The sequence below is a fragment of the Parasphingorhabdus sp. genome, assembly GCF_048269915.1.
In the GTDB taxonomy this organism is placed as follows: domain Bacteria; phylum Pseudomonadota; class Alphaproteobacteria; order Sphingomonadales; family Sphingomonadaceae; genus Parasphingorhabdus.
Map to the genome: position 1 here is coordinate 1 of NZ_JBLWTY010000003.1, position 458712 is coordinate 458712.

At 55.4% G+C, this 458712-nt stretch carries 436 protein-coding genes, 6 tRNA genes and 1 riboswitch (1 of these 443 only partly in view); of the genes, 248 read left to right on the forward strand and 194 right to left on the reverse strand.

The features are described 5' to 3' along the window. Positions 1 to 131: 131 nt before the first annotated feature. Both ACN0WX_RS08495 and ACN0WX_RS08500 read right to left on the reverse strand, forming a co-directional pair. A complete protein-coding gene (locus tag ACN0WX_RS08495) occupies positions 132 to 686 on the reverse strand; it encodes a F0F1 ATP synthase subunit delta (RefSeq protein ID WP_417621882.1) in 555 nt (184 codons plus the stop codon). 42 nt (positions 687 to 728) lie between these two features. Further along, positions 729 to 962 carry a hypothetical protein gene (locus ACN0WX_RS08500; RefSeq protein ID WP_417621883.1) on the reverse strand — a complete coding sequence of 78 codons (234 nt, stop codon included), beginning with the start codon at positions 960 to 962 and terminating at the stop codon, positions 729 to 731. Positions 963 to 974: 12 nt separating this feature from the next. On the opposite strand from ACN0WX_RS08500, the gene ACN0WX_RS08505 reads away from it, so the two are divergent. Genes ACN0WX_RS08505 through ACN0WX_RS08515 form a run of 3 tightly spaced genes read left to right on the forward strand, consistent with a single transcriptional unit; the run spans position 975 to position 3237 of the window. Then, positions 975 to 1442 carry a DUF1203 domain-containing protein gene (locus tag ACN0WX_RS08505; RefSeq protein ID WP_417621884.1) on the forward strand — a complete coding sequence of 156 codons (468 nt, stop codon included), beginning with the start codon at positions 975 to 977 and terminating at the stop codon, positions 1440 to 1442. A 5-nt stretch (positions 1443 to 1447) separates the two neighbouring features. After that, positions 1448 to 2485, forward strand: a complete 1038-nt coding sequence (ada, locus tag ACN0WX_RS08510; RefSeq protein ID WP_417621885.1) for a bifunctional DNA-binding transcriptional regulator/O6-methylguanine-DNA methyltransferase Ada — start codon at positions 1448 to 1450, stop codon at positions 2483 to 2485. Beyond that, the gene (locus ACN0WX_RS08515) at positions 2482 to 3237 is read left to right on the forward strand and encodes an isocitrate lyase/PEP mutase family protein (RefSeq protein ID WP_417621886.1); all 756 of its coding nucleotides are present in this window, start codon (positions 2482 to 2484) and stop codon (positions 3235 to 3237) included. Before ada ends, ACN0WX_RS08515 begins: the two co-directional genes overlap by 4 nt. A gap of 7 nt (positions 3238 to 3244) precedes the next feature. Here the strand turns inward: ACN0WX_RS08515 and ACN0WX_RS08520 are convergent, their stop codons facing one another. Together ACN0WX_RS08520 and ACN0WX_RS08525 are read right to left on the reverse strand one after the other, a co-directional pair. After that, positions 3245 to 4783, reverse strand: a complete 1539-nt coding sequence (locus tag ACN0WX_RS08520; RefSeq protein WP_417621887.1) for a trypsin-like peptidase domain-containing protein — start codon at positions 4781 to 4783, stop codon at positions 3245 to 3247. 104 nt (positions 4784 to 4887) lie between these two features. Continuing rightward, positions 4888 to 7053 carry a primosomal protein N' gene (locus ACN0WX_RS08525; protein WP_417621888.1) on the reverse strand — a complete coding sequence of 722 codons (2166 nt, stop codon included), beginning with the start codon at positions 7051 to 7053 and terminating at the stop codon, positions 4888 to 4890. Positions 7054 to 7118: 65 nt separating this feature from the next. Here ACN0WX_RS08525 and ACN0WX_RS08530 point away from each other — a divergent pair, with 65 nt between their 5' ends. After that, positions 7119 to 7799 carry a DUF4197 domain-containing protein gene (locus ACN0WX_RS08530; RefSeq protein WP_417621889.1) on the forward strand — a complete coding sequence of 227 codons (681 nt, stop codon included), beginning with the start codon at positions 7119 to 7121 and terminating at the stop codon, positions 7797 to 7799. Positions 7800 to 7808: 9 nt separating this feature from the next. Here the strand turns inward: ACN0WX_RS08530 and ACN0WX_RS08535 are convergent, their stop codons facing one another. Beyond that, a complete protein-coding gene (locus ACN0WX_RS08535; RefSeq protein WP_417621890.1) occupies positions 7809 to 8495 on the reverse strand; it encodes a DUF2490 domain-containing protein in 687 nt (228 codons plus the stop codon). Positions 8496 to 8560: 65 nt separating this feature from the next. Between ACN0WX_RS08535 and fsa the strand changes: the two genes are divergently transcribed. After that, positions 8561 to 9214, forward strand: a complete 654-nt coding sequence (gene fsa / locus ACN0WX_RS08540) for a fructose-6-phosphate aldolase (RefSeq protein WP_417622429.1) — start codon at positions 8561 to 8563, stop codon at positions 9212 to 9214. Positions 9215 to 9330: 116 nt separating this feature from the next. Here the strand turns inward: fsa and ACN0WX_RS08545 are convergent, their stop codons facing one another. Next, positions 9331 to 10524: a penicillin-binding protein activator gene (locus ACN0WX_RS08545; protein ID WP_417621891.1), complete on the reverse strand. Its 1194-nt coding sequence runs from the start codon at positions 10522 to 10524 to the stop codon at positions 9331 to 9333. Here ACN0WX_RS08545 and rsmI point away from each other — a divergent pair, their 5' ends adjacent. From rsmI to ACN0WX_RS08565, 4 genes are all read left to right on the forward strand, one after another. Continuing rightward, positions 10525 to 11370: a 16S rRNA (cytidine(1402)-2'-O)-methyltransferase gene (rsmI, locus tag ACN0WX_RS08550; RefSeq protein WP_417621892.1), complete on the forward strand. Its 846-nt coding sequence runs from the start codon at positions 10525 to 10527 to the stop codon at positions 11368 to 11370. After that, entirely contained in the window at positions 11367 to 11720 is a 354-nt protein-coding gene (locus ACN0WX_RS08555; RefSeq protein ID WP_417621893.1) for a YraN family protein, read from the forward strand. Before rsmI ends, ACN0WX_RS08555 begins: the two co-directional genes overlap by 4 nt. A 120-nt stretch (positions 11721 to 11840) precedes the next feature. Beyond that, the gene (gene gshB, locus ACN0WX_RS08560; RefSeq protein ID WP_417621894.1) at positions 11841 to 12797 is read left to right on the forward strand and encodes a glutathione synthase; all 957 of its coding nucleotides are present in this window, start codon (positions 11841 to 11843) and stop codon (positions 12795 to 12797) included. Positions 12798 to 12818: 21 nt separating this feature from the next. Further along, positions 12819 to 13421 carry a DedA family protein gene (locus tag ACN0WX_RS08565; protein ID WP_417621895.1) on the forward strand — a complete coding sequence of 201 codons (603 nt, stop codon included), beginning with the start codon at positions 12819 to 12821 and terminating at the stop codon, positions 13419 to 13421. 67 nt (positions 13422 to 13488) lie between these two features. Here ACN0WX_RS08565 and ACN0WX_RS08570 read toward each other — a convergent pair whose 3' ends face one another. The 5 genes from ACN0WX_RS08570 to rph all read right to left on the reverse strand — a co-directional run bounded on the left by ACN0WX_RS08570 (position 13489) and on the right by rph (position 18355). Continuing rightward, complete coding sequence (locus tag ACN0WX_RS08570; protein WP_417621896.1) at positions 13489 to 14301, reverse strand: universal stress protein; 813 nt, start codon at positions 14299 to 14301, stop codon at positions 13489 to 13491. 241 nt (positions 14302 to 14542) lie between these two features. Further along, positions 14543 to 15442: a tyrosine recombinase XerC gene (locus ACN0WX_RS08575; RefSeq protein WP_417621897.1), complete on the reverse strand. Its 900-nt coding sequence runs from the start codon at positions 15440 to 15442 to the stop codon at positions 14543 to 14545. Between the two features lie 58 nt (positions 15443 to 15500). Next, positions 15501 to 16649 (reverse strand): radical SAM family heme chaperone HemW, encoded by a 1149-nt coding sequence (gene hemW, locus ACN0WX_RS08580; protein WP_417621898.1) that lies wholly within the window; start codon positions 16647 to 16649, stop codon positions 15501 to 15503. A gap of 93 nt (positions 16650 to 16742) precedes the next feature. Continuing rightward, positions 16743 to 17381 carry an RdgB/HAM1 family non-canonical purine NTP pyrophosphatase gene (rdgB, locus tag ACN0WX_RS08585; protein WP_417621899.1) on the reverse strand — a complete coding sequence of 213 codons (639 nt, stop codon included), beginning with the start codon at positions 17379 to 17381 and terminating at the stop codon, positions 16743 to 16745. A 260-nt stretch (positions 17382 to 17641) separates the two neighbouring features. Next, complete coding sequence (gene rph, locus ACN0WX_RS08590; RefSeq protein WP_417621900.1) at positions 17642 to 18355, reverse strand: ribonuclease PH; 714 nt, start codon at positions 18353 to 18355, stop codon at positions 17642 to 17644. A 413-nt stretch (positions 18356 to 18768) separates the two neighbouring features. On the opposite strand from rph, the gene hrcA reads away from it, so the two are divergent. Continuing rightward, positions 18769 to 19818, forward strand: coding sequence for a heat-inducible transcriptional repressor HrcA (gene hrcA, locus ACN0WX_RS08595; protein WP_417621901.1), 1050 nt, complete (start codon positions 18769 to 18771; stop codon positions 19816 to 19818). 23 nt (positions 19819 to 19841) lie between these two features. Next, a complete protein-coding gene (grpE, locus tag ACN0WX_RS08600; RefSeq protein ID WP_417621902.1) occupies positions 19842 to 20435 on the forward strand; it encodes a nucleotide exchange factor GrpE in 594 nt (197 codons plus the stop codon). 162 nt (positions 20436 to 20597) lie between these two features. Here the strand turns inward: grpE and ACN0WX_RS08605 are convergent, their stop codons facing one another. Then, a complete protein-coding gene (locus ACN0WX_RS08605) occupies positions 20598 to 21725 on the reverse strand; it encodes a serine hydrolase domain-containing protein (protein WP_417621903.1) in 1128 nt (375 codons plus the stop codon). 226 nt (positions 21726 to 21951) lie between these two features. Between ACN0WX_RS08605 and ACN0WX_RS08610 the strand changes: the two genes are divergently transcribed. Next, positions 21952 to 22536 carry a PadR family transcriptional regulator gene (locus ACN0WX_RS08610; protein ID WP_417621904.1) on the forward strand — a complete coding sequence of 195 codons (585 nt, stop codon included), beginning with the start codon at positions 21952 to 21954 and terminating at the stop codon, positions 22534 to 22536. A 91-nt stretch (positions 22537 to 22627) separates the two neighbouring features. On the opposite strand, the gene ACN0WX_RS08615 is transcribed toward ACN0WX_RS08610, so the two are convergent. From ACN0WX_RS08615 to ACN0WX_RS08625, 3 genes are all read right to left on the reverse strand, one after another. Next, a complete protein-coding gene (locus tag ACN0WX_RS08615; protein WP_417621905.1) occupies positions 22628 to 23113 on the reverse strand; it encodes a GNAT family N-acetyltransferase in 486 nt (161 codons plus the stop codon). Next, entirely contained in the window at positions 23110 to 24468 is a 1359-nt protein-coding gene (locus tag ACN0WX_RS08620; RefSeq protein ID WP_417621906.1) for a GntP family permease, read from the reverse strand. Before ACN0WX_RS08620 ends, ACN0WX_RS08615 begins: the two co-directional genes overlap by 4 nt. A 94-nt stretch (positions 24469 to 24562) precedes the next feature. After that, complete coding sequence (locus ACN0WX_RS08625; protein WP_417621907.1) at positions 24563 to 25723, reverse strand: indoleamine 2,3-dioxygenase; 1161 nt, start codon at positions 25721 to 25723, stop codon at positions 24563 to 24565. A 221-nt stretch (positions 25724 to 25944) separates the two neighbouring features. Here ACN0WX_RS08625 and ACN0WX_RS08630 point away from each other — a divergent pair, with 221 nt between their 5' ends. The 3 genes from ACN0WX_RS08630 to ACN0WX_RS08640 all read left to right on the forward strand — a co-directional run bounded on the left by ACN0WX_RS08630 (position 25945) and on the right by ACN0WX_RS08640 (position 28519). Beyond that, on the forward strand, positions 25945 to 26244 hold the full coding sequence (locus ACN0WX_RS08630; protein ID WP_417621908.1) for a YMGG-like glycine zipper-containing protein: 300 nt from the start codon (positions 25945 to 25947) through the stop codon (positions 26242 to 26244). Between the two features lie 70 nt (positions 26245 to 26314). Beyond that, positions 26315 to 27703 carry an MATE family efflux transporter gene (locus tag ACN0WX_RS08635; protein WP_417621909.1) on the forward strand — a complete coding sequence of 463 codons (1389 nt, stop codon included), beginning with the start codon at positions 26315 to 26317 and terminating at the stop codon, positions 27701 to 27703. Between the two features lie 141 nt (positions 27704 to 27844). Continuing rightward, on the forward strand, positions 27845 to 28519 hold the full coding sequence (locus tag ACN0WX_RS08640; protein ID WP_417621910.1) for an OmpW/AlkL family protein: 675 nt from the start codon (positions 27845 to 27847) through the stop codon (positions 28517 to 28519). Between the two features lie 80 nt (positions 28520 to 28599). On the opposite strand, the gene ACN0WX_RS08645 is transcribed toward ACN0WX_RS08640, so the two are convergent. Then, positions 28600 to 29049 carry a vgr related protein gene (locus ACN0WX_RS08645; RefSeq protein WP_417621911.1) on the reverse strand — a complete coding sequence of 150 codons (450 nt, stop codon included), beginning with the start codon at positions 29047 to 29049 and terminating at the stop codon, positions 28600 to 28602. A 12-nt stretch (positions 29050 to 29061) separates the two neighbouring features. Continuing rightward, positions 29062 to 29511, reverse strand: coding sequence for a copper chaperone PCu(A)C (locus ACN0WX_RS08650; protein WP_417621912.1), 450 nt, complete (start codon positions 29509 to 29511; stop codon positions 29062 to 29064). A gap of 192 nt (positions 29512 to 29703) precedes the next feature. Here ACN0WX_RS08650 and dnaK point away from each other — a divergent pair, with 192 nt between their 5' ends. From dnaK to ACN0WX_RS08670, 4 genes are all read left to right on the forward strand, one after another. After that, positions 29704 to 31647, forward strand: coding sequence for a molecular chaperone DnaK (gene dnaK, locus ACN0WX_RS08655; protein ID WP_417621913.1), 1944 nt, complete (start codon positions 29704 to 29706; stop codon positions 31645 to 31647). Positions 31648 to 31751: 104 nt separating this feature from the next. Further along, positions 31752 to 32903, forward strand: a complete 1152-nt coding sequence (gene dnaJ / locus ACN0WX_RS08660) for a molecular chaperone DnaJ (protein WP_417621914.1) — start codon at positions 31752 to 31754, stop codon at positions 32901 to 32903. 482 nt (positions 32904 to 33385) lie between these two features. After that, positions 33386 to 33991, forward strand: coding sequence for a DUF6445 family protein (locus tag ACN0WX_RS08665; RefSeq protein ID WP_417621915.1), 606 nt, complete (start codon positions 33386 to 33388; stop codon positions 33989 to 33991). 57 nt (positions 33992 to 34048) lie between these two features. Continuing rightward, positions 34049 to 34996 carry an MBL fold metallo-hydrolase gene (locus ACN0WX_RS08670; protein WP_417621916.1) on the forward strand — a complete coding sequence of 316 codons (948 nt, stop codon included), beginning with the start codon at positions 34049 to 34051 and terminating at the stop codon, positions 34994 to 34996. On the opposite strand, the gene ACN0WX_RS08675 is transcribed toward ACN0WX_RS08670, so the two are convergent. Next, complete coding sequence (locus tag ACN0WX_RS08675) at positions 34997 to 37348, reverse strand: patatin-like protein (RefSeq protein ID WP_417621917.1); 2352 nt, start codon at positions 37346 to 37348, stop codon at positions 34997 to 34999. 309 nt (positions 37349 to 37657) lie between these two features. Between ACN0WX_RS08675 and radA the strand changes: the two genes are divergently transcribed. From radA to ACN0WX_RS08695, 4 genes are read left to right on the forward strand one after another with little or no spacing between them, the layout of a single operon-like run. Beyond that, complete coding sequence (gene radA / locus ACN0WX_RS08680; protein ID WP_417621918.1) at positions 37658 to 39022, forward strand: DNA repair protein RadA; 1365 nt, start codon at positions 37658 to 37660, stop codon at positions 39020 to 39022. Between the two features lie 9 nt (positions 39023 to 39031). Then, positions 39032 to 39556, forward strand: coding sequence for a CvpA family protein (locus ACN0WX_RS08685; protein ID WP_417621919.1), 525 nt, complete (start codon positions 39032 to 39034; stop codon positions 39554 to 39556). After that, entirely contained in the window at positions 39553 to 39993 is a 441-nt protein-coding gene (locus tag ACN0WX_RS08690) for an iron-sulfur cluster assembly scaffold protein (protein WP_417621920.1), read from the forward strand. The genes ACN0WX_RS08685 and ACN0WX_RS08690 overlap by 4 nt, the downstream gene beginning before the upstream one ends. Positions 39994 to 40014: 21 nt before the next feature. Next, a complete protein-coding gene (locus ACN0WX_RS08695) occupies positions 40015 to 41763 on the forward strand; it encodes a monovalent cation:proton antiporter-2 (CPA2) family protein (RefSeq protein ID WP_417621921.1) in 1749 nt (582 codons plus the stop codon). A gap of 20 nt (positions 41764 to 41783) precedes the next feature. On the opposite strand, the gene aroB is transcribed toward ACN0WX_RS08695, so the two are convergent. Both aroB and ACN0WX_RS08705 read right to left on the reverse strand, forming a co-directional pair. Then, positions 41784 to 42884, reverse strand: coding sequence for a 3-dehydroquinate synthase (gene aroB / locus ACN0WX_RS08700; RefSeq protein ID WP_417621922.1), 1101 nt, complete (start codon positions 42882 to 42884; stop codon positions 41784 to 41786). Further along, entirely contained in the window at positions 42881 to 43390 is a 510-nt protein-coding gene (locus ACN0WX_RS08705; protein WP_417622430.1) for a shikimate kinase, read from the reverse strand. Before ACN0WX_RS08705 ends, aroB begins: the two co-directional genes overlap by 4 nt. A 158-nt stretch (positions 43391 to 43548) precedes the next feature. Here ACN0WX_RS08705 and ACN0WX_RS08710 point away from each other — a divergent pair, with 158 nt between their 5' ends. From ACN0WX_RS08710 to ACN0WX_RS08730, 5 genes are all read left to right on the forward strand, one after another. Beyond that, positions 43549 to 43683: a hypothetical protein gene (locus ACN0WX_RS08710; protein ID WP_417621923.1), complete on the forward strand. Its 135-nt coding sequence runs from the start codon at positions 43549 to 43551 to the stop codon at positions 43681 to 43683. Further along, a complete protein-coding gene (locus tag ACN0WX_RS08715) occupies positions 43670 to 45538 on the forward strand; it encodes a hypothetical protein (RefSeq protein WP_417621924.1) in 1869 nt (622 codons plus the stop codon). The genes ACN0WX_RS08710 and ACN0WX_RS08715 overlap by 14 nt, the downstream gene beginning before the upstream one ends. A 39-nt stretch (positions 45539 to 45577) precedes the next feature. Beyond that, the gene (locus ACN0WX_RS08720) at positions 45578 to 46474 is read left to right on the forward strand and encodes a tyrosine recombinase (RefSeq protein WP_417621925.1); all 897 of its coding nucleotides are present in this window, start codon (positions 45578 to 45580) and stop codon (positions 46472 to 46474) included. Between the two features lie 31 nt (positions 46475 to 46505). Further along, positions 46506 to 47453 carry an acetyl-CoA carboxylase carboxyltransferase subunit alpha gene (locus tag ACN0WX_RS08725; protein ID WP_417621926.1) on the forward strand — a complete coding sequence of 316 codons (948 nt, stop codon included), beginning with the start codon at positions 46506 to 46508 and terminating at the stop codon, positions 47451 to 47453. Between the two features lie 111 nt (positions 47454 to 47564). Beyond that, positions 47565 to 49064, forward strand: coding sequence for a M48 family metalloprotease (locus ACN0WX_RS08730; protein ID WP_417621927.1), 1500 nt, complete (start codon positions 47565 to 47567; stop codon positions 49062 to 49064). A gap of 61 nt (positions 49065 to 49125) precedes the next feature. Here ACN0WX_RS08730 and ACN0WX_RS08735 read toward each other — a convergent pair whose 3' ends face one another. Then, on the reverse strand, positions 49126 to 49308 hold the full coding sequence (locus ACN0WX_RS08735) for a Flp family type IVb pilin (RefSeq protein WP_417621928.1): 183 nt from the start codon (positions 49306 to 49308) through the stop codon (positions 49126 to 49128). 108 nt (positions 49309 to 49416) lie between these two features. After that, complete coding sequence (locus ACN0WX_RS08740; protein ID WP_417621929.1) at positions 49417 to 49590, reverse strand: Flp family type IVb pilin; 174 nt, start codon at positions 49588 to 49590, stop codon at positions 49417 to 49419. A gap of 92 nt (positions 49591 to 49682) precedes the next feature. On the opposite strand from ACN0WX_RS08740, the gene ACN0WX_RS08745 reads away from it, so the two are divergent. Beyond that, entirely contained in the window at positions 49683 to 50105 is a 423-nt protein-coding gene (locus ACN0WX_RS08745; protein ID WP_417621930.1) for a (deoxy)nucleoside triphosphate pyrophosphohydrolase, read from the forward strand. Here the strand turns inward: ACN0WX_RS08745 and ACN0WX_RS08750 are convergent. Then, positions 50102 to 50980, reverse strand: a complete 879-nt coding sequence (locus tag ACN0WX_RS08750; protein WP_417621931.1) for a class I SAM-dependent methyltransferase — start codon at positions 50978 to 50980, stop codon at positions 50102 to 50104. The two genes, ACN0WX_RS08745 and ACN0WX_RS08750, sit on opposite strands and share 4 nt — an antisense overlap. 55 nt (positions 50981 to 51035) lie before the next feature. Between ACN0WX_RS08750 and ACN0WX_RS08755 the strand changes: the two genes are divergently transcribed. The 6 genes from ACN0WX_RS08755 (at position 51036) to ACN0WX_RS08780 (ending at position 55351) form a co-directional block, all read left to right on the forward strand. Beyond that, positions 51036 to 51758 (forward strand): ComF family protein, encoded by a 723-nt coding sequence (locus ACN0WX_RS08755; protein WP_417622431.1) that lies wholly within the window; start codon positions 51036 to 51038, stop codon positions 51756 to 51758. A 78-nt stretch (positions 51759 to 51836) separates the two neighbouring features. Further along, entirely contained in the window at positions 51837 to 52094 is a 258-nt protein-coding gene (gene grxC, locus ACN0WX_RS08760) for a glutaredoxin 3 (protein ID WP_417621932.1), read from the forward strand. Positions 52095 to 52100: 6 nt separating this feature from the next. After that, complete coding sequence (locus ACN0WX_RS08765; RefSeq protein WP_417621933.1) at positions 52101 to 52934, forward strand: carbon-nitrogen hydrolase family protein; 834 nt, start codon at positions 52101 to 52103, stop codon at positions 52932 to 52934. Further along, positions 52931 to 53425, forward strand: a complete 495-nt coding sequence (locus ACN0WX_RS08770) for a DUF1178 family protein (protein ID WP_417621934.1) — start codon at positions 52931 to 52933, stop codon at positions 53423 to 53425. Before ACN0WX_RS08765 ends, ACN0WX_RS08770 begins: the two co-directional genes overlap by 4 nt. Positions 53426 to 53469: 44 nt before the next feature. Then, positions 53470 to 53546 (forward strand) — tRNA-Arg (locus ACN0WX_RS08775). A 116-nt stretch (positions 53547 to 53662) separates the two neighbouring features. Continuing rightward, positions 53663 to 55351 carry a tyrosine-type recombinase/integrase gene (locus ACN0WX_RS08780; RefSeq protein ID WP_417621935.1) on the forward strand — a complete coding sequence of 563 codons (1689 nt, stop codon included), beginning with the start codon at positions 53663 to 53665 and terminating at the stop codon, positions 55349 to 55351. A gap of 4 nt (positions 55352 to 55355) precedes the next feature. Here ACN0WX_RS08780 and ACN0WX_RS08785 read toward each other — a convergent pair whose 3' ends face one another. After that, positions 55356 to 59219 (reverse strand): tetratricopeptide repeat protein, encoded by a 3864-nt coding sequence (locus tag ACN0WX_RS08785; protein WP_417621936.1) that lies wholly within the window; start codon positions 59217 to 59219, stop codon positions 55356 to 55358. A 327-nt stretch (positions 59220 to 59546) separates the two neighbouring features. Here ACN0WX_RS08785 and ACN0WX_RS08790 point away from each other — a divergent pair, with 327 nt between their 5' ends. Further along, a complete protein-coding gene (locus ACN0WX_RS08790) occupies positions 59547 to 60647 on the forward strand; it encodes a DUF3883 domain-containing protein (RefSeq protein WP_417621937.1) in 1101 nt (366 codons plus the stop codon). Positions 60648 to 60668: 21 nt separating this feature from the next. Here the strand turns inward: ACN0WX_RS08790 and ACN0WX_RS08795 are convergent, their stop codons facing one another. After that, on the reverse strand, positions 60669 to 60872 hold the full coding sequence (locus tag ACN0WX_RS08795) for a helix-turn-helix domain-containing protein (protein WP_417621938.1): 204 nt from the start codon (positions 60870 to 60872) through the stop codon (positions 60669 to 60671). Positions 60873 to 60972: 100 nt separating this feature from the next. On the opposite strand from ACN0WX_RS08795, the gene ACN0WX_RS08800 reads away from it, so the two are divergent. The 7 genes from ACN0WX_RS08800 to ACN0WX_RS08830 all read left to right on the forward strand — a co-directional run bounded on the left by ACN0WX_RS08800 (position 60973) and on the right by ACN0WX_RS08830 (position 67642). Continuing rightward, positions 60973 to 61314 carry a hypothetical protein gene (locus tag ACN0WX_RS08800; RefSeq protein WP_417621940.1) on the forward strand — a complete coding sequence of 114 codons (342 nt, stop codon included), beginning with the start codon at positions 60973 to 60975 and terminating at the stop codon, positions 61312 to 61314. A 91-nt stretch (positions 61315 to 61405) separates the two neighbouring features. Next, entirely contained in the window at positions 61406 to 61966 is a 561-nt protein-coding gene (locus ACN0WX_RS08805) for a recombinase family protein (RefSeq protein ID WP_417621941.1), read from the forward strand. Positions 61967 to 62708: 742 nt separating this feature from the next. Further along, positions 62709 to 64172 (forward strand): hypothetical protein, encoded by a 1464-nt coding sequence (locus tag ACN0WX_RS08810; RefSeq protein WP_417621942.1) that lies wholly within the window; start codon positions 62709 to 62711, stop codon positions 64170 to 64172. 302 nt (positions 64173 to 64474) lie between these two features. Next, positions 64475 to 64990: a sigma factor-like helix-turn-helix DNA-binding protein gene (locus tag ACN0WX_RS08815; protein WP_417621943.1), complete on the forward strand. Its 516-nt coding sequence runs from the start codon at positions 64475 to 64477 to the stop codon at positions 64988 to 64990. Positions 64991 to 65054: 64 nt separating this feature from the next. Then, on the forward strand, positions 65055 to 65393 hold the full coding sequence (locus tag ACN0WX_RS08820) for a hypothetical protein (RefSeq protein ID WP_417621944.1): 339 nt from the start codon (positions 65055 to 65057) through the stop codon (positions 65391 to 65393). 237 nt (positions 65394 to 65630) lie between these two features. Further along, a complete protein-coding gene (locus ACN0WX_RS08825) occupies positions 65631 to 66449 on the forward strand; it encodes a JAB domain-containing protein (protein WP_417621945.1) in 819 nt (272 codons plus the stop codon). A gap of 350 nt (positions 66450 to 66799) precedes the next feature. Continuing rightward, a complete protein-coding gene (locus ACN0WX_RS08830) occupies positions 66800 to 67642 on the forward strand; it encodes a class II aldolase/adducin family protein (protein ID WP_417621946.1) in 843 nt (280 codons plus the stop codon). Here ACN0WX_RS08830 and ACN0WX_RS08835 read toward each other — a convergent pair. From ACN0WX_RS08835 to ACN0WX_RS08850, 4 genes are all read right to left on the reverse strand, one after another. Further along, positions 67639 to 68265 (reverse strand): DUF6969 family protein, encoded by a 627-nt coding sequence (locus ACN0WX_RS08835; RefSeq protein WP_417621947.1) that lies wholly within the window; start codon positions 68263 to 68265, stop codon positions 67639 to 67641. The genes ACN0WX_RS08830 and ACN0WX_RS08835 overlap by 4 nt on opposite strands. Before the next feature lie 17 nt (positions 68266 to 68282). Continuing rightward, the gene (locus tag ACN0WX_RS08840) at positions 68283 to 68546 is read right to left on the reverse strand and encodes a hypothetical protein (RefSeq protein ID WP_417621948.1); all 264 of its coding nucleotides are present in this window, start codon (positions 68544 to 68546) and stop codon (positions 68283 to 68285) included. A 171-nt stretch (positions 68547 to 68717) separates the two neighbouring features. Next, positions 68718 to 69131 (reverse strand): holin family protein, encoded by a 414-nt coding sequence (locus tag ACN0WX_RS08845; RefSeq protein ID WP_417621949.1) that lies wholly within the window; start codon positions 69129 to 69131, stop codon positions 68718 to 68720. Between the two features lie 160 nt (positions 69132 to 69291). Next, a complete protein-coding gene (locus tag ACN0WX_RS08850) occupies positions 69292 to 69843 on the reverse strand; it encodes a glycoside hydrolase family 108 protein (protein ID WP_417621950.1) in 552 nt (183 codons plus the stop codon). A 214-nt stretch (positions 69844 to 70057) separates the two neighbouring features. Here ACN0WX_RS08850 and ACN0WX_RS08855 point away from each other — a divergent pair, with 214 nt between their 5' ends. The 8 genes from ACN0WX_RS08855 to ACN0WX_RS08890 all read left to right on the forward strand — a co-directional run bounded on the left by ACN0WX_RS08855 (position 70058) and on the right by ACN0WX_RS08890 (position 76099). After that, positions 70058 to 70687, forward strand: a complete 630-nt coding sequence (locus ACN0WX_RS08855; RefSeq protein ID WP_417621951.1) for a peroxiredoxin — start codon at positions 70058 to 70060, stop codon at positions 70685 to 70687. Between the two features lie 11 nt (positions 70688 to 70698). After that, the gene (locus tag ACN0WX_RS08860) at positions 70699 to 71250 is read left to right on the forward strand and encodes a hypothetical protein (protein ID WP_417621952.1); all 552 of its coding nucleotides are present in this window, start codon (positions 70699 to 70701) and stop codon (positions 71248 to 71250) included. A 64-nt stretch (positions 71251 to 71314) separates the two neighbouring features. Further along, positions 71315 to 71674, forward strand: coding sequence for a hypothetical protein (locus ACN0WX_RS08865; protein ID WP_417621953.1), 360 nt, complete (start codon positions 71315 to 71317; stop codon positions 71672 to 71674). Positions 71675 to 71755: 81 nt separating this feature from the next. Beyond that, complete coding sequence (locus tag ACN0WX_RS08870; RefSeq protein WP_417621954.1) at positions 71756 to 72340, forward strand: hypothetical protein; 585 nt, start codon at positions 71756 to 71758, stop codon at positions 72338 to 72340. After that, positions 72337 to 72924, forward strand: coding sequence for an NAD(P)H-dependent oxidoreductase (locus tag ACN0WX_RS08875; protein ID WP_417621955.1), 588 nt, complete (start codon positions 72337 to 72339; stop codon positions 72922 to 72924). Before ACN0WX_RS08870 ends, ACN0WX_RS08875 begins: the two co-directional genes overlap by 4 nt. Positions 72925 to 73025: 101 nt before the next feature. Then, positions 73026 to 73835 (forward strand): universal stress protein, encoded by an 810-nt coding sequence (locus ACN0WX_RS08880; RefSeq protein WP_417621956.1) that lies wholly within the window; start codon positions 73026 to 73028, stop codon positions 73833 to 73835. 169 nt (positions 73836 to 74004) lie between these two features. Continuing rightward, a complete protein-coding gene (locus ACN0WX_RS08885; RefSeq protein WP_417621957.1) occupies positions 74005 to 75483 on the forward strand; it encodes a PAS domain S-box protein in 1479 nt (492 codons plus the stop codon). Continuing rightward, entirely contained in the window at positions 75473 to 76099 is a 627-nt protein-coding gene (locus ACN0WX_RS08890) for a response regulator transcription factor (RefSeq protein WP_417622432.1), read from the forward strand. The genes ACN0WX_RS08885 and ACN0WX_RS08890 overlap by 11 nt, the downstream gene beginning before the upstream one ends. Before the next feature lie 18 nt (positions 76100 to 76117). Here the strand turns inward: ACN0WX_RS08890 and ACN0WX_RS08895 are convergent, their stop codons facing one another. From ACN0WX_RS08895 to ggt, 12 genes are all read right to left on the reverse strand, one after another. After that, positions 76118 to 76351 (reverse strand): hypothetical protein, encoded by a 234-nt coding sequence (locus ACN0WX_RS08895; protein ID WP_417621958.1) that lies wholly within the window; start codon positions 76349 to 76351, stop codon positions 76118 to 76120. Continuing rightward, positions 76348 to 76506, reverse strand: coding sequence for a cbb3-type cytochrome oxidase assembly protein CcoS (gene ccoS, locus ACN0WX_RS08900; RefSeq protein WP_417621959.1), 159 nt, complete (start codon positions 76504 to 76506; stop codon positions 76348 to 76350). The genes ACN0WX_RS08895 and ccoS overlap by 4 nt, the downstream gene beginning before the upstream one ends. Beyond that, positions 76503 to 78626 carry a heavy metal translocating P-type ATPase gene (locus tag ACN0WX_RS08905; RefSeq protein WP_417621960.1) on the reverse strand — a complete coding sequence of 708 codons (2124 nt, stop codon included), beginning with the start codon at positions 78624 to 78626 and terminating at the stop codon, positions 76503 to 76505. The genes ccoS and ACN0WX_RS08905 overlap by 4 nt, the downstream gene beginning before the upstream one ends. Then, positions 78623 to 79099: a FixH family protein gene (locus ACN0WX_RS08910; protein ID WP_417621961.1), complete on the reverse strand. Its 477-nt coding sequence runs from the start codon at positions 79097 to 79099 to the stop codon at positions 78623 to 78625. The genes ACN0WX_RS08905 and ACN0WX_RS08910 overlap by 4 nt, the downstream gene beginning before the upstream one ends. Continuing rightward, entirely contained in the window at positions 79096 to 80553 is a 1458-nt protein-coding gene (gene ccoG / locus ACN0WX_RS08915) for a cytochrome c oxidase accessory protein CcoG (protein WP_417621962.1), read from the reverse strand. Before ccoG ends, ACN0WX_RS08910 begins: the two co-directional genes overlap by 4 nt. Next, positions 80540 to 81475, reverse strand: coding sequence for a cytochrome-c oxidase, cbb3-type subunit III (ccoP, locus tag ACN0WX_RS08920; RefSeq protein WP_417621963.1), 936 nt, complete (start codon positions 81473 to 81475; stop codon positions 80540 to 80542). Before ccoP ends, ccoG begins: the two co-directional genes overlap by 14 nt. Then, entirely contained in the window at positions 81468 to 81629 is a 162-nt protein-coding gene (locus ACN0WX_RS08925; RefSeq protein WP_417621964.1) for a cbb3-type cytochrome c oxidase subunit 3, read from the reverse strand. The genes ccoP and ACN0WX_RS08925 overlap by 8 nt, the downstream gene beginning before the upstream one ends. Further along, a complete protein-coding gene (gene ccoO, locus ACN0WX_RS08930; RefSeq protein WP_417621965.1) occupies positions 81626 to 82360 on the reverse strand; it encodes a cytochrome-c oxidase, cbb3-type subunit II in 735 nt (244 codons plus the stop codon). Before ccoO ends, ACN0WX_RS08925 begins: the two co-directional genes overlap by 4 nt. A 13-nt stretch (positions 82361 to 82373) precedes the next feature. Then, positions 82374 to 84026: a cytochrome-c oxidase, cbb3-type subunit I gene (ccoN, locus tag ACN0WX_RS08935; RefSeq protein ID WP_417621966.1), complete on the reverse strand. Its 1653-nt coding sequence runs from the start codon at positions 84024 to 84026 to the stop codon at positions 82374 to 82376. A gap of 99 nt (positions 84027 to 84125) precedes the next feature. Beyond that, positions 84126 to 84821 (reverse strand): endonuclease/exonuclease/phosphatase family protein, encoded by a 696-nt coding sequence (locus ACN0WX_RS08940; protein WP_417621967.1) that lies wholly within the window; start codon positions 84819 to 84821, stop codon positions 84126 to 84128. Positions 84822 to 84838: 17 nt separating this feature from the next. Continuing rightward, the gene (locus ACN0WX_RS08945; protein WP_417621968.1) at positions 84839 to 85384 is read right to left on the reverse strand and encodes a DsrE family protein; all 546 of its coding nucleotides are present in this window, start codon (positions 85382 to 85384) and stop codon (positions 84839 to 84841) included. Between the two features lie 29 nt (positions 85385 to 85413). Further along, positions 85414 to 87204: a gamma-glutamyltransferase gene (gene ggt / locus ACN0WX_RS08950; RefSeq protein ID WP_417621969.1), complete on the reverse strand. Its 1791-nt coding sequence runs from the start codon at positions 87202 to 87204 to the stop codon at positions 85414 to 85416. Positions 87205 to 88228: 1024 nt separating this feature from the next. Between ggt and ACN0WX_RS08955 the strand changes: the two genes are divergently transcribed. Further along, the gene (locus ACN0WX_RS08955; protein ID WP_417621970.1) at positions 88229 to 89599 is read left to right on the forward strand and encodes a DEAD/DEAH box helicase; all 1371 of its coding nucleotides are present in this window, start codon (positions 88229 to 88231) and stop codon (positions 89597 to 89599) included. A gap of 131 nt (positions 89600 to 89730) precedes the next feature. Here the strand turns inward: ACN0WX_RS08955 and ACN0WX_RS08960 are convergent, their stop codons facing one another. Continuing rightward, positions 89731 to 91185 carry a coniferyl aldehyde dehydrogenase gene (locus ACN0WX_RS08960; RefSeq protein WP_417621971.1) on the reverse strand — a complete coding sequence of 485 codons (1455 nt, stop codon included), beginning with the start codon at positions 91183 to 91185 and terminating at the stop codon, positions 89731 to 89733. A gap of 97 nt (positions 91186 to 91282) precedes the next feature. Continuing rightward, positions 91283 to 92155, reverse strand: a complete 873-nt coding sequence (locus ACN0WX_RS08965; RefSeq protein WP_417621972.1) for an HpcH/HpaI aldolase/citrate lyase family protein — start codon at positions 92153 to 92155, stop codon at positions 91283 to 91285. A gap of 192 nt (positions 92156 to 92347) precedes the next feature. Here ACN0WX_RS08965 and ACN0WX_RS08970 point away from each other — a divergent pair, with 192 nt between their 5' ends. Next, positions 92348 to 93619, forward strand: coding sequence for an O-antigen ligase family protein (locus ACN0WX_RS08970; RefSeq protein ID WP_417621973.1), 1272 nt, complete (start codon positions 92348 to 92350; stop codon positions 93617 to 93619). Positions 93620 to 93700: 81 nt separating this feature from the next. Here the strand turns inward: ACN0WX_RS08970 and wecC are convergent, their stop codons facing one another. Both wecC and wecB read right to left on the reverse strand, forming a co-directional pair. After that, entirely contained in the window at positions 93701 to 94999 is a 1299-nt protein-coding gene (gene wecC, locus ACN0WX_RS08975) for a UDP-N-acetyl-D-mannosamine dehydrogenase (protein WP_417621974.1), read from the reverse strand. 105 nt (positions 95000 to 95104) lie between these two features. After that, positions 95105 to 96250 (reverse strand): non-hydrolyzing UDP-N-acetylglucosamine 2-epimerase, encoded by a 1146-nt coding sequence (gene wecB / locus ACN0WX_RS08980; protein ID WP_417621975.1) that lies wholly within the window; start codon positions 96248 to 96250, stop codon positions 95105 to 95107. A gap of 95 nt (positions 96251 to 96345) precedes the next feature. Here wecB and ACN0WX_RS08985 point away from each other — a divergent pair, with 95 nt between their 5' ends. After that, positions 96346 to 96756: a hypothetical protein gene (locus tag ACN0WX_RS08985; RefSeq protein WP_417621976.1), complete on the forward strand. Its 411-nt coding sequence runs from the start codon at positions 96346 to 96348 to the stop codon at positions 96754 to 96756. Here the strand turns inward: ACN0WX_RS08985 and ACN0WX_RS08990 are convergent. From ACN0WX_RS08990 to ACN0WX_RS09000, 3 genes are read right to left on the reverse strand one after another with little or no spacing between them, the layout of a single operon-like run. Next, a complete protein-coding gene (locus ACN0WX_RS08990) occupies positions 96753 to 97826 on the reverse strand; it encodes a mannose-1-phosphate guanylyltransferase/mannose-6-phosphate isomerase (protein WP_417621977.1) in 1074 nt (357 codons plus the stop codon). The two genes, ACN0WX_RS08985 and ACN0WX_RS08990, sit on opposite strands and share 4 nt — an antisense overlap. 4 nt (positions 97827 to 97830) lie before the next feature. Further along, positions 97831 to 98634: a class I mannose-6-phosphate isomerase gene (locus ACN0WX_RS08995; RefSeq protein WP_417621978.1), complete on the reverse strand. Its 804-nt coding sequence runs from the start codon at positions 98632 to 98634 to the stop codon at positions 97831 to 97833. Between the two features lie 16 nt (positions 98635 to 98650). Next, entirely contained in the window at positions 98651 to 99958 is a 1308-nt protein-coding gene (locus tag ACN0WX_RS09000; RefSeq protein WP_417621979.1) for a UDP-glucose dehydrogenase family protein, read from the reverse strand. Positions 99959 to 100259: 301 nt separating this feature from the next. Between ACN0WX_RS09000 and ACN0WX_RS09005 the strand changes: the two genes are divergently transcribed. Further along, positions 100260 to 102182, forward strand: coding sequence for a polysaccharide biosynthesis protein (locus ACN0WX_RS09005; protein ID WP_417621980.1), 1923 nt, complete (start codon positions 100260 to 100262; stop codon positions 102180 to 102182). A 47-nt stretch (positions 102183 to 102229) separates the two neighbouring features. Here the strand turns inward: ACN0WX_RS09005 and ACN0WX_RS09010 are convergent, their stop codons facing one another. Continuing rightward, positions 102230 to 103087, reverse strand: coding sequence for an LD-carboxypeptidase (locus ACN0WX_RS09010; RefSeq protein WP_417621981.1), 858 nt, complete (start codon positions 103085 to 103087; stop codon positions 102230 to 102232). A 34-nt stretch (positions 103088 to 103121) separates the two neighbouring features. Here ACN0WX_RS09010 and ACN0WX_RS09015 point away from each other — a divergent pair, with 34 nt between their 5' ends. The 8 genes from ACN0WX_RS09015 (at position 103122) to ACN0WX_RS09050 (ending at position 113458) form a co-directional block, all read left to right on the forward strand. Continuing rightward, positions 103122 to 104531 carry a Mur ligase family protein gene (locus ACN0WX_RS09015; RefSeq protein WP_417621982.1) on the forward strand — a complete coding sequence of 470 codons (1410 nt, stop codon included), beginning with the start codon at positions 103122 to 103124 and terminating at the stop codon, positions 104529 to 104531. 910 nt (positions 104532 to 105441) lie between these two features. After that, complete coding sequence (locus ACN0WX_RS09020; protein WP_417621983.1) at positions 105442 to 106053, forward strand: hypothetical protein; 612 nt, start codon at positions 105442 to 105444, stop codon at positions 106051 to 106053. Between the two features lie 9 nt (positions 106054 to 106062). After that, complete coding sequence (locus tag ACN0WX_RS09025) at positions 106063 to 106983, forward strand: PilZ domain-containing protein (RefSeq protein WP_417621984.1); 921 nt, start codon at positions 106063 to 106065, stop codon at positions 106981 to 106983. A gap of 974 nt (positions 106984 to 107957) precedes the next feature. After that, entirely contained in the window at positions 107958 to 109148 is a 1191-nt protein-coding gene (locus ACN0WX_RS09030) for a tetratricopeptide repeat protein (RefSeq protein WP_417621985.1), read from the forward strand. Between the two features lie 381 nt (positions 109149 to 109529). Further along, positions 109530 to 109934, forward strand: a complete 405-nt coding sequence (locus ACN0WX_RS09035; RefSeq protein WP_417621986.1) for a PAS domain-containing protein — start codon at positions 109530 to 109532, stop codon at positions 109932 to 109934. A gap of 214 nt (positions 109935 to 110148) precedes the next feature. Then, positions 110149 to 111741, forward strand: a complete 1593-nt coding sequence (locus ACN0WX_RS09040) for a hypothetical protein (protein ID WP_417621987.1) — start codon at positions 110149 to 110151, stop codon at positions 111739 to 111741. A 245-nt stretch (positions 111742 to 111986) separates the two neighbouring features. Beyond that, entirely contained in the window at positions 111987 to 112502 is a 516-nt protein-coding gene (locus ACN0WX_RS09045; protein ID WP_417621988.1) for an Hsp20/alpha crystallin family protein, read from the forward strand. A 125-nt stretch (positions 112503 to 112627) separates the two neighbouring features. Continuing rightward, on the forward strand, positions 112628 to 113458 hold the full coding sequence (locus tag ACN0WX_RS09050; RefSeq protein ID WP_417621989.1) for a universal stress protein: 831 nt from the start codon (positions 112628 to 112630) through the stop codon (positions 113456 to 113458). Positions 113459 to 113466: 8 nt separating this feature from the next. Here the strand turns inward: ACN0WX_RS09050 and ACN0WX_RS09055 are convergent, their stop codons facing one another. The 4 genes from ACN0WX_RS09055 to ACN0WX_RS09070 all read right to left on the reverse strand — a co-directional run bounded on the left by ACN0WX_RS09055 (position 113467) and on the right by ACN0WX_RS09070 (position 118274). Beyond that, the gene (locus ACN0WX_RS09055; RefSeq protein WP_417621990.1) at positions 113467 to 115017 is read right to left on the reverse strand and encodes an MBL fold metallo-hydrolase; all 1551 of its coding nucleotides are present in this window, start codon (positions 115015 to 115017) and stop codon (positions 113467 to 113469) included. A gap of 32 nt (positions 115018 to 115049) precedes the next feature. After that, positions 115050 to 115862: a universal stress protein gene (locus tag ACN0WX_RS09060; protein ID WP_417621991.1), complete on the reverse strand. Its 813-nt coding sequence runs from the start codon at positions 115860 to 115862 to the stop codon at positions 115050 to 115052. Positions 115863 to 115998: 136 nt separating this feature from the next. Further along, positions 115999 to 116787 carry an LPS export ABC transporter ATP-binding protein gene (lptB, locus tag ACN0WX_RS09065; protein ID WP_417621992.1) on the reverse strand — a complete coding sequence of 263 codons (789 nt, stop codon included), beginning with the start codon at positions 116785 to 116787 and terminating at the stop codon, positions 115999 to 116001. Between the two features lie 188 nt (positions 116788 to 116975). Then, positions 116976 to 118274, reverse strand: a complete 1299-nt coding sequence (locus tag ACN0WX_RS09070; RefSeq protein WP_417621993.1) for an acetyl-CoA hydrolase/transferase family protein — start codon at positions 118272 to 118274, stop codon at positions 116976 to 116978. A 234-nt stretch (positions 118275 to 118508) separates the two neighbouring features. Between ACN0WX_RS09070 and ACN0WX_RS09075 the strand changes: the two genes are divergently transcribed. Further along, complete coding sequence (locus tag ACN0WX_RS09075; protein WP_417621994.1) at positions 118509 to 119108, forward strand: GNAT family N-acetyltransferase; 600 nt, start codon at positions 118509 to 118511, stop codon at positions 119106 to 119108. On the opposite strand, the gene ACN0WX_RS09080 is transcribed toward ACN0WX_RS09075, so the two are convergent. The 5 genes from ACN0WX_RS09080 to ACN0WX_RS09100 all read right to left on the reverse strand — a co-directional run bounded on the left by ACN0WX_RS09080 (position 119083) and on the right by ACN0WX_RS09100 (position 124958). Beyond that, positions 119083 to 120300, reverse strand: coding sequence for an efflux RND transporter periplasmic adaptor subunit (locus ACN0WX_RS09080; RefSeq protein ID WP_417621995.1), 1218 nt, complete (start codon positions 120298 to 120300; stop codon positions 119083 to 119085). The two genes, ACN0WX_RS09075 and ACN0WX_RS09080, sit on opposite strands and share 26 nt — an antisense overlap. Positions 120301 to 120304: 4 nt before the next feature. Then, positions 120305 to 122689, reverse strand: coding sequence for an ABC transporter permease (locus ACN0WX_RS09085; protein ID WP_417621996.1), 2385 nt, complete (start codon positions 122687 to 122689; stop codon positions 120305 to 120307). Beyond that, positions 122683 to 123426: an ABC transporter ATP-binding protein gene (locus ACN0WX_RS09090; RefSeq protein ID WP_417621997.1), complete on the reverse strand. Its 744-nt coding sequence runs from the start codon at positions 123424 to 123426 to the stop codon at positions 122683 to 122685. Before ACN0WX_RS09090 ends, ACN0WX_RS09085 begins: the two co-directional genes overlap by 7 nt. Next, entirely contained in the window at positions 123426 to 123869 is a 444-nt protein-coding gene (locus ACN0WX_RS09095) for a host attachment protein (protein ID WP_417621998.1), read from the reverse strand. The genes ACN0WX_RS09090 and ACN0WX_RS09095 overlap by 1 nt, the downstream gene beginning before the upstream one ends. A gap of 87 nt (positions 123870 to 123956) precedes the next feature. Continuing rightward, a complete protein-coding gene (locus ACN0WX_RS09100) occupies positions 123957 to 124958 on the reverse strand; it encodes a zinc-dependent alcohol dehydrogenase family protein (RefSeq protein ID WP_417621999.1) in 1002 nt (333 codons plus the stop codon). Between the two features lie 202 nt (positions 124959 to 125160). On the opposite strand from ACN0WX_RS09100, the gene ACN0WX_RS09105 reads away from it, so the two are divergent. Further along, positions 125161 to 125754 (forward strand): CC0125/CC1285 family lipoprotein, encoded by a 594-nt coding sequence (locus tag ACN0WX_RS09105; protein ID WP_417622000.1) that lies wholly within the window; start codon positions 125161 to 125163, stop codon positions 125752 to 125754. A 38-nt stretch (positions 125755 to 125792) separates the two neighbouring features. On the opposite strand, the gene ACN0WX_RS09110 is transcribed toward ACN0WX_RS09105, so the two are convergent. Then, positions 125793 to 126434, reverse strand: coding sequence for a murein L,D-transpeptidase catalytic domain family protein (locus tag ACN0WX_RS09110; protein ID WP_417622001.1), 642 nt, complete (start codon positions 126432 to 126434; stop codon positions 125793 to 125795). 87 nt (positions 126435 to 126521) lie between these two features. Between ACN0WX_RS09110 and ACN0WX_RS09115 the strand changes: the two genes are divergently transcribed. The 5 genes from ACN0WX_RS09115 to ACN0WX_RS09135 all read left to right on the forward strand — a co-directional run bounded on the left by ACN0WX_RS09115 (position 126522) and on the right by ACN0WX_RS09135 (position 134750). Then, the gene (locus ACN0WX_RS09115; RefSeq protein WP_417622002.1) at positions 126522 to 127667 is read left to right on the forward strand and encodes a L,D-transpeptidase family protein; all 1146 of its coding nucleotides are present in this window, start codon (positions 126522 to 126524) and stop codon (positions 127665 to 127667) included. A gap of 9 nt (positions 127668 to 127676) precedes the next feature. Continuing rightward, positions 127677 to 128753 carry an AI-2E family transporter gene (locus ACN0WX_RS09120; protein WP_417622003.1) on the forward strand — a complete coding sequence of 359 codons (1077 nt, stop codon included), beginning with the start codon at positions 127677 to 127679 and terminating at the stop codon, positions 128751 to 128753. Positions 128754 to 128910: 157 nt separating this feature from the next. Then, on the forward strand, positions 128911 to 130131 hold the full coding sequence (locus ACN0WX_RS09125) for an efflux RND transporter periplasmic adaptor subunit (RefSeq protein WP_417622004.1): 1221 nt from the start codon (positions 128911 to 128913) through the stop codon (positions 130129 to 130131). 3 nt (positions 130132 to 130134) lie between these two features. Next, the gene (locus ACN0WX_RS09130; RefSeq protein ID WP_417622005.1) at positions 130135 to 133311 is read left to right on the forward strand and encodes an efflux RND transporter permease subunit; all 3177 of its coding nucleotides are present in this window, start codon (positions 130135 to 130137) and stop codon (positions 133309 to 133311) included. Next, positions 133308 to 134750: an efflux transporter outer membrane subunit gene (locus ACN0WX_RS09135; protein ID WP_417622006.1), complete on the forward strand. Its 1443-nt coding sequence runs from the start codon at positions 133308 to 133310 to the stop codon at positions 134748 to 134750. The genes ACN0WX_RS09130 and ACN0WX_RS09135 overlap by 4 nt, the downstream gene beginning before the upstream one ends. 141 nt (positions 134751 to 134891) lie before the next feature. On the opposite strand, the gene ACN0WX_RS09140 is transcribed toward ACN0WX_RS09135, so the two are convergent. Beyond that, positions 134892 to 135413, reverse strand: coding sequence for a hypothetical protein (locus tag ACN0WX_RS09140; protein WP_417622007.1), 522 nt, complete (start codon positions 135411 to 135413; stop codon positions 134892 to 134894). A gap of 129 nt (positions 135414 to 135542) precedes the next feature. Continuing rightward, positions 135543 to 135950, reverse strand: coding sequence for a hypothetical protein (locus tag ACN0WX_RS09145; protein ID WP_417622008.1), 408 nt, complete (start codon positions 135948 to 135950; stop codon positions 135543 to 135545). 185 nt (positions 135951 to 136135) lie between these two features. On the opposite strand from ACN0WX_RS09145, the gene ACN0WX_RS09150 reads away from it, so the two are divergent. Beyond that, complete coding sequence (locus tag ACN0WX_RS09150; RefSeq protein WP_417622009.1) at positions 136136 to 136753, forward strand: response regulator; 618 nt, start codon at positions 136136 to 136138, stop codon at positions 136751 to 136753. Here the strand turns inward: ACN0WX_RS09150 and ACN0WX_RS09155 are convergent. Next, the gene (locus ACN0WX_RS09155) at positions 136750 to 139194 is read right to left on the reverse strand and encodes an ATP-binding protein (RefSeq protein ID WP_417622010.1); all 2445 of its coding nucleotides are present in this window, start codon (positions 139192 to 139194) and stop codon (positions 136750 to 136752) included. The genes ACN0WX_RS09150 and ACN0WX_RS09155 overlap by 4 nt on opposite strands. Positions 139195 to 139277: 83 nt before the next feature. Continuing rightward, on the reverse strand, positions 139278 to 141536 hold the full coding sequence (locus ACN0WX_RS09160) for an efflux RND transporter permease subunit (RefSeq protein ID WP_417622011.1): 2259 nt from the start codon (positions 141534 to 141536) through the stop codon (positions 139278 to 139280). 1 nt (position 141537) lies between these two features. Here ACN0WX_RS09160 and ACN0WX_RS09165 point away from each other — a divergent pair, with 1 nt between their 5' ends. The 8 genes from ACN0WX_RS09165 (at position 141538) to ACN0WX_RS09200 (ending at position 152659) form a co-directional block, all read left to right on the forward strand. Next, positions 141538 to 142284, forward strand: coding sequence for a hypothetical protein (locus ACN0WX_RS09165; RefSeq protein WP_417622012.1), 747 nt, complete (start codon positions 141538 to 141540; stop codon positions 142282 to 142284). Positions 142285 to 142339: 55 nt separating this feature from the next. Then, entirely contained in the window at positions 142340 to 143245 is a 906-nt protein-coding gene (locus tag ACN0WX_RS09170) for a carotenoid biosynthesis protein (protein ID WP_417622013.1), read from the forward strand. Next, positions 143242 to 143964 carry a hypothetical protein gene (locus ACN0WX_RS09175; RefSeq protein ID WP_417622014.1) on the forward strand — a complete coding sequence of 241 codons (723 nt, stop codon included), beginning with the start codon at positions 143242 to 143244 and terminating at the stop codon, positions 143962 to 143964. The genes ACN0WX_RS09170 and ACN0WX_RS09175 overlap by 4 nt, the downstream gene beginning before the upstream one ends. 399 nt (positions 143965 to 144363) lie before the next feature. Continuing rightward, the gene (locus ACN0WX_RS09180) at positions 144364 to 145302 is read left to right on the forward strand and encodes a LysR family transcriptional regulator (RefSeq protein ID WP_417622015.1); all 939 of its coding nucleotides are present in this window, start codon (positions 144364 to 144366) and stop codon (positions 145300 to 145302) included. Positions 145303 to 145494: 192 nt separating this feature from the next. Further along, entirely contained in the window at positions 145495 to 148575 is a 3081-nt protein-coding gene (locus tag ACN0WX_RS09185; protein WP_417622016.1) for a TonB-dependent receptor domain-containing protein, read from the forward strand. 54 nt (positions 148576 to 148629) lie between these two features. Then, a complete protein-coding gene (locus tag ACN0WX_RS09190; RefSeq protein WP_417622017.1) occupies positions 148630 to 149829 on the forward strand; it encodes a M14-type cytosolic carboxypeptidase in 1200 nt (399 codons plus the stop codon). 38 nt (positions 149830 to 149867) lie between these two features. Next, entirely contained in the window at positions 149868 to 151427 is a 1560-nt protein-coding gene (locus ACN0WX_RS09195; protein WP_417622018.1) for an N-acyl-D-amino-acid deacylase family protein, read from the forward strand. Then, a complete protein-coding gene (locus ACN0WX_RS09200) occupies positions 151421 to 152659 on the forward strand; it encodes a dicarboxylate/amino acid:cation symporter (RefSeq protein WP_417622019.1) in 1239 nt (412 codons plus the stop codon). The genes ACN0WX_RS09195 and ACN0WX_RS09200 overlap by 7 nt, the downstream gene beginning before the upstream one ends. 8 nt (positions 152660 to 152667) lie before the next feature. Here the strand turns inward: ACN0WX_RS09200 and ACN0WX_RS09205 are convergent, their stop codons facing one another. Then, complete coding sequence (locus tag ACN0WX_RS09205; protein ID WP_417622020.1) at positions 152668 to 153885, reverse strand: FAD-dependent oxidoreductase; 1218 nt, start codon at positions 153883 to 153885, stop codon at positions 152668 to 152670. On the opposite strand from ACN0WX_RS09205, the gene ACN0WX_RS09210 reads away from it, so the two are divergent. After that, complete coding sequence (locus ACN0WX_RS09210; protein ID WP_417622021.1) at positions 153857 to 156196, forward strand: CapA family protein; 2340 nt, start codon at positions 153857 to 153859, stop codon at positions 156194 to 156196. The two genes, ACN0WX_RS09205 and ACN0WX_RS09210, sit on opposite strands and share 29 nt — an antisense overlap. A gap of 430 nt (positions 156197 to 156626) precedes the next feature. On the opposite strand, the gene ACN0WX_RS09215 is transcribed toward ACN0WX_RS09210, so the two are convergent. Both ACN0WX_RS09215 and folK read right to left on the reverse strand, forming a co-directional pair. Continuing rightward, a tRNA-Lys gene (locus tag ACN0WX_RS09215) sits at positions 156627 to 156702 on the reverse strand. Positions 156703 to 156789: 87 nt separating this feature from the next. Further along, entirely contained in the window at positions 156790 to 157278 is a 489-nt protein-coding gene (gene folK / locus ACN0WX_RS09220; RefSeq protein ID WP_417622433.1) for a 2-amino-4-hydroxy-6-hydroxymethyldihydropteridine diphosphokinase, read from the reverse strand. Positions 157279 to 157395: 117 nt separating this feature from the next. Here folK and ACN0WX_RS09225 point away from each other — a divergent pair, with 117 nt between their 5' ends. From ACN0WX_RS09225 to ACN0WX_RS09240, 4 genes are all read left to right on the forward strand, one after another. After that, positions 157396 to 157947, forward strand: coding sequence for a superoxide dismutase family protein (locus tag ACN0WX_RS09225; protein WP_417622022.1), 552 nt, complete (start codon positions 157396 to 157398; stop codon positions 157945 to 157947). Between the two features lie 37 nt (positions 157948 to 157984). Beyond that, positions 157985 to 158449 (forward strand): low molecular weight protein-tyrosine-phosphatase, encoded by a 465-nt coding sequence (locus ACN0WX_RS09230; protein ID WP_417622023.1) that lies wholly within the window; start codon positions 157985 to 157987, stop codon positions 158447 to 158449. Positions 158450 to 158627: 178 nt separating this feature from the next. Next, complete coding sequence (locus tag ACN0WX_RS09235) at positions 158628 to 159371, forward strand: Bax inhibitor-1/YccA family protein (protein ID WP_417622024.1); 744 nt, start codon at positions 158628 to 158630, stop codon at positions 159369 to 159371. 150 nt (positions 159372 to 159521) lie between these two features. Then, positions 159522 to 160241, forward strand: coding sequence for a hypothetical protein (locus tag ACN0WX_RS09240; protein ID WP_417622025.1), 720 nt, complete (start codon positions 159522 to 159524; stop codon positions 160239 to 160241). A gap of 72 nt (positions 160242 to 160313) precedes the next feature. Here ACN0WX_RS09240 and ACN0WX_RS09245 read toward each other — a convergent pair whose 3' ends face one another. The 3 genes from ACN0WX_RS09245 to ACN0WX_RS09255 form a co-directional block, all read right to left on the reverse strand. After that, complete coding sequence (locus ACN0WX_RS09245; protein ID WP_417622026.1) at positions 160314 to 160928, reverse strand: glutathione S-transferase family protein; 615 nt, start codon at positions 160926 to 160928, stop codon at positions 160314 to 160316. Positions 160929 to 161076: 148 nt separating this feature from the next. Further along, positions 161077 to 163392: an ATP-dependent Clp protease ATP-binding subunit ClpA gene (gene clpA, locus ACN0WX_RS09250; protein WP_417622027.1), complete on the reverse strand. Its 2316-nt coding sequence runs from the start codon at positions 163390 to 163392 to the stop codon at positions 161077 to 161079. A 268-nt stretch (positions 163393 to 163660) separates the two neighbouring features. Beyond that, positions 163661 to 163858: a DUF1192 domain-containing protein gene (locus ACN0WX_RS09255; protein ID WP_417622028.1), complete on the reverse strand. Its 198-nt coding sequence runs from the start codon at positions 163856 to 163858 to the stop codon at positions 163661 to 163663. A gap of 100 nt (positions 163859 to 163958) precedes the next feature. On the opposite strand from ACN0WX_RS09255, the gene ACN0WX_RS09260 reads away from it, so the two are divergent. From ACN0WX_RS09260 to ACN0WX_RS09280, 5 genes are all read left to right on the forward strand, one after another. Continuing rightward, entirely contained in the window at positions 163959 to 164969 is a 1011-nt protein-coding gene (locus ACN0WX_RS09260) for an NAD(P)H-quinone oxidoreductase (RefSeq protein ID WP_417622029.1), read from the forward strand. A gap of 100 nt (positions 164970 to 165069) precedes the next feature. Beyond that, a complete protein-coding gene (locus tag ACN0WX_RS09265) occupies positions 165070 to 165984 on the forward strand; it encodes a UDP-2,3-diacylglucosamine diphosphatase (RefSeq protein WP_417622030.1) in 915 nt (304 codons plus the stop codon). After that, the gene (locus ACN0WX_RS09270; protein WP_417622031.1) at positions 165981 to 167045 is read left to right on the forward strand and encodes a glycosyltransferase family 4 protein; all 1065 of its coding nucleotides are present in this window, start codon (positions 165981 to 165983) and stop codon (positions 167043 to 167045) included. The genes ACN0WX_RS09265 and ACN0WX_RS09270 overlap by 4 nt, the downstream gene beginning before the upstream one ends. A gap of 153 nt (positions 167046 to 167198) precedes the next feature. Continuing rightward, positions 167199 to 167885: a cell cycle transcriptional regulator TrcR gene (locus ACN0WX_RS09275; RefSeq protein WP_417622434.1), complete on the forward strand. Its 687-nt coding sequence runs from the start codon at positions 167199 to 167201 to the stop codon at positions 167883 to 167885. Between the two features lie 66 nt (positions 167886 to 167951). Further along, positions 167952 to 169070, forward strand: coding sequence for an MBL fold metallo-hydrolase (locus ACN0WX_RS09280; RefSeq protein ID WP_417622032.1), 1119 nt, complete (start codon positions 167952 to 167954; stop codon positions 169068 to 169070). 20 nt (positions 169071 to 169090) lie between these two features. Here ACN0WX_RS09280 and ACN0WX_RS09285 read toward each other — a convergent pair whose 3' ends face one another. Continuing rightward, positions 169091 to 170374 carry a TCR/Tet family MFS transporter gene (locus ACN0WX_RS09285; protein ID WP_417622033.1) on the reverse strand — a complete coding sequence of 428 codons (1284 nt, stop codon included), beginning with the start codon at positions 170372 to 170374 and terminating at the stop codon, positions 169091 to 169093. A 146-nt stretch (positions 170375 to 170520) separates the two neighbouring features. Here ACN0WX_RS09285 and ACN0WX_RS09290 point away from each other — a divergent pair, with 146 nt between their 5' ends. Beyond that, the gene (locus ACN0WX_RS09290) at positions 170521 to 172200 is read left to right on the forward strand and encodes a long-chain-fatty-acid--CoA ligase (RefSeq protein ID WP_417622034.1); all 1680 of its coding nucleotides are present in this window, start codon (positions 170521 to 170523) and stop codon (positions 172198 to 172200) included. Positions 172201 to 172282: 82 nt separating this feature from the next. Here ACN0WX_RS09290 and ACN0WX_RS09295 read toward each other — a convergent pair whose 3' ends face one another. Both ACN0WX_RS09295 and ACN0WX_RS09300 read right to left on the reverse strand, forming a co-directional pair. After that, positions 172283 to 172627, reverse strand: a complete 345-nt coding sequence (locus ACN0WX_RS09295; RefSeq protein ID WP_417622035.1) for a hypothetical protein — start codon at positions 172625 to 172627, stop codon at positions 172283 to 172285. Positions 172628 to 172663: 36 nt separating this feature from the next. Beyond that, positions 172664 to 173077: a hypothetical protein gene (locus ACN0WX_RS09300; RefSeq protein WP_417622036.1), complete on the reverse strand. Its 414-nt coding sequence runs from the start codon at positions 173075 to 173077 to the stop codon at positions 172664 to 172666. A gap of 331 nt (positions 173078 to 173408) precedes the next feature. Here ACN0WX_RS09300 and ACN0WX_RS09305 point away from each other — a divergent pair, with 331 nt between their 5' ends. Beyond that, a complete protein-coding gene (locus ACN0WX_RS09305) occupies positions 173409 to 174002 on the forward strand; it encodes a CC0125/CC1285 family lipoprotein (protein ID WP_417622037.1) in 594 nt (197 codons plus the stop codon). Between the two features lie 48 nt (positions 174003 to 174050). Here ACN0WX_RS09305 and ACN0WX_RS09310 read toward each other — a convergent pair whose 3' ends face one another. Further along, on the reverse strand, positions 174051 to 175211 hold the full coding sequence (locus tag ACN0WX_RS09310; RefSeq protein ID WP_417622038.1) for a GGDEF domain-containing protein: 1161 nt from the start codon (positions 175209 to 175211) through the stop codon (positions 174051 to 174053). A gap of 165 nt (positions 175212 to 175376) precedes the next feature. On the opposite strand from ACN0WX_RS09310, the gene ACN0WX_RS09315 reads away from it, so the two are divergent. Beyond that, positions 175377 to 177356 (forward strand): lipoxygenase family protein, encoded by a 1980-nt coding sequence (locus ACN0WX_RS09315; protein ID WP_417622039.1) that lies wholly within the window; start codon positions 175377 to 175379, stop codon positions 177354 to 177356. A gap of 36 nt (positions 177357 to 177392) precedes the next feature. Here ACN0WX_RS09315 and ACN0WX_RS09320 read toward each other — a convergent pair whose 3' ends face one another. Further along, on the reverse strand, positions 177393 to 178685 hold the full coding sequence (locus ACN0WX_RS09320) for an NADH:flavin oxidoreductase/NADH oxidase family protein (protein ID WP_417622040.1): 1293 nt from the start codon (positions 178683 to 178685) through the stop codon (positions 177393 to 177395). A 206-nt stretch (positions 178686 to 178891) separates the two neighbouring features. On the opposite strand from ACN0WX_RS09320, the gene ACN0WX_RS09325 reads away from it, so the two are divergent. The 3 genes from ACN0WX_RS09325 (at position 178892) to ACN0WX_RS09335 (ending at position 181514) form a co-directional block, all read left to right on the forward strand. Then, positions 178892 to 179284, forward strand: a complete 393-nt coding sequence (locus ACN0WX_RS09325) for a hypothetical protein (RefSeq protein ID WP_417622041.1) — start codon at positions 178892 to 178894, stop codon at positions 179282 to 179284. A 102-nt stretch (positions 179285 to 179386) separates the two neighbouring features. Further along, a complete protein-coding gene (locus tag ACN0WX_RS09330) occupies positions 179387 to 180733 on the forward strand; it encodes a TldD/PmbA family protein (RefSeq protein WP_417622042.1) in 1347 nt (448 codons plus the stop codon). Beyond that, positions 180726 to 181514 carry an inositol monophosphatase family protein gene (locus ACN0WX_RS09335; protein ID WP_417622043.1) on the forward strand — a complete coding sequence of 263 codons (789 nt, stop codon included), beginning with the start codon at positions 180726 to 180728 and terminating at the stop codon, positions 181512 to 181514. The genes ACN0WX_RS09330 and ACN0WX_RS09335 overlap by 8 nt, the downstream gene beginning before the upstream one ends. 6 nt (positions 181515 to 181520) lie before the next feature. Here the strand turns inward: ACN0WX_RS09335 and ACN0WX_RS09340 are convergent, their stop codons facing one another. Genes ACN0WX_RS09340 through crtY form a run of 3 tightly spaced genes read right to left on the reverse strand, consistent with a single transcriptional unit; the run spans position 181521 to position 185185 of the window. Further along, positions 181521 to 182447: a phytoene/squalene synthase family protein gene (locus ACN0WX_RS09340; RefSeq protein WP_417622044.1), complete on the reverse strand. Its 927-nt coding sequence runs from the start codon at positions 182445 to 182447 to the stop codon at positions 181521 to 181523. A gap of 40 nt (positions 182448 to 182487) precedes the next feature. Then, positions 182488 to 183999, reverse strand: coding sequence for a phytoene desaturase (locus ACN0WX_RS09345; protein ID WP_417622045.1), 1512 nt, complete (start codon positions 183997 to 183999; stop codon positions 182488 to 182490). 13 nt (positions 184000 to 184012) lie between these two features. After that, the gene (crtY, locus tag ACN0WX_RS09350; protein WP_417622046.1) at positions 184013 to 185185 is read right to left on the reverse strand and encodes a lycopene beta-cyclase CrtY; all 1173 of its coding nucleotides are present in this window, start codon (positions 185183 to 185185) and stop codon (positions 184013 to 184015) included. A gap of 106 nt (positions 185186 to 185291) precedes the next feature. Between crtY and ACN0WX_RS09355 the strand changes: the two genes are divergently transcribed. The 10 genes from ACN0WX_RS09355 (at position 185292) to ACN0WX_RS09400 (ending at position 194492) form a co-directional block, all read left to right on the forward strand. After that, complete coding sequence (locus ACN0WX_RS09355) at positions 185292 to 186056, forward strand: sterol desaturase family protein (RefSeq protein ID WP_417622435.1); 765 nt, start codon at positions 185292 to 185294, stop codon at positions 186054 to 186056. Further along, on the forward strand, positions 185998 to 186456 hold the full coding sequence (locus tag ACN0WX_RS09360) for a DUF2141 domain-containing protein (RefSeq protein WP_417622047.1): 459 nt from the start codon (positions 185998 to 186000) through the stop codon (positions 186454 to 186456). Before ACN0WX_RS09355 ends, ACN0WX_RS09360 begins: the two co-directional genes overlap by 59 nt. A gap of 68 nt (positions 186457 to 186524) precedes the next feature. Further along, the gene (locus ACN0WX_RS09365) at positions 186525 to 187904 is read left to right on the forward strand and encodes an HD-GYP domain-containing protein (RefSeq protein ID WP_417622048.1); all 1380 of its coding nucleotides are present in this window, start codon (positions 186525 to 186527) and stop codon (positions 187902 to 187904) included. Between the two features lie 96 nt (positions 187905 to 188000). Next, positions 188001 to 188867 (forward strand): MipA/OmpV family protein, encoded by an 867-nt coding sequence (locus ACN0WX_RS09370; protein WP_417622049.1) that lies wholly within the window; start codon positions 188001 to 188003, stop codon positions 188865 to 188867. Between the two features lie 84 nt (positions 188868 to 188951). Continuing rightward, a riboswitch (TPP riboswitch) is annotated at positions 188952 to 189070 on the forward strand. Positions 189071 to 189116: 46 nt separating this feature from the next. Beyond that, positions 189117 to 189521: a hypothetical protein gene (locus ACN0WX_RS09375; protein ID WP_417622050.1), complete on the forward strand. Its 405-nt coding sequence runs from the start codon at positions 189117 to 189119 to the stop codon at positions 189519 to 189521. Between the two features lie 38 nt (positions 189522 to 189559). Further along, on the forward strand, positions 189560 to 191470 hold the full coding sequence (gene thiC, locus ACN0WX_RS09380) for a phosphomethylpyrimidine synthase ThiC (RefSeq protein ID WP_417622051.1): 1911 nt from the start codon (positions 189560 to 189562) through the stop codon (positions 191468 to 191470). A 3-nt stretch (positions 191471 to 191473) separates the two neighbouring features. Next, positions 191474 to 191776, forward strand: a complete 303-nt coding sequence (locus ACN0WX_RS09385) for a mannose-1-phosphate guanylyltransferase (protein WP_417622052.1) — start codon at positions 191474 to 191476, stop codon at positions 191774 to 191776. Between the two features lie 374 nt (positions 191777 to 192150). After that, positions 192151 to 192612 carry a Rid family hydrolase gene (locus tag ACN0WX_RS09390; RefSeq protein WP_417622053.1) on the forward strand — a complete coding sequence of 154 codons (462 nt, stop codon included), beginning with the start codon at positions 192151 to 192153 and terminating at the stop codon, positions 192610 to 192612. A 214-nt stretch (positions 192613 to 192826) separates the two neighbouring features. After that, complete coding sequence (locus ACN0WX_RS09395) at positions 192827 to 193447, forward strand: hypothetical protein (RefSeq protein ID WP_417622054.1); 621 nt, start codon at positions 192827 to 192829, stop codon at positions 193445 to 193447. Continuing rightward, a complete protein-coding gene (locus tag ACN0WX_RS09400) occupies positions 193440 to 194492 on the forward strand; it encodes a phosphoadenosine phosphosulfate reductase family protein (RefSeq protein ID WP_417622055.1) in 1053 nt (350 codons plus the stop codon). The genes ACN0WX_RS09395 and ACN0WX_RS09400 overlap by 8 nt, the downstream gene beginning before the upstream one ends. A 106-nt stretch (positions 194493 to 194598) precedes the next feature. On the opposite strand, the gene ACN0WX_RS09405 is transcribed toward ACN0WX_RS09400, so the two are convergent. Further along, positions 194599 to 195195: a DUF2726 domain-containing protein gene (locus ACN0WX_RS09405; RefSeq protein ID WP_417622056.1), complete on the reverse strand. Its 597-nt coding sequence runs from the start codon at positions 195193 to 195195 to the stop codon at positions 194599 to 194601. A gap of 211 nt (positions 195196 to 195406) precedes the next feature. On the opposite strand from ACN0WX_RS09405, the gene ACN0WX_RS09410 reads away from it, so the two are divergent. Beyond that, positions 195407 to 195997 (forward strand): hypothetical protein, encoded by a 591-nt coding sequence (locus ACN0WX_RS09410; protein WP_417622057.1) that lies wholly within the window; start codon positions 195407 to 195409, stop codon positions 195995 to 195997. Between the two features lie 286 nt (positions 195998 to 196283). Here the strand turns inward: ACN0WX_RS09410 and ACN0WX_RS09415 are convergent, their stop codons facing one another. After that, the gene (locus ACN0WX_RS09415) at positions 196284 to 196454 is read right to left on the reverse strand and encodes a CsbD family protein (RefSeq protein ID WP_417622058.1); all 171 of its coding nucleotides are present in this window, start codon (positions 196452 to 196454) and stop codon (positions 196284 to 196286) included. A 296-nt stretch (positions 196455 to 196750) separates the two neighbouring features. Here ACN0WX_RS09415 and ACN0WX_RS09420 point away from each other — a divergent pair, with 296 nt between their 5' ends. Further along, the gene (locus ACN0WX_RS09420; protein ID WP_417622059.1) at positions 196751 to 197011 is read left to right on the forward strand and encodes a hypothetical protein; all 261 of its coding nucleotides are present in this window, start codon (positions 196751 to 196753) and stop codon (positions 197009 to 197011) included. A gap of 177 nt (positions 197012 to 197188) precedes the next feature. On the opposite strand, the gene ACN0WX_RS09425 is transcribed toward ACN0WX_RS09420, so the two are convergent. Next, positions 197189 to 197569, reverse strand: a complete 381-nt coding sequence (locus ACN0WX_RS09425) for a hypothetical protein (protein WP_417622060.1) — start codon at positions 197567 to 197569, stop codon at positions 197189 to 197191. Between the two features lie 190 nt (positions 197570 to 197759). On the opposite strand from ACN0WX_RS09425, the gene ACN0WX_RS09430 reads away from it, so the two are divergent. Beyond that, complete coding sequence (locus ACN0WX_RS09430; RefSeq protein ID WP_417622061.1) at positions 197760 to 198032, forward strand: hypothetical protein; 273 nt, start codon at positions 197760 to 197762, stop codon at positions 198030 to 198032. A gap of 172 nt (positions 198033 to 198204) precedes the next feature. On the opposite strand, the gene ACN0WX_RS09435 is transcribed toward ACN0WX_RS09430, so the two are convergent. The 9 genes from ACN0WX_RS09435 to ACN0WX_RS09475 form a co-directional block, all read right to left on the reverse strand. Next, a complete protein-coding gene (locus tag ACN0WX_RS09435) occupies positions 198205 to 198645 on the reverse strand; it encodes a hypothetical protein (RefSeq protein WP_417622062.1) in 441 nt (146 codons plus the stop codon). A gap of 39 nt (positions 198646 to 198684) precedes the next feature. Beyond that, a complete protein-coding gene (locus tag ACN0WX_RS09440; protein ID WP_417622063.1) occupies positions 198685 to 199140 on the reverse strand; it encodes a GFA family protein in 456 nt (151 codons plus the stop codon). 34 nt (positions 199141 to 199174) lie between these two features. Then, a complete protein-coding gene (locus ACN0WX_RS09445) occupies positions 199175 to 199603 on the reverse strand; it encodes a cupin domain-containing protein (RefSeq protein ID WP_417622064.1) in 429 nt (142 codons plus the stop codon). Beyond that, positions 199600 to 200031, reverse strand: coding sequence for a hypothetical protein (locus ACN0WX_RS09450; RefSeq protein ID WP_417622065.1), 432 nt, complete (start codon positions 200029 to 200031; stop codon positions 199600 to 199602). The genes ACN0WX_RS09445 and ACN0WX_RS09450 overlap by 4 nt, the downstream gene beginning before the upstream one ends. Before the next feature lie 67 nt (positions 200032 to 200098). Further along, a complete protein-coding gene (locus ACN0WX_RS09455; RefSeq protein WP_417622066.1) occupies positions 200099 to 201571 on the reverse strand; it encodes a S41 family peptidase in 1473 nt (490 codons plus the stop codon). A 202-nt stretch (positions 201572 to 201773) separates the two neighbouring features. Then, a complete protein-coding gene (locus tag ACN0WX_RS09460) occupies positions 201774 to 203366 on the reverse strand; it encodes an isocitrate lyase (protein ID WP_417622067.1) in 1593 nt (530 codons plus the stop codon). 261 nt (positions 203367 to 203627) lie between these two features. Continuing rightward, positions 203628 to 204056, reverse strand: a complete 429-nt coding sequence (locus ACN0WX_RS09465) for a DoxX family protein (RefSeq protein WP_417622068.1) — start codon at positions 204054 to 204056, stop codon at positions 203628 to 203630. A gap of 10 nt (positions 204057 to 204066) precedes the next feature. After that, a complete protein-coding gene (locus ACN0WX_RS09470) occupies positions 204067 to 204495 on the reverse strand; it encodes an ion channel (protein WP_417622069.1) in 429 nt (142 codons plus the stop codon). A 6-nt stretch (positions 204496 to 204501) separates the two neighbouring features. Then, positions 204502 to 205146, reverse strand: coding sequence for a hypothetical protein (locus tag ACN0WX_RS09475; RefSeq protein ID WP_417622070.1), 645 nt, complete (start codon positions 205144 to 205146; stop codon positions 204502 to 204504). 236 nt (positions 205147 to 205382) lie between these two features. Here ACN0WX_RS09475 and ACN0WX_RS09480 point away from each other — a divergent pair, with 236 nt between their 5' ends. Continuing rightward, positions 205383 to 205589 (forward strand): cold-shock protein, encoded by a 207-nt coding sequence (locus tag ACN0WX_RS09480; protein WP_089132154.1) that lies wholly within the window; start codon positions 205383 to 205385, stop codon positions 205587 to 205589. Positions 205590 to 205665: 76 nt separating this feature from the next. Here ACN0WX_RS09480 and ACN0WX_RS09485 read toward each other — a convergent pair whose 3' ends face one another. Then, on the reverse strand, positions 205666 to 206814 hold the full coding sequence (locus ACN0WX_RS09485) for a JmjC domain-containing protein (RefSeq protein WP_417622071.1): 1149 nt from the start codon (positions 206812 to 206814) through the stop codon (positions 205666 to 205668). Positions 206815 to 206913: 99 nt separating this feature from the next. Between ACN0WX_RS09485 and ACN0WX_RS09490 the strand changes: the two genes are divergently transcribed. Both ACN0WX_RS09490 and ACN0WX_RS09495 read left to right on the forward strand, forming a co-directional pair. After that, positions 206914 to 207459, forward strand: a complete 546-nt coding sequence (locus ACN0WX_RS09490) for a pseudouridine synthase (protein WP_417622072.1) — start codon at positions 206914 to 206916, stop codon at positions 207457 to 207459. A 56-nt stretch (positions 207460 to 207515) separates the two neighbouring features. After that, positions 207516 to 208481: an alpha/beta fold hydrolase gene (locus tag ACN0WX_RS09495; protein WP_417622073.1), complete on the forward strand. Its 966-nt coding sequence runs from the start codon at positions 207516 to 207518 to the stop codon at positions 208479 to 208481. A gap of 56 nt (positions 208482 to 208537) precedes the next feature. On the opposite strand, the gene ung is transcribed toward ACN0WX_RS09495, so the two are convergent. Next, positions 208538 to 209242: a uracil-DNA glycosylase gene (gene ung / locus ACN0WX_RS09500; protein WP_417622074.1), complete on the reverse strand. Its 705-nt coding sequence runs from the start codon at positions 209240 to 209242 to the stop codon at positions 208538 to 208540. A gap of 132 nt (positions 209243 to 209374) precedes the next feature. On the opposite strand from ung, the gene ACN0WX_RS09505 reads away from it, so the two are divergent. From ACN0WX_RS09505 to ACN0WX_RS09515, 3 genes are read left to right on the forward strand one after another with little or no spacing between them, the layout of a single operon-like run. After that, positions 209375 to 210508, forward strand: coding sequence for a beta-ketoacyl-ACP synthase III (locus ACN0WX_RS09505; protein ID WP_417622075.1), 1134 nt, complete (start codon positions 209375 to 209377; stop codon positions 210506 to 210508). Positions 210509 to 210523: 15 nt separating this feature from the next. Beyond that, positions 210524 to 210928, forward strand: a complete 405-nt coding sequence (locus ACN0WX_RS09510; protein ID WP_417622076.1) for a GFA family protein — start codon at positions 210524 to 210526, stop codon at positions 210926 to 210928. Next, on the forward strand, positions 210925 to 211488 hold the full coding sequence (locus tag ACN0WX_RS09515) for a hypothetical protein (protein ID WP_417622077.1): 564 nt from the start codon (positions 210925 to 210927) through the stop codon (positions 211486 to 211488). The genes ACN0WX_RS09510 and ACN0WX_RS09515 overlap by 4 nt, the downstream gene beginning before the upstream one ends. A 76-nt stretch (positions 211489 to 211564) precedes the next feature. On the opposite strand, the gene ACN0WX_RS09520 is transcribed toward ACN0WX_RS09515, so the two are convergent. The 3 genes from ACN0WX_RS09520 to ACN0WX_RS09530 are packed head-to-tail and all read right to left on the reverse strand — an operon-like array spanning position 211565 to position 213110. Further along, positions 211565 to 212389: an SDR family NAD(P)-dependent oxidoreductase gene (locus ACN0WX_RS09520; RefSeq protein WP_417622078.1), complete on the reverse strand. Its 825-nt coding sequence runs from the start codon at positions 212387 to 212389 to the stop codon at positions 211565 to 211567. Then, entirely contained in the window at positions 212386 to 212778 is a 393-nt protein-coding gene (locus tag ACN0WX_RS09525) for a hypothetical protein (RefSeq protein WP_417622079.1), read from the reverse strand. The genes ACN0WX_RS09520 and ACN0WX_RS09525 overlap by 4 nt, the downstream gene beginning before the upstream one ends. Positions 212779 to 212792: 14 nt before the next feature. Beyond that, a complete protein-coding gene (locus ACN0WX_RS09530) occupies positions 212793 to 213110 on the reverse strand; it encodes a DUF3297 family protein (protein ID WP_417622080.1) in 318 nt (105 codons plus the stop codon). A gap of 218 nt (positions 213111 to 213328) precedes the next feature. Here ACN0WX_RS09530 and ACN0WX_RS09535 point away from each other — a divergent pair, with 218 nt between their 5' ends. Next, positions 213329 to 214165 carry an outer membrane protein gene (locus ACN0WX_RS09535; protein ID WP_417622081.1) on the forward strand — a complete coding sequence of 279 codons (837 nt, stop codon included), beginning with the start codon at positions 213329 to 213331 and terminating at the stop codon, positions 214163 to 214165. Between the two features lie 57 nt (positions 214166 to 214222). On the opposite strand, the gene typA is transcribed toward ACN0WX_RS09535, so the two are convergent. Then, positions 214223 to 216040 carry a translational GTPase TypA gene (typA, locus tag ACN0WX_RS09540; protein ID WP_417622082.1) on the reverse strand — a complete coding sequence of 606 codons (1818 nt, stop codon included), beginning with the start codon at positions 216038 to 216040 and terminating at the stop codon, positions 214223 to 214225. Between the two features lie 139 nt (positions 216041 to 216179). Between typA and ACN0WX_RS09545 the strand changes: the two genes are divergently transcribed. Continuing rightward, entirely contained in the window at positions 216180 to 217139 is a 960-nt protein-coding gene (locus ACN0WX_RS09545) for a bile acid:sodium symporter family protein (protein WP_417622083.1), read from the forward strand. Here the strand turns inward: ACN0WX_RS09545 and ACN0WX_RS09550 are convergent. Beyond that, positions 217136 to 219643, reverse strand: coding sequence for an ABC transporter permease (locus ACN0WX_RS09550; RefSeq protein WP_417622084.1), 2508 nt, complete (start codon positions 219641 to 219643; stop codon positions 217136 to 217138). The genes ACN0WX_RS09545 and ACN0WX_RS09550 overlap by 4 nt on opposite strands. Beyond that, positions 219640 to 220365: an ABC transporter ATP-binding protein gene (locus tag ACN0WX_RS09555; RefSeq protein WP_417622085.1), complete on the reverse strand. Its 726-nt coding sequence runs from the start codon at positions 220363 to 220365 to the stop codon at positions 219640 to 219642. The genes ACN0WX_RS09550 and ACN0WX_RS09555 overlap by 4 nt, the downstream gene beginning before the upstream one ends. Before the next feature lie 17 nt (positions 220366 to 220382). On the opposite strand from ACN0WX_RS09555, the gene ACN0WX_RS09560 reads away from it, so the two are divergent. From ACN0WX_RS09560 to ACN0WX_RS09570, 3 genes are all read left to right on the forward strand, one after another. After that, positions 220383 to 221099 carry an arylesterase gene (locus ACN0WX_RS09560; RefSeq protein WP_417622086.1) on the forward strand — a complete coding sequence of 239 codons (717 nt, stop codon included), beginning with the start codon at positions 220383 to 220385 and terminating at the stop codon, positions 221097 to 221099. 159 nt (positions 221100 to 221258) lie between these two features. Then, the gene (locus ACN0WX_RS09565; RefSeq protein ID WP_417622087.1) at positions 221259 to 222464 is read left to right on the forward strand and encodes a toxic anion resistance protein; all 1206 of its coding nucleotides are present in this window, start codon (positions 221259 to 221261) and stop codon (positions 222462 to 222464) included. A gap of 6 nt (positions 222465 to 222470) precedes the next feature. Continuing rightward, positions 222471 to 223184, forward strand: coding sequence for a hypothetical protein (locus tag ACN0WX_RS09570; protein ID WP_417622088.1), 714 nt, complete (start codon positions 222471 to 222473; stop codon positions 223182 to 223184). Between the two features lie 167 nt (positions 223185 to 223351). Here the strand turns inward: ACN0WX_RS09570 and ACN0WX_RS09575 are convergent. Then, positions 223352 to 223425: transfer RNA gene (locus ACN0WX_RS09575), tRNA-Gln, on the reverse strand. Positions 223426 to 223732: 307 nt separating this feature from the next. Here ACN0WX_RS09575 and ACN0WX_RS09580 point away from each other — a divergent pair. Continuing rightward, on the forward strand, positions 223733 to 224845 hold the full coding sequence (locus tag ACN0WX_RS09580; protein WP_417622089.1) for a Ppx/GppA phosphatase family protein: 1113 nt from the start codon (positions 223733 to 223735) through the stop codon (positions 224843 to 224845). Continuing rightward, positions 224842 to 225516, forward strand: coding sequence for an RlmE family RNA methyltransferase (locus ACN0WX_RS09585; protein WP_417622090.1), 675 nt, complete (start codon positions 224842 to 224844; stop codon positions 225514 to 225516). The genes ACN0WX_RS09580 and ACN0WX_RS09585 overlap by 4 nt, the downstream gene beginning before the upstream one ends. Here ACN0WX_RS09585 and ACN0WX_RS09590 read toward each other — a convergent pair. The 3 genes from ACN0WX_RS09590 to ACN0WX_RS09600 all read right to left on the reverse strand — a co-directional run bounded on the left by ACN0WX_RS09590 (position 225513) and on the right by ACN0WX_RS09600 (position 230570). Next, complete coding sequence (locus tag ACN0WX_RS09590; protein WP_417622091.1) at positions 225513 to 226298, reverse strand: DsbA family protein; 786 nt, start codon at positions 226296 to 226298, stop codon at positions 225513 to 225515. The genes ACN0WX_RS09585 and ACN0WX_RS09590 overlap by 4 nt on opposite strands. A gap of 85 nt (positions 226299 to 226383) precedes the next feature. Then, entirely contained in the window at positions 226384 to 227784 is a 1401-nt protein-coding gene (locus ACN0WX_RS09595; protein ID WP_417622092.1) for a M48 family metalloprotease, read from the reverse strand. A gap of 119 nt (positions 227785 to 227903) precedes the next feature. Further along, complete coding sequence (locus ACN0WX_RS09600) at positions 227904 to 230570, reverse strand: Rne/Rng family ribonuclease (protein ID WP_417622093.1); 2667 nt, start codon at positions 230568 to 230570, stop codon at positions 227904 to 227906. A 521-nt stretch (positions 230571 to 231091) separates the two neighbouring features. Here ACN0WX_RS09600 and ACN0WX_RS09605 point away from each other — a divergent pair. The 6 genes from ACN0WX_RS09605 to ACN0WX_RS09630 all read left to right on the forward strand — a co-directional run bounded on the left by ACN0WX_RS09605 (position 231092) and on the right by ACN0WX_RS09630 (position 238432). After that, positions 231092 to 232336: an N-acetylmuramoyl-L-alanine amidase gene (locus tag ACN0WX_RS09605; protein WP_417622094.1), complete on the forward strand. Its 1245-nt coding sequence runs from the start codon at positions 231092 to 231094 to the stop codon at positions 232334 to 232336. 109 nt (positions 232337 to 232445) lie between these two features. After that, on the forward strand, positions 232446 to 234974 hold the full coding sequence (locus ACN0WX_RS09610; protein WP_417622095.1) for a penicillin-binding protein 1A: 2529 nt from the start codon (positions 232446 to 232448) through the stop codon (positions 234972 to 234974). A 21-nt stretch (positions 234975 to 234995) separates the two neighbouring features. Continuing rightward, on the forward strand, positions 234996 to 235619 hold the full coding sequence (locus tag ACN0WX_RS09615; RefSeq protein ID WP_417622096.1) for a GNAT family N-acetyltransferase: 624 nt from the start codon (positions 234996 to 234998) through the stop codon (positions 235617 to 235619). 142 nt (positions 235620 to 235761) lie between these two features. Beyond that, positions 235762 to 236802 (forward strand): substrate-binding domain-containing protein, encoded by a 1041-nt coding sequence (locus tag ACN0WX_RS09620; RefSeq protein ID WP_417622097.1) that lies wholly within the window; start codon positions 235762 to 235764, stop codon positions 236800 to 236802. A gap of 228 nt (positions 236803 to 237030) precedes the next feature. Next, positions 237031 to 237765, forward strand: coding sequence for a phosphate signaling complex protein PhoU (gene phoU, locus ACN0WX_RS09625; protein ID WP_417622098.1), 735 nt, complete (start codon positions 237031 to 237033; stop codon positions 237763 to 237765). Continuing rightward, entirely contained in the window at positions 237719 to 238432 is a 714-nt protein-coding gene (locus ACN0WX_RS09630) for a winged helix-turn-helix domain-containing protein (RefSeq protein ID WP_417622099.1), read from the forward strand. The genes phoU (ACN0WX_RS09625) and ACN0WX_RS09630 overlap by 47 nt, the downstream gene beginning before the upstream one ends. Positions 238433 to 238457: 25 nt before the next feature. On the opposite strand, the gene ACN0WX_RS09635 is transcribed toward ACN0WX_RS09630, so the two are convergent. Then, on the reverse strand, positions 238458 to 239864 hold the full coding sequence (locus ACN0WX_RS09635) for an OprO/OprP family phosphate-selective porin (protein WP_417622100.1): 1407 nt from the start codon (positions 239862 to 239864) through the stop codon (positions 238458 to 238460). A gap of 133 nt (positions 239865 to 239997) precedes the next feature. Continuing rightward, the gene (locus ACN0WX_RS09640; RefSeq protein WP_417622101.1) at positions 239998 to 240174 is read right to left on the reverse strand and encodes a hypothetical protein; all 177 of its coding nucleotides are present in this window, start codon (positions 240172 to 240174) and stop codon (positions 239998 to 240000) included. Between the two features lie 318 nt (positions 240175 to 240492). Here ACN0WX_RS09640 and ACN0WX_RS09645 point away from each other — a divergent pair, with 318 nt between their 5' ends. The 4 genes from ACN0WX_RS09645 to ACN0WX_RS09660 all read left to right on the forward strand — a co-directional run bounded on the left by ACN0WX_RS09645 (position 240493) and on the right by ACN0WX_RS09660 (position 245887). Further along, the gene (locus ACN0WX_RS09645; protein WP_417622102.1) at positions 240493 to 241986 is read left to right on the forward strand and encodes an Eco57I restriction-modification methylase domain-containing protein; all 1494 of its coding nucleotides are present in this window, start codon (positions 240493 to 240495) and stop codon (positions 241984 to 241986) included. Beyond that, positions 241983 to 242927, forward strand: coding sequence for a BsuBI/PstI family type II restriction endonuclease (locus tag ACN0WX_RS09650; RefSeq protein ID WP_417622103.1), 945 nt, complete (start codon positions 241983 to 241985; stop codon positions 242925 to 242927). Before ACN0WX_RS09645 ends, ACN0WX_RS09650 begins: the two co-directional genes overlap by 4 nt. 653 nt (positions 242928 to 243580) lie before the next feature. After that, entirely contained in the window at positions 243581 to 245386 is a 1806-nt protein-coding gene (lepA, locus tag ACN0WX_RS09655) for a translation elongation factor 4 (RefSeq protein WP_417622104.1), read from the forward strand. Between the two features lie 276 nt (positions 245387 to 245662). Next, positions 245663 to 245887 carry a hypothetical protein gene (locus ACN0WX_RS09660; RefSeq protein WP_417622105.1) on the forward strand — a complete coding sequence of 75 codons (225 nt, stop codon included), beginning with the start codon at positions 245663 to 245665 and terminating at the stop codon, positions 245885 to 245887. A gap of 3 nt (positions 245888 to 245890) precedes the next feature. Here the strand turns inward: ACN0WX_RS09660 and ACN0WX_RS09665 are convergent, their stop codons facing one another. From ACN0WX_RS09665 to prfB, 5 genes are all read right to left on the reverse strand, one after another. After that, positions 245891 to 246634: a class I SAM-dependent methyltransferase gene (locus ACN0WX_RS09665; protein WP_417622106.1), complete on the reverse strand. Its 744-nt coding sequence runs from the start codon at positions 246632 to 246634 to the stop codon at positions 245891 to 245893. 235 nt (positions 246635 to 246869) lie between these two features. After that, positions 246870 to 249077: a xanthine dehydrogenase family protein molybdopterin-binding subunit gene (locus tag ACN0WX_RS09670; RefSeq protein WP_417622107.1), complete on the reverse strand. Its 2208-nt coding sequence runs from the start codon at positions 249075 to 249077 to the stop codon at positions 246870 to 246872. Then, positions 249074 to 250063, reverse strand: a complete 990-nt coding sequence (locus tag ACN0WX_RS09675) for an FAD binding domain-containing protein (protein ID WP_417622108.1) — start codon at positions 250061 to 250063, stop codon at positions 249074 to 249076. The genes ACN0WX_RS09670 and ACN0WX_RS09675 overlap by 4 nt, the downstream gene beginning before the upstream one ends. After that, positions 250060 to 250569: a 2Fe-2S iron-sulfur cluster-binding protein gene (locus tag ACN0WX_RS09680; protein WP_417622109.1), complete on the reverse strand. Its 510-nt coding sequence runs from the start codon at positions 250567 to 250569 to the stop codon at positions 250060 to 250062. Before ACN0WX_RS09680 ends, ACN0WX_RS09675 begins: the two co-directional genes overlap by 4 nt. Positions 250570 to 250964: 395 nt before the next feature. Next, the gene (prfB, locus tag ACN0WX_RS09685; protein WP_417622110.1) at positions 250965 to 252092 is read right to left on the reverse strand and encodes a peptide chain release factor 2; all 1128 of its coding nucleotides are present in this window, start codon (positions 252090 to 252092) and stop codon (positions 250965 to 250967) included. A 327-nt stretch (positions 252093 to 252419) separates the two neighbouring features. Between prfB and ACN0WX_RS09690 the strand changes: the two genes are divergently transcribed. The 4 genes from ACN0WX_RS09690 to ACN0WX_RS09705 are packed head-to-tail and all read left to right on the forward strand — an operon-like array spanning position 252420 to position 256353. Further along, complete coding sequence (locus ACN0WX_RS09690; RefSeq protein WP_417622436.1) at positions 252420 to 253817, forward strand: circularly permuted type 2 ATP-grasp protein; 1398 nt, start codon at positions 252420 to 252422, stop codon at positions 253815 to 253817. 13 nt (positions 253818 to 253830) lie between these two features. Continuing rightward, complete coding sequence (locus ACN0WX_RS09695) at positions 253831 to 254781, forward strand: alpha-E domain-containing protein (RefSeq protein WP_417622111.1); 951 nt, start codon at positions 253831 to 253833, stop codon at positions 254779 to 254781. A 2-nt stretch (positions 254782 to 254783) separates the two neighbouring features. Then, a complete protein-coding gene (locus tag ACN0WX_RS09700) occupies positions 254784 to 255584 on the forward strand; it encodes a transglutaminase family protein (RefSeq protein WP_417622112.1) in 801 nt (266 codons plus the stop codon). Between the two features lie 31 nt (positions 255585 to 255615). Further along, positions 255616 to 256353 carry a peptidase gene (locus ACN0WX_RS09705; RefSeq protein WP_417622113.1) on the forward strand — a complete coding sequence of 246 codons (738 nt, stop codon included), beginning with the start codon at positions 255616 to 255618 and terminating at the stop codon, positions 256351 to 256353. Here the strand turns inward: ACN0WX_RS09705 and ACN0WX_RS09710 are convergent. After that, complete coding sequence (locus ACN0WX_RS09710) at positions 256350 to 258371, reverse strand: GMC family oxidoreductase N-terminal domain-containing protein (protein WP_417622114.1); 2022 nt, start codon at positions 258369 to 258371, stop codon at positions 256350 to 256352. The genes ACN0WX_RS09705 and ACN0WX_RS09710 overlap by 4 nt on opposite strands. A 395-nt stretch (positions 258372 to 258766) precedes the next feature. On the opposite strand from ACN0WX_RS09710, the gene ACN0WX_RS09715 reads away from it, so the two are divergent. Next, positions 258767 to 260071 carry an FAD-dependent oxidoreductase gene (locus tag ACN0WX_RS09715; RefSeq protein ID WP_417622115.1) on the forward strand — a complete coding sequence of 435 codons (1305 nt, stop codon included), beginning with the start codon at positions 258767 to 258769 and terminating at the stop codon, positions 260069 to 260071. Here ACN0WX_RS09715 and ACN0WX_RS09720 read toward each other — a convergent pair. Continuing rightward, positions 260068 to 260961, reverse strand: coding sequence for an alpha/beta fold hydrolase (locus ACN0WX_RS09720; protein ID WP_417622116.1), 894 nt, complete (start codon positions 260959 to 260961; stop codon positions 260068 to 260070). The genes ACN0WX_RS09715 and ACN0WX_RS09720 overlap by 4 nt on opposite strands. A 79-nt stretch (positions 260962 to 261040) precedes the next feature. Here ACN0WX_RS09720 and ACN0WX_RS09725 point away from each other — a divergent pair, with 79 nt between their 5' ends. Next, positions 261041 to 262783 (forward strand): N-acyl-D-amino-acid deacylase family protein, encoded by a 1743-nt coding sequence (locus tag ACN0WX_RS09725; RefSeq protein ID WP_417622117.1) that lies wholly within the window; start codon positions 261041 to 261043, stop codon positions 262781 to 262783. A gap of 45 nt (positions 262784 to 262828) precedes the next feature. Here the strand turns inward: ACN0WX_RS09725 and ACN0WX_RS09730 are convergent, their stop codons facing one another. The 3 genes from ACN0WX_RS09730 to dnaN all read right to left on the reverse strand — a co-directional run bounded on the left by ACN0WX_RS09730 (position 262829) and on the right by dnaN (position 266688). Then, complete coding sequence (locus tag ACN0WX_RS09730) at positions 262829 to 264913, reverse strand: TonB-dependent receptor domain-containing protein (protein ID WP_417622118.1); 2085 nt, start codon at positions 264911 to 264913, stop codon at positions 262829 to 262831. A 97-nt stretch (positions 264914 to 265010) separates the two neighbouring features. Next, complete coding sequence (locus ACN0WX_RS09735; RefSeq protein WP_417622119.1) at positions 265011 to 265490, reverse strand: hypothetical protein; 480 nt, start codon at positions 265488 to 265490, stop codon at positions 265011 to 265013. 82 nt (positions 265491 to 265572) lie between these two features. After that, positions 265573 to 266688, reverse strand: coding sequence for a DNA polymerase III subunit beta (dnaN, locus tag ACN0WX_RS09740; RefSeq protein WP_417622120.1), 1116 nt, complete (start codon positions 266686 to 266688; stop codon positions 265573 to 265575). A 230-nt stretch (positions 266689 to 266918) separates the two neighbouring features. Between dnaN and ACN0WX_RS09745 the strand changes: the two genes are divergently transcribed. Together ACN0WX_RS09745 and ACN0WX_RS09750 are read left to right on the forward strand one after the other, a co-directional pair. After that, positions 266919 to 267563 (forward strand): histidine phosphatase family protein, encoded by a 645-nt coding sequence (locus ACN0WX_RS09745; RefSeq protein ID WP_417622121.1) that lies wholly within the window; start codon positions 266919 to 266921, stop codon positions 267561 to 267563. Continuing rightward, a complete protein-coding gene (locus ACN0WX_RS09750) occupies positions 267560 to 268123 on the forward strand; it encodes a hypothetical protein (RefSeq protein ID WP_417622122.1) in 564 nt (187 codons plus the stop codon). Before ACN0WX_RS09745 ends, ACN0WX_RS09750 begins: the two co-directional genes overlap by 4 nt. Before the next feature lie 5 nt (positions 268124 to 268128). On the opposite strand, the gene ACN0WX_RS09755 is transcribed toward ACN0WX_RS09750, so the two are convergent. Next, the gene (locus ACN0WX_RS09755) at positions 268129 to 269712 is read right to left on the reverse strand and encodes an alpha/beta fold hydrolase (RefSeq protein WP_417622123.1); all 1584 of its coding nucleotides are present in this window, start codon (positions 269710 to 269712) and stop codon (positions 268129 to 268131) included. A gap of 194 nt (positions 269713 to 269906) precedes the next feature. Here ACN0WX_RS09755 and ACN0WX_RS09760 point away from each other — a divergent pair, with 194 nt between their 5' ends. Together ACN0WX_RS09760 and rlmN are read left to right on the forward strand one after the other, a co-directional pair. Beyond that, on the forward strand, positions 269907 to 270755 hold the full coding sequence (locus ACN0WX_RS09760; protein ID WP_417622124.1) for a sterol desaturase family protein: 849 nt from the start codon (positions 269907 to 269909) through the stop codon (positions 270753 to 270755). Positions 270756 to 270824: 69 nt separating this feature from the next. Beyond that, the gene (gene rlmN, locus ACN0WX_RS09765; protein ID WP_417622125.1) at positions 270825 to 272072 is read left to right on the forward strand and encodes a 23S rRNA (adenine(2503)-C(2))-methyltransferase RlmN; all 1248 of its coding nucleotides are present in this window, start codon (positions 270825 to 270827) and stop codon (positions 272070 to 272072) included. Between the two features lie 133 nt (positions 272073 to 272205). On the opposite strand, the gene ACN0WX_RS09770 is transcribed toward rlmN, so the two are convergent. After that, positions 272206 to 272745 (reverse strand): outer membrane protein, encoded by a 540-nt coding sequence (locus tag ACN0WX_RS09770; protein ID WP_417622126.1) that lies wholly within the window; start codon positions 272743 to 272745, stop codon positions 272206 to 272208. Between the two features lie 229 nt (positions 272746 to 272974). Between ACN0WX_RS09770 and ACN0WX_RS09775 the strand changes: the two genes are divergently transcribed. The 21 genes from ACN0WX_RS09775 (at position 272975) to ACN0WX_RS09875 (ending at position 295712) form a co-directional block, all read left to right on the forward strand. Continuing rightward, positions 272975 to 273787, forward strand: coding sequence for a cytochrome b/b6 domain-containing protein (locus tag ACN0WX_RS09775; RefSeq protein ID WP_417622127.1), 813 nt, complete (start codon positions 272975 to 272977; stop codon positions 273785 to 273787). After that, entirely contained in the window at positions 273784 to 274542 is a 759-nt protein-coding gene (locus tag ACN0WX_RS09780; protein ID WP_417622128.1) for a molybdopterin-dependent oxidoreductase, read from the forward strand. The genes ACN0WX_RS09775 and ACN0WX_RS09780 overlap by 4 nt, the downstream gene beginning before the upstream one ends. Positions 274543 to 274580: 38 nt before the next feature. Then, positions 274581 to 275831 carry a class I SAM-dependent methyltransferase gene (locus ACN0WX_RS09785; protein WP_417622129.1) on the forward strand — a complete coding sequence of 417 codons (1251 nt, stop codon included), beginning with the start codon at positions 274581 to 274583 and terminating at the stop codon, positions 275829 to 275831. A 108-nt stretch (positions 275832 to 275939) separates the two neighbouring features. Beyond that, positions 275940 to 277157, forward strand: coding sequence for an argininosuccinate synthase (locus tag ACN0WX_RS09790; RefSeq protein ID WP_417622130.1), 1218 nt, complete (start codon positions 275940 to 275942; stop codon positions 277155 to 277157). Between the two features lie 81 nt (positions 277158 to 277238). Further along, positions 277239 to 278213 carry a calcium/sodium antiporter gene (locus ACN0WX_RS09795; protein ID WP_417622131.1) on the forward strand — a complete coding sequence of 325 codons (975 nt, stop codon included), beginning with the start codon at positions 277239 to 277241 and terminating at the stop codon, positions 278211 to 278213. A gap of 124 nt (positions 278214 to 278337) precedes the next feature. After that, positions 278338 to 278895, forward strand: coding sequence for a ribosome maturation protein RimP (gene rimP, locus ACN0WX_RS09800; RefSeq protein ID WP_417622132.1), 558 nt, complete (start codon positions 278338 to 278340; stop codon positions 278893 to 278895). A 2-nt stretch (positions 278896 to 278897) separates the two neighbouring features. Then, positions 278898 to 280526 (forward strand): transcription termination factor NusA, encoded by a 1629-nt coding sequence (nusA, locus tag ACN0WX_RS09805; RefSeq protein ID WP_417622133.1) that lies wholly within the window; start codon positions 278898 to 278900, stop codon positions 280524 to 280526. After that, complete coding sequence (locus ACN0WX_RS09810; protein WP_417622134.1) at positions 280507 to 281190, forward strand: DUF448 domain-containing protein; 684 nt, start codon at positions 280507 to 280509, stop codon at positions 281188 to 281190. Before nusA ends, ACN0WX_RS09810 begins: the two co-directional genes overlap by 20 nt. Positions 281191 to 281252: 62 nt before the next feature. Further along, positions 281253 to 283805, forward strand: a complete 2553-nt coding sequence (infB, locus tag ACN0WX_RS09815; RefSeq protein ID WP_417622135.1) for a translation initiation factor IF-2 — start codon at positions 281253 to 281255, stop codon at positions 283803 to 283805. 131 nt (positions 283806 to 283936) lie between these two features. Beyond that, positions 283937 to 284335 carry a 30S ribosome-binding factor RbfA gene (rbfA, locus tag ACN0WX_RS09820; RefSeq protein ID WP_417622136.1) on the forward strand — a complete coding sequence of 133 codons (399 nt, stop codon included), beginning with the start codon at positions 283937 to 283939 and terminating at the stop codon, positions 284333 to 284335. A gap of 88 nt (positions 284336 to 284423) precedes the next feature. Next, positions 284424 to 285002, forward strand: a complete 579-nt coding sequence (locus ACN0WX_RS09825) for a thymidine kinase (protein WP_417622437.1) — start codon at positions 284424 to 284426, stop codon at positions 285000 to 285002. Then, positions 284995 to 285531 (forward strand): GNAT family N-acetyltransferase, encoded by a 537-nt coding sequence (locus ACN0WX_RS09830; RefSeq protein ID WP_417622137.1) that lies wholly within the window; start codon positions 284995 to 284997, stop codon positions 285529 to 285531. The genes ACN0WX_RS09825 and ACN0WX_RS09830 overlap by 8 nt, the downstream gene beginning before the upstream one ends. After that, positions 285528 to 286520 carry a tRNA pseudouridine(55) synthase TruB gene (gene truB / locus ACN0WX_RS09835; RefSeq protein ID WP_417622138.1) on the forward strand — a complete coding sequence of 331 codons (993 nt, stop codon included), beginning with the start codon at positions 285528 to 285530 and terminating at the stop codon, positions 286518 to 286520. Before ACN0WX_RS09830 ends, truB begins: the two co-directional genes overlap by 4 nt. Positions 286521 to 286544: 24 nt before the next feature. Then, positions 286545 to 286814, forward strand: a complete 270-nt coding sequence (gene rpsO, locus ACN0WX_RS09840) for a 30S ribosomal protein S15 (protein ID WP_417622139.1) — start codon at positions 286545 to 286547, stop codon at positions 286812 to 286814. Between the two features lie 174 nt (positions 286815 to 286988). Further along, the gene (pnp, locus tag ACN0WX_RS09845) at positions 286989 to 289265 is read left to right on the forward strand and encodes a polyribonucleotide nucleotidyltransferase (protein WP_417622140.1); all 2277 of its coding nucleotides are present in this window, start codon (positions 286989 to 286991) and stop codon (positions 289263 to 289265) included. 228 nt (positions 289266 to 289493) lie between these two features. After that, complete coding sequence (locus ACN0WX_RS09850; RefSeq protein WP_417622141.1) at positions 289494 to 290279, forward strand: outer membrane protein assembly factor BamD; 786 nt, start codon at positions 289494 to 289496, stop codon at positions 290277 to 290279. A gap of 59 nt (positions 290280 to 290338) precedes the next feature. After that, positions 290339 to 292003, forward strand: coding sequence for a DNA repair protein RecN (gene recN, locus ACN0WX_RS09855; protein WP_417622142.1), 1665 nt, complete (start codon positions 290339 to 290341; stop codon positions 292001 to 292003). Continuing rightward, positions 292004 to 292354 carry a hypothetical protein gene (locus ACN0WX_RS09860; RefSeq protein ID WP_417622143.1) on the forward strand — a complete coding sequence of 117 codons (351 nt, stop codon included), beginning with the start codon at positions 292004 to 292006 and terminating at the stop codon, positions 292352 to 292354. 186 nt (positions 292355 to 292540) lie between these two features. Continuing rightward, positions 292541 to 292948, forward strand: coding sequence for an endonuclease domain-containing protein (locus ACN0WX_RS09865; RefSeq protein WP_417622144.1), 408 nt, complete (start codon positions 292541 to 292543; stop codon positions 292946 to 292948). Between the two features lie 53 nt (positions 292949 to 293001). Then, positions 293002 to 295266: an NAD-dependent DNA ligase LigA gene (gene ligA / locus ACN0WX_RS09870; RefSeq protein ID WP_417622438.1), complete on the forward strand. Its 2265-nt coding sequence runs from the start codon at positions 293002 to 293004 to the stop codon at positions 295264 to 295266. A gap of 155 nt (positions 295267 to 295421) precedes the next feature. After that, entirely contained in the window at positions 295422 to 295712 is a 291-nt protein-coding gene (locus tag ACN0WX_RS09875; protein WP_417622145.1) for a hypothetical protein, read from the forward strand. A gap of 10 nt (positions 295713 to 295722) precedes the next feature. Here ACN0WX_RS09875 and ACN0WX_RS09880 read toward each other — a convergent pair whose 3' ends face one another. Then, a complete protein-coding gene (locus ACN0WX_RS09880) occupies positions 295723 to 296391 on the reverse strand; it encodes a hypothetical protein (RefSeq protein WP_417622146.1) in 669 nt (222 codons plus the stop codon). Between the two features lie 406 nt (positions 296392 to 296797). Further along, a complete protein-coding gene (locus ACN0WX_RS09885) occupies positions 296798 to 297652 on the reverse strand; it encodes a sterol desaturase family protein (RefSeq protein ID WP_417622147.1) in 855 nt (284 codons plus the stop codon). Positions 297653 to 297739: 87 nt separating this feature from the next. Here ACN0WX_RS09885 and ACN0WX_RS09890 point away from each other — a divergent pair, with 87 nt between their 5' ends. Beyond that, positions 297740 to 298405 (forward strand): Crp/Fnr family transcriptional regulator, encoded by a 666-nt coding sequence (locus tag ACN0WX_RS09890; RefSeq protein ID WP_417622148.1) that lies wholly within the window; start codon positions 297740 to 297742, stop codon positions 298403 to 298405. Between the two features lie 4 nt (positions 298406 to 298409). Here ACN0WX_RS09890 and ACN0WX_RS09895 read toward each other — a convergent pair whose 3' ends face one another. Then, entirely contained in the window at positions 298410 to 299054 is a 645-nt protein-coding gene (locus ACN0WX_RS09895) for a TIGR02117 family protein (protein ID WP_417622149.1), read from the reverse strand. A 71-nt stretch (positions 299055 to 299125) separates the two neighbouring features. Between ACN0WX_RS09895 and phhA the strand changes: the two genes are divergently transcribed. Next, positions 299126 to 300022 (forward strand): phenylalanine 4-monooxygenase, encoded by an 897-nt coding sequence (phhA, locus tag ACN0WX_RS09900; protein WP_417622150.1) that lies wholly within the window; start codon positions 299126 to 299128, stop codon positions 300020 to 300022. A gap of 30 nt (positions 300023 to 300052) precedes the next feature. On the opposite strand, the gene ACN0WX_RS09905 is transcribed toward phhA, so the two are convergent. The 4 genes from ACN0WX_RS09905 to ACN0WX_RS09920 are packed head-to-tail and all read right to left on the reverse strand — an operon-like array spanning position 300053 to position 304366. Further along, on the reverse strand, positions 300053 to 301036 hold the full coding sequence (locus ACN0WX_RS09905; RefSeq protein WP_417622151.1) for a 50S ribosomal protein L11 methyltransferase: 984 nt from the start codon (positions 301034 to 301036) through the stop codon (positions 300053 to 300055). Between the two features lie 12 nt (positions 301037 to 301048). Next, positions 301049 to 302929, reverse strand: a complete 1881-nt coding sequence (locus ACN0WX_RS09910) for an ABC-F family ATP-binding cassette domain-containing protein (protein WP_417622152.1) — start codon at positions 302927 to 302929, stop codon at positions 301049 to 301051. 46 nt (positions 302930 to 302975) lie between these two features. Then, complete coding sequence (locus ACN0WX_RS09915; RefSeq protein WP_417622153.1) at positions 302976 to 303656, reverse strand: spermidine synthase; 681 nt, start codon at positions 303654 to 303656, stop codon at positions 302976 to 302978. After that, positions 303653 to 304366 (reverse strand): SDR family NAD(P)-dependent oxidoreductase, encoded by a 714-nt coding sequence (locus ACN0WX_RS09920; protein WP_417622154.1) that lies wholly within the window; start codon positions 304364 to 304366, stop codon positions 303653 to 303655. Before ACN0WX_RS09920 ends, ACN0WX_RS09915 begins: the two co-directional genes overlap by 4 nt. 201 nt (positions 304367 to 304567) lie before the next feature. On the opposite strand from ACN0WX_RS09920, the gene sdhC reads away from it, so the two are divergent. Genes sdhC through sdhA form a run of 3 tightly spaced genes read left to right on the forward strand, consistent with a single transcriptional unit; the run spans position 304568 to position 307215 of the window. Then, a complete protein-coding gene (gene sdhC / locus ACN0WX_RS09925) occupies positions 304568 to 304978 on the forward strand; it encodes a succinate dehydrogenase, cytochrome b556 subunit (RefSeq protein ID WP_417622155.1) in 411 nt (136 codons plus the stop codon). Positions 304979 to 304996: 18 nt separating this feature from the next. Continuing rightward, entirely contained in the window at positions 304997 to 305386 is a 390-nt protein-coding gene (gene sdhD / locus ACN0WX_RS09930; protein WP_417622156.1) for a succinate dehydrogenase, hydrophobic membrane anchor protein, read from the forward strand. After that, the gene (gene sdhA, locus ACN0WX_RS09935; RefSeq protein ID WP_417622157.1) at positions 305386 to 307215 is read left to right on the forward strand and encodes a succinate dehydrogenase flavoprotein subunit; all 1830 of its coding nucleotides are present in this window, start codon (positions 305386 to 305388) and stop codon (positions 307213 to 307215) included. The genes sdhD and sdhA overlap by 1 nt, the downstream gene beginning before the upstream one ends. Before the next feature lie 312 nt (positions 307216 to 307527). On the opposite strand, the gene ACN0WX_RS09940 is transcribed toward sdhA, so the two are convergent. Continuing rightward, on the reverse strand, positions 307528 to 307818 hold the full coding sequence (locus ACN0WX_RS09940) for a GIY-YIG nuclease family protein (protein ID WP_417622158.1): 291 nt from the start codon (positions 307816 to 307818) through the stop codon (positions 307528 to 307530). Between the two features lie 140 nt (positions 307819 to 307958). On the opposite strand from ACN0WX_RS09940, the gene ACN0WX_RS09945 reads away from it, so the two are divergent. Further along, positions 307959 to 308579 carry a LysE family translocator gene (locus ACN0WX_RS09945; RefSeq protein ID WP_417622159.1) on the forward strand — a complete coding sequence of 207 codons (621 nt, stop codon included), beginning with the start codon at positions 307959 to 307961 and terminating at the stop codon, positions 308577 to 308579. Between the two features lie 27 nt (positions 308580 to 308606). On the opposite strand, the gene ACN0WX_RS09950 is transcribed toward ACN0WX_RS09945, so the two are convergent. Both ACN0WX_RS09950 and ACN0WX_RS09955 read right to left on the reverse strand, forming a co-directional pair. Continuing rightward, positions 308607 to 309098: a hypothetical protein gene (locus ACN0WX_RS09950; protein ID WP_417622160.1), complete on the reverse strand. Its 492-nt coding sequence runs from the start codon at positions 309096 to 309098 to the stop codon at positions 308607 to 308609. 22 nt (positions 309099 to 309120) lie between these two features. After that, complete coding sequence (locus ACN0WX_RS09955) at positions 309121 to 310269, reverse strand: alpha-hydroxy acid oxidase (protein WP_417622161.1); 1149 nt, start codon at positions 310267 to 310269, stop codon at positions 309121 to 309123. A gap of 128 nt (positions 310270 to 310397) precedes the next feature. On the opposite strand from ACN0WX_RS09955, the gene creD reads away from it, so the two are divergent. Then, positions 310398 to 311813 carry a cell envelope integrity protein CreD gene (creD, locus tag ACN0WX_RS09960; RefSeq protein ID WP_417622162.1) on the forward strand — a complete coding sequence of 472 codons (1416 nt, stop codon included), beginning with the start codon at positions 310398 to 310400 and terminating at the stop codon, positions 311811 to 311813. Positions 311814 to 311854: 41 nt separating this feature from the next. Here creD and ACN0WX_RS09965 read toward each other — a convergent pair whose 3' ends face one another. Then, the gene (locus ACN0WX_RS09965; protein ID WP_417622163.1) at positions 311855 to 312763 is read right to left on the reverse strand and encodes a neutral zinc metallopeptidase; all 909 of its coding nucleotides are present in this window, start codon (positions 312761 to 312763) and stop codon (positions 311855 to 311857) included. A 126-nt stretch (positions 312764 to 312889) separates the two neighbouring features. Between ACN0WX_RS09965 and ACN0WX_RS09970 the strand changes: the two genes are divergently transcribed. The 6 genes from ACN0WX_RS09970 to ACN0WX_RS09995 all read left to right on the forward strand — a co-directional run bounded on the left by ACN0WX_RS09970 (position 312890) and on the right by ACN0WX_RS09995 (position 318128). Beyond that, the gene (locus ACN0WX_RS09970) at positions 312890 to 313675 is read left to right on the forward strand and encodes a 3-hydroxybutyrate dehydrogenase (RefSeq protein WP_417622164.1); all 786 of its coding nucleotides are present in this window, start codon (positions 312890 to 312892) and stop codon (positions 313673 to 313675) included. 88 nt (positions 313676 to 313763) lie between these two features. Further along, positions 313764 to 315092: an amidohydrolase gene (locus ACN0WX_RS09975; protein WP_417622439.1), complete on the forward strand. Its 1329-nt coding sequence runs from the start codon at positions 313764 to 313766 to the stop codon at positions 315090 to 315092. Positions 315093 to 315095: 3 nt separating this feature from the next. Then, a complete protein-coding gene (locus tag ACN0WX_RS09980; protein ID WP_417622165.1) occupies positions 315096 to 315461 on the forward strand; it encodes a hypothetical protein in 366 nt (121 codons plus the stop codon). 163 nt (positions 315462 to 315624) lie between these two features. Beyond that, entirely contained in the window at positions 315625 to 316044 is a 420-nt protein-coding gene (locus ACN0WX_RS09985) for a rubrerythrin family protein (RefSeq protein WP_335655914.1), read from the forward strand. 95 nt (positions 316045 to 316139) lie between these two features. Next, positions 316140 to 317471: a (Fe-S)-binding protein gene (locus ACN0WX_RS09990; RefSeq protein WP_417622166.1), complete on the forward strand. Its 1332-nt coding sequence runs from the start codon at positions 316140 to 316142 to the stop codon at positions 317469 to 317471. A 63-nt stretch (positions 317472 to 317534) separates the two neighbouring features. Beyond that, positions 317535 to 318128: a DUF3501 family protein gene (locus ACN0WX_RS09995; protein WP_417622167.1), complete on the forward strand. Its 594-nt coding sequence runs from the start codon at positions 317535 to 317537 to the stop codon at positions 318126 to 318128. On the opposite strand, the gene ACN0WX_RS10000 is transcribed toward ACN0WX_RS09995, so the two are convergent. After that, a complete protein-coding gene (locus tag ACN0WX_RS10000) occupies positions 318125 to 318547 on the reverse strand; it encodes a hypothetical protein (RefSeq protein WP_417622168.1) in 423 nt (140 codons plus the stop codon). The genes ACN0WX_RS09995 and ACN0WX_RS10000 overlap by 4 nt on opposite strands. 182 nt (positions 318548 to 318729) lie before the next feature. Between ACN0WX_RS10000 and ACN0WX_RS10005 the strand changes: the two genes are divergently transcribed. The 5 genes from ACN0WX_RS10005 to ACN0WX_RS10025 all read left to right on the forward strand — a co-directional run bounded on the left by ACN0WX_RS10005 (position 318730) and on the right by ACN0WX_RS10025 (position 327150). Then, entirely contained in the window at positions 318730 to 320121 is a 1392-nt protein-coding gene (locus ACN0WX_RS10005) for a helix-turn-helix domain-containing protein (RefSeq protein WP_417622169.1), read from the forward strand. A 162-nt stretch (positions 320122 to 320283) separates the two neighbouring features. Continuing rightward, entirely contained in the window at positions 320284 to 321672 is a 1389-nt protein-coding gene (locus ACN0WX_RS10010; RefSeq protein ID WP_417622170.1) for a TIGR03013 family XrtA/PEP-CTERM system glycosyltransferase, read from the forward strand. 1 nt (position 321673) lies between these two features. Next, on the forward strand, positions 321674 to 323770 hold the full coding sequence (prsK, locus tag ACN0WX_RS10015; protein WP_417622171.1) for an XrtA/PEP-CTERM system histidine kinase PrsK: 2097 nt from the start codon (positions 321674 to 321676) through the stop codon (positions 323768 to 323770). Beyond that, on the forward strand, positions 323767 to 325152 hold the full coding sequence (gene prsR, locus ACN0WX_RS10020) for a PEP-CTERM-box response regulator transcription factor (protein ID WP_417622172.1): 1386 nt from the start codon (positions 323767 to 323769) through the stop codon (positions 325150 to 325152). Before prsK ends, prsR begins: the two co-directional genes overlap by 4 nt. 3 nt (positions 325153 to 325155) lie before the next feature. After that, a complete protein-coding gene (locus ACN0WX_RS10025; RefSeq protein ID WP_417622173.1) occupies positions 325156 to 327150 on the forward strand; it encodes a tetratricopeptide repeat protein in 1995 nt (664 codons plus the stop codon). 7 nt (positions 327151 to 327157) lie between these two features. Here ACN0WX_RS10025 and ACN0WX_RS10030 read toward each other — a convergent pair whose 3' ends face one another. Then, a complete protein-coding gene (locus tag ACN0WX_RS10030) occupies positions 327158 to 327502 on the reverse strand; it encodes a GntR family transcriptional regulator (protein WP_417622174.1) in 345 nt (114 codons plus the stop codon). 264 nt (positions 327503 to 327766) lie between these two features. Then, positions 327767 to 328279 (reverse strand): helix-turn-helix domain-containing protein, encoded by a 513-nt coding sequence (locus tag ACN0WX_RS10035; protein ID WP_417622175.1) that lies wholly within the window; start codon positions 328277 to 328279, stop codon positions 327767 to 327769. Between the two features lie 246 nt (positions 328280 to 328525). Here ACN0WX_RS10035 and ACN0WX_RS10040 point away from each other — a divergent pair, with 246 nt between their 5' ends. From ACN0WX_RS10040 to ACN0WX_RS10085, 10 genes are all read left to right on the forward strand, one after another. Beyond that, the gene (locus ACN0WX_RS10040; RefSeq protein WP_417622176.1) at positions 328526 to 330499 is read left to right on the forward strand and encodes a hypothetical protein; all 1974 of its coding nucleotides are present in this window, start codon (positions 328526 to 328528) and stop codon (positions 330497 to 330499) included. Beyond that, positions 330444 to 331331, forward strand: a complete 888-nt coding sequence (locus tag ACN0WX_RS10045; protein WP_417622177.1) for an AAA family ATPase — start codon at positions 330444 to 330446, stop codon at positions 331329 to 331331. The genes ACN0WX_RS10040 and ACN0WX_RS10045 overlap by 56 nt, the downstream gene beginning before the upstream one ends. Before the next feature lie 180 nt (positions 331332 to 331511). Further along, a complete protein-coding gene (locus tag ACN0WX_RS10050) occupies positions 331512 to 331919 on the forward strand; it encodes a hypothetical protein (RefSeq protein WP_417622178.1) in 408 nt (135 codons plus the stop codon). Positions 331920 to 332079: 160 nt separating this feature from the next. After that, positions 332080 to 332505, forward strand: coding sequence for a regulatory protein GemA (locus ACN0WX_RS10055; RefSeq protein ID WP_417622179.1), 426 nt, complete (start codon positions 332080 to 332082; stop codon positions 332503 to 332505). A 167-nt stretch (positions 332506 to 332672) separates the two neighbouring features. Further along, the gene (locus tag ACN0WX_RS10060; RefSeq protein WP_417622180.1) at positions 332673 to 333062 is read left to right on the forward strand and encodes a hypothetical protein; all 390 of its coding nucleotides are present in this window, start codon (positions 332673 to 332675) and stop codon (positions 333060 to 333062) included. 28 nt (positions 333063 to 333090) lie between these two features. Continuing rightward, complete coding sequence (locus ACN0WX_RS10065) at positions 333091 to 333984, forward strand: Mu-like prophage major head subunit gpT family protein (protein WP_417622181.1); 894 nt, start codon at positions 333091 to 333093, stop codon at positions 333982 to 333984. Positions 333985 to 334001: 17 nt separating this feature from the next. Beyond that, positions 334002 to 334268 (forward strand): hypothetical protein, encoded by a 267-nt coding sequence (locus ACN0WX_RS10070; protein ID WP_417622182.1) that lies wholly within the window; start codon positions 334002 to 334004, stop codon positions 334266 to 334268. Beyond that, complete coding sequence (locus tag ACN0WX_RS10075; RefSeq protein WP_417622183.1) at positions 334265 to 334549, forward strand: phage tail assembly protein; 285 nt, start codon at positions 334265 to 334267, stop codon at positions 334547 to 334549. The genes ACN0WX_RS10070 and ACN0WX_RS10075 overlap by 4 nt, the downstream gene beginning before the upstream one ends. Positions 334550 to 334563: 14 nt before the next feature. After that, the gene (locus tag ACN0WX_RS10080) at positions 334564 to 334674 is read left to right on the forward strand and encodes a GpE family phage tail protein (protein WP_417622440.1); all 111 of its coding nucleotides are present in this window, start codon (positions 334564 to 334566) and stop codon (positions 334672 to 334674) included. After that, complete coding sequence (locus ACN0WX_RS10085; protein ID WP_417622184.1) at positions 334658 to 336016, forward strand: hypothetical protein; 1359 nt, start codon at positions 334658 to 334660, stop codon at positions 336014 to 336016. The genes ACN0WX_RS10080 and ACN0WX_RS10085 overlap by 17 nt, the downstream gene beginning before the upstream one ends. A 457-nt stretch (positions 336017 to 336473) precedes the next feature. Here ACN0WX_RS10085 and ACN0WX_RS10090 read toward each other — a convergent pair whose 3' ends face one another. Continuing rightward, the gene (locus ACN0WX_RS10090) at positions 336474 to 337076 is read right to left on the reverse strand and encodes a nitroreductase (protein WP_417622185.1); all 603 of its coding nucleotides are present in this window, start codon (positions 337074 to 337076) and stop codon (positions 336474 to 336476) included. A gap of 160 nt (positions 337077 to 337236) precedes the next feature. Between ACN0WX_RS10090 and ACN0WX_RS10095 the strand changes: the two genes are divergently transcribed. Genes ACN0WX_RS10095 through ACN0WX_RS10105 form a run of 3 tightly spaced genes read left to right on the forward strand, consistent with a single transcriptional unit; the run spans position 337237 to position 341536 of the window. After that, positions 337237 to 338826 carry a peptide MFS transporter gene (locus ACN0WX_RS10095; RefSeq protein ID WP_417622186.1) on the forward strand — a complete coding sequence of 530 codons (1590 nt, stop codon included), beginning with the start codon at positions 337237 to 337239 and terminating at the stop codon, positions 338824 to 338826. 17 nt (positions 338827 to 338843) lie between these two features. Continuing rightward, positions 338844 to 340244: an amidohydrolase gene (locus tag ACN0WX_RS10100; RefSeq protein WP_417622187.1), complete on the forward strand. Its 1401-nt coding sequence runs from the start codon at positions 338844 to 338846 to the stop codon at positions 340242 to 340244. Beyond that, complete coding sequence (locus tag ACN0WX_RS10105) at positions 340241 to 341536, forward strand: amidohydrolase family protein (protein WP_417622188.1); 1296 nt, start codon at positions 340241 to 340243, stop codon at positions 341534 to 341536. The genes ACN0WX_RS10100 and ACN0WX_RS10105 overlap by 4 nt, the downstream gene beginning before the upstream one ends. A 3-nt stretch (positions 341537 to 341539) precedes the next feature. Here the strand turns inward: ACN0WX_RS10105 and ACN0WX_RS10110 are convergent, their stop codons facing one another. Together ACN0WX_RS10110 and ACN0WX_RS10115 are read right to left on the reverse strand one after the other, a co-directional pair. Continuing rightward, a complete protein-coding gene (locus ACN0WX_RS10110) occupies positions 341540 to 342532 on the reverse strand; it encodes an aldo/keto reductase (RefSeq protein WP_417622189.1) in 993 nt (330 codons plus the stop codon). Further along, the gene (locus tag ACN0WX_RS10115) at positions 342529 to 343749 is read right to left on the reverse strand and encodes a dicarboxylate/amino acid:cation symporter (RefSeq protein WP_417622190.1); all 1221 of its coding nucleotides are present in this window, start codon (positions 343747 to 343749) and stop codon (positions 342529 to 342531) included. The genes ACN0WX_RS10110 and ACN0WX_RS10115 overlap by 4 nt, the downstream gene beginning before the upstream one ends. Before the next feature lie 172 nt (positions 343750 to 343921). Between ACN0WX_RS10115 and glmM the strand changes: the two genes are divergently transcribed. The 3 genes from glmM (at position 343922) to ACN0WX_RS10130 (ending at position 346663) form a co-directional block, all read left to right on the forward strand. Further along, on the forward strand, positions 343922 to 345262 hold the full coding sequence (gene glmM / locus ACN0WX_RS10120; RefSeq protein WP_417622191.1) for a phosphoglucosamine mutase: 1341 nt from the start codon (positions 343922 to 343924) through the stop codon (positions 345260 to 345262). Between the two features lie 82 nt (positions 345263 to 345344). After that, positions 345345 to 346109, forward strand: coding sequence for a bifunctional hydroxymethylpyrimidine kinase/phosphomethylpyrimidine kinase (gene thiD / locus ACN0WX_RS10125; protein WP_417622441.1), 765 nt, complete (start codon positions 345345 to 345347; stop codon positions 346107 to 346109). Beyond that, positions 346106 to 346663, forward strand: a complete 558-nt coding sequence (locus ACN0WX_RS10130) for a ribonuclease HII (RefSeq protein WP_417622192.1) — start codon at positions 346106 to 346108, stop codon at positions 346661 to 346663. Before thiD ends, ACN0WX_RS10130 begins: the two co-directional genes overlap by 4 nt. On the opposite strand, the gene ACN0WX_RS10135 is transcribed toward ACN0WX_RS10130, so the two are convergent. Beyond that, a complete protein-coding gene (locus ACN0WX_RS10135) occupies positions 346660 to 347691 on the reverse strand; it encodes an acyl-CoA desaturase (RefSeq protein WP_417622193.1) in 1032 nt (343 codons plus the stop codon). The two genes, ACN0WX_RS10130 and ACN0WX_RS10135, sit on opposite strands and share 4 nt — an antisense overlap. 330 nt (positions 347692 to 348021) lie before the next feature. Between ACN0WX_RS10135 and ACN0WX_RS10140 the strand changes: the two genes are divergently transcribed. From ACN0WX_RS10140 to ACN0WX_RS10150, 3 genes are all read left to right on the forward strand, one after another. Next, on the forward strand, positions 348022 to 349161 hold the full coding sequence (locus ACN0WX_RS10140) for a site-specific DNA-methyltransferase (RefSeq protein ID WP_417622194.1): 1140 nt from the start codon (positions 348022 to 348024) through the stop codon (positions 349159 to 349161). Between the two features lies 1 nt (position 349162). Then, positions 349163 to 350299, forward strand: a complete 1137-nt coding sequence (folP, locus tag ACN0WX_RS10145) for a dihydropteroate synthase (protein ID WP_417622195.1) — start codon at positions 349163 to 349165, stop codon at positions 350297 to 350299. Positions 350300 to 350593: 294 nt separating this feature from the next. After that, positions 350594 to 351703 carry a hypothetical protein gene (locus ACN0WX_RS10150; protein WP_417622196.1) on the forward strand — a complete coding sequence of 370 codons (1110 nt, stop codon included), beginning with the start codon at positions 350594 to 350596 and terminating at the stop codon, positions 351701 to 351703. A 166-nt stretch (positions 351704 to 351869) separates the two neighbouring features. Here the strand turns inward: ACN0WX_RS10150 and asd are convergent, their stop codons facing one another. Both asd and ACN0WX_RS10160 read right to left on the reverse strand, forming a co-directional pair. Continuing rightward, positions 351870 to 352724 (reverse strand): archaetidylserine decarboxylase, encoded by an 855-nt coding sequence (asd, locus tag ACN0WX_RS10155; RefSeq protein WP_417622197.1) that lies wholly within the window; start codon positions 352722 to 352724, stop codon positions 351870 to 351872. A gap of 21 nt (positions 352725 to 352745) precedes the next feature. Beyond that, positions 352746 to 353987: a threonine ammonia-lyase gene (locus ACN0WX_RS10160; RefSeq protein ID WP_417622198.1), complete on the reverse strand. Its 1242-nt coding sequence runs from the start codon at positions 353985 to 353987 to the stop codon at positions 352746 to 352748. A 75-nt stretch (positions 353988 to 354062) separates the two neighbouring features. On the opposite strand from ACN0WX_RS10160, the gene ACN0WX_RS10165 reads away from it, so the two are divergent. The 4 genes from ACN0WX_RS10165 to ACN0WX_RS10180 all read left to right on the forward strand — a co-directional run bounded on the left by ACN0WX_RS10165 (position 354063) and on the right by ACN0WX_RS10180 (position 357988). Then, positions 354063 to 354935, forward strand: coding sequence for an NAD(P)-dependent oxidoreductase (locus ACN0WX_RS10165; RefSeq protein WP_417622199.1), 873 nt, complete (start codon positions 354063 to 354065; stop codon positions 354933 to 354935). A gap of 15 nt (positions 354936 to 354950) precedes the next feature. Then, positions 354951 to 356618, forward strand: a complete 1668-nt coding sequence (locus ACN0WX_RS10170) for an amidohydrolase (protein ID WP_417622200.1) — start codon at positions 354951 to 354953, stop codon at positions 356616 to 356618. Between the two features lie 202 nt (positions 356619 to 356820). Continuing rightward, a complete protein-coding gene (locus ACN0WX_RS10175) occupies positions 356821 to 357054 on the forward strand; it encodes a hypothetical protein (RefSeq protein ID WP_417622201.1) in 234 nt (77 codons plus the stop codon). Positions 357055 to 357223: 169 nt separating this feature from the next. Then, positions 357224 to 357988 (forward strand): arginyltransferase, encoded by a 765-nt coding sequence (locus tag ACN0WX_RS10180; RefSeq protein WP_417622202.1) that lies wholly within the window; start codon positions 357224 to 357226, stop codon positions 357986 to 357988. A 77-nt stretch (positions 357989 to 358065) separates the two neighbouring features. Here the strand turns inward: ACN0WX_RS10180 and ACN0WX_RS10185 are convergent, their stop codons facing one another. From ACN0WX_RS10185 to arfB, 4 genes are all read right to left on the reverse strand, one after another. Further along, the gene (locus ACN0WX_RS10185) at positions 358066 to 359451 is read right to left on the reverse strand and encodes an RcnB family protein (protein WP_417622203.1); all 1386 of its coding nucleotides are present in this window, start codon (positions 359449 to 359451) and stop codon (positions 358066 to 358068) included. A gap of 161 nt (positions 359452 to 359612) precedes the next feature. Beyond that, a complete protein-coding gene (locus tag ACN0WX_RS10190) occupies positions 359613 to 360098 on the reverse strand; it encodes a GAF domain-containing protein (RefSeq protein ID WP_417622204.1) in 486 nt (161 codons plus the stop codon). 20 nt (positions 360099 to 360118) lie between these two features. Continuing rightward, positions 360119 to 362191: a S9 family peptidase gene (locus tag ACN0WX_RS10195; protein WP_417622205.1), complete on the reverse strand. Its 2073-nt coding sequence runs from the start codon at positions 362189 to 362191 to the stop codon at positions 360119 to 360121. A 136-nt stretch (positions 362192 to 362327) separates the two neighbouring features. Beyond that, on the reverse strand, positions 362328 to 362726 hold the full coding sequence (gene arfB / locus ACN0WX_RS10200) for an alternative ribosome rescue aminoacyl-tRNA hydrolase ArfB (RefSeq protein ID WP_417622206.1): 399 nt from the start codon (positions 362724 to 362726) through the stop codon (positions 362328 to 362330). A gap of 364 nt (positions 362727 to 363090) precedes the next feature. Between arfB and ctrA the strand changes: the two genes are divergently transcribed. After that, positions 363091 to 363798: a response regulator transcription factor CtrA gene (gene ctrA, locus ACN0WX_RS10205; protein WP_417622207.1), complete on the forward strand. Its 708-nt coding sequence runs from the start codon at positions 363091 to 363093 to the stop codon at positions 363796 to 363798. A gap of 77 nt (positions 363799 to 363875) precedes the next feature. Here ctrA and ACN0WX_RS10210 read toward each other — a convergent pair whose 3' ends face one another. From ACN0WX_RS10210 to ACN0WX_RS10230, 5 genes are all read right to left on the reverse strand, one after another. Then, positions 363876 to 364643 carry a metallophosphoesterase family protein gene (locus ACN0WX_RS10210; protein WP_417622208.1) on the reverse strand — a complete coding sequence of 256 codons (768 nt, stop codon included), beginning with the start codon at positions 364641 to 364643 and terminating at the stop codon, positions 363876 to 363878. 106 nt (positions 364644 to 364749) lie between these two features. Beyond that, the gene (locus ACN0WX_RS10215) at positions 364750 to 365931 is read right to left on the reverse strand and encodes a saccharopine dehydrogenase family protein (RefSeq protein WP_417622209.1); all 1182 of its coding nucleotides are present in this window, start codon (positions 365929 to 365931) and stop codon (positions 364750 to 364752) included. 51 nt (positions 365932 to 365982) lie between these two features. After that, positions 365983 to 366537 carry a dCTP deaminase gene (dcd, locus tag ACN0WX_RS10220; protein ID WP_417622210.1) on the reverse strand — a complete coding sequence of 185 codons (555 nt, stop codon included), beginning with the start codon at positions 366535 to 366537 and terminating at the stop codon, positions 365983 to 365985. A gap of 19 nt (positions 366538 to 366556) precedes the next feature. Further along, the gene (locus ACN0WX_RS10225) at positions 366557 to 367249 is read right to left on the reverse strand and encodes a glycoside hydrolase family 25 protein (RefSeq protein ID WP_417622211.1); all 693 of its coding nucleotides are present in this window, start codon (positions 367247 to 367249) and stop codon (positions 366557 to 366559) included. 32 nt (positions 367250 to 367281) lie between these two features. Beyond that, positions 367282 to 367764 carry a UPF0262 family protein gene (locus ACN0WX_RS10230; RefSeq protein WP_417622212.1) on the reverse strand — a complete coding sequence of 161 codons (483 nt, stop codon included), beginning with the start codon at positions 367762 to 367764 and terminating at the stop codon, positions 367282 to 367284. A 151-nt stretch (positions 367765 to 367915) separates the two neighbouring features. On the opposite strand from ACN0WX_RS10230, the gene ACN0WX_RS10235 reads away from it, so the two are divergent. After that, entirely contained in the window at positions 367916 to 369415 is a 1500-nt protein-coding gene (locus tag ACN0WX_RS10235) for a replicative DNA helicase (protein WP_417622213.1), read from the forward strand. Between the two features lie 8 nt (positions 369416 to 369423). Here ACN0WX_RS10235 and ACN0WX_RS10240 read toward each other — a convergent pair whose 3' ends face one another. The 7 genes from ACN0WX_RS10240 to ACN0WX_RS10270 all read right to left on the reverse strand — a co-directional run bounded on the left by ACN0WX_RS10240 (position 369424) and on the right by ACN0WX_RS10270 (position 376390). Then, a complete protein-coding gene (locus tag ACN0WX_RS10240; RefSeq protein ID WP_417622214.1) occupies positions 369424 to 370209 on the reverse strand; it encodes a phosphoadenylyl-sulfate reductase in 786 nt (261 codons plus the stop codon). Continuing rightward, on the reverse strand, positions 370202 to 370627 hold the full coding sequence (locus tag ACN0WX_RS10245) for a DUF934 domain-containing protein (RefSeq protein ID WP_417622215.1): 426 nt from the start codon (positions 370625 to 370627) through the stop codon (positions 370202 to 370204). The genes ACN0WX_RS10240 and ACN0WX_RS10245 overlap by 8 nt, the downstream gene beginning before the upstream one ends. Next, positions 370620 to 372254 (reverse strand): nitrite/sulfite reductase, encoded by a 1635-nt coding sequence (locus tag ACN0WX_RS10250; protein ID WP_417622216.1) that lies wholly within the window; start codon positions 372252 to 372254, stop codon positions 370620 to 370622. The genes ACN0WX_RS10245 and ACN0WX_RS10250 overlap by 8 nt, the downstream gene beginning before the upstream one ends. A 1-nt stretch (position 372255) precedes the next feature. Next, positions 372256 to 372552: a DUF2849 domain-containing protein gene (locus ACN0WX_RS10255; protein ID WP_417622217.1), complete on the reverse strand. Its 297-nt coding sequence runs from the start codon at positions 372550 to 372552 to the stop codon at positions 372256 to 372258. After that, a complete protein-coding gene (gene cobA, locus ACN0WX_RS10260) occupies positions 372549 to 373340 on the reverse strand; it encodes a uroporphyrinogen-III C-methyltransferase (protein WP_417622218.1) in 792 nt (263 codons plus the stop codon). Before cobA ends, ACN0WX_RS10255 begins: the two co-directional genes overlap by 4 nt. Positions 373341 to 373406: 66 nt before the next feature. Continuing rightward, entirely contained in the window at positions 373407 to 374855 is a 1449-nt protein-coding gene (astD, locus tag ACN0WX_RS10265; protein ID WP_417622442.1) for a succinylglutamate-semialdehyde dehydrogenase, read from the reverse strand. Positions 374856 to 374989: 134 nt separating this feature from the next. Continuing rightward, positions 374990 to 376390, reverse strand: a complete 1401-nt coding sequence (locus tag ACN0WX_RS10270) for a protein adenylyltransferase SelO family protein (RefSeq protein WP_417622219.1) — start codon at positions 376388 to 376390, stop codon at positions 374990 to 374992. A gap of 60 nt (positions 376391 to 376450) precedes the next feature. On the opposite strand from ACN0WX_RS10270, the gene ACN0WX_RS10275 reads away from it, so the two are divergent. The 4 genes from ACN0WX_RS10275 (at position 376451) to ACN0WX_RS10290 (ending at position 380433) form a co-directional block, all read left to right on the forward strand. Beyond that, positions 376451 to 377314 carry an alpha/beta fold hydrolase gene (locus tag ACN0WX_RS10275; protein WP_417622220.1) on the forward strand — a complete coding sequence of 288 codons (864 nt, stop codon included), beginning with the start codon at positions 376451 to 376453 and terminating at the stop codon, positions 377312 to 377314. 32 nt (positions 377315 to 377346) lie between these two features. Beyond that, a complete protein-coding gene (locus ACN0WX_RS10280; RefSeq protein WP_417622221.1) occupies positions 377347 to 378492 on the forward strand; it encodes a glycosyltransferase in 1146 nt (381 codons plus the stop codon). An 80-nt stretch (positions 378493 to 378572) separates the two neighbouring features. Then, positions 378573 to 379976, forward strand: coding sequence for an NAD(P)H-dependent flavin oxidoreductase (locus ACN0WX_RS10285; RefSeq protein ID WP_417622222.1), 1404 nt, complete (start codon positions 378573 to 378575; stop codon positions 379974 to 379976). 1 nt (position 379977) lies between these two features. Further along, positions 379978 to 380433 (forward strand): GNAT family N-acetyltransferase, encoded by a 456-nt coding sequence (locus ACN0WX_RS10290; protein WP_417622223.1) that lies wholly within the window; start codon positions 379978 to 379980, stop codon positions 380431 to 380433. 58 nt (positions 380434 to 380491) lie between these two features. Here ACN0WX_RS10290 and ACN0WX_RS10295 read toward each other — a convergent pair whose 3' ends face one another. Further along, positions 380492 to 381808: an ammonium transporter gene (locus ACN0WX_RS10295; protein ID WP_417622224.1), complete on the reverse strand. Its 1317-nt coding sequence runs from the start codon at positions 381806 to 381808 to the stop codon at positions 380492 to 380494. Positions 381809 to 381908: 100 nt separating this feature from the next. Beyond that, positions 381909 to 382907: a 2-hydroxyacid dehydrogenase gene (locus ACN0WX_RS10300; RefSeq protein ID WP_417622225.1), complete on the reverse strand. Its 999-nt coding sequence runs from the start codon at positions 382905 to 382907 to the stop codon at positions 381909 to 381911. A gap of 110 nt (positions 382908 to 383017) precedes the next feature. On the opposite strand from ACN0WX_RS10300, the gene ACN0WX_RS10305 reads away from it, so the two are divergent. Next, entirely contained in the window at positions 383018 to 383494 is a 477-nt protein-coding gene (locus ACN0WX_RS10305; RefSeq protein ID WP_417622226.1) for an SH3 domain-containing protein, read from the forward strand. A 1-nt stretch (position 383495) separates the two neighbouring features. Here ACN0WX_RS10305 and ACN0WX_RS10310 read toward each other — a convergent pair whose 3' ends face one another. Next, positions 383496 to 384686 carry an acetyl-CoA C-acyltransferase gene (locus ACN0WX_RS10310; RefSeq protein ID WP_417622227.1) on the reverse strand — a complete coding sequence of 397 codons (1191 nt, stop codon included), beginning with the start codon at positions 384684 to 384686 and terminating at the stop codon, positions 383496 to 383498. A gap of 147 nt (positions 384687 to 384833) precedes the next feature. Here ACN0WX_RS10310 and ACN0WX_RS10315 point away from each other — a divergent pair, with 147 nt between their 5' ends. From ACN0WX_RS10315 to ACN0WX_RS10330, 4 genes are all read left to right on the forward strand, one after another. Continuing rightward, a complete protein-coding gene (locus ACN0WX_RS10315; protein ID WP_417622228.1) occupies positions 384834 to 385598 on the forward strand; it encodes a prepilin peptidase in 765 nt (254 codons plus the stop codon). Between the two features lie 103 nt (positions 385599 to 385701). Further along, a tRNA-Leu gene (locus ACN0WX_RS10320) sits at positions 385702 to 385786 on the forward strand. A gap of 212 nt (positions 385787 to 385998) precedes the next feature. Then, complete coding sequence (locus ACN0WX_RS10325; RefSeq protein WP_417622229.1) at positions 385999 to 388542, forward strand: TonB-dependent receptor; 2544 nt, start codon at positions 385999 to 386001, stop codon at positions 388540 to 388542. 226 nt (positions 388543 to 388768) lie between these two features. Then, positions 388769 to 391717, forward strand: coding sequence for a TonB-dependent receptor (locus ACN0WX_RS10330; protein ID WP_417622230.1), 2949 nt, complete (start codon positions 388769 to 388771; stop codon positions 391715 to 391717). Positions 391718 to 392028: 311 nt separating this feature from the next. Here ACN0WX_RS10330 and ACN0WX_RS10335 read toward each other — a convergent pair. From ACN0WX_RS10335 to ACN0WX_RS10365, 7 genes are all read right to left on the reverse strand, one after another. After that, a tRNA-Thr gene (locus ACN0WX_RS10335) sits at positions 392029 to 392104 on the reverse strand. A 30-nt stretch (positions 392105 to 392134) separates the two neighbouring features. Continuing rightward, positions 392135 to 393007, reverse strand: a complete 873-nt coding sequence (locus ACN0WX_RS10340) for a hypothetical protein (RefSeq protein ID WP_417622231.1) — start codon at positions 393005 to 393007, stop codon at positions 392135 to 392137. Between the two features lie 85 nt (positions 393008 to 393092). Continuing rightward, the gene (locus ACN0WX_RS10345) at positions 393093 to 394340 is read right to left on the reverse strand and encodes a mechanosensitive ion channel (protein ID WP_417622232.1); all 1248 of its coding nucleotides are present in this window, start codon (positions 394338 to 394340) and stop codon (positions 393093 to 393095) included. 106 nt (positions 394341 to 394446) lie between these two features. Then, a complete protein-coding gene (locus tag ACN0WX_RS10350) occupies positions 394447 to 395445 on the reverse strand; it encodes an NADPH:quinone oxidoreductase family protein (protein WP_417622233.1) in 999 nt (332 codons plus the stop codon). Beyond that, a complete protein-coding gene (locus tag ACN0WX_RS10355) occupies positions 395442 to 396842 on the reverse strand; it encodes a serine hydrolase domain-containing protein (protein ID WP_417622234.1) in 1401 nt (466 codons plus the stop codon). The genes ACN0WX_RS10350 and ACN0WX_RS10355 overlap by 4 nt, the downstream gene beginning before the upstream one ends. Then, a complete protein-coding gene (locus ACN0WX_RS10360) occupies positions 396823 to 398142 on the reverse strand; it encodes a replication-associated recombination protein A (protein WP_417622235.1) in 1320 nt (439 codons plus the stop codon). Before ACN0WX_RS10360 ends, ACN0WX_RS10355 begins: the two co-directional genes overlap by 20 nt. Positions 398143 to 398144: 2 nt before the next feature. After that, positions 398145 to 399326, reverse strand: coding sequence for a glycosyltransferase family 4 protein (locus ACN0WX_RS10365; RefSeq protein WP_417622236.1), 1182 nt, complete (start codon positions 399324 to 399326; stop codon positions 398145 to 398147). 64 nt (positions 399327 to 399390) lie between these two features. Here ACN0WX_RS10365 and ACN0WX_RS10370 point away from each other — a divergent pair, with 64 nt between their 5' ends. Further along, a complete protein-coding gene (locus tag ACN0WX_RS10370; RefSeq protein WP_417622237.1) occupies positions 399391 to 400044 on the forward strand; it encodes an MOSC domain-containing protein in 654 nt (217 codons plus the stop codon). Between the two features lie 6 nt (positions 400045 to 400050). On the opposite strand, the gene ACN0WX_RS10375 is transcribed toward ACN0WX_RS10370, so the two are convergent. The 11 genes from ACN0WX_RS10375 to ACN0WX_RS10425 form a co-directional block, all read right to left on the reverse strand. Then, the gene (locus ACN0WX_RS10375) at positions 400051 to 400983 is read right to left on the reverse strand and encodes a hemolysin family protein (RefSeq protein WP_417622238.1); all 933 of its coding nucleotides are present in this window, start codon (positions 400981 to 400983) and stop codon (positions 400051 to 400053) included. 12 nt (positions 400984 to 400995) lie between these two features. Then, complete coding sequence (ybeY, locus tag ACN0WX_RS10380; protein ID WP_417622239.1) at positions 400996 to 401511, reverse strand: rRNA maturation RNase YbeY; 516 nt, start codon at positions 401509 to 401511, stop codon at positions 400996 to 400998. After that, positions 401498 to 402529, reverse strand: coding sequence for a PhoH family protein (locus ACN0WX_RS10385; protein ID WP_417622240.1), 1032 nt, complete (start codon positions 402527 to 402529; stop codon positions 401498 to 401500). The genes ybeY and ACN0WX_RS10385 overlap by 14 nt, the downstream gene beginning before the upstream one ends. Then, the gene (gene miaB, locus ACN0WX_RS10390) at positions 402529 to 403866 is read right to left on the reverse strand and encodes a tRNA (N6-isopentenyl adenosine(37)-C2)-methylthiotransferase MiaB (protein WP_417622241.1); all 1338 of its coding nucleotides are present in this window, start codon (positions 403864 to 403866) and stop codon (positions 402529 to 402531) included. Before miaB ends, ACN0WX_RS10385 begins: the two co-directional genes overlap by 1 nt. Before the next feature lie 9 nt (positions 403867 to 403875). Beyond that, positions 403876 to 404622, reverse strand: a complete 747-nt coding sequence (locus tag ACN0WX_RS10395) for a lysophospholipid acyltransferase family protein (protein WP_417622242.1) — start codon at positions 404620 to 404622, stop codon at positions 403876 to 403878. 79 nt (positions 404623 to 404701) lie between these two features. Further along, the gene (locus ACN0WX_RS10400) at positions 404702 to 405124 is read right to left on the reverse strand and encodes a Fur family transcriptional regulator (protein WP_417622243.1); all 423 of its coding nucleotides are present in this window, start codon (positions 405122 to 405124) and stop codon (positions 404702 to 404704) included. Between the two features lie 117 nt (positions 405125 to 405241). Then, positions 405242 to 405655: a MucR family transcriptional regulator gene (locus ACN0WX_RS10405; protein ID WP_417622244.1), complete on the reverse strand. Its 414-nt coding sequence runs from the start codon at positions 405653 to 405655 to the stop codon at positions 405242 to 405244. Positions 405656 to 405762: 107 nt separating this feature from the next. Further along, on the reverse strand, positions 405763 to 406275 hold the full coding sequence (gene rimI, locus ACN0WX_RS10410) for a ribosomal protein S18-alanine N-acetyltransferase (RefSeq protein ID WP_417622245.1): 513 nt from the start codon (positions 406273 to 406275) through the stop codon (positions 405763 to 405765). A gap of 3 nt (positions 406276 to 406278) precedes the next feature. Then, complete coding sequence (gene tsaB / locus ACN0WX_RS10415) at positions 406279 to 406905, reverse strand: tRNA (adenosine(37)-N6)-threonylcarbamoyltransferase complex dimerization subunit type 1 TsaB (protein WP_417622246.1); 627 nt, start codon at positions 406903 to 406905, stop codon at positions 406279 to 406281. 7 nt (positions 406906 to 406912) lie between these two features. After that, positions 406913 to 407506: a malonic semialdehyde reductase gene (locus ACN0WX_RS10420; protein ID WP_417622247.1), complete on the reverse strand. Its 594-nt coding sequence runs from the start codon at positions 407504 to 407506 to the stop codon at positions 406913 to 406915. 25 nt (positions 407507 to 407531) lie between these two features. Then, positions 407532 to 408104, reverse strand: a complete 573-nt coding sequence (locus ACN0WX_RS10425; RefSeq protein WP_417622248.1) for a NifU family protein — start codon at positions 408102 to 408104, stop codon at positions 407532 to 407534. Between the two features lie 60 nt (positions 408105 to 408164). Between ACN0WX_RS10425 and ACN0WX_RS10430 the strand changes: the two genes are divergently transcribed. After that, entirely contained in the window at positions 408165 to 411149 is a 2985-nt protein-coding gene (locus ACN0WX_RS10430; protein ID WP_417622249.1) for a M16 family metallopeptidase, read from the forward strand. Here the strand turns inward: ACN0WX_RS10430 and ACN0WX_RS10435 are convergent. From ACN0WX_RS10435 to ACN0WX_RS10450, 4 genes are all read right to left on the reverse strand, one after another. Further along, positions 411146 to 411778 (reverse strand): peroxiredoxin family protein, encoded by a 633-nt coding sequence (locus ACN0WX_RS10435; protein ID WP_417622250.1) that lies wholly within the window; start codon positions 411776 to 411778, stop codon positions 411146 to 411148. The genes ACN0WX_RS10430 and ACN0WX_RS10435 overlap by 4 nt on opposite strands. A 114-nt stretch (positions 411779 to 411892) precedes the next feature. Beyond that, entirely contained in the window at positions 411893 to 413194 is a 1302-nt protein-coding gene (gene hslU, locus ACN0WX_RS10440; protein WP_417622251.1) for an ATP-dependent protease ATPase subunit HslU, read from the reverse strand. A 44-nt stretch (positions 413195 to 413238) separates the two neighbouring features. Beyond that, on the reverse strand, positions 413239 to 413805 hold the full coding sequence (hslV, locus tag ACN0WX_RS10445; protein ID WP_417622252.1) for an ATP-dependent protease subunit HslV: 567 nt from the start codon (positions 413803 to 413805) through the stop codon (positions 413239 to 413241). A gap of 188 nt (positions 413806 to 413993) precedes the next feature. After that, positions 413994 to 414230, reverse strand: coding sequence for a hypothetical protein (locus ACN0WX_RS10450; protein ID WP_417622253.1), 237 nt, complete (start codon positions 414228 to 414230; stop codon positions 413994 to 413996). Positions 414231 to 414548: 318 nt separating this feature from the next. Here ACN0WX_RS10450 and ACN0WX_RS10455 point away from each other — a divergent pair, with 318 nt between their 5' ends. Continuing rightward, the gene (locus tag ACN0WX_RS10455) at positions 414549 to 414746 is read left to right on the forward strand and encodes a hypothetical protein (protein ID WP_417622254.1); all 198 of its coding nucleotides are present in this window, start codon (positions 414549 to 414551) and stop codon (positions 414744 to 414746) included. Positions 414747 to 414765: 19 nt separating this feature from the next. Here the strand turns inward: ACN0WX_RS10455 and ACN0WX_RS10460 are convergent, their stop codons facing one another. Next, on the reverse strand, positions 414766 to 416052 hold the full coding sequence (locus ACN0WX_RS10460; RefSeq protein WP_417622443.1) for an MFS transporter: 1287 nt from the start codon (positions 416050 to 416052) through the stop codon (positions 414766 to 414768). Between the two features lie 161 nt (positions 416053 to 416213). On the opposite strand from ACN0WX_RS10460, the gene pgsA reads away from it, so the two are divergent. Genes pgsA through ACN0WX_RS10475 form a run of 3 tightly spaced genes read left to right on the forward strand, consistent with a single transcriptional unit; the run spans position 416214 to position 417489 of the window. Further along, positions 416214 to 416786, forward strand: coding sequence for a CDP-diacylglycerol--glycerol-3-phosphate 3-phosphatidyltransferase (gene pgsA / locus ACN0WX_RS10465; RefSeq protein ID WP_417622255.1), 573 nt, complete (start codon positions 416214 to 416216; stop codon positions 416784 to 416786). Beyond that, a complete protein-coding gene (locus tag ACN0WX_RS10470) occupies positions 416786 to 417049 on the forward strand; it encodes a MoaD/ThiS family protein (protein ID WP_417622256.1) in 264 nt (87 codons plus the stop codon). The genes pgsA and ACN0WX_RS10470 overlap by 1 nt, the downstream gene beginning before the upstream one ends. Beyond that, a complete protein-coding gene (locus ACN0WX_RS10475) occupies positions 417046 to 417489 on the forward strand; it encodes a molybdenum cofactor biosynthesis protein MoaE (protein WP_417622257.1) in 444 nt (147 codons plus the stop codon). Before ACN0WX_RS10470 ends, ACN0WX_RS10475 begins: the two co-directional genes overlap by 4 nt. Before the next feature lie 9 nt (positions 417490 to 417498). Here the strand turns inward: ACN0WX_RS10475 and ACN0WX_RS10480 are convergent, their stop codons facing one another. Then, positions 417499 to 418422, reverse strand: coding sequence for a hydrogen peroxide-inducible genes activator (locus tag ACN0WX_RS10480; protein WP_417622258.1), 924 nt, complete (start codon positions 418420 to 418422; stop codon positions 417499 to 417501). Positions 418423 to 418576: 154 nt separating this feature from the next. Here ACN0WX_RS10480 and epsC point away from each other — a divergent pair, with 154 nt between their 5' ends. Together epsC and ACN0WX_RS10490 are read left to right on the forward strand one after the other, a co-directional pair. Beyond that, the gene (gene epsC, locus ACN0WX_RS10485; protein WP_417622259.1) at positions 418577 to 419281 is read left to right on the forward strand and encodes a serine O-acetyltransferase EpsC; all 705 of its coding nucleotides are present in this window, start codon (positions 418577 to 418579) and stop codon (positions 419279 to 419281) included. Then, positions 419281 to 419634 carry a DUF2794 domain-containing protein gene (locus ACN0WX_RS10490; RefSeq protein ID WP_417622444.1) on the forward strand — a complete coding sequence of 118 codons (354 nt, stop codon included), beginning with the start codon at positions 419281 to 419283 and terminating at the stop codon, positions 419632 to 419634. The genes epsC and ACN0WX_RS10490 overlap by 1 nt, the downstream gene beginning before the upstream one ends. Positions 419635 to 419674: 40 nt before the next feature. On the opposite strand, the gene phoB is transcribed toward ACN0WX_RS10490, so the two are convergent. From phoB to ACN0WX_RS10525, 7 genes are all read right to left on the reverse strand, one after another. Then, the gene (gene phoB, locus ACN0WX_RS10495) at positions 419675 to 420376 is read right to left on the reverse strand and encodes a phosphate regulon transcriptional regulator PhoB (protein WP_417622260.1); all 702 of its coding nucleotides are present in this window, start codon (positions 420374 to 420376) and stop codon (positions 419675 to 419677) included. Beyond that, complete coding sequence (gene phoU / locus ACN0WX_RS10500; protein ID WP_417622261.1) at positions 420376 to 421107, reverse strand: phosphate signaling complex protein PhoU; 732 nt, start codon at positions 421105 to 421107, stop codon at positions 420376 to 420378. Before phoU (ACN0WX_RS10500) ends, phoB begins: the two co-directional genes overlap by 1 nt. Before the next feature lie 24 nt (positions 421108 to 421131). Then, the gene (pstB, locus tag ACN0WX_RS10505; RefSeq protein ID WP_417622262.1) at positions 421132 to 421932 is read right to left on the reverse strand and encodes a phosphate ABC transporter ATP-binding protein PstB; all 801 of its coding nucleotides are present in this window, start codon (positions 421930 to 421932) and stop codon (positions 421132 to 421134) included. Positions 421933 to 421984: 52 nt separating this feature from the next. Continuing rightward, on the reverse strand, positions 421985 to 423250 hold the full coding sequence (gene pstA / locus ACN0WX_RS10510) for a phosphate ABC transporter permease PstA (RefSeq protein ID WP_417622263.1): 1266 nt from the start codon (positions 423248 to 423250) through the stop codon (positions 421985 to 421987). Further along, the gene (pstC, locus tag ACN0WX_RS10515) at positions 423243 to 424628 is read right to left on the reverse strand and encodes a phosphate ABC transporter permease subunit PstC (RefSeq protein ID WP_417622264.1); all 1386 of its coding nucleotides are present in this window, start codon (positions 424626 to 424628) and stop codon (positions 423243 to 423245) included. The genes pstA and pstC overlap by 8 nt, the downstream gene beginning before the upstream one ends. A 60-nt stretch (positions 424629 to 424688) precedes the next feature. Continuing rightward, the gene (locus tag ACN0WX_RS10520; protein ID WP_417622265.1) at positions 424689 to 425732 is read right to left on the reverse strand and encodes a substrate-binding domain-containing protein; all 1044 of its coding nucleotides are present in this window, start codon (positions 425730 to 425732) and stop codon (positions 424689 to 424691) included. Positions 425733 to 425914: 182 nt separating this feature from the next. Beyond that, the gene (locus ACN0WX_RS10525; RefSeq protein ID WP_417622266.1) at positions 425915 to 427186 is read right to left on the reverse strand and encodes a sensor histidine kinase; all 1272 of its coding nucleotides are present in this window, start codon (positions 427184 to 427186) and stop codon (positions 425915 to 425917) included. A gap of 237 nt (positions 427187 to 427423) precedes the next feature. Between ACN0WX_RS10525 and ACN0WX_RS10530 the strand changes: the two genes are divergently transcribed. From ACN0WX_RS10530 to ACN0WX_RS10575, 10 genes are all read left to right on the forward strand, one after another. Then, positions 427424 to 427840 carry a hypothetical protein gene (locus ACN0WX_RS10530; protein WP_417622267.1) on the forward strand — a complete coding sequence of 139 codons (417 nt, stop codon included), beginning with the start codon at positions 427424 to 427426 and terminating at the stop codon, positions 427838 to 427840. A gap of 72 nt (positions 427841 to 427912) precedes the next feature. Next, positions 427913 to 428197, forward strand: a complete 285-nt coding sequence (locus tag ACN0WX_RS10535; protein WP_417622268.1) for an HPr-rel-A system PqqD family peptide chaperone — start codon at positions 427913 to 427915, stop codon at positions 428195 to 428197. Beyond that, positions 428179 to 429066 (forward strand): HprK-related kinase A, encoded by an 888-nt coding sequence (locus ACN0WX_RS10540; RefSeq protein ID WP_417622269.1) that lies wholly within the window; start codon positions 428179 to 428181, stop codon positions 429064 to 429066. Before ACN0WX_RS10535 ends, ACN0WX_RS10540 begins: the two co-directional genes overlap by 19 nt. Beyond that, the gene (locus ACN0WX_RS10545) at positions 429066 to 430097 is read left to right on the forward strand and encodes a nucleotidyltransferase family protein (RefSeq protein WP_417622445.1); all 1032 of its coding nucleotides are present in this window, start codon (positions 429066 to 429068) and stop codon (positions 430095 to 430097) included. Before ACN0WX_RS10540 ends, ACN0WX_RS10545 begins: the two co-directional genes overlap by 1 nt. A 112-nt stretch (positions 430098 to 430209) precedes the next feature. Next, positions 430210 to 431562: a bifunctional UDP-N-acetylglucosamine diphosphorylase/glucosamine-1-phosphate N-acetyltransferase GlmU gene (gene glmU / locus ACN0WX_RS10550; protein ID WP_417622270.1), complete on the forward strand. Its 1353-nt coding sequence runs from the start codon at positions 430210 to 430212 to the stop codon at positions 431560 to 431562. Continuing rightward, a complete protein-coding gene (gene glmS, locus ACN0WX_RS10555; RefSeq protein ID WP_417622271.1) occupies positions 431562 to 433385 on the forward strand; it encodes a glutamine--fructose-6-phosphate transaminase (isomerizing) in 1824 nt (607 codons plus the stop codon). The genes glmU and glmS overlap by 1 nt, the downstream gene beginning before the upstream one ends. A gap of 3 nt (positions 433386 to 433388) precedes the next feature. After that, positions 433389 to 433829, forward strand: coding sequence for an OsmC family protein (locus ACN0WX_RS10560; RefSeq protein WP_417622272.1), 441 nt, complete (start codon positions 433389 to 433391; stop codon positions 433827 to 433829). Next, on the forward strand, positions 433826 to 433969 hold the full coding sequence (locus tag ACN0WX_RS10565) for a hypothetical protein (RefSeq protein WP_417622273.1): 144 nt from the start codon (positions 433826 to 433828) through the stop codon (positions 433967 to 433969). The genes ACN0WX_RS10560 and ACN0WX_RS10565 overlap by 4 nt, the downstream gene beginning before the upstream one ends. A gap of 59 nt (positions 433970 to 434028) precedes the next feature. Next, a complete protein-coding gene (locus tag ACN0WX_RS10570) occupies positions 434029 to 435072 on the forward strand; it encodes a sensor histidine kinase (protein ID WP_417622274.1) in 1044 nt (347 codons plus the stop codon). Further along, positions 435072 to 435443, forward strand: coding sequence for a GFA family protein (locus ACN0WX_RS10575; protein WP_417622275.1), 372 nt, complete (start codon positions 435072 to 435074; stop codon positions 435441 to 435443). Before ACN0WX_RS10570 ends, ACN0WX_RS10575 begins: the two co-directional genes overlap by 1 nt. Before the next feature lie 68 nt (positions 435444 to 435511). Here ACN0WX_RS10575 and katG read toward each other — a convergent pair whose 3' ends face one another. After that, positions 435512 to 437707: a catalase/peroxidase HPI gene (gene katG / locus ACN0WX_RS10580; protein WP_417622276.1), complete on the reverse strand. Its 2196-nt coding sequence runs from the start codon at positions 437705 to 437707 to the stop codon at positions 435512 to 435514. A gap of 258 nt (positions 437708 to 437965) precedes the next feature. Here katG and ACN0WX_RS10585 point away from each other — a divergent pair, with 258 nt between their 5' ends. The 6 genes from ACN0WX_RS10585 (at position 437966) to queE (ending at position 442913) form a co-directional block, all read left to right on the forward strand. Then, positions 437966 to 439150 (forward strand): aspartate aminotransferase family protein, encoded by a 1185-nt coding sequence (locus tag ACN0WX_RS10585; RefSeq protein ID WP_417622277.1) that lies wholly within the window; start codon positions 437966 to 437968, stop codon positions 439148 to 439150. Beyond that, on the forward strand, positions 439147 to 440073 hold the full coding sequence (argF, locus tag ACN0WX_RS10590) for an ornithine carbamoyltransferase (protein WP_417622278.1): 927 nt from the start codon (positions 439147 to 439149) through the stop codon (positions 440071 to 440073). Before ACN0WX_RS10585 ends, argF begins: the two co-directional genes overlap by 4 nt. Before the next feature lie 14 nt (positions 440074 to 440087). Continuing rightward, complete coding sequence (locus tag ACN0WX_RS10595; RefSeq protein WP_417622279.1) at positions 440088 to 440975, forward strand: Hsp33 family molecular chaperone HslO; 888 nt, start codon at positions 440088 to 440090, stop codon at positions 440973 to 440975. Positions 440976 to 441120: 145 nt separating this feature from the next. Continuing rightward, a complete protein-coding gene (locus ACN0WX_RS10600) occupies positions 441121 to 441528 on the forward strand; it encodes a DUF3617 domain-containing protein (protein ID WP_417622280.1) in 408 nt (135 codons plus the stop codon). 57 nt (positions 441529 to 441585) lie between these two features. Further along, a complete protein-coding gene (gene queC, locus ACN0WX_RS10605) occupies positions 441586 to 442272 on the forward strand; it encodes a 7-cyano-7-deazaguanine synthase QueC (RefSeq protein WP_417622281.1) in 687 nt (228 codons plus the stop codon). After that, a complete protein-coding gene (gene queE, locus ACN0WX_RS10610; protein WP_417622282.1) occupies positions 442269 to 442913 on the forward strand; it encodes a 7-carboxy-7-deazaguanine synthase in 645 nt (214 codons plus the stop codon). Before queC ends, queE begins: the two co-directional genes overlap by 4 nt. Positions 442914 to 442917: 4 nt before the next feature. Here the strand turns inward: queE and ACN0WX_RS10615 are convergent, their stop codons facing one another. Together ACN0WX_RS10615 and lipB are read right to left on the reverse strand one after the other, a co-directional pair. Then, positions 442918 to 443190 (reverse strand): hypothetical protein, encoded by a 273-nt coding sequence (locus ACN0WX_RS10615; RefSeq protein WP_417622283.1) that lies wholly within the window; start codon positions 443188 to 443190, stop codon positions 442918 to 442920. Continuing rightward, entirely contained in the window at positions 443187 to 443891 is a 705-nt protein-coding gene (lipB, locus tag ACN0WX_RS10620; protein ID WP_417622284.1) for a lipoyl(octanoyl) transferase LipB, read from the reverse strand. Before lipB ends, ACN0WX_RS10615 begins: the two co-directional genes overlap by 4 nt. Positions 443892 to 443961: 70 nt before the next feature. On the opposite strand from lipB, the gene ACN0WX_RS10625 reads away from it, so the two are divergent. Next, positions 443962 to 444699, forward strand: coding sequence for a hypothetical protein (locus ACN0WX_RS10625; protein ID WP_417622285.1), 738 nt, complete (start codon positions 443962 to 443964; stop codon positions 444697 to 444699). Positions 444700 to 444705: 6 nt separating this feature from the next. On the opposite strand, the gene ACN0WX_RS10630 is transcribed toward ACN0WX_RS10625, so the two are convergent. The 3 genes from ACN0WX_RS10630 to ACN0WX_RS10640 are packed head-to-tail and all read right to left on the reverse strand — an operon-like array spanning position 444706 to position 446628. Continuing rightward, the gene (locus ACN0WX_RS10630; protein ID WP_417622286.1) at positions 444706 to 445305 is read right to left on the reverse strand and encodes a GNAT family N-acetyltransferase; all 600 of its coding nucleotides are present in this window, start codon (positions 445303 to 445305) and stop codon (positions 444706 to 444708) included. A 10-nt stretch (positions 445306 to 445315) separates the two neighbouring features. After that, positions 445316 to 446173, reverse strand: a complete 858-nt coding sequence (gene hemF, locus ACN0WX_RS10635; RefSeq protein ID WP_417622287.1) for an oxygen-dependent coproporphyrinogen oxidase — start codon at positions 446171 to 446173, stop codon at positions 445316 to 445318. Then, the gene (locus ACN0WX_RS10640; RefSeq protein WP_417622288.1) at positions 446170 to 446628 is read right to left on the reverse strand and encodes a tRNA (cytidine(34)-2'-O)-methyltransferase; all 459 of its coding nucleotides are present in this window, start codon (positions 446626 to 446628) and stop codon (positions 446170 to 446172) included. Before ACN0WX_RS10640 ends, hemF begins: the two co-directional genes overlap by 4 nt. A 175-nt stretch (positions 446629 to 446803) precedes the next feature. Here ACN0WX_RS10640 and petA point away from each other — a divergent pair, with 175 nt between their 5' ends. Genes petA through ACN0WX_RS10655 form a run of 3 tightly spaced genes read left to right on the forward strand, consistent with a single transcriptional unit; the run spans position 446804 to position 449530 of the window. Next, a complete protein-coding gene (gene petA / locus ACN0WX_RS10645; RefSeq protein ID WP_417622289.1) occupies positions 446804 to 447367 on the forward strand; it encodes a ubiquinol-cytochrome c reductase iron-sulfur subunit in 564 nt (187 codons plus the stop codon). Between the two features lie 14 nt (positions 447368 to 447381). Beyond that, positions 447382 to 448650 carry a cytochrome b gene (locus ACN0WX_RS10650; protein ID WP_417622290.1) on the forward strand — a complete coding sequence of 423 codons (1269 nt, stop codon included), beginning with the start codon at positions 447382 to 447384 and terminating at the stop codon, positions 448648 to 448650. 19 nt (positions 448651 to 448669) lie between these two features. Next, positions 448670 to 449530 (forward strand): cytochrome c1, encoded by an 861-nt coding sequence (locus ACN0WX_RS10655; protein WP_417622291.1) that lies wholly within the window; start codon positions 448670 to 448672, stop codon positions 449528 to 449530. Positions 449531 to 449593: 63 nt separating this feature from the next. Here the strand turns inward: ACN0WX_RS10655 and ACN0WX_RS10660 are convergent, their stop codons facing one another. Further along, a complete protein-coding gene (locus ACN0WX_RS10660; RefSeq protein WP_417622446.1) occupies positions 449594 to 451066 on the reverse strand; it encodes an FGGY family carbohydrate kinase in 1473 nt (490 codons plus the stop codon). Positions 451067 to 451179: 113 nt separating this feature from the next. On the opposite strand from ACN0WX_RS10660, the gene glpD reads away from it, so the two are divergent. The 5 genes from glpD (at position 451180) to ACN0WX_RS10685 (ending at position 455833) form a co-directional block, all read left to right on the forward strand. Continuing rightward, the gene (gene glpD, locus ACN0WX_RS10665) at positions 451180 to 452688 is read left to right on the forward strand and encodes a glycerol-3-phosphate dehydrogenase (RefSeq protein WP_417622292.1); all 1509 of its coding nucleotides are present in this window, start codon (positions 451180 to 451182) and stop codon (positions 452686 to 452688) included. Between the two features lie 54 nt (positions 452689 to 452742). Beyond that, positions 452743 to 452816 (forward strand) — tRNA-Gly (locus ACN0WX_RS10670). A gap of 177 nt (positions 452817 to 452993) precedes the next feature. Continuing rightward, on the forward strand, positions 452994 to 453608 hold the full coding sequence (locus ACN0WX_RS10675; RefSeq protein ID WP_417622293.1) for a hypothetical protein: 615 nt from the start codon (positions 452994 to 452996) through the stop codon (positions 453606 to 453608). Positions 453609 to 453713: 105 nt separating this feature from the next. Next, positions 453714 to 454433 carry a response regulator gene (locus tag ACN0WX_RS10680; protein WP_417622294.1) on the forward strand — a complete coding sequence of 240 codons (720 nt, stop codon included), beginning with the start codon at positions 453714 to 453716 and terminating at the stop codon, positions 454431 to 454433. Next, the gene (locus tag ACN0WX_RS10685) at positions 454430 to 455833 is read left to right on the forward strand and encodes a sensor histidine kinase (protein WP_417622295.1); all 1404 of its coding nucleotides are present in this window, start codon (positions 454430 to 454432) and stop codon (positions 455831 to 455833) included. Before ACN0WX_RS10680 ends, ACN0WX_RS10685 begins: the two co-directional genes overlap by 4 nt. Positions 455834 to 455879: 46 nt before the next feature. Here the strand turns inward: ACN0WX_RS10685 and ACN0WX_RS10690 are convergent, their stop codons facing one another. Both ACN0WX_RS10690 and ACN0WX_RS10695 read right to left on the reverse strand, forming a co-directional pair. Beyond that, the gene (locus ACN0WX_RS10690) at positions 455880 to 456128 is read right to left on the reverse strand and encodes a hypothetical protein (RefSeq protein ID WP_417622296.1); all 249 of its coding nucleotides are present in this window, start codon (positions 456126 to 456128) and stop codon (positions 455880 to 455882) included. Then, complete coding sequence (locus tag ACN0WX_RS10695) at positions 456125 to 457513, reverse strand: M28 family peptidase (protein ID WP_417622297.1); 1389 nt, start codon at positions 457511 to 457513, stop codon at positions 456125 to 456127. Before ACN0WX_RS10695 ends, ACN0WX_RS10690 begins: the two co-directional genes overlap by 4 nt. 198 nt (positions 457514 to 457711) lie before the next feature. Between ACN0WX_RS10695 and ettA the strand changes: the two genes are divergently transcribed. Beyond that, positions 457712 to 458712, forward strand: the 5' portion of a protein-coding gene (gene ettA / locus ACN0WX_RS10700; RefSeq protein WP_417622298.1) for an energy-dependent translational throttle protein EttA. 679 nt of this gene lie beyond the right edge of the window; the window shows 1001 of its 1680 coding nt (coding positions 1–1001); its start codon is at positions 457712 to 457714; its stop codon lies beyond the right edge, outside the window.

Here is a 458712-nt window from a genome sequence, read left to right on the forward strand (position 1 = left end):
CGGGCGATACCGTCACCGACGGCGAGCACGGTGCCGACTTCGGAAACCTGGGCTTCATTGCCAAAATTGGCGATCTGGTCCTTGATGACCTTTGAAATTTCTGCGGCGCGAATATCCATGTATTTCTTCCTTTAGCCTTTCATGGCCTGCGATAGGGTGTTCAAACGGGTTTTGATGGAACTGTCGATCATCTGGCTGCCGATTTTCACGACAAGCCCGCCCAATATGGACGAATCGACTGTGGTGGAAACGCTGACATCGCTTCCTACACGTTTCTTGAGCTGGGCCTTCAGCGCATCAATCTGCTTGTCGTCAAGCGGATGAGCGGAAGTGACTTCAGCAGTGATTTCGCCACGGTGACTCGAGGCCAGAGTTGTGAAAGCACGAATGACCGCAGGAATCTGGTCGAGGCGCCGATTGGCGGCAAGCACTCCGAGCATATTCGAGGTCAGACCGTCGAGGCTCAGGCTCTTGGCAATGGCGCCGATAGCCTTGCCGGCATCGTCACGGGAAAGGACCGGGCTGTTGATCAGCGCTTTCAGGTCATCCGATTCGGCCATCGCCGCGCTTAGTGTCGCTAGGCTTGTCTGCACCGCGTCGATGCTGTTTTTTTCTTCTGCAAGGGCGAACAGCGCAGTGGCGTAACGCCCCGCTAAACTCGCCCTGATGCCGCTGGAATGATCCACGCGTTTGCTACTCCCTGACCCGAAACATGGTCTGAAAACCGTTCATGAAATGGTCCGCTTAATGGCGCGAAATCCTGCGATTCCGCTCACGGATGCGCGGCGTCTAGCAACCATTTTGCTGCTATGCAAGATGGCCTTGGGAATCATTTTTTCGGGAAGGCTAAACAGCGGTTTTTTGCGAGTTTCATCGCCGGGTATAAAATATTTGGCTTTGAACGCAAGATACGGGAAGCGGGTTTTACAGGCGCTGTCTAAATCCCTGCCAGCGATCAACAAAGGAACGCGCCTATGACTTATCAGATCACCGGATTGAGCCCCGCTATCGCCAAACCCTTTGCAGGTGCGAGCGAAGCGCAGCTCTCGGCGCTGGGTGCGATCCGGATAACCGCGACCAGCAAACCGGGTTTCCCCTGCCGCATTTCGCTGGAAGATGCCAACGTCGGGGATGAACTCATTCTCTTTCATCACATATCCCACAATGTCGATTCTCCCTATCGGAGTGCCTATGCAATATTTGCGAGAACCGGGCTGAGCGAAGCGGCGCAATATACCGATATCGTGCCCCCGGTATTTCAGGGGCGCTCGCTGGGGATGCGCGCGTTCGGCCGGGACGCCCTCCTGAAGACCGCAAGCCTGGCTGCGCCTGGATATGCAGACGGGGCCATCCGCGCGCTGTTTGAACTGGACGAGGTTGGCTATATAGATGTGCATAACGCAGCACACGGGTGTTTTGTCGCACGGGTGGAGAGGTTCTAGCCAGGATGAAAAACCAGATCGACAATGATCAGGCATGGCGCGCAATGCGCGCGCGCGACCGTGCCTTTGACGGGAAGTTTGTCACGGGCGTCCTGAGTACCGGAATTTACTGTCGCCCTTCTTGCGCCGCTCGCCACCCCAAGCGCGAAAATGTGCGATTTTTTGCAAAAGCAGAGCAGGCCGAGGCAGCAGGCCTGCGTGCCTGCCTGCGCTGTCGTCCCAATGACGTGGCGCGCGACGAGGCGGCGGTGAAGGCTGTGATCGATGCCGTCCGCATGGCCGAGTGCGCGCCGAGGCTTAACGATCTGGCCAGCTTGACGGGCTATTCACCGACTCACCTTCAGCGTATTTTCAAACGCGAAACCGGCCTGTCTCCCGCAGCCTATGCAAGGGCTTTGCGATCCGAAAGGGTCAAGGATGCGCTAGCCGGCGGCGCGTCGGTGACCGAAGCCATATATGACGCAGGCTATGGTTCGGCTTCGCGCTTTTACGGGGAACAGAACAGGGATCGAAAAATGGGCATGACAGCCAATGCTTGGAAAAATGGCGGGGCCGGAGTGACGGTGCACTGGGCCAGCGTCGAGACGTCGCTTGGCCCCATGTTGGTTGCGGCAACGGAGAAAGGGGTGTGTTGCCTGTCTTTCAACGAAGGTGAGAATGAGTTGCGCGGGCGCTTTCCGAAAGCGGATTTGCAGCGAGGGGGGGAAGCTTTTGCCGCTCTTGTCGCGCAGGTGGTTGAGCAGGTCGAAACACCGGGCCGTCCGCATAATATCCCGCTGGATGTGCAGGGCACCGCCTTTCAGGAAGCAGTGTGGCAGGAATTGCGCAAAATTCCCGAAGGCGAAACCCGCAGCTATGCCGATATCGCTGCGGCGATTGGCAAGCCCAGGGCTGTGCGCGCTGTAGGCAGCGCCAATGGAGCGAATAATGTCGCGGTACTGATACCATGTCATCGCGTGGTGCGCAGCGACGGAACGATGGGTGGCTATGCTTACGGACTGGAGATCAAGGAGCGGTTGCTCGAAAAGGAAAAGGAACAATGAACCAAATCGCAAAATTTGCCGCTTTGCATATTCCCGGTGATCCTTTGATCCTGGTCAATATATGGGATGCCGGCAGCACCCGGGCCGTGGCGGCTGCCGGTGCAAAAGCCATTGCAACCGGGAGTTACGGCGTTGCCGGCGCGCAGGGCATGGATGATGGTGAAAATTTTCCGATTGATGCCGCGATTGCGAATCTGGAGCAAATTGTCGCGGTGACCGATCTGCCGGTTTCGATCGATATGGAGGCAGGCTATGGCGATGACCCTGGTGCTGTCGAACAATCGGTCGCGCGCGCCAAGGTTGCCGGCGCATGCGGGATCAACATAGAAGACCGGATGCCGGGCGAAAATATTCTGATTCCGCTATCGGAACAGTGCAAGCGACTGGAGGCAGCGGCGAACTCCGGTCTGTTCATCAATGCGCGCTGTGATGTTTTTCGTGGAGCCACGGACCCGTCGGAATTTTCTGCGCTTGTCGCCGAAGTTCTTAAACGCGGAGCAGACTATGCCCGTTCTGGAGCCAGCGGATTGTTCGTGCCATTTCTTTCGGATCGCGCTTCCATCGGCGAGATTTGTGCAAAGTCTGAACTACCGGTCAATATATTGCGTTCGCCTGACGGTCCCTCGCATGCAGAGTTGAGAGATTTGGGCGTTGCCCGCATCAGTCATGGCCATCAACCATGGGCGGCCGCCATGCGTTGGCTGAAATTGCAGGCAGGCACGGTGTTTGGCGGCGGTGAACCTGACTATTGAGCAAGCATCACTTCATCTTCTGGCATTCATATACCAGCCGCTCATTTGCCTGACTCGGCAATTCCGCTCTAATTGCTTTCACCATATCCTCGATATCGGCCAGTGCCTTCAGATCGTTGGTGCAGGCCTTGTTGCCATATTTGGCACGAATGGTCCGCGCTCTGGTCATCGCGTCGAGGCCCAGAAGGAATCGCTCGGTTGTAAATTCGCTACGATCCGGCTGGAAGCTGCTGATCGTGACCGTTTGCTCCGCATTCGGAACAAATATGCGTGACCATTTGGCGCCATCGCGGCCATATTGGGTGCGGCCATTGACGCAGCCGCCTTCTGCCCAGTCAAATGATAGTTCATTTTGCTGAGAAACCGTGATCCGGCTGCGCTGCGGGTTGATCATGCATTGATATTTGCCGGATCCGGTGGCGCTGCTCTGTTTCGGGACGGGCGTGTCGCCATTCTCCTTCATGGCTATGGCAACACGGTCGTCAATTTCACTGAAGTCGGGCCGGGAGAGGAAGGTGAAGATCGCGCCCAGTAGAAGGAACGCCGCCCCGCCTGCTGCAGCGATCGCAGGGTTGCGTCTGTCCTTGAGCATCAACGCGCCGGCACCGCCCGCTGCCAGCAACGACAGCACCAGCATCAGTGCGGCCATGGCTATCCGGTTCTCGCGCTCTGCGATAATGTCCTGCGATATGCTGGTGCGCAATTTTGTTTCCGCCCGTTCCCGCTTTTCGGTCTCGGCTTTTTGCGCTGCTTCCACTTGGGCGCGGGCTGCGGCCTCGCGTTGTTGCTCCTCAAGGCTAATCTCCGCCGCGGACCGGCAGGGGGTAGCAGTTGCTCCGACCTTCATCCCGGCCTTGCGCAGAAAGGTCAAAATCTCGCGTGCTGATACTGCAAAGCCGAATTCCGCGTCATTGCCGTCGCTGATCGATCCGAAACTGTTCGCGCCCAGTACCCGGCCGCAATTGTCGATCAGCGGCCCGCCGCTATTGCCCGAGGCAATGGGTGCGGTGTGGAGGATCGTGTCAAATTGCTTGGTCGTGCGTCCGCCGGAAACCGTACCGGTGGTCTTGACCGGAGACATAGGAGTAATCAGATCATCGAGATCGAGCCCCTGGGCCCGGTCCACCGATCCGGGATAGCCGACTGCGACGACGTCCGCGCCATCGCCGACCGGGCCGCCAAATATCGTCATCGGTGGCAATCTTCCGCCATCCTGCACCTGAATGAGCGCCAGATCATTGCCCGGCGAATAAGCGATGATCCGCCCGCCATAGCTGGTGCCACCCTGTGACGGGATGATACCGATAACCACCGAGGGCTCCTGTCGTGCAATCTCGACGACATGGGCGTTGGTAACGATCTTGTCGGGCGCGACAGCGAAGCCGCTGCCATGACCGACAAAAGCAACCTTATTGCCATCCTTGGCGGCGAGCACGACCCGGACAACCGAGCGGCTGGCGGCACTGATATCCGCAGGGTCGGCCTGAGCCGGACCAGTAAGCAGTGACGAGCAGAGAAGAATAAAAATCGCGAAAAAGCGTTTCATATACTGGCTTTCGATCAATCGAGCTCCGCACTTGCTGTGGAACCTAAGGCGACTGTAGCGCTACCGAACCCCGAGCGTTGCATCAAGGGCAGAGCATGTCCGCGTCAAACAAAACTATAGGGATCAACATCGACGCCGACCCGCACGGCGCGCGGCCACTCTAGTTTTTCCAGCCAGTTGCGCATGATATCCTGCAGGTCGACCGAGCGCAGGGCATGGACCAGCAGGCGATGACGGTGGCGCCCCCTGAGCATCGCGAGCGGCGCGGGCGCCGGCCCGAACACCGCCAAGCCATCCACCTTTGGCGCGGTTTGCCCGATCAGGCGTGCCGTTTCCATCGCTTCTTTATTATCCTCGGAAGACACGATGATCGCCGCCCAGCGTGCAAAAGGCGGGGCCTGGGCCTGACGACGCGATTCGATTTCGGCGGCGTAAAAGCCATCACGGTCATTCTTGATCAGCGCCTGGATGACCGGTGCACTGGGCATATGGGTCTGAACATAGACATGGCCTGGTTTGTCGGCTCGCCCGGCGCGTCCGGCGACCTGCGCAATTTGCTGGAAGCTGCGTTCGGCGGCACGAAGATCGCCACCTTCCAGCCCGATATCGGCATCGACCACGCCGACCAGTGTCAGATTGGGGAAATGATAGCCCTTGGTCACCAGCTGCGTCCCGACGACAATGTCAATCGCTCCGGCCTCCATCTGGTTGACGAAATCGGCAGCACGCTGGGGAGACCAGATTGTGTCGGAAGTGACAATTGCAGTCCGTGCCTGCGGGAAGAGCATTTTAACCTCGTCGCAAATCCGTTCGACTCCGGGTCCGCACGCGACAAGACTGTCCTCGTCGCCGCATTCCGGGCATTTTTCCGGGATCGGCATGACGTGGCCGCAATGATGGCAGGCGAGGCGGCGGGTCAGGCGATGCTCGACCATCCAGGCGGTGCAATTGGGGCAGTTGATCCGGTGCCCGCAGGTCCGGCACAAGGTCAGCGGCGCGAAGCCGCGGCGGTTGAGGAACAATAGCGACTGTTCCCCGCGCGCGAGATTTTCTTCCAGCGCGTTGACCAGCGTCGGGGCCAGCCAGTTCCCGCGTGGCGGCACATCCTGGGTCAGGTCGAGAGCCTCGATATCCGGCATGGTCGCGCCACCAAAGCGGGCCGGCAGCTCGAGCAATTCATAATTGCCCTGCTCGACCTGATGGCGACTCTCGATCGCCGGTGTGGCGGAGGCCAGAATTACCGGGATTTGCTCGTATAATCCCCGCATGATCGCAACATCCCGGGCGTGATAGCGCACGCCGTCTTCCTGCTTGAAGCTGGTCTCGTGCGCCTCGTCGACGATGATCAGGCCAAGATTGGCATAAGGCAGGAACAGGGCAGAACGCGCGCCGACGATCACCTTGGCATTGCCTTCGGCCAGCGCCCGCCAGTTTTTCTTGCGGTCCGACTGCTTCATGCCACTGTGCCAGGCGAGGGGTTCGGCACCGAAACGGGCGTAAAAGCGGTTGAGAAACGGTTCCGTCAGCGCGATTTCGGGGAGCAGCACCAGCACCTGTTTATCCTGCCGCAAGGCCTCCGCAATCGCTTCAAAATAGACTTCGGTCTTGCCCGATCCCGTGACCCCGTCGAGCAGAAAGGGTTTGAACGCCGATGCTCGCACTGCTTCGATCAGGATATTGCTGACATCATGCTGATCTTCACTGAGATCGACCGGACCAAAATCGGGCTGCGGTTCCGCACTGACAGCGAATGGGGATACTTCTTCCCGGTCAAACACGCCGAGTTTCTCCAGCCCGCGGATCACCGCCACCGACACGCCTGCTTTCTGGGCGAGCTCGCTGATCGTGCCTTGCACGTCGACCAGTTTTTCGAGCGCCTGTTCGCGCTGCGGTGTCATACGGTCGGGCACGGTACCATTCAGCCGATATTCGCTGATCGGACGATTGTCGGCGAAAGCGGCTCCACTGGACAGCACCATGCGCAATACCGATGCCGGCGCGGCAAAATAATAGTCCGCCGTCCATTCGATCAGCCGCCGCAATGGCGCACCGAGAGGCGGCACATCGCGAAGCTCGAGCAGCGGCCGCAATTTTTTTGCGTCAATTTCCTCGACCGGAAAGCTCTCGGCCTCCCAAACAACCCCGGGCACTTTGCGCGGGCCGAGCGGGACCATGACGATCGAACCCGGCTCGACCCGCATGCCGTCGGGGACCCGGTAATCGAGCGGTCCCAGTGCGGCATTAAGGAGGAGTACACGAACGCGATTCATATCTATGCTATAGGCAGGTTATCATCATTCGTCATTCTTGCTTTGGCGAAAACTGGAGAGAGATTATGATCTATCATCGTCGAACGGTTCTGGGTTTGGGAGCGGCCGCCGGATTGCTTGCGCTACCGGGATGTTCGAGCCTGCCGGGGCTTAGTCTCACCGAAGCGATCAAACGGCTGCTCACCTTGTCCTCACAAAATGCCTTTGCCGAGCTGCTCCAGCCAAACGGCTTTTTTGACAGTCAGGTAGCGCGGATTGCGGTGCCGGATTCGCTCGGCGGATCGCGGGTGACAAGCGTTGCAACTGCTTTGCTGCGCTCAAAACCGATCCAAGACCGCTTGCTGAAGCAGGTCAATCGCGCGGCGGAAAGCGGTGCCGAACTCGCCGCTCCGATCGTCGCGGAAACCATCCGCAATATGAGCATCGCCGATGCGGCAGCAATCATCAATGGCGGACCGCGCGCGGCTACCAGCCTGCTGCAGGGGCAGCTCGGCAACACATTGGTCGACCGGATGTTGCCGGGCATTGGCAGCGGCCTGAAGCTGTTCGACAATGAAATTATCAATCTCGTGCTTTCACAAGCCACCCATGTCGATTTTGCCAGCATCAGCCGCGATGTGACCGACAAGGTCAGCGACGCCATTTATCGTTCGATAGGGGCACAGGAAGAATCCATTCGCGCCAATCCGCGTGCCACCAATGATCCCTTGCTGATCGCGGTTCTGGGCGCTCGCAAAGCCTTTTGAGCCAGTAGTTCAAAAGCTATAGGTCATCCCGGTCAGGGCGATGTGCAGCATCCGGTCTTCACCGGTACGGGGAACGTAAAGCCCCATATAGGAAAGGGAAATATCCAGATGGTCGGCGAGCGGCGCCGACAGGCCGGCCTTGCCGCGGACGGAGTTGATCCCGGCCGACTGACCGCCGGATGTCCGGTTCAGGTTGAACAGGAATTCTCCGCTGAAATCCGGCCGGATGTTGCTGTTGCCAATTGGTGCACCGCGAAAGCTGATCCGTTCCCGCAGACGGACATCAACTTGCGTCGATCCGCTGAACATCCGTTCTTCCAGGCGGGTTCGACTGCTCCAATCGCCGCCCAAGGCTTTCCCCATTGCCCAGTTGACCTGCTGGAAGGGCCGTTGTTCGGTACCGGACTTGCGGTGCGCCTGATAATTCTGGAAATGACCATAGCCCATGGCGACGGTGAGTCCGTCAGACACCCTGACCTGTAGCGAACCGCGCGCGAACAGCTGGGCCAGTCCGTCGGCGCTTTCGCTATAGCGTATTCCGCCTTCCGTTATGGCGGATACATCCTGTGTCAGCGGGATTTTTGCAACGGGCAATATCCACAGCTGGGCCTCGTCATCCCGCGCGTGCAGCGGATCAGTGGCAATGCCCTGTGCGACAAGGAAAACCGCCGATGCAGCAATTAATTGACGAAGCACTGGCATTGCTGACCCTTATGGCGATAGAAAGCGGTCACCTAATCAGAAAACTGGATTCGCACCATATGAAATTCTTCCTTGATACCGCCGATACTGCGGAAATCGCTGACCTCGCTGCCACCGGCATGGTTGATGGCGTGACCACCAATCCCTCGCTGATCAAGAAATCGGGCCGTGATATCATGGAAGTGACGAAGGAAATCTGCGGCCTGACCGACGGTCCTGTGTCTGCCGAAGTCGTCGCGCTTGATCACGAAACGATGATGAAAGAAGCGGAAATACTCCGCAAGATCGCCGACAATATCGCGATCAAGGTGCCGCTCACAATCGACGGCCTGAAAACCTGCAAGGCGCTTACCGGTGAAGGCACGATGGTCAACGTGACTTTGTGCTTCTCGGCCAATCAGGCGCTGCTGGCGGCAAAGGCGGGGGCCACATTTATTTCGCCTTTCGTCGGACGGCATGACGACAATGGTCTCGACGGGATGACGCTGATCGAGGATATCCGGCTTATTTATGACAATTATGCGTTCGAGACCGAGATCCTCGTGGCCTCGATCCGCCATCCGATCCATGTGCTGGAATCCGCACGTATCGGTGCCGATGTCGCGACCATGCCGCCGAACGTCATCCGCGGCCTGTTCAAACATGTGCTGACCGACAAGGGCATCGAGGGCTTTTTGAAGGATTGGGAATCAACCGGCCAGAATATCGGTTGATGTCGCCCGTTATTATCCCGAATTGAATCGGCATCCTGAACTTGTTTCAGGACCTCCAACGGCCGGGAGCTATCCCAAGCGGTCCGGAAATGAATTCAGGATGACGAACAGCTTTGTCAAAACCCCTTGGGTGCTGGATCGATCACGGCAAAGCTGCCGTTGCGGATTTCCTGAACCTCGAGCGCGCGCTCCGAAACGCCATCGGCCTTGAACCGGAAGACGCCGTCCAGGCCGATGAAGCCGCCCTTGTCGGTCAATTGATTGATCGGAAAGGGCGATCCCACTTTCCAGTTGCGGGCAACCTTGACCGTCAGCAGCACCGAGTCATAACCGAGGCTCGACAGGCGGAACGGGGCCTTGCCATAGCGGGCGCGATATTTGTCGGCATATTGCTTGTAGAGGCTGTCGGAAACGCTGGCGAACCAGGCGCCACGCATGGCAGGCGCGCCGGCCAGGTTGCTGCTCGTATTCCACAGGTCGGTGCCGAGGATTTTCGCCGTGCCGCTGGCATTTTTGCGAATATAGGGCGCTGCCTTGATGGCCATGTCGCCATTGTCGGCCAGCAGCACCGCTTCGAAATCACCATTCTGGGTCAGTTTCTTGGTCGCGGCTTCGATTGATTTGGAATCGCGGTTGAAGGTCTGGATCGAAACGACGGTACCGCCCACATCCTTCACCTTGCGCAGCAGGGTCGAGGACGCGCGCTGGCCGTAGACACCGTTGGGTACCAGACCGGCAAAGCGCGTCATGCCCTTGGACTTGGCATAATCCACGACGCGACTGATCGACTGGGCAGGGATATGGCCCAGTATATAGACATTATTGCCGGCCACACCGCTATCATTGGAAAAGCTCAATATGGGAACGCCTGCGGGACGGGCGATATTGGCGGTGGTCACGACATTGTCGCTGAGCAGGGGGCCGATGATCAGCTTGTTGCCGTCGCGGATCGCATTTTGAGCCGCCACGGTCACGCCCTTGGCCGTGTCATAGCTGGTCATGCGGATATTTTCCGCCCTGGTATCTAGCAGCGCCATGGTTGTGGCATTGGCGAGCGACTGACCAATGCCGGCATTTTTACCGGACAGCGGCACCAGCAAGGCGATGCGGTGATGTTTTTGATCTTCGGGTAGTCCGGCGGTTACCGGCGGCGGTGCTGGCGCGTCGGTTCGCACCGGTTCGGCACCGCGCGGGACAACCGTGGAACAACCGGCGAGAACAGCAAAAGCGGACACGCTTAGCCATTTCAAAAAGCCACGCCTTCTGGTTTGATCTTGTCCTTGATGTACCTTGTCTGCCATGACTGTCATATGTCTGCTCCTGCCCAATCCGGTCTCTATATCGTTGCTACCCCGATCGGCAACCTCGGAGATTTGTCGCGCCGCGCCGAAGAAACATTGAAAATGGCCGATCTGATTTTGGTTGAAGACACAAGAGTGACCGGCAAGCTTCTGAATTATATCGGTAAAAAATCCAGGATGATGGTCTATAACGATCATAAATCTGCGACCGACCGCGAAAGCATTTTGGACGCGATCAGATGTAAAATTGTCGCACTGGTCAGCGATGCGGGGACGCCGCTGATTTCCGATCCCGGCTACAAGCTGGTCCGCGATGCGCAGGCGGCCGGCCTCTATGTTACAACGATTCCCGGTCCCAGCGCCGCAGTTGCCGCCTTGACCCTGTCCGGCCTGCCCAGCGACCGGTTTCTCTTCGAGGGCTTTTTGCCGAGCAAGACGAAGGCCCGCGCCGAAGCGCTGGATGAACTCAAGGGGCTCAACGCCAGTCTGATCTTCTACGAAAATGGTTCGCGTCTCGGGGCGATGCTGACCGATGCTTTGGCGGTACTGGGTGATCGCAAGGCCGCAGTTGTCCGCGAAATTACCAAAAGATTTGAGGAATGTGTGACGGGTTCGCTGGGCGAACTTGCCAGTCGCTATGAGTCCGAGAAACCGAAAGGCGAAATCGTTGTCGTCATCGGTCCACCCGGCGCGCCGGAAGCGGCGAGCGAGGAGCAGATCGAAGCGGCGCTGCGGGAGGCGCTGGTGCGCCTGCCAGCCTCGAAAGCGGCGGGGGAGGTGGCGCGTGCCTTCAACACCGATCGCAAGACACTCTATGATCTTGCCAATCGCTGGAAGGGCGAAGGTTCGTCATGAAGCGAGAGGCGGCGGAGCAGCGGGGGCGTCAGGCCGAAAAGACCGCAGCCCGCTTCCTGCGCCTGAAAGGCTGGCGGATATTGGGGGAACGGGTACGCACGCCGCGGGGCGAGGTCGATCTGGTTGCCAAACGGGGCGCGCTGGTTGCCTTTGTCGAGGTGAAGGCCCGGACGAAGCTCGAAGATCTGGCAATCGCGATAGACGAACGCAGGCTGAAACGGGTCGCGGCGGCGGTGGAAATTCTCTACCCGCAATATTGCACAAACGGGGAAGATGCACGGATCGACGTAATATTGGTTGCGCCAAGACGCCTGCCTATCCATTTACCCAATGTATGGCATGGATTCTAGAATCTCATGCGGGAGACCGAGAGTCCCGAGCTTGTCGAGGGACGCTTATAGGCTATAGGCATGGTTCTACAGGCTCACTACTAACGGCCATTGGCCCACTGATTGTAAAACGAGAAGAATATGACCCTGAAAATCGCCGTACAGATGGACCCGATGGAGACCGTGAATATCGCGGGAGACAGCAGTTTCGCACTGATGCTCGCCGCCCAGAAACGCGGCCACGAGATTTTTCACTATGACGTGAAGGGCCTGACCTTGCACGCCAATGGTCGGCTGACCACGCCGGCCCATCCGGTGACGGTGCGGCCGGTTATAGGCAATCATTATACATTCGGCCATGCGCTGAATCTCGACCTCGGCAGCGATGTCGATGTCGTGTTGATGCGGCAGGACCCGCCCTTCCATGTCGGCTATATCACCGCGACCCACTTGCTCGAGCGGATCGAGGGCGAGACGCTGGTGGTCAACAATCCGGTTTCCGTCCGCAACGCGCCGGAAAAAGTCTATGTGCTCGATTATGCACAATATATGCCGCCGACCCTGATCACCCGCGATCTTGACGAAGTGCGCGCCTTCCAGAAGCAACATGGTGGTATTGTGGTCAAGCCGCTGCACGGCAATGGCGGCAAGGCAATCTTCCTGGTGCCGGAAGATGGCAGCAATCTCAGTGCCTTGTTCGAGGTATTTAACCAGACTTGGCCCGAACCGCATATGGTCCAGCCCTTCCTCCCCGAAGTGCACCAGGGCGACAAGCGCATCGTGCTGGTCGACGGCGAGGTCGCCGGCGCGATCAACCGCAAGCCCGGCGAAGGTGAATTCCGTTCCAACCTTGCCCAAGGTGGCTATGCCGAGGCAGCGGAACTGACCGAGCGCGAGAAGGAAATCTGCGCCGCTATGGGGCCGGATCTGAAACGGCTCGGGCTGATCTTTGTCGGTATTGACGTGATCGGCGGAAAATGGCTCACCGAAATCAACGTGACCTCACCGACGGGCATTGTCGCGATCGACAAGTTCAACGGCACCGACACGCCGGGGATGATCTGGGATGCGATCGAGCGGCGTCTTGCCGCCAAATAATCTCGCGCCGGAGACTGCGCTTTGACTAGCTGGATCACCGACCTGATCGCCCAGGGCGGCTATTGGGCGATCGGGTTTCTCATGGCGCTGGAGAATGTGTTCCCGCCGATACCATCCGAACTGATCATGGGAATGGGCGGTGTCGGCGTGGGAGAGGGGACGTTCCACCCGGCGGCACTGGTGCTGGTCGGTACAATCGGTTCGGTGATCGGCAATTATGTCTGGTTCATGGTCGGGCGCCACTGGAACGAGGATGACCTGCGGGGCTTTGTCCGGCGGCACGGCCGCTGGCTGACGCTTGATGTTGCCACGGTCAACCGGATCGACCGGATTTTCGACAATCACGGTGAATGGGTGGTGTTTTTTGCCCGTTTCATTCCCAATATCCGTACGCTCATCTCGGTTCCCGCCGGCCTGTTCGGCATGTCACACAAGCGCTTCATCCTCGCCACCAGCGCCGGCGCCGCCGTCTGGAACAGCGCGCTGGTGTACGCGGGTTACGAGCTGCAGCAGAATGTCGACCATATCGAGCGCTATCTCGGGCCGGTGTCGCTGGGCGTGATCGGGCTGATCGTCGTGGTCTATATCTGGCGGATTATTTTCTGGCGGCCGAAGGAGGATTGACCGAAATTGGGCGATTTGCCGATGTTCACCAAATCCCCCAAAGTCGGCACGATAAACAGAGACTGGTCTAGGTGGGTTTCCTGACCATCAAGACATCCACCGGCGACCAGCCCATCATTTCACTGGCACGGCTGCCAATGGTTGCCATGACAAAACCGCTCCGTCCGTGTGTTCCGAGCACCAGCAGATCAAAATCACCCGTATCGAGCATGTTGAATATTGACTGGTGAAGATTGCCTTCGACGAGCCGGGGGGTCACGCGCGACGCCTCACTCTCCGACAGGTCCATGCGGGTCATGAAATCCTGTAATTCCTTTTCCGCATCGGATCGCATTTCCGCCGCTACTCCCTCGGATTTCAGCCAGGCTTCGTATGCGACATGATAGGCATGCACGAGCTCGATTTTTGCGGCGGGGAAAAACGCCAGCGCCGTACGAAGCGCATGAGCCGAGAAATCCGAAAAGTCCGTCGCTACCAATATTCGGTCATAGTCGGCGCGCGGTCGTTCTTTCACGATAAGCACAGGGGCCGCAGCATGGTGGACCAGATGGTCAACCGCGGTGCCAAGGAAAAAATCGGAAATATTATTATGACGGGCGGCGCCCACAATGATCAGGTCGCTATCCAGTTGTGAGGCCGTGTCGGCAATGACCTCGGGCGGCTTTCCGTAATTGATCGCCAGGTTGCAGCCTTCGGCATCTGCGCCATAGTTGCGCCTCAGTTGGGCCTCGACTTTCGCGATATCAACCTCGGTTTTGGGACTGCCGACGAACAACAAGGTACGATCCGCAGTCCATGTGTCAGCGAGCAATTTGGCGCGCGCAAACGGCCGGTCCGCTCGGGCTGTCAGATCGGTGGCGACTAAAATCTGTATGGGCATGGGAACAATATCTCCTTTGCGTTCATGTTTCTGAGCATCAACCCTGCCAAAATAGTTGGTGCAATGCCTGTCATCCGGAAAAATACCCGCTGGACAGCCGATTGAAATCAGGGTCTGTACGTATATGCTTGTCTCGGCAAATGACGCTATCGGTTGAGGAGCAGGAATATCGCATCACGATTTGTTGATTTTTTGGGATTTTGCGGAAACGTCAATGATGATCCGTGGTTCAACCATATTCTCAACCTGCCCGTGGATGCGCATTCTGATAGACATCCAGCAAATGTGCCGCATCGACAGCGGTATAAACCTGTGTGCTACTCAAACTCGCATGTCCCAGTAATTCCTGCAGGCTCCGCAAATCCGCGCCACCGGCCAGCAAGTGCGTCGCAAAGCTGTGGCGCAGGGCGTGGGGTGTGGTCTTGTCGGAAATGCCGAGCTTTGTGCGCGCCTGCTGGACCACGCGGCGGATCAGATTGGGTGACAGCGGTCCGCCGCGCTGGCCGCGGAAGATCGGCTGGTCCGGCTCCATCACATGCGGGCAGAGGTTGATATAATGTTCAATGGCTTCGCGCACTTTCGGCAGCAGCGGCACGATCCGGACCTTGCTGCGCTTGCCGGTGACCCGCAATGTGTCGGAAAGGGGCAGGGCATCAGCGGTCAGGTCGAGCGCCTCGCTGATCCGCAGGCCCGACCCATAGAGCAAAAGCAGCACCGCCCAGTCGCGGGCACCGACCCAGTCGCTGCTGGCGCTCTCCTGCGCATCTCCGGCCAGCGCGAGAATATCGTCGGGAGAGGCTGGTCGCGGGACACCGCGCTTGACTTTGGGACCCTTGATCTTCGGTATCTGCGCCTCGTCTCCGCCGACATGCCTGAGAAACGCCCGCAAGGCCGACAATTCCCGCGCCGCGCTATTGTTGGTCAGCCCGTCACCCCGGCGATAGGCCAGATAGGAACGGATATCCGCCTGTTTCAGCCCCCTGATCTCCGCGGCACCCACTCCGCCGCCGCGATGCTCCATCAGAAAGGCGCAGAAGCGCTCCGCCGTGGTGACATAGGCGCGCACCGTATGCTGCGACCGCCGCCGGTCATCGCGCAGATGGGCGGCAAACTCGTTGATGAGGGCGCTGGCGGTGTCCATCAGGGGAATCTAGCATGGAGATGGGAAACTGCCAAATCCTCTCCCACAGGGAGAGCGTTCATAGAGCGATAATCTTCGGCAGCAATGCATCCAGCAGCGGCATGCCTTTCGACTGGATGATCAACCGCCCATCGCGCTGCTCGACAAAGCCCAAGGCAGCCAGCTTGCTGACCTCGTCCGCGTCCACCATCTGTGCCGACGGCAACCCGGTTTTTGCCTCCAGCGCTGCCAGATCCACGCCCTCCGCCAGCCGCAGCCCCATCATCAGCGCTTCCATCGCCCGTGTCGCGGGCGACAGGAGCTGTTCGATCTTGAGCCCATTGCCATTGCGCTCCACAGCTGACAGGAAATTCTCCGGCTTCTTGTGCCGCTCGGTCGCATTGTCCAGCCGCCGCCCGTGCGCGCCAGGGCCGATGCCGATATAATCCTCGTAGCGCCAGTAGGTCAGATTATGGCGGCTCTCCTGACCGGGCGTCGCGTGGTTGCTGATCTCATAGGCGGGCAGGCCGGCTGCCGTCATGATGCTTCGTGTCGCCTCGAATAGGTCTGCGCAATGATCATCATCGGCCGGAATCAATGCGCCGGTCCGCACCAAAGTCTCAAACCGCGTGCCCGGCTCGATGGTCAGCTGATAAAGCGAGAGACGGCCGGTGCCGAAAGTCAGCGCGCGGTCCAGTTCCGCCTGCCAGTCAGCGAGCGACTGGCCGGGCCGCGCGTAGATCAGGTCAAAGCTGACCCGGTCAAAGGCCCGTTGCGCGGTATCGAGCGCTGCGAGCCCTTCATCGACATCATGCGCACGGCCGAGAAACTCAAGCGTCTGATCGTCGAGCGATTGCAGGCCGAGCGACACCCGGTTGACGCCTGCGCTGGCGAGATCGTGGAAATTCGCAGCCTCGACCGATGACGGATTGGCCTCCAGCGTAATCTCGATATTGTCGGCAAATCCCCAGTGCCGCTCCGCCGCGGCGATCAGCGCCTCGACCAGCGCCGGCGGCATCAGCGAGGGCGTGCCGCCGCCAAAGAAGATGCTCGAAAGCTTCCGTCCGGGCGTCAGCTCCGCCTCATGCGCCATATCGGCGAGCAAGGCGTCTTGCCAAACCGCGACATCGACTTGTGCACGGACATGGCTGTTGAAATCACAATAGGGACATTTTGAGACGCAGAACGGCCAGTGGATATAGAGGGCGAGGGGATCGGGGGCGGTCATGCTCTGCCCCATAACCGCAAGCCCTGAACTTGTCGAAGGGCGTTTCCGGTTGGGCAGTTATGTTTCGGCTGGCTCAGCACCAAAGGATCTTGATCAGAAACAAGCCTCAACCAGTTGTTTGAAAGCATCCGCTCGGTGGCTCATCGCCTGTTTCTGCGCGGGATCGAGTTCCGCAAATGTCTGTTCAAAGCCTGTCGGCTGAAACACCGGATCATAGCCAAAGCCCAAAGTCCCGCGCGGCGGCCAGACGAGATTGCCTTGCACGCGGCCTTCAAAAACCTCCGAGTGGCCATCCGGCCAGGCCAGCGCCAGCGTGCAGGCAAAATAGGCGCTGTGATCGACATCCAGCCCTTGCTCGGCCAGCTTTCCCTCGACCTTGCCCATCGCCATATACCAGTCGCGGCCCGGCTCACCCTCGAACCACTGCCGCTCGGCCCAGTCGGCGGTGTAGACCCCCGGCTTGCCGCCCAGCGCCGCCACGCACAGCCCGCTGTCATCGGCCAGTGCCACGCAACTCGCGCCCTCGGCGCTCGCCCGCGCCTTGAGCAACGCATTTTCAGCGAAGGTGGTGCCGGTCTCTTCCGGCTCGGGCAGATCGAGATCGCCCGCCGATACCGGTTCGATCCCGTAAGGCTCCAGCAACGCCTGGATTTCGCGGACCTTGCCCTGATTGTGGCTGGCGATCACGAGGCGGCCGGGGGCGAGTTTGCGGTGGATATTGTCGGCGGTCATTGCTCTTCTCCATCCTCTCCCCTTGAGGGAGAGGATACCAAAGCCTTGCGAGCTTGCTCGTTAGGCGACGTTGGAGAGGGGGCGTCTGGACGCTCACCCCTCACCGAGTTTCACTAGCAAACAAGTTTGCAAGTTACACTTGTCCTCTCCCTCAAGGGGAGAGGATAATTTTCCGTTCGTGCTGCGCTTGTCGAAGCACCTCTCGGCGAGAAATGCCCTTCGACAGGCTCAGCACGAACGCCTATTCTTGCCGTCAGCTCCTAACCGACCGCCTTGTCCTGCGCCTCGAAAATCCGGTCACAACCGATTTTCGCCAGCCGCATCAGCCGCATCAGGCCTTCATCGTCAAAGGTCTGGCCCTCGGCGGTGGCCTGTGCCTCGGCGATATTGCCATCGCCGGTCAGCACGAAATTGGCGTCGGCGCCAGCGTTACTGTCCTCGTCATAGTCGAGGTCGAGCACCGGCGTGCCTTCGAAAATGCCACAGCTGATCGCGGCGATTTTCTGTTCGATCGGATCTTCGCTAATCAATTTCATGTCCATGAGACCGTTGACCGCCAGCCGTAGCGCAACCCAGGCACCGCTGATCGAAGCCGTACGCGTTCCGCCATCGGCCTGGATGACATCGCAATCGACCGTGATCTGGCGTTCGCCGAGCTTCTTCATATCGACCACGGCGCGCAAGCTGCGTCCGATCAGCCGCTGGATTTCCTGCGTCCGGCCGGACTGCTTGCCGCGCGCCGCTTCGCGCGAATTGCGGGTATTGGTCGCCCGCGGCAGCATCGAATATTCGCCGGTCACCCAGCCTTCGCCCTTGCCGCGCAGCCATGGCGGAATGCGTTCCTCGATACTCGCGGTGCAAATCACCTTGGTATCGCCAAAGCTGATCAGGCAGCTTCCTTCGGCATGTTTGGTAAATCCGGTTTCGATAGAAATGGCGCGCATTTCGTCCGGCGCACGGCCCGATGGTCGCATGTGATGTTCCTTATTTTGAGTTGGCGCGTCCTTAACCGCTCGCACAGGGAGAGGCAACATCGGACATCCTCTTGCCTTGGGAGCGGCAGCGTCCCTCATCCTCTCCCATAGGGAGAGGCAAGCAAGACTTCCCCGGATTCAATCCGGGGTTAGTCGCGCTCGGTGAGGGGTTACGCCCTCTCGACAGTGCAAAACCCCTCACCGACCTGCGCTAGTCATCAAAGATGACAAGCTCCGGTTGCCTCTCCCGATGGGAGAGGATGAGGATTGCGAGATTTACGTGCTCCGCACTTGATGCGGAGCTCTGGAGGTGGAGAGCGCTATCCGCCGCGCAAGCTCCGCATCAAGTGCGGAGCACAGCAGTGCTCAATTGCGCGCTGGAAACCTCGCTCTAGTTCACCTATCTACAACCCATGACCACCACCCCCATCACCGAAATGACCACCCGCGCGCAGGACATCTTCCGCGTCGTCGTGGAATCCTATCTCGACAGCGGCGCCCCGGTCGGGTCGCGGACCATTTCCAAGGCGCCGGGCCTCGAGCTCTCCCCCGCCTCGATCCGCAATGTCATGCAGGATCTCGAGGAACTCGGCCTGCTCGCCGCGCCCCATACCAGCGCCGGCCGGATGCCGACCGAGCTCGGGCTGCGGCTGTTTGTCGACGGGATGATGCAGGCGGCGGTCCCGACGCAGCAGGAGCGCGACGCGATCGAGAGCCAGATAACCGAACAGGGCCCGGTCGAGGACGCGCTGCGCGCGACGACCTCGATTCTGTCCGGCCTGTCGTCCTGCGCTGGCCTCGTGCTGGTGCCAAAGCGCGAGCCGTTGCTCAAGCAGTTCAGTTTCGTCAAATTGTCCGAAGGGCAGGGGCTGGCCATTCTCGTTTCGCAGGACGGGGCGGTCGAAAACCGCGTCCTAGACCTGCCGCCCGGCGTATCGGAATCGGCGCTGGTCGAGGCCGGCAATTATCTCACCGCCCGCTATGGCGGCATGACCCTCAGCCAGGCCCTGTCCACCGTCGACCGCGAGATCAGCGCCGGCGAACTGGCTATCGACAAGGCCTCGGAAGAGCTGGTCAAGGCGGGCCTGGTCACCTGGAGCCGCGATCCGGCGGACCGGCCGGTCCTGATCGTCCGCGGTCAGGCCAATCTGCTCAAGGACAATAGCGCGCTCGAGGATCTCGACCGCGTCCGGCGGCTGCTCGACGAGCTCGAGGGCAAGCAGGAAATCGCCCGCCTGCTCGACAATGCCCGCGACGCCGAGGCAGCGAAAATATTTATCGGCGCGGAGAATAAATTATTCTCCCTTTCCGGCTCATCTGTGATAGCGGCGCCCTACAAGGACAGCGACGGACAGGTGGTCGGCGTGGTCGGCGTAATCGGCCCGACAAGGTTGAATTACGCACGCGTCGTACCCATGGTAGACTTTACCGCGCAGACCCTGTCGCGTTTGTTGACCAAATGATAGAAATTAGAGTGATTTAGAACATGAGCGATACCAAGCAGAATCCCGGACAAAATGATGCCGATGCCGCCGCCGAACTGGAAGGCGTGCCGGAGTCGATGAAAGAGGGCGGAGAGGCGGAAGCTTCCCAGCCGGAAAATGCCGACAACCGTATCGAAGCTCTGGAGAATGAACTGGCCGAAGCCCAGCAGGCAGTGCTCTACGCGCAGGCGGAAACCCAGAATGTCCGCCGCCGTCTCGAAAAGGACGCGCAGGACGCCCGCGCCTATGCCGCGACCGGTTTTGCCCGCGACCTGCTCTCGGTGATGGACAATATGCAGCGCGCGCTCGAAGCCATTCCCGAAGAAGTGAAAAACGAGGAAAAATGGGGCGGTCTGATCGGCGGCATCGAAGCCACCGCCCGCGAACTGGAATCGGTGTTCGAGAAAAATGGCGTCAAACGCGTCGCCGCCATGGGCCTGCCGCTCGACCCCAACCAGCATCAGGCAATGGTCGAAATTCCCACCGACGAGCACGAACCCGGCACGATCGTGCAGGAAATGCAGGCCGGTTACGTGATCAAGGACCGGCTGTTGCGGCCTGCGTTTGTGGGCGTGGCGAAGAAGGCGGAAGAATAGGTCCTTCCGGCTGAACGGGTCAAAGTTTCGTAGCAGACTCGACCCTATTCCGTCCTGCCAGCGAAGGCTGGCACCCAACCCGCCTGTGTGAGTCTCACTGCCCTTGGTTTGGACCCCAGCCTTTGCTGGGGTGACAGTTGCTATACGGAAGCCTCATCCGTCCTAGGCCACCGACATATACATGGCCGCAGCCAGCCCGAAGCCCCTCGGATCGCCGACCAACCCGGTTTCCATCTTGTTCATGACATAGGAAAAGCACAGCCGGGCGTCCTGATCGACGATAACCGATGACCCGCCATAGCCGCCCCAGTAACAGGTGTTGCTATTGGGGCTGACCGGGGTGGCCGGGTTGTTCAGGCCATAGCCCATGCCGAAGGTCAGCGGCAGGCCCAATACCAGATCGACGCCTTCCGTCTGTTTCTCGAAAATTCTTCTGGTGCCGGCTTCCGACAGGAGCGTCTTGCCGAATGCCCGGCCGCCATTGGCCATCGCGGTCTGGGCGCGGACGATGCTGCGGGCATTGCCCTGGCCATTGGCCGCCGGGATTTCCGCTGCGCGCCATGCCCGTTTTCTCGGCTCGGTGGCGTCGACTCCGGGATTGGCGAAGGTGCGACCGGCGATAGAATCGGGGTTGGGCGCAGGACGGGCTGCGGGCGGGATCAGATTGCCGATGCGCGCATCGAGACTTTCTTCCGCGCCAATATGAAAATCGGCACCCGTTGGTTCGGCGATTTCCTGGCGGAAGAAATTGCCGATCGACTGGCCGGACACCCGCTGGACGATTTCGCCGACAAGATGCCCCTGGGTGAGGGCGTGATAGCCAGATTGCGTGCCGGGCTCCCACCATGGCTCCTGTTTTGCGAGCGCGCCGGTCATCCATTCCCAGTCATAAAGCGCATCACCCTCGACCTTTTCCTCCATGCCGGAAAGGCCGGCGCTATGGCTAAGAAAATGCCTGACTTCGACCAATTCTTTACCATTTTGGGCAAATTCCGGCCAATATTTGGCCGCGGGAGCGTGAAGATCCACCTCTCCCCGATCGGCGAGCAGCAGCAGCGACATCGCCGCCATGGTCTTGGTGCTCGACCAGACGTTGACCAGCGTATCTTCCTGCCACGGGGCAGTCCGTTGCTCGTCGAGATGGCCGCCCCACAGGTCCACGACAAATTCGCCATCGAGCGTGATCGCAACGGATGCGCCAATGTCACCATGTTCGCGGAAGTTATTTTCAAATGCGGCTTGGACCGCTGCAAAGCGGGGGTCGCACTGTCCGTGAATCGATATGTCCATTGGTCGCTCCTTAAAATTTAGCTGATCGATTAACAGCCGCTGGCGATTAGGCCAATGGCTTTCACACCGGTTTCTAACGAGCACCGGTCTTAAAGATTCGTGAAATATTCTGATGAACTTCCAGATGCTTGCCCATTTTTGGCCATTTACGGCTTGCATGCTCCTTATAAAGATATATCTTAGAGGCAGCTTAGATATAAAAAAAGATATTAAAATGAGACATGGTATGAAATTTGGACCCGGCGGCCGTCCCGGTCGCGGAAGAGGCGGAAGAGGCGCAATGGCTGGCGAGAAATTTGCTCGCGCCTTTGCCCAGGCTGCCTTTGAGGGGGCCAAGGGCAAGCGCCGTGCGCGGATGTTTCGGCGCGGCGAACTGAAGCTGCTCTTGCTTCATCTGATCGCCGAAGAACCGCGCCACGGCTATGATCTGATCCGCCAGATCGAGGAGCTGACCGGCGGCCATTATGCGCCCAGTCCGGGGATTGTCTATCCGGCGTTGACCCTGATGGCGGAAATGGACCTGATCGACGAGGCGGTCGATGGTGACGGCAAGAAAATCTATTCGATCACCGAAACGGGCTCCGCGCAGCTGGCCGAAGAAGAGCCGCATGTCGCCGACATTCTTGAACGGCTGGAAGGTGTCTCGAAAATGGGTGAGGCGAGCGACGGCGCATCCATCCGCCGCGCCTTTCATAATCTCAAAAGCGCGGTCCGGATCCGGCTGGCGGAAGAGGAAAAGGGATCGGATAAAATATTGGAAGTCGCCGCGATCATTGACGAAGCCGCGAGCAAGATCGAACGGTTGAAATAATTGGTCATCCCAGCGCAGGCTGGGATCTAGCCCGCCTAGGTTGAGTCTCACTGCCCCCGGTTTAGGCCCCAGCCTGCGCTGGGGAGACTGATTACAACGCGAGTACCATTTGCACATTACACCGGGCATAAGGCGTGGGCCACAGATCATCGCTAGCCAGATGCCGGAAGCCGCACCGTTCGTATAGACGGATTGCGGCTTTCAGCTCTCCATTGGTTTCCAGCCAGATGGCATGGGCCTTCATCGACCGGCCTTCCGCAATCAGAGCCTCCAGCACCGCCCGGCCAATACCCTGTCCGCGCAGCTCTTTCTGCGCCGCCATCTTGACGATTTCCAGCCATTTGCGGCCATCGCCCGGATCATGATGCGGCGGCAGGATCGCTCCGGTTCCGACAATAATATCGTCGAGCAGGGCGACGATGATCTGTCCGCCTTTCCCGAGAATAGATGTTTCCAATTCTTCCAATTGCTCGCGGTCGCTGTCCTCCAGGACAAAATAGTCCTCGATCCAGTCGCGGTTGAGGTCAATGAACGCCTGCCGGTCTTCTGGCCGGTAGAGGCGGGTGGTGATGCTCACCCGTATATCGTGAACAATATGACCGCCATGATCGTTCCGACCACCGGTATCACCACGGTCAGCGCGCCGACCGCACCATAGGCGTCCTTGTGGGTTTCCCCGCAAACCGCGCGGATAGTGGTCACGACATAGCCATTGTGCGGCAGGCTATCGAGCGCGCCGGAGGAGATGGCGACAACGCGGTGCAATTCGTCCGGCTGTGCACCGACATCGAGATAATGGGGTGCGATGAGGGGCAGGGCGATCGACTGACCACCCGAAGCAGAGCCGGTCAGGCCGGCGATGACGGTAACCGCAATGGCCGCGCCGATCAGCGGGCTGCCGGGGATATTCTGCACCATGACCAAGGCTTCCTGAAAAGCGGGCGACAGCTTGGCGACGGAGCCGAAGCCGACCACCGCACAGGTGTTGGTGATCGCGACAACCGCGCTGGTCGCGCCGCGCGAAAAAGCTTCGGGCATGGATTTCAGTTTCTGATAACCGACGATCAGCGCGACCACCGCGCCCGATCCGAGCGCCGCAACCAGCGCCCATTGATCGAGCGAAGCGCCCGGCAGGATCGCCGAAAGCGGCCCCATATTTTGCGGATATTGAAAGATCAGGAAGATTCCCAGCACCGCGACCAGCGGCAATATGCAGAGCAGCGGCGCGGGGAGATTGCTGTAATCCGTATTATGGTCATCGCTCTCGCGGCCGACAAAATGCTCACCCTTGGCGACGGCGCGCCGGACCATGCGGCTGAGCCAGAAATGCCCGGTTACGGCCATGAACAGCGCGACGATCAGGCTGACCTGCCAGCCCGCATAAGCGGTGGTATCGAGAAATTCCATCGGGATCAGATTCTGTATTTCCGGTGATCCGGCGCTGGTCATCGTGAAGGTGACCGAACCGAACGCCAGCGCTGCCGGGATGAATCGGCGTGGCAAATCTGCCTCGCGGAACAGATGGACCGCGAGCGAATAGACGCTGAACGAGACGATAAATACGCTGACCCCGCCATAGGTGAGCACTGCGCAGGCGGCGACCACCGCAAGGACCGCATGTTTGATACCGATTTTCTCGACAATCCAGTGGGCGACGCTGGCTGCTGCCCCGCTCGCGCCCATGATTTCGCCGAATATGGCGCCAAGCAAAAACATGAAAAACCAGCTTTTGAAGAAGCCGACAAAGCCATCCATATAAGCGGTGGCAAAATCCGGGGCACCCGCTGCCGCAAGCGGCGGCAACCACGCAATGCCACTGGTGAGAGCAACCATTGCAGCGGCCACTGGTCCGGCAATCAATATATTGACCCCGCGCACGGTCATCCAGATGAGTAGCGCCAGTCCACCAATAAGTCCGATTGCCGATAGCATATATATCCCCCGTCCGAAGCAAGCCTAGTGGCAGAGGGCAGGGAGCGGGTGCAAGGATTTTATCCTCTCCCCCGAAGAGGAAAGGAAAATCCGGTTAGATCACCTGTGCCCGGTTCTCGTCGCGATGCTTTTTCAGATATTTCATAAACGGCGTGCCGCCAGTACCGACCTCGGTATCATTACCTTTGCCGCTGTTGGCCTGCTTGTTGATATAGCTGGCCGCATATTCCAGATGCCGGGTCCGGAAACGCGCGACCTGTTCAACGCTGGCGTTAAACGCTTGGCGCAGCACAGGATCGCCGCTGGCGATGGCAAATTCGCGCAACCTGCTCTGCGCACGCAAATCGTCGATGAAACGGCGGTGCTGGATCGGTCGATAGGCGTGCAATTCGTCAAGATAGGCCCGCAGCGGATCGTTTTCATGGTGGACCTGGAACAGCGCATCCATGCTCGGCACGATGGAGCTTTGCGACCCGGTCTGGCCGCGAAACGCCTGGCCCTTGCCCTGATATTTTTCGACGCCTTCGTATATCAGGCCATCGGGCAGCGCAGGATTATTGGCCCATCCATGGATATACGGCCGGACCCGTTGATAGTAGATATAGGGATCACAGCGATCGGGCATCCGGTCGAAAATGGCGTTCACCCTGTCCCAATGGTCGTTCATTTCCACGAGCAGTGTTGTTGCTTTCTCGGTATCTTCTGCCCGGGCTGCTGCGACCAGTTGACAGGCGAGGTCGAGAAGCGGTCCCGCTGCCGCCTCGATCGCGACATGGATCAGGACAAACCAGTTTTCGTCTGCTCCGCCAAGGAAGTTCTGCACCATATAGACATTGTCGAGGTCAATCGGTCCGTCTCGGTCCAGCCGTGCCCAATTGTCGAGCACATAGCCGCTATAAGGCAGCAATGGCGCTTGATCGAGCCGTTCGGCCAAGGCGACCATCGGTTGCGCAAGATTTGCGGGCAGAGCGCCCGGCGCTTCGTTTTCACCCCAGACATAGGCCTGGACGAGGAAAGAATAGCGGACCATCGCCACGCGAACCTGTTCTTCCGGCGCATTGGCCGCCCATTCGGCAAGATCGAGCGCAGGCAATTGTTCCAGCCAGTGCCGGACCCGACCGGTGGTCATCAGACCGGACAGATTTTCTGCGGCGCGCAGGACCGGCGCAAAAATATCGGGAAGTTCGATATCGACAATTTCAAAATGCGAGAGAAATCCGCGCGATGCGGACATGCTGTAATCTGACAATTTCATCGGGTCACCATTGGCGCAAGCGCGGGTTGGGCCGCTTGCTCAATAGCAGGATGGTATCAAATGAAATTAGATCGGGCAAATCGATTCTTGTGGTTTTCCTCCCGGCGAAGCAATCCGCCGCATCATCAAACCATTCTGTCCCGAAACGGCCATAGGTTCAGCAACCTTGGGCGGGTCAGCGTGTTGTAGAAGTAACGGGGCAAATCTAGAGGAGAATGGTGATGATCATATGGACAAGAAAACTGGCACTGGCCGGAGCGGCCGGCATGGCAGCGATGAGCCTGACCGCCTGTGCTGAAAACTATGCCGTCGAGGGTGCCGGCGCCGGTGCAGCGGCAGGTGCCGCGATTGGCGCAATCACTGGCGGTGACGTTCTGCAAGGCGCAGCAATCGGCGCCGCAGCCGGAGCCGCTGGCGGCTATTTCATTGACAAGAATGACGGTTGCGACGGCTATGATCGTAACGGGCGCTTGGACGATGATTGCTACGGACTTGAAGGCTATCCCGACGATCCGCGATAAACCGATGACTTGCCTCGCAGGGATCGCGGTTTCACTGGCCTAGCAGGGCACCTTGGGCTAACGCCCGCCCATGAGCGGCGCGACTCTTTGCCTGCGAGAGCAACATCCCTGGCGGCACGAACTGCGCGCTACACTCGCGCTCGCCTGGCCGCTGATCCTTTCGAACCTGACGATGGCGTTGATCGGGGCGACCGATGTTCTGATGCTCGGCTGGCTGGGTGCCCGTGAACTCGCCGGGGCGACGCTCGGCTTCAATCTGGCGATGAGCGCGGCGATTTTCTGCATGGGCTTGATCACAGCCTCGGCGCCGATGATGGCGACCGAAATCGGCCGGTTGTCACACAGCGTGCGTGATGTGCGCAGGACCTTTCGGCAGGCGATGTGGGCCGCCGCGACGGTTATTCTTCCTTTCTGGATCGTCCTTTGGAATACTGAGGCCATATTGCTGATCTTTGGCCAGCAGCCGGATCTCGCCGGCATCGCCGGGACCTATGTCAGCGCCTATATGTGGTCGATCCTGCCGTTCCTGTTCTTCATCATCCTGCGCAATTTCATATCTGCGCTGGAGCTGCCGCAATGGTCATTGATCATCAGCATCATCGGGGTGCTGGCCAATGCCCTTTTCAACTATGCGTTGATATTCGGTAAGTTCGGTGTCCCGGAATTTGGCGTGGTTGGCGCCGGCATCGGCAGCGTGATGACCAATGTCCTGATGTTCATCGGCATGACCCTGGTCGTGCTGCGCCACAGGCGCTTTCGCCGCTATCGTTTGTTCGGTCGCTTCTGGCGCAGCGACTGGCCGCGTTTCCGGGCGCTGTGGAAACTCGGATTGCCGATCGCCATCACTATGTGGCTGGAAGGTTCGGTGTTCGGTATCGCGGCTCTGTTTATGGGATTGATTAGTACCGCCTCGGTGGCCGCCCACGCCATTGCATTGCAGCTGGCCTCCTTGACCTTCATGGTGCCGATGGGACTGGCGCAGGCAGCAACGGTTCGCGTGGGTATCCAATATGGTCGCAAGGATCATGCCGCGATCAAGCGAGCAGGATGGGTTAGCTTCATCCTCGGCACTTCGTTCATGGCGGCCATGGCGCTGATTTTCGTGCTCGCCCCCGATCTGCTGATTGCAATATTCATTGATGCCAGCGCGCCCGGCAATGGCGAGGTTGCCGCACTGGCGGTGAGTTTTCTCGCTATCGCCGCGATATTCCAGATTGTCGATGGTGCCCAGGTCGTCGGCGCCGGCATGCTCCGCGGTCTGCACGATACGACCATACCGATGCTGTTCGCGCTGATGGGCTACTGGTTCATCGGTGTCGGGCTCGGGGTTAGCCTGGCGTTCTGGCAAGGCTGGCAGGGCGTCGGTATCTGGACCGGACTGGCCGGCGGGCTCGGTGTGGTCGCTATCCTGATGCTGGCCCGCTGGATGATGCGGGAAAAGCTGGGTCTTTTACCCTGAATCTGCCTTGCCTTTGAACGATTTCGCTTCTTGTGAACCCTGTATTTTCCCTTCAGGGAAATTGCGTATGTCCGCCTTTTTGTCTTCCCGCTAATCGCCCCTGACAGATATCATATAGCAAAGAGCTAAAGGGCGGAAATTATGAAAAATGCGCTAAAACTGGCCGGAGTGGCTGCAGCAATGGCGATGAGCGGATCTGCCATTGCCGGTTCGGCAGATGGCAAGATTCAGGTCAAGGTCATGGGTACGCTGGTAGCACCCGATGGCAAGATCAAGTCGATCGAACTGGATAATATCGGGTTGCCCGCTGGCACGCAAACCAAGGCTGATGACAATTTCGTTCCGACCATCGCCGCTGAATATTTTTTCACACCGAATATTTCGGTCGAAACGATTTGCTGTGTAACCCAGCATGATGTGACCGGTACGGGGCCCCTGGATGGGGCGGGGCTGGTGTCGGATGCGAATATCATTCCGGCGACCTTGACGGCGAAATATCACTTGGACACCGGCAGCGGGTTCAAGCCTTATATCGGGGCCGGACCAACCTATTTCATCTTCATCGATGAAAAGGCCGGAGCGACGGCACAGACACTGGGTGCCACCCGGCAGAAGATGAACGACAAGGTCGGCTTTGCCCTGCAGGCTGGATTTGATCTGCCGGTCAATGACAAGGGCCTGGGCCTGAGCGTCGACGCCAAGCGCTATTTCGTCACGACCACGGCGCACTGGTATGCCGGCCAGACCGAGGTGCTGCGGACCCGCCACAAGATTGATCCCTGGGTCGTCAGCGCAGGGCTGGCTTACCGGTTCTAGTAGACAGAAAATCAGGTCGGCAGCGAGATGGTCGGGTGGCAATGGCTCCTGACCATCATCGCGATGGTCTTGATGCCAATCTAGAAGGGCAATAATCCCTCATAATCTGAGATTCCATAGCCATTTTTCAGCTGGGCTCCGTTTTTCAGCAAGAAATAATGGCTGACAATCTCGGCCTGCTGTTCGATGCCAAATTCGGCAAAGGATTTCCCCGGCGTTAATTGATAATCGTAGCGACAGAAGGGATGGCGGGCCAGTGGCAGAAATACGCCTTGCTGATGCTGCCAGACATGCACCATTTCGTGGATGAACAGGGCCTGGACATTCCGCGATGATCCGCAAAAATCGTCGCAGAACAGATTGCTCTCCGGATGAAACCACAGATTGCCATCCGGTGCCATTGTCACGCGCGGGCTTTGGAACAGCCACCATTTGCGGTTGAACACCGTCACCGCGCCATAATCGATTACCTCACCGAACACCGGCAGGCACAGCGAAATTTCTGATTGGGTTAGCGCCCGTCCGGTCACCGCGACGCCTGACTATTCGGCAGCAGGAGCAGGGTCTCCGGCTTTTTTGACCACTGCATTGATCTCGATGCGGTCATCGTTGGAATAGATTAACGTCATGGTCAGCAGGCCGCGTTTCTTCGATCCTTCGCCGACGCCCCAGATCATGAGATGCTTGCCACCGGGCTCAAGCTTGACGGTTTTACCGGCAGGCACGGGAATCGACTTGAGCTTGTTCATGCTCGCCATGCCATTTTCCTCTACCGTCTCGTGCATTTCCATGCGCAGCACATCGTCGGATGTAACTCCGACCAGCGCGACATCCACGCGGCCTCCGTGCAGTTCCATGTAACCAGCCGACGGATTACCTTCCACGGGGGACAGGTTGACCACCGCTTTGTCCGCGTAGAGCACGTCTCCCTGTCCGCAGGAGGACAGGAAAAGCGATGCCGTTGCGGCGAGCATGATGGATATCTTGTTCATTATCTTACCTCGTTAAATCGTTGCATTTCTGTCCCGATATGGGGGTTTTTCGATGATTTTTCGAATGTAGGATGTCGGATGCCTTGTGCCAAGAAAAATGCCACCTATATCGCATTGCGAAGCCGTAGCGGTGCCGATTGAACAGGGCCGGGCGGCAATTTTGCTAATGTTAGAAAATTGAATGAGGGATTTATGGGTAAAGTTATCGGAATTGATCTGGGCACCACCAACAGCTGTGTTGCCGTTATGGATGGCGGCAAGCCAAAGGTAATTGAAAATTCGGAAGGCGCACGGACCACTCCGTCTGTCGTCGCCTTTACCAAGGATGGCGAGCGCCTGATTGGTCAGCCGGCCAAGCGTCAGGCTGTGACCAACCCGGAAAGCACGATCTTTGCCGTGAAACGTCTGATCGGTCGCCGGTTCGATGACCCGATGACGAAGAAAGACATGGAACTGGTCCCTTATGAAATCGTCAAGGGCAGCAATGGTGATGCCTGGGTGAAAGCCGGCGGTGAAGACTATAGCCCTTCCCAGATTTCTGCCTATACGCTGCAGAAGATGAAAGAGACGGCAGAAGGTTATCTCGGTGAAACCGTGACCCAGGCCGTGATCACCGTTCCAGCCTATTTTAACGATGCCCAGCGTCAGGCAACCAAGGATGCCGGCAAGATTGCCGGTCTCGAAGTGCTGCGGATCATAAACGAACCGACGGCTGCGGCCCTGGCTTATGGTCTTGAAAAGAACGACGGCAAGACCATTGCCGTTTATGACCTTGGCGGCGGTACGTTTGATATTTCGATTCTCGAAATTGGCGATGGCGTTTTCGAAGTGAAATCGACCAACGGCGACACGTTCCTCGGCGGTGAAGATTTTGACGCCAAGCTGGTCGAGTTTCTCGCAGCGGATTTCAAGAAAGCCGAAAGCATCGACCTGACCAAGGACAAGCTCGCGCTGCAGCGTCTCAAGGAAGCTGCTGAGAAAGCGAAGATTGAGCTTTCCAGCGCACAGACGACCGAAGTCAATCTGCCGTTCATCACCGCAGACCAGAACGGACCGAAGCATCTGGTCAAGTCGATCAGCCGCTCCGACCTCGAAAAGCTGGTCGGTGATCTCGTGAAGCGCACCCTGGACCCTTGCAAAAAGGCTCTCAAGGATGCTGGCGTCGAAGCCAGCGAAATTGACGATGTCGTCATGGTCGGTGGTATGACCCGCATGCCGCTGGTGCGCGAAACCGTGCAGAAGTTTTTCGGCAAGGAGCCGCATACTGGCGTGAACCCGGACGAAGTTGTGGCCATGGGTGCTGCCATCCAGGCCGGCGTTTTGCAGGGCGACGTCAAGGACGTGCTGCTGCTCGACGTGACACCATTGTCTTTGGGGATCGAAACCCTTGGCGGCGTGTTCACCCGCATGATCGACCGGAATACGACGATCCCGACGAAAAAGTCGCAAGTCTACTCGACCGCTGATGACAATCAGGGCGCAGTGACGATCCGTGTCTTCCAGGGCGAACGCGAAATGGCGGCGGACAACAAGATGCTCGGCCAGTTTGATCTGGTTGGTATCCCGCCCGCACCGCGCGGCGTACCGCAGATTGATGTGACTTTTGACATTGATGCCAACGGTATCGTCAACGTGTCCGCGAAAGACAAGGGCACGGGCAAGGAACAGCAGATCAAGATCCAGGCTTCCGGTGGTCTCAGCGACAGCGATATCGACCAGATGGTGCAGGACGCAGAGAAATTTGCGGAAGAAGACAAGAAGCGGCGTGCCGAGGCGGAAGCCAAGAACAATGCGGAAAGCCTTGTCCACACCACGGAGAAGCAGCTCGAAGAGCATGGCGACAAGATTGACGCGGACCTGAAAGGCCAGATCGAAGCGGCGCTCACAGAAACCAAGGAAGCCATCGAAGGTGGCGATCCCGAGGCGATGAAGACCAAGTCCGAAGCGCTGGCGCAGGTTTCGATGCAAATGGGTCAGAAGATCTATGAAGCGGAGCAGGCCGCTGGCGGAGAAGCCGCTGATGCGGCTGCCGCAGATGCAGCAGCGAAAGCCGATGATGATGTTGTCGATGCTGAGTTTTCTGAAGTGGATGACTCGGACGACGACAAGAAAGACGACGCCAAGGCGGCTGAGTAAAGATTGGAGCGTCGCTCCCGCGCAGGCGGAGCTGCTGGACTTGATGCCAGCAGCCCCGGCCTGTGCCGGGGCGACGGTTCTTCCGCTTTGGGGGAAGCATGAGTATGGCATCCGAAACTGATTATTATGAGCAACTGAACGTATCGCGTGATTGCGATGGCGCGACGCTCAAGTCATCCTATCGCAAGCTGGCGATGAAATGGCACCCGGACAAAAATCCCGGCGATGCAGAGGCTGAAGCCAAATTCAAGTCGATCAGCGAAGCCTATGATGTATTGAAGGACCCGCAGAAACGCTCTGCCTATGATCGCTATGGTCATGCGGCCTTTACCAATGGCGGCGGCAATAATGCTGGCGGCGGCGGTTTTGGCGGCGCTGCTTTCAACGACATTGGTGATATTTTTGAAACGATTTTTGGCGGCGGGGCAGGTGGCGGCTTTGGTGGCCAGCAGCAGCAACGTGGCCCGGCGCGGGGCGCGGATTTGCGCTACGACATGGAAATATCGCTCGAAGATGCTTTCCATGGCAAGCAGACGGAAATAGAAATTGATGTATCGGTAAGCTGTGACGAATGTGATGGCTCCGGTGCAGAACCAGGTACCGGCGTCCAGCGCTGCACGACCTGTCAGGGTCATGGTAAAGTCCGGGCCCAGCAAGGATTTTTTGTCGTTGAACGCACCTGTGCGAGTTGCCAGGGTCGCGGCGAAGTAATCGAAAGCCCCTGCCATGCCTGTCACGGCGAAGGCCGGGTCGACAAACCGCAGGTGCTGGATGTCGAAATTCCTGCAGGCGTTGATACCGGTACGCGGATCCGTCTGACCGGCAAGGGCGAAGCTGGCGCACGCGGCGCACCTGCTGGTGATCTCTATATTTTCATTCACCTGATACGCCACAATATCTTTGAGCGCGAAGGGACGACGTTATTCACGCGTGCCCCGATCAGCTTCACTCTGGCGGCCCTGGGCGGTGAAATTACCATTCCGGGCCTCGACGGCGAGAAGCATGAAATCCGTATTCCCGCCGGAATCCAGAGCGGCAAGCAAATCCGCCAGCGCGGAGCCGGCATGCCGGTTCTGCAAGGGCGCGGCAGTGGCGATATGGTGGTCCAGATTGATGTCGAGACGCCGACCAAGCTTTCCAAGCAGCAGAAAGATCTGCTTCGTCAGTTTCAGGAAACCGAAACCGGCGATGAGACACCCAATTCAACCGGATTTTTCGGCAAGCTGAAAGATGCGTGGGAAGATTTGACAGAGTGATAATGCAGCATCGGATCAAATTTTAGATCGCGTAGATATTCTCTCTTCATTGGCTTCCCAATTCCTATCGGGTCGCTTTATTTGTTGTTTTTCTGCGATAGCTTTTATCCCCTCGAGCGATATCATCGGCGGGTTGCTGCTTGAGATCGCACAGCTATTCAATTGCGAGAAAGTCTGATCAGGACGGGACACCGGAGCGAAGGCTGGCGAAATCGGGCAATAAATGAATGTCCTACAGCGCGCGGACTATGATAGGGTCTCAGCATGATCCTCTTTCTGTCCCGCCACGATTTGTCGCTGATTGCCAAGGGGTTGGGTGGCATATTGGGCGTTGAAGACGAAGAAGGGAACTTTTCTTTAGACACTGTAAGGATTGTAAAGTTCGTCAGGAATCTGGCTATTATTATGAATGGTCTGAATTCTTTCCCTGTCGCCGGGAACATTGAATCCTCCGTTTCATCCTTGCGGAAGCGAGCTTGCTGATGCTGCCGTCCCTCCTCATCATTGACGATTTCCTCGCCGAGCCAATGGTTGCGCGCAACGCCGCCCTGGCGCTCGATTATGATCCCGAAAACAAGCACGGCAATTATCCGGGCCATATCTCGACCAGTCCGCTGGCCATTCAGGGGTTGAACGAGCGTATCTCGGGCATCATCAACGCGCCGGTGAAAGCGGCACCCGGTACCAGCCATCTGCACTGCCGGGTTACGCTGAAAGGCGACAAGGGGCGGAGCGGGGTGCATATCGACCCGGCGTTCTATTCGGGCATTCTTTATCTCTCGCTGCCGGACCATTGCAGGGGCGGGACCGAGTTTTTCAGGCACAGGCGGACCGGACTGGAACGCGTGCCAACCGATTTGCTGGCGATCAACAAAGCGGGCTATGCCGACATTAATGCGTTGATTGAGGATGTCGTGAACAAGGACACCAATCGCTCTGCACAATGGGCGAAGGTGATGACCGTACCGATGCGCTTTAACCGGCTGATTCTCTTCAGCCCCTGGATGTTTCACAACAGTGGTCAGGCATTTGGCAAATCTCCGCAAGATGGTCGGCTCGTTAACCTGATGTTCTTTGCCAAGGGATAGCGGCAGTCCTTTTTCGATGATAGGCTGCGAGAACAGGAAACACAGGAGACCATCACGATGCCAAACCAGATACCAAGACCGAAGTCCCGCATGGTTCCAGGCCTGTTGCTTGCCGCAGTGCCATTGGCTCTCGGTGTCAGCAGTCCAGGACTCGCGCAGGAAGCAGATCAGTTCGCCAAGGTCGAAATCAAAGCCGAGCCTCTCGCCGAGGGCGTTGCCGTACTGTTCGGTGCCGGTGGCAATATCGGTGTTTCTTACGGCCCTGACGGGACCATTCTGATCGACGACCAGTTCGCGCCACTGACCGAAAAGATCCGGACTGCGGTGCAGAATCTCGGGGCCGGGCCGGTTGACTATCTGATCAATACCCACTGGCACCATGATCATACTGGCGGCAACGAGAATCTCGGCAAGTCTGACGTGCTGATCATGGCCCACGACCATGTCCGCGACCGCCTGATCACGGGCAATGACAATGTTCCGCCGGCTGCTCCCGAAGCCTTGCCGGTGGTCACTTATCATGACGGGATCAAGCTGCATCTCAACGGTGATGAAGTGCGCGTCCAGCATATGAAACATGCCCATACCGACGGCGACAGCATCGTCTTCTGGAAGAAAGCAAATGTCGTGCACATGGGCGATCTGTTTTTCAACAAGGTGACCTTGCCATTCATTGATCTGAGCAGCGGCGGTAACGCGCGTGGCGTCTTGGCTGCGGCGGAAAAAGTGCTGGCGATGGTCGATGACGATACAAGGATCATCCCCGGTCATGGCCCGATCGCGACCAAGGCTGACCTGCAGGCCTATCGCGATATGATGAATACGGTCATTGCTGCGGTTGCCAAGGCGCAGGGCGAAGGCAAGTCACTGCAACAGGTTCAGGCGATGAAACCGGCAGCGCAATGGGACATCAATCCGGATGCCTTCATCAAGGGCGATGCCTTTGTCGAGGCGGTTTACAAGAGCTTGCAGAGGCCGGTGCATGCGGAGGATCATCCGCACTAGTTAAAGCGTCGCATTGTCGATCTCGTCGCGCAAAGAGGCGATCAGCGGGCCGATTTTGGTCAGCCGTGCTTCTTCTTCATCGATGATTTTGTGAAAGATGGTTTTCTTGAACCCCAGCACCGTCTCGCCCTCCGGCCGCTTGGATTCGGGCAAGGTGGAGAAGATGATGTCGATCATCCGGTCGGCGCCGTGGAGGCGTCCCCAGAGATAGTCATTTTCGCGGTAGGTTCGGCTGAAAAAGGCGCCGAAGTTGTTGAATTCAATGCCCTTCAATGTCACTGCTACGCCTCCCTTGCGGATCGTCTTGGCGTCTTCGGGAGAGATGCGGTCGACCTTGATCGGATCAAATTCGTCCAGCCCCTCGCCCTGAAGGAGAGGCAGGGTGGCGATGTCGTAAAAGGGGAATCCGAGGAAAGCGAGCAGCATCGACCGCTTTTCCGTTTTTGGCACCATCACCAGCGCCTCCGCCAGCTTGGCATCGACAATGGCATCGGCAGCGGTCAGGTCGCGCGCCTTGGCGAGCGCATCCAGCATTGCGCCGGGCCGGGTCTCGGCTTCTTCGGCTATGGCGACAAATTCCTCGCCGAGATATTCGATCGTCTCGCGTTCGATATAGAGCGAGAGGCAATCATAGATCACGTTATGGACTGCTTCCATGGCTTCATAGTCGGCAGGGTCGGCGCGATCGAGGTCTTCGGCAAGCTGGCGTGCCAGAAAGCGAAGCCGGCGCACCCGAAAACCCAGGTCATGGCGGCGGAAGAATTCGGCTGCCAATTTGGTCGGGCCGCCGCTTTTCAGTCCGACATTGTTCAGCCCGAGCCGGCGTATCTCGGCCCACAAGGCGTTACGCAAACCAGGATGGTTGTGGCCGTTGGGATCAACTTTGGTGCGCCGGACCGTATGCGCAATATCCTCGATCACCGTCGCCAGTTTGAGATGGCCATAGGCGCTGTACGAGAAGCCCGAGAGCTTGGCTGCCTTGTCACGCGCCTTGCGTCGCCAGGCGGCCACGCGGGCAGCAGTCGGCCGGTCGAGGAAAAAGGTGCGCCCGAACAGGCCCTCGACATGCTGCTCGACCTCGCCGCGCAGATTTTCGGTGATCAGACGCATCTGGGTGATCCGGTTGGACCGTCCGGCAATTGCATTGAGATTGTCCCGGATCGGCTGTTCGCGGGGGATATTCGAAATCGCGCCAAAAATCGTCGAGAAGAAGCCGGGCAGCGACTCGTTTTCCGCCTCCTGTGCCGCTTGCAGACGTTGCATCGCCCTGTCACTTTTCGCGACATCAAGATCGGGGCGCGGGTCAATATAGACAAAACGCCGATCGACCTGGCGCTTGGCCGGCCGGTTTTTCAGCGCCTCAATCGCTTGGGCAAAGGGAGCGTTGGCGAGCACCGAACCATCGATCAGGACGGTATCTTCTGCCGTTCCGGCGCGATACTGGTTGGGCAGCACGCGCTTCAGAAAGGCGGAGCGTCCTGCCCAGACATATTCATGCTCGGCCAGCAGATCGTCCAGCTCCCGCACCGTGAATGGCGGAAAAGCACCCGGAAAGCTGGCGGTGGCGCGACCGGCAAAGGTCAGCTCTGCGGGGTCGGCAATAGCGCCCCCGCGCTTGCCTCTCGTCGAAAAGCCAATGGTGATGCGATGCTCCATCTCGAGCGCTTCGGGCGGGCTGTGCAACTGCAGTTTTTCGGGATGGCCGACGAAATCGGTTACCGTGACAAACAGGTCAAGCGGCTGGCCCGGCGGGAGCAGGCGTGGTCCGCTCTCGGTTGCCCGGACCGCTGCCAGCGCATCCCAGATCAGGCCGCTGAAGACCTTGCCGCCAAAAGGCGGAGCAAACCAGCGCGCGCGAACAAATCGCGAGAGTTTCATCTTGACCTCTTCGCGGGCTTCTACCGACACGGTCTGTTCCACCGCGCCGCCCTTGCGGCCGAGCGCCATCCACGCAATCGGTTCGGCCCAGAATTTGGAGAAGCGGGAGAGCGGGCGGGCATCGGGGTCGAGCAGCTTGTCGACATCGGCAGTGTCGAGCCACATATCGGTCAGCGGGTCCAGCGACTGACCCGAAAGAATTGCCTGAGACAGGAATATCCCGTTGATACCGCCAGCGCTGGCCCCGGCAATAATGTCGGGCAGCACCCGCAATCGCGTGCCGGTTTCCTGCTCCAGCCATTCGAGAATGTCGTAATAGATGCCGCGGCTGCACTGCTCGACCCGCGTACCATCGTGAAAATCCCGGCTGGCCTGGGCCAGTTTCCAGATTTCCTTGGTGATGCCGTGCATGTAGATGGCCAGACTAACGCCGCCATAGCAGATCAAGGCCAGTCTGAGTTCTTTCTGCCGCATGCGCATTTAACTACAGGATGACGGGGAGGGTGCAAGCGGGAATGCGGTGGTCGAGGGCAGCGGGCTGATATTGTGCGATGTCCCCTAGCTCCTGTGTGTCAAAACCCGCTTTCCTATATCACCGGCGTTCCGCTAAACCAGTTAAAGCGGCCGGCTAAACCCTGCCATACGAACAAGAGTAATCTTGTTGGTGGTCCGGCGCGCGCTTTCGCGGGGCCAGTGCATGTTTCCGCTTGCGGGGTGCGACCCACTTGTAATTTCTGACTCAAAATGACTGGCGTTCCGTATTTGTTCTGCTAGATGAATCGCATGACCAAACCGAAGAAAAAATATGTCTGTCAGAATTGTGGCTCGATCGCGCATCGCTGGGAAGGGCAGTGCGCCGATTGTGGAGAATGGAATTCGCTGGTTGAGGAAGCGGGCGAAACGGTGTTCGCATCCAAACATAATTTACAGAGCGGCGGCCGCGAGGTGCGCCTGGTCGGGCTGGATAGCGAGATCGCGCTGCCGGACCGGAAAAAGACCGGCATTGCCGAATTTGACCGCGCCGTCGGCGGTGGTCTGGTGGCCGGATCGGCGACTCTTATGGGCGGAGATCCGGGGATCGGCAAATCGACGCTGTTGCTGCAGGTTTCTGCACGGCTGGCCGAGGCGGGGCTTTCGGTGGCCTATATTTCGGGCGAGGAAGCAGCGGATCAGGTGCGGTTGCGGGCAAGGCGGCTGGGGCTGGGCAAGGCACCGGTCAAGCTGGCCTCGGCGACATCGGTGCGCGATATTTTGACCACCCTCGGCCGCGATGCGCCGGATTTTGTCGTGATCGATTCGATCCAGACCATGCACAGCGATCTGATTGAGGGTGCGCCGGGGACGGTTAGCCAGGTGCGGGCCTCGGCGCAGGAAATCATCAAATTCGCCAAGGAACATGGCACGATGGTGATGCTCGTCGGTCATGTCACCAAGGACGGTAATATCGCCGGCCCGCGCGTGCTCGAACATATGGTCGATACGGTGATGAGCTTCGAGGGCGAGCGCAGCCACCAATATCGTATTCTCCGCTCGATCAAGAACCGCTTCGGCGGGACCGACGAAATCGGTGTGTTCGCAATGGAAGAAAAAGGCCTCACCGAAGTGGCCAATCCATCCGCCCTTTTCCTGACCGACCGTAGCGAGGAAGTCACCGGAGCGACGGTGTTCCCGGCGATGGAGGGCACCCGGCCGGTGCTGGTGGAAATCCAGGCGCTGACCGTCCGGCTAGCGAGCGGCGCAACCCCGCGGCGGTCTGTGGTCGGATGGGACAGTTCGCGGCTGGCGATGATCTTGGCGGTGCTGGAAGCGCGCTGCGGGCTCAGCTTTTCCGGTGCCGAAGTCTATCTCAATGTCGCGGGCGGTTACCGGCTCACTGATCCTGCTGCCGATCTGGCAGTGGCGGCAGCGCTGATATCTGCCCATGCCGAACGTCCGATGCCCAGTGATGCCGTGATATTCGGCGAAATAGCCCTGTCCGGGGAAATACGCCCGGTCTCGCGCACGCCTCTCCGTCTCAAGGAGGCGTCCAAGCTCGGGTTCGACCGCGCGCTGATACCGGCGTCCGGCGAAAAAAGCAGCGACACTATGAAGAAGCTGCAATTTGCCAAACTCGCCAATCTCGTTGACCATATGCTCGACCGTGACTAGCTAGAGCCCATGACGGGTCTTGATATATTTGTACTGGTTTTGATGGGCGGAGCCGCGGTTCTCGGATTCCTGAGGGGATTCGTTCAGGAAGCACTTTCCCTGCTTGTCTGGATAGTGGTGGTGGTCGGCGTGCGATTTTTGCACACGCCTATTTATGAGCGGCTGATCAGCCCGGTGGGCAGCGAGAGCGGGGCCTCTGTGCTGGCTTTTGTGTCGATCGTCATCGTTATCTATGCGCTGGGCCGCTGGATCGCCAGATCAATCGGCGCCCGATCGCGGAAATCCGTTCTTGGTCCGATCGACCGCGTGCTGGGCTTCGGTTTCGGCATGATCAAGGGGCTGATTGGCGCGACTTTGCTCTATCTGCTGGTGGTTCTTGTCTATGACACAATCTATGGCGCTGACGAACCGCGGCCGGAATGGCTGGCAGAATCCCGGACCTATCCGCTGCTCAATGCAAGTGGCAAAGCGATGGTCGACTTTGTCGAGGAACAGCGGAAGTCGAGCGATGAGCAAGCAGAATCGGACCAATGAGCGGTGCGCTCTATACCCGCGAGATTATGCGTCTCGCGGTGTCGATTCCGCATCAGCACAGGCTGGACAATCCCGACGGCACCGCGGAACTGCGATCCAGAACATGCGGCAGCAGGGTTGCGGCAGATGTGATGGTTACCGATAGCGGTGAACTCAAGGATCTGGGGCTTGAAATAAGCGCCTGCGCGCTGGGTCAGGCATCCGCGGCCATATTGGGCGCACAGGCCATCGGCAAGACAGCCACGGATGTCCGCACTGTGCGGGACAATCTGGCAGCCTTTCTGCAAGGATCAGGCGGGTCTCCCGGTGAATGGCCGGATATGGACAATTTGGCGGCCGCACGGGATCACAAGGGTCGCCATGCGGCGATATTGCTTCCCTATGATGCGGTGATCGCGGCGTTGGCGGATGCCGCTGCCAAGCAACAGGTGGCCTGACCGATGGAAACCGAAACCCATATGGCTGATTTGCTGTTGGGCGGTTTTGTCATGCTTGGCGCAGCGCTGGTGATGGTGCTGGTCTTCCGCCGCTTCGGTATCGGCGCGGTGCTCGGCTATCTGATTGCCGGCATCCTGATCGGTCCGCAGGGTTTCCAGCTGATCAGCAATGCCGGAACCATTCTCGAATTTTCCGAAATCGGGATCATACTGCTGCTGTTCATCGTCGGACTGGAACTCGCCCCGGCCCGGCTGATGCGCCTGCGCCAGGCGATCTTCGGTCTGGGCATGAGTCAGGTCGTGCTATGCGGCATCGCGCTGTTCTTGCTGATCATGGCGACAACCAATTTCACGCTCGCCGCTTCAATTGCCATTGGCCTGCCGCTGGCGCTGTCCTCGACCGCACAGGTGTTACCGATGCTGCAATCGTCGGGCCGCCTCAACACGCCAACTGGTGAAAAAGCCTTTTCGATCCTGCTGTTTCAGGATCTTTCGATCATTCCGCTTCTGACCATTATCGCCGCGCTGTCGCGTGCGCCGCAGGAGAGCGGTGGTCAATCAGGCTGGTTGACTGCAATATATGCCGTTATCGCGATTGGCGGGCTCATCGCCGTTGGCAAATATCTGCTGCAACCCTTGCTGAAAGTGATCGGCAGAATAGCCGAGCGTGAATTGTTCATCGTCGCTGGTCTCGTCGCCGTGTTCGGCGGTGCCGCGCTGATGGAATTTATCGGGCTTTCACCGGCTCTGGGCGCATTTATTGCCGGGGTCATGCTGGCAAACTCTCCCTATCGTCACGAACTCGAAGCCGACATTGATCCGTTCCGATCACTCTTGCTTGGTTTTTTCTTCCTTGCCGTTGGCATGATGCTCGACCTCAATGTGGTGATCGAAAACCCTGCTTTTGTATTGGGCGCGGCGGCGGTGCTGGTCGCGGTCAAAATCGCGATAATCTTCGGGTTGGGCAAGTTGTTCGGCATGGACACCAACCCGGCTCTGGCGATGGGAATGCTGCTCAGCCAGGGTGGTGAGTTTGGCTTTGTGCTGTTCTCCGAGGCTGAAAAAGCGCTTTTGATCGAACCCGAAGCAAGCAGTCTGTTTGGCGCGATCATCACCGTGTCGATGGCGACCACTCCCTTCTTGATGCTGCTCTCGCGCCGGTTCAGCAGCGGCGTGAGCAAAACATCAGCAAACCTGGAAGATCCGGCGAATGCTGATCAGCCGTCGGTCATCGTTGTCGGTCAGGGGCGATTTGGCCAGACGGTCTCGCAAATGTTGCTTGGCGCAAAAATTCCGCTGACGCTGATCGATATCAAGCCCGAGCAGATTGATGCCCACCAGCAATATGGTGCCAAGGTCTTTTACGGTGATGGGACCCGCGTCGATCTTTTGCGTCGCGCGGGAGCACACGAAGCGGATGCGATCGTCTTTTGCATGGACGATCAAGGGTTCGGAGCCGAAAAAGCCCGAGAGATTCTTCGATCATTTCCTGAAACCAAGATGCTCGTCCGCGTTTACGATCGTCGCCAACTGATTGCACTCAAGGGGCTCGGGATTGTCGGGATGAAGCGCGAGCTTTTTGAGTCAGCTATCCATCTAGCCCGCCAAACGATGCACGCAATTGATATTGATGACAGCCTGATTGACGAAGTCGACGACGAATTCCGTCAGCGCGACTGCGACAGGCTGGAAGCGCAAATAAAATCGGGGGGGGATATGTTTGCCGGTGCCGAACTCAGATTCGGAATGGACCTGCCTGACAAATCCTGAGCTGCAATTGCGTCGGATGGTTAGCTTGACTCGTCCAGAAATGCAGCAACGTCGTCCAGTTCAACATCATTGGCCACAAATGTCTGGCCGATGCCGTTGGCGAGCAGGAAAGGTAAGGTTCCGCCACTCATTTTCTTGTCGTGCATCATATGGTCCACCAAGCGCTGACCGGAAGCCTGTACCGATGCTGTAGCCAGGTCATAAGGCAAGTTTACGGCTTTCAAATGCGCTACCACGCGCTGGGCATCCGACGTATCACAGTGACCCCGCCGGACGGAATATTTGAAGGCAAGTGCCATTCCGGCTGCGACGGCTTCCCCATGCACAAGCTTGTTTGAAAATCCTGTTTCCGCTTCCAGCGCATGGCCAAATGTGTGACCCAAATTGAGCAGGGCGCGGCGACCGCTGAGCTCTTTCTCATCTTCGGCGACGATCTGCGCTTTCGCCTGTACGCTATGGATAATCGCTTCGCTGAGAGCCTCGGGATCGCGGTTCAGAATCTTGTTCCCATTCGCCTCGCACCAGGCGAAGAATTCCGCGTCATTGATCAATCCATATTTGATTACCTCAGCATATCCCGCGCGCAATTCCCGGTCAGGCAAGCTGTTCAGGACCAGCGGATCAATCAGCACAAAGAGGGGCTGATGGAAACTGCCGATCAGGTTTTTTCCGACAGAACTGTTGATCGCCGTCTTGCCGCCGACACTGCTGTCGACCTGTGCAAGAAGGCTGGTGGGTATCTGAACAAATCCCAGCCCGCGCTTTACAATCGCAGCAGCAAAACCGGTGAGATCGCCGATTACGCCACCACCAAGCGCGACAAGGATGTCGGAACGCTCAATGCCTTGGGAGAGCAGCCAATCAGTCACAGATTCCACTTGGCCCCAGCTCTTGCTTGCTTCCCCCGCAGGCAGGATTTTCTCGATCACTTTGATACCGCTTCCGGCAAAAGCCTGATGCAGTTTTGGAAGAAAATGCGATCCGGCATTCTCGTCAGTCAGAACAAAAAACCGTCGATTTCTGGTGAATTTCTCAAGATAGTCCGCTGCCAGTTCCAAGGAACCTGGCTGAACCAATATCGGGTAACTGTGCTTGCCTAGTTGAACAGTGATTTGGGTCAACGCTGTAATGCCTCGATAATTTTTTCTACGGTTGTTTCATGGGGTGAATCATTGCCCATGACATGAACATGAGCAGTGGCGTAGACGGGATTTCTCTTGGCTGCCAGATCGGCCAAAATTTTCGCTGGATCACCAGATTTAAGCAACGGCCTTGTGTCACGACGCCCGACACGTTTCACCAACGTATCCAGGTCGGCATCCAGCCAGATTGCAATTGCCTTTTCCAGAATCAGCGCGCGGGTTTCCTCATTCATGAACGCGCCGCCGCCTGTTGCTATGACCTGCTGCTCGCCTTCCATCAGGCGAGCGATAACCCGCCGTTCTCCATCGCGGAAATAATCTTCGCCAAAGCGACTAAAAATCTCTTCGACCGTGAGGCCCGCCGCTCGTTCGATCTCTTCATCGGCATCGACAAAGGAAAGGCCCAGGCGCTTTGCCAAGCGCCGTCCCACTGTGGTTTTTCCGACACCCATCAAACCGACCAGCACGATCGACTGGTCGGGCATATGTCCGGGTTCTTCAACGGAATTTCCCGCTGAATCGTCAAAAGAGGCTTTTATGTTTTTGTCCATTCGGGCAAAGGCTATACAGAGGTTGGCTTGGGGTGCAAATTCCAATGCAGACTATGTTAGTTTTTAACCGTTTGAAAGATTGAGTCATATATATGCCGCGTCAGTTGGTCTATTTGGTTTTGTTTGTCGCGATCTTGATTGGTGCGGCTATCTTCTTGGCTTCGATGGACGTCGAGCAGCCGCTTCAACCGGTTGAAAAACCGGTAATCGGTGGTGATCTGCAATAACATGCGGAGGCTCAAGCATCTTTCTTTTGCCGCAGTGAGCCTTAGCGCGCTTGTGGTGGCGATTCCGGTATTGGGACAGAATTCTCCGGAATCTCTGTTGCCACCAGGATTTGGCGAGCCCGCTCCGTCTCCGAGCCCATCACCCGTCGCCTCTCCCACGCCCTCGCCAACGCCCTCTCCCGTTCCAGCGCGACCGCGCCCCGCTCAATCAAGCGATCCTTCAACAAGGGTTGTTACCGATAAAAATATCCCTGAAATTGACACTGAACTGCCATCGCTGACGTTGGATGAGAATGGGCAGCTGGATTTGAATGCGCTGGATGACGCGCTTCAGCCGCAATATTCTCTGTCCGCAAGTGAAAGGCGATCTACGGCAGAAATCGGCGTTCTTACCCCCGAGTTTAATGGTCTTCCGAAAGACGCATTTGGCGGAGAAGGCGGTCAATATCTAACCAATTTGATCAAGAATTTGAACGGGCCGATCATTTCTCGCTGGGGATCGATATTGCTCCGTCGTACGTTGCTCAGCAAGGTCGGCAGTCCGGAGAATATCAATCCGGCAGATTGGACAGCTGAGCGGGCGTGGCGGTTGCTGCTCATGGGCGAGGCCGATGCTGCTCGCTCACTGGTGCTGAAAGTTGATGGCGGAAATTACACTCCGCGACTCTATGAAGTGGCGATGCAGGCGCATCTGGCAACCGCCGATCCCGCTGGTATTTGTTTTCTTGTAGATGACGGTGCCCGAGTCAGTGATGCTCCGACCTGGAAAATGTTTCGGCCAATATGCGCTTCACTTGCAGGTGAGCAAAGTCGTGCGACCCGTCTGCTACAACAGGCGAGGCGCGATAAGGTCGCCACTGGCATCGATTATTTGCTGGCAGAAAAAACCATTGGTGCCGGCTTCGAGGGTCGTAGAGCCGTTTCCATTCTTTGGGATGATATTGAATATTTCAATAACTGGCGCTTTGGCTTGGGCACGGCTACCGGTGTTGAGCCGCCCGATCGTTTATATGCCCAGGCGGGCCGCCATGTCCAGGGTTGGCGCGCTCGGGCACCCATGCTTTCAAAGGATTCGCGGATGAAAGCGGCTGATATCGCAGCCGCAATTGGCGTGATCTCAAACCAGGCAATGGTCGACCTTTATGCTGCCACATATGATGATCCCGAGGTGAGCGATGATCGGCGGGCTTTGGCGTCGGTATTACGCCAGGCTTACACTGACGATACGGCGGAATCTCGCATTGCGGCCATGCGAAATCTATGGGGACGATCCAGTGGTGCCCTGACAAAATATTCGGCCAAGATATTGACCGCTCGTGCTGCTGCTAAGATTCCACCCGCTGCCGCGCTTGGTGAAAACAGCGCGGAACTCATTGCTTCCATGTTGAGTGCCGGTCTTGACCGTAGCGCGATTCGATGGGCGAAGATTGTGGATCAGGGGAGTCATGGCTGGGCCTTGTTGGCCGTGGCTTCGCCGACAAATAATATTCCTGTTTCATATGCGGCGATGGATGACTTCGCGGATGGCGACAGCAGTCGGGAACAACTCCGCAGCAAATTTTTGCTGGCCGCATTGGCGGGCTTGGGAAGAGCGGATCGACAAGCTGTTGACGATTTCGCGAGTGATTTGGACTTGGATTTAGGCCGTTCCAGCAAATGGACACGGGCTATTCAGTCGGCCTCACGGCGCGGACAGCAAGGAACTGTGGCCTTGCTTGCCGCAGTCGGTATGCAGGGGCGGGATTGGAATGCGATGTCCCCCTTGCACCTTTATCACATCATGCAAAGCCTGAAACGCGTAGGCCTGGAACCCGAAGCGCGCATGATTGCGGCGGAAGCCTTGTCGCGGACATAAGCTTTTGATTGAAGGCTACGAGGTTCATTTGCGCAAGATATGAGTGATGATGCCAATCTGATCGAACGTTTTTTGGAAATGCTGGTAGCCGAAACAGGCGCATCCCAGCATACTTTGTCGGCCTATCGAACCGATTTGGAGCAGGCGTCGGCAATTGTTGGCGGCAAATTGGCAAATGCCGACAGAGAGGTTGTCAAGACACTGCCTTCACATTGGCGAAACTTGCAAAATAGTACAGTGGCTCGCAAATCTTCCAGTTTGAGGCGTTTTTTTGGCTTTCTCGTTGAGGAAGGGTTTCGGAAGAATGACCCCTCTGACGCACTGCCACGTCCGGGTCTGGCCCGTTCGTTGCCCAAGACTCTGACTCACGCGGAAATCGCGACCCTGTTCCGGCTGGTGGCTGAGGGGGTCGATAGCGAACCGGTCAAACCATCCGCTGCAAGGCTGGCAGCAATATTGGAGTTGCTGTACGGCTCGGGACTCAGGGCGAGTGAACTTGTGGGTTTGAGAAGGTCGTCGCTTTCGGGTGACAAGCCATATTTAATAATCAAGGGTAAAGGCGAGAAGGAACGTTTGGTTCCGATTTCTCGACAGGCCCGCGCTGCCATAAGCCGGTGGATCACTTTTATCGATCCAGAGGAAAAATGGCTATTCCCCTCACGAGTGGGTCATATAAGTCGTGTCCGACTCTTTCAGATCATCAAGCAACATGCTGCCAAGGCAGGGATTAACCCCGCGAAAATCAGCCCGCATGTTTTGCGGCATGCATTTGCTACCCATTTGCTGGAAGGTGGAGCAGATCTGCGGGCGTTGCAGACATTGCTGGGGCATAGTGACATCAGCACGACCCAAATCTATACGCATATCGACAGCGCGCGCTTGATCGAACTGGTGAATAGCCGCCATCCGTTGAGCCAAGTTAATCTCGTGCGTTGACGTTTAGCTTGTCCGGTTCTACCTCTTCTTCATGACATCATATCTTGATTTTGAAAAACCAATTGCGGCGCTCGAATCCCGTATTCTCGAACTGAAGAATACGGCGGATGAGGGGCCGCTCGATATCGAAGCGGAAATCGAGAAACTACAGGCCAAATCGGCAAAAATGCTGCACGATACTTATGCGAAACTGACGCCTTGGCAGAAAACGCAAGTTGCCCGTCATCCTGAAAGGCCGCATTTTAAAGATTTCATTGCCGGTCTGTTCGACGAATTCCTGCCGCTGGGCGGTGATCGCAATTTTGGCGATGATCAAGCCATTCTGGGTGGTTTTGCGCGATTGGGAGATCGTCGGTTAATTGTTATCGGGCATGAAAAGGGCGATGATACAGAGAGCCGTTTGCGACATAATTTTGGTATGGGTAAGCCAGAAGGTTACCGCAAGGCCATTCGCCTGATGGATATGGCCGACCGCTTTTCGCTCCCCGTTTTGACCCTGGTTGATACATCGGGGGCTTTCCCGGGTGTGTCTGCTGAAGAACGAGGGCAGGCTGAGGCGATCGCTCGTTCGACCGAAAAATGCCTTTCGCTCGGCGTCCCGATGGTGGCTGTCATCGTCGGGGAAGGCGGATCGGGCGGCGCTGTCGCGCTCGCAGCTGCCGAACGGGTGCTGATGTTTGAGCATGCCGTCTACTCGGTAATCTCGCCGGAGGGCTGCGCTTCTATCCTGTGGCGAACGGGAGACAAGGCTGATGTGGCGGCTGATGCGATGCAGATCACTGCTCAAAATCTTCAAAAACTGGGTGTTATCGATAGGATAATCAAGGAGCCTGTGGGAGGCGCGCACCGCGACCGAGCACTGGCCATTGCCTCGCTGAGCAAGGCGATCGAAGAAGAATTTGACGACTTGCAGAAGCTGGACCGTGAAGCGCTCCGACGACTGCGCCGCGACAAATTCCTTCAGATGGGTGCGCTCTAAACAGCGGATACTAGTGTTTGGCTCGGTCGGAGCGGCTGAAACGTCTTTTTACATTGGGAACCCTTTACCAGATGAGCTGTTCTTATAGACTGCTACAATGAGGAGCTTGATATGAGACAATTTTCGATAAAACTGATGAGTGCTGCCGGAGTAGTCGCTTTGGTCGCCTGTACGGGCAGTGGAGCAGACGCCGGTGCAGTGGATTCGGCAGGCAGCCAGGCCGGCGAAGCTCGTTCGATCTCCGCAGCGGAAAAACAGAAAGGCGCAGAAGCCCATCCCCAATTGCTCGCGGAATTCGGTGGAGCATATACCGGTCCTCAGGTCGCTTATGTTGTAGGGGTTGGCCAGAATATTGCGGTGCAATCGGGTCTCGGGAATGCTCGCAGCGACTTCACAGTAACGCTACTGAATAGCCCCGTGAACAACGCGTTCGCTATTCCGGGCGGATATGTTTATCTCACGCGGCAATTGATGGCGCTGATGAATGACGAAGCGGAAATGGCAGGCGTTCTGGGTCATGAAGTCGGTCATGTGGCTGCAAGACATAGTGAAAAGCGTCAAAAAGCTGCCACGCGCAATAGTATATTGGGTATATTGGGACAAATAGGATCTCAGGTGTTGCTGGGTGACTCGGCTATTGGCCGGATCGGCCAGGAAATTTTTGGCACTGGTAGCCAATTGTTGACGCTGAAATATTCCCGAAAACAGGAATATGAGGCTGACGATCTGGGCATTCGCTATTTGGCTTCGGCAGGCTATGATCCTCAGGCGCTTTCATCAATGTTATATTCTCTGGCTGCGCAATCAGCGATCGACGCTCGAGTGGCGGGGCGTGATGCCCGCAGCGCACCAGAATGGGCAAGCACCCACCCTGATCCTGCACGCAGGGTGTCGCGTGCTGCGTCAAATGCCAGCAAGCTGACTGTATCTGGTGGCGCTCGTAATCGGGACCAGTTTCTGCAAAATCTGGATGGAATTATGTATGGTGATGATCCCAAGCAAGGGGTGATCCAAGGCAATAGCTTTTTGCATCCTGACTTGAAGCTGAAATTCAGCGTTCCGAGCGGATTTGCCATGCAGAACAGCGCTCGTGCGGTTTCGATAGTTGGGTCGGGCGGCCAAGGGCAATTTACGACCGGACCCTATAACGGAAACATGGCAACCTATATCGATGCGGCTTTCAAAAGTCTTGCGGGCGAAGGCAAAACGATTTCCTACGGTTCCATCGAGAGAACAACGGTCAATGGGCTACCGGCATCCTACGCGATGGCGAGAGTCGACAGCAACAATGGTCAGGTAGATGTAACTGTGTTTGCCTATGAATTCTCAAAGAGCAGCGCATTCCATTTCGCCACGATTGCTCCCGCTGGCAGTGCTTCAGTTTTTTCATCTATGTATCGGAGCGTTGATCGGCTTTCGGTAACTGAAGCAGCCGCGATCAAGCCCCGTAAAATTGACGTCGTAACGGTGAAAAGCACGGATACGATTTCAAGCCTGTCTTCGCGCATGGCCTATTCAAATTATCAGCAAGATCGGTTTCTCGTATTGAATAGATTGCGTGCAACTGACGGGTTGCGAGCGGGTCAGAAAGTGAAAATCATAACTTATTGATTATTTTGGGCATAAAAAAAGACGGCAGCCGGAAGGCTGCCGTCCTGATATTCGCTTAACCTCAGCCTTCGTCTGCTGCTGGCTTAGACATCGCGTCGTCGACGTCACCGAAGGTGTTGCTAAGGGTGTTGCCCAGCGAACCCATTGCCACGATAGCGGCAACAGCGATCAGAGCTGCAATCAGGCCATATTCGATAGCCGTTGCGCCTTCTTCATTCTTCAACATTTTACGTACGATTTTCATGTCTGGTCTCCTAGGTTTGACATATTTCACTTACCCAATCGGGCTATGGGCCCGATGTTCTGCAACCTAGAGGAACAACTTTATCCCTGGTCTAAGTGCTATGACCTTTTACGAAGCTTCTGCTACCTGATTGGCAACATCGCCCCATATGTTGGTGGTTTCGTTGGCAACACCGGTGATTGCAACAATCGCTGCAAGCGCGATGAGAGCCAGTACCAAACCATATTCAACAGCTGTCGCACCCTTGTCGGAGCGATATAATTTTTTCAAAAAATCAATCATATCTCTCTCAACGTAGATAAAGTTCTGCTAAGTCGCGAACGAGACTGGTTTCACAGAAATGGATTAACAAAATCCTTACATCACAAAAAAATATGGAAAAAAACCCGACATATCTGTTTGTCGTTGCCGCAGCGCTAATTGACCAAGGTGGCAGAATTCTGGTGCAAAAGCGCCCGAAAGGCAAGCCGATGGCTGACCTCTGGGAGTTTCCAGGGGGCAAGGTCGAAGTGGATGAAACTCCTGAAGCTGCCCTGGTTCGCGAGTTGAACGAAGAATTGCAAATTGGTGTAAAAGAGCAGGATGTCGAACCTTTGGCCTTCGCCAGCGAGCCCATAGAGGGTCAGCATTTGGTCCTGCTTCTATATATGTGTCGCAAATGGACCGGGCATCCTGAAAGTGCGGATTCTTTGGATTTGCGATGGTTGCCTTTGGCGGCCATCCAGGACCTTCCTATGCCACCCGCAGATGGTCCCTTGGTCCAAAGGCTTTCTGACAGACTGCGAAATTCGGCTTAACGCGTCGATTGGCCCTCGCGATGGTTGGAAAGTGTCTTGGCGAGGGATGTCTGGCCGCTTCCCCGACGCGCCGGTTTCGGTTGATCGGGATGTGGTGCCCAAGCACAAAGATATGATATCGTGACTTGTTCCGAGAATTTTCCGTCGGGGCCTCGTTGAGCCAAAAACAGCGATTGAATGGTCCTGTAGATATCCCGACCCATGGGAACGACGCTACCGTTCATGATATTACTACCTCCGACATCTCTTATATCGGCAACCAGACGCTGAAGGTTCGAATATTTTAGGTGCAAATCGTCGCTGTCAGCCACCGGCATGGCCAATCCTGCGCGCGCCATCAGGTCGCCGGCCGTTCGGACATCAATCTGGGGATGAATATGCGCTGAAACCCGGTCGCCTTCGGCTTTCATTACTAGCGATTTGAGAGAAAGAAAACTCTCCGCGCTAATGAAACCGGCCAGTAACAATCCATCAGGAACCAATATCCTCCGGAAGAGAACCAGTGCGCCGGGCAGGTCATTGATCGTGTCGAGAGAGCCTATATCGATGATCAAATCGAAGCTGTGATCAGCGAACGGCAGGCGATCCTCATCACATATCACGCCGTGGAGGGCCTTTGCCACTCGGACGCTGGAATCGGCAAAGACCACCTTCATTCCGCGTTTTTCCAGCTCTTTTCCAAGTCTTGCCGCCGGTAGTCCGATCAATAACGCTCGTCGAAATGTGCGCTTGACGACATCCAGCCGTTCCACGATTTCGTCGGCCATGATCTGCGAGAAAAAATCTTCGCCTTGAGCCCGCGAATAGGCGCGATCGCGAACATTTCGTCTTCGCTTGCGGTTAAAAACTTCGGGAACATTGACTGTATCGGTCATAGGGCCTTGTGGCTTTAGGGGTGCTGGATAAAAAGATCAAATGCCGTTGCCAGCTATGTTGAGACCATTGGTAGATTTCGCCTTACCACCGAGATGTCCGATATGCGGTGTCACAGTGGATGCAGATCATCGCTTCTGTCTCTCTTGCTGGCGGCAGCTTGATTTTCTCGCGAAGCCCTGGTGTGTTGCTTGTGGCCTTCCTTTACCCTTTGATCATTCCGACAATAGCCTTTGCGGAATATGCCTGACGGATCGTCCCATTCACGACGGTGTTCGGGCGGTGGTACGCTATGATGATCGCAGCTCGCTAATCGCGATGCGTCTGAAGTACGGAAGCCGGCTAGGACTGGCCAGACTGATCGCTGAACATATGCAAAAATTTGCCAGTGAATGCTCCGACAATGCAGTAATCGTCCCCGTACCTTTGCATCGTTCGCGTCTTTGGCATCGTGGCTTTAACCAGTCTGTTTTGATTGGCAGAGAACTTGCCCGATGCACCGGCATTGAAATGGATTATAGCGCGATCATCCGTAGTCAGATAACGCCGCCTTTGAGAGGCATGACCAGCAAACAACGATGGAAAACCGTCAATCGGGCATTTGCATGGGGTCCCGGTGCGCAAACAAATATTGCAGGGAAGTCCGTATTGCTGGTGGACGATGTCTATACCAGTGGTTCGACCAGCAATGCTTGCGCCCGGATGCTTAAAAAGGCGGGGGCCGTGAAGGTGTTGGTTTTTTGTTGGGCTCGGGTGATCCGCGATTTCGAAAGTATCTAGTGCCGTCAACTGCTAGCGACGGCTTGATATTCTTCTGTAGACGGGCCATTTGCAGATGGATGATAGAAAGTTCCGAATATGTCTAAAATTGAAGTATATACAAAGTTTACCTGCGGCTTCTGCTTTCGCGCTAAATCCTTGCTTGAAAGCAAAAATGTAAGTTTCGAGGAAACGGATATCACCATGGGCGGGGCAAAACGCGAAGAGATGATCCAGCGATCCGGTGGCAGTACGACCGTTCCTCAAATTTTCATTGATGACCGCCATATTGGAGGCTCCGACGATCTTGCCGCATTGGATCGGTCAGGCGAACTTGATGTGCTCCTGGGAAGGTGATCTGACTTGAAAATAGCGCTTGCCCAAATGTGCAGCGGCATCGATCCCGATAGAAATGCCAAGCAACTCGGTTCGCTTGTCGCTGAAGCCGCAGCTGGCGGAGCAGTGATGATCTTTACACCGGAAATGTCCGGATTGCTCGATCGTGATCGGTCGCGAGCGGCCGGAGTGATCCGGAGTGAAGATGATGATATTGTTTTGTCTACTGCACGATCGGAAGCCAGAAAGGGCGGCATATGGGTGCAGCTTGGATCGCTCGCCATAAAAAATCCCGGAAATTCGAACCAAAAATGGGTCAATCGCTCTTTCCTGATTGGGCCGGACGGAGAAATATCAGCGCGATATGATAAAATTCACCTGTTCGATGTCGACCTGAGTGCTGATGAATCGCCGCGAGAATCCTCAGCTTATTTAGGAGGGCGCCGCGCAGTTGTAGCTGCGATTCCTGGAGCGACGCTGGGTTTGTCGATTTGCTATGATATTCGTTTTCCCGGCTTGTATGAGGCCTTGACCAACGCCGGCGCAGATATTTTGTCCATTCCGGCGGCCTTTACGGTTCCGACCGGAAAGGCCCATTGGGAGATATTGCTGCGGGCGCGGGCAATAGAGGCTGGTGCATTTGTTGTTGCTGCTGGTCAATATGGCAGTCACGAGGATGGCCGTTCCACCTATGGGCATTCGATGGTCGTCGATCCCTGGGGGGAAATATTACTCGACATGGGTGAGGGCGACGGGCTGGCATTCTGCGAGCTGGATCTAACGAAAGTGCAAGAGGTGCGTTCGCGAATTCCCGCAGTTGCCAATCGCAAAGAGTTTGCAGCACCGGTGGACGTGGCATGATCGTTTTTGACTTAATATGCGCGGATGGCGAGCACCGGTTTGAAGGCTGGTTCGGATCCTCAAAAGATTATGAAGAGCAGCTGCATCGCGGGCTGCTGACCTGTCCGGTTTGTGCCGGTACGAATATTGCCAAGGCCGCGATGGCGCCGAGTGTGGGCCGGAAAGGCAATCAACAGGCGGTTGCAGCTAAATCAACGGACAGTCGAGTGGAATCCCACGGTCTTGCGCCAGTGAGTAATAAGATGGCCATGCCTGCGGAATATCAGGAAATGATTGGCAAGCTGGCTAAGGCCCAAGCCAATCTGCTCGTCGATTCCGAATGGGTGGGTGATAAATTTGCGGAGCGAGCTCGCGATATCCATTATGGTGATGAGGATGAAAAATCCATCCATGGTACGGCGACACAGGAAGATGTCGCCGATTTGGTGGACGAGGGCATTGCCGCACTACCGCTGCCTCTACCGGTTATTCCACCCGGAACCAAAAATTGAATTTGGCATGGGCTGTCCAATGTGGTTAGACCCGCCGATAGAATGCGCCCGTAGCTCAGTTGGATAGAGCATCAGATTCCTAATCTGGGGGCCACAGGTTCGAATCCTGTCGGGCGCACCAAATATTCACAAAATTGGCTTAAAGCCTTGCAACCGGTTGCAAGTGGATGCTCTATTTCTCGACATTGCTACTAATTGTGCTACTAATCAGACGTCGAAAGGGAACTTATGCGCCGAGTGTCGGGAGTTGACTATCTTTATAAGCGAGGGGGTAGCTACGTCGTTCGGATGCAAGTGCCCGCTCATTTAAAACGAGCAATTGGCAAAGGAGAATTGCAAAAAGTCATTGGCAGAGACCTGCTGATAGCAAAGAAAAAAAGCCATACTGTAATCGCAGATATGATGCTTGAAATTGAAGCGGCAAAAGCAAGGGCACGATCTGAGCCTGCTTTCCCAAAATCTTCTTCAGAGTTAGACGAGTATGACATTCGGGTGGCACTTTATAATCGATATGTGGTCAGATCCGACAGCGTAGAGCGTGAAGTAGTTTCTAGCCTAGGCGAAATGGATGATACGGTCGAGAACCGACAGGGGGTGATCGGCGCACTAATTCAGGATTGTCTTCGGATGATATCCAACCGCGATTGGGGCCCAGTTAAGCTAACAGCTGATTGGTTTTGCAAACATCAACAGTGGAGCATTGCAAGCGATCATCCGCTTTTTTGGAAGCTATGCGAAGGAATAGTTCGATCACGACTGCAAGCTTATCGGAATGAGCAACACCGGTTGGGTGGATTTTTTGATCAACAGAGCGGCGTTGATCCTTGGTTTGGAGAAAATCCGCCAAAACGATATGATAATACTAAAACTCTCGGGTCGCTGATCGACCTCTATTTTGAGAGGATGAGGAGGATCGGGAAATGGTCTCCATCTACTGAAAAAAATTATGTGATCCTCACGAGAGTTCTGGAGGGGTTATGTGGGCGAGAGACACCACTAATCAAAATTGATCAAAATTTTTGTTTTGATTTGCGCGACAAAATATTGTTGCTTCCTCCGAACATGTCAAAACAAAAGGCGACACGAGGAAAGACCGTCCGGGAGGTAGTCGCTCTCTCGGAACGTCTGAAGTTGGAACGCATAAAACCGGCAACAGCAAATTCGCATTTAAACAAATGGGGAGCAATTGTCCGGTTCGGTCAAAATGAAGGGTTGATTTCAGGCAATCCGATGTTGGATGTGGAAATTGTTGATCCGGTCAGTCCCGACAAAAAGCGTGATCCATTTAGTAAAAAACATCTATTGCGGATATTTTCGCTGCCAGCGTGGTCGGACCCGGATACCATTGGGAAATTGTTACCGTCACATTTTTGGGTCCCCTTGCTTGCATTGTATACCGGTGCTCGCAAAAGTGAAATTTGTGGATTGGAGACTAATGAGATAACGACGGACTTCGGTGTCTCCATGGTTCAGATCAACAATAAAGCCATTAGGCCATTGAAGGGTACCTTCGACCGCAGGATACCTATCCACAACGATTTGATCAAAATCGGGTTTTTAGATTTTGTCGAAAGTGTCCGCTTGTCAAGACAATCGCTAATGTTCCCAGATACTCAGCCGACAAAAGTATACGAAATGAACCAGTGGGGTAGAGCTTTGGGCAATTGGTTTGCGCGCCAAATCAAACCACTCGAGCTGGAGGGTACAAATCTCAGTTTCCATAGTTTCAGACATACGTTTGAAGATGCGTTGAGAGAAGCTGGTTTCCATGGAGATGCGATTGGAAATTATCTGACTGGACGATGGATGCCGGGCGTTTCAAAAAATTATGGTTCGTCGTTTACTTCACGTAAATTGGTTGAAACGATGCAGTGTATCGAGTTTCCAAATGTTTTTGACCTTCCAGCAAACGCGGATTTTAGCTAAACGTCTAGATCTTATATTTGTTTCTAAGAACTTGAAATTCTTTCGAACCAATTGAGTGTCCAACTAGCCAACCGATTAAGTGTTTGGCTATCTCTTCGGACTGGCGATTGCAACGCTGGGCCAGAGCCAAGATGACTGTTTCTGCATTGTCCCATCGCGTTTTAGTAAAACTGGTAATGACCTCGCTTGCAAATCTAAATCGTTGATAATCCTCACAAGGTTCATCGATCAGTGCGTCAATTATGTTGGCTGCAACTCCGAGATTGTTAGGCAGATCAGCTTGCTTTCCTCCGATGGCCCCAAGCATCTTTTTTAGTTCGGCGGTTACCATAAATTTATCTGATCTGAGTTTATAAAGAAAACAATTCACATCCAATGAAATAAATTCAAATCCGATATTAGTCATCTGGCAGAGAGCTTCACAATATTCCTGATCTGTTATTTTCTTCCAGTCCCGGGCAGCCATCAAGATAGGTTGTAACCAAAACCCTTGCAGTTGAAAGCTGTGTTCGCTCCAAGTGCGAAATCCGAAGTCATCAGATAACAAGGGGAGCTGAGCGCCATTTGCTGCGATTGCGGGAGCGCAAACATCCGTTCCCACCAAATCAATTATGGCTCTGGCCTCTCCAAAAATCTCTTCTTGAGGCAAGCACTCAACAATTTCTACGTTGCCTCTCATCCATTTAAGCTCACCGGCTCGGTGCGTGATAACTTCTTGCCAGTGCTCATCAGTCGTTTCCGTCAAAACTAATTTTCCGTTTCGATATGACAGTGATCCTGGCTGTCTACCGAGGGCTTGTTTGGCTTCGATCAGCCGTTTTGCAAAAAGGTCAAAAGTCGTTTGTGGGGTGTAGAGAGGGCCGCAAACTGCGGTAACCGCTTTTGACAAGTTTAGCTTATGAATTACTGACAGTGTGATAGGATCTACTACGATGCCTGTTTTCTCTAATTTTTTGGCTGCTTCTAATGCATTTTCACGCTCTGGCCGAAGTCCTCTACAAACCTTGAACGGGATACCTTCGTTCGGAACACCTATTGCACAGTCAATCTCATCTTTGCCCAACATAGAAGCCAGGAAGCTCATTGGGACATTATTATCTCGGTAGAATTCTAACATCGACGTATCTCGTTCGACGCCTTGCTTGGTAACTTCTCTTATTTCTGCGAAAGGATCATCCGAAGTCTCATCGAAGGAAAAGCGCATCATCCCATTTGAATTGGGGAACCGTGTGTTGAAATCTTCAACTGATTGATGGAACGTATCGAGAAAAACACTTTTAACCTCAACAATTCTGATGTTCTCTTCTCTCAAGCCTTTGTTGATCACGACAATATCGTCTACTTTCTTGCCCAAAAGTTCTTTTGTCAATTGATCGTTAGTACCAAGCCATTCATCGCCAAATGCCATGGGGCGTTGCTCTTCAATTCTATATTTTTTTTCACCGCTATCGGTTGCCAACTTTATCGTGGTGTTTAATCCGATTTTTGTTGGTCGAAGGCTTAATCCTTCCATGTCGTTGTTAGCGATAAAAATGCCCTGAAAAATCATATGACATGAGCTATCGTGCCAATTTTCTAATAGTAGAGAATATGCTGCTTTAACTCCTTGTTCAGCTTGGCCAAAATGAGTGGCTGCCTGCAAAAACTCCATCTTGCTGACCGGGCTTCCTTCCAACATGTCAAAATCTGTATTTTGCAGATCGCGTCGTATGTTCGCTTCAAAGCCGTCTCGTTGCCAAAGGCCAATTCGAGCTAAACGCATTTCGGCATCGTTAGGGAAGTCTTTAAGAAAGCCTCCCATGTGCTGCACGGTTTTCGGATCACCGACCCTTTGTGCCAAAATAATCTGGCTACGTCTTACCCATCTCTGCTCTTTTAAAACGGCTGGCATTTTGTCAAACAAGGAGGTTGCAGATCTCAACATATTGCCATTTAGCGATGCGGCAATGCATTGGAAAAGCGCTCCATTGTCATGATCTGACGCCACTCGTTCAGAAAGAAGACTGACGACCAAGTCATATTGCTCAAGTTTGAATGCTTCGTTCGCAGCATCTCTAATGACTGAAAAAGTTGTGTCTCCGTCTATTTTTTCGCTAACATCCGAGATCAGTTTATGAGCAGTCTTTAGTTCACCTGATAGCCTACAAACTCGTGCATGAAAAACCAGTGCGACGATGCTTGAACTATTTTCCTCAGCATATTTCGCGAAATACTTTATTGCTTCATCAAGTTTTTTCCGTTCGCGAAAAATACCATATTTAACGGAAAGGAAATTGTGGACTTTGCCCGGTTCAGATTGGGGCGGCACATATCCTTCAATAAGTGCTTCTGCTTCGTCCAATAAACCAGCATCTACTTTAGCCGCTGACAAAACCAGTGTTGCGGTGTCAGAAATTTCTTTATCTTCCAACAGTTCGATTGCTTGCTGAAAATTCCCTTCTTCAAGGTGGCAGCTTGCAAGTTGCTCACGTGAAGCACAATCGTCCGGATTGTGTCGAAATCCGATTTCTAAACATGACAAAACTTCCGATGTGTTATCGATCAACCTATAGGCAAGAGCGGCATTATGCGCCAAGGCTGATGGTACATAGCCTTCTATGCTATCTAAAAATTTGACTTGCTCACCCAAAATACTGGCTGCCTCAAAAATCAATGAGAAATCAATAGCGGAACTGATTTCTCCAGCGATGTATGCAGGAGCATCCGTGATCACTTCGTCTATAATAGCTTCGGCGCAATAGCGTTTGGCAAACTTGCTATCCGGATATTTGGATTTTGCTAACTTCGCTAGATTTCGCCATTCGATGTTCTTGTTTTCTCTCGCAATCTGTGTTTTGAGTGTTGCGATAGCTATTGAATTAATCACTTCATCTTTGATGTCGCAAAACGGATCATCCAAGCCGACCGCATATCGAGCCTGGACTAAGGTATCAGTTGCGATCCGATCATTTGGTTCAGCAAGTAGAATTTCCTCGGCAACTTGAATTGCAGTTTCAGGATCACCGCAAATTAACAATCCAATTGAACGATTTCGATTGGCATTTTTGTGTTCGGGGCATTCGGAAAAAGCTTTTAATAGAAGCCTTCCGCCTTCTTCAAAGAACTCTCGATTAAGAAGGATGTTGGCTTTTACCACCAACATTCTATACTTTTCGCTACTGCTTGCTCCTTCCCATTCGTTACTGATGAGTTTTTCAATTTGTCGTTCAGCTGGTAAAATTTCTTCGTCTTCAATAAGCGATTGGATTGCAGATATTTTTCCATGCAAAACAGTGCTATCATCCAGTTCATTCGTTACTTGTGCGCCATTTTGGCCAGTATTAGTTGATTTGATTGAGGTCGATTGAATTAGTTCCTGAAGTGCATCGATCTGGCTTCCCATCACTTTAATGTCAGCGGACAATGTTGGATGATAGGCTGGGTCAAACTCTTTGATTGCCCTATCATAGCCCGACACAAGTTCTTCGATGCGCTCCCAGCCCCACACATGCACTGAAAACCCGATGTTTGCTTCGGTCAATTCATTGGCAATTTTCTGTATATTCTTGTCTCTTGGTGCAGTAGTTGCGAGAATAAACTCGGATAGCTTAGGTTTGAAATTTTGCGCCTTTTCGACCTCTGCCCTTAGTTCTTTTTCAGTGACCTGAGTTTCCCATTTTTTCTTACACTGTATGCCGATCCATAACTTGCCGTTTCGGCGACCGAAAATATCTACGCCAGCCTGGGATTGTCCCTGTCTTCCATTCCCTTCGGCATGAGGATCGTTGAGCCATTCTTGCGCAAGAACAGTGATTTTTCTCTCAAAGTCATCCCAATCTTTGGGTTTTGTTAGATGAGTGGAGGAAGAAACCATAACGCGAATGTTCACTAAATGTTTGCAGATTGAAAGGGCAAAGTTTTAAACAATGCCAAATTACATTTTTTGTGCTTTTGATGAAATGCACCTCTGAGAAGATGTGAAAGTCGTAACTAGTAGGTTATTCGAAAAATACTCACGAAGGAGGCATCTGCCTGCTTAATTTTTCGGACGCTTTGCTGTTAGTTTCCCTCAATATCCTTTACTCATATGCCTCTGCCCCAGTGCGAACTTAAAATAGAGCGGCATGGCGTCTCACATAATCCATGCTACGGTTTTGAGACATGTTGTCGCAATGGGTTTAAGCCCATTTGAGACCCGGCGCGGGGAGATTAGGAAATGGGTTTTCGGGATGTAAAAAGTCGGTTGGCTGTTTTCAGTGCAATGGACGAGTTCGATATTTTGGGTCGAGACAATTTCCTAGATAAATACGGCTTCCAAAAGTCGAGGCAATATACTGTGAACTGTCGCGGGGAATCATACGACAGCAAACCCCTCCTGGCTGCCGCTCATGGAATTATGTTTCCAATGTTGGGCCCGCTTCCCAATGAGTTTTCCGGTGGCAAAACCGCAGCAGGCAGGCAATTTGTTCGTTTAGGCTTTGACGTCGAGGGCTTGAAGCCAGGAGTTCAAGATTGGTCCCTGGCCGAGGTCGAGTTTGTTTTTGAAAATTACCTGAAACTCTTAGCAAGGCAAGCCAGCGGCGATCATTTCAATAAATCGGAAGAGACTAGATTGATTGCGAAATCTCTAGGATCAAGAAATCAAAACTCGATACTGCGAAAGTTCGGTAACATCAGTTCGATCTTGAAAGAGCTGGAGCAGCCGTGGATTAAGGGTTTTACTCCACAAAGCAACACCCAGGCTCTCTTGGAGGCCATAATTTTCGATCGGGTAATTCAGGGTGATAAGAGTATTCCTGTTGTCCCTTCAATTAAGAACTCCTCAGACGGTTATAACCCAAACGCTGAAATTGACGTTCCAACCGGACTAAGTTTTCCAACGCAGAACCGGAAATTTAGTGGGCGCAAAACGGATCATGAGAAACGAGAAAAACAAAATAGAAAAACCGGAGAGGCCGGGGAAAAATGGGCCTATAATAGAATACGCGCCGATTTGAAGCGGGCAGGCCGCGAAGATCTAGCAAAGCAGGTGGTTTGGGCATCTAAGGTAAGAGGCGATGGCCTAGGATATGACATAGAAGCGTTCGACGTAAATGGAGCAAAAGAGTACATTGAGATAAAAACTACAAATGGGGATGAAAATTCTGCCTTTTTTCTGACCTCGAACGAAATCGCTGCATCAAAGAAATATCGTAACAAGTTCGTTCTGATGCGTATTTTCGATTTCGCAATGGAACCTAAGTTCTATCGTTTAAGAGGTGATCTTGAGAAAGCGTGTGTACTGCGGGCGGAACAGTTTTCTGGACTTCCTAAATAGGTAAATTATTCCTCCCCTTGCCTAGGATAACAAAATCCCAGCTGAGACGTCTAAGCAAGCGGCCAGCTTTTCCACAATCTTGATTGTCGGATTGCGGGCACCTCTTTCAATGTCACTGATATAGGTCCGGTGAATATTTGCTTCGAACGCAAATTGTTCCTGAGACCAACCCTTGGCCTCCCTCAATCTTTTCACATTTGAACCAAGGCGTTGACGAATATCCATTGCCTTGACTTCGCCGTCATGTCTCTTATCGTCTATAGACGATGAGTGACAATGCGTCTTGATATCGCATTAAATTGCTAAACGGTGAAGGGATGGGTGAATGAGTTTATATGGAACACTATTTGCGATTTTGGGGCTAGCCACGGGGACACCATCTGTTGCGCAAACCTCAGCTGAAGTTGTGCCGAAGGATGTGACGACACAACAAGTGATCGACCAAGCGAAAGACGCTTGTCACAATACAGTGGTATTCATGGTTAGGGCGTCTATCAAAGGACAACCGACCTCAGGTATCTATGCCGAGCAGCGCAAAAACGCGATTGAAAAACACTCTTTCGACGATCAGCAAGCTGCAATCATGGATTTAATTTGCCAAGGATATTTTAGCGGTTTCGATCATGGCCGGGAATTTGAAGAACTTCGACAGCTAACTATAAACTGAGGTCAGTCAGTGTTTTTGGAAAAAAACGTGTTTTGTCCGTGACTTAACTAAACCGCTATGTCATTATAAACCCCAGAAAACAGGGGGTTTTATGCTTGTTGGATATGCTAGAACATCAACGGTTGAACAGGAAGCCGGGCTGGAAAATCAAGTTGCAACATTGCTTGCAACCGGTTGCAACAAACTCTTTGCTGAACAAGTGTCATCTGTCGCAATGCGGGAACAATTTGAACTGGCTTTGGACTTTGTCCGAGAAGGTGATGTGCTGGTCGCAACACGTTTGGATCGATTGGCGCGATCAACGTCGGATTTTCTAAAAATCATCGATCGTCTGGATGCAAAGCAAGTCGGACTGCGAATATTGGATTTCGGAGGTAGTGAGATCGACACGAAGTCGGCCACGGGCCGGATGATGATGACAATGTTTGCAGCCTTCGCCGAATTTGAGAGGTCATTGTTGTTGGAACGCCAGCGCATTGGAATTGCTAAAGCGAAAGCCGATGGAAAATACAAAGGCAGAGTGCCCACAGCCCGTGCAATGACAGCGGATATTATCAAGCTGAAGGATGAGGGCGTAGGTGCATCCGATATTGCAAAAGAAACCGGCGTCTCAAGAGCTTCGGTATATCGCATCCTGGCTGATGCTGCATGAGCCGTTCTAACGGACAAAAAGACACGTCGAGAAAGTTCGCCGAAATCACGTGCTTGCTAGAAGACTTGCATGGGATCGCGGTGGAAGGGCAAGCCGCTAGTCAATCAGATTGTTTCTACAACGTGTTGATCATGGCACTGGAAAACGGCTGTCGAAAGATGGCTAAGTCAATCGCTTCAATACAAAGTCATCTGGAATGAGCGCTGACCGAATTGACCAAAATAGGGGTTTACCCACAAGAGAGGCTGTTTTTGAGTTTATGCTCGATGAACCAGTTTCCAATCGTCGGCCATGGCAGACGCACTACAACGGCTGGTCATGGGAAGAACGCTGCGCAATCACGCCCATTCAGAATGAAGCGATCCGAACCGGAAAGTTGGTTCGACCGACAGTATGTTCTATTTGTAATTTCTCCGATCCAGCTAATCCGAAGGGCAGGGGGTACATATTTCTTCATACCGAGCGTTATGATCGCCCGCTTGAGGTCTTGGGTTGCTGTAAACGCTGTCACGCGGCCCTACACGCCCGATTTAGAGACCCAGAGCGGTTTCGGTCCGTTGTAGCGCGAAATTATCGTCAGGGGGCTTGGTTCATGCTCTTGTCATTTGACCCGGCTTCTCAGTTTAGGCCTTTTGACGAAACCTATCCCGACGGCATCTAGTGTACATAAAATATTCGCTGTCGAACGTGGCTTTCTATAGAGGTGGTGTTATTTGACATTTGAGGGGAGATATCAATCAACATGGCCTGGCTGCCGAGACGTACAGTTTCCGATTCTCTCTTTAGGGGGCGGCAGCGAACTAGGGAGCCAATCAGGCAGTTTAATCCCGAAGCAGCTCCAGAATTTTGTGAAGTAGGCGTAGATTTGCTTAATATTCGTGTTTCTGGAAGCTGGCGACAAAACAGCCATCAAGATCAAGCTAATCCAGAATATCGTATGAACCCATACGAATTTGGCGAAAGTATACCAGTTTTTAGCGGCGACGTAACTTGGCTTAAAGCTGCACAGCGAAAGCCGGACCGGACACTTATCGTTGAAACGAAAAACCGGAACAGCAGTTTAACTATAAGTCATACGAAAGCGATATACAAAAACCTAGGTGCCATTGACCCGGCGGTTGGCCGACAGCCTAGAGGAGGCCAAATTGATATATGGCTGTCGCTTAATCCCACGCGCACCCTTTCACATTTGATACATGCTTTGGGAGAAGCTCAAGGCAGTGTATTTCCGGAAGATCAAACCTTTTTTGATCTGATCTCGGAATTGCCAGCATTGAGCTTTTTTTCCGCTCATAGCGGAGTGCCGCGAAGTTTGGATGGAAAGGATAATTGGCTCTCGGACCTTACGACTGTACGTCGATGTCTTGGACCGGACCCGTTTTCCGTCTTCCTTCCAATTTTTTGTGAAAAGGTAACTCAGTATGCTGCGCTATTTTTAGCCCCAAATTACGATGCTCTTACATCTTCCAATGGCTCATCCACAGAAATTACTGTTCCGGGCATCTCCGCAACAATTGAATGGGGGCTAGTTAGAATACAGCAGATTGAAACCTATTATGAAAGATATCTGCCCTATGCGGTCGCTGCAACTCGTGAGGCGGCAATTCGTGCAATTGATCAACTAAGCCCGAGTACCGTTGGAGTGTATGATCTGTTGCAATCCTTTTATGTCGAACGGGATGCAAACAGTGTTTCGGTTCGATCTGAATTGCGCGATGGGCTGACTGTGATTGCCTACCCTAAACATGCAAGTCGGATGCGATTTGAGATAAGAAGGACAAAGGCCGCCAAATACGAGGAGTTGGCAGACACGTGCCCTACAGATCGATTGTTGGGGATACTGAATTGGGAGCGCGGTGAGTTGGAAAGTCGCGCCCGCTGGCCTGAACTATGCAGATTTCTAGATGCTAGGCCTCAGCCCACACTGAAGGAGCTATCTACACAAATTGCTTTATTGGCCGATGTCGCTTCAAGACATCAAGTGTCGGCAGGGGATATTCTCGAGCATTTGTTGGATCATGCCGGATCGTCATATCAGACTGGAGGGTTGTTTTCCGACGCACTAGTTCTTGATTTAGCGAAGGTTGGAATTCTTGAACGTCGGTCCAGCAGGTTACGGCGTCGAAGTTCAGACAAGTACAGGTATGGCCTCAACGATTGGTGGCAGGAATTCGCAGTCCTAGTGGTTCGAGGATTAGGCCGCTAGTCGATGGCCGAATTGCTACTAAAAGTGCTACTATTTAGGTTTCTTGGTTTCAATTAATTTATAGTAAAACAGTAAGCTAGGGCCATATTAAGCGCCCTCCTGTCGGGCGCACCATTCTACCATGGGCTCGCAGGGCGTTCGGGAAGTTCAATCTTATCGGATCATTCTGAGGCTGGCATCCTGCTTCGGCTTGATGATATTTGAGTGTAAGGCGGTGCTCAGCATATTCCTCACCCATTCCGAGTCGGTTGCCTTCCTTGCGCCCGGACGATATAATGACGGCCAATTCATGAGGGTTAATCTTGGAAGACAACGCGCAAGAGTCATCGCGTGTGGCAAATTTAACAGCCAAACAGCGAGAATGCTTGCACCTCGTGGTGCTTCGAAAATCGTCTAAGGAAATCGCGCGGATTCTGGGGATTTCCAAGCCTGCAGTCGATCAACGCCTGGTAAGTGCCCGACGGGTACTCGGGGCATCTACGCGAGATGAAGCCGCTTTGATATACGCGAGGGCGTCTGGCACCTATGATCGGATACTATATGATCCGGCAGGTGTTCCCTCTGACGATACTTTCGGTCCAGAAGAACATCAGGACGAGCGTTCAAGTTCATTCCTGCTGGAAGAAGTATCAAGTGCCTATGACATTGATACCAAGCATGATTTGAATTTTTGGCCGCAAGTCTTGAAGGATTCAGAAGGGAATTGGGGAACCGCTCAGAGAATAGCCATTATCGTCGTATTGACTATCGGCATTTTGGCAATTGTATTGATTGGTTTGTCAGTCACTCAGTCTCTTTCCAATCTGTTGGCAGCCTAACCAGCCACTTGGGCTCTCATATTTTGAATTGGCTAAAATCCGCTATTTGCGGAAAGGAAAAGCTATGTCTTATCAAGTCCGAATTGCATCCGATCAAATCAAGAAAGAAGTGCCGGATACAGAGGCCTCGATCGATCAAGCTCTGGTTTCCTTGTCGAATTTGATGGCCACTTTGGTCCAGGCGCGCATGGATACAGGGGTTCCCACGGCAACGGGGCAGGTCGCCGTTCGTCGACTGGCAAAAGCACAGATGGCGCTCGTTGAAGCCAGCACTGATGTTTTGCGTGCCCATGGCGATCTCAAAAAAGTTGGACAAGAATTTGCAGGGATGGATGTTCATGAAAATTGCCCGCCTGCTCAAGCGTCCGTCGGCAAAAGAAGAATGCATTCAGTTGCTGCCTGATCGATCAAAGGTTGACTGCGGTGCTTGGGAATGTTCCATCTAAACAATGCGAGTATTCGGCTTTTTTACGCTTTTCGGTGTCACCTGCATTTATGCGCTATTTCGGGGAGGGGCACCGGAACGTTCGGTGGCCTGTATCGTCATCGCTATGGTGCTATTGGATCCAGTGGTACATCTGGTTACGCCACTGGAATATGCCAAGCTGGACCCAGGGCATTTGGTCATCGATTTGGCGGGGTGGATTTCCCTTTTCATTGTCGCAATGCGAGCAAATCGATTCTGGCCGCTATGGGTAGTTTCTCTTCAGACAATCGCGGTGGTCGCTCATACCGCAAGGCTGCTCGACGTGACCATTCACCCAAAAGCCTATATGATCATGCAAATAGCTTCTTCTTATCCCTTGTTAATCGTGCTGATGATGGGCACTTTTTACCATCAGAAAAGACTGAAGGCCACCGGGATCGACATGCCCTGGCGCAGCTCATAGAGGTTGTTGCACCGGATGAAGCCGATAGACTTTCCGGCCTATTGCTCGATAAATTTGGTTCGATTGATCGCATACTGAATCAGTCCGAGGCCGCGATACGTCGGATATCAGGTGATAATAGAACGGTTGCGAAATTGCTCAAGGCAACCGAAAAATTCATGATCGCAAAATTGAGAAATGAACTGCCTCGGATGCTCATTTCGGCTACCGATCAGCGGCTTGTGGCATATTTGCAGGCCCGCATGGGTGGGCGCGCGATAGAGATAATGCGTGTTTTATTTCTGGATAGCGCCAATCGCCTGTTAAGTGATCAGGAATTTGGCGAGGGTTCGCCACAACGGCTATTTGTCCAGCCCCGAAATATTGTGAAACGTGCGCTGGAGCTTGATGCAAGCGCGATTATTCTGGTCCATAATCACCCTGGCGGGAGTGTCATACCCAGCCAAACAGATATAAAATTTACCCGATCAATCAAGGCATTGTGTCTGGAGCTCGAGATGCGCTTGCATGATCATATCATCATTACAAACGATCATTGGGTCAGCTTTAGAAAGTTAAAAATCCTATGATGATTCCGGCGGCAAGGGGGTGCGCTTTCCTTGTGAAAACGAACCTATGGCGCAGAGGTAGCGAACATGACCTTTTTCCGATTTCTTGATTTTTGACGATCCAGCCTGTGGGGTGATATGGCTCATATCGCGGCCGAGGCGAACCGATGGATTTCATTGCCCCATCTTCTGGTCCGCCGGCCGAAGAGCAAGCCTATGCAGGCGATATTCACTATTTGACGTCCAATCACTGCCTCGCGCAGGAATGCCTTTATGCCTGCCATTGACGCGCACAATAGAGATTGGTTGCGAATGCGCACGAGGCATGCCAGTTTGCAGGGACAAGGAAATTTCGACATAAGGAACTGATCATGGCGACTGCTATTCAAACCCATGAATCCGCAATAGGGGTCGGTATGGGATTTGCGATCCCGGACCCCTCCGACATTGATAGCCTTCAAGGCAAAGTCTCTGATGTAGAATGGCAGGCACGCTGCGACTTGGCGGCGACTTACAGGCTGTGTGCCATGCACGCCTGGACCGATTTGGTATTCACCCATATTTCTGCGCGGTTGCCCGACGAAGATGGTGAAGAACGTTTTCTGATCAATCCTTATGGAGTGATGTTTGACGAAATGACTGCGTCTGCATTGGTCAAGATTGATCTTGATGGGAATATCAAGCAGGACACACCCTATTTCATCAATCCCGCCGGCTTCACGATCCACAGTGCTGTTCACAGCGCTCGGGAGGATGCCGGGTGCGTGATCCATGTCCATACGCCTTATGGCATTGCGGTTTCGGTCCAGAAGGCGGGGCTTCGCCGCTACACGCAATTTTCCATGCAGGTGCATGATGACGTTGCCTATCATGATTACGAGGGCATAGCGCTGGACCTGGAAGAGCGGGACCGCTTGATCAATGATCTGGGCGAGAAGAGCCTGTTGATCCTGCGCAACCATGGTACGCTGACCGTCGGCGACAATTGCGCGATAGCCTTTCTGCGCATGTATTTTCTCGAGAATGCCTGCAAGACGCAGATATTGGCACAATCGGTTGGCGGCGAAGAGCATCTCCACGAGGAAAGCGCAGAAATGGGGCATCGGGTCTATCAACAGGGGGCTGCTGCATTTCAGAAAGGATTGGGCGACAATCTAATCTGGCCAGGACTGATGCGTAAATTGCGGCGCACCAATCCGGGGTTTGATCACTAGAGATCAAACGGCTGACGGGAGAGAATCTCGACTTTTTTGTCGGTGAAAACAGCGGAGCCGAGCTCCTGTTTTTTGTCCATCAGCACGCTATCGCGCTGGCGGACCATCTCGATGATCGGGTCATGGAAATGCTGGACCGCTGCGGTTAGCCAGTCGTTGACCAGCGGGTCACCTGGCGCGTCGGCCATGTCAAAGCTGCGCAGCCGTGAGGCAATGGCTTCGGCGGGCATCATATATTCATAAGTAACCCAGTAATTGGTCGTGAACCAGCTGATCGGCATGCCATCAAGGCCGAAGCTCAGCGCTCCGAAATGGACGACGCCTTGCGTGTTCTTGCCATTGGGGAGTTTAGCAGGCGGCTGAAAATAGGGTTCGGTTCCGTCGAATAGTTCGAGCGGCAGGAACATGTGAAAATGGCCATGTTCGCCTTCTTCGCGTTCCTCCGGCTTGTGCGCATGGTAGAACCAGCGCGACTTGGTGCCGGGCGCAATGCAGTCCCCTTTGGGATAATGCTGATATTGAACGAAAGGGGCGTCTGCTGGCACCACTCTGGGTACTAGCGAGACGCCCTCTTTAGCTATCTGGCCGGTAAGCTCAAACAGCCTTTCTAATGCATTTTCCAATGCTGAATAAGCTGAGCTTACTCGGTAACTGCTTCAGCAGCTTCTTCGGTCGCTTCACCAGCAGCTTCACCAGCTGCACATACAGCGTCGCCAGCCGCACATGTTGCTTCTTCAGCCGCACATGTTGCTTCTTCAGCTGCACATGTTGCGTCATCAGCAGCTTCTTCAGCTACAGCAGCTGCGTCGTCAGCCTGTTCTGCACATGCAGAAAGAGCAGGAACGGCGAGTGCAAGGCCGCCAGCTACAGCGAGCATTTTGCGGAAGTTGGTTTCGGTAGTCATTTAACATATCCCCTTTGGATGAACTAGACTTGCCCCTTTATCTGGAAAGATATGAGCATGGCAAGCCTATTTCGTAAATATTGCATTAATCTGGGTGATTGCGAAGCATTTTTCGTATCCTGAGGCATTCGGGTCGGCAATATTCCAATTTCAGCGCTCTGTTCTCGACATTTAGCGTTCGACACCGCGAATCTTTCCCCACTGTCGCGCGACGGTGTAGCCAAGATAACCAGTCCCGAAGAGGGCGTAGAGTGGCTCCGGAATTCCCGCGAGATATGCGTTCATACCGGAGGCGATATCGCGAGCAGCTTCGGGGCGGAATGCGGCAATTATCCCCATCGGGATTGACCAGAGCAAGAGAAGATACATGACATAAAGGAAGCTGGGACGGGCCCGACTCGTCCATGGGTCGGCCGCACGTGCCTCCGCCAGAATGGCGGACATTTGCACTCGGGCTTCCTCCAACTCCTGGCTGCCTTCCAGTTTCAGCAGTTCAAGCTTGGCGCGATCCCGCGCGTCCTTGTCCGGGATAATCTTGTCTATGATGTTGGAAACGGGGCCGATGAGTGATGAGAGAAGGGACATTTTGGAGCTTTCCTTTCGGGAGTATAAGATTTCAAAGTTCGTCAAAGTTCGGGCCAAGAACATGTTTTTTCCGGGAACGGGGTTAGGAAGGAGTCTGCAAAGCTTCGCTATTCTTGACAAACTTTACACTGTTATGCGCAAAATCAATTTGACGCGGCATTCAACCGATCCGATTGGCGAGCCAGCCATATAGAAACGCCTCATTGGCGGGGCGTTTTTCACTCAGCTCTACGTAGCGGGCTCCCTGGAGCGCTTCGATCGCTTTGAGCAGTACAGCTTCACCCCTGGCGCCTCGCCTGCGAACAAACGCTTCAACCGAAGCCAGGGTCTTGCTGCCAATTTGGCCATCGACCGCAATATCCATATAATCGCGCCCATTGCGGTTGAGCGCATTGAGCGCGCGCTGGAGGAACCGGCTAGCCGTGCCGGTGCCCATATTGATCCCGGTATCAAACAGTTCCGCTGCGATGTGCGGGGCTAGTTGCGCAATCCGGTCAAAGCCGGGGCGCTCCCAATATTTGCGTTTGTAGATCTCCGTCGCTTTCTTGCGCGGAAAATGCCGCATGTCCCCAGCATAACCATGCGCCCGGGCGACGGCTTCCGTGACGCCCCATCGCGTAGGCCCACCGCGATCCGCGGGATGATCAGAAAAATCACCTTCTAGAATGATGGCTGCGTCGATCAGCGTGTTGATATCCGGAGAATTGGGCATGGAGAAATCACCTTTCTGAATAGGATGACTTAAATATAACCTATTTGGTTCAATGTAGGAAAGGGCGGAGCAAAGGATAATAAGTTGGTCAAAAACAACGGCTTGATGCGGCAAGCTTGTCTGAGGTGCATTTAGGTAGGTTTACGGGGTTATTTGTCTCTGATCCGAAGCTATCAAAACATCAAATTCAACCAGTTGGAAAGGAACCCATAAGATGTCATTGCATATTGGCGATATTGCTCCAGATTTTACCACGGACAGCACCATCGGAGAGATTAATTTTCATGATTGGGCCGGAGATAGCTGGGTTTTCTTCTTCAGCCATCCTGCCGATTTTACACCGGTGTGCACAACCGAAATGGGCCGGACGGCGCAGCTTGCGGACCAATTTGCAGCGCGCAATACAAAGCCGCTGGGGTTGTCTACAGACACCGCCGAAGAACATCTGAAATGGATATCTGATGTCAACGAAACACAGCATACCAGCTTGGAATTTCCGATCGTCGCAGATGCTGATCACAAGATCGCCATGCTCTACGACATGATCCACCCCGAAGAAAGTGATACGGCTGCGGTGCGTTCTGTGTTTATCATTGATCCCGAGAAAAAAGTTCGCTTGACGATGACCTATCCGATGAGCGTCGGGCGCAATTTTGATGAAATATTGCGCGTGATTGATGCCCTGCAACTTTCTGATGCGAAACGCATCGCAACACCGGCAGACTGGCGTCCCGGAGGCAAGGTTATCATTCCGCCTTCAATCAAGAATGATGAGGCAAAAACACTCTTTCCACAGGGGTGGGATGAATTGCGCCCATATCTCCGTCTGACCGATATCGCTTGAGGAATGTCGCAATGAAAGGGGCGAGCACATCCGAAGTTCGGGAAGCTGTCGGGATATTTGACTCGGAAGTGAAATTGCAAGCTGCGATTGATGATCTGCTGAGTCACGGGTTTGACCGGGCGGAAATCAGTGTGCTCGCCCCGGTTGCTGCGGTTGAAGAGAAGCTTGGTCATCATTTTCAATCTGTCCAGGAAATTGAAGATGACCGCAGCATATTGACCAAGGCTTATATTCCGGTTGAGACAATCGGCGATGCTCAGGGTGCTGTTATCGGCAGCTTGATGTATATTGGCGCATTTGCGGGAATTGTTCTTGTCGCTTCGGGGGGAGCATTGGCCGCTGCACTGGCGGGCCTTGCTATGGGCGGCTCGGGCACTGCCATTGGAATCACTCTGGCGCGTTTTATGAACAGGCATCATGCCGATTATATCGCCGATCAACTGGAGAAGGGCGGCTTGTTGCTCTGGGTCCGGACATGGGACCAAAAGGACGAGGCAAAAGCTATAAAAATTCTTTCGGCTCAATCCGGTTTGGATGTTCATGTTCATGGTTTTCCTGCATAAATAATCTGCGGACTACGCAATATTGCGTATCGCGCAGACGACTAGACTGGTTCAGACAAGCTGCATGACTTGGAAAACAATTCGCCTTGAACTGGCCCGAACCGCTGATTATCCTGATGGATCCTCAGCCCATTCCTACGTTTTTCGCGTTCCTCTGGACGATGAGGGATTCATCGAACCTGACGTGCTGAAAAAGGCCGAAAAACGGCCTGTAGTACGACGATTTTGGTCAGGTGAGCCGGATCAGAGCGGAGTCGTGATCGCATCATCAAAAGGGTGGGCATTTTCCTACAAAATTGGTGATGATGATGATGAAGTGATATTCCGGCTCAAGGATCACCCCCTGAAAGTAGGCGAATATCTTACAATTACCGAGACTGATGGCAGTGAATTACCGTTTCGTGTCATCAGCTGTCACGAGTAGAAAATAATCCGCGCGGCACCGGGAGGAAGCAAGCTGATGCAAATGAAGACCTTGGGATTCCTATCTTTCGCGGCGTTGACAATGGCATTCCCTGGCAGCCCTGCTGCTGCGGAATGCGTCATTGGTTCCGCTCCCTTGTTCGATCCGTTTGCTCCTTACAAGGATGCAGGGTCTATCATTCACAAGGATAGTGGATTCCTGTTCCCCGCGACCATTGCGGGATTCCGGCGGCAGTGCGAAATGACGACCGATTTTTCGGGCAATAATTTCGAGATTCGATATTTGCGCGATTTTGAAGATCATGAAATCGAAATAAAAATCGCTATCGTGCATCTGGAAGAGCTGGATGCTGAAAATCACTACAAGATTATCAAACCTGACGTGATGTCTCTTTATTCCAGTGCTGCAACGATATCGGAAGGCGACTATTTCGTCTCAGGTCGGCCGGAAATTTCAGCCTATCAGGGTATTTTTGACGGTGACAAGGCTGGCGTGCCCTGGCATTTCAGTGTCACCACGCTGGACTATGGCTATTGGGATGCGCGGTTGCTGGCTTCCTACCCGCAGGAAATTGACGCCGGTGCTCAAAATGCTATCACCGAGTTGATCACAGCCTTTCAATGGCAAACGCCGATTGATGGAGATGGAGAAGAGGTGGCACCTTGAAACGCATCGCGGTCATTGACGGTCATCCCGACCCCAGTCCCAGTCGTTTCGGCCATGCTATTGTTTCCGCTTATGCCGATGCCGCCCGCGAAGCTGGCCATGATGTGCGGGTGATCCGGCTGGCCGAACATGATATTCCGATCCTGCAAAGCCGCAAGCAATGGCTCGAAGAGGATGTGCCGGCAGGAGTCAGGCCCGGACAGGATGCGATCAAATGGGCGCAGCATATCGTCTTCTATTATCCATTGTGGATGGGAGATATGCCGGCGCTGCTCAAGGCATTTATCGAGCAAGCATTCCGCCCCAATTTTGCGCTCGATTATGGTGTAGAGGGGAGTGCGCAAATACCAAAGAAGCTGCTCCGCGACCGGTCCGCCCGTCTTATTGTCACTATGGGCATGCCCGCATTATTTTACCGCGCCTATTTTGCTTCCCACAGCGTACGCAGCTTCAGGCGCAATATCCTGGAACTGACCGGTATTGACCCGGTTACAACTTCGTTGATCGGCAATGTCGATGGCAGCGCAAGGCATCGCGACCGCTGGCTGAAGAAAATTGCCGCACATGGTGCCGCCGGGGACTGATATCGTTGCTCACGGCATCCGTATTAATCCCTATATTGTCAGCATCTATAGTCAGTTAGACAATTTCCGACCACCTCTGGCGCAAAAACAGGAGACAATATATGAAATCCGTGCTGCTATATGTCGACGATGACGCAGGGCTGGAGGCCCGGCTTCAGGCGGCTCTTGATTTGACCCGTTCGTTGGGGGGACACCTCCATTGTCTGCGCACCCATCCCTATAATTCGCAAATGGCCTTTGACGGGGTAACGGGCATGTCCGTTACATATGATGTTGTCACCGTGTGGCGAGAGCTGGACGAGAAATTGCAGGCCGGGATTGAAAAACGTCTGGCGGGTGAAGGTGTCTCCTGGGATTACCGCACGGAATATGCGGAACCCGCTCGCGGTTTGTCGAAAAATTCTGCTCTGGTCGATATCATCCTGTTAAGTTCGGCCAGCGGCAAAAATAGTGCCTCGTCGCTGGGAATATTGGGCGACGTGCTGTTCAACGCGACGGCTCCCGTCGTGGTGCAGCCTGATGATGTAACAAAGTTTAATGCCAGTGGACCGGCCCTGGTTGCATGGAACGGCAGTTTTGAAGCGGGCAATGCGTTGCGCGCTGCAGTGCCGTTGCTCAAAATGGCGAGCGATGTGCATATTCTGACGGTTGAGGAAGACAAGGATCATGATTTGCCGCAACTGGCAGCTTCGGAATATCTTGCCTATCATGGTATAAAATCGGAAATTCTCAATTCGCCTACCGGCGTGTCCTCCGTTGAAGATGCGCTGCTGTCCGAAGCCCAAAAAGTCCATGCAGAATATTTGGTGATGGGAGCCTACGGCCATAGCAGGGCGAGAGAGTTTTTGTTTGGCGGCGTTACCCGCAATTTGTTCAAATATTGCCCCGTGCCACTTGTTGTTTCCCGCTAAGGGAAAGAAATTGTTAGTTTCTTTTGTCGGATTTCCTCTTGGACAGGACTGATTTTGGTGTAGGATCACCATATTCGCTTGTCACGAACAGGTAGCTGAAGGACGGAAACAGCAATTGTGCGAAACGACTAGCTTGGACGCGAACCGGGCGCCTTATCTGGAATCTGTTTTGGCCGGTTTGCCTTATTGCGTTGTGATCGTGGATCAAAAACTGCGAACTCTGAGCTGCAATGCGGCCGGGTTGGAGGTTTTGGGCATATCCAGCATCGAAGACCTGCCACCAGGCGCACCGGCTACCTGCTTGGCGGAGTCTCACCGTTCCCTCTTTCGGGAAACCGTCATCCAGACCTTTGACGCGGCTATCGGCAAGGAAATTCAACCGTTCGAGGTGCAGTTGCGATACCCGCTCGGTCGCCCAATGCTTGCTGAATGCCGTCTGGTGCCGTTGGTCAGCCCAAAGGGCGATATTGATGCTGTCATGATATCCTTTCAGGATATCGCGCCGCTCCGATCGGCTGAAAACAGGCTGGAGCAGGCCGATTCAATTTTGAAATCCATATTGAAAACCACGCCGGATGCGATGATCGTGATCGACGAACATGGCTTGATCACTTCGTTCAGCGCCACCGCGGAAAAAATGTTCGGATATGATCAAGCCGAAATTATCGGCCGGAATGTTAACATCTTGATGCCTGAGCCAGACAAAACTGCGCATGACGGCTATTTGCAGCGCTATCTGAATACCGGCGAAAAGCGTATCATCGGTATTGGCCGCACCGTTGCCGGGTGCAAGAAAGACGGGACAATTTTCCCCATTCAACTGGAAGTTGGTGAGGCGAAAATCGGTGATGAGCGATATTTTACCGGTTTCATTGTTGATTTGACCGAGAAAAAGCAGACCGAGGCGGAGCTGCAATCCCTTCAAGCCGACCTGGCCCATGCCTCTCGCCTGAGCGCGGTCGGGACACTGGCCTCGGCGCTAGCGCATGAAATTAACCAGCCGCTGACGGCTATTTCCAATTACCTTTCGGCAGCGCGGGACATGATGGATGGTGATCTGGAGGCCAACCGGGAATTTTTTTTCGAGGCTTTGAAAGAAAGCGTGACCGAGAGCCTGCGGGCAGGGACCATTGTCCGCAGGCTGAGAGAATTCGTGTCGCGGGGCGAGATTAACCGGCGAGTTTTGTCAATTGCTCAACTGGTAGAAGATGCGACTATCTTGGGAATGGTCGGTGCGCCGGAAAAGGGTATCCAATGTTCGATTGACATCGCGCCGGATGCCAGGAACGTGTTTGTCGACCGGGTGCAGCTCCAGCAGGTGATGGTCAATCTGATGCGCAATGCCATTGATGCGATGGCGGACAGCGCCGAGAAAAAACTGCATATTGGCGTGACTGCCCAAGCAGATGACAGGTTGGAAATTACGGTTGCGGATACTGGTTCCGGCATAGATCCGGAACTGGGCGAAAAGATTTTCGATCCCTTTGCCAGCACCAAAGGGGATGGTATGGGGCTGGGACTATCGATATGTCGAACGATCATAGAAGCGCATGACGGAACGATTTGGACCGAACCCAATCCTGAGGGGGGAACGATTTTCCGTATTATGTTGGAAAATATAGAGCAGGAGCGAGATGATGGGGAATGACCGACTGGTCTATGTCGTTGACGATGATGACTCCGTCCGGCGTTCGGCGGCATTCATGCTGCGCCACGCGGGCTTTAAAGTGCAGCCGGTCGAGTCCGGCGTTGACTTTCTGAAGTTGGCAAAAGGGGCGGAGCGGGGTTGCGTGTTGCTGGACGTGCGGATGCCGGAAATGGATGGCTTGCAAGTGCAGCAGCAGATGATCGAGGATGGCATTGATATGCCGATTGTCATCCTGACCGGTCATGGTGATGTGGAAATTGCGGTGCAGGCGATGCGAGCCGGCGCGATCAATTTTCTCGAAAAACCTTATGAAAAAGAAGCCCTGATTGCCGCGATGGATGAGGCTTTCTCCCGCCTGGAGGACAGTGATCTCAAGGAAATGGCAGCTTCGGAAGCAGAGGTCAGACTGGCTTGTTTAACCGGCAGAGAACGGGATGTGCTGGAGGGGTTGATGACTGGATATCCCAACAAAACAATTGCTTACGACCTCGGTATTTCGCCGCGTACGGTTGAGATATATCGCGCCAATATGATGGAAAAATTGCGTGTGCGCAGCTTGGCCGAGGCTTTGCGTATCGGTTTCGCTGCAGAAGGCCACAACAAGCAATCGGACTAGACGGCAGTAATCGGGGTTTCAGTTTTTCGCGTTTTTCTTGCGTGACAGACAGGCGTGGCAAGGCTTGATGCAATGATCCTCCCCGTCTTCCTGATCGACAGGAATATTCACGCTCCGGACCTGGCCATCGGCGGAGCATAGTTTGATGCTGATCATATTTTGCTGGCCCGACAATGGCCCGGCGGCGAGCGGCAGCGCGACAGCAGCAATGACCAGCTGACTCAATCTGAAATTTCTGATGCTGGTTATCATGGGGCTTCGTCTCCCTCTTCCTCGTCAATCAATACTCGCTGGGCGGCACCGTCGAGATCTTCAAATTGGTCGTTGCGCACGGCCCAGAAGAAAAAAAACAATCCGCAAAGCCCCATGAGCAAGGCCACCGGGATCAAGAGAGTCAGTCCGCTCATTTTGCCGCCCCGTTGAGACGCAAGGCATTGCCGACGACAATCAGCGAAGACAGCGACATGGCGATCGCTGCGATAAGCGGCGTCACCATGCCGGTGAGTGCGAGCGGAACGGCCAATATATTATAGCCAATGGCGAGGGCGAAATTCTGGTGGACGATCTGCATTGTGCGCCGCGCAACCTTGACCGATAGCGCCACAGGCATCAGAGATTCGCTGGTAAAGACCGCATCGGACGCCTGCTGACCGACATCGCTAGCGGAACCCGGCGCGATCGAGACATGGGCCGCGGCGAGGGCAGGGCCATCGTTCAGCCCATCGCCGACCATCAGTATTTTGTGGCCGTTTCCGGCCAGGCGGGTGATGGCTTCCACCTTGTCCTGCGGAGAGGCTCCAGCCTGGGCCGTGAGGCCGAGTGCACTGGAAACTTGGGAGACAGACCTGGCGTTGTCGCCGGATATAATCAGGGTCTGCAATCCCAGCTTGTGCAATCGGGCAATGGCATCGGCCGCATCGGGCCGGATTTGATCGCGCAGCTGAATCACGACAGAATCGCTGCCGACGCTAAGCTGGCTGGATAGATGGTCTTCGGACTTTTCCGGTTTGCCCAGCATCACCGGTACACCGACCCAACTCGCTGTCATACCTTCACCGGGCAGTTCCTTGATGTCTTCCAGCACGGCGGGCTCGACATCAAACGCCAGCAATCCAGAGCGAATACCCTTGCTTACAGGGTGGCGGCTGGCTTGGGCCAGCGCCAGCGTTATCTGTTTTTGCGTAAGGCTGAGTGTATCGAGATTGACCGGAACCGGATGGCCGAGGGTAAGGGTGCCCGTTTTGTCAAATAGCGCATAGTCGGCCTCCGCCAGACGCTCCAGTGCGCTGCCATCCTTGACCATCACACCTTTGCGCAGCAACGCGCCGGAGGCCACGACCTGTGCTGCCGGGACTGCGAGTCCCAGCGCGCAAGGACAGGTAATGATGAGCACCGCGACTGAAATCAGCAGCGACTGGTGCCAGCCCGCGCCAGCAAACATCCAGAAAATAAAGGCGAGAAGAGCGAGGCTATGGACCACCGGCGCATAGAAGCGTGCGGCGCGATCAGCGATACGGACGTAAAATGAGCGGTGCTGACCGGCTTCGTCCATCAACCGGGCGATGTCCGAGACACTGGTGTCTTCGCCAGTGGCCGTGACCCGCACGATGACGGGCGATGACAGGTTGAGCGTTCCCGCCAGCACCAGGTCGTCTTTGCCTTTCGGCTGGGGTTCGCTTTCCCCGGTCATGAGGGAGCAATCAAAACTGCTCTTGCCCGATTCAATGACTCCGTCTGCCGCCAGATTTTCACCCGCTGCCACCATCATCCGCATATCTGCCAGCAGGTCCCTGGTGGCCACCCAGCGTGTGTTGCCATCATCCGTGAGCACCATTGCTCCCGGAGCGGTTTGTTTCAGCAGTGCCCCAATGCCGTCCCGCGCCCGGTCCCGCATCATCCCGTCCAGGACCCGACCCGCGAGCAAGAAGAACAGCAGCATTACCGCTCCATCAAAATAGGCATGGGCACCGCCGGTCGCGGTTTCATATATGCTCAGACCGGTTGCCAGCAATATGCCGATCGAAATAGGCACATCCATATTGGTGCGGCCATAACGTAGCGCCATCGCAGCGGAAGCAAAAAACGGTCGTCCCGAATAGGCAATCACCGGGATGGCGATCAGTGCGGAAAGCCAGTGAAACAAGTCTCTGGTCACACCGGTTGCGCCGGACCAGACGCTGACCGACAGCAGCATGATATTCATCATCCCGAAGCCGGCCACAGCGAGAGCGCGGATCAACTTGCTCGTGCTCCCTTTTTCTTCGGACAACGGATTGTCTGCGAGAATCTGGGTTTCGAAACCGAGCGCTTCAATTTTCCGCTTGAGCTGATCATCATCCAGGTCCGGAAGATGGGAAATGGCCACTTGCTTGGTGGAGAAATTAACCCGCGACGAAAGGATGCCGGGGACGTCGTTCAAGCCATTTTCGATTTTTGAGATGCACCCTGCGCAACGGATAGCCGGCACGGCAAAGCGGGAAACGATCGCATCTGTCTGACCGGCTTTTATGGGTGCGACTGCGTTCACCGGATATCGCGGATCACGCGCATGGATTTCGCATCCTGGACGATGTTAATCCTCAAAATCCAACGTCCTGAGGGGAGCGTTTCAGTGCTGTGAAATTTGCCGGCTCCTGTCTCGGCAAATCGAATCTTAAATGATTCCGATCGACCGACTGGATGCTCGGCAACGGCCGTGAGCGATGCACCCTGCAACCCCGAGCCATCGGCACTGGTGATCGTCAAGACGGCCCTTCCTGCTTGCCGCATGGCTGGCGAGACGGACCAGCCGTGCGCCTGCTGACGTCTGGCCTGTTCGAGCCACTGGTTATATTTCTGGCTCGCTACATAGCTGTTGTCGACCACCGTGCCGCCGAAGGTCGACAAGGCGAAGCGGGCCATGACCATGTTGACTCCGACGACCACCGCAAAAAAAGCGACGATCATCATTGTGGCATGATAGCCGGTAAATATCTTTGTGCCGGAAGATTTCTCGTTCATTCGCCTGTCTCCGGCCGCGCAAAAAACACGTCGTCGATATCTTGCGCTTCAGAATCATCGGCGGCGGTGACCGTCAGTGCAAAATCTTCCCGGCCTGGTCCGTCGCCCGGAGCTGCAACATAGAGCCGTAGTCTTGATACACTGTCGGCCGGAACCTTGGTGATCAGGGTTTTTGCGGCGCTGTCCCGTGATCCGGCATTGGACCACATGCTGGCACCCTTGAGCTCTGTCATTCCAATGATCATGTCCCGTGGGCGATTTTCCATATTGCGCAGATTAACAGTGTAGCTGTTGCGGACATGACCGTCGGCAAGCTGGACATAGACCGGATTGCGGTCATGGTTAGCGCTGATGTCGATACGGGTCCGGTTGCCAACTGCGAACAGCATCGCGAGCCCGATCGTGCCCCAGATTGAAAAATAGAGAATGGTGCGCGGGCGGAACAGGGTTTTTAGCACCGGATTGTGCGGTTTTCCTGCTTTTTCCAGTTCGGCATCTTCGAGGGTCGCATAGTCAATCAGGCCACGCGGGCGATTGATCTGCTTCATCACCGTGTCACAAGCGTCGATGCACAGCGCGCAGGTGATGCAGCCGATTTGCGGTCCTTCGCGAATATCGATGCCGGTGGGGCAGACTGCCACGCACTGATTGCAGTCGATGCAGTCGCCAAAGCTGCCTGGCTGGGCTTCCGCCTTTTTCACGCTGCCACGCGGCTCGCCGCGCCACTCCTTATAGGTGACGGTCAGCGATTTTTCATCCATCATTGCGGTCTGGATACGCGGCCAGGGGCACATATAGATGCATACCTGTTCACGCATGAAGCCGCCGAAGATGAAAGTCGTCAAAGTCAGTATGCCGACGGTCGCATAGGCAACAAATGCCGCCTGGCCGGTCCAGAAGTCGACCACCAGTGTCGGAGCATCGGCAAAATACATGATCCAGGCGCCGCCCGTCCAAAAGGCGATAAACAGCCAGATCGACCATTTCAGCAGGCGCTTGCCGATCTTCTTTGGCCCCCAAGGCGCATCCTGCAGACGGAACTGGGCATTACGATCGCCGTCGATGGCCCGTTCGACATGCTGGAACAGGTCGGTCCACACGGTTTGCGGACAGGAATAGCCGCACCATGCCCGACCGACGGCCGAGGTGACGAGGAAAAGCCCGATCCCGGCCATCACCAGCATGCCGGCGACATAATAAAATTCATGCGGCCAGATTTCGATCCCGAACATGTAAAAGCGCCGGTTGGCCAGATCGACCAGTACCGCCTGATCAGGTGCGTAGGGCCCGCGATCCCAGCGAATCCACGGCGTGACATAATAGATGGCGAGGGTGATTGCCATGATCACCCATTTCAATCGCCGGAATGTGCCATTGACTGCCTTGGGGAAGACATCCTTTCGCGCTTCGTAGAGTTTTAGCTCGGGATCGAGGATTTCCTTAGGATTGCTCATTGTCCCCGCTCTCGACTTTTGCTTCCGTTGCCGGTTCTGCTGGGAGCGGCTTTTCGCCACCGCCCAGAGAGTGGACATAGGCCGCGAGCATCCGGATCGTTACCGGGTCAAGCCGCTGGCCCCAACGCGGCATCACGCCATAGCGGGCATTGGTGATCGTATCGGTCAGCGCCGCACGGTCCAAGCCGTAGAGGCTGATCGCATCGGTAAGATTGGGCGCGCCCTGGGTGCGATCACCCGTACCATCCGCGCCGTGACAAACCGCGCAATTGGCTTCAAACAGGGCGGCACCGCGCCGGGCAGCCGCACTTTGTTTCTCGCGACCAGACAAAAGGCGGACATAAGAGACCAGATCCTGAATTTCATTCGATTGCAATATGCCGTCCCTGCCAAAAGCGGGCATTTGCGAGAAACGGGTCTCGGCATGATCCGGATTACGGATGCCATGGATCAGCGTATATTCAATCGTTTCGAGATCGCCGCCCCAAAGCCAGTCATCATCGTTGAGATTGGGATAGCCAGCCGAACCTGCTGCACCGGAGCCATGGCACTGAACGCAGTGGACCTTGAATGCGGATCGCCCGCCCTCGACCGCCTGTTGCATCAATTCGGGACTTCCGCTCAGCTTGCGGATATCGGTTGATACCAGCGCCTGGCGGATCGGTTCCAGCTGCTTCTCCCGGGCAGCCACTTCCATTGCATAGTCGCCGCGGCTGCTCCAGCCGAACAGACCTTCGCTGGCCGAATTTAGCATCGGGATGGCCGGGTAGACGATGACATAGCCGATCGCCCAGATAATCGTGGCGTAAAAGGTCCAAACCCACCAGCGCGGCATGGGCGTGTCGAGCTCCTCTATGCCATCCCATTCATGGCCCACGGTTTCCGTGCCGGTTGGTTCGTCAATGCGTTTCTTCTCAGACATCGTTTTTGTCCTCGTCAAAAATCATGTGGGCTGCCTGCTCGTGATTGCGTCCGGCACCGGGGCGGAAGGTCCATCCGACCAGGGTCAAAAATATGATCGTCATGAATAACAGCCCCCAGCTGTCGGCAAAATGGCGCAAGGTTTCGTAATTCATCGCGGCTGCTCCTGTGCTTCACCTGCCTCGAAATCGACCAGCGTGCCGATCATCTGCAGATAGGCAACGAGCGCGTCCATTTCGGTGAGCTTGTCAGGATTGCCGTCAAAGTCGCGAATCTGGACCTTGGGATAACGCTTTTCGAGGTCGGCGGAATTAGCCATCGGATCGGCCTGGGTCTGCAAATCCTCATTGGCTTTTTCAATTGCTTCCTCGCTATAGGGAACGCCGACCCGCGTGAGAGCCCGCAAATGGGCACTCATGTCGCCCGGATTCAGCTCTTTTTTCGCGAGAAACGCATAAGGCGGCATGATCGATTCCGGCACCACGGCGCGCGGGTCGGTCAGATGCTGGACATGCCATTCATCCGAATAACGTCCCCCGACGCGGGCGAGATCGGGACCGGTGCGCTTGGATCCCCACTGGAACGGGTGATCATACATGGACTCCGCTGCCAGCGAATAATGGCCATAGCGCTCCACTTCGTCGCGGAACGGCCGGATCATCTGGCTGTGACAGGTATAGCAACCTTCGCGGACATAAATATTCCGGCCGGCCTGCTCGAGCGGCGTGTAGGGACGTACGCCCTCCACTTTTTCGACAGTGTTGTCGATCCAGAATAGTGGCGCGATTTCCACGATCCCGCCGATCGCCACCGTCACCAGGGCCAGCACCGCCAGCAGGGTGATGTTGCGTTCAATCTTCTTATGCTTTTGCGTGAGCGATGTCATCGTCCTGTCTCCCTCACTCTGCTGGAACCAGCGGCTTGTCCGCCACTTCATCATAAGCTGTTTCGGTCATTGATTTTTCGTCCCGGACCTTGCCGGCAATGGTCATCCAGACATTATAGACCAATACTATGGCACCCGCGAGATACAGCAGGCCGCCCGTCGCCCGGATAAGATACATCGGGAACATGGCGCTGACGACTTCGCTGAACGCGTAGACGAGATAACCGTCATCACCATATTCGCGCCACATCAGGCCCTGCATGATGCCGGCAACCCACATCGACGCAGCGTAGAGCACGATGCCAATGGTCGCGAGCCAGAAATGCCAGTTGACCATGCGCAGGCTGTAGAGCCTCGAACGTCCCCAGAGACGTGGCACCATATAATAGAGCGCAGAAAAAGTGATCATGCCGTTCCAGCCAAGCGCGCCACTATGGACATGACCGATGGTCCAATCGGTATAATGCGACAGGCTGTTGACTGACTTGATTGACATCATCGGGCCTTCGAACGTGCTCATGCCGTAAAAGGCGAGGGCCAGAACCATCATCCGGATGATCGGATCGGTGCGTATCTTGTCCCACGCACCGTTGAGCGTCATCAGTCCGTTGATCATCCCGCCCCAGCTTGGCATCCAGAGCATGATCGAGAAGACCATGCCCAGCGTCTGCGCCCAGTCGGGCAGCGCGGTATAATGAAGGTGATGCGGACCGGCCCAGATATAAAGGAAAATCAGTGACCAGAAATGGATGATCGACAGGCGATAGCTATAGACTGGCCGTTCCGCCTGCTTGGGCACGAAATAATACATCATGCCAAGAAAGCCTGCAGTCAGGAAAAAGCCGACGGCATTATGGCCGTACCACCATTGCGTCAGCGCATCCTGGACACCGGCAAAGGCGCTGTAGCTTTTCGCGCCGAGCAGACTGACCGGCATGGCCAGACCATTGACCAGATGCAGCATCGCGACGGTCAGGATGAAGCTGAGAAAAAACCAGTTGGCAACGTAGATATGCGGTTCGGACCGTTTGATGATCGTACCCATGAAGACCGCAGCATAGCTGACCCAGACGATGGTCAGCCACAGATCGACATACCATTCCGGTTCGGCATATTCTTTCGACTGGGTAACGCCCATCAGATAGCCGGTGGCGGCCAGCACGATGAACAGCTGGTAGCCCCAGAAAACAAAACGGGCGAGGCGGGGGAAGGCCAACCTCGCCCTGCAAGTGCGCTGGACGACGTAGAAACTCGTCGCAATCAGTGCGTTGCCTCCGAAAGCGAAAATAACAGCGGACGTGTGCAGCGGGCGGAGCCGACCGAAGGTCGTATATTCCAGACCCAGATTGAGCACAGGAAAGGCAAGCTGCAGCGCAATGTAAAGTCCGACAGCAAAGCCGGCCATGCCCCAGAAAATGGTTGCAATCACGCCCCAGCGGATCGGATCGTCGTCATATTTTCCGGGATCAGCCGGTGCTCTCAATATTCCGCGACCAATGGCCGCATAATCCGCCTTGCTGATCGTCACCCATAGAGCGATCAGACATGCGATCATGATGATTGCCATATGCACTGCAAAACCGCCGTCGGCGGCCAATACCATCGCGATGAATGCTAGGAATACGAGCGCCAACCAACCGCCGGCCTTTACCAGTAAACTGTCCATAACGTCCTTCCCCGTTGTGTGGAAAAGGCGCTATCAGTTCACTGGTTCACTCAATATACGTAGTCTTCCCTAGTGGGAAATTAAGGGAACGCAAACTGTCTAGTCGACCGTGATTTTGGCCCATACGGGCAGGTGATCGGAAGCCTTGCGGGCGGCCGGGCTATCGTGAACGCCGGCCTCAAAAGACTGTATTCCGGCAGAGTGCATGATGCGGTCCAGTGTTGCAATCGGGCCGCGGGAATGAAAGCTCCTGCCACATTCCACCATCTCGAAAGCCCGGGTAAAATCTTTCAGGCACCCACCGGCAGCGCTCCATTCGTTGAGGTCTCCCATCAGCAACACCGGCACTTCCTCCTCCTTCGCCTGCGCGAGCTTTATGATCGCTGCGGCCTGCCGCCTGCGCCACAGGCCGGACAGGTCCAGGTGCATGCCAAAAGCGGCAAGCTGTTTTCCGCCAATCTGGAAATGGGCCATGATCGCGCCGCGCGGTTCGAGGCAGGGAATATGCATGATATCATGGGCCAATACTTCAACGGAATTGCGCACCAGTATCGCATTGCCGTGCCAGCCCATCGAATCGATCTGCACATCAAGCGGAATCGCGCGATAGTCGCTGTGCATCTCAAGCAGTTTCTCCGGGATGGCAGCAGCGCGCGTGCCGAACCGCCGGTCGGCCTCCTGCAGGGCGATAACGTCGGCATCAATTTCATTCAGCACATCCACAATCCGGCCGGGATTGCGGCGGCGATCGGTACCGACAGCCTTGTGGATATTGTAACTCGCAACCTTTATCATCAGAGGCCTTTGTCCGCTCAGAAAGGATTAAGGCTATAGCCCTGCTGTTGCAGCAAGGCATGAGCGGTCATCGCGGAAAGCGACATTTTGACGCCCGGCAGAAGATCGGCATTGCCGATGCCGTGGGCGGCTGCACTTTGGCCGCAGAGGTAAAATTCTACACCATGTTGCTGCAATTGCGCGATCGCGGCGGCGCTGGCATTTGTTCTGCCTTCCTTGTGCGCGGCGAAAAATTCCTGATTGGTGAGGTCGAGAGACGCTCCGCCGTGAACAACGATCGCGAGCCTGATATTTTCCGGTTGCACGCCGGCTTTGACATGCATGTTGATAAACCGCGCAGCGCTCTCGATCGTACGGTTGATCTTGTCCGGTTCCGCTTCCTTGGCAACGTCGAAGGCGATTTTAAAGGCCGCATCCGCCGCCACAGGCTCGTCCTCCTGGACCGGTGCGGTGGGACCGAAATCTTCGAACACCGGCCCGGTCTTGAAATTCTCCATTTGCGCTGACGCTGGCTGGGCCAGCGCCATTAGCGGCATCAGAAGAGCAAGTTTCGATTTTGTCATTTCTAATCCAGTTCTGCTGTTGGGCCTGATCAATAGCCGATGGCCTGACCGTCTTTGCGCATTTCGGTGGCACCGGTGTAAATGCCCGTGCTGGCGTCGCGGGTAATGGCCTGATAACCGCCAAACATTGCGCCATTGCTTACGACTTCGACCTTGTGGCCCATCGCCTTGAGGCGCTCGATGGTTTCGGCCGGGATGCCGGGTTCGACATTGAGTGTACCGAGAAGGTCAGCGCCGGTTCCTTTCAAATCATCGGTTGGCTGGCGCCCGCCATCATGGTTGATGCGCGCCGCGTCGCCGGCTTCCTGCAGGTTCATGCCATAGTCGACCAGATTGATCATCACCTGGACATGACCCTGCGGCTGCATGCCGCCACCCATCAGGCCAAAGGACATGAATGGCTTGCCGTCCTTTTTCATGAAGGCGGGAATGATTGTCTGGAACGGTCGCTTGCCGGGTGCATAGACATTGGGATGATTGGCATCGAGCGAATAGAGTTCGCCGCGATCCTGGAACATGAAGCCGAGCCCGTCGGCGACCAGGCCGCTGCCCATGCCGCGATAGTTGGACTGGATCAGCGAGACCATCATGCCATCCTTGTCGGCGACGGTGAGATAGGTGGTATCGCCTTCGCCTTCCAGCTTGGGCTCGCCCGGACCGAATTCCGGCGAAGCCTTGGCCGGATCAATCAGTGCGAAACGTTCCTTGCCATAGGCGTCCGAGAGCAGCCAGTGGAGCGGGGCAGGGGAGGCGTCGGGATCAGCATAAAAGCGCGCGACATCTTCAAAGGCCAGCCGTTTGGCCTCGGTTATATAATGCAGCACCTCGGCGCTACCGCGCGGCCATTGGGTGAGGTCGACATTCTTGAGAATATTGGCCATCTGCAGCGCAGCGAAACCCTGCGAGTTGGGCGGCAGTTCGCACAACTCATACCCCTTGTGATAAGTGACGCAGCCGGGCTCGACCCATTTGCTGCTATGCGCGGCAAAATCCTGATAGCGCAAATTCCCGCCAATCCGTTTGAAATAGCTGTCGATGGTCTTCGCAATTTCGCCTTTGTAAAAAGCATCGCGGCCACCGGCGGCTATTTTGCTGAGTGTATTGCCCAGATCAGGGTTCTTGAAAATTTCACCGGCTTTGGGCGCGCCATTTTTGAAATAGGTATTTCGCGCATTGTCGAAATCACCGATCATATCGAGGCTTTGCTCGAACCGATTGAGATTGCTTTCGAGATAATAGCCAATCACCGGTGCGACCGGATGGCCTTCTCTTGCGTAGGCAATGGTTGGCGCTAGAATATTGGCCATGCTCAGCTTGCCGAATTTCCCGTGCATTTCGAACCAGGCGTCGACCGTGCCGGGCACGGTGACCGGCATCGGGCCGAAGGGCGGAATGGTCTTGCTGCCCTTGAGTTGTTTGATGAACTGCTTGTAGCTGGTCCCCATAGCGCTTTTGCCGGAGCCATTCAGACCATAGAGTTTCTGGGTCTTCGGGTCCCAGATGATCGCGAACAGATCGCCGCCAATGCCATTGCCGGTCGGTTCCATGAGGCCAAGCGCCGCGTTGGCGGCAATCGCCGCATCAACCGCCGTGCCGCCTTTCTTCAGGATATCGATCGCGACCTGGCTGGCCAGCGGATGCGCCGTCGCCGCCATGCCATGCTGGGCATGAACCGGGCTGCGGGCCCAGGCTTCACCCACCGGCCGGCCACCGCCGCCGATTTGCAGGACTGGCTGCTCCGGCGTGACTGCGTCCTGCGCGGAGGCAGGGCTGGCCGTCAAGACTGCCAAGGCAAAGGTGGAAAGAAGCAAGTTACGCATAATATAATCCGTCCGTCAGGGGGGCGGTTCGTCCTTAGCGGGCGATAGCCGGAAAACATACTCTAACCACTCTGCAATTCGCATCAAGTACGAACGACAGGCCATGCCCCAACTCGGTTTATCACTGTGGTATCTTTGGGGGCCTCCGCCAGGATCGAACGCCATGCCCGTCATGGGCAGGAAGAGGAAACAGTCGCAGCCTGCGCTCCGCATAGTGGTGACGACAGATTGTTCTAAATTCTCATCAAAAATGCACTTGTATAATTTTGTCCGTGATCCCGATCACGCAACATTGTTGGACCACGCGTTTAAGCAGTCCGGACCGAATATGAAGGACTGGGGATGAATAGAAGAATCCAGGCTGTGATCGTGGCAATCGGCTTATGCGCGATGCCGGCTTTGGCTCAGAATAGCCGAAATATGGTCGAAGAAGCCAAATATAAAGCCGCCGCTGAGGTTGAGCAAATCGAAAAAGCGCAGGTTCACAGGACAGTGCCGGAATATCAGAATGTCAAAATCCACCAAACCGTCGAAGAGAAACGGGCAACGTCCGAGCCAAGGTGTGGAAGTTGTTCGTCCACTGTAATTCCAGAGTAAATCCTGATCTGCTGATCGGAGCATAAACCAGTTTCAGAGGCGACCCACGCCTGAACCAAATGGTTCAGGCCTCCTGGCGGCGGCAGTGAATTCTGTCGTCGCCATTTTTTGCGGAGCAATACCGGAGCAATCCTGGGTAAGAAGTCGATCCTGGCGGCGTTTTTAAACTGATCCACCGGCGGGCATTCACAACGCTTGACATAATTTCAAAAACACCTATGTTGCATCGCAGCAAAGGCGGCAATCCATATTGACCGTCTGGCGAGAGTTCTGCGTGAGAGGTGACAAGATCATCTCGAACCTATCGCCTTCATTGCTTCTTTCTTTCCGGCAGCCTGATCACGCGGGTCGTCTTAACCGACGGCGAATATGCGCGTGGCGATAATGCCCTGCGCAAGACACTTGCTGCTATTATAAGGTATTATCTTTGACTAAATTTTCTGATTTCGCATTGGCGGAACCTATTCAAAAACGCGTGGCCGAAGGCGGCTACACTACTCCATCCCCGATCCAGCAGCAAGCCATCCCCCCGGCGCTTGAAGGCAAGGACATTCTTGGTATCGCGCAAACCGGTACCGGCAAGACCGCCGCTTTCTCGCTGCCATCGATCCATCACCTGCTGAACAACAAGAAACGTGCCGGCCGCTTTGAATGCCGCATGCTGGTTCTCGCACCGACCCGTGAACTCGCGCGGCAGATCGCTGACAGCATGATCGGCTATTCCAAAGGGCTGGGTCTTTACGTGACCTCTGCCTTTGGCGGCGTGCCGATCAATCGGCAGAAACGGGTTCTGGAGCGCGGTGTCGACGTATTGGTCGCAACGCCGGGCCGTCTGCTCGATCTGATCGACCAGCGCTATCTGACGCTGTCCAAGGTTGAAATTCTCGTGCTCGACGAAGCCGACCAGATGCTGGATCTCGGCTTCATTGTTCCCCTGAAAAAGATCGTTCCAATGCTGCCAAAGCAGCGCCAGAGCCTGTTCTTCTCGGCAACCATGCCGAAGACCATCTCGCAGCTGGCCGACCAGTTCCTGACCAACCCGGTCCAGGTTTCGGTTGCCCCGCAATCGACGACCGCCGAGCGGGTCGACCAGAAGGTTACCTATATCAATCAGGACGACAAGCAGCGTCTGCTGAAGGATTTCATCAACAAGGAAAATCCCGATCATATGCTGGTCTTCACCCAGACCAAACATGGCGCCGACAAGGTTGTGAAAAACCTGATGGCTGTGGGTATCCACTCCGCGGCGATCCACGGCAACAAGAGCCAGCCGCAGCGCGAACGCGCCCTGGGTGACTTCAAGAAGGGCAAGATCAATATTTTGGTCGCCACGGATATTGCGGCGCGCGGCATCGATGTCGACGGCATCACCCATGTCATCAATTTCGATATGCCGAATGTGTCCGAGCAATATGTCCACCGGATCGGCCGGACGGCACGGGCAGGGGCGAGCGGTATTTCCTACTCGCTTGTGGCCCCGGACGAGCGCCAGTTCCTGCGCGATGTGGTGAAACTGACCGGTGTGAAGCCCGATGTCATTCCATTGCCCGAAGGTTATGACGAACCGCCGCGCGAAGAAGTTGCGCCTCGCATCTATGGCCAGAAGCCTAAGAAATATGGCGCAAAACCAACCCGTAGCGGACCACCAAAGAACAAGCATAGTTCGCGCAAGGGGCGCCCAGGTGGTGGTTCGGGCCGTGGCGGGCCGGGTTCCAGCGCCAAGAGCGACGGACCAAAGCATTGGAATAATGGTGCGAAATCGTTCAAACGCCGCCAGGCGCGTAAAGCGGACGCCTAAGACTATTGGAAAATCAGCGCCTTGCTTTCGGTCAGGGCGCTGATTTCACTCTCAACCTGCTCGCTGTCGTTCGCAAGCAGGAGCATGTCCATCATATATCGCCGGCGATCAGAAGCTAGCGTATTTCCAGCCTATAACTTCATCTGCTGCTTCATCGTTTTCTGCGTGGTATCACCATAGGGAGGCAGAAAACCGGCGATTTTGGCGACGTTGATCTTCGGCTGGCGATATACTGCCTTGGCATGGCTGAATTCCTTGAATCCGTCCGGACCGGTATAAGCACCCATGCCCGACGGACCGACGCCGCCGAACGGCAGATCATGTTGTGCAATATGGAAAATCACATCATTAACCGTCACACCGCCAGATATGGTCTTGTCCAATATTCTGCGCTTGTCGCTTTCGGTATCGCCAAAATAATAAAGGCCCAGCGGTCGGTCATGATCATTCACATAGTCAATCACATCGTCCAGATTACGATAGGTTTTGACGGGCAATATCGGACCAAAAATTTCTTCCTGCATCACCCGCATATCGTCGTTGACATTCTGCAGCACGGTCAGCGGCATCTTGTTGCTGTTGGTATTGGAAAAATCCTCGTCACCGGGATTGACCACGGTCTGTTTCGCGCCTTTCTGAACGGCATCGTCAATCAGGTCCTGCAGTCGTTCCTTGTGCCGGGCATTGATCACCGAGGTATAGTCATCATTGGCGATCAAGGTCGGATATTGCTCAGCCACATTTGATTTGATGCCCTCGACAACCACCGCTTCCTTGTCCTCCGGTACCATCAGATAATCAGGCGCGAGGCAGATTTGTCCTGCGTTCATCATCTTGCCCATGGCGATGCGCTGGGTCGATTTCTGGATATCGGCGTCAGGACCAATGATCGTAGGGGATTTGCCGCCCAGCTCCAGCGTCACCGGCGTCAGGTTTTTCGCCGCTGCCGCCATCACGTGCTTGGCGATCCCGCCGCCTCCGGTGAAAATCAGGTGATCCCAAGGGATTTCCGAGAAGGCTTTTCCGGTTTCCGGACCGCCGGTGATCACCAGCATCTCTTCCGGAGCGAAATATTCGGCGACCAATTTCTTGCATAATTCGCCGGTTTCCGGAGTAAATTCGGAGAATTTGATGATGACGCGGTTGCCCGCACCAAAGGCACCAATAGCGGGGTCAAAGGCAAGATTGATCGGGAAATTCCAAGGGGCAATAACGCCAACAACGCCCTTGGGCTGATATTCGACCTGACCGCTTGCACCGAGCAGGCCGAGCGGAAAGTCCATCTTGCGCTTTTCCGGGCGCATCCATTTCTTCAGGTTTTTCTTATGATCCCTGGCATGCCCAACAACCGACATCAGATCGGTCATAACGGTTTGCACGGAGCTTCGATGACCAAAATCATTGGAAACCGCTTCGCATAGCGCGTCCTTATGATCGATGATCATTTGCGCGGTCCGGTTGATCCGGTCCATGCGGGTTTGATAGCTCACCGGCAATTCGGCATGAAAGGCTTTGCGCTGTGCTTCGAAAAGCCTCAAGATTTCGTCTTTGCTGACTTCCCCAGCTGCTGCTTCCAATGCTTCCATATCCGCTCTCCAAAGGGCGGAGCTCTAATGCCCCGTCACAATCCATTTCAATTGACCACTTAAACGGACTTTTGGCAGCTTGTCGAGGACGAACAGGTTATTGTTGCAAAGCGTCAATAGCTTCGGCTGTGGCAACCACTTGCTCGGCTTGTCTGAGATGAAGAATTTCTGTCATTTTCCCATCCACGACAATCACGCCTTTGCCAGCGTTGATCGGGTCCTTGAACGCGGCGATAATGGCTTGGGCCTCGGCCAGTGCACCGGCATCCGGGGCAAAAGTCTGGTTGGCCGTATCAATTTGCGCCGGATGGATCAGGCTTTTGCCATCAAATCCGAGCTTTTTGGCTTTGAGGCATTCCCGTTCGAGGCCGTCAGGATCGTTGAAGTCATTATAGACACTGTCGATAATATTGAGGTCGTAAGCGCGTGCGGCGATAACCGCCTGGGTCATGACGGAGCCAAAATTGGACCGATCAAGATCTGCGCGCATTTCTTTCGCCAGATCATTGAATCCCATGACAAAAGTGGTCAGTCGTTTCTGCGGACCAAGAGCAGCGATTTCCGCCAGATTTAAAATGGCTCGCGGCATTTCGATCATGGCCCAAATTTTGGTGTGAGGCCTCGCATCGCTATCTTCCATGAAATGGGTAATCTGGATGATATCTTCGGCGCTTAGAATTTTCGGCACCAACACCGCATCCGCCTGGCTGACGCAGGCCTGTTTGAGATCCTGAGCAAACCAGGGCGTCTCCATTCCATTGATCCGCACGACCAGTTCGCGGTTGCCATATTCACCGGACTTCAGTGCCGCGCAGGCCTGTTGGCGGGCATCCTCCTTGGCATCCGGCGCAACCGCATCCTCAAGATCGAAAATAATCGTGTCCGCGGCCAGGGTCTTTGCCTTTTCCAGCGCGCGCGGGTTGGAAGCGGGCATGTAGAGGCAAGAGCGGCGCGGGCGTGTGCTTGTCATGATTTCCTCATAGCATTGCCTCGGGTTCCCACAAGACTTGCCGGAACATATGCAAAGATAAACTGGACGTTGCGTTGCATTTAATGATGTGGATTCAAGCCAGTTAAGAAATTTTCAATAACCCGCTGTTAACCAAATATTTCAGCTCATTTTAGCTTTTCATTATTGCCGGATTGTCGTGGAGTGAATTACGTGAAACCGTTGACGATGGACGCATTTCAAACATCGGGAAGAGCTACCGGTCTCGCTGCTTTCGGACTGTTAGCTTTATTGCCTATCGCCGCAGTTCTTATTCCATGGGACTTCGGGTCGATAGAAAACAAGTATCGACAGCTTATGTCGGGTCATTCACTATCGACTATTCTGATCGAACTCTTGATATTCATAGCGTTTTTCAAGAACGAGAATCTGATATCGGATTTTGTCAAGCAAGCCAATTGGTGCGACAAAATGGTCGGGATGGCTTTTTTGTCAGCGGTTTTATATTCGTTCTTCTTTGTATCCGTTTCGAAACCATTGTTCATTCTTGGTTTTCTCGCGCTGCTTGTCCATTTTCTTTTTACGATCAGTCTTTTTAAAAATGTGGATAGTGACGATCGACAAGCGCAAAAATACTTTTGGGTTCTTCTTGGAGTCTCTGTGATTGTCTATTCCATGCTTTGGGCTGTGGATTTTCTTATCCACCCTCCCACCGAAATGGATTGGATCGATCGAGTGCCAGGCGTCACAAACATACGTTGGGCGGGTTTTTTCTGGCTATCCATTTTTGCTTCAGGATTGGCACTAGTTAAATCCTCAGGATTGAAGCTCTCTTTTCCGGGCGTAATTTTTGGTGCTTTTGGGCTGACAATGACACTATGGACTGGAACCAGGGGTTCGTTTTTGGCGATTGTTTTCGGTGCAGCAGTTGCAGTCTTCCTAGCTCCCGGTTACCGGAAGTCGATACTGAAATATTGTATTGTTAGCGCTGTTATTGCAATTTTGGTCAATCTCTACGCACCAGTACCTCATCCAGAATATGGCATGGGCCGTATCGCGTCTAGGATGCAGCCCAGTGAAGCTGTGGACCTAGGCGAGAGTGGCAGGATGACATTATGGAAACAGACAGCTGAACTTGTTCGAGCTCATCCGTTTGTTGGTCATGGAATTGATCAGTTCCAAAAAATGGGGCCGAGGGACACGCTTGGCTTCAAGGCCCCCCATAGCTTTCCAATGCAGCTATTTTTCTCGCTGGGTATCGTAGGCGTGCTAGCATTTATATATGGAATATGGCGATTTTTGGGACGCTACAGGCTGGAAGTGCGAAACCCCAGTCAAGTCGCGGCAGTTACATTCTTTTCGGCCGGTTGCTTATATTCGATTTATGATAATTTTGCATATTATCCATACTCAATTGCGATTTTCACGGTCTCAGTGTTCATGCTGTTCAAACTACGTACCCGACCCAGCATGTCATCTTCCTGATTCATAGAATTCTAAACATTGAGTCGTGTGAAACTAAGCTATTGATACGCCTGTATATATCCGCTCAGGTGGAAAAATTTTCTAGCTCGCCAACCTCAATTCGCCAGCCGCGTCCCGGTTATCCGGCTGATCCGGCCAGATTCCTCGTGTATCATAAACCACCTTGTCCGCGCGTTCATCAAGCGGGATCGACTTAAACATATCATGATCCGTGAGCGTGATCATGATCGGGCAGGACTCCAGCGCTTGGTCGATATCGATTAGTTCAGCGCCAGTGCCGTCAAACGCAACCGGCAGTTCGCTAACGTAAGGCTCGACGATCTTGACGCGCGGTCCATAGCGATTTGCCAGCTTGGCGGCGATTTTAAGGGCGGGGCTTTCACGAAAATCGTCGATATTGGCTTTAAAAGCCAGCCCAAAGCAGGCGATGGGAACTCCGGGAAACTCATCAACGAGCAGCGATGCCTGTTCCAGTACATGGCCGGTTTTTCCGTCATTCACATCGCGGGCGATACGGATAAGCGGTGACTGCTTCGGGGCGCTGTGGATGATGAACCAGGGATCTACAGCAATACAATGACCACCAACGCCCGGTCCCGGTTGAAGGATATTGACCCGCGGATGCCGGTTGGCGAGGCGGATCACTTCCCAGACGTCAAGGTTCATATGATCGGCGATGATCGAAAGTTCGTTGGCAAAGGCAATGTTGACATCACGATAGCTATTCTCGACCAATTTGGTCATTTCCGCTGCACGTGCGGATGTGGTAACCAATTCTCCGCGGACAAAACGCCGATAAAAGCCGAGCGCCTTTCGTGCACAACGCGGTGTGATGCCGCCGATGCTACGGTCGTTCTGGATCAGTTCCTCGAGGATTCTCCCTGGCAGAACGCGCTCCGGGCAATAAGCTATGGCGATGTCGGGAATGTCATTCGTCATGCCTGGAATTTTAAGGTCAGGGCGCAGCTGCGCGATCAAATTCCGCATCTTCTCTGTTGTTCCAACCGGAGAAGTAGATTCAAGGATAATCGTGTCGCCGGGTTTCAGCGCGGCGGCAATATTGGTCGCGGCTTCCATGATGAAACTGGTATCGGGCACGTGATTTTCGCCGCACGGGGTCGGGACAGCGATCACAAAAACATCTGAGGTTTCAACCGTCAATGACGCCCGCAGCGTGCCACGGGAGACAACGCCCTGCACCAAGCCGTCAAGATCCACTTCCTCGATATGAATTTTGCCGGAATTTATGGTTTCGACAACCTTTTCATCAATGTCTATACCGAGTACCGGACTGCCCGATCGAGCGATCACAGCTGCGGTTGGGAGGCCGATATACCCCAATCCCATAACGCACACGCTTGGTTTTTCTTCCGATAACATATGAGAAACCACTCCCCGGGGCGCCGTTGCAGCGCGATTTTCGTCCGGAGAAGCTAGCCAATCATTGTAAATATTTAGGTAATATCAGGCGAGACCCGCAAATATTCAGGTGGGCAGGCTCTTTTCGATGATATCGGCAATCCGGTGGCTGGCCTGTCCATCACCATAGGGATTGTGCGCGCGCGCCATAGCAAGATAGTAATCCTCATTGTTCAGAAGCTTTGTGACTTCCGCCAAGATTCTGCTTGTGTCTGTTCCGACGAGTTTCGCGGTTCCCGCTTCAATTCCTTCGGGCCGTTCGGTGGTGTCCCGCATCACAAGCACAGGTTTGCCAAGCGCGGGCGCTTCTTCCTGAACCCCGCCGCTATCGGTCAGCACGAAGTTGCATTGTGTCAGCAAGCTCACGAAATTGGGATAGTCGAGCGGCTCGATCATTGCGACATTATCGAGGCCACCCAATGCGTCTTGCATGATCGCCCGTATTCTCGGGTTGAGATGAACGGGGAAAATTAGAGCGACATCGTCCCGCTGTGCGATGGTGCGCAGTGCGGTGGCAATATCGGTCAACCCGTCATCGAGATTTTCCCGACGATGGCTGGTCACACCGATAATTTTTCGGCCGTCAAATTTTGAATAAATTTTCAGAAGATTTTCATCCAACTTATTTGAGTTGCTGATTTTAGCACTTGTTGCCAAAAGCGCATCAATCACCGTATTTCCGGTGATATGAATTTGGTCCGCAGCTATATTCTCTTTTCTGAGCGCCTCCGCTGCAGTTTGAGTTGGCGCGAAATGCTGATCTGCGATGGTGCCGATAATCTTGCGGTTAACTTCTTCCGGCCATGGGTGATAGATATTATGGCTGCGGAGTCCGGCCTCGACGTGACTCACAGGAATCTTTCGATAATAGGCCGCCAGGGCACCGCACATGGCAGTCGCTGTATCTCCCTGAACGACGACCCGCTGGGGCTTGGTATTGTCCAGTATTTTGCCAATGCCGGTCAATAGTCGGCTGGTAAGGTCATCAAGGCTCTGGTTGGCCTGCATCAGGTCGAGATCGAAATCCGGCTTGATACTAGCAATATTCAGTACCTGGTCGAGCATTTCTCGGTGCTGTGCGGTTACGCAGGACAATGGTTCGAGGCCGTGGCGCGATGCCAGGGCCTGGATGACCGGAAATAGCTTGATTGCTTCTGGCCTTGTGCCAAAAATTGTCAGAACTTTCGGTTTTTTTCCTATCTGCGCGGTCATTCCTACAACTTAGACTCGTTTGGCTAAAATTTGCATAATAATATCTTTGAGAAAAATCGTTGACCAAGGCAAATTGCTAGCCCAAGCGGACCACCATGGATTGGTCTGAAGTCAAAAACTGGCTGGAACTGTCAACGGGGCTGGATCGTAATTCCCTGCATATCTATGCAGGTGTAGCGGTGCAGGTCATGGCAGCACTTCTTCTCCGTCGCTCGTTAGCTAGTACAATTCCCTGGTTTCTTGTGGCTCTGGTGGCATTCGCCAATGAATATTATGACCATGGCACCGCTCCGGAACAATTGCAGGGCAGCAGCGCATTTTACGACGACGCGTTCAAGGATATTTGGAATACCCTGCTGTTACCATCATTAGTGTTGGTAATTGCCCGATTCTGGCCGAGCTTGTTGACCGGTAGGACTGGAAAGTCGGATAAAACAAGGTCCGATAAATTAATGGCGGTAAAAAAGGGGGCTGATAAAATCGGGACAGCCGTCCGCTCAGGCTAGTCTTCATTCTCGAGCTTCTGCGCGATTTTTTTTACATCTTGCGAAAGCCCACGGGGCAGAATCATAACGTTGTTTTCATGGGTGACTATGATCAGATTCTCTATACCAAGCACGGCGATTTCAAGTTCGTGACTGTGGATCAGATTATTGCGTGAATCTACCGCCTCGGCCTTTCCGAATATGACATTTGAATGTTCATTTTTGTGGCAAATCTCGAACAGAGAATCCCAGCTACCGACATCTGACCAGCCTGGGTTGACCGGTGTTAGCGCGACCTTTTCGGCTTTTTCCAATATCGCATAGTCGACGGAATCAGATGGTGACGAAGCAAAGGTGTCGGCGTCAGGATAATATAACTTATTCGCCGTCCGCTTTCCATCCATGGCGGATCTGCAGGCGTTGAGCATCTCCGGCGCATGTTTTTCCAGTGCCGCCAAATAGGCGTCGGCGCGGAACAGGAATATTCCGGCATTCCAGAGATAGCCTCCTTCCGCTAGCATTTGTGTGGCATCTTTCTCATTCGGTTTTTCGACAAATCTTTTCGCCGACAGACTTCTGGCGCTTCCCACAATTGGATCGGCTTGTTGGATATAGCCGTAAGCTGTCGCCGGTTCCGTGGGCTCAATTCCAAATGTTACCAGCCAACGCGATTGTGCCACTGAAACGGATTCCTCAACGGCCTTCTGGAATGCCCTGACATTTTTGATCATATGATCGCTGGGCATTACCAGGAGTAAATCCGTCGGGTTTTCGGCGGCCAGCGCAGCTAGTGCAATAGCAGGCGCGGTACTGCGAGCGCATGGTTCGAGAATTATCGCACCCGGTGACGCACCCACTTCCTCCATTTGTTCGGTCATGATTTCGGTATGGCGGGATGAGCCAATGATGATGGGTTTTTGATAGAGACTCTCATCCGCACAGCGCTGAAGTGTCAGCTGAAACATGCTTTGCGGACCGAGGAGTGCAAGGAATTGCTTGGGTTTCTCCGGCGTCGAAAGCGGCCACAATCGAGTCCCGGAACCGCCCGATAAAATGACCGGCGTAATTTTCGTTTGTTGCGTGATGGCCATTATCTCACGACATCGTGCAGGCGATTAGCGACTTTATGTTCGTTGAAAGATCGATATCGGACAGCCGTGGACAAATTCCACATTCTCCGGCTTTGATCGATTTTCCGCGAACTGTGACAGCCCCTTCCAGGGTTATGACCTGCCATTCCTTGCTAGCAGTCTGCGAAAGCACGTCGTCGTCGGTGCCGACGATCTGGAATAGCCTAAATGGCGAGCCAAGCGAGAGTGCGGCCGAGCGATCGGCCGGAATCTCATCCCAGTTTTTCATGTCATAGGGGGACAGTTTGGCTACCGCGAGCGCTTCTTCCAGGTGGAGTTCGCGGGGCCGACCATAATCGTAAAGGCGATATGTAATATCGACGTTCCGCTGAATTTCGACGAGGGAAACGCCCGCGCCGACGGCATGAATCGTTCCCGCAGGCACATAATAAAAGTCACCCGCCTTGGCTGGCTTCCAATCGACAAGTTGTTCGATTTCCCCCAATATTGCAGCGGTTTTCAGCTTGGTGGCGCTGACGGTCTTCTTTAGTCCGAGACCCAGAACGGCGCCTGGTTCTGCATCCACGATATACCAGCATTCTTCCTTGCCATGAGGAAACCCGATTCTGCGGGCCTGCCGATCATTGGGGTGCACCTGAATGGACAGCTTTTCACTGGTGAAAAGATATTTGGTCATCAGTTGAGACGTTATACCCTTCGGCGCTTCGAACCAGATTTCGCCAATTTTCTTTCCGCTGCTGCCGTCAAAAATATCAGGCAAGACTTCCTGACCCCACGGTTTTTCGACGAATTTCCTCTTCAGCTTCATGATCTGGGTTTGGCGCTCACTGGTTTCGGCCGACGCTCGTATATACCAGACTTGTTTGCGCGACTTCTGATGGATTGTAAATGTTCCGCAAGTCAACCAGCACATTGCCTGTCATGATTTGCGCAAGTTTTTTCAGATCCAAGGCACGAAATGCATCCCACTCGGTCACGATAACCACTGCATCTGCTCCTTTTGCCGCATCGTAACTGCTGTCTGCCATTGTGACGGCGGGCATGATTTCTTTCGCCAGTGTCATGCCCTCTGGATCATAAGCTGTCACTTCCGCTCCACCGTCGATCAATGTCTGCGCTATGGCAATTGAGGGAGCGTCTCTCATGTCATCGGTATTGGGTTTGAATGTCAGGCCCAGCAACGTGACCTTTTTTCCGCGGACGTCACCATCGAGAGCTTGGATGACCTTGCGGCCCATGGCGCGTTTGCGCTGGTCATTTACCTGTACGACCGCTTCGACGATACGAACGGGACTATCATTGTCCTGGGCTGTTTTCATTAAAGCCAAAGTGTCTTTCGGAAAGCAGCTGCCACCATATCCGGGGCCAGCGTGCAGAAACTTCGACCCGATCCTGTTATCCAGACCGATCCCCCGGGAAACTTCCTGGACGTTGGCGCCTACTTTTTCACAAAGATCCGCGATTTCATTGATGAATGTGATCTTCGTAGCGAGAAAGGCATTGGCAGCATATTTGGTCAATTCCGCAGTGCGTCGTCCCGTGAATAATATTGGCGATGCGTTAAGGAAAAGCGGGCGGTAAATCTCGCTCATTACATCTTTCGCCCAATCATCCTCTGTTCCGATAACGATGCGGTCCGGGCGTTTGAAATCACGGATAGCAGCGCCCTCGCGCAAAAATTCGGGATTGGATACTACCGAAAATCGATCACGCGGCTGCTTTTTCTCAAGAATATGTTCAACTTCATCGCCGGTTCCAACGGGAACGGTCGACTTGGTTATGATGACGGTAGGCTTGGTAATGGCATCCGCGATTTCTTCACTGGCTGCGTAAACATAACTCAGATCCGCATGGCCATCGCCTCTGCGCGAGGGGGTCCCGACGGCGATGAAAATCGCATCACATTCCTTTATGGAATCGGCCAGATTCGTCGAAAAAGATAGGCGTTGCGCATCAACATTGCGTTTTACCAGCTCCGCAAGCCCCGGTTCGTAAATCGGCATGATATTCTGGTTCAGATTCGATATCTTGGTCTCGTCTTTGTCGACACACACCACATCATGGCCGAAGTCGGCGAAGCACGCTCCAGAAACCAAGCCGACATAGCCGGACCCTATCATTGCAAGTTTCATTTTATTCCTTCGAACATTTAGTGTCTCACCATGCAAAATCAGGTGACTTTTGACCCGTTCCCTATCAATTGGTCAGGTTCGCTGCAATGAGACTATGTCCATATGCCTTTTGCAACCAATTTTGCACAGACATCATCAGATAATAATCTACACGACAACCATTTCAATTTTGCCTTTGTCAAATCATGAAAACGACGAATTAAACAGCGATTTTAAAGTACTTGGCCAAATCGATTATGATCTGTAAATATCTCCTCCGGCGTCGCAGCTTTGAAAATCGAAAGCGAGCTTTGAGAGTTAAATGATCGAAACTATCACGTCCGTTATCACCTCTGCGCTAGAAAAAATCGCCCAGCTAGCCCGTTGGAAAAAAAAGGCAATTGTTGTCCTGCTCGACATTATGTTGTGCGTGCAGTCGATCTGGATCGCCTATTCGCTTCGTATCGGCGTTTGGGTGTTATGGGATATTGCTGTTCAGAAGATGGTGTTGATTTGTCTGCTGACGATGATCCCTGTTTTTGCCCTGAGTGGGGTTTATCGTGCGATCTTCCGCTATGCTGGCACCGGGATGATGAAAACATTGGCCCGTTCCTTCGCAATATATACTGTCGTGGTTGCGTTTATATTTGTCGTTGTGGGAATGGCGGGAGTGCCCCGAACCATAGGAATCATACAGCCGGCAGTGTTTTTCATTCTGGTTGGTTTTGCGCGGGTGGCGGCTCGATATTTAATGGTCGATATTCTCGGCAGAAACCGGTTTGATGGCGAAGTCAAAAATGTTCTAATTTATGGGGCGGGCAGTGCCGGGCAACAGCTCGCCGCCTCGATGCGGTCCGAACCCGCTATGCGATTATGCGGATATGTTGACGACGACCGGCGTTTAAACGGCCAAAGATTGGATGGAGACAAGGTTTTCTGGAGTAAGGATCTGCCGGAACTGATCAAGAAACAGCAGATCACCGATATACTTTTGGCCTTGCCAAGAATTAACCGCAAGAAACGCCGAAAAATCGTGGATCAAATCCGCGAGTTCAAGGTGCATGTTCAGACCTTGCCGAATATGCAGGAAATAATCTCTGGAAAAATCGCATTTAGCGATATTCGGGAACTTGAAATTGAGGATCTGCTTGGGCGGGAACCGGTTTTGCCGAATGAGCTGCTGTTCGGAAGGACGATCGTCGGCAAGACGGTATTGGTCACCGGAGCCGGCGGATCGATCGGGAGCGAGCTTTGTCGACAGATTGCAAAATCGGGCGCGCGTTGTCTGGTTTTGTTAGATCTGTCCGAATATTCTCTTTACGAAATTGAAAAAGAACTGAAAAATTTCTTGGCCAGCGATAGTTCGGCGGAGTTGGAATTGATTCCGGTTCTGGGATCAGTGGCTAGTCTTGACAGGCTGGATGAACTTTTCTCACGGTGGAAACCGGATACCGTGTTTCATGCGGCTGCATATAAACATGTGCCGCTAGTAGAAGCCAATCCAATAGAGGGAATTCGAAACAACATACTGGGTACCCAGAGGCTCGCTGAGGCGGCTCAGGCGGCTCAGGTGAAGGACTTTATTCTGATCAGCACCGATAAAGCGGTGCGCCCTACCAACGTCATGGGGGCATCCAAGCGAGCGGCTGAACAGGTGATCCAAAATCTCGCCGATACTTCGAGTGTGACCCGGTTTTCCATGGTTCGATTTGGCAATGTCCTTGGTTCTAGCGGTTCCGTGGTTCCCCTGTTCCGCAAGCAGATCGAGCAAGGTGGTCCAATCACCCTTACCCACCGTAATGTTACGCGCTATTTTATGACAATACCGGAGGCTGCCCAGCTGGTAATTCAAGCGGCAGGCATGGCAAAGGGTGGCGAAGTCTTTGTGCTTGATATGGGGAAATCCGTAAAGATTCTGGATCTCGCAGAAACCATGGTTCGGTTGTCAGGACTCACTATTCGCAATGAAGTCAACCCAGATGGCGATATAGAGATCGTCGAGGTCGGACTGCGTGCGGGTGAAAAACTTTATGAAGAATTGATCATCGGGAATGATCCGCAAGCCACTCAGCACCCCCGTATCATGAAGGCCCACGAATCCTATCTTTCATCTGACGTGCTTGATGAGCTGATTGCTGGCCTTGCGGATTGCCGCGATCCGCAAGTCGCGGTCACATTGCTGAAATCGCTGGTACCGGAATTTGTGCACGGTAGAGACAATATAAAATTGGATAAAGCTTCTTGATTTCTGCGCTTCTTGCGGAGCGGCAGCGGGATATTTTTAACAAATTTTCAGATATTGAGTATCCCAAACGGGACAATTTTATTTTGGACATCATGTCCAATTTCGGCTCGGCCCAAATATGCGATGGCATTGGCCTGCGACCACCGCTGGGTGATGGCTTCCGGGTCTTCGCCAAAGGGCCGGTCATTTTCAGGAATATCGCTGACGTTGCCCAATTTAATGCCCGACAGACCATGATCTGCCAAATTACTGCAGAGGTGAAACATTGCACGATCAAATGCGTATAGATATTCTGATATCTCTTCAACGATGAGAATGTGATCCCGTAAATCCGGCATCAGGTTCGTGCCTGTCATCATGGCGAGAGTCATCAAGTTGAATGCGACGTGTTTTATTCCGGTGATCAGGCCCGATTCCAGCGTCTCTGGCTGCTTTTTTACCATCCAGTCCATAGCTCTCCGGACAGCGATATTCCCGCCTGGTCTGCTGATGTCTGCCGGCATGGGGCCATGAGCCACCTTGCCAATGCCTGCTCGATAGAGCGCTGCGAGCAGATTGCCCGCATCGCTATATCCTAGATATGTCTTGCGGCTGGCGTGGCTGTGCAGTCGGCTGATCGCTGACTCCGCTATGCGCGCAGCACCATAACCGCCGCGTGCAAACCATATGGCATCAATGCTTGGGTCATTGGCCAAAGCGACGAAGCTATCGGTCCGTTGTTCATCGCTGCCGGCAAAATGACCCTGCTCGAAGAAGCACTGCTCCACGAATATCAGTTCGGCTTGAGGGTGAGTCTCGGCTGCTAGCGCAATGACGCGGTCGGCGTTTTCCCGTGTGAAGGGGGTTGACGGCGCACAAATGCCGATGCGGAATGATGAGGAGATGGAAATTGTTCCTTGCGCCATTGCCAAATAGATAGAGAAGCAATAGCGCGATAAAATGAGTGATGACAAATCCTATTATTTTTGCGGTATCGGTGGTTCCGGAATGTTGCCCTTGGCGATGATCGTCAAAGCGGCAGGTGCACGTGTTTCAGGATCGGATCGAGCGCTTGATCAAGGGCGATTGGCGGATAAGTTCCGATGGTTGCAAGATCGGGGAATTGACCTGTTTCAGCAGGATGGCAGCGGTTTGACGGACAGTAGCCAGATTTTGATTGCTTCGGCAGCAATTGAAGACAGCGTACCAGACGTTGCGCGAGCCATTGAACTGGGTTGCAAACGAATGACCCGGGCCGAACTGCTGGCAGAGCATTTCAATGAAGTTGCGCACAGCATAGCGGTTGGTGGAACCAGCGGAAAATCTACCGTCACCGGAATGGTCGGCTGGATATTGACCGAAGCTGGTTATGATCCGACGATCATGAACGGTGCGGTGATGAAAAACTTTGTCGACGTTGATGCTCCTTTCGCGAGTTCCCGCGTCGGGGCGGGCACGCTTATGGTGAGCGAGGTTGACGAAAGCGATGGCTCAATCGCCTTGTTCAATCCTGATATAGCGGTGCTCAATAATGTCAGCCTGGACCATAAAAGCCTCGAAGAACTGAGAATATTATTCGGAGATTTCATCGCCAAATCGCGGCACGCGATTTGGAATTTTGATGATGCAGAATCACGCTCGCTTGTGGGTTCACGCAATGCGGTCAAAACGAGCAGTTTCGGATTCTCCCTGGGTGCCGATTATCAGGCCTTGCAGGTTCATGAAGAATCTTTCGGTAGCACATTTGTGATGCGCATCGGCAAGTCAGATTATCAGGTAACCCTGCAAGTACCTGGCAAGCATAATATTGCCAATGCTCTGGCTGCCATTGCGACCACTTGCGCAATGGGCGTACCGGTCGAGCACGCAATCCGGGCCATTGGGGCGTTCCAGGGGCTGGCCCGCCGGTTTGATATCGTGGGAATGGCGAACGACATAACGGTGATTGACGATTTTGGACATAATCCCGACAAAATTGCTGCGACCCTGCGGACGTTGAAGGCCTTTTCCGGACGCGTGATAGCTTTTTTCCAGCCCCATGGATTTGGACCGATAAAAAAAATGGGTGCGGAGCTCGCGGCGGTGTTTGCCGAAAATCTCGACGATAAGGATCGCGTTATTTTATGCGATCCCGTTTATTTTGGCGGTACTGTCGATCGATCTCTTGGTAGCGATTCCATTGTCGAGGCGATTCGAGCGGCTGGGGGTACTGCCGAGCATATCTCGGCAAGGGCAGATTGCGGCGACAGAATAGTAGAGATCGCAAAATCCGGTGATCGCATCGTCATCATGGGTGCGCGTGATGACACGCTGCATATATTTGCGCATTCCATATTGGCTGCGGTCGCCGATAAACAGCCCGCTCATTAGTCGATCAGGCAAGCGCTTTATAACATCGTGCCAGTCGCCTACGAGGCGATGCCGGAATCATGTGGGCCAAAAGCGGGGCAGAGCCCGGGATAAATAGTCCGGAGATGAATGATTGCTTGGCAGCTATTGACTGACAGCTTGCATTGGTTTATCTTTTCTGCAGTTAGCGTCGCGCTCTCTACATACGTGATTTTACGGGCAAATAATTGCCGATAGCTACATTTGTGGTGCGTAAACGTCTGTCTGACGGGCCTGTTATAGCAAGGATATCGTTAACGATTCTGAATAAAGGGTTAATCGTCTCAATCGATTATTGACCTCATCAGAAAAAAACCTCCTTAATACAATGCTTTAAAATCTTGCAACCGTAACACACTGTAACATTATCCGTGTCTTACTGCCTTTTTTCGTCATGCTGCGACATGAACGATGGGCAAGTGGGGCAATTCGGCTTGTCCCTGTGGTAACCCAATTAAGCGCCACGGTTGTCCCGGCATCGGTCCGATATTCTGGTCAATATCTAGCCGACTGATCCTGATGGAGCGAATGGGATAGCAATCCTATTTGCTCCATCATTCGGACAGAAGCCCGAGAGTCTTCCTCTTGCACAGTAGTTGTAGGATGCGTGATGCGGTCAGAGAGTATGATATTATGGGAAGAGACGGCCGATTTCTTGCGGTCCTTTCGTGGTGCCATCATCACGTTACTATCCACCACAACTGCTGCAACTACTATGGCCGTCAGCATTTTGCCGGCTGTTGCTTATGAAGCATCGGAAGCCGATCCAGCAGGGCAGGCTAAAACCAGCTTAATCGACGATGAGATCATAGTCTCATATCGCGCTTCGCTTCGTGATTGCGAATGCCGCCTGATAGAATCGCTGTAATCAGGCAACCACTAAGGAAAAATTATGCAGTCACCCAATGCCAAATATGAAGCTCCTCGGTTATATGAAGACGGTCGGCGCGAGCGCAAGAGATCATATTCTGGCGCTCTGCCCTGGATTTGTGCCGCGACCTTCTTTGCCGTTTCGCTGCCGACATCTGCGGAGGCAGGCCAGAGTGAAAATATCGCCATTGCATTGTCCAACAGCATTGCTGGGAGCCCGGCTGGCCGGGGCGATGCGGCTCACGCTGTTCCAGGCGCCATTGTCGACTTTTCCGTGAGTGTCACAGGTCCCACAGCCGGAGGTTCTCCCGCGACATCCTTTGCACTTGTGGATATGGTCCCCAAGCATCTTTCTCTGTTCGTTGGTGACCTGGGGCGGGATGGTACGGGTCCGGCCTTGTTCAAGGACAATGACAGCGGTTTGGAATTTAGCTTCGGCGGCTTGACCGACTCCGAGGATTCGGTTGAATTTTCCAGCAATGATGGCAAAACCTTCGACTATGTTCCCGTGGCTGATCATGATGGTTTTGATCACAATGTCACGCATATTAAGCTCCATCCGTACGGTGCTTTGCTGCCTGCCAGTGGAAAACATGAACGGTTTTCCTTGCGCTATAGAATGAAGGTTAAGTAGATGACGAACATGATCGAATCTGATGCGCATTCGGATCCGGCACCTGAAGGTGTTCAGGCAGATGATGACCGGAGGAAGCAGGACCGGCATATCGCGATGCTTCGCCTTGCGAAAATCAAGACTGAATCGGGGGAAGGCTGGGGTTTCATAAAGAACCTCTCCGCCACCGGTATGATGATTGAAGTGCACCCCGATTTTGAATTGAGCAATGATGTTTCTGCTCTTCTGACTGAGGAGCAGGAACTGACCGGTACGGTGAGATGGCGCAAGAACGCCTTGGCGGGAGTCGAGTTTCACGAGCCTATTGATGTCTCGAAGGTCCTGGCTAAACCTAATGAGACTAAGGTCGGACGGATCGCACGACTGCCCCGCATCGAGATGCAGCATCCGATCAACCTCTATCAGGGATCGAAACTGATCCATGCGGATATTTGTGACATTTCGCCTGCAGGCATATGTGTCAGTACAAATTTTCAGTTTGAGATCGGGAAGAACTTGCGCCTGTCGGTGCCGGATTTGTTGGACATCAGTGGTACTGTGCGCTGGCAATCAGGCAACCGCGTCGGGATCATATTCTCCCAGAGGCTACCGCTCGACGACATCATGGTCTGGTTATCCACTTTCTATCGGACTACAAAAATGGAAACAGACGAACTTGCCGCTTTGAATAAGAGTGGCAATGATGGCGCCACGGATCGCGCAGCAGATTCTTTACCTTATCATATCATCGGGCATGATGACTTGGGAAAAGAGATACTGATCGATACAATGGATTCTGCGGCCGAAGCCCTGATCCAGTTCAAAGCCACCTCGAAATTCTTCTACAGGGTTAGTATAAGAAATGCTGACAATGTAGAGCTTTCAATCGGGACAATTGTGCTGCGCGCCTTTGATGAAGAACGGGCGGCCTCTAAATCACAATTGAGCTGAACCACAGCACTGCCGGGAAGGGCGAGGGTCGCTACTCTTCGGACTATCCGGGTGGTTGCTTCAATAATCCGCTGCCGCTTGCCTGATTTGAGCTGCGGTTTCAATTGCATTTTGTGGCTTATCTAGGCACTCGAGTGCTTGTTCAACCGTCGACAAATTCAACGCGGCGCAGGCTCGGACAGACTTGATCTCAAAGCGCATCCGACAGTTTCGCCGGAGCTTGACGGCTAGATCAGTTGGGTCACGGCCCGCGCGTTTTAGGCGTTGGCATCATTGCGGTGAACCAGCCAATCGGCAGCAATTTCAGGGTAGCAGAATTAATATTGCCTGTTTTTAATTTTATCTTTGCAGTTTGTGCCCAAATCCGGATTTGATGGTTTGAATGATTTTGATCTTGTACTATGTTACAGTGCGTTACAAAGATTTTTGGGGTCAATTTTGAACCCATGAAACATCGCTGTTTATAGGATGATCCACTGAACGACAATAATCTACCGATGGATGACACAACCACTCTGCAATTGTGTCTGGAACGTGATCGATTGTTGAGTGATCCTGAATTTTCTCGCTCGCCGAGCATGTGCAAACTTTTGCGATTTCTGGTGGATTATAGACTGTCGGAAAACAGTGTCCCATTAAAAAGCTATACGATTGCTACGGATGCGCTCGGTCGCAATGCGGATTTTGATCCACAGAGCGATAGCTACCCGCGCGTCCAGATGGGGCGCCTCCGGAGAATGCTTGACAATTTTTACTTGCGGAAGGGAGGCGAAAATCGCCTGTCTCTAGCCCTGAACAAGTATGAGCTCATACTGGAACCCAATATAGAGAGCGTCGAGAGTCAGGACGGCCTGATCGGAATAAGCAGCGATTCAGCCTCTGAAAATCAACCACCGTCAACGCCCGCTGAATCGGGTGCACAACCGCTGCCTCGATCGTTCAAACACTATGCTATTCTCTTCGGAATCTTTGTCTTGCTGGCATTGACCGGCATTTCGGGATATTTTCTTTCGGCCGAGCCGGAGGCCGACGCAATTGCTTATCCCCGTGTGGTCCTGGATTTTCCGACACAGGGAGGTAGTGAACGCACAACCGAACTTACCGAAACGATCGAAAACCAGCTGGTTCGCGGCTTGAACGGGTTTGGCAGTATCCGGATATTTGATGCACAGTCCAATCCGCCCGAAAATTCAGGCTATATTGTCCGGCTGCGGTTTTTGGAGGCCGCTGCAGATTTGATAGAGCTACGCTTGCTTGATGGGAGCAGCGGCGAGATTTTGTGGTCGCAGGAACTGAGTACGAGAAATCAAGAGGCTCTGAAACTGGAGTTGGACAAAGCCATTGTCGCGCTTGCCAGCAACTATGGGAAAATTGCCCAAACAGAAATGTCAAAGGCGGAGAATAATTATTCCGCTGGATATCCCTGTCTGATTCAGTTCGATCTATATGTCCGCTATCGCGAACCGGAGAAACTCGAGCCGATACGCAAATGTCTGCAAACATCGGTGAAGCGCTTTCCCAATGATGCCCATCTGCTGAGTGTGTTTGCCTTCTTTCAGAATCTGGAGCAACGCCCCGGCAGTCAATCAAAAACCGGGGCTTCGGGCATGGATTTTGCCCGGCAGGCTGAGGTGCTCGATCACAATAGCGCTGCGGTTAATTTTGCAGTGTCGCAATCTGCATTTTTGGCAGGGGACTGTGCGACGGGTTTGGCATGGGGAAAGAAGGCGCTGGAATTAAACCCCTTGAATTCCCGGATATCCGGATATCTCGGTCTCTATATGATTGGCTGCAAATATCCCGGCGGCGAGAGATATGCAGCTCGCGCTCTTGAACTGGATCCCAACGCTGATTTGACGATCGCCGCCGTCGTAGCATTCCAGATGCTGAAACGCGGGGAAGCGGAAGCGGCGCGCGAATTGTCTCTGGAATATATGGCCTCGTCCCCACGAGACGAGCCAGCGCTTCAGCTGACCTATATTCTGTCATCAGCGATTTTAAATGACAGAAAAGAGGCGCAACGGGCGTGGAAAACTCTGGCCGCCCATTTTGGGTTGCCCGAAAGCAGTCCTCCACGTGAAGTGCTCGGTCAATGGATTGTTAGCCCAAATCTGATCCATGAAATTATGGAAATATTTGATCGAACGGGAATGTTCGACAAATAGAACTGGAAGCGCGGTTCATTTGGTCAAGGGGCATGGCTCCGGGTTCATGTTATGTGATCCCGGATGTGATTTTTCCGCGTGAATCCATTCAAAGCGAACATCTTCGCCCATGCTTCAGTCAATGATTAGAACAGTAAATCTTCGGCGACGCCCCTTGTAAATTCTTGTCACGCAAAAACAGGTCGGTTTTATGCTTTCAATTTGTTAAGTCTATTGTCGCACGAAACGGTTAATCATCGCGTGGGATATTAATTCCTGTCGAAAAACAAGGATATAAAGGCAAATATGATATCAGACGATTTTTTTTATACTCTCGCTTTGGTATTAATAGCGACCATTGTATTTCTTGTTTTCCGGTTGCGGCAGTTGCGAGCAACCCTGGTGGACGCCGAAACAGAACGGGATCGTCTCAAGCTGACGCTTGAGATTTCAGAAGATGTTGGTCGCTTTGGATCCTGGCATGTGGATGCCAAGACAAATGCCGTAGAATGGTCAGACTATATCTTCGACATGCATGAGCGTCGTCATTCGCTGGGACAGCCGCAACTCGAAACCGCGGTGGAATATTATCATCCGGACGACCGGCCTATGGTTCAAGCCGCTGTTGCGCGCGCGATGGAAGAAGGGGAGGACTTTGAATTTCGGGCCCGGATAATTACCGAAAATGGACTGGAGTTGCCGGTGCTCGCGCGCGGAACTTGTCAGATTGGTGCGACTGGCGAGGTTTTGGGTATTTTTGGTTGTTTCGTTGATCTGAGTACACCCGAAGATCGGAAATTCATATAAGCCGAAGCATATAAATTCTAACTTCGCGCAACTATTTTAATCACTATGGGTTGAAGGGGCAGAAACGGCATATTTATTCTGAAGTGTTCGGGCAGGGCAGGCCGCCACAATAGTTGGAAGGACCGTACGAATTTTGAATGAAGAGGAAAAGCTTCAATTATGCTTGGAGCGGGACCGGCTGCTGTGCAGTCCGGAATTCATGCGCTCACCGACGATGAGCAAATTGCTTCGGTTTCTCGTCGATTATAAAGTGTCAGAAGATAGTAAGCCGCTGACCGCTTATGCGGTTGCGGTCGATGCTCTCGGCCGAGACAATGGATTTGATGCCCAGGTTGACAGCTATCCGCGCGTTCAGATCGGGCGTTTGCGGCGTATGCTCGACCATTTCTATTTGCGTGACGATAGCGAAAATCGACTGTTCATCCCTTATCACCGTTATGAAATAATTCTGGGTCCCAACGAGACGTTCAATGGCGTGGCCTCCCAGCAGAATGGCTTGGAGCCAAGGGACGAGAAACGGGGCGATCCATCGAAAGGATCAAATGATCGATTGACCCTTTTCGCCAGTAGCATCGGGGCGGTCCGCAGCAGCACTATTCTGGCGATATTTTTGGTAACCATAGCGATTGCGATCGGCGTTGGTTACTATATGCAAAAGCCATCAACTATCCCCGCAACCGCCATTTCATATCCTGCGGTCATCGTGAAAGGGTCCGGGGATGTCGTTGATCCTGCGTCCCGTGCGAAAATAGAAACGATCCATAGCTATTTGGTCGGAACACTGGAGAAGTTCGATCAGGTTCGCATCTTCGAGGAGAATTTGAAGTCGACAGGCAGGTCGCAATATACACTTGAATCCTCGGTCCTGAATGAAGCGGCGGATCGGATTCAGCTTCGCCTCGTCGACAGTGCTAGCAGAGAGGTGATCTGGTCCAGCAGATTTGAGATGACGTCGACAGAACAACTGGAGGCAGATCTCGATCGGGCGGTGGTCAATATTGCCAGTCCTCTGGGTAAGATCGCCCAGCATGAGCGATCGAAATATCGCGATGAATTTACGCCTGGCTACCCGTGCCTGCTTCAGTTTCATCGATATTTGCGTTACCGCGATGACGAGATACTGAAACCCACTCTGGAATGTATGGAAGCATCTGCTCAACAGTTTTCCAACGACTCTTATTTGATGAGCATGCTCGCGATCGCCAAAAATATATCCGAACGATTTGGCAGTGATTATGAGATTGATGGTGTGGGCAAGGACTATGCGCTGATGGCGGCGAAACTTGATCATGACAGCGCATCGGCGACCTTTGCCGTGGCGCAGAGCGCGTTTTTTGAAAGCGATTGTCGCAAAGGCGTGGCTTGGGGAGAGCGGGCCGTCCAACTCAATCCGCTGAATTCCAGAATAATGGGCTATCTGGGTCTGTATATGTTGGCCTGCAACATGCCGGAGGGTGAAGCATATTCCACAAGGGCCATAGAGATTGATCCCGACGTCGATCCCGCTGTTGCAGGGACATTGGCGATGCAAAAACTGCGCCGCGGAGATGCGAAAGCTGCCCAGCAGCTGGCGTCAAAATATATGGTCTCCGTACCCGGCGGCGCACCAGGCTTGGAGATAAGCTATATTTTGTCGACGGCGCAGCTCGGTAACAAAGTAGAGGCGCGCAGAGCGTGGCGGCTGTTGGCAGAACGATCAGACTTGCCGGAAACCGCGGCACCGCGCCAGGTGCTGAGCAGATGGATATCCAACCCAGATCTTGTTCGGCAGCTGGAGTCAGATTTTGAAAAGGCCAAGCTTTACTAGAGATTTGGTCGTGATGCTGGCCGGCTAACGTCGGGACGGAGCCCCCTTGGCAATTTTGAGGCGACAGACGAGCCAGTCCGCAGAAATATTCGGAAGATATCCGCTTGGTCAGCGCGCAATGTGCGCGCGCGGCCGAAATAAGTATCATTACATAGGGGAATCCACTGATTCAGATGAAGCTGCCGAAATAATATTAATCTCGACACGGGGGACGATGATTCGAAATTCAAGCTAAGGAAAAAGAAATGGGTAAGAAGAAATCCAGTGTTCCGGTTGAAACGGCATCGCCTCGGCGGCAGCTTAGCCCATTTGGCGCAAATGATATGTTGGCGCCATTCTCGCGATTGCGCGATGAATTTGACCGGATGTTCGACGACAGGCCGGGCAATGCTTTGGCTTCCCGATGGATGCAGAAATTCTACGATAATGTTGATCCGCTTGTCGAATTGCGGGATAAGAAGGACGAATATGAACTGGTCGCCGAAGTTCCCGGTATGGGCAGTGATGATATCGAGATCAAATTGTCTGACAGCATGTTGCGGATTTCGGGAGAGAAGACCGAGACGCATGAAGAAGATGGCGAGAGCTTCATGTTTTCCGAGCGGCAATATGGCAGCTTCGAACGTCTGATTAAATTGCCCAACGGTATTGATGACAAAAAAATCAGTGCAGATGTGAAGGATGGACTGTTGATAGTTCATATTCCTAAAAGCCCTGAAGCCATTCAAAAAGAACGTAAAATTCCTATTCGTGCCAGCTAAGCCGGCGCGATAGCATCGCGGGCCACGTCTAGCTTTTCCACTACCCCCCCCCCCGTGCAAGGAGAAGGTTGGGCGTGGCCCGCAAACTTGGCCGACATGGCCAGAATGGCGGCAAAGGAAGCAGGATGATGAACCATAACGCAGTCCTTTTCGCTACTGATCTGTCGGCGCGTTGTGATCGGCCCTTCGACCGGGCGCTAATGTTGGCACAGGATTGGAAAGTAAAATTGATCCTGCTCCATGTGATTGACCCGGAAACGGTCAAGAATCCATCGTTCAATCTTCATGATATTGAGGCTAAAATAGCAGGCCAACTGCCGGAGACCCGGGTTAATATCGAGATATTGGTCAAGCGTGGCGATATTGCTGCAAACATCATAAAAACAGCCCAGTCTGAGAAATGTGATGTGATCGTCACCGGGGTCGCGCGATATAATAGTATCAGCGATATTTTATTGGGTGGTCCGGTTGATCAGCTGATCAGAAACGCGCCGGTCCCAGTGCTGATCGTCAAGCGCAAGCCGCGCCATGCCTATAAAAATATCGTTATTGCCACTGATTTTTCCGATTGTTCTCTGCAGGCGTTGACCACTGCTGCCGAATTATTCCCGGAGCCGGGACTGCACCTGGTGCACGCTTATCATGAACCTTATAGCGCCTGGCTTGGTTCCGATCAGTTTGTCAAAGATGTGAAGTCGGAAGAGCAGAAAGAACTGGCCCGTTTCTTGGCCAAGCCTTTGATTGCCGATCCGGTGTTTGATCGTTTGAATGCTTCGATCGAAAAAGGCGATTTGGCGGCGGTGCTATTCCGGAAGATCGGTGCAACCCAATCGGACCTGGTTGTAATGGGCACTCATGGTCGCGGCGCGTTGTCCCGCGCAACACTCGGCAGCAATGCACAACATGTTCTCGGATGGGTGGATGAGGATGTGCTGATTGTCCGCGAACGCAAATAAATCCCGGTTCAATCCATGCTTTCCAGAGCCCGTTTGAGTGCGGCGAGCATTTTTTCGCGCGCCTGGTTGGATGGTTGTTCGAGTATTTTTTCTTCTACCTCTTGTCGCAGGGCTGCCAGTTTGGATATCCAATCGCGCGAAGCGGTCAGTTCAGCGGCATTCGGCCGACCGGCAGACAGGCGGGTAGCTGACTGGGCCTTGTGCAATTCCCAAGTCTCTCCCAAAGTCGGAATGATAGCATCGGGCAAATTCGGACTGGCGGCCAGAGATTCAGCTAGACCAGTGAGCGCCGCCTGTTCTCCGTGGACAAGAAAGACCGAGCCTCTGACCGGTGTGCGGTCCTTTATCCAGTCCACTAGACCACTGCGATCGGCGTGGCTGGAATAGCCCTCCAGCATCGCAACCTGCGCTTTTACGATTACATCATGGCCAGAAATCCGAACCCGCTTTGCGCCGTCTCTGAGTACCGAACCCAATGTGCCGGCAACCTGGAAGCCGGATAGTAGCAAACGAGATTGTCGGTTTGGCAGGTTGCGGATCAGATGATGCCTGATCCTGCCTCCCTCACACATGCCGGATCCGGCAATGATTACAATTCCGGTCATCCGATTCAGCTTCTTGGATTCTGCGGTATTCTGGGTGAACCGGATGTTGGTTCGTTTCAGCACTTCGGTGCCGTTGTCCCGGTAGCGCATAACGGCCATCGTAATCTTCTGGGCCAGCGGGGAATCGAGGAAAATATTTACCGGTGCTAGGCGTTTCGATTCAAACAGGGCATCAAAATCTTCCAGTATTTCCTGCGTCCGTTCCAGCGCAAAAGCCGGTATAAGCAAATTTCCGCCTCCTGCCATTACCTCCTCGACATGTCGCGCCAGCGTTTCGCGGCGCTCGCTGACCAGCACAGGTTCACGATCACGGTTGCCATAGGTCGATTCGCAAATCATATGGTCATAGCCACCGATTTCGGAGGCTGTACAAATGATAGGCCGCCCCGCTCCAACATCGCCAGAGAACAGCAGGCGCTGTCCGGCAATATTGATTTCAATCGATGCTGACCCGACGATATGCCGTGCGTCCCAAAAGCGGAACGACACGCCATTGCCGAGATGGTGTTCCTCGCAATAGTCAAGTGTGCGGACATTTTTGTGCAATTTTGTTATGTCCTTGCCATCATATAGCGGGATGAAAGGCGGCAAACCTGCCCGGTCGGCGCGACGGTTCCGCCGTTCGACATCCGCCGCCTGCAGCTTCGCGGCATCCTGCAACAGGGGCTTGATGATATCTGCGCTGGGTGCGGTGCAATAGGTTTGGGCCTTGCAACCACTGGCATAGAGATAGGCCAGTCTGCCACTATGATCGAGATGGGCATGGGTAAGCAGCACAGCATCGAGTGTCTTTGGATCGAAAGGCAATTCTTCATGGTTCAACGCCTCAAGGGAGCGAGTGCCCTGAAACATTCCACAATCGATCAATATTGTCTTTCCCGCACCGCGCAATTCATAACAGGAGCCTGTGACAGTTCCCGCCGCCCCATGAAATTTTAACGTTACACCACTCATTCAAACATTCCCCGGGACATCCGATATAAATTCTAGCGCGCTACAACCAATGGTACCGGGCAATCCCGGAACAGGCTCCGCGTTACGCCGCCCAGCAGAAATTCACGGGCGCGGCTGTGGCCATAAGCACCCATCACCAAATAGCTGGCAGCCAGAGCGTTGACGGTCGAAAGCAAAACTGCCTGAACGGATGATTTTTTCGCCTCGAGCTCGTGAATTTCCGATTTTATTCCATGTCTTGAAAGATATTCGGAGGCTTCCAGTGGCGGCAGATCATGGTCCTTGTCTTCCTCGACCACGACAATATGTACATTGCTGGCCAGTTTGAGCAGCGGCACCGCTGCGCGCAGCGCATTGCCCGCTTCGAAACTGCCGTTCCACGCGACAAGTGCGGGACCGGTTGCATCAAATTTCTTGATGCTGTCCGGCTGGACGACAACCGGGATATTGCTATTGAAAATCACGTCCCCCAAAATGCTGAGGGGCAATGTATTGTCTTTCACACCGCTGCAGGAACTCAGCACCATGATATCGGCCAGCGCCGAGTTTCTTGCAAGTCCCCTGGCGGGCTCTGCATTGGCCTCCTGATAGTCCCAGGGCACGTCCTCACTGGCCAGACGTTTTTCGATTTCCGCTCGCAGTTTCGCATCCACTTCAAGCGCATATTTGCTCATGTCATATGTGATCGACATGCCGGTCACGCCGTCGAAAATCATTTGTGGGTTGTAGGGATTGGCGCGAAGACAATGAAGATGTCCGTCCAGTGCACGAGTCAAATCGAGCGCCGCTTGAAAGCGTGCATCAAGCCCGGAATCGTCATTCACATAAAGTAGCACTGATTTCATCGCCTATCTCCCATTTCCTTCAAAGAATCTGTCCGGTGAATTTGTTCCGGAAAAGCAATCTCTCCCTGTGACTTTATTCATCGCAGTCAGAAAAGCTGTGAATGCTGGAATTGCTTTTGAAGGACCATCCGTAGTGTTACCTAGTTGTCGTATGAAATGCCTCGCCAAGGTAAAGGTGGCGTACGACTTTGTCGGCGAGCATCGCTTCCGGCGTGCCGCTGAATACGATCCGGCCTTCGTGCAGGACATAGACCCGGTCCAGGATGTCGACCATCTCCCGCACATTTTGATCGGTAACCAGAATGCCAACATCGTGGCTTTCCAAATCGGCAATCATTGCCTTGATATCCCTGACCGAAAGGGGGTCGATGCCCGCAAAGGGTTCGTCGAAGAGCATGATGGTTGGATTAGCTGCCATAGCCCGGGCGATTTCGCATCGCCGTCGTTCCCCACCAGACAGGGCCCGGGCCGGAACGTGGCGTACATATTCGATATGAAATTCGGCGAGAAGTTCATCAAGCCGCTGCGCTCGCAATATGGGGTTCGGTTCAAATAGTTCGAGTACGGTCAATATGTTCTGTTCAACCGTCAGTCCGCGAAAGATAGAGGATTCTTGCGGAAGATATCCCAGTCCGCGAAGCGCTCGGCGATCGAGGGACAAGTCGGTTATGTCATTGCCATCAAGAAAAACATGTCCGGAGTTGACCTGCAGCAACCCCAGAATCGAGTAAAAAGTGATGGTTTTCCCTGCTCCGTCACGTCCGAGTAAACCGACGACTTCCGAGCGACGGACCTCGATCGAAACGTCGTGCAGGACCGTCTTTTTACCAAATTTCCTGCTGATCGAAACAACCGAGAGGCCCGCACCTTCTGGCGTCGGCGGTTCCGCAGAATGCGATAAAGTCGGGAGAATGATTTGCTTCAATGGCTCGCGATACCTTTGTCCCGGATGAATGTACGATAAAAGGCAAGCCATCCCAACAACATCAGGGTGTTTACGTAGGGTTCCGCTTTTCCGAGCGGACATAGCGATGCGAGTTTAAAAGCGCGGGGCTAAGATGGAGTCTGCTTTACGGCGATTATTATCGCTGCTGATCGTAGGGGGAGCCCGCTTTACAAACCATTTGCCAGCCCATCCCGGAACTTGGGATGGGCGAGTCCGATCAGGGCATCCGCACGCTGGTTCAGCGATTTCCCCTTCAGATCAACCCAGCCATATTCGGTCACCACAATATGCGTGTCGTTGCGCGGCGTTGTAACCGGCCCGTCCAGTCTGGGGACGATACGCGAGACCGTACCGTTGCGGGCCGTAGACTGGCAGGCGATGATCGATTTTCCGCCTCTGGACGCGTTGGCACCGCGTACGAAGTCGAGTTGGCCGCCCGATCCGCTATATTGGCGCCCCAGCATATGTTCCGAATTGCAGGCCCCGCCAAGGTCGATCTGTAACGTCGCATTGACCGATACGACATTTTTGTTTTTCGCAATATGCCGAGGGTCGTTGACGATATTCACCGGCGCGCTGTGTATGGCAGGATTGTCATCCAGAAAGTCGTAAAACGCCCTGTCGCCCATGGCGAAGGTAAAGACGCTGCGCCCCCGATAGGTGGTCTTGGCCTGATTGGTAACCGCGCCGCACTGGATGAGACCGGCGAGGGCAGGGGTCATCAACTCGGTATGGATGCCCAGATCGCGTCGATCCTGCAACAGGGCGCAGACCGCTCCGGGCAGGGCGCCAATCCCCATTTGCAGACAGGCTCCGTCATCAATCATGTCGGCGATCGTGGCCGCCACTTTTGCTTCCGCCTCGCACGTCTCCGGCGCGTATACTTCGGCGAGCGGCGCGGTATTTTCGACAATCGCGTCAATTTCGGAAATATGCAGCAGCGAGGCACCGAATACGCGCGGCATGTTCGGATTGACCTCGACCACCAGCTTTTTCGCACTGCGGGCGGCGGTCGTCGAATAATCATTGCTGGTGCCAAAGGTAAACCAGCCATGCTTGTCCATCGGCGACACCGTGGTCACAAACAGGTCCAGCGACACCTGCTCCTCGAACAGCCGCGGGGAATCGCTGAACGCGACAGGAACAAATCCGATCGGACTTTTTTCCCCGGCTTTCTGCGCCGCGAGCAATTTTCGTTCGATGGAGCTGAGAAACATGCAGCGCGGGCGAATATGGCCGAGCAGGTCGGGCCGCAACACCGTGTCACCGGCGTGATCCATAGAGTGAAAATACCACAGTTTCAGATCATCGACATCGCCATGTTCGGCCATTTTCGCCAGCGCGCCAAGCAAAGCCGGCGGCTCTGCCGTTGCCATGCCCATAGCAATATGCGCGCCGGATTGCAGTCCTTGCACTGCCTGATCGGCAGTCCTGAGCCGGGAGCGATATTCGTCTCTATGTGTCATTGCCAATGCCTCAAACAGGAAAAACGGATCTTACGTCAAACCGGATACAGACCGGAGGAACGGCAATGGAGTCAATAGGTGGCAATACGTATCCGCCGGCGAAATTGCAGCTCATGAGAGCCAATGAATCCTGAAAGGCCGATACGTTGGTTTACGGATGGCGGGCTCTTTGCGGGCCGGATTATATTTTTGTCAGATAAACCCGCTTACCGAAACTTTGCAAGAGGACTTCCTATGCCCGAGACACAACCATCCGCTGCTCAGCCCGTTCCTGGCGAGCCGATCAAGCTCGATCACGCAGTTGTTGTTAGCAGCAGTATCCCGTTAACCACCCGTAGCGGATTTGAATTTCATGTCCGGCCCGTCGAGCCATCGGACAAGGAAGCTCTGGCGGAATTTTTCAGCCATGTTTCAAAAGACGATCTGCTGTTCCGTTTTCTGTCACCGATCCGTGAGGTCAGAGGGTCCCTGCTCGATGAATTTATCAATGTGGATCATGATAACAAGGAGGACTATCTCGCCTTTGACATTGACGACAAAACTATTGTTGCCAGCGCAATGCTGGGGAGCAAGGCAGATAAGTCCGAGGCAGAAGACGCTATCGTCGTGCGCGATGACTACAAGCATCGCGGGATGAGCTGGACGTTCCTGAAATATGTGGTGGAACAGGCGCGGCAAAGTGGCATCAAGAAACTCCAGTCTATCGAATGCCGCCAGAATCACGCGGCAATCGAACTGGAAAAGGAAATGGGTTTTACGGCCCGGTCCTGTCCTTGGGACGCTACGCTCATGATGCTGGAATTTGAGCTTACGTCCCCTCCTCCCGCAGCCTGACCCGGGTTTTGTCCTCTATCTTTTCGCTGGGGTGCAAAATCACTTCGGCGCCCGCTGCCAAACCTTCCAGAATTTGCGCGTGCTCGTCATTCATCCGGCCAATCTTGACCGGGACGAGCCATGCCTTGCCGCTACGCATGACGAAGACCGACCATTGGCCCTTGTCGCGGAACAGGGCGCTCACGGGAGCCTGCAGGACATTTTTTCCTTCCCATTCGACGACCTTGACGATGACCCGGTAGCCATGGCCGAGGCGCTGTCTTGCCGCGAGTGGATCAGCGAAATCGATAATCACATTGACGCGCTGTTCTTCCACGCCCAGCGCGGAAATCTTGGTAAAGCCGAACGGCTCGATCCGTTGCACCTTGCCGGTGAGCGGTTTATCACCGCCCCAATTCTCGATAATTACCCGGCTGCCCGGCTTGATTTTTACCGCATCGCTGGAGAGCAGGTCGGTGACAATCTCAATGTCGGCCGGATTGCCGATCTCGACGACAGGCGTCCCGGCGCTGATCGGGGTCTCGCTCTCATGCGTCAGGCGCAGCACAGACCCGCTTTCGGGAGAAAAGACCGCAAGGCTTTGGCCGCTGGGACGGGTGGACGGGGCCATCAGTCGGGCGCGCGCGGCCTTCAGTTCAGCCCGAGCTGATTCCGCTCCCTTTCGTGCTTCGGTCAGCCGTGCTGCGCTACTGTCGCGCGCGGCGCGGCTCGCGTCATGTGCGGTTTTGGTTGCGAAACCGCGTTGATGAAGCGCGTCTACCCGCTCGAAATTGGCAGCCGCTAGCTTGCGGTCCGCCTCTGCCTGGGCAATCCGGGCAGTGGACGATTGTACCGCCGCCCGGAGTGCCTGGATTTGCGCCTGTGTTTCCGCCGCGCTACGCGGATTGAGAAAATCGGGCTGCGCCGGCATGATCCGGGCGACGATCGTCTGGCCGGCCACCACCGGATCACCGGCATCCAGGTCGACACGCAGCAACTGGCCGTTGATCGGTGCCGACACCACGAACATGTCGCGCACCCGGGTTTCCCCTTCATCGTTGATCGATACCAGCATTGGTCCCTCATTGACTTTCGCCACATCGACATCAATCGGAGGGGAGCGCATCGCAAAATAGATGGCGATGGCCAGAATGACGAATATGATGCCGATTATAATTCTCGGGCCAAGCCGGTTCAGATGGTGTGAAGCCATCGCCTTACTCCCTCGTTTTCAGTACGTTGACGAGATTGAGCCGATCCAGCCGCGACCGCACGAAAAATGCGGATATCGCAGCGGTAACCAGCACGACCAATATAGCGAAAGCCACCGTACCGGCAGAAAGGCCGAACGGAATGATAAACAGGTCCCCGCCAATGGATTCGGTGAGATTCTTGGATAGATAATAGCCAAACATCACACCCAGAGGCAGACCGGCGATAACCAGCAGCGCCAGTTCCCCGAGCAGGATATAGGATACTTCCGACCTGCGGTAGCCCAGCACCCGAAGCGACACGAGATCGCGCGATCTTTCGGCCAGATTGATCCGGGCGTTGTTATACACCACACCGAAAACGATCAGCGCCGAAAAGGCCGTATTGAACACCTGCACGATCCCCATGGTTTCTCCTATCGATTCCTCAATGCCGCGCAGTGCCGCCTTTCGTTGCGAAAAACCGGCGACGACGGGCATGTCTTTCAATCGCCGATATACTGCTTCGGTCTGCGCCGGATCGACGCTGATGAAGGCACCGGATGACAACGGTGTTTCCTGAAGCAACGGTCCGATCAAGTCAAAATCGACATAGGCCGGGCTGGCAACCGGGCTGCGCAAAATACGGGCGACGGGCAGGGTGAGGCCGGGCCGCTTGCCATCGGTTACCTGCACATGGATCGGATCGCCCGGCTGGAGGTCCAGTTCGTTGGCCAGTCCATAGGAAATCATCACGCCGCGAACGGGTGGCGACAATATGCCATCATCCATGTCGATCAGCCGGTTCAGATCGCCGCCGGGCCTCATTCCGGTGAGGCTTTCCGATCTGGATCGCGGTCCGGATGACAATCTGGCGGGAACGTAACGGACGGGTTCTACCCGCAGCACGCCGGGAATGCGCTGTAGCTCGAATATTGCGCGCTCGTCGCGGGGCTCGGCGAACACGATGTTCATGTCCGAACGGTTGGCCTGGTTGAACAGCAGATCGATCATCACGCCGACATTGTCTGTGGAACCGGCGGAGGTGATATACAGGCCCAGCGCGGCACCGACGCCCAGCGATCCGAGCATCGAGCGCAGAGGACGGCGGATAATCCCGCGCAAGATGATTCGTGTCGGTTCGTCCAGCCTCTTGAACCGCGCCAGAAGTCTTGCAAATCCACCGGAATAATTCGGCGGAACCGGTGGTCGCATGGCTTCCGCAGCCGTCAGTCGGCCAATCCGGTTCACAGTCTGGGCTGCCCCGAGTATTACCACGCCCACCGTGATCAGGCAGGCAGCGAGGATGATGTCCGCTCCGGCCCGATAGGTCAGGAAGGGGAATACGAAAAACTGCTGATAGAGGCCAGCCAGCCCGCGGCCCATCCAGGTTCCGACAAACAGTCCCAGCAACAGGCCGGGCAGGGACAAAATCAGCGCCAGCTTGACATAGTGCCAGACAATCTTCCGGTTGCGATAGCCGAATGCGGTGAGCAGCCCGATAATCTCGCGTTCGGATTCGACGAGTCTGGTCAGCACGATGTTGATCAGGAAGGCCGCTACGCCAAGGAAAATCGGTGGCAGGATCGCTGTCATCGATTGCAATTGCTGGAGTTCGTTGGAAAGAAAACGTTCCGACAGCTGCTCCGATCTCGGAATGGCTCCGGTTCCGCCATAGGGTTCGAGCAGGATGTCGAGCCGGTCGATCACTTTGCCGGTTTGGGCGCCGCGTTCCAGCCGGATGAGCGTCTCGTTATAGGCGTTGGTCGAATTAAGTGCCGCAGCCAGATGTTCTTCACCCATCCAAAGCACGCCGAAACGGCGATTGTCCGGGAAAATCTGTCCCGGGCCGAGCGCATAGATATATTCTGGCGACAATGCGGTGCCAACCACGCGCAGGCGCTGTTTCTTTCCGTATAGTACCGCTTCGACACTGTCGCCCAGTGCAATGCGTGCGCCTTCGCTGAATTTTTCGCTGGCGATCACCTCTTCCGGTCGGGTCGGGTCGGGCATCCGGCCGCTGCGCAGGACCAGGGCATTGACCTTGGGCATGCCCGATGGCGGCAGCGAATGGACTCGTGCAGTAATCGGTTCGGCAATACCGGGTATGTCGAGTGTCGCACCCGCCGTCAGCCGTCCTTCGACAATGCTGACGCCCGGTATGTTGCGAATGTCATCCACCAGATTGGCCGGAAAACGTTTGGCAGACCCGATAACATCGGCAAAACGGTAACGATCATAATAGGCATCGCGACTGGCCTCCAGCGACCGGATCATGCCCACGGACATGACCACCATGCCGACACCCGCCGCGATCACGAGCGCGATCGCCAGGGCCTGCGTGCGCAGTCGCCAAATGTCGCGCAGCAACTTGTGGTCGAGCGAACCCAGCCAGGCCGGGAGGGTTACCATTTGAGCTTGGCCGGTGCGACCCGGTTCGGATTGTCGCGATCTTCGACCAGCGCCCCGTCGGCAAAGCGCAGCAACCGGTCGGCCATATCGGCAATGACGACATTATGGGTGATCAGCAGGGTGGTGGTGCCAAGTTCGCGATTGACCCGGTCCAGTGCCTCCAGCACTTTTACGCCGGTCTGGCTGTCGAGCGCACCCGTGGGTTCGTCGCAGAGCATCACTTTGGGACGTTTTGCGATCGCGCGGGCAATTGCCACGCGCTGCTGTTCGCCGCCGGATAATTGAGAAGGAAAGTGATCGAGGCGATTGCCCAGTCCCACCATTTCCAGGGCTTCCTGCGGGGTCATCGGATTTTCGGCAATTTCGGTGATCAGTGCGACATTCTCGCGCGCGGTCAGCGAAGCCACCAGATTATAGAACTGGAACACGAAACTGACCGAATTGCGGCGATATTCGGTGAGCTGCGAAGGGGTCATGGCGGTCAGTTCCATGCCTTCGAAGAAGACCTGACCAGAAGTGGCGTCATCCAGTCCACCGATAATGTTGAGAAATGTTGACTTTCCCGATCCGCTGGCACCAAGCAGCACTACCATCGCCGCTCTCGGCAGGTCGATATCCACGCCACGCAGTGCGTGGACCGCAGTTGGTCCTTCACCGTAGACTTTTGTCAGGCTGCGGATCGCATAAAGGGCTTCGCTGTCCCTATCGTTTGAGGTGACAGCAGGTGACCGGGCCATCAGGCTTCATGTTTGGTGAGCATTTTTGCAAGAGCCTCAGCTTCGCCGGAACCAAATGCCTTGGGGATTTCCGCCAGCAATTTTGCGCTTGTGTCTGCTTCAAGATTTTTCCGTATAACACCCAGTGCGCGGGGTGCCGCCACCAGCACGACACCAGCCTTGGTTTCGGAGACAATCTTATCGATTTTTTCCGCGACTTCGATCGAGAACCGGTCTTCTTCCTGTTGCTGAAAATCGGTCAGCTCATGGGTGCCCCGGCGGGGTGTCTTGCTCTGAAAGGTCCGTCCGGGCTTGTCCGTTCCAATCTCCGAAGTCCGCAGCGACGGATTTTTATGCTCTTCTATCAGCTCAAGCACCGGCGCAAATGCTTCGCCGACATTCTTGAACAGAGCCATCCGCGAACCGTCAACCGCAATCACCTTGCTATCTTTGCGCACCAGCATTTTAATCTCCCGTAACGTTGTTTAACTGAAAACGGTCTACGATGACAGTCTGTTACCGACGATAGGTATTGTTACGGAACCATCGCATCATGGTATCAGCACGGCTGCACCCTGGAGCCTGCCTTCGCGCAGCCTTTGCAGGGCTTCATTTGCTTCTGTCAGCCCGAATGTCTCGATCGAGGGTGAGAGGCCCGACTGGTCGGCTGCCACGAGAAATTCATTGCCATCCTCGCGAGTGAGGTTGGCCACCGAAAGGATCACCCGCTCCCCCCACAGATCCGCATAGGGAAATCCGGGAATATCGCTCATGTGAATGCCCGCACAAACCACGCGTCCACCTTTGCGCATCGCTTTCAGGGCAGCCGGAACAAGCGACCCGACCGGTGCGAAGATGATTGCGGCGTCAAGCAGATCAGGGGGAGCTTCATCGGAACCACCCGCCCAGATGCATCCCAACTCGCGGGCAAAATCCTGCCCGGCAACATCGCCGGATTGGGTGAAAGCATATATTTCGCGTTCTTGCCAGACCGCGATCTGTGTCAGGATATGGGCGGCGGCTCCAAAACCGTAAAAGCCGATCTTATGGCCTTCGCCCGCCATGCGCAGCGCGCGCCAGCCGATCAGGCCGGCGCAGAGCAAGGGGGCGGCTTCCTTATCTGAAAATCGGGAAGGGATAGGGAAACAAAATTGTGCGTTGGCGACAATATGATCGGCATATCCGCCATCCCGCGTACAGCCGGTAAATTCGGGCTGATCGCAGAGATTCTCCTGTTCGGCCAGACAATATGGACAAATACCGCAGCTGTGACCCAGCCAGGGAACGCCCACTCGGTCGCCGATCGCAAAACCGTCAACCTGTAACCCCATCGCGAGGATACGCCCCACCACTTCATGGCCCGGTACAATCGGATATTGCGCGGCCGGAATCTCGCCATCCAGAACATGCAGGTCGGTCCGGCAAACTCCGCAGGCCAGAACTTCGATGAGCATTTCATCGGGCGGGATGGCCGGCACTTGCCGCTCGACGGGCATCAACCGCGCGCCGGGGCGGTCCAATTGCATTGCAAGAAAGGTTTTCGGCAGGTCCATCTATGTCCTGAGCGTTTCGGCTGATTGTTTCTGTCCGCACAGTAATCCCCGCTTGCGGCTATGAAACCCGTAACTGTCCTTATCTGACACCATCAGGATTGTACGCCTTACGAATAATTACGTAACGACAAGGTGTCGATAATAGCGGAAAGTGCCACTTTCCAGCCGCTATCGCGGAATCTTTCGGAGGGGAGTGGACAGGATGGATCGCACGATTTTTTCAAGATTCTCGGTATCTGGGGCCGTCTTGTTCATGACTGTGCTACTGGTCGCCTGCGCCACGGCAACCCCCTATCAACCCGAAACCGCTGGTCAGCGTGTCTCTGGCGGTTATTCTGAAATCCGCCTTGGAGAGAGGCGCTACCGGGTGCGTTTTGCCGGCAATACGCTTACGTCACGCGAAACTGTGGAAGGTTATCTGCTATACCGTGCAGCGGAACTCACGGTCGAGAGCGGTTACGACTGGTTCCGGATCACCGATCATACGACTGCGCGTGACCGGCGGATGTATATTGATCCCACGCCACGATATGACCCCTGGTACGGGGCTGGTTACATCTACTGGCGGCCGCACTGGCGCTATTATCGCGGCGGCGTCTGGTCGACATGGCATCCATATGGCCGGGACCCGTTCTGGTCCTATGATATGGATATGCGGACCGTGGAGCGATTCGAGGCGGAAGCGGATATCCTGATGTACCGGGGGCCGATGCGGATGGACGAAGCGCGTGCGTTTGATGCGCGAAAGGTCCTCGATGATCTTGGTCCAACGATCACGCGGCCAGATAATGATTAGGAGAAAAGGCTAAACTTACCGCTCGCGCAGCAGTAACGCTAAGCCTTGTCGGCGAAGAGCAGGCGGCCTGGGCCCAATCGCTCCAATATCACCGCAAGATCACTCTCGGAAAAGGCAAAGCAGCCTTGGCTGCGGCCCAGTTTTCCGTGGTTTTTTACCATTTCGGGTTCCGCATACCAGGCGCCGTGGATCACGATCGCGCGGGCCTCTGCCATATTGTTGCTGGGGTCGAGCCCCTTCAGCCGCCGGGACGTGCCATGCTTGCCGATATAGGTCTCGGTCGTCATATAGCTGCCGCCGGAGGAAGCTTCTGATCCCGGAACATTGGAGAATTCCTGTAGCCAGCCGGTATGTTTGCGATCAGAACCCTTACCGTGCGCCACCAGAAAGGACTGGCTGGTTCCGTTGACCACATCAACGATATGGAAGCGTTCCTTGGCAGAATGCAGCGAATAATCGGCAATACCGATCCTGTCAGTGTGTAATAATGATGATTCATGTTCTGCCAACGCCGCCTTGGCGCGATCGATCAGAGTGGGAGGACCCGGTGGCGGGGTGACAATCGGTCGCGCTGCAATCCGCGTGGCGCCTTTGCTGGCCGCTTGTGATTGAAAACCAAGGCCACAGGCGACTCCCGCGACGCCAAGCAGCCCGGAACTGATAAAATTTCTTCTCTTCATTTTTCGTTCATAACAGTTTCATCCTGTACACAAGATTAAGTATCTATACTTATTGTCGTGGCTGCTAACGGACGGAAGAAGGATTTCATGAGATTATTTTCGATCATTCTCGGGGGAATTTTTCTTTCTGCCTCCGCCAGCGCCCAGACCGACAATCATTTGAACTGGAGTGAAAAGCAGATTGCCGAATTACAAGAGCTGGTAGACGCGAAAGCGTCCGAGGGTCTGCACAATTGCTCCATAACCGATTTTAGCCAGCCCAATTCGGCCAGCGATCCCTACCGCCGATCGCGCCTTGCCTCGGCTGCTGCGAGCGAACTGATGGCCGCCTATCTTGAAGGATGTTCTCCCGCGTCATATCGAGCAAAATGGCATATTGGCAGCGATGACAAAAATATCGATACCCAGCAGCTGCTGCTGAAAGCGTTGATTCACGATGACCTCACCGCATATTTTGATGCGCTGCGGCCTCGTAATCCTCATTATCAGGCGCTGCGTAGCGCCTATGCCATTGAAGATGATGAAGAAAAACGCGCTATATTGGCGGAAAACATGGATCGCTGGCGCTGGATGCCGCTGGCCATGGGGCAAAAATATTTGCTGGTAAATGCCGCCAGTTTCGAGGTGACGCTGTGGGAGAATGACAGAAAACTCCAGACCTGGCCGATCATCGTCGGCAAGACCAAGTCTCCGACACCGATTTTTGAGGCCACGGTCAGCGGTGTGATCCTGAACCCCTGGTGGGAAATCCCGACATCGATTGTTGCCGAAGGCATCGGATCGATGGTGCGCAACAATCCCGCCGCCGCGCGGCGCAGAGGCTATGTGGTCCAGAATGGCCGCTATCGTCAGCGCCCCGGCCCCGGCAATGCCCTGGGGCAAATGAAGCTGGTCATGCCGAACTCTTACAGTGTCTATCTGCATGACACGCCGAACAAGAAGCTGTTTTCTGAACCGGTGCGGACATTCAGTCACGGCTGCATCCGGGTCGGCGGTGCGATTGATTTGGCAAAAACACTGCTCGGGGGGGCGGTGACAGAGGAGCGCGTTGATACGATCCTCGCTAGCCGGAAAACGACAAAACTGGCGTTGATGAAGGCGGTTCCGGTCTATGTTACCTATTTTACGGCTGAGGGAGCGGACGACGGCACAGTCCGCTACTTTCCCGATATCTACAGGCGCGATCGCCTGAAACTGGTGCAAAATGAGGCTGCCACCGACTGTGCGGCATAACCTCATCCCATGAGTGATACAGAAAATCGCGGTAGCGGGCAGGCGGGGTTCCGGCCAACCGCATCCACCGTAATATTAATTGCTGGTGTTTTTGCAGGTTTGATCGTCTGCTATTTTATCGCCGCTCCGTTTTTGCCGGCCATCGTCTGGTCGGTTACGCTAGCGTTGCTTTTCATGCCGCTGCAGGTGCGTCTCGAAAAATGGGTGCGGTCGCCCAGCCTTGCGGCTTGTCTGGCCGTCATGTTGGCGGCGCTGCTTGTGGTGGTTCCATCGGTGATCATATCCGGCCTGTTGCTGAATGAAGCAATGCGCGGTGCCGTCCACATGGCAGAGATCGTCAATCCTGACACATGGACTAGGATGGCAGAAGATAATGACATGCTGGCTCCGGTGGTGAGCCAAATTAGTGGCTGGGTGGATCTGACCGGCTTGCTCGACAATCTGGCTTCCTCGCTATCCGCTTGGAGCGGAAGTTTCATCCAGGGCTCTATCAAGGGTCTGATTACGATGCTCGTAACCTTTTTCTTCCTGTTCTATTTTTTGCGCGATCGAGGAAATGTGATCGGGCAGCTGGAAGCGATGCTGCCGTTCACGGAATCGGAGTTTGCGGTTTTGACCGGCCGGGTCTCCGATACGATCTATGCGTCGGTATATGGCACGATGGTGGTCGCCACCGTCCAGGGTGCGCTCGGTGGCTTGATGTTCTGGTGGCTCGGCCTGCCTTCGCCATTTTTCTGGGGCTTTATCATGGGATTGCTTGCAATTGTTCCCTTTCTGGGAGCATTTGTGGTCTGGGTTCCGGCGGCAGTCATTCTCGCAGTTAGTGGCGATCTGATCTCCGCTATCATTCTGGCGCTATGGGGCACGATTGTGGTCGGACTGATCGATAATATCATCTATCCGATTCTGGTGGGAGGCCGGCTGCGCCTTCACTCGGCGGTTTCCTTTGTCGCGATATTGGGTGGGCTGGTGTTATTTGGTCCTTCGGGGGTTGTGCTCGGTCCCCTGATCTTTGCGGTTTCACAGAGTCTGCTGCTGATAGCGCGTGGACGGATGAAGGAAAGCGGCCAGGCAGCCGGAGCGTAGCGGGCGATCGAATCGGGGTAGAAAACGGGCCATTGCCGTTACGGCAACGGGCAAAGAACTTTTTTCAGAGTTCAAAGAAGAGTTTTGTTGCAATGCAGCATAAAATGGCGTTAACGAGTTCCTCCAGCCTCCCCCAATAAAATACTGGAATCCCCCCATGATCTTCGCATTTCAGGACAAGTTCGCCAGATATTTGAAGCCGATATTGGGGGTATTGTCGCTGTCTTTCATTATGGCCTGCGGCGAATCTCCTCCGCCGGCCCCACCGCCCAAAGCTGTTTCCGTTGCTCTTCCCTTGCAGCGCGAAGTTGTGGACTGGGATGAGTTTACCGGCCGATTTGAAGCGATCCAAGACGTCGAAATCATGCCCCGTGTTTCCGGTACGATCGAGCGTATTGCCTTTCGGGAAGGCGTAGAAGTCCGGAAAGGCCAGTTGCTGTTCGTGCTTGATCAGCGGACTTTTCGCAACGCCGTGGCAGAGGCGCAGGCGCAGATAGACCAGAATGAAGCCACGGTTGCCAATGCCCGTACGGAAATGGAGCGGGCACGCGAATTGCTCAAGTTCGAAGCGGTGAGCAAGGAAGAATATGAGCAAAAGCAGGCTGTCTATCGCTCTGCGCTCGCACAGCGCAGTGGCGCACAGGCCAGGCTGAGCGAAGCGAAATTGCAGCTTTCCTACACCACGGTCCGTTCTCCCGTTAGCGGGCGGGTATCAGACAAGCGGGTCGCCCTGGGTGATACTGTAAGCGCGGGCCAGACCTTGCTTACCCGCGTCGGAACAGTGAATCCGATATATTTCAGCTTTGACGGGGCAGAGAGCTTTTATCTGAAATATATCCGGCAGGATCAGGCCGGGGAACGGCGTTCCTCGCGCTATGCCCATAATCCCATTGAAATTCAGCTGGCCGATGGCAGCGGCTATAACTGGCGAGGGCGTATGACCTTTGTTGATTCTGCCATTGATCCGGATTCCGGTACCATTCGCGCCCATGCAGAAGTGCAAAATCCGGACGGTTTTCTGGTTCCAGGCATGTTTGGACGCGCGCGATTACTGGGTTCCGGTACCTACAAGGCGCTTCTGGTACCCGATGAAACGCTGATCACCGACCAGACCCGTAAATTGCTGTACGTGGTCGGTAAAGATAATAAAGTAACCCAGCGGGTCGTTGAAACGGGACCGCTGGTCGAAGGATTGCGTGTCATCCGTGATGGCATTGCACCGACCGAAAAAGTGGTGCTGGATGGACTGGCCGGGTTGCGGCCCGGAATGGTGGTGAAGGCCAAGCTGATCCAGATCAAGCCGCGATCCGACAATACCGCGCCCGTATCGGTGCCGCTGGAAGCGCCGTTACCCACCGATGCCACGCCGGCGGAATAGGTTATGAAATTCTCCCATTTCTTCATCGACCGGCCCATATTTGCGGCTGTGTTGTCCATCCTGATCGTTATATTCGGGATTGTCGCCTATCCGGGCTTGCCGGTTGCGCAATATCCGGAAATCGCACCGCCGACGGTTGTCGTCAGCGCCACTTTCCCCGGCGCGACATCGGAAACCTTGGCCGAAACGGTCGCCGCACCGCTTGAGGAGTCGATCAACGGTGTCGAGGACATGATCTACATGTCATCATCCTCAACCGGTGACGGCAATCTGTCTATCACCGTGACCTTCGCGCAAGGGGTCGATGTCGATCAGGCACAGGTTCTGGTCCAGAACCGGGTTTCAACCGCAGAGTCGCGATTGCCAACAGAGGTCCGGCAGATAGGCGTTACCGTACGTAAGGATTCTCCGGATATTCTTCTGGTGTCGACTTTTTATTCGGACGATGATTCGCTGCCGCAAGAATATGTTTCCAACTATGTCAAACTGCAGGTTATCGACCGGTTGTTGCGTATTCCCGGTGTTGGCGGCGTCCGCCAATTTGGTGGTCGTGACTATAATATGCGGATATGGATTGACCCCGACCGAGCCTCGGAACGGAATTTGACGGTCGATGAGATCACCAATGCTGTTCGTGCGCAAAATGTTCAGGTTTCGGCGGGCTCAATCGGGCAGCCGCCGTTTAACGAGGGCGGCACGGCCTTTCAACTGAGCATCCAGACCCAGGGCCGGCTGACGACGCCTGAACAATTTGGGGAAATCATCGTCAAAAGGGATGAGCAGGGGCGAATGACCCGCCTGCGCGACGTTGCACGGGTCGAACTGGGCGCTCAGGATTATAGCGTCAACGCCTATCTCAAAGGAACCGCAACTGCCGCGCTTGGTATAACCCAGTTGCCCGGTTCCAATGCTCTGACGACGGCCGAGGAGGTCAAGGCGGAGCTGGAGCGGGCGGCACAAAGTTTTCCACCGGGCATGACTTACGAAATTCCCTATAACCCGACAGAATATATCGAGGCGTCGATAGAGGCTGTGCTGGATACGCTGGTCGAGGCAATCATCTTGGTTGCGATTGTTGTGCTGGTTTTCCTGCAAAGCTGGCGTGCAGCGATTATTCCAATCATCGCCATTCCGGTATCCCTGATCGGGTCGCTGGCGATGCTTTCGGCTTTCGGTTTCTCGCTCAACAACCTGTCGCTTTTCGGCATGGTGCTGGCGATCGGAATCGTCGTCGACGATGCAATTGTTGTCGTGGAAAATGTCGAGCGATTGATGGAAGAAAAGGGGCTGGGTGCACTGGAAGCCGCGCACGAAACGATGCGCGAAGTATCCGGCGCGCTTATTGCCATCGCCTTGGTGCTGGCTGGTGTTTTCATCCCGACAGCATTTATTCCCGGCATATCCGGTCAATTTTACCAGCAGTTTGCCCTCACGATTGTGAGTGCGACGATCATTTCCGCATTCGTATCGCTGACGCTGTCGCCCGCTATCGCAGCGCTTTTGCTAAAGCCGAAAGAGGAAGTCGAGCCTGCGGAAGGCTGGCGCGGTTTTCCGGGGAGATTTGCCCGTCGATTCAATAGCGGTTTTGCAAAATTGTCGGAGCGCTACGGCAAATTCACGGCCCGTGCCGTGCGTATGTTGCTCATCGTCTCCGTCGTTTATGCCGCCCTTATCGGTCTGACTGCATGGCGGTTTTCGGATACCCCGACGGGGTTCATCCCGGCTCAGGATCAGGGTTATCTTATCGCTGTTGTACAAATGCCGCCAGGAGCGTCTCTGCAACGTACCGATGAAGTGTTGCTGGACGCGCAGAAGATTGCGCTGAAGAATAAGGCGGTGAAGGCCACGGTTGCTTTTGCCGGTCTGGATGGTGCGACTTTTACCTTGGCACCGAATGCCGCAACGATGTTCATACCGTTGAGCCCGCATGGCGAGCGGGCGGATGCAGATGCGGTCGCGAATGAACTGCGCAGTGCTATGTCATCGATCACAGCAGGCAATATCCTGATTATTCCACCCCCGCCGGTACGCGGAATCGGCACCGGTGGCGGTTGGAAAATGATCGTCGAGGATCGCAGTGGCGCAGGATTGCGCACTTTGGAACAAGTCACCATGGGAATGATGATGGCGGCCAATGGCGAAGAAGGGCTAACCTCGGTATTCACCACCTTCAACACCAGCACACCGCGCCTATATGCTGATATTGATCGCGAGCGCGCGGAACGGCTGGGGGTGCCGGTCGAGAATATTTTTTCGACAATGGCTACCTATCTGGGATCGACGTTTATCAATGAATTTAACTATCTCGGGCGGACGTTCCGTGTCACGGCACAAGCGGATGCGGCCCACCGTGATCAGGTCAGCGATGTGGGCCGTCTGAAGACGCGTTCTGCCGCCGGTAAAATGGTGCCTCTGGATGCGGTGATGACGTTAAAGAATGACAGTGGGGCCTACCGGGTTGTGCGTTACAATCTCTATCCTTCGGCCGAGCTGCAGGGAGATACGGTCAGCGGTTTTTCGAGCGGCCAATCGCTCGAAACCATGGAAAATCTGGCCGCAAAAACCCTGCCTCAGGGTTTCGGCTATGAATGGACGGAACTGGCGTTCCAGCAGAAGCAGGCAGGCAATACCGGAACGCTGATATTCGGTCTTGCCGTGATATTCATCTTTCTGTTGCTGGCCGCGCAATATGAGAGCCTTGTGCTCCCACTTGCGGTCATCCTGATCGTTCCCATGTGTCTGTTGGCGGCCATATTGGGTGTCAATCTGATGGGTATGGACAATAATATCCTCACTCAGATCGGGTTTGTGGTGCTGATTGGCCTGGCAGCCAAAAATGCCATATTGATTGTCGAATTTGCAAAGCAGAATGAAGATGCGGGGATGGAATTGCTCGAGGCCGCACACAAGGCGGCAGCGCAGCGGCTGCGACCGATTCTGATGACCTCCTTCGCATTCATATTGGGCGTGTTGCCTCTGGTTGTCGGGTCCGGGCCGGGATCAGAAATGCGGCAGTCGCTGGGTGTTGCGGTATTTTTCGGCATGATTGGTGTGACGATTTTCGGATTGCTGTTCACTCCGAGCTTTTACGTTCTTGCTCGCAAGCTCGGCGACAAAATCTCCCGGAAGCAAGCTGCTGCCCCGCAACCCGCGGACAGCATTGCGGAGACGGGCTCATGAGGAATATATTTGGTGTCGCGCTCTCTGTGATCACGCTGTCCGCCTGTACGGTCGGGCCGGATTACCGACCACCGGCGGCTCTGCCGGATGGTTCCACGACGCTGACAGAGGCCCGCGACAATTCCAATATCGTCATGGCGGAGCTTCCGGAGAAATGGTGGCAGTTGTTCGATGATCCCGTGCTGGACCGGTTGGTCGACAAGGCGCTTCGCAACAATATGGATCTGCGTATTGCCTCGGCCAATTTGCAGAGATCGCGCGCGTTGCTGGCGGAAGCCGGGGCAGGGCGTCTGCCGGTAACCACCGGAAGTGCTTCGGCAACCCGTCAACGGACGGCAGATAATCCTGCGAATGGTGCGATTGGCCCGGCAACGATGGATTTTTTCTCGGTCGGGTTTGATGCTTCCTATGAGATAGATATTTTTGGCGGTGTGAGCCGGTCGATCGAAGCGGCGCGAGCGGATTCCGCCGCAGCGCAGGCATCGCTCGATGCGGCGCGCGTCTCGATAGCGGCGGAAACGGCGCGCACTTATGCGCTCGTCTGTTCCTTTGCCCTCCAGGGGCAGGTTGCTCGGGAAACCGCGCGGCTGCAGGAACAGACGCTCGATCTGACGCAGCGACTGCTGCTTGGCGGGCGGGCCAATCGCCGCGATGTAGATCGCGCTATATTGCTGCTTGAACAGGCGCGTGCGCAGATACCGCAATTTGAAGCTGAACGGCGTGCATCTCTATATGCGCTCGCCGTTTTGACCGGAGATCCGCCCGCCAATGCCGATGTCGAAGCCGCCGCTTGCAGTGCGTTGCCGAATATCGTCGCGCCGCTTCCGGTAGGCAATGGCCGGGACCTGCTCGCCCGGCGCCCCGATGTCCGTCAGGCTGAACGTCAGCTTGCTACGGATATTGCCCGTATAGGTGTCGCAACGGCCCAGCTTTATCCTTCGATCACCTTGCTCGGTGGTCTGTCACTGGGTTCGAGCGATATCGGTGATCTGAACCGGAACGATTCCCTTGGTTATTCGATCGGGCCTTTGATCAGCTGGAATTTTCCCTTCAACAATGCCGCGCGCGCGCGGGTAAGTCAGTCCGAGGCGGTGGCAGATGGATCGCTGGCTGAATTTGACAAGGTTGTGTTGACGGCCCTTCAGGAAACGGAGCAGGCGCTGGCGCGGCTGAGTGGCGCGATTGAGCGTGAACGCTCCCTCGACAAAGCGGTCGCCGCGAGCGAGAGTGCTGCCCATATATCCCGGTTGCGCTATGATTATGGCGCGGACAGCCTCTTCCAGCTGCTGGATTCCGAAAGCGAAAGAGCGCAAATCCGAGCCATGGCTGCTGCTGCCCGAGCGAACCGCTCGACGGCGCAGATCAGTCTGTTCAAGGCGCTTGGTGGCGGGTGGCAAAATGCTCCGGACATAGATGAAAAGCCCGCCGTCGAGGATTAGGTGAGGATTTCCCGATAGCGGGATTGCACCAGTCAATGCCCGCTCTATATTCCTGTTCACCGTTAGGCATATACATTCCGCTAATGAAATATGTTGGCCGAATTTGATGCCGCGGAAACAGGCAATCATGGCGACTGATGTTCAGTTGCCCGGCGTTCCGCAATAGCCGCCGCGAGCGCCTTTTTTATAGCGACAGGAAGGCAGGCCAAATAGACCTGCGTTAGGGTCTGCGCACTGGTCGGGTTGGCATAGTGGAGCCGTAGGGCTATTATTCGGGCGACTGGGTTTGCTGGCGCAATTGCGAGCGGTTAAAACCATGGTGACAGCACACCCCCGACATGCCTGACCGATTTTTTTCATCTGGATATGATATTTTTGCCCCGACCAGTCCCGGATATTGAACCGATGCGAATAGCTGCTGATATTCTGGCGACCGCCGACATATTGGCGCGCATCGCCTTCGTAAACAAACGCGTTAAACCGGAAGTTTCCGGCGGGAATAAGGCTGAGGGTGTAATCGCCTTCGCCCAGTACGAGTTCCTGGCTAAAGAAACTGTGATCACGCGGTGCGTGATAGGTGGTCCAGTTTTCTCGCATCCCGTTGCTGCAGGACATGAGAACGGCGTTGTTAATCTTCCCGCCGGCGACCACTTTATTGGCCATCAAATTATCTGTTGCAGTAATTCCTGCTAGCAAAGCGCCTGTGGTAACCGCGCCAGTCAATAATATATTTTTCACAGTGAACCTCGGTTTTTTTTGGGGGGGTGTTGGGAGCGGTTTAAGGAACCGGTTTCAACGGATGACAGCTCTCCAGACTCCGGTTCCACCGCAAAAAGCTGTGCCAGAACCGCGATAGGGGCGACCGTTGGTCACATCGCGCGCCGCATAGGTGCCCGTGAGGCTGAATGGACAGCCGGATGCAGTGCCAGCGACAGGAGAAACGGTAATCGCTCTCCCGTTCAGGGTGACACTAACCTGTCCCTGCGAGGGAGCACCTCCACCGGAAGTGGGGCGCACGTAAAAATTCCAGAGGCTTGCCGGAGCGCATGTTTGGCGACGAAGTTCGAAATTATAGAAAGCTGCGCCCACCTGCATTGAGCCGCTCCAGTTGGAACCGCGACTGTCACAAGGCAGCGCTTGGGCCGGAGCGGTGATAAAATAAGTGCTGAGCGCAGCCATTACGAGATACCGTTTTTTCACTATTTCCTCCTAATATTGCGAACAAATTTGATCCGGCAAATTGTAAATTCCGCTAGAGTCGGATATTGCCGCTTCAGGGGATCAAATTATGCGACAGCACCAAATGGCGATATTCGCATATGTGCGTATTTCGTCAGGGAGCCGGATGGAGCGCAACATGATGTGCAGCGGCAACGATCAAAGCGGTGATTGATCTTTCGGTCTTGATTGCCGAAGATGAGGCACTGGTTCGTCAGGGGATCGTGGCGCTAATCGAAGACAGCGTTGGCGAGATCACAGAATGTTCCGACGGAGAAGAAGCGCTGAATCTTCTCAAGAACAGACCATTTGACCTGGCATTGCTGGATATCGGTCTTCCGCGCCGGACGGGCATCGATATCTTGGCCGAATTACGTCGCCGCGAGATGAATATCAAAGTGATTATCTTGACCGGCGATACCAATAGCTATGCACCCGCTTCCATCTACGAAGCCGGGGCGGACGCGTTTCTTTACAAAACGGCAGAGGCAGAAAATTTTCTTGAAATTTTCAAGGCGGTTGCAAAGGGGCGGCCGGTTGGATCTCGACCAGCTGACGTTGGCAGCAACGCCCGGTCCGTGGCAGAATTGCGCGATCAATTGACGCCGCGTGAGCTGCAGATCGTCAAGCTCATTGTCGAGGGCTCCAGTAATCGGGATGTTGCAGGATCCCTGTGTATTAGCGAGCATACGGTTCGCAAGCATCGCGAGCATATCAATCAGAAACTGGATGTGCATTCCCCGGCATCGCTGGCGGCATTTGCGATCAAGGCGTCGCTGGTTTAATCATCGCGCCTTGCCATTTGGCGATCATGCAGAAAGCGACCCAATTTACGGGTATCAATCGGTTTCGACAGACAGGGAAGTCCATAGGCTTCAATTTCGGCCAATATTTCTGGCTCGGTTGCTCCAGTCAGGACTACAGCGCTTAAATCAGGAACATGCTCCCGCAGTTTATCAATCACCTCCAGGCCGTTGCTGCCAAACAGATGATAATCAACAATAGCGAGATCGGGGGCAAAACCATTCCGCATGGCATTTTCCGCCTGTGCGCCGTCTTCGGCAATTGCGATCTGGCACCCCCAGGTTTCGAGCATGGCCTTCATGGCTTCCAGAACGCTGGTTTCATCATCAACTGCAAGAATTTTCATGCCCGGCAAGGGAATTGCTGTCTTTGTGGATTTCCCTTCCTCTCCGGCAAATTGATATTTTGCCTGTGCCACAGGAAACTCCAGAATGAATCGCGTCCCTTCGCCGAGAGTGGATTCTACAGTCACGGTTCCGCCCAATAATTTCGTGAAGTTTTTCACTACATAGAGCCCCAGGCCGTACCCGCCATGCTCCCCATTCTTGTGGTCTTCCAGACTAATGTAGGATTCAAATATCCGATCAATATCGCCCTTGGCTATCCCGTTGCCATCATCGCATATTTCGATGATCCACTTTGATGATTGACGCCGTGCCAGAATTTCAATCTTGCCCTTTGCCGCCTTCAGCGCATTTTCAAGCAGATTACTCAAAATCCGCTGCAGCATGGCACCATCTGTGACAATCTGGCCGGGACCTATGTTCTGAACATATTGAAGTCCGCGTTTTTCCGCCTGAATTTCAAATCCGCCGCTGACACTGCTTACGAGGGCGTCCAGTTCCACAGACGCCCAAACAGGTGACTTTTGCGTGGTTTCCGCTCGCGCACTATCCAGCGTGTCCTGTAACAAGTCCCCCATATTGCGAATGGATTCATTCTGCTTTTCGAGCAATTTGGTAGCAGCAGAATTGCCAATTTTATTGCGCAGCGCCGAATTGAACATTGCCAATGCATGTAGGGGCTGGCGCAGATCATGGCTGGCGGCAGCGATGAACTGGGCCTGATCATGGGCGCTATTTTCAGCCTTCGCAGCGGCGGATTTAAACGCCCGGGTACGGTCGCGAACCTGTTGTTCGAGATCGAGATTCAATTTTTCCAGAGCGACAGATGTGTCGCGTGCATTTTTAAAAGTGGTTTGCAGCCGGAGCAGCAGTGCATAGGAATAGCCCATGCCCAGGATCAATATTCCAAAGGGTGTGAGATCAAATCCTGTGCCATTATCGGTATAGATCACTGCATCATTGATCGCGGTGACCAGAAAGATCATGTTGGAAATCAAAATTATCGCAGCACCGGGTTGCTTGCCAAGCATCGCCTTTGCCGTGAAGACGATGCTGAAGAGGATGACAAAGATATTCATCCCGATGGAAAAGTCACGAAAATGGGTGAAGAAGCCTTCCGGGGTCAGCAGGACCATGGCGGTCAGCAGCAGATTTAATCCGATTATGGCAAGGGTTGTTCGTTCCGGGAAAAAGCCGGGAAAAACCGAACGGAAAAAGAGGACATAGACGGCTGGCGCGGCGAACAGGCTGGCATAAGGAAACCGTAGATCGGACCAGTAGGAAGATTCGGCAAAATAGATATGGAAATAGGGGATGACTCCGGAAATCCTGAACACCATGATGAAGCAGAGCAGGCTGAACCACAAATGCACCGGACCTTGTTCGCGGTGATTACGGTCGGCGAGATAAAAGATCAGGTGGAATATGCCGATGGCCAGCAGAACGCCAAGCACCAGAACATAATAGAGCGATAGAAACCCAAGCGTACGGAACAGCTGCTGTGAATCCCAGATTGTTGGGGGATGGCCGGGGCCACCAAAGGCGTGAGAAAAATTGGATATCTGCAGCACCAGTTCGCTTTTGCCGGGATAGGCTGGAAAAATACGTGATGTATAATGGGACCGGTGTCTGCCGGGCTGGTCAGATACAATCCCGTTTGCTCCGATCGGAATACCATTGGCATATAATTTCCACGCCGAGTGCGGAGAAATTTGGTGAAAGGACAGTTCCTTGCCATAATCCGGCAGATCAAGTTTGGCTCGAAAAGTGGCAACGCCATAAGCGCCGTTCATACGCGGGTGATCCACCTTGTTCCAGCGTCCCGGAATATGGAACAGAGCCCCCTTATATTCCTTGTCGAAATCCTGGGGCGCCACAAGCTTGCCCCAGATAACCTCCCATTCCCCGACCAGCTTCAGCGGCTGGTTCTGAGTATAGTCCCAGTCGGGATTCACCAACTGGCCATTTTCAATTTCGGTTTTTGCGAAGGCTGGGGTGCTGCATATTGTCAGCAGAATGAGCAAGTGGAAGACAATGCGATGCCAGCCACCCGAAAGGGGCGACCGGAGGCGGTTCATGAGAAGATCGGACCCCGTCATTTGTCCGCTGCATAGACCTTCCGGCCCAGCTCGCCAATACGGCCTCGTCCGTATATAAGCGGTTATGTGCTTGCTGTTCTTTGACGAGATGGTCCTCCAAAACCCAAGACGGCGATCATTGGCAGCAATATCAATATATCCGCGCCCAGAGCGAGGATGAAGATAAGGATACAAAGCCCGCCGAAATAAGCGACGGTGGGCATGGCGCTGGACAAGGTCGCAATCAGTCCAACCGAAAGCACAACACTTGTTGTGATGAGTGCTGGTGCAACATGCTCCATGATTTGGGGCAGTTGTTGCACGGTAAAGCTCCTGGGGTGATTGGCGCGTTTGATTTGCAAACGGTTGAGCACATGAATTGTATCATCCACCGCAACGCCGAAAGCGACAGAAAGTGCCAGTGCGCTCGTAAACTGCAATTTCCATCCGCTGAACATCAGCCATGCGCCGACCATCAGGATCGGCAATATATTGGGTATGACAGCCGCAACCCCGTAGCGCCATTGACGAAACCATACAGCGATCAGCAGAGGGCAGGCGAAAGCGGCAATAAGGAAACTGATCGTCAATTCGCGGATCATCCGATCCGATTGTGTGGCCGCCAGAACCCCAAGGCCGGTTACAGCTTCTGCTCGTAATCCTTCCAGATTTAATTTTGCCAACTCCTGATTGATTTGTGCTGCAAGGATTCTGGTTTGCGAGGAAGGGGTGTCGCGGATCATGACGCTGATTTTGAAACCATCTTCATGACGACCTGTCAGGTCATCGCGTGTTCGTTCTGGCAATTGCTCCAGTATTTTCTTCAAGTCGGCAACCGTTGCCTCGGGATTATTTTTCCGCAACAGTTTTTGAACGCTGGCCAGAGATACGACGGTGTGGTCCTGGAATTTGGTTTCCAGCTTGTCATGCGCTTTCTCCAGTTGTTCAAGAAATGTCGGTGAAACCAGCGCTCCTTCTCCATTTTTTTTAAGAACAACATCCACTGATTGGGTCGGCCCGGCAATTGCCTCGACTTGCAGCATGGCCAAGACTATCGGGTCCTGTTCGTGCAGATATTCGCTGAACTTGTGGCTTGTTTGCACGGGCAGGAATTGTACCAGTAAAAAACCACACAATATGATGCTGCCGGTCACCACAGCATATCTTCGTTCCAGCAACCATTTTGTGATCCGGTTTAATCCACTGCTCGACCCCATTTGCGGAAGGCTCTTTTGGGTCAGGGCTTTTTGCACCGGCGGATAGTCCCAGACCAGCGCATAGACTAAGGGATGGATGAAAATGACGCTGAATAAGGCGATCAGCATACCGGTAATGCCCGCGACAGAAAAGCTGCGGATCATTTCGGAATCAGAATAGAAAAGGCTGGCTAGCGCAATTATTGTTGTCAGACTGGTCAGGACGCTCGGCGGACCTATAGCGCGCATCATTGAACCAATGGCTTCCCGCTTCCTCATGCCTGCTGCTGCATTTTTCCTGAGTTCATGCGTCATATGAATGCAATCAGCCATTGTCAGGACCAGAATCAACACCGTGACCGTATTTGAAATGACGTTCATCTCAAAGCCGAGAAGGCCAAAGCTGCCTATCGTCAACAGAAGTGCCAATGATGGCGCGATGCCATTGAGTGCACCGATCCAGATGCTGCGAAATAGCAGAAGAGTAATCAGTGACCCCAATATGCCGCCAACCATGCTGAATAAAACCTGCTCCGACTTGAGTTGCGAAACAATGTGGTGACGCATTGGGATCAGACCGGTCATTGCAAGAGACAGGTTTCCTTCTGCTAATACCTTCCCGATCAGGTCGTTAAGCTCGGTTAACAAGGGGGTCGCGACATCCAGGTCCGTCATATGATCTTCAACCGAGAATATTATCACCGTCTCGTTAAGTTCGCCATTGATCAGCGACGCAAGTTTCGGGTCAGCTTTTTGCGCAGCGCGCATTGGTTGGGTGATATCTGGATAAGAAGACAGGTCATCGGCCAACAGCGTTCTATATTCGCCCGTTTTAGGATCAAATTGCTGTTGCGAAAAAATCGATATTGCGATTTCAATCCCCTCGATTAACTGCCCATCAAGGACCAAGCCTCTCAGCAACTCCAACTGCTTCCGATCAAAAGGTTCCGGGGATTTTGCGACGATCAATATATTCGCATCGGATTGCGGAAAATCTTCAACATGGCGTTGATATTGCGTATATTCTTGAGAGGATGACACAAAGATATCACGGGTGCCGTCGCGATATTGGATTTGCGTGGCGGCATAGACTGCTCCCAGGCAAATAAAGAGCAGTACCGCTGCCAGCCATCGTCCATGGCTCAATATGACTGACGTGATAAATTGTAGAAACCGCTGTAGTTTGGAAATTACCAATGCCCCTTTCAATCCCGAGCAAGGCAATTATCCGTGGACGATCAAACGCAATATACGCAGTTATTCGTATATCTTGAAATTGCCAGCTTTTCTAATCCGAATATGGGATCGCGACCTACAGGAAGCAGGGGCATGTGCTTTGAAATTCACGCATTGCTACGCAAGGGCTTCAGTCGCCCGTTGGCTGATTTTCGGATCGGCGATATTCGTTGCAGCGGGTATGTCCATTTCGGTCGGTCGGGCACAAAATGCGTCGCCGATTCCATTGTCGCAATTTGCTGGAAAATGGTCAGGAACCGGTTGGGGAAAGCGTGATGGTTCTGCGGTGCTGGAGCCGGTGCGATGTCGCTTGATTGCACGCTATCGCAAAGCGACACGCAAATTGGTTTTTAGCGGCAAATGTGCAGCCACCAGCCGGACTTTCACATTGCTGGGGCATTTGGCCCATTATCCTGGAACAGCGAAAATTACCGGTCGCTGGGTCAATCCTGGTGGCGTTGGTTCAATCAACATTGTCGGCAAAAGGCGGCTCAACCAGATGAATTTCGAATTTCAGGCGAAGGACCGGAAGTCGGGAAAAAGAGAAAGGTTCCGAAGTCGCTGGAAATTCCGCCGTTCGGGTTTCTCCATCAATACAGCTCAACTGACACCAGCCCCATTACCGATTGGATCCATTACATTTGAACGGAAGAATTGACATGGTCGCGGACGGTAAAACGAATACAGCCGGACAATCACGGCAGGCTGGTCCCATGAACAGGCTGGGTAGTTTCTGTATGACTTTGGTAGCGCTGGCGTGGCTGGGCAACGCTATTTATGCGTGGGGAGCACCCGATGGATTGCTAAAGCGATATTCCCCTGCGCTGGTCGCCAGTTCGATGATCACATTCGCAATTCTACATGGCAGCAACCAATGGGGCATGCGAAGAGTGCTGTCATTTGCAGTCACGATCTTCAGTTTCGGGTGGTTCTTTGAAACCGTCAGTATCACTACCGGCTTTCCATTCGGCAATTATAGCTATGGAGAAAATATGTGGCCGTTCTTTGGCCATGTCCCGGTCGCGGTGATGCCTGCCTATTGGGTAATGGCCTATGTTTGTTGGTCGCTGGCACTGTTGCTGCGCAAGCGAATTGATGGTCCGATGGACCGTAATTTCATGATAGGCGTGCCGGTAATTGGAGCGCTGCTGATGGTGGTGTGGGATCTGTCAATGGACCCGCTGCGGGCGATTGCGGAGCAACGCTGGCACTGGCATGATGGCGGTCCCTATTTTGGCGTACCGCTGACAAATTTTCTTGGCTGGTTTTTCGTCACTTGGTCGATGTTTCAGGTTTTTGCCATATTGGTCCGGCAAACGGGGCGCGATGCCCCGTCTCGTATAGCTATAGATAACCGGAAATACTGGTTCTCCGTTCCGCTGATGTATTTGGCTTTTCCGATAGAATATCTGCTCAATCCTGTATTCGCCCGCGCGCTGGGAAATAGCAATTTGCATAGTGTTGATGCGATATCGCCAACGGTTTATTTTGAGATTGCCCTGATCACCTTGCTGACGATGGTGCCGATAGCATTTGGCGCGATGGCGCGCCTTCACCAGTCGAGTCAACCAACTCAAGCCTTGGAAAAGCTGCTGATATTACCAGAGGCCGATGGATGACCTTGCCGCTGTTCCCGACCGCTGCCCTTTCTCATATTGACAGGTCGCAGGCTTGTGATCTGGCGCTTAAGCAGGCCTATGCAAGACTGGAGAAGACGGTTGATTGGCTCGAATCCCAACCTGATGAGACCAGTGTAAGAATTCATTGCTTGTTTGCCCGCCTCTATCTTTATGATACGAAATATTGGTTCAAAACACCGGCACTTGATGAAAACGCGGATTTTCTAAAGCTGTTTGCTGCCCGGTTCATGGATGGTTATTTCAATCAGGTCATTGACGTGGTGCGGCAGGGAGAACTGCCTGACGCAGGCAATTGGTCCAAATATTTCAAACGCACCGAAAAGCTCACGATGCGCAGCAATATATTTTTGCATTTGATAGTTACCATTACGGCTTTGCGTACGCATATTTGCTGCGACCTCCCGGAGGCTCTCTTGGCGGCGGCAGATGACTATGAACGATTGTTCGGCCACCCCATGCAACTGGTCGAAAACCGGAATCTATTTTTCGCGCCATCCAATCAGGCGGTTTTTTACGATGCCATATTGGAGTTCATGGAATTTCATCAAACGCACCCCAGCTTGTTCCGCCGGACGACACTCGATTTTTTCGCGATATTGGTAAGGCTGAGCAGGGGAATCTGGTGGCCCATTCTCAACGGCTGGAGGCTATCCTCTTGGATCGGCTTTGAAAGCCGGATTGAAAAAAGTGCTGTCTAGCTAGGCAGGTTGATTGCTCAAGGCCACGATTCCGATTCCGATTCCGCCTTTCGGCCGCGCTGCCCGATTGGCGGCCAGGCCTTCGCCCATCGCTACCGTGAATTTGTTGGGCATAGGCCAGATATATTATGTTTTTTTACCATAGAAATAATGGTGAGCCCTGCTGGGTTCGAACCAGCGACCTACTGATTAAAAGCTTGCCTTGAGGTATATGCAAGCCTCTGTAAATAGGTGCATATTCTTCATATGTCGCTGATTTGGAAACGCTACGATGTACTAAGGCAGGGGGGTGTTGGTCCAAACAACCCCATGGCATATATCAAAATATCAAGTGACATTCTGGAACCAGATGCAAGTTCCATAGACCAGCCGTTGTTTCAGAAACACCTGCATGCTTCAATGTTGCTGTCTCCGTTTGCCAATCGCGGCACCGGATGCCATGATACACTCATGCGGCTGCGTCAGATCGAAATATTCTATCATGTGTATCAGGAAGGCTCGATCACCGGCGCGGCGCGGGCGCTCCATGTTTCGCAGCCATCAGTGAGCAAGGTGCTGCGCTACGCCGAGGACCAGCTGGGGTTTCTATTATTCAAGCGTGAAAAAGGCCGGTTATATCCAACTCCTGCTGCCGATGAACTATTTGGTGATATCAAAGATATATACCAGCGGATCGCAGCTTTTGACCGATCCGCGCAGAATATAAGAAACCGGAAAGGGGGGCATATACGTCTCGGTGTCCTTCCCTCGCTGAGTCTTGATATTGTGCCGGAATGTATTGCTGAGATGCGCAAATCCCAGCCTGAGCTCAGCTTCGAGATTTCCACTCTCCATTCGCATGAAATCAAGGTCGCCATATTGGAGAACCGATGCGATCTTTGTCTGGGATATGGCGCGATCACGGATGACCGGCTTGATATCCGGCAGCTTGCGGAAGGCCAGTTGATGTTGGTCGCAAATGACGAACGGCCGATTGATTCCGAGGGAGCGGTGTCGCTCCCGGTTCTGCACGAACGACCATTTGTCGATTTAAAGGACAGTGGTCCACTGGCAGAAATATTGGCCCACGAGCTGGAAGAACAGGCAATTTGTCCGGAGACTATCGTTACGGCTCAAACTTATTATGTCGCCCTGTCGCTTGTGCGTAAAGGGCTGGGAGTAACGGTTACCGATCAGTTCACAGCCTGTTCCCAGCTTTGTACTGGTCTGAAAAGATATCCTTTTTCGCCGCCGCTTGGATTTTCCATTATTTCTGTTGTCCAAAAGGGCCATCCGCAAGGAAAGTTGATTGAAGCGTTCATCGATGTGGCGAGCGATTTCATCCAGTCTCAAATCTGAGCGAGCACCATAGCATCAGTGTTGCATATGGTGAGGCCATAGCCTGTGTTTATATACTTCCATCGATAATGTAACAGTCAGAATATTGCTTTGGCGAAGCTAAATGTGTCACATTCTGCTGGGGTTTGGAAAATCGAAGCACAATATCTTCGAATCCAGATAAAAATCTGACGGTCTTTCAGGGAGACAAATATGTCAAAATCGAAAAAAATAGTTAGCCATCTGTTATGTTCATCAGCCTTGATGGTCGGGACCAGCGGTGTGGCATGGGCGCAAGATGCGGCTGCACAAGGCGCAATTGACGGTGAAAATGTTATCGTGGTCACCGGTTCGCAGATCAAGGGCGCGAAAATTGACGATATTCTTCCGGTAACGGTGCTTGACGAAGAGGCAGTTGAAACCACCGGGGCAGATTCGGGCGATGAGCTTTTCAGGGCCATTCCACAGGCTGGCACGGTCGAGTTCAACGATCAGAGCAGTCAGTCGAACAGCCCCAATGCGGCGCGCGGCGACATTGCGTCGATCAATTTGCGCGGATTGGGCACCGGCAATACACTGCTTCTGATCAACGGCCGCCGGATGGTTCTGAATCCAGGTTTCCAGACCGAGCTGTTTGTTCCGGTTGTGTCATCGGACACGAATGAGATCGCGCCGGGTGCCGTTCGCCGCATCGAAGTTCTGCGGGATGGTGCCTCTGCACTTTACGGCGCTGACGCCGTTGCGGGCGTGGTCAATACGATATTGAAGGACAATCTGGACGGCGGGTTTTTGCGCGCCAACTATTCCGCGTCAACCGGTACAAGCCTTTATAATTCGAGTATACGGGGCGGCTATGGCTTTGATTTCAACGAGGGCCGCAGCAACCTGACGCTCTATGGCTATTATTTTCATGAAAATGGTGCGCCGACGTCGATGCGCGACTATTCCAGCAGCAGCGACCTCCGCCGCTTGGTCGAAGGCACGGATTTCGAGGGGGATTCCAATTTTCACAACAGAAGCTCGGACACGCCCTGGGCTACATTTGATATTCAGGGTTCGGGCGCGACTTCCAGTAATATCTGGGCCGTGCGCGATGATGATTTTCACATCCAGCCATGCAGTTTCCTGACGCCGGGAGACACCAGGTCAGTTGTTCTCGGCAATGGCCTTTGTGCCGATAACGGGTCCAGCGTGGATTCCGATCTTCGTTATGATTCCAATAGTGACCGGAGCCTCTATTCCGAGAAAGATCGCTATAATGTGTCTGCGCTCTTCAATCATGAATTGAGCGATGCGGTAGAATTTTATGCCGAAGGATCATTTTATCGATCCAAGTCCACCCGCGTTCGTGAACAAAGCGGTCCGCTGTCTGCCGTGCCCCTGGGCGTGCTGTCATCGGCTTATTATAACCCGCTGGGCGCAACGACCCTGCTCGACGGGTCACCCAATCCCAACCGGCTGGACGGACTGGGTTCCGGAGTCAGCGATTCCGGTCGCGACCTGTTGCTGGAAAATTACCGCATCATTGACGCCGGGCCGCGCAATATCACGGTGACAAAAAACACCTATCGTGTGGTCGCCGGCCTGAAAGGGGATCTGTGGGGCTGGGATTTTGATACCGGCTTTCTCTATTCGCAGGCCAATACAACCGATCTGGCCCGCAACCGGATATCCAGCAGCCTGCTGCAGGATGCAATCAACCGCAATGACGCGACCGCATATAACCCGTTCAATGGCGGCTGCCTTGATAATGTGAATATCGGCGATTGTACCCCGAGCAACGACCAGGTTCTGGAAGACATTGCAATCGACGTGTTCCGCAAGGGCGAAACGACATTGGCGCTGGCTGATTTCAAGGTTTCCAGGCCTGATATCTTCACCCTACCAGGCGGTGATGTCGGTCTTGCCGGGGGCATAGAGTTTCGCCGGGAGACGTTTCTGGATGATCGTGATCCCAGGCTGGATGGAACAATAACCTTCACCAACGCGGTTACCGGCGCAACCAATGGCAGCGACGTGATGGGCAGCAGCCCGACGCCCGATACCAGCGGCAATCGCGAAGTTTATTCCGCATTTGTCGAAACATTCGTGCCCCTGATATCGGAGGACATGGAGATTCCGCTCGTCCATTCGCTGAACCTGCAACTGGCCGGGCGCTTTGAAAGTTTCTCGGATACCAGCAGCACGTTCGTTCCCAGAGCAGCCGCTTCCTGGACGCCGTTTTCCGGTGTGATCCTGCGCGGTGCATGGTCGCGAGGTTTCCGCGCGCCAAATCTGATTCAGGTCAATGATATCGGTACGACCCGGTCGAACTCCGAACGGCCCGCAGTTGAATGCGTTGCCGAGCTTATCAAAGGCATTGAAACGGATGCGGGAGACTGCGGCACCCGATCCGTTGTCGACTACCGGACGGGCAATGATCTCGAACCGGAAAAGAGCCAGAGCATCAATTTCGGCATTGTCGTCGCGCCGGGGTTCATTCCCGGACTAACGCTGACGGCAGACTATTGGCGCGTGAAACAGACTGGTATTGTCGGTATTTTTGGCGCTCAAAATGCCTTGTACCTGGATTTGGTCGAGCGTCTGCAAGGCCGGTTCAATCCGAATGTGGTGCGCGCCGATCCGGACGCAGACCAGCTCGATCTGTACGCCGGAACCGGCATTCTGCCGGCCGGTGATATTATCGAGATTTTGAATCCGTATCGAAATCTGGATTCCCGGGTAAGCAAAGGCTTCGATTTCGGCCTGTTCTATACCGTGCCGGATTTTGGTATTGGCAGATTCAAGCTTACCGTGAATGCCGCGCGGCTGAAGAGTATTTTCCAGTTGCCGGGTGAGGATGGATTGCCGCTGCTGAACGATTTGCCGGCCCTGCTGGCTGCCATACCGGAAGTCTCGGAGGCCAGCATTGCGACATTGCGACCCGAAAGCTTTGGCGAGCAACTCGAACTGGACGGTCGACCGAAATGGCGGCTTAGCGGCTCGGTGAACTGGCGATCCGGTCCGGTCGCGGTCAACCTGTTCGGCCGGTATGTCGGCAAGATATTTGATGTTAGTGCAGTTCAAAATGATACCGGCGCATTTTACCGGGTGAATGACTGGTTCACTATGAATGCCTCGATCAGCTACACGATCAACAATGATACCGGACTGGATGGAACGAGGATAAAATTCGGTTTCAACAATATCTTCAATACGGAGCCGCCATTGTCGGACGAGCTGTTCGGTTTCGACGGCGCATTGCACAGCGCAAGGGGACGACAGTTCCGGTTCGAGATCCAGAAGAAATTCTGATCAGTGGACAGAGTAGCTAGAGCGTTGCCACGTCGTTTCTTCCCTGCGGATCTGATGGCGATTTCGATCTGGATGGCGGCAGTTGCTCTGGCCGTTATCCTGCCGGCTCCCGCGCATGCCGCGGGAGCCGGTGACAATATTCGTTGTGAAACGGAAAAGGTCACGCTTGATACGGCTTTCCCGTCGGGCAATGTGGCGTCTTGCGAGGCCTCGGGATCGAAGCGCATCAATGTCACGCTGGTGCCCGAAGACAAGCCGCCGATCAATTGCAGTGCCTGGTATGCGTTCCGTCTGACACCCCGCACGCCAGGCAAGATCACGCTGAATCTGGACTATGAAGCCTGCGGACACCGCTATTGGCCGAAGACCAGCTCGGACGGGGTCAACTGGGATTATCTGCCGAAGAAATTTGTTAAAGTCGAAGAGGTTGACGGTCTCAAGCGGGCGCGAATTACCGTCAAGCTCAAGAATGTTCCGCTATTTGTCTCTGCCCAGGAAATCTTTCCGCCATCTGTTTATCGTGCGTGGCTGGACCAGACAGCGCAATCTTCGGACGCCGAAGGCTGGCTGCTCGGGAAATCGGCAGAAGGACGGGATATCCCCGGGCTTAATATTCGGACAAATGGCACGGAGCCGCTTGAACAGGTCGTCCTGATCGGCCGCCAGCATCCTCCCGAAGTGACGGGGGCGCTGGCGATATTGCCATTTGTCGAAACTCTGCTGGCCGACACTCCTCTTGCCAAACGCTATCGCGAAAGATTCGAAACGATTGTCGTTCCGATGCTCAATCCCGATGGCGTTGTGCGCGGCCACTGGCGGCACAGCACGGGGCATGTCGATCTCAATCGAGACTGGGGGCCGTTTACGCAGCCGGAAACGAAGCTGATGAAAGCGTTGCTGGATGGTATCGAAAAGGATCTGAACAAGAATCTGCGCCTGTTTGTCGATTTCCATTCCACCAAGCATGATATTTTCTACACCATTCCCGACGATTATCAGACGACACCCCCGCTGTTCCTGAAAAACTGGCTGGATCTGCTGCAGCAGCGGACGCCGGACTATGAGGTCAATCGGGATGCCGGCCACAATCTCGGTCAACCCAATTCAAAAAATTATGTCCACAAAAGATATGGTGTCCCGACCATGACCTATGAAATGGGCGACGAAACGGATCGGCAGCTTCTCCGCAAAATTGCCATAGCGGCAGCGACCGCGATGATGGAAACGCTCCTGGGAACCGAAGCGCCCCGATGAAATGGTGTGAAATTTTTGCGTGTTCGTCCGCTTCAGTCATGTCTTTGCTGCTTGCAGCCTGCCAGACGCCTTCTGATCAGTCGAACCGCGTTGCCGCAGACTATCTGATCGAAAATGGCATTGTTTACGATGGCAGCGGAGCCGCCCCCCGGGTCGCGGACATAGCGGTCAGACGCGACCGGATTGTGTTCATTGGCGATGCGACCGATAATCAATTTGCTTTTGCTGATAGGATCGACGCGTCGGGCTTGATTGTGGCTCCCGGGTTTATCGATCCGCACACCCATGCGGACAATGAACTGGTCTCGAGCTATCCGGAGCAACGCCAGAACAAGGCGTTCGCGTTCCAGGGGGTTACGACCGTTGTGGTTGGAAATGACGGCTATGGCCGTACCGACATATTGAAGCTGGCAACGAAGGCACGGCAGGATGGTATCGGCACCAATGTCGCCTATCTTGCCGGGTTCGGATATATTCGCAAAAGCGTGATCGGCGATGACGATCGTGCGCCGACGGAAGCGGAATCGGCGCGGATGAAAAATATGATGGCCCAGGCCATGTGCGAAGGGGCGGTCGGCCTGTCCGCCGGGCTCTATTATACGCCGCAAAATTTCGCCAAGACTGCAGAAGTCGTGGAACTCGCCAGAATTGCCGGTCAACAGGGCGGATATTATGACACCCATTTGCGCGATGAAAGCAGCTATAATATTGGCCTGATCGGGGCAGTGGACGAGGCGATAGAAATTGGTGAGCAGTCCGGAGCAGCAGTACATATTTCCCACATCAAGGCGCTGGGCCCTGCGGTCTGGGGACAGAGCAGCCAGATAATCTCGCTGATCAACGCAGCGCGAGAAAAGGGCCAAAAAATTACCGCCGATCAATATCCCTGGGCCGCTTCGGGTACGCGGATAAGCAATGCACTGGTTCCGAGATGGGCTCTGGACGGAGGCCTTGCGGGCCTGCGCGAACGTCTGAAAAATGCAGCCATGCTTGACCGGATCAAAAGCGATATGGCCGGAAATCTGGAACGGCGCGGCGGAGCGGATAAATTGCTCATTACCGGTGCTTTGGGCGGTGCTGGAATCGAACCTGGTCAAACATTGGCGGACCTTGCCGTCCAGAGCAGAAGCGATCCGCTGGATGTCGCTATCGATATGCTGAAAACCGGTGATGCGCGGGTCGCCTCGTTCAACATGAACGCGAAAGATATCAGGGCCTTTGCCACGCAGGAGTGGGTGGTTACGGGGTCGGACGGCAGCACAGGACATCCGCGTAAATATGCGAGCTTCCCCAAGGCCTATCGGGATTTTGTGGTGGAGGGGAAAATATTGTCCCTTTCCCGCTTCATCCGCCGGAGCAGCGGACAGACGGCTGACATTGTGGGTGTGAAAGATCGCGGCTATCTCAAGGTCGGGATGGCGGCAGATATTGTAGTTTTTGATTCGTTATCATTTGCACCAATGGCAAGTTACGAACAGCCGCGCCTGTTATCGACCGGCGTGCGCTATCTGTTTGTCAACGGCCAACCCGCGATATCCGGCGGACAATCGACCGGAGCCTTGCCCGGAAGACCGCTGCTTAAGGAAACTCCATGTTGAAATTCTGGTTCAAAATCCCGTTGTGGCAGCGTGTCGTCGGGGCACTTGTGCTGGGCATAGCCGTGGGGCTGTTCTGGGGGCCGGGGGCTGAAAGCATCAAGTGGATCGGAGATCTGTTCATCCGGGCGATCAAGATGCTGATCGTGCCGCTGATTTTTTTCTCGCTGGTATCCGGTATCGCTGCGCTGGGAGATTTGAAGAAACTCGGCAATGTAGGCGGCAAGGCCTTGCTGCTCTTTGTCACAACCGCGATAATTTCGGTTTCGCTGGGCCTTACCATGGGCTCGATTTTCCAGCCGGGCATAGAGCTGGACATAAGCCTGCCAACCGGCGTTGAAATTCCACAGCCGGCCGCAACCTCGCCAACCGATATGATCCTGGCGCTGATCCCGGAAAATCCGGTGATGTCGATGGCGGAAGGGCAGATATTGCCGCTCATCATCTTTGCCATGCTGTTCGGCATCGCCTTGCTCATGGCCGGCAAGGATGCGGCTCCGATCATTCGCGGCGTCGATGCCGGGTCCGTCGTGATGCAGAAAATGACGATGCTGGTGATGGAGCTGACGCCCTTTGGCGTGTTCGCGCTCATGGCCTGGGTCGCCGGAACATTCGGTTTCGAGGCCTTGGTGCCTCTCGCGAAAATGGTGGCGCTCAACTATGCTGGCTGTTTCATCATCATCCTAATTGTCTATCCTGTCATATTGAAGACAATCGCCAAGCTCCCTGTCATCGATTTCTTTCGCGGTATTGTGGATGCCCAGGCTGTTGCCTTTTCAACGGCGTCGTCCAACGCGGCTTTGCCCGTCACCTTGCGCTGTGTGCAGCGCAACCTCGGCGTGTCCAAAAGCGTCGCCAGTTTCACCGTGGCTCTGGGCGCGACGATCAACATGAACGGCACTGCCATGTATCTGGGTCTGGTCGCGCTGTTCGGCGCGCAGATTTACGGGATTGACCTCACCTGGACATCCTACTTGCTAATCGGCTTGACCGCGACATTGGGGTCCGTCGGTGCCGCCGGTATTCCGGGTTCCGGGCTGGTGATGATGAGTCTGGTTCTCAGCTCGATCGGAGTGCCGCTTGAAACGATCGCTTTCGTTGCCGGTATCAATCATATCATGGATATGATGCGGACCATGACCAATGTTACTGGTGATGCCACAGTGGCTGTTGCGGTCGGCCGAATGGCAGGCGAGATTGATGTCGAGGAATATATTTCCGCAGATGACGTCTAGCTTTCCGGCTAGTTTTCAAAAATCAGCTCGGCCAGTTGTTCGCCGGATCCCATGGCTAGTGTCCAGCCCAGCATGCCGTGGCCGGCATTTATCGCCAAAGTGGGGCTGGGCCGCGATATTATCGGCAGGGAATCAGGGGTCATGGGACGCAGGCCCGACCAATGGTGTCGCGGCGCGCGATAGTCTGCGGCTTCGGGCAAGGCCGCCTGCGCGGACGCTATCAAGTCAGCCATTCTGTCGGGTCTGACATCGGGGCTATCATCGCCCAGATCGGCCAGTCCGGCGATCAGAATTTCGTCTCCAATCCGCGTGAAAACCAGCTTTCGGGCGACATCGGTGATGCTGACCTGAGGACTGGCCTTGGTCGCGGGAGCAATGAAGGAATAGCCTTTCATCGGGTAAATGGGTGCCTTTATATTCATTGAGCGTAATAATTTTCCAGCAGCGGCTCCTGAACAGACAATCGCGATATCCGCCTGCAACTCTTCACCGGAATCCATTGTGACAACCGCATGATCGCGATCCGACTCTATCGCCTTGACGGCACTGTTGAACCGCAGCGAAGCGCCATATTCGCGAGAAATAACGTCTCCCAGCCTGCCGGCAAAAAGGGCAGCATTTCCGGTTTCCTCGGTCGGTGCATAGATCACGCCTGCGACGGGGCAGGAAACTGCATTTAAAGCGGGTTCGATGTCGGTGGCCTCATCATAGGTCAGCGCCATCTGCCGCTCCTGATGCCGGGCTTTCATATACATGATGGCGCGCCCTCTGGCAAAGGCGGCGTCGCTGCCAAAAAGTAGCATCTTGCCTGCGATGCGGTGACCAAATTCGATTTCATGCTTGGCTAGCAGTGCCGCCATCGCATCGCGCGATTTTCGCGCAAGCATCAGGCCATTTATACTGTTGTTCCGAAATTTTTGTTCGGTGCAGTTTCGCAGGAATTGCAATTTCCACCTGATCGAAGCAGCGTCAAACCTTGGGTATATCCGGAACGCCGGGTCACAGCCAAGCGCAAGCCGCGGGATCTTGCCCAGTAGATCACGGCTCGCCAGCGCATCGGTATAGCCGTAGCTCAACTGCCGTCCGTTGCCGTAGGAAGCACCCATGCCGGCACCTGGCATCGCATCGAGAATCGTTACGATCACACCGCGCCGCGCCAGCGCATAGGCGCTTGCTATGCCGACAACACCGGCACCAATGATCAACGCTGTGCGAGGTGTTCTCAATCGCTCTTCCCAAAATTATTACGCTTATCTTGTTTATATTGTTGCCGATCATCCAATATCGTTAAACATGTCTAGCATAGCCTTTGGCTATGAGCTTTTGTCCGATCAGCATTGGATGTTTTTCCTGTTTCGCTTATCAACTTTCCACGGTTGCCCGGGGCCAAAGCCTATTCGCAGGAAAGCGAGAATCATCATGCATATTGGAAAGCCAGCACAGACGACGATTTTGCATGGATCTAGTCGTGCTATAAAGGACCGCTATCTCATTGTCCTTGGGCTCGTGGCTTGTTTCCTTGCATATACGCCGCTGATCGCAGGCCAGCCCGATATAGTGGTGATAGAAGGGAGAGTGGTCGCAGATAATAGCAGTCTTGCCGACAGTGAATTGACGGTTTCCATTAACGGTCAAAGTTTCCCCGCGAAGATCGGCAGTCGCTATATTGCACGCGTTCCACAGGCTGATATCTATCAGCTTCGCTTCGATAGCCAAGCGGTCTTCACGGGGATTTACACCTTTGCAGAAGCAGAACTCCAGCAGTCGGGGGATGGCCAATATCTTGTCCCGCAAGTTGAACTTGTCGCGCGTCAACCGGGTCGTGTCGAACTGATTTTTGCCGGGGATCTGATGATGGGTCGGCGATTTGAGAAACCCCTATGGCGTTCGTCACCGCTGATCCGTCCGGCCACCCGAGCCAGCGATATGGCGGCTCTGCTCGCGCCAATGGCCGATTACCTTCGCGCGGCCGATTTCGCAGCGGTTAATCTGGAAACGGTTCTCGTTGCAACCGAGCCTCCTGGAAAAGCGCCGAAGTCGGTCACATTCTTCAGTCATCCTGACACTGCCACTGCCCTGAAAGGCGCAGGTATAGATTATGTGACTTTGGGGAATAATCATGTTTATGATTATCTTGATACAGGGATGCAATCGACGACAGCAGCGCTGGACGCGACCGCCCTGCTTTATTCCGGTGCTGGTCACTCAGAAGAAGACGCACTGAAGGCAACCCGTATCGACATTGGCGGACAGAGATATTCGATGCTCGGTTTTGTCGGGTGGGCGGGCAGAGTGTCTCCCAATCAGGTTGCCGAGACCGACAAAGGCGGGGCTGCGCACGGAACGGCAGAAAATATCACCCGCGCGCTGCAAAGTGAAGTTGCCGATAATCGTATTGCCATTGTGCAATATCATGGCAGCAGCGAGTATAGCGATGGCCCCACGAAAATATCACAGGCCCGTCTGAGAAATGCTGTTGATGCGGGCGCCGATCTGGTGGTCGGCCATCACCCCCATGTCACCCATGGGCTGGAAATCTATCAAGGCAAGCTGATCGCCTATTCTCTGGGTAACTTCTTGTTCGACCAGTATTTTTTTGAAGCACAGCTGGCCTATGTTCTCAAAGTCTGGATGGACGGTGATCAGTTTTATCGGGCAGAAGCGATCCCGATCCAATTGCTTGACTATCGGCCAGTACCGGCAGTCGCCGGAATGCGTGAAGGGGTCTTGCGCAGGCTATTCGGTCAATCTCGGGCGATGGGAACAAGACTGTCCATGTCCGGCGGCCATGCGGTTATCAAGAATCCGGCGGCGGTGGAGGATAGCCCCATAATGGCGTGCCCTGATCCAGAATTCGGCGAGAGCGGGGTGAAGCATCGGTCATTCAATCTGGAGACAGGCCCAGAGGCTTGCACTGATCAACCTGGCGTCCGGCGGGATTGGGGAGAGGATGTCTGGCATCGCGGAGATTTTGAATCTGGCCAATATCAGGGGGCAATTGACCAGAGCTGGGAGGTTGAGAATGCCGATGCCTCATTGTCAGAAAATCGTCGGTCGGGGCGTTATGCATTACAACTTCGGCAGATCTCGACCAAAGACAGTGTCTCGATCACTCCGCGGACTTTTTTGAGAGTTTTGAAAGGTTCTGAATATTCAGTTGCCGGATGGATCAAGGCAGATCAGCCATTCCAGCTTTCAGCATCTCTGCAATCCAGACCAACAGGTATGGATCGGTTTCAGGCTTTGACGGAAGCCGAATGGAAGAATATGGGATCCATTGCGATTCCGGCGGGAAGCTGGCAGCACTTCTGTTTTAACTTTACACCAGTGCATTCGAAAAAAGGCAAGTTGCTGCCTATGCGGCCCAGCTTGCAAATGACCGGATCTGACGGGGGCATCATATTATTGGATGATTTTGCTGTGATCGAACAGGCTGGAACAGACAAACGCTTCAACATAGCGGATCGGTTGCGCCAGAATTTTTGGATAGACGGCAAAGCTATCAGCCCGAAGACGCCTGCATCTTCTAAGCAGTAGCGATGCGGATTTGACCAAAAGTTTTGGGTGATCCGGTCGGCCTTTCGAGCAGTGAATATATTCTTGGTCTGATAGCTAAAAGCAGCAAATGCTATTTTGGTCAGATCAAACCATCATATGAATGGCCGCCATGCAAAATCTTCTTCAATTGCTATCGCTATGGTTTCGAACAGAGGCGCGATACGCTGGGTGTTTATCCGCGCGTCACATTGGCAAAGGCAAGGGCCAAAACAAGGCCATGACAGAAGTTAAGGATCTGCTTTGTAAGAAATCAAAACAAGGCGCTCAGCAAATATCGCCGCGAACTGAGCGGTTCAATCGTTCTAGACGAACAAAGATATAGATATCGAGCGCAGAATTGAATCTGATACCCCGCAGATACCCCAGCGTATTTCGCGCTTCACGCACCATCCATAAGTATTTGAAAATATGGTGAGCCCTGCTGGGTTCGAACCAGCGACCTACTGATTAAAAGTCAGTTGCTCTACCGACTGAGCTAAGGGCCCACAATTGGCTGGTGAATTGCACAAAGCCGTTGGGAAGCGCTTCCCTAGGGACGCTTTGGTATATGGTCAAGCGGCTTTGGCGCTTTTTTAGGGTCGTTTTTTGGGTCGCCGGTTTCGAAGCTCCAGTTGGGCGACCGTGAAGCCGGTCAGGGGATCGCGCCAATCGCCTGCTATTTCCGCCGCCGGCCCGAGAACAAAGCTGCGTTCGCGCATCAGGGGATGGGGGATGGTGAGGGCCGGTTCGGCGCTGACATATGCGCCTCCGCTCCACAGGAGGATGTCAAGATCGAGCACCCTGCGCGACCATGACTGGCCCCGCCGACGGCCGAATTCGGCTTCGACCTGCTTGAGCCTGGCGAGCAGGGCAGGGGGAGGCAGCGGCGTTTGGATGACCGCAACGGCGTTGGCATAGGTGCGCTGGGACGGGCCGACCGGGCGGGATGTCATCACGCCGGATGTCACCGCGATGGTCAGATCTTGTCCTGCCAGCCGCTGCAACGCCGCTGCAATAATGTCACGCGGCAAACCAAAGCGCTGGTGGCGCTGGTTCGACCCAAGGGCAATCAGGAAGGGCATATGTGGCAATCTGGCTCCTGTGCAGTACAGAAAGGGCGGGAACGGAACAAATGGTTCCAAGCGGGTGGTTCGGCTGCTATCATGCGATCAATGCCAAGGAAATCAAGGAGAAGCTTCGTGCGTCAGCCTCACATCACCTTATCGGGCGTGATAATATTATCTCTTCTGGCGGCCGGTTGCAGCCAGAAAGGCGAATCTCCGGGCGAAGTCAGCGGCAATGTCGCGCGGGCAGCGCTGGTAGGTGCGGATGACACGCAATATGGTGAAGTGATTGTGGCGCAGGGCGATGATGGTCTGCTTGTCAATATTGCGGTGGAAGGCATGTCGCCCGGCGCGCACGGTGTGCATATTCACGAATTTGGCAAATGCGAAGGACCCGATTTTAAATCGGCAGGCGGCCACTGGAATCCTGCCGCAAAAGAACATGGTTTCGATAATCCGCAAGGGGCCCATGCCGGGGATTTCTTCAATCTCGACGTTGGTGCGGACGGGACGGGGGCTCTGGAGGCCGTGATTCCCGGTGCCACGCTCAGCGGCCCGGAAAATGCGCTGCTGGATGCAGATGGCGCCGCCTTTGTGGTGCACGCGGGGCGGGACGATTTGAAGACCGATCCGTCGGGGGAAAGTGGTGGACGCCTGGCCTGCGGGGTCTTTGTCGGCGGTCGCTGAACAATGCCAAACCGTTGATAGTCTCCAGAGTAGTTTTATGCACCAGTCCGTCCTGTTTGTCTGCCTCGGCAATATCTGCCGCTCTCCACTTGCCGAAGCCGCTTTGCGGGCGGAATGTGCTGCAGCGGGGCTGAATATCATCATCGATTCTGCCGGTACTGGCGATTGGCATGTCGGACAGGCTCCTGATGAGCGTGCGCTGGCCGTTGCAGCGCGAAACGGGGTCGATATCGGGCATTTGCGGGCGCGTCAGGTGACCATCGCGGATTTTCGCGATTTCGATCATATCATCGCGCTGGACAACCAGAATCTGCGCGACCTGACCGAAATCCGGCCTGCCAAAGCGGTTGCGAAACTGTCCCTGTTGTTCGACCATGTTGCGGGCCGGGCAGGCGAGGATGTTACCGACCCCTATTATGGCGGGGACGAGGGGTTTGACCAGACCTGGACAGAGGTAACCGCGGCGGCGCGCGGCCTGAGGCGGTTGTTCGAAGACGGTTGAAGCCGCGCGACGGGCTCGATCGGGAAAACCCGCTCCAGCTTGCTTGCCAGTCAATTTCGGCCCCGTAGCCAGCAATGGTTATTTTGGAATAGCAAACCGGTTTCTCTTGAAAAAACCGCGAGATTACCCGATATTGATATCAATGGAGCCTTGTTATCGGCTCGTTAATTTGAGGAGTATGCATATTATGGCTTGGCAGGATCCAAGAACAACCTTCGGTCAGCCCCCTGTTGGCACCGCACAACAGACGCAGGTCGCGTTTGATGCCGGTTTGCGTGCGTACATGCTCAAGGTCTATAATTACATGGCGAGCGGTGTATTGCTCACCGGCATTGTCGCTATGCTGTTTGCTGGTTCCGGCATGGCGCAGGATATCATGTTCGGCGGCGGACCGCTGAAATGGCTGATCATTCTCTCGCCGCTGGCAATCGTATTTGCGATGAGCTTCGGGCAGAATAAATTCTCGACCTTCACGCTTCAGGCGATGTTCTGGGGCTTCGCGACCCTGATGGGTCTGTCGATGTCGACGATTTTCCTGGTCTATACCGGAGCATCGATCGCGCAGACATTCTTTGCCACCGCAGCCGCTTTTCTGGGGCTTAGTCTCTATGGCTACACGACCAAGAAAGACCTGTTCGGTTGGGGCAGCTTCCTGATCATGGGTGTCGTTGGCTTGCTGGTCGCGATGGTGATCAATATTTTTCTCCAGTCCACGATGATGCAACTGGTCATCAGCGCGATTGGCGTGCTGATCTTCGCGGGTCTCACCGCCTATGACACGCAGCGGATCAAGAGCATGTATGCTTATGTTGCCGGTACGGACATGGTGGGCAAGACGGTCGTTCTGAGCGCGCTCAGCCTGTATCTGGACTTCATCAACATGTTCCAGTTCCTGCTTACCTTCATGGGCAGCCAAGAATAGGCCGCAGCCTTACGCCAGAATATCAAAAAAGCCCGGCAGGAAACTGTCGGGCTTTTTTGTTTGGCGGTTCGTCGAGATTTACGCGCAAATGCTGGACAATTGTGGGGACCAGCAATATGGAAATCGCTGTTGTTCTGGGAGAGTAAAGTAATGCCGGGTATCAAGGATTTTCGTTTACTATTGGTAGCAGGCGGTCTGACCCTGCTCGCCGCCTGTCAGACGGCTCCGCCACCGCCACCGCCTGCTCCGGTTATCCAGCCACAATATACGCCGCGTGCGCCCACGCCGCCATTTGGCGCGAGCGAACTGTCGGTTGTACCCGCACTTCGGACTGATGGCCTGCGGGACACTATCAATCGTGATCTCGGACCGCTGGAGACCTTGTGGCATGTCCGGGCCGCGTTGAACGTGGCGGCGCTCAGCTGCACCGGCCCCCTATATGAACGGCTGGTCGGCGACTATAACGCGTTTATCAACAACAATAGCGCTTCCCTGCGCAATGCCAACAACGCTATTCTCCGGAAATACCAGCGGGAAATCGGAAGCGGGTACAAGACCGAGCATGACCGTCATCAGACGCAATTATATAATTACTGGTCTTTCTCTCCGCTACGCCGGCCCTTTTGCGATCAGGCCGTCCAGGTGAGCCAGCGGGCCATCGTCACCAAATCTGCCGATCTCGCCACATTCGCGGCGGAAGCTCTGCCGGAAATGGAAAAGCCGTTTACCGATTTCTATATCGCCTTTGAAGAATATCAGCGCGATCTCGACGCCTGGCGGGTGCAATATGGGCAGCCCGAACCACAGCCAGTTGTCAGCGAACAGGCGGAGTCTCCGACTTTGCCAATTGAAGAACCATCTGCGGGCTAGTAAAATTATTCTGCGTATAAAAAGGCCGGATGGGAAACCATCCGGCCTTATTTGTTTTGCAGATGAATTCTGTCAGCCATTCTCGGCAATCAAGGCGTCATCGATTGCCTTGGCCGCTTTAAAGGCATCACGGCCCGTCAGGCGTTTCGCATAAGCAACAAAGGAATCCCGCTCGGGCAGGGTGCCGAATTGCATGCCCCACACGATCTGGGCACCGCCATAGACATCGGCCATGGTAAAGCGAGTGCCACAGACGTAATCATCCGCCTGAAATTTCGCATCGAGAACATCGACAACCCGGTCATAATTCCCATATCCGGCGACTCTTTCCTTGTCCTCGGTAACTTCGAAACCCAGTGAACGGTTGGTCACTGCCGCTTCAACCGGACCTGCCGCAAAGAACAGCCAGCGGAAATAATCGGCTCGCTCGGCTGCCGCAGGCGCGAGACCGGCGTCGGGAAAGGCCTCGGCCAGATAGGCACAGATAGCGGCACCTTCTGTGACCACTTTTCCATGATGTTCGATCGCCGGCACCTTGCCCATCGGATTGACCTTCAGATAGTCGTCCGCCTTCATCGTCGTCCCATATTGCAGCAGGATCTGGTCATAGTCAGCCCCGGCTTCGTGCAGGGCCCAGCGCGCGATCTGGCCGCGCGACATCGGGTTCGTATAGAATTTCAGTGCCATACTGTCGCTCCTGTTGCAGGAGGAGAACATACAAAGAACAAATTGATTCTGTCAACGCTGCTGTGCGTGGGGCGCCAAAAAAAACGGCGTGGAACCAGCCACGCCGTTTTGGTTGTGTCAGGGTTTCCAAACCCGGTTACGATCGCGCTCAATCGGCCTTGCTGGGCGATTTTTTCTTCGGCGATTTCTTCTTCTTGGTCTTGGGCGCGGCGGCCGTCACCTCGAAGCTAAGGGCCTTGTCCTTGAGGTGGACCTTGACCTCGCCGCCGTTCTTGAGCTTGCCGAACAGCAATTCTTCCGCCAGCGGCTGCTTGATCTTCTCCTGGATCAGCCGGCCCATCGGGCGAGCGCCATAGAGCTTGTCATAGCCGCGCTCGGTGAGCCATGCCTGAGCATCCTCATCCAGCGTGATATGGACATTCTGGTCGGCCAGTTGCAGTTCGAGTTCGAGAATGAATTTCTCGACCACCCGGGAAACGACTTCCGGCGGCAGATAGGCAAACGGCACGATTGCATCAAGCCGGTTACGGAATTCGGGTGTGAACATTTTCTTCACCGCCTCGTCGCCGGCATCTTCCTTCGACATATTGCCAAAGCCGATGCCTTCCTTGGCCATGTCGGATGCCCCGGCATTGGTTGTCATGATCAGCACCACATTGCGGAAATCGACCGTCTTGCCATGGTGATCGGTAAGCTTGCCGTTATCCATGACCTGCAACAGGATATTGAACAGGTCGGGATGCGCTTTCTCAATCTCGTCGAGCAGCAAGACGCAATGCGGATTCTGGTCCACGGCGTCGGTCAGCAAACCACCCTGATCATAGCCGACATAGCCTGGAGGCGCACCGATCAGACGCGATACGCTGTGGCGCTCCATATATTCGGACATATCGAAGCGTTTGAGTGGAATGCCCATGATCGACGCCAATTGCCTTGCGACTTCGGTCTTGCCGACGCCGGTCGGACCACTGAACAGATAATTGCCGATTGGCTTGTCCGGTTCGCGCAGTCCCGCACGGGAGAGCTTGATCGCACTGGCCAGTTTGCCAATGGCTTCATCCTGGCCAAAGACCACCCGCTTGAGATTGCGTTCCAGATTTTCCAGCGTTTGCTTATCATCCTTGGATACAGATTTGGGCGGGATCCGCGCCATTGTCGCGATCACTGCCTCGATATCCTTGGTCGTGATCATCTTCTTGCGCCGCGAAGGGGGCAACAGCATCTGCATCGCACCGACTTCGTCGATCACGTCAATCGCCTTGTCCGGCAGCTTGCGGTCGTTGATATAGCGGGTGGAAAGTTCGACCGCCGATTTCAGGGCGTCGGGCGCATAGCGCACCTTGTGATGCTCCTCAAATGCGCCGCGCAGCCCGGCAAGAATTTTGATCGTATCTTCAACAGAGGGCTCATTAATATCGATTTTCTGGAACCGGCGAAGCAAAGCGCGGTCCTTCTCGAAATGATTGCGGAATTCCTTGTAGGTGGTTGATCCGATACAGCGGATCATCCCGCCAGAAAGCGCGGGCTTTAGCAAGTTTGAGGCATCCATCGCCCCGCCGCTGGTCGCACCCGCACCGATAACCGTATGAATTTCGTCGATGAACAGGATCGCGTCCGGCATTTTTTCCAGCTCGGACACGACCTGCTTGAGCCGCTCCTCGAAATCACCGCGATAGCGGGTTCCGGCCAGCAACGCGCCCATGTCGAGTGAATAGATCACGGCCGGTTTCAGGACGTCAGGGACATTGCCTTCGACAATGCGCAGCGCAAGCCCCTCGGCGATAGCGGTTTTACCGACGCCGGGTTCGCCGACATAGAGCGGATTATTCTTTGACCGCCGGCACAGGATCTGGACCGTCCGGTCGACTTCCGCCTGCCGCCCGATCAACGGATCAATACGGCCATCGGCAGCTTTCTTGTTGAGATTGACGGTAAACTGATCGAGTGCCGTTTCTTTCTTGCTCTTTTCCTTCTTCTCTTCATCCCCCTCGACGCCTGACAGCTCTGCCGGTTCGACCGTCTGGCCACCCTTGCCGACACCATGACTGATATAGCTAACCGCATCGAGCCGGCTCATATCCTGCTGCTGAAGGAAATAGACCGCGTAGCTTTCTCGTTCGGAAAACAGCGCGACCAGGACATTGGCGCCAGTGACTTCATCCTTGCCGGACGACTGGACATGCAAAATTGCCCGCTGCACGACGCGCTGGAAGCCCGACGTGGGGGAGGGGTCGATTGCTTTCTCGACCTTCAGCGAATCCAGTTCACTGTCGAGATAGAGCGCCACGGCATCTTCCAGTTCACCCAGATCGACACCGCAGGCATTCATCACTTGAGAAGCATCCCCATCGTCAATCAGTGCGAGAAGAAGATGCTCCAGCGTCGCATATTCGTGGCTACGATCAGCGGCATTTTTGAGCGCCTGATGCAGGGTTTTCTCGAGTGATTCAGCGAATGACGGCATATACTTAACTCCAAAATTGGGGCGATACTCTTGCCCCGGTTGCCGAAACTGATGCTATGTGATCCGGTTTCGGGCTTTAACAAATTGCTTGCACTCTAGATCGTGAGCCCAGACGGAAAGGTCAAGAGGCGCGGCATCGGAGTTGCGGGCATCAAGCCAAAGCAGCCAGTTTATTCTCTCTCTTCTCCAATTCGTTCAATATCGATCGCTATGATCCGGAATATTATCAGGCAAGGGTAACAAATGCCTCCGCATTTGCCAGCATTTATCAGTTTTTGAACAGATTTTCTGCATTGGCACGATGGGACACAGCGGAACTTTTCTTCGCTTCACAGCGGCTTATCTCCGACTTTAACAATGATATCCGCTGATCCAGTTCGTTCACCGATAACGGATCCAGGTCCTGTTTGATCAGCAACGCCACGGGATCATTGGCATTGCGCGGTAAATTTTCGTCATCATCCATGAATCGACATGCCTCCTGCAGCACAATGTTGACCGCTCGCGCTTTGCTGTCAATAAGGGCCGACAATAAGGGAGGTCGCAAATTTCCTGGAGGATATTCAATGTCCGTATCTGAACTATTGCAAAAAGACATGGCCGCCATCGCGATCAGCGAACCGGGTGGTCCCGAAGTATTGAAATTGGAAACCATGGCGGTTCCACAGCCCGGGCAGGGAGAAGTGTTGATCCGCGTCGCCGCTGCCGGGGTGAACCGGCCGGACGTTGTCCAGCGCATGGGCTTTTATCCGGTGCCGGAGGGGGCTTCGCCTCTGCCAGGCCTGGAAGTATCCGGAACCGTGGTGGCGCTGGGAGAAGGCGTCGGACCCGAATGGACAGACCGCAAGATTTGCGCGCTGACCAATGGCGGCGGCTATGCTGAATATTGTGTCGCACCGGTGGGTCAATGTCTGCCGGTTCCGGACTGTCTGACCATGGCCGAAGCGGCAGCCTTGCCAGAGACGCTGTTCACTGTTTGGGGCAATTTGTTCAATCGCGGTTTCGCCCGGGAAGGCGAAACCGTGCTGGTCCATGGCGGCACCAGCGGCATTGGCACGATGGCGATCATGCTGGGCAAACTATTTGGCCTGACCGTGATTGTGACCTGCGGGAGTGATCAGAAATGCACGGCGGCGAAACAGATCGGCGCGGATCATGCGATCAACTACAAGTCCGAGGATTTCGTCGAGGTCGTGAAGGCAATCACCGACGGGAAAGGGGTTGAGATTGTCCTCGATATGGTCGCTGGCGACTATGTTGCGCGCAACATAGAATGTTTGAAAGACGATGGCCGTCATGTGACGATCGCGGTTCAGGGCGGGGTTCAGGCGACGGTCAATATGGCCCATATCATGATGAAACGGCTGATCCTCACAGGCTCAACCCTGCGTCCGCAATCGGCCGAACGCAAATCGCTGCTGGCCGATGATTTGCACAATTATGTCTGGCCCGAGGTAGAGGCCGGCAGGCTCAAACCAGTGATGGACGAAAGCTTCCCGCTGGCCGATGCGGCGAAGGCTCATGCCCATATGGAAGCAGGAAACCATATCGGAAAGATCGTGCTCATCGTCGAATGAGTGGCGGAATTCCGTCACCAAAGCTTCATAAAATGCGAATCATGCTGTAATATTCCAAGGGTAAGGCCGGGGCCATGGACAGTTTCCATGGGAGTAAAAAATGGCCAAGCAATTTCCTCCGTTTACCAAAGCAGATGTCCCGCTGCTTGATGCTGATCGCTACGAAGCAAGGTTGAAGCGCAAACCACGGGTTCGTTCGCGGGACCGGACCCGGTACCGGACTGTCTGGATATCGGACATCCATTTGGGTACACGTGGTTGCAACGCCGATCTGCTGATCGATTTTCTCGACCATGTCGACAGCGATACGCTCTATCTGGTTGGTGATATTATCGATGGTTGGCGGATGAAGAAGAAATTCTTCTGGCCGGACAGTCATAATGACATCATCTGGCGTATATTGAAACGAGCCAAGCGCGGCACGCGTATCATCTATATTCCCGGTAATCATGACGAGATGTTTCGCCAGTTCACAGGCCTGAACTTCGGCGGTGTGGAAATCCGGCGGTCCGCTATTCACGAGACCGCTGATGGTCGTCGACTGCTGGTTCTGCATGGCGATGAATTTGACACTGTGATGCTGGCCCATCGCTGGCTCGCTTTCGTTGGCGACGCTGCCTATACGACGCTGATGCGGCTCAACTGGCTGGTCAACACGGTCCGCACAAAAATGGGCTTGCCCTACTGGTCGCTTTCCAAAATGGCCAAGCACAAGGTCAAAAACGCGGTCGAGTTTATCGGCCGCTATGAAGAGCTGGTCGCCAAGGCTGCCGAAAGTCGTGGCGTCGACGGCGTCGTGTGCGGCCATATTCACACCGCCGAACATCGCGAGATCAAGGGGATTGAATATTATAATGACGGGGATTGGGTCGAGGGCTGCACGGCTCTGGTGGAATGCGATGACGGCACCATGGAAATTCTCCACTGGGCCGACGAGATCGCTGCGCGAAATGCAAAAGAGGATCAGCCGGTAAAACTGGTCTCCGTGGACAATGGCATGGATCAGGCGGCATGAGAATCGCATTGGTTACGGACGCCTGGTTTCCCCAGGTGAATGGTGTGGTGCGGACACTTGACAGCGTCGTCCGGTTGCTGCGGCAATGGGGGCACGAGATTTTGGTGATATCACCGGATCAATATCGCTCTGTCCCGGCTCCGAGCTATCCCGAAATCAGGCTAGCCGTCACTCGGGCCCGGACCATTGGCAAACAGATTGAGGAATTTGGTGCGGAGGCGGTGCATCTGTCGACCGAAGGTCCATTGTGCATTCAGGCGCGCCGGTGGTGTCTAAGAAAAAATATGCCTTTTACAACCGCTTATCACACACAGTTTCCAGAATATCTTGCTAAGCGAACGAAGCTGTCTCCGCGCATATTCTGGCCCTATATCCGTTGGTTCCACCGAAAATCGGAAGCGATCATGGTGTCGACGGAAAGTGTCCGCAGCCAGTTGCGCGAGAAGCGGCTGCCCCATGTCCATCACTGGAGCCGCGGGGTTGATCTTGACAATTTTTGTGCCGATGCGCCGTCGCCGCCGATATATCGAGAGATCGAGCATCCTATCCAGCTCTATGTAGGGCGGGTCGCTGTCGAAAAAAATATCGAAGCTTTTCTGCAGACCGATCAACCGGGTTCGAAAGTCGTGGTCGGTGATGGGCCGGCGCTGGAAGATTTGCAGGCGCGCTACCCCGATGCCCATTTTGTGGGCAGAAAGTCGGGCCGGGAACTTGCCGGCTATTATGCCGGGGCGGATGTTTTTGTATTTCCGAGCAAAACCGATACATTTGGCCTTGTGATTATCGAAGCGCTGGCCTGTGGTACGCCGGTGGCGGCCTATCCGGTGACCGGGCCGGTCGACATATTGACGGCCAATTGCGGCGTTATGGACGACGATCTCAATGTCGCGATTCAGCGTGCTCTCAAGCTCGATTCCGCAGATTGCGTTGCGCATGGCGGAGATTATCACTGGGATGCAAGCGCCAACCAGTTTCTGGCCGGTTTGGTTCCACAGCAGCAGCGGCTGGAATATCATTTGTCGCGCCGGATTCTGGCCAAGGCGATTTTTGCGCGGGTTTAGCCAAATATCTTGCCGACTCCCTCAAAACGGCCTACACAGGCTTCCAACAGGCCGTCTCCGCAAGGGGGCGGCCCTTTATTTTTATATTGCCGCTGGCTCGGAAACGCCAGCTATTGGAAGGATGCCATCATGGCCGAACAATTGACCCCTCTTATGCCGCATGCGACCGCCAGCTGGCTGGTCGACAATACGGCGCTCAGTTTTGAGCAGATTGCCGATTTCTGCGGTATCCATATTCTTGAAGTCAACGCGATGGCGGATGATCTCGCCAGCTCCAAATATACCGGTCGCGATCCGGTGCAGGCGCACGAACTGACTCACGAAGAAATCGAGAAAGCCGAGAAAGACCCGGATTACCGGATGGTTATCCAGAAGGGACCCGATCAGGTGCGCCGGACCAAGGGCCCCCGCTATACACCGGTTTCCAAACGTCAGGACAAGCCCGACGGCATCGCCTGGCTGCTGCGCAATCACCCGGAAATTTCCGATGCGCAGGTTGGCAAGCTGATTGGCACGACGCGAACGACGATCAATGCCATACGCGAGCGCGAGCATTGGAATATTGCCAATATCGTGCCGAAAGATCCCGTGACGCTGGGCCTGTGCTCACAGCGCGAACTGGACGCTGTTGTCGCCAAAGCCGCGAAAAAAGCCGGTATTGAGCCAGAAGTGGCGGAAGACACCAAGCTGGGCGGTGACAAGGAAGCTTTGATTGCTGAACTGCGCGAAGAGCGTGCGCAAGCAGAGCGTGATGCGGAAGCCGCGCTATCGGGTGAAGCCGAAGAGGACGCAAAAGCGCCGGTCGAACATACAGCCGAGACGCTTTTCAAGGATAGTTGATCCGAAGTTTAATCAATCGATTAAATCAGGTTGCGCTTGCCGGGGCTGAGCGTCTATGGCTGGTCCATGGATGCTCCCAAAAAAACGCCCGCTTATGATGCAATGCTTGCCGATCACGGGTTTGAACCGATTGAATCGGAGGGTCTGACCTATCCGCTTGGCGATTATGAACCGAAATTCGGTGAATATTTTGAACTGATGCCCGGTATCGGCTGGACCCGCACACCGGTTCCTGGCCCGCTCGGCCATATCAACAACTGGGTACTGGCCGATCGCCATGCTGATGGCAGCGACGGATTTGCGATTGCCGACACCGGATTGTTCATGCCCGAAGTGATCACGGCCTGGAAGCATCTTTTCGAAGAGGGCGCGTTGCAGGGGCAAAGCGCGACGAAAGTGATTGTGACCCATTATCACCCTGACCACGTGGGTTGTGCCGGTTGGCTGGCAAAGCGGTTCAAGGCGCCCTTGCACATGAATCGCACCGAATGGTTGCTTACCCGGCTATTGATTGCCGATAACCGGGATGGCGCACCGCAGGAGGCGCTCGACGAATGGCGGTTTTGCGGTTGGGACCAGCATCTGATCGACGATTTCGCTGCGAAGGGCTGGGGGCGTTTTGCCCGGGCGGTGTCGGACCTGCCGATTGGCCACATCAGAATGGAAGAAGGGACGCGGCTGGAAACCGGCGACCATGAATGGCGGGTGATGATTGGCAATGGCCATACACCCGAACATGCCTGTCTGATTGATGACACGGCCAAGGTGATGATCTCCGGTGATCAGATCTTGCCGCGGATCACTTCGAATATCTCGACCATGATCAGCGAACCGACGAGCGATCCGCTTGGCGAATGGCTGGCGAGCATCGCCCGGTTCCGGGCGGAACTGGACAATGAACTGCTTGTATTGCCTGCCCATGGCCGCCCTTTTCTGGGCGCACATCAACGGCTGGACGCGCTGGCGCTACGGCATAATGAAGCGCTTGACGATCTCGAGCAGGGCTTGCGTGAAAAGCCAAGGCGTGTTGTCGACAGCTTCCCTTATTTATTCAAGCGCGAGATTACGCCGGACGTTATCGGCATGGCTAGCGGGGAAGCGATGGCGACGCTCCGGCATCTTGAATATACCGGACGTGCCACACTCACGATGAAGGATGGTATCGCCTGGTACAGCGCCGCTTGAGGCGTGCCCGCCACATCTTCCTAGTTCACCAGGGTTTTCGCATTGGGCGGTGGTTCGACCTCGCCACTGGTGCAGTGTAGCGCATAGCCACGCAGGAATATGACCAGTGCGATCAGCGAAATAATTCCGGCAAGCCCGAAGGGTGCACCGGGCAGATAATGGATCGATCCGGCGACGGTAAAGGCCGCGAAAACGGCGGCAAACAAGGGCGGACCGATGACCGAGGCCATGCTCTGCAAACTCGCCACGGCGCCTTGCAATTCACCTTGCGTCTCGTCGGATACGGCATTGCTCATCAGACCGTTGATCGAGGGTTGAAACAGGCCCTGCAGCGCTCCAATCGGAATCGCGACAAAGATCAACCATCCCTGGTCGGGGCCGGCGATTACGTAGAAGATAGAGCTGGCGGCCATGGAAACCGCGCCGACGATGACTGCATTGCGTTCACCGATACGCGGAATTAGCACCCGGATCAAAACTCCCTGAACAATGGCCGCGCCGATTCCGACACAGGCCAGGGCCATCCCCACGGTCCACTCGCTCCAGCCAAAGGATTCGATTGCGTAAAAGGCAAAAATAATCGGATAGACGACATGGGCGGTCATCCACACGGTCAGTGCAGCCGCATACCAGAAAACAATCTTGTTCTGGCCGCTAAGCCCTTTTAGCGCGACAAAAGCGTTGGCGCGGGCCAGTTTGAATGGCCGCCGCTTTTCCGGTGGCAGGCTTTCCTTGAGCAGGAAAAATCCGAACAGCAAGTTAAGCGCGGCCAACAGGCCCGCTGCAAAAAAGGGCAGGCGGGCGCCATATTCGCCCAATATGCCACCAATTGCGGGACCGAAAATAAATCCCAGTCCAAAAGCGGCGCCGATCAGTCCGAAATTCTGGGCACGTTTTTCGGCCGGAGAAATATCTGCGATATAGGCATAAGCGGTGCTGAAACTGGCTCCCATGATTCCGGCAATGATCCGCGCGGCAAACAGCCAGAGTAGCGATGCGGCAAATCCCATCAGGACATAAGCGATGGCATAGCCACCGAGCGCACCCAGCAGCACCGGTCGCCGTCCAAAACGGTCAGACAGATTGCCGACGATCGGGCCAAAGACAAATTGCATCGCCGCATAAGCAAAAGCCAGCCATCCGGCATAGACTGCTGCCTGAGAAACCGTGTCTCCGGTGATACTCGTGATCAGTTTCGGCAACACCGGCATGATGATGCCGAAGCCCAGCATGTCGATCAGCACGACGAGGAAAACGAAGACCAGCGAGGACTTGGCAGAAGAAGGAGAAGCGGATTCGGACATTCGCCTTTCCCCTACACTCAGGGGGCGAGGAAAGGGAGGCAAATATCCACGAATTTTCTTGGGCAGTGTGACCAGAATATTTGATCAGGAAATTTCCCCAAGGAAATCCATTGTCAGTTCATCCGGCTTCACATACACAATTGTCAATGACCGATATATTTCACGAACAGCCTCCGATCTGGAAAACTCGCTATAATCATCCCACCCGGTGGGACCAGTTCTACCCGCCTTTATCAATGCCGGGCATGTTTTTCCGCTCTGCCGGTCGCCGGGGCGACGCCAATCTGCTGGATTTCATGGGCCGCAAATATAGCTATGCAGAGGTTGCTGCCGGGGTAACCCGCGTGGCCAAGGGGCTTCAGGATCTCGGTATCCGCAAAGGCGACCGGATCGGGCTGTTCCTGCCCAATGTCCCACATTATGTCAGCGCTTATTACGGCGCAATGGCGATCGGCGCGACGGTCGTCAATTTCTCGCCCCTCTATACGGTGGAAGAGCTCAATCACCAGGTCGAGGATAGTGGCACCAAAATATTGTTTACACTGTCGGCCACGGCGGTTTTTCCGACCGCCTATCAGGTGCTCGAACAGTCCAGCCTCGAACGCTTGGTGGTCGGAAGTATTTCAGGCGCGCTGCCAGCAGGCAAGGCGCTTTTTTACTCGCTGTTCCGGCGCAAGGAGAACAGCCCGCAACCGGCAGATGACCGGATCACAACCTTTTCGGATTTGATCAACAATGACGGCAATTATAAAGCGCCCAATATCCGTCCGGAAAAGGACATCGCATTGCTGCAATATACTGGCGGTACGACCGGCACCCCGAAAGGGGCGATGTGCAGCCATCAGAACCTGAGTGCGAACGCCCGGCAGATTAACAGCATTGATCCCTATATTGATGACGAAGACCGCCTGATGGGTGTGCTGCCGTTTTTCCATGTCTTTGCCAATAGCGCTGTGCTCAACCGCACGGTAGCGCGCGGGGGGGAGATTGTCATGTTGCCGCGCTTTGATGCGAAGCAGACGCTGAAGGCGATTAGCCGCACGAAAATTACCGCAATGCCTGGCGTGCCGACCATGTATCAGGCGTTGCTCGATCATCCCGATATCGACAAAACCAATTTTTCGTCGCTCAAGGTTTGCGTTTCGGGCGGTGCGCCCTTGCCGATGGAGCTGAAGCAGAAGTTTGAGGCGAAGACCGGCGCGAAGCTGATCGAGGGCTATGGCCTGACCGAAAGCTGCGGCGTGGTCAGCGCCAATCCTTATGAAGGACTCAACAAATCCGGGACGATTGGCCAGCCGGTGCCGGGGACGTTGGTGAAGCTCGTCGACAAGGGCGATCCGACCAAGCCGGTACCACAAGGTGAGCCCGGGGAATTGATATTCTCCGGCCCGCAAGTGATGCAGGGTTACTGGAACCTGCCGGAGGAAGACGAGAATGTATTTGTCGACGGATTCCTGCGCACCGGGGATGTCGCAACCATTGATGAAGATGGTTATATCAAGATTGTCGACCGTTTGAAGGATATGATCGCGGTCGGCGGCTTCAAGGTCTTTCCCAGCCAGGTAGAAGAGGTGCTGTACAAGCATGAAGCGGTCAAGGAAGCGCTGGTGATTGGCGTTCCCGACGCTTATCGTGGGGAAAGTCCCAAGGCCTATGTTGCGCTGGAGCCCGGCACCGCCGTCACCGGCGACCAGCTCAAGGCGTGGCTCAATCCCCAGCTCGGTAAGCACGAACGGGTTGTCGATGTTGTGGTGCGCGACAGTCTGCCCAAGACTATGATCGGGAAGCTGGACCGAAAAACGCTGCGGAGCGAGGAACTGGACTAGCCAGATATTTGCGAATGTCTCGCTAATATTTCGTGCGATAAAATCGCGAAACCTTCAGTTCCGCAAAAAGCGCGGCTGCCTTTCATCGGTCCCGCCAGCCACCAGGTCTCCGGTACCAGCCCTGCTTCGTGTGGACCCATCGGGACCGTTCCCAGACCTTGTTTCGGGGCGGATTGCGGTCCCAAAAACCATTGACCCAGACGAACTGGACACCTGTCCAGTTCCAATAGCCATCAATCCAGACCGCACCAACTATGGGGCGTGGCGGAATGACCACGCGGCGGGGCGGTGGCGGTGCATTGGCGATGAACGAGATATGCAGTCCGATCGGTGCCCGGCCATCCCGATAGGGCGAATGCATATGGCCAACACAGCCCGTCAGGAAAGTCGCTGCAGCGATAGCTGCTCCAGTATATTTTCCGCGCATGATTTTTGGCTCCTCTGGATTTTCTGAAAATGGGGTTCAGGCCACCCCCGGTTCGATCGGTTTGTCCTGCCTGCGGTCTCTCTCCTGATCCGTTTTCTCCGGCGGATCGACGATCTTGTCGCGCTGCTGCTGCTGCTGTTCGATAGATGGGTCCACAACCCGATCCTGTTCCTGATCCGTTTCCGTACGGCTATCCACTATCGGATCGCAGTCCTTTGTTTGTTCGCAATCTGGATCTTCCAGCCGATCCGGAATCCGCCGTTCATTCTGATTGGACAAGGCTGCCAGCATCCGGGAACGCCATAGCGATTGAGGCGCGCGATCCACTTGGGCACGGGAGAAAGGCAAGTCTGTATTTTCAGCAACTGTGTCGACCATATTGATCGCGAGGGCCGGTCCTGCTGTAAAAGCGGTCAAGACAGCAGCTGGAACAATAATCGCCTTTTGCATCGTGAACTCCTTGGCATGAGCCCAAGACCTACCAGCTGACTCAGCGTCCATTCAATCGGGGCAATTACGTATTGGAAGAAAGTCCGTTCCAGCTATTTATGGATCGGGAAAGAGAGCCGATGAAGTGGACCGTTTACAAATTAAACATTGCTGCGGCGTTTCCTTGCGCTGTTGGATTCCGGGTTTGAGCCGCCGGTCATGGTGCAATCAGAACCCCGGCAAGCCGACTGGAAGAAGACGGAACGGCAGGAGGAGCAGTGGCTTTTCGACAGCATAGCTGCGGATGCAGAATTGGATATGGAACTCGAATGGCTCCAAAGGAGATAATGAAATGCGATCACAACCAGACATGAAAAAATTGGTGGCCAAAGGCGCGGCCTTGATGATGACCTTCCTGCTGTTCGCCTGTGCGACGGCGACACCCTATCAACCCAATCTGCCCGGCCAGAAAGTGGCGGGTGGATATTCGCAGACCCGGCTGACCGATGATCGCTATGAAGTCAGTTTTGAAGGCAATACGCTGACTTCGCGCGAGCGGGTCGAGAGTTACCTGCTGTATCGCGCTGCGGAATTGACCGTCCAGAACGGCTATGACTGGTTCGTGCTGCTTGACCATGAGACCGAGACCGAACGGCGGACCTATATTGACCGCTATCCGCGCTACAGCAGATATGGTCCCTATTATGATTACTGGCGCCCCCACTGGAGCTATTATGCAGGCAGTGACTGGGTGATCTGGCATCCCTATGGTCCTGGCCGGTTCTGGTCCTACGAGGTTGATTCACGGACTGTCGAAAAGTTCAAGGTCTTTGCCGAAATCAGGATGGGTAAAGGAACGATGCCGGAAAATGGTGACCGGGTATTTGATGCCCGCACTGTCATCACCGACCTGGAGCCGACAATTGAACGGCCGGAAGATAATTGATCGATGCGGGTCTAGCCCCTGGCTAGACCCAATCGGTAAAAAGCAAAGTCACGCCGTCTTGGGGTGCAATTTTACGATTTGTTTCGAAGCCTGGTCGGTGTTTGCGGCTGAGTAGTTTTTGACAGCATATAGCTGGGTGTCAGCGGCCTCAAGCAAGGTTTCCGCGTCGCTGCCGTCTCTTGGCCATGTCGCTACACCGATGCTCGCGCGAACCCGAATAATGTGATTTTCGACGATGCAGGGAGGGACCAGTGCAGCAAGCATATGGTCTGCACAGGCCACGCTGGATATTGTTGATTCCGGAGATAGCAATATCGCAAATTCATCGCCGCCCATCCGTGCAACAATGCCATTTTTGCCGCAGGCAAGCTTGAGACGCTCCGCTACTTCTACAAGCAATTGGTCACCGACGGCATGGCCGAACTGGTCGTTGATGGGTTTGAACCCGTCAAGATCAACCAAGGCGACGGTAAATTCTCGTCGGGGATCGTCCGCAGCAATTTGTTGGTCGAGATTTTCTGCCAATACCCTACGGTTGAACAGACCCGTCAGTGGGTCGGTATGCGCGAGTTTTCGCATTTCATGCTGCAACATCAGCAAATTGATAAATTGATCATTTTGTTGCGTGATCAGCCGGTAGAGAAAGGTTGTCACCATCATGAGGCTGGCAGCGGCAGACCAGCTCAGTGGCTCGCCAGAGAGGATAAGCAGGATGGTGATCGGCACGATTCCGATCATGATGTTGAGGAGTGCTGCCAACCGGATCGTGGCCAGCGTATAAATAGTGGTCAGCGAACCCATTGCCAGCGTGAAGGGATAAAATAGCCGCAATTCGGCAGGGGCATGGGCCCAGCTGAGCACACACCAAACGCTGACGAGGACGCAGATGGTCGCCGAGAAAAAAGTTGCTTCACCGATAAACCGGCGTGCCCGCCTGGGGTTTTTCGAGGCGTTTCGGTCTTTTATAAGCGAACAATATCCAATCAGGCAACAAGCGCCCATCGCAAGCGGCAAGCCATAGCGAATCCATGGGTCGGCGCCGCTACTCGAGGCGTAAAGCACAAAGGGAATGGTCAGAAACATGGCCAGGAATAAAGCGCGGGACTGCTTCTGCAGACGGGTGGCGCTTAAAATGGCAAATTCATCGCTGACCGCGTCCGGAACCGGCGGGATAAGCTTGAGCAAGAATTGTCGGATGGTTGAATGCATCACGCAGTGTTAGCAACTATTTGTAAACTCTAAGTTAAGCGGTGTCACTGAGTGACTATTCCAGCTTTTCCGCTTGGTCCAGCCGAATGCCTCAAAACCTCTACACCGAAAATTAACCATATGCTGGCTATATGAGCGGGTCTGAAACACAACTCAGGAGCTATCATGTCATTCGAAAATGCCGGTTCGATTACGCCTCAGGATATTGTCACCGGGGAGGGTGTAAAACGCGGCGCGAGCCATCCCAGCTTGCCGCAAAATGACACGATAGAACAGCGCGCCGCGCGCCGCGAGCAGATCGCGGACACATGCGCCGAATATCAATGGACATGTGACGTGGCGACCTTGCCCGGTGTCCCGCTGGCGACAAAGGTTCCGTCCGATGATCAGCCTTCGATCGAATGGTGGTTCAAGGTGCTCGAAGTCGGGCTCGAAATTATCGAAAACATCGCTGCGGTATGGGTGCATCCGATTTTCTCCGGTCTCGACGCAGCGGCGAAGCAGATCATCAGCGATGCACTGGATGATGCACAAGATGTGCGATCCGATGTTGATGCGCTGAGACGGAAGCATGCGGGAAATACGCTGGCGTCCGGTCTCGAAGCGCGCATCGGACAGGCGGAGCAGGGTGCTGATATCGAAGCGCTCAAGGAACATGATCATATTCTTCGCGATATCGTGACCGTGATCGTCGATGTGCTGAAGGCCGAGGAAGCTGCGGACACGCGCTCGATCGAGGCCTATCGTGATCTTTTTCAGACCATTCCGGTTCCAGAAATCGGTTATACATTTCAGGAGGACGCCGAGTTTGCCCGTCTCAGGGTCGCCGGGCCCAATCCAATGCTGATCGAGGGCATCGATCAAATTCCGGATAAATTTCCGGTGACCGCAGCGCAATATGCGTCTGTGATAGCGGGCGACACGCTTAGCGACGCTCTTGCCGATGGGCGAGTATTTCTCTGTGATTACAAAGATCTGGAGGTGCTTGTTCCGGGTGTATGGAAGGATGTCGCAAAATTTGTTTACCGTCCGATGGCGCTGTTCGCAGTGCCTCCCGGTGGATCATCGCTGATGCCCGTGGCGATCCAGTGTGGGCAGGACAGCAGCCAGAATCCCATCATGACTCCTTCGGTTGCCGCCTCCGAAAAATGGGGCTGGGAAATGGCCAAGTTCGTCGTCCAGGTCGCGGATTGCAGCTATCATGAGTTGTTTGTCCATCTTGCCGGCACGCATCTGGTCAGCGAAGCCATTGCCATCGCAACCCGCCGGAATCTCGCCAACATACATCCGCTCTGGTCATTGCTGGTTCCGCATTTTGAAGGAACCTTGTTCATCAATAATATGGCAGTGGAAACGTTGATCAACAAAGGCGGTCCGATTGATGCGTTTTTTGGCAGTACTATAACATCCAGCCAGCTAGCCGCCGTCACCGCACGGTTGTCCTTTGATTTTGCCAAGAAAATGACGCCGGTGGATTTCGCCAACCGCAAAGTCGCCGACCCCTCCAAATTGCCGGATTATCCCTATCGCGATGACGCCCTGCTCGTGTGGGATGCAATCCACGACTGGGCTGAACAATATATCCATATTTATTATGTTGATGATGATGCGGTGACCGGTGATACCGAACTGGCGCATTGGGCAACCTCGATTGCATCGCAAGGGCTCATGGTCGGTTTTGATGCGATCACCACCCGTGAGCAGTTGATCAATGTGTGCACCATGATCATTTTTACCGCCAGTGCCCAGCATGCCGCGGTCAATTTCCCGCAACGTTCGATCATGACCTTTGTGCCTGCGGTTCCTGCCGCCGGCTGGGCCGCAGCGCCGACCAAACAGGAAGATCACAACAAGGCCGAATGGCTCGAATATATGCCGCCCATGTCGCTGGCCTTCGAACAAATGTCTTCCCTCGTTCTGCTGGGATCGGTTTATTACCGGCCACTCGGCGACTATCAGGTCAACCGCTTCCCTTATGAAAGCTGGTTCCAGGATCCTGCTATTACCGACAGTGAAGGACCGTTGGCCCGGTTCCAGGCCGGACTGCGGGCGGTCGAGAAAAGGATTGTCGCGCGCAACCAGCGACGGATGCATCCCTATACCTATCTGCAGCCGAGCCTTATTCCGACCAGCACCAATATCTAGCGGGGGCAATCTGTCGCCGCTGGCTGTCGCTGCTGGTCAGTCCGGCCGGCGCGCTGCCAATATCCGCCTGTTGCGCGCTTCGACTGCCCGAAAGGCCTTGAACACGCTCAGGTCAGGATCGGTCTTGCCAGTCTTGCCGAGATTCTCCAGCTGCTCGTAGAACCAGTAGATGATGGCGAAGCTGCCCACCGCCTTGACTATCTGAAAACGCTTGAGAAAACCCAGCCAGTCGGGGATGAGTTGGAGATGGTCCTCGAAGCGTGGCAATGTTTCCAATCCTTCCAATAATTGCCTGGGTGCATCGGTCATCACGCACATTGGTCGCCCCAGGCCTATGAGATCGGCCGCGCCGCTTTCCAGAGCCGCGCTCATCGCCGCCCGGGTCCGGAAACCACCGGTGACCATCAGCGGCACCTTGACCGCATCCTGCATCGCCTTGGCAAAGTCGACAAAATAGGCTTCGCGTGCCTTCGTCGAGGGGGCGATATTCTGATCTTCTTTCTCTTCGATCCCGTCGGCACCCATCAGCGCCGGCTGTTCATAGGTTCCACCGGAAATTTCGACGAGATCGACACTTGACTCTTCGAGCCATTTGACCACGTGCAGGCTGTCGTCGAAGTTGAAGCCGCCTTTCTGGAAATCCGCGCTGTTGAGTTTGACGGAGATCGGGAAATCCGGCCCGACTGCCGCCCGCATCTTGGCCACCACGGCGAGCAGGAAGCGCGCCCGGTTTTCCAGACTGCCGCCATATTCGTCGGTGCGCTGATTCGCCCGGGGACTGAGGAAACTGCTCAGCAGATAGCCATGGGCGGCATGTATTTGTGCGCCGGTGAAGCCGGCTGCCTGACAGGTTTCGGCGGCCAGCGCGAAGCGGTCTGCCAGTTCGCCAATCTCGCTGGAGGTCAGCGCGACGGGTTCGCCAAATTGTCCACCGGGCAAGCCGAGTTTAACCGCCGATGGGGCCTTGGGGTGCTTGTTGACATTGCTCTGTGTCTGCCTTCCGGCATGACTGATTTGCGCCCAGAAATGATTGCCATTGCGGGTTGCGGCCTCGGCCCAGCTTTTTAGTGCTGCCATCATGGCGTCGCTGGCCGGACCATCAATGATGACATTTCCGGGCCGCTCCAGATGGTCGCGATCAATCTGGATATTGCCGCTGAGCAGCATCCCGGCGCCACCTTCGGACCACAATCCGTATAACCGTTCCAGTTCCTTTGTCGGCATCCCGTCCGCTGTGGCCATACCTTCGGTCATTGCGGCCTTGGCCAGCCGGTTGGACAGGGTGGCACCGCAGGGCAGAGCCAGTGGACTGGAAAGCGAAATGATCATGGAAAAGTCCCGGATTTGAATTGCGATTAAAAACTGATTCTGTCGCAACTTGCAATATTTGGCAAGTGTTCCAGTATATTGGCGATATAAAATGCTGGCAAACTGGACGTTTGGCTTTTGCAATAAATTGATTATAGTGGGATGATCAATCGCACGGCGGCAAATGTCCGGTGATTGACGAGGATGATATTCTGAGGGGAATAAAAATGGTCGCAGCAGCGTCGCGAAAATCGGTAAGCAAGCATCAAGCGCGTCATGACGTGCAACATCATAGCATCCGGTGGGACAAGAAGATGAGCAACAATTGCGCGGCTGCGCTGCTGGTCTACACTATTCTGCAGATTTTCGTCGTCTTGCGATTCATCGAAACCAAGGGCATGTCGATCGCCCCCTATTTCGGTCTGATCCTGCTCGTAGCCGTGATCATTCCCTTTTGCCGCAATTTTGAAAAACGTTGGGCAAATATGAGCAACAGCGGCTTGACCGCTCAAAGCCTTGCCGCACGGTTCCGCGCCGATCAGACTGTTTTGTGGCTGTTGGCTCTGGGCTTGCCATTCCTCTTTGTCGGTTTGATCACAGCCTTTGGGGCAATGCTCTGAAAAATGGCCGGTAATTACCGGCCTCCAGAAACAGACGACGGTTTCTTCACCGTTTAGCACCAAATCGTTGACCTTGCCGGGTGCCGCACCTATGTCCGGCGCATGCTAAAACCTTCTGAAGCGCAGGACCGCGCCGACGCCCTCATTTCCCAAGCCAAAAAAGCCGGTGCCGATGCCGCTGATGCCATCTATGTCTGCGATGCCGCGACGCAGGTGCAAATCCGCCTCGGCAATCTCGAAGATGTCGAGCGGTCCGAAGGCGAGGAAATCGGCCTCCGGGTTTTTGTCGGCAAAAGATCGGCGACCGTATCCTCATCCGATATGGATCCGGAAATCCTGTCGTCTCTGGTCGGACGTGCCCTAGATATGGCCAGAGAGGCACCCGAGGATCAATATGCCGGTCTCGCGCCGGAAGAGCTGCTCCTCAAATCGGACCCATATCCTATCGAGGGCGATGACGGACAGGATCCGGAACCGGAGTTTCTCCGCGAACTGGCGCTAAAGGCAGAAGATGCGGCGCGGTCGGTAAAAGGTGTCACCAACAGCGAAGGCGGTGCAGTGAGTGCGGGGCGCAGCATCGTCGCGCTGGCCACCAGCCACGGTTTTTCCGGAGCCTATTCGACGAGCGGCTATAGCCTGTCGGCCAGCGTGATTGCCGGAGAGGGCGATGGCATGGAGCGTGACTATGCCTATGACAGTGTGCGCTTTCTGGAGGATCTGGACGCGCCAGAGACGATTGGCCAGGAAGCCGGACAAAGAGCGGTTTCACGGCTTAATCCGGTAGATTTTTCTGCCGGCGCCATGCCGGTCGTCTATGATCCGCGCGTGGGCAACAGCCTGCTCGGGCATTTTGTCGGCGCGATATCGGGTAGCGCCATCGCCCGCAAAACCAGTTTTCTGCTCGATGCGTTGGACACCGAAGTGTTCGACAGCGGCATCACCGTCATTGACTGTCCCCATCGCAAGCGAGGCCTCCGCTCGAAAGCATTTGACGGTGAAGGCTTGCCCACTGCGAAAACCAAATTGATCGATAATGGCCGTCTGACCCAATGGATCATGGAAAGCGCCTCGGCTCGCCAGCTGGGCCTGCAGCCGACCGGCCATGCCTCGCGCGGCGTAGGCGGCGCCCCCGGCGTCAGCGTCACCAATCTGCACATGGTCAATGGCATGGTCAGCAAGGCGGATCTGATCAAGGATATCAAGCATGGTGTCTATATCACCGAGCTGATCGGCATGGGCGTCAATCCGGTAACCGGCGATTACAGCCGCGGTGCCGGCGGTTTCCTGATCAGCAATGGCGAAATCGGACCGCCGGTTTCCGAAATCACGATTGCCGGTAATTTGAAGGATATGTTCAAGAGCCTGATTGCGGCGGACGATCTGGAATATCGTTATAGTATCAACGTCCCGACCCTGCGCACGGACAGTATGACGGTGGCCGGTGGCTGATCTGGATTTTGAACGGGTCATAGCGATCGCCAACGAGGGCGGTGCGCTGGCCATGCGGGACTGGGAGCTGGGCCGGAAGGCCGCCGGCACATGGGAAAAGTCGCCTGGACAGATTGTCAGTGAAGCCGATCTGGCGGTCGACCGCTTTCTGCGCTCCGAGCTGGAGAAACTGTCGCCGGACATCGGCTGGCTGTCGGAAGAAACCCATGTTGACCAGAGCGGTGCCGGCGACGAACTGACCTGGGTGGTCGATCCGATCGATGGCACGAAGGATTTTGTGTCCGGCAAGACCGGATGGTGCGTCTCGGTGGCGCTGGTGCATGGTGATGACCCGGTTTTCGGCGTCCTGGTCGCACCGGCGATGACGGAAACCTGGGTGGCGAAAGCGGGCAGCCATAGCGAAGTCAACGGCCGGACCTTGTCGGCCAGTCAGCGACGTCAATATGACGGTTGCCGTGTCCCTGTGGAAGTCCTGCCGCCCGATCTCAACCTGACGGCTGTGCCGAAGCCGAACAGTATCGCACTCAGGATGGCGATGGTTGCGGATGACCGGGCCGATGTAGTGGCCTCCACTCGATGGGGCCATGAATGGGACATTGCCGCAGCCCATGTGATTGCCGTCGAAGCGGGGGCCAGTGTCACCAATGCGCTGGGCGAAAAACTGGTTTATAATGGCACTCATGGAAAAGCGCTCGGTGTCTTGTGCTGTTCGAAAAATCTGTTTGAACAGGCAGTGGAGCGGATCGGTAAACAGTTCACCGGCAATGGTGCCAGCCACTAGCTTCCGTTAGGCGGGACGGGCTCTGGTCCAAAGACCCCGTCGGTCGCTGCGGGGCGCTGCAAACAGGGCCTGCCAGAACGCCTTTACAATCCAGCCGAATTTCTTGCTTTTGCTGATATATATCCGCTGCTCAAGCGACTGGCCTTCGCTTTTTTTGACCGCCCGCGCAATGTCGCCGTAAATCCCGGCGGCCGCCAGCACCGCCCAGCGCGACCGGAATGGCAGGCTTGTCGCACCCACGCGCGCAGAGGCTTCATAGTCTGCGGCGCGATCACAAAGCCGGTCGACCAGCAGAACCAGTCCATCCCTTTTATCCGGGTTCATGACGTCATCGGAATGGATGTTCGCTTCGGCCAGCCATGTCTTCGGCAAATAGCAGCGCCCGGCCTCCGCGTCCTCGGCCACGTCGCGGGCGATATTCGCGAGTTGGAACGCCAGACCCAGATCACAGGCGCGGTCGAGCAACTCCTGATTGCTTGCTGAAACGCCCATTACGATTGCCATCATGCAGCCAACTGTGCCCGCAACATGATAACAATATCGAAAAAGGTCCGCTTCGGTTTCCGGTCGCCAATCCCTCGCGTCCAGCGCGAAGCCGTCGATCATGTCATGGGCGAGGCCAAGGGGAATCCCGCATTCCTGGGCAGCGAAGCCAAAGGCATCAAAAGGGGGCTGGCCGGTTTGCTCGCCGCCATGGGCGCGCACGGTCATCATTCGCATGGCCGCGATCGTCTTCTCCGGATTTTGCACTTTTGACATGCCATGACCATGATCTTGTCCGTCGGCCAGATCATCGCAGGCGCGGCACCAGCAATAGAGCAGCCAGGCCCGTTCGCGGGTCTGGCGGGAGAATAGCTTCGAGGCCCGGGCAAAGGATTTGGAGCCTCGTTCGATACTGGCTTTAGCGTAAAGGACGAGATTGGCGCGGTTCATGATTGGAAACGCTTCACGGTGATATCGTGAGCGCAGGCGATCACGCCAGATCCTCCAGCATCAATTCGGCTGTCGCCTTTGCGCTCCCCACAACACCTGGAATTCCGGCGCCAGGATGGGTACCCGCGCCGACGAAATAGAGATTGTTAATCACATCGTCGCGGTTGTGTACCCGGAACCAGGCGCTTTGCGTGAGCAGGGGTTCCAGGCTGAACGCGCTGCCCAAATGCGCATTGAGGTCAGTCCCGAAATCCTGCGGTGTATAGTGAAAACTGGTGATGATCCGGTTGTGAATATCCGGGATCAGGCGCCGGCCAATCTCGTCGAGAATGCGCTTCTCATAGATCGGTCCCATTTCTTTCCAGTCAATCGGCAGCTTGCCCTGATGGGGTACCGGTGCCAGCACATAGAAGCTGCTATGGCCTTCCGGTGCCATTCCCGGATCCGTCACGGTCGGGTGGTGCAGGTATAGCGAGAAATCTTTCGGCAGCACGCCATAATCATAAATATCCTCGAGCAAGCCTTTGTAGCGTGGTCCGAACAGGATCATGTGATGCGGGATGCCCGGCCAGCTGCCTTTTATCCCGAAATGGACAACGAAAAGCGAAGGCGAATAGGTCTTTTTCTTCAGCTTGTCGGTTACCGTTGCGCTGCGATGCTTGTGACCCAGAAGATCGCGGTAGCTGTGCATGATGTCGGCGTTAGAGGCAATGGCATCAAACTGCTCTTTCCAGCCCGATTTGCAAGTGATACCCGAGGCGCGGTCGCCAACGGTATCAATTCTTGTTACCGGATCGTCGAGCCGGATTACCCCGCCAATGCGCTCGAAATGCTTGACCATTGCACTGACCAGCATATTGGTCCCGCCCTTGGCAAACCAAACTCCGCCCAGCCGTTCCAGCTTATGGATCAGGCCGTAAATCGCGCTGGTCTTCATGGGATTTCCGCCCACCAATAATGTTTGAAAGGACAGAAACTCGCGGAGTTTCTCGTTTTTCACAAAGCTCGAAACCTTGGAATATACAGAGCGATAGGCTTCATATTTCATCAGGGTAGGGGCGGCCTTGACCATGGATTTGAAATCGAGAAACGCCTTGGTGCCAAGCCTGACATAGCCTTCCTCGTACAAGCCACCGCTATATTCGAGGAATTTCTTGTAACCCTCGACAGCATCGGGCTCGATCGCCGCGATATTGGCATAAAGCTCGTCTGGATCGTTGACATAATCAAAATTCGTGCCATCCGGCCAGTTGAGCCGGTAGAAAGGCGATACCGGCATCAGCTCGATATCTTTCGCCATATCATGGCCGGTGAGCTCCCACAGCTGCGACAGACAGTCCGGGTCGGTAATGACGGTTGGGCCGCCGTCGAAGATAAAGCCTTGCTTTTCCCAGAAATAGGCGCGTCCGCCAGGCTTGTCGCGGCCTTCCAATATGGTTGTCTGGATTCCGGCTGACTGCAGGCGGATGGCGAGTGCCAAGCCGCCAAAGCCGGAACCGATTACGGCCGCTTTCTTGAACAATTCACTCTGGGATTTGGCAATGTTACTCATTGAAAAGACAAACTCATCTATATTTGAACAATAGCGGGATGGCGCGGGAAATAGGAATGGGAGGCTTGCCCGAGAGCAGACTGATCTGATCCATCCGGGTCGATTTGCCAGCATAGAAACGCGCGAGCAACCGTTCATCCTTGCTATAGGTATGTTGCAGCGATTTATAGCGTTTTTCGGGATCGGCACCGAGAAACAGGAACGCGCAGAGCAGGCGATAGAATTTTCCCTTTTTCCAGTGCTCCCTCGCCAGATTGCGCAGCCTTTGGTCGAGCATATTCTGACTGATCTCGGGCTGTTCGGCGATCAGGATAGCCGTTTTGACCGCCATTGGCAGGGAATAGCTGGTGATTGGCTGAATCAGGGCGGCACGCGCACCGGCACGCGCATCGACCCCTGGATTGGCTTTCCAGAAAGCCTCGAAATCTCCGCCATAAAACACTGGCAGCCGGCCTTTTTCCTCGCCGACTACTGCCTCGATTTCCCAGCCCTGATCGGCTGTATAGTCGGCAATCCGGGCATGGGACGCCGCGCTGTCGAGGTCAGCCGTGTCGGCATAGTAAGTATCTTCGACAAAGACTTCCGTTTCACTGAATGGCAGGCAGTAGACAAAGCGGTAGCCGTCAATCTGTTCCACTGTTGCGTCCATGATGACCGGGCGCTCAAGGCCGTGCGGTTGCTTCAGCTGCAGCATCTGGCCGTAAAATTTCTGCCAGCCGCATTCCAGCGCAGAAATATCGCCACCACCGCGCACATCCAGCACTGCGGAAGCAGAAATTTCTTCGCCATCATCCAATATCACCCGGTTCTTCTCGACGCGTTTGACTCTATGTCCCGTTTTCAGCGCTTTCGGAGGTAGCTTGCTATGCACTTGCTTGTCGAGATTTCCGGACTCTATCGAATAATAGCCATTGTGCAGGCGGCGGCTATATTTCGGGAAATGGACGTCATAGCTGTCCCACTGGCGAGAGATCAGCGGGTCGACCAGCCAGCGGTGTTCCGCTTCGACATCGCTTGCGAAAAAAGACCAGATATGATTACCCCCGAAATGCGCCCCGGCCTCGATCAGCAGAATATTCAATTCCGGCCTCAACCTGTTCAGTGCCAGCGCAATCAGGCCGCCGGCCAGACCGCCGCCAGCGATCGCCAGATCATAGGGATTGGAGGAACGTGAGGGCTCGGGCATCGCTTCGCCTTAGCGGATGGGCTGGACCGGGGAAAGCCTGTCTGAAAGCCTGCCAGCGGTTCTTTATCCCTTGCTCCCGGATGATCGGCACCATATTCCCCGTCGTATGGATCATGCGTTTCCCCTCCTGTTATCGGCTATCGCCATGACGCTGATCATCGGCGGGCGCTATTTGCTGAGCAGCGGATTTTTTGCCTGGCTGACCGAGCGCGTCCGGCCGGGCCAATATGTGAAGCTGAAACCGCAAATCGGTCGCGAAATCCGCTGGTCGCTGCTGTCTGCGGCGATCTATGGCGTGCCCGCGGGGATCGTTGCATGGGGCTGGCAAAATGCTGGCTGGACCAAGATTTACACCGTTCCCGTGATGTACCCCTTATGGTATCTACCGGTGTCATTTTTCCTCTATCTTTTTATCCATGACACATGGTTCTACTGGACCCACCGGCTGTTTCACCGGCCGCAATGGTTCAAGCTCGCGCATGCGGTCCATCATGACAGCCGTCCGCCGACAGCCTGGGCCGCGATGAGCTTTCATCCGGTCGAGGCGATCAGCGGTGCGATCGTTATTCCGGCCCTGGTCATCGCGATACCGATTCATGTCGGCATTTTGGGACTGGTATTGCTGGTCATGACCGTTATGGGCGTATCCAACCATATGGGGTGGGAGATGTTTCCACGCTGGCTGGTCCGCGGACGATTGGGGCAGGGGCTGATCACCGCGTCCCACCATGAAAAACATCATGAATTCTATCGAGGTAATTATGGGTTGTATTTTCGGTTCTGGGACAAAATCTGTGGTACGGACATCGGGCTTGCCGATCCTGACAGCGGTTTCGGCATTGCTGCTCGCGGCCAGTGCGTCGGCGGCTGAGGCGCCAACCGCCACTGTGCCGGTGATCTCGAGCTCGATTGACCTTGCCATCATCGGTTTGCGCTCTGAAAAAGGCGATGTTCTGGTCTGTTTGAGCGCCGATCCAGAATATTTTCCGGATTGCACCAAAGACAAGAAGGCGCGCAAGCTGAAAGTGCCCGCAGCCAAAGCCGGCCATATCCAGATCGCTGGCGTGAAGCCGGGTATCTATGCCGTGGCGCTGGTGCACGATGAAAATGCCAACGGGAAAATGGATCTGCGCCTCTTTCTGCCACGCGAAGGATTTGGCTTTTCCCGAAATCCCAAAATTGGCATGGGTCCGCCGAAATTCGAGTCGGCCCAATTTTCCGTCGGAACCGATGATGCGCATTATGCGGTGCGCATGAAATACATACTTTAGACGAATGAAAATTAACCCATTACTAGGATTAAGCCTGCATTGACCGGAATCTTGTAGGAGTCTGAGTAATGTATCAAGCGATTAATACCCATTTCAAACAGCAGGACAGTGCCGACCAATTGCGATTGTCGGAAATATTGGGCGCGTTTACTTACGCGCTGGATCTGACCGAAGGGCAGCCCGCTGGCCACAGTATCCGTGCCTGCTGGATCGGGACGCAACTGGGCATGGCTCTGGGTATGAAGGGCGACGAATTGCGCGATGTCTATTATGCTACGCTGCTCAAGGATCTCGGCTGTAGCAGCAATGCTGCCCGGGTTAGCGAAATGTTTGTCGGCGACGATCGCAAGCTCAAGCATGATTTCAAATTAATCGGTCCACGGCCCGAAGATTTTGGTGAACATGTTGTCAGCGCCGTCGGCGTGACGGCTGCGGCAGACGCGCGCAATCAGGCGCTTGGCAATATCGCCGAAAATGGCGATGCTATCATGACCGAGATCATCGGAACCCGATGTGAGCGCGGCGCTGATATCGCCCGGCAGCTCAGGTTTTCCGAGAATGTTGCTCAGGCGATCGCCCATCTTGATGAACATTGGGACGGGGGTGGCTTGCCGCTGGGGATCGCCGGAACCGACATCCATATTGGTGGCCGGATCGCGTTGCTGGCTCAGGTTGTCGATGTCTTTTTCACGGCCCATGGCAAGGATGCCGCGATTGCCGAGGTTCGCAGCCGCTCGGGAAGCTGGCTTGATCCGAAGCTGTGTCTGCTATTCGAAAAACTGTCTGCGGCCAGCGGATTCTGGGAAGAGCTCAAGCTGGATGATCTGCCCGAGCAATTGTTCGCTCTTGAGCCGGCGGTGCAATATATTCCCGTCGACGAAGACTATCTCGACGATATCAGCCTCGCCTTTGGCCGGGTGATTGATGCCAAAAGCCCCTATACCGCTGGCCATAGTGAGCGGGTGGGCCTGCTTGCTGACAAGATTGCCGAAAAACTGGGAATGGACGATGACCGCCGCCGGGCGCTGCGCCGGGCTGCCATCCTGCACGATGTCGGAAAGCTGGGTGTGAGCAGCGAGATTCTCGAAAAGCCCGGCAAGCTGGATGCGGAGGAATGGGAGGCCATGCAGCGCCATGCTGTTTATACAACCGATATTCTGGGCCGGATTGGCGTGATGAGCGATATGGCAATGATTTCCGGGTCGCACCACGAACGGCTTGATGGCAAGGGATATCCGCTCGGTCTCGATGAACGCAGTATCGCGATGGAAACCCGTATCATCACCGTTGCCGATATCTATGATGCCTTGACCATGGACCGGTCCTATCGGTCGGCGATGCCATCCGAAAAAGCCATGGCCATATTGCAGGGTGAAGTCGGGAAAGCCGTGGACAGGCAATGTTTCGAGGCGTTGCAAAATATAATCCAACAGGTTGAGCTACACTGAAGCATTTTGCCAAATGGCGGCTCCTGCTCTAAAGTGAAAGGGAACCGAAACGCGCCCCGGTGCGTTGGACGGTTTCCAAGTCTGATGGAAAAAGCCATGAAAACATTCAATATTCTCTTCCGTACTGCCATATGTTCTATGGGCGTGGTCTCGGCCCAGCCGCTGATGGCACAGGAAGATCCGGCACCGATGCCGGTTGAAAAATCCGTTTTTGATGGCGATTATATAACCGCTGGCATCGGCGTAGCGGTTGGCCCGAGCTATGACGGCTCGGACGATTATACGGTGTCGCCGCTGCCGGTCGTACTCGGCCGCCTCGGCGGCGTCGATTTCCAGCCGCGTGGTCCGGGTATCGCGCTCGACTTCATCCCCGACCAAAAGGACGCAAAGATCGACTTCGTTCTTGGTCCCGTGGTGCGGGCGCGGTTTGACCGACACAATTCGATCAAGGATCCCGTCGTCCGTTCGCTTGGCAAGCTGGACTTTGCGCTGGAGCTGGGACCGGTCGCCGGCGTTCAGGTCAATCGCCTGCTCAATCCGTATGACTCGCTGACCGCGCAAGTCGATGTGCGCTGGGATGTCGCCGGGGCGCATGACGGCATGGTCGTTTTCCCAAGCCTGACCTATTTCACGCCGCTCAGCCGCGGCCTGGCAACCAGCCTGGCGATCAGCGCGGAACATGTCGACGATGATTATGCCGATTATTATTTCAGCATTTCCCCCGCCGGATCCACCGCCAGCGGCCTGCCGGCCTTCGCTGCCGGTGGTGGCTGGAAAAATGTCGGCGCGACGCTGCTGACCGCAGTCGATCTTGACGGCGATATCACCAATGGGGGCCTTGGTCTGATATTCCTCGGCGGCTATTCGAGAATGCTGGAAGATGCAAAACGATCCCCGGTCACCTCGATCCGCGGCAGCGCCAACCAATGGTTCGGCGCGATCGGCGTGGGTTATACATTCTGATTTGCGGGCCGCAATCGCCGGGCCGATCCTGAAATGCAGCGTTGCAAACTTCGCTGGACCTGACTTCCGGTTCGTCCTAAGCTCTGACCTTCCCCGGGGAGTCGTTTGACTGAGAGGGGCGCGTAACGTCGCCCGACCCGCAGAACCTGATCCGGCCCCGTATATTCGGGCTCACCGGCGGAGGGAGGGAGCGGTTATCCGGTTAAACCCGACACGCTCTTTCTCCATCAGGCCAGAAGGAGCGACGCGATGGGCAGTGCAGGCAATATCACCGGGTGGATCACCCTTTTCTTCGGCCTCTACGGACTGGCGGCGGGCGTTGGCGAATATCGCAACCCCGGCTTCTGGTCCAATATGCTGGGGGAAATCCGGGCCAGCAGCGCGCTGCAATTTGTCACCGGAATCGTCACCCTGGCACTGGGTGCCACCATCTATCTTGTCAATCCCTTCGACCCGGCCGACTGGCTGTCGATCCTGGTCACCGTCATCGGCGGCTGGATCATCATCGAAGGCATGCTGATCCTGGCGCTGGGTGACTGGTTCATGAACTTTGCCAGCCGTCTCATGGGCAAGGAAGCGCGCTTCTGGGCGGTTCTCGCCATCATCTTCAGCCTCGCCGCTATTTTTGCCGGTCTCGTCCGGCTCCAAATCTAAACTTCAAAGAAATCTAAACTTCAAAGAAAGCATCATCTATGGCCGACCTTCCCGCAAAAACCGAAATTGGCGTAACCACCGGCCCGATCCGCGGTTCGAAGAAAATTCACGTCGCCGCGCATAGCGGCAGCGGCATCCGCGTGGCGATGCGCGAGATACAGCTCGAGGGTGGCGAAGCGCCGGTGCGCGTCTACGACACGTCCGGCCCCTATACCGATCCCGAGGCGCTGATCGATATCACGACCGGCCTCAACGAATTGCGCGGCCAGTGGATCCGCAGCCGCGGTGATGTCGAGGAAGTCGACCAGCGCGAAGTGAAACCGGAAGACAATGGCCAGCTCGGCCCCGACCGCAGCGGCGGCGTCGCGCCTTTCCCCAATGTCCGCCGCAAGGTGCTCCGCGCCAGGCCGGGCGCGAACGTTTCCCAGATGCATTATGCGCGCCAGGGCATCATCACCCCGGAAATGGAATATGTCGCCGAGCGCGAAAATCTCGGGCGCGAGCGGCTCAAGGAATATAAGCGCGACGGCGAGAGCTTCGGCGCGTCGATCCCCGACTATGTCACGCCGGAATTTGTCCGCGACGAAGTGGCGCGGGGCAGGGCGATCATCCCCAGCAACATCAACCATCCCGAAACCGAGCCGATGGCAATTGGCCGCAATTTCCTGGTCAAGATCAACGCCAATATCGGCAACAGCGCCGTCGCATCCGATGTTGCCAATGAGGTCGACAAGATGGTCTGGTCGATCCGCTGGGGCGCCGACACGGTCATGGATCTCTCCACCGGTCGCAACATCCACGACACCCGCGAGTGGATCATCCGCAACAGCCCCGTGCCAATCGGCACCGTGCCGATCTATCAGGCGCTGGAAAAAGTCGGCGGCGTCGCCGAGGACCTGACCTGGGAAATTTTCCGCGATACCCTGATCGAACAGGCGGAGCAGGGCGTCGACTATTTCACCATCCACGCCGGTGTCCGGCTGCCCTATGTGCCGATGGCGGCCAAGCGCGTCACCGGCATCGTCAGCCGCGGCGGCTCGATCATGGCCAAATGGTGCCTGGCGCATCACAAGGAAAGCTTCCTCTACGAGCATTTCGACGACATTACCGAGATCATGAAGGCCTATGACATCGCCTACAGCCTCGGCGACGGCCTGCGCCCCGGCTCGATTGCCGATGCCAATGACGAGGCGCAATTCTCCGAACTCTACACGCTCGGCGAGCTGACCCACCGCGCGTGGAAGTCGGACGTGCAGGTGATGATCGAAGGCCCCGGCCATGTGCCGATGCACAAGATCAAGGAGAATATGGAAAAGCAGCTCGAAGTCTGCGGCGAGGCGCCTTTCTACACGCTCGGCCCCCTCACCACCGACATCGCGCCCGGCTATGACCATATCACCAGCGGCATCGGCGCCGCCCAGATCGGCTGGTACGGCACGGCGATGCTCTGCTATGTCACGCCCAAGGAACATCTCGGCCTGCCCGACCGCGACGATGTGAAAGTCGGCGTCGTCACCTATAAACTCGCCGCCCACGCCGCCGACCTCGCCAAGGGCCACCCGGCCGCGCAGGTCCGCGACGATGCCCTGTCCAAGGCGCGCTTCGAATTCCGCTGGCGCGACCAGTTCAACCTCAGCCTCGACCCCGACACGGCGATGCAATATCACGACCAGACGCTCCCCGCAGAAGGCGCGAAAACCGCCCATTTCTGCTCGATGTGCGGCCCGAAATTCTGCAGCATGAAAATCTCGCAAGAGGTGCGCGACTTCGCCAGCAAACAGAACCAGAGCGCCGAAGGGTTTATTGCGTCTGAGAAACTGGGCGCCGATACCGCAGCAGCCAGCAAGGCCGCAGCGGAAGAAGGCATGCGCGAGATGGCGAAGGTTTATAAGGACAAGGGGGATCGGTTGTATCTGCCGGAGGATGAGGTGAGCGAACCGGCGGAGTGAGTTATGGGGCATAAAAGCCAGATAATGTATGTCGAATTCAAGCCGGGAGAGCTTCACCGAGGTCCGGCTTGGATTACAAAGGTTCGCCAGACAAAAACTGGTCGCGGCATATATTTCAGAGACAAGCTGTTGGTGCGAGCGAACGGTGTGAGGGGCAACTTCATCGACGACGAAACGGGTGAGGAATATTGGGTGTCCGGTGTGAAGAAAAATGGCCAGGACCGGCATCGCTGGGGTGGCGGGCCAGTGGAGATCGACGAGGATATTCGCGCGGAATATGAAAAGATGGTCGGAAAAGCAGACTGATCCGTCAAGGATTTCGTCATCCTGAACTTGTTTCAGGATCCCGCGAGATTGTGCACTGCCGCCCGGAGGTCCTGAAGCGAGTTCAGGATGACGAGCATATTTTGACTATGCCACATTCACAAAGCAACATTTAAAGCCCCTCCTCTTTAGAGGAGGGGTTGGGGTGGTGCCTGTTGTCTAACCGCCATTTGTGACATGAAAATATCACACGAAGACACGAAGGCGCTAAGATAGCGTCCTGTGTTTACTGCGCCTGCGTCCATAGTCCCGCACCCCACAGCTTGACGACAGCCAGCCGAAGAGCGCAGTATAACCCCCTGCAACAGCTGGCCTTTTCCGCCAGCGAGTCGGTGCAACCAAAGGGGGGAAACAACATGCGCAAATTTCTGATGGTCCTGCCACTGCTGGCCATGGCCGCACCGCTGCAGGCGAAGAACGCGAAAGACGTCTTCATGCCGGAAGACCCGGAAGCAGCGGCCTTCCAGTCAGCGGTCGGTTACGCCGATGCGGTGATCGCCGGCGACAAGGTCTATCTGTCCGGCGTGATCGTCACGCCAGAGCCCGGCGAGAGCGACCTGAAGCCCGCCTTCACCCGTGCCTTCGACCGGATCGGCCGGACGCTGGAACGGGCCGGAGTCGGCTGGGACGATGTCGTCGACCTGACCAGCTATCACACCGACCTGCAAAGCTCGATCAACGAAATGGTCGAAGTAAAAAACCAATATGCCAAAACTCCGTTCCCCACCTGGACCGCGATCGGCGTCAGCGCGCTCTACGAGGCGGACGGCGTGGTCGAGATCAAGATCGTGGCGCAGCGGAACACGGACGGGGAGTGAGTGGGGGCAAGCACTGTCTGTTGTCGTTTCAACATTGATGAGGAATTGTGCGCCAACAAATTGCTCAGCGTGAACCTCTATCATAGACCAATTGAGCCTAGAAAATATAGTAATCCTTATGCAGGCTACCCTGTATAGTCATAAGTAGAAATCTATCGTAAAAGGATTGTTTGTATGTAACGATAAAATGAGGTAATTATTTTCTGAGGTAGGTGTGGATCAAAAAACATTAAATTACTTAAGAATAATTGTTCCGGGAGCGATTTTCGTTTTGGGTGCAGTGACGCTGGGGCTGATCACAGATTTGTATGAGCTGCCGACACCAGATTTAGATGCGCTCTTCAAGAGTATTTTAGTATTAGTAATCGGAGTTATTTATCGATTTACCCCTCTCCGGTCGTGGATTAATAGAAGTTATTACGACCGCGTGAATGAAAATATTCGTTCAAGAATGGTTAGCATTGCGGGCCTGCCTGATGATAAAAATAGGTATACTTGGGACAATGTGCGTCGTGTTTTTTACGACATTATTGATCATGATGAGAGTCTTAAAGTGAAAGGCCAACGTGTAATGTTCAACGGATTGATTTGGACTAGCGCGGCGGATTTGACAGCTATCAGTATCCTGTTCTTAGGATACAGCCTTGTTCTGATTTTAAGTGGTGTGGCGAACGCAGATTATGCAGCTGTTGCTTATTTCGTCAGTGCATTGTTTGGGTTCTTGGGCTCAGTAAAGAGTACCGAGAAGCACCTTAAATTAGGGGATGAACAACTCGACCTGATGGAAGAAAAATATCAAAATATAATCCACGGTCGCGTGGCATCAATTGCCTGAAGATCTAGTTTTTGCTTCGGTTGATCGAACGGTTTCTGCATTGGAGGCACGTCATGAAGCGCACTGGATTATAGCGTTTTCTGGCGGGAAAGATTCTACCGCAGCCCTAAAAATATTTCTTCAGGCTTATAATACTGCTCGCGTTAAGCCGCAACGAATGACGCTTATTTATTGTGACACTGGCGTTGAGAACCCAATTCTAGATTCGTACGTGAAAAGTCTTTTGAACCACATGCGAATGGAGTTTGCAGAGCTAGCAATACCAATCGAGGTGCGGTGTTTAAAGGCGCCGCCGGAAGATCGATTCTTCGTACGCCTCATCGGGCGTGGCTACCCACCGCCAACGAATTCGTTCCGATGGTGCACCACGGGTTTAAGAATCCGACCTGTTAGCCGCTTTATTCAAGCTAACGATCCCGACAACACTGTGGTAATTCTTGGTCTTAGGAGTTCTGAAAGCCAACAACGTGACCGTTCTTTGGCGAAGAGCAACGATAAGTATTGGCAAAAGCAGCGAGAAGGAAAGGGTGACTATGACCTTTTCCTGCCAATCGTTGATATGGATGTTCCAGCAGTCTGGGACACCGTTTTCGCACTACCGCTACCAAAAAGTATTGATCCAAAAAAGTTGGAGATTCTTTATCGAGATGCATCCGGCGAGTGTCCCGTAATTAAAGCGCCCAATGCTCCACCGTGTGCAAGTGGTCGGTTTGGATGTTGGACTTGCACGGTTGTCAGGAAAGATAAGTCTGCAATGAAACTTGTCGATGCAGGGTACGAGGAGCTACAACCGTTCTTGGACTTTCGAAACTGGTTAGCGGATATCCGCAATGATCCAGAAAGGCGGTGGCCGGTAAGACGAAACGGCAACGCCGGACTCGGACCATTCACTCTAAGCGCTCGCTATGAAATCCTTTCTCGCGTCGATCTTCTTGAGGCGGAAACGGGTACCGAAATTCTTGACTCCGATGAGAGGGGGCTCATTGCTAGTTTGTGGGAGTTTGATCAGGTACCACGATTGTCATTTCCTAAACGAGCCTCCTGATATCACATCTTCCTAGAATTTCGGATTTCCGATGATTGCACTTCTATCCGGATTATTGTGTACTGCCGTTCTAAACTTATATTCGCATAACCGCATAACCCAACCCTCAACCCACCGGCACCAACTTCTCCACCAGAGCCCTCAGCTCGCCCGCGGTCGTATGCCCCGCAACCACCTCGTGATAACCAATACCCGCCTTGCGCAGCGCTTCCTTTTTTACTGCGTCGCGGGCAGGGGCACAGTCGCCGACATGGTGGCCCGATCCCTGATATTCGAGCGCGTGGACCACGCGGCAGCGGTCGTCCATCAGGGCGAAATCGACGCGCTTGGAATTGACGCTCAGAAAGGCGTTCCTGTCTGGGCTGGCGAGAAATTCGCCGAGCGAGACCTGCGCCATCACCTGCCAGCCGGGATTGCGCGCGATCACCGCCTTGTCGAGCGCGGTAAAGACATTGGCCTCCGACTTGTTGAGCAGCGAACGGGAGGTGAAGCTGGCCTGACTCACCGTCTTGAGCTGGCCAGCCGCGAAATCGGCGCGCGTCTCCGGTTTTTTCTTGCCAAATTTCCAGCCGTTTTTTGACCGCCATTCCGCGCGCCGGGCCTTGGTGCGATATTGCTCGACCGCTCGCCCCAGCGCAAAGGCGATTACCAGGGCCACCGCCCCGGGCAGGTTCAACAGGATGAAGGCGAACAGTCCGTCCATATTGGGCTCCATGGCTCCTGTCTCCACTTTTGCCCGAAAACGGTTGAAAAACCGTGTACGGCGAGCCCCCTTTAGAAAATCCTTTATTTTGAATCACGTGCGATCGAATGAAATTATCGAGACAGATGCAACAATTCCCGGCGAGCGCTGCGCGCGGCGCCGATTATCGGTTGCCACGCAACCTTTCCCCCACCCGCGCGTCATAAATAACATGAAACAAACTCTCTCCCTAATCCCGCTCGCCATCCTCGCGGCCTGCTCCTCGCAGTCCTCCTCCGATGCCGAACCGGCTGCGGATGAGACTGTTTCTGTGACACCCGCAACGCCGATGGTCCCGGAGAAGGCAGCCCCCGCTGCCGATCCGGCGCCATCGGCCAATATTCTCTCGCTCGCTGGTCTCGGCGATCTGCGGATCGGCGAAGCCGTTCCTGCCGACAGCAGTTGGGGCGAAAAAGGTGCGCAGGCTTCCGACAGCTGTCGCGTGCTTTCCTCGCCCGACTATCCCGGCGCCTATGCAATTGTCGAGGGCGACACGGTCCGCCGCATTTCGATCGGCCAGCGCTCCAACGTAAAGCTGGCCGAGGGCATTGGCACCGGCGCCAGCGAGACCGAGGTTAAGAAGTATTTCCCCTTTCCCGCCACCCCGCACAAATATGTCGACGCGCCCGGCAAATATCTGACCGCCCCCAATGCCGCCAGCGGCGATTCCGCGCTGCGCTTTGAAATCGGCAGCGACGGCACGGTCAGCCAGATCCATGTCGGCACGATGCCGGTGCTTGGCTATGTCGAGGCCTGTTCGTAGCGCCTCCCCGTTATAAAAACCCGTTCGCCCTGAGCCTGTCGAGCCGAAGGCGACCGCAGCTCAACGGTGGGCGTCTATGACCCAAGGGTAGCTGGTCCCACCCGTGCTTCGACAGGTCCGGCAGCGAACGGACCGGGTGCCACGCGTCCACCCAAATCACCCCCGAACCGAACGACCGACAAGCCCGATCCGCAAAAAAGCCGACCCGTGAGGGCCGGCTTTCCTGTTTGGCGCTGTCCGCGGTCAGGGAGAGGGAGAACGGGCAGCGCCGGGGGTCAGGGAGGGGTCAGACTTTATCGCCCAGAGCACCCTTGACGGAGCCCTTGACTTGCTGGGCCTTGCCCTTGGTTTCCTGCGCCTTGCCTTTGGCACGGGTCTCGGGGTCATGGCTCTGCTGTTTGGCTTTGCCAACGGCTTCGTTCACATTGCCTTTTGCCTTGTCTACTAGTTCACCCATTTTCATCATCCTTCTGTCTTCTGTTGAGCCGGATTGCCGGCCCGTGGGGGATGCAGGCGATCGCGCCTGCACAATATTAAAGCATGAAAGGACGGTTCGTTCCCGCCGCTTCAGCAGGCTGGCGCGCAATCGAAACGGACTGGCGTTTTGGTGGCAGGGCCGGGGGAATGGTGAGGGGAGCGGGTTGGGAACAGGAACAGCAGGGACGTGACCGCCATCACGCAGCGATCCGGCCGGTTCGCTGTAGTTTCCGGTTGCGGACCGCTTTCGGGTCCGCCTCAACTTGGAGAAAAATTGTGAAAATATATTCGGCATTCGGACTCGCTGTCACCCTGTCCATCCTGTCTGCGCCGGCCATGGCCAGCGACGAAAAAAAATCCCAGGACTGGCACAAGAAAAGCGACATGGCCAAGGGCGCGGATCAGATAACGGCACCGGCGAAGGGGAAAGTCTACGGTAATCCCGATCGCCAGAAAGCGCTCGATGATGCGTTCAAGGCCGGCCAGCCGAGCAAGCCGGCTTCCTCGAGCAAGTCCGCCACGGCCTCGCCGCAATAGCCCGCCGGACCACCGGCTATCGGTTGCGGGCAGCAGGAGAATATCCGCTGTCCGCATCCGGTTTTACGATGGGCGGCGCCAGATAGGCCCGCCCCGGCAACCCGTCATTCGCTGATCCGTCAGCCGCTGATCCGGCAGGCGCGATACTGCGCCTGCCGGGGTCCGGACGCCGGGGAATCATCGCTTGGAATATGTTTTTCCGCCGATTACGATCGCACTGGGACGCAGCTCGATCTGTTCCCGATACTGTTTGTTCAGCGACTGGGATCTGGCCATCGGGTGGTCCTCGAGACGGATCTGGGTCTGGGTATAGTTCAGCATCTTGCCGTTATTTTCGAGCGCATAGCGGAAGTCGATCACGATCGTGCCCGGATTGCCGTTGATCGACTTATACTGGATAAACTGGCCGGTGCGGTTGCCGAATACCCATTTCGCGCTGTTGTCACCGTTCACATAAGTGCCGTTGAGCATTGTCTGTGCCTGTGCGGTCGCCACCGGGGTCAAGAGTACCGGTGCGCTGGCAAGGCTCAGGGCGAACAGTCTGGTAATAGTCTTCATTATCTACTCCGCTTTGTTGCTTCGGTTTCTGCTGCCGGGAGGAAAAAGCCGATCCGCGAGGGCGGGGCTGTTCCGCTCCCGGCGCGTTCCGGCCTAGGCGACGGGCCGGCAACCGGACCGTGATGGCCGTCACGTGCGCCCCGCTTCCTTTTGCGCAACCTGTCGCGGTCAACAACAAGGAGACAAGATGATGAACAGGAAGACAATGATGGGAGCCCTGGTCCTGCCGATGCTGATGGCCACGCCGCTGCTCGCACAGAGCGGTTCGGTACTGGAAGGTCAGAGCACGTCGGACCGGCTGGCGCGGGATGTGGCGGATATTCAGCGGGTCGGGGGCAATAATGCCAACGGACGCCAGTCGTCCTCGGAACGCGAACAGCGCACCAGCTCGCGCTATGGCGAATCCCGCAGCAGCGACCGGGCGGTGAACGATTCCGGTCGCAGCAGCGGCAAGCCGGACTGACCCGAGCGCGTCGCCCCGCTTGTCCCCTTAACCGGCGGGGCGACGATGAAAACCCCTTGCTTGCGCGAGGAGAGGCAGGGGCCGCCGTCCCTGCCTCTTCTGTGTCTGTACCGAGCGCGCGACAAGCCCGGGCAGCTGCGAGCACCGCAACAAGGGTCACATGGCCCTGTCCCTATCGCAAAACCGCCCCGTGCGCCGTTTCCGGCTCGCGGTTGGCCCAGACCAGCAGCGCGGCCATCGCCACCGTCAGCAGCCAGAGAAAAATCTTCGGATTGACCGTCCAGAAATTCGCGAACAGCGCCGCATGGCTGATCAGATAGAGGCCGATCAGCACCAGCCCCCATCGCCGGCGCCACAGCTGGCCGATCGCACCGAGGCTGATCGTCAGCCCCATGAAGGCGATGAAGCCGAAATAGGAGAGGGGGGTGAAACCGACGATATTGGTCTCGCGCGTCGCGATGAACCGCTGCGTGTCGGCCAGCGCCACGGTCGCTTCGCCGTCAAAGCTCCACCAGCCCGACGCCTGCCCGATCATCAGCAGGCTGACCCCGATGCGGATCAGGCCGGAGACGAAGAAGATCAGGCAGATGAACAGGGCGAGCTTGCGTTTCATACTGTATTGCTATGGCAATACAGTTAGGCTGTCAACGCCTCATCCCCGTTCCGGCGTCTCCGTCCCGACCATCGCGAACAGCTCGGCACCGGTCAGCGTCTCGCTGTCCCCGGCGAAGCTGTAATAGGACGGCTTCTCGTCGATAAACACCTGCCGCCGCAAGCGGAGGCCGCTATCCTTGTCAGTCGCGTCGTCGAACAGCCCGGCGCAGACCATATGCTCGCCTGATCCCTTCAGGCGATAGAAGAGATGCGAGCCACAGTCCCGGCAAAAGGCCCGCTCCGCCCATTCCGACGAACTGTAGACGGTCATCTTCTCGGCGCCCTCGATCACCACATCCGTCCCGCAATCAATCTCGACAAACGGCCCGCCACCCCAGCGCCGGCACATCCGGCAATGACAGGCGTCGACATGGCCGGCGGCCTGTTTGGCGGTGATTGTGATCGCGCCGCAGAGGCAATGGCCGTGGCGTTCGCTTGTTCTGGTGGCTGTCATGGTGCGCTCCTCCGGATTATAGGGATGGCGGGACCTAGTCGCCCGGCGACCATCCCGGGTCGGCCAGTTTAAAGCCGGCAAATTCGAACCCCGGCGAGACCATGCAGCTGACCAGCGTCCAGCCCTGATCGGCCTCTGCTGCCTGCCAGTGGCCGGGCGGGATGAGATGCTGCGGACTGTGTCCGGCGAGGATATCTGGGCCCAGGCGGATCGTCGATACCGGCCCGTCATCGCGCGCTGCCGTGCCCAGCGCCAGTGGGCTGCCCGCGTGCCACAGCCAGACCTCGGTTGCATCCACCGTGTGCCAGTGCGACCCCTGACCGGCCTCGAGCAGGAAATAGATCGCGGTTGCGCCAGCGCGACCGCCATCTGTCGCCTCGGCCCGCCAGGTCTCGCGATACCAGCCGCCTTCGGGATGGGGCTGCAAATCGAGCCGTTCGATGATCGTCCGGGCATCCGTCATGTTCGCACAGGTACTTCCTTGTTGCGGGTCACCGTCGCCACCTTGGCGACTAGGCTGTCGGCCTGTCGCTGCCATGCCGCGCTGGCGCCGTTCGGCCAGTCCCCTCCGGCGCGGCGCTCCATCGCGCCAATCACCAGCGCGAACCACGCGGCATAATCTTCCGGCGTGAAATCGGCATAATTGTGATGCAGGTCGATGAAATTGGTCACCGCATGGTCGACCCACCATTCGCCCCCCGCCAGACCTAGCATCGCCTCCAGTGTTTCACGGGTCATCCGCTCGCGCGCGGCCTCCGGATTGAGGAAGACGGGCGCATAATGGGGATGATCGGCGATGAACCGGTCGAACAGTTCAGCGGCCATGCCGTCATAGCGATCGTCCAGCGCTTCAAGACTGGACTCCATTAACGCGGTGTCGGTCTGGAACATGATACCACTATAGCAGGCAAGCCGGCCATAAAGTCAATCCGCCTGTGCGGATGCCCGGCAGGGTGGTTTAGAAAGACCCGGGTACCTCGCGCTGGGCAGGCGTGGGCTGCGCGGGCATCAGCAGCTCGCGGGGCAGGGACAGCGTCTGGCTTTGCGGGGAAACGGTGCGGCTCGCGGCCGCGCCGGCCGCGCTGCCGCTGATCGGTGTACAAGCGGCACCGGACAAAAAGCCCAGCGCGCGTGCTGTCGAGGCTTCACCGGGATTGCCGAGCGGCAGCGTGATATCATCGGCCGCCTGACAGCTGTTGGTCAGCGAACTGGCGAGGCCGTCAAAATAATTGGCATTGCCATCGGCATTTTCGGTCGCAAAGGCGAGGATCCGGATACGATCGTCACAGGCGCTGCGGTCGAGCCCGATCTGGCCGACCGGCTTGCCGTAAGTATTGCTGCCGATTAGTGCCATATCGGGATCGAGATAGGGAATCATCGCGTTGATGACCAGTTCGCTGGCCGAGGCCGAGCCGCCAGTGGTGATGAAGGCGATCCGGGTCGGCGCGACCGACTGCGATTGGGACCGGAAGTTGCGGGTCTCGTTATGCGCTGATTTGCTCGCGCGGAAGCGGGTCACCGACTGGACATTGTTGGCAAAGCGGTTGCGGCCAAGCAGGTCAGCGAACAGCTCCGCGATACGCACCAGCCCGCCGCCATTATAGCGCAGATCGATGATAAGCTCGGTGACACCGGCGTTGCGGAATTGCAGAAAGGCGTTGCGCAACTGCGGTTCGGCGCTGTCGATGAAGGTGCGCAGATTGACATAACCGGTTTTCGTCCCGCCATTATCGATTATCTGTACCCCATAGCGGGGAGAGATCGGCTGGATTGCATAATCCGCCTTGCTGACCGTAGTGGTCATCTCGGTGCCCGCTGGATCGCGAACGCGCAGCACCCGGCTGGTTCCGGCTGTTGAGGGTCCCAAGGCGCTGCTGACCGCACTTGCGCCACCCTGGGCGAAGAGTGCCCCCACCGTCTGGAGGTTGGCCGTGCTGGTTCCGATCGCCAATATTTCAGTACCGCGGTCCAGTCCGGCGGCAAGCGCAGGCGCGCCTTCAAAGGCATCGAGAATGAACAGCCGCGACGCCGCGCTGTCATAGCTCAACCTTATGCCAAAACCCGCTGTCGCGCCGGAATTGAGGAAGGCATTTTCCTCGGCAATCGAGGTAATATAGGTGAAATAGCGGTCCCGGCCCTGGCCACGTGCGGTCGCGGTCAGCGCGTCGATATAATCCTGCACCGAAGCATAAGGCGCGGGGCTCAGGCTGGAAGCCAGAGTTTCGGGGAAGAGATACCATTCATTGAGCTGGTCAAAGGCCCAGTTCTGGCGGTTCTGCAGCGAGCATGTCGTGCTGACCGGTGAAGGGGTCGGGCTCCCGCCACCGGGCGGCAGGCTGACCGTGGCACCGCCACTGCTCCCGCCGCCACCGCCACAGGCAGAAAGCAGCGCCGCTAGGGCCAGAATTGAACCGGATTTCCGCAATGTCATACTGCCCCCAATGCCGAACAGGCGTTACGCCAGATAGGTCAGCCCTAACCCAATATGATCGCTCCGGATAGCGCGCAGTACATCTCTTTACACAGAAAAAATCCGCCGGCATTGCTGCCGACGGATAGTCTTTTCCTCCCCAGGAAAACTGGATGGATCAGGTGCCCCGTGAAGGGGCAGGGACACCCGAACTCTGTGTTGTTTAGCCGAACTGGTTCATCGTGTTGTGCACGCCACCAGCTTTCAGTGCGGCTTCACCGGCGAAATATTCCTTGTGATCATCGCCAATGTCGCTGCCCGACATGTTCTGGTGCTTTACACAGGCAATGCCTTCGCGGATTTCTTTGCGCTGTACGCCCAGGACGTATCCTAGCATGCCCGCTTCGCCGAAATATTCCTTCGCCAGATTGTCGGTCGACAGCGCGGCAGTATGATAGGTCGGCAGGGTGATCAGGTGATGGAAGATACCAGCGCGTTTCGAACCATCGGCCTGGAAGGTGCGGATGCGTTTATCAGCCGCTTCGCCCAGCTCGGTGTCGTCATATTTCGCGTCCATCAAATTGTCGCGGTCATAGGCCGATACATCCAGTCCCTCGGCCTGCATTGCGTCAAACACCTGCTGGCGGAAGTTCAGCGTCCAGTTGAACGACGGCGAGTTATTGTAGACCAGCTTGGCATTCGGAACGACTTCGCGAACCCGATCCATCATGCCGGCAATCTGTTCAACATGCGGCTTCTCGGTTTCGATCCACAACAGGTCGGCGCCGTTTTGCAGGCTGGTGATGCTGTCGAGCACGCAGCGGTCCTCGCCGGTTCCGGGACGGAACTGGAACAGGTTCGAAGGCAGGCGCTTGGGGCGCATCAGCTTGCCGTCGCGGTTGATGATGACATCGCCATTTTTCGCGGTGGCCGGATCAATTTCCTCGCAATCGAGGAAGCTGTTATACTGGTCGCCAAGATCGCCGGGTTCTTTGGAGACGGCAATCTGCTTGGTCAGTCCGGCGCCGAGCGAGTCGGTGCGGGTGACGATGATGCCGTCTTCTACGCCCAGCTCAAGGAACGCATAGCGGCAGGCCCGGATCTTCGCGAGGAAGTCCTCGTGCGGGACGGTAACCTTGCCGTCCTGGTGACCGCATTGTTTCTCGTCCGAAACCTGGTTCTCGATCTGCAGCGCGCAGGCACCGGCTTCGATCATCTTCTTGGCGAGAAGATAGGTCGCTTCCGCATTGCCAAAACCGGCGTCGATGTCTGCAATGATCGGAACCACGTGGGTCTGGAAATTCTCGACCTTGTCCATCGCCGCTTTTTCCGCTGCCGTATCACCGGCTTCACGCGCCGCGTCAATGTCGCGGAACAGCAGGTTCAGTTCGCGGGAGTCTGCTTGGCGAAGGAACGTATAAAGCTCTTCGATCAGAGCGGGGACCGAGGTCTTCTCGTGCATCGACTGGTCGGGCAGGGGGCCGAACTCGCTGCGCAAAGCCGCAACCATCCAGCCGGACAGATACAGGTACCGCCGTTTGGTATCGCCAAAATGCTTCTTGATAGAAATCATCTTCTGCTGCGCGATAAAACCGTGCCAGCAACCCAGCGACTGGGTATATTTGGAACTGTCGGCATCATAGGCGGCCATATCCTCGCGCATGATCGCAGCGGTATATTTGGCAATGTCGAGACCGGTCTTGAACCGGTTCTGCAACTGCATCCGGGCCACGGATTCGGCATCAATGCCGCCCCATGTGCCATTTTTGCTGCCGATCAGGCTGTTTGCGGTGTTTTTGAGATCTTGATAGGACATATATTTCTTCCTTAAACTGGGGAGGCGGTTATTCACTATGCTGTCAAATTATTTTCAGCGCCTGAGAGGGTGTTTGGCCGAGTTTAAGCGATTATTCCAGAGATTCTTGTCAAATTATGAGTCGTAATGTCTGGCAAATCGATATTTTAACTGTAATTTTGTAAATATATTTACAATAGCGATCTAGCTAGCACTTGTTGCTGTATTTTGGCTTGGTGTGGTTGTGCGCACCGTGAATTTGACGCCCGCTTTTTGGCAGGTTTACGGTTGTTTGGGCCGAAACGGCCAGTGGATCACACCGCCTGAAATCAGCGCCCACCAGATGAATACCGGCTGGAGCGCGAGGCGCGGGCCATGATAGAGCCAGCTCGCGGTTGCGCCGCCAATCGCGATATTGTTCACCGCATGGTTGATGTTCGCAGGATAGACGCACAGCGCGTAGAGCGCGAGGCCGATGCCTGCTGCATAGCGAATGCCCGGGATCAGGCGCGGCGGAATCATCAGGCCGACAGCGCCGGCGATTTCGGCGAGGCCGGTCAGGAATATCACCTGCTCCGGAAAGGGGACCCAATCCGGCGTGATCGCCAGAAAGCCTCCGGGCGATCGGATATGAGCGATGCCCGCGACCAGATAGATGGTCGCAAGCAGCCAGCGGAAGGCCATGCGGGTGCGGCTGTCTTTTCCGGTCATTCTTTTTCAATCAACGGCGGCCTCGCATGCGGGCCACGACCGTGACGAAGAAGGCGGTGGACCAGCCGAGCAGAAGAAAGCCGTTGAGCCCTTCGATCGCCGCGATCATCTCCCAATGGGTCGCGAGACCTTCGCTATTATAGCCGGTGGTCGAATAGGTGATGGTCGAGAAATAGATGGCCTGGTCAAAGGTCGGCAGGGCGTCCAGCATCCGGTAGACGACGGCATAGGTGAATATCTCGACGGCGTGGAGGACGAACAGGCCGAGCACGAGGCCAAGGGTTACCATGATGCCGCGAAAGGAGAGCGGGTGGGTGTTTTCTTCGGCTTCCTCACGCGCTTCCACGCGCAGCCATCGGCCGAGCAGAAAAATGCCGACTCCGTGAGTCAGTACGGTGGTCAGGATCAGGCCTGTGCCAATGAGCAGTTCGCTGAGCACCGGCCTTCAATCGCCCCAGGGCGGCGGTGGGGGCGATACCGGTTTAGACAGGTCAAACTCGACCCGGAAATAACGATCATCTGCCGATTTGGGGCGACGGAGTTCATAAGCGAAATGGGCATCCGACTGGCCCGGCGGGCTAATCTCGACGGCCCAGACATTGGTCACCGACGGATCGAGGCCATTTGCCCGGAAGGAAGATATGGACTCGGCATCGACAGGAAATTCCTGCCGGTCCGCCGTGCCCTCGCTGACTGTATCTCCGCCATAGTTGGTGACGCTGTCGAGGCTCCCGTCTTCATGTCGATGGCGGTGTTTGAGGCGCAGGCCGTCAGCGGTGCGGGTGATCAACCAGGTCCGCGAACGGTTCCACTTGGCGCTGCCTTCGGCGATATGAAAGGGAATCAGGATCTCGTTCAGATCGCAGGCCGCCACGTGCATGATCATTGGCTTGCCGGCCATCTCGGCGTCGGCTTTCTGATCCGAAACCAATGTTCCGGCATAAGCCTTGCCGCAAAGCAGGCCCAGTCGTTCAAAAAACACATTCTGGGGCGACGGCTCGGGGGCTGGTCCGGGAGAAGTGTCACATGCCGCGAGAGGGACGCAAAGGGCCAGCGCGGTTGCACAGATTATCATGGATTTGCTCATCATCGATCTGCTACACAATTTATGCAGACCATGAAACCGTGGAAATTCATCTGATTGCTTATTGGCGAATAGCCTGCTATGGGCGGAAAAGCTAATTAATCGCGTTACGACGAAATCATGGTTTCGCGCACCCCATAAGGGCGCATACTCTTTTTCCCATTTCTCGAAGTTGGCCAATCCCGTTCGGTTCTGCATCTAGCAGCATTGAACATAATTAAGTTATGAATAGGAATAAGACTATGCCAACAGGCACCGTAAAATTTTTCAACACCGACAAGGGCTATGGTTTCATTGCTCCTGAAGATGGTGGCGATGACAGCTTCGTGCACATTACAGCCGTTCAGGCTGCAGGCATGCAGACTCTCGAAAAAGAGCAACGCCTGACCTATGACGTTGAAACCGGAAATAACGGCAAGAAAGCCGCTGTAAACCTGCAGCAGGCATAAGCCGGCAATACCGAATTTGGAGGGGCGGGAGTGCGTTGGCAGTCCCGCCCTTTTTTGTATCCGGCTGCCGCGTCGGCTAGTCCTGGTCGAAGCCAAGGCTGCCGAGATTATACAGTTCGGCGAGCAAGGCGACCACAGTCTCAGATTTTTGCCAGTCGGGATTGAGGATGAACTGGTCTTGGGCGCAAACTATTTCAGCCACCCCAATCGCGTCATTTGCGCAGCGAAAACAATTTCCGTCGACAAATAGCAGCAGCTTTTCGGCGCTTTCCCGGATGAAGGAAAAGCGACTGGCGGGATTGCGGAGCAGGCGATGGTCCGCGGTCAGTAAATTACGCAAGCGTTCGAGCTTGATCGGCTCGTCCGGCCGCCAGTCGGTATCCGGATATCGCGGCATGCTGCTATATTGTCCGAACCATTTGGCGAACTCCTCGCGATCGCCCAGCTTCTCGGTGACCATTGCCATCAGTCGGTTGACGGCATCCCCGGAAATTTCACCGGGATTTTCCTGCACCACCAAATCGGGATCGCGGTAGCGGTCATCATCGGTCATTTCTGACAGCAGATGATCGCACCAGTTGCCGATCAATTCCTTCCGCGACGGGGCGCGAAAACCGATGCTATAAGTCATACAATCCTCACCGATCGCAACGCCATTATGCGCGATACCGGGCGGAATATAGAGCATGTCCCCGGGCTCCAATATCCATTGCTCGGCAATGTCAAAATTGACCAGCAGGCGCAAATCGTCATGCTCTCGGAGGGGGCTTTGATCGTCGCACATGGCGCCGACTTGCCAACGCCGCTGCCCGAGGCCCTGGATCAGAAAAACGTCATAATGGTCGAAATGCGGCCCCACCCCGCCGCCATCGCTGGCATAGCTGACCATCACATCGTCGATCCGCCAGTTCGGGATGAAACGGAAAGGCTCGATCAGCGCTGCGACATCGGCAACATGCTGGTCAACCGCCTGGACCAGCAATGTCCACGGGCATTTGCCCAGTTCGCCAAAGCGCGTTTCGGCAAGCGGCCCATGTTCCGCATTCCAGTCGTCGCTCGACTGCGTGATTAGGCGGGATTCCACTTGATCTTCGCAGGCAAGGCCAGCCAGTTCATTCGGCGAAACCGGATTGCGCCAGTTCTTCCACGGATTTCTGATCAGCAGCGGGCTTTTCTGCCAATAATCACGCAGGAAAGTGGTGGTGTTGAAATTATCAAATTGCATCGCTGCACGCTACACAAGTTCGACTGATATCGGTAATGATTACGTTGATATTATCGTTGTTTCGTTGCCGATTCCATTTGCCGCTGGCAAAGGGGGGCGATGGCGAAGCTGATCCTCTTCAACAAACCTTATGGCGTGCTGTCGCAATTTACCGACCGGGGCACCGAAACGGCGAGGGCCACGCTGTCCGACTATATCGATCTTCCCGGCGTCTACCCCGCTGGCCGCCTGGACCGGGACAGCGAAGGCTTGCTGTTGCTCACCGACGATGGGAAATTACAGTCCCGGATTGCGGATCCCAAATATAAGACACCGAAAACCTATCTGGCCCAGGTGGAGGGCGAGATTGATGAAGACAGTCTTGATGCACTTCGGCAAGGCGTTCGCTTGAAGGATGGCATGACCCGGCCCGCCGAAGTCGAGCGGATTGCCGAGCCTGATCTGTGGTCACGCAACCCGCCCATCCGGGTCCGCAAGAGCGTGCCGGATTGCTGGATCAAGCTCACCATCCGGGAAGGCCGGAATCGACAGGTTCGCAGAATGACGGCGGCTGTCGGGCATCCGACCTTGCGGCTGGTGCGATGGAGTGTCGGCGATCGGTCGCTGGAGGGATTGCAGTCGGGCGAATGGCGGGCCGAAGACTAGAAGACTGGCGCTTTCCCGCTTTTTCGCTACAAATGATAATCGGAAGGGGTAATAGCATGAAAAAGATAATCCGCATCATCCTGCTGCTGTTGGTTATAATGGGTGCAGCGTTTTTCATTTTCCGGACGCCCGATACCGACCGCGCCGAAATGATGGCAAAATATGCCAATGAAGCCTCGCAGTTTCTCGACGATGGTCATGGTGCCAAAATTCATTATCGCGACGAAGGCAACAGGGACGGTCCGGCATTGCTGCTCGTCCACGGGTCGAACAGCATGCTCCAGACCTGGGAACCGCTGGTGGCGCTGCTTGGTGACCGCTACCGCCTGATCTCGCTCGATCTTTACGGCAATGGCCTGACCGGGCCCCATTCGGCCGGCTCCTATGATGCCGATACCAATATAGCGGCGGCAGTTAAGGTGCTGGATGCCGCCGGCGTGGACAAGGCCTATTGGGTCGGTAACAGCATGGGCGGCTGGCTGTCCTGGCGTGCCGGGCTGGCGGTGCCAGAGCGCGTGGCCGGTCTCGTCCTGATCGACGCATCCGGCGCGCAGGTTGAAGAAAAGGGGAAGCTCTATCTTGGCGCCCGGCTGGCACAATCTGCGATTGGCCAGATGCTACTGCCCGAAATCACACCGCGTGCGCTGGTCAAATCGTCGCTGGAAGACAGTTATGCCCAGCCGGAGCGATTGACCGACGAGCAGGTCGATCGCTACTGGGAGCTGCTCCGTTTTCCAGGCAATCGGCAGGCATCCGTGGCCCGCGGAAAAACGTCACGCCAGCCGGAAAAATGGGCAGAGGTCAAAAATCTCGAAATGCCGGTGTTGCTGCTTTGGGGCGAGCAGGACAAAGTTATACCAGTATCCCATGCGCGCGCCTTTGCCACCGCTATCCCGGGAAGCGAACTAATTACCTATGCCGATGCCGGTCACATCCCGATGGAGGAAACTCCGGAACAGGTCGCGCGGGACATTGACGCATGGGTCCAATCGCGAGCCGAGGAACCTCTTGCAGCAAATTAGAGTCGATACTCAATGTCGCAACCGGAGCATCTCGAAGGATCGCGTCTTGTGCCATTTCATCGGGGGATTTCCGGCAAGCTCCAGTCGATCGGTGGCATTCCGTTCTGTTCCAGAAAATCATTGGTCTTGCTGAAATGCTTGCACCCGAAAAAACCATTATAAGCCGACAGCGGCGAGGGGTGGGGCGCCTTTAGCACCAGGTGCCTCCCACCCTGTTCGACGCTTCTCACAAACGCTGCTTTTTTCTGGGCATAGCTGCCCCAGAGCAGGAATACGACCGGGTCAGGCTTGGCCGCTATGAGCCGTATGATAGCGTCGGTAAATTGCTCCCATCCCTTGCCGCGGTGGGAGGCCGCCTGCGCCATTTCGACGGTCAGTACGCTGTTGAGCAGCAGCACCCCCTGCTGCGCCCAATGTTCCAGAAAGCCGTGGGTGGGACGCGGCAGGCCGAGATCATTCTCCATTTCCTTATAGATATTGACCAGTGACGGCGGCGGCCGGACACCGGGCTGCACGCTGAAGCAAAGCCCATGCGCCTGGCCGGGGCCGTGATAGGGATCCTGCCCCAATATCACCACGCGAACCCGGTCGAGCGGTGTGAGGTCCAGAGCGCGAAAATATTCATGACCTTTGGGATAAATCTGCTTGCCTGCTGCTTTCTCCTGCAACAGAAATTCGCGCAAGACGGTCATATAACCCTCCGCAAATTCGTCCGCGAGAGGCTGCTTCCAGCTGTCGTCCAGTTTGACACGGTCATTCATGATTTGCTGATAGCAAGGAGTTATGGAGAGGCAAAGGCGGATCGAGCCTGCTTGCCAGTTTCGCCAAGGGGGATTACCATTACATCCAAGCGCCGCCAGAAAGCGCAACCGCAGAAGGAAAAACATCTCTCAATGACCGACAGCAATATTCCCGTTATTTCCACAACCGGCCTGTTCACGCCGAAAGACAGCATCAGCAACGAGGAACTGGTCGCCAGCTACAATGCTTATGTAGACCTCACCAATCGCGAAAATGCCGACGCAATTGCGGCGGGCGAAGCAGAAGAATTGCAATATAGTTCGGTAGAATTTATCGAGAAAGCCTCGGGTATCAAGGCGCGCTATGTGCTGTCCAAGGAACCGATCCTCGATCCCGAAGTGATGTGCCCACGTCTGCCTGAACGTCCCAACGAGGAGATTTCCATTCTGGCAGAAATCGGCGTCAAGGCGGCACTTCAGGCGCTGGAGCGGGCAGGGCGCAAGCCGGAAGATGTCGATGCGGTGCTTTGCGCCTGTTCCAATTTGCAGCGTGCCTATCCCGCCATTGCCGTGGAAATCCAGGATGCGCTGGGCATGGAAGACGGCTTCGGTTTCGACATGAACGTGGCCTGTTCCTCGGCGACCTTCGGAATCCAGACCGCAGCCGACTATATCCGTTCGGGCAGCGCGAAATCGGTATTGGTGATCAATCCGGAAATCTGTTCCGGTCACCTCAACTGGCGTGACCGCGACAGCCATTTCATCTTCGGCGATGTCGCCACCGCCATTTTGGTGGAAGCCAAGGATATCGCGCCCGCCGCGCACTGGGAAATACTCGGCACCAAACTAAAGACGCAATTTTCCAGCAATATCCGCAACAATTTCGGTTTCCTCAACCGCACTCATCCGGACAGCCGCGACGACAAGGACAAGCTGTTTGTGCAGGAAGGGCGCAAGGTGTTCAAGGAAGTGGTGCCGATGGTCGCGACTATGATCAACGAGCAGTCGGAACGGCTCGGGCTCGAGGGGAGCGATCTGCGCCGTCTCTGGCTGCACCAGGCCAATGCCGGGATGAACCGCCTGATTGCACAGCGGGTGCTCGGCCACGAAGCCAGCGATGACGAAAGTCCGACGGTGCTTGATACCTATGCCAACACCTCGTCGGCCGGTTCAATCATCGCCTTTCACCAGCATAGCGACGATCTGGCCGATGGCGACATCGGGCTGATCTGTTCCTTTGGTGCGGGCTATTCGGTGGGAACGGTATTCATACGCAAGGTCACGTAACCAGGGAGAGTTGAGATGACAATGACAGGTCGGTGCCTATGCGGCGCAGTGAAATACACGGTCGAGGGCGACCTGAAGATGTGCGGCGTCTGTCATTGCAAAAATTGCCAGCGACAGGCGGGCAGCGCCTATTCGGTACTGTTCGGGGTGACCGATGACCAGATCGAGGTTTCGGGCGACTTGACGGCTTATGATGACCATGGCGAAAGTGGCAATCTGGTTCATCGCCATTTCTGCGGGACCTGCGGTTCGCCGGTGAAGACGACATTGCCGACCCAGCCGGGCATGACCTATATCAAGGCTGGTACGCTCGACGATACTAGTGCGATCCACCCGCAGGTCCATTTTTGGACCGGCAGCAAGCAGGATTGGGTCGAGATTGACGCCGATATCCTGCAAATGGAAGGAAATCCCGGATGACCGTCACCCGCCAGATAACAGCGGCGGTGATCACCTTCGCGATGCTCACAGCCTGTGTCGATCCCGTCAAACAAGGGCAAGTGGATGAATCCGATGTGGGTTCTGAACCTGCTTCGATCATCCTGCAGCCGGATGGTATCTCGCAGGGAGAAGCCATGAGCTTCCCCTATGGTACCGAAAAAACCAAAATCATCGCCATGCTCGAACATTTTGGGCCGGTGCATCAGAACAGCAACGAGGATTGCGGTGCGGGGCCGATGGACTCCGCTTCTTCGCCAACTACCGGTCTGACGGCTAATTTTCAGGACGACGAACTGGTTGGCTGGTTTTTTGATGGTGATGGAAAATTGGCACGCACCGCTCAGGACATCACGGTCGGATCGACCCGTGCCGCTCTGGAGCAAGCGATGCCAATAGAAATGTACACGGACAGCACACTCGGCATCGAGTTTTTCTCCGGTTCCGGAGAGGCCGGGTTTATCGGTGGATTTCTCACGGATGAAAGCGATAATGCGGTCGTCGAAAGCCTCTATTCGGGGACCAACTGCTTTTTCCGCTAACTGGGCCTGGAAACTTCCGGGCGGTTCAGGGCAATCGTGGCAACGGGACCGTATTTTTCCAGCAGGACCAGAGCCATCAGTCATCCTCTCCAGCTTGGTATTTTTCGGCAATCTGCGCGCCCATCGCAGCGGTCATGGCGAAGCACTTGTCGGGATCGCTTTGCCGCAGCTTGGCGATCATCGCTTCACCCCCCTCTGCGATCAGCAGTTCGGGGACATTGTTGCGCACAGCGTTTACTATCTGCCGCGCGCACTCAGCGGGGTCCATGCCGTTGTCAATGGCGGCGTCGGACTTCCCGCGGCTTTCGCCCTCCTTGGTCAGCGCGTTGCGCGAGACATTGGTGCGGATCGAACCGGGCAGGATATTGGTGACATGGATATCATGTAGTTTTTCGGTCTCCGCACGCAGCGCGTCCATATAGCCGATCAGGCCGTGCTTGGCGGCGCAATAAGCGGTGCGCAGCGGCACCCCGACCCGGCCGGCCACCGAGCTGATTCCGACAATATGCCCGCCGCCCGCCGCGATCATATGCGGCAGCAACAACTGGGTCAGCCAGATCGGCGCGAGCAAATCGACGTTGATGATCTTGTGATGGACATCGGGATGGGTGTCGAGCGCCAGACTGCGCTGGCTGATTCCGGCATTGTTGACCAGAATGTCGACTTGCCCCTTCCAGCTTCGGGCTTCTTCGACTTTTCCGGGCAGTGCATCATAGTCGGTCGTTTCAAACGGCAGGATCAGCGTATCAGTCGTGATCCCGGCGGCGACTTGTTCGAGCGCTTCGGTGCGTCGGCCGGACAGGATGATATGCGCGCCTTCCGCGGCAAAAGCGTGGGCCAGAGCTTCTCCAATGCCCGACGAGGCACCGGTGATCCAGACGATCTTGTCAGTAAAGTTCATGAAATAATTCCCCGTTCGGACGCTTTGGATTTTCTCCAGCCGACATAACATAATGCCAGCATGATGACATTCCCGACCGCGTCGAGCAGCCCCATATTGGTGAAAACCGGATCGTGAATGGTGAAATAATAGTTGAACCCGAAAAATGGCAGCAGCGCAATGCCATAGACCAGAAAGGTAAGAGCGGTGAAGCGGGAGAAAGCAGCAAATAGCCCCGACAATAGCGCCTGTGCGCCAAAGCAGGCGATTGCGAATGACAATATGCGCCCGCCATCGCGATATTCCGGAAGGAATACCGTATCAATCACATGCTGCGGAAAAAAAGTCGCCCAGCCGCCAAGCATAAAAAACACTAGCGCAATGAAAAACTGTATGCGCTTTGGTGTCATGATGGTCCTGCTGTTTACGCGCTTTTGCTGATCTTCGGCGCATCATCACCAAGATCTTCGAACCAGGCCTCGACTTCGCCGTTGAGCTTGATCAGCAGGGGATTGCCCTTGCGGTCCATGGTCTTGCCGGCCTGGACCTTCACCCAGCCTTCGGAGATGCAATATTCCTCGATATTATGCTTGCGGGCACCGCGAAAATTAATGCCAATGCCGCGGCTCAGCAAGTCGCCGCCATAATATTTGCTGCGCGGATTAATCGCCAGATGATCGGGCGGAACATCGGGTCCGGAAGCTGCGCTCTCGGCCTGATCGGGTTGTTTTTCTTCAGTCATATTTTTTGATGCTCCATTCTGTTTGCAGCGCTTTGCCATAAATCGGCTGATAATCAAGTGATGAACGTTGGCGCGGTCACCGGGACGACATCTCTGAGCCTCATGCAGCTGTGGCATTTAGGTCACTCTGGTATTCTTTCGGTTTCGCGCGGGAACGATATCCACCGTCATGCGCTTGATGCTTCTCGTAGCCTTGAGAGTAATCATAGGAGTTTAGTATGTCCCCCATTAAAAACGCGCTTGCCGCTGCCACAGTTTTGACAGCGATTGCAGCCGTACCCGCCCAAGCGCAGGAAATCGAAAATAAGGAATTTGACGGTTTCTATGTCGGAGGTTCGTTCGGCCTGGGTGCGCAAACGAATGACCGGAATGAAACTATCCTGTTCGACACCGACCGCAATGGCAGTTTTGACAATCAGGTCCGGTCCGTTTCGGGCGCAAATGCATTCTCTCCCGGTTTCTGCAACGGTGCTGCCAAAAGCAGCACACCTACTGCAGGCTGCCGTAACGACAAGGACGATATGGATTATTACATCCGTGCCGGAGCGGACAAGCAATATGGCAATTTCGTTGTCGGCTTCCTTGTCGATGGCGGCCGCAGCGAGTCCAAGGATAGCGTGACGGCATTCAGCACAACACCGGCATCCTATACGTTTACCCGCGAACTTGACTATGCGCTCGGCGCGCGTGGCCGGGTCGGCTATACCCCAGGTGGCGTGCTATTTTACGCGACCGGTGGTGTGTCTTATGCCAAAATCGACAACAGCTTCACCACGACCAATGGTGCGAACAGCTTTACCGATAATGGAAAAACGGACAGCTGGGGTTGGAGCGCAGGTGGCGGTGCAGAAGCCAAGGTGACGAACAATATCACTATGGGCCTCGAATATCTGTACACCCGCTATACTGACGACGATTATGTCGTCAATGTAGGCCCGGGTAGCGCAGGAGCCACCAACCCGTTTCTACTAGCATCCGGCGGAACCGACATGAAGCGGAGCGATCCTGACTTCGATCAGCATAGTATTCGCCTGACGGCAGCATTCCGCTTCTAGCCCAAACGGCAAGGCGACAAGAAAAAGGCGGCCTTGTCAGCCGCCTTTTTTTATTTTTCAGGCCGCCTCAGCCCGGCGCGATGCCTTCTTGCGCTCGTTCGGGTCGAGATGGCGCTTGCGCAGACGGATATTCTTCGGCGTGACTTCGACCAGTTCGTCATTGTCGATATAGGCAATCGCCTGTTCCAGCGTCATCACCGTCGGCGGGGTGAGGCGGACGGCGTCGTCCTTGCCGGTGGAGCGGAAGTTGGTCAGCTGCTTGGATTTCATCGGGTTGACATCAAGGTCGCCGGGCTTGGCATTTTCGCCGATGATCATGCCTTCATAGACGGCGGTCTGGCCACCGATGAACAATATGCCACGTTCTTCCAGTGCGTTCAGCGCATAGGGAACGGCGCTACCGGTGCCATTGGACACAAGCACACCGACGGGGCGGCCTTCGATCACGCCCTTGTAGGGGCCATATTTCTCGAACAGGCGGTTCATGATGCCGGTGCCGCGCGTGTCGGACAGGAATTCGCCGTGATAGCCGATCAGGCCGCGCGACGGGGCAGAGAAGGTCAGGCGGGTCTTGCCGCCGCCGGATGGACGCTGTTCGGTCAGCTCGGCCTTGCGCCGCTGCATCTTCGAGACAACCGTGCTGCTATGCTCGTCATCGACGTCGATAACCACGGTTTCATAGGGTTCCTGGCGCTCGCCATTTTCTTCGCGATAGAGCACGCGGGGACGGGAAATACCCAGTTCAAAGCCTTCGCGGCGCATCGTTTCGATCAGCACGCCGAGCTGTAATTCGCCGCGGCCAGCCACTTCAAAACTATCCTTGTCGGCGCTTTCGGTCACCTTGATTGCGACATTGGATTCTGCTTCGCGCAGCAGACGGTCGCGGATCACGCGGCTGGTGACCTTGTCACCTTCGCGTCCAGCCATCGGGCTGTCATTGACCGAGAAATTCATCGACAGGGTCGGCGGATCAATTGGCTGCGCGGCAATTGGTTCGGTGACCGATGGATCGCAAATCGTGTTGGAAACCGTGGCTTCGGTCAGGCCGGCCAGTGAGATGATGTCGCCGGCTTTCGCGCTTTCAACCGGCACCCGCTCAAGCCCTCGAAACGCCATGATCTTGGTGGCACGGCCGGTTTCAACCACCTTGCCATTCATATCGATCGCATGGATCGGCATGTTGATGTCGATCTTGCCGCTTTCGACCTTGCCGGTCAGAATACGGCCAACGAAATTGTCGCGGTCGAGCAGCGTGACCAAAAATTTGAACTTGGCGTCTGGGTCGACATCCGGTTCCGGCACATGCTCGACAATCTTGTCGAGCAGCGGTGTCAGATCGCCTTCGCGCACATCCGGCGTATCACCGGCATAGCCGTTGCGGCCGCTGGCAAAGAGCGACGGGAAGTCCAGCTGCTCGTCATTGGCGTCGAGATTGACGAACAGGTCGAACACTTCGTCGAGCACTTCTTCCGGACGGCCATCGGGACGATCGATCTTGTTGACGACGACAATTGGCTTCAATCCGAGCGCGAGCGCCTTGCCAGTTACGAATTTCGTCTGCGGCATCGCGCCTTCGGCACTGTCGACGAGCAGAATCACGCCATCGACCATCGACAATATGCGTTCCACTTCGCCGCCAAAGTCGGCATGGCCCGGCGTATCAACAATATTGATCCGCGTGCCCTTCCACTCGACGCTGGTGCATTTTGCCAGAATCGTGATGCCACGTTCTTTTTCCAGATCGTTCGAATCCATCGCCCGTTCTTCAACGCGTTCGTTATCGCGAAACGTGCCGGACTGGCGGAAAAGCTGGTCAACCAGCGTGGTTTTGCCGTGATCAACGTGCGCAATGATTGCAATATTGCGAAGAGACATATCAATTTCTACCGTAAGAGAGGATAGGGCGGCCAAGAGCAACGCCCCAATATTGCCGCGCCCTTAGCCTGTTTGGTGCTGCGCCGCAACATCAGAAAGCTTGCCAAATGGCGCGGGGCAATCCATTTGGCTTGACCAGATGCAAACCCTCCGCCTGATCCTCACCGACAAATTCATCTGGCTGCTCAGCGGAGCAGTGTTGCTGGCGACGCTGGTGCCCGTTCAGGGGCAGGCGAAGGAAATCGCCGCGATCCTGTTCAACGCGGGTATTTTCTGTGTTTTCCTGCTCCACGGCATTCGGCTGGAACGGCATGAAGTGCGCGCCGGGCTGGGCAATATCCGGCTGCAGGCCACGATCTTTTTCTGGGTGTTCGGGGTGATGCTGGCCGCTGGGCTGCTGCTGTCGAAAGCAGTGGACCAGCTGCTTCCCGCCGATGTCGCGCTGGGTTTTCTGTTTCTCGGCACATTGCCGTCCACGGTCCAGTCGGCGACCAGCTATTGTGCGATCGCGCGGGGCAATGTCGCGGCCTCGGTTGTGGCGAGCGCGTTTATCAATCTCGTTGGGGTCGTGCTGTCGCCGCTCTTGTTTGCGTTGCTCGCCAGCGCCGCAGGGGTCGAAATCACGACGGATACGATCGTCAAGCTGGCTTCGATCCTGCTGCTGCCCTTTGTGCTCGGGCAGATTTTCCAACCCTGGCTGCGGCCATGGGTAATGCGGTATAAGGATCTGACCGGCTGGATCGACCGGGGTGCGATCGCGCTGGCGGTCTATGTCAGCTTTTCCGCCGCGATCATCGCGGGTATGTGGAGTCGGGTCAGCGGCACCGAATTTCTCTGGTTGGCGGCGGCCCTGCTCGCTTGGCTGGGCGCGGCTTTTGGCGGTACATGGTTACTTGGCGGTTGGCTGGATTTTGCAAGAGGCGACCGCAAGACCCTGCTATTCTCGGGCGCGCAAAAGAGCGTTGCCATTGGCGCGCCACTCGCAGCCATAATTTTCTCGCCCGAGCGCGCCGGTCTGGTGATCCTGCCGCTGATTTTCTACCATCTCGCGCAACTGTTCCTGTCCGCACCACTGGCGGTGCATCTGGCGAAGGATTAAAGCTCGCGCAGCGCCCGTGCCGGTTTGGCGGACAGGACGGGGATAGATCCCAGCAATCCGATCCCCAGCGTCACAATAGCGCCGATACCCAAGGTCAGCAGCACGACGCCATAGTCCGGCTGCCAGGTGAATTCGAAAATCTGGGTGACCACGAACCAGCCAGCAAACAGTCCCACGCCCAGGGCGACCAGCGACAATAGAAAGGCCAGCAACGCATATTCGATTGCCTGAACCGATAATATTTGCGCCCGGGTCGAGCCGAGCAGCTTCAGGATTACGCTGTCATAGACGCGCGCCTGACGGGAGGCCGCAATGGCGCCGATCAGCACCGCGATACCGGAGAATATCGCGATCGAGGCGGCGGCGGCAATGGCGGTCGCCATCTGGTCGAGTATTTCGCCGATCTGGGAGGCGATTTCCTTGACCTTGACCATCGAGATGGACGGAAATTCTTTCGGCAAAATGCCGAGCAGCCGGTCTTCCTTGGCCGGGTCGATCTGGATGGTTGCGGCAACATTATGCGGTACATCAGCCAGCACGCTGGGCGGGAAGACCAGCACATAGTTGAATCCGAAATTGCGCCAGTTCACTTTACGGAAGGAGGAAACTTTTGCTGGAATTTCAACGCCAAGCAGGCTGATTGTCAGACTATCTCCGATATTCAGGCCAAGCGCTGCGCCCTGTTGCTCGTCGACCGAAACCAGCGGTGGCCCGTCATAATCGGCATCCCACCATTTCCCCGCCACGATTTCGCTGCCTTCCGGGATGGTGCTGCTGTAGGTCAGGCCACGATCGCCGCGCAGCACCCAGGCGCCTTCGGGAATATTCTCCAGTTCCGACACCCGCTGGCCGCCAAATTCGGTGATGATGCCGCGCAGGGTCGGGACGATGTTGATTTCCGCATCAGCGGACGTTTTTGTCACTTTGGCGCGAAATTCGTCCGCCCGTTCAACCGGTATGTCCAGCACGAAAAAGCTGGGGGCATCGCGCGGAACGGTGGATCGGATTTCATTGTTCAGGCTGGTCTGGATCGCGGCCAATGTAGCAAATAAGGTCAGGCCCAGCCCCAGCGCCACCACCAGCTGTCCGGTCTGTGCGCCCGGCCGGTGCAGGCTGGTCAGGGCCAGTCGCAGCAAGGGCTGTTTTGGCCGCGGAGCCTTGCTCGCCAACCAGCCGATCAGCGCCCCCAGTCCGGTGAGCAGCAGTAAAATGCCCGTCGCCGCACCGATGAACGAAGCGGAAAAAAGCGGTTCGTTGGCGGTGCCGATAGCCAGTGCCAATATCGCGGCAATCGCCAGCCCGACGCCAATCCAGCTCTGGCGGTCGACCTGACGCCAGGAGCGGCTTTCGCCCCGGATGATCCCCGCTGCCGGAACCATTTTGGCTCGCGACAAGGGAGGCAAGGCAAAGATTATCGCAATCAGCAATCCGTATAGCGCGCTGACCAGCAGGGGCAGTGGATAAATGGCGAATTCCGGTTTGATCGGCAACACGTCACCCGCAATCCGGATGATCGCCAGCGGCGCTATCGCACCAACCGCAAGGCCAAAGACAATCGCGCCCAGGGCCACGGTCATGATCTGGAACAGGTAGATGCGAAAGATCATCGGGCTGTCCGCGCCGAGTATCTTGAGCGTCGCAATCGCACCCTGCTTGCCGCGCAGATAGGAGGCGACGCCGTTGCCGACGCCGATGCCGGCGATGACCAGCGAAGCAAGGCCGACCAGGGTCAGGAATTGCCCCATCCGCTCGATGAACCGCCTGGTGCTCGGCGCGCCGTCGTCGCGGGTTTTCACTTCCCATGCAGCATTGGGAAATTGTTCGACCAGCCGGTCACCGATCACCCGCGGGTCGGCGGTGACGGGGAGTTTGAGGCGATATTTGCTTTCGAACAGGCTGCCCGGCTGGATCAGCTCGGTCCTGCGCAAGCCGTCGAGCGAAGTGATCGCTACTGGTCCCAGCGACAGGCCTTCGCTGAGCCGGTCTGGTTCCTCGGCAATGACGCCGGACATGGTGAAGCTGGCCTCGCCAAAGGATATCGGATCGCCGATGGCCAGCGACAGGCGCTGCATCAGGGCTGGGGTGACGTAGATTTCCTGTGCGTCCGGCGCGCGGACCGATTGTCCGCCTTCCAGCGTGAACTTGCCATAGAGTGGATAGCCATTGTCTACGCCTTTCAACTCGACCAGTTGCGTGTCGCTGCCGTCGGGCAGCCGTGCCATAGCCTGCATCCGCAATGTCTCGGATAGCGTGCCGGCTCTCTTCAGCGCCGCCAGCTCTTCGTTGGTCGCCTCGCGCTGGGCAACGGCAATCTCGATATCGCCGCCCAATATGGCCTGACCGCGATTGGCCAGTTCTTCGGTGATCGCATTGGTCAGGCTGCCGATCGCCGCCAAAGTGGCGACGCCGAGAAACAGGCAGATGATCAGCAGGCGCAATCCGATAAAGCGCCCGCGCAAATCGCGCCGCGCAATCGTCCACGCCTTGCCGAAATCCCTGCTCATGTGGCGCTGTCCCGTTCGATCAGACCGTCACGCAATTCAATAATACGGTCGCAGCGCTTGGCCAGTTCTGGATCATGGGTGATGATCAACAAGGTTGCCGCCGTCGCTTTCTGGCGGTCGAATAACAGGCTGATGATTTTCTCGCCGGTTGCACCGTCGAGATTGCCGGTTGGTTCATCGGCAAAGATGATCGATGGTCGGGACGCCATGGCTCGGGCTATTGCAACGCGCTGTTGCTCGCCGCCGGAAAGCTGGGCCGGATAATGACCCAGCCGGTTACCAAGACCCACAGCCTCAAGCTCTTGTGCCGCAATTACGAACGGTTTTGGCTGGCCATCCAGTTCCAGCGGCACCGCAACATTTTCCAGCGCAGTCATCGTCGGTAGCAGGTGAAAAGCCTGTAGCACGATGCCGACCCGGCCGCGCCGGGCCACGGCCAGTTGATCCTCGTTCATTGTTCCGAAGTCTGCGCCAGCAATATTCACTTCACCGCCGCTGGCCCGTTCCAGGCCCGACAATATGGCCATCAAGGACGATTTGCCCGAACCCGAGGGTCCAAGCAACGCGACCGTCTTGCCTGCCTCGATCGACAGGTCGATCCCGCGCAGAATATCTACCCGCGCATCGCCTTCCCCCAAAGACAGGGTGACATTCCGGGCTGCAATAGCAATATGGGGTACAACGACGGCGGCGTCGCTCGATGCGGCGGTTTTTTGGATCATGGGGGTAAGGATATCCGATGTTGAAGAATTTGTTCTTATATGGCTTCACACTGGGCTTTCTGCAACTTTTGATCGCGTGCGGTCCAGCGCCGGTCGATGAAACAGCCACCACCACTGACAAGCAGCAACCTGTTGCGGCAACGAGCAATGATCAGACGGCCGAAGCCAAAGAGCCGGATATCCTGATCGTAGCGTTCGGCGACAGTCTCTATGCAGGCTATGGTCTTGACCAGAAAGAGGGCTTTGCGCCTGAACTGCAGGCAGCGCTAACGGCAACGGGCAAGGATGTCCGAGTTCACAATGCGGGTGTGTCCGGCGACACGACCGCGGCCGGATTGCGGCGGCTGGATTTTGTCATCGACAGTTTGCCGAAAAAGCCGGATCTGGTGATATTGGGCCTCGGCGGCAACGACATGCTGCGGGGGCTGAAACCCGCGGATACACGGGCCAATCTGGAAGCGATGGTCAAGAAGCTGGATGAGCGCGACATTCCCGTGATGCTGACCGGCATGCTGGCTCCGCCCAATCTCGGAGCCGCGTTCAGTGATGAATTTAATGTCATCTATCCGGCGCTCGCCAGAAAATATGGTGTCGCGCTCTACCCGTTTTTCATGGACGGTGTGGTTGGTCACCCCGATCTTTTCCTGCCCGATGGCATTCACCCGACCGCTGAAGGCATTGATATCATCGTCGGGAAAATAGCGCCGCAGGTGGTCGAAACACTCGGAGAATAGGCACTCCGGCAACTGGAATGGTTGGAAGCCTGTTGCGCGGATTTGCAAAAACTGTATTATTTTACTAATACAGCTCTTGAAACGCTTGAAAAGCGGGACATTTGCATCCATTTAGAGAGAAAGCCCCGCACTGGTGCCGGGGCAGGGAGGCGAAGCAGCATGGCGACCGAAACAATCACCGCGACCGAAGACCTGAAATTGACCCCGCCCGAGCCAGTGGCTGCCGTAGCACCCGAAAAGGCCTCCGGTCTGGTGCCCGTTGGCGACGAAATAAAGTCCAAGCTGGAAGAAAAAGTTGACGGTTTTATCGCGGACCTGATCGCGCAGGACGAGAACAGCCCGGAATTTGGCAAGAAGGTCGATCAGATTACCAATATGGGCCGCAAGGAAATCGCCGAGGCGGCAGGGCAGTCCAACCGCTTTCTTGATCGGCCGATCCGGTCGATGGACGAAGAGAGCGGCATTGGCGCCGATCTCGCGGAGTTGCGCCGCACGGTCGAGGATCTCGATCCAGGCAAGCGCGGCAATCTGACCGCCAGGAAAAAGATTTTCGGGATCATCCCCTTTGGCAACAAGTTACGCAATTATTTTGACGGCTATAAAAGCGCCCAGGGCCATATTGGCTCGATCCTCGATCGGCTGCGGTCGGGCAAGGATGAATTGCTGATGGACAATGCGGCGATTGATGTCGAACGCAAGAATCTCTGGGCGGCGATGGGCCGGCTCGAGCAGATGATTCACGTTTCCAAGGTCATGGACCAGCGGCTGGAAGACAAAGCGGCTGAACTGGACGCAACCGATCCGGCCAAGGCCAAGGCGATCCGCGAAAGCGCGCTTTTCTATGTCCGCCAACGGACGCAGGATCTGCTGACCCAGATGGCGGTCACGGTGCAGGGCTATCTCGCGCTCGATCTGGTGAAGCGCAACAATGTCGAACTGGTCAAGGGTGTCGACCGGGCGAGTACGACCACCGTGGGCGCCTTGCGCACCGGTGTCACCGTGGCGCAGGCTTTGACGAACCAGAAGCTGGTTCTTGACCAGATCACCGCGCTCAACACCACCACCGCAGGCGTGATCGACAGCACCAGCGAGATGCTGAAAAACCAGACCGGCCAGATCCACGAGCAGGCCGCATCGTCGACCATTCCTCTCGAGACGCTGCAGCGCGCCTTCCAGAATGTCTATGACACGATGGACAATATCGACACGTTCAAGCTGAAGGCGCTGGAAAATATGAAGGCGACAGTCAACAGCCTGTCCGGCGAGATCGAGAAATCGAAAGGCTATATTGCCCGGTCCGAAGGCCAGGCCAAGGCGCAACTCGAAGCGCCATCCGAAAATCCCTTGTCGGCTCTGGAGGACTAGAAGCGGGTGCCCGAAACCAATCAGGAAATTCTGGACGGGGCCACGCGCGCGTTGCGGGATTCGCAATATCGCCGCTCGATCGGCAATCGCTCGCATCAGCTGAAACGCGGCCATTTTTTCAAGAAACTGGGCCGTGCAGCCTTGTGGACAGCAGGTGTGCTGGTTGGTGCCAGTATCATCGGCGGGATATTGAGCGGCATTGGTTTCTGGGGCGTGATGATTTCCGCGGCCTTGATTGGCGGCGGTATCTGGGCTTCGATGAAATTCCCGAAAATGAAAATTCCGACGCCGGAGACGATCGTAAAGTCCGATCTGAAATCTTTGGCCGGAAAGACGGAAATATGGCTGGAAAATCAGCGACCAGCGCTACCGCCACCAGCGGTTCAGATCGTCAATGGCATCGGTGTCCAGCTCGATATGCTGTCGCCACAGCTACAGAAGCTCAACGAAGGTGATGCGGCGGCCTATGAAGTGCGCAAGCTGGTCGGCGAACATCTGCCGGAGTTGATAAACGGCTATCGGGCAATCCCCGTTTCGATGCGCAGCAAGGCCACGGACAGCGGCAAGTCACCCGACGAGCAGCTGATCGGCGGTCTGTCGCTGATCGAAAAGGAGATTTCCGGAGTCACACAGCAAATTGCCAAGGGGGATATCGACAATCTTTCGATCCGGGGCCGTTATCTTGAGCTTAAATATGACCAGAGTGCCGAAGCGGAATAGAATCGGTAATCCGCGACCGGTTCGGGGACATGAATAACCTCGCAACCCACCAGTATTCCCTGTTTCGCTCGCTAACGGAGGGCATGTCGGGCTTGCCCCAAAAATGTCATGGTAATTCAGTCGATTATGACGCGCGGGTCAACGGCTGGAGAACGAAAGATAATTATTGGATCCCCCGTGAGGATTCGAACCTCAATTAACGGAGTCAGAGTCCGTGGTATTACCATTATACGACAGGGGAGTGCCGGTGCGCGGCAATAGGCAGGGAGCGGCGTGGGGTCAAGCCTTTTGGTAGACTTTAGATGGCCAACGATTTGAGCAATTTGCATCCATTGTTACCATTGCCGTTGACCGCGCAGAAAATTACCGTTGGTCAGAGGCCGGACAATCTTCAGATCGGACAAGCTCGGCGGGACGAATTTTGCGCCTCCACCTTATATTTTCCGTTCGTCAGGCTTAGCGGCCCTTGCGTCACAGGCGTTGCAGCGTTATCTTCGCTGGCAAGTACCGGCGGTATTATCCGATCCGGAGAACATAAGAGTACGGTCATGGCGGATCAAGCGTCCCCATCGCCGCAAAATGCAAACGGCGGATCATCCGCAAGGAAACCCCGCCCGCGACATGCGGCGACACATAAAGGTCAGAGTCGAGCTGCGCCTCCTGCAAATTCTGTTGCCGGGCGTTGGCCCAAATTGCGGTCCTATGCCGCGATAGATTTGGGCACCAATAACTGTCGGCTGCTGGTCGCAAAGCCATCGTCAGACGGCTTCATCGTCACTGATGCCTTCTCGCGGGTCGTTCGGCTGGGCGAAGGACTGGTCGAAACCGGCCGGATCAGCAACCGGGCAATGGACAGAGCGGTCGCTGCCCTTTCAATATGCGCGGACAAGTTGCGGCGTCGCAATGTGACGCTTGCGCGGTCGGTAGCTACAGAGGCTTGCCGGCGTGCCAGCAACGGGGACAAGTTTATCGATCGTGTCCGGCGTGAAACGGGCATTGCGCTAGACGTGATCACTGCCGAAGAAGAGGCGCGGCTGGCAGTGCTCGGTTGTCAGATATTGCTCGAACCTGGCGAAGGGCCGGCGCTTATTTTTGACATAGGCGGTGGTTCGACGGAACTCGTACTGGTCGATACAAGCGGTTCAGCACCCGAGATTATCGACTGGCAGAGCGCGCCCTGGGGCGTCGTCTCGCTGACCGAAAGCGAGAAATTCGATGGCAATGATCCGATTGCCCGTCGAGAGGCGTTCGCGGCTATGCGCGCGCGCGTCGCTAACAGTTTCTCGAGCTTTGCCGCTCGCTTGCCACGGATGGATCAGTGCGACTACCGCTTGCTGGGAACCAGCGGCACGGTAACTACCCTGGCCAGTCTGCATCTCAAGTTGCCCCAATATGATCGCAAGGTGATCGACGGCCTGATCGTACCAGCGGATTCAATGCGCGAAATCAGCGCCATGCTCGCTGATGCTTCGCCGGAAGAACGGGCGGATATTCCCTGTATCGGACGCGAACGCGCCGATTTGGTGGTCGGTGGTTGCGCAATATTGGAATCGATCCTTGATATCTGGCCGGCCAGCCGTGTGGGTGTGGCGGATCGCGGTATCCGCGAAGGCATATTGCGTTCGCTGATGTCGTCCAACGAACGGCAACCCCACCAATGAGCCGGGGACGATCCGGGGGCAAGCAGCGCGTGAAAACCGCGAAGGGTCGGAAAATCGGTTCCACCCGTTGGCTCGAACGGCAGCTGAACGATCCCTATGTCAAGCAGGCGAAGGCCGAGGGCTATCGTTCGCGCGCGGCCTATAAATTGCTCGAACTGGACGAACGGTTCAAACTCGTGCGCAAGGCGAAAGCGGTGGTCGATCTCGGCATTGCGCCTGGCGGCTGGGCCCAGGTGGTGCGCAAATATGCGCCGAAGGCCGCGATTGTCGGGATTGATCTGCTTGAAGTCGATCCAATCGACGGAGTCACGATTTTCCAGATGGACTTCATGGACGACGCCGCCCCGGACATGTTGATGGAGGCGCTCGGCAGCAAACCGGACCTCGTGCTATCCGATATGGCCGCCAATACCGTTGGTCATCAGCAGACCGATCATTTGCGGACGATGGGACTGGTCGAGGCGGGTGCCTATTTTGCGGTTGATAATCTGCAAAAGGGCGGAGCCTTTGTCGCCAAGGTGCTCGCCGGCGGAACCGACAACGAGCTGTTGACCCTGCTCAAAAAGCATTTTGACGTTGTGAAACATGCCAAGCCGCCAGCAAGTCGCAAAGGGTCTTCCGAATGGTATGTGATTGCCCAGGGATTCAAAGGCGGAACGGAAGCGGGTTAATCGGCTTCGCGCGCCTTGGCGATCATTTCTTTCAGACCATCATAGCCGATTGCGCCAACTTCTGACTGATTGCCGACCACCCAGGCGGGGGTGCCAGTGAAGCGCATTTGCTGCGCGATGGCTATATTATTCTCGATTTCGCGCTTGGCTTCGGGTGAGGCGATAAAGGCCCGCGCAGCCGCCATGTCGAGGCCGACTTCATTGGCTGCAGCCTGGATCGTTGAAGGGGTCGGGCGACCGGTGGCGAACATGGTTTTGTGAAATGCATAATATTTGCCCTGTTTCGCAGCGGCCAGAGCCATCAGCGCGGCGTCATTGCTGGCCTCGCTGAGGATCGGGAGCTCGCGGAACACGACTTTCACATTCTTGTCTTCCGCAATCACCTTGGCAATATCGCGCTCGGTCTGCTTGCAATAGGGGCAGTTGAAGTCGGAATATTCGACGACAATCACATCGCCATTGGGATTGCCGGCAAATGCGGTGCCGGCAAAGGGAGCCTCGATTTGCGCGCGCACGGAATCAATGGCGGATGTTTTCTGGCGACCCTGCAAAATTTCCACCGCTTCGGGAATGATTTCCGGATTTTTCAGGATATAGTCGCGCACGATCGCCTCAATGGCTTTTTGTTCCTGCGCGTTGATACCCGCCGCCCGCGCCGCATCGCTTGCCGCTTCGGTCGAGTAACTGCTGCCGGCTTGCCAGAACCAAACCCCTAATGCCGCCGCTATGGCTAGCCCGCCACCTGCCATAATCATCCACTTTCTGTTTGAAACGTCGTTCACAATCCGGTTCTTTCGTTGGAGCATGGCATTGGCGGTAGCGCTCGTGCTTGTCTAGCCTAAATGGCCCCGACCAGCCTTGCACCGTTCAGCGACGGCGGCTGTTCTTTTCAAATTCAGCCTTGGCGATAAACGATATATCCTGAGCCCTGATCCAGTCAGGGGTGTTTTCCGCAATTCCGGTCATGGCGATTTGCGAACTGCGAATGGCACTGGCATAATTGCCTTCCAGCAGGGAGCTTTCCGCAGTGGCCAGCTGTGCGCGGGGCATATCGCCCTGTTGCGAATAGACCACGCCCAGTTGGTACCAAGCAAAGGGATTGCGATTATCCTTGTTCACCGCGGCTTTCAAAACCTGTGTGGCCTCGTCAAAATATTCCGGGTCTTCGGTGGCAATCAGGGCATGACCGAACAGACTGGCGATCAGCGGCTGGTTGTTGGTCAGTTGCACGGCCTTGCGCAACGATCTCAGCGCTTCGTCCGGCTTGCCGGATTCGAGAAGAATCTGACCCTGTAATTCCAGGAAATAAGGATCGTCGGGCGCAGATTTGAGCAGGTTGTTGACTTCGTATAATGCCCGGTCGGGATAGGCGCTCTTGTGCCAGGCATAGGCCCGGGCATAGCGGGCAGGGACTGACTGGTCGCTTTCGGGATATTCGCGAAGGGTCACCGTTGGTTCGGCGGTAAAACCGAGAAGCTTCGCCTTGACGCGCTGGAACCGCGCCTCGATTGTCGGGTCGGATGGTTTGTTCCAGGCTGGGTCCGCCTGATAAACCTCGCGCAGCAGGCTGACGCGTTCACCGGACAAGGGGTGGGTGCGGCCATAGCTATCCTCTTGCGGGATGCCGAGGCGGAATTCGTAATTCTGCAATTTCTTGAAAAAATCGATTGAGCCTTTGCCGGAAATGCCGGCTCCGGCCAGATAGCGGGCGCCCGCAGAATCAGCCGATCGCTCCTGCACCCGGCTGAACGCCAGGAATTTACCCATTGCTGCTTGCTGGCCGGCAGCCAATATACCCATGCCGGCATCGCCCGCCCCGGCGGCAATTGCCGCAGCACCAAGGACCAGGCTAAGAATGGTAATTCCGGTTGCGGTTTTGACGCCTTCGTCGAACCGGATCGCATGTCCACCGGTAATATGTCCCAGTTCATGCGCCATAACGCCCTGGACCTCGTTCGCGCTGTCGGCTTTTTCGATCAGACCGGAATAGAAAAATATGCGTTGACCTCCGGCGACAAAGGCATTGATCTGACTATCATTGATCAGGATGACCTCGACCTCGTCGGCATCCAGCTCGGATGCTGCCACCAGCGGCGCCACCATATCGGTGAACAGAGCCTCGGTCTCGGCATCGCGTAAAATGGATTGGGCGGCAACGGGCTGCACGATGATCGAAACCATCGTCAAAAACGCAACCATGAAACGGGTCAACCGGCCGACGGCAGCAGCGCCGATGCGGGGAAATGGAACAGCAAGAATATTGCGCATGAAATTCCTCAGCATGAAAGTCCGGTTACAGCCTTCCCCCTTGGCATCATGTGCCTGAACCGCGGATGAAAATAATCGCGCTCCCGCCCGACACGATGGGGCGGGAGCGCTATATTCCATTATCCGAAAGTCCGCTGCCACCAACCCTGGCGCGGTGCACCATCGCTGGATTCCGTGGCGTCGCTGTCAGCTTTCTTGGCTGCGGCTTCCTCTTTGGGCTTGGCGGTTGCTCTTGGCTTGCGCGGTTTGGCCGGTGCCTTTTCCTTTGCCGCTTTCGGGGCTTCTTTTGGCGCAGCTTTGTCCGCTGTTTCGGCACTATCGGCCTTCTTGGCACGCGTCCTCGGTGCTTTTTTCACCGGTGGCTTTTCATCCGCACTGGCTGCATCGGATTTCGCCGTCGTCTTTGCTGCCGGTTCTTTTGTGACGGGTTCCTTCGCCTTTCGCGGTGCCCGGCGCCGTTTGGGCTTTTCCTCAGTCGCTTCGGCGTCCGGTGCCTTACTTGCTTCCGGGCTTGCTTCTGGCTGCTCGGCTTCGCTTTTGGAAGAACGTCTGCGGCCGCGTGGTTTGGCTTCTGCTGCTGGCTTTTCTTCGCCGCCATTTTCACTGGCAGCAACCGCAGCATCCTCGGTCTTGCGGGCGCTGTTGCGGCGCGAGCGAGGCTTCGGTTTCTCTGCCTGTTCACTGGCATCCGTTTCATTTGGCTGCGCGGCTGTCTCGCCGGCGCTTTCAGTACCGCCATTCTCGGAGGTGCCGGCTTCCGAACGATCGCCACCGCGGTTGCGTCTGCCCCGCCGACGCCGTTTGCGCTTGGGCCGTTCACCGCCTTCTTCGCGCCCTTCGGCTTCGACCGATTCCCCATCTTCAATGTGATCATCGTCGTCGTCATCTATAATGGGTTCGAACTTGGGCATGTTCTTCGGCGGGCTACCGGAGCCCTGAATTTCCATGCGCGCCCCTTCAGTCTCTCCATCCGGAACGATTTCGATCGAGACGCCATAGCGCTTTTCGATATCCTCAATCTCGTGACGTTTGCTGTTGAGCACGTAGATACAGGCTTCCTGGCTGGTGCGCAGGCTGATCTTGCTGGCCTTGCCCTTGGCAGCTTCCTCTTCGAGCAGACGGAGCGCAGACAGGGCGGCGGACGATGCCGTCCGGACCAGTCCGGTGCCTTCACAATGCGGGCAGACTTTGGTCGACGCTTCGAGCACACCGGTGCGCAGGCGCTGGCGGCTCATTTCCATCAGGCCAAAGCTGGATATCCGCCCAACCTGGATACGCGCGCGATCATTTTTCAGCGCGTCGCGCATCGCGCGTTCGACCTTGCGGACATTGCCGTGGCGATCCATGTCAATGAAATCGATCACCACCAGTCCGGCCATATCGCGCAGGCGCAACTGGCGCGCGATTTCGGCGGCGGCTTCCATATTGGTTTTGACCGCCGTTGCCTCGATCCCGTGTTCGCGCGTCGACCGTCCCGAGTTGATGTCGATCGACACCAGGGCCTCGGTGGGATTGATCACCAGATAACCACCGGATTTCAGCTGTACTTCGGGCGAGTACATCGCAGACAATTGGTCCTCGACACCATAGCGCTGGAACAGCGAAACCGGGTCGGCATAGCTTTTCACCCGCTTGCTGTGGCTTGGCATCAGCAGCTTCATGAAATTTTTCGCCGCCGTATAGCCATCGGCACCCTCGACCAGCACTTCCTCGATCTCGCGATTATAAATATCGCGAATCGCACGTTTGACGAGATCGCTGTCGCTGTGAATCAGACTGGGTGCCGTCGCGCTCAGTGTCTTTTCGCGAACCTCGTCCCACAGCCGGGCGAGATAGTCAAAGTCGCGCTTGATTTCCGGCTTGGTCCGGGACAGTCCGGCGGTGCGGACGATACAGCCCATACTGGTGGGCAGATTCAGATCGGCGATAATCGACTTCAGTCGCTTGCGGTCGCCGGCATTATTGATCTTCCGGCTAATTCCGCCACCGTGAGATGTGTTCGGCATCAGCACGCAATAACGGCCTGCGAGGCTGAGATAAGTGGTTAGCGCCGCGCCCTTGTTGCCGCGTTCTTCCTTGACGACCTGGACGAGCACAACTTGGCGCCGCTGGATAACATCCTGAATCTTGTACCGCTTGCGCAGAGCCATGCGTTTCTGGCGTGCCTGATCGCTGGCTTTCGGCATGCTGCCCTTGCCGCGCCCGCGGTTGCGACCACCCCGGCCCCGACGGTTTCCGCCTTTGCCTTTATTGCCGTCATTCTCGTCAGCAGAATCATCGGCATTGTCATCCGTGTCGCTGTCGTCGTCATCCTCATCATCGCCACTGTCTTCTTCCGGGATTTCGCCTTCCGTGACGTCAATGGTGTCGACGCTGTCATCCTTGTCGACTTCGACGAGTGCGGTATCGAGTTCTTCGGTCGCTTCGCTACGCACCATGTCGGCGGGAGAATCTTCTTCCTCCTCTTCCTGCGCGCGCAGAGCGGCTTCCTCGGCGGCATGTTCGGCTTCTTCCGCCAACAGCCGTTCACGATCCTCTGTAGGAATCTGATAATAGTCGGGATGGATTTCCGAAAAGGCCAGAAAACCGTGGCGGTTGCCGCCATAGTCCACAAAAGCGGCCTGCAACGAGGGTTCAACCCGCGTCACTTTTGCCAGATAAATATTGCCTTTAAGTTGTTTGTGTTCGGAAGATTCGAAGTCGAATTCTTCAATTTTGTTCCCTTTTACGACTGCCACCCGGGTTTCTTCCTGGTGGCGCGCGTCGATTAGCATGCGCGTTGTCATTCAATAGTCTCCTGGCATGGCACTGAGGGCCGGAGCCCGTCGGGGCCATGCGATATGGTAGGGATAACGGGTGTTCGCGCGCGGTCCTTTGATGAGGGGCGGGCGGCGTTATCCGGTTGATTTGAAATATTTCAGATAAAAATGCGTCTGCAACAACTGCATGGCCCTGGCCGTTAGCCAAAGTCGTTCCGCCCGTGGAAGCGCTTCCCATATGGAGAGCTTCAAAGCCGGAAATGTCATGCCTCATGTTGCGTCAACCTGGTATATGCCGAATGATTTCCGGCATTTAGTCGAACCCTCTCAGGAATCTTCCCGATTGGTTCTAAAGGCTTGCTAGCACCGCTCGCGCTGATCGGCAACACAAACTGTGATCTTCCAGAAACATATCGGTTCGCGCGGCTTTTCGTAAATTTATGCTTAATCTTGCGTTAACCCTGTCATTTTACCCGCCATTACGAAAGCATCCTTAATGGCTTGTTCACCGCGTAGTGAGTTGAAGTTAAGGCAGGACGCTAGACTATATGAAAATTGACTGGACCAAAAAGGGCCGCGCGATGCATAAGCAGGCCATGGCATTGGCTACAATTCTGGTTTCTGCATTGCTGATGACCCAACCGGCTGAGGCGGGTTCGGTCAAGCGGATTGAGGCCCGCGGTTCCCAGATCACCGTATCCTTTGATGATCTGGTGCAAGGGGCCTCGACCTTTTCTCTCGTCGGGCCGGATCGCATTGCGATAGATATATTGGGCGGCAAGGCCGGGCGGGGCGGCTATGCGACCGGTATCGTCAAATCGGTACGCCAGGGACAATATAGCCCCGACACCGCGCGGATCGTTTTTGATCTCGACCGACCGGCAGTGATCACCAATGGCAGTTTTTCAGATGATGGCAAAAGCTTGAAGCTGAGCCTGCAAGCCGTTGGCCAGAATCGCATAGCGGCCGGGCGGAAATCCTTTTTGCCACCCGTAAAGTTCCGGGCGGAACCACCGAAAAAAAGCTATAGCGTGAAAATGCCGCTGGGCAAACCGCGTGATTCTGTCGATTTGCCGAAAATATATGGGCCGAATGATGCGAACCGACCGTTGGTGGTTATCGATGCGGGGCATGGCGGCCATGACCCCGGCACGGTTTCTCCCCATGGTGGAAAATACGAGAAAAATGTCGTGCTTGCGATTGCCAGAGCGCTGCGTGATCGACTGGTCGCCAGTGGGCAGGTTCGGGTTGCATTGACGCGCGATACCGACAAATTTCTGGTCCTGGAAGAACGATATGGCATTGCCAGGCGTCTCGACGCGGATCTTTTTATATCGATCCATGCCGATGCCGCAGGCAATCAAAATGCTTCGGGCGCGACAGTATATACATTGTCGGAAGTGGCATCGGACCGGGAAGCCGCGAAATTGGCAGCACGCGAGAATCGCGCCAATATCATCAATGGTGTCAATCTCGGCGGGGCCAATCACGATGTTTCATCGATTTTGATCGATCTTACGCAACGTGAGACCCTGAATGTATCAGCCGATTTTGCCAAATTGCTGATCCGCGAGGGGCAGCGAAAGATGAATTTCCGGACCAACCCGCATCGTTTTGCTTCGCTCGTGGTCCTCAAGGCCCCGGACACACCCTCGGTGTTGTTTGAAAGCGGGTATCTGAGCAACAAGGAAGATGTGGCATTTCTGAGCTCCAGCCAGGGGCGGTCCAAAATTGCCTCGGGTATGGCAAGCGCGATAGAATCGCATTTTGCCCGGAAATTGGCCCGGCGCTGATATAATATTGTCCGGTGAGTTCGGCCTGCCGCTTCGCATGGAAGTGGCCCGCAATTTTCATCGATAATCGCTGGAAAATGGTGGCAAGGCGGTTTAGATAGCGCAGCCTATGGTAAATGATGCGTCTGATACGGCTGGAGAAAGCCTCGCCTACAAGCTGGAACGCAGCACGGGCAGCTTTTTCGAGCGGATCGAAAATCTCTGGCAGAAAAAGTGGTTTCGACTGCTTGTGGCCTTTCTTGGCCTCTGCATACTCGGTTGGTTGTTGATCTGGCTGATATTTGCGCGGGACCTGCCCGATGCATCGGCCTTGCGGACCTATGAGCCACCCTTGCCGACAATGGTGCGCGCCTATGATGGAGAACCAGTGCATAGCTATGCCCGGGAACGGCGCGTACAGCTTGAATTTTCGGAATATCCGGCGCTTCTGGTGCGGGCCTATCTTGCGGCTGAAGACCGTACCTTTTTTGAACATGGCGGACTGGATTATCCCGGTATTGCAACCGCCATCGTGAGCAATATAACCAACAGTGGGAGACCCATCGGGGCTTCCACCATCACCCAGCAAGTTGCAAAAAACCTGCTCCTAAGCAGCGAGGTGTCCTATCGGCGAAAGGTGCGCGAAGCGATACTCGCTTACCGCATAGAGGATGTGCTGACCAAGGAGGAAATTCTTGAGCTCTATCTCAATCAGATATTCCTCGGTCGCAATGCTTATGGGGTGCAAGCTGCTGCACAAGCCTATTTTGGCAAGGATGTCGATGCGCTCGCCTTGCACGAAATCGCCTATCTGGCGATCCTGCCCAAGGGCCCCTCCAACTATCGTCCTGAAGTGCACGAACAGCGCGCAATCAGCCGTCGCAACTGGGTGCTGGGCGGAATGCGCGACAATGGCTGGATCACAGCTGCGCAATATCAGGCAGCATCGGCACAGCCGCTCGGGACCATTTCCCGGACCGGCCCTCGCTACGAACGGGTCGGTGGCTATTTTATCGAGGAAGTGCGTCGCCAGCTGATCGAGCAATTTGGCGAGAATGAGAAGGCGGGCCCCTATAGCGTTTATTCCGGCGGCCTGTGGGTGCGCACGTCGCTGAATCCGGAATTGCAGGAATATGCCAAGGATGCCCTGCGCGGTGGTTTGCTCCGCTATAGCAGCGGGAAGGGCTGGAGTGGTCCGATCAACAAGATCGAGATCGACGAGCAATGGCCCCAGCGGCTTGCTTCCACGTTCATCAATACGGACTATGCAAATTGGCGGATTGCCGTTGCCATACGGCTTGCCGGTGGTGGTGCGGAAATCGGATTCACGGACGGTACCACCGGGCGCATAAATTCCATTCCAGGCGCACTGAAAGCCGGAGATATTATCGCTGTCAGTCCAGCGGGTGGCAGCAACTACCGGCTTGAAAATGTTCCGGAGGTATCCGGCGGCATGGTCGTCCAAAATCCGCGCAATGGCCGGATATGGGCGATGCAGGGCGGCTTTGATGATCGGATGAGTTCTTTCAACCGGGCGACCCAGGCGGAGCGCCAGCCGGGCTCGACGATCAAGCCCTTCGTTTACGCAACCGCGCTGGAACATGGCATGACCCCGGCAACCCTGATCGCAGACGCTCCTTTCTGCGTTTATCAATCGGCATCACTCGGTCGCAAATGCTTCCAGAATTTCGGAAATTCCAGAGGTGCAGGGGAACAGACTTTGCGCTGGGGTGTCGAACAATCGCGCAACCTGATGACCGTGCGCGCGGCCAATGATGCCGGCATGGAAAACGTCGTGAAGACGATCAAGACCATGGGGATAGGGGATTATAAGCCTTATCTCGCCTTTGCTCTCGGGGCGGGTGATACCACCGTGATGAAGCTGACCAATGCCTATTCCATGCTCGCCAACCATGGCCGAGAGTTACAGCCCACGGTGATCGACTTCGTCCAGAATCGTAAGGGCAAGGTTATCTTCCGTGCCGACAAGCGTGTCTGTGAAAATTGCAATTTGCGCGACTGGGATGGCCAACCAATGCCGCGTCCGCGTCCCGCAGGAAAGCAGTTGATGGATCCGATGACGGCCTATCAGATGATCGATATATTACAGGGTGTGATTACGCGCGGTACCGCGCAAAATCTAAAAAGTCTTGATCGACCGCTGTTCGGCAAGACCGGTACGACCAGCGGCCCGACCAATGTCTGGTTCGTCGGTGGTTCGCCCGACATGGTTGCCGGCGTCTATCTCGGCTATGATCAGCCCCGGAACATGGGCAGCTATGCCCAGGGCGGCACTCTGGCCGCGCCGGTCTTCCGGCGCTTTGCCGAAAGGGCGATGGCGGGCATGCCGAAAACGCCATTTGTCGCGCCGAAAGGCGTCCGCATGGTTCGTGTCGACCGCAAGACCGGTAAGCGCGTCTATGGCGGGTGGCCGACGGATGATCCAAAATCCGCTGTGATCTGGGATGTTTTCAAGCCGGAAACCGAACCTCGCCGGTCTATCCGCAAGGAAGAATTGCTGGCCCGGCTGGAGGCCCGCAAGGCACAGCTGATCGCGGAACGGGAAGCGGCCGCGGCCCGGGCGCGGGAAGCCAATCGGAATCGTGGTCCGGCGCAAAATGATGATGAATTCCTTGAGGCCGAAGGTGGTATCTATTAGCGGCGGCAGCTTCCTGCGCCAATGCTGACAGCATCGGACATCGTGCCTGCTCAGGGCATCGATAGAGTCGGGGTGGAGAGCGTCAAGGCACTCGCAGCCATTACCGCTGATGCCTTCCGCGATGATCCGTTCAATAGCTGGCTGTTCGACGGCTTCGATCCCATGCAGCGGACATTTGCCAATATGGCACGGCATATTTACGCGCCGAACGGATTTTGCCAGATATTGAGTGAAGATGGTGCAGGGCAGGCAGCGGCGATGTGGCTGTTGCCTGGTGACAGTCCCGATGCGGCCCTGGCGGGCATGTTGCAAACCTATTGGGGCCTGTTTGCCAGCGGTGGCTGGGGCGCCCTGATGCGCGGTAAGGCGGCGGGCGAGGCAATGGCAAAACATCATCCTGCGGAACCGCACGCCTATCTGTTCACCGTTGGCGTTGCCGGTACTGGACGGGGCAGGGGGCTTGGTCGACGGTTGATCGAGCCGGTTCTCGCAGCCTGCGACCGCAAGGGTGTCATGGCCTATCTGGAGAATAGCAACCCCGCCAACCGTCGCTTTTACAGCAGTCTGGGTTTCGAACGTGTCAGACTATTTCATGCCCGACCGGACAGCCCGCCGCTTGAAGCGATGAAAAGGGCGCCGCGTTAGCGTTCTGGATCGCTTGCCTGTCAATGCAATAATTATGAAATAAATCTGTAATCCAAAGGTCATTGAGGGCCAGTAGTTGGCATGACCGAACGGTTGCGCAGATCATTTCATTGCGGGATCGACCTAGAAAAGGGAATTTTTGATGAAAACCAAAGTTGCAATAATCGCTCTGGCCACGCTGGCACTGGCGGGCTGCGAAAATCAGGCTGGCGGCGGCGGCGGCAGCAGAGACCAGATTCGGATCGTTGGATCGTCAACCGTCTTTCCGTTTGCCAAGGCCGTATCGGAAAATTTTGTCAGCACCAGCAGTTACAAGGCACCGGTTTTGGAATCGACTGGTACCGGCGCGGGCATGAGCCTTTTTTGCGCAGGTGTCGGAGCGGACACGCCAGATATCGAAAATGCCTCTCGCCGGATGAAAGCGTCCGAATTTGAGCTGTGTCAGACCAACGGCGTTACCGATATCGTTGAACTCAACATCGGTATCGACGGCATCGCGGTAGCACAATCCAAGGAAGGGCCCAGCTTTGCCCTGACTCCGGAACAGGTTTACAAGGCTATTGCTGCGAAACCGTTCGGCAAGGAAAACACGACCAAGAAATGGTCGGATATCGACCCGTCGCTGCCATCCATCGCGATCAGCGTCTATGGCCCGCCGTCCACATCCGGGACGCGCGATGCGTTGACCGAGCTGATCATGGAAGTGGGTTGCAAAACCGATGCCGCAACGAAGGCGCTCAAGGAAAGCAACAAGGACGAATATGAATCCATCTGTCATGATATCCGCATTGACGGCCCTTATCTCGACACCGGAGAGAATGACAATCTGATCGTCCAGAAGCTGAAATCCAACCCCAATGCCGTGGGCATTTTTGGGTATAGCTTCCTCGAGGAGAATCAGGATACGGTACGCGGGATCGCGATTTCCGGTGTTCAGCCGGCTTATGATGCGATCGCTTCCGGTGAATATCCAGGTGCGAGACCGCTGTATATCTATGTGAAAAAGCAGCATATTGGCGTGATCCCCGGTATCGAGGAATATGTGACCGAATTCATCAAAGCCGGCACCCGCGACGGCTATCTTGTCAAGGCCGGCCTGATTGCATCCCCTGATGAGACCCGAGCGGCAATGGTGGAAGCGGCGAAAAATCTGCCACTTCTCAAAAAAGAAGTGCTGAAATAGGCAAGCCTGTTTCCCTGGACAGGACATCGGTCCACTACGGAAACTAGACATTGGTGACAGTATCTTGAGGGGCCGTTGGGAACAACGGCCCCTTTATAATGTCCGCCGTCTGCGTGCGAAATTCACCAAATCCGGTCAGAAAAGACGAGAAAATATCGGTACCAGAAAAAGATTGGCGTTATTATGACATTTTTGTTACAATGCGCAAATCAGTAGTAAGGAATGATTATGAATCTCAGCACAGCGCAGCATACGGTGACGGCCTTTGACGCTGAAATTCACGATCTTCGGGAAATGGTTCTCGAGATTGGTGAAAAGAGTACTCGCGCGATCATTCGGTCGATCGAGGCACTGGAAGGCAATGACCTCGCGCTCGCCAACAGTGTGGTCGCGGACGACCGGGACATTGACGAACTTGAGCGGCGGATTGACCAGCTGTCGATCCAGACCATTGCGTTGCGCGCGCCGATGGCGGATGATCTGCGTCAGCTGATTGCCACGTTCAAGATTTCCAGCATTGCCGAGCGGATCGGTGATTATGCCAAGAATATCGCCAAACGGGTGCCACTTGTCGCAGAGACCAGTCGCGGCATCGAACCGGTTGCGCTGCTGCCGTCAATGGCCAAGATCGCGGCCGAACTGGTCAGCGATGCGTTCACGGCTTATGCCGAGGGGGATATTGATCTTGCCGTTTCAGTATGGGCGAGGGACCAGACACTGGATAATTTCTATACCAGTATTTTCCGTTCGATTATTACCTATATGATGGAAAATTCCGCGCATATTGGCGAATCCGCGCATCTGCTGTTCATCGCGAAAAACCTTGAGCGGATTGGCGACCATGCCACCAATATTGCCGAATTGACCTATTTTTCCGAAACCGGCCGACAAATGCCAGATCGCAGCAAGGGGGACGATGTTGGCGCAATATGGCCAGATCAGCCGAAAAATATGGATCGTTGAATTCGATCCGAACATCGCGCAGCAGCTGACCAGTCTATGTGAGGAATATTGCCTCCATGCAGATGTGGTCGATAGAAGCAAAGCGACAGGAGGCAAGGCCGATCACCCGCGGGCCGATCTAATCATTATTTGCTGCGCGATGGCCAATTCGCCGGTCTTGGCCCTGTGCCAGCATTTGCGCAGGTCTGATGCAGATCATCGGACATCGGTCATCATCGTTTCCGGCGATGCTCACGAAAATAACATGATCGCCGCGCTTGAGGCCGGGGCGGACGATTATGTCGCCACGCCGTTCAGCCCGCGGGAACTGGTCGCGCGCATTGGGGCGCTGCTGCGGAGAAGCGGGCCCCCGGACGATGGTTCAAAATTGCGTTTCGCCGATATCGAGCTCGACCGGGCGGCGGTGCGGGTTACCAGAGGCGACACGGCCATTCACCTCGGCCCGACCGAATTCCGGCTGCTCCGCCATTTCATGGAACATCCCAATTGGGTGCTGTCCCGGGACAAGCTTTCCCGCGCTATCCGCGAAGGCGATCGCGAGGTCGATCTGCGCAGTGTCGACGTCCATATCCTGCGCCTCAGAAAGGCGCTGAACAGCGGCGGACTGACCAATCATATCCATACGATCCGTTCGCTCGGCTATTATCTCGGCGAACCCGCAGCCTGACCGCTATCCTGCTCTGAGTACCGGATCAGAAGCTGATCTGGAACCGTCCGGCAAAGCTGTCGACACTATAATCTGCATTGCCTGCCGCCAGGATTGCCGCATCACGATAGTCCAGCTTGGAATAGGACAGCAGAAAACGGACATAATCGACCGGAGTCCAGATCAGCGAGGCCTGATAGGCGTCCTGTGTGCCGCCGGTAAACCCGGCATCGGTCAGATCGAGACGGTCATAGCGGACATTGACCTGCCACGCGCCCAAGCCGCCTTTGCCAACCGGGTTGGACACTTTCACACCCTTGAACACGCCTTCCTTGTAGCCGCGCGTATCGTCGGTCAGGAAGAATCCCGCCTCGACCGACCCCCCGAAGAAGGTCGGGTCGGCAAAATTGGCGCTGCGGTTCAAGGTCAGCCAGTGGCTTTCCGCCGCGGCATGAAACCGGCCGGAAATGACCGCCGCTTCCAGTCCCAGGCTCGATTCCGACACAGCATTGTTGATATTGCCGGTGTTGAGGAAGCGTGTGTCGGTGAAATGTACCGCCGGCCGCTGGCGATAGCGCTGCGCAGAGAAGGCATCGCCCAGATCGCGATAATGGTAGGACGCCCCGAAATGGGTTTGCGTCTCGCCAAATTTCGGCATTGCCACGGCGCGCACGTCAAAGCCGATGCTGTTGTTCACGTCATCGCCCAGATCGGCAATATTATCGGTAAAGACACCGCCCTGAAGCAGCATGATACCGGTACTATATTGCGCCGAAAGCCCGACCCGGCGTTCAAAACCGAAAGCATCCGTATAGCCGGCCCGCTCGATAAAGCTGGTGTCGTTGCTGCTCGACAATTCTTCCAGTCCCTGAAAATTATTATGCTGCCCCGCCGTTATCGTCAGCCCGCCATCTTCATAGCTCAGCAAGGCGTCGGTCATTTCCACGTCACCGCTGGCGAAATCCGCTTCCACCTTGTAGCCGAAGCCACCGGGAATCGATCCCGAAGCACCCAGCCGGATGCGCCGTGCTTCATTGGCGAAGCCGAGGCCTGCGTCATTGATCGAATCCGGTGCATCGACCGTGCCGAAATCGTAGAGCATCCGGCCGCGCGGCTTGAAGCTCCAGCCGTCCTCGCCCTTGAGTTCCGGTGCGCCTTTCCAGCTGACCTTGACCGGCTTCTGCTCGGCGAGGGTCGCCTCCGTTGCGGCGATTTTCGCATTGGTTTCGGCGATCGCGCTGGTCGCGGCCTGTTCGGAAGCCTGCTGCGACTGCTGCAAATCGCTCAGCTGTGCTTTCAGTCCGGCGATTTCCTGCTCAAGCTGGTTCATCTTCGCGAGCAGCGCTGCTGCCTGTTCGTCGGATAGCGGTGCTGCCATGGCGCTGGCCGGAGCCAGTGCGATCATCGCGGTTCCGGCCAGCAGGCCGAGGGTCTTGCACATCTGCTTTGTCATGAAATCGCCTGTCTGTTGTGGATCAGTTCTGAATTGATGAGCGATCTATGACGGATGCGTTGCTCTTTCATGGCAAATTTATTTCATCTTTATGACAGGGGTGGGGCCGGGACAGGAGGCACCGCGGCAGCGCTCAATCCGCAACCGGCAACCGCCGCTTGCCCCGCGTCCGGCTGGTCAGATGATAGTGATGACAGCGGTCGCAGAGATAGGGGCGCAACACGATATCGGCCTCTTGCGCCACGGCGATGGCATCCGCCTCAGTGGGGAAGCGACGCTTCTTGCGGCAGATGCTGAGGCGGGTGCGCATGGGGTGGGCTTTCTGGTGAGAGGTCCTTGTCAGCAACTTCGAGGTCTCAGACATAATCGGCCAAAGACAGCTTAACCGCTTGCCGAGAATCGGGCAATGCGGCATTTGTGGCGGAATAAATGAGAGACGAATTATCGTTTGTTCTTCAGTAACTCATTCGACCGATTTATCATCACTACTTAGTGCTATGCAATTGTCGTCACGAAAACGTCTCTCCCGACCTAGCTGTGTGAAAAATGGGGAGCATGCGTGATCTTTTTAGCATTTATAATTCGAGCATTGACTTGCTCTGAATAGTCAATGAGAGTTCGAATCCTCATGGCAATATCATCTTCTTTAGCTTTAATAAGCGCGTTCGCAGTTTCCCAAGAACACGAATCCGACGAAGCCACCGAGGATCGGCAGGTCGAACTGGGTCAATACATGACTCCTCCCCAGATTTCCGAATTTATGGCTGATCAGTTTGATCCGAAGCGCATCTCAGACGTTGAGCTTTTGGACGCTGGAGCGGGGTTTGGCTCGTTATCAATAGCTTTTGCTAATCGATGGTTGGCCAGCGCTGACGCGGAGCGTTCGCTTTCGATATCTGCTTATGAGATTGACCCAAATCTAGTTTTGCCTTTGAGAACAAAATTATCAAATTTAGAATCTTCAAAAAATAGTATTTCGTCTGAAGTTATTGAGGGAGATTTTATTGGTCACGCGGTTTCAATGATTAAGCATGGCAATGAACCCTTCTCCCATGCAATTTTAAATCCGCCGTATATGAAAATTCGAAGTGGTTCTGCCGCACACACACTGATGGCATCTGTCGATATTGAAACGGTTAATCTGTATTCCGGATTCGTAGCGCTAGCGCTGGCTTTGGTTCGTGGAGAGGGGGAAGTTGTAGCGATTATACCACGAAGTTTTTGCAATGGACCTTATTATCGCTCATTCCGAGAGTTTATACTCGAACGGTCCTCCTTGAAAAGCATTCACCTTTTTGAAAAACGAGATAAAGCATTTTCTAAAGACAATGTTCTTCAGGAAAACATAATCATTCGTCTTCAGAAAGGTGTTCTGCAGGAGGACGTCGTAATTTCCTCCTCTTCCGACGGTAGCTTCTCCGACCTCGAAACAAATGTCGTACCTTATGAAGAAATCGTCCTGCCCAGTGACCCGAGGAAATTCATTCATATTCCCGCCAAAGATTCCAGTGATGCACTGATTAGACACCCTCGATATAAAAGTACGCTAGAAAATATAGGCCTTTCGGTGTCGACAGGGCCGGTAGTCGATTTTAGAGTAAAAGAACATCTAAGGAAAAAAGCTAGTTCGGGAGATGCTCCATTACTTTATCCTGGGCACTTTAACGAACGTATGCTTAGTTGGCCGCGTGAAAATTTTAAAAAGGCCAACGCAATTGCCATCAACTCTAATACCAAACGTTGGTTATATCCTAGAGGTTTCTATGTTGTTGTTCGGCGGTTTTCATCAAAAGAGGAAGATAGGCGAATAGTTGCCAGTCTGGTTGAACCAAACCGACTTCCCGACACGCCCATAGGCTTTGAAAATCACTTGAATGTTTTTCATCAAAAAAGAGGTCCGCTTGACGAAAACGTGGCTCGAGGGCTGATGGTTTATCTCAATTCTGACATAGTTGACGATTGGATGAGAAACTTCAGCGGCCACACACAGGTTAACGCGACTGATCTGAGATATCTACCCTACCCAGATCGGCAATTACTGAGCCGTTTTGGTAAGTGGAGTACGAATTCTTCTAAATTATCTCAGGTTGAGATAGACAATAAAGTTGCGGGTATACGGTGAGCCATCCAAATATTAAATCTGCTTTAAAGATATTGGAAATGTTGGGCTTTCCGAAAGCTCAGCTAAATACTCGATCTGCGCTTACATTATTGGCGTTGGCAAATGTAGGCCCAAAAGACCATTTTTCGGATGCAGAAAACCCCCTGCTGGGGATCACTCCCATTATGGATTGGGTACATCATAGTTATGATGTTCTTTATGCACCCAATAGCCGAGAAACGTTCAGACGTCAGACGGTTCACCAGTTTCGAGATGCGGGCCTTGTACTCTATAATCCTGATGAGCCAACGCGTGCCGTAAATAGCCCAAAGGCAGTTTATCAATTGGCGCCATATGCTTTGAAATTATTAAGAAAATTCGATTCAAGCGCCTTTTCAGATGCCTTGTCTGGCTATCTTAAAATCCGAGGTGGATTAGCCGAGCAATATGCCCAAGCACGAAATATGCATCGAATTCCGGTTGAAATTGCCGAAGGCACCGTCCTTTCTTTAAGCGCCGGCAATCATAGCCAGTTGATCAAGGACATTATTGTTTCTTTCGCCCCGCATTTTGCACCGGGAAGTCGGCTTGTATATGCAGGTGATACCGGTGAAAAAATGGGGTATTTTGATTCAGAGCGGCTAGCAAATTTGGGTGTAACGGTTGATGAGCACGGAAAAATGCCTGATGTCGTGCTTCACTTTGAGTCTAAAAACTGGTTGATCTTGGCAGAAGCGGTTACCAGTCATGGTCCGGTCGACGGAAAAAGGCACGCTGAGCTAATGGGCTTATTTGATGGCTCATCAGCTGGATTAGTTTATGTAACCGCGTTCCCCTCACGGTCAGTCATGGGGCGATATCTCTCAGAAATAGCATGGGAAACCGAGGTGTGGGTTGCCGATGCTCCTACTCATCTAATCCATTTTAATGGCGAGCGCTTTCTTGGTCCGTATGTTGATTGAGTCAATTTCGAAGTCAGTAGCGTCCATATCAATCCTTCCCGAGACCGACCGGATCATGAAGAAAATCAATCTGCCGCTCGATTGATTTTCCTCCCTGCCGCGCAGCGGTGGGGAGGGGGACCGTCCGGAGGATGGTGGAGGGGCGGTTGGGCTTGGCGCTGGTCTCGGGGATTGGGGCGACACTCGAAGGGCTGTTATTGCCGCGCCTGCCCCTCCGTCATCCGCCTTCGCCAAGGCTACGGCGGATGCCACCTCCCCATCGCTTCGCGACAGGGAGGATAGTGATGGTGGCTCTAACATCCTTTCCTACACCTCCCTCCCTATGCCATATCCCCAAACGGCTCTTTGAAAATTAAATCCTGCTCCAACATTTCGGTAAAAGCGGAAAGGAAATGTCCAGGCGTACCATCGCTTTTCCCTTATTCAGCTTTCTCGAATCGAAACTGAATAAATTGGCCTTTCGCGAGTCTGAAATGCGGCCAAATTGATGTTTGAAAACCGCAGAGCTTTTCCAATTCATAACAGTGTAAGGTTTGTAAAGTTTGATTGCGGCCCAAGGGACGAAGCGGCAGGCAAAGCGGCGGGTCATTTGGCGCGGAGCGGCTTGGACGTTTCCTGCTGACAAGGGGCTGTGCCCCTGCTAACGGGCGCGGATGACCGATCAAAGCCATATCCGCAACTTCTCTATCATCGCCCATATCGACCACGGGAAATCGACCCTGGCCGACCGGCTGATCCAGCATACAGGCGGGCTGACCGAGCGCGAAATGAGCGAGCAGGTGCTCGACAATATGGATATTGAGCGGGAGCGCGGGATCACCATCAAGGCGCAGACGGTGCGGCTCAACTACACTGCCAAAAATGGCGAGACCTATGAGCTCAGCCTGATGGACACGCCGGGCCATGTCGACTTCGCCTATGAAGTCTCGCGCAGCCTTGCGGCCTGTGAAGGGGCGTTGCTGGTGGTCGATGCGGCGCAGGGCGTCGAGGCACAGACTCTGGCCAATGTCTATCAGTCAATCGAGCATGATCACGAGATCATCCCGGTGCTCAACAAGATCGATCTGCCCGCCGCCGAGCCGGAGCGGGTGCGCAACGAGATTGAGGAAATCATCGGCCTCGACGCCTCCGACGCGGTGATGGCGAGCGCCAAGTCGGGGATCGGCATCGAGGATATACTGGAGCAGATTGTTACCAAAATCCCGCCGCCGCGTGGCGACCGCGACAAGCCGCTGAAGGCGATGCTGGTCGACAGCTGGTATGACCCCTATCTCGGTGTGGTGATTCTGGTGCGGGTCATTGATGGCGTGCTGACCAAGGGACAGCGGATCAAGTTCATGGCCCAGGGGACGGAGCATCTGGTCGACCGGGTCGGCTGCATGCGGCCGAAGATCGAACAGCTGCCCGAGCTGGCAGCGGGCGAGATCGGCTTTATCACGGCGCAGATCAAGGAAGTCAGCCAGACCGCCGTCGGCGACACGATCACGACGGTGAAAAATCCCGCGACCGAGCCGTTGCCGGGCTTTAAGGAAGTGCAGTCGGTGGTGTTCTGCGGGCTGTTTCCGGTCGACGCGGCGGATTTCGAGAAGCTGCGCGAGAGCATTGGCAAGCTGCGGCTCAACGACGCGAGCTTCACTTTCGAGATGGAGACCAGCGCGGCGCTGGGGCAGGGCTTCCGCTGCGGTTTTCTGGGGCTGCTGCATCTGGAGATTGTCCAGGAACGGCTGACTCGCGAATATGATCTGGACCTGATTACGACGGCGCCCTCGGTGGTCTACCGGATCGAGATGAACGACGGCAGCGAATTGTTCCTGCACAACCCCGCCGACATGCCGGACGTGGTGAAGATCCGCGAGATCGAGGAGCCGTGGATCGAGGCGACCATCTATTGCCCGGACGAATATCTCGGCGGGATCTTGAAGCTTTGCCAGGACCGCCGCGGGGTACAGAAGAACCTGACCTATGTCGGTGACCGGGCGCAGGTGGTTTACGAACTGCCGCTCAACGAAGTGGTGTTCGATTTCTACGACCGGCTGAAGAGTATCTCTCGCGGCTATGCGAGCTTTGACTATCATCAGGTCGGCCTGCGGCCTGGCCAGCTGGTGAAGATGAATATCATGGTCAACGGCGATCCGGTTGATGCGCTGAGCATGATTGTCCACCGCGATGCCGCCGAAGCCCGCGGCCGTCACATGTGCGAACGACTCAAGGATTTGATCCCGCGGCACCTGTTCAAGATTCCTGTCCAAGCTGCTATTGGCGGCAAGGTTATTGCCCGCGAAACCATCTCGGCTATGCGCAAGGACGTGACCGCCAAATGCTATGGTGGCGATATCAGCCGCAAGAAGAAGCTGCTCGACAAGCAGAAAAAGGGCAAGGCCAAGATGCGTGAATATGGCAATGTCAGCATCCCGCAGGAAGCCTTTATTGCGGCGTTGAAAATGGGTGATGAAAGCTGATGTATTTCATCTAAGCCATTGAAGAAAAAATATATTTACCGTTCTAACACAAGCTGTTCAGCTAAGGTGCCTGGCCACGCCCTATCCAGATAAAATCGGTCGCCGGGCCGCGAATGAATAGCGACGCGTCGCGGTAAAATCTGGCGGCGACAAGAGAATTTTTTTCGTCTCCCCGCTAAGGGTTAATTAGTATCATCAAAGCCATTGAAACGGAGTGTAAAACCGTTTATGGCTAAGAAACTATTAACGCACCAGGGTCGCGACTGAGAGCGCTAATTGTCAATGTTTAATCTGTTCGAACCATCCTACCGGCGTGTCAAGGACGAGTGGGAAATACGCTATTGTTATACCAAATATGGTGAGGACGCTCCTGACGTCCTGACGGTGCGCGCGAGCGATCCTTCCCTGTCATCGCGTGACCGACGCCACTGGCGCCGCCTGGCCCGTAAAGCACGCCGGCGACACCGTAGTGGAGCGATGGCCGACCTGAAAACTGGCTGATCCTCATTCGTTATCCCGCTGATAGGGGCAGGGAACGATCTTGCCGGGCAATATTGCTGGCCCCTTGGCTCTGAATCGCGCGAAATAGCCGCCCAGCTCTGGTCGCTCCATAAAGCCGACCAGTTCATAGCCGACGGCCTCAAATTCGCAGAACAGTTGCTTGGGTGGAATCCCGTGCTGGGCAAAGTCGCGATTGACGTCGACCACTATTACCTCGCCGGCACCTTGGGCCTTTCCCTGCGCAATCAGGGCTGGGCGCAGCCGTGACAGAAATGCGTAAGGTTCACGCACTTCATGATACATGTGGACCAGGAATATCCGGTCGAAACTATTTTCGGGCAGCCGCGGATCATCGGGCGCACCGAGCTTGATCGAAACATTGTCGAGGCTCTCCCGGTTGACCCGCTCGGCCAGCCGATCAATCGCGCCCTGGTCGATATCCTGCGCCAGCACCCGCCCTGCTGGTCCGACCTTCTCCGCCAGGCGCACGGTATAATAGCCTTCGCCCGCCCCGATATCGGCGACCGTCATTCCCGGCTCCAGTCCAGCTGCCGCCATAATCTCCTCGGCTTCCCCGCGCTTGTCGCGCGCGGTTTCGGTCGACCATTCATTGCCACCCAGCTCCGAAACCGGCCGTGACGCCGGCGGAAAAGCGCGCGCGGTTTCGGGACGATTTCGATCAGAATCTTCGATTTTTTTGCAGGCAGTCAGCGGCGTGGTGAGCAGAGCGAGCAACAGCGGTATCACCGCGGTGGACAGTTTCCAGCTGCGAATTAAATGGGGCGGTTGATGAGGCGAGCGGGCAAAAACATTCATGGCGGCTAGATTAGGCGAGGGGGGCGATGGGGGCAATGAGGATTTGGGACTATCGGTATATTCAGGAATCTGTTGATTTGGCAAAATTCCGTTTGGGCGGGAATGTGGGCATTATTTGAACCGAATTGGTGCGGTTCTCTTCTATCATATGATGATCTAGCCGAATCTAGTGTTCGGGCAGTTCTGTCAGCAATTTGTCCAGCGTCGCAGGATAATCGCGCAGCCGGATACCGGTCGCATTATACATCGCGTTGGTGACCGCCGCTGCGGCGCCGCATATCCCCAGTTCGCCGATGCCCTTGGCCTGGATCGGGCTGGCCCATTCGTCCCGCTCCTTCAGCAGGACGACCTCGATTTGCGGTACGTCGAGATTCACCGGGATATGATATTCTGCCAGATCATGATTGACGATATGCCCGTCCCGGTTATCGAAAACCAGCTCTTCAGTCAGGGCGTTTCCGATACCCCAGATCATGCCGCCATAGCATTGCGATGTTGCGGTTTTCTCGTTCAGTATCCGGCCGGCCGCGAACACACCCAGCATCCGCTTCACGCGCGTTTCGCCCGTCACGGCGTTGACCGCGACCTCGGCAAAATAGCAGCCGTAGGTCGCCTGCTGCCACTCCTCAAGCGTCTTGCCCGGTTCGATGTGACCGATGGCGGAAATATCCTGACCGTTCAGTATCTCGGCCAGCGGCCGCGCTGCATCATCGGTCCCCGCCTTACCATCGGCCAGTTTCAAGTCTGCCTCGTCGCTGCCCAATTTGCCGGCAATCTTTTTGCGAATTTCCTCACAGGCCAGAAAAACAGCTGAGCCGGAAGAAGATGCACCCCATGACCCACCGGAACCCGGTCCTGCCGGGAAGTCGGTATCGCCCAATCTGGTCTCAACGCGGTTCGCCGGCAGGCCCAGCATTTCGCCGGCAATTTGCGTCAGTATCGCATAGGTTCCGGTGCCGATATCGGTCATGTCGGTTTCGACCACGGCGCTTCCGTCGGCTAGCAGTGTCACTCTGGCTTTTGCTTCCGAAAGGATGTTGACTCGGGCGGCGCCAGCCATCCCGTGGCCAATGAGCCAGTCGCCTTCGCGCACGGATCCCGGCTGCCGGTTGCGCTTTTCCCATTCGAATAATCGGGCCCCTTCATCAAGCGCGTCGGCGAACCGACGGGAAGAATAGGGAATGTCGTCTTCCGGATGCCTCTCGGGAATATTGCGCTTGCGCAGCTCGACCGGATCGATGCCAGCGGCTTCGGCCAGTTCATCCATCGCATTTTCCAGCACCTGCATGCCAACTGCTTCGCCCGGCGCGCGGACCGAACCGCCGCAGGTCCGGTTGATGCGCGCTACTTCGATTCCGAGCTTGCGATGTTTGCCGCCATAGAGAAAATGGGTCGCCTGCGTGACTGGCTCGTAAAATTCTTCTCCCGGCAAATTGGACACCAGGCATTCGTGACCGACACCGGTTAGCAAGCCGTCCTCTCCGCAGGCCAGCCGGACATGTTGCCGGGTTTCCGACCTGCGCATCGTGGTTTCAAAAACCTGAGGTCGCGACAGCGCGACGCACACCGGCCGGCCGATTTCCTTCGCGGCAATTGCTGCCGCAACGGCCTCTGGTGAAATACCCAGTTTGGAACCGAAGCCGCCACCAACATAAGGTGACAGCATTCGGATATTCTCCGGTACGATATGCAGCGCATCGGCAAGTTCGTTGATATTGAAATTAAGCATCTGATAGCTGCCGCGTAGAGTTAGCTTGTCACCGTCCCAGCTGGCTATGGCGCAATGGGGCTCCATCGCCGCGCTATTATGGCCCGCTGTGCGATAGACCTGATCGACGGTGAAGGCGGCTTCGCGCATTGCCTGTTCCAGATCGCCTTGGTCAAGCTGGTCATCCTCCGGGCTGTCCGTCTCGGTGTCGGGTGCCTCCGGGTCAAAGGCCGCGTTGCCGGCGGCTTCATAATGAACCGTCAGTCTGTTGGCACCATGGCGCGCTTGTTCGAATGTTTCGGCGACCACCAGCGCGATTGGCTGGCCGAAATAATCAACCTGCTTTGCTCCCTGCGGCGGCGCTTCATCAGCCCCGCCCTGCGCCGGACGCCTCAGTAGCCGATCATCCGTAATGACGGCATGGATCGCCTCGTCTTTCAACAGGTCGCTGCTCCCTATATCGGTGACGCGGCCTTTGGCTATGGTCGCGCGGACCAGCACGCCGTGCACCATGTCCGGAACGTCCCATTCATGCGAATAGGTCGCTCGACCCGAGACCTTGAGCGGACCGTCGGGGCGGTCCATCGCCGTTCCCAGCAGACCCTGCCGCATAGCGTCTAGCCGGTTACGCCGGTCCGGCTTATCCATTTTGTGGTGCGCGGTCATGCTGCTGCTCCGGTGGTTGTGGCTTCTCTCAGCACGGAAATCAGAACGCGTCTGGTCAGCGGTATCTTGAAATCATTGCTGCCATGACCTTTGGCTTCGGCGAGCAATTGATCGGCGGCTTTGCCAAATAAAGTCGCGGAGGGCTGTTGCCCGGTCAAAAGCGCTTCAACCGCTTGATCGCGCCACGGCTTGTGCGCCAGACCGCCAAAGGCCAGTGCGACCTTGGCGATTATATCGCCATCCATCTTGACCAGCGCCGCCATGGAACACAGCGCAAATGCATAGGAGGCGCGGTCGCGGACTTTCCGGTAAATCTGGTTTCCCTCGACCGGCCGCGGCAGAATTACTGCGGTGATCAAATCGCCAGCGTCCAGAATATTGTCCTTTTCCGGATGATCGCCGGGTAGAAGATGAAAGTCCTTGATCGGCACGTTTCGGACCTCGCCCGATGCATTTTCAATCTCGACTTGCGCATCCAGCGCCGTCATGGCGACGGCCATATCACCGGGATAGGTGGCAATACAGGTATCGCTTGCTCCCAATATGGCATGGATGCGGTTAAAACCGTTCATCGCCTGGCAGCCCGAACCGGGATTGCGTTTGTTGCACGGCATCGCGGTATCGTAAAAATAATAGCAGCGGGTCCGCTGGCACAGGTTGCCACCAGTGGTTGCCTTGTTCCGCAGCTGGCCGCTGGCGCCAGCCAGGATCGCCCGCGCCAGCACCGGATAATCATTGCGCACACGCTGGTCGGCGGCGCAGTCGCTGTTGGTCACCAATGCCCCGATCCTTAGCCCGCCTTCATCGGTGCTGATGATGTCCGCCATGTCGAGCCGGTTGATATCGACCAGCTTGTCGGGGACCATCACCTCCAGCTTCATCAAGTCCAGCAAGTTCGTGCCACCGGCTATAAAGATTGCATTATCCGCCGCCTGCGCGGTTGCTTCAGCAGGTCCGCTGGCTCTGGCATAGGCGAATGGTTTCATGACCGTTCTCCGGCTACCTGGCGGATCGCGTTGACAATGTTGGGATAAGCGGCGCAGCGGCACAAATTGCCGCTCATTCGCTCGGATATTTCTTCATCGCTTAAAGTTTCGGGGCCTTCCAGTTCGTCCGAGACAAAACTCGGCCATCCCGCACGGGCCTCGTCCAGCATTGCGGTCGCCGAACAAATCTGGCCCGGGGTGCAATATCCGCATTGAAAGCCGTCATGAGCAATAAATGCAGATTGCATAGCGGACAGATCGCCCGGTTCGCCAAGACCTTCGATCGTCGTGATTTCCTCACCGTCATGCATACAGGCGAGGGTGAGGCAGCTGTTGATGCGACGACCCTCGACAATCACAGTGCAGGCGCCGCATTGGCCGTGGTCACAACCTTTCTTGGTTCCGATCAATCCGAGGTGGTTGCGCAGCGCGTCAAGAAGAGTCACACGACTATCGGCTTCCAGCTTGTGGAGTTTCCCATTCACGGTGAGTTCGGTGGTTTCCATGGCGCAAGGTCCTTCCAATAGATGCAAAGTAACGTCCGCAAACTTGCCGAAGGCCGTGGTCATGGCTGGTATCAAGTCAACGGGTTGATTGTGCAAAACGTCTGAACATCTTACGTTTCTCCCTAGCAATTGGTTCCATCGCTCGACGGAATATGCCGTTATTTATCGATAGCGATATAAACTCGCGGCCTGGCCAGTGAGAAATTATAGGGATATTGACAGTTCATGACGACCAGTATCGGGACAAGGCCAACTCCTCCTCTCCGCACGCGGGAGGGGAAAGCAACGACTTGGGGATTTGCTATTTGGGCGACATTGGAGAGAGGGGTGTTGCCGCTCGCCTCCCGCACCGAGTTTCACTTGTCCTCTTCTTCAAACGGAAGGGATGAAGCTAACTAATCCACATCCTCGATATCGACCTTTTCGCCGGTCACCTTCTGCGCCAGCGTTGCGGCAATAAAGTCATCCAGGCCGCCGTCGAGGACATCGCCGGGAGAACTGCTGGTGTGGCCGGTGCGCAGGTCCTTGACCATCTGATAGGGTTGCAGGACATAGGAACGGATCTGATGGCCCCAGCCGATTTCTGTCTTGGCCTCATATTCGCCCGACGCTTCGGCTTCGCGGCGCTGCAGTTCGGCTTCGTAGAGGCGGGCTTTGAGCATGCCCATAGCGGTGGCGCGGTTCTTGTGCTGGCTTCGGTCATTCTGGCTGGCGACAACAATGCCAGTCGGCTGGTGGGTGATGCGCACGGCGCTGTCGGTGGTGTTGACATGCTGGCCGCCGGAACCGGAGGCGCGATAGGTGTCGATCTTCAGATCGCCTTCGTTGATCTCGACCTCGAAACTGTCGTCGATCACCGGATAGACCCAGACGCTGGAAAAACTAGTGTGGCGCTTGGCGGCGCTGTCAAAGGGGGAGATGCGGACCAGCCGGTGAACGCCGCTTTCGGTCTTTGCATAGCCATAGGCATTTTCGCCCTTGACCTCGATTGTCGCGGATTTGATACCCGCCTGATCGCCAGCCTGATAGTCGACCATGCTCACCTTGTAACCGCGGCCTTCGGCCCAGCGCTGGTACATGCGCAGCAGCATTTCAGCCCAGTCCTGGCTTTCGGTACCGCCAGCACCGGCGTGAATTTCGATATAGGTATCGAGCGCGTCGGCTTCGCCAGAAAGCAACGCCTTGACCTTGTCGCGGTCGGCGCGGGCGGCGAGCTTTTCCAGGCTGGCTACACCTTCGTCGGCAAGCCCGGCATCACCCTCTTCCTCGGCCATTTCGATAAATTCGAGTGCGTCGTCCCGCTCCTGCTGGATTTCCTGTGCAGCGCTGATCGATTCATCAAGGCGCCGCCGTTCGGTCATCACCGCCTGGGCTGCGGCCTGATCATCCCACAGGGTCGGATCCTCGACCCGGGCGTTGAGTTCGTCGAGACGGCGCAAGGCAACGTCCCAGTTGAGCGCGGTCTTGAGTAGGGTAAGGGCGGCGTCGATCCGGTCGACATAGGCTTGCGCGTCGGCACGCATGATATTCTCCAAAACTAGTGGCAGCAGCGATTAGACGATATCGGCGGGAAGTAAAGTGGGGAGGCGGTGGTGCGGCGAACCATGTCGCCTGGGCCAAGGGATCGGAGCGGCGCGAAACCTAGGGGGCGGGCGAAAGCGAGGCGGAAGCAACGGCCCCGGCCACTGTGGGGTATTTTGAAGGAAATGACCGCTGTGCAATATCCGGTCCACGGATAAACCGCTCTGTGCGCGCTATTCGCTTTACTTCGAGCAGGGTATCGCGTTAGCCTTGTCGCGGGAGGACAAGGTTGAACGCTTCGCTGAAGGGGATACTGCTTGTTCGATGAAATGCTGGGTGACGGGGATACTGTCCGTCGTCCCTATCAAGACTATAAAAACTGGCTTGACCGGGAAGATGTCAAGCGTCTCCATCGCAAGTCCGCTGAAGCGGAAGCCTTTTTCCGAAAAACCGGCATCACCTTTAATGTCTATGGTCAGGATGAAGCTGACGAGCGGCTAATTCCTTTTGACGTCGTGCCGCGCATATTGTCGGCGCGAGAGTGGCGCAAGCTGTCCAAGGGCATTGAGCAGCGGGTTAGGGCCATCAACGCCTTTCTTTACGATATATATCACCGTCAGGAAATTTTGCGCGCCGGCCGCGTGCCCGTTGAGCTAGTCGCCAATAACGAGGCCTTTCTGCCGCAAATGATCGGGGTGAATCCTCCCGGCGGTATCTACACTCATATCATCGGTACCGATATTGTCCGGACCGGTGACGAAGAATTTTATGTGCTGGAAGATAATGCCCGCACACCCTCGGGTGTGAGCTACATGCTCGAAAACCGCGAAACCATGTTGCAGATGTTTCCCGAGCTGTTCGCCAAGATCAAGGTTCAGGAGGTCAGCAATTATCCCGCGCAGCTTCGGCGCTCGCTTGCCGCCTGTGCTCCGCATAAATGCGAAGGGAAGCCTATTGTTGCCGTGCTGACGCCCGGTATCCACAACAGCGCGTATTTCGAGCATAGCTTTCTTGCCGACCAAATGGGAACGGAATTGGTTGAGGGGCATGATCTTAAGATCGTCGATGGCCGGGTCGCGATGCGAACGACCGAAGGCTATACCGCAATTGATGTGCTTTACCGTCGAATCGACGACGATTATCTGGACCCGCTTAATTTCAATCCGGAATCGATGCTTGGCGTGCCTGGCATCTTGGATGTCTATCGATCGGGCGGCATTACGATCGCCAATGCTCCGGGCACCGGTATTGCCGATGACAAGGCGCTTTATAGCTACATGCCGGATATTGTAGAATTTTATACCGGTGAGAAACCGCTGCTGGAAAATGTGCCGACGTGGCGTTGCTCAGAAAAAGATCAGCTCGCCTATGTGCTCGAGCATCTCGAGGAACTGGTGGTCAAGGAGGTCCATGGCTCCGGTGGCTATGGCATGCTCGTTGGGCCCGCTGCATCCAAAAAAGAAGTTGCAGCCTTTCGTACCAAATTGATTGACAATGCCCGTAATTATATCGCGCAACCAACGCTTGCGCTCTCGACCGTGCCAATTTTCACCAAAAAGGGCTTGTCTCCCCGTCATGTTGATCTTCGACCGTTTGTTTTGGTTTCGCCCAATGGCATTGATATTACGCCGGGCGGTTTGACGCGGGTCGCGATGACCGAGGGATCGCTGGTGGTCAACAGCAGTCAGGGCGGAGGTACCAAAGATACATGGGTGCTGGAAGAATGAGGGGGCGTCGCTGATGCTGGGCAAAACCGCTGCAAGCCTGTACTGGATGTCGCGCTATCTTGAACGTGTCGAAAATGGGGCGCGTTTCATCGAAGCAGGATTTCGGATCGCGCTGACCCGATCCGCATCCGCAAGCGATGAATGGTCATCGGTGCTCAAATCATCCGGTGTTATCGCTGCCTATCGCGCCAAGCATGATGATTTTGAATCCGCCAAGGTCATCGATTTTCTGCTCCGCGATCGAGACAATGCGAGTAGTGTTATCGCATTGATGAAACAGGCGCGCGACAGTGCCCGAACAGCAAGAACCGCGCTGACCCGCGAAGTTTGGGAGGCCACAAATGAGAGCTGGATTACGCTGAAATCGGCGATGGCCAAGCCTGTCAAAGAGCAGGACTTGCCCGAAGCTCTGGGATTGATCCGTCAGCAAAGTGCATTGGTGAGGGGCGCCACCCTGGGAACCATGCTACGCAACGACGGCTTTAATTTTCTGCGCATTGGTAGTTTTCTTGAACGGGCTGATAGTACCGCGCGAATTCTTGATGTGAAATATTACCTGCTGCTGCCATCGGTTGCCTTGATCGGATCATCGGTTGACAATGTACAATGGGAAACGATTTTACGATCTGTTTCAGCGAACCGGTCTTTCCGGTGGCTTAATGGTCCCGACATCAGCGCTCAGGCGGTGGCGGATTATCTGATTTTGCACAAGCAAATGCCACGGTCATTGACCTTTTGTTATGCCAAGATCAGCGACAACCTGAATTATCTCGACGAGAATTACGGTCGCAAAAGCCGGTCGGGAGAACTGGCGAACGAGATTTGCAGCAACATGCTGAACCAGCCGATCGAAGCGATTTTCGATTATGGCCTGCATGAATATATTTCCGACTTCATAGTCGCAAATAATGGCCTGGCTGCGCAAATCGAACGGGATTTTAATTTTCAGGACAGGATCGGATAGTTATGCTGCTGAAGATCAATCACGAAACCCGCTATGTCTATGACGCGCCGGTACAATATGGATTGCAGCAAGTTCGTCTGCGCCCCAAGGAACGACCTGGTCATGTAATTAAAAGCTGGAATATCGAAATCGAAGGCGGTGCGGTAGAATTATCGTTTGAAGATCAGCATTGTAACCATGTAGATTTGATCAATATCGAGCGTGGACGCACGGAAATCATAATACGATGCACGGGCGAGGTCGAAAACAGCGATGCCAGCGGGATCATGGGGTCACATTCCGGTTTCGCACCACTATGGTATTTCAAGCAATCTACGGTCCTGACCAAAGCCGGTCCGAAAACGAGGAAACTGTTGAAATCGCTCGACGGAGAATATGAAAGCGAAATCGCGAAACTGCATGCATTGTCGGCGCAAATCCTCAAAAAGGTGCGCTACCAGACTGGCCGAACCGATGCAGAAACCGATGCAGAAAGCGCGCTTTCTATACGGGAGGGGGTCTGTCAGGATCACAGTCACATTTTCTGTGCAGCCGCGCGCGCGCTCGGTTTTCCGGCGCGATATGTCTCCGGCTATCTGATGATGAGCGACCGCGTGGATCAAAATGCCACTCATGCCTGGGCGGAGGCCTATGTCGGAGGATTGGGATGGGTGGGGTTTGATATTTCCAATGGCTATTCACCAGACGAGCGCTATGTCCGTGTGGCGACCGGCCTTGACTATCGCGAAGCATCGCCCATTTCCGGACTGCGCTATGGCGCGGGCAGCGAAGATATGATTGTCACGCTGCAGGTTCAGCAGTAAGCGTTCATACTGTTTAGTTCGGGAAGCCAAAATGACCTATTGCGTAGGACTGCGAATGAAGCGCGGTCTTGTTTTCATGTCGGATACGCGGACCAATGCGGGTGTTGATGATATCGCTCAGGTCAAGAAAATGACCAGTTGGGAAGTCCCCGGCGAACGCGTGATCACTCTAATGTCGGCTGGTAATCTGGCGACCACCCAGGCCGTTGTCAGTCTGCTGGACGAACGCGGCAAGCATCCCGATGAGAGAAATCCTTCGATCCTGCAGGCACCGTCGATGTTTCAGGTGGCTACGATCATTGGCGAAACCTTGCGGGAAGTTGTTAAGACTTACGCTAAAGAAGGTCAGGAAGCCAGTTCACCCTTCGGTGCAACCTTGCTTGTGGGCGGCCAGATAAAGGGCAGCGATCCCCGGCTTTTCATGATCTATCCGGCCGGCAACTTCATCGAAGCGAGCGATGACAGCCCGTTTTTTCAAAGCGGCGAAACCAAATATGGCCGTCCGATTCTGGTCCGCGCCTTTGACCCGGAAATGGTCTTTGAAGATGCCGTTAAACTGTTGCTGGTCTCTTTTGACTCGACCATCCGGGCCAATCTGGCGGTGGACTTGCCACTGGATATGCAAGTTTACGAGGCAGACAGCTTTGCGATCACGCGACAGCAGCGGATCGAACAGGATGATCCCTATTTTCAGTCGATTTCGGAGGGATGGGGTGATGCACTCAAAAGCGCGTTTCAGTCGCTGCCCGATTTCACCTTCAAAAACTAACCAAAGCGTCTCTTCCCTGCCATCGCCCGGTGAGCCATTGCCATTGTCGTCAGCTGCGCGTTGACCCGAATGCAGCTAGGCATCACGCTCGCGTCGGTGACATAGCAGTTGGTCGTATTGTGCACACGCTGGTTGAGATCAACGACGCCTTTGTGAGGATCTTCATTGATCGCATTGCCGCCGTGGGGATGAGAGCTCGACAGAACAACGTCATCCGGCTCGACGATTGCCGCATCGTAAAAGGCATCAATCTCGTCGTTGGTCATATCGCTGGTCAGCGTTTGGCCGCGGAGCAGGGCAGGATAGACCTCGATCGCACCGTTGAGGAAATGGACCTTGGTCATTGTCGCCAGCGCGCGACGTAATAACGCCAGTTCGTCCTCTCCGATTTTCAGCTTGAGTTTGCCTTTGTCCATATAGCCGAGCCGATCTGCGGGAAACAGGACACCAGCGGAGACCAGGCGGTTGTAGTTTTTCATCCGCTCAAAATGGTCTTCAAACCAGCCAGGCACCAAGGTCGCCATGCTCATCGGCGGCTGAAAGTGGCTTTCAATCAGAAAGTCCCCGCGATCGACATAGGTTGCCATCTGGTCTTCGTTCCAGACGTTCACATTCGTGCCTTCGGGCATAAGCGCGACTACCGGGCAGGCGATATTGAGCGAAATATTGGTACCCGATTGCAGGATGCCGCTATTGTATAGCAGATTGCTGGAGGCCAGCGCGCCGGCTGCCACCACCACGCCTTTGCGCGCGCGAATTGTTCGTTTACGGCCGTCGCCTAACCTGATTCGCACAGCATGTGCGATTTTTTTGCCATTTGCACCTTCATCCCACAAGATTTCGGTCGCTTCAGCGCGGTCCAGGATACGCGCGGGTTTTTCCCGTGCCTCACTGGTCGCGTGGGTGAGGAAGCTTTCCGGCATTGCCTTTTTCCGGCCATAGGGGCAGCCGGTGTTGCAATAGCCGCAATAAACGCATTCGCTATCCGCAGTTTTCGGGCCGTAGTTTTTCTGGAACCAGGCTGTGATCGCTTTGTGATCCATCGGGTCATCGGATTGTGCGGCATATTTTTTCCAACCTTCGATCAGATGCGGACCGTTATTTCGGCCGGTTATTGGATCAATTGCGGAAACCTCGAGAGCCTGCTCAACCGCCTCGTAACTGTCCGCTAGCTCATCTTCGCTGATCGGCGCGCCGAGGTTGGTCCAGGTCTGATAGACATCTTCCGCATCAGGATGAACAAGGCCTTCATGTTTCATACGCAGGCAAATGCCGTTGTTGATGACGGTGGACCCGCCGACTACCCGGCCCTGAAACACGATGATGTCCCGATCGGATGTGGTTTGCAGGGCGCCGTCCTTAAACAGGCGTGCGGTCATTCGCGCTTCTTCATGGGTGATCCGGGAGGAAGGATAGTGGCGTCCAGCCTCAATGATCAGTACCTCATGTCCCTCGTCGGCGACAGATGCTGCCGCAACGGCGCCTCCGGCACCGGAGCCGATCAGGATTACATCGGTCTCCTCGGGGATCGCCTGATGGCCAACAAATGCTGTTGCGGTCAAATCGCGCCGGGATTCGCGACGTATAGGACGCTCACCCGGTGCCGAACGGTCGCGTTGTGCCGGCAGTTCAAAATTGAGATCGGCAAAGACGGGGTTGTCGAAATTTTCTTCTTCATCGCCGTGCTGCCAGTGGCCATAATAGCCTGCTAGGATGACTCCCTTTGTCCGCGCGATATCCTGCAACAGATCGATACGGGATTTTTGCAGCCGCCGACGGATGAGGTTTTTGCGGATACCGGGAGGGGCTGCGAGAAAAAAAGGGCCGCCCAGAACGAGCAGCAACCCATATAGCGCCATGCCGATTTCGGTTGGCTTGTTGCCATCAATATTGGAGAAATGCTCCTGCAAGTTGTCGACAACTTGATCAGCAGAAATGACCATTTTACGGTTGTGAAACAACGCCTCCGCCATCGCCTTGATCATCATCGCTTGCAATCGATTGAACGGCTTTCGCAACTTTCCTCTCCCTCGGCGCGACCCGCGGTTGTTTCGTCTCTGTCTCACTTGTCCGTGCGGGCAGAATAACAGTTACTCTCGGTTTTACTATCCCTGATTTCATCAACGAAATGATGCACGTCATTACTGCTGAGCAGGGATGCCTGGAATAACAAGAGATAGCAGGCCATTGACCATGTAGAACTGCACGAACCAGCGAATATGCGTGAAAATTCCGATGAATCCAGCGAGATAGTCATCGTGAAAATATGCAGAAAACCATGAAAGTCGGCATTGTCGCAGCCCGGAATTTCGCGTCACTGGCAATGGCCTCGCGAAAATAACAGCGCCCCTTTTGCTTTTCTTTTGCAATTATGACGCTAGCATGACTGCTGAATAATCGGGGAGGCAGGAGGATGCGTCATATTGCGATCATAGGATCGGGACCTGCAGGCTATTATTCGGCGGAAGCGGCGCAAAAGAAATATGGCGACGATGTCGCCGTGGATATCATCGACCGGCTGCCCGTACCCTTCGGACTGATCCGCACCGGCGTCGCACCTGACCACCAATCGATCAAGGCGGTATCGCGGCGCTATGAAAAGACCAATCTGGGGGACAATGTGCGCTTTATCGGCAATGTCACCGTGGGCGAAGATGTCAGTGTCGCGGAATTGCAGGAATTATATGATGCCGTGGTTCTGGCCACCGGCGCACCCGACGACCGCGTGCTGGATATACCGGGGAGCGACCTGAAGGGTGTCATCGGCAGCGCCGCCTTTGTCGGCTGGTATAATGGCCATCCGGATTTCAAGGATCTCGATCCGCCACTGGAGGCCCGGTCGGTTGCGATTATCGGAAATGGCAATGTTGCCCTCGATGTCGCGAGAATTTTGGCAAAGACCGAGAATGAATTTGCCGGTAGCGATATTGTCGGTCACGCGCTCGATGGTCTGAAGCAAAGCAAGGTCGAGAAAATAACCTTTCTCGGCCGCCGGGGACCGCATCAGATCGCGATGACACCAAAAGAGCTCGGCGAGCTGGGTCAGCTGGAGCGCGCCAGGCCGGTCGTCGAAAGGGTTGATTTTCCCGATGAAGGCGATGATGCGCTGCTCGAGCCGGGCATGCGCAAAGCCGTTACCCATTTGCGCAATTTCCACATTGCAGCGGCCGATGCGCAGCATAAGCCGATCGAGATCATATTCGACTTTTTCGCAATGCCGGTCGAAGTTCAGGGCGATGGCAGGGTCGAGAAGCTGATCGTCGAGAGAACCGCGCTCGACAAGGATCTCCGCTCCGTCGGCACTGGCGAGCGGTACGAACTGGAATGCCAGATGGTGATCAGTTGTATCGGATATCGCACGCCGCCGATCGAAGGTGTGCCTTATGAACATGGCCGCGGTCGCTTTGCCAATGTCGACGGACGGATTTTACCGGGGCTCTACTGCGTCGGCTGGGCAAGGCGGGGGCCATCGGGTACGATTGGGACCAACAAGCCCGACGGCTTTGCCATTGTTGATGCCATTGCCGAAGATATCGGCTCGGGCAACCGCAAGGAAGGTCGCGTCGGGCTGGACCGATTGCTTGAAAAGCGCGGCGTGGAGACGGTCACATTTCGCGACTGGAAGAAAATCGAAGAAGCCGAAATCGCCCGCGCCAGAGAAGGTGCGCCGCGCGAAAAATTTACCGATATCGCCGACATGATCGCAGCGCGGGATTAACCGGGAAGCCACGCCCTCAAAATCGCGTTCACTTTCTCCGGCGCTTCCTGTTGTACCCAGTGCGACACGCCCGCTAACCGGTGCAGTTCGAGATCGGGTACCCATTCTTCCGTGCCATCGGTGCAGCGGATATCGATGGCGGCATCTTCCTCGCCCCAGATCATCAGCGTTGGTACATCAACCACGCCATCGCCGATCTCCCGCGCGTCCTTGGTGCGCAGCAGGGCGCGGTAATAGTTGATCATCGATCGCAGCGCGCCGGGGCGGCTGGCGGCATCGGCATAGACCTGCAATTCGCTATCCGGGAAACGGCTTTTATCGACTGCCATATTGGAGAATGCCTGCTTGATCCGTTCAGCGCCGTTCAGCCCGAATAGCCATTCGGGCAGCCGCGGCAGTTGAAAGAAGAAAATATACCAGCTTTTCTTGAGCTGATACCAATGTCGCATTTCGCGCTGGGCACATTTGGGATGGGGGACATTCATGATCACCAGCCGGGTCAGCGGGCGGACTTTCAGGATCGCAAAATGCCAGGCGATGATCGCGCCCCAGTCATGGGCGATCAGAGTGACTTCTTCCGCCCCGCTGGCATCAATCAGCGCCGCGACGTCCTGAACCAGCGTCTTCAGGCGATAGGAATTCACGCCCTCGGGCCTGCTGGAACCGCCATAGCCGCGCAAATTGGGTGCCCAGACGCGATACCCCATTTCGACCAGCAGCGGAATTTGGTGGCGCCAGGAATAATGGAGTTCCGGAAAGCCGTGTAAGCAAAGCGCGAGTTTCTTTCCCTCGCCGGCCATAGCGACCTCAAATTTCAGGCCATTTGCCTTGACCCGTTGCATGGTGATGCCGCTGTCGGCATCCGGTGTCCAAGAAAATTCTTTTGTCATATCCGCTTCTAACATGATCGGTCTTTAATCATCCAGTTAAACCTGTTAAAGCAACGCTCAAATATACAGGAGAGAGTCGATGCATGATCTGGTTATTCGTGGTGGTACCGTCGTAGATGGAACGGGCGGTGCACCCTTTGTAGCGGATGTCGCTATTGACGGTGACCGCGTTTCGCTGGTCGGAACGGTTGCGGCAACGGGCCGCGAAGAGATTGATGCAACCGGCAAATTCGTCACCCCGGGCTTTGTCGATGTGCATACCCATTATGACGGGCAGGCAACCTGGGATGATGAAATGGCCCCGTCGAGCTGGCACGGCATAACCACCGTTATCATGGGTAATTGCGGCGTGGGCTTTGCGCCGGCACGGCCGGATCGTCATGAGTGGTTGATCAACCTGATGGAAGGCGTGGAAGATATTCCGGGCACCGCGCTGGCCGAAGGGATGAGCTGGAACTGGGAAACTTTCCCCGAATATCTCGACGAGTTGGAAAGAATGCCGCGGACGGTCGATGTCGCGACCCATGTGCCGCATGGAGCGGTCCGTGCCTATGTACTGGGCGACAAAGAGAAGCCGGGTGCTGTTCCTACCGAAGACGAGATTGAGCAGATGTCGAAAATCGTCGAGGATGGCCTGAAAGCCGGTGCTCTCGGCTTCTCAACCTCGCGGACGATCCTGCATCGCAGTGTTGATGGCGAACTCGTGCCCGGCACCACGGCGACCAAGGACGAGCTGATCGGTATCGGTCGCGCCATGGGCCGGGTCGGCTATGGTGTGTTCGAAATGGCAAGTGATCTTAACAGGGAATGGGACGAGTTCGGCTGGATGGGTGATTTGAGCCGCGAAACCGGTATGCCGGTGACCTTTGCGGCCTTGCAGTCGATCGCAAAGGAACAGTCTCTGGACGAGCAGATTGCCAATATGCGCGCGGAAAACGACAATGGCGCGAATATTGTCGCGCAGATTGCGCTGCGCGGAAACGGCATTGTCATGGCCTGGCAGGGCACGGTGCATCCGTTTGTCCGCCATCCGAGCTGGATGGCTATGGAGGATTTGAGCTGGGAAGAAAAATACGCCAAGCTCAAGGATCCGGCATTTAAAGCGCAATTGCTGAGTGAAACTAGCACACCGCCCGAGCAGGTCGATATGGTTCCGGTTTTCATGATCGTGACCCAGGGATGGGCGACGCAGTTCGAAATGGACCCCGACTTCGATTACGAACCGCAGGCTGAGGAAAGCATTGCCGCGCGCGCCGCGGCAGCCGGAAAATCCGGTGCGGAATATGCCTATGATTTGCTGATGGCGGATGATGGCAAGGGCTTTATCTATCTACCCTTACTCAACTATATGGATGGTAATCTCGATTTTCTCGAAGCTCTGCAAAATGCCGATGATACGGTGAACAGCCTGTCCGATGGCGGCGCGCATTGTGGTACCATTTGCGACGCAGCAAGCCCGACCTTCATGCTGGAACACTGGGTGAAGAACCGCAAACGTGGAACCGTGAGTATCGAACATGCGATCAAGCGCCAATGTCTGGACACGGCCCGGCTGTACGGTCTCAATGATCGCGGTTTGCTGAAGCCTGGCTATTTGGCGGACGTCAACGTGATTGATATGGACCGGATCAAGCTGGGCAAGCCATGGCTTGCCTTTGATTTGCCGGCAGGCGGCAAGCGCCTGCTGCAAAAGGCGGATGGCTATGACTACACGATCAAGTCCGGGCAGGTGACGTTCAAAGGCGGGGTTGTGACCGACAAGCGCCCTGGCGGTTTGATCCGTGGTCCGCAGGCTGTCGAGATGCTCGAAGCGGCGGAATAGAGCGCAGCCGGTTTCCCGGCTGCGCCCCAAAATCAACTTGTGGAACTAGAATCCGGTCCAGCGTATCCGGACAAAGGCGCTTCTGCCTGCTCCGGGTAAACGTGCGTCCAATGGCACGTCCGAACCGCTTACGCGATTATAGCCAGCCAGATGTTCGGTATAGTTTTTGTCGAACAGGTTTTCGACACTGGCGTCGAGCATGAGACCTGGTGTCAGCTGGACATGACCGAACAGGCCTGCCAGCAAATAACCATTGCTCGGCTGTTCGTCATTGGTGACCGACACATTGTCCTGAGGCGCAAAGGCCTGCAGTTCCGCGCCCACATGCCAGACGTCCTCCTGCCAGCTCAAGGCGACGCGCGCGTTTGGCGGAGCGATGCGATAGAGATTGTCGTCAATGTCGTGACGTTTTGCCCGGACATAGCTTGCTGTGCCGTCCAGATTCAGCGGCCCGCTGATTTTCCAGCCGAAATCAAGGTCGGCACCGTAAATCTCCGCATCGACATTGCCAAAGCGCAAGGGTGTCGGATCGCCGTTCATATTTGCGACCATTTCGACTGGGCTGTTGATGATGCCTGGCGTGTCATCGAACGGCACTCCCTGGATGAAATCATCCACGCGGCGATAGAACAGCGTCGGTCGCGCATAGAAACGGCTGTCCTGATAGTCGAAGCCGATTTCGGCAATCCACGCCTTTTCATTCTTCAGATTCAGGTCGCCGACATAGATATTGCCGTCTGCAAGGCCGCCACTAGCGCCGGTCGGCAACCATGAGAACCGTTCGACCGCATTGGCGACACGGGTTTTACGCGCCAGCGAAAGACGGGGCTTGAAACTCCCTATATCGCTCCAGAAGCGCGCCGCGATATCGATCGTGTCATCGGACCAGCTGCGATCCGAAGCGGCAAAAGCACTGGCAAGAACGCGGGGACCCATCGGAACTGTGCTGCCCAGAAACGGCGACCCTGCCTCCATCCGGTGATGATCAAGGCGCGCGCCGATTTCGGCTTCAATTGGTCCAAATCCGACGCGACTTTCGACGAAGCCGCCGATCCGGCTACCCGAAATATTGTTGAGCGATGTCAGGAAGAAGTTGGCGTTCATCGGATTGGTGATCCGCACATCCTTGTCCATCACTTCAACATCTGCGCCCAACCGGACATGTCGTTCCGCGGTTCCGATGCGTAGCGCCGTGGCAGCGGTGCTCGTGTCCGCATCGGCAAAAGTTGCGCGCAGGCGCATGGGGTCTGCTGGCGCTTGCCGAAGAGAAAAATTATCCATCAGATGGCGAACCGCGACATGGCCCGCTTCCACTTCAAGATAGAGATCGTCGTCGAGCTTGCCTTCATAGGCGAGGCTCAGAAAGTCGGTGTTGAAATACTGGATATCCATCGGGAAAGGCGGGTTGCCGGCCGGATCGGTTTCCTGACGGCGATAAGACAGGGTCAGGCTGCCGTCACCGACTTTCAAGCCCGCATGCGCTCCATAGTTCAGCCGCTCGAAGCTGGATGAAGCAATGGTCCCGCCCGGATATTGCAGATCATCGCCTTTCTCGTAGGACGCGATCACTCCCAGTTTGACCCGTTCGCTGGACAGGCTGACAAGTCCTCCCATCAGATAGCTGTTGTCGCCGCTGCGATAGCCCGTGGTGAGATCCGCTTGCGGCTGCATCGAAGCACGGTCGGAGAATTCGGCCTGCTTCAAAATGGCATTCACGCCGCCGCCCAAACCTGGCCCCTTGCGAACCGGGCTGATGCCGCGATCAAGTTCGATCCGGTCGACCAGAGCCATGGGGGCATAGTGCAGCGGCGGGTCCATCAGATTGGGACCGCCCGACGAAAAGCGCTGGCCGTTGACGCGGACCAATATACGGTCACCAAACAGACCGCGATACTGGACCTGGCCGGACAGGCCGCCATTGTCGATCAGGGCGGTGCCTGGTGCCCGTGCCACCAGCGACGCTGCGTCGGGGCTGGAGACAATTTCCTTGTCGCTTTCGATCTCGTCGGTGGTTGCCGTATCGCGCTGACCGGTGACGATGATGTCGGTGAGCGGGTCGGCTTCGGCAAAAGCGGGAGAGGCAAGGGCTAAGTTCGCCGTGCAGGCGGTTAACAGTATTTTTCTATTCATGATAAATCCCGAACGGCCATGTCCCACCGCGTGGGAGGGCCGCAAAAAATGCAAAGATGCGATCAATCACCCGTCAGGGCGAAGACCGCGCGCTATTTCAGATGTTTTGGGAAGCTGCCGGCGGCCCGGTCGCTGGCGGGATATTGATCCGGTTGCGCAGCGCGAAGCGGCGCGGTTCGGATGGTTCGTGTATGGCTGGGGCCAATACAGAGATTTCAAATTCCGGTGCTGAAGAGGTCAGGCCAAAGCCAGCCCCTCCGGCAAAGGCGCAGGCAGGAGAAGATTGTTCCTGTTCGGGTTCCGGCGCGCTCTCGTCCTGCTGACCATAGACCAGCGTAAGCAGGTCAAAGTCGGGATTGTCCGGCGTGATCACCAGCTTGCTGTCGGCGTGGCCGGAACAGAGCTTGATCGCAAAACCGCTGGCGGTTTGTGTGGGCATGAAACCTTGCGGCGCCAGCGCGCTCAGCAATATCGCGAGCAAGGCGAAAGCGTGGATCGCCGGGTTGGTTTTCAGGAACCGGGAGAGGGAGAAGGGGCGATTCATCAGCTTGGTGCGGGCGCTATATTCTGGTCGCAATGCAAATGCTAGCCCTCTAAGTCTTCTCCCTTGAAGGAGAGGTGGTAGCTTTCATTTTTTTGCGGAGCTAGCCGAAATCTTGTTAAACCCGCATCGGCATCAGCACATAAAGCGCCGGCGATTTGTCATTCTCGCGGATCAGCGTCGGGGCGCTCGCATCGGCCAGATGCAGTTCCACGGTATCGCCCTCGATTTCGCCGAGAATATCCATCAGATATTTCGAGTTGAAACCGATTTCGAACGTGTCGTCCTTGTAGGAGCCGGGCACTTCTTCCTCGGCCTTGCCATTTTCCGGCGAGGTGACCGACAGGGTGATCTTGTCATCGCCGAGCGCCATTTTGACGGCACGGGTTTTTTCGGTGGCGATGGTAGAGACGCGGTCGACGCCCTGGGCAAAGCTTTTCGGATCAATCGTGAGCAGCTTGTCATTACCAGTCGGAATGACGCGGCTGTAATCCGGGAAGGTGCCGTCGATCAATTTGCTGGTCAATATGGCGGTGCCGAGCGTGAAGCGGATCTTGCTCGCGGACAGATCAATCTGCACCGCAGATTCGCTGTTCTCGTCGAGCAATTTGCGCAGTTCATTCACGCATTTGCGCGGGACGATCACGTCGGGCATGCCTTCTGCGCCCGCCGGACGGGGCAAGGTAACGCGGGCAAGTCTATGACCGTCGGTGGCCGCGGCCTTGAGCACGGGAGTGTCTTCATCCTGCACGTGCAGGAAAATGCCGTTGAGATAGTAACGCGTTTCCTCGGTCGAGATCGCAAAGCGGGTTTTGTCGATAATCTGGATCAGCGAGGTGGCGGGCAGTTCAAAACTGGTTGGCAATTCACCTTCGGCAATGACTGGAAAATCATCGCGCGGCAAGGTTTGCAGATTGAACCGTGCGCGGCCGGCGTTGACCTTCATCTTGCCATCGGCGGCATCCAGCTGAACCTGTGAACCATCGGGCAGCTTGCGAGCAATGTCGAACAACGTATGCGCTGATACGGTGGTGGACCCGGCGGTCTCAACCTGGGCTTCGACGGTTTCGACAACCTGCAAATCGAGGTCGGTCGCCATCAGCTTGATGCTGCCGTCGGCACTCGCTTCTATCAGCACGTTGGACAGGATGGGGATGGTGTTGCGCCGCTCAACCACGGACTGGACATGGCCCAGGCTCTTTAGCAATGCCGCGCGTTCAATGGTCGCTTTCATAAACCGTCCTTCTTGTTCCCAATCAACCGTGAAAATAGCTGTGCATATGACCAAGCACTGGTTCACGGATAGTTCACCGCTTCATTAACAATAAAGTGCCGCAGGGCAAGCCTGATCGCCGTACGGCGACCGATAATGCCGTGAAAAACTGTGGAAAAAAGCAATAAGGCGGGTAAAGCCGCTCTATATAAGGGATGGTTTTGGCCATTTTGGAACGGGATAGAATAAATATGAGTGGTATCGATACCAACGGAAAACGCCTGTTTATCGCACGGCATGGCGAGACAATATTCAACCTTGCCGGCCGAATTCAGGGGGAGCATTTGCACACGCCGCTCACTCGGACCGGATTTGCTCAGGCCGATGCCATGGGGCAGGCTCTGGCGCTACACCTCGCCGGAGAAACGCTGATGCTGGATCTGATCGCTTCCGATACCGACCGGGCCCTGCAAACCCTTTCCGTGATCTCCGAACATCTCGGTGCAGACTGGCACCAGACGCGCAGCGACGCGCGGTTGCGCGAAATTGATATGGGAGAATGGGGCGGTGTATTTTACCGTGATCTGGGTGGAAAGCTGGCAATTGATGAGGAAGATCGCCTGTTCGCAACTGTTGCGCCGGGTGGCGAAGACTATCGCGATATTGCGAAGCGACTGGAGCATTGGCTCAGTGAGCAGGACTTTTCCCGCGATGCGGTGCTGATCAGCCACGGTATGACCAGCCGGGTCTTGCGGGCTATGCTAGTCGGTGCTGATCCGCATCCGCGCTTCGGCGCGCCAATTGCCAAAGGATTACCGCAAGGTTCGATTGTTCAAATCTGTGACGGCCAAGAAGAGATTATTCATATTGGCGGCGGTGAAGGGGAGAAGGCTTGAGCCTCTCTGACAGCCAGTCACTGTCCATTGTTTGTGGTGCGCGCTGCCGCGCCCGGGCGGGCATCTGCGTGAGCCGAACCGGATTGTTCCTGCTGTCACTGATAATTTTAACCGCGCCAGCAGCGGCCAGGGATTCTCTTGGTATATTCAACAGCTGGGGCGCGTTTCGTGATCCCGAAATTCCGCGTTGCTATGCCATTGCAGAATCGGAGGAGATTAGCGGCAAGGCGGAGCGCAAATCTTATGCGACTGTCGGTTTTTGGCCCAATCGCAATATTCGGCGGCAATTCCATGTTCGCTTGAGCAGGGATCGGTCAACCAATAGCAGAGTCATAGTCAGCGTCTCCGGTCGCCGGTTCCAACTCACAGCCGATCGCTCGGATGGCTGGTCGCAGGACAAGCGCATGGACGCCGCCCTGATTGCGGCAATTCGCTCGGCAACCAGCATGACCGTGGAAAGTGTCGGGCGCGACGGCAAGCCGATAGTTGATGGCTATCGTTTGCGCGGTGCAGCGACGGCAATTGATGCCGCTTCTTTGGGTTGTTCGCGGTTGCGTTGAGCGCCTCAACCAAGAAATTCGCGCACCGTGTGGACAAATTGATCCGCCGCCGGCTCGCCTTCCAGCAATAAATGGTTGTTACTTTCGAGCAAAACAAACCGGGCTCCAGGAATCGATGCGGCCAGATCTCTGCCCACCATCCACGGTATGCGCAGATCACCCCGTGAATGGAGCACCAGCGTCGGCACGGCTATCTGTGACAGGCGGTCGCGAACGTCGATATCGCCAAAGGCCGAGAGAAACCGCACGGCATTTTGCGGAGATGTTGTGCGCCGTTGGAACTCGTCAAACCATGACAGTGTATCAGCAGAGGCATCGGGCATGAAAGTTGCCGAAAAAATATGACGATAGGCTGTATTTTCTTGGCCCCATCCATTTTCGGTTAAAGCGAGGACCGCCTCACGTTCCGTGAGCGTCTGCTGGTCGGCGGCTATCCGCCATCCACTGGGGTAGCCACCGAACAGGATCAGATGGGAAACGTGATCCGGATGGCGCACCGCATATTCGATCGATACTGCCGCTCCCTGTGAAATTCCCAGTAGCGGGAATTTGGTAATTCCAGTTGCATCAATCACTGTTTCCAGGTCGGTGACAAATTTTTCAAGTGAAATTTCCGGGACTTTCCAGTCCGACAGTCCATTGCCCCGTGCGTCGTAGCGAATGAAGCGATGATCGAGGGCCAGTTCTCGAAATAGCGGGCTCCAGATCGGTGTGTTCCAATCCAGTTCAAGATGGCTGAGCCAGTTTGCGGCCTTGACTAGCGGCGGTCCTTGGCCAACTTCGGCGAACGCAATGGTTACATCGTCTTCACTACGACAAAATTGAATAGTCTGTTTTTCAAGCATTTTATCGCTTTGTGCTGAGCGCGATTCCTGGGGATCAAAGGCGTCCGCATTTGCCTGATCTTCCATTTCCCAGTCGAGCCCCGCTTCGGCAAAATGATGCGCAAACTGTGCGTTCAGCTGATCGGCAATTTCTTTTTTTCCCAGCCGTATATTAATCTTGATGAGAAAAGCGGCGGCGCTCCGGCTGAAAGGCATCAACTCTTGACAGGCGTGGGCATAGGACAGGGCGCGATCCGGTGTGATTTCAGGATGCCGGCATATTTGCGCCGCAAATGCCGCTCGCAACTCGTCAATTTTCTGCCGTTCGGATTGCAGCCAGCTATCATATTCCGGCTGATTGGAAAGTCCACCGCCCGACAATAGGCCCTCGGACAGTTTTTCGAATACGGAGATCAGCGTTGTGAGTTCCACATTTGTCATTTTCTGCAACGCCCGAATAGAAGCGATGTCCGTCGGACAATTTTCCATGACGATGGCTACTCGTTCGCGATCAGCAACTATACGGCGGACATCGGCATCGTCGACAATCGCTCGCAATTTGCTCAATGACCAGCGCAAGGACGCACGCGGATCGTCCGGTATATCCCAAAATATTTCGCATAGACGGTCCCGGCGATGGGGGCGACCGGTGAGAACCAGAAAAGCGAGCAGGGCCCTGGTTTTTCTGGAGGCAGGCAAGGAAACTGGCTGGCCACCGCGCAGAACCTCAATTTCTCCCAGCAGCTTGATTTGGAAGTCGGGCATATGTCTTCATATACCAATTCGAACGGCCATCCAATTACAACGCTTAATCGGGCAATTAAAGCGCGGCTTACAACGCTGATACCAACGGTGCCTATTTATCGGGCCGCAGCAGATGAAGGCGACAATCACAAAAAACGGGTCGCAGTTTCTTTTATCTCATCCCTTTTTTTCGATTTCATTACCGGAGTGACATAATGTTCAATATTTTCAACTATATCCTCGTCGGAGGCTTTGCCTTCTTCATATTATTGGGTGCGATCGTGCAGGCCCGGGCGTTTCCGAAAATTCAATGGTGGCGGACACGGGGTCTGATCGGTGCAGCGGCCTATATTATATGCGCAAGCTATTCTCCTTATCTTTGGGACAGCTGGCTCGGACAATATCGACTGATTGACGCCACCGATCTGCCGCTTTGGGCAGCTATACCGATCGGCTATGCAGTGATGCAATTCGTTTCCTACTGGTGGCACCGTGCACTGCATTCGTCGAATATCTTGTGGCGCTTGTTCCACCAGATGCACCATTCGGTGGAGCGTCTGGATGGCTGGGGCGCGCTGTACCATTCGCCGCTTGATGTCCTCGGCTTCACCTTCGCCGGTAGCTTTGCCTTGACCGTATTGTTGGGCATGGACCCGCTGGCCGCGGCTATCGTCGGCGTATTGGGTGGAATTCTGGTGTTTTTTACGCATTCCAATATTTACACACCCTATTGGATTGGCTGGCTGATCCAACGGCCCGAAAGTCATGCCGTACATCACCAGCGTGGTTATCATGCAGATAATTATGGTGAACTGGTGATCTGGGACCAGCTTTTTGGAACCTATAACAACCCAAGAGCATGGCATGGAAAGGCGGGGTTTTACAACGGTGCCTCAGCACGAATTGGCGATATGCTTTTGTTTCGCGAAGTGTCTGAACCAGATGACTCGCCAGAGCGGTCGGGCAACCAAGCATCAAATCAACTGATGACAGTATTGTTGGCGACGGGTTCCAGCGCTACGCTGTTGTTGATGATCCAGAGCCTGATGCCGCCTCTGGTTTAATCAGAATGATAATACGAAGATAGTGGTGCCCGCTGGATTTATTCCGGCGGGCACCCTATATGCCGCTCCATGCAGATTCCCGGCCATATTGATCCCGTTCCGCTTCCCGCCAAAGTCACACCGCGTGCGGATGGACGCGTTGACCTAATCGGCCTCAGCGTCGCGGAAATCCGTGATGTTCTGGTGGATGCCGGGCTCGAGGAGAAGCAGGGGAAGCTGCGTTCCAAACAGTTGTTCCACTGGATGTATCATCGCGGGATTAGTGATTTCGCCGTGATGACCGACATGAGCAAGGCCTTGCGGCCCTGGCTGGCGGAACGCTTTGTGATCGGACGGCCGGAAATAGTCGAGGCGCATCTGTCGGAAGATGGCACGCGCAAGTGGTTGCTGCGCTCTGCGGACCAGCAGGATTATGAAATGGTCTTCATCCCCGATGAGGACCGCGGGACATTATGTATCTCGTCGCAAGTCGGCTGCACGCTCAATTGCCGTTTCTGTCACACAGGGACCATGCGGCTGGTGCGCAATCTCACCCCCGGGGAAATTGTCGGGCAGGTGATGCTGGCGCGGGATGCTCTGGGTGAGTGGCCCAAAGGCGTGATGGACTTTGCCGACGACGAAGAAGCTGAAAATACGAAGGTCTATAATCAGGCCTACAAGTCGGACGGTCGCCTGCTGACGAATATCGTTCTGATGGGCATGGGTGAGCCATTATATAACTTCGATAATGTACGCGATGCGATGAAGATCGTAATGGATGGGGATGGGCTTGCACTATCCCGTCGCCGGATCACCCTTTCGACCAGTGGTGTAGTCCCGATGATTGCCCGCGCTGGGAAAGAAATTAGCGTCAATCTTGCTATCTCTCTGCATGCGGTAAACAAGGAAACTCGGGACGAGATTGTCCCGCTTAATCGCAAATATTCGATCGAGGAGTTGCTGCAGGCTTGCGCCGATTATCCTGGCGCGAACAACGCACGGCGGATCACCTTTGAATATGTCATGCTGAAAGACAAGAATGACAGCGATCAGGATGCCCGTGAGTTGGTCAATCTGCTGCGCAACTATGATTTGCCCGCCAAGGTCAATCTGATCCCGTTTAATCCATGGCCCGGGTCGGATTATGAATGTTCCGAACCTGAACGGATCAAGGCATTTTCGAAGATCATCTTTGACGCCGGAATCAGCGCGCCGATCCGGACCCCGAGAGGCCGGGATATCATGGCGGCTTGCGGGCAGCTTAAATCGGCAAGTGAAAAGAAAAGCCGGGCTGAACTGGATCGTTTGGCTGAAGAGAAGCAGGCTGCGCTCGGCTAGGCCCCAGCGATCACGTCTATTTCAATCATCAATAGCTGCAGGGTTGGCGCCTTATATCTCGGATGCTTTCGGAAGACAAAAAAGGGCGAGTATCGCTACTCGCCCCATCATTGTTCAATGAAATTACGCTAGATCAGAATTTCACGCCGAGACCGACGAGGCCCTGATTCCGCGAAACGCCGTCTTCATAGTTGCTGTAGCGATATTCGCCGCGGGCAAAGACATTCTGGCTGAGCTTGAACTCGACACCAGCGCCGACACGAACGCCGTCGCCATTGGCACCGCCCAGTCCGGGAGAGGAGCTGCGCGCGTTGGTGTAGCCTGCTTTTGTATAAAGCAGGGTGGAATCACCAACCACATAGCCTAGGCGGCCGCCAGCGTAGAGATCACGGCCAACTTCGATTCGACCACCGGTAGTGGAGATTTTTCCGGTGGATTCGGTTGCTTCTAGCTCGGCACCGTAGACAATATTGCCCGACTGCATGTCATAGCCAATTGCAGCACCGTAGAGGAATCCATCCACGTTATCGACACCGGCGATATCAAGGTCGATATTGTCATATCCGGCGATCACAGTGCCTTTGGCACCAGAAAAGTCACCGGTTTCTTGAGCCAATACGGGGGACGCAAGCGCAGATGCTGCAATAGCAACTGCTATTGTTACATTTTTCATTTTTTTAGTTCCTTGGTTTTGCAATAAAAAGACCGCTACTTTATTTAAACTATTACCTTTTCTTTCGCGATCGCCAGTGGATATAGTTTTACATATATGAACGGCAACTGCATGACTCTGTCAGAAACCGGCAAAGGTCGAAATCTGTTGCGGTGTGTGGTGTGGCTGCAACAGTTAGCGAATGTAACGATGGGCTTGGCAACGCCGAACCAGCGGCTAGAGTGTAATTATGCCGGAGGACGCGATTATTCCTACCCAAGCTCGCCATCGTCTGCTCACCCGCTTGTGGCACTGGATCAACGCGCTTTGCCTGATGGTCCTTCTAATGAGTGGCTTGACTATTTTTAACGCTCATCCGCGGCTCTATTGGGGAGAATATGGCGCAAATGATGACCATGCGTGGATGGCGGTGGGATCATCTGATAGCTTGGGTTATCTGCGTTTCGGCAATTACCGCTTGGAGACCACCGGTGTTCTGGGAAACTGGCAGGACAGCCAAGGCAGGACACAGAAATGGGCTTTTCCCGGCTGGGCGACTATCCCGTCAACCTACAGCCTGGCCGATGGTCGGCGCTGGCATTTTTTCTTTGCCTGGATTTTCAGCATCGCTCTGACATTTTTCATGGTCGGTTCGTTGTGGAATCGTCACATCCATCAGGATCTGCATATGGGCCGGGAGGAATGGCGATTGTCGAATCTCTGGCGCTCATTTCGTAACCATATGAGTTTGCAGTCAATCCGGAAATCGGCGGCAGAACCCTATAACGGCCTTCAGAAGATCAGTTATATCGGCGTGATCTTCATGTTACTGCCGCTAATGATTTTCAGCGGTCTGGCAATGTCCCCGGCGATGGATGCCAACTGGCCGTTTCTGACCGATATGTTCGGTGGTCGCCAGTCGGCCCGTTCTGTTCATTTTCTCGCTGCATTTTCGCTGCTGTTCTTTTTCTTGGTCCATATCGCTATGGTTCTGCTCTCTGGCCCTATTCGGCAGACACGATCAATGATATTTGGCGGTGTACGATCGGAGCCGCCAAAATGAACATCATCTCACGGCGACAATTGATCAGCGGTGCGGCGGTCGGCGCCGGGAGTTTATTGTCCGGTTGCGATGCCCTGAACCGAAATCCTGTCTTTCAGAAGATGCTGACCAGTTCCGAAACCGCCAATTTCATGGTGCAGCGTGCGCTGGGTGATCGAATGCAAATGGCAACAGAATACGCCATGACCGATCTATCGCCAAAATTCCGGGCCAATGGCACCCGCGATCCCGATAGCGTCGAATATGCTGCGAGCGCGGCACAGGGCTTTGCCAACTGGCAGCTCCGGCTGACCGGTTTGTTCGAAAGACCGCAGCAATTTGGCCTCGCAGCTTTACAGTCTATGCCGCAGCGAACCCAGATCACCCGGCATGATTGTGTCGAGGGCTGGAGCGCGATTGGACAATGGACCGGCGTGCCGCTGAAAATCTTGCTCGATATCGCCGGATTGAAAGACCGGGCGCAATATCTCGTTTTTCATTGTGCTGACCGGCTCGGGGGCAGGCCTTATTATGAGAGCATAGACTTGCTGGACGCGTTTCATCCCCAAACGATCATTGCCCATCGCTTGAACGGAGAAGCGCTGCCGGTGGAAAATGGGGCACCCCTGCGGCTCCGTGTCGAAAGGCAATTGGGTTATAAACATGCAAAATATGTGACTGGTATAGAAGCAGTGTCCTCATTGACGGATATTGGCGAAGGCAAGGGCGGCTATTGGCAGGATGTTGCCGGTTATTCATGGTATGCGGGAATCTGATTTGGTGAGCTAGATAATGTTCTGTTAGGAGTGAATGAATGTCGATATTGGCGCGATTTCTAAATAGCGTGGTCGAAAAGGGTTCGATACAGGTCACCCATCCTGACGGATCGACCGAAAGGGTCGGGACACCTACGGAGGGGTATCCCGATGTCGGCGTCAAGCTCGCAGACAAAGGCGTTATGCGGCAGATTATGCTCGATCCGCGACTGGGTGCTGCCGAGACATTCATGGATGGCCGGTTGATCGTCGAAAAGGGCGATATCATGGAGTTGGTGCAGCTTCTGCGCGCCAACAGGCCCTTTGAACGCGGCGGCAGGTTAAAGGAACCGGGTCCATTCAAGAAAATTCGCGATCATGTGGCTGGCAGTATCGACCGGATCAATTTTCTTGGTCGGTCGAAAAGCAATGTCGCACATCATTATGATATCGGCAACGATCTCTACGACCTGTTTCTTGACGATGACCTTCAATATAGTTGTGCCTATTGGGACTTTGACCGGAACGGACCAGATATGACACTGGAGCAGGCCCAGGCGGACAAGAAAGCGCATATCGCCGCGAAGCTGGATCTGAAGCCTGGACAGCAAGTGCTCGACATCGGTTGTGGCTGGGGTGGTATGGCGCTTTACCTGCATCGCAAGACCGGCGCGGAGGTGCTTGGCATCACACTCAGTGAAGAGCAGCTGAAAAAGGCGCAAGAACGGGCTGAGCAGTCAGGCGTGGCGGACAAGGTGAAATTCGAACTAATCGACTATCGCGATTTGGCCCAGCGCGATGTCGGTAAGTTTGACCGGATCGTGTCGGTCGGGATGTTCGAACATGTCGGTACACCGCAGTTTCGGACATTTTTCCGCTGCTGTGCCAGTCTGATGACCGGTGACGGGGTGATGCTTCTGCACACAATCGGGCGCATGGGAGGGCCAGGCACAACCGATGCCTTCACCCGCAAATATATTTTTCCGGGCGGCTATATACCGGCGCTTAGCGAAACATTGGCGGCAAGTGAACAATTTCGACTGATCGCGACGGACGTCGAAAATCTGCGGCTGCATTATGCCTTTACCTTGCGCGAATGGTACAAAAGGACGGTGCAACACCGGGAAAAGATCGTCGCGCTCTATGACGAGCGCTTCTATCGGATGTGGATATTTTATCTCGCTGGCGCGACGGCCACGTTTGAAAATGGCGGGATGTGCAACTATCAGATTCAGTTTAGCCGCAACCGCAGGACCTTGCCGATAACGAGAGACTATATTGGAGAAACAGAGAAAAACTTGACGGCGTAGATTTGTTCTCGCTCCCCACCAGTCACACCATCAATCGAACATATATCATATTGCGTGGCAAATTGGAGCCTGTTAGGCGCGGCGCGTATTTCTAAGAAAGACGAGACAATGAGCGATTCCGTAAAGCGTGTAGTTCTGGCATTTTCCGGCGGTCTGGATACCAGTGTCATCCTGAAATGGCTGCAACAGGAATATCGCTGCGAAGTCGTGACCTTCACAGCGGATCTGGGGCAGGGAGAGGAGCTGGGGCCGGCCCGCCGTGTGGCGGAAACGCTGGGCGTGAAGCCGGAACATATTTTCATCGATGACCTGCGCGAAGAATTTGTCAGGGATTTTGTCTTTCCGATGATGCGGGCCAACGCTCTGTACGAAGGGCTATATCTGCTCGGGACTTCGATCGCCCGGCCGCTGATTTCAAAGCGCCAGATTGAAATCGCCAAGCTGACGGGCGCCGATGCAGTTGCTCACGGAGCAACCGGAAAGGGCAATGACCAGATCCGTTTTGAACTGGGCTATTACGGGCTTAATCCCGATGTGAAAGTAATTGCTCCTTGGCGAGAATGGGACCTGACCAGCAGAACCCGCCTGATCGAATTTGCTGAAAAGCATCAAATTCCCATTCCCAAGGACAAGCGCGGAGAATCTCCGTTTTCCTGCGATGCCAACATGCTGCACACTTCTTCCGAAGGCAAGGTACTGGAAGATCCCTGGGAAGAAGTGCCGGACTATGTCTATTCGCGGACCAACAATCCGGAAGATGCGCCCGATACGCCGGAATATATCACCGTCGATTTTGAGCGGGGTGACGGTGTTGCAATCAACGGCGAGGCTATGAGCCCTGCGACTTTGCTCGAGAAGCTGAATGACTATGGCCGGGAACATGGCATCGGTCGGCTGGATCTGGTCGAGAACCGCTATATCGGCATGAAATCGCGCGGCATGTATGAAACACCCGGCGGGACCATCTATCATGCTGCCCATCGCGGGATTGAGCAATTGACACTGGACCGCGGTGCCGCGCATTTGAAGGATGAGCTGGCACCGCGCTATGCGGAGCTGATTTACAATGGTTTTTGGTTTTCACCGGAACGCGAAATGCTGCAGGCGGCGATTGACCACAGCCAGGCCCGGGTTAACGGTACTGTACGGCTGAAGCTGTATAAAGGCTCGGTCAATGTCGTTGGACGAAAATCACCTGACAGCCTGTATAGCGAGAAAGTCGTCACATTTGAGGATGATGCCGGAGCCTATGATCAGAAGGACGCAGAGGGCTTCATCAAGCTCAACGCGCTCCGCCTGAAATTGCTTGGCAAGCGCAATGGCTAAGACCGGCGGCGCTCCGCATTTGATGCTGAATCTCAGCGGGCGGTGGGTTTGTAATTCTGCATCCCGTGCGGCCACTATGTCATGCTAGTCCCGCTTATTGCGCTGTCTGCGGGTTTTATTGTCCTTATCATTGGTGGTGAATTGCTTGTTCGCGGTGCCGTCCGCGTCGCGGAGCGGGCCGGAATGTCTCAGCTTTTGATCGGTTTGACGATCGTCGGCTTTGGTACATCGGCACCGGAACTCGTTGCCAGTATCGAGGCGGCGCGCGCGGGATCGCCCGGTATCGCCTGGGGAAATATCATAGGCTCCAACCTTGCGAATAGCCTGCTGATCCTCGGGACTGCTTCGCTGCTCCTCCCGGTGGCGGTGCCGCGCGGGCCACTGTGGCGGGATGGCGGGCTCGCGTTGATTGCGACGGTCGCTTTGTGGGTGGTCGCCAGCACAACGGGTGTCACAATCGCCATAGGCAGCGCCTTTCTGATCCTTCTTCTTGTTTATCTGGGCTACGCATATCGGGCTGAACAGACGCAGCCCGCCGGGGCCAGTGCCGTGCATGAAAAGGCGGAAGCTCTGGAGGTGTCAGACACGCATTTGCATGACATGCAACCGCTCTGGCGATCAATCCTGGTGTTGTTTTCCGGCATCATCATGATCGTGTTGGGTGGTCGCTGGCTGGTCGAGGGTGCGGTTGATCTCGCGCGCCTGCTTGGCATGAGCGAAGCTGTGATCGGATTGACCATCGTTGCGATCGGGACCTCGCTGCCGGAACTTGTGACGTCCGTGATTGCTGCCTATAAAGGCGCAAGTGCTGTGGCACTGGGCAATGTATTGGGATCTAATATCTTCAATCTATTGCTGATTGGCGGCGTCACTGCAATTGTCGCTCCCGGTACGATTCCTGACGAAATTACAAGTTTCGGACTACCGGTCCTGATCGGGGCATCCCTGTTGTTGCTGATATTTGCCGCAACAGGGCGAAGGATAACACGTTGGGAAGGCGGGATATTGCTGGTGACCTATCTGGCGCTGCTCGTCTATAATGTGGTGGCTGTTTGAATCAGGCGTTGCAATATCAAGAATCTATCGCTAAATAGCAGGCATCCCAACATTGTGAGATTTGACGGGGCTGGCGCCAGAGGGGGCCGGCAGCAAAGGTTTTGCATACGGAAATGGAATTTATTTGACTGATATCGCCACACTCACGAACCTGATTAAGCCGGAAGTAGATGCTTTGGGCTTTGATTTGGTGCGGGTGCAGTTTGTTTCAGGTGCGGAAGAGCCCACGTTGCAGATCATGGCCGAGCGTCCGGAAACCGGGCAGTTGGGTATCGATGACTGTGCGGCTTTGTCCCGGCGTATTTCAGCAAAGTTTGACACCCTGGAAGAAGAGGGGCGCGATCCGATTGATTATGCCTACCGTCTCGAAGTCAGTTCCCCCGGCATTGACCGGCCGTTGACGCGCGCAATTGACTATAAAAACTGGGTTGGTCACGAAGCGCGCATCAATCTGGTCGAGGCGGTGGCAGGCAAGAAACAGCTTCGCGGTCTGCTTGGCGGGATCGAAAGTGATATAATAAAGATTGACGATCGCAAGGCGGGCAGTCAGGAGACGCCTCTTACGAATGTCCATAGCGCGAAATTGATTCTGACCGACGCTCTGATTGCTGCGACCATCCCGGTTTCAGCCGAGGGCGTCGACGAAATCGACGAACAGACTTTAGAAGAACAGGAAGACTAATCATGGGCAGTGCTATTTCAGCCAATAAAGCCGAATTGCTCGCTATTGCGACCGCCGTTGCGACGGAAAAAATGATCGACAAGACGATCGTGATCGAGGCGCTGGAAGAAGCGATCCAGAAAGCGGCGCGTGCACGTTATGGTGCAGAGAATGACATCCGCGCAAAGCTGGACGTTAACACGGGTGATCTGCGTTTGTGGCGGGTTGTTGAAGTGGTTGACGAAGTCGAGGATTATTTCAAGCAGGTCGACATCAAGCAAGCTGAAAAACTGGAGCCGGGCGCTAAGGTTGGCGACTTTATTGTCGACCCGCTGCCGGCAGTGGATCTGGGCCGTATTGATGCACAGTCGGCCAAGCAAGTGATCTTCCAGAAGGTCCGCGATGCTGAACGCGAACGGCAATTTGAAGAATTCAAGGACCGGAGCGGTGAGATCATCACCGGTGTGGTAAAATCGGTCGAGTTCGGCCATGTGGTTGTCGATTTGGGCCGCGCAGAGGGCGTGATCCGCCGGGATCAGCAAATCCCGCGTGAAGCTGCCCGGGTTGGTGATCGCGTTCGCTCCCTGATATTGGACGTGCGCCGTGAGAACCGCGGGCCGCAAATATTCCTGTCCCGCGCACATCCTGATTTCATGAAGCATCTGTTTGCACAGGAAGTGCCGGAAATTTATGATGGCATTATCGAGATCAAGGCCGCAGCCCGTGATCCGGGATCCCGCGCCAAGATCGGCGTGATCAGTCACGATAGTTCAATCGACCCTGTCGGCGCTTGTGTCGGCATGAAGGGCAGTCGTGTGCAGGCCGTTGTGCAGGAGATGCAGGGCGAAAAAATCGATATCATTCCATGGTCGGAAGATATCGCGACCTTCGTCGTCAACGCGTTGCAGCCAGCCACGGTCAGCCGTGTCGTTATCGACGAGGAAGAAGGCCGGATTGAGGTTGTCGTTCCTGATGACCAGCTGAGCCTTGCGATCGGTCGTCGCGGGCAGAATGTCCGTTTGGCTTCGCAGCTTACCGGTCTTGCCATCGATATCATGACCGAGGCGGACTCGAGCGAAAAACGGCAGGCCGAATTTGCCGCTCGTACCGAGATGTTCCAGGAAGATCTGGATGTCGACGAAACCTTGTCGCAGTTGTTGGTGGCCGAAGGCTTTAGCGAGCTTGAAGAAGTCGCCTATGTTGCGCCGGAAGAAATTTCCAACATAGAAGGTTTTGACGAAGAACTGGCTGCTGAACTGCAGAGCCGCGCTCTCGAAGCGCTGGAACGGCGTGAAGCAGCTGCGCGAGAAAAGCGCACCGAACTTGGCGTTGAGGATGCTGTTGCTGAGTTGCCGCATTTGACTGAAGCCATGCTGGTAACGCTCGGCGAGGCCGGTCTCAAGACGCTGGATGATGTTGCTGATCTGGCGACCGACGAGCTTGTTCTCAAGCGGAAATCGGAGCCGCGCCGCCGTAATGACAATCGCAAGCCTGAGCCGGATGGTGTATTGGCCAAATATGGCCTCACCGAAGAGCAGGGCAACGAGATCATCATGGCAGCGCGCGCGCACTGGTTCGAGGATGAAGACGAGTCAGCGCCTGCTGCGACCGAAGAAACCAGGGAGGACGCAGATGCGGAATCTCCCCAATGAGACGCGGTCTAAGCCTCTAGATCGCACGCCACACCGTAAATGCATTTTGACTGGGGAAAGTCTTCCCCAGGAGCAACTGGTGCGACTGGCCATGGGGCCGGATGGGCAGATTGCACCCGACGTAAGGGCAAAAGCACCCGGTCGCGGGGCGTGGATTGGCGTCAATCGTGCCGCACTCGAAGCCGCAATTGGCAATGGGCGGCTTAAAGGCGCTCTGTCGCGGGCATTTAAGACCGGTTCGCTTGATATTCCGGCTGATCTGGCCCAAATGCTTGAAAATGCCTTGGAGCGCTCCACATTGGACAGGCTGGGCCTGGAAGCGCGGGGCGGGACTTTACTGACCGGTTCAGAAAAGATCGAAACCGCTGCACGACGCGATGAATTGACAATGCTTCTGCACGCGTCCGATGCGGGGCAGGATGGGTCAGCGAAACTCGACCAGGCTTGGCGGGTTGGTAGCGATCGCGAAGGTCAAGATGTACATGGTATGACTTTGCCGGTGGACCGCCAGGGTCTTTCTGTGGCATTGGGCCGCCAGAATGTGGTTCACATAGGAATTACCGATAGACGCGCGGCAGAGCGGATTTCGCATATGCTGGCAAAATGGCTTCGCTTTATCGGTTCTGACGACATGCGGAATGGTGCGGAAAAGAAAGTGGCTTAGCTTGGTGTAAATAAGTGAAGCATATATTGAAAATATCTATTTTTAGGGATTAAGTCTGTTCGATGAGTGAAGAAACAAAAGATACGCCAAAACCTGCACGCAAACCCTTGGGGTTGAAGCGTTCGGTGGAACCCGGCGAAGTCAAGCAGACGTTTAGTCACGGACGCACCAACAAGGTGGTGGTCGAAGTCAAGCGCAAGAAACTGGTCGGAAAGCCCGGCGCACAAGAGGCGGCGAAGGAAATCGTCAAGGAAACTCCTGTGCCGTCTCCGGCTCCCGCTCCGGCTGCTCCTGCCGCCAAGCCAGCACCGAAAAAACGACCAGCAGCGCCCAAAGCCGACGATGGCCTGACCCGTCAGGAAATGCAGGCCAAGCTGCTGCGCGAAGCAGAAGAAGCGCGGCTTGAAGCTATGCAGGAAGCGCGGATACGCGATACGCGCGAGAAGAAAGAGCAAACCGCGGAAGAGAAAAAGCGGGCAGAAGACAACCGCAAGGCCGAAGAAGAGCAGGCGCGGAAAGCACAAGAGGAAATTGCCGCGGCGGAAAAAGCTGCCGCCGAAGCTTCTGCTGCTGAGCAAGCTCCCACCCCGGAAACGCCAGCTGTCAAGACCGACGCCCGGCCGCCCGCGCGCAAATTTACCCCGGTGGAAGCGCCAAAACGTGCAAAACCGGAAAAGGAAAAGCAGAAGGCTGGCCGCGGCGACCGCAACGATCGCCGCCAATCGGGCAAGCTTACCGTCAACCGCGCTTTGCGCGGAGAAGATGGCGCGGCGCGGGCACGCTCGCTAGCAGCGCTAAAACGCGCCCGTGAAAAGGAAAAAAGAGCACAGAGGTCCGGACGCCCAAGCGAACCGCGGGAAAAGCAGATTCGTTCTGTTGTTGTGCCGGAAGCGATTACGGTACAGGAACTGGCCAAACGTATGGGCGAGAAGGGTGCCGACCTCGTCAAATCCCTGTTCAACATGGGTTCGATGGTGACCGTCAACCAGACCATTGATCAGGATACCGCCGAGTTGCTCGTCGAAGAATTTGGCCATAATATTCAGCGTGTTTCCGAGGCTGATGTTGAAATCAACACCCAGGCCGATGTCGATCCGGAAGAAACGCTGAAACCGCGTCCACCAGTCGTCACCATCATGGGCCATGTCGACCACGGCAAGACCTCGCTGCTCGATGCTCTGCGCGGAACTGATGTGGTTGCCGGAGAAGCGGGTGGTATCACCCAGCATATCGGCGCCTATCAGGTGACAATGAAAAATGGCGACAAGGTAACATTTCTTGATACGCCGGGCCATGAAGCCTTTACCGAAATGCGGATGCGTGGCGCGAATGTCACGGATATCGTGATTTTGGTCGTGGCTGCCGATGACGGCCTGATGCCGCAGACGATCGAAGCGATCAATCACACCAAGGCCGCCGGTGTGCCGATGATTGTCGCGATCAACAAGATCGACAAGGAAGGCGCTGATCCGACTACGGTCCGGACGCGTTTGCTCGAGCATGAAGTGATCGTTGAGGAAATGTCCGGTGACGTTCTCGATGCTGAGGTTTCTGCGCTCAAGAAGCAGGGGCTCGACGAGCTGATGGAGAAAATTCACGTTCAGGCCGAGTTGCTGGAATTGAAAGCGCGTCCCGACCGTCCTGCTGAAGGCACGGTGGTCGAAGCGAAGCTCGATGTCGGCCGTGGTCCGGTCGCAACCGTATTGATCGAACGTGGCACGCTGAAACGCGGCGATGTTTTCGTCGTTGGCTCGCAAACCGGCAAGGTTCGCGCGATGATTGATGACAAGGGCAAGCAGGTCAAGGAAGCCGGTCCGTCTACGCCGGTCGAAGTGCTGGGCATTTCCGGCGTCCCTTCTGCGGGCGACAAGCTGACCGTGGTTGAAAACGAAGCGCGTGCCCGTGAAGTTGCGGCCTATCGCGCGGAGCAGGAGAAGCTCAAGCGCACCACCCAGGCGCCGACGAGCCTTGAGAACATGTTCTCTGCAGCGGCCGACAGCGCAGTGGAATTTCCGCTGCTCGTCAAGGCTGACGTTCAGGGGTCGACCGAGGCGATTGTCCAGGCGCTGAACAAGATTTCGAACGATGATATCAAGGTCCGGATCCTGCACAGCGGAGTCGGTGCGATCACCGAATCCGACGTCACGCTGGCTGGTGCCAGCAAGGCGCCGATTATCGGGTTCAACGTTCGTCCCAATGCCAAGGCACGGGAAATTGCCAAACGCGACGGTGTCCGGTTCAAATATTTCGACATCATCTACGCTCTGACCGATGATATCCGTGCCGAAATGGCCGGCGAACTGGGGCCCGAGAAGATCGAGAATGTCATGGGCCGGGCCGAGGTCAAAGAAGTGTTCAAATCGGGCAAGAAGGACAAGGCGGCTGGTCTGCTGGTTACCGAGGGCGCGCTACGCAAAGGTCTGTTTGCCCGTCTTACCCGCGACGATGTCATTGTCAGCAAGACGACCATCGCGTCGCTGCGGCGCTTCAAGGACGATGTCGAGGAAGTTCGTGCTGGCATGGAATGTGGCGCGGTTCTGGAAGACACGAACGATATCAAACCGGGCGATATGCTTGAAGTGTTCGAGATTGAAGAGAAAGAGCGGATTATTTGATGCTTGCCTCATCCCGGAATTGATCCGGGAGCCAGAGTGCCAGGCTTCAGGGCGATTGTCCGCAAACCCGGTGATTATCGGTCGAAATTCTGAATCAAGCTCAGCATGGCGAATGAATATGGATTATTCCGATGGCAAAATATAACGATACATCTGCCGAAGGCCGCTCGGTTCGCCTTCTGCGCGTCGGCGAGCAGGTCCGGCATATATTGTCGGAGCTGCTGATGCGCGGCGAGGTGCATGACGAAGTGCTGACCTCGCACAGTGTCAGCGTGACCGAAGTGCGCATGTCGCCGGATCTGCGCCATGCGACGGTGTTTGTGAAGCCGTTGCTCGGTGCGGACGAGGCGGAGGTGCTCAAGGCGCTGAAGACCAATACCGCCTTTTTCCAGAAGGAAGTCGCCCGGCGGGTGAAGATGAAATATGCTGCAAAGCTGAAATTTCTTGCGGATGAAAGCTTCGACGAGGCGGCGCATATCGAGAGCCTGCTCAGCAATCCCAAGGTGGCGCAGGATCTGGATCGGGATTGAAAAATTCCGGCTTGCCGGCATCCTGAACCTGTTTCAGGATATCGGGAGGTCCTGAAACAGGTTCAGGATGACGGATAACGAGGCGATCATGGCCAAACTCTATTTCTACTACGCCTCGATGAATGCCGGGAAGTCGAGCAATTTGCTCCAGGCGGCGTTCAACTATGGTGAGCGCGGCATGAAGGTGATGCTGTGGACAGCAGCGATCGATAATCGTGCGAGTTTTGGCGCCATTGCTTCCCGGATCGGACTGCACGCAGACGCCCATCGCTTTGGTGAAGATACTGATCTATTCGCCGCAGTAAGTAGTGAACATGAAGATGCTGATCTGGCTTGTATAATGGTCGACGAAGCCCAGTTTCTGACCGAAGATCAGGTCTGGCAATTGGCCCGACTGGCCGACGAGATTGGCATTCCGGTGCTGTGCTATGGTCTGCGCACGGATTTTCAGGGCAATTTATTTCCCGGATCGGCAAAGCTTTTGGGCCTTGCCGACAGTCTGGTCGAGCTGAAAGCCGTGTGCGAATGCGGGCGCAAGGCGACGATGAATCTCCGGATCGACGAAGCGGGCAGGGCGATAGCCGCCGGCGCGCAGACCGAAATCGGCGGTAATGAAAGCTATTTGGCGCTCTGCCGTAAGCATTTCCGGGAGCGGCTGAATGGCTGAATTGTCGACAATATTGGAACAAGGGCTGGTGCGGCTGGAACCGCTGGCCGAGCATCACCTCGAACCGCTGCGCGCGGCCTGCGCGGAGGATCACGAGATCTGGGACATCTATCCAGTCTCGATGCTCGATGAGAATTTTGACAAGGCGATCGAAGCCTTCCACGGCACCACCAATTGGGTTCGCTTTGCGGTGATCAACAGCGAAACCGGCACGGTTGTCGGCATGACCAACTATATCAACCCCGACCCGTTCGGCGTGGTCGAAATCGGCGGCACCTATATCGCGCCATCTGTGCGCGGCAGCGGCTTTAATGATGTCATGAAGAAGCTGATGATCGACCATGCCTTCGTCTGCGGCTTCACCCGCATCGAATTTCGCGTCGATACGCGCAACAAGCGTTCCATGGCGGCGGTTCTGAAACTGGGTGCCCAGCATGAGGGCACGCTGAGGAAGAATAGGATCACCTGGACCGGTTATGTCCGGGATACGGCTGTTTTCGGGCTGCTCCAAGAGGAGTGGGTGGGTTGAAACCCCACGGCTGGATCATTCTCGACAAACCGCTGGAACTTGGTTCGACGCAGGCGGTCGGCGCGGTGAAGCGGAATTTGCGCGAAGCTGGCTTGCTCGGCAAGGGCAAGGACAAGCTGAAAGTCGGCCATGGCGGGACGCTGGACCCGCTGGCGACCGGGGTGTTGCCGATTGCGATCGGCGAGGCGACGAAGCTGTGCGGGCGAATGCTGGATGCTTCGAAAATCTATGAATTTACCATCGGTTTCGGGAAAGAGACCGAGACATTGGATGTCGAGGGGGCGGTTACGGAAATATCCGACCACCGGCCGACATTGGACGATGTTGAAGCGATATTACCGCAGTTTACCGGCCCGATTGAACAGATACCGCCGAAATATTCGGCGCTGAAAATTGATGGCAAGCGGGCTTATGATCTGGCGCGGGCAGGGGTCGAAGTCGAGATGAAGTTGCGGGGGGTGACTATTCACGCTCTTTCCATTCGTCATCCTGATAGCTCACTTTGTCATCCTGAACTTGTTTCAGGATCTCAGGAGGTCCTGAAACAAGTTCAGGATGACGAACCGTTGGAAGAAATCACCCTCACCGCCACCGTCTCCAAGGGCACTTATATCCGCTCGCTCGCCCGGGATATTGCACGCGCCTTGAACACCTTCGGCCACGTCACCATGTTAAGGAGGACCAAGGCCGGACCCTTCACCCTGAACGACGCGATTTCGCTGGACAAACTCAACGAAATTGGTAAGGGCGCGGACATATATGAATACCTCTTGCCGCTTGAGGCGTGGCTGGACGACATCCCGGCTTTTGACCTCAACCCTGATCAGGCAAGACTGCTTCGGCAAGGCATGACGCTGAACGGGCAGGAATTGATCGGGAACCCCGCAGTTAACGGGCTTTTTCTAGCGACAGAGAACCAGGGTTCTCCCGTTGCACTGGCTGAGCTTGTTGATGGCACCGTGAAGGTGGTTCGCGGATTCAATATGTAAAAGATGTTCGAAGGAATGAATTAAATGACGATTACCGCAGAAAAAAAACAAGAATTGATTGAAAAATTCGGCCAGACAAAGGGCGATACCGGTTCTCCGGAAGTCCAGGTTGCCGTGCTCACCGAGCGCATCGTGAACCTGACCGAACATTTCAAAGGTCACCACAAGGATAACCACTCCCGTCGCGGATTGCTGATGATGGTGAACAAACGGCGCAGCCTGCTGGACTATCTCCGCAAGAAAGACGTCGAGCGTTACGCCAAGCTGATCAAGGACCTTGGTCTCCGGAAATAAAATTTCGAGAGCGGCCTCCATGCGGGGGCCGTTTTCATATTGGGTATCGCGGCAATAAGGCAGCGATATCTATAGACAGGGGCGCAATGACCCCGAACCGCTGTTCAGCCGGATTGCTGGACACAAGAAAGCCCCCGCATTGCATAGGGCAGGCGGGACAAAGGAAAAATACGAATGTTTGATGTAAAGAAAGTTGAAATGGAGTGGGGCGGACAGACCCTCACTCTCGAAACGGGCCGTATTGCCCGTCAGGCTGATGGTGCGGTACTCGCGACCCTCGGCGAAACGGTTGTGCTGTGCGCAGTAACCGCCGCGAAATCGGTGCGCGAAGGACAGGATTTCTTCCCGCTGACCGTCCACTATCAGGAAAAATTCTCAGCCGCTGGCCGTATCCCGGGCGGCTTCTTCAAGCGCGAAGGCCGTGCGACGGAAAAAGAAACGCTGACATCGCGTTTGATTGACCGTCCTTGCCGTCCGCTTTTTCCCGAAGGTTTCTACAACGAAATCAACGTGATCTGTCAGGTGATGAGCTATGATGGTGTCAACGAACCCGACATTTTGGCGATGGTTGCAGCCTCTGCTGCGCTGACCATCTCCGGCGTTCCTTTCATGGGCCCGATTGGCGCGGCCCGCGTTGGGTACAAGGAAGGCGAATATCAGCTGAACCCGTCGATGGAAGAAGTCGCTGAAGGCGAACTCGACCTGGTTGTTGCGGCGACGCACGGCGCGGTGATGATGGTTGAATCGGAAGCGCAGGAGCTTTCCGAAGAAGTCATGCTCGGCGCCGTTCAGTTCGCGCATGAAGCGTCCAAGCAGGTTGCGGGCCTGATCATTGATTTGGCCGAACAGGCTGCGAAAGAGCCCTGGCAGCTTGACGCTGGCGACGACAATAGCGGGATCAAGGAAGATCTGCGCAAGCTGGTCGGCAAAGATATTGCTGCGGCTTACAAGAAAACCGACAAGTCGGAGCGTTCTGACGCGCTGAATGCGGTTCGCGAAAAAGCCAAAGAAAAATATGCAGACGCAGACGGCCAGACCCAGATGACCGCCGGCAAGATGGTCAAGAAGCTGGAAGCGGAAATCGTTCGCGGCGCCATCATCAAGGATGGTACCCGTATTGACGGTCGCAAGCTTGATCAGGTTCGCCCGATCGAAGCCATGGTTGGCCTGCTGCCACGGACCCACGGTTCGGCTCTGTTCACCCGCGGTGAAACCCAGGCGATTGTGACCACGACCCTGGGCACCAAGGACGCCGAGCAGATGATCGACGGACTCGACGGCCTTAGCTATACCAACTTCATGCTGCACTATAACTTCCCGCCTTATTCGGTTGGTGAAGTGGGCCGCTTCGGATTTACCAGCCGCCGGGAAACCGGTCATGGTAAGCTGGCTTTCCGCGCGCTTCGGCCGGTTCTGCCGTCCGTGGAAGAATTTCCCTACACGATCCGCGTGCTTTCCGACATTACCGAGTCCAACGGTTCGTCTTCGATGGCGACCGTTTGTGGCGGTTCGCTTGCGATGATGGACGCCGGTGTGCCTCTGGCGCGTCCGGTTTCCGGTATTGCAATGGGCCTGATCCTCGAAGGCGAAGACTTTGCGGTTCTTTCCGACATTCTCGGCGACGAAGATCATCTCGGCGACATGGATTTCAAGGTTGCGGGTACCGAAAAAGGTATCACCTCCTTGCAGATGGACATCAAGGTGGCCGGCATTACGCAGGAAATCATGAAGTCTGCTCTGGAACAGGCCAGTGGCGGTCGCGCGCATATCCTCGGTGAAATGAGCAAGGCGCTGTCATCGGTTCGTACCGAAATGTCGGAACATGCTCCGCGCATCGAAACATTGCAGATCAACAAAGAGAAGATCCGTGACGTTATCGGTACCGGTGGTAAAGTGATCCGCGAAATCGTTGCGGAAACCGGCGCCAAGGTCGATATTGACGATGAAGGCTTGATCAAGGTTTCCTCTTCCGACAAATCCCAGATTGATGCGGCAATCGCATGGATCAAGGGCATCGTCGAAGAAGCCGAGGTCGGTAAAGTCTATGACGGCAAGGTCGTGAATCTCGTCGACTTTGGCGCATTCGTGAACTTCATGGGCGGTAAGGACGGTCTCGTCCACGTCTCTGAAATCAAGAATGAGCGTGTCGAGAAAGTCTCCGACGTGCTGAGCGAAGGCCAGGAAGTCAAGGTCAAGGTTCTCGAAATCGACCAGCGCGGCAAGGTTCGCCTGTCGATGCGGGTTGTTGATCAGGAAACCGGTGAAGAGCTGGAAGACACCCGTCCTCCCCGCGAACCACGGGGCGACAAGCCTCGTGGCCCGCGTCGTGACGGCGGTGGCGGTCGTGGACGCGGTCGTGACGGCGGTGGACGCGGTCGTGGTCGCAATAATGACGGCGGCAATGATGGCGGCGGCGATATTCCGCTGCCAAGCTCAATCACCGAAGACTAGAATTTCGGAAGATTATTTTGAAAAGGGCCCGGAGCGATCCGGGCCCTTTTTTTGTCACGGATGGAGCGACGGATTCGTTTTCGTCAAGCTTCGCAAGAAAAATGACCAACGGGCCCCCGGATTAATCTCTGGTAAAGCTGAAACAGAACAGGGAATGTCATCGGTTCCAGCGGCTTTTTTTGCTTTGTTCTTGGCTGGATGAAAACAAGCGGTTATGAGGTCCGGCATATGAAAAAACAGATTATCAAATGGGCCGTTCTGGGTCTTTCCGCCTCTCTGCTTTCCGGTTGTGCACTGCTCGGCGGCGGCAGTAGCGGTCGCGGTACGGATACTCGCTACGTCGCACGGGATGTTGATACGCTTTATAATGCGGCAAAAGACCGGCTTGATCGTGGCCAGTATAAATTTGCTGCCGCGCTGTTTGACGAAGTCGAGCGTCAGCATCCTTATTCACCATGGGCTCGCCGTGCACAGCAGATGAGCGCATTCAGCTATTATCTCGCCGGTGATTATAACAAGGCAATTGAATCCTCCCGCCGTTTCCTTTCGATCCATCCGGGCAACAAGGACGCGCCTTATGCCTATTATCTGATTGCGCTTTGCTATTATGAGCAGATCAGCGATGTAACCCGGGACCAGAAGATCACCGAACAGGCGCTGTCGTCTCTCGGCGAGGTTGCCCGTCGCTATCCCAATTCGCGCTATGCTGCCGATGCCCAGCTGAAAATGGATCTGGTCAATGACCATCTGGCCGGCAAGGAAATGGAAATCGGCCGTTTTTACCAGCGTCGCGGCAAATGGCTCGCAGCCACTATTCGCTTCCGGACGGTGATTGAGAAATACCAGACGACCACTCACACGCCCGAGGCTTTGATGCGGCTCACTGAGTCCTATCTTGCGCTGGGTGTCCCCACCGAAGCGAAGAATACGGCGGCGGTGCTCGGTGCCAACTATCCCGGCTCCAAATGGTATGAGCGCGCTTATGAGCTGGTCAACAAACACGGGGCTACTTGAGCCGTCCGGTGACGCTGCAATCCGTTGCAGCTAGGGTAAAGCTGTTTTAAGAGAGGTCTGTGCTGCAGTCTCTTTCCATTCGCGATATTGTGCTGATAGAAGCGCTCGATCTGGAGTTCGGATCGGGCCTCACCGTGCTGACCGGGGAAACCGGCGCCGGCAAGTCGATCCTGCTCGACAGTCTCGGGCTGGCGCTGGGCAACCGAGCGGATAGCGGGCTGGTTCGTCAGGGTACTGAAAAAGCGCAGGTTACAGCCAGTTTTATGCCACCCATAGCGGGTAGCAAGCTAGCGAGCACGCTGGCCGAAAATGATATTGAAATCGAACCGGGCGAGCCGCTGATCATCAAGCGATCGGTCAAGGCTGACGGTGGCAGTCGCGCCTTCATCAATGACCAGCCCTGTTCGGCGACGCTGTTGCGCTCGGTGGGGAGTCAGCTGATCGAAATCCATGGCCAGCATGATGATCGGGGGTTGATCAACCCCAGGGGACACCGGGCTTTGCTCGACGCTTTCGCCGGGGTTGAAGCTCGTGGAGTCGGCGAGGCCTATGATGCGTGGCAGTCTGCAAAAACGGCGCTGGAGCAAGCAAAGCAGGATCAGGAATCGGCGGAGCAGGACCGCGAATATCTCGAGCATAGCGTCGCCGAACTGGCCAAATTCGCGCCCCAGCCGGGCGAGGAGCAGGAACTGGCGCTGGAACGGGCGACGATGATGCAGGGCGAGAAACTGACCGGCGATCTCGAGGCAATCCGCTCGGCCTTTGACGGATCCGAAGGCGGGCTGGCCTCGCTGCGGTCGGCGGCGCGGCGGCTTGACCGGATTGCCGCGGATCATCGGCTGCTGAAAGAGGCGCTGGAAGCGCTGGACCGGGCGATTATCGATGCCAGCGAAGCCGAAGAGAAGCTCAATGATGCCGCAGAGGCGCTGAGCTTTGACCCGCAGAGGCTCGACGATATGGAGACCAGGCTGTTCGATCTGCGGGGTCTGGCGCGCAAGCATCGGGTGGAGCCGGATGGGCTTTCGGCGCTGCTCGAAAAGCTGCAGAAGAGGCTGGCGGCGATCAGCGATGGCGGCAGGACATTGGAAGGATTGGAAGCATCTTTGGCCAGTGCGAAGACATCCTACATTGCGGCGGCGGAAAAGCTGCGCGCCCGGCGGAGCAAGGCCGCGGAGGCGCTGGACAAGGCGGTGGCCGGAGAATTGGCGCCGCTCAAGCTGGATGCCGCGAGATTTGAGACTTTACTCGAAGAATTGACTGAAGAGCATTGGAATAAAAGCGGAATGGACCGGATCGAGTTTCTCATTTCGACCAATCCGGGGGCGCCGCTGGCGCCTTTGGGCAAAATCGCGTCAGGCGGGGAGCTTTCGCGGTTCATTCTGGCCCTTAAAGTGGCATTGGCGGACGAAAGCGGGACAAAATCGATCATTTTTGACGAAATTGACCGCGGTGTCGGTGGTGCCGTCGCCTCGGCGATTGGCGACCGCCTGTCGCGCCTGTCCAAGGGCGCCCAGCTGCTCGTCGTGACCCACAGCCCGCAGGTCGCCTCCAAGGGCGATGCCCATATGCTGATCAACAAGTCGCGCAGCGGTACCGTATCGCGCACCGATGTCAGCGCGCTGGACATTGAAGGCCGGCGGCAGGAAATTGCGCGGATGTTGTCCGGGGCGGATGTGACCGATGAGGCGAGAGCGCAGGCGGACCGGTTGCTGGAGGGGGTTTGAGTGGCTCACAAAAACAATTTTGATAATCGCATTGTGCTTATCGTTGGTTGGGCTTCAATTCCAATATTGATCGGCGCCTATTTGGCGCTCCCACGATATATTGGCCCTTGGTATTTGTTGTCCAAATTCACTGGTGGCGCACATTGTGCAGATTTGATCTGGATGATTTTGGGGCTAGCAATTTTGTTGCTATCAGGTGCCTTAGGATATTCACTTTTGCACCGGCGATTTAGCCTTAGATTTAGGTTCGTTGTTGGTGCTTTTGCCATTGTTTTGGCAGGATTTTGGTTTGCAGCCTTCATTACCGTTCAATACTTGCCGCCAGATATACCCCGCCCGATATATTGGTAGTTCAATTGGAACAGTCAATTTCAAAACGCCTGAAAGTTGATCCCGCTCACCAACTGACGCGTCATCTCAAGCCCCTCCTCTTCAGAGGAGGGGTTGGGGTGGTGGCGGTGCGACAGCATCGCTCGCGCAGCGACAAGCGGCACCGAACCACCCCAACCCCTCCTTTAAAAAGGAGGGGCTAAGATTGTGACTGACCGTGCGACCCTGCTTGCTCGTGCTAGGGAGATGCGGCGTAATCCTACTGAGCCGGAAAAACGCTTGTGGAGGCATCTTTCTGCTTCACAATTGGCCGGCCATAAATTCCGTCGACAGGCCGTGATCGACTATTATATCGCCGACTTCTTTTGTCCGCTTAAAAAGCTGATTGTTGAAGTGGATGGTGATACGCATGATGTGGAGGCCGATTTCAAGCGGGATGATCGGTTGCGGAGCAAAGGGTATCGGACGGTGCGTTTTAGCAATTTGGATGTGATGGGGAATATGGACGGGGTTTTGACGGATTTGTTGAGAAAATTGGAAGAGACTCCTGACCGGTGGGCCGGGCGTGGTGCCTCCACCACCCCAACCCCTCCTTTGAAAAGGAGGGGCTTTTAGTGCCCGTATCTCCACCAAAAGACCTCTCCGAAGCCGATGCCGCCAACGAACTGATGCGCCTGGCGCGCAAGATTGCGCATCATAACAAGCTCTACCACGCCGAAGACACGCCGGAAATTTCCGATGCGGATTATGACGCGCTGGTGCGGCGGAATAACGAGCTGGAGGAGGCTTTCCCGCATCTGGTGCGGGAGGATAGTCCGAACCGGCTGATCGGCGCGGCGGTGGCGGCTTCGCCCTTGGCCAAGGTCAGGCACGAACAGCGCATGATGAGCCTCGACAACGGCTTTTCCGACGAGGATATTGCCGAATGGCTGGCGCGGGTGCGGCGGTTTCTGAACCTGGCGGAAGACGCGCCGGTGGCGGTGACCGCCGAGGACAAGATTGACGGATTGTCCTGCTCGCTGCGATACGAGAAGGGCGAGCTGGTGCTCGCCGCGACGCGCGGGGACGGGCAAGTTGGCGAGGATGTTACCGCCAATGTACGGATGATCAAGGATATTCCGCAGTCTCTCCGTTCGTCTCGAGCGCAGTCGAGAGACGGTGAGGCGGGAACAGGTGTCTCGACTTCGCTCGACACGAACGGCAATTCCCATACCATCCCCGACCTGTTCGAAATCCGCGGCGAAGTCTATATGGCCAAGGCCGATTTTGCCGGGCTCAACGAGCGGCTGATGGACGAGGGCAGGGCCGATGCCGAGGCCAGGGGTGTCGAGTTCGATCCGGAAAAAATCCGCCAATTTGCCAATCCGCGCAATGCCGCCGCCGGGTCTTTGCGCCAGAAAGATGCGAATATCACCGCCAAACGGCAGCTGAAATTCTGGGCCCACGGTTGGGGCGTGCATAGCGAATTGCCGGGTGAAACGGCAGCTGACGTCATGTCGGCCATTGCCAGCTGGGGGGTGCCGGTTTCGTCGCTGGTGCAGCGCTTTGAGACGCTGGAAGCGATGCTTGGCCATTATCGCCTGATCGAGACGGAACGGGCGGACATGCCCTATGATATCGACGGCGTGGTCTACAAGGTCGACCGGCTCGACTGGCAGGAAAGGCTGGGCTTCGTCGCCAAGGCGCCGCGCTGGGCTATTGCGCATAAATTCCCGGCGGAACAGGCACAGACGACGCTGGAGAGCATCGATATACAGGTCGGGCGGACGGGCAAGCTGACGCCGGTCGGGCGGCTGAAGCCGGTGACGGTCGGCGGCGTGGTGGTGTCCAATGTGACATTGCATAATCGCGATGAGGTCGAGCGGCTCGGCGTGCGCCCCGGTGACCGGGTGGTGATCCAGCGGGCCGGGGATGTGATTCCGCAGGTGGTGGACAATCTGACCCGCGACGAACCGCGCGAAGCCTATGATTTCCCCGACCATTGCCCGATATGCGACAGCGAAGCAGTGGCCGTGGAAGGCGAGGTCGATGTCCGCTGCACAGGCGGCCTGATCTGCCCGGCGCAGCGGTTCCAGCGTCTGGTGCATTTTGTCTCGCGGGTGGCGCTGGATATCGACGGGCTGGGCGAAAAAAGCATTGCCGAATTTATCGAAGCCGGCTTCATCGAAAGCCCCGCCGATATTTTTCGCCTGCACCAGCATCGTGACGAAATCCTCGCCCGCGAAGGCTGGCAGGAAAAGTCTGTGGATAATTTGTTGGCGGCTGTGGAAAAGAAGCGGCAGCCGGATGCGGCAAGGCTGCTGTTCGGGCTGGGAATCAGGCATATCGGTGCGGTGACCGCGCGGGATCTGCTGAAGAATTTTGTGACGCTGCAGAAAGTACAGAAAATTGCTGATCTGGCGATTCAGTCACAAGAATATCGTTCGTCTCGAGCGCAGTCGAGAGACGGTGATGCGGGAACAGGTGTCTCGACTTCGCTCGACACGAACGGGGAGACTGCGCTCGCCACGAACGGTGAGGGGAGCGCAACTCCTGAAGGCGATGCAGCGTGGGCGGAAATCACGTCGATTGACGGCGTTGGCCCCACCGTGGCGCAGGCCTTGGCTGATTTCTTCCACGAACCGCATAATCGTGCCGTGTGGGACGATCTGCTGAGCGAAGTCTCGCCGCCGGATTATATCGTTGAAACCCGCGACAGTGCCGTGGCCGGCAAGACCGTGGTCTTCACCGGCAAGCTCGAAACGATGAGCCGCGACGAAGCCAAGGCGCAGGCCGAGGCTCTGGGGGCCAAGGCTTCCGGTTCGGTGAGCGCGAAAACCGATCTGGTGGTGGCCGGACCGGGAGCGGGTTCGAAAATGAAAAAGGCGGAGGGTCTCGGAATTGAAGTGATCGACGAGGCGGCCTGGGCGGAGATTGTGAAAGCGGCGGGCTGACAGGTTCGCGGAGCGCACCATGGTGCCACAGACATGGGTAAGGATAGCAATTGAAATTTCTAGCGATGCTCTTGGCTTCTATCGTACTTGGTCTCTCACCTTCATATGCAAGTGATGCGGTCACGTCCGAGCCGCTGACGATAGGAACATCCTATATGGTCTCAACACATGGGGCCGAAAGACGCATCAATGTTGTGCTGCCAGCCGACTATGACAAGACCGACCGCACCTATCCCATTTTGATCATGCTTGATGGTGGGTTGAAACAGGATTTTTACCTGACGCTGGGCATGGAGCGCTGGAACCAACTCTGGCAGCGCAGCGCGCCGGTGATCTTTGTCGATGTAGAAACGGTCGATCGCCAGCGTGAGCTGCTATCGACGGAGGCTGACTGGCTGGAGGAATATGGTCTGACACTGCGTTGCAGCAAGGCACCGAGCAACTAGCGTCGGCAAATCACCGGTCGATGCGCTCTGGGTCCTTCAATCCCTCGCTCATCGTGTGGATCATCGCGGAGCGTTGCAGCGATGCCTTCACATTGGCCGGCACCTTGTACAGTCCGCGTAACAGAAGCAAATCTCCGCCGCTCAGTGAGGTCGGCCTGAGCGATTCATCTTCGGTTTCGGAAAATAGTGATAATATGGACCCTTCCGGGACCTGATTGTCGCTCCCCACATCGATATCAATCAGAGAAACCATGGCCGCATAGTCCGCCAGTTGGGCTGCGGAAATACCTGGCAAGGCTTTGCTATCAATCAACAGATAGGAATAGGATATGCCTTCTATCGTTGATCTGGATATTTTGGACTTCACTTGCGTGGCTTGGCCGTTGGTCTGGGCTCCCCCAAGCGCCGGTTCTCCGCCCGGCCCGTTCGATCCAGCCATGAAAGTGAATGTGCCGCCGGCCGCATTATAGTCGGAGTCGCTGCCCATGGTTTCGGTCGTCTTCCAACTGTAAACCGGTCCGCCGCTTTGCTCGATCCTGTCTCGTTCGCTATGGGTGAGCGATCCAAATAACCGTCCCTTCTTGCTGCGCAACAGCTTGATCTCGGAGCCACCATCTTCGACGATGGCGACAAACAGATTGGGGCGACAGTTTTCTTTTCCCACCCCAATATCTGCCATGTCAGCGACTTGGCGAATTCGTTCATTAATTGCCTGGACCTGGCGTTCAGCCAAGCCCGCAACCGATGGACATACGGGCTGAGCGAACCGGGGATATTGGCCAGTGTGCCTGCCGCCACCAGAAACCCGAAAATGATTGATGATCAAATTCCTGAATTCGGCCATTTGCCTTCTTGGGCCCGTGACGAAAATTTCATCGTCTTGCGACACTGATTGGGTCTTTTCTTGTGTGGCTTGGGCGGAGTTTGCAGATAGCAAAACAGATACTGTAAAAAGCATCATAATGCCAAGATGGCGGAATTGAAATAAATGCCGCATATTAGTTCAATACCGTAGAATACCATTTTCGTCAAATTGAAATGGTCGCCGCCATGCGACTGCGGCGACCATCCTCTCTCCCAAGCTTTTATGCTTTGGCGCTCGCTTCGATTGCTGCGAGCTCTTTTACGCCGTGGCCGCCTTCCTTGTTTTCCGGAAAGATCGGCCAGGCGAGTTCCTGACCCAAAGTGGCTGGTGCGAGATTTTCCACGCCATAGCTATCGGGATAGCGGCGCGTGATATGAGCGGTGCCGAACAGCACATCCCAGAAGAATAGAAGATTACCGAAATTGCCCTTGTAGTTGGTGACGCCGTCGCTCTTGTGGCGACCGTGGTGGGCGTGGTGGGTGGATGGGGTCGAGATGGTGCGTTCGACCAGCCACATGACCGGCGACAGCCATTTGATCTTGTAGAGCGGTTCATCCCAGGCGACATCGCTGTGCGCGCCGACGATCACCGCCATTTTGACGATGATATAGCCGACATAGACCCAGCCGAGGCCGAGATAGATCAGCGCGCCGGAAAACCAGATGCTCGGCATAGTGAGATAATAGAAGATATTGTTCCGGTAGACCAGGCGGACGCTCATATAGCGGGCATTATGGTGCGAGCGATGCAGATTATAGAGAAATGGCACGCTGTGTGACAGGCGGTGCCACCAATATTGCATCATGTCGTCAAAGACCAGGAACAGCGCGATGGCGGCGATCAGGGGAATGCCGGCCAGCGCGCCCTGCCATTGCGGCGCGACGCTTGCGAGGATGAACTGGGCGGCGAGGATGATGAAGGGCTGGGTGATGACCAGCAGGACGAAAGAGCCAATAATTTCCACCAGCGCGTCGTCGCGGGTCTGTTCCGGCTTGTTGAATAGCTGCGTGCGGAAGATTTCCATCATTCCGAAGAAAAAGAATATTACTGTGATCGCATATATTTCCGGCCGCATGATCGCTCTCCATGGGGTTTGCTTGCAGAGCATCTAGCAAAGGGATAGAGCAGTAAATGCTAACAAGTTTTCATTTGGGGCATTTATATGAGCGGACGTTTCAGGCGCACCGGAACAAGCTTTGTCGCGGCGCTTCCCGATCAGGTGCGGCGGGATTTGCTGGCTCGCGGGCAGGCACGGCAGTTTGAAAAAGGCCAGTTGATCCAGCAACACGGCGATACAGCGAAAGAATTCTGGTATGTCGAAAGCGGATCGGTGCAAATCGGGCGCTATGGTATTGACGGACAATTGACCCTGTTGGCGCTGCTCGGTGCCGGCGACACGTTTGGCGATTTGGCTTTTCTCGGGGAATTCCCAAGAGTTGTGGATGCCATCGCCGGAACGGACTGCACCCTCGTCCGCATTGGTGATGGTGAGTTGCAGAGTCTGCTGGAATCCGATCCGGCGGTTATGCGGGTGCTGCTCAAAGCGATGGCGCTGACGGTACAATTCGCCCTCAATCTGGTGGCATCCAGTCGACACCAGTCGGTCGCACAAAGACTAGCTCAGGCGCTGCTCCAGCTATGCGGCGATCAGGGCAATGGAGCGGAGATCATCGTCAGCCAGCAGGATCTGGCTGATTTGCTGGGTGTCTCCCGTGTTTCTGTCGGCAAGGCTCTGGCCAGCTTGCAGGCGGGAGGGATGGTTGAGCCGGGATATGGGTTTGTCACCATCAGGGATGAAGCAGGTCTGGCCAAGCTTCTGACCGGATGACCCTCTATTCTGGAGATTCCGGTACCCAGCGCATCACGCCGCCCTGAAACGGAGTCCACAGGCCGGTGCGGATGCCTGCCTGGCGCAGGACATCGCTGGTCCAGTTGTTGCACGTGTTGAAGGCGTGATAATGTCCGCGCGACCGGTAAAACAGGTCTTTCTTGCCATAGCCGGGTGATGGCTGGGCTTGACCGCGTTGGTCGAGAACAAATTTCTCCGCGATGGCCGAGGCGATTTTGCGATATTCCGCCGGGCTGACGATCAGGCGGCGGCGATAATGAGGATAAGCCTGTGGATATTTCAGGTGATCGACGTGGATAAGCACGTTTTTGCTGCCGAATACTGCGCTTAGTGCATCGCTGAAGCGGAGATCACGCCATTCGCGGGTGTTGCGGTAGACGCCCTCGTGGCCCCAGCCGACCAGAATATGGCTGCCATATTGCGACGGATCTGTGAGATGCGCGGGACGGACCAAAGGCGTCCAATCGTAAACATCGCTCCATAGCGGCATGATGATCCCCGTGTGCAGGCCATTGGTTTCGACAAATAATTCGACGCCATGGTCGGGACTGCGCCAGTTCTGATTGGCGGGCAGAAGGCTGCCGGCCAGCGCTGCGAGTAGATATAGCAGGAGGGCTGTGCCCAGCATAAAGCCAATATGTTTCAACCATCTGCCCACGGTTATTGTCATTGAAACCTTTTCTGCTGTAAGAGGCGGTCATGCTCAATTCCGTTGAACCCGACAATCATGTCTATGACAAGCCGCCAGCCCACGCAAATGCGGACTGGACGATCGATCAGGATTGGCAAAGCTACACGCCCGAAGAGCATGAGACATGGGACATATTGTTCGACCGGCAGCGCAAAATGTTGCCGGGCAGGGCGGCGCAGGCGTTTCTCGATGGCGTTGATATATTGAATCTTTCGAAGCCGGGTATCCCCGACTTTGATGAGCTCAACCGGATATTGATGGATGCCACCGGCTGGCAGGTTGTTGCCGTGCCGGGACTGGTGCCCGACGATGTGTTCTTCGACCATCTCGCGAACCGGCGCTTTGTGTCGGGCAATTTCATCCGGCGGCGCGACCAGCTCGACTATTTGCAGGAACCGGATATTTTTCACGATGTCTTCGGCCATGTGCCGATGCTCGCGGATCAGCGCTTTGCCGATTATATGGTGGCTTACGGGCGCGGCGGGCTCCGGGCTCTGGAATATGGCACGCTGAAACAGCTGGCGCGGCTTTACTGGTATACGGTCGAATTTGGTCTGATCCGGGAGGCCGAGGGTCTGCGCATCTATGGTGCGGGCATTGTCTCCAGCTACGGCGAGAGCGTCTTCGCGCTCGATGATCCCAGCCCCAACCGGATCATGTTCGATCTCGAACGGGTGTTGCGGACCGAATATCGCATCGATGATTATCAGCAGAATTATTTCGTTATCCCGAGCCTTGATGAGCTGCTGCGGGTGACCGTGGAGACGGACTTCAAGCCGGTATATGACAAGATTGCCGGGCTACCCGATATCGAGATTGCCGAGATTGTCGAGGGTGATGAAGTGCTGACCAGAGGAACGCAGGAATATGCCCGGTTGCAAGCCGGTGAAGCGAAAGTCGTCTGAAGCAGACGATTTGGCGATGCTGCGCGCGGTTCAGCATTCCCCGAAATAATCCGATGCCAGCGGCGATTTTGTTCTGTGGGCTTTGCGAATCCAGCCATATTTTCTCGTCTTGATCAATGTGAGGCATGGCCATTCATTATCCACCTGAGCGTAGCGGAGACGAAACCCCTCGCGAACATAGGCCCTCACGACCTCGGCTTTCTGGCCAGTCAGCAGTCCGGCGAGAATGAGCACGGTTCCAGCGCGGGATGCGCCGGCGATCTGCGGTGCCAGAGCCACCAGTGGGCCTGCGAGAATATTGGCGATGATCAGATCATAGGGCGCGCGCTGCTTCAGCGCGGGATGATCAAGACCATTGCTCTGGACGAGCCGGATATGGCCGTGGCCATTGCCCAGCGCGATCGCATTTCGGCGAGCATTCTCCCCGGTCACCGTCACCGCAACCGGATCGATGTCGCTGGCGATAATTTTGGCACTTTGCCAGAGATGGTGGGCAGCAAAGGCCAATAGCCCGGTGCCGGTGCCGACGTCGGCAATATTGCGAAAGCGGTGGCCGGTCCGCTTCAGCCGGTCGAGGCTTTGCAGGCATCCCATTGTGGTTTCATGATGGCCGGTTCCAAAAGCCTGTCCGGCATCGATGCAAATGCTGGCCAGCCTGGGGTTGTCGGACGGCTCGTCGCTGGACGTATGAACATGAAAGCGCCCGGCGCGGAGTGGTTCGAGGCCTTGCTGGCTGAGGGTGACCCAATCTTCATCCTGGAGCATTTCGACAATCGGCTGGACGCCGGATTTCGCCGCCGAGGGCGATAGTTGCAGAAGGTTGTCGATCAGCTCGGGATCGGGCTCCGCTTGGCAATAGACGTCGATAATCCAGGCATCGGGATGCTTGGGGTCAATTTCGCTGGCGACAATGGTCGGGGTGGAATCGCTGGAACTGATAAACAGCTGGTCTTCCGACAATATCCGTGCCTCGGCGCGGGTGCAGGGCAACGAGACCTTCCAGGTTCCGGTCATCGGCGCGTCCGGTCAGGCATTGACATTTTCCTGTTCCAGACGATCGCTGGCGTCCATCCAGCGGGCTTCCGCTTTGTCGAGCCGGTCCTGAATCTCGGCTCTCAGCTTCATCAGGTCGGTCATCGTCAGATCGGCATGTTTCGGCTCTGCTGACGCAGGATCGAACATCGCGCGGTCAATAGCCGACAATTCTGCACCCTGAACTTGCATTTCCTTCTCTGCAGCGGCGACGGACTTGCGCAATTCGGTCTGCTGCTTGCGCCGTTCGGCGGCAAGGCGTCGCTCTTCCTTGCGGTTGCCGCCACTTGCTTTGCCGGTCGACGATCCTTGCTGGTTCTTTCCGAGCACGAAATCGGTATAATCCTTGAGCGTACCCGCAAATTCCTCGGCCTTGCCGCTATCCACCATCACCAGGCGGTCGGCGGTCAGTTCGAGCATATGGCGATCATGGCTGACTAGGATGACGGCACCGCTATATTCGTTCAGCGCATGGACCAGCGCCTCGCGCGCATCGACGTCGAGATGGTTGGTCGGCTCATCAAGGATCAGCAGATGCGGCGCATCGCGGGTGATCATTGCCAGCGCCAGCCGCGCGCGTTCGCCGCCGGACAGCTTGCCGACCTTGATCGTCGCCTTGTCACCGGAAAAGCCGAAACGACCGAGCTGCGCACGCACGGCTCCCGGTTTCGCGTCCTTCATCAGTCGCGTCATATGCTCCAGCGGTGTGTCGGACGTATCCAGCTCCTCGACCTGATATTGGGTGAAATAGCCGACCGTCAGCTTGCCAGACTTGTTGATCGCGCCTTTTTTCGGTTCGAGCTGGCTGGCGAGGAGCCGGGCAAGGGTGGTCTTGCCGTTCCCGTTCCGGCCAAGCAGCGCCGTCCTGTCATCGGGATCAAGCCGCATATTCAGTCCGGATAATATGATATTGTCACCATAGCCGACAGCCGCATCATCCAGCGTGATCAGCGGTGGCTTGAGCTCTGCCGGACTGGGAAAATGGAAACTGAGCGAGGGATCATCGATCGCCGCGGCAATTGGCTCCATTCGGGCCAGCGCTTTGACGCGGCTCTGCGCCTGCTTTGCGCTATGCGCCTTGGCACCCCAGCGGGAAACGAAAGATTGCAATTTCTCGCGCTCGGCAATCTGCTTTTCACGGGCGGATGCCTGCTGTGCCTGACGCTCGGCTCGCTGTTTCTCGAACGCGTCATAGCCGCCCGGATAGAGCGTGGTCGTGCCGTGCTGCAGATGGAGGATATGATCGACCACATTGTTGAGCAGATCACGCTCATGGCTGATCACCAATATCGTCGCCTGATAGCTGGTCAGGAAATTTTCCAGCCACAGGGTGGCTTCGAGATCGAGGTGGTTGGACGGCTCGTCAAGCAGCAGCATTTCCGGTTGCGAGAATAGCAAGGCCGCCAGCGCCACGCGCATTCGCCAGCCGCCCGAAAAACTGTCCATCGGCTGTTGCTGGGCGGCTTCGTCAAAGCCCAGTCCGATCAGAATCTTCGCCGCCCGCGCCGGGGCGCTATGCGCCTCAATCATATTGAGCCGCTCATGGATTTCGCCGATCCGGTGTGGGTCGGAGGCGGTTTCTGCCTCCTCCAGCAATGCCGCGCGCTCGGTATCTGCGGCGAGTACCGTGTCGAGCGGGCTGTCCTGTCCGGCGGGCGCTTCCTGCGCAATATAGCCCATTCTGGCGTCCTTGGGTAGGTCAACGCTGCCGTCATCGGGCTCGAGTATTCCGGCGATCACCTTCATCAGCGTCGACTTGCCGGCACCATTGCGGCCGATCATGCCGACACGGGCACCGGGCGGTAGCGCTGCAGTGGCACCGTCGAGGATCACAGTGCCGCCGAGGCGCACGGTTATATTGCTGAAATTAAGCATGGTCAGCCGTTAGCGGAGCTTGCCGCCTTTTGCCAGCGCCGAGTATCTATCCGTTCTGTGCCAGCCAGATTGTATGTTTGGCCCCTTTGCCATTGCTCCGCGCAGGGACGGTTTTGACATCGACGGTAAAGCCGGATTTGTGCAGGCGCGAGGTGAACTTGCTGTCCCCCTCGCTCGACCATATCGCCAGGATGCCGTTGGACCGCAGTGCCTTTTTCGCCGTCGCCAGACCGGCCATGCTGTAAAGCCGGTCGTTGGCTTCGTGGGTCAGGCCATCGGGACCATTGTCGACATCCAGTAAAATGGCGTCATATTCGCGGTCGGCCCTCGCTATGATATCGCACACGTCGCCGACCGTCACTTTGACGCGGCTGTCGTCGAGACATTTTTGCGACAGATCCGCCATTGGTCCGCGCGCCCATTTGACGATGGCGGGAATTAGCTCGGCCACTTCGACATGCGCTTGCGGCGGCAAGACCGACAGGGCGGCGCGCAAGGTAAATCCCATGCCGTAGCCGCCAATCAACAGGCGCGGGTTTTTCACCTCCAGGCGTTCGCAGGCGAGGGTGGCCAGCGCCTCCTCCGATCCGCTGAGCCGACTGTTCATCAGTTCGATGCGTCCCAGCATGATCGAATATTCATCCGCACCCTTGAGCTCCCGGCGGAACAGGCGGAGTTCGCCGCCGCCGGGGATGGGCGCGGTATCGAGCAGTTCGCGGGCGATCATCGAACGAAACTTGCGCCATTGGCGTCGAGCACCGCGCCGGTCATGCTGGGCGGGGCATCGAGGGCGCAATAGCGGGCGATGGATGCGATTTCTTTCGGCTGGGCTACCCGCCCCAAAGGAATGTCGGCGAGCAATTTGTCGCCGCCGCGGCTTGCCAGATATTCTTCGGCCATGCCGGTCATGGTGAAGCCGGGGCAGATCGCGAAGGCCAGAACTTCGTCCCTGGCATAGGCGCGCGCTATCGTTTTGGTCATCGCCACCATGCCGGCTTTCGATGCCGCATAATGCCAGTGGTCGGGGCTGTCGCCGCGATAGGCGGCGCGGCTGGCGATATTGACGATCCGGCCCGGCTCATCGCGCGCCTGAAAATGCAGCACGGCGAGGCGGCACAGTTCGGCTGAGGAGGTGAGATTGATTGTCATGGTTCGATTCCAGCTTTCCAGCCAGTCATCGCTCTCGATCGGATTGGGTTCAAACAGCCCGGCATTGTTGATCAGTACGTCGATACGACCGTCGAACCTTTCAAGGGACTGTTGCCACAGTTCGGTTGCCGCGCCTTCCCGAGAAAAATCAGCCGCGATCAGGCCGTTCTTGCCTGTCGTGCTTTGTCCGATGACAACGACATTGTCCTGTTCAAGCGATTCGACGATGGCCTTGCCAATTCCGCGGCTGGCTCCCGTTACCAGTATATGTGTTTTTGCTTTGCTCATGCCCGATTGATTAGAACCACCCGGCGCTCTCGTCCATGGAAGATGCAGATTTCCTGCTTTGCCTCGCCGTCATATGATTTCGCACCAATAAAATGTCTAAATCATGTTCATCCGGTTTGCATGATACGCGCTTTTCGCTAAGGGAATGGTTCGATTTCAAAGACTCCGGCCAGGTCCGGGGAGATTGTTCAGGGGAAGACAATGGACGGCGTATCAGGTTCAGCATCGAACAGACCGCTTTCACCGCACCTGCAGGTGTATAAATGGGGGCCGCATATGCTGGTTTCCATTCTCCACCGGGTAACCGGTGACGGGATGGCTCTTGTCGGCGTACCGCTGCTGATATGGTGGCTCTATGCGATCGCTGCCGGTCCGGAAAGCTACGCATATTATCTGAGCTGGTTCAACTGGATGTATCTCGGATATATCATTCTCGTCGGCATGAGCTTTGCCTTTTTCGAGCATATGTATTCCGGCCTGCGCCATTTCGTGCTGGATGCCGGCGCGGGATATGAGCTGCAGACGAATAAAATGTGGGCGATCGCTGTCCCTCTGGCTGCGATCATCACCACCAGCGCGATGTGGCTCTGCATCGCTTTCAAGAATTTCTGACAGATTAGGAATCGGAACATGGGTTCAGGAACCAATATTGGCCGGGTACGCGGCCTCGGATCGGCGCAGGAAGGCGCGCATCACTGGATAGTGCAGCGGGTCACCGCAGTGAGCAATCTGCTGCTCGTCCTGTGGCTGGTCTTTTCGCTGGTACGGCTGCCGAATTTTGAACATGAGCTGCTGCTCGAGTGGCTGTCCTCGCCATTGGTGGCGGTGCCGATGATCCTGATGCTGATCAGCGTTTTCTGGCATTTGCGGCTGGGGCTGCAGGTATTGATCGAGGATTATGTTCCTGACCATGGCGTCAAATTCGGCCTGTTCATCCTGCTCAACTTTTTTGCCATCGGCGGCGCGTCACTCGGGATTTTCTCGGTCGCGAAAATCGCCTTTACCGGAGTGGCTGCATAATGCCCCAGACTGACAAGACAACATCCACCCAGCCTGCTTACAAGATCATTGATCATACCTATGACACCGTCGTTGTCGGTGCCGGCGGCTCTGGCCTGCGCGCCACCATGGGTGCCGCGGAATCCGGCCTGAAAACGGCCTGTATCACCAAGGTTTTTCCAACCCGTTCGCATACGGTTGCGGCGCAGGGCGGCATCGCCGCCTCGCTCGGCAACAATACGCCGGACCACTGGACCTGGCATATGTATGACACGGTCAAGGGGTCCGACTGGCTCGGCGACCAGGACGCGATCGAATATCTCGTGCGCGAAGCGCCGCAGGCGGTTTACGAGCTGGAACATGCCGGTGTGCCGTTCTCGCGCAATGAGGATGGCACCATCTACCAGCGCCCGTTCGGCGGTCACATGCAGAATATGGGCGAGGGGCCTCCGGTCCAGCGCACCTGCGCCGCGGCCGACCGTACCGGCCACGCCATGCTGCACGCGCTCTATCAGCAGAGCCTGAAATATGACGCGGATTTCTTCATCGAATATTTCGCCATCGACCTGATCATGGAAGACGGCGAGTGCCGCGGCGTGATCGCCATCTGTCTCGAAGACGGATCGATTCACCGGTTCCGCAGCCACGCCGTGGTGCTGGCGACCGGCGGGTCCGGACGCTGCTATTTCAGTGCGACCTCCGCCCATACCTGTACCGGTGACGGCGGCGGCATGGTGCTGCGCGCGGGTCTGCCGCTGCAGGACATGGAATTCGTCCAGTTTCACCCGACCGGTATCTACGGCGCGGGCGTGCTGATTACCGAAGGTGCACGCGGCGAGGGCGGTTATCTGACCAACAGCGAGGGCGAGCGTTTCATGGAACGCTATGCGCCGAGCGCCAAGGATCTGGCCAGCCGCGACGTGGTTTCGCGCTGCATGGCCACCGAAATCCGCGAAGGCCGCGGTGTCGGGCCGGAGAAGGATCATATCTATCTCCACCTCGACCATATCGCGCCGGAAGTGCTGGCCGAACGGCTTCCCGGCATCACCGAAACCGGCAAGATTTTTGCCGGCGTCGATCTGACCCGTGAGGCCCTGCCAGTGGTCCCGACGGTCCATTATAATATGGGCGGTATCCCCTGTAACTATCATGGCGAGGTGATCAATCCGACTGCGGATGATCCGGACGCCATCGTCGAAGGACTCTATGCCGTCGGCGAAGCGGCCTGTGTGTCGGTGCACGGCGCCAATCGTCTCGGCTCCAACTCGCTGATCGATCTCGTGGTCTTTGGCCGTGCAACCGGTTTGCGGCTGAAGGAAAAGCTGACACCCAATGGTGCGCACAAGCCATTGCGGGCGGATAGCGCCGATCTGGCGCTGGCCCGGCTCGACCATTTCCGCAACGCCAAGGGACCGATCCCGACTGCCGACCTACGCCTCGAAATGCAGAAGACGATGCAGGCGCACGCCGCCGTGTTCCGCGACAACAAGCTGCTCGAAGAGGGCGTTGCCGCGATGGACAAGGTCAATGCGAAGCTCGCCGATGTCGGGGTTACCGACCGTTCGCTGATCTGGAACACCGACCTGATCGAGACGCTGGAGCTCGACAATCTGATGAGCCAGGCGATGGTCACGATCAAGGCGGCCGCCAACCGCAAGGAAAGCCGCGGCGCGCATATGCAGGAAGACTATCCCGATCGCGACGACAAGGAGTGGATGAAGCACACCGTCATCACCTTCGAAGGCTGGGGCGGCAAGGGCGGCAAGAGCGAAATCAGCTACCGTCCGGTGCATGATTATACGCTGACCGATGAAGCGGAATATGTGAAGCCGAAGAAGCGGGTTTATTGATCGGGCTCAATCTCGCTGGACAGTGAGATGGCAAGGCGCGAAAAGCAACTGTTTAGCGAGATGTCACCCCAGCGCAGGCTGGGGCCTAACCCGGACTCGAATGAGGGAAGGCTGTTTCCTCAACGCGCTATTGGTTTGGGTGCCAGCCTTCGCTGGCATGACGGGTGATCGTGCGATATTCTGCTGCAGTCACCCCAGCGCAGGTTGGGGCCTAAACCGGACTTGAATGAGGGAAGGCTGTTTCCTCACCGCACCATTGGTTTGGCTGCCAGCCTTCGCTGGCATGACAGATTTGGAAACATGAGAGTATGATTAGGCATTCAAGTCATCCCACAAATCGCGCCACTGCGGATTGGCTTTGATAATCAGATCCGTTTTCCATCGGCGCTTCCACGCTTTCATCGCCTTCTCCCGAGCGATTGCTTCGTGGGGAGAAGAATATTCTTCGGTGTAGACCAGGCGATCGAGGCCATTTTCACGACAGAAATCAGAGCCGGTGCCGTTCTTGTGCTCGAATATTCGCGCGGGAAGACTGGTAGTCATACCAATGTAAAGCGTTCCGAACGGTTTGTTGGTCATGATATAGACATAGGCGCGTTTCATCAGTCTGTGAGTAAATGGAGACCGGTTTGGGTGCCAGCCTTCGTTGGCACGACAGGCTGCGTTGACTGAAACTGTCAATCCTGCTGATTAAAATCCATCCAATCTTGCCAACCGCCCCAATCCCGATAGAAGCATTACCAATGCTCGCCCCGATGCTTCCCTCCTTCCTGCTTGTCGCGTTGCTGCTCGAATTGACGCCGGGCCCGAATATGGGCTGGCTGGCGCTGCTCAGTGCCAGCGAGGGGAAGCGCGCCGGTTTTGCCGCGACGGCCGGGATCGGGCTGGGGCTGGCGATTATCGCGGCGGCCTCCGCTTTCGGGCTGGCCCAGCTGGCGCACCAGTCGGCTCTGGTTTTTGATTTGCTGCGCTATGCCGGAGCGGGCTTTCTGCTCTGGCTGGCCTGGGAGGCATGGATCGGGGAGCGGGACGTTTCGCCGTCGAAGATTCACAGGGATGGTAGCCCGGCAAAGCATTTTCGCCGCGGCCTGATCATCAATCTGCTCAATCCCAAGGCCGCCGTATTTTTTGTGGTCGTATTGCCCGGCTATATAGTCGTCAACGAGTCAGTCGCGGCGCAGACGATGCAACTCTCCGCCGCCTATGTCGGGATTGCGACGCTGATCCATGTCGTGATCGTGCTGTTTGCCGGACAGGCCCATGGCTGGCTGTTAAACAGCCCTTATGCGGGGCGGGTGCGACAGGGTTTTGCGGTGATGCTCGCTGTCATCGCCCTGTGGTTTTTTGTGGGAACGTTCCGCTAGAATTGGCGGCGTCGATCTGGCGTGGGCTCAGGGCCGCGCCGGCGCCTTGCACCCCTTTTGCAGCCCGACGCCTTTCAGAAACCCGCGCCTTACAGTGCCGGCATAGACGGCCTGATTATAGCGCCGCCGCTCGGCATTGGCACCGGTAACCTCGCCGATAATACCGCCAAATGGTATGATCGATCCGATCGCGCTGCCGGCCACCCGGCCAGCGGTTTCCTCACGTTTTTTGGCCAGGCTCTTGTCGACTGTTTCGTTGACATCAGGCCCCAGAACCTCGTTGAGCTCGCGCACTTCCCTGATAATTGCCGAACAGCTCCGCAGGCCGCTGAGGGAATAGGGATCATCCTGAATGTCTTTCAGTTTCTGGGGGACTTCCTTGCCGTCAAATGGCTCGGTGACCTTGTTGCCAGCGGCTTCCAGTGTTGAATCTTCCTGCGCGCCCGGTTGTGCGAACGCCGCGCTGCCCAGCATGCCGATGGCCAAGGTCAGGCCCAATATCTGTTTCATATGCTTCATCTCAATCCCCTGAACGCGCGGGTTACCGAAATCGCAGATTGTCGCGGTTCAACTGATTAACTGCTGTGACGCCCATTAGTTTCATATCGCGTTCGATCTCAGCTTGCAGCAAAGAAAGGATTCGCTCAACCCCGGGCTGTCCGGCAGCAGCGAGGGCATAGAGATAGAGACGCCCGCCGGAACAGGCCTTGGCACCGACGCTGAGTGCCTTCAGTACATGGCTGCCGCGGGTGATGCCGCCGTCGCAGATCACGTCGATCCGATCGCCTACCGCATCGCAAATCTCGGCCAGCTGATCAAAGGGCGCGCGCGACCCGTCGAGCTGCCGCCCGCCATGGTTGGACACCATGATCGCGGTGGCACCGATATCGACCGCGCGCCTTGCATCGTCCACCGACATGATTCCCTTCAGGCAGAATTCGCCGCCCCAGTCCTTGGCAATTTCCTCCGCCATTTTCCAGTCGAGCGACTGGTCGAGCATGTTGGTGAAATAATCGGCCACGGAATTGGGAACGCTGGTTCCTTCCGAAACATGATCCTTCAAATTGGAAAGCTCGAATTTGTCGCGGAACATATAATTCAGACCCCAGGCGGGTTTGGCCGCATAGCTCCAGAAGCTGGCCGGGGTTATTCTTGGCGGGCTGGTGAATCCCGAACGCAGACAACGTTCTCTATTCCCACCAACAATCGTATCGACGGTCAGGGTGAGCGCATCAAATTTTGCTGCCTTGCAGCGTTCGACCATCGACCGGTTGAGCCCCTTGTCCTTGTGGACATAGAGCTGAAACATTTTTGGCGTACTGATACTCGATCCGATTTCCTCGATGCTCACCGTGGCCAGCGAGGAAATGCCGAAATAGGTTCCGAATTTTTCTGCGGCCCGGGCCACGGCACGCTCCCCCTGCCAGTGGAACAGACGCTGCAGGGCGGTGGGGGAAAGGAATAGCGGCATTGCCAGCTTCTGACCCATGACCGTCGTGCTCATATCGATATTTTCTACACCGGCGAGGACATTGGGAATCAGATCGCAGCGTTCGTAAGCCGCCGTGTTGCGCCGCCGCGTTACCTCGTCATCGGCGGCGCCATCAATATAGTCAAATATCGGAAAGGGCAGGCGTTTCTTCGCGAGTGCGCGAAAGTCGTTCACATTGTGGCAATCGGAAATATTCATAAAGGCCTTTCGATTCGACGCTCGTGTGGCTCGACTCGTCGTAAGGAGTGAAGCGATCTTGCGAGGGAGTTTAGACGATCATGCGCGTCTCGCAAGCAACCTTTGTGTTGACTGAGGAGGGAAATATCATGGCAGAATTCCAAAACGACACGGGCAATCTGCCCAAGCCCGAGCGATCCCCCGGCGGAAAATTTTTGCTCGTCCTGCTGATGGGCTTTTTGCTGACCATACCGTTGTTCGCTACCTGGCTGCTGGTTTACGACCGGCAAAGTCAGAGTGAAACCGCACAACAGTCGATTGTTTCGGGCTGGGGCGGGGAGCAGGTGTTTGCCGGGCCAAAGCTGGTGCTGCCTTATACCGCCGCGGTGCAGGAAACCGTCGAGCAAAATGGCAAGAGCGTGACCCGCACCAATATCGTGAAGCGCGAATTATATCTGGCACCGGAGAAGGTGACGCTGGATAGTGCGCTCAAAACGCAGACCAGGAAACGGGCGATCTATGAAGTCGTTGTCTATGATACAAATGTCGTTGGTTCAGCTGCGTTCAGACTGCCGGATGACTTTGAGCGCAATGGTATTGCAAAGTCGGATATCGATTTCACCCGTGCGGAGCTGCGTTTCGGATTGTCCGATGCGCGCGGGCTCGCGGGCAACAACAGCGTAACCGTAGACGGCCAGAAGCTGACGCTGAAACCCGGAAACGGTCTCGGAGAAACCGGCAACAGCGGATTTTTTGCCTGGGTCGATGCCAGCAAGCTGATCGATGGCGAAGTGAAGGCGGATTTTGCGGTCCGCTTCAAGGGCAATGAAAGCCTGACCATCGCGCCGCATGCCGGTCAGACCTTATGGACCGTCCGGTCGAAATGGCCGCATCCGAGCTTCACCGGAAGCTTCTTGCCCGAAACCGAGGACACAAAAGTCACCGATCAGGGGTTTGAAGCGAAATATGTTATCACTAATCTCGCTCTCGGGACATCGCTGGTCGCCATGCAGGCCGGGCAGCAGGTCTTTCCTGACACCGTCGTTCAGAGCCCCCGCTATGACTCTGGCGGCGGTGCGGCGGCCAGTGCAACGGTCAATCTGATCCAGCCGGTCGACCTCTACGGGCAGGTGGACCGCGCTGCCAAATATGGCTTTCTGATCATCGGCTTTACCTTTGTGGCATTTCTGCTGTTTGACCTGATTGGCGGCGTGCGGATTTCGTCGGTGCAATATATATTGATTGGTGCCGCTCTGGTGTTGTTTTTCGTGCTGCTGCTGGCTTTTGCCGAGATTATCGGTTTTGCCCTGGCCTTTGTCGCGGCGTCTGCAGCGACGATCGGACTGATCACGGCCTATTCGGCATCGGTTCTGTCCAGCTGGCGCAAGGCAGCTTCGATCGGAGGGTTGCTGGCGGGGCTCTATGGAGTAATCTACATATTGCTAAGCCTGCAGGCTTATTCGCTGCTCATCGGTTCGCTGCTGATATTCGCAGCGCTGGCAGGTGTGATGTACGTGACTCGACGACTGGACTGGTCAAACAGTTTGAGCCGCAACCGGGCATAGCAGAAAACCGGGCTCCGGCGCGCTGCCGGAGCCCGGTTTTTCTATACCGCACCGCGTGCGAATGTATCGCAGCTATTCGGATCGCCGGTCTGCATGCCCTTGCGCAGCCACGCCATGCGCTGTGCGGAACTGCCATGGGTGAACATGCTTTCCACCGGACGCTGCCCGGCTCCGCGCATCAGCGTATCATCGCCGATCGCATGCGCGGCATTGAGGCCTTCCTCGACATCGCCGGGTTCCATCCGGTTGGCATTTTGCGCCGCCCAGACGCCAGCATAACAGTCTGCCTGCAATTCCATCCGGACCTGCAGCGCATTGCCTTCGGCCTTGCTCGCGCGGCGCTGCGCATTGCGCACCTGATCAGCTACGCCCGTCAGATTCTGGATATGGTGACCCACTTCATGGGCGATGACATAAGCCTGCGCAAAGTCGCCCTTGGCGCCCATGCGGGATGACATTTCGCGGAAGAAGCTGGTGTCGAGATAGACGCCCTGATCCGCTGGGCAATAGAAGGGGCCCATCGCAGCCTGCGCGGCACCGCAACCGGACTGGCCGGACTGGTCATAAAAGGTGAGCGTGGTCGGACGATAGCGCTGGCCCTGTTGCTGGAAAAGCTTCGACCATGTCTGTTCGGTGGAAGCAAGCACCTGGCAGGCGAATCGTTCTTCCTGCGTATCACACGCGACATTGGTACCAGCGCTTTGCGATTGTGAACCTGCTGCACCCGTACCATCGGCCAGTTGCAGGCCACCGCCGCCAAAATACAGGAACGCCAGAGCGGCGCCGCCGATAAGCAATATCGTGCCGCAGCCCAGTTTTCGTCCCAACAGCATCGGCAGGAAACTCAACAGCAGGCCAAGCCCGCCGCCACCACCGCCGCCAAAACCCCGGCCGCCACCACGGCCCTGGTCGCGAACATTCTTGCTGGGGTCCAGATCGTCTAAACGCATTACATTTCTCCTCGTGCCTTCCCAATTCGCCTGATTCAGGAAAAAGCGCAAGCGCCGGTGATTTCTTTTACAAAAGCATTGCAGTCCGTAGCGACTGTTTTAAGGTCAGCACAAAGGAGAATATGCATGTTTCTAAAAGGCAAGACTGCGCTGATTACGGGCTCCACATCTGGTATTGGCGGTGGCTATGCAAAGGCACTGGCGGCGGAAGGCGCTGCGGTTATGATCAACGGATTTGGTGATGCGAGCGAGATTGAAGCCCTGCGCCAGGAACTCGAGACGCTCAGCGGCACCAAGGCGGCTTACAGTAGTGCGGACATGACCAAATCGGAAGAAATCCGGCAAATGTGCAGCGATTGCGCAGAGCAACTGGGGACGGTCGATATCCTGATCAACAATGCCGGTATCCAGTTTGTCGCTCCCGTGGACGAGTTTCCCGAGGACAAGTGGAATGCGGTGATGGATATCATCATGAACAGCGCTTTCCACGCAACCAAGGCGGTGTTGCCGGGGATGAAGGAAAAGGGCTGGGGCCGGATCATCAACACTGGTTCGATGCACAGCAAGGTCGCAAGCCCTTATAAGTCGGCCTATAACGCGGCCAAGCATGCGATTGACGGGTTCGGCAAGACGGTGGCTCTGGAAGTGGCGCAGCAGGGGATCACGGTGAACACGATTTCGCCGGGCTATACCTGGACGCCGCTGGTCGAGGGGCAGATCCCCAATACCATGGAAGTTCGGGGCCTGACACGGGAGCAGGTGATCAATGACGTGTTGCTGGCACCGCAACCGACGAAGGAATTTGTCCAGATCGACCAAATTGGTGCGCTGGCGCTGTTTCTGTGCAAGGATGAAGCCCGGTCGATTACCGGCGCGAATATATCGATTGACGGTGGCTGGACGGCGCAGTGATGCGGTATTCGGTATCGCGAGCCTGGTGGCAGGGCTGACAAGCGCCGGTGACCGGATTGGTCAGCGGCGGATAAAGATAATGATGAGGATGAATATGCGGAATTTCACGAAACTGGGTTTAATGGCAGCGGCATCGGTTATGGCGGTCTCGCCAGCGCAGGCAGACGGATTGAACGATGCCATCGCGGCCGACCTGCCATCGCTGATGGAAATTTATCGCGATCTGCATAGCAATCCCGAGCTGAGCGGCGAGGAAGTGCGGACCGCTGCAAAATTGGCCGCAGAGGCGCGGCGTCTTGGATTTACCGTGACCGAAAAAGTCGGTGGCACCGGCGTCGTTGCAGTGATGAAAAACGGCGATGGCCCCACGGTGATGCTGCGCGCCGATATGGACGGCCTGCCGCTCGAGGAAAAAACCGGGCTGGCCTATGCCTCGAAGGTGAAGGCGAAAACCCGGCAGGGCAATGACACATATGTCATGCACGCTTGCGGCCATGATACCCATATGACTGGCTGGGTTGCGGCGGCCCGGCAATTGTCGGCGCGCAAGGATGAATGGAGCGGGACGCTGGTGATGATCCTGCAGCCGGCCGAAGAGACGGGCGAAGGCGCTCTCGCGATGCTCGAAGACGGACTATACAGCCGGTTCCCCAAGCCGGACTATGCACTCGCCTTCCACGATGCGGCTGGTGCACCGGCTGGCTATATCGGATATGCGCCGGGCTTCGCTCTCGCCAATGTCGATAGCGTTGATATTCTGGTCAAGGGCGTCGGCGGTCACGGTGCCTATCCGCATACCACGAAGGATCCGGTGGTTCTTGCGAGCCGCATCGTCGGTGCACTGCAGACGCTGGTCAGCCGAGAGATTGATCCGCAGGACCCGGCGGTTGTAACTGTGGGCAGTTTTCAGGCCGGTTCCAAGCATAATATCATTTCCGATGAAGCCTTGTTGCTGATTACCGTCCGCAGCTATGGCGACGAAACCCGCGCGAAGCTGCTCGACGGCATCAAGCGCATTGCCCGCGGCGAGGCGATCACCGGCGGAATGCCGGAGGACCGGATGCCGGTTGTATCCGTCCGTGAGGCAGAGTTCACGCCGGCGACCTACAATAGTCCGGAGTTCACCGTGGAAATGGCCAAGCTGTTTGAAACGCGCTTTGGCAAGGACCGGGTCGTGCAGTCAAAACCGGTCATGGGCGGCGAGGACTTCAGCCGCTATCGCCGCGCCGACGAGACCGTCAACAGCATGATTTTCTGGGTCGGGGGCGTCCCGATGGCGGAATATAAGGCAGCGGAAACCGAGGGCACAAAATTGCCGTCGCTGCACAGTCCGTTCTGGGCACCCGATGCAGAGAAAGTGATTGCGACCGGTGCCGAGGCCCTGACCGCTGCGACTTTGAGCATCATGAAGAAATAGCAAATGGGTTGGCGGCGCGCCTTTTTTGTGCCTTTGATCTGTTCCGGAACATTGTTCGCTGCGCCAGCCGTCGGAAAACTGGATCCGGACTATTTTGAAGGCCGCTGGTCCTTTCTTGAAGAAAGCTGCCAGCTGCCGACCAACTGGACGATGATATCCGGAGGGAATTTTGTTTCCGAAGATCTGGTCGGGACCTGGGGCGTGCAAGAGGGAAAGCTGGTCCTGAGCCTTACTGACCTTGCCGTTGACGAAGAAACAGGAGAATCCGGTGGCCGATTTTTGATGGAGGGTCCGGTCACGATAGTAGATCATGACCGCTTTGATTTTTCCATCCTGCCTGATGTCTATCAGCTGAAACGCTGCCCTTGATTACTAATCGCTATTGCGAATAAGTCGCAAACTATTGATTGATAATTCCGATTGAGAAAGATCAAAAAATTCGATGGAGTGGAGCCTCGTGCGGGCGTAAAGTTTCGCCACTCCGATTCTTGAAATCGGTAGATATTTCATCCACGTCAAACAGGAGAAGAACATGGGACTTGCGGGAAGCAAAACCGAACAGAATTTGAAAGACGCCTTTGCCGGAGAAAGTCAGGCAAACCGCCGGTACCTCTATTTCGCTCAGAAAGCCGATATCGAAGGTTATAATGACGTAGCCGCCGTGTTCCGGTCGACTGCAGAGGGTGAAACCGGGCACGCGCATGGCCATCTCGAATTTCTCGAAGAAGTTGGTGATCCGGCAACCGGCGAACCGATTGGCGCGACTTCCGACAATCTGAAATCGGCGATCGCCGGTGAAACCCACGAATATACTGATATGTATCCGGGCATGGCGAAGTCGGCCCGCGAAGAAGGCTTTGATGAAATTGCCGACTGGTTCGAAACGCTTGCAAAAGCGGAAAAGAGCCACGCTGGTAAATTCCAGAAAACACTGGAATCGATGGACGCTTGATCCGGCAATTCCAAAAATCGTGCCGTTGCCCAACGGGCGGCGGCACGATTTTTTCCATTTGTATATTTCGCCCTTAGGGCATCAGAGAGCATATCATGAAAGAAGGCAGTCTGGGCGCTCCCATGCGCCATCCGATTCCCTGGCAGGACGAATCCTATTATGACGAGGAAGCGCTGGATCAGGAACTGCGCCGGGTCTTTGATATTTGTCATGGTTGCCGCCGGTGCTTCAACCTGTGCGACAGTTTTCCGCAGCTTTTCGATCTGATTGATGAAAGCCCCAATGAGGAAGTGGAGGATCTCAGCGCAGGGGATATCAAGAATGTCGTCGACGCCTGCACGCTCTGCGATATGTGCTTCATGGTCAAATGTCCCTATGTGCCACCGCATGAATTTGATCTCGATTTTCCGCACCTCATGCTGCGCCACCGCGCTGTCGAGAACCGCAAGGGACAGACCGGCTTTGTTGACAAGCAGCTCGCCGAAATCGACCGGAATGCCAAGCTGGCAGGAACATTTGCGGCAGCTGCCAATTGGGCTGCCGACCAGAATAACGGGCTGACCCGCAGTATATTGCAAAGCGTCGCCGGTATCGACAAGCGCGCGCATCTGCCGGAATTTGAAGATGTGCCGCTAACTTACCAGCATGTCGGTCACGGTCCTGTGGCCAATGCAGATGCTCCGGCTTTTGGTCGCAAGGCGGCGATCTATGCGACCTGCTATGGCAATTTCAATGATCAGACCGCCGGCAAGGCCGCGCTCGACGTGCTCTCGCACAATGGTGTGCAGACGCGGGTAGAATATCCCGCCTGCTGCGGCATGCCAAAACTGGAAAATGGTGACTTGCCAGCGGTGGCTTCTTCCGCCGAGGAGGTCGCAGCCTTTTTTGAACCGATTATCGATGAAGGTTATGACATTGTCGCCCTGACACCGAGTTGCGCGCTGATGATGAAATTCGAATGGCCGCTGATCCTGCCGGACAACGAGGCGGTGAAAAAGCTGGCAGCGGCGACACGCGATCTGAGCGAATATATCGTCGAGATTGCCGGGGATAGCGGGCTCGTTCCGATGGAACCGATGGACGCCAAAATCGGTATCCACTTCGCATGCCACAGCCGCGCCCAGAATATGGGGCCCAAGGCGATGCAGATGCTGAAACTGATCCCGGAAGCCAAGCCGGCGATTACCGAGCGATGCTCCGGTCACGGCGGGAAATGGGGGATTTTCAAGGAAAATTTCGACAAGGCTGTCAAGGTCGGTCGCCCCGCGGCACGCGCGGTCGCGAAAGGTGATCCCGATTATATGGTTAGCGAATGTCCGCTGGCCGGGCCGCATCTGAAGCAGATTATGGAAAGCGGCGGACAGGCGAACGTGCCGGAACGGATCGGTCACCCGATTGAATTGCTTGCCAAGGCTTACGGTTTTTAAGTCCAGATCCGGCTGTTCACTTGGTCGCTCCGGATGGATGTACAGACTTTTTGAGGATTATATATGCCCCGCGATACCCATGAAATTACCAGAGACGACATTATTGCGCTCGAGGATTATGAGTTGATCCGCAAGGAAAAGCGGCAGGAATCGATCCTGCGTAAGAAGTTCAGGCGGGTCGCCATAGGGCCGCATGCGACCATCCAGTTTGAAAGCTGGGAAAGCATGTGGCTGCAGATTCAGGAAATGCTGCGGATCGAAAAAGGCGGTGATGAACAGTTGGCTGATGAACTGGCTGCCTATAATCCGATGGTTCCGGACGGATCGGAATTCACCGGAACGCTGATGTTTGAAATTGACGAGGAAGAACGCCGCACGGCCTTCCTGAAGACTTTAGGCGGCGTCGACCGGCATATTCACCTGATCATCGGCGATGAAAAAGTCACCGCCGAGCCCGAGCAGGATATCGACCGCACCCGTGCGGACGGCAAGGCCAGTGCCGTTCAATTTGTCCATTTTCCGCTCACCAGCGAACAGGCCAGGATGTGGAAGAGCATGGAGGGGCAGGTGATGGTCCAGATTGACCATCCCAACTATGGTCATGCCGCGATTATCAGCGACGAATGCCGGCGCGATATGGCGCGGGACCTCGACTAGTCATCTACCGGGTTTTCCGGATTGTTGGTTTTGAAAATTATCGGATTGTCGAGACTGCCTGGCTTGCCTGATGCCGGGCTGTTTGGAAAATTGTTACTACGGCTGCTTCTGCTCGCTGGTGCCGGGTTCGCGCCGCTGTTGTCCGACTGGGCCGGGCGATCGGTATCCTCGCCGTCATCTGATGTTTCTGTTTCGTCCTCGTCCGGATCAGTCATTGGTTCACCGAATGTAAAGGACTCATAGTCCTCCTCTTCCTCCACACTTCCACCCCAGCTATCCTCGGATGGTTCGGCAAAAGATGGGGCGCTTTTCTGCACCACTTGTTTCGCGGGTTCTGGCTTGGCCGGCTCGTCCGACGGTGTGATGAAATAGATCAGCGCTCCGGTCGCGGCGATAAACAGGATGGATTCTTTTAACATGTTCGAGCGCCAATTTTTTCAGGGTTCTGTTCGGAAATAAGCTTTTGCGGTTAAGAAATATTTACCCCGACAAGCGGTCGCTATAATCTCGGGGTTGATTTACGGTCTCGGAGAGTAGGGCAAATATTGTAAATTGAATTATTCGTCTTGAAATGATGTAAATATATTTACATAGAAAGATGATGGCAAATCCGAAACTTTTCGCTGGTGCGGCTATCAAAAGACTGCGCCGCAGCGCTGCGATGACGCAGGTTGCTCTGGCGCAGGCGCTGGACATTTCGCCCAGCTATCTCAATCTCATCGAGCGCAATCAGCGGCCGCTTAGTGCGCGTTTGATGCTGCTTCTGGCGGAAAGATTCGACTTTGATCCGCGACAGTTGATTGCGGCAGAGCCTGGGGGCGGCATCGATGCCATTCGTCAGAGACTCGCCGACCCTTTGTTCGAAGACATATCTATCGATCGTACGGAACTGGAAGAGTGGCTGATCGCATCTCCGAACACAGCCGAAGCTTTTGTACGACTTTTTGACAATCGCAAGGCCGTTGGTGAGACCGGAGAAAATATGGCCGCCGATCCGGTTCAGGCTGTCCGCCGCGAAATCGAGCGCTGGCGCAATCATTTTGTCGATCTCGATTCAATGGCCGAGCAACTGGCTGACGAACTGCGCCTTGGAGCCGGAGACCTTTATGGTGCGATTACCGAAAGACTTCGCGTCAAGCATCAGCTGATGATTCGTATTTTACCCGAAACAGTGCTCGCGGACAAATTGCGGCGTCTTGATTTGCACGCGCGACAGCTCCAGCTTTCGGAAATGCTCGATCCTGCTTCGCGTACGTTTCAGGCTGCGCTGTTGCTGGGCCAGATTGAGGCCAAAGCCGAAATTGATGCTCTGGCGGCAGGAGGACATTTTACTGATCGTTCCGCCGAAAAATTATTCCGCCGGCATTTGTCCAGCTATTTTGCAGCTGCCCTCATGATGCCCTATGGACGCTTTCTCAAGGCCTGCGAGCAATCCGGCTATCGTATCCAGTTGCTTCAGCGCCGTTTCGGTGCCGGTTTTGAACAGGTGGCCCACCGTTTGACCACATTGCAGCGTGTCGGATCGCGAGGATTGCCTTTTTTTATGGTGCGCATTGATCGCTCGGGTATGGTGTCCAAACGCTATGCTGGCGCCAGCAATGCCCCGCTGGTGGAAAGCGTCCATCGCTGTCCGCTCTGGGATATTCACCGTGTTTTCGAACAGCCGTCGGAAATTCGGTCGCAGTTGGTGGCTCTGGAAGACGGATCGACCTGGTTCACCCTCTCCCGTGCTGTGCAGGGAATTGGTTCCGGGGCAGGCGGCTATACCCCGGCTTTCGCGATTGGATTGGGCGTCTCCGCGGACGTGGCTTCGGCGTTACATTATGCAAGTGGAAAAGATCTGAGCATCGAGCAGGCGGATCCCATCGGCCTGGGGTGTCCCGCATGCACCCGGCCGCAATGTTCGCAAAGATCGGCGCCGCCGCGCAGCCGACCCCTGACATTTGACGAACGGGAACGCGGATTGACGCCATTTGATTTCGTCAATGACTAAATCGAGGCGAGAAACTGCCTGTCGGTTTATCGCGAAACTGTCGGCATTTTGAACAAAATGGACGGAAGTGGGCGATTTTGCGCACTATTCTCTGTAAAATTTACCGACAGATAACCATTTTTACTTATGGGTCGTGAACGCAAAGGAGAGATTGCGCGCGATATGATCCGATTGTTCAAGCATTATATCCCTTATCCGGTGCTGTTGCTCGGTTTCATCGACTTTCTCTTGCTGCTGTTGGCGGCAGAAGCCGGCTGGCTATTGCGCGCGCTCCAGATTGGCATGACGATCGATTCCATCTTTGATCGGTCGGAGCCGATATTCAGTTTTGCTTTCGCACTGCAACTCGCGCTGATATCTGTCGGCGTCTACGGTCCCGAAGCCCTGCAGTCGTTGCGTTTCGCCACGGCCCGGATTCTCGTCGCGATTTCTCTGGGCGTGATTTTCCTGTCCTTGCTCGCCTTTGCAATGCCGGGAACGACACTCTGGCGCTCAAATTCTCTCTATGCGATGCTGTTGGCAATCGCGTTCCTGATGGCGAGCCGCATTCTGCTCGGCGTTGTTTTCGACAGCGACAGTTTCAAGCGCCGTTTGCTAATTCTGGGTGCCGGTCCGCGCGCCGGACGGATTGCTGCGCTAGAAAAACGGCAGGAAAGCGGCTTCATCATTGCCGGCTATGTCGATATGAACGAAGGGCCGCGACAGATTGATGATGCGGTGCGGCGGCTCGATATTGCGAATTTGCCGCAACATGTGATCGATCTGGAAGTGAGCGAGGTCGTTCTTGCGCTTGAGGAAAGACGCAACTCGCTGCCGGTTGCTGACCTGCTGACAATCAAGACAACCGGCGTCCACGTCAATGATATGTCGAGTTTTCTTGAACGTGAAACTGGACGCGTCGACCTGGATAGCGTGAACCCCAGCTGGTTTATCTTTTCGGACGGTTTTTCATCCGGTCGGCGTCTGTCCACGATATTCAAACGGGGTTTCGACATCTTTCTGAGCTTCCTGCTGCTCTTGCTAACCGGACCGGTGATTTTGCTCTTCGCCATTCTCATCAGGCTGGAAAGCCGGGGCGGTTCCTTTTTCAAGCAGGAGCGAGTGGGGCTATATGGTCAGAAGTTCAGCATCCTCAAGCTCCGTTCCATGCGTGCCGACGCCGAATCCGGGGGGCAAGCGATCTGGGCGGCCGAGAATGATCCGCGGATCACTCGCATCGGTCGTTTTATCCGCAAAGTCCGCATTGACGAACTGCCCCAGGCCTGGACCGTTTTGAAGGGCGAGATGAGCTTTGTCGGTCCGCGGCCAGAACGCCCGCAATTTGTCGACGATCTGCAAACAAAAATGCCATTTTATGCCGAGCGACATATCGTCAAGCCCGGGATCACGGGCTGGGCCCAGATCAACTATCCATACGGCGCGTCAACCGAAGACGCCCGGCACAAGCTGGAATATGATCTTTACTATGCGAAAAACTACACACCCTTTCTCGATCTGTTGATAATTTTGCAGACCATTCGCGTGGTCCTGTGGCCAGAAGGCGCGCGCTGAGATGGCTACGCTTCTCAATTATATCAGCACGTTCGGACATGGTATTGCCGCCATTCTTTTCGGTGCGCTGGCCATTTGGCAATTTCAGCGCAAGGTTGAACGTAATAACAAGCAAATATGGCTGGTGATCGCGATAGCGCTGACCAGCTTCTGGGCCCTGTCTATCTCGGTTGAGGGCTCACTGTCGCCGATTGCCCGCTTTGCGGAATCGCTGCGCAACTTTGGGTGGCTGGCCTTCATGTTTGCTTTGTTGCGGGCGGGGGAAGGGCGTGATGAGCCCAAGACCGTCAACATAATTTATGCTGCGCTGGCCTTTGTTCTGGCAGGGCAGGTCGTCGTGGATAGCTTGCTTCCCATTGTTGCCGGAAGCGCACGCCTGCAAAGCGTTACGCTCTATACATCGCTTGTTTTGCGAATGATTTTCGCTATCGGCGCGCTTGTGCTGGTTCACAATCTTTATTCGATTTCGGCACCGGAAACCCGCTGGGGTATCCGTCTTCCCATGGCCTCTTTGGCGGCGATCTGGACCTTTGATCTCAATTTATACACGATCACCTATCTGACCCAGCAATTTCCGATCGAACTGCACGCAATGCGCGGGCCAACCATGGCGATTATTGCGCCCATCCTGGCTCTCGCATCGATCCGCAATACAGAATGGAATTTGAAGCTTTCGCGCAGCGTCGCCTTTCGATCGCTGTCGCTTGTGGCCATTGGCAGCTATCTGCTGATGATGGTCGTGATTGCCACGGCTCTGCAAATCATCGGCGGCGACTATGCGCGCCTTGCCCAGATAAGTTTCCTGTTTGGTACATCTATTGGCGCTCTCCTGTTACTCCCGTCGGGACGGTTTCGCGCATGGATGAAGGTGAAGCTGGCCAAGCATTTCTTCCAGCACCGCTATGACTATCGTTCCGAATGGATACGCTTCACCGATACAATTGGTCGTCCCGGTGAGGAAAGCGCGCCTTTTCACGAGAGAGTCATCAAGGCGGTCGCGGACATAACCGATTCACCGGCGGGCATATTGCTGCTGCCCGATGATTCCGGGCAACTGGAGCTTCAGTCCCGTTGGAACTGGGCCTCGATCGAGGTGCCAACCCAGGCGTGTACGATCAGCACTACAGCTTTTTTCGAGAATAGCGGCCATATCGTCGAGTTTGATGCCCTGCGCGCTGGCCAGGACCAGCAATGCGATGCTGCAGCTATTCCGCAATGGATGATCAAAGACGATCAGGCATGGGCGGCAATTCCGCTGGTGCATTTCGATCGTCTGGCCGGATTGATGCTTTTGGCGCGACCGCGGATCAACCGTACGCTGGATTGGGAAGATCTCGATGTACTGCGCGTAGTCGGCCGTCAGGTTGCCAGCTATCTTGCCGAGGCCCGTAGTCAGGAATCTCTCTCCGAAGCACAGAGATTTGACGAGTTTAATCGACGAATCGCATTTGTCATGCACGACATCAAAAATCTCGTCAGCCAGTTGAGCCTGCTTGCGCGCAATGCCCAGCGTCATGCCGACAACCCCGAATTCCGAACGGATATGATCGAAACCTTGCAGGATTCGGCAAGCAAGATGAACGGACTGCTAGAACGCCTGTCTCAGCATAACACGGCAAAGGCAGAAGAACCAAAGCCGGTAAAAGTGCGGGCGTTGGTGCGATCGATTATTGAGAGAAAACGCCTTCTGCACAAAATAGAAAGCACCCAGATTGATGATTTGACAGCGGTCGCTGATCCTGTTCGTGTGGATCAAATTCTGGGGCATCTGATCCAGAACGCGATTGATGCAAGTGCAGAAGAAAAGCCGATTTTCATCAATGCGTACCAGCGGGATCTGAGTGTCGCGATAGAGGTGCGTGACCGGGGAACGGGAATGTCCAACGAATTTGTCCGCAACCAGCTCTTCAAACCGTTTGCTTCCAGCAAACAGGGGGGCTTCGGAATCGGGGCCTATGAAGCACAGGAACTTGCCCGGGCGATGAACGGGCGCCTCGAAGTCGACAGCAAGGAAGGCGTGGGTAGCAGTTTCACGCTGATTCTGCCGCTTGCAAAAAATCTATCCGAAGAAAATTCTGCAGACGAAAGGGCCGCATGATGCCGAACAAAAATCAAGCGAGAAAAGAAAAGCTGCTGATAGTGGAAGATGACCCGGGTCTGCAGAAACAGCTGAAATGGGCCTATGATGATTTTGACGTTTTCATCGCTGGTGACCGGGAATCGGCGATTGAGATGCTGCGCGCAGAAGAGCCCGATGTGGTAACATTGGATCTCGGTCTGCCACCTGATCCTGATGGCACCACCGAAGGGTTCGCGACTATGGATGCGATTTTGAGTCTGAAGCCCGACACGAAGGTGATCGTTGCGTCCGGCCATGGTGAAAAAGCCAGCGCCTTGCGGGCGATTTCTGGCGGTGCCTGGGATTTTTATCAGAAACCTGTCGACATTGATGAACTGGGTTTGATCGTTCGGCGCGCCTTTCATGTCCGCAACCTTGAGCAGGAGAATGCCAGTCTTGCGGAGAAGGGAAATGGCGAAGGCTATATATTGGGGCAGATAATTACCGGCGCTCCGGAAATGCTGAAAACCGCCCAGATGGTCGAACGCGTGGCAAACACGAACGCGTCGGTGATGCTGCTCGGTGCCAGCGGAACGGGTAAAGAGCTGCTCGCCCAGGGGCTGCATGATGCGAGTGACCGGCGCGATCAGGCGTTTGTCGCGATCAACTGTGCGGCCATTCCGGAAAATCTGCTCGAGTCCGAATTGTTTGGCCACGAAAAAGGTGCCTTTACCGGGGCGATCAAGACGACCGAGGGTAAAATCGAACAAGCCAATGGTGGTACGCTTTTTCTGGATGAGGTCGGTGATATTCCACTGCCGCTTCAGGTGAAGTTGCTACGCTTTCTGCAGGAGCGGATGATCGAACGGATCGGAGGGCGCAAACCGATAGCGGTGGATACGCGGATCGTCTGTGCCACGCATCAAGATCTGGAAGCGATGATCCAGGATAATAGTTTCCGGGAAGACCTTTATTATCGTCTTGCCGAAATCGTGATCAATATCCCGCCCTTGTCCGACCGGTCCGGTGACGCCAGCCTGCTGGCCCGACATTTTCAGAAGAAATTCGCTGCGGAAATCAATCCGGCGGTCAAAGGACTGGCACCAGATGCTCTGGCAGTGATCGAATCCTGGCACTGGCCGGGCAATGTTCGGGAACTGGAAAACCGGATCAAACGTGCGGTGATCATGGCCGATGGCAAGATGATCGGTGCCAAGGATCTCGATTTGCAGGTCGATGAAAATGCCGCGGCGGACCTGCTGAACTTGAAGGCTGCGCGCGAAGCGGCTGACCGTTCGGCGATCCTGCGAGCGATTTCGCAGACCAACGGCAATATTTCCAATGCGGCCAAGCTGCTCGGGATTAGCCGTCCGACGCTCTATGATCTGCTCAAACAATATAAGTTACAGCAAGCCAGCTGAGCCATGGTGCTGCACTTAACCCAGAAATTACGATCGCAACGCAAGCCGATCTTATGGATGGCTGTGCTGGCCTTGGTCCTGTCGGGCATGCCGACGGCTATTTTCGCGGCCAGCGAAGGCAATGCCGATGCCCGGGAAGCATTCGCAAAAGCCGATCAGTTTCGCGCTCATCACGATGTCAGATCTGCCCGGATAGAACTGATGAATGCGATCAAGGCCGATCCTGATTGGGTTGATGCGCGTGTGGCGCAGGCTGAGGTTCTGCTGAGCCTGTTCGATGGCATTGCGGCGGAAGCTGAGCTTGACCGGGCGGTCCAGCTGGGTCGGGAGCGGGCAACACTGCGGCATCTCTATGGTCATGCCCTGTCTTTGCAGGGCAAGGTGCAACAGGCGCGGGATCAACTATCGGCAGATGATATTCCGCTCGAACATCGGGGCTATGCCGCCCGCATGCTGGGTGTGGTGGCGTTGCAACAAGGCAATCTGGAGCTTGCGGGTGTTTCTTTCAGCCGGGCTATGGCGCTTGATCCGCGCAACCCGGATCTATGGGTTGATATTGCGCGTTTTCGGGCCACCTCCGGGAATCAGGCGGGTGCGACAAATGCAGTCGACGAAGCGGTCAAGCTCGACCCCAATAATATTCGCGCTTTGCAATATCGTGGTGAGTTGTTGCGTTTCCAGTTCGGACTGGGTGCCGCCTTGCCATGGTTTAAACGGGCGCTCGAGATTGATCCCAATGATGTCCCGCTGCTGACGGAATATGCCGCGACCTTGGGCGATATGGGGCGGATGACGGATATGCTGATCGTGGCACGCAAGATTATCGCTCTTGATAGCCGGAACCCCCGGGCTTTTTTCATGCAGGCAGTTCTGGCAGCGCGCGCGGGTAATTATGATCTGGCAAGACGACTGATGCACAAGACCGGAGGGGCCATCGACAACGTGCCAGCAGTGCTGCTGGTGCAGGCAATAATCGAGCATGGGCAGGGCAATTACAACGCAGCGGTCGACAAGTTCAGCCTGCTAGCGTCGATGCAACCCCACAACCGGCAGGCGCAAAACCTGCTCGCGCGCTCATTATACCTTGCCGGTAGTGCTGGCGACGCGGTGGAGGTGCTGCAATCGCAAGTCACTCGCAGTGGTGCCGATCCCTACGCTTTGTGGCTGGCCGCGCGGGCGCTGGAGGCCATGGGCAAGCGGGATCAGGCTGCTGTGTTGATGAATCGCGCTGCTGTCCATGATGTCGGCAGGAAAAGTGCTTTTATCGAGAAAGCACCGCTGGGCGTGCTACGCGCCGAGGCGCAGCGCAATCCCAACGATGCGCGCGCAGTGGTTCCCTATATTCGGGCGCTCTATAATGCCGGTGATTATGTTGCGGCCCTTGCCGAAGCAAAACAGCTTGAGCAAGCCAATCCCGGCGCTAGTGACGCCCATATACTGGTCGCCGACACTGCGATAAGCCTGGGCGATTATGATCAAGCTCTGGACGCACTGGAACAGGCCCGCAGCATCCGTTTTTCCGAACCGGTCATGTTACGCCTGATCGAGGTTTTGCGCGCCAAGGGTGCGATGCAGCAATCGGGCGAGGTGCTGGCGCAATATCTTAACTATAACCCTGGCGATGTCGCCGGGTTGCGCTGGATGGCTTATGCGCATCTGGAAACCGGAAGCTGGACGACTGCAGTGCATATACTAGAGAATTTGCGTCAGCGGATTGGCGAGAATGATGCGTTGATCATGGCCGGCCTGACACAGGCTTATACGGGACTGGGACAGACTGACAAAGCCATTGCAGCAGGTCGGATCGCTTATCGCGTACAACCCTCCAGCCCGGTGGTATCCCATCTCTATGGCCTGGCTCTGATGGCGGCGGATGGCCGGCAGAAAGATGCGGTCAGCCTGCTTAAGAAAGCCGTGGCCATCATGCCAGACAATCCTGTTTATCGGAAAAGTCTGAAGCGTGCCTATGCGGAGAACCGGAGGAACGTCAAAAACTGACCGCCGTTCAGGCGTCGCTTTTCAGCAAATCGTCGACCGACAGATCGAGCCGCTTCATCTGGCGCTCGACCGGGGGCCAGATATTCTTGATGAAATCTTCTCTCTGGGTCTGACGCAGACGGTTTTTCGCGCCAGCGGCGACAAACATGCCAACACCGCGCTTCACGGTGACCAGTCCGTCTTCCTGAAAGCCCTGATAGGCTTTGGCGACGGTCAGCGGGTTGGCCCCCTGGTCCGCTGCAAACACCCGTACCGAAGGCAGCATGTCACCTTCGCGATACTCGCCGTCGAGTATGGATTCGGCGATAATATCCCGCAATTTCAGATAGACAGGTTTGCTTGTATTGTTCATGCTGCATCACTGCCATAATACAGCGAGGCGGGCAAGGGATAAGTTCCGGCTTTTCCGGCGTTTAGTTGATGGAAGCGCTTTTACGATTTGTCATCGGCGTACCATTAGGATTTGTCGCAAGGTTCCCAATAATCGGTAGAAAACTGCGGTAAGAGTTGCCGCAATGGTTCGCTGCTAAGCGGAAAAGTTGCCGCAATGCTGAAGGCGGCAGAAATCTAGGCATTGTGCTTTTACAAAAAAACCTATTGCGGCAACTTTTAGCGGTTATTGCGGCAACTTTTTCGTTGATAAAATTTCTTCAGCGCTGCTATTTTTCAACCAGTTCCACACCAGCTTAAGATATTCTTTGTTCTCAATCAAATCTTGAGCGATATCTGTAGCCATGCGTTGGCTGGATCGCTCTTTCTGAGCAATGTCATCTGCTAAGACGTCAATAAGAGCTGGGAATATTGTCGCGACAAGTGCGTAAAATAGGTATCGGCCACCCTCAGAACCCGCTTCCTTAGAAGTTTGGAAAGCGTATTCGGCCACCCGGAAAGCTACAATCCTGGCTGCGACATAGTGACTGGACTTTGACCATATATTTTCTTCCAGTTTTTCGCACTTAAGTAGGATAGATTTCGGCACTTTTCCACGGGATCGCCAGTTTGAGATGTTAGCTTGGCTGGTACCGATAGCCAGCGCCAATTCTCCATCGGTGGTCGTTCCCGATCTCCGCTTCAGCTCAGTGATGACAGTTTCGACCTGTCCCTGGATGTCAGTAAGTGTTTGCATCATGTTAAAATTTGTGTAATCAATTATCAACTGAGGTGATGGACATGAAAACTGCTCTTTCTGAAACGACTCTTCTACCTAAGGTTCGTAGTGGCTTTATCTTACAAGGCACAACTTTTAAAGCTTGGTGCAGGTCAGAAGGCGTTGATCCCGGATATGCTCACCATGTGATGTCCGGCAAATTGAATGGACCTGCGGCTAGGTCGCTTCGCCAACGGGTCAAAGCCGCAGCCGGAATAGTTGCCGTCAATGACTGATATGTGGCTGACATGCGATGATTTTTCCGATCTCGCTGACATTCCAGAACGCACTGCGCGATATCATCTCGCGAAAGCCGCAAAAGGTGAGCCAACTAAAAAATGGCCGGTTACTGTCCGCGTTGCGACAGGGAAGGGCGGCGCTGCTGGAAAGCAATATGAAGTGCTTCTTAGCAGTCTCCCATGGGCCTATCAGAAGCTTCTTATAGCCCCCTCACAATCGACTGAGTTGGTCGAATACACGCGCCCGGTCCCGGCATCTGACCAAAGCGAGATTATCCAGCGGCGGCTGGAAATGATCGATGAAGCGCTTGATTATCCGCCACGCTCGCCGGAACGCAAATATGAACTGGAGCGCGCAGCCAAGAAATATCGCACAACCGTTCGCACTTTGCAGCGCTATATCCAACGGCTGGAGGAAAGCGGCGGCGATGCGAATGCGCTTGCCAACCAACGCCCTTCAAATTCCGGCGCAAAGCGCGTCCATGTCTCGCGAACATTTGACCAAGCATTCGTAAAGGCTGGATATCCGGCAGACCAATTGCCGGAACTAGCCGAGCTGGTAGCGGGTTTGACAGCGGCGGCATGGCAATCACCGGCGCAGCGCCATGGTTGGTGGCGCGTCCGGCTGGAGGCAATCACAGCTTTCCAGCGCCATTGCCGCGAACAGAATATCGACCTTCCAAAATCCGCGTTCAAGCTATCGCGGCGGCGCGTAATGGAAACCGAACATCACCGCATTGTCGATATCCGCGCCAATAACCGCAAGAAATTTGACGATATGAAACCACGCGGACGGCGAGACAATCGGGCTTTCAAGCCAATGGAGCAAGTCGTGATGGACGTGAAACCGCTTGATTGCGTTGTTTTGCGGCCTGATGGAAGCGAGACTTGGCCAAAGCTTATCGGCTTCATGGATACCGGAACGCACCGGATTTTCTGTCATTTTGTCATGCTCGCAAAAGGCGAGGGCGTCCGGCAAGAGCATGTAATAGACGGCTTTTTGCGGATGGTTAGCGACCCTAATTGGGGCTTTCCCCAGCAAGTTTATCGAGACAACGGAACCGAATATTATATGTTCGATAAAATCCGTTCCGCGCTCGCCATGGTGGCGGAGGAAGGCGCTAAAACCGTCATCAATGCCAAGGCCTATTCCGGGGCTTCCAAGCCAATCGAAAACAAATTTTCCATGTTGGATCGGGCCGTTTTCTCACAAATGGAAGGCTATGCCGGTGGCGACAGGATGAACAAGAAAATCCAGACTTTAGGAAAGCCGCCAAAACCATATTCCGGGTCTTTCGATGAATTTGTGCAAGAGGCGCTCGTTCGAATTGCCGACTTCGAAAATTGGGAATTGAAAAGCGGCCCGTTCAAAGGGGTGAGCCCAACCCAATGCTATCACGATCATCTCGAAAAAGGCTGGCGTCCGGTCAGTATTGAGACGCTGGCACTGGATGCAGCCTTTGGGGATCGCATTACGCGGCGCGTGGATCGCGGCTCGGTTTCTATAAAGGGTGAGCGTTTTCGTCACCCGGAATTGCCAAATGGCCAAACCATAGAGATCGCGATTCCTTATCGGCGCGGCGCTTATCCATTGGCAATGCTTCCTGAACTTGGCTGGGCTGAATTGGAGCCGGAAATGATGCACCTGCCCGGCGACATTTCCTTGGCGATTGAGAGCAGCCGATCCCAATCATCGAACGAAAAACGGGCAACGCGGTTGAAGCGACAAGTGCCGAGCGTCGATTTTGCGCAGAACATCGCCGACCGCGTAATTGATATGCCGACCAGGGCAGCGCCAGCGCCACTAATCGAATTGTCACAATCCGATGATGCAAAAGCGCTGGCCGATGCGCGCTTCGAAGGTGAACGCAAACGGGAATCGCAGCCGACCGAACAAGAGCGGCGGATTGCCCGACAAAATCGCCAAACCGAACTATTGGAGAAAAAATATGGGCGTCGTTGAGTTGGTTCAAAAACCGGCAACGGAGACCGTCAGCACGTCGGTTCACCGGCTCCTGTTTTCCATCATGGAGGAAACGCACTTTGAGCGCGGAATATCAGTGGTTTCCGGTCCCTATGGCATCGGTAAAACCACGGCCATAAATGAATTTGCATCCGAGTACGGCGAATCCTGCATCGTGGTCAAAGTTCCGAATGGTGCGACACGCTCCGGAGCCGGTGCTGTCGCCGTTATGCAACAAATCGAACTGGCACTCCGTGAAATGACAAAACGTCCCCTGGATGCGCAATCATCGCATACCCGTTACACGTTGCAACAGAAGATCAGGAGCTATCTGCTAGAGGTGTTTGAGCCACGTTGGGGGCACTTCCGAGACGATTTGATAGAAAAGGCAAAGAGCGGTGACGGCCCTGAAATTACGGTGATCTTCGACGAAGCGCAACGTTTGAACCGGGAAGCTATCGAAAGTCTTCGCGATTGGAACGACCGGCACCGTCCGACAATGTTGTTGCCGCTGGGGCTGATATTCATCGGGAACCCTGAATTTGCGCTGTCGGAAGGGACCGATAGCGTTCTGACCGGTGCCGTGCGCAGCCGCCTGACCCATTTCGAGCAGCTGGAATACAGCAATTTATCCAACGCTGATTTGGCCCTGGTGATTGAAGCCAAAGGGATCAGCGACAAGGGCGCGGTTGCGGCGATTATCGACTTTTTCTCGCAATCACGGGTCAAGCGGGATTTGCGGCAAGTGAACAGCGTTATCCGCAAATGCCAACTCTATGCGGACGGCGCGTCGGTCACCGCCGAAATCGTGAGAAATACACTCAATCAATGATCGAAAAAAAACACAGTTTACGACCAGAGACCAACAACGAGAGGAAACGACATGGCCTACCTACAAGACCTGCAACAAAAACACTTTGAAAATTATATCCAGAAAGATGGCAGTATCGATGCTGGCCTCGCGCTGCACGATATTGACGGCCGTCTGTGTGAAATTGCGGAAATGCTCTCCATGATCGAATTGATGCTGGATGATGACAGCAAAGATGCGGAAGACATGCGGAGCGCTGCGATCAAAGCGACAATCGCGCTCATTTCGATGGTCAAATCGCCATATGCGGTTATTTTTGAAGAGTTTAAGAAGCTTTCTGTTGTCAAAGCGCCACCTGTTGAGGTGAAATCTGTCCCACAAGAAACCGCCAACAAAGTTGCCCAGGCACAATCGCATGTGATGCGGGTCGCGACTGCGATCAGCTCAATAGCGAAATTGACCGACGCCGACGAAAGCGAACTGTCATTTCAGATTGCGATGCTTGTCGAACTTGCAAAAGTTGAAAACGGAAGGGCAGATGAAAAGCTCTCGGAAGCGGAAGCGTTGCTGCATTCCCGAGACGAAAGCGGTGGAAAGGTAGCCTCATGAAATTGTCGATCATTGAAAGGGCAATGCAGCGCCGGAAGGATAGTCCGGCAACGATTGCCGGACTATCCAGAACTCAAAAAAGTCCGAGTTTGGCCGTAAAGAAAATGTCGTTTCTCGCCAAGCGGATTGAGAAAGTGGCTCAAAGATTGTCGGGCAGATCATGAACTGGAAGAAGCGCATCCAGCTCGTCCAGATTGCCAAGCGCCAGCTTGGCCTTTCGGATGAACGATATCGGGCTGCGCTTCGAGAATATGCCGGTGTCGAAAGTTCGACCAAAATGGACGACACCGGCTTTGATCGCCTCATGGACCATTTCCGTTCGCTCGGTTTTGTCAGCGACAAACGGCAAGCCTCTTTTAGCAGCAATGACCGGATCGGCATGGCGACCGCCGGACAGGTCAGTTTAATTCGCGAACTGTGGAACGAGGTTTCGAACGGCGGCAGTGAGATTTCACTCAATAAGTGGATATCCCGTTTCGGAGTTTCGGCACTGCGATTCCTCGACGACAAAACAGCGCCAAAAGTGATCGCTGGATTAAAGGGCTGGAAAGCGCGTTTGGAAGAGCAAGGCCACCGTGACACCTAAATCAACTCCACCCCACCTCTTAGGCCCTCTTAAAACCGTTTTTCGGGCAAATAACGGAGGCGAGATCTCTTTGCGGCTGGATATTTTTCTGATTTCGTGATTTCGGATTAAAATTCTCTGACTATTGTCAGATAAGTCCCTGATACATGTCAGGCTAATACGTCGAAATGACATTCGATGATTATTCCAACATTGACGATAGCCCGATGGCAACTCTGGATGAGGTTGCAGGCACCAACGTTTCAAATCGGTTGATTGAAGCATTCGGCGGCCAGCGGATATACATTGTCCAAAAAATTACCCCCGGTTGCAAACTGGTAGAAGTTCTCGGCTTGGATGACGCCACACCTGTGGTGGAAGCTCTTGGTGGCGAGTCAATTGATGTGCCGCTCGGCATATCATCCAATACCGCGAAAGCTCACGAAACAATCAAATTGCTGCACTTGGCTGGAAATCTCGTCCGGGAGATATCGAAGGTCGTAAATTACAGCGAGCGGTCTGTTTATCGCATTCTGAAAGAGATGCGCGAACGGGGCGAAATTCCTCAAAAATCTTAAACTCGAAAAACAATTTTAGGAAACAAAAATGCTAGTTAATTCTCAAACGCTCCAAACCATGTCGACCGGCTTCAATGTTGTCTTCAACAAAGGGTTCGAAGGCGCAAAGACTGTTTACCAAGACATCGTGATGATGACGAAATCAGGGGGTTCGGAGGAAGTGTATGGCTGGCTTGGTCAGCTACCAGAAATTCGGGAATGGCTCGGTGACCGGCGAATTAGAGGGCTTGAAACTCACGGTTTCAAAATCAAAAATCGAAAGTTTGAGAGCACGATATCCATAAAAAGAACTGACATGGAGGACGACAAAATTGGCATTCTGTCACCGCTTTTTGAAGATATGGGGAGGCGCACTGCTGAACATCCTGAGAAGCTCCTAGCCGAACTGATTGGAAATGGTTTTACCAGCCCATGTTATGACGGACAGAATTTTTTTGATACGGACCATCCGGTTTCTGATGACGCTGGGGAAGAGCAAAGCATGTCGAATTTTCAGGCAGGGGCCTCGCCGGCCTGGTATTTGCTGGACCTAAGCCGCGCAGTACGTCCGTTCATATATCAAGAGCGTATGCCGTTTGAAATGCAACGCATGGATCATTCTAACGATGAACACGTCTTCAAGAACGACGAATTTCTTTACGGCGTCCGTGGCCGTTGCAACGTTGGCTATGGTCTGTGGCAGATGGCTTATGCTTCCAAAGCTGAATTGAACGCAGACAACTACGAAGCCGCTCGAACTTCGATGGCAAAACTGCGCGGCAATAATGGTCGTTTGCTCGGTGTCCGGGGAACTCACTTATTTGTTCCTACGGAACTCGAAGGCAAGGGCAGGAAACTGCTCAAAAACATGCTCGGCGAAGCGGGCGAAAGCAACTCTTGGTTCGAAAGCGCAGAGCTAATGGTTTCACCCTGGATATCCTGATTTTGGAGAATTTTATTATGAAAAAGCTATATTTTCGGCGGGCTATTAACTGTGCCACCACACGTGACGGCGTCCGTGTTGAAACCGCCATCAAACATGCTGAATTCAAAGATTTGGAAACAGGTGATGAGCCGCCATGCGATGATCTGGTGCGATCAGTTCTGGGGACGATGACCTTGGAAGATGGTTCTGCGCCAAGTGAACAACTGCTCCGTTCACTAAACTTAGCGGACGGTATCCGGTATGCTGTGCGACCGTTCTTTAGTGGCGAGATACCGGCATGAAAGATGTCGAGTATCAGCTACTTCACACCATCACTGTCTCCTTCAAAAATAAGGAAGGAAACCGCGAGGAAAGCGTGGACAAAGTGTCCATCCGTGAACCACGCGGCAAAGACATGCGGGCGCTGAACAACGTCCAAGGTGACATATCCCAATCGTTGGAAATGATCGAAAGATTGACAGGCCTGGACCGATTTTTTGTTGATGAAATGCACGCTGCGGACCTTGCCGCGATCGGAGAAATTATCGAGGGTTTTATGGGGCCTGGAAAGTCAACTGGTTAGACCAGATCGGCGATATTGCCGCGACTTTCCATTTTCCGCCAAACCAGCTTTGGGAAATGAATTCAGCCGATATTGACTATTGGCACGAGCAAGCGAGACGAATAGCGGATGGCACTGAAACTTAGCTTGGTATTGAAAGCAATCGACCAAATGAGCGCGCCTACAAAAAAGGCAGCTGGCTCGGTTTCCGGCTTGGGCAAAGTGTCGGACAATACTAGCGGAAAGCTCTCAAATTTAACTCGAAGTGTCAACAAATCCAGCCGGGCAGTCAGGCTTTTCAAAGTGCTGGTAAAGCGTCCTTCGACATTCGTTGTGCGTGGAAAAATAGATGAAGGTCGGTTGATTAAACAAGCTGAGAGAGTTGGCAAATTCACCGGCAAGGTGATCGGGGCTGGCATCAAAATTGGCCTGGCTGCAATCACCGCGATTCCTGTTTTATTTGCAGGTTTGGTGAGATCAGTAATCAAAACAGGCGTGGAACTGGACAAAGGGTTCGGAACAAAATTCAAAAGCCTGACGTCCAAACTGTCTAGCCAATGGTCCGGATTTCTTCTCAAAATTGGCCAATCCGGCGTTTTCGATTTCGTGATTGCGAAGCTGGAGCAACTAACGAATTGGATCGACAAGCTAAAGACAAACGGCAAGCTGGATGAATGGGCGAAGCAGATCGGGGATAGCATGGTTTCCATGGGTGAATGGATTGCCGACATAAAGTGGGATGAGGTAGGTTCGCAGCTCGTGAAAATCGCGAGTGGCTTGGCAGCGGTGGCAACGGTATTGGGCAAGGTCAATTTTGGGACGGTAATTGATATCGCTGTGGTTGCGATCATCGGCAAAATCAGTCTTGGCCTTTACGGTCTCGCCACGGCTTTGGGTGTGGTTTCAATCGCCGGTGCACCAATATGGGCGGTAGTTGCCGTGATCGCTACGGTAGCGGCTGGCGCTTACCTCCTCTATCGAAATTGGGATAAGATCAGTGCTTGGTTTGGCGGCTTGTGGAAGGGTTTTAGCGACAAGGTCAAGGGCGGCGTCGATGCGATTTTGAGCCATCTAAGAGGCATGTGGGAAGACGCTAAGAGGGTGTTTTCCGATGGTGTATCGGCAATATGGAACATGTTGCCTGGTTGGATGCGTAAAGTCCTCAATGGCGGCACGTTCAGCTTCCGTGTTTTGGGAAATCTATTTTCCGGCCAATCGGTCAGTAAATCAGTCAGCAATGCCGCTCGCGATTCCGGATTAACGGGCACGAAAAAAGCAGCTCCATTGGCGCGGAAATTTGCACCCGCTGCAAATAACAATTCAAAGCTCTTATCCATGCGTGGCTCGAAAACCAGCGTTGGAGGGAAAATAGAAGTCGATATCCGCACGGATCTCGGAACGACAGCCAAGGTCAAGCGAGTGAAGGCTACGAATGACGATGTATCTTTAGCTGTTACATTGGGAAGGTCGCTTGGATTTGCGGGTTAGAGATTGTCGAAGTGTTTTTCCTTCACTTCGGCTTTTGCTCAGCAGGCGGCGTTCGGGCCGGACATGTTGAGGCGGTGCGCCTTGTGTCGAAGTGGGGCCATCGCGACGGGATGATTGGTGGGTGGTTTCGCGATATTCCACCTGCCAATCATTTCCCGAAAATTCAGTTTCGCTAGCTTTGTTGTTGGGGCTGGTGGAAGTGCAGGGGATTGATCCCATAGTCTCCTGCGCTCGGTGTCTCTCTGCAAAGCGACACCGACAGAGGATGATTGGCAGGTAGTTTTACATGGGCGACCTGCCAATCATTTTTCGAAAATTTCGATAAAAATTCCAAATTCAATGGGTCTCTTAATTAGCTTTCATCCCGCGATATCCCACCCAATACCACGTTATCCCGGCGACAAAGTCTAACGGTAACGACAGAACGTAAGGTTATATCTATTGATAATGAAACGATCTATTCTGTCGCAGGCGGGGTCCAGCGGGATAATATGTCGCGCAGTGCCGGGCGCGGCCGTTCGACTGGTTCCGCAGTACAGGTGCCGAAATAGAAGAAGCCGGCAATTTTTTCCGGCGCTGCGCCGAACAGGTCGCGGACATCGTCGTTGAAAGCGGGCCAACCGGTAATCCAGCCGCCGACAAAACCCATGGCATGGGCCGCATGCAGCATGTTCATCGCAAAAGCGCCGCAGCTCAGTTCCTGTTCCCACAGCGGGATTTTGGTCGATTCCACCGGTGAAGACAGCAGCACGAGCAGGGTCGGTGCGAAGCAGGCCATGGATTCCAGAGACTCCATTTCCATCCGCCCGGCATCCGGCCGCTCTTTCAGATAGGCGGCATGAATGCCCTGCGCGAGCCGTGAGCGCTGGTCGTCACCAACAGAGATCACGCGCCAGGGAGCGAGCTTGCCATGATCCGGTGTGCGCAGGGCGATCGAAACAATTTCCTCGATCTGTGCATCGCTGGGGCCGGGGGCCACCATATCACGCGGCCGTCCGGAACGGCGGGAAGGCAAATAGGCGGCAAGGCTGCTCAAGTCGTTAAATTGTTTTTCCGTCATCCTGACCACTTCGGAAGAGACGGGGCCGATTGCAAGCAGATTTGTCGATAAACCGGTCTCGCTTGTAACAATCTGCTTCACTTGCGCACTTTTTTCATTAGGGTGCGATGCAATCGGGCTGCATTTGACAGCCCACACCAGTTTATCGGGGAGTTAGTATATGTCGGGTGGATACGCAGAATCGGGTGATGCGAGAGGAACGTTCCTCGGTCATCCCAAGGGGCTTTTTGTTCTGTTTTTTGCCGAAATGTGGGAGCGTTTCTCTTATTATGGCATGCGGGCCTTGCTCATTTTCTATCTCGTCCAGCACTGGATGTTCTCGGACAGCGAAGCGGGTATTATCTACGGTGCCTATACTGCCCTGGTCTATATTACGCCGGTGATTGGCGGCTATCTGGCGGACCGTTATCTGGGGCAGCGAAAAGCAGTTGCTTTTGGCGCATTGCTGCTGACCTTCGGCCATTTCCTGATGGCTTTCGAAGGAGAAGGCGCCGGACAAGCCGATCCTGCGATCAGTATTTTCTGGCTTGCGCTGGCATTCATCATCGTCGGATCAGGCTTTTTGAAGGCCAATATTTCGGTCATTGTCGGACAGCTCTACTCCCGCACCGATATCCGCCGTGATCCAGCCTATACGATCTTCTACATGGGCATTAATCTCGGTGCAGCGCTCGGAGCCATTATTGCCGGCTGGCTGGGCCAGACCTATGGCTGGTCCTACGGCTTTGGTGCCGCTGGTCTGGGCATGTTGCTCGGACTGATCGTGTTTATCTGGGGCAAGCCGCTGCTCGTTGGTCGTGGCGAATCCAGTGATCCGCAGCGTCTCGAAAGCAAGATCGGCGGCATCAAATTTGAATGGGTGCTGTACATTCTCAGCTTTGCCACGGTCGGCCTCGTTTGGGTGCTGATCCAGTATCAGGCACTGGTCGGCTCGTTGCTTGGAATAGCAGGCGCGATCCTGGTGATCTACGTGTTGTACACCGCTGTAGCAAAACTCGCCCCGCAGGACCGGGACCGGATTTTTGCCGCGATGTTCCTGATTTTCGGCTCCATTCTCTTCTGGGCCTTGTTCGAGCAGGCGGGGTCCTCGTTGAACCTCTTCACCGACCGCAGCGTTGACCGGAATATCTTCGGCATCGAGGTGCCGGCTTCCGTGTTCCAGTCGATCAACGCCATCTATATTGTGCTGCTGGCTCCCCTGTTTGCATTGCTCTGGACCATGTTGGGGCGCAGGGGGCTGGAGCCGTCGGCGCCGGCGAAATTCGGCTTGGGCCTGATCCAGCTTGGTGCCGGTTTTCTGGTTCTCGTTGCCGGTGCCTTGGCCGCGGGAACAGGAAATTTGACTCCGGTGATTTTCATCTTCCTGATCTATCTCTTGCACACAACAGGCGAACTTTGCCTGTCGCCTGTCGGGTTGAGCGCTATGAACCGTCTGGCCCCCGCTCATATGGCAAGTCTGATCATGGGAACCTGGTTTTTCGCATCCGCGACGGGCAATTTTGCCGCTGGACTGATCGCTTCTGCCGTTGGTGCGGAAGGTGCTGGTCCAGAACGCGTGCTGGAAGTCTATTCAACGGTTGGCTGGGTAGCCGTAGGCGTTGGTGTAGGGGTGATCGTGATTTCACCGCTCGTCAAAAAGCTGATGCACCTAGATACGCTTGAAGACGAAAATATCGGCGACGATCTGGAAGGTCAGTCAGAATTTGGCGATCCAGGTGCTGCTGGTATCCATCCAACAATCAAGTCATAATAGATAAGGGGCTTTCTATGAAATTTCGGGCTTTGCTGGCGCTACTGGCTGGCGGAACGCTGATGGCCGGATGCGCGGCTACAGCAGCGGATACAAAGTCGGCTAGCGCTGCAACGCCCGTCAAATCGAGCAAGCCTGCCACGGCGCCATTTCCGTCAACCTACAAAGCCTATCCGTCGGTTCCGACAGCGATCACCGGCGTGACCATCTTCGACGGGGAAGGCGGACGGATCGATAATGGTATAGTGTTTATTGCGGATGGCAAAATCACGTCTGTCGGCGGCGGGGACACCGCAATTCCGACCGATGCCACGATCATTGACGGCACCGGCAAATATGTCACGCCGGGCATTATTGATGTGCACAGCCATCTTGGCGACTATCCGACGCCCAGCGTGTCGGCGCATAGCGATGGCAATGAAGCGACTTCACCGGTGACGCCGGAAGTCTGGGCAGAGCATAGTGTCTGGCCGCAGGATCCCGGCTTTTCCCGGGCGATGGCCAATGGCGGGATCACCGCGCTGCAAATCCTTCCCGGTTCGGCCAATCTTTTCGGTGGTCGTTCGGTGACGCTGAAAAACGTCCCCGCACGGACGGTACAGGCAATGAAATTCCCCGGCGCGCCTTATGGCATGAAAATGGCCTGCGGCGAGAATCCCAAGCGGGTCTATGGCAGCCGCAATCGCATGCCATCGACCCGCATGGGCAATCTGGCTGTCAACCGGCAGACATGGATCGACGCCCAGGAATATCGCAGCAAGATGAATGACGCCAAGCCGCCGAAACGTGACCTTGGCAAGGAAACGCTGGCCGGTGTCCTCAACGGGGAAATACTGGTCCACAATCATTGCTACCGTGCCGATGAACTCGCCCAGATCATCGATATGTCGAAGGAATTCGGCTATAAGGTGACGGCGTTCCATCATGCGGTCGAAAGTTACAAGATCGCCGACATATTGGCAGAAGAAGGCATATGTTCGGCGGTCTGGGCAGACTGGTGGGGCTTCAAGATGGAAGCCTATGACGCGATACCCGAAAATGCCGCGCTGCTCCAGAAAGCCGGTGCGTGCGTGATCATTCACAGCGATGACGAGAACCAGATTCAGCGGCTCAACCAGGAAGCGGCCAAGGCGCTTGCCGATGGCCGGGCGATGGGGATCGAGATCAGCGACGCGCAGGCGATCCGCTGGATAACCCTCAACCCGGCAAAAGCCATGGGCATTGATGCAATGACCGGCAGCCTGAAGCCCGGCAAGATGGCGGATATGGTGCTGTGGAACGGCAACCCGCTCAGCGTCTACTCGCGGCCCGACAAGGTCTGGATCGATGGCGCGCTGATGTTTGACAGTGGCGATGCAAGTCGTCGTCCGGTGAGTGATTTCGAGCTTGGCCAGCCTGGTGAAGGAGATGTGAAATGAATCGCTTCGCTATATTGCTCGCCTCCGCAGCGGCCCTGATCACAGCCCCTCTGTCCGCACAGACAACCGCCATAACCGGCGGCAGGGTCGTGATCGGCGATGGCAGCGCGCCAATTGAAGGCGGTACGGTGCTGATCCGTGGTGACCGGGTTGTCGCTGCCGGCACCAACGTAACAATCCCTGCAGATGCGCGGCGCATCGATGCGACCGGAAAATGGGTCACACCGGGTATTTTTGCCGGGTTCAGCCGGATTGGCCTGGTCGAGGTCGGTGCGGTTTCACAGACGAATGACGAGAACGCCAGTGGTTCGCCCTTTTCGGCCGCGCTGGACGTGCAATATGCGGTCAATCCGTTCGCGTCTCCGATTGCGGTGAACCGCGCGGCGGGCGTCACGCGTGCGGTTGTCTCTCCGAGCACTTCCAGTTCGATTTTCGGCGGATATGGCGCGATCGTTGATTTGGGGCAGGACGAGGATCCGATCACCAAAGCGCGCGCGTTCCAGTTTGTCGAACTGGGTGAAACCGGCCACAGCCGGGCAGGGGGGAGCCGGTCTGCCTCCCACATTTATTTTCGGGCGCTGCTCAATGAAGCGCAGACCTATGCGCGGAATCCGGCGGCCTTCGACAGTGATCTGTTAAAGGCATCGGATGCCAAGGCGCTTTTGCCGGTCATCAACGGCACCACGAAACTTCTCGTCCATGTCGAAAGCGCCAATGACATTCTGAAGGTACTTGATCTGCGCAAGGACTTCCCGGGGTTGAAGCTGGTTTTGGTCGGGGCCAACGAAGGCTGGCGTGTCGCCGAACATATTGCTTCCGCGCATGTGCCTGTGCTGGCCTCCGCACTCAGCGATCTACCTTATGGTTTCGAGGATCTGGCAGCGACCCAGTCGAACATCGGCCGGATGAAAGATGCGGGCGTAAAAGTTGCAATCGGCATGATTAATGACCGTGACGCGCATCAGCTGCGTTACTCCGTGCAATATGCCGGCAATCTTGTCGCGCTTACCAAAGTGCCTCGTGCGACCGGGCTGACCTGGGATGAGGCTTTCGCCGCGATCAGTTCTGTGCCTGCGGAGATAATGGATATGGGCGGACAATTGGGTTCTCTCAAAACCGGCCGCCAGGCGGATGTCGTTATCTGGACGGGTGATCCGCTCGAGCTTTCCACACAAGTCGACCAAGTCATTATCGACGGCGTCGAGCAGTCTCTTGGCAACCGACAAATGCGTCTTCGGGATCGGTACAGCAATCCGGCACCTGGAGCCTTGCCCAAGGCTTATGATCGCTAGCGTTTAAAGGCGGACCATCGACATCAAGCTCTCGCCATAGCGAAGCCCGGCGGTACCGCCAATCGGTGCCGCTGCTTCCAGTTCGTCGAGATCTGCTTCGGTCAGTGTGATATCGACCGCTGCCATGCTGTCTTCCAGCGTCGCTCGTCTTTTGGAGCCGGGGATGGGGACGATGAAGTCGCCCTGCGCCAGCAGCCAGGCCAGCGCAATTTGGGCGGGCGAGCAGTGATGCCGGCCAGCGACTGTTTCCACCGCGTCGACCAGTTTCATATTCAGGGCAAAATTCTCTTCTGAATAGCGAGGGTCGTTGCGGCGATAATCATCTGCGGGAAGATCGTCGCGGCTTTTGATTTGACCGGTCAGAAACCCCCGGCCCAGGGGGCTGTAAGGCACAAAGCCGATATCGAGATCCTGGCAGACAGGAAGAATTTCCTCCTCGACGTCGCGTTCCCAAAGGGAATATTCCGACTGCAGGGCAGCGATTGGATGTGTTGCGTGGGCCTTTTTAAGCGTTTCGGCTCCGGCTTCCGACAGCCCGAGATAGCGCACCTTGCCCTCCGCCACGAGATCGGCCATCGCGCCGACCGTCTCTTCGATCGGGACATTGGGATCGACACGGTGCTGGTAGAAAAGATCGATGGTATCCACGCCGAGCCTTTGCAGGGATCCTTCGCAGGCGCGGCGCACATTGGCTGGACTGGAGTCCACGCCTGTCATCTTTCCGTCCTTGAACGAGAAACCGAATTTGGTGGCGATGATCAGACGCTCACGGCGCCCGCGGATCGCCCGACCAAGCAATTCCTCATTGATGAACGGCCCATAGATTTCAGCGGTGTCGAAAAAGGTGACGCCCAGTTCGATTGCGCGGTCAATGGTTGCGAGGCTTTCGGCCATGTTGGCTTTGCCATACATGTCTTTGCCAACTCCTGCCATCGGCATGCAGCCGAGGCCAAGCGCGGAAACTTCCAGTTCGCTACCCAGTTTGCGATACTTCATGTCATATCTCCTTCCCGTCTGGCGATCGTCGCCGTCACGCTCATATCCGCGCTGACATTAGCCACGGTGCGCATAATATCAGGAAAAGTTTCAATCGCCAAAAGCAATACCAATGGTTCTATCGGGATACCCATGGCGATGCATATCGGTGCAATTGACGTGATGAAGCTGATTGATCCGGGAAGGCTGACAGCTCCCATCGTGGTGATCGCCGCTACCGCCACGCCGATGGCCAGAACGCCGATCGATAGCTCGATATCAAGCAGATGGGCGACATAAATGGCGACAGCGAGATTCATGCAGGGCCCGGTCGCGCGGAACAGGGCGACAGCGATGGGAAGGACAACATCAGCCGAGCGTTCACCCACACCCATGGCTTTGACGCCGTTAACCATGGCAGGCAGCGATGCAAGCGAACTTTGGGTTGAAATTGCCACCGCCTGGGCGCGCGCTGATGCCTTGAAAAAGGCGACAGGGCTTCGCTTTGCTCCAAGATAGGTCAGGACGTAGCTGAATATCCAGATCACCGCGCCGACGCTGCTGACGATCAGAACATAATGTAACAACGCGCCGAAGGCTGCCAGCCCTGCTTTCGCGCCAACCCCGAGGGCGAGGGCAAAGACACCTAGCGGGGCCAGCGCCAAAACCCACTGGATAAGGATCAACAGCGCATCGGCCAAAGCTTTGAAGAAATGATCCAGAATCAATTTCTGGCTATCCGGCAGACGGGTGATGGCAAAGGCGAAGGCCAGTGCGAAAATCATCAGCGGCAGCACCGCATCTTCGGCCGCAGCGGCAATTGCATTGGTCGGTATGAGTGCCCGCAGGAATTCGCTGAACGGGGGGACGTCTCCCGGTGGTTCCGCAGCGCCGAGCGCGGATTGCAACGCAGCTGCCGCATCACCATTGAGCGGGAAAACCTCCAATAGCAGGGGTGTCACCAAAGCCGCCATGGCCGATGAACACCAGAGAAAGATGATCATGAATAATAGCGCGCGCGCCGTCATCCGTCCGGCGCGGGCCATGGACGCTGCCTTGCCGATCCCCACGATCAGCAAGGTAAAAACCAGCGGGATAACCGTCATCCGCAAGGCATTGAGCCACATATTGCCCACGACATCGGCGGCGATGACCAGCGTTTCGCTTTTTGTGCCGATGAACAGCCCGATCAGGATGCCAAGAACCAGAGCAAGAAGTATGATCAGCGCTTTTTTCAAAATTTCGCCCCTTGGCTTGCGGTACTCGGACCATCAACCACGGCCACCGGGTTCTGGCAAGGCATGATTACTTGTAAATTTTGCCAGTCGCTTCATTCCCGCTTGGTCTCAAGTCGATCCATCGGCTAGAGACTTGCCCATGGGGCGCGACCATATTGAGATTTAGGTGAGTATGACAAAGAAATTTTTTGGAACCGACGGTATACGCGGCCTGACCAATACCCATCCCATGACGGCTGAAATTGCCATGAAAGTCGGACAGGCTGCCGGTCGCCATTTCATGCGAGGAAATCACAAGCATCGCGTCGTGATCGGCAAGGACACCCGGCTCTCGGGCTATATGATGGAAAATGCGCTGGTTGCGGGGTTTACCAGTGTCGGGATGGATGTGGTCCAGGTTGGTCCGATGCCTACTCCTGCGGTCGCCTTGCTCACGCGGTCGATGCGCGCTGATCTCGGGGTGATGATCTCAGCCAGCCACAACCCCTATCAGGACAATGGCATAAAGCTATTTGGTCCGGATGGTTTCAAATTGTCGGACGAAGATGAATTCACGATTGAAGCCTATCTGGAAGAGGATGTCACGCTGGCACCAGCGGCGGATATCGGCAGGGCCAAAAGATTTGAAGATGCTCGCGGCCGTTATATCCATGCCGTAAAAATGTCTTTGCCCGAGCATATCAGGCTGGATGGCCTGAAGATCGTCTGTGACTGTGCCAATGGCGCGGCATATCAAGTTGCACCCTCGGCTTTTTGGGAACTGGGTGCAGAAGTCGTCACGCTTGGAGTTACCCCGGACGGATTGAATATCAACAGCAAATGCGGTTCCACGGATGTTGTGGCATTGCAGGAAACGGTGCTCGCTTCCGGGGCTCATATCGGTATCGCTCTGGACGGGGATGCCGACCGGCTGATCGTTGTCGATGAGAAGGGGCAGGTTGTGGATGGCGATCAGCTGATGGCGCTAATCGGTTCAAGCTGGAACCGGCAAGGCCTGTTGCGCGGTGGAGGTATAGTCGCCACGGTGATGTCCAATCTGGGACTTGAGCGATTTCTTCAGTCGCAGGATCTGAATCTTGTGCGGGCAAAAGTCGGGGATCGCTATGTGCTCGAAGAGATGAAAAAGGGCGGTTATAATGTCGGTGGCGAGCAATCGGGCCATATGATCATGCTCGACCACGGTACCACTGGCGATGGCACGGTGGCGGCATTGCAGGTGCTGGGCGAACTGGTTGAAAGCGGCAAAGCGGCAAGCGAATTATTGCATCTATTTGATCCGGTACCGCAATTGCTCAAGAACGTGCGCTACAGCAGCGGTCAGCCGCTTGAGAGTGAAAAGGTCAAGGCTGTCATCGCGGAAGCCGAGAAGGAGCTTGATGGTTCCGGTCGTCTTGTGATCCGTAAATCGGGCACCGAACCCCTTATCCGGGTGATGGCGGAAGGGGACGATGATGATCAGGTCCATGCGGTAGTCGACCGGATTTGTGCGGTAGTTGAGGAGGTTGCTGGCTGATGCTGGATATGCGTCCCGATTGTGAAAGCTGTGGCAAGGGTTTGCCCGCTGACCAGGTCGGGCCGCCGTTCCTGTGACCGAAATTTGTCCGCGGATATTGTCGATTGCCGGTTCGGATAGCGGTGGCGGCGCTGGTATTCAGGCGGATGTCAAAACCATCACGATGCTGGGTGGCCATGCGATGACCGCGATTACCGCGATCACTGCGCAGAATACGACGGGTGTCCAATCTGTCCATCAGATCCCCACCAAAATGATCCTTGAGCAGATTGAATCGGTGGTCAGCGATATTGGCGTTGATGCGGTGAAGATTGGTATGATCGGCAGTGCGGAAGCGGCACGGGCAGTTGCGGATTATCTGGCACCGCTCAGCATAGCGATTGTGTTCGATCCAGTGATGATTGCGACCAGCGGTAGCAGGCTGGCGGATACCGACACAATTGCGGCCTTCGGCGAGTTGATGAATGTTGCATCGGTCGTCACACCCAATTTACCGGAACTGGAAGCCTTGGGCGGCAAGGACCGGATATTGAGCCACGGCTGTCATCTTGTTGTCAAGGGCGGGCACGGAGACGATTCTGTTGTCGTAGACGAGTTATATTCCCCCGCCGGCCTGATAAGGCGGATCGAAGGCAAGAAAATCGACACCAGCGACACCCATGGTACCGGATGCACATTTGCCAGCGCACTCGCGTTCGGGCTTGGCGTCGGACTCGACTCGGTCACCGCCTTTGAACAGGCCATTTCCTTCACGCGCATCGCCATTTTGGAAGCACCCGGTCTTGGTCAAGGCAGCGGTCCGTTGGGGCATCAGTTTGTTACCGACTTTCGGGATGAAAAACGATGATCGCCGGGGTTGATGAAGCGGGCAGGGGACCGCTTGCCGGTCCCGTGGTGGCGGCTGCCGTCATCCTGCCCGATGGTCACGCTATCAAAGGGCTAGACGACAGCAAGAAGCTGACCGCCGCAAGGCGCGCGCGGCTGGAAAGCGAAATATTGGATTGTACCCGCTTTTCCGTCGCCCAATGCTCCGAAGTGGAGATTGATGATATCAACATATTGCAGGCGACCATGCTCGCAATGACCCGCGCGGTAGAAGGTCTGGATGCAACGCCTAACCATGTGCTGGTCGATGGCAACCGCTTGCCTCGCTGGCCCTATTCAGCGGAAGCGGTGATCGGCGGGGATGCGATCCATCCCTGTATTTCGGCCGCGTCGATATTGGCCAAGGAATATCGCGACCGGTTGATGATCGAAGCGGCGACGCTTTACCCGGAATATGGGTGGGAGCGGAACAAGGGCTATGGCACGGCCGAACATATGGCGGCGCTCAGGAAATATGGACCAACGCCGCTGCACCGGAAGAGCTTCGCGCCCGTCGCTCAGCTCGCGTTGCTTTAGGCTTCCGCGTTTGCCGGCTTTGGCGCGATCTTGCGTTTGGCCAAGACCCATTCGCCATCGTCATTCTTGATATATTTGGGTTGCCGGGTGACATTCCACACCAGCCCCATTTTCTCGAGCAGCAGCAGGACATAGCCGGCGATGTCGATTTCCCACCAGGCCATGCCCTGGAAGCTGGCGCGCGGATGTTTGTGGTGATTGTTGTGCCAGCCTTCGCCGAAGGTCAGCAGCGAGAAGAGAAAGCTATTCTTGGCCGTGCCGACGCCCTTGGTGTGGCGCTGTGACCCGACCACATGGGCGTAGCTGGAAATGCCCAGAGTGATCTGCAAGACGACGAATGTGCGGAAATAGCCGCCGATCAGGATCGTGCCGATCACATGGTCCCAGCCGCCGAAGACGAGACCCCAGACTCCGGGAAAGATGATCAGCGAGAAAACCAGCCAGAACCAGCGGGTCTTGTGCAGCCACAGCACGACTTCATTGTCAGCAAGGCCCTTGCCATAGATGCTCATGTCGGTGACGCAATCGTCCATGAACCAGCCGAAATGAGAGTGGAACATGCCTTTCAGCTTGCTGGTCGGCTTGCCCTTGCCATCAAGCCATGGGCTGTGGACGTCGCCAATTTCATCGCTATGGGCATGGTGACGCCGGTGATCAGCAGCCCAGCGCAGCACCGAGGACTGGATCGACATTTGTGCCATTGCACCGAGAATATATTGCATCGGTACCGAAGTTTCGAAGGATTTGTGCGAATAATAGCGGTGGAAGCCGAGTACGATTCCGAGCATCAGGATGATATAGCCGACGATAAAGGCCGACCATTCGACCCAGCCCGTATCATAGGTGAACATCCACCATATCGCAGCGATCGATCCGAATATCTTCGAGCCGAACACGATTGCATATTCCTTGCGCTTCTCGCGCCCGGCTGCGCCGCCGACGATAACGCCGGGATGAGGGCGCGGTTCATCGCTCTCCTGAGAGATGCCATATTCATGCTGATATTTATCGCGAAAATTGCGCGCCATATGTTCACCGACCCCCGGATTTTACGCTTTGGAGCTTTGCTGTTGTCCCAGTCCATAGCCTGATGACGAGTTTTTGGGAACCAAAATTGATTTTGTTCGATTTTCTGAAAATCAGAAAATAAATTTCGCAACAGAGTCTTTTCCGTCACACCACTAGGGATTGAGTCTGGCTTGGCGCGCGTGACTCCATATCTGGTGGCGGACTCGTTTCGTTCTTCCGTGGCAGGCGTTGTTAACCATAAAGATACGGCTTTAACCTATGTTAACGGCCTTGACCCGCCGGCGCTTCGGACTCACCGTGAGCGCGAATTAAAAAGGGATTGAAGGTTCATGGGGATTATCGAGCGCATAAAGGCGCCAGAAACACGTACTGCAACACGCACCGCGAAAAAGGCTGTCGAACTGCCATTGGGTCAGATATTGAAGATGGATTGTATCGAAGCGATGGCATCGCTTCCGGATGCATCTGTCGATATGGTGTTTGCCGACCCGCCCTATAATCTGCAGCTTGGCGGTGATCTTTATCGCCCTGAAGGCGGGCAGGTGGATGCTGTGGATGATGCCTGGGATCATTTTGACAGCTTTGCCGCTTATGATGCCTTCACCCGCGCATGGCTCGCCGAAGCGCGGCGCATTCTCAAGCCCGATGGCTCGCTTTGGGTCATTGGCAGCTACCATAATATTTTCCGGGTCGGCGCTTCGCTGCAGGATCTTGGTTACTGGATCCTCAACGACATCATCTGGCGCAAGGCCAATCCGATGCCGAATTTCAAGGGAACGCGCTTCACCAATGCGCACGAAACCCTGATCTGGGCATCGAAGTCAGAAAAGGCGAAATATACGTTCAACTATCGCGCGATGAAGAATCTCAATGATGAGCTGCAGATGCGCAGCGACTGGGTGATGCCGATTTGCGGCGGCCAGGAACGGCTGAAACGCAATGGCAGCAAGGCGCATCCGACCCAGAAACCCGAAGCTTTGCTCTACCGCATCATGCTGGCGACGACCAATCCCGGTGATGTTGTGCTCGACCCGTTTTTCGGCACCGGCACGACCGGAGCGGTTGCCAAGCGCCTTGGCCGTGAATGGATCGGTTGTGAAAAAGAAGACAGCTATTGTGAAGTGGCGGAACAGCGTATTGCCGAAGCCCTGCCGCTCGACGAAAGTTCGTTGAAGACCATGCAGTCACCGAAATCCAAGCCGCGAGTTGCCTTCGGCACGCTGGTGGAAACCGGCTATCTGAAACCGGGTGACGAATTGTGCAGCAAGAACCGGAAATATAAGGTGAAAGTACGCGCCGACGGTTCCATAATGTGGGATGGACAGGAAGGTTCGATCCACAAAATTGGCGCAACCGTACAGGATGCACCGAGCTGTAATGGCTGGACCTACTGGCACTATGATGATGGCAAGGCGCTGAAGCCGATCGACAATCTGCGGCAGACCTATCTACTGGCCACAGAACCTTAAAATGGCCCAGCCATTGGAAGGATTGGAAACATGTGGAGCGGATTCAAAACTCTATTTGAAGCCGGTTGGGTTTGTCGACAGTCCGCAATGGCACGAATCTAAAAATAAGCGATTAAACAATAGTTTAATCTGGTTTTCTCAGATTGAATATTCGATATTTGAGGTGGGAAAACCAAATCGCAGAGGGTTGGTCAACATAACGCAATGGCCCGAATGGTCACAAGCCTTGCCTGCGCCTATGGCGGAGCGGGCAGCGGCTTTATTCGCCAATCTGACTCGCCGTCATGAAGCATTGCAATGCGGCGAGCGCATGCTCCGGTTCGACCAGCCGCATGTCATGGGCATTCTCAATATCACCCCCGACAGCTTTTCCGACGGCGGCAAGCTTCAGGACGACCCGGATAAGGCAGCCGAAGCGGGGCTGGCAATGGCCACGTCCGGTGCGTCGATCCTCGATATCGGCGGTGAAAGCACTCGTCCGGGAGCGGATACGGTGTGGGAAGGCGACGAGATCAAGCGCGTGGTGCCGGTGATTGAAAGGCTCGCCCATTGCGGCGCGGTGCTGTCCATCGACACGCGCAAGGCCGCGGTGATGGAAGCGGCGATCGCGGCAGGCGCGCATCTGATCAATGATGTCTCGGCCTTGCTGCACGACAAGAGATCTCTCGAAGTGGCCGGCGTGTCCGGTCTCCCGGTGGTATTGATGCACGCGCCATCCAGCGGCAAGGACCCGCACAAGGGCGAGGGCTATGGCAATATCGTCACCCATACGCTCGACTGGCTGGAGCAGCGGGTCGCCGAGGTGGTCGCTGCCGGCTTCGAGCGGGACAAGATCATCATCGATCCCGGTCTCGGCTTCGGCAAGTCGCTGACCGATAACCTCGCCCTGATGAACAATATCGCAATGTTCCACGCGCTCGGCCAGCCGTTGCTAATTGGCGCAAGCCGTAAACGGATGATCGGGGCCTTGTCCAGAGAAGCCCCGGTTGACCAGCGCCTGGGTGGTTCCATCGCCTTTGCGCATCATGCTATACAGCAAGGCGCGCAAGTCGTGCGGGTGCATGATGTACCGGAAACGGTGCAGGCGTTACAGGTGTGGCGCGGCATGCGCGATGCGGGGGTGACCGCGCCCGTCTAGACTGGACTCCGCAATATCCGGAAAGCGGACAGCGGCCGTGGTTTTGTCGGATCGCGGCAATTGGGTGGTAAGCGGACTTATAACCCGGCCATGAGGAAGCACAGCAACGTCTCGGAAGCAGACGCTTATCTGTTCGCCCTCATCGAACGCTATGGTGACGACGAGCTGCAAATAGCCTTCGAAAAATCCATCGTTTGGAAAGTTTGAAGCTCGTGACATGCATCACGGGCCGGATGATCTTTCAAAGGTTATGAACTTGCCCACAAAATACGTAAACAATGGGAGGTCTAGGTCATGAAGAATAAGTTGAAACAAGGAGAGAGAGCGATACGAAGCATAGTGGTTATTGGTTGTACGTCTTTGGTGGCAGGCTGTGCAGGAAATCCACCAATGACATTTCACTACAATCATGCTCGATCTTCAGCGAGCATGCAATTGGATGCTCGTGTTGCCTGTAAAACTAAGAATGACGGCAGCAAAGAACCTATTGTTGTATTTGGATTCAAACCTGATTCAAAAGCTGAAGCAAACCCGGCGGCTAAAACAGGTGAGTTTGATACATCAAAATTAAGCAGCCAATTCAGCAATAGTGATGTTCACGTCCAGTATTTTGCAGACGGTCGATTGAAGGGCATAAATACTAAAACAACTGGTCAAGGAAGTAAAATTATTGAAGCTGCCGTGTCACTTGCGGCTACAATAGGAGGGGCACCCCTATTGACATCTGGGGCGATTGTTCCGACTTATGATGCGACAAAAATCTGCACTTATGTTGATGCAAATGCTGACCAAAAAACAAAACTGCTAACGCTTAAATACACTGCCCATTTCTATCCAAATTCTGCTCAGTTGGGTACGCCTATGATCGCCGATCTGGCAACGCAGAGCCATCTTTCCCAAGAGATTGAATTGAACAATTTTATGGGTAAGTTTGATTTTTCTGTTACCCCATCCGCAAGCGCGCCAGCATTGGCCACATCCCCCGATGAAACTAAAGGTTATTCCTCATTACCTTTGTATCAACCTAGTCCAGCAATAATGGAGCTGACTCGTACGATCAATGTAACCAACGCGGGAACTGCTGACACCAAAGACGATGTCTTGTGGACCGGAAATGGTCAGTTTGGTCAGTTTGGTACCTACTATGAATTATTAGTGCCCAACGCAGCGACATTTGGCGCACGGACATTTGCTCTGGAATTGTATGATTCTGGCGCTTTGAAATCAGTCAAATATACGGATGAAAGTGGTCTGAAAGATACGTTGGGTTCCGGCAAGCAGGTTTTTGATCTTGTCGACGGCCAGTCTTTGGAAGAAAAAACCAAAGCCCTCAATGCAGAATTGGACTATCGCAAGGCATTGGAACGGCTCGCACAATGCGAAGCCGACCCGAGTAAATGCTAGCTTAATCACCGACCGCAATTGGGGCGGAAGCGGAAGTTCCTGAAAAGTGAGCCCGAGGTCTGCTTTGCCGATATTGCAGACTAAATGCTGACATTCCCGAGACAACTCTGAACTAACCGTTCGCACGAGCGCTCGGCTGAGCGCAACGTCGACCAATCGATAAACTTCAAAAACCGGGACGATTGCCCATTGTCTCGCCGAGACGCACCGATCTCTCCGGTGCCCAGTCGGCTGAGAAAGCGATGGTGTCCGGCCGGAACAGCATGACGACCGTAGAGCCGAGCAGGAATCGGCCCATCTCCTCGCCCTTTTTGAGCGCAATATTCTGGTCCGCATAGGTCCACTGCCTAATCTTGTTGGCGGGCTTTGGCTTGACGACGCCGTGCCAGACCGTTGCCATGCTGCCGACGATGGTCGCACCGACCAGAACCATCGCGAACGTGCCATGTTCAGGTGATTCAAACACACATATCACCCGCTCGTTGCGCGCGAAAAGATTAGGCACGCCGCGCGCCGTAGCGGGATTAACCGAAAACAGCGCGCCTGGCACGTAGGTCATGCTTTCAAGCCTGCCGTCACAAGGCATATGGATGCGATGATAATCCTTGGGCGACAGATAGACATTGGCAAAGCTGCCGTTCCGAAATTCTGCTGCCAGCGCTGTATCGCCGCCCAGCAACGCGGTTGTCGTAAACAAATGGCCCTTTGCCTGCAGGATATGGTGGTCATCAATGGCACCAAGCTGACTGATCGCACCATCCACCGGGCAGGCAAAATCCGCTTTCGTGATCGGTCGCGCACCGGCCTTGAGCGGACGGGTGAAGAAGGCGTTGAAGCTGTTATAGCTGGCGATGTCCGGATTGCGGGCCTCGCTCATATCGACCGCATATTTGCCGACAAACCAGCGTATCAGCCGGGTCGTCAGCGCGCCCTGTTCCGCTTCGGCAATGCGGCCGGCAAGGGCGGTAAGGCCCCGTTTTGGAAGTATGTACTGGGACGCGACTTTCAAACGTTCGAACAATTTTTCACCCGCATCAGTTGTTCAATCGGCCAATTCAACCTGCCGAACATCATAGCCCGCCTTGTTGAGATCGGCGATCAGGCCTTCCAGCTGTTCCTTGTCCTTCGCCTCGCATTCGATATCGGTGATCAGGCCCTTCGCGGGTAGGTTGGTGAACACCCGCTGGTGATAGACCTCGATGATATTGACGTCATGCTCGGCAAATTGCTTCACGACATTGTACAGCGCACCCGGCTGATCGCGCAGATGCAGGCGCAGACGCGCGAGGCGGCCCGAGCGGGCGAGGTCGCGTAGCAGGACATTGGCGAGCAGGCGGGTGTCGATATTGCCGCCACACAGCACCAGGCCGACTTTTTCGCCTGCGAATTTTTCCTTGTTCCCGAGCAATGCTGCAAGACCGGCTGCACCCGCGCCTTCGACGACGGTTTTCTCAATCTGCAACAGCAGGCTGACCGCGCCTTCCAGCTGGGCTTCGCTGACCAGCAGAATCTCATCGACATGTTTCTGGATGATCGCCGCGGTAAATTCGGAAGGATTGCGCACCGCAATGCCTTCGGCGAGCGTATCGCCACCGGCCTCGACAGTTTGGCCGGTGAGCTTTCCGTACATGCTGGGATAGAGTGCGGCCTGCACGCCGGTCATCTTGATTCCTGGTTTGATGACACTGGCAGCCGTCGCCATGCCGGAGAATAATCCGCCGCCGCCGATCGGTATGATCAACCGGTCCAGATCGGGAACGGCTTCGAGCATCTCGATCGCCACCGTGCCTTGACCGGCTGCAACATGCGGATCATCAAAAGCATGGATATAGGTCAGCCCCCGCTGTTCGGCGAGCGACAGGGCATGCGCGTAAGCCTCGTCATAATTGCCGCCGAAAATAACGATTTCTGCGCCATGGCCACGGGTCTGTTCGACCTTCACCATCGGCGTGGTGCTTGGCATGACGATGGTGGCCGGGATGCCCAGATTCTTGGCGTTATAGGCAAGGCCCTGCGCGTGGTTCCCTGCTGATGCCGCGATCACACCCGCCTTGCGCTTGCTCTCGTCCATAAGCAGCAGCGCGTTGAGCGCACCGCGTTCCTTATAGGCAGCAGTGAACTGCAAATTCTCGAATTTGAGATAGACTTCTGCGCCACTTAGCTCTGACAGGGTAATGCTCTTCAGAGTCGGCGTATGGACGACACGGCCCTTGATCCGTTCGTGTGCCGCTTTCACATCGTCAAAGTCGAAGGAGGGGTGGGGCGGGGTCTGGATGTCTTTCATATTGCCAGAGCCCCTAACGCATCTGGCCATAGAGGGAAACAATGATTATGGCCGCTCAAGAGGTTAGAGGAATTTATGGCGAAAATTGCATTTATCGGGATTGGCGTGATGGGTGGACCCATAGCGGGGCATCTGGCCAAAGCGGGGCACGAGTTGACCGTGTATAACCGGACCAGAGCGAAGGCCGATGCCTGGGTAGCGGAACATGGTGGAGCGGTGGCCGAAAATCCCGCGGCGGCAGCGAAGGGCAATCAGATCGTGATTAGCTGTGTCGGCAATGACGATGATCTCGCGTCTGTCACGATGGGACGCGACGGGGCTTTCTCGACCATGTCTCCGGGCTCTTTGTTTATCGACCATACGACAGTGTCCGCGCGGATCGCCCGACAGTTGTCGGTTGAAGCCGAGGGGCGCAATATCCAGGTCGTTGATGCGCCGGTGTCTGGCGGTCAGGCCGGAGCAGAAAATGGCCGCTTGTCGATCATGTGCGGCGGCAGCAAGGAAGCCTTTGCCGCGGCCGAGCTGATCATGGCGGCCTATGCCGGACGGATTGTTCATGTCGGGCGCACCGGCGCGGGACAGACCACCAAAATGTGCAATCAAATTGCGATAGCCGGGGTTCTGGAAGGATTGTCCGAGGCGCTGCGCTTCGCGCAAGCCAGCCAGCTTGATCTGGATAAAGTCCACGAAGCAATTTCCGGCGGGGCGGCGCAAAGCTGGCAGATGGACAATCGCTGGGCGACGATGGCGCAGGATAAATTTGATTTTGGCTTTGCGGTCGACTGGATGCGCAAGGATCTGGGGCTGGCGATTGAGGAGGCCCGAACCAATGGTGCGACCATTCCGGTTGCCGCTCTGGTTGATCAATTTTATGCAGAAGTGCAGGCTGCAGGTGGCGGACGGGATGACACCAGTTCCCTGGTTTCCCGACTGCCAAAAAGAAAATAATCAAAGGCAAATGATATGAGCGGTCGGCTGAAAAACTACGGCATGACATTATGCGCGATTGCGGGTGCGGTTTTTCTATCTCCCGATGTGGCCCATGCCGACAGTCTTATCGACAATGTTAACGGCATGACCCTCGACAGCGAGGGCAGGGTCATTCGCTTTGCCGCGATGGTTGTTGATGATGACGGCAAAGTTAAACAATTGCTGGACCGGCGAGACAAACGCCCCAAAGATCTGGATTTCCAGTTTGATGGCAAGGGCAAGACACTCATTCCGGGATTTTTTGACGCTCATGGTCATGTCATGGGCCTTGGTTTTTCTGCCCTGACACTGGATCTGTCCGGCACGCGGTCCTTGTCAGACGCTCTTGCCAAGATTGCGCAATATGCAGCGGACAACCCGAACCGGCAGTGGATCATCGGCAATGGCTGGAACCAGGAAGCCTGGGGCCTGGGGCGTTTTCCAACGGCGGCGGAGCTTGACGCGGTTGTTCCGGATCGTCCTGTTCATCTCTCCCGGGTCGACGGGCATGCCGTCTGGGTCAATGGTGCGGCGATGAAGGCAGCCGGGATTACGGCTGCGACCAGATCGCCCGGCGGCGGTGCAATAGAAAAGGTGGGCGGCAAGCCGACCGGGATATTTGTCGACGCAGCGGCAGGTCTGTTCAACAATGCCATTCCCGCGCCGAGACCGGTGGAGAATGATCTGGCGTTTCGCAAGGCCCAGGAAATATTGTTGGCCAATGGCGTGACGTCGATTGCGGATATGGGAACCACGATGCAGGATTGGCAGAGTTTTCGCCGGGCCGGCGATGTGGGGCAGCTCAAAATCCGGATCATTTCCTATGCCGGAGGAATTGATGATATGATCGCCATCGCCGGCCCCGGCCCGTCGCCGTGGTTATATAATGACCATCTCCGTTTGGCGGGGGTGAAACTATATATCGATGGCGCTCTTGGATCCCGCGGAGCGCTGTTGAAGCAACCCTATGCGGACAAGCCCGGGGAAAGCGGACTGGCGATGCTGAGTTCGGCGCAGCTCAAGAACAAGATGAGCCGCGCGGCAATGGACGGTTTCCAGACCGCCGTCCATGCGATTGGAGACCGGGCAAATGACGAAATTCTGTCAGCCATCGAAGAATTGCAATATACTTATAAAGGCGACCGTCGATGGCGGGTAGAGCACGCGCAGATTCTTGATCCTGCCGATATCAGCCGGTTCGCGGCGTCCGGAACGATTGCTTCAATGCAGCCGGTGCATCAGGCTTCGGACCGGCTGATGGCGGAAGCGCGTCTGGGGCCGGATCGTTTGCACGGCGCTTATGCCTGGAAATCGCTGCTTGATTCGGGGGCAAAGCTGGCATTTGGTACCGATGTTCCTGTGGAATCGTCGGACCCGTTCGCCGGTCTTGCCACCGCCATCACACGTGAAGATGCATCGGGCGAGCCTTTCGGCGGTTGGCGACCTGAAGAGCGACTGGGCCGGCAACAGGCCTGGCAAGCATATACCGTTGGTGCTGCCTATGCGGCATTTGCGGATGATCGCCTTGGAAGTCTGGAGCCGGGGAAAAGGGCAGATTTTTTGCTCATTGATCAGGATATTCTGCTTGCGACGCCTGCGCAAATCAGAAATCTGCGCGTATTGGAGACGTGGGTGGCTGGCAAACCAGTGTTCGTCCGTTAATAGTAAAATCATGTTTAAGTGGCTTGGAAACGGGGCAGTTTAAATTGCTTTTGTCCGTTTGCCGGTTGCGAAAAATCACAAATTGCGATAGATAGCAGTTGAAGGGATAAAAATAATAATATCCTTCATATTGCAGTGGGGCGCATGAGAGCCTTGTTCGGGGTTCTCACACCTTGTAAAAAGACGTGATTGGAGCATGATTATGAAGTTCGGAAAATTGGCTGCTGGTATTGCAGCTGTGTCTTTGGTTGCTGCCCCCGCAGCAGCTCAAACATCCAACAGCATGGCGCCAGCTGTTGAGCGCATTGGTGCGAAATCAACCTCTTCAGAAAAGCTTGAAGGTCAAAATGGTATTCTGATTGCCGTTCTCGCAGCTGCGGTGGTGATCGGTGGTATCGTACTCATCGCAGATGATGACGATCCAACAAGCCCCTGAGGCCTTGGCAAAATAATTTTGGAAACGGGGCGTTTTTCGCCCCGTTTTTTTTGGCTCTCGTATGCCGGAATATATCGTAAATTTATGTGGTAAACCGCCTTTTCATTTTGTTCGTTGCATTGCATATTGCTTTGGTTGATTCTTGAAAACGTAACAAAAGGCTGGCTTTGTGACTGCACCCGTTCGCTTTCCGCGATTCTTCGTGACCAATCCCAGTCCATGCCCATATTTGCCCGGCAAAAGCGAACGCAAGGTATTTACCGAACTCAGTGGCCCCCATACCGACGAGCTGAATGATGCCCTTGGCCGAATAGGATTTCGCCGTAGCCAGAATGTTGCTTACCGTCCGAGCTGTCTGGATTGCAAAGCCTGTGTGTCGGTGCGCGTGCTGGCTGAGGAATTTCGTCCGAGTGGTACGCAGCGGAAGCTGATCCGGCGCAACCAGGATCTGGTCGTTGAAGCTTGTGAACCGTGGGCAACCGACGAACAATATCAACTATTGCAAAATTACCTCGCAAAACGCCATCCGGGCGGCGGCATGGCAGAAATGGACGAGATGGACTTTTCCGACATGGTCGAACAATCGCCCGTCAAAAGTCTGATGGTCGAATATCGCGAGCCCACACAGGATGGCAGCAAGGGGCGTTTGGTGGGGGCTTGTTTGACCGACCAGCAAGGCGATGGCTTGTCGATGATCTATAGCTTCTTTGATGCCGAACATGGTCAACGCGTTGGTCTTGGCAACTATATCATCATGGATCATGTCCTGCGCGCCCAGACGGCGGGGTTGCCCTATGTCTACCTCGGTTACTGGGTGGATGGAGCTCCTCAGATGGAATATAAAGTCCGCTTTCGTCCGTTGGAGCGGCTTGGTCCGGATGGTTGGCAAAGATTTGATCCCACTGCGCTACTGAAGCGCCAGTGCCCAAACTAATTTATCAACAATAAGCTCTGATATAAAAATCTGCCAACCAAAGGGGCTGGCAGACTTTTTGTCATCTCGCTGAAAGCTCAGTCGTACATGCAACGCGCTTGCTGGCACCCCTTGAGTGGCACAGCCTTTGGTGCCGGTTTCCAGACTTTCTTTGGTGCCGGTTTCCAGCGTTTCTTGTAAGTCGGTTTTGAGTAGACAATTTCTTCCTCGACATAAGTCGTTGTTGTCGTGGTGGTAACCGGCGCCGATTGAACGACGACTGTTGTCACCATCGGCTGTGGTAGCGGATAATAATAAGCCGGATAATAATAGCCTTGCCATCCGGCAGGGTAGCCTGGCTGTGGATGTTGCGGTTGATAACGGACCGGCGGATGTGGCCGATATTGGCGAATCTGCTCCCGATCATAGCCATATTTTTTGATGAGCCTGCGGCATCGATCGGTTCCCTGATCGATAGCAGCGCCGGCAATCGCGCCGACACCGCCGCCAATTAATGACCCGCCGAGCCGATTGCCACGTCCTGCGATCCGGTTGCCGGCCAAGGCACCAATGGCACCGCCGACAATGGCTCCGCCAATGCCGCTGCTTTTCTTGCACCGTTCGAGATAGGCCAGTTCTTCAGAACGCTGGTTGTCATAACCCGAATAACCCGAATAAGCCGGATAGCGCTGATCATAACTAAATCGTGAGCTCTCGGTTCGACAGGGCCGACCATCATCCCCGCAACGACTTCTGCCGTCGCCGGGCGATTCCCAATGGGGAGACATATCGCCGTCACCAATGAACGTGCCGGAATATCGGCCATCATAGACTCGCCCGTCGGCATCGCGGTACGTGCCCTGCCACTCGCCTTGATAACTGCCATCCTCGTGGTAGGCACCGTTCCAGTCGCCCTGGTACACCGGTTGACTATGATAAGCGGGCGGTGTGGCAACTACTCTGTCGTCGCCGGAAAAAACACCGGGATCATAGGTCGCCTGGCTATCCTGATAGCCATCGTGATAGCCCTGATTATAACGGTCCCAATCGACATTGTAGCGGACATCCTGGACGACTCCGTAGCGATCAGTGAGGACCGCATCATCATAATAGCGCGACCAGCCATAACCATATTGGGGTTGGCTCAGTCCATAATAGCCGAAGTTGCCAATGAAATAGCTCGAATGGATATACGCCTGGGGCAGGCGATAGCCGCGATAGGGTTTGCGATAGCTCTCGCCATAACCCATCCGGCCCCTTCGAACATAGCTGCCAACCTGGCCAGAACCGCTGGTCTCGTAATCACTCATATAGGAGCCGGTTCTGGCTGCACTGGCTGTGCCTCCCAGAGCTTTCGAAGACGCGAAGGTAAGATCGACTTGTGGTGCCGGAGTGTCATGACGAGGCGAGTCGAAAGCAGCATTGGCCGATCCTGCGCTGGTCACGAGAATACCGGCAAGTCCAGCAAGCAAAAGGGTCTTCATGGTTAGCAACTCCCTAGTTCCGGACATACACCCGGCATGTCCGACCGAAATCTGGTTAACAAACATTTACCATTTTTCGGGGAGCTTGGCCATCAGGGGCTAGAGATATCGAGCGGTTTCCTCATCCTGTCTCGAAATGGGGCATATTAATTAGCCCGGGCTTAACCAAGGTTGCTGGCAATCGCTCCTATCAGATTGACCATGCCCGCCTCATCCGCCGGACCAAAATGGTCGGGCAGGGGGCTGTCGAGATCCAGAACAGCAATGATGGCGCCATTTTTGAAAACAGGGACGACCAGTTCGCTGCGGCTATCCGCATCGCAGGCGATATGGCCGGGAAATGCGTGGACATCGGCAATTCTTTGAACGGTACCGGACGCAGCTGCTGTACCGCACACACCCGCCCCCATCGCAATCCTGATGCAGGCAGTTTTGCCCTGAAATGGCCCCAGTACCAATTCGTCCTCCAAAACGCGATAGAAGCCAGCCCAGTTCAGGCCGGGCATATATTGCCAGATCAGGGCGGCAACATTGGCCATATTGGCAATCGCATCGGGCTCGCCATCCACTAGCGCGGCGGCGGCTGATGTCAGGTCAGCATAGAATTCCGCGGCGGGTTGATCAGTGTCGACCGTAATTTCAAACATGGGTACATCAGCCTTTCGGACTATTCTTCTTCATCCGGTTTTGTAACCGGATCATATTTGGCAAACCAACCCATGATATTGTCCACTTTGGCGATAAGCTGGCTTGGCCGGCGAGCGATGAGATGGGATGCACCGGGAACCCGGACAAGGACGGTATCAATATTCTGGACCTTTAGTGCTGTATAAAATTGCTCGGCTTCCCATGCGGGTGTGCGCCAATCGGCCTCGCCAACCATCACCATCGTCGGCGTGGTAACGTTATTGACGATCGAGAGAGGAGAACGGCGCCAATATTCCTCCGGCTGTTCCCATGGCTGGGCACGAAACCAGTGACGGCTGACAAAGCGGGCGATATCGCCCGCCAGCGCCATGCTGGTCCAGTTGATCACCGGCTTGACCGATGCCGCGGCAGCAAAGCGATCCGTTTTTCCAACGGCCCAGGCGGTCAGCACTCCCCCGCCTGATCCACCAGTGATGAACAGCCGGTCCTTGCTGACATAATTTTTGGCAAGAAGCGCATCGACCACGCTCATCAGGTCATCATGATCCCTGCCCGGATAATCAAGGTCAATCAACTGGGAAAAGGCTTCTCCATAACCCGTAGAACCCCTGGGATTGGCATAGGCCGTAACATAGCCTTCCGCCGCATAGCGCTGGATCTCAGCAGCAAAATAGGGGCCGTACATCGTATTGGGGCCACCATGGATTTCCAGGATCATCGGAAAGGAACCGTCGGGCCGGAAATCCGGGGGCAGGGCTATCCACGCCTCAATTTCCCTGCCGTCAGCGGTAGAGGAGACCTTTATCTCCTCAATCCGGGCCAGTTCCAGGTGACCCAGCGCATCCTCATTGAGACGAGTCAGCTGGCGACCCTCGCTGCCACCGCGGGAAAGGGCGATTTCAGCAGGCCGGCTCGGGCTCCCTTTTGTATAAGCGATCAGCGGAGAACTGCCACCCGCCTTGCTGGCGACCGAAAAACTGCCAGCCGCATAAGGGCGGCCCAGGGATGTACCGCCGATATCATTGACGATGGTGCGGACATTGCCGTCGAGATCAATCGAAACCAGCGTCAGGATGCCGTCGACTTCGGTCTGGCCGACAAGTGCCCGGCCGTCGGACCGCCAAGCCAGGCCGTCAATGGACCGGTCAAAATTGGCAGTCAGGTTTTTGACGTTGCTGCCGTCGGGCGCCATGACATAGACGTCGGTCTGCTGGTAGGATTTCAGTTTGTCGTCATATCCGCGATAGGCGATGCGGGAGCCGTTGGGCGCAACCACTGGTGCAAAATCGGGACCATCGCGTTGGGTCAACGCGGTTATCGCCTGACTGGACAGGTCGACCCGGTAGATTTCGCTCTCAATGGGATCGAGGTCGGCATTCTCGGCTTCGTTTCCGGTGACAAGGAGCGCGCCATTGCCAAGCCATTGCGGTGTATCAAATCCATTTTCGCCGTGCGTGACCTGACGCGGCGTGCCGCCTTCTGCGCTCAGCGTGAAAATCTGGGTCTTGCCTTTTGGTAGATAACCCGCTCCGTCGAAACGGAAAACAAGATCATCGATCACCCGAACCGGTTTGGCCCATTCGGCTCCCTCGGGATTTTTTGGTGGCTTCGCATAAGTCTTGTTTTCATCGGGCACCAGCATCGAAAAGGCGATTGTCTTGCCATCAGGCGACCAGACCGGTGCGCTGGGACCATGTTCGAGCTGCGCCAGCGAAAAGCTTTCCCCACTATCCTGATAGCGCAGGCGGAGGTCAGGCTTGCCATTGTTGGAGGTAAGATAGATCACGCGATCGCCATTTGGTGACCAGCGGACCGAGGAGCTGGAACCTTGCCCGCTGACCAAGGGGCGGTGAGTGCCGTTGCGCGTGTCTATCGTCCACAAGTCGCTGACGACTTGATCGGCGAACTTGTCCATCGATTTGCGGGCGTAGATGATCGTTGTGCCATCCGGTGAAATTTGCGGATCATCGGCATATTCGAGATCGAACACCCGTTCGGCTGTGAACCGGTTGCCAGCATTGCCGTCTTTGGCCCATGCGGCGGTGGTAAAAATTGGCAGGCAACAAATTGCGAGTAAATGGCGCGTGTTCATCGGCGTCCCCTTTTGCAACATAATATCTTATGAGGAAAATTGGCGACTTGCCAACAGGAAACAGGGCCAACAGGAAACAGGGCCAACAGGAAACAGGCCGTGGCCCGGCCCCTGTTCATCGTTCGGTGGGAGCTCTTCAGTCGAGGCCCGGTTTTCCACGCATCTTCTTCACCGTCGATTTCTTCTTCTTGGTGTCAACCCGGCGGGCTTTGGCAGCTCTGCTCGGGCGGGTCTTGATCCTCCTGGCGTCACGCTGCTGTGCCTGATCGACGAGCTCTGCCACCCTCCGCCGGGCTTCTGCCCGATTGGCTTCCCGGGTGCGATATTCACGAACGGTAATGAGCAGTTCGCCTCCGCTGGTCATTTTGCGTCCCGCGAGCGTTTTCAATTTTCGAAAAGCATATGGTGCCAGCCGTAGCGCATAGACATTCACCCGCATCTGGACTGCGGTTGCGACCTTGTTGACATTTTGTCCTCCCGGACCACTGGCGGCAAGAAATGTCTCGGTGATTGCGCTTTCGGGAATATCAATCATGGGTGGTTCCTAGCGCCATGTTTGTTCGGGCGACAGCGCTTGTTAACAATGTGCGTTTCACGGTCCGGAAATTTGGTCACACGGGTGCTGATATGCGGTGAATTCCGATCGATCTTGTACAAACTCCGGCCAATTCGAGTCAAAAGCTGTAAAAAGTTAATTTTTTTTTGGCTCATCGCAGGAGTCCTGAAACGACTCATTTCTGCGGGTTTCAGAGTCATTTTATACCCCGCGACTCGTGCTGAATCCTACCTTAAGGTAAAATTAACCTTTTACGTTCATTCATCTTATGGTTAATAAATGATCCATCGGGTTGGAAGAGTTGCCGATCCGTAGGGAGTAATTGAGAAAAAGGGGCTGCCTGATGCGCGTGCTGCTGATTGAAGACGAACCTACGACAGCAAAAGCAATTGAGCTGATGCTGACAACCGAAGGTTTCAACGTTTATACCACAGACTTGGGCGAAGAAGGCCTCGATCTAGGCAAGCTCTATGATTATGACATCATATTGCTCGACCTCAACCTGCCGGATATGCACGGCTATGACGTGCTCAAGAAGCTGCGTGTCGCGAAAGTCCAGACACCTGTTCTCATTCTTTCCGGTATCAGTGAAATGGACAGCAAGGTCCGTAGCTTTGGTTTTGGTGCCGACGATTATGTAACCAAGCCGTTCCACCGGGACGAACTGGTCGCGCGTATTCATGCGGTGGTGCGCCGCTCGAAAGGCCATTCGCAAAGCGTTATTCGCACGGGCAAGCTGGCGGTTAATCTCGATGCCAAGACGGTTGAAGTCGACGGCAATCGTGTGCATCTGACCGGCAAGGAATATGCGATGCTCGAACTGCTGTCGCTGCGCAAGGGGACTACCCTGACGAAGGAAATGTTCCTGAACCATCTCTATGGCGGGATGGACGAGCCGGAACTCAAGATTATCGACGTGTTTATATGTAAACTCCGCAAGAAGCTCGCGCTGGCCTGCGGTGGAGAAAATTACATCGAGACGGTCTGGGGCAGGGGTTATGTTCTGCGCGACTTGGAAGAAGAAGCCGCGCCGACCGCTCAAGTCGCTTAAAACACTGGTAATTCATCAACCAAAGCTGGTTTGATAGCGGACAAAAAAACGGCGGAACCAGAGGGTTCCGCCTTTTTTTATGAAGCAGTATCGAGATACCAGCGGTCCGGTCCCTGTAGTGCTAGTGCGGTCAGCTTGCCCGAATAATAGGCACCGGTGTCGATGCCGATGCGGGCGTCGGTTTCGACCACGTCATCATTGATCGTATGGCCATAGACAATGACTTTTTCATGGGATCCCTGAGCGGTGAGAAAGTCCTCCCGGATCCAGCGGAGATCTTTTTCGCGTTGTTCGGCCAGGGGAATGCCGGGACGAATACCCGCATGCACAAAGGCATAGTCGCCGACGACAATCTGGTTCTCAAAGCCCGAAACAAAATCTATGTGCTTCTGCGGAAATAGCTCGGGAATGCGCCGTGCCAATTGCGGCATATCGAGATCCATATATTCCTTCATGGTGATGTCGTAACTCAATATTGTTTCGCGACCGCCAATCCGGTTGAAGAAACGGACCGATTTTTCGTCACCCGTGGTCGCCGCCAGATAAACTTCTTCGTGATTGCCCATGAGGAACCGGACATTGCCCAGTTCTGCCTTGGCTCGCATTGCGGTATCCAGCACGCCAGCGCTGTCCGGTCCCCGGTCCACCAGATCCCCGAGAAAAATAATCTCGCTTTCGAGATTGCCCCGTTTACCATCATCCTCGATGATTTTATCGAGCAGTTGCTGCAACAGATCATTGCGACCGTGGACATCGCCAATGGCGTATACCCGCCGTCCGTCCGGAACGGTTGCCCGGTCGACTGGTCCCGTTGATTTTTTTCTGCGCAGAAGACGATTAAGCATGATGCCTACAAATTTGTTCGGATAAACCGAGTTTCAAGGTTGGAATATCATTTTTACCTTCGGGATGCGACAATTACGCAAAACCGTCAGGACTGTGCAGATGTGGTCAGTTTTCCACGACGAAGCTCAGGCCGGCCTTGTCTTCCAGACGTTTTACCAGTTTCTTGCCCATCAGCGCGCCCGGCGTCCATATTCCACCGCCCTGCGTGTTACCGTCCTGAGCGATACACAGCGCCGCCTCTGCTATCATTTTGGATGTCGACCCATAGCCCGGATCTTTGTCGCCTTTGACGCATAGGCTGGCGGTTTCACCATCCGCAGTCTCGCCGAGGAACAACAGGTCATAATAACCATTGTCGCGTTGTTCTTTGGTTGGGCCTTCTCCGGGTTTGGGCGCATCATCCCCACCCAGCGGGTTGGCTTTGGCAATCAACTCTGCCGCTTGTTTGCCGATTTCGCCCGGGCTAGTGACAACCATTTCATCATATTTGAAATCCTGACCATATGGAAAATCAAGAAGATAGTTTGTCCGGTGGACATTCTTGGTATTGATCGCTGCCATGATGAAAGGCGCCACCCAGCTATCCAGCGCCTTGTCTTTTTTGGGAATCATCATATTGGGCTGGTCCGGTCCTTCAAAACCGGGGGTCAGGCCAAAGCTGCTCGCCAGGATTTTTACGAGACCCGGATTTTTCGCGACCGCCTTCATTGTTTCCTTCAGGCTCGCCGAGGTGCCGCCGGAAAAGGTTCCTTCCATAGCGCGCACCCGCCCCTTGACGCGGGTTGCCGGCTTGCCGAAACGTTTTTTCATTTCCTTTTGCAGCATCAGTACGCCGAGGTCGAACGGGATCGAGTCAAATCCGCAGGAGAAGCAGATTTGCGCACCGGATTTTTCGGCCGCTTCGTGATGCTTGTCGATCATCTCGCGCATCCATCCGGGTTCCCCGCAAAGATCGACATAATGAGTGCCGTGTTTGACGCAGGCTGCAACCACCGCGTCGCCATATAATTGATAGGGGCCAACCGTCGTCAGGACGACTTTCGTCCGGCTTGCCATCATGTCTATTGATGCGGCGTCGTCGGAATCAGCGACGACCAGCGGCGTGTCCGATGGTGCGCCAATGAGATCACGGACCTCTTTCAGCTTGTCGAGGCTGCGTCCCGCCATTGCCCATTTGGGCGCAGTGTCGGATACACCATATTGCTGGGCCATATATTCCGCCACCAGACGACCGGTATAGCCGGTCGCGCCATAGATGATGACGTCAAATTCTGGTGCTTCGGACATAGGTGGCTCCTGCATGGGTTGGCTTATGTTTTACTGGCCGATATCTATGGGCTAGAGTTTTGGCAGAGTCACACCTTTTTGCCCCATATATTTGCCCGACCGGTCCGCATAGCTGGTCTCGCAAGGTTCATTGCCTTTGAGGAACAGGAACTGGCAAGCGCCTTCATTCGCGTAGACTTTGGCGGGCAGGGGGGTGGTGTTGGAAAACTCCAGCGTGACATGGCCTTCCCATTCCGGCTCCAGCGGTGTGACGTTCACGATGATTCCGCACCGGGCATAAGTTGACTTGCCGAGGCAGATGACCAGCACGTCGCGCGGAATCCGGAAATATTCCACGGTGCGGGCCAGCGCGAAGCTGTTTGGCGGAATGACACAACAATCGGTCTTGCGATCGACGAAACTGTTCGCGGCAAAATCCTTGGGGTCGACAATCGCATTGTCGACATTGGTAAAGACCTTGAATTCGTCCGAAACCCGGGCATCATAGCCATAGGAAGACAGGCCATAGCTGATGCACCCCTCGCGTTTCTGACCCTCAACAAAAGGTTCGATCATGCGCGAATGCCTCGCTTCGTTACGAATCCAGCGGTCGGATAATATGCTCATATCAGGTTCCTGTCGGTAATTATGGTCGCACTACGTTCCAGTTTATCGGGCCGTCAACCCCGCTGATCCGGCGCATATCGGATGCGCGCCACATCACCCAGGGTTTGGTGGCATAATCGGGTGGGAAAAAATTCGCTTCCAGCCAGAAAGTGCGGTCAATGCCGCTGCTGATATTGTACAGCTCCTCGAAGTCGCGCGATACCGCGATGATCGCGCGTTTTCCGCTGTGAGCCTCAATCTGGTTGAGGAATGTATTGAGTTCGCTGAGGATCAGGGCTCGGCCAGGGCGCTCTCCACAGCTCTTGTCAAAGGCCAGGCGGACGGCGGGCGGCAGCATATTCTCACCACGCGGCACAGTGGTCACGAACATCGTCGCCTGATCCGTCGCCAATTTGCAGAGGGAATAGCTGTGGAGAGCGCCATAGCGAACCCCGGCTTCCTGCGCACCCTTGATATTGGCCGCGAAATTTGCGTCCCGCTTTTCGGCGCCGCTGGTGGCTTGTATATAGGCAAAATCGACACCGGTTGCGCCCGCCACATGCCAGACTATCTGGCCATGGCTTTCGTCGACCGAGATACCCTGAACCGGATATTGATCCCGCGGAGGCGCCCAGCCGATCGCGATATTGCGCAGCACGAAGGCGACGATCAGCAGCACGACCACGATCATGCCAAGGCTCAACAATGTTTTTCTAATATCTCGCTTGGCCACCCTGATTCCCTGACATACGGAGCACCGCTCTCCTAGTTTTTAATATGTAAAACGCAGATCAGGGTGAAGAGCCGACGTGCGGTCTTGAAGTCCACCTTGATCTTGCCCTCGAGCCGCTCCATCAGCAATTCTGCGCCTTGATCATGGACACCGCGCCGGGCCATATCAATGGTCTCAATCTCGGCAGCGGAAGCCTTGCGAATCGCTTGATAATAGCTGTCGCAAATGGCGAAATAATCCCGGATCGGTCGTCGGAACCGGCCAAGCGCCAAGATCAATGTTTCGAGCGGTTCACCATTTTCGCGCCCGATGGAAATAACCAGTCTGCCTTCCTGGACGCTAAGATGGAGCTTATACGGTCCTGCGTAACCATCGTCATGCGCTTTCAGCGGCTGGAAAAAATTCTCTTCGATCAGATCGAAAATCGCGATGCGCCGCTCCTGTTCGATATCCGCATTGCGCCACAAAATGGTGGATTCGTCGAGTTCGACAGAAATGATGCGTGGATCGGCCATTGCGCCCTGTTGCCGCAGCACCGGTCTAAGGACAAGGGTTTTTGCAGCGCACCACGAAGGTCAGTATTTTTCCACAGGACTGTCCCCGGAACTTTACCAAATTTTTTGCCGGGCCTCTTGCCCTGAATCGATTCCGGGTCGATGAAGAGCCATGGCCAAATTGATGCGTTTCGAAAATGACGAGAGTGATGAGCAGCGCCTGCCGCGCAATGTTGAGGCAGAAGCGACGTTTCTGGGCGCACTGCTGATTGACAACCGGGTCGCGGAAGATGTCCAGATCCGGCTGCGGCCGGAGCATTTTTACGAACCCCTGCATGGCCGGATATACGAACAGGCGCTCAAGCTGCTCGACAAGAATATGGTGGTCACCCCGGTGACGCTGAAACCTTATTTTGAGTCGGACGAGGCGATGAAGGCACTGGGCGGACCATCCTATCTCGCCAAATTGACGGGGGACGGGGCCGGTTTGATCGGAGCCCGCGATTTTGCCAACCAGATTTACGATCTGGCGCTGCTGCGCGAACTGGTTAATGTCGGGCGGACGCTCGTCGAAAGCGCGCTCGATACCAGCGAGACGGTGGATCCGAAAGAGCAGATTGAGGAAGCTGAAACGGCGCTTTACCGCGTGTCGGAAGGGGAGGCGCAGGAAGGCGGTGTGCGCTCGTTCCTGCAAGCATCGACCGAAGCGCTAACCAATGTTGAACGGGCTTTTAACAGCGGCGGCAAGGTGTCGGGCATCACCACGGGCCTGACCGATGTGAATGCGAAAATGGGCGGCTTGCACAAGAGCGATTTGCTCATTCTTGCCGGACGTCCCGGCATGGGCAAGACGTCGCTCGCCACCAATATTGCTTTTAACGCCGCCAACCGTTTTCGCCGTGATATGGAAGACGGGATTGCACCGGAAGATAGTCTGGGCGCGAGAACAGCCTTTTTCAGCCTCGAAATGTCGGCGGATCAGCTCGCCACGAGGATTTTGTCCGAGCAGGCCGAGATAAGCTCGGAAAAGCTGCGCATGGGCTCGATCAGTCGTGACGAAATGCACCGGCTTGCGATGGCTTCGCGCGAGCTGCAGGACCTGCCCCTGTTTATCGATGATACACCGGCGCTGACCATTGCAGCGCTCAGAACCCGGGCACGGCGGTTGCAGCGGCGGCAGGGTATTGGCCTGATCGTCGTCGATTATCTCCAGCTGCTACAGGGTTCGGGGCGCGCCAGTGACAACCGGGTCAACGAAATCTCGGAAATCAGTCGTGGCCTGAAGACGCTGGCCAAGGAATTGCAGGTCCCGGTGATGGCGCTCTCCCAGCTGAGCCGAGCGGTCGAGAGCCGGGATGACAAACGCCCGCAACTGTCCGATCTTCGCGAATCCGGTTCGATCGAGCAGGATGCCGATATCGTGATGTTCATTTTCCGCGAGGAATATTACCATCTCGCAATCCGGCCAGACCAGCCCGACGGCAACTCAACGCCCGAGCAGATTGCGAAATATTCGGCATGGGAAACCGATCATCAGAGCAAGGTCAACAAGGCTACAGTTATCGTCGCCAAAAACCGTCAGGGTTCGACCGGCAGCATCAACCTGAGCTTCCTCAGTGAATTTACCAAATTCGGCGATCTGGCTTATGGCGACGGGCCGGAGGAATATTAGGCGGGTTCCTAGAAAATAGGATCATTTGCACCGTTATGATCTTCCGTGCCCGGAACCGGAGAGACATCCTCATGAATACCGCATTCAGTCTTGTCCCAGCCACGCCAGCGTCCGGCGCGCGGGTCTTCGCCGGGCAACACTTTTGACGTGCATGGGGCGCAGCCGACAGAAAGATAGCCTTCCGCTTCCAATGGATGGCGCGGCAGGTCATGTTTTTCGAAATAGGCTTCGAGATCATCCTTGATCCAGTCGCCCAGCGGGTTGATTTTCAGGCGGCCATCGTCAATCTCGAACCGCGGGATATTATTGCGGGTGACGGACTGGAAGGCCTTGCGACCGGAAATCCAGCTGTCGAGACCATTTTTGGCGCGGTTCAACGGCTCCACCTTGCGGATTTCGCAACAACCGTCAGGATCGAAAGACCAGCGAAGGCCATTGCCATCTTTTTCAGTAAGAGCCTTTTCGTCGGGCATGATGGCATTGCTGTTCTTGATACCAAGCGACCGAACGAGCGTTTCTCGATATTCCAGGGTTTCCGGGAACATCTTGAGCGTGTCGACAAAAGTAACCGGAATGGTCGGGTCAACGGAGGCAACCAAGTGTAGCAGCACCGCGCTTTCGGTACCGAAGGACGAAACGACCGCTACTTCGCCCAATTTGCGTTCATCGAACAAAGCCTTGAGCATGGCGGTCGTGTCGACCCCTTCAAAGCGCTGGTTCAGCGCTTCCGTATCGGCCTCGGTAAAAGCCGGGCGAACATCGATCGAATCAATATTGCGTGCTGCTTCAGCCATGCCTTTTTCTCCAGATTGGCGTGCGCTGATCCGAAGTGCCCTGATAGACATTTTCATACCGGCTGATCGCTTCTTCCATCTGTGCGCGATTGATTGGCGCATCGGGTGCGAAAGCATCAAATCCGCAGCGCCGCATATAGGAAACCTGATCCAGCAGTACGTCGCCGCTGGCGCGCAATTCTCCGGTGTAACCTGCCTCGCGCAGAATTTGTGCAGCGGAATAGCCGCGGCCGTCACCAAATACCGGAAAGTCAATTTCGATCAGCGAAAGGCGATCGAGAAAGGATAATAATTTCCGGGCATCTTCTCCGGCTTCGATGCGGACAGCCGTGGCATTAGACTGGTCCAGAAAGGAATCGAGCGAAACCGCTGGTTCCTCATGAACGTCATCATCGCGCAGACGGATTGCATCAACCATAAATAGCCTCCTTGAATCGCGCCATGCCGACACGGCGATAGGTATCGATAAATCGCTCGCCGTCCTCGCGTTCTTCCATATAGAGATCGGTTACCGTCTCGATCGCATCGATCACGCCATCTTCCGTGAAACCGGGGCCGGTAATCTTGGCGAGACTGGTGTCTTCCGCACCCGAACCACCCAGCAACAGCTGATAATTTTCCGTGCCCTTCCGGTCGACGCCCAAAATGCCGATGTGGCCGGCGTGATGATGGCCACAGGCATTGATGCAGCCCGAAATCTTGAGCTTCAACTCGCCCAGTTCCCGTTGTCGGCCGAGATCGGCGAAGCGCTCGCTGATTTTCTGGGCGAGGGGGATCGAACGGGCATTGGCAAGGCTGCAATAGTCCAGACCGGGGCAGGCGATACTGTCGGTGATCAGGTCAAGATTGGCCGGTGCCAGGCCAGCTTCGTCCAGTGTTTTCCAGATCGCGTACAGGTCGCTCTTCCTGACATGCGCCAGCACGATATTCTGGCTGTGCGTCACGCGAAGCTCATCGAAGCTATATTGTTCCGCAAGATCAGCCATCAGGTCGATCTGGGCCGACGAGGCATCGCCGGGGATGCCGCCGCGCGGCTTCAGGCTGATTGTCGCAATCGCATAGCCGGGCTGCTTGTGCTCGTTTACGTTCTGGTCCACCCAAATGGCAAAATCGGGATCGGACAGATCAATATCGTCGCTGGCGGCCTGATCGAATGGCGGATCGGCAAAAAATGAAGATATCCGGGCGAGTTCCTCGACCGGAGGATTGAGGCCCAGCGTCTTCATATGGGCAAATTCTTCCTCGACCTGGCGGGTATATTCCTCCTTGCCGAGTTCGTGGACGAGGATTTTGATCCTTGCCTTGTACTTGTTGTCCCGTCGCCCGTAGCGATTGTACACGCGCAGGCAGGCCTCCGCATAGCTGATCAATTCGTCAGCCGGCACAAAATCGCGGATTTCCGGCGCGATCATCGGGGTGCGGCCCATGCCGCCGCCGACGAAGAATTTTGCGCCCAGTTCACCCGCGTCATTGTGGACCAGCTGAATGCCGATATCGTGCAGCCGCATCGCCGCGCGGTCGGTGTCGCTGGCAATCACCGCAAATTTGAATTTCCTGGGGAGATAGGAAAATTCCGGGTGAAAGCTTGACCATTGTCGCAATATCTCGGCCCAGGGACGCGGATCGGCAATTTCATCAGCAGTTGCACCAGCGAATTGATCCGAGGAAATGTTGCGGATGCAATTGCCGCTGGTCTGGATCGCGTGCATTTCGACCGACGCCAGATCGGCGAGAATATCGGGCGCATCTTCCAGCTTTATCCAGTTATACTGGATATTCTGTCGGGTGGTGAAATGGCCGTAGTCGCGGTCATATTTGCGCGCGATATGGCCGAGCATCCGCATTTGCTTGCTGCTCAGCGTACCATAAGGAACCGCGACCCGCAGCATATAGGCGTGGAGCTGCAGATAGAGGCCGTTCATCAGCCGCAGCGGCTTGAACTGGTCCTCGGTCAGGTCACCGGCGAGGCGGCGTTTCACCTGGTCGCGAAATTCCTCGACACGCGTGTCGACCATTTGCTGGTCATATTGGTCATATTGATACATGTCAGATCACCCATAAGCCGGCGTCGGGATCGGCCGGTTTCAATGTCAGGTCGGGACGAACGGTCGGTCCGAGTGCGCGGACCCGGTCCTTGATATGCGCCGGTCGCGGGCCGTCGTCGGTTTGTTCAGCGTCGATAATATAGGGGGAGTTCACCCGGCGGGCGGCTTCCTCGCGCTGCAGGATCGCTTCGCCCTGATCGCCAACATCTGCGGCGTCTTTGACAAAACGTGACCAGTCAAGGCCGGTCCACCAGATAACGTCACCAGTCTTGAGATCATTTCCGGTCAATATATTCATGCGACCACTCCCGCTATTTCAGCAAATTCCATGAACTTTTCCTCGGCATCGCCATATCGGGCGACATCGCCAACAACGAGCAAGGCCGGGCTCTGCACATTTTCGCGCCGGACAAGATCACCGAGGTCGGTCAGTAGCGTGCGCAGCGCACGGAAGTCGCTGCGGGTTCCATTTTGCAGTACCGCAACCGGCAGATCGGGAGCCGCGCCATCGGCGATCAGCTTCTCGACGATCGCTTCAGCATTGGCGACGCCCATATAGATAACCAGCGTGCGGCCTTTTCCGGCAAGGCCTGACCAGTTCTGATCGGACAGACCCTTGCATTGACCTGCGACAAAAGAAACCGCACTGGAAGCATCGCGGTGGGTGAGGGGCATTCTCGCCTGAGCGGCGCAACCCAGTGCGGCACTAATGCCGGGGACGACTTCGACCTCCACGCCAGCGGCCATACAATCGTCTGCTTCTTCACCACCGCGGCCGAAAATAAACGGATCGCCGCCCTTGAGCCGGACGACAAGCTGGCCTTTCGTCGCTTCGTTGATCAGGAGAGCGTTGATTTCGTCCTGGGCAACGCTGTGCAGCGACCGTTTCTTGGCGACCGAAAAGCGGCGCGCGGATGGCGGCGCCAGCTCCAGAATTTCGTCGCTGACCAAGCCATCGTGAACGATCACATCGGCGCGTTGCAGCAGTTTAGCTGCCTTCAGCGTCAGCAGATCGGGATCGCCCGGGCCAGCGCCGACCAGATAGACTTTGCCCGACGGAGCGGTGCTATTTGATGTTCTTTTCATAGATGCGATATGCGCGCATCGACCGGCATGTTCAAAACAGAAGTTTTTGGGGTAGCCTAAGCTGAGCTATTTGGCGGGCGCGGGTTCCACCCCGCCGGCTTGGTCTTCGTCCTTGAGTCCGATACCGATCGACGCTCTGGTTCGTTCCGCTTCCATTGAAACAACGGGATAGGCGCAATAGTCGGCAGCGTAATAAGCGCTAGGCCGATGGTTGCCGGAAAGCCCGATGCCGCCAAACGGGGCTTGAGAGGAAGCACCAACGGTCATTTTATTCCAGTTTACGATCCCGGCGCGGCTACTGGACCAATATTGGTCATATTGTTGCGGGGTTCCGCCGATCAGGGCAGAGGATAGCCCGTAACGGGTATTATTGGCTTCGGCGATGGCTTCCTCAAAATCAGCGACCCGGACGACCTGTAATATTGGTCCGAACAGTTCGATATCCGGGCGTTCGGGCAAGCTCGTAACGTCAATAATCCCCGGCGTCAGAAACGGGCGCCCTTCTACAGGTCTCGCCATATGCTTGATCGGCTTGCCGCCATGACTCATCAGGGCGAGGAAACTTTCGGTCAGTCCGTCGGCGGTTTCATTGTCGATCACCGGCCCCATGAACGGTGCCGGTTTGGCAAAGGGTTCGTCGATGATGAGGCGATCAGCGATGCGCTTCACTTCCCGGACGATACGATCATAGAGCGCGTCTTTCACAATCAGACGGCTTGCCGCAGAGCAACGCTGACCCGCTGACAGAAAGGCTGACTGCACGATGAGGACGGCGGCGCTGTGGATGTCGTCCGTATCCCAGGCGATAATCGGATTATTGCCCCCCATTTCCAAAGCCAGGATCTTGTCGGGTCGGGATGCGAATTGCCGATTCAATGCTATGCCGGTGCGCGCCGATCCGGTGAACAGCACGCCGTCAAGGCCGTCATTGGCCGTTAGCTGCTTGCCGGTCTCCGGGCCGCCGTGCAAGATATTGACCACGCCTTCCGGGAGGCCGGCCCGGGCGAATATATCAACCAGAAACTGGCCAACCGCCGGCGTTTTTTCTGATGGTTTGAACACAATTGTGTTTCCGGCAATCAGCGCGGGAACAATATGACCGTTGGGTAAATGGGCCGGAAAATTATAGGGGCCCAGCACCGCTAGAACGCCATGCGGCTTGTGCCGCAAAGCGGCGCGCATATTCGGCTGACTTGGCAACTGGCGCTGCGGGGTTCGGTCGGCATAGGCGTCCACCGAAATATCGATCTTGTTCACAACGGAATCCACTTCCGTGCGGGATTCCCAAATCGGCTTGCCGGTTTCACGTGAGATTAGTTCGGCCAGATCTTCTGCATTCGCTCGGACCTGGCTGGCATAGCGCTTTACAGCCTCAATGCGCTTGCCCAATCCTGTCGCAGACCACGCCGGCCATGCCGCACGCGCACTGGCGACAGCAGCGTCCGCATCCCCGGTTGAGCCGGTCCACAAGGTGGCGCCGGTTGCTGGTTCTATTGATATCAGGTCGCTCAAAATGGCCTCTGTTTTCTGTACGCAACTGGTAAACGAGGGTGAGTATATGGCACATCTCTTGGGATAGATAATACCCCAAAAATCGGGAATCATCCGGACCCGACAGGATAATGTTCCGAGCTGAGTACGGCTGGTCGTCAGCCGTTGCGAAGAGCCGCGCCCATGGCCCGTATATCCTGCACTTTTTGCTGTAGTGGATTCCAATTTTCATCGTCTGCGATAGCCGACCAGATCAATTCCACTTCCTCAATATGCATGGAACAGGGAACAGGATTGTCCCAATATTTGCTGACCGGCTCTCGCGAACGGGAACGACTGGCAATCAGCGCGCGAAATTCAGAAAATTCGGTGGAATCATCTTTCGGAAGCGCGAGACTTTCGGTTTTGCCCCAGTCGAAGAAAAACTGGTCAATCTGCACTGTTTTTTCCGCCAGCCCCGTTTCGGCGGCGACGACCAGTTTGCGGTCTTCCTCAAACCCTTCCGACCTGACTCCCAGCCGCCAGCAGAAATGTTCGGTGAACGCCGTCCCGTAAGCTTTGGGAAAAGCTTCCAGCGTCGCAACGAGTGGGTCACTCTCGGCAATCAGGCGCAGGGCGCTGGCAAACTGGGCCAGATTCCAGTGCAGTGCCTCGGGTTGTCGGGCAAAACAATATAGTCCGTCATGGTCGAAATAGGCGGCGGTGAAGCCGGGCTCCCAATAAGGCGTGAAACGCCACGGGCCATAATCGAAGCTTTCGCCCGTGATGTTGATATTGTCCGTATTGAGTACGCCGTGGACGAAGCCAGCGGTCATATAGGATCCGGCCAGCTTGGCGACTTCCTGCGCGACCTTGGCAAATAATTCCGTTGCCGGTTCGTCGGTTTGAACACCACCATAATATTGTTCAAGACAATATCTGACGAGATCGCGCATGAGTCCTTCGTTTTGTTCATAGGCAATGCGCTGGAAGGTTCCGATCCGGATATGCCCGTGGCTCAAACGGGTCATCACCGCCGATCGTGTCGGGGATGGTTCGTCCCCGCGCTGCAATTTCTCACCCGTTTCAACGACCGAGAAAGTTTTCGAAGTGTTGACGCCAAGCGCTTCGAGCATTTCCGTTGCCAGAATCTCTCGCACCGCACCCTTCAGGGTGAGCCGTCCATCGCCGGTCCGGCTCCATGGCGTTGTGCCCGATCCTTTGGTTGCCAAATCCATGAGACGTTGTTCATGGTCTCGCAGCTGAGCGAACAAAAAGCCTCGGCCATCGCCGATGTCGGGATTATAGTTGCGGAATTGATGGCCATGATAGCGCAGGGCCAGCGGTCGATCGAGATTGTCCGGTAGCGGTTCGAATCTTCCGAAATGATCGATCCAGCCTTGCTGGTCCAGACTGTCCAGCCCCACGCTCTGGTCCCAGCGATCATTGCGAAACCGCAGAATATGGCAGGGGAAATCGGCCGAAGCGACCGGATCGCCAATTTTTTCACCCAATTGGGTGATCTGGACATCAGGCTGATAGGCAGTCTTGCCCGGTTCGGATTGCGGTTTATATGGCATTATCTGACAGTGGCGGCTAATCGGTTGCACAGCAAGTGGCAAGAGGGGGCCTATCGCACAATGAGCGACGAAAATTCTTATCAGGATATTTTCTGGGAATCCGATGACGGGCTGAAATTGCACGCGCGGGATTATCCGTCCGACAGTGGCAAGACTCCGATCATTTGTGTGCCGGGATTGACTCGCAATGCCCGTGATTTTGAATATCTCGGTCCATGGCTGGACGGCAAACGGCGGATCATAATGGTGGACCTTCGTGGTCGCGGTCTGAGCGAATATGCCAAGGAAAGCGCTTCCTATAATCCGAAGCAATATCTTGCCGATATCATCGGGCTTATGGATCAGTTGCAGATTCCGAAGGCGATTTTCTTCGGCACATCGCTGGGCGGCGTGGTGACGATGGTCATGGCCAAGGCCTATCCCGCACGTGTGGCCGGAGCGCTGCTCAATGACATAGGCCCGGAACTTGACCAGAAAGGCCTCGACCGGATTGCCGCCAGCGTCGGACAGGGGCGGAGTTTTGACACCTGGGCTCACGCCGGACGCGATCTGGCGGAGAATAGTGGCGATATTTTCCCCGATTTCACGCTGAAAGACTGGATTGGCTTTGCCAAGAAAGTTTACCGGATGAATAGTTCTGGCCGGATCAAACTGGATTATGACATGAAAATCGCGGAACCATTCGACAGCAAGGGCGGCGGGAGCGGCGCTTTGTGGAACGCGCTGGAGAATATGAAAGAGATTCCGACTCTTATCTTGCGCGGTGAGCTATCGGACCTTTTCAGCGATAAGGTTGCCCGGCAGATGCTTGAAAAACTGGACAAGGGCGAACTGGTTACGGTGCCGCGCGTCGGGCACGCGCCGACGCTGGAGGAACCCGCCTCGCTTGACGCCATTGATCAATTGTTGCAGCGCATCGATTGACCATCCCTTCGGCAGCCACACAAAAATATCACATGAAACCAGCAAAAATCCTGCATCTCCACAGCACCTTCAATCTGGGTGGCAAGGAAGCGCGCGCCGTCCGGTTGATGAACCATTTCGGCGGAGATGCCGAACATGTGATTTTGTCGGCTGAGCCCGATAGCCTGTCCGCCCGCGACGGGATTGATTCCAGGGTACAAGTGGCCTTTCCCAAGGATGCGCCGTCGCTTGCTGGAAAACCGTCATTGAAACGCTATCGTGAATTCGTGACCTATTTCCGGCAGTTTGATCTGATCCTTTCCTATAACTGGGGGGCGATGGACGGGGTGATGGCGCGGACGCTGTTTTCCCGCGTCGAGGGTCTGCCGCCGCTGATCCATCATGAAGACGGCTTTAACGAGGATGAACAGAAAAAGCTTAACTGGAAACGAAACTGGTTCCGCAAATTCGCGCTTGGTGCTGCCCAGGCACTGGTCGTGCCGTCTGAACAATTGGTCCGGATCGCCACCGACGTCTGGAATCAGCCAGAGCAAAAAATCCACCGCATCCCCAACGGGATTGACGTAAAGCGTTTCGAAAATAAGCCGCAGCGCGGCGCTTTGCCCGGGTTCACGCGCCGCGAAGGCGAGGTGGTTGTCGGCACGGTCGCCGGGCTGCGCGCGATCAAAAATCTTCCGCGTCTGGTGCGGGCCTGCGCCGCTGCCGGTGATAATGTCCGGCTGGTAATTGTCGGTGAAGGGCCCGAAAAAGACAGAATATTGGCTGAAGCAAAAAGGGTCGGACTAGGCGACCGCTTGCTGATGCCCGGATTTCTGGCCGACCCGGCGCGCTATATCGGGCTGTTCGATATATTTGCGCTGTCTTCCGATAGCGAGCAATTCCCGATCTCATTGATCGAAGCGATGGCGGCTGGCCTGCCGGTTGCAGCAACCGACGTTGGTGATATCAAGTCGATGGTTTCGCAAGCCAATCGCGGTTTCATCAAGCCCCTTGGCGATGAGAGCAAGTTTTTCGAATCCCTGACTACATTGGTCCAGCACCAGCAATTGAGAGAAGATCTGGGAATGCAAAATCGGCTCAAGGCGCAGGCGGAATATAACGAGAGCAAAATGCTGGGTCGCTATGCCCTGCTTTATGGCCACGCGCTGGGAAGAGCCGATTTCGGCTCCGCCAAATAGCGAATTTTGCAAGAGAGTTTTTTCGAGCATTTCAGAGCTTCGCCGTCTATATCGGCATTTGAGGAAAATAGGAGATTTCATTGTTCAAAGGCTTAAAACCCATCCAGTATAATGGTCAGGAAGTATGGCCGTTAATCGAGGGTGGAAAGGGCGTCGCAGCCACCAATCACGCCAGTTCGGGAGCCTGGGCTGCCGCTGGAGGTATCGGTACGGTATCCGCAGTCAATGCGGACAGTTATGACGAGCATGGCAATGTCATCCCGCAAATCTACCATGGTCGGAAACGCGAAGAGCGGCACCAGGAACTGATCCAGTACGCGATCGATGGTGCGGTTACGCAGGTCACTCAGGCCTATGAAATTTCCAATGGCAAGGGCGCGATCAATATCAATGTCCTGTGGGAAATGGGCGGCGCGCAACAGGTCTTGGAAGGCGTATTGGAGCAAACCAAAGGCATGGTTGCAGGTGTTACCTGCGGCGCCGGCATGCCCTATAAACTCTCCGAAATTGCCCAGCAATATGGCGTAAACTATCTGCCGATCATCAGTTCCGCCCGCGCCTTCCGCGCGCTGTGGAAGCGGGCCTATAAAAAGGTTCCCGACTTGATGGCCGCGGTAGTCTATGAAGATCCATGGCTGGCCGGTGGCCATAACGGCCTGTCCAATGCCGAGGACCCGAAAAAGCCGGAAGACCCTTATCCACGGGTGAAAGATTTGCGCGATACGATGCGCGCAGAAGGTATTGCAGACAGCGTGCCGATCATCATGGCCGGCGGTGTCTGGCATTTGCGCGACTGGGAAAACTGGATTGACAGCGAAGAGCTTGGCCAGATTGCGTTCCAGTTCGGAACAAGGCCCTTGCTGACCAAGGAAAGCCCGATCCCGGAAAGCTGGAAAAGCGAGCTGACCAAGATCAAGGAAGGCGATATTCTTCTGCACAAATTCTCGCCCACCGGTTTTTACAGTTCTGCGGTTCGCAATGAGTTCCTCCGCAGTCTGGAGGCGCGATCCGAACGGCAGATTCCCTATTCGACCGAGAAAGCGGGTGAGCATACTCACCAGCTGGACGTCGGCATCAAGGGCAAGAATTTCTGGGTCACGCGCAACGACTTGCTGCGCGCGCGGGAATGGGATGGTCTCGGCTTTACCATGGCGATGAAAACGCCCGATAATACGCTTGTGTTTGCAACGCCGGAAGAGTCGAAGATGATCCGCAAGGATCAGGCGGACTGCATGGGTTGCCTTTCGCATTGCGGTTTCTCGGCCTGGAAGGATCACGACAATTTCAGCACCGGACGGCTGGCCGATCCGCGCAGTTTCTGCATCCAGAAAAGCCTGCAGGAAATCGTCCATGGCGCACCGGTCGAGGAACATCTGATGTTCGCCGGTCATGGTGCCTATAATTTCGGGACCGATCCCTTCTATTCCAACGGCTTTGTGCCGACAGTGAAGCAACTGGTAGACCGCATATTGACGGGCGACTGAGTTGGATATCCGGCTTGATGATCTGAGCGGCCAGCAGGTTCAGGACCTGCTGGCTGCCCATCTCGCCGGAATGCAGCAAAATTCGCCGCCGGATAGCGTCTATGCACTCGATTTGAGCGGGTTGCAGGATTCTGATATGTCCGTCTGGACGGTTTGGGATGGTGAAGGATTGATGGGCGTTGGTGCGCTCAAGCAGCTTTCCGCTTCGACCGGAGAGATCAAGTCGATGCGGACCGATCCAGGGCATTTGCGCAAAGGGGTTGGTCTCGCGCTACTCGATCATATCATTTCAGAGGCGCGGCGACGCGGCTATCGGCGGTTGAGTCTGGAAACCGGTTCTGGTCCGGATTTTGAAGCCGCACTCAGTCTTTACCGCCGGCGGGGCTTTGAAAATGGCGCGCCGTTCGGTGACTATGAGCCCAGTGCATTCAACCAGTTTTTGCATCTTGAATTATAATAGATAATTTCGCGTGCGCGCCGAAACCCTTCTCCCCTGTGGGAGAAGGGCTCCATGACTAGTCCAGGTCCCACGCCCGTTCACCATGGTTGGAAATATCCAGGCCATCGCGTTCATCATCTTCGCTGACCCGCATGGGAAGGACGAAGCTGATACCAAATCCGAGGATCGCCGTGGCTACGGCCGACCAGATAGCGACTGCGCCAACACCGATCAGCTGGGCGACAAACTGGCTGCCGAATGCCATGCCTTCGGCGTAGCCGGTACCGCCAAAACCTTCGCTGATGAACAGAGCGAGTAGCAGACTGCCTAATATCCCGCCGACGCCGTGGACCGCGAACACATCAAGGCTATCGTCGATCTTGAAGCCATTTTTCACCAGACCGACCGCCATGAAGCAGACTGTTGACGCCGCTACGCCAATGATGATCGACGCGCCGGGGCCGACAAATCCGGCTGCTGGGGTGATCGTGGCCAGTCCGGCTATAGCACCGGTAGCAACGCCAACCGCAGTTGGTTTTCCAACCTTGAATTTCTCGATCAATATCCAGATCAGCGCGGCTGTCGATGCGGCAATATGGGTATTGATGATAGCCGCCGAAGCGTCATCGGTTGCGGTCAGCGCGGAGCCGCCGTTGAACCCGAACCAGCCGACCCAGAGCATCGCAGCGCCGGCGACGGTCAAGGCAGGGCTGTGCGGCAGCATCATCGTTTTCGGCCAGCCCATGCGCTTGCCGAGCATGATCGCGACGACCAGCGCGGAAACGCCCGCTGTTGTATGAACAACAATGCCGCCAGCAAAGTCGAGGACGCCAAGGCCGCTGAGCCAGCCGCCGCCCCACACCCAATGGGTGACTGGCGCATAGACTACCAGCAACCAGAGCGCACAAAAAGCGACGACCCAGCCGAAGCGCGCACGCTCAACCCAGGCACCGATCATCAGCGCGGGGGTGATCACCGCAAAAGTCATCTGGAACAGGGCAAAGGTAGATTCGGGTATCGTTGTATCTTCACGGACGTTACCAAGATTCGCCATCATCCAGTTGAGTCCATTGCCTAAAAATCCGTTTGTAACCTGACCGAAAGCGAGAGTGTAGCCGACGACAAGCCAGAGTACGGAGCAAATTCCCGCCACCGCCATGCACTGGATGAGCACCGACAGGAAGTTTTTGGAACGGACAAGGCCGCCGTAGAAAAGTGCAAGTCCGGGCAGGGTCATCAGCAGCACGAGCGCACTCGACGTCAATATCCAGGCCGTATCACCGCTGTTGGCCACATCTGCGGTCGCCGGATCGAGCAATTCCTGGGCCCGCAGCGGAGAAGTCGCCCAGATCGCTGCCAACAGCATGCCCAGACTTCTGATTGGATATTTCATGATGTTCCCCGCTGCTATAATTTTATTATGTCTGATTGGCTTGCCGAATCAGATTGCGCGGAATTTCTAGTCGAGTCGGGAGAGGGACTCAACGGAAAGCTTACACCCAGCCCTCAAGCACCTGATCCGGTGGGCGATGTCCGTCGGCCCAGACGCGGATATTGGCAATCACCCGCTCTCCCGATGCCTCCCGCCCTTCAAACGTGGCGCTGCCCATATGTGGAATCAGCGCGGTATTTTTGAGCGTCAGGAAGCGTGGATCGATATTGGGTTCCTTGTGATAGACGTCGAGTCCGGCCCCGCCGATTTTTTCGTTCTGCAGGGCTTCGATCAAGGCATTTTCATCGACCAGGTCACCGCGTGCAGTATTGATCAGATAGGAAGAGGGCTTCATCATCCTGATCCGCTCGGCGCTTATCATTTCGTGGGTTTCGGCCGTGTGCGGGCAGTGGAGCGTGAGAATGTCGCATTCCCGGACGAGATCGTCGAGATCGGCGATAAAAGTGGCGCGCAGCGTTTCTTCAACAGCCGGTGGCAATTGACGGCGGTTATGATAAAAAATCGACATACCGAAACCGGATGCGCGACGAGCCACGGCCTGTCCAATACGGCCCATGCCGATGATACCAAGCTTTTTCCCACCGATACAATGGCCAAGCATGCCGGAGGGTTTCCAGCCCTCCCACTGGCCGGAGCGCAGTAGCCTCTCGCCCTCTGAAAGGCGGCGTGGAACGGACAATATCAACGCCATGGTCATGTCTGCGGTGTCCTCTGTGAATACACCTGGCGTATTTGTGACCATGATTTTTTTTGCGCGTGCTGCGGCAAGGTCAATATGATCGACGCCGGCACCAAAGCTGGCGATCAGGCGGAGGCGCTCTGGCGCATTTTCGATCATTTCCGCATCGATTTGGTCGGTCACCGTGGGCACCAGCACATCGCAGTCGGCCATCGCGGCAATCAGGTCTTCGCGGGAAAAGGGTTTGTCTGTCAGATTTGGAACCGCATCGAATAGTTCGGACATTCGGTTCTGATTGCTGTCCGCCAATTCGCGGGTGATGATGACACGGGGATTAGCGGGGCGTGGTGAGTCTGACATAGGTTCATCGCTATGCCTGAAATCTGGTTCAGGTCAAGCAGGCGACTATTGAAGCGACCCAGCTTTTCGGGCTATATATGGATATTCGGGGAAATGAGTAACCAATCATTATGCGTATTCTGGCTTTCATGCTCATCGCGATTTCGGGCTTGTCGCTTGCGTCGGCCGCAAAGGCGCAGCAGGAACCGCCTTACTGGGCATCAATAGATGAGCCAGAGGCACGAATGCGTACCGGCCCCAGCACCGAATATCCGACCATGTGGATATACAGGCGCGAGAAGCTGCCGGTAAAAATCCTTGCGCGCTACAAAGCGTGGCGAAAGATAGAGGATCACGAAGGAACGCAAGGGTGGATGCACGCGCGTCTGCTCAGCGCCGCCCGGACGGGACTGGTGCTCGCGACCAGCGGCAAGCCGGTCGCGATGCGCGCCTTACCCGCGAATAATGCCAAAATTATCTGGCGCGCCGAACCGGGCGTCGTTGGCAGTCTGACTCAATGCGAGAAAAACTGGTGCCTGTTCGATGTGACTGGTCGTCAGGGCTATATCAGCATCAACGATGTCTGGGGTGACGAACCGCTGAAATAGCTCAGTCGGTCAGTTCTACCGCTACAGCGGTAGCTTCGCCGCCGCCAATGCACAAAGCTGCAACCCCCTTTTTCAGGCCGCGTTTTTTCAACGCTGCGATCAAAGTTACCATGATCCGCGCGCCGCTGGCTCCGATCGGGTGGCCGAGAGCGGTTGCACCGCCGTTGACGTTCAGCTTGTCCCGGCTGATGCCGATATCCTGCATTGCGAACATCGCGACACAGGCGAAGGCTTCGTTGACTTCCCACAGATCAACGTCGGCAACTGACCAGCCAGCTTTGTCGAGGACCTTTTGAATAGCGGCGACAGGAGCAGTGGTGAATTTCGCGGGTGCGTGCGCATGGGCGGCATGGGCCACGATCCGGGCGACAGGCTTCAGACCTTTGGCTTCCGCGACGCTGGCGCGGCTAAGCACCATCGCAGCGGCACCATCGGAAATCGAGGATGCATTGGCAGCGGTGATTGTGCCGTCTTTCGCGAAAGCGGGGCGTAGCTGCGGAATCTTGTCGGGATTTCCCTTGAGCGGCTGTTCGTCCTTGTCGACCGTGACGCTGCCCTTGCGGGTCTTGACTTCGACCGCGACAACTTCGTCATCAAAATCGTCACCTTCGACGGCGGCCTTGGCACGGGCCAGAGATTCAATCGAATATTCGTCCTGCGCCTCGCGCGTCAGTTGATATTCGCCCGCGGTTTCTTCGGCGAACGTACCCATCGCCCGACCTGGTTCATAGGCATCTTCCAGCCCGTCGAGGAACATATGATCTTTCGCTTCGGTATGCCCCAGCCGTGCACCGCTGCGCATTTTCGGCAGCAGATAGGGCGCATTGGTCATGCTTTCCATGCCGCCGGTGACGATGATGTCAACCGAGCCCGCTGCCAGCGCCTCTGCGCCCATGATTGCGGTCTGCATGCCGGAACCGCACATTTTATTGACCGTGGTGGCCTCAACCGATTGCGGCAGGCCGGCATAAATGGCGGCCTGACGGGCAGGGGCCTGTCCCTGGCCAGCGGAAAGCACATTGCCCATGTAAATGCGTTCGACATCCGCGCCATCCACGCCGGCGCGTTCCACCGCCGCCTTGACCGCGACAGCACCAAGATGGGATGCGCTGACTTCGCCGAGCGCGCCTTGCATACCGCCCATAGGGGTGCGGGCGTAGGAGAGAATGACGATCGGGTCGGAATTGGACATGGGTTGGCCTTTCTGGTTCTGTTGCGCCGCTTTAGGCGAGCGCGAATCTCGAAACGGACATAGGCGTGGCTCTGCACTTTTTCAATTGCGCCATTGAACGGCAGGGCTGAGCGTGCCAATCGAGCAGCGGAGTCTTGTTTGGAGCGCATGTTGCCCCCGTATCTCTTTCCAATTGCCGGCATTTTCCTTGGTTTGATCATAGGGAGCTTTCTGGCGACCTTGATTCTTCGCTGGCCGGCGGATCGTTCGGTCATGGCTGGGCGTTCCTCGTGTGACCAATGCCGGCATCAGCTTCGCTTCTGGGAGCTGATCCCTGTGGTGAGCTTCATCCTCCAGGCGGGCAAATGCCGCCGATGTGGTGCGACGATTGCGCCGGACCATATTGCAGTCGAACTGGCTGCGGCGCTGATCGGCGGCCTGGCCCTGTTTGCCGCGCCCAACGCTGAAGGGTTCGCCGGGGCGGTATTTGGCTGGCTTTTGCTGACGCTGGCGGCCCTGGATGTGAAGCATCACTGGTTGCCAGACCGTTTGACGGTGATGCTGGCCGGGTTCGGACTTCTGGCAGGTCTCTTCTTCGATGATCCCGCGCTGCAAGACCGCCTGATTGGCGGGGTTGCAGGATTCATCGCTCTGGCGCTCATTGCCGCTGCCTATAAAGGCCTGAGGAACCGCGATGGGCTCGGTGGCGGCGATCCCAAAATGCTCGGTGCGATCGGCTGCTGGCTGGGCTGGCACGCCTTGCCGCTGGTCATGGTCGGTGCCACTTTGATCGGGATACTGGTTGCGATCACGTGGCAACTGCGGGGCAGAAGCGTTGGCGCCGACACGATGTTGCCGCTCGGCAGTCTGATGGCAATCGCAGCCTTTCCTCTCTGGCTCTGTCAGGCGGCCAGTGACAGTTGGTTATATTAATTTCCGAAGTTTGTCGCGGGGCAGGAAAAAGCCGTTGCCAGCGCAATGCCTGTTCGCTAACAGAGCGTCGATTTCGCTGATCGTCAATTGACGCAGCCAAAGAGCCCCTGTGGTGGAATTGGTAGACGCGCTCGACTCAAAATCGAGTTCCGCAAGGAGTGCCCGTTCGAGTCGGGCCAGGGGCACCATTTCCCGGAAATTGAAATATTGTGACTTAGTTGCAACGATATTTGAGGATTTTGCATTAATGCGCAGTAATGCGGTCTTTTTTAGGGATATCCGCTGGACTGCACCCGTTATTTGAACCAGTGCCCCGCACAGGAGCGGACAGTCTGCTCCATTTGTTTAACGCCCCTATTTCAAGCCCACGGACATAACGGTCGGGGCGCAGGAGAAATTAATGAACATCGCAAAATTTTTGGCCGCTACTGCCCTCAGCAGCGTCATCGCAGCTTCACCTGTCTATGCGCAGGATGTACAGCAAGAGGAAACGTTTGACGAAAACGTCATCATCGTGACCGCTACCAAACGCGAACAAACGCTCCAGGAAATTCCGGTAGCAGTGACCGTAACCGGTGCTGAAGATATTGCGAAGGCACAGGTCCGCGATCTGAACGATCTCCAGACGCTTGCTCCAACTCTGCGGGTTAATCAGCTGCAAAGCTCCGCGAATACCAACTTCATCATCCGTGGTTTCGGTAACGGTGCCAATAACGCCGGCATTGAGCCCTCGGTTGGCGTGTTTATCGATGGTGTCTATCGTTCGCGTTCCGCCGCCCAAATTGGTGACCTTCCAAATCTCGAACGGGTCGAGGTTTTGCGGGGACCTCAGTCGACCCTGTTCGGCAAAAACGCTTCTGCCGGCGTGATCAGTATTGTTACGCAAAAGCCGCAGTTCGATTTCGGTGGCTCCGCTGAGCTTAGCTATGGCAACTATAATGCAATCATCGCAAAAGCCGATGTTACCGGGCCGATTAGCGACACCATCGCTTTCAGCCTCGCCGGCAATTATAATAAGCGCGACGGCTATGCCGACGACCTCAATCTGAACACCGACGTCAACGAGCGCAATCGTTACGGTGTCCGTGGTCAGTTGCTGATCGAACCGTCCAACGATCTGTCCATTCGCCTTATTGCCGACTACGACAAAATTGACGAGGATTGCTGCGTCGCCGGCAATGTTGTCAACGGGCCGACGGGCGCTATTGTAAACGCTTTGGCTGGTGGCATCGGTCTTGATGCTGAGAACCCATTTTCTTATAATGTTTACACCAATCTGCCTTCGGAAAACCGGATCAAAAATTACGGTGGATCGGCGCAGGTTGATTATGATCTGGGTGCCATCGGACTGACGTCGATCACTGCTTACCGTGGCGTTGATTCCTTCAGCGATCAAGACTCCGATTTTACTGCGGCCGATCTGCTCAGCCAGAATGCCAATGATACCGAAATACGGACGTTCACCCAGGAATTCCGTGTCGCATCGGATTTTGATGGCCCGATCAACTTCCTCCTCGGTGGTTATTATTTCAACGAGAAGATCGATATCGCAAACAGCATCAAATTTGGCGACGATTTCCGTGCTTACGGTGACGCGCTCATTGGTGCGGCGACAGGCGGAGCGTTGAACTTCAATACTCTGGAAGCTGTCTTTGGCGGCAGTGATTTCGCTGCAGGCCTTGTGGCTTCACCAGCTGTTTATGCCAATCGCTTCTTCGCTAGCGGGACCGGGTATGATGAAGCCTATACGTTCAAAAATGAAGCCTATTCGTTCTTCGGCACGGTTGATTTCGAACTGACTGATGGCCTGGTTCTGACCGGCGGCCTGAACTACACCAATGACAAGAAGAAATTCTCCAATAATGTTGTAGCGACTGAAGCCTTTGCGGCGATTGATTTCAATGCACCGCAATATGCGGCATTCCGCGAGCAATTGTTGCTCGGTGCAGGCGTTGATGCCGCTACCGCGGCGTTTCTGGCCGCGAACCCGACCATCACATTGCCCGATGGATCGAGTGCAAATCCACTTGCAGGTCTGGCACCGTTGCAATTCTTCCCGCCTTTGGTCAATTTGCCCAATGCGGTGGAAAATGGCCGTACAAATGATGACAAGCTGACCTACACGGCTCGTTTGGCTTATGAAGTTTCGCCAAGCCTGAATGTGTATGCGAGCTACGCAACCGGCTTCAAGGCAAGTTCGATCAACCTGTCCCGTGACAGCCGTCCGTTTGCGTCCGACGCTGCGGCGCTGGGCACAGCTGGATTGTTACAGCCAAACCAGACTTTCGGTTCGCGTTATGCCGGACCGGAAAATGCCACTGTTTATGAAATTGGTATCAAAGGACAGTGGGATGTCGCGGCGTTTAACCTGACATTCTTTACCCAGTCGATCAAAGGCTTCCAATCGAACGTCTTCAACGGAACCGGTTTTGAACTGGCCAATGCTGGCAAACAAACCACAAAGGGTTTTGAGTTTGACGGCAATGTTTCGCCGACAGACGGTTTGAAGTTCAGCGTCGCCGTAGTCTATCTGGATCCGGTCTATGACAGCTTCGAGAACAGCGTATATGGCGATATTTCGGGAACAACCCCGTCGACCATCCCGGCACTGTCGACAACCCTGGGCGTCGATTATGATATCGACCTCAGCGATATGCTGGGCCTGAATCTTCGCGCCGACTACCATTACGAGTCGAAAGTCAATTTGATTGATGACAATCCTTCCGATCCGACATCGATCAATTTCACGCGTGAAATTAATGCGCTGAATGCGTCTGCGACACTGACCTATGACGAGAGCATCAAGTTCACGATCTGGGGCCGTAACCTGACCGATGCGACATATTTGACAACTGTATTCCCTGCGGTTGGCCAAGAGGGAAGCTTCACCGGCTATCCAAATCAGCCGCGGACCTATGGTGTTACCGCGCGCTATACATTCTAAGCGCAGCGATCATCTGTAAAATTGCACCCCCGCCGGGACATCCGGCGGGGTTTTTTTGTATCAAAATTGCATCAAACACCTGCGCCGTGATGCAAAAATAGAACATGCAGGTGCAATTTTATCATTTCCGGCTGGACTTAATCGCGCGATTAGTTGAATATTGAGTCATTGGGGAGATGAGCAAAAGCTTCACTCTCCGGTAATAACTGGGATTTGGGAGAGAGAAATGCGTAAATCGCTACTGTTAGCCGCTACAGCTATATCGACAATGTCCGCACCCGCCTTTGCGCAGGATCAAGATGACGGCTTGAATGACAATATCATTATCGTGACAGCGCAACGTCAGGCACAAAGTGCCCAGGATGTTCCAATCGCGGTTTCTGCATTTTCAGGAGAAGCGCTGGAAGCCCAACAGATCGAAAACAGCTCCGATCTCCAGCTTACGCTTCCAAACATCACTTTTACCAAAACCAATTTTACCAGCTCCAGCTTCACCATTCGCGGGATCGGCGATTTATGCGTGGGTACATCCTGTGATCAGGCAACTGCCATTCACTTGAATGATTCTCCGTTATTTTCCACCCGACTTTTTGAAACCGAGTTTTTCGACCTTGAACGCGTTGAAGTCCTGCGCGGTCCACAAGGTACCTTGTTTGGACGAAATGCAACGGCAGGGGTGGTCAACGTTGTAACGGCCAAGCCGAGATTGGGTGAGTTCCAGGCATCCGGCGATCTCGAATATGGCAATTATAATGCTCTGAAGGTCAAGGGTATGGTCAACATACCGCTGGGCGACACATTAGCATTTCGCGGTGCAGGCGTTTATGTGAAGCGGGATGGTTATACTACCAATCTCAATGGTGGGCCTGACCTAGATGACCGAGAATTATATTCGTTGCGCGGTTCATTGCGTTTCGAGCCTAGTCCGGACACTTCGATTGATCTCTATGCTTCCTATTTCCGTGAAGATGACAATCGGATGCGGATCCAGAAGCAATATTGTCAACGCGACCCGACAGGGATCTTGGGTTGCTTGAACAGTTCGCGCAACGCAGAGTCCTTCAACGCCAACTCGACTTTCACAGCCGCTTTATCATCGCGGGAATTTCTGGCCATTCGAGGAATACCAACCGCATTTGCACTCGGCAGCCTCTATGGACCCGACCAATATGACGGTATCGATATTCCGGCAGATTCGCGGACGGTCAACACCGCTTTCACACCGGAATATTTCACCAGCGAGCTGACCTTTCAGGGCAAGATCGAACATGATTTCGGTCCGATCAGCGCGCAACTTTCGGGTACCTATCAAAAGGTGAAGCTGGATTCACGGCAGGACTATAATAATAATATTGGCCGACGGGATATTTATGCTCCTGCGTTGAATACGCTGGCCGCCGCCGCCGCAGGTCTTGTTCCGGGGCTTCCTGCCGCATATTTTGCACCGATTGCTGCTGCGATTATTCCCAATGGTCCAGATGGAGTATTATGTACCTCGGATACCGATACTATCGGTCTCGGGTCATTTGGTGGCAACAGCAATTGTGCGACAACACCGCTTCAATATGATCGTTCAAACCAGTATAATAGCAGCTGGTCGGCCGAAGCCATTATTTCGAGTGATCTCGATGGACCGTTCAACTTTCTGGTTGGCGGTATTTATGCCGACTATCATCTGACCGAGAATAGCTATTATGTGAACGCATTTGCGATTGATTATGTCGCAGGTCTGCTTGGCAGCTTTACGGCGCTGGGTGGTGGCTTGCCGCCTGCCTTCCTCGGCACGCCTTATTATCGCAACAATACTGATGATCTGACGGTCAAGTCCTACGGCCTGTTCGGGGAAGTCTATTTCGACATCAGCGATAGGCTGAAATTGACCGGCGGCCTGCGTTACAACAACGACAAGAAAAATGTTCGGGCCCGTTCGACCCTGGCAAGCTTTCTTGTTCCTTACGGTCAGACCACTGATGCATTTGAGTCACCCTTTGTCGGATCTTTTGATGGTGACCCGGGTACGCCAGGCAACCAGATTTTTCAGAATCGTGAAGTAAAATTCAATGAAATCACCGGTCGCGCGGTACTTGATTATAAAATCACCGACGACAATCTGCTCTATATGTCCTATTCACGTGGGTATAAGTCGGGCGGTATTAATCCGCCTCTGCAGCCAATCTTTGCGGTGCCGGAATCGTTCCGGCCAGAGCAGGTCGATGCCTTTGAAATCGGATCGAAAAACTCATTTGGCGATGGTGCTCTGCAACTCAATCTGACTGCATTTTATTACAAATATAAAGATTTGCAGCTCAGCAAGATTGTTGCCCGGACTGCGGTCAATGAGAATGTTGACGCCGATATTTATGGTGCGGAAGTCGAGGCCATCATTCGCCCTGATCCGGACTGGATGATCAACATGGGCTTCAGCTATCTGCATACCGAGGTCAAGGGCGATACGTTTAACAGCGATCCGCGCGACTTTGGTGGCGGTCGTTCCGATGCGGTAATCATCAAGGACATCACGAATGCGTCTAACTGTGCGGTTGCTTCCACTTCCGGGAGTGCTGCGGGTGTCAATCAGTTCGTCAATACGATAAACAACGTCATCAATGCAGGCCTGGTGCCTGGCGTAGCTGCGGGCGCGAATCTCCAGCCAACCACGGCCTTCCCGGCTAATGGCGGCATTGCCTCAACCGGTGCATTCGGCCTTTGTAGCGTATTGGAAGCGGCGGCAGCGGGTGCATTTGCCGGGGCAGGCATTGACCCGGCTGCATTTGGCGGGATCGAATATTTCGCTGCCGGTGTGCCCAAAAATATCAAGGGCAATGACCTGCCGCAAGCGCCTCAGCTGAAGTTCTCAGCCGGCGTGCAATATACGCATAACTTCGACAACGGCATGAGCCTGGTTCCCCGTGTTGATCTTGCTTATACGGGCGAAAGTTTCGGCAGTATCTTCAACGGCAATGTCAACCGGATCAAAGGCTATGCGCAGGCAAACGCCCAGATCCAGTTGAACGGGACGGATGACCGCTGGTATGTTCGTGGTTTCATCCAGAATATATTCGACAGTAACGCCGAAACCGGTCTCTATGTGACGGACCAGTCATCGGGTCTCTACACCAACGTCTTCACGCTGGAACCACGCCGCTACGGTATCGGTGCCGGTTTCAAGTTCTGACCTGAAGCGACCATGTTATGAAAGAAGCCCTGCCGGGAATCCGGCGGGGCTTTTTTGTTAGCGGAGATGCCTTTTGGCAAAGGGGTGGCCTGATCCGGATTTCAGATATTTTTCATAATTGGCTGCCTTATCTCGATCAGGGAAGCCATGAACGGATATGGTCTTGTATGCGAGATTCGATATCTTCTGCCAAACCGACGTAATATTGATCAGGACAAGCTTCGCTTCGCAAAATATACGCGAAATGCATAAAGTCCTCCTTCGCTAAAGCTTCGGCGGACAGCCTTTCCTCCCAGCGGTCGCTAGAAGGCTGGTGCCGAAGATCCGACTGGAACGGATGACCTACCGCTTACAAGGCGGTTGCTCTACCAGCTGAGCTAATTCGGCATGCACTGGATTTGCTGCGCGCTATTAGCGTCAAACCACGCCAAAGGTCCAGCCCTCTTTTTGCGCGATCTCATCGTTCATTGCCGGAGGGGTCCAGAGCACAGGATTGGCCGCTGCCTGCTTCATCCAGGCCGCGGTGATCAGTGCATCGGTGCTGTGGTCGTCATAGCGGGCCAGTCTTGCCGGAGCGGGCGTGTTCAACCGTGTCAGGGCCTGCCTGAGACCGGCGCGATCGCGGACCTTGCTGCGTCCCTTGGGCTGGCCGGCGGCCAAAGCGGCAACGGTCGTGTAGATTTCGACGATGGCGGGGCCGGAATCGGGAACGGGATCAAAGGGCCATACCGGTATCGCGCCATCTAGCTTATGCAGCATTCGCATGCCGGTCAGGCTCGATTTTCCGACCTGCGCGGCTCCCACCAGATTGAAGCAGCTGGCGCTATTGGCCTGTCCGGTCATGCGCTGGTGGTATTCGACCGCGCGCAATCGACCTACGCCGCCGCTGAACAGGTCGCCAGTAAAGCCCTTGCCATGACGGAAATGGCGCTGCGCCTGCTCGTGCGCCAGAAAACTCGGTATGCTCAAATGAGGATCATCGCTGCTCAGCGAGTCGACCAGATTCCATAAGGACTTGGCATCCGGGGGGCTCTCGTCCCATTCGGGGAAATAGGAGCCTTCATCCAGAAACGGCAGTGACATCGACAGATCAAAGCCGATCAGGATATCCTGTCGCGTGTCGGAAAGCTCGAGAAGCCAGTCGGCAATATCGCTCCGCGACCAGCGCGGTTCGGGTGTTAACAGGGCAGGGGGGCCTTCCGGGCCGATGACCGAAACCGCAATGCCGTCCGGTCGCTCGGTTTTTGCACCGGACCAGTCGACGCAGGCAAAATGGGAGAAGCTTCGCACCGTTGCTCTCTAGCGGATCATGCCGGCAAAAGAAAAGGGCAGGTCCATCGGACCCGCCCTCGTTCCCCAAGTTGTCAGCCGGTGCCTATTTCTTGGCAGCTGGCTTGCGCGCTGCCGGTTTTTTGACCGCCGGTTTCCGCGCTGCAGGAGCTTTCGGCTTTGGCGGGTTGGCGTGGAGGTCTTCCAGTACCTTGCCAGCCACGTGGCGCCCGCCCCAGCCAAAGGCCAGTGCCGCAGCCGCTGCGCCGCCGATCACCAATGCGGTGAAAGCCGTCTGCACGATCTCTTCGCCAACACCCATGAACTGCAGGCCCATGAAGGTGAACAGGACGATCGTGGCATAGCGGACGATGGATGAAGCCATGCTGCCTTCATCGGCACCGCCGATGATCCGCGCGAGCAGATTGGCGATCAGGAAACCAGCCAGGATGACCACGCTTCCGAATATGACGCGGCCACCGAGTTCCAGAATCTGATCAAGAATGGCCGTTAGCTCGGGAAATCCGAGCAGGTTTGTCGCCGCGATTGCGGATGCCAACATGATTGCAATTTGCAAAATGCGCGCAACAATCGACGTAAGCGATGTTGAAGCGGGCAAAATGTCCATGGCTGCAACCGACTGGTCAACGCCGAGGCCAGGAAGAACTTCCTTCACAATCTGGACCACGAACTTGCTGATCAGATAGCCGATGCCGAGAATGATGGCCGCACCGATAATGTTCGGAATTGCCGCTAGGATCATCCGCAGCATATTGCTGGCTGGCTGGGATACGGATTCAAGCTGCAAGGCTTCGAGCGCTAATATTGCAATCGGGATGATGATCAGGACATAGATGATCGTACCGATGGTCTTGCTGATTGCCGAATTTCCGGTGACCGTGTCAATACCGCCGCGATTGGCCCATTTGTCGAAATCCACCGTTTGCAGCGCGGTCACGACCAGATCCCGGACAATCCGGGCAACCACCACGCCAATGAAGAATATGATGGCAGCACCCAAGAGGTTGGGAACAAAACCCATGATACTGTTGAGCAAGGTCTGAATGGGGGCATCGACACCGCCAAGACCCAGAACGCGCAGGATGATGAGTAAGCCGAATAGCCAGATCAGCAAGGAAACAATCTTGCCGAGGGACTCACCTACGGATGTGCCTGCTGAAGTATCGCGCTGCAGAAATGTTACATTGTCGACCAGCTTGGCGAAGGTCCATTTGGCGGCTTTCGCCAAAATCCATGTGCCGACGAGGATCAGTAGTGCCAAGCCCAGCTTTTCCCCCCAAACGATCATCAGCTCCGTATCCAGAGCATAATTGCCAATTCGCATTCCATCCATATTGCATCCCCTATTTTGTTAGACGATGAACGATAGCATATTCGTTCGCCCAAAGACAGGAATCAATATAAACTTCCGAAAGGAAGTCCGTAAAAACTTGCAAAGATCAGTTGCTTACGCTCATTTCTACGATTACGCGGCCAATAGCCTCGCGTTTATCAAGTACCGCAATGGCCTTTGCTGCATCGGCGAGAGAAAAACGGTGGGAGATGTTTGGCCGCATCGCACCCCGGGCGGCCAGCTCGCGCAAAGCTTTGCCCTGCCGCCGGGCCAGCTCCGGATCGCGCCGTGGGGCTTCGCCGGCCCGGACCCCGATCAGGCTATAGGTCTTGATCATGACATGGTTGGCCGGAAAGGACGGAATTGTTCCGCTGGCAAAGCCGACGATCAGATAGCGACCGTCCCAGGCAATGGCTCTTGTAGCAGTCAGCGCCAATTGACCGCCGACCGGGTCAAAAACCACATCGGCACCCTTTCCCTGGGTAAGCTCCTTCACTTTGGCGGCAAGTTGTTCATCCGAGGGGTCGAGCACATGATCCGCTCCGGCCTGGTGAATAGCGACCATTTTTTCTTCATTCGACCCGGTCCCGATGACCGTCGCGCCGATATGCTTGGCCATCTTGACAGCGGCCATACCCACGCCACCGCTGGCACCGAGCACCAGAATTGTTTCGCCCGCCTGCAAATGGCCACGCGCGACGAGAGCGTGCCAGGCAGTGGATGCGGCCGTCTGCCAGCAGGCACCTTCCGCGAAGGACAGGGAAGGGGGCAGAGGGGAGACGGCCGTTTCCTTCACTATCCATTGTTCTGCCAGCGCGCCGCCCTTGCCGCCTGCCATGACGCGATCACCAGGTTGGATGCCTTGCACATCGGCGGCGACTTCCATGACCTCTCCCGCTCCCTCCAGTCCGGGGACGAAAGGCGGATCAGGCCGGAACTGATATTTGCCCTGGGTCATCAGCAGGTCCGGAAAATTCAAGCCGGCAGCATGGACGCGGATGCGCACTTCTCCTGAATCCAATGGCCTGATTTCGCGCTCCTGAATGGCGATGGACGCGGGGCCGGTCAGTGCCGTGCATACGGCGGCGCGATAGGAATGACTCATGATTCCAGCGCTGCTACAATATCTTTGCTGAACGCACCGATATCAAACCGGTTCTCGCTCGTGTCATATCCGCGCCGGACGATGACCAGATCCAGCGAAGGGATGATCACCAGATATTGCCCGCGATTGCCGAATGCCGCGAACGCGTCTGGCGGAATAGCTTCCGACTGGTTCATCAACCAGAAGGTGGCGCCATAGCCAAAGTCGCGGCCAGCCGGCTGTGGTCCCGACGGGCTGCTGACCAGTGTACGCCAATAGTCCGGCAGCAGTCGCTCGCCGTTCCACATACCATTGTCGAGATAGAGCATCCCCAGGCGTCCCAGATCGCGAGCCGTTGTCCAGACCTGGCTCGATAAGATGAAATTATCCTGCCAGTCGGTTTCGGCATAGGTCCGGGTCATGCCAAGTTTCTGGAAAAAGGCAAAAGGATCAAAATCATGTTCCTCCGGCATATAATTCCCTAGCCTGTTTTTCCGCTCAACATGCTGCGCCCGCGCCGCATGGACGGCAAGCAGCGTGTCATTATTGGCGTAACGGAAGCGGCTTCCCGGCTCGTAGAGTAAGGGCCAACTGGTCGCCCGTTCCGTGACACTCGCGCCGCCCATATAGAGTGGATCGGTGCGATTTCCTGCCGTATCGCTGACCAGTCCGCTGCTCATCCGCATCAGATGGTCGATCGTCAGCGCAGCTCGCGGATCGCCGGATTTCTGCCATTCCGGGATCAGCACGGGGGCGTTGATGTCGACCATCTCTTGTTGCACCGAATGGCCAATCAGCGTTCCGGCAAGCGATTTCGCGACCGACCAGGTGCGCTGCGCCGTATGCATGCCGTGGCCCGGTTTATACTGCTCGGCCTGAATGCGGCCATTTTTGATGATCAGCACGGCGCTGGTCTTGCCGCCATAAATTTCCGACTGAAAGGCGCGGTTGGCGATCCCCTCAAAGCCGGGTATCCGGGCAGTGTTTTTTGCCTCGGCTTCGCGGTCACCCATCGGCCACGGCCTGTCATCGAAAAATTCGCGCTGGACCGCCGGTGCACCGCGCTTGAGATCGTCATAGCCAATTGGCATGGCCGTGCACCCGCTCTTGCCATTCCAGATGGCAACGCGCGGCGGCGCATCATCTGCGAAACGGACGCTGACCTGCCGCTCGCTCTCGTCCACTTCCTCGACCAGTGCCGGGACGATTGCGGCGATCCGGTCATAGATGCCGGTCAATTCGTCTGCCTTGATGTCGGCCAGCGTCTTGCCGCCGTTCCACAAACCGGAACAGATGAATTGCGCTTTGTAACCGGCGGCCAACGCACGATCGTAGCGCGTTGATTCTTCATTCTGGGCAAGGGCGCTGACAGGAAATAAGCCAGCGATGGCACAAAGGCTAACCAGTTTTTTCAGCACGCAAGGTCTCCCAATAGTCCAGACGTTCCCGGATCTTGTGTTCAAAACCGCGATCCACAGGCTGGTAAAAATGCTCGGGCTGCATGTCGTCCGGCCAGTAATTGTCACCCGAAAAGCCGTCGTCGCTTTCATGATCGTAACTATAGCCCTTGCCATAGCCGATATCCTTCATCAGCGCGGTTGGAGCGTTGAGAATATTTTGCGGTGGCATCAGCGATCCTGTGCTTTTCGCTGATTTCCAGGCTGCTTTTTGCGCTTTATAGGCAGCATTGGATTTCGGGGCGGTTGCGCAATAGAGACAGGCCTGGACAATTGCCAGTTCGCCTTCCGGACTTCCGAGAAACTCAAAGGCCTGTTTTGCGGCCAGCGCCTGCATCAGGGCCTGCGGATCAGCCAGACCAATATCTTCGCTGGCAAAACGCACAATCCTTCGGAGCAGATAAAGCGGCTCTTCTCCAGCGACCAGCATCCTTGCAAGATAGTAGAGCGATGCCTGGGGATCGGACCCGCGCATCGCTTTGTGAAGCGCCGAAATCAGATTATAATGACCTTCGCGATCCTTGTCATAGACCGCCATCCGGCGATGCAGGATTTTCGCAAGCTGGGGAGGATCGAGGGGATTCGGGATGTCGAGAGCGAAGAGCGTCTCCGCCTGATTGAGCAGAAATCGGCCATCACCGTCGGCGCTGGCGATCAGCGCCTCTCTGGCATCTGCCGTAAGGGGCAGGGGTTTATTCTCCAAGGCTTCGGCCCGATCCAACAACAAACCCAGGGCGGCGGCGTCCAGCCGGTTGAGGATTAGCACCTGTGCACGGCTCAGCAGGGCGGCGTTCAGTTCAAACGAGGGGTTTTCTGTTGTGGCGCCGACCAGAATCACAATTCCCTTTTCGACATACGGAAGAAAGCTGTCCTGCTGCGATCGATTGAAGCGATGAATTTCGTCTACAAACAGCAACGTTGCCTTGCCGGACTGCAACCGCATTTCGGCCTCGGCAAAGACTTTCTTGAGATCGGCAACACCGGAAAACACAGCCGAGATTGCCTTGAAATGCAATTCTGTCTGATCGGCGAGCAAACGGGCGAGGCTGGTCTTGCCGGTGCCCGGAGGTCCCCAGAGGATGATTGAGGACAGTTTTCCTGCAGATACCATCCTTCCAATCGTGCCTTCGGCCCCGACCAGATGGTCTTGACCAACAATGTCGGCAAGCTTCTTCGGCCGGAGACGATCTGCCAGTGGCGAGTTGGGCGTGTTTTCTTCGGCGCTCGGAGGATCAGTTTTTTCGTCAAACAGCCCTTGCATGACTAGCGGACGGAGGCTTGTTTGATCGGTCCATGGCCGGCCTGACGCTGGCGTACCAGTCGCAAATAGGTTTCCGCAACGGCATGGTTAATCTGGTCCCAGCTGAAATCTTCCGCGCGTTTTTCTCCGGCCCTGCCATGGGCGATGCGCAGTTGGTCGTTCTGACAATATAGTTGCAGCGCTTCGGCAAATTCGCGAATGGCTCCCGGCGTGATCAGCCTGCCGGATTCCTTGTCCTGGACGAGGCTTTGGCTGCCGGTCGCTTTTGCGGCAACCACGGGCAGCCCGCAGGCCATAGCCTCAAGCGTAACATTGCCGAAGGTTTCGGTCACCGAGGGGTTGAACAGCAAATCCATACTGGCAACCGCTCGCCCCAGATCGCTGCCTTGCTGGAATCCGGCAAAAATCGCGCCGGGAATCCTGTCTTCGAACCACTGCTGTGCAGGTCCCTCCCCGATAACCAGAACCTTGTGTGCTACCTTGCGACGTTTCAGTTCGTCGATCGTGTCGGAAAAGACGTCCAGCCCTTTTTCCATGACCAGCCGCCCGAGAAAACCGATTACCGGTTCCTCGTCACCGATACCGAATGAACGGCGCCATTCCGGATCGCGGCGATTGGAGTTGAAAATTTCCCGATCCACACCGCGCGACCAGATTCCGACGTCATAGTTCATCCTCTGGTCACGCAAAACCTGGGCCATGGATTCGGATGGTGCTACCAGTGCGTCGCAACGGCGATAGAGGCGGCGCAAAATTGCTTCTATCGCGGGTTCCAGAAAGGCGAGATTATAGTAGCGGGGATAGGTTTCGAACCGGGTGTGCACCGAGGCGAGTACCGGGATATCGTGACGGCGTGCCCAGGAAACCATCTTGTGACCGACCCGATCAGGGCTCGATATCTGCATGATATTGGGATTAAACCGTTCAAGGTCCTTCCGCACTTCGCCCGAAATGCGGGTCGGAAAGCGATATTCACCACGTCCGGGAAAGGCAACAGACGGGACACTGATCAAGTCGCCCGTAGGTTCAAACGCCGGCGTGTCGGTGGTGGGCGAATATACCCGGACGGCCGCGCCCTGGCGCAGCAAATAGTCTACCAAACGGTTCAGTGCCTGATTGGCGCCGTCGCGTACAAAATTATAATTGCCGCTGTACAGGGCAATGCGAAGGTCCTTGATTTCCATCCGCGCCTTCAAGCATAATCACAGCGAAATTGCCAATATGAACTTGGCCAGCTAGCAGATTGATATGATCCGGACGCAACTCGAGCATTTGTTGGTCGGTATGCCAAAAGTCTTTGGCGACGACGGGGAAATGAGTGCCATCGAGAAGACGGTGGTCGATCAGCCCGTGATGCTGGGCTTTGGCGGGCTGGAAGGTAACCAGGTTGGTGATCCATTGCATCATGGCGGTCGGGATAAAGCTGTTCATCTATACCCCATCGAACATTATGCCTTCTGGCAGGATAAATATCCGGATGTAGAGATTCTCGACCGCCCGGGGGCATTTGGTGAAAATTTCAGTTGCTCGGGATTGACGGAAGAGAAGCTTTGTCTTGGCGATATTTTCCGGGTGGGGGAGGCGTTGATCCAATGCAGTCATGGACGCCAGCCATGCTGGAAGCTCAATCACCGGTTTGGCAAGTCAAACGTCCTGAAAACCGTGGTAAAGACCGGGAAATCCGGTAGCTACTTCCGCGTATTGGAACAAGGGCGGGTAACGGCTGGCGACAATCTGGTTCAGCAGGAGCGACCATTGCCCTCTTGGCCGCTGGAGCGATTGTTCGGGTTGATCATCGGTGGCCAGCACGAAGGCCGGACGGCTGAACTCAGGGCGCTGTCGGAAAATCCGGTTCTTGCCGAAAACTGGCGGGCCAGAGCAAGGCAACTGGCCGGCGACTGACGGCTTTTATTCGCCCGGTCCTGGGGGATGGAGTCGCAATTTGGTGACCCGGCGATCATCGGCTTCGGTAATCTCCAATATCCACCCGCTGGGATGTTCGAGCCGCTCGCCGACTGTGGGAATATGTCCGGCGAGGACGAAGGACAGGCCGCCAATTGTATCGACGTCCTCGTCAATTTCCTCGAGTATGGGATCAATGGTGTCCCCGACGTCATCCAGTTCGGCACGGGCATCCGCTTCCCAGATACCATCGTCGAGCTTGACCAGCATCGGCACCGGTTCCTCATCATGTTCATCTTCGATTTCGCCGGTGATCTCCTCGACGATATCCTCAATGGTAACCAGTCCTTCGGTGCCGTTATACTCATCGAAAATAATCGCCAGATGGGTCCGTGTTGCCCGCATTTCAGCAAGCAGGTCCAGAACACCCATGGATTCTGGGACGAAGCGGGGCTGTCGCAGAAAGGGCGTGATATCGTCCGGAAACTTGCCCCCTTTGGCGACGATGGCGAAGATATCCTTGATATGGATCATGCCGATAATATTATCGAGATTGTCGCGATAAACCGGAATCCGGCTGTGACCATGCTCGGAAAAAATATCGACGAAATCGCTGAACGGGGAACTTTCCTCGATAGCGATGATATCGGCGCGGGGCACTGCGATATCATCAACCCGATGTTCGCTGAAATGCAGCATGTTGCGCAGCATTTCCAATTCCAGTGATGATACGTCCTGCTGGCTGTTGGGATCTGCCTCGGCGTCACTTTCGTGCTCGTCGATAACCTCTTCAATCTGCGCGCGCAGGCTATTGTCTTCCGTGTTACCAAATAGCAGAGCCTTCAGGCTCCGCCATATTCGTCCGGGTTCTTCGTCTTCCTTGGATTGGCCGTTCCCTCTGGGAACGGTCGTTCCATTATCCTTTTCTACGTCAGTCATATTGTTTCTTGATTACCTGTTTTGCGCCTGGTCTGCGTAAGGATTGGCAATACCCAATGTCATCAACGCATTGATCTCGCAATTTTCCATGATCTCTGCATCAACCTCATTTTCGTGATCATATCCTAGCAAATGGAGGGACCCGTGCACAACCAAATGTGAGACATGATGAGAAAATGAAATATTCTTCGCAATAGCCTCGTCACGGCACGTCTCGTGCGCCAATATTATGTCACCGAGCAAGACTTCGCCGTCATCGGTATTGGATAATGTTTCAAGCAAATCTGGCTGAACCTGTGGAAAGGACAGAACATTTGTAGGCTTGTCCTTTCCCCGATAGGCTTTGTTAAGCGTCTGTACTTCCACATTGTCGGACATTTTTACGCTGATTTCCATTGTGAAATTACGGACAAGCAAGTCGGCATGGGATGAAGAAGCAATCGCAGCCCTGGCGGACCGGGCAACCAGGTCTGTCCAATCCCGCTCTTGCTCCCAGACCGGAGAAGCGGACAGCTCAGTTCGCAGCATCTTTGCCTTCATAGGCTTCAACAATTTTGCCGACCAGCGGGTGGCGGACGACATCGCTGGCACCAAATTCGACGACGCTGACGGTATCGATATCCTGAAGCTTTGATACGGCGTCAGCAAGACCGGACACGGCTTCTCGTGGCAAGTCGACCTGCTTCGGGTCGCCGCAAATTACCATCCGGCTGTTCATACCAAAGCGGGTCAGGAACATTTTCATTTGAGCGGCGGTTGTATTTTGGGCTTCGTCCAGAATCACGAATGCGTCGGAAAGCGTTCGGCCGCGCATGAAGGCGATAGGCGCGATTTCAATTTCGCCGCTCTCGATCCGCCGTTCGACCTGCTCCGCCGGAAGCGTGTCGTAGAGCGCGTCATATAGGGGGCGCAGAAAGGGATCGACTTTTTCCTTCAAATCACCTGGAAGAAAGCCGATCTTCTCGCCTGCTTCAACTGCGGGCCGGGAAAGGATGAGCCGATCGACCGAACCGCTGACCAGTTGAGAAACCGCTTGGGCTACGGCGAGATAGGTTTTGCCGGTTCCCGCCGGACCAAGGGCGAAAATCATGTCATCGCGGGCCAGTGCTTCCATATAATCACCTTGCCTGACCGAACGCGGAAAAATTGTCTTCTTGCGCGTGCGGATCATGACCTTTGGCGGTTCGGCTACGTCATTTTTCTTTGTCGGGCCGCTGTCTGACGTTTTCTTGGCCGTCTTTGCAACGCGCGGGTCAGCTGCCATTGCAATGATCGCTTCGACCGCACCAGCATCAATTTCCTGCCCTTGTTCCAAACGGTTGTAGATGCCCGTCAACACGGCCCCCGCCTGGGATACGGCCTCTTCCTCGCCTTCGATTTTCAATTTTGTACCGCGCGCGGCGATATAAACGCCAAGCCGGTTTTCAATCGCCACGATATTGCGGTCATATTCCCCGAACAGATCGCCCAAAACCTGCGGATCATCAAATTCCAGATCCAGTTTGACGATGTTTCCGGCCACTCCGGCCTTTGTTTTTTGGACCATCAGGCGGCCATTCTTTCTTTTATCTGGCCGGTCAGACTATTGGGCCCGGCTTGCGTGATTTCAACTTCAACGAGATCGCCGATATTCAGGTCCGGCGAGATAATATGGACGGATTGCAGCCATGGCGTCTTGCCGATCAATTGTCCTTCCAGCTTGCCCTTCCGTTCCAGCAGAATGTCGGTCGTACGTCCGACGGTTTGCCGATTGAAGGCATATTGCTGCTCGTTCAGCAATGCCTGCAACCTTTGCAGCCGTTCATTCATTACTTCCGGCGCTATCTGTTCTTCCATCACCGCTGCGGGTGTTCCCGGACGAGGGGAGTATTTGAACGAAAAGGCCTGCGAGTAATTGGCCTCGCGGACAATCTGCAGCGTTTCTTCAAAATCTTGATCGCTTTCGCCCGGAAAGCCGACGATGAAGTCCCCTGAAAGTGCAACATCCGGCCGGACCGCGCGCATTTTTTCGAGTATGTCGAGATAGCTTTGCGCGCTATGAGAACGGTTCATTGCCTTGAGAATGCGGTCGCTGCCGGATTGTACAGGCAAATGGAGAAAAGGCATGAGCTTGTCGACCTCGCCATGCGCGGCAATCAGCCCTTCGGTCATATCATTGGGATGACTGGTCATATAGCGAATGCGTTTTACGTCCGGGATTTTGTCTAGGGCCCGGATCAAGCCATCCAGACCCTGCATCCGGCCCTTGTCATCTTCACCGCTCCATGCATTGACATTCTGGCCAAGCAGGGTGATTTCACAAGCGCCTCCGTCCACCAGTGCCCTGGCTTCATCGACCAAATCGGCCCAGGGCCGGGAGATTTCAGCGCCCCGGGTATAAGGGACCACACAATAGGTGCAAAATTTGTCGCAACCTTCCTGGACCGTCAGGAAAGCGTTTGGTCGTGCCTGTTTTCCGCGCGATGGCAATATGTCAAATTTTGACGCGGCAGGCATATCGGTGTCGAGCGCCTTTTTACCCGCCTTTGCGGTTTCCATCAATTCCGGTAGTCGGTGATAGGCCTGCGGTCCGACAACGATGTCGACGCTGGGTGCGCGGCGGGAGATTTCCTTGCCCTCGGCCTGGGCCACACAGCCGGCAACAGCAATCATCGGGCTGGTGCCGTCTTTTCTGCGCAAACGCCCGATATCCGAATAGACTTTATCAACCGCCTTTTCCCGGATGTGACAAGTGTTCAGCACCACCATGTCCGCGTCTTCGTCTGGAGCAGCAGGGCTCATGCCCTGATCGACGAGCAATTCGGACATCCGTTCGCCATCATAGACGTTCATCTGGCAGCCGAAGGATTTAATGTGAAATTTTTTGGGATGGGCTTTGGTCATAGAGCGCGTCTATACAATGGGTTTGCCCCCCAGGGAAGCCGAAAGCGGCGCGGCAATCCGTCGCCGGGCTTCTGCCGCAATGTCTTTCCGGCAGGAATAATGATCGGGATCAAAGGGCTCGAGAAAATGCACCTCGACCAGAAAACTGCTCCGTCGGGTTAACAGTCTCCACGCGTTAGATGGCGCGCTTTCTTCGCCGGTCCAGCTGATTTCGTGGGCATGTTGTCCATAGTTCAGGAATATTGGTTGCACCAATATTCCGGGTGGGGGTGGTTCCAGAACTTTCAGCAGAGGCGCCTTGAACGGGAGCATGGTCGAGCCGTCGGTCGTCGTGCCTTCGGGAAAAATCGTGATTGCCCAGGTTTCCTCCAGCGCATTCCGCAACTGGTTTATCTGGTCGGCTACGCCCATCCGGTCAGACCTTGAAACAAATACCGTGTCGTTCAGCTTGCACAGCCAGCCGATTATAGGCCAATTGCCGATTTCTTCCTTGGAAACAAAGGCCGTGCCGCTATGCCCGCCGAGAATGGCGATATCCACCCATGAAAGATGGTTGGAAATGAAGAAGACATCGCGCCGGATCGGCGTACCAACCGTCTTGACTCGCGCGCCGCAAGCGAAAGCCGCGATTTTGAGAAATGTTCGCGGCCAGGGGTTGGACAAGCGCAAGATACGCCAAAGATAGTAAAAGGGAATACAGGCAAACAAGGCTGTAAACAGCAGTGCCATACGCAGTACGAATCTCAAATAACCCATTGGTGATGCTCCATCCCACAGGCGATATGCCATTGGCTGGGTATCACAGGGGCGTGCTTCCGGGTCGGGGGTCGGCACCTCAGCTTTTTCTGGCGAGAGATACGCCATATAGCTCCATGCGATGGTCAACCAGCCGGTATCCCAGCTTTTCTGCGATTTGTTTCTGTAGCGCTTCCAGTTCGGGGTCGACAAACTCGATCACTCTGCCGGTTTCGACGTCAATCAAATGATCGTGATGCGCTTCGGGCACCGCTTCATAGCGCGCGCGACCATCGCCGAAATCATGACGATCCAATATCCCGGCCTCTTCAAACAGGCGTACGGTACGATAGACTGTCGCTATTGAAATACGGGGATCTACAGCCGCAGCGCGTTCGTGCAGCGTTTCGACGTCAGGATGGTCCTCGGCATCGGAAATAACGCGCGCTATCACCCGGCGCTGGTCGGTGATGCGCAGTCCTTTTTCCGCACATAAGGCTTCAAGATCAATTTTTTGAGGCATGGACCCTTTCCATTATACTTGGGAGGACTCTATGCGGGGAGCCGAATATTGCAAATAGAAAATTGCGGCGATGACGCCGCAACTTTCTGAACTTAATTTCGCCGGGAAGCAGATGATTTATTTTTTGCCCTTTTTCTTGCCGAGGCCAATTGCCTTGGCAAGTTGCCGCCGTTTTTCGGCATAATTAGGGGCAACCATGGGGTAATCGTTCGGCAGCTCCCATTTCGCGCGATAATCCTCCGGAGTCATCCCGTAATGGGTCATCAGGTGGCGCTTGAGCATTTTCAGTTTTTTACCATCTTCCAGACAGATAATATAGTCTGGTTTTATTGATGATTTGACCGGAACAGTAGGCTCAGGGCGCGCCTTTTCGGCCGCTTTGCCCGAGAGGCCTGCGAGTGCCCCATGTATACTGCTAATGATAAGCGGCAAATCAGAGATCGCGACACTGTTATTGCTTACGTGTGCAGCAACAATATCTGAGGTGAGCGTAATTAAAGTCTCATTGAGAGCAATTTCTTCCTCTGTCATTTTTTTTTACCTTTGTGCGACGATTATTATTATGATGCTTTTTTTGCGCGTTATGATTTACACGAACAATCATACGCTGCAACAGTCAAACCACCGAAATTTGCAGTTTATATGGTTAACACAGCTTTATACGTTACCGCATCAAACTGCTCCATGTTCAAGCCGGTATAATAGGCCTTTCTCAACCCAATCCGCTGGAATCCGAACTTTTTATAGAGTCGTTCAGCCGGATTATCGGCTCTCATTTCCAGAAATACCGCCGTAACCTGGAGGTTCCGCGCTGCCTGCAGCATATTTTCTAACAGTAAATATCCCACGCCCAGGCTCTGATATTCCGGGGAGACGGCAATCATGAGGAGTTCTTCTTCATCGGCCGCTTGACGACTGATAATAAAGCCGCAAATCTTTTCTTCCCGTCGTGCAATCAATAGCTTGGCACTGGGCATGGAAAGCATCGATCGACACTGGTGATGGTTCCAGCCTTCACCATAGGTTTTGGGAAAGGCGCTTTCCATCACCTGCATGACCTCATTCAAATTATCTGTATCGCCCCGCTGGATAGTGAATGGAGCGGCATCATGGTCCGTTCGATCATTCCATGAGTCGTGATGACTGGCCATCGCTCAGGAATCTTTCGCAGGCTCGGCATCCGGCTTGCGACCATAGATGGGCTTGGGAGGCAATTGCATCATATCGCTGGCCATTAAAGAGATGTCGGCGGCATTTGGCAATATTAGAAAATGGTCTTTGATTCCGGCTATCTTGGACAGTTCTGCGGCACCGGAACCAGCTATCACATTCGCTGCGATCTGATTGGCGGCTTTGTCGGGGGGCAGGGACGAAAGCGGATCCAAAGCGTCTCCGCTTGCGCCAAAATTCTGGAGAAAATATTCGCCATGCCCGGCAACCATCGCCACGCAAACCGGTAGGGCGGTGCCCAGTTGAGCACGAGCCTGTGCGGCGATCAGGGCAAGGCAGGAATAGCCATGGATATTTGCCTTCCAAGCCAGCGCTAGAGCTTTCGCCGCCGAAATGCCAATCCGGACGCCGGTAAAGCTGCCGGGGCCGCAGTTGACCAAAATTTCACTGGCTTTGCCATGCCCGGGAAGTCCGGCGATTGCCGGAATCAGTCTCTCCGCATGACCACGCCCGATTTCGGCATATTCCGAGGCGATTAGCGCACCATCTTCGAACAGCGCGACAGAACAAGCTGTTGTGGCGGTGTCGATTGCGAGCAGGCGCCGGGCCATCAACGCGTCAAATCAGGCTGTTGAATTTTTCAAATTCGGGGCGGGGGCTGCGGTCAAAAATTGTTGCCGGATCACCATAGCCCAAGGTCGAGATGAAATTGGACTTGACCGTCGGTTGGTCGCCGAAAAACTCCTTGTCGACGGCCGCATTGTCGAAACCGGACATTGGTCCCGTGTCCAGGCCAAGCGCGCGGGCGGCAAGAATCAAATAGGCGCCCTGCAGCGAACTGTTGCGCATGGCATGGACTTTCCGTGCTTCGGGGTCTCCTGCAAACCAGCTTTTCGCATCAGCGTGGGGGAACAGCTCCGGCAAATATTCATGAAAATCTTCGTCCATGCCGATGATGACGGCAACGGGTGCCTTGCGGATTTTGTCCTGATTGCCTTCCGCCGACAGGTTAGCCAGCCGATCTCGCGACTGTTGGCTGTGGCACCAGATGAGCCGCGCGGGGAGCATGTTGGCGCTGGTCGGGCCCATTTTCATCAAATTCCATATCGCGTGGAGCTGTTCCACCGATACCGGCTTGTCATGATAGCCATTATACGTCCGTGCTTCGACGAACAGCTGATCCAGCGCCGCTTGGTCCAGTGGAGATTTCATTATTCTGTCCTTGTCTTGGAAGAGTTTATGCGGCCCGGACGTCAGTAACCTCGGGAACATAATGTTTTAGCAGAGATTCGATGCCATGTTTCAATGTTGCCGTAGACGATGGACATCCGGCACAGGCGCCCTGCATCTTTAAAAACACGGTGCCCTTGTTGAAACCGCGATAGATGATGTCACCACCGTCATTGGCAACCGCAGGACGAACGCGGGTTTCGATCAATTCCTTGATTTGCGCGACAATATCCGCATCCTCGGGATCGTCGTGCACTTCCTCTTCGGGCGGCACGACGATATCGCCCGCGCTACCCGGTTTGAAAAGAGGCAATCCGGCCGAGAAATGGTCAAGCAAAATGCTGAGCACCTGAGGCTTCTGTTCATTCCAATCGACATCAGGGACACAGGTTACCGAGATAAAGTCCGAACCGAAGAACACACCTGTGACGTCGCCGAGCGTGAACAAGGCTTCGGCAAGCGGCGAAATTTCGGCATCTTCCGGGGATGCAAAATCGCGAGTCCCATCGGACATGACCGTCTGCCCGAGCAGAAATTTGAGGGTCGAAGGGTTTGGTGTTTTTTCTGTTTCAATTAGCATGTCTGCTATCTGGCGATTATGGACAGATCGATCAAGGGTTAAACACCGGTCGAGCGCAGCATGGCTGATGAAAGTAGGGAATATTCACTGGCCAGTAAGAATGAGCCTGCTTATATCCGGTGCATGAACCCAAAATCCTCCCGGCGCGCTCCGTTTTTGTCTTTCTTTCTGCTGGCAATCTGCCTGGTGGCTATGCCCAGCATCGCTGCTGCACAAGAAACCGAGGGTGATGAGGCACTGCCATGGCTCTACAAGAATAGCGATGTACCCGTCGATAAGAGCTGGACCTTCGGTCAATTGGACAATGGACTACGTTATGCCGTCAAACACAATGGCGTCCCGCCGGGCCAGGTGTCGATCCGGCTGCGACTGAATGTCGGCTCGCTGATGGAGACTGATAAAGAACAGGGATTTGCCCATTTCATGGAGCATTTAACCTTTCGCGGTTCGACCCACGTTCCCGATGGCGAAGCAAAACGTGTTTGGCAGCGGCTGGGCGCAACGTTCGGCAGCGACAGCAACGCCGAAACCACGCCGACGCAAACTGTTTACAAGCTGGATTTGCCAAACGCCAGCCGGGCAAGTCTCGACGAAAGCCTGAAGATATTGTCGGGCATGGTGCGTTCACCCGGGCTGAGTATTGCGGCGGTCAATGCCGAGCGGCCCGTTGTTTTGGCCGAATTGCGCGAGCGAGCGGGCCCCCAGACCATAGTGCAAAATGCCACGCGGGAGTTATTTTTCGCTGGCCAACGATTGGCAATTCGTGCACCGATCGGTACCACTGAAACACTGAGCGCGGCGACGCCGCAAATGCTGCAACAATTCCATCAACGCTGGTATCGCCCGGAGCAGGCGGTGATCGTGATCGCTGGTGACGGCGACCCGGCGTTGTTCGAGGAGCTGCTCGGCAAATATTTTTCAGAATGGCGAGGCAGTGGTGACGCTGGCGTCATTCCGGACTTTGGCCAACCGCAGGATACCGACGATATCAGCAGGATCGTTGTCGAACCGACTGTGCCACGCTTCATATCGATGGCTATTGTCCGCCCCTGGGAGCAGGTCGAGGATACGATCGTCTATAATCAGCAGATATTGATAGATTTGCTGGCGTTGCAGATGATCAATCGCCGTCTCGAGGCACGGGCGAGGGAAGGTGGTAGTTATCTTCAGGCAAGCGTGGGTCAGGACGATGTCAGCCGATCGATAGACGGAACGTTTATCAACATCATTCCACTGGGAGATGACTGGAAGGCCGCACTGAATGATGTGCGGGCGGTGATCGCCGACGCCACCACCGTGGCCCCGTCCGAAGCCGATATTGCACGGGAGATTGCGGAATTTGATGCCGCACTCGCGATCGGTGTAGAAAGCTACCAGACCGAGGCTGCGCGCAAGCAGGCCGATGATATCGTCAACGCCGTTGATATTCGCGAGACCGTCGCAACGCCGCAGGTCGCACTCGACGTATTCCGTGCGATGCGCGATCTGTATACGCCGGAACGTCTGCTCGCCTCTACGCAGAAATTGTTTGCAGGGGTTTCCACGCGCGCACTGCTCACCTCGCCCGCTGTTATCAATGACGGCGAGGCCAAGCTGGCTGAAGCACTGCGGACCCCCGTCGATGCGGCGAGCGATGTCCGTGTCGCTCAATCCGATATTGGTTTTGAATCGCTCAGGAAGATCGGCAAGAAGGGCGCGATTCTGTCGACCCGTCAAATCGAACGTTTTGACATCGAACAGCTGGAACTCGCCAATGGTGTGAGGGTGCTGTTGTTCCCGAATAAGGCGGAGCGCAACAAGATCATGGTCAACGCCCGTTTTGGCAATGGTTATAGCGGCCTTTCACCCCACCAGAAGTCCCTCGCATGGTCCGGCGCCCTTGCTTTGATGGCAAGCGGGGCAGGTGACCTCGGGCAGGAGGAGCTCGACAAGATTACCACTGGCCGCCGGATCGGACTCAGCTTCAATATCGATAATGATGCGTTCGAAATCGCCGCTGACACCAGACCGTCGGACCTTGAGGACCAGTTGCACCTGATCGCGGCGAAGCTGGCATTTCCGCGTTGGGATTCGGCTCCGGTCATTCGCAGCAAGGCTGCCGCCCTGATCAGCTATGACAGTTTTGCCGCCTCGCCGCAGGCGGTTATGGAACGGGATCTGGAATGGCTTGTGCGTGGCAAGGATCCTCGCTGGAAGACACCGGACAAAAAGGATTTCGACCAATTGACGGCGAAAAACTTCCGGAAATTCTGGGAGCCGATCCTTGCCAGTGGGCCGGTCGAGTTGATGCTGTTCGGAGATTTTGATCGTGATCAAGCGGTGGAATCGATCCTGCGAACCTTTGGCGCCCTGAAACCGCGCAAACCACTTGTCGTTCAGCCCGATGCGCTGTCGCCGCGTTTCCCTACGCCGCAGACCAGTCCGGAAGTCCTGCTCCACAAGGGGGATGAAGAACGGGCGGCTGCGATGGTGGCATGGCCGACCGGAGGCGGTCTCGAGAATATCCGGGAGAGCCGCAAGCTGGAGGTGCTGGTCTCGATTTTCAACGATCGCCTGTTCGAAATTCTTCGCTCTCAACAGGGGGCGAGTTACAGTCCCCAGGTTATCAATAGCTGGCCTGTCGAGTTTGAATCGGGAGGCTATATCGGCGCGCAGAGCCAATTGACTCCGGACAATATTGACCGGTTCTATAACGTTGTGGAAATGATCGCCAAGGACTTGCGAGAACAGCCGGTCAGTGCGGATGAATTGCAACGCGTGGTCGAGCCGTTGCGGCAGCTGATTGCCCGGGCCAGCAGCGGTAACAGTTTCTGGATGAGCCAGATGGAAGGGGCAAGCTTTAACCCGCAGAAATTCGTTGCGCTGCAAAGCCTGCTCAGCGACTATACGGTTATTACCCCGGAAGAAGTGCAGGCGCTGGCGGTCAAATATCTGGATGATAAAACAAAGTGGAAGCTGGTCATCCTGCCGGAAAATAATAATCAGTTGGCTGCCAATGATAACGAGAGCGCGGCTTCAGCAAACCAGGCCGCCGTCAGCCACTAGATCGCGTCGACCAGCGCGAGTATTTGCTCGTTGCTCGGCCGCTTCCTGTAATCGCCAGATACGGATTTTGCGATAATGGTGCCGGTCTTGTCGATTACGAAGACAGAAGCATAAGGAACGCCTGCAGCGCGGCCCTCGGTATATTGCGGATCGCGCAATCGCAAAGCATCTATAATAGCGGACGGCTCGTCTGACAGCATTTCATATTGCAGCATCTGGTTTTTCGAAAACCGGTCCTGCTTGTCCGGGCTATCATAGCTGAGGCCATAGAGATTATAACCCCGCTCCTTCAGGTCGCCGACGATGGCGTTGATCGACTTCAATTGTGTCTGACAATAGGGGCACCATTCTACCGAACGTGTGAAGACAATCAGGGCAGGGCCGTCCGCGAGCAGTTTCGCAAAGCTGCTGCTACCATTTCTGTCGACAAAGCTGGCTTCCAACGGCAATTTTTCACCCACTGCCAAGCCCGCATCTATGATTTCCGCTTCGCTGATCGGAGCAACGACCGGTGTGGTCTTGCTTTCCATCAGTTCGGTGTCCTCGGCGCCAGACGTCGCTGACGGCTCGGAACAGGCGGATAGTGCGACCGCAGCAATACTAGTCCAGAATAAGGCGGGTTGTTTCATCAATAGCTCCCTTCGACAATCTCTGAAGCTATTCGTGCAATCCAACCGTTCCGTTACAGCGCCGAAAATTCAACTCTGCCGATCCGCTTGTGGCAGACCAGGGTGCCGATATGATCATAGAACATATTTTGACAGATCAGTGTCCTTCGCAACGTCGGACAGCTGCTTTTCGACATAGGCCGCGTCGACGCGGATTTCTTCGCCCGTCCGATCTTCTGCCGTGAAGCTTATGTCTTCCAACAGTTTTTCCATGACGGTCTGGAGTCGGCGTGCACCAATATTCTCGACCGTCTCGTTCACATTGGCGGCGATTTCGGCAAGCTTCCTGATCGCATCCTCGGTGATATTGATTTTGACATCTTCGGTTCCAAGCAGTGCCACATATTGTTCCGGCAAATTCGCTTTGGTCTCGGTCAAAATCCGGACAAAATCAGCTTCTGTCAACGCTCGCAATTCCACCCGGATCGGTAGACGGCCCTGCAGTTCGGGGAGCATGTCGCTGGGTTTGGATATGGAGAAAGCACCTGACGCAATGAACAGGATATGATCGGTTTTCATCGGGCCATATTTTGTCGCCACCGTTGTGCCTTCGATCAGCGGCAGCAGGTCGCGCTGAACTCCCTCACGGCTTACCGATCCGCCACGGACATCACTTACGGCGATCTTGTCAATTTCGTCGAGAAATACAATGCCATTGGCTTCGGCATCGCTGATCGCCGACCGGGAAATATCGTCGTCGTCTAGGCGCTTGTCCGATTCTTCTTCTACCAGCTTGTCCCATGCATCTGCGACGCGCATTTTTCGGCGTTTCAGCGGGCTCTGATTAAAGGCCTTTCCCATCATGTCGGACAGGTTGATCATGCCGACCTGACCGTTCATGCCGGGGATGTCCATTGGCATATGGGGCGTGTCTTCGACCTCGATCTCGATCTCGGTGTCGTTCATGTGATTGTCGACGACCCGTTGACGAAAGCTTTCCCGGGTTGCTTCGCTGGCATTGTCCCCGCAGAGGACGTCAAGCAGCCGATTCATCGCGGCTTCCGAGGCCGCATCGCGCACTGCCGACCGCCGCCGTTCACGTTCCAGACGCACTGCTTCCTCGGCGAGATCGCGGGCTATTTGCTCGACATCGCGGCCGACATAGCCAACTTCAGTGAATTTGGTGGCTTCAACCTTGATAAAGGGCGCATCGGCCAGCTTTGCCAGGCGCCGGGAAATTTCGGTTTTGCCGCAACCTGTGGGCCCAATCATCAGGATGTTTTTCGGGGTTACTTCTTCGCGCAGCTCAGCCGGCAGCCTCTGCCGCCGCCAACGATTGCGCAACGCCACGGCAACCGCACGTTTTGCATCCTTCTGGCCGATGATATGTTCGTCCAATGCCTTGACGATGGCTTTGGGGGTCAGGTTATCCTGCATGCTATTATTCTCTTCATTCATTGAGGTGACCGGTCAGATTGAAATCAGCTATCGCTCGCAAGCGATTCCATTGTGACTTGATCATTTGTGTAGACGCAAACTTCCGCAGCAATTTGCATCGCTTTTTTCGCCAGTTTTTCAGCGCATTTTTCATAGTCTTTCAGCGCCCGGGCCGCTGCGAGCGCGAAATTTCCGCCCGAGCCGATTGCCGCAATTCCTTCGGTTGGTTCCAGCACATCGCCGTTGCCGGTCAGAATTAGCGTAACATCCTTGTCCGCCACGATCATTAGCGCTTCCAGATTGCGGAGATATTTATCGGTGCGCCAGTCTTTGGCCAGTTCAACCGCTGCGCGCATCAGCTGGCCATTGTGGCGTTCGAGCTTGGCTTCCAGCCGTTCAAATAATGTGAAGGCATCCGCGGTCGCGCCTGCAAAGCCGCCGATCACCGATCCATCGTGCAGCTGTCGTACCTTGCGGGCATTTGGTTTCATGACCGTTTGGCCCATGGAAACCTGACCGTCGCCGACTACGACTACCTTGCCATTTTTGCGTACTGAAAGGATTGTTGTGCCATGCCATTGCTGCAGGCCATGTTGCTGATTTTCTGTCATGAAGCCGGATATGGGTAGTCCTGTCCCGATGTGCAACCAAAGGCTTTCCGTCTTTTGATCAAGGGCCAGAATCGCTGGTCGAATTGCAGGCGATGACTCTCGACACCCTTATTTACTACTTCGTCAAAGCATCAAAAAAAATGGCGACCAATTGGCCGCCATTTCATAATTTATATGCCAAACCAGATTCAGGGGCTGGTTGGGGTGTTGCTGCTGCCGTCAACTGCGACAACGATGCCGCCAATGACTGCTGCTGCCGCGAGAATAGCAACAATAATGCCTGAGCCGCCCTCAAGATCATTCTCGTTTTCAACAGTTGCACTGGTGCGTGCAACAGATGAAGCAGGCTGTACAGCCTGTGCCAAGACGGGTGCGCTTACAAGCGATGCTGCTGCTGCAGCCATTACAATTTTACCGAAACGCATAATTTGCTCCTTCAGGGTTTCGCATTTCACTCAAATACGAATTAGCCATTCGCATAACAGATCGTTGAAATCAACCATGTTGTTGTTCAAATTGGTGATTTTAGGAATCCGTTGCAAAGATCACACAGGTTTTCGTGGGTCTAGAATCAGCATTTTAAGCTAGGCAACATGTTCTTGGTTAACTTTTACTAGGCCTACTACTGGAAAAGTTCCGGTTCAGTCCTTTGTTCCAATTCAAGACGTTAACCATAAAGTTGAAATTGAAGCTGGAAAACATGGATAATAAATCGTTAACTATCCCGCATGGACCGAGAAAGTTTGAGACCGCTAGTTCTGGCCAACGATGATGTTAGTCATGCTTTTCGCCGAAGCCTGCCGAGCGATATCGCAAAAATCGCAGAGGAGGATCACGATTTGACGGCTGCGGCGAAAGGAAAATGGCTGGGAGAGGATGTAAGCCTGTTTCTCCTGAGCTTTCTTGCCTTTTTCACGGCATTTTATACGTTCATATTCTGATTTGTCGATTGGCGGGTGATCAGTCGCAGGCGCGGTGCAGTTGCTGTCCTAGCCATGCGGCCACCAGACACATGGCGGTGACCAGTAATAGCTGGTCAGTCGTCGAGACGCCCATCAGGCTGAGACCCAGGGCGGCTAGGGCCCCCAAAACCATGCAGCCCGAATTGACAACATTATTGGCGGCAATAGTGCGTGCGGTCTCACTGATATCGACCGTCGTGGTCAAAAAGGCATAGAGCGGTACGACAAACATGCCGCCAAATATCGAAACACCGGCAAGCGTCCCGAGCAGGGCCCAGGATCCGTCGTGCACGATGAATGTTTTGAAGGTGTAGAGTTCGCCATCCGGCAGGCCCTCCCATCCCCGCGCAATGAAGTAGAGTATCAGGACAAAAACACCCATCACGATGACGCTGATCGGAGCAAAACGCGCGGAAACTTCGCTTTTCAACAGGCGATTGACCAGTACCGAACCAATGGCGATGCCGATAGAGAAGACTCCGAGAAAGAGACTGGCGACCTGCGGGGCTGCGGTCAGGACATTTTCCACCAGCGGCGGGAACTGGATGATCAGAACGGATCCAATGGTCCAGAAAAAGCTGATCGCGATAATGGCGAGATATAATCTGCGAACATGCAGGGTTGCCGAGATTAATCGGATAGAAGAGCGGACAAAATTAAAGTCAATTTTTTCAATCTCTTTCTGCGCGGGCGCCGGTGGCATGAACTGGGCTGCGACACGGCCGATCAGCGCTACCAGGAAGACTGTGACAACTGCGATTTCGACGCCATTGCCATTGCGGTCAATGATGATCCCGCCGAGAATCGTTCCCGCGAGAATTGCGATATAGGTGCCCGCCTCGACCAGTCCGGTGCCGCCGAGCACTTCATCCCTCTCCAGATGCTGCGGCAGCACAGCATATTTGATCGGACCGAAAAAGGTGGATTGGAGGCCAAGTAGAAACAGGGCGGTGAGCATGATGGGAATGGATTGCTGCCAGAGGCCGACCCCGCCGATAGCGGCGATGAATATCTCCAGCGTTTTCACGAATCGTGTGATCCGCGCCTTGTCGTAATTGTCTGCCAGCTGCCCGGCGAGGGAAGAAAACAGGAAAAATGGCAGGATGAAGAGGCCCGAGGCGAGTGCGTTGAACGCGAAATCCTCGGATTCACTCTCGTAAATCCCATAAGTCACGAGAATGACCATCGAGAATTTGAAAAGATTGTCGTTAAACGCCCCGAGTAGCTGCGTCAGAAACAAGGGCAGAAATCTCCTTGTCCGCAGCAAATGCGCTGTATTCTGCATCAAGGAAAATCTCTTTTCGAACGAAAAATGAGCGTTGCGACACTCTTAGCCCATTCCGCCTCGGCGTCAAATCGAATGACGTATGGCTTGGTTCTGATTATATATATTAGTTGGCTGAATCAATTTTCATTTGTGGCAAATCTGTCTATGCGAAGGCTGCGATGTTGAATTTGCCAAACATACTGACACTTTCCCGGATATTTGCAGTACCTATTCTGGTTTTTCTGCTTTGGCCGAACTTCAGCGTGCAAAGCCCTCAGCCCCTTCCGATCGACTATCTGCTGGCCTTTGGTCTTTATTGCCTGATGGCGGTGACCGACTATTTCGACGGTTACCTGGCTCGTTCACAAGGCACGGTTTCCAAGCTCGGCATATTTTTGGACCCGATAGCCGACAAGATCATGGTTGCCGCGGTGGTGATGATGCTGATTTTTACGCGGGACATTGACGGGTGGCACGTCATCGCCGCCATCATCATTTTGCTGCGTGAAATCACTGTGTCCGGTTTGCGGGAATTTCTGGCCGGTTTGCAGGTCAGCGTTCCGGTGTCACAACTGGCCAAGTGGAAGACGGGTTTTCAGATGATTTCGCTCGGCGCCCTTATTCTGGCTGGTGGCATGCCGCATTTCCCGATTGTTCAAACTGTCGGCTTGTGGACGCTTTGGGCTGCCGCGATTTTGACCCTGATCACCGGATGGGATTATCTGCGTGTCGGGTTGAAGCATATGGACTGATGGATCGCTCGCTCAACATATTATATTTTGCCTGGGTAAGGGAACGGCTGGGTGTCGACGGGGAACTTGTAATTCTGGATGAGGGTATCAATACGATTGCCGATGTCCTGGCCATGCTTTCCGCCCGGGGTGCCGCCTATACAGAAGTCTTGTCCGATGTCGCGAAGCTGCGCTTTGCCCTCGACCAGGACTATGGCACAACCACATCTACGGTCGGATTGGCGCGGGAACTGGCGATTTTTCCGCCGGTTACCGGAGGATGATCAAAATAGAGGTCGGACCGGCAGATTTTGATGTCGGCAGAGAGACCCAGCGTGTCGCAGGGCAGGGCGGTGGTGCCATCGCCAGCTTCATTGGGCAGGTTCGGGGAGACGGCGATCTCGAGACACTCGAGCTGGAGTATTATCCGGCGATGACAGACAAGGCGCTGCGCGAAATTGCCGCAACCGCCCAATCCGATTGGCCGCTTCATGCGATCACGATCATTCATCGCGTTGGCAAGCTATCGGTTGGTGAGAATATCGTGCTTGTTGTGACCGGCTCCGATCATCGCAAGGCGGCGATAGAATCCTGTAACTTCATCATGGACAAGCTAAAGACCGTGGCGCCGTTCTGGAAAAAAGAAACGCGCGCCAACGGAGCAACCGATTGGGTGGAAGAACGGGCATCCGATATAGAAGCGTCGAAAAATTGGGATGAATGAGAAAGCGCGCTAGGCGGCGGCTTTGGAAACCCAGTTTTGTGCGCCTTTCATAATCTCTGCAAGTAGCTGAAATTCGCTTCGCCGCGGGCTGTTCTTTCGCCAGACCAGTGCGATATCACGCGTGGCGCGATCGGATTTCAGCGGCCGTGCGACGATGTTGGTATGGTTCAATATACCGCTGTCGATCGCCATTTTGGGAAGCAGTGTTAGCCCAAGTCCATTGTCTACCATCTGGACCAGAGTGTGCAGCGACGTCCCCATCATGCGGGCTGAAGCCCTCAATTCTGGACGATTGCAGGCCGCCAGAGCGTGGTCCTTGAGACAATGTCCATCCTCGAGCAGCAAGAGCTGGGTTTCGTCGATAACTGCGGGATCAATTTCTGCGGGTGGATCGCGGGGATGATCCTTCGGGAAGGCAACGAAAATCTCGTCGCTGAACAGCACTTCGCTCTCGACATCCCCGCAGGGAAAAGGCTGTGCCAGCAGGACGCAATCTGCATGGCCATGATGGAGAGAATCGCAGGCCGCCTGGCTGGTTTCTTCCTTCAAATATAGTTTGAGTTCGGGGCGCTCCTTGCGGAGTTGCGGGAGCAAGCGGGGGAGCAGGAAGGGAGCGATGGTCGGGATAACGCTCATCCGGATATCACCGGACAACGGCTTCCCGGCGGACCGTGCCATTTCTGAAAGCTCTTCAGCCTCGCGCAGGATGCAATAGGCTTTTTCCACCATTTGATTGCCCAGCTCGGTGAAGCGGACGACCCGGCGTGTGCGCTCGACCAAAACGATGTCGAGCAAGGCTTCAAGCTCCTTTATCCCGGCGGACAATGTCGACTGGGTGACGAAACAGGATTCTGCTGCTTTGCCAAAATGGCCATGTTCTTTCAGCGCTACGAGATATTGCAATTGTTTTAGCGTGGGCAGATAGGTCGACATTATCGAAGCTTTCGATCAGTTGTTGGCTTGTGATCTAATATAGTGATCACAAGCCATTTGGAAAGCATCATCCGGTTTCGGTTTCGAAAAAAGACTGGAAATACCGGATTGTCGTGCCTATTTTGCAGGTCTTCGCAATATCCGGGGAAAATATATGTTTCGGGAACTGGGCGCTTATCTGGATTCCATCAAGGCTCGGGATCCTGCACCGCGGTCCCGCTGGGAAGTGCTGCTTTACCCCGGTGTACTGGCCGTTGGTCTGCATCGACTTGCGCACTGGCTGTTCAAAGGCGAACTCTATTTTTTTGCCCGGTTGATCAACCACATCTCGCGCTTTTTTACCGCGATAGATATCCACCCTGGCGCGAAAATCGGCCGTCACCTGTTTATCGATCACGGTTTTACTGTCATCGGGGAAACTGCTGAAATTGGTGATAATGTGACGATTTATCAATGTGTGACCCTGGGCGGTACAAACCCGGCCAACGGTGTCGGTGGCAAGCGGCATCCGACGATTGAAAATGATGTCATATTGGGGTCTGGAGCCCAGATATTAGGTCCGATTACGGTTGGAAAACGGGCGCGCGTGGGGGCGAATGCTGTCGTGACGCAGAATGTCCCGGACGGAGCAACCATGGTTGGCGTCCGGGCCCGGCCGACCCTGGTAGAGGCACGGGAATATCAGAAAGATTTTGTGCCCTATGGTACGCCGTGCAGCGAGTCTTTCGATCCATCGACGCAAAAACTGGAAATTCTGCAATGTGAAATGGAGCAATTGCAGAAACGTATCGCGGCGTTCGCCGAGGAACGGAACCGCGACGGTAAAACGGTCGTGGCAAAGGGACGCGATAGCGCTTGATGCGTACTGGCGGCTCCAACATATCTGTCTTTCCGCAACGGGGCACCCCGTCTCAAGTCGGATTTGAGCGCCGCGAAATGGAACGTATTCTCAACCTTTATGGACGCATGGTGGCTGCTGGTCACTGGAAAGATTATGCCATGGACATGCGCCGGGACGTCGCAATTTTTGCGGCCTTTCGGCGTAGTTCGGAGCGGCCCCAGATTCGGATCGAGAAACGGCCATCGGAGCGCAACCGCCAGGGCATGTGGTCATTGCACGGTGAGCAGGGACAAATATTGAAACGTGGTCACGAGCTTGTCGGCGTTCTTGCTCCGGTCGAGCGCAAGCTCATGAAGCTGGTCGCCGAATAAATGGGAAAGCCCGGTCGCACCGAGCGGGATGCGCGGAGGATTACCCTTCTACAGCGTCGGTATCGAGAGCATAGCCGGCGGAACGCACCGTCCTGATGATGTCGGAGCGCCCATTTGCGTTCAGCGCCTTGCGAAGGCGCCGGATATGGACATCCACGGTGCGCAGTTCAATATCACTATCCTGGCCCCAGACACTGTCGAGCAGCCGTTCTCGCGAAAATACCCAGTTGGGATGTTCCAGAAAATGTCGGAGCAGCCGAAATTCGGTCGGCCCGAGCGGAATCGTATCTCCGTCGCGTTTGACCTTGTGGCCGACCGTATCCATTTCAAGATCACCAAAAGTCAGCTTTTCGCCGGCCAGCGCGGGACGGACGCGGCGCAACACGGCCTTGACCCGGGCGATCAGTTCGCGAGGACTGAAAGGTTTGGTGATATAATCGTCCGCACCCGTTTCGAGACCGCGTATCTTGTCTTCTTCCTCTCCCCGGGCGGTGAGCATGATGATCGGGATATTCGCCGTTTCCGAGGAGCGTCGCAGGCGTCGGCACACTTCGATCCCCGAAAGGCTTTCCAGCATCCAGTCGAGCAGGATCACATCCGGGCGATGTTCCTGCACCAGCAGAAGCGCTTCCTCGCCATCCGCAGTGTGGATCACGTCATATTCTTCTTTTTTGAAATTCCACGACAAAAGCTCCGCAAGGGCGGCATCATCTTCGACAAGTAGTAATTTTGCATTTGGCATCAGCTAGCACCATCGTTCAGGGCTTCATCGACCGGCGTCGTGGGGTTTTCCCCCCGGTCGCGTTCTGGCATCGGTTCTCCGGTAGCTGCGAAATAGACCATTTCGGCAACATTGGTAGCATGATCGCCAATCCGTTCCAGATTTTTGGCGATGAACAGCAAATGCGCCGCTTCGCCGATATCCTTCGGGTTTTCGATCATATGGGTGATAACGGCGCGGAAAATACTGTTATAAAAATCATCGACGATCTGATCGCGCTGGTTCACCTCCATGGCCAGATTGGCATCGCGTCGGGCAAAGGCATCGAGCGAATCCCGGACCAATTCACCGGCAATTTTCGACATTGAAGGAAGCAGCGAGATCGGCCCCAGATGATGGGTCTGGGTAACCAGCGGAACCCGTTTGGCGATATTTTTCGCATAGTCGCCAATGCGCTCTACGACGCCGGAGATTTTGAACGTCGCGATCAATTCTCTCAGGTCATCGGCCATCGGTGCCCGCAGGGCGATGGTTTGAAAGGTCAGTTCGTCGATCCGCTTTTCCAGCTCGTCGATCAACTTGTCTTCTCTGACGACTTCAGCCGCCAGATCCAGGTCACTTTTTTCAAGTGCCCGCATCGCCTTGACTATTGCCTGTTCGCTGCGTCCGCCGATTTCTGCGACCATTCCTCGCAATTCATTGATGTCAGAATCGAAGGCTTTGACCGTATGTTCTGTGCCACTGTTGACCATTACTTGTTCCTAAGCTTCGAGATATCAGCCGTAGCGACCGGTGATATAATCCCGCGTTTTTTCTTCGCGTGGATTGGTAAAAATATCGGTCGTGTCCCCGTATTCCACAAGGGTTCCGAGGTGGAAGAAGGCGGTTTTCTGAGAGACACGCGCCGCTTGCTGCATATTGTGCGTCACAATGACGATAGCATATTTGCCACGCAGTTCATGAATCAGTTCTTCGATCTTGGCGGTCGCAATGGGGTCAAGCGCAGAGCAGGGCTCGTCCATCAGTATCACTTCGGGATCCACCGCGATCGCCCGCGCAATACACAGGCGCTGTTGCTGGCCGCCCGACAAGGCGGTGCCGCTATCCTGCAACCGGTCCTTAACTTCGCCCCACAGCCCGGCGCGTTGCAATGAGGATTCGACAATATTGTCCAGTTCGTCCTTGCCGCTCGCAAGGCCATGGATTCGCGGGCCATAGGCAATATTATCATAGATGGACTTGGGGAAAGGGTTCGGTTTTTGAAACACCATGCCGACCCGCGCGCGCAACTGCACCACGTCCATTTGCGGCGCATAAATATCATCGCCTTCCAGCGTGATGTCCCCCGTCACACGGGCGATGGGAATCGTATCGTTCATCCGGTTCATACAGCGAAGAAAAGTGGACTTGCCGCATCCGGACGGTCCGATGAATGCGGTGACATTTTCCATGTTCACATCAATCGAGACGTCGTTGATAGCCTGTTTGTCGCCATAGAATACGTTGACGTGACGAGCAGACATTTTCGGTGTGCCACCGTCTGCTGTTGTCGCCGTCGTCGTAGCCGAATCTGTCATAGTTACGCTCTCAATCGGTTCTTTTATGGTCTGATCATCATGCATTTGGGCTCTACCAGCGGGTTTCAAAGCGGTTTCGCAAATAAATCGCCAGCGCATTCATTGTCAGCAGGAATAACAACAGCACAATGATAGCTGCTGATGTTTTCTCGACGAAACCCCGGTCGACTTCGTCGGACCACAGAAAAATCTGGACCGGCAAAACGGTGGAAGGGTCGGTGATACCACTTGGCGGGGTGGCGATAAACGCCCGCATGCCGATCATCAGCAAAGGGGCCGTCTCGCCGAGTGCGCGGGCCATGCCGATAATGGTTCCGGTCAATATGCCAGGTAGGGCAAGCGGTAAAACATGGTGGAACACGACCTGCAACGGGCTGGCACCGATGCCCAGGGCTGCTTCGCGTATCGAAGGGGGGACCGATTTCACGGCATTGCGTCCGGAAATCACGATCACCGGCATCGTCATCAGTGCCAGGGTCAAGCCACCAACCAGCGCGCCGGAGCGCGGCAGACCAAAGAAGTTCAGAAACACTGCCAGCCCCAGAAGGCCAAAAATGATCGACGGCACCGCAGCCAGATTGTTGATCGAAACCTCGATCAGATCGGTGAACCGATTTTTCGGCGCATATTCCTCGAGATAGAGGGCGGCCAGCACCCCAACGGGGAAGGCAAGCAGCAATGTCACGATCATGGTGATCAGTGAGCCCTTGAATGCGCCCCATATCCCTACTTGCATCGGATCGGTGGCATCTGAATTGCTCAGAAAATTCCAGTTGAACCCGATCGACAGCTGATCGCCCAGCGCCTCAACTTTCTGTTCGGCTTCGGGATTGCCGGAAGCTTTGTAGGCGACGTCGATTTCCGAGTTGACCGGAAGATAGATTGTGGCCTTCTGTTCGACAATTTTAGGATTGTTTAAAATCGTCGCACTGACGGCCGTCCAGCCGCCCGACGAAAATAAGCTGGTACCATCCTGACCATATTGAATTTCGATGCTGCTATCGACGATCTCGCGCAGCCCCATAGTCTGCACATTTGCCGCTCCGTTTGGACCTTCGAACTGGCTGGATGAAGCGCCTCCGGTGGCCGCAGGAAAATCAATCACGACCGGCAGTTCTGTCTGCGTGAAGCCACGAAACCCATTGCCCATCATGACGACGAGCAGAAAGGCCAGAAAACCGACGGACAGCAAGATCGCGCCCACGCCAAGCGCCTTGAACCGGCGTTCGGCAGCATAGCGGCGAGCGATGCGTTTCTGCATTTCCGCGCCTTGCCAGTCGGTCGGGCGACGCTTTGTATCGGACAGGCTATTATTCATAAGCTTCCCGGTATTTTTTGACCACGCGCAAGGCGATGAGGTTAAGCAGCAAAGTCACGATAAAGAGGACGAGGCCAAGGGCAAAAGCCGCCAGAGTTTTGGGGCTGTCGAATTCCTGATCGCCAGTCAGCAGTTGCACGATCTGTGTGGTGACGGTGGTTACGCTGGCAAAGGGGTTGGCGGTCATATTGGCTGCCAGACCGGCTGCCATTACGACGATCATCGTTTCGCCAATAGCGCGGCTTACTGCCAATAAAACGCCTCCAACAACGCCCGGCAGTGCAGCGGGAATCAAGACCTTCTTGATGGTTTCGCTATTGGTTGCGCCCATGGCGAGAGATCCGTCACGCATGGCGCTGGGGACCGCCGCGATGCTGTCATCCGCCATCGAAGAAACAAACGGAATGATCATGATACCCATCACCAGACCGGCTGCCAGAGCGGACTCCGACGAAGCGCTAGAAATACCGATAGAAACAGCAAAGTCACGCAGCGCCGGAGCCACGGTGAGCGCGGCGAAATAGCCGTAGACAACGGTCGGCACGCCGGCGAGCACCTCGAGTATCGGCTTCATCCATGAACGAAATTTCGCCGGGGCATATTGGGTAAGATAGATGGCGCTCATCAATCCGAGCGGAATCGCCACGATCATGGCGATGATCGCACCAATGAAAACCGTACCCCAGAAGAGCGGAATGGCGCCAAATCCGGTTTCGCCTCGCGGGCCGGCAACCGCTTTCGGATTCCATTCGGTGCCAAACAGAAAGTCGATCGGAGAGACCATCGAGAAAAACCGGGCCGATTCAAAAACCAGCGAGAGGAAAATTCCGACTGTGGTAATGATCGCGATCAGCGATGCGAGCAGCAGAAGCAGCATTGTAACCCGCTCGATTTTGGTGCGGGCCCTGAGATCGGGCTTGATCTGAAGCCAGGCATAAGCGCCGCATGCAAATACCAGAAGCAAGGCGATAACTGCGCCGATCATCTGAAAATAGGCGATCGCGTCGCGATAGGGCTCGATCATAGTCCGGGATAGGGGATTAAAAGCACTTACCTGATTCCCGTATGCAATGGCGCGAGCTTCCGACAAAATGGCTGCGCGCGCAAAACCATCTTGTGGCAATTGTGCTGCAGCAGGGCTGGTGAGCGCTGCGTCGGTGATCAGGGCGGGGCTGACGAAACTCCAGACGGTTATGAAAATAGTCGCCGGGACAATTGCCCATATTGCCACATACCAGCCATGATAATTGGGCAGGGAATTTAGCGTTGAACGGTTATTGCTGTCGCTGGTTTTCAGTCCGGCCGCTTTAATGCGACCAAAAAACCAGGCGACAAGGCCCAACCCGATGACGAGAAAAAGGAGCGTTGCACTTGTCACAATATTTGGTTTCGCCCCCGCATTATAATCATTTGTCGCAAAACGCCCGTTCCGGAACGCTTATTTCAGTTCGCTAATGGCCAATGGCGTCATTTTGGTGACGACGTCTGTCATCTGTTCCCTGATTGCGTCTGGCGAAGCAATTAATCCCGCTTTGACCAGATATCCGTCCCTGCTACCGGCATTGACAAACTCCAATACATAGTCCTGAAGCCCCGGAATGACACCGACATGCTGTTTTTTTACATAGATAAACAGCGGTCGTGCGCCCGGATATTCTCCTGATGCAATGGCATCATAAGTCGGGTTGATGCCGGAAACCGGAATGCCGCGGACGCTGTCGAGATTTTCTTCGAGAAAGCTATAGCCAAAAATGCCGACACTGTTGGGATTGGCTTTCAGCTTCTGAACGATGAGATTGTCATTCTCACCAGCGTCAATATAGGCACCATCTGCTCTGACATCGTGGCAAATTGCTTCAAATTTATCGCCATCGCTTTCCTTGAGCGCTTTGGTTGCGGGATCGGTTTTGCAGCCCACTTCCATGATCAGCTCAGTGAGCGCATCACGCGTACCGGAGGTCGAGGGCGGTCCATAAACACTGATCGCCAAATCCGGCAGGGAAGGATCGATATCCGACCATTTTTTTGCTGTGTTTTCTTTGCCAAACGGCCGTTCAGCGATAGCTTTGTATATCTGCACCGGCGTCAGCGAAAAGGTCGGGCCTTCATTGGCTTGCGCAATGGCAATGCCGTCGATGCCGATTTGCACTTCAACCACCTCGGTCACACCATTTTTCTGGCACAATTCCATTTCTGATGCTTTGATCCGGCGGGAGGCATTTTCAATGTCGGGAGTGTCCGCTCCGACACCAGCGCAGAACAGGCTCATGCCGCCGCCCGTTCCGGTCGATTCCAAGATGGGGGATGGATTTGCGCCGCTAATGCTGAATTGCTCGGCAACCGCTTTTGCAAATGGGAAAACCGTCGATGATCCAACAATCCGGATTTCAGTGCGGGTGCCGCCCTGACCGCCCGCAGCCTGATCCTGACAGGCGGACAGGCCAAGAGAGGCAATCGCCAACACAGCGAATTTCTTTAACATGGAAAAATCCCCAATATACTTGCATCTGGTTTGTTGCTGACGCTGCCCGAGACCGGAATCACAGGATCATTGCGGTGGGTTTTAGGGAGGCGCAATGTCTTGATCATTACAGATATGTTACGAATTTGTGACGGCGCCTCGCCGTCGGACGGTTCTGATATAAATAAAATAATTCCAATGACTTACTCAGAATTATTTTTCACTTTGGAGGGGGCAGGGGAAGCGTTTGCAATTGGTAGCAAAACAGATACCGTCGTGCCTTTGCCCAATTCGCTGGTGATCTCCATTCGCCCCCCGTGCCGTTCCGAAATATGTTTGACGATCGATAGCCCGAGGCCAGTTCCTCCAATTGACTTGCTGCGGCCCTTGTCGACGCGGTAAAAGCGTTCGGTAAGCCGGGGAATATGTTCCTGTGCAATGCCACCCCCTTCATCGGTGACGGACAGTGACAACATCGTTCCGGCCTTGTTGGGGGCCACATTGATCCGTACCGGCGCGCCCTTTTTCCCATATTTGAAGGCATTGCTGAGCAGATTGGCCAGGACCTGAGCCAGTTGGGCCCGATCGCCATGAATTCTGGGAATATCGGTCGGAAGAGTGATTATGATATCCTTCTCCTTTTTGCCGCGACTGTTGATATAAAAGTCCCGCGCTTCTTCCACCAGGTCTCTCAGGTCAATCGGATCAGACGGCAGCTCGAACTTTTCCGCTTCAATCCGCGAAAGTGACATCAGATCCTCGACCAGTCGCTGCATCCGGTCCGCTTCATCATACATTATTTTCAGGAAGCGCGCCCGCGTTTCGTCGTCCTTGCCGGCCTTGGGGTCCTCGAGGGTTTCCAGAAACCCCTTGATCGCGGCCAGCGGCGTGCGCAACTCGTGGCTGGCGTTGGCAACAAAATCCGTTCGCATTCTTTCGGCGGCGTAGCGGCTGCTGCGATCCGATAGCTGAACCAGCTTCAGGCCATCTTTCAGGGTATGAATCCGTAATTCCCACCGCTGCTCCGCGCTGCCAACTCCCACCAACAATATCGGTTCGCCGGTATGCTGCGCATCGGGGTTGGCGAGTCGGTCTGCCGCGGCCGGATGACGAATGGCGATCCGCACGTCTTCGCCGACGATATGATCGCCCAAAACCTGGGCCGCAGCAGGATTGGCTGCCGCAACCTTGGCATTGCGAACCAGCAATATCGGGTCGGTAATCGGGTTGATGATATCCTGATACGCTTCCGAGCGACCCTGATAGAGTATCCGCTTGCGCTGTCTTTCGACCAGCGCGGGATCAGGCGCTGGCGGTGCGGGCGGATCCTGGAGGACGGTGAACAGCGCAATAGCGCCGGTACAGAATATGATGATGAATTGCTGCCCGCTTTGCGGCAAATGGCTCGCCAAAAGGGCTCCGCCGGCGATGAACGTCAGCGCGACAAGCAAGCGAATGGGTGAAACTGAACTCATCTGGCCGATTCTGACATTATCATATCATCCGTTTAGGCGGTCCCCCATTGAATCGGCAATGACAATATTGGCAAGCGCAAAACCGGCGGCGTCAATTTAGCAGCTATATTAATAAATTGGGCGTCTATGTCCCGAATATAGACGCGGGTTGATGCAGCGGACTGTTTACTCGCTTTTTACCCGATTTCTGCTTATGTGATCAAATCTGAAGCAAGAGAAACTGGGGATAGCACTTCGATGCAAGACGATCTTCCATCTGTACCGTCGGTCGATGCTGATCAGAATCAAGGAATTGTCACCCGCCGCCGCGCCTTGATGATGGGGGCGGTGACGGCTTCAGCGGTCGTCAGTATCAAGCCTGCGCTGGCCCAAACTGCGGGTTCTGTGCTCAACTGTGAAATCCCGGTTCCCGGCAATCATGCTGCGGGCGGCTTTATCGCTCCGGATGGTACGGTCGTCACTGCTGACACGCCGGGCGCCTTCCCGCCAGCCGGTCGCGACTTTACCGGCGAGGAAGTGCTGCGGGCGATGAACGGACGGACGCTTCCCGGCACATCCTACGACCAGTCTCAGGCCTATGTAAATTACATCCGCCGACTGCAATCCGGGCAAAGTGGATTTACCTGCTATGCTTCGCTGCAGATGCCGCGTTAATTTCCCCGACCAATTTTAACCTATGCCTGCTATCAGGCTGGTACGTGCAAACAGAAGTGCAAGTAATCCATCATGAGCCAGCAATATCGGGCCGCGGCAAAAAATGAGCTGATCTGGCATGATCTGGACAGCATGATGCTGCTATATCATCGACCATCCGGGATCACGCACATGCTCGCCGATCCCGTACCCGCAATATTGCAGGTCATGGAGGATGCACCGCTTACCGCCGGCCAAATAGCGTCGCGTCTGATGAATCAATTCGAGGTTGAGGCCGACGTCGATGCGGAAGAAATTATTCTTGCTCGTCTGGAAGAACTGGCCATCTTGGGGCTGGTATGCCGGGTGTCCCGCTGATGGGCGATATGCACGAACTATTTCTTGAAATAGGGCCAGCCACTTTCCGGATTGCTTCGGTATGGCGAGAACCGCTGAATCAACTGACGGCCCTTTACCAATATTATCCGGTACCAGCCGACAAGCATGTAGATTTTACCGTCCGCCTGGAACCCGAAAAGCCGTGGCGGCGCTTCATACGACCATCTGTGCATATCGGCGGAGACTTCTGGTTGCCCGATGCGGCGCCCTTGCCGCTGAGACAGGGGCTGTTGGCCGCCGAGATGGGGATGAACCTGCAAATGGCGCTTGGCTGGCGGCGGCATTTGTTGCTCCATGCCAGCAGTGTGGAAAAAGACGGAAAGGCGTTGATCATGACTGGCCTGTCCGGTTCGGGTAAATCGACATTATCTGCGATGCTGGCCGAACGTGGATGGCGTTTCATGGGTGATGAATTTGCCTTGCTGAACCTGGATTCTGGAGCAGTGGTGCCGTTTCCACGGTTGATCAGTCTGAAAAACAACGCCATTGACGCGATGCAGGATGTGGTTCCCGCCAGCCGGTTCGGACCGGAGATGAAAGCCACTCCCAAAGGCGATATCCGGCATCTTGTGCCAAGCCGGGAAGCGGTTGCACGGATGAACGAAACCGCGAAGCCCGCATTGTTGTTATTTCCCCGCTTTGGTCATGCACCGGAACTGCGAGATATGGGGCAATCCGAAGTTTACGTCCGATTGACCCAGGCCTCCACCAATTATGTCGCTCTGGGTGAAGCCGGGTTTCAGGCGCTCACCCGGTTCGTTGACGATGTCCCGGTCAAAGCCATGGATTATCAGTCGATCGGTCAGGCTGAGGAAATGATCGAGGGCCTGTGGAGCAAATTGCCATGATGCAGGATGCACGCATTCTGATCCGCGCCTTGCGAGAACCGGCAAGCGTCGAAACGTTGAGCGGTCGTCAGTGGACCGAGCTGATAAGCGTCGCGCGGGCCGAATCGCTCATTGGATCGCTGGCTCATCGACTCGAGGATATTGCGGTGCCCGAACGCGTGCGTGCGGTATTGCAGGATGCCATTGAAACCCATGAGCTGGCGCGCCAGCAAGCGTTGTGGGAGGCCGACTGCGCCAAAAGAGCCTTGGCTAAATATGCCGGAAAGATCGTCCTGATGAAGGGTACGGCCTATGTCGCCGCAGATTTGGCGGCCGGAGTTGGCCGCGGCATTGGTGATCTCGATATCATGGTGGCGCGAGCGGACCTTCCGGATGTCGAAGCCGCGTTGCTCGATGCCGGATGGGAGTGGGTGAAGCCCGATCCTTATGATGACCAATATTACCGGAACCACATGCATGAATTGCCGCCCCTCATCCACCGTGAGCGCGACCGGATGATTGACGTTCATCATACGATATTGCCGCTCACCGCTCGCCCGAGGCCCGATGCACAGGCAATATTGGATGAGGCCATTATACTGGATAGCGGGCTCCACGTTATGGCACCGGCAGACATGCTGTTGCATTCCATTGCCCATTTATTCGCCGATGGCGATCTTGCGGGTGGACTACGGAACCTTTGGGATATCAATCTTCTGGTGCGACAGTTTTCAGAGGAGGATGAGGAATTCTGGATGGAACTGGGAATGCGGGCCAAAACCCACGGACTGGTCGATGAAATGGAGCGGGCGCTCCGCCTGGCTGCTCGTTTATACGCCACACCCGTCTATAAATATCGAGCCGGGAAGACCAGGTCCGGTGACTATCTTTACATCCGGCGATTGCTCGCTCGGGATGGATATGGTCGGCAAACGCGCAAAGCGACGCGGCTCGCCTTTTACGTCCGTTCGCATTGGCTGCGTATGCCGCCAATGATGCTCGCGCGGCATTTGTGGACGAAATGGTGGAAAGCTGGCAGGAGCGCGAATTGAATGTGATCAAATAGCGACAAACGGGCTGGATTTGCCCTGCTTTGCATGGCATGAGCCGCTGTAAATGGCCGAGCAGAAGGCCGATGTTGACCTAATGTTCCGGAGTGCCTTGATGACAGACCGCCCGCTAGCCGCAATCATCCTGGCCGCCGGACAGGGAACCCGGATGAAATCTGAACGGCACAAGGTTCTGCATCCGATTGCTGGCAAGCCCATGCTTCACCACCTGCTAGATACGGTTGATTCGATTGGTGTCGAGCGCACGGTTGTCGTCGTCGGCGCGCGCCGCGAACAGATTGAGGCGAGCGTCGAGGGGCGCAATGTTGCGATAGCGGTACAGGAAGAGCAGCTGGGCACCGGCCATGCAGTCGCCCAAGCGCACGACGCACTCAAAGGCTTCGCCGGTGATGTGCTGATATTATATGGCGATGTCCCGATGGTCAGTGCGGACACAATGCGCGACATGATCTTCCGTCTGAACAACGGATCGGACCCACGTGCGGTGGTGCTTGGTTTCCGTCCCGATGACGCCGGCGCTTATGGCCGGATTATCGCGGATGATCAGGGCGAGATCGAGAAGATGGTGGAATATAAGGACGCCAGCGAGGCCGAACGCGAGGTCAATCTGTGCAACAGCGGCCTGATGGCAGCCCGTTCGACCGATTTGTTCATATTGCTCGACAAGATCAGCAACGACAATGCGGCAGGTGAATATTATCTACCGGACATCGTCATGCTGCCCGGACAGTCCAGCGCGGTGATTGAAGTGGATGATCCGGCCGAAGTGGCCGGTGTGAACAGCCGCGCAGAACTCGCTGCGGTCGAAGGTGAATGGCAGGCTCGTCGCCGCGAAAAAGCGATGGCGGATGGCGTTAGTCTGATTGCGCCGGCGACGGTTTGGTTTTCCCATGATACGGAAATTGCTTCCGATGTTACCATAGAACCCAATGTGATCTTTGGTCCCGGCGTTTCCATTGAATCTGGCGCAACCATTTATGGTCATTGTCATATCGCCGGCGCGACAATTGGAAAAAATGCCAATGTCGGACCGTTCGCGCGACTGCGCCCCGGCGCGGAAATGGAAGAGGGCTCCAAAGTCGGCAATTTTGTCGAGATGAAAAAGGCGGTTCTGCGCAAGGGTGCCAAGGCCAATCATCTGACCTATCTGGGCGACACCGAAGTCGGGGAAGGCGCGAATATCGGTGCTGGTACAATTACCTGCAATTATGATGGCTATTTCAAATATAAGACGGTGATTGGCAAAGGCGCGTTTATTGGCTCCAACAGCGCCTTGGTCGCGCCGGTTACAATTGGTGACGGGGCCATAGTGGCTGCCGGCAGCGCGGTTACCAGAGACATTTCACCGGATGCGCTGGGGTTGGCCAGGCCTGATCAAACAGAAAAACCGGGTTGGGCAAAAAAATTTAAAAATGCCATGCAGGCGAAAAAGGACAAAGCTGGATAATGTGCGGAATTGTCGGAATAGTGGGTAAAGCTGAGGTCGTCGACCGTTTGGTTGACGGGCTTCGGAGGCTGGAATATCGGGGATATGACAGCGCTGGCGTTGCGACCATCGTCGATGATCAAATTCACCGGCGGCGCGCGGAAGGCAAGCTGGACAATCTTGTCAATGTGTTGCGGGAGGAACCGCTCGGCGGGACCATTGGCATTGCGCACACGCGCTGGGCGACACATGGCGCGCCAACTACCGACAACGCACATCCTCACGCCACCCGGGAAGTGGCCTTGGTGCACAATGGCATCATTGAGAATTTCAAGGAATTGCGTGAGGAACTGCTGGCACGCGGACGGACGTTCGAAAGCGAAACGGATACCGAAGTTGTCGCGCATATGATCAGCGAACAGATCGAGCAGGGCGCGGAACCGAAAGTGGCGGTGCGTCATGCTCTGGACAGGCTTCGCGGCGCCTTTGCTCTGGCGATCATGTTTCGCCAGCAACCGGACCTTCTGATCGGCGCACGCCTGGGTTCACCTCTGGTGGTTGGGCATGGCGATGGGGAAAATTATTTTGGATCGGATGCTCTTGCGCTGGCTCCGTTCACGCAAAAAATTGTCTATCTGGAAGAGGGTGATATGGTCGCGATTACCCGCGAAGACACCCTGATATACGACAAGGATAACGAACTGGTAGTCCGGCCGGTCACGATCTCCGGTGCATCCGCCGCGATGATGGAAAAGGGCAATCACCGTCACTTCATGCAGAAGGAGATTTTTGAGCAGCCGGTGGTGGTGGCACAAACCCTGCACAGCTATTTGCGACCGCTCGAAGAGCAGGTTGCCTTGCCCGATATGAGCTTTGATCTCGCGCGATTTGACCGGATTTCGATCGTCGCCTGCGGGACATCATCCTATGTAGCGATGATCGGGAAATATTGGATCGAACAATTTGCCCGTGTGCCCGTCGAAGTCGATGTCGCCAGCGAATTCCGGTATCGCAATCCGGTGCTGACGGAAAACCAGCTGGCAATTTTTATATCCCAGTCGGGTGAAACAGCCGACACGCTGGCAGCGCTGCAGCATTGCAAGGCTGCGGGTCTCAAAACTGCCGGTATTATCAATGTGCCAACCAGTTCCATGGCCCGTGAGGTAGACTTGCTGATGTCGACCCATGCTGGTCCCGAGATCGGCGTGGCCTCGACCAAGGCCTTTACCTGTCAGCTCGCCGTGATGGCCGCCTTTGCCGCCAACCTCGCGCGGGCCAAAGGGAAGTTAACGCCGGAGGAAGAACGCGAAATTGTCTTCCATCTAACCGAAGCTCCGGCAGCAATGAATGAAGCAATGGCCCATGATGCAGAAATAGAAGCCATGGCCGGTACCATCGCCCAGGCACGCGACGTGCTCTATCTGGGGCGTGGAACCGACTATCCTATGGCCCTTGAAGGTGCGCTGAAGCTCAAGGAAATCAGCTATATTCATGCCGAGGGATATGCCTCGGGAGAAATGAAGCATGGGCCGATCGCGTTGATCGACGACGCCGTACCCCTGATCGTGATTGCGCCATCGGGGCCGCTGTTCGAAAAAACCGTATCCAATATGCAGGAGGCGCAGGCGCGGGGCGCACAGGTTGTCCTGATTTCCGATGCAGAGGGCATTGCCCAAGCGGGGGAAGGTGCGATCGCCACCATTGAAATGCCGAAGGTCCATCCGCTTATCGCTCCGCTGGTCTATGCCATCCCCGTGCAATTGCTGGCCTATCATGTCGCTGTGGCCAAAGGCACCGATGTCGATCAGCCGCGCAATCTCGCAAAATCGGTGACCGTGGAGTAGAATATGGCGACGAATCCGTCCCTCGTGACCGTCGAAACCGCCGATGGAAAGTTCCAGCAGACGGTTCGAGTCGGGAAACATGTCTTTCTTGCTGATGAACCCGAGTCTTTCGGCGGCACGGACAGCGGACCATCGCCTTATGATCTGCTGCTTGCGGCACTGGGCAGTTGTACGTCGATGACGTTGAAAATGTATGCGGATCGCAAGGGCATTCCGCTGGAGGCTGTGCATGTCGAACTGGAACATAGTCGCGAACATGTCGAAGACTGCCGCAGCTGCAACAATGACGACAACCGGATTGACGTCATCGACCGTTCGATCATCCTTCGCGGCGACCTGACCGACGAGCAACGTCGAAAGCTCCTGGAAATCGCGCTAAAATGTCCGGTGCACCGGACGCTGGAGAACCGCATCGATATCCACACGCTGGAAGTACGCGAATGATCGATGTGGCGGGTGGCTGTCATAGCGCCACTGAGCGTCTGCAGGGGAAACTCGAAACGATGGCGGAACCGTTCAACCGCTATTTTTCGACGCGTTTACAGCGGCTTTTGCATCTGAATAAAACGGGAATATCGATCTAAGTTATATTCAGAAGTTGCAGACCGATGTAAACGGGCCTCACCTCAGGAAGGCAAAGTGAATGTTTAGCAAGTTTAGTAAGTTTAACACGAATTCGCTCGCGCGCGTTAATCGGCTTGATTTGATTGATCTAACACCAAATATTCCGCCGTTTATTGTACAAATCATGGTTGCGGTAATATTTACCGGCATAGCTGCAGCGGCGCGAGAAATCATCAACAACTGGTTCATCGGAGCAGGGCCCTTCGCCGTCAATGTTCCGTTCGTTCTGCTCGCGACGCTTTTCGGAAGGTTCCGGGCTGGTTTTCTTACCCTGGTGCTTACAACGGTTTATTCCTGGTATTATGTGTTGCCCGTGACCGGCAGTTTTTTGTTCGAAGAACCTGGTGACGGACCGCGAACGCTGGTCAATGCAGCGACTGGTTTGATAATAGTGTTTCTTGGAGATGCGGCCCGTAATGCCGGTCGCTGGCTAGTGCTTGAAAAAGAGCAGCATATTGCGGAACGGGACATGCTTCTTGTCGAAGTTGATCACCGAGTGAAAAACAATCTTGCTATCCTGTCGAGCCTGTTGGCATTGCAAGAGCGAAAAAGCGAAAATGCCGAGGTTAAATCTGCGCTGAGCAAGGCAGCTAGCCGGGTCCATAGCCTTTCGAAAGCCTATGAGAGCTTACGATATGACAATCTCGATAATATCGCGGTGGTCGACATGCGCGACTTTCTGAACCGACTTGCCGGTTCGCTGAGAGAAGCGATGGCGCTTGACGAGCGAATAGAGCTGGTGGTTGCAGCGGAGCCGTGCGACCTTTCCCGCGACCGCGCCGGCGCGGTCGGGTTGCTGGTCAATGAACTGGTTACCAATGCCGTAAAACATGCGTTTGTTGATCGCGACAAGGGAATCATCAGGGTCGAATGGCGTACTGTATCGGAGGGGGCTGTGTTGGTGGTTAGCGACGACGGAGTTGGTCTGCCCGATACGGTCCGCGATGGCGCGCAGGGCATTCAGTTTCTGAACGCTTTTGCGCAAATGGCCAAGGGCGAGCTGGATTCAGAAACCAGCGAAAACGGAACGCGGTATATATGCAATTTAGAAGAAACCCCATAATGGCGACGATTGTTCATGGCGGTTGCCATTGTGGGACCATCTGCTTCGAGGCGAACGTTGAAACATCGCCAGAGCTGCTCGATTGCAATTGCTCAATCTGTGCCCGGACCGGGTTTCTTCACCTGATCGTCCCGCATGAAAATTTTACCTTGCTGAAAGGCGAGGGTGAGCTGACGAGCTATAAATTTGGCAGCGGGCAGGCGGACCATCTCTTTTGTCGGCGTTGCGGCGTCAAAAGCTTTTACCAGCCCCGTTCCCATCCAGATTGCTGGAGCGTCAACTTTAACTGCCTTGACGGTGATCATGGGCTGGAGCCGCGTATCCGGAAATTTGACGGGCAGAACTGGGAAGCGGCGAAAGCGGGATTATAACAAGCTGACCCTGCAAAAAGGCCCGCCGAATTTCTCCAGCGGGCCCCCTGTATTGTGCTTGGCCTGTTTTACGCAAGATCGAAGCGACCGGCGTCCATCACCTTGGTCCAGGCCGCTACGAAGTCGTCGACGAATTTCCGTTCATGGCCATCCTCGGCATAGACTTCAGCGACCGAACGCAGCTGCGAGTTGGATCCGAAAACCAGATCGGTCCGCGTCGCGCGCCATTTCTCTTCACCCTTGAGGCGGCACTTGCCGATGAATAGCTCGTCGCCCGACTCGTCCACGACTTCCCAAGCCGTGCCCATGTGCAGCAGGTTGACGAAGAAGTCGTTGGTCAGCTGGCCGACGCGCTCGGTGAACACACCTTCGGTCGGTGCGCTCGAATGGTTGGCGCCAAGTACGCGCAGACCGCCGACCAGCACCGTCATCTCGGGGATTGACAGATCGAGCAGATTTGCTCGGTCGACCAGCAGGTCCTCGGTCTTGACGCTCGCCTTGGTCTGCAAGTAATTGCGGAAGCCATCGGCAAACGGCTCGAGCGGTTCGAAGCTTTCGGCATCGGTCTGCTCGTCCGTTGCATCACCGCGGCCCGTCGTGACCGGCACGCTGACATCAAACCCGGCATCCTTCGCTGCCTTCTCGACCGCAGCGCTACCCGCTATCACAATGGCATCGGCCATCGACAGCGAACCCCGCAGATCGTCGAGTATCGACAGCACCCTGGCCAGCTCTTCCGGGTCGTTGGCTTTCCAGTCCTTCTGCGGGGCGAGGCGCACGCGCGCGCCATTGGCGCCGCCGCGATGGTCGCTTTTGCGGTAAGTGGAGGCCGAAGCCCAGGCTGCCTTGACCAGCTCTGCAACCGACAAACCGCTGTCGAGCACTTTGGCCTTGAACGCCGAAACATCACCGTCCGAAGCTGGCGTTCCCGCCGGAACGGGATCCTGCCAGATCAGATCTTCGGCGGGCACCTCGGGTCCGAGATAACGGACCTTGGGGCCCATGTCGCGGTGGGTCAGCTTGAACCAGGCGCGGGCGAAGGCGTCGTCCAGCGCTGCCTGATCGTCCCGGAAGCGTTCGGAAATCTTGCGATAATCCGGATCCCGCTTCAGCGCCATGTCGGCGGTGGTCATCATCGTCGGCACCTTCTTGGAAGGGTCCCGGGCATCGGGGGCCATATCCTCTGGGTCGGGATTGATCGGTTGCCACTGCTTGGCACCGGCCGGGCTCTCGACCAGCTCGTAGTCATATTTGAACAACAGCCGGAAATAGTCGCCGCCCCATTGCGTCGGGTTCGGCGTCCACGCACCCTCGAGGCCGGAAGTGGTTATATGACCCTCGCCGATCTGGTCCGGGTCGGTGGACCAGCCAAATCCCATGAGGTGCAGATCGCCTGATTCCGGGTCGCCGCTCAGTTGGTCGGGCGGGATCGCGCCATGACATTTGCCAAAAGCGTGCCCGCCAGCGGTCAGCGCGACGGTTTCCTCGTCGTTCATTGCCATGCGGGAAAAAGTTTCCTTCATGTCGCGCGCCATGCCTTCGGCGTCATGCGGATTGCCGCCGGGGCCTTCGGGATTGACGTAAATCAGGCCCATCTGGATCGCCGCCAGCGGGTTTTCCATGGCCTTGCCTTCATCGGGATTGATCCGCGTCGGAACGCCTTCGTTCACCCATTGCTCTTCGGAGCCCCAATAAACATCTTTCTCGGGCTCGTAGACGTCCTTGCGACCGCCGCCAAAGCCGAATACCGGTCCGCCCATGGATTCGATGGCAACATTGCCGGTCAGGACGAAAAGATCGGCCCAGCTGATATGCTCGCCATATTTTTTCTTGATCGGCCAGAGCAGGCGGCGGGCCTTGTCGAGATTGCCGTTATCGGGCCAGCTGTTAAGCGGGGCAAAGCGCTGCTGCCCGCTCGAGGCGCCACCGCGACCGTCGCCGGTGCGATAGGTGCCGGCAGCGTGCCAGGCCATGCGGATGAAAAATGGACCATAATGTCCATAATCCGCCGGCCACCAGGGCTGGCTGTCGGTCATCAGCGCTGTCAGGTCTTCTTTCAGCGCCTTTAAGTCGAGCGCCTTGAACGCTTTGGCATAGTCAAAATCGGGACCCATCGGATCGGGGGAGGTGCCGCCCTGCGTCAGGATTTCAAGCTGAAGGGAACCGGGCCACCAGTCGCGGTTCTGCCTTCCGAGCAGCGCGCGGACCCCGCCATCAAAACCCATCGGGCAACCTTCGGGGGAGCCGGTTGTTTTCATATCCATTTTAATTTCTCCTATGTCGGTGCTTCTGGTTCGTCACTAGCTTCCACACCAATTCATAACGCAACGCGGGGAGTCGACTAAACGAATTATCCCGGTCTCTATGATCAGAAAAGTCAATCAGACCGCTGAACCGGTATGTGCCGGAAGCTAAATTCTACCACGATTGACCGCCCTCATGAAGCTGCATATAAGAGCCGTCCAATGCGAGAGGCGGCCAATCGGGTCGCCTTTTCTGTTTTCCGAGAAAGGAAGCCGATCATGACGATTACCCCATTGATGCCTGTATACCCGCGTTGTGGTTTTCGTCCGGTGCGAGGCGAGGGCGCCTGGCTGATTTCGGAAGACGGATCGCGGGCGCTGGATTTTGCCAGTGGCATTGCTGTCAATCTGCTTGGCCACGGCCATCCGCATCTGACCAAGGCGATTCAGGACCAGGCGGCAACATTGATGCATGTCTCGAATCTCTATGGTAGCCCTCAGGGTGAAAAATTTGCCCAGCGCATAGTTGATACGACCTTTGCCGATACGGTATTTTTCACCAACAGTGGTGCGGAAGCCGTGGAGTGCGCGATCAAGACTGCGCGCGCCTATCATCAGTCGGCCGGCAGCGACCGGTTTGAGATCATCACGTTCAAAAATGCATTTCATGGCCGCACGATGGCGACCATATCCGCATCCAATCAGGAAAAAATGCACCACGGTTTTTCTCCTTTGCTCGCCGGATTTAAATATGTCGAATTTGACGATCTGGAAGGCGCCAGGGCCGCGATAACCGATAAAACGGCGGCGCTCATGGTCGAGCCCATCCAGGGCGAAGGCGGTGTGCGTCCGGCGTCCCAGGAATTCATGACCGGCCTGCGCGAACTTGCCGATGAACATGGCATTCTGCTGGTGCTCGACGAGGTGCAATGTGGGGTCGCGCGGACTGGCGCGCTTTATGCCCATGAGCTTTATGGCGTTAAACCCGATATTATAGCGACCGCCAAAGGCATTGGCGGTGGGTTCCCGCTGGGCGCTTGCCTGGCGACCGAAGATGCCGCCCGCGGCATGGTGGTCGGCACCCACGGGTCCACCTATGGCGGCAATCCCCTGGCAATGGCTGCTGGCAATGCGGTCTGGGACGTGGTCGCGAATGACGAGTTTCTGGAAAATGTTCGGTCGACTGGTGATAAATTGCGCGCTGCCATTGAACAGTTTATCGGCAATTATCCGGGGCTGTTCACCGGCGTCCGTGGCCAAGGGCTGATGCTGGGGATCACCATGACTCAGGAAACCCGGTCTTTCGTTGCACATCTGCGTGACAATCACGGTCTCCTGACCGTGGCTGCTGGTGACAATACCTTACGGGTGTTGCCCCCACTGAATATTGATGACAGCCATATCGCCACGTTCATCGAAAAACTATCGGCCGGTGCAGCAGACTATGAGGCAACAGCATCATGAACCGGAATTTTCTCAACCTCACCGATGCCGGCGGAGACGCGATCGCGGCCATGATATCCGATGCGATTGACCGGAAGGCCGCGCGCACGGGTTTTCCCAAGGGCAAGGCCGATACGGACAAGCCGCTTGCCGATCATGCGCTGGCGATGATTTTTGAAAAGAGCAGCACCAGGACCCGAGTGTCATTTGATATTGCCATTCGTCAGCTGGGCGGATCAAGCATTGTGATGGACAGCGGTTCAATGCAGCTGGGGCGCGGGGAAAGCGTAGCGGATACTGCCAAGGTGCTGTCGCGCATGTGCGATGCCATCATGATCCGCACCGATGATCATGCGAAAATCGAGGAAATGGCGGAAAACGCGTCTGTGCCGGTGATCAACGGTCTGACCGACTTGTCCCACCCCTGCCAGATCATTGCCGACCTGCTGACGCTGGTTGAACATGGTAAGGCGCTCCCGGGGCTGGAAATAGCCTGGCTCGGCGATGGCAATAATGTGCTCAACAGCATTGTCGAAGCCGCAGGTCTGATGAAATTCAACGTCCGGATCGGTTGCCCGCAAGGCTATGATCCCGATCCGAACTTCATCAAAATGGCACAGGCTACCGGCGCAAACATCTCGATACACCGCGACGAAAATGAAGCGGTCGCGGGCGCGGATGTTGTCGTTACCGATACCTGGGTCTCGATGGGGCAGGAACATGTCCACAACAAGCTTGCCGCGATGATGCCCTATCAGGTCAATGACGTGATGATGGAGCAGGCCAAGGATGATGCCTTGTTCCTCCACTGCCTGCCCGCGCATCGGGGCGAGGAAGTGATGCCGTCGGTGATTGATGGTCCGCAGTCGGTTGTCTGGGACGAAGCGGAAAATCGCATCCATGCGCAAAAATCCGTGCTTCGCTGGTGCTTCGGTCAGATTTGATGACGGATGCGGCGGTGACTGACCGAATATTATCCTTTGCAATTCCCGGCAAACATTGCCGCGGGCGGGTCGTCCGGCTCGGTCCAGCGCTGGATGACATTCTCGCGGCCCATGCATATCCGCCGATCATCCGGGATGTTCTGGCGGAAGCGGTTTGCCTGACCGCGATGCTGGGTTCTTTGTTGAAGGATGAAGGGTCGCAACTGACCTTGCAGGCGCAAACGGAAGCCGGTGTGATCAGCCTGCTGGCTTGCGACTATAAAGATGGAGCCCTGCGCGGCTATGTCGACTATGATCGGGAAAGGCTTGCTTCCCAGCCGGTCGAGCCCAGCTTGATGGCGCTATTCGGCAAAGGCTATCTCGCGATTACCTTCGATCAGCCGGAACCACGCGGGCGAAATCAGGGAATCGTACCGCTGGAAGGCGCCAATCTTGCGGAAGCGGTGCAGAATTATTTCTATCAGTCCGAGCAGATACCCACGCTTATCCGGGTTGGTATTGATGAAACGGCCGATCGGATCACCGCCGGCGGTCTCCTGGTCCAGCATCTTCCCGAGGGCGAGGAAGGTCGCGAGCGTCTTCACGTGCGGCTGGATCATCCGGAATGGGAACATGTCGAGATCATGGGCGGTAGCGTTCGCGCTGCGGAACTGACCGACAACGCCCTGCCGCTGGAAGAGATTTTGTGGCGTCTTTTCAGCGAGAGCGACGAAGTGAGGGTTTTTGACGGTAAACCGTGCGTTAAGGGATGCCGGTGTAATGAAGACCATATCCGGGACGTAATTGCGCGTTTCCCGAAAGAAGATAAGGAGGATATGGTCGACGACGAGGGGAATATCGGAATAGATTGCGCATTTTGCAGCAAGAAATTCATGATTACAGCCGCGAGCCTGAACAACTGAATCTGTTGCAGGGTCAAGCGATCCGCGAAGTTTGTCGAAACATTCCTATTCTTTGCCGCATTTCGCAACAATATTGGCCGCAATTCGTATCTATTGCAGAAATAGACGCATAGCACCAACCCACCCAACCGGACGGAGATTATATATGAAAGGCTTGAAACTGATCAAATTCATCAGCGCAACAGCCGCCGTTCTTTTCGGATTTGCGGTGGCCGCACCCGCGCAAACGCCCGGTTTGGCTGTGCTCGACGGATTGATGAAAGGCGAGTGGACGCTGACAGAACGCGGTTCCCGTGATCCCGGCAAGAAAATTTGTATCGGAAATCCTGAGCTGCTGCTGCAGGTCGAGCATGGCAACGCGTCCTGCACACGTTATGTGATTGAAAACGGCCCGAAGAAAATTCGGGTGAGCTATAAATGCGGTGCTGCCGGTCACGGGGTGACCGAAATCAAGAAGGAATCCAGTACGTTGGTGCAGATCTATTCGCAGGGTTTCCGGAATAATGCCCCCTTTTCGATCACTCTGGAGGGCCGCCGCACCGGCAGCTGCTAAGCGCGAATTGCGCACAATACTTGCGTAGCGTCGGCAAGGCGATTAGCGGGGCGCGTTATGACTAGCGATTCAAAAACAGCGATTATATTATTATCGGGCGGCCTCGACTCGATGGTGTCTGCGGCGATAGCGGCGGAGCAGGGCTATCGGCTGATCGCGCTGACCGTGGATTATAACCAGCGGCATAAAATCGAATTGCAGTCGGCGGAGAAAATCGCAGCCAATCTCAATGTCGATGAACATATCATTCTGCCGCTTGATCTGAGCCGTTTTGGCGGCTCGGCGCTGACCGCGGATATTGATGTTCCCAAAACCGGTGTCACCGATGATATTCCGGTTACCTATGTGCCCGCGCGCAATTTGATCTTCCTCTCGCTGACCCTGGGATTGGCAGAGGCCAGGGATGCGCGTGACATTTTCATCGGCGTCAACGCGCTCGACTATTCGGGTTACCCGGACTGCCGACCAGAGTTTATCGAGGGTTTTGAACGGCTGGCTGATCTCGCAACCAAGGCCGGTGATCAGGGCAGCGGTTTTCATATCCGGACTCCGCTGCAATATATGACCAAGGCGGATATTGCCAAGGAGGCGGACAGGCTGGATATCGATCCGGCGTGGAGCTGGTCTTGCTATGATCCGACACCAGAAGGCCTGCACTGCGGCCTCTGTGACAGCTGTCGCTTGCGCCAAAAGGGCTTTGAAGAAGCCGGAATTGCGGACCCGACGCGATACGCCACCTCATGAGCTATGCGGTCAAGGAAATGTTTCTGACCCTGCAGGGGGAGGGCGTGCATGCCGGTCGCCGGGCGGTATTCGTCCGTTTCGCCGGATGCAATCTCTGGTCCGGTCTGGAGCGGGATCGCACGAGTGCTATCTGCCAGTTTTGCGACACGGATTTTATCGGCATGGATGGAGAAGGCGGCGGTCGTTTTGGCACGGCTGCTGATCTTGCCTGGGCAGCAGCACAGCTGTGGGGTGATGATCGCGAATCGCGATTCGTGGTTCTGACCGGTGGCGAGCCGATGCTGCAGGTAGATGACGCGCTGATCGAGGCCCTTCACGCCGAGGATTTCTTCATCGCCATCGAATCGAACGGGACGCTCAATGTTCCCCGGTCGATCGACTGGATCTGTATCAGTCCGAAAGCCGGCAGCGAAACCATCCAGCATTCCGGCGACGAGTTGAAGCTGGTCTGGCCGCAGGACAACAGCAATTGGCAGGACATGGAAAGCTGGAACTTCGCTCATTTCCTGATCCAGCCAAAAGATGCGATTGGTGAGCCAGCCGCCAGCAAGGCCTATCTCGAGCAGGCGATAGCATTTGTGCAGGCCCACCCGAAATGGCGCCTGTCGTTACAGACTCACAAGATACTCGGTCTCGCCTGAGGGCTTATTCTTCGGTTTCGGCAGCCGATTCAGAATCATTGGCTGACGCCGACGAATCTGTCTTGTCGGACGATTCTTCCTTTTCCGCGCCGGTCGCATCGACCGCTTTGATCGTATCGACATCGACCATGTCATCGCTGATCGTGCCATCAATGACATCGACGTCATCCATTTGGGTTTCTGTAACATCACCCGCACCCGGCGCTTCGTTACCAGAGCAGGCCGACAGGCTCAGTGTGATCGTGGCAGCGGCGGCAATTACGGAGGATTTTATCATAGATTGTCCTTCTGGTTTTTACGGGCTTGCCGGTTCTTAATAGCCGGGCTTTGAACCGATTCAATCGCTTTCAGGAAACCGCCGACCGTATTTTGCAGCGCCTTGTCAAAATCATGCAGCGTGATCCTGATACCCAGCTGGGCCAGGCTGGTGACCGGATATTCGCTGATGCCGCAGGGAATAATGCCCCCGAAATGGCTAAGGTCGGGATCGATATTGACCGAAAATCCGTGCATCGTGACCCATTTTCGGACTCGGATGCCAATCGCGCCAATCTTCGCTTCCTGCCCGTCCGGCGTGTCACACCAGATGCCGACACGCCCTTCGACAGCCCTCGCCGCGACGCCAAATTCTGCCAGGGCGGCGATCACCCAGTCTTCCAGCGCGTGGACAAATGCCCGCACATCCGCATTGCGTTTTTTCAAGTCGAGAATGATATAGCCGACCCGCTGGCCCGGTCCGTGATAGGTATGCCGTCCGCCCCGACCCGTGTCGTAAACCGGGAAGGACTGGCTGAGCAGTTCCGCCGGATTGGAGCTGGTGCCCGCCGTATAAAGTGGTGGATGCTCCAGAAGCCAGATCAATTCTGGCGCCTCTCCGGCCTGAACCGCGGCGTTGCGCTGTTCCATCTCGGCCAGGGCTTCGGGATAATCCACCTTGTTGGTTGAAATCCGCCATTCCATGTCATTGGGACTATTCATAGAATTTTCGTGCACTTTTGCTGGCCGGGTGGCAAGAGCTGGCAAACGAGAAATGTATCCGGGGATTAAAATGAAGTTCAACTACATGCAATGCTGGAACGGCGCGATGGGCTTGCTCGGCGCGCATAAGGAAGCAATTATTGCAATTGCCGGCGTTTTCCTTTTTTTACCGACCCTGTTATTTGCGCAATATGTCGCTCAGCCGATTTTGACCGGCGACGAGGATATGGACGGGCTGTTCGCCATTTACTCCGCTTATTTCAACGAGAATGCCCTTTCGATCATGGCCTCGAATCTGGTGATCAGTTTCGGCGGACTGGCCATTTATTTTGCCCTCGCACCGTCGCGCGACAATACTGTAGCTGAAAGTCTCATGGCCGCGCTAAAAGCATTTCTAGTCTATCTCGTCGCCAATCTGCTCACCGGTCTGGTGGCGTTGCCGGGCCTTATCCTGTTCGTCATTCCCGGTCTTTACCTGACCTGTCGCCTGATATTGGTTCCCGTTATTGTCGCCGACCAACAGGAACGAAATCCGATAGAATTGCTCAAGAAAAGCTGGTCTCTGACGAAAGACAACGGGTTTTCTATCCTGATGTTCATACTCATCATTGCGATTGTCGGCACGATTGCCGTCAGCGTCGTGCAAGCCGTCACCGGCGTCGGTGTTGGCCTGGTAACCGGCGGCGCGGGCTGGCCATTTATCGAAAATCTTGTGGCGGCCCTGGTTGGTACAGCATTTCAGCTTGTTCTAACCGTTGTGACTGTATCCATCTATCTTGAGTTGACTGGAAAAAAAGCCGCTGTGTAGGGGCGCTTAGCCGAGTATCGGGATATGGGGTGCCGCGGATTTCGGCATATGGCCGGATAGGCGCGGATCCGCCATCATTCCGATTTCCTGAGCGAAGATACGAAAGCCGCAATTCTGGTAAAAGGGCAGGGCGCGGGGAGAGTCGTGCGTGCAGGTGTGCAGCCAGACTCGCTCGATATCGTGCCGCCACGCCTTTTCTAGCGCGTGGGTCATCATCCAATGGCCATGCCCTTTGCCATTATAGCCAGGGATCAGTCCAAAAAAGGCGATTTCGCACTGGTCAGGGATTCGGAAATCCAGTTCGATGAAACCGACGGGCTCTGTACCATCACGGATGATCGATATATCCACCCCCGGATCGTGAATGATCGTTGCCAGTTCATCCCTGTCCAACAACAGCCGTGATATCCATAGCCAAGGCTCGCCGACCAATCTGAACAACGCATCATAATCATCCACGTCCGGTTTCGCCCAGCTTGCCAGAGTAAGGCTGGAGCTCGTTTCGGGCTGTGGCGGCTTTTCCAGCATTTCCAGATGGGTCACGATGGTCGCAACATGGCCCTTGGGGACATCATGTAGCTGTATCGTCACATCCTTCGAATCCATTGGGCTGCCTTCAGACCCATTTGGCTTCGGGAGGGAGGCTCATCAATATCGCATCGACATTGCCGCCGGTCTTGAGACCGAAGGTCGTGCCACGGTCATAGACCAGATTAAACTCGGCATAGCGGCCGCGCCATTCCAGCTGCTGCTGCTTTTCCTCGGCGCTCCATTCTGTCGCCATTCGCTTGCGAACAAGTTTTGGGAATATGTCGAGAAAAGCGCGCCCGACATCCTGGGTGAAGGCAAAATGGCGGTCAAAATCGGATTCGTGGTCAAGCTCGATATGATCATAAAATATACCACCAACCCCGCGATGGACCTTGCGGTGGGGGATATAGAAATAATCATCCGCCCATTTCTTGAAGCGCGGATAATATTCCGGATTATGCGGTGCGCAGGCAGAACGGAACCGGGCGTGAAATTCTTCGGTATCTTCTTCATAGGGAATCGCCGGATTGAGATCGGCACCGCCGCCAAACCAGCGTTTGGTCGTGCACAGGAAGCGCGTGTTCATGTGCACGTTGGGCACATGAGGGTTGGCCATATGGGCAACGAGACTGATTCCCGTAGCGAAAAACCGTGGATCATCCTCGGCACCATTGATCTGGGCCTTGAATTCTTCGCTGAACGTGCCGTCGACGGTGGAAATATTCACACCGACTTTCTCGAATATCTTGCCCTTCATCAGGCCCTGAACACCGCCACCGCCGGGGCTGTCATCAGGATTCTTCCGATCCCAGGGGATATAGTCGAACCTGGCGTCGCTACCAGCCTCTGATTCTATCGTTTCAAATTCCGCGCAAATCTGGTCACGCAGGTCCTTGAACCATGTTTGCGCCGTGTGCTGCTGGTCGTCCAATGCTTTGGTCATTCCGGAAATTGTCCTGTTTGTCTAAGTGCTTCGCCCAAGGCCATGCCAGCCGAAACCGCTAGGTTCAAGCTACGCATCCCGGACTTCATGGGGATGGTGATTCGTCCATCGCATTGATCATGTACACTCAGGGGAACTCCTGATCCCTCGGACCCGAACAACAATATATCATCTTCGCGATAGGTGAATTCATGATGCGCCGCCACGGCCTTGCTCGAAAGCAGGATAATCCTTGCTTTGCGGGAATCGACGGCTGCGCGGAATGTCTCCCAGTCGGCATGGCGCGTATATTGAACATGTTCGAAATAGTCCATTCCGGCGCGTTTCAGGCTGCGGTCGCTGAATGGGAATCCACAAGGTTCTATGATATCAACTGGCACATTCATACATGCACAAGTCCTTAATATTGTTCCTAAATTTCCCGCTATCTCGGGTTGATACAATGCTATCCTCATGGGTCATCCATCATGGGCGGGATGTGAATGTTTGGTCAATCGAAAATTCCCTGTTGGCAAACCCTATCCTTCGCGGCTATCAGGCGCCCAATTCACTGCCTGTTCAAACTGACGTTGAGCAGTAACGGACATTCGGGCAGTCAGGGGTCATAAATTTTCTATAGGGCTTGTTTGCATGGCAACGGTTGAAACAGCTGAAACGGCAGTCGCAGAAGAAAGCGGCGTTCGCCGCCGGGACTTTATCAATATCGCAGCAGTGAGCTTCGCTGGTGCCGGAGCGGTTGCCACGGTAATCCCGCTGGTCAATCAGATGAACCCGAGCGCAGACGTGCTCGCGCTGTCATCGATTGAAGTTGATATTTCGGCGATAGAAGCGGGCCAGTCGATCAAAACAAGCTGGCGCAAGCAACCCATTTTCATCCGCAACCTGACTGCGGCAGAAATCGCAGAAGCCGATGCGGTGAACATTTCCGATCTGCGCGATCCGCAGACGCTGGCCGAGCGGACAACCGCAGGCAAGGAAAACTGGCTGATCACGCTGGGCGTTTGTACCCATCTCGGCTGTGTGCCGCTCGGCGCTGCGCAGGGCGAAATCAAAGGCGAATTTGGCGGCTATTTCTGCCCGTGCCATGGCTCGCACTATGATACGGCCGCACGTATCCGCAAAGGTCCGGCTCCGAAGAATCTCGAAGTTCCGGAACATGAATTCCTATCAGATACCGTCGTGAAAATCGGCTAAGGGGCAGAAGAAAAATGAGCTTTCCTTGGGCAAAAGAATATACGCCAACAACCGAATTCGGTCAGTGGATGGACAAGCAGCTTCCGCTGCCTCGTTTTATCTATAACAGTGTTGGTGCTGGTTATCCCGCTCCGCGCAATTTAAACTATATGTGGAACTTCGGTTCGCTGGCCGGCCTGTTTCTGGTCGTTCAAATCGTTACGGGTATCATCCTGGCGATGCATTATGCCGCAAATGCGAATATCGCTTTTGATTCCGTCGAGCATATCATGCGCGATGTGAACAGTGGCTGGATGATCCGCTATGCGCACGCCAATGGCGCAAGCTTCTTCTTCATCGCCATCTATCTCCATATCGGACGCGGACTATATTACGGTTCGTATAAAGCACCACGCGAAATGCTGTGGCTCCTCGGGGTCGTCATTTACCTGCTGGCAATGGCAACCGCTTTCATGGGCTATGTGCTGCCATGGGGACAGATGAGCTTCTGGGGCGCCAAGGTGATTACCGGCCTGTTTGAAGCCATTCCGCTGGTCGGCAAGCCGATCCAGGAACTGCTTCTGGGTGGTTTTTCTCCCGACAATGCTGCTTTGAACCGCTTTTTCTCGCTGCACTATCTGCTGCCATTCGTGATTGCCGGTGTGGTCATTCTGCACATCTGGGCGTTGCATATCCCCGGATCGAGCAATCCGACCGGCGTCAATGTGAAGGGTCCCCAGGATACGGTTCCTTTCCACCCTTATTATACCGCGAAAGATGGCTGGACGATCGGACTTGCGCTGATTTTCTTCACCGCTCTGATGTTCTTCCTGCCGAATGCGCTGGGCCACGCGGATAATTATATCCCGGCCAACCCGCTTTCGACTCCGGCTCACATCGTTCCGGAATGGTATTTCTGGCCCTGGTACGCAATTCTGCGCGCCTTTACCTTCGACTTCCTGTTCATTCCGGCGAAGCTCCTGGGTGTATTGGCGATGTTCTCGGCGATCCTGGTCTGGTTCTTCCTGCCATGGCTGGACAAGTCACCGGTACGGTCCGGCAACTACCGGCCGAAGTTCAAGATTTTCTTCGGCATTCTGGTGATCGACGTCTTGATCCTCGGATATTGTGGCGGTGCGCCGGCCGAGGAACCATTTGTGATGATCAGCCAATTGGCCGCAGCCTATTATTTTGCGCATTTTCTCATCATATTGCCGTTGTTGTCGCGGTGGGAAAAACCCGAGCCGTTGCCGAACAGCATCACGGAATCCGTGACCGGCAAACCACTCAAAACTGCCAGCTAAGTATTAGGGACCTGTCGCAATGGTAAGAATTATCGGAATCTTGATTGGCCTGTTCTTTTCAGGTTGGCTCTTGGTCTCATTTGGAATGGGTGCCAAAGAATATATCACGAACCCACCAGCCGAAACCGCTGAACATGACTTCCACAGAGAAGCGAAAGAAATTTCCTTCGCTTCTGACGGCCCGCTCGGCAAATTTGATCGCCAGCAATTGCAACGCGGTTTCCAGGTGTACAAGGAAGTCTGTTCCGCCTGTCACTCGCTTCGTCTGGTTGCCTTCCGCAATCTGGAAGAAATCGGCTATAATGAAGACGAGGTGAAGGCAATTGCTGCCAACTGGGCGATCCAGACCCCGGATATTGATCCGGCTACCGGCGAAATGTCGACACGACCATCACTTCCTGCAGACAAATTTCCCAAGCCTTTCGCCAATAATGTAGCAGCCGCTGCCGCGAACAATAATGCAATTCCACCAGACCTTTCCTTGATTACCAAGGCGCGTGAAGGCGGAGCACCTTATGTCTATTCGTTGCTGACCGGCTATCAGGACCCACCGGCCGATTTGCCGACGGCCAATCAGCCGGGACCGGGGCTGCACTATAACCCCTATTTCGCAAACCTGAATCTGGCGATGGCACCGCCGCTGGCGGCCGCAGATATGGTCAGCTATTCGGACGGAACCAAGGCGAGCATCGAGCAGATGGCTGAAGATGTTACCGCTTTCCTGATCTGGTCTGCAGAACCCAAGCTGGAAGAGCGTCATCAGACCGGCTGGGCGGTTATTGCCTTCCTGCTGATCGCGACGATCCTGGCCTATCTGTCCTACCGGACGATCTGGGCAGACGTGAAGGCGGAGAAGAAAAAGAAAACCGCCGACGCTTAGCATCGGCAAGGTCAGCAAAATAAAAGCCCGCATTTTGCGGGCTTTTTTTTGTCCGGCTGAAACCTAGCTGTTGAGCACCGACTGGATGGCCCGTTGCCATCCCGCCAGCCGTCCGCGGCGGATGTCCGGATCGATATCCGGGTGATGGCTATCCAGACCTGCGATCATCGCCGTTGCATCTTGCAGCGTTTCATATTTCCCGCAGCCTACCGCCGCGAGCATCGCCGCGCCCAGCGCCGTTGTCTCGAAAAATTCCGGCCGTTCGACCGTAAGGTCCAATATATTGGCCAAATCCTGAACCAGCCAGTCATTGACGACCATCCCGCCGTCGATCCGCAGATTTTGCCAGTCCACTCCGTCGGCGGAAAAGGCCTTCTTCAGGTCGTGGCACTGATAGGATGTCGATTCCAGTGCGGCACGGGCGATATGCGCCTTGTGCGATGCAAAACTGAGCCCCGAAATTGTTGCCTTCGCGTCGGCGCGCCAATGCGGTGCCCCGAGGCCGGACAGGGCAGGGACCAGATAAACCCCGCCATTATCCTCGACAGAGCGGGCCAGTTCCTCGCTCTCGCCGGCAAATTTGAGCAAGCCGAGATCGTCACGGAGCCACTGCATAAGGCTGCCGGCCACGAATACCGCGCCTTCTAGCGCATAAATACGTTCTCCCCGATGTTGGTAGAGAATCGTCGACAGCAGGCGATGTTCCGACTTTGGCGGAATATTGCCGCTATTGGTCAGTATGAAGGCTCCAGTGCCGAATGTGGCTTTTGTCTGGCCAACGTCCAGACAACCCTGACCGATGGTCGCCGCCTGTTGATCGCCGGCCGAACCGCAAATCGCGATGGCGCCCCCAAATAGATCGACCGCAGTGGAGCCAATATCCCCGGCACAGTCGACAATACGCGGCAAGGCCTGCTTCGGGATATTAAACAGCGAAAGCAGTTCGTCATCCCAGTCATCGCCATCCAGAGCGAGCAGCATGGTTCTGCTCGCATTGCTGGCGTCAGTGACATGCAGGCCCCCGGTGAGCCGGTAGATGAGATAGGAATCAATTGTGCCGAAAGCGAGATTGTCTCCCGCTGCGCGCACCTCGGGCCAGTGTTCCAGCATCCAGCCTATCTTGCTGCCCGAAAAATAGGGATCAAGAAGCAGCCCGGTTTTCCCTTGCACCATCGGCTCCAGACCATCGGCTTTCAGCTGCTCGCATTTTTCTGCGGTCCGCCGATCCTGCCACACAATGGCTTTGCAAAGTGGCTCGCCGCTACGCTTGTCCCAGGCGACGACCGTTTCGCGCTGATTGGTAATGCCGATGGCCGCAATTTTCTCCGCACCGCCCGCCTGTTCGATCATTTTCTGGCAACAGCGCAGCGTTTTATCCCAGATTTCTTCGGCATCATGTTCGACCAGTCCGGGTGCAGGATAATATTGCCGTAATTCTTCCTGTTGCGACCCGTGCATTTTCCCGTCGATGCCGAAAAGCATCGCCCGCGTGGATGTCGTGCCTTCATCGATGACCAATATATGTTGTGCGACCATCATCCGCTCCTTTTGGCAGGCACGCTATAAGCTGGCTTATAAAAGGCAAGCAAAAGCCGGATATATTGCATTGCAACATTGCACATATTGCTCGTTTCTCTATGAATACGGCGATGTATGATCTGGCTATCATTGGCGGCGGTATAAACGGCGTCGGAATTGCGCGCGACGCAGCGGGCAGGGGGCTGAAGGTCCTGCTGGTCGAGCGCGACGATCTCGCGTCGCACACATCCTCGGCGAGCACAAAACTGGTGCACGGCGGCCTGCGCTATCTGGAACATTATGAATTCAACCTCGTTCGCAAGGCGTTGAAGGAGCGGGAAGTGCTGTTGCGGGCCGCACCGCATATCATCTGGCCAATGCGTTTTGTCCTGCCGGTCGACGAAGGCATGCGGCCTGCGTGGTTGCTGCGTCTCGGCCTGTTTCTCTATGATCATCTTGGTGGACGGGAAATTTTACCCGGAACGAAAAGCCTTAACCTCCTCAAGGATCATCGCGGCGATCCGTTGCAAAAGCGGCTGAAAAAGGGGTTCGCCTATTCCGATTGCTGGGTCGAGGATGCCCGGCTTGTCTCGCTCACCGCCCGCGATGCGGCCGATCATGGAGCAGATATCCGGACCCGCACAGAATGTGTCGGACTGGACCGCGGAGCGGACCACTGGAATCTCGAAATATTGCAAAAGGGCGAGACAAAGACCGAGCAGGCAAAGGTTCTGGTAAATGCTGCCGGCCCCTGGGTTGATCCGGTAACGGCCTTGTACGACCGGAGCGAGGGCGCCGCGAAATTGCGTCTCGTCAAGGGTAGCCATATTGTCGTGAAGCGCAAATATCAGGGCGATCACAGCTATATTTTTCAGAACAGGGACGGTCGCATCATCTTCGCCATACCCTATGAAGGCGATCACACATTGATCGGCACAACCGACGAGCCGTGGAGCTATGCTGAAGGCGATGCCAAAATCAGCGATAGCGAAACTGACTATCTGTGCGATGCTGCCAGCGAATATTTCGAGATGCCGGTAACCCCTGACGATATCGAGTGGACCTATTCCGGGGTGCGGCCGCTGTTTGACGATCACAGCCGCACCGCGGCCACCGTCACACGGGATTTTGTCTTTGATTATGACAAGGAGAATGGCGCGCCCGTACTGTCGATTTTTGGCGGCAAGATAACCACTTATCGCGTTCTGGCACTACAGGCGATCCGTACATTGTCCGATGCCCTCGATGTGGATGGCGGCGACTGGACAAAGATGGCGCATCTCCCGGGCGGCGACTTCGCGCCCGAAGGTTTTGATGCGCTGGTTGGCCAATATGCGGCGCGCTGGACATTTCTCGACCACGCCATATTGCACCGACTGGTGCGGGCTTATGGCACTGATACCGCAGTGATGCTCGATGGCGTCCAAACGATCGGGGACATGGGACAGAAATTCGCGGCAGGACTTTACGAAATCGAGATTCGCTGGCTCGTTGACCATGAATTCGCGCGCACCGCAGAGGATGTACTCTGGCGCCGGTCAAAGCTGGGGCTGCACATGAACGAAGCCGGGCAGCAGGCGGTCGAACAGTGGTTTGGCGATCAAGGCCCGCAAACAAAAGCAAAACCAGCCGTTTCCTGATTGACGCACCAGAAAAGCGGTGGCAATAGCGGCGCATCCGGTCGATCCGGACATGCGGGTGTAGCTCAATGGTAGAGCAGAAGCCTTCCAAGCTTACGACGAGGGTTCGATTCCCTTCACCCGCTCCAGATATTTCCCCGCCCATCGCGAAACTTGCACCCGGGTGAACGGCATCGCCGATCTGATACAATTTGCGACAATTTTCTTCTGTTCTGACAAAGTTCAGCGACAAGTGGCTAGTAGAAGCTCCTTCATGACGGATAGAAACAACCGTCTCCCTGAACAGGAACATGAGGAAGTACTACATGAAAAAAGCAATATTGATTTCGAGTGCCACTGCACTTTTGATGGCTGGCGGCATCGCGGTTGCGGCTCCCGGTGATCGCGGCATGCGTGCAGATACAAATGGCGATGGCGCAATTACCAAGGCAGAAATGACCGCGTCGCTAAACGCACGTTTTGCCAAAATGGATGTCAATGGCGATGGCCAATTGTCCAAGGCCGACCGTGACGCCAGACATGCCGAGCGTTTTGCCAAAATGGACACCAATGGTGACGGCGAATTGTCGCAGGCGGAAATGGAATCCGCCCGTGCTGCGCGCAAGGCCGAACGTTTTGCCCGCGCCGACAAGGACGGCAACGGCAAGCTGAGCGAAGCCGAAGCCAAGGCGGTTAAAGGCAAGCGTGGCGGCAAGCGCGGCGGCGAAGGTATGCGCGGACATCGCGGTGGCCACGGCATGGCAATGATGCGCCAGGCCGATACCAATGGTGATCAGATGATCAGCAAGGCCGAATTTACCAGCGCTGCCCTGGCTCATTTTGACAAGGTCGACGCAAATGGCGACGGCAAGATAACACAAGAAGAGCGTCAGGCCGCTCGCAAGGCCTTCCGGGGCCAATGGAATAAAAGAGGCGGTTAATCCCTGAACCACTCTTTTGCGAACGGATCGTCAGCCACCTCCCCCTTCTCCCCCAACTGGCTGGCGGTCCGTTCCTTTTTAATGAACCTGTGATAGGCATGGTTGATGGCAAACAAGATTCACATATTGCTGGTTGATGACGAAGCCACGCTGCGGGAGCCTTTGGCGGATTATCTGATCAAGCAGGGTTATAAAGTGCAGCAGGCCGCCGATGCCAGCATCGCGCGTTCCCTGCTCAACGCCTATGAATTTGACATCATCCTGCTCGACATCATGATGCCGGGCGAGGATGGGCTGAGCCTGTGCCGCTTTGTCACGGACAAGACCGATATTCCGGTGATTTTCATCAGCGCCAAGACCGAAGAAACCGAACGGATCATCGGACTGGAACTGGGTGCGGATGATTATATCACCAAGCCGTTCAGTCCGCGCGAACTGGTCGCCCGGATAAAGGTCATCCTGCGCCGCGCTGAAAAAAACGGGACCAGGCCTAATAGCGGGTCGGGCGGGGCCTACCAGTTTTCTGGCTGGACCCTGAAATGCGACAAGCGCAGCCTGATCGATGCGGATGGCGTGAATGTGTCGCTCTCGACTGGTGAATATCAGATGCTGCTGGCGCTGGTGACGCGGGCCGGGCAGGTGCTCAATCGCGACCAGCTTCTGGATATCACCCAGGGGCGCGAAGCCCACGCCTTTGATCGTGCCGTGGACAACCAGATCAGCCGTCTTCGCCGGAAAATCGAACCAGATCCCAAAAATCCCGAAATCATCAAGACCGTATGGGGCGGTGGCTATGTGCTCGCGGGAGAGGTCAAATCCCTGTGAAGCGTCTTTGGCCCAGGAGCCTGGTCGGACAACTGCTGCTGATCGTCGCCCTGATGCTGTTGCTGGCGCAGGGCATCAACAGTTTCCTGCTCTATCGTGGTGCCCAGAACCAGAATCTGGTGGAAGCTTCGACCTCTGCCGTCGCCCGCATCGCATTCGGGCTGGAGCGACAGGCGAGTGACCGCCGGTTTCCGCGTATTGCCACCAACCGGACGCGGCGCTGGAGTCAGCTGAAATATGGCACGGAGCCGGCCGTGAGCGACGAAATGAAACGCTTGCCCGATCTGGAAATGCGGGCCGGACAGGCCTTTGCCAACATGGGTATTGGATTGTCTGATATCCGCGCAGCGTCAACCCGGCGCCTGTCCAGCGACATGACCGGCCATGTTGTTGGCTCCAGTCGTGGCGAATGGCGCAACGGTCCGATCAATCGGTCCATGGGGGACCGGTCAGCTCCCGTCGAAACCAAGGGTTTTGTCATCGTATCCGTGCAACTGACCGATGGCCAGTGGGTCAGCATCGCCTCGGCCGTGCGCGGCCGTACGCCCTTGCTGGTGCGCACGCTGTTGTTTCAGACCATCACTATATATCTGCTGATGCTGATCCCGCTGATCCTGCTCGGCCGCTATATCTCGCGGCCGCTAAAATCGCTGACGGCCAACGCCAAATCCTTCCAGCCCGGTGTCACCGAGCCACTGGCAGAGCAGGGGCCACCCGATACCCGTGAACTAATCCATGCCTTCAATGATATGGGCAGCCGCGTTACCAATATGATAAACGAAAAAGACGTCATGCTCGGCGCGATTGGCCATGACCTGCGTACACCGCTCGCGGCGCTCCGCGTGCGGGTCGAAAATGTCGAGGATCCGACCGATCGCGAGCGGATGATCGCGGGCATTGAGGATATGGACAAGACGCTGGATGACATCCTGTCGCTCGCCCGGCTCGGCCGTTCGCGGGAACAGGCAGAGCCGATGGACATTCGCTCGCTGGTGGAAACGGTGGTCGATGAATTCACCGATCTCGGCCATGAAATCGGCTATCAGCGCGGCGAGAAGCAAATAGCAACGATCCGCGAAACGCTCATCCGCCGGGCCTTGCGCAATCTGATCGGAAATGCGGTCCTCTATGGCGAGGTTGCGGATATCTCTGTGGAAAAGTCGGGCGACAAGCTGATGATATATGTTGATGATGATGGGCCCGGTATTGCGGAAGATAAAATCGCCTCGATGTTCGAGCCTTTTTCACGCGGGGAAACATCGCGCAATCGCGCGACCGGCGGCTCCGGACTGGGCCTGACGCTTGCCCGCGCCATCGCTCGGGATCACGGCGGTGATATCGTCCTGACCAATCGAGAAAATGGCGGATTGCGGGCTATGCTGATGCTGCCGGCCGGTTGAACAGGTCCTCCCGGGTGATCATGGGCCAGCTTGCCCTGCGACGGTGCTAGTCCGTCGTTTCCTTCGGAGGCGATTCTGCCGTCGGCGCACCAACGCCTTCGGCGGCCAGTTCTGCATCAATATCTTCTGACATTGCTTTGACCGCTTCGTCTGCGGCTTGCTCCAGAGACCGGGCTTCTGCCTCGATTTGCTTTTCCATCTCGGCGATCGCTTCGTCGCCGCGCTCCTCTACCGGGGTTTCAGAACAGGCGATGAGCAGGAGAATGGCCGGGACAAGGAGGCCCAGCGACTTCATTGTTTCACCGGCATGGTGAAGTCCGCATCGCTGTTGGCGATGATCGAAAGCACGGTGGTCCAGGCTGCAACATTCTGGCGCAATTGCGCGGGATCAATCTTGTCCAGCGTATCATCCGGCGTGTGGTGGAGATCGAAATAGCGGGTGCCGTCCTGTTGCAGGTCGATGATCGCGAGATTGCCGTCTGCGATAATCGGTCCGATATCGGCGCCGCCTCCCGCTTGTCCGGCTGAACGGCCAATGCCCAGATTGAGCAGGCTGGCGGCGATCCTGTCGGAAACGGCCTTGGCTGCTTCGGGCAGGGCAAATTCCACCCGCCAGACATTGTCAGCGCCGAAATCGGATTCCATCGCTATCGCGTGCGGCTGGTCCCGATAGGCATCGCGATAGGCCTTTCCACCCCAGATGCCGACTTCTTCCGCGCCGGCCCATAATAGCCTGATCGTGCGAAGGGGCTGGCCATGATCCTTGATATTCTTTGCAGCTGCAGCGATGATCCCGCAACCGGCGGCATCGTCAAAGGCGCCGGTCGCCAGATCCCAGCTGTCGAGATGGCAGGCAATCAATATCATCGGCAGTTTCGGGTCGCGACCGACCACTTCGGCGATCACATTGCCCGATTCCTGCTGGCCAAGATTTTGCGGCGTCAGCACCAGCTTCATCGATACCGGCTTGCCCGATTTCTGCGCCAGCTTGATCATCCGTTCCAGATTATCGGCATCGGGCAGCGACAGGGCACCCGCCGGGATTGGCTGGATACCTTCGCCAAAGCCGGTGCTGCCGGTATGGGGATTGCGGTGGTAATCGGTGCCGATCGACTTGATAACATAGGCTGCTGCGCCCTTTTGCGACGCGATGGAGGGGCCGAACCAGCGGATCGGGCCGAAGGCGCTATAGCCGGAGCCATCCTGCGCCCGATGCATATTGTGGGTCACAAAGGCAATCTTGCCGCTCAGGCTGCCATCGGGAACCGCCTTGAGCGCATCGAGTGAGTCGAAATAGGCAACCTCTGCGGTAATCCCTTCACCGCCGGTGCTCGCGCTATTGCCCAGCGCGGTAACAAAAAGCTTTTGCGGATAGGGCGCAACAACCGTCGCCGTCTCGGCCCCGCGTACCCAGGTCGGCATCATGAATGGCTCGCTGCGGACATTCTGGAAACCCAGCGATTTCAGCTTTTTCACCGACCAGTCACGGGCGCGGGCTTCCTGGCCGGTCCCGGCCTGGCGCGGCCCTACTTCCGTGGTCAGACCCTCGATAATCTCATAGGCAACATCATCCTGCAGCGCCTTGATCTGCAACGCCATCGGGTCGTGAGTGCCGGCCATGGCGGCAGTGGGAAGCAATAGCGCAGCAGCGCCAGCGAGCAGTGAAGATATCTTTCTCATATATCGCTGCCTAACCCGCCTGTTGCCGTTTGCCAATAGCGGGCAATGCTCTCTTGCGACTGTCGGTGGGAATAGCTACATAAGCCGGGAAATTAACCCGTCATCCCGGCGCGAGCCGGGGTCTCCTCAAACCGAGCGCCAAGCCGCCTGAGATTTCAGCTTCTGCTGGAATGACGCGCAACATTGAAAGCGAAACTGATGGCCGCCCAATATTCCTATGTCATGAAGGGTCTCTCGAAGACCTACCAGAACAAGCAGAAGCCGGTATTGGAAAATATCAATCTGCAATTTTATCCCGATGCCAAGATCGGCATTGTCGGCCCCAATGGTGTCGGTAAATCGACACTGATGAAGATCATGGCTGGCAAGGACACGGATTTTACCGGCGAAGCCTGGGCAGGGGACGAGATTACCGTCGGTTATCTGGAACAGGAACCGGAACTGGATGCGTCCAAGACGGTCAAGGATAATGTCATGGACGGCGTCGGCGAAATTGCCGACCATATCCGCCGGTTCAATGAAATTACCGAGATCATGGGCGATCCGCCGGAAGATGCCGATTTCGACGCGCTGATGGAAGAAATGGGCGTTTTGCAGGAAAAGATTGACGCGGTCGATGGCTGGACGCTCGACAACCAGCTGGAAATCGCGATGGAAGCCCTGCGCTGCCCGCCCGGGGACAGTTCTGTTGATAACCTCTCGGGTGGTGAGAAACGCCGCGTGGCGCTCTGCCGCCTGCTGCTCGAAAAGCCCAGCATATTGCTGCTCGATGAGCCGACCAACCACCTCGATGCAGAATCGGTCGCCTGGCTGGAAAACCATCTGCGCGAATATCCCGGCAATGTCATCATGGTCACCCATGACCGCTACTTCCTCGACAATGTCGTCAACTGGATGCTCGAGCTCGATCGCGGACGCTATTATGTCTACGAAGGCAATTATTCGCTTTATCTCGAGAAAAAAGCCAAGCGGCTCGAACAGGAAGCCCGCGAGGACAAGGGCAAGCAGAAGGCGATCAACGACGAGCTGGCCTGGATGCGGCAGAATCCCAAGGGGCGCCAGACCAAGTCCAAGGCTCGTATCAAGAGCTTTGACCAGCTGGTCGAGGCGCAGGAAAACCGCGATCCCGGCAAGGCCCAGATTCTCATCCAGACTCCCGAACGGCTCGGCGGCAAGGTTATCGAGGTCAACGATATTTC

Bases quoted from the DNA above. Each gene is read 5' to 3' on its own strand.
- ACN0WX_RS10090 (WP_417622185.1), bottom strand. From the start codon at position 337,076: ATGACGGAAAAACAATTTAACGACTTGAGCAGCCTTGCCGCCTATTTG.
- ybeY (WP_417622239.1), bottom strand. From the start codon at position 401,511: ATGCTGCGAACTGAGCTGTCCGCTTCTCCGGTCTGGGAGCAAGAGCGG.
- ACN0WX_RS09445 (WP_417622064.1), bottom strand. From the start codon at position 199,603: ATGACGGATGCCCGGACGATCATCGAACGGCTCGATTTGCAGCCCCAT.
- ACN0WX_RS10040 (WP_417622176.1), top strand. From the start codon at position 328,526: ATGACTGATATGTGGCTGACATGCGATGATTTTTCCGATCTCGCTGAC.
- ACN0WX_RS09425 (WP_417622060.1), bottom strand. From the start codon at position 197,569: ATGAAGACTATTACCAGACTGTTCGCCCTGAGCCTTGCCAGCGCACCG.
- ACN0WX_RS10540 (WP_417622269.1), top strand. From the start codon at position 428,179: ATGCCGGGTGTCCCGCTGATGGGCGATATGCACGAACTATTTCTTGAA.
- grxC (WP_417621932.1), top strand. From the start codon at position 51,837: ATGTCTAAAATTGAAGTATATACAAAGTTTACCTGCGGCTTCTGCTTT.
- lipB (WP_417622284.1), bottom strand. From the start codon at position 443,891: ATGAATAGTCCCAATGACATGGAATGGCGGATTTCAACCAACAAGGTG.
- ccoN (WP_417621966.1), bottom strand. From the start codon at position 84,026: ATGGACAGTTTACTGGTAAAGGCCGGCGGTTGGTTGGCGCTCGTATTC.
- ACN0WX_RS09560 (WP_417622086.1), top strand. From the start codon at position 220,383: ATGTTGAAGAATTTGTTCTTATATGGCTTCACACTGGGCTTTCTGCAA.
- ACN0WX_RS10490 (WP_417622444.1), top strand. From the start codon at position 419,281: ATGCGTACTGGCGGCTCCAACATATCTGTCTTTCCGCAACGGGGCACC.
- ACN0WX_RS09915 (WP_417622153.1), bottom strand. From the start codon at position 303,656: ATGATCGCCCGCGAACTGCTCGATACCGCGCCCATCCCCGGCGGCGGC.
- ACN0WX_RS08750 (WP_417621931.1), bottom strand. From the start codon at position 50,980: ATGACCGATACAGTCAATGTTCCCGAAGTTTTTAACCGCAAGCGAAGA.
- ACN0WX_RS08505 (WP_417621884.1), top strand. From the start codon at position 975: ATGACTTATCAGATCACCGGATTGAGCCCCGCTATCGCCAAACCCTTT.
- phoU (WP_417622261.1), bottom strand. From the start codon at position 421,107: ATGGTCAACAGTGGCACAGAACATACGGTCAAAGCCTTCGATTCTGAC.
- ACN0WX_RS09345 (WP_417622045.1), bottom strand. From the start codon at position 183,999: ATGAGTAACATTGCCAAATCCCAGAGTGAATTGTTCAAGAAAGCGGCC.
- ACN0WX_RS09005 (WP_417621980.1), top strand. From the start codon at position 100,260: ATGATCGAAACTATCACGTCCGTTATCACCTCTGCGCTAGAAAAAATC.
- ACN0WX_RS09385 (WP_417622052.1), top strand. From the start codon at position 191,474: ATGGGGCATAAAAGCCAGATAATGTATGTCGAATTCAAGCCGGGAGAG.
- ACN0WX_RS09270 (WP_417622031.1), top strand. From the start codon at position 165,981: ATGAGAATCGCATTGGTTACGGACGCCTGGTTTCCCCAGGTGAATGGT.
- phoB (WP_417622260.1), bottom strand. From the start codon at position 420,376: ATGCCAAATGCAAAATTACTACTTGTCGAAGATGATGCCGCCCTTGCG.
- rsmI (WP_417621892.1), top strand. From the start codon at position 10,525: ATGTCTGCTCCTGCCCAATCCGGTCTCTATATCGTTGCTACCCCGATC.
- ACN0WX_RS09635 (WP_417622100.1), bottom strand. From the start codon at position 239,864: ATGACAAAGCAGATGTGCAAGACCCTCGGCCTGCTGGCCGGAACCGCG.
- ACN0WX_RS09135 (WP_417622006.1), top strand. From the start codon at position 133,308: ATGAGGAATATATTTGGTGTCGCGCTCTCTGTGATCACGCTGTCCGCC.
- glpD (WP_417622292.1), top strand. From the start codon at position 451,180: ATGTATGATCTGGCTATCATTGGCGGCGGTATAAACGGCGTCGGAATT.
- ACN0WX_RS09475 (WP_417622070.1), bottom strand. From the start codon at position 205,146: ATGATGAGCAAATCCATGATAATCTGTGCAACCGCGCTGGCCCTTTGC.
- ACN0WX_RS10100 (WP_417622187.1), top strand. From the start codon at position 338,844: ATGAAATTTCGGGCTTTGCTGGCGCTACTGGCTGGCGGAACGCTGATG.
- ACN0WX_RS08895 (WP_417621958.1), bottom strand. From the start codon at position 76,351: ATGATAACCAGCATCAGAAATTTCAGATTGAGTCAGCTGGTCATTGCT.
- prsR (WP_417622172.1), top strand. From the start codon at position 323,767: ATGATGCCGAACAAAAATCAAGCGAGAAAAGAAAAGCTGCTGATAGTG.
- ACN0WX_RS09495 (WP_417622073.1), top strand. From the start codon at position 207,516: ATGAAAAAGATAATCCGCATCATCCTGCTGCTGTTGGTTATAATGGGT.
- ACN0WX_RS09550 (WP_417622084.1), bottom strand. From the start codon at position 219,643: ATGAGCAGGGATTTCGGCAAGGCGTGGACGATTGCGCGGCGCGATTTG.
- ACN0WX_RS10195 (WP_417622205.1), bottom strand. From the start codon at position 362,191: ATGAACACGCGCCATTTACTCGCAATTTGTTGCCTGCCAATTTTTACC.
- ACN0WX_RS08570 (WP_417621896.1), bottom strand. From the start codon at position 14,301: ATGCCCATACAGATTTTAGTCGCCACCGATCTGACAGCCCGAGCGGAC.
- ACN0WX_RS08725 (WP_417621926.1), top strand. From the start codon at position 46,506: ATGACATCATATCTTGATTTTGAAAAACCAATTGCGGCGCTCGAATCC.
- ACN0WX_RS10230 (WP_417622212.1), bottom strand. From the start codon at position 367,764: ATGGCCGATCCACGCATCATTTCTGTCGAACTCGACGAATCCACCATT.
- ACN0WX_RS08575 (WP_417621897.1), bottom strand. From the start codon at position 15,442: ATGGACACCGCCAGCGCCCTCATCAACGAGTTTGCCGCCCATCTGCGC.
- ACN0WX_RS09825 (WP_417622437.1), top strand. From the start codon at position 284,424: ATGGCCAAACTCTATTTCTACTACGCCTCGATGAATGCCGGGAAGTCG.
- ACN0WX_RS09020 (WP_417621983.1), top strand. From the start codon at position 105,442: ATGCAGTCACCCAATGCCAAATATGAAGCTCCTCGGTTATATGAAGAC.
- rpsO (WP_417622139.1), top strand. From the start codon at position 286,545: ATGACGATTACCGCAGAAAAAAAACAAGAATTGATTGAAAAATTCGGC.
- ACN0WX_RS10385 (WP_417622240.1), bottom strand. From the start codon at position 402,529: ATGGTCCAAAAAACAAAGGCCGGAGTGGCCGGAAACATCGTCAAACTG.
- ACN0WX_RS08925 (WP_417621964.1), bottom strand. From the start codon at position 81,629: ATGAATTACGAAACCTTGCGCCATTTTGCCGACAGCTGGGGGCTGTTA.
- rimI (WP_417622245.1), bottom strand. From the start codon at position 406,275: ATGGCCAGTCATCACGACTCATGGAATGATCGAACGGACCATGATGCC.
- dnaN (WP_417622120.1), bottom strand. From the start codon at position 266,688: ATGAAAGCGACCATTGAACGCGCGGCATTGCTAAAGAGCCTGGGCCAT.
- ACN0WX_RS09715 (WP_417622115.1), top strand. From the start codon at position 258,767: ATGCGTCATATTGCGATCATAGGATCGGGACCTGCAGGCTATTATTCG.
- ACN0WX_RS09610 (WP_417622095.1), top strand. From the start codon at position 232,446: ATGGTAAATGATGCGTCTGATACGGCTGGAGAAAGCCTCGCCTACAAG.
- ACN0WX_RS09990 (WP_417622166.1), top strand. From the start codon at position 316,140: ATGAAAGAAGGCAGTCTGGGCGCTCCCATGCGCCATCCGATTCCCTGG.
- ACN0WX_RS09700 (WP_417622112.1), top strand. From the start codon at position 254,784: ATGCTGCTGAAGATCAATCACGAAACCCGCTATGTCTATGACGCGCCG.
- ACN0WX_RS09045 (WP_417621988.1), top strand. From the start codon at position 111,987: ATGGGTAAGAAGAAATCCAGTGTTCCGGTTGAAACGGCATCGCCTCGG.
- glmM (WP_417622191.1), top strand. From the start codon at position 343,922: ATGACAAAGAAATTTTTTGGAACCGACGGTATACGCGGCCTGACCAAT.
- ACN0WX_RS09320 (WP_417622040.1), bottom strand. From the start codon at position 178,685: ATGATCATTTCGCTTTCCAGTCCACTGGCTCTGCCCTGCGGTGCCACC.
- ACN0WX_RS10305 (WP_417622226.1), top strand. From the start codon at position 383,018: ATGCGTATTCTGGCTTTCATGCTCATCGCGATTTCGGGCTTGTCGCTT.
- ACN0WX_RS09515 (WP_417622077.1), top strand. From the start codon at position 210,925: ATGACCGTCACCCGCCAGATAACAGCGGCGGTGATCACCTTCGCGATG.
- ACN0WX_RS10525 (WP_417622266.1), bottom strand. From the start codon at position 427,186: ATGAGTTCAGTTTCACCCATTCGCTTGCTTGTCGCGCTGACGTTCATC.
- ACN0WX_RS08745 (WP_417621930.1), top strand. From the start codon at position 49,683: ATGGAAAAAAACCCGACATATCTGTTTGTCGTTGCCGCAGCGCTAATT.
- ACN0WX_RS10130 (WP_417622192.1), top strand. From the start codon at position 346,106: ATGATCGCCGGGGTTGATGAAGCGGGCAGGGGACCGCTTGCCGGTCCC.
- ACN0WX_RS10235 (WP_417622213.1), top strand. From the start codon at position 367,916: ATGGCCAAATTGATGCGTTTCGAAAATGACGAGAGTGATGAGCAGCGC.
- ACN0WX_RS08830 (WP_417621946.1), top strand. From the start codon at position 66,800: ATGGCGACTGCTATTCAAACCCATGAATCCGCAATAGGGGTCGGTATG.
- hslU (WP_417622251.1), bottom strand. From the start codon at position 413,194: ATGCAGGATAACCTGACCCCCAAAGCCATCGTCAAGGCATTGGACGAA.
- ACN0WX_RS09180 (WP_417622015.1), top strand. From the start codon at position 144,364: ATGTTGCTGTCTCCGTTTGCCAATCGCGGCACCGGATGCCATGATACA.
- ACN0WX_RS10025 (WP_417622173.1), top strand. From the start codon at position 325,156: ATGGTGCTGCACTTAACCCAGAAATTACGATCGCAACGCAAGCCGATC.
- ACN0WX_RS10420 (WP_417622247.1), bottom strand. From the start codon at position 407,506: ATGAAATCTCCACTGGACCAAGCGGCGCTGGATCAGCTGTTCGTCGAA.
- ACN0WX_RS10395 (WP_417622242.1), bottom strand. From the start codon at position 404,622: ATGGGTTATTTGAGATTCGTACTGCGTATGGCACTGCTGTTTACAGCC.
- ACN0WX_RS09965 (WP_417622163.1), bottom strand. From the start codon at position 312,763: ATGCGTTTAGACGATCTGGACCCCAGCAAGAATGTTCGCGACCAGGGC.
- ACN0WX_RS10655 (WP_417622291.1), top strand. From the start codon at position 448,670: ATGGTAAGAATTATCGGAATCTTGATTGGCCTGTTCTTTTCAGGTTGG.
- ACN0WX_RS08850 (WP_417621950.1), bottom strand. From the start codon at position 69,843: ATGCCCAATTCTCCGGATATCAACACGCTGATCGACGCAGCCATCATT.
- folP (WP_417622195.1), top strand. From the start codon at position 349,163: ATGGCCCAGCCATTGGAAGGATTGGAAACATGTGGAGCGGATTCAAAA.
- ACN0WX_RS08530 (WP_417621889.1), top strand. From the start codon at position 7,119: ATGATCTATCATCGTCGAACGGTTCTGGGTTTGGGAGCGGCCGCCGGA.
- prfB (WP_417622110.1), bottom strand. From the start codon at position 252,092: ATGCGTGCCGACGCGCAAGCCTATGTCGACCGGATCGACGCCGCCCTT.
- ACN0WX_RS10175 (WP_417622201.1), top strand. From the start codon at position 356,821: ATGAAGTTCGGAAAATTGGCTGCTGGTATTGCAGCTGTGTCTTTGGTT.
- ACN0WX_RS10365 (WP_417622236.1), bottom strand. From the start codon at position 399,326: ATGGAAATCAAGGACCTTCGCATTGCCCTGTACAGCGGCAATTATAAT.
- ACN0WX_RS08985 (WP_417621976.1), top strand. From the start codon at position 96,346: ATGGATTGGTCTGAAGTCAAAAACTGGCTGGAACTGTCAACGGGGCTG.
- ACN0WX_RS09285 (WP_417622033.1), bottom strand. From the start codon at position 170,374: ATGTCCGAATCCGCTTCTCCTTCTTCTGCCAAGTCCTCGCTGGTCTTC.
- ACN0WX_RS08990 (WP_417621977.1), bottom strand. From the start codon at position 97,826: ATGGCCATCACGCAACAAACGAAAATTACGCCGGTCATTTTATCGGGC.
- ligA (WP_417622438.1), top strand. From the start codon at position 293,002: ATGCGCCTGGCGCGCAAGATTGCGCATCATAACAAGCTCTACCACGCC.
- ACN0WX_RS09095 (WP_417621998.1), bottom strand. From the start codon at position 123,869: ATGCTGGTGCGCAAAGATAGCAAGGTGATTGCGGTTGACGGTTCGCGG.
- pstA (WP_417622263.1), bottom strand. From the start codon at position 423,250: ATGAATAATAGCCTGTCCGATACAAAGCGTCGCCCGACCGACTGGCAA.
- ACN0WX_RS09690 (WP_417622436.1), top strand. From the start codon at position 252,420: ATGCTGGGTGACGGGGATACTGTCCGTCGTCCCTATCAAGACTATAAA.
- ACN0WX_RS08720 (WP_417621925.1), top strand. From the start codon at position 45,578: ATGAGTGATGATGCCAATCTGATCGAACGTTTTTTGGAAATGCTGGTA.
- hemF (WP_417622287.1), bottom strand. From the start codon at position 446,173: ATGACCAAAGCATTGGACGACCAGCAGCACACGGCGCAAACATGGTTC.
- ACN0WX_RS09955 (WP_417622161.1), bottom strand. From the start codon at position 310,269: ATGAATATTTCCGATTGCCACAATGTGAACGACTTTCGCGCACTCGCG.
- ACN0WX_RS09780 (WP_417622128.1), top strand. From the start codon at position 273,784: ATGAACATCATCTCACGGCGACAATTGATCAGCGGTGCGGCGGTCGGC.
- ACN0WX_RS09975 (WP_417622439.1), top strand. From the start codon at position 313,764: ATGAATATGCGGAATTTCACGAAACTGGGTTTAATGGCAGCGGCATCG.
- ACN0WX_RS10070 (WP_417622182.1), top strand. From the start codon at position 334,002: ATGAAAAAGCTATATTTTCGGCGGGCTATTAACTGTGCCACCACACGT.
- ACN0WX_RS09730 (WP_417622118.1), bottom strand. From the start codon at position 264,913: ATGAATAGAAAAATACTGTTAACCGCCTGCACGGCGAACTTAGCCCTT.
- ACN0WX_RS10005 (WP_417622169.1), top strand. From the start codon at position 318,730: ATGGCAAATCCGAAACTTTTCGCTGGTGCGGCTATCAAAAGACTGCGC.
- ACN0WX_RS09755 (WP_417622123.1), bottom strand. From the start codon at position 269,712: ATGCCCGACTTCCAAATCAAGCTGCTGGGAGAAATTGAGGTTCTGCGC.
- queE (WP_417622282.1), top strand. From the start codon at position 442,269: ATGAGCTATGCGGTCAAGGAAATGTTTCTGACCCTGCAGGGGGAGGGC.
- ACN0WX_RS09920 (WP_417622154.1), bottom strand. From the start codon at position 304,366: ATGAGCAAAGCAAAAACACATATACTGGTAACGGGAGCCAGCCGCGGA.
- ACN0WX_RS10310 (WP_417622227.1), bottom strand. From the start codon at position 384,686: ATGTCCAATTCCGACCCGATCGTCATTCTCTCCTACGCCCGCACCCCT.
- ACN0WX_RS09450 (WP_417622065.1), bottom strand. From the start codon at position 200,031: ATGTTCCAGACCGACACCGCGTTAATGGAGTCCAGTCTTGAAGCGCTG.
- ACN0WX_RS09265 (WP_417622030.1), top strand. From the start codon at position 165,070: ATGGCCAAGCAATTTCCTCCGTTTACCAAAGCAGATGTCCCGCTGCTT.
- ACN0WX_RS10350 (WP_417622233.1), bottom strand. From the start codon at position 395,445: ATGAGTCATTCCTATCGCGCCGCCGTATGCACGGCACTGACCGGCCCC.
- ACN0WX_RS08620 (WP_417621906.1), bottom strand. From the start codon at position 24,468: ATGCTATCGGCAATCGGACTTATTGGTGGACTGGCGCTACTCATCTGG.
- ACN0WX_RS09415 (WP_417622058.1), bottom strand. From the start codon at position 196,454: ATGGGTGAACTAGTAGACAAGGCAAAAGGCAATGTGAACGAAGCCGTT.
- ACN0WX_RS09110 (WP_417622001.1), bottom strand. From the start codon at position 126,434: ATGAAGAGAAGAAATTTTATCAGTTCCGGGCTGCTTGGCGTCGCGGGA.
- ACN0WX_RS09875 (WP_417622145.1), top strand. From the start codon at position 295,422: ATGGTCTCAACACATGGGGCCGAAAGACGCATCAATGTTGTGCTGCCA.
- ACN0WX_RS10330 (WP_417622230.1), top strand. From the start codon at position 388,769: ATGCGTAAATCGCTACTGTTAGCCGCTACAGCTATATCGACAATGTCC.
- thiC (WP_417622051.1), top strand. From the start codon at position 189,560: ATGGCCGACCTTCCCGCAAAAACCGAAATTGGCGTAACCACCGGCCCG.
- ACN0WX_RS08735 (WP_417621928.1), bottom strand. From the start codon at position 49,308: ATGAAAATCGTACGTAAAATGTTGAAGAATGAAGAAGGCGCAACGGCT.
- ACN0WX_RS10295 (WP_417622224.1), bottom strand. From the start codon at position 381,808: ATGAAATATCCAATCAGAAGTCTGGGCATGCTGTTGGCAGCGATCTGG.
- ACN0WX_RS09300 (WP_417622036.1), bottom strand. From the start codon at position 173,077: ATGCAAAAGGCGATTATTGTTCCAGCTGCTGTCTTGACCGCTTTTACA.
- folK (WP_417622433.1), bottom strand. From the start codon at position 157,278: ATGCCCTTCCTGATTGCCCTTGGGTCGAACCAGCGCCACCAGCGCTTT.
- ACN0WX_RS08795 (WP_417621938.1), bottom strand. From the start codon at position 60,872: ATGGATATTCGTCAACGCCTTGGTTCAAATGTGAAAAGATTGAGGGAG.
- ACN0WX_RS10055 (WP_417622179.1), top strand. From the start codon at position 332,080: ATGAACTGGAAGAAGCGCATCCAGCTCGTCCAGATTGCCAAGCGCCAG.
- ggt (WP_417621969.1), bottom strand. From the start codon at position 87,204: ATGCGTAACTTGCTTCTTTCCACCTTTGCCTTGGCAGTCTTGACGGCC.
- ACN0WX_RS10690 (WP_417622296.1), bottom strand. From the start codon at position 456,128: ATGAAGTCGCTGGGCCTCCTTGTCCCGGCCATTCTCCTGCTCATCGCC.
- ACN0WX_RS10575 (WP_417622275.1), top strand. From the start codon at position 435,072: ATGGCGACGATTGTTCATGGCGGTTGCCATTGTGGGACCATCTGCTTC.
- ACN0WX_RS08940 (WP_417621967.1), bottom strand. From the start codon at position 84,821: ATGATAAAGGTTGCGAGTTACAATATCCACAAGGCTGTCGGTACCGAT.
- ACN0WX_RS09410 (WP_417622057.1), top strand. From the start codon at position 195,407: ATGAAACAAACTCTCTCCCTAATCCCGCTCGCCATCCTCGCGGCCTGC.
- ACN0WX_RS09170 (WP_417622013.1), top strand. From the start codon at position 142,340: ATGAACAGGCTGGGTAGTTTCTGTATGACTTTGGTAGCGCTGGCGTGG.
- ACN0WX_RS09705 (WP_417622113.1), top strand. From the start codon at position 255,616: ATGACCTATTGCGTAGGACTGCGAATGAAGCGCGGTCTTGTTTTCATG.
- ACN0WX_RS09295 (WP_417622035.1), bottom strand. From the start codon at position 172,627: ATGCGCGGAAAATATACTGGAGCAGCTATCGCTGCAGCGACTTTCCTG.
- ACN0WX_RS10270 (WP_417622219.1), bottom strand. From the start codon at position 376,390: ATGCCATATAAACCGCAATCCGAACCGGGCAAGACTGCCTATCAGCCT.
- ACN0WX_RS09895 (WP_417622149.1), bottom strand. From the start codon at position 299,054: ATGCTGGGCACAGCCCTCCTGCTATATCTACTCGCAGCGCTGGCCGGC.
- ACN0WX_RS09505 (WP_417622075.1), top strand. From the start codon at position 209,375: ATGACCGACAGCAATATTCCCGTTATTTCCACAACCGGCCTGTTCACG.
- ACN0WX_RS09330 (WP_417622042.1), top strand. From the start codon at position 179,387: ATGCTAAAACCTTCTGAAGCGCAGGACCGCGCCGACGCCCTCATTTCC.
- ACN0WX_RS09090 (WP_417621997.1), bottom strand. From the start codon at position 123,426: ATGGCCCGGTCACCTGCTGTCACCTCAAACGATAGGGACAGCGAAGCC.
- ACN0WX_RS09060 (WP_417621991.1), bottom strand. From the start codon at position 115,862: ATGAAATCAGTGCTACTTTATGTGAATGACGATTCCGGGCTTGATGCA.
- ACN0WX_RS09115 (WP_417622002.1), top strand. From the start codon at position 126,522: ATGAGATTATTTTCGATCATTCTCGGGGGAATTTTTCTTTCTGCCTCC.
- ACN0WX_RS10450 (WP_417622253.1), bottom strand. From the start codon at position 414,230: ATGCGTTTCGGTAAAATTGTAATGGCTGCAGCAGCAGCATCGCTTGTA.
- ACN0WX_RS09810 (WP_417622134.1), top strand. From the start codon at position 280,507: ATGCGGAATCTCCCCAATGAGACGCGGTCTAAGCCTCTAGATCGCACG.
- ACN0WX_RS09555 (WP_417622085.1), bottom strand. From the start codon at position 220,365: ATGATCCAAAAAACCGCCGCATCGAGCGACGCCGCCGTCGTTGTACCC.
- crtY (WP_417622046.1), bottom strand. From the start codon at position 185,185: ATGCCCGAGCCCTCACGTTCCTCCAATCCCTATGATCTGGCGATCGCT.
- ACN0WX_RS09645 (WP_417622102.1), top strand. From the start codon at position 240,493: ATGGCAATATCATCTTCTTTAGCTTTAATAAGCGCGTTCGCAGTTTCC.
- clpA (WP_417622027.1), bottom strand. From the start codon at position 163,392: ATGCCGTCATTCGCTGAATCACTCGAGAAAACCCTGCATCAGGCGCTC.
- ACN0WX_RS09190 (WP_417622017.1), top strand. From the start codon at position 148,630: ATGGCGATTTCGATCTGGATGGCGGCAGTTGCTCTGGCCGTTATCCTG.
- ACN0WX_RS10695 (WP_417622297.1), bottom strand. From the start codon at position 457,513: ATGAGAAAGATATCTTCACTGCTCGCTGGCGCTGCTGCGCTATTGCTT.
- ACN0WX_RS10190 (WP_417622204.1), bottom strand. From the start codon at position 360,098: ATGTTTGAAATTACGGTCGACACTGATCAACCCGCCGCGGAATTCTAT.
- radA (WP_417621918.1), top strand. From the start codon at position 37,658: ATGACCAAACCGAAGAAAAAATATGTCTGTCAGAATTGTGGCTCGATC.
- hrcA (WP_417621901.1), top strand. From the start codon at position 18,769: ATGACCACCACCCCCATCACCGAAATGACCACCCGCGCGCAGGACATC.
- tsaB (WP_417622246.1), bottom strand. From the start codon at position 406,905: ATGGCCCGGCGCCTGCTCGCAATCGACACCGCCACAACAGCTTGTTCT.
- ACN0WX_RS09585 (WP_417622090.1), top strand. From the start codon at position 224,842: ATGAGCCGGGGACGATCCGGGGGCAAGCAGCGCGTGAAAACCGCGAAG.
- ACN0WX_RS10245 (WP_417622215.1), bottom strand. From the start codon at position 370,627: ATGGTTGATGCAATCCGTCTGCGCGATGATGACGTTCATGAGGAACCA.
- ACN0WX_RS10135 (WP_417622193.1), bottom strand. From the start codon at position 347,691: ATGGCGCGCAATTTTCGCGATAAATATCAGCATGAATATGGCATCTCT.
- ACN0WX_RS09595 (WP_417622092.1), bottom strand. From the start codon at position 227,784: ATGCGCAATATTCTTGCTGTTCCATTTCCCCGCATCGGCGCTGCTGCC.
- ccoG (WP_417621962.1), bottom strand. From the start codon at position 80,553: ATGAGCAATCCTAAGGAAATCCTCGATCCCGAGCTAAAACTCTACGAA.
- ACN0WX_RS10460 (WP_417622443.1), bottom strand. From the start codon at position 416,052: ATGCAGAATACAGCGCATTTGCTGCGGACAAGGAGATTTCTGCCCTTG.
- ACN0WX_RS08740 (WP_417621929.1), bottom strand. From the start codon at position 49,590: ATGATTGATTTTTTGAAAAAATTATATCGCTCCGACAAGGGTGCGACA.
- ACN0WX_RS08800 (WP_417621940.1), top strand. From the start codon at position 60,973: ATGAGTTTATATGGAACACTATTTGCGATTTTGGGGCTAGCCACGGGG.
- ACN0WX_RS09950 (WP_417622160.1), bottom strand. From the start codon at position 309,098: ATGAAGCATATGAAACAGATATTGGGCCTGACCTTGGCCATCGGCATG.
- ACN0WX_RS10615 (WP_417622283.1), bottom strand. From the start codon at position 443,190: ATGATAAAATCCTCCGTAATTGCCGCCGCTGCCACGATCACACTGAGC.
- ACN0WX_RS09830 (WP_417622137.1), top strand. From the start codon at position 284,995: ATGGCTGAATTGTCGACAATATTGGAACAAGGGCTGGTGCGGCTGGAA.
- ACN0WX_RS09910 (WP_417622152.1), bottom strand. From the start codon at position 302,929: ATGCTTAATTTCAGCAATATAACCGTGCGCCTCGGCGGCACTGTGATC.
- ACN0WX_RS08555 (WP_417621893.1), top strand. From the start codon at position 11,367: ATGAAGCGAGAGGCGGCGGAGCAGCGGGGGCGTCAGGCCGAAAAGACC.
- ACN0WX_RS09000 (WP_417621979.1), bottom strand. From the start codon at position 99,958: ATGAAACTTGCAATGATAGGGTCCGGCTATGTCGGCTTGGTTTCTGGA.
- ACN0WX_RS09210 (WP_417622021.1), top strand. From the start codon at position 153,857: ATGATCAACGCTGTGCGAGGTGTTCTCAATCGCTCTTCCCAAAATTAT.
- ACN0WX_RS09580 (WP_417622089.1), top strand. From the start codon at position 223,733: ATGGCGGATCAAGCGTCCCCATCGCCGCAAAATGCAAACGGCGGATCA.
- queC (WP_417622281.1), top strand. From the start codon at position 441,586: ATGACTAGCGATTCAAAAACAGCGATTATATTATTATCGGGCGGCCTC.
- ACN0WX_RS09125 (WP_417622004.1), top strand. From the start codon at position 128,911: ATGATCTTCGCATTTCAGGACAAGTTCGCCAGATATTTGAAGCCGATA.
- ACN0WX_RS08515 (WP_417621886.1), top strand. From the start codon at position 2,482: ATGAACCAAATCGCAAAATTTGCCGCTTTGCATATTCCCGGTGATCCT.
- ACN0WX_RS09275 (WP_417622434.1), top strand. From the start codon at position 167,199: ATGCCGCATGCGACCGCCAGCTGGCTGGTCGACAATACGGCGCTCAGT.
- ACN0WX_RS09230 (WP_417622023.1), top strand. From the start codon at position 157,985: ATGCACCAGTCCGTCCTGTTTGTCTGCCTCGGCAATATCTGCCGCTCT.
- petA (WP_417622289.1), top strand. From the start codon at position 446,804: ATGGCAACGGTTGAAACAGCTGAAACGGCAGTCGCAGAAGAAAGCGGC.
- phhA (WP_417622150.1), top strand. From the start codon at position 299,126: ATGCTCAATTCCGTTGAACCCGACAATCATGTCTATGACAAGCCGCCA.
- ACN0WX_RS08845 (WP_417621949.1), bottom strand. From the start codon at position 69,131: ATGTCCCTTCTCTCATCACTCATCGGCCCCGTTTCCAACATCATAGAC.
- ACN0WX_RS10280 (WP_417622221.1), top strand. From the start codon at position 377,347: ATGAAACCAGCAAAAATCCTGCATCTCCACAGCACCTTCAATCTGGGT.
- ACN0WX_RS08650 (WP_417621912.1), bottom strand. From the start codon at position 29,511: ATGAACAAGATATCCATCATGCTCGCCGCAACGGCATCGCTTTTCCTG.
- hslV (WP_417622252.1), bottom strand. From the start codon at position 413,805: ATGACAGAAAATCAGCAACATGGCCTGCAGCAATGGCATGGCACAACA.
- ACN0WX_RS10570 (WP_417622274.1), top strand. From the start codon at position 434,029: ATGTTTAGCAAGTTTAGTAAGTTTAACACGAATTCGCTCGCGCGCGTT.
- ccoP (WP_417621963.1), bottom strand. From the start codon at position 81,475: ATGTCTGAGAAGAAACGCATTGACGAACCAACCGGCACGGAAACCGTG.
- ACN0WX_RS09485 (WP_417622071.1), bottom strand. From the start codon at position 206,814: ATGCAATTTGATAATTTCAACACCACCACTTTCCTGCGTGATTATTGG.
- ACN0WX_RS09290 (WP_417622034.1), top strand. From the start codon at position 170,521: ATGACCGATATATTTCACGAACAGCCTCCGATCTGGAAAACTCGCTAT.
- ACN0WX_RS10400 (WP_417622243.1), bottom strand. From the start codon at position 405,124: ATGCCTCAAAAAATTGATCTTGAAGCCTTATGTGCGGAAAAAGGACTG.
- ACN0WX_RS10275 (WP_417622220.1), top strand. From the start codon at position 376,451: ATGAGCGACGAAAATTCTTATCAGGATATTTTCTGGGAATCCGATGAC.
- ACN0WX_RS09155 (WP_417622010.1), bottom strand. From the start codon at position 139,194: ATGAACCGCCTCCGGTCGCCCCTTTCGGGTGGCTGGCATCGCATTGTC.
- ACN0WX_RS08790 (WP_417621937.1), top strand. From the start codon at position 59,547: ATGGGTTTTCGGGATGTAAAAAGTCGGTTGGCTGTTTTCAGTGCAATG.
- lepA (WP_417622104.1), top strand. From the start codon at position 243,581: ATGACCGATCAAAGCCATATCCGCAACTTCTCTATCATCGCCCATATC.
- ACN0WX_RS09745 (WP_417622121.1), top strand. From the start codon at position 266,919: ATGAGTGGTATCGATACCAACGGAAAACGCCTGTTTATCGCACGGCAT.
- ACN0WX_RS10370 (WP_417622237.1), top strand. From the start codon at position 399,391: ATGATCCGGACGCAACTCGAGCATTTGTTGGTCGGTATGCCAAAAGTC.
- ACN0WX_RS08525 (WP_417621888.1), bottom strand. From the start codon at position 7,053: ATGAATCGCGTTCGTGTACTCCTCCTTAATGCCGCACTGGGACCGCTC.
- ACN0WX_RS10565 (WP_417622273.1), top strand. From the start codon at position 433,826: ATGATCGATGTGGCGGGTGGCTGTCATAGCGCCACTGAGCGTCTGCAG.
- ACN0WX_RS10215 (WP_417622209.1), bottom strand. From the start codon at position 365,931: ATGTCCGAAGCACCAGAATTTGACGTCATCATCTATGGCGCGACCGGC.
- ACN0WX_RS09075 (WP_417621994.1), top strand. From the start codon at position 118,509: ATGCCCGAGACACAACCATCCGCTGCTCAGCCCGTTCCTGGCGAGCCG.
- ACN0WX_RS08810 (WP_417621942.1), top strand. From the start codon at position 62,709: ATGGCCTGGCTGCCGAGACGTACAGTTTCCGATTCTCTCTTTAGGGGG.
- ACN0WX_RS09245 (WP_417622026.1), bottom strand. From the start codon at position 160,928: ATGGCACTGAAATTCTATACGAACCCGATGTCGCGCGGCCAGATCGCG.
- ACN0WX_RS10585 (WP_417622277.1), top strand. From the start codon at position 437,966: ATGACGATTACCCCATTGATGCCTGTATACCCGCGTTGTGGTTTTCGT.
- cobA (WP_417622218.1), bottom strand. From the start codon at position 373,340: ATGAAAAGAACATCAAATAGCACCGCTCCGTCGGGCAAAGTCTATCTG.
- ACN0WX_RS09040 (WP_417621987.1), top strand. From the start codon at position 110,149: ATGAGCAAATTGCTTCGGTTTCTCGTCGATTATAAAGTGTCAGAAGAT.
- ACN0WX_RS09970 (WP_417622164.1), top strand. From the start codon at position 312,890: ATGTTTCTAAAAGGCAAGACTGCGCTGATTACGGGCTCCACATCTGGT.
- ACN0WX_RS09770 (WP_417622126.1), bottom strand. From the start codon at position 272,745: ATGAAAAATGTAACAATAGCAGTTGCTATTGCAGCATCTGCGCTTGCG.
- ACN0WX_RS09260 (WP_417622029.1), top strand. From the start codon at position 163,959: ATGTCCGTATCTGAACTATTGCAAAAAGACATGGCCGCCATCGCGATC.
- ACN0WX_RS09085 (WP_417621996.1), bottom strand. From the start codon at position 122,689: ATGGTAACCCTCCCGGCCTGGCTGGGTTCGCTCGACCACAAGTTGCTG.
- ACN0WX_RS08995 (WP_417621978.1), bottom strand. From the start codon at position 98,634: ATGAAGCTGAAGAGGAAATTCGTCGAAAAACCGTGGGGTCAGGAAGTC.
- ACN0WX_RS09405 (WP_417622056.1), bottom strand. From the start codon at position 195,195: ATGGACGGACTGTTCGCCTTCATCCTGTTGAACCTGCCCGGGGCGGTG.
- ACN0WX_RS10095 (WP_417622186.1), top strand. From the start codon at position 337,237: ATGTCGGGTGGATACGCAGAATCGGGTGATGCGAGAGGAACGTTCCTC.
- ACN0WX_RS10345 (WP_417622232.1), bottom strand. From the start codon at position 394,340: ATGGATGGAATGCGAATTGGCAATTATGCTCTGGATACGGAGCTGATG.
- ACN0WX_RS09325 (WP_417622041.1), top strand. From the start codon at position 178,892: ATGGTCGCAGCAGCGTCGCGAAAATCGGTAAGCAAGCATCAAGCGCGT.
- ACN0WX_RS09255 (WP_417622028.1), bottom strand. From the start codon at position 163,858: ATGGATGATGACGAAAATTTACCGCGCAATGCCAATGATCCCGTGGCG.
- ACN0WX_RS09490 (WP_417622072.1), top strand. From the start codon at position 206,914: ATGGCGAAGCTGATCCTCTTCAACAAACCTTATGGCGTGCTGTCGCAA.
- ACN0WX_RS10030 (WP_417622174.1), bottom strand. From the start codon at position 327,502: ATGAACAATACAAGCAAACCTGTCTATCTGAAATTGCGGGATATTATC.
- ACN0WX_RS09670 (WP_417622107.1), bottom strand. From the start codon at position 249,077: ATGACCGCGCACCACAAAATGGATAAGCCGGACCGGCGTAACCGGCTA.
- ACN0WX_RS10110 (WP_417622189.1), bottom strand. From the start codon at position 342,532: ATGAAGTATCGCAAACTGGGTAGCGAACTGGAAGTTTCCGCGCTTGGC.
- ACN0WX_RS08960 (WP_417621971.1), bottom strand. From the start codon at position 91,185: ATGGAAGCATTGGAAGCAGCAGCTGGGGAAGTCAGCAAAGACGAAATC.
- dnaJ (WP_417621914.1), top strand. From the start codon at position 31,752: ATGGCATCCGAAACTGATTATTATGAGCAACTGAACGTATCGCGTGAT.
- miaB (WP_417622241.1), bottom strand. From the start codon at position 403,866: ATGACCAAAGCCCATCCCAAAAAATTTCACATTAAATCCTTCGGCTGC.
- ACN0WX_RS09465 (WP_417622068.1), bottom strand. From the start codon at position 204,056: ATGACCGGAAAAGACAGCCGCACCCGCATGGCCTTCCGCTGGCTGCTT.
- sdhD (WP_417622156.1), top strand. From the start codon at position 304,997: ATGGGTTCAGGAACCAATATTGGCCGGGTACGCGGCCTCGGATCGGCG.
- prsK (WP_417622171.1), top strand. From the start codon at position 321,674: ATGGCTACGCTTCTCAATTATATCAGCACGTTCGGACATGGTATTGCC.
- ACN0WX_RS10300 (WP_417622225.1), bottom strand. From the start codon at position 382,907: ATGTCAGACTCACCACGCCCCGCTAATCCCCGTGTCATCATCACCCGC.
- ACN0WX_RS08820 (WP_417621944.1), top strand. From the start codon at position 65,055: ATGTCTTATCAAGTCCGAATTGCATCCGATCAAATCAAGAAAGAAGTG.
- ACN0WX_RS08870 (WP_417621954.1), top strand. From the start codon at position 71,756: ATGGCATTCCCTGGCAGCCCTGCTGCTGCGGAATGCGTCATTGGTTCC.
- ACN0WX_RS10315 (WP_417622228.1), top strand. From the start codon at position 384,834: ATGTTGCCCCCGTATCTCTTTCCAATTGCCGGCATTTTCCTTGGTTTG.
- wecB (WP_417621975.1), bottom strand. From the start codon at position 96,250: ATGACCGCGCAGATAGGAAAAAAACCGAAAGTTCTGACAATTTTTGGC.
- ACN0WX_RS09890 (WP_417622148.1), top strand. From the start codon at position 297,740: ATGAGCGGACGTTTCAGGCGCACCGGAACAAGCTTTGTCGCGGCGCTT.
- ACN0WX_RS08770 (WP_417621934.1), top strand. From the start codon at position 52,931: ATGATCGTTTTTGACTTAATATGCGCGGATGGCGAGCACCGGTTTGAA.
- ACN0WX_RS10535 (WP_417622268.1), top strand. From the start codon at position 427,913: ATGAGCCAGCAATATCGGGCCGCGGCAAAAAATGAGCTGATCTGGCAT.
- ACN0WX_RS08695 (WP_417621921.1), top strand. From the start codon at position 40,015: ATGGCTGATTTGCTGTTGGGCGGTTTTGTCATGCTTGGCGCAGCGCTG.
- ACN0WX_RS09015 (WP_417621982.1), top strand. From the start codon at position 103,122: ATGAGTGATGACAAATCCTATTATTTTTGCGGTATCGGTGGTTCCGGA.
- creD (WP_417622162.1), top strand. From the start codon at position 310,398: ATGGCAGAATTCCAAAACGACACGGGCAATCTGCCCAAGCCCGAGCGA.
- ACN0WX_RS08520 (WP_417621887.1), bottom strand. From the start codon at position 4,783: ATGAAACGCTTTTTCGCGATTTTTATTCTTCTCTGCTCGTCACTGCTT.
- ACN0WX_RS10000 (WP_417622168.1), bottom strand. From the start codon at position 318,547: ATGTTAAAAGAATCCATCCTGTTTATCGCCGCGACCGGAGCGCTGATC.
- wecC (WP_417621974.1), bottom strand. From the start codon at position 94,999: ATGTTATCGGAAGAAAAACCAAGCGTGTGCGTTATGGGATTGGGGTAT.
- typA (WP_417622082.1), bottom strand. From the start codon at position 216,040: ATGTCTCTTCGCAATATTGCAATCATTGCGCACGTTGATCACGGCAAA.
- ACN0WX_RS09120 (WP_417622003.1), top strand. From the start codon at position 127,677: ATGAGTGATACAGAAAATCGCGGTAGCGGGCAGGCGGGGTTCCGGCCA.
- ACN0WX_RS10425 (WP_417622248.1), bottom strand. From the start codon at position 408,104: ATGCTAATTGAAACAGAAAAAACACCAAACCCTTCGACCCTCAAATTT.
- ACN0WX_RS10640 (WP_417622288.1), bottom strand. From the start codon at position 446,628: ATGAGGATAGCATTGTATCAACCCGAGATAGCGGGAAATTTAGGAACA.
- ACN0WX_RS10660 (WP_417622446.1), bottom strand. From the start codon at position 451,066: ATGGTCGCACAACATATATTGGTCATCGATGAAGGCACGACATCCACG.
- ACN0WX_RS10360 (WP_417622235.1), bottom strand. From the start codon at position 398,142: ATGCAAGGGCTGTTTGACGAAAAAACTGATCCTCCGAGCGCCGAAGAA.
- ung (WP_417622074.1), bottom strand. From the start codon at position 209,242: ATGAATGACCGTGTCAAACTGGACGACAGCTGGAAGCAGCCTCTCGCG.
- ACN0WX_RS09305 (WP_417622037.1), top strand. From the start codon at position 173,409: ATGCGATCACAACCAGACATGAAAAAATTGGTGGCCAAAGGCGCGGCC.
- ACN0WX_RS08610 (WP_417621904.1), top strand. From the start codon at position 21,952: ATGAAATTTGGACCCGGCGGCCGTCCCGGTCGCGGAAGAGGCGGAAGA.
- ACN0WX_RS09620 (WP_417622097.1), top strand. From the start codon at position 235,762: ATGAAAACCAAAGTTGCAATAATCGCTCTGGCCACGCTGGCACTGGCG.
- ACN0WX_RS10625 (WP_417622285.1), top strand. From the start codon at position 443,962: ATGAAGTTCAACTACATGCAATGCTGGAACGGCGCGATGGGCTTGCTC.
- ACN0WX_RS09980 (WP_417622165.1), top strand. From the start codon at position 315,096: ATGGGTTGGCGGCGCGCCTTTTTTGTGCCTTTGATCTGTTCCGGAACA.
- ACN0WX_RS10325 (WP_417622229.1), top strand. From the start codon at position 385,999: ATGAACATCGCAAAATTTTTGGCCGCTACTGCCCTCAGCAGCGTCATC.
- ACN0WX_RS10675 (WP_417622293.1), top strand. From the start codon at position 452,994: ATGAAAAAAGCAATATTGATTTCGAGTGCCACTGCACTTTTGATGGCT.
- ACN0WX_RS10545 (WP_417622445.1), top strand. From the start codon at position 429,066: ATGCAGGATGCACGCATTCTGATCCGCGCCTTGCGAGAACCGGCAAGC.
- ACN0WX_RS08675 (WP_417621917.1), bottom strand. From the start codon at position 37,348: ATGCGGCAGAAAGAACTCAGACTGGCCTTGATCTGCTATGGCGGCGTT.
- ACN0WX_RS08685 (WP_417621919.1), top strand. From the start codon at position 39,032: ATGACGGGTCTTGATATATTTGTACTGGTTTTGATGGGCGGAGCCGCG.
- ACN0WX_RS10140 (WP_417622194.1), top strand. From the start codon at position 348,022: ATGGGGATTATCGAGCGCATAAAGGCGCCAGAAACACGTACTGCAACA.
- ACN0WX_RS08670 (WP_417621916.1), top strand. From the start codon at position 34,049: ATGCCAAACCAGATACCAAGACCGAAGTCCCGCATGGTTCCAGGCCTG.
- ccoS (WP_417621959.1), bottom strand. From the start codon at position 76,506: ATGAGCGGACTGACTCTCTTGATCCCGGTGGCCTTGCTCATGGGGCTT.
- ACN0WX_RS10185 (WP_417622203.1), bottom strand. From the start codon at position 359,451: ATGAAGACCCTTTTGCTTGCTGGACTTGCCGGTATTCTCGTGACCAGC.
- ACN0WX_RS10065 (WP_417622181.1), top strand. From the start codon at position 333,091: ATGCTAGTTAATTCTCAAACGCTCCAAACCATGTCGACCGGCTTCAAT.
- ACN0WX_RS09435 (WP_417622062.1), bottom strand. From the start codon at position 198,645: ATGAAACGCAAGCTCGCCCTGTTCATCTGCCTGATCTTCTTCGTCTCC.
- ACN0WX_RS10210 (WP_417622208.1), bottom strand. From the start codon at position 364,643: ATGCTTAATCGTCTTCTGCGCAGAAAAAAATCAACGGGACCAGTCGAC.
- ACN0WX_RS10050 (WP_417622178.1), top strand. From the start codon at position 331,512: ATGATCGAATTGATGCTGGATGATGACAGCAAAGATGCGGAAGACATG.
- ACN0WX_RS09985 (WP_335655914.1), top strand. From the start codon at position 315,625: ATGGGACTTGCGGGAAGCAAAACCGAACAGAATTTGAAAGACGCCTTT.
- sdhA (WP_417622157.1), top strand. From the start codon at position 305,386: ATGCCCCAGACTGACAAGACAACATCCACCCAGCCTGCTTACAAGATC.
- ACN0WX_RS09235 (WP_417622024.1), top strand. From the start codon at position 158,628: ATGCATATTATGGCTTGGCAGGATCCAAGAACAACCTTCGGTCAGCCC.
- ACN0WX_RS09600 (WP_417622093.1), bottom strand. From the start codon at position 230,570: ATGACAACGCGCATGCTAATCGACGCGCGCCACCAGGAAGAAACCCGG.
- ACN0WX_RS09175 (WP_417622014.1), top strand. From the start codon at position 143,242: ATGACCTTGCCGCTGTTCCCGACCGCTGCCCTTTCTCATATTGACAGG.
- ACN0WX_RS08890 (WP_417622432.1), top strand. From the start codon at position 75,473: ATGGGGAATGACCGACTGGTCTATGTCGTTGACGATGATGACTCCGTC.
- ACN0WX_RS08730 (WP_417621927.1), top strand. From the start codon at position 47,565: ATGAGACAATTTTCGATAAAACTGATGAGTGCTGCCGGAGTAGTCGCT.
- ACN0WX_RS09130 (WP_417622005.1), top strand. From the start codon at position 130,135: ATGAAATTCTCCCATTTCTTCATCGACCGGCCCATATTTGCGGCTGTG.
- ACN0WX_RS10430 (WP_417622249.1), top strand. From the start codon at position 408,165: ATGGCTGATGAAAGTAGGGAATATTCACTGGCCAGTAAGAATGAGCCT.
- ACN0WX_RS10075 (WP_417622183.1), top strand. From the start codon at position 334,265: ATGAAAGATGTCGAGTATCAGCTACTTCACACCATCACTGTCTCCTTC.
- ACN0WX_RS09140 (WP_417622007.1), bottom strand. From the start codon at position 135,413: ATGGCCAATAAAGTGGTCGCCGGCGGGAAGATTAACAACGCCGTTCTC.
- pnp (WP_417622140.1), top strand. From the start codon at position 286,989: ATGTTTGATGTAAAGAAAGTTGAAATGGAGTGGGGCGGACAGACCCTC.
- ACN0WX_RS08840 (WP_417621948.1), bottom strand. From the start codon at position 68,546: ATGACTACCGAAACCAACTTCCGCAAAATGCTCGCTGTAGCTGGCGGC.
- arfB (WP_417622206.1), bottom strand. From the start codon at position 362,726: ATGATTGATATTCCCGAAAGCGCAATCACCGAGACATTTCTTGCCGCC.
- ACN0WX_RS08545 (WP_417621891.1), bottom strand. From the start codon at position 10,524: ATGACAGTCATGGCAGACAAGGTACATCAAGGACAAGATCAAACCAGA.
- ACN0WX_RS09940 (WP_417622158.1), bottom strand. From the start codon at position 307,818: ATGAAACGCGCCTATGTCTATATCATGACCAACAAACCGTTCGGAACG.
- ACN0WX_RS08640 (WP_417621910.1), top strand. From the start codon at position 27,845: ATGAAAAATGCGCTAAAACTGGCCGGAGTGGCTGCAGCAATGGCGATG.
- ACN0WX_RS08665 (WP_417621915.1), top strand. From the start codon at position 33,386: ATGCTGCCGTCCCTCCTCATCATTGACGATTTCCTCGCCGAGCCAATG.
- ACN0WX_RS09785 (WP_417622129.1), top strand. From the start codon at position 274,581: ATGTCGATATTGGCGCGATTTCTAAATAGCGTGGTCGAAAAGGGTTCG.
- ACN0WX_RS08605 (WP_417621903.1), bottom strand. From the start codon at position 21,725: ATGGACATATCGATTCACGGACAGTGCGACCCCCGCTTTGCAGCGGTC.
- ACN0WX_RS09790 (WP_417622130.1), top strand. From the start codon at position 275,940: ATGAGCGATTCCGTAAAGCGTGTAGTTCTGGCATTTTCCGGCGGTCTG.
- fsa (WP_417622429.1), top strand. From the start codon at position 8,561: ATGAAATTCTTCCTTGATACCGCCGATACTGCGGAAATCGCTGACCTC.
- ACN0WX_RS08710 (WP_417621923.1), top strand. From the start codon at position 43,549: ATGCCGCGTCAGTTGGTCTATTTGGTTTTGTTTGTCGCGATCTTGATT.
- phoU (WP_417622098.1), top strand. From the start codon at position 237,031: ATGAATCTCAGCACAGCGCAGCATACGGTGACGGCCTTTGACGCTGAA.
- ACN0WX_RS10480 (WP_417622258.1), bottom strand. From the start codon at position 418,422: ATGTCGACCTATCTGCCCACGCTAAAACAATTGCAATATCTCGTAGCG.
- ACN0WX_RS09885 (WP_417622147.1), bottom strand. From the start codon at position 297,652: ATGCGGCCGGAAATATATGCGATCACAGTAATATTCTTTTTCTTCGGA.
- ACN0WX_RS09605 (WP_417622094.1), top strand. From the start codon at position 231,092: ATGAAAATTGACTGGACCAAAAAGGGCCGCGCGATGCATAAGCAGGCC.
- ACN0WX_RS10470 (WP_417622256.1), top strand. From the start codon at position 416,786: ATGGATCGCTCGCTCAACATATTATATTTTGCCTGGGTAAGGGAACGG.
- ACN0WX_RS10060 (WP_417622180.1), top strand. From the start codon at position 332,673: ATGACATTCGATGATTATTCCAACATTGACGATAGCCCGATGGCAACT.
- ACN0WX_RS08855 (WP_417621951.1), top strand. From the start codon at position 70,058: ATGTCATTGCATATTGGCGATATTGCTCCAGATTTTACCACGGACAGC.
- ACN0WX_RS09010 (WP_417621981.1), bottom strand. From the start codon at position 103,087: ATGGCGCAAGGAACAATTTCCATCTCCTCATCATTCCGCATCGGCATT.
- ACN0WX_RS09365 (WP_417622048.1), top strand. From the start codon at position 186,525: ATGTATCAAGCGATTAATACCCATTTCAAACAGCAGGACAGTGCCGAC.
- ACN0WX_RS09355 (WP_417622435.1), top strand. From the start codon at position 185,292: ATGGATCATGCGTTTCCCCTCCTGTTATCGGCTATCGCCATGACGCTG.
- glmU (WP_417622270.1), top strand. From the start codon at position 430,210: ATGACAGACCGCCCGCTAGCCGCAATCATCCTGGCCGCCGGACAGGGA.
- ACN0WX_RS08805 (WP_417621941.1), top strand. From the start codon at position 61,406: ATGCTTGTTGGATATGCTAGAACATCAACGGTTGAACAGGAAGCCGGG.
- ACN0WX_RS10160 (WP_417622198.1), bottom strand. From the start codon at position 353,987: ATGAAAGACATCCAGACCCCGCCCCACCCCTCCTTCGACTTTGACGAT.
- ACN0WX_RS10375 (WP_417622238.1), bottom strand. From the start codon at position 400,983: ATGACTGACGTAGAAAAGGATAATGGAACGACCGTTCCCAGAGGGAAC.
- ACN0WX_RS09340 (WP_417622044.1), bottom strand. From the start codon at position 182,447: ATGAACCGCGCCAATCTCGTCCTTTACGCTAAAGCCAGTATCGAACGA.
- pgsA (WP_417622255.1), top strand. From the start codon at position 416,214: ATGTTGAATTTGCCAAACATACTGACACTTTCCCGGATATTTGCAGTA.
- ACN0WX_RS10475 (WP_417622257.1), top strand. From the start codon at position 417,046: ATGATCAAAATAGAGGTCGGACCGGCAGATTTTGATGTCGGCAGAGAG.
- ACN0WX_RS10250 (WP_417622216.1), bottom strand. From the start codon at position 372,254: ATGTATCAATATGACCAATATGACCAGCAAATGGTCGACACGCGTGTC.
- ACN0WX_RS09430 (WP_417622061.1), top strand. From the start codon at position 197,760: ATGAACAGGAAGACAATGATGGGAGCCCTGGTCCTGCCGATGCTGATG.
- ACN0WX_RS09165 (WP_417622012.1), top strand. From the start codon at position 141,538: ATGACTGACGTGATAAATTGTAGAAACCGCTGTAGTTTGGAAATTACC.
- ccoO (WP_417621965.1), bottom strand. From the start codon at position 82,360: ATGACATCGCTCACGCAAAAGCATAAGAAGATTGAACGCAACATCACC.
- ACN0WX_RS10630 (WP_417622286.1), bottom strand. From the start codon at position 445,305: ATGGATTCGAAGGATGTGACGATACAGCTACATGATGTCCCCAAGGGC.
- ACN0WX_RS09535 (WP_417622081.1), top strand. From the start codon at position 213,329: ATGTCCCCCATTAAAAACGCGCTTGCCGCTGCCACAGTTTTGACAGCG.
- ACN0WX_RS09390 (WP_417622053.1), top strand. From the start codon at position 192,151: ATGCGCAAATTTCTGATGGTCCTGCCACTGCTGGCCATGGCCGCACCG.
- rbfA (WP_417622136.1), top strand. From the start codon at position 283,937: ATGGCAAAATATAACGATACATCTGCCGAAGGCCGCTCGGTTCGCCTT.
- ACN0WX_RS10650 (WP_417622290.1), top strand. From the start codon at position 447,382: ATGAGCTTTCCTTGGGCAAAAGAATATACGCCAACAACCGAATTCGGT.
- ACN0WX_RS09370 (WP_417622049.1), top strand. From the start codon at position 188,001: ATGAAAACATTCAATATTCTCTTCCGTACTGCCATATGTTCTATGGGC.
- rph (WP_417621900.1), bottom strand. From the start codon at position 18,355: ATGCGACCATCGGGCCGTGCGCCGGACGAAATGCGCGCCATTTCTATC.
- ACN0WX_RS10405 (WP_417622244.1), bottom strand. From the start codon at position 405,655: ATGACAGAGGAAGAAATTGCTCTCAATGAGACTTTAATTACGCTCACC.
- glmS (WP_417622271.1), top strand. From the start codon at position 431,562: ATGTGCGGAATTGTCGGAATAGTGGGTAAAGCTGAGGTCGTCGACCGT.
- ACN0WX_RS09480 (WP_089132154.1), top strand. From the start codon at position 205,383: ATGCCAACAGGCACCGTAAAATTTTTCAACACCGACAAGGGCTATGGT.
- ACN0WX_RS08965 (WP_417621972.1), bottom strand. From the start codon at position 92,155: ATGACAAGCACACGCCCGCGCCGCTCTTGCCTCTACATGCCCGCTTCC.
- ACN0WX_RS08635 (WP_417621909.1), top strand. From the start codon at position 26,315: ATGAGCGGCGCGACTCTTTGCCTGCGAGAGCAACATCCCTGGCGGCAC.
- ACN0WX_RS10530 (WP_417622267.1), top strand. From the start codon at position 427,424: ATGCAAGACGATCTTCCATCTGTACCGTCGGTCGATGCTGATCAGAAT.
- ACN0WX_RS09565 (WP_417622087.1), top strand. From the start codon at position 221,259: ATGGCGACCGAAACAATCACCGCGACCGAAGACCTGAAATTGACCCCG.
- rlmN (WP_417622125.1), top strand. From the start codon at position 270,825: ATGCAGATTCCCGGCCATATTGATCCCGTTCCGCTTCCCGCCAAAGTC.
- gshB (WP_417621894.1), top strand. From the start codon at position 11,841: ATGACCCTGAAAATCGCCGTACAGATGGACCCGATGGAGACCGTGAAT.
- epsC (WP_417622259.1), top strand. From the start codon at position 418,577: ATGTTTCGGGAACTGGGCGCTTATCTGGATTCCATCAAGGCTCGGGAT.
- ACN0WX_RS09070 (WP_417621993.1), bottom strand. From the start codon at position 118,274: ATGACACATAGAGACGAATATCGCTCCCGGCTCAGGACTGCCGATCAG.
- ACN0WX_RS10680 (WP_417622294.1), top strand. From the start codon at position 453,714: ATGGCAAACAAGATTCACATATTGCTGGTTGATGACGAAGCCACGCTG.
- ACN0WX_RS09720 (WP_417622116.1), bottom strand. From the start codon at position 260,961: ATGACAAAAGAATTTTCTTGGACACCGGATGCCGACAGCGGCATCACC.
- ACN0WX_RS09100 (WP_417621999.1), bottom strand. From the start codon at position 124,958: ATGGACCTGCCGAAAACCTTTCTTGCAATGCAATTGGACCGCCCCGGC.
- hemW (WP_417621898.1), bottom strand. From the start codon at position 16,649: ATGACCGCCCCCGATCCCCTCGCCCTCTATATCCACTGGCCGTTCTGC.
- ACN0WX_RS10435 (WP_417622250.1), bottom strand. From the start codon at position 411,778: ATGAAACAACCCGCCTTATTCTGGACTAGTATTGCTGCGGTCGCACTA.
- ACN0WX_RS10085 (WP_417622184.1), top strand. From the start codon at position 334,658: ATGGCACTGAAACTTAGCTTGGTATTGAAAGCAATCGACCAAATGAGC.
- ACN0WX_RS08860 (WP_417621952.1), top strand. From the start codon at position 70,699: ATGAAAGGGGCGAGCACATCCGAAGTTCGGGAAGCTGTCGGGATATTT.
- ACN0WX_RS09880 (WP_417622146.1), bottom strand. From the start codon at position 296,391: ATGGCAGATATTGGGGTGGGAAAAGAAAACTGTCGCCCCAATCTGTTT.
- ACN0WX_RS09850 (WP_417622141.1), top strand. From the start codon at position 289,494: ATGAAAAAACAGATTATCAAATGGGCCGTTCTGGGTCTTTCCGCCTCT.
- ACN0WX_RS09640 (WP_417622101.1), bottom strand. From the start codon at position 240,174: ATGCGCACCCGCCTCAGCATCTGCCGCAAGAAGCGTCGCTTCCCCACT.
- katG (WP_417622276.1), bottom strand. From the start codon at position 437,707: ATGGATATGAAAACAACCGGCTCCCCCGAAGGTTGCCCGATGGGTTTT.
- ACN0WX_RS09280 (WP_417622032.1), top strand. From the start codon at position 167,952: ATGGATGCTCCCAAAAAAACGCCCGCTTATGATGCAATGCTTGCCGAT.
- ACN0WX_RS09455 (WP_417622066.1), bottom strand. From the start codon at position 201,571: ATGACATTGCGGAAATCCGGTTCAATTCTGGCCCTAGCGGCGCTGCTT.
- ACN0WX_RS09545 (WP_417622083.1), top strand. From the start codon at position 216,180: ATGCAAACCCTCCGCCTGATCCTCACCGACAAATTCATCTGGCTGCTC.
- ACN0WX_RS09440 (WP_417622063.1), bottom strand. From the start codon at position 199,140: ATGACAGCCACCAGAACAAGCGAACGCCACGGCCATTGCCTCTGCGGC.
- ACN0WX_RS08910 (WP_417621961.1), bottom strand. From the start codon at position 79,099: ATGAACGAGAAATCTTCCGGCACAAAGATATTTACCGGCTATCATGCC.
- ACN0WX_RS09310 (WP_417622038.1), bottom strand. From the start codon at position 175,211: ATGCATTCAACCATCCGACAATTCTTGCTCAAGCTTATCCCGCCGGTT.
- dcd (WP_417622210.1), bottom strand. From the start codon at position 366,537: ATGAGCATATTATCCGACCGCTGGATTCGTAACGAAGCGAGGCATTCG.
- ACN0WX_RS09520 (WP_417622078.1), bottom strand. From the start codon at position 212,389: ATGAACTTTACTGACAAGATCGTCTGGATCACCGGTGCCTCGTCGGGC.
- ACN0WX_RS08705 (WP_417622430.1), bottom strand. From the start codon at position 43,390: ATGCCCGACCAGTCGATCGTGCTGGTCGGTTTGATGGGTGTCGGAAAA.
- ACN0WX_RS10165 (WP_417622199.1), top strand. From the start codon at position 354,063: ATGGCGAAAATTGCATTTATCGGGATTGGCGTGATGGGTGGACCCATA.
- ACN0WX_RS09105 (WP_417622000.1), top strand. From the start codon at position 125,161: ATGGATCGCACGATTTTTTCAAGATTCTCGGTATCTGGGGCCGTCTTG.
- ada (WP_417621885.1), top strand. From the start codon at position 1,448: ATGAAAAACCAGATCGACAATGATCAGGCATGGCGCGCAATGCGCGCG.
- argF (WP_417622278.1), top strand. From the start codon at position 439,147: ATGAACCGGAATTTTCTCAACCTCACCGATGCCGGCGGAGACGCGATC.
- ACN0WX_RS08880 (WP_417621956.1), top strand. From the start codon at position 73,026: ATGAAATCCGTGCTGCTATATGTCGACGATGACGCAGGGCTGGAGGCC.
- ACN0WX_RS09630 (WP_417622099.1), top strand. From the start codon at position 237,719: ATGTTGGCGCAATATGGCCAGATCAGCCGAAAAATATGGATCGTTGAA.
- ACN0WX_RS10600 (WP_417622280.1), top strand. From the start codon at position 441,121: ATGAAAGGCTTGAAACTGATCAAATTCATCAGCGCAACAGCCGCCGTT.
- ACN0WX_RS09460 (WP_417622067.1), bottom strand. From the start codon at position 203,366: ATGTCCTATCAAGATCTCAAAAACACCGCAAACAGCCTGATCGGCAGC.
- ACN0WX_RS09525 (WP_417622079.1), bottom strand. From the start codon at position 212,778: ATGACACCAAAGCGCATACAGTTTTTCATTGCGCTAGTGTTTTTTATG.
- ACN0WX_RS09185 (WP_417622016.1), top strand. From the start codon at position 145,495: ATGTCAAAATCGAAAAAAATAGTTAGCCATCTGTTATGTTCATCAGCC.
- ctrA (WP_417622207.1), top strand. From the start codon at position 363,091: ATGCGCGTGCTGCTGATTGAAGACGAACCTACGACAGCAAAAGCAATT.
- ACN0WX_RS09375 (WP_417622050.1), top strand. From the start codon at position 189,117: ATGGGCAGTGCAGGCAATATCACCGGGTGGATCACCCTTTTCTTCGGC.
- ACN0WX_RS09050 (WP_417621989.1), top strand. From the start codon at position 112,628: ATGATGAACCATAACGCAGTCCTTTTCGCTACTGATCTGTCGGCGCGT.
- infB (WP_417622135.1), top strand. From the start codon at position 281,253: ATGAGTGAAGAAACAAAAGATACGCCAAAACCTGCACGCAAACCCTTG.
- ACN0WX_RS08755 (WP_417622431.1), top strand. From the start codon at position 51,036: ATGTTGAGACCATTGGTAGATTTCGCCTTACCACCGAGATGTCCGATA.
- ACN0WX_RS10520 (WP_417622265.1), bottom strand. From the start codon at position 425,732: ATGTTAAAGAAATTCGCTGTGTTGGCGATTGCCTCTCTTGGCCTGTCC.
- ACN0WX_RS09615 (WP_417622096.1), top strand. From the start codon at position 234,996: ATGCTGACAGCATCGGACATCGTGCCTGCTCAGGGCATCGATAGAGTC.
- ACN0WX_RS09200 (WP_417622019.1), top strand. From the start codon at position 151,421: ATGTTGAAATTCTGGTTCAAAATCCCGTTGTGGCAGCGTGTCGTCGGG.
- ACN0WX_RS09315 (WP_417622039.1), top strand. From the start codon at position 175,377: ATGTCATTCGAAAATGCCGGTTCGATTACGCCTCAGGATATTGTCACC.
- dnaK (WP_417621913.1), top strand. From the start codon at position 29,704: ATGGGTAAAGTTATCGGAATTGATCTGGGCACCACCAACAGCTGTGTT.
- ACN0WX_RS09510 (WP_417622076.1), top strand. From the start codon at position 210,524: ATGACAATGACAGGTCGGTGCCTATGCGGCGCAGTGAAATACACGGTC.
- ACN0WX_RS08945 (WP_417621968.1), bottom strand. From the start codon at position 85,384: ATGACAAAATCGAAACTTGCTCTTCTGATGCCGCTAATGGCGCTGGCC.
- ACN0WX_RS09680 (WP_417622109.1), bottom strand. From the start codon at position 250,569: ATGGAAACCACCGAACTCACCGTGAATGGGAAACTCCACAAGCTGGAA.
- ACN0WX_RS09025 (WP_417621984.1), top strand. From the start codon at position 106,063: ATGATCGAATCTGATGCGCATTCGGATCCGGCACCTGAAGGTGTTCAG.
- ACN0WX_RS09080 (WP_417621995.1), bottom strand. From the start codon at position 120,300: ATGGCTTCACACCATCTGAACCGGCTTGGCCCGAGAATTATAATCGGC.
- grpE (WP_417621902.1), top strand. From the start codon at position 19,842: ATGAGCGATACCAAGCAGAATCCCGGACAAAATGATGCCGATGCCGCC.
- ACN0WX_RS08690 (WP_417621920.1), top strand. From the start codon at position 39,553: ATGAGCGGTGCGCTCTATACCCGCGAGATTATGCGTCTCGCGGTGTCG.
- ACN0WX_RS08865 (WP_417621953.1), top strand. From the start codon at position 71,315: ATGACTTGGAAAACAATTCGCCTTGAACTGGCCCGAACCGCTGATTAT.
- ACN0WX_RS09775 (WP_417622127.1), top strand. From the start codon at position 272,975: ATGCCGGAGGACGCGATTATTCCTACCCAAGCTCGCCATCGTCTGCTC.
- ACN0WX_RS09945 (WP_417622159.1), top strand. From the start codon at position 307,959: ATGCTCGCCCCGATGCTTCCCTCCTTCCTGCTTGTCGCGTTGCTGCTC.
- ACN0WX_RS09760 (WP_417622124.1), top strand. From the start codon at position 269,907: ATGTTCAATATTTTCAACTATATCCTCGTCGGAGGCTTTGCCTTCTTC.
- ACN0WX_RS08625 (WP_417621907.1), bottom strand. From the start codon at position 25,723: ATGAAATTGTCAGATTACAGCATGTCCGCATCGCGCGGATTTCTCTCG.
- ACN0WX_RS10170 (WP_417622200.1), top strand. From the start codon at position 354,951: ATGAGCGGTCGGCTGAAAAACTACGGCATGACATTATGCGCGATTGCG.
- ACN0WX_RS08630 (WP_417621908.1), top strand. From the start codon at position 25,945: ATGATCATATGGACAAGAAAACTGGCACTGGCCGGAGCGGCCGGCATG.
- ACN0WX_RS09240 (WP_417622025.1), top strand. From the start codon at position 159,522: ATGCCGGGTATCAAGGATTTTCGTTTACTATTGGTAGCAGGCGGTCTG.
- ACN0WX_RS10035 (WP_417622175.1), bottom strand. From the start codon at position 328,279: ATGATGCAAACACTTACTGACATCCAGGGACAGGTCGAAACTGTCATC.
- ACN0WX_RS10150 (WP_417622196.1), top strand. From the start codon at position 350,594: ATGAAGAATAAGTTGAAACAAGGAGAGAGAGCGATACGAAGCATAGTG.
- ACN0WX_RS10105 (WP_417622188.1), top strand. From the start codon at position 340,241: ATGAATCGCTTCGCTATATTGCTCGCCTCCGCAGCGGCCCTGATCACA.
- ACN0WX_RS09055 (WP_417621990.1), bottom strand. From the start codon at position 115,017: ATGAGTGGTGTAACGTTAAAATTTCATGGGGCGGCGGGAACTGTCACA.
- ACN0WX_RS09530 (WP_417622080.1), bottom strand. From the start codon at position 213,110: ATGACTGAAGAAAAACAACCCGATCAGGCCGAGAGCGCAGCTTCCGGA.
- ACN0WX_RS10240 (WP_417622214.1), bottom strand. From the start codon at position 370,209: ATGGCTGAAGCAGCACGCAATATTGATTCGATCGATGTTCGCCCGGCT.
- ACN0WX_RS09795 (WP_417622131.1), top strand. From the start codon at position 277,239: ATGCTAGTCCCGCTTATTGCGCTGTCTGCGGGTTTTATTGTCCTTATC.
- ACN0WX_RS10010 (WP_417622170.1), top strand. From the start codon at position 320,284: ATGATCCGATTGTTCAAGCATTATATCCCTTATCCGGTGCTGTTGCTC.
- rdgB (WP_417621899.1), bottom strand. From the start codon at position 17,381: ATGACCGCCGACAATATCCACCGCAAACTCGCCCCCGGCCGCCTCGTG.
- ACN0WX_RS10560 (WP_417622272.1), top strand. From the start codon at position 433,389: ATGGCGACGAATCCGTCCCTCGTGACCGTCGAAACCGCCGATGGAAAG.
- ACN0WX_RS10255 (WP_417622217.1), bottom strand. From the start codon at position 372,552: ATGAATATATTGACCGGAAATGATCTCAAGACTGGTGACGTTATCTGG.
- ACN0WX_RS09675 (WP_417622108.1), bottom strand. From the start codon at position 250,063: ATGAAACCATTCGCCTATGCCAGAGCCAGCGGACCTGCTGAAGCAACC.
- ACN0WX_RS09725 (WP_417622117.1), top strand. From the start codon at position 261,041: ATGCATGATCTGGTTATTCGTGGTGGTACCGTCGTAGATGGAACGGGC.
- nusA (WP_417622133.1), top strand. From the start codon at position 278,898: ATGGGCAGTGCTATTTCAGCCAATAAAGCCGAATTGCTCGCTATTGCG.
- pstB (WP_417622262.1), bottom strand. From the start codon at position 421,932: ATGACAGATTCGGCTACGACGACGGCGACAACAGCAGACGGTGGCACA.
- ACN0WX_RS09995 (WP_417622167.1), top strand. From the start codon at position 317,535: ATGCCCCGCGATACCCATGAAATTACCAGAGACGACATTATTGCGCTC.
- ACN0WX_RS09695 (WP_417622111.1), top strand. From the start codon at position 253,831: ATGCTGGGCAAAACCGCTGCAAGCCTGTACTGGATGTCGCGCTATCTT.
- ACN0WX_RS09905 (WP_417622151.1), bottom strand. From the start codon at position 301,036: ATGACCGGAACCTGGAAGGTCTCGTTGCCCTGCACCCGCGCCGAGGCA.
- sdhC (WP_417622155.1), top strand. From the start codon at position 304,568: ATGGACGGCGTATCAGGTTCAGCATCGAACAGACCGCTTTCACCGCAC.
- ACN0WX_RS09195 (WP_417622018.1), top strand. From the start codon at position 149,868: ATGTCTTTGCTGCTTGCAGCCTGCCAGACGCCTTCTGATCAGTCGAAC.